The 461,373-nt window shown below is 54.4% G+C and carries 364 protein-coding genes, 12 tRNA genes, 8 pseudogenes and 1 other annotated feature (2 of these 385 only partly in view); of the genes and pseudogenes, 190 read left to right on the forward strand and 194 right to left on the reverse strand.

Annotation, left to right across the window (positions count from 1 at the left end):
* Positions 1–2,076, reverse strand: the 5' portion of a protein-coding gene (locus JMJ04_RS03300; RefSeq protein WP_201369133.1) for a winged helix-turn-helix domain-containing protein. Its footprint begins 363 nt before the window's first position; only the first 2,076 of its 2,439 coding nucleotides appear in the window; it begins with the start codon at positions 2,074–2,076; its stop codon lies off the left edge, out of view.
* Positions 2,077–2,084: 8 nt separating this feature from the next.
* Positions 2,085–2,429: a hypothetical protein gene (locus JMJ04_RS03305; RefSeq protein WP_201369134.1), complete on the reverse strand. Its 345-nt coding sequence runs from the start codon at positions 2,427–2,429 to the stop codon at positions 2,085–2,087.
* Positions 2,430–2,623: 194 nt separating this feature from the next.
* Between JMJ04_RS03305 and JMJ04_RS03310 the strand changes: the two genes are divergently transcribed.
* From JMJ04_RS03310 to JMJ04_RS03325, 4 genes are all read left to right on the forward strand, one after another.
* Positions 2,624–3,097: a helix-turn-helix domain-containing protein gene (locus JMJ04_RS03310; RefSeq protein WP_201369135.1), complete on the forward strand. Its 474-nt coding sequence runs from the start codon at positions 2,624–2,626 to the stop codon at positions 3,095–3,097.
* Between the two features lie 158 nt (positions 3,098–3,255).
* Positions 3,256–4,608, forward strand: coding sequence for an MFS transporter (locus JMJ04_RS03315; RefSeq protein ID WP_201369136.1), 1,353 nt, complete (start codon positions 3,256–3,258; stop codon positions 4,606–4,608).
* Positions 4,583–5,407, forward strand: coding sequence for a lipoate--protein ligase family protein (locus tag JMJ04_RS03320; RefSeq protein WP_201369137.1), 825 nt, complete (start codon positions 4,583–4,585; stop codon positions 5,405–5,407). Before JMJ04_RS03315 ends, JMJ04_RS03320 begins: the two co-directional genes overlap by 26 nt.
* Positions 5,408–5,507: 100 nt before the next feature.
* The gene (locus JMJ04_RS03325; protein WP_201369138.1) at positions 5,508–6,338 is read left to right on the forward strand and encodes a PIG-L deacetylase family protein; all 831 of its coding nucleotides are present in this window, start codon (positions 5,508–5,510) and stop codon (positions 6,336–6,338) included.
* A 146-nt stretch (positions 6,339–6,484) separates the two neighbouring features.
* Here JMJ04_RS03325 and JMJ04_RS03330 read toward each other — a convergent pair whose 3' ends face one another.
* The gene (locus JMJ04_RS03330; protein WP_201369139.1) at positions 6,485–7,435 is read right to left on the reverse strand and encodes a cysteine peptidase family C39 domain-containing protein; all 951 of its coding nucleotides are present in this window, start codon (positions 7,433–7,435) and stop codon (positions 6,485–6,487) included.
* A gap of 304 nt (positions 7,436–7,739) precedes the next feature.
* On the opposite strand from JMJ04_RS03330, the gene JMJ04_RS03335 reads away from it, so the two are divergent.
* Together JMJ04_RS03335 and JMJ04_RS03340 are read left to right on the forward strand one after the other, a co-directional pair.
* A complete protein-coding gene (locus JMJ04_RS03335; RefSeq protein ID WP_201369140.1) occupies positions 7,740–8,018 on the forward strand; it encodes a hypothetical protein in 279 nt (92 codons plus the stop codon).
* 157 nt (positions 8,019–8,175) lie between these two features.
* Positions 8,176–9,813 carry an asparagine synthetase B family protein gene (locus JMJ04_RS03340; protein ID WP_201369141.1) on the forward strand — a complete coding sequence of 546 codons (1,638 nt, stop codon included), beginning with the start codon at positions 8,176–8,178 and terminating at the stop codon, positions 9,811–9,813.
* Between the two features lie 74 nt (positions 9,814–9,887).
* Here JMJ04_RS03340 and JMJ04_RS03345 read toward each other — a convergent pair whose 3' ends face one another.
* The 3 genes from JMJ04_RS03345 to folP all read right to left on the reverse strand — a co-directional run bounded on the left by JMJ04_RS03345 (position 9,888) and on the right by folP (position 14,164).
* Entirely contained in the window at positions 9,888–11,513 is a 1,626-nt protein-coding gene (locus tag JMJ04_RS03345) for a long-chain fatty acid--CoA ligase (protein ID WP_201369142.1), read from the reverse strand.
* Between the two features lie 298 nt (positions 11,514–11,811).
* Complete coding sequence (locus JMJ04_RS03350; RefSeq protein WP_201369143.1) at positions 11,812–13,230, reverse strand: bifunctional folylpolyglutamate synthase/dihydrofolate synthase; 1,419 nt, start codon at positions 13,228–13,230, stop codon at positions 11,812–11,814.
* 52 nt (positions 13,231–13,282) lie between these two features.
* On the reverse strand, positions 13,283–14,164 hold the full coding sequence (folP, locus tag JMJ04_RS03355; protein ID WP_201369144.1) for a dihydropteroate synthase: 882 nt from the start codon (positions 14,162–14,164) through the stop codon (positions 13,283–13,285).
* A gap of 285 nt (positions 14,165–14,449) precedes the next feature.
* Between folP and JMJ04_RS03360 the strand changes: the two genes are divergently transcribed.
* Both JMJ04_RS03360 and JMJ04_RS03365 read left to right on the forward strand, forming a co-directional pair.
* Positions 14,450–14,926, forward strand: coding sequence for a hypothetical protein (locus JMJ04_RS03360; RefSeq protein WP_201369145.1), 477 nt, complete (start codon positions 14,450–14,452; stop codon positions 14,924–14,926).
* Between the two features lie 165 nt (positions 14,927–15,091).
* Positions 15,092–16,195 carry a polyprenyl synthetase family protein gene (locus JMJ04_RS03365; RefSeq protein WP_201369146.1) on the forward strand — a complete coding sequence of 368 codons (1,104 nt, stop codon included), beginning with the start codon at positions 15,092–15,094 and terminating at the stop codon, positions 16,193–16,195.
* Positions 16,196–16,275: 80 nt separating this feature from the next.
* Here JMJ04_RS03365 and JMJ04_RS03370 read toward each other — a convergent pair whose 3' ends face one another.
* Positions 16,276–17,793 (reverse strand): WD40 domain-containing protein, encoded by a 1,518-nt coding sequence (locus JMJ04_RS03370; protein WP_201369147.1) that lies wholly within the window; start codon positions 17,791–17,793, stop codon positions 16,276–16,278.
* 392 nt (positions 17,794–18,185) lie between these two features.
* Here JMJ04_RS03370 and JMJ04_RS03375 point away from each other — a divergent pair, with 392 nt between their 5' ends.
* The 10 genes from JMJ04_RS03375 to JMJ04_RS03415 all read left to right on the forward strand — a co-directional run bounded on the left by JMJ04_RS03375 (position 18,186) and on the right by JMJ04_RS03415 (position 30,645).
* Positions 18,186–19,961, forward strand: a complete 1,776-nt coding sequence (locus tag JMJ04_RS03375) for a M28 family peptidase (protein WP_201369148.1) — start codon at positions 18,186–18,188, stop codon at positions 19,959–19,961.
* Positions 19,962–20,252: 291 nt separating this feature from the next.
* The gene (locus tag JMJ04_RS03380; RefSeq protein WP_201369149.1) at positions 20,253–20,492 is read left to right on the forward strand and encodes a DHH family phosphoesterase; all 240 of its coding nucleotides are present in this window, start codon (positions 20,253–20,255) and stop codon (positions 20,490–20,492) included.
* Positions 20,474–21,907, forward strand: coding sequence for a putative manganese-dependent inorganic diphosphatase (locus tag JMJ04_RS03385; protein ID WP_236037900.1), 1,434 nt, complete (start codon positions 20,474–20,476; stop codon positions 21,905–21,907). Before JMJ04_RS03380 ends, JMJ04_RS03385 begins: the two co-directional genes overlap by 19 nt.
* Positions 21,908–22,826: 919 nt before the next feature.
* Positions 22,827–25,088, forward strand: coding sequence for a sodium-translocating pyrophosphatase (locus JMJ04_RS03390; RefSeq protein ID WP_201369150.1), 2,262 nt, complete (start codon positions 22,827–22,829; stop codon positions 25,086–25,088).
* 254 nt (positions 25,089–25,342) lie between these two features.
* Positions 25,343–26,410: a phospholipase D-like domain-containing protein gene (locus tag JMJ04_RS03395; RefSeq protein ID WP_201369151.1), complete on the forward strand. Its 1,068-nt coding sequence runs from the start codon at positions 25,343–25,345 to the stop codon at positions 26,408–26,410.
* Positions 26,411–26,603: 193 nt separating this feature from the next.
* A complete protein-coding gene (locus JMJ04_RS03400) occupies positions 26,604–26,891 on the forward strand; it encodes a putative quinol monooxygenase (protein ID WP_201369152.1) in 288 nt (95 codons plus the stop codon).
* A gap of 68 nt (positions 26,892–26,959) precedes the next feature.
* A complete protein-coding gene (gene ligA / locus JMJ04_RS03405; RefSeq protein WP_201369153.1) occupies positions 26,960–29,062 on the forward strand; it encodes an NAD-dependent DNA ligase LigA in 2,103 nt (700 codons plus the stop codon).
* A 21-nt stretch (positions 29,063–29,083) separates the two neighbouring features.
* The gene (locus JMJ04_RS47910; protein WP_268887321.1) at positions 29,084–29,608 is read left to right on the forward strand and encodes a phosphotransferase family protein; all 525 of its coding nucleotides are present in this window, start codon (positions 29,084–29,086) and stop codon (positions 29,606–29,608) included.
* Between the two features lie 23 nt (positions 29,609–29,631).
* Positions 29,632–30,054: a phosphotransferase gene (locus JMJ04_RS47915; protein WP_268887347.1), complete on the forward strand. Its 423-nt coding sequence runs from the start codon at positions 29,632–29,634 to the stop codon at positions 30,052–30,054.
* Between the two features lie 12 nt (positions 30,055–30,066).
* Entirely contained in the window at positions 30,067–30,645 is a 579-nt protein-coding gene (locus JMJ04_RS03415) for a GNAT family N-acetyltransferase (RefSeq protein WP_201369155.1), read from the forward strand.
* A 94-nt stretch (positions 30,646–30,739) separates the two neighbouring features.
* Here JMJ04_RS03415 and JMJ04_RS03420 read toward each other — a convergent pair whose 3' ends face one another.
* Entirely contained in the window at positions 30,740–31,174 is a 435-nt protein-coding gene (locus tag JMJ04_RS03420) for a MarR family winged helix-turn-helix transcriptional regulator (RefSeq protein ID WP_201369156.1), read from the reverse strand.
* A 292-nt stretch (positions 31,175–31,466) separates the two neighbouring features.
* On the reverse strand, positions 31,467–32,759 hold the full coding sequence (locus JMJ04_RS03425; RefSeq protein ID WP_201369157.1) for a serine hydroxymethyltransferase: 1,293 nt from the start codon (positions 32,757–32,759) through the stop codon (positions 31,467–31,469).
* 301 nt (positions 32,760–33,060) lie between these two features.
* On the opposite strand from JMJ04_RS03425, the gene fusA reads away from it, so the two are divergent.
* On the forward strand, positions 33,061–35,115 hold the full coding sequence (gene fusA, locus JMJ04_RS03430) for an elongation factor G (protein WP_201369158.1): 2,055 nt from the start codon (positions 33,061–33,063) through the stop codon (positions 35,113–35,115).
* 122 nt (positions 35,116–35,237) lie between these two features.
* On the opposite strand, the gene JMJ04_RS03435 is transcribed toward fusA, so the two are convergent.
* From JMJ04_RS03435 to JMJ04_RS03445, 3 genes are all read right to left on the reverse strand, one after another.
* Positions 35,238–36,494 (reverse strand): MFS transporter, encoded by a 1,257-nt coding sequence (locus JMJ04_RS03435; protein ID WP_201369159.1) that lies wholly within the window; start codon positions 36,492–36,494, stop codon positions 35,238–35,240.
* A gap of 201 nt (positions 36,495–36,695) precedes the next feature.
* Complete coding sequence (locus JMJ04_RS03440; RefSeq protein WP_201369160.1) at positions 36,696–37,067, reverse strand: hypothetical protein; 372 nt, start codon at positions 37,065–37,067, stop codon at positions 36,696–36,698.
* Between the two features lie 36 nt (positions 37,068–37,103).
* Entirely contained in the window at positions 37,104–37,757 is a 654-nt protein-coding gene (locus JMJ04_RS03445) for an LON peptidase substrate-binding domain-containing protein (RefSeq protein ID WP_201369161.1), read from the reverse strand.
* A 379-nt stretch (positions 37,758–38,136) separates the two neighbouring features.
* On the opposite strand from JMJ04_RS03445, the gene JMJ04_RS03450 reads away from it, so the two are divergent.
* Complete coding sequence (locus tag JMJ04_RS03450; RefSeq protein ID WP_201369162.1) at positions 38,137–39,486, forward strand: MFS transporter; 1,350 nt, start codon at positions 38,137–38,139, stop codon at positions 39,484–39,486.
* 79 nt (positions 39,487–39,565) lie between these two features.
* Here the strand turns inward: JMJ04_RS03450 and JMJ04_RS03455 are convergent, their stop codons facing one another.
* Both JMJ04_RS03455 and JMJ04_RS03460 read right to left on the reverse strand, forming a co-directional pair.
* Positions 39,566–40,039, reverse strand: coding sequence for a GatB/YqeY domain-containing protein (locus JMJ04_RS03455; RefSeq protein WP_201369163.1), 474 nt, complete (start codon positions 40,037–40,039; stop codon positions 39,566–39,568).
* Between the two features lie 201 nt (positions 40,040–40,240).
* Positions 40,241–41,050 carry a carbon-nitrogen hydrolase family protein gene (locus tag JMJ04_RS03460; RefSeq protein ID WP_201369164.1) on the reverse strand — a complete coding sequence of 270 codons (810 nt, stop codon included), beginning with the start codon at positions 41,048–41,050 and terminating at the stop codon, positions 40,241–40,243.
* 229 nt (positions 41,051–41,279) lie between these two features.
* Here JMJ04_RS03460 and JMJ04_RS03465 point away from each other — a divergent pair, with 229 nt between their 5' ends.
* The 5 genes from JMJ04_RS03465 (at position 41,280) to JMJ04_RS03485 (ending at position 46,849) form a co-directional block, all read left to right on the forward strand.
* On the forward strand, positions 41,280–42,017 hold the full coding sequence (locus JMJ04_RS03465; protein ID WP_201369165.1) for a hypothetical protein: 738 nt from the start codon (positions 41,280–41,282) through the stop codon (positions 42,015–42,017).
* A gap of 160 nt (positions 42,018–42,177) precedes the next feature.
* Positions 42,178–43,668, forward strand: coding sequence for a thioredoxin-like domain-containing protein (locus JMJ04_RS03470; RefSeq protein WP_201369166.1), 1,491 nt, complete (start codon positions 42,178–42,180; stop codon positions 43,666–43,668).
* 33 nt (positions 43,669–43,701) lie between these two features.
* Positions 43,702–44,169 carry an NUDIX hydrolase gene (locus JMJ04_RS03475; RefSeq protein ID WP_201369167.1) on the forward strand — a complete coding sequence of 156 codons (468 nt, stop codon included), beginning with the start codon at positions 43,702–43,704 and terminating at the stop codon, positions 44,167–44,169.
* A 139-nt stretch (positions 44,170–44,308) separates the two neighbouring features.
* A complete protein-coding gene (pruA, locus tag JMJ04_RS03480; protein ID WP_201369168.1) occupies positions 44,309–45,886 on the forward strand; it encodes an L-glutamate gamma-semialdehyde dehydrogenase in 1,578 nt (525 codons plus the stop codon).
* 21 nt (positions 45,887–45,907) lie between these two features.
* Positions 45,908–46,849 carry an MBL fold metallo-hydrolase gene (locus JMJ04_RS03485; protein ID WP_201369169.1) on the forward strand — a complete coding sequence of 314 codons (942 nt, stop codon included), beginning with the start codon at positions 45,908–45,910 and terminating at the stop codon, positions 46,847–46,849.
* A gap of 120 nt (positions 46,850–46,969) precedes the next feature.
* Here the strand turns inward: JMJ04_RS03485 and JMJ04_RS03490 are convergent, their stop codons facing one another.
* The 4 genes from JMJ04_RS03490 to JMJ04_RS03505 all read right to left on the reverse strand — a co-directional run bounded on the left by JMJ04_RS03490 (position 46,970) and on the right by JMJ04_RS03505 (position 50,723).
* Positions 46,970–47,662 (reverse strand): DUF4388 domain-containing protein, encoded by a 693-nt coding sequence (locus JMJ04_RS03490; RefSeq protein WP_201369170.1) that lies wholly within the window; start codon positions 47,660–47,662, stop codon positions 46,970–46,972.
* Between the two features lie 102 nt (positions 47,663–47,764).
* Positions 47,765–48,367, reverse strand: a complete 603-nt coding sequence (locus tag JMJ04_RS48390; RefSeq protein WP_201369171.1) for an acyltransferase — start codon at positions 48,365–48,367, stop codon at positions 47,765–47,767.
* Positions 48,368–48,532: 165 nt separating this feature from the next.
* Positions 48,533–49,540: a Gfo/Idh/MocA family protein gene (locus JMJ04_RS03500; protein WP_201369172.1), complete on the reverse strand. Its 1,008-nt coding sequence runs from the start codon at positions 49,538–49,540 to the stop codon at positions 48,533–48,535.
* 55 nt (positions 49,541–49,595) lie between these two features.
* Positions 49,596–50,723 (reverse strand): DegT/DnrJ/EryC1/StrS family aminotransferase, encoded by a 1,128-nt coding sequence (locus tag JMJ04_RS03505; RefSeq protein WP_201369173.1) that lies wholly within the window; start codon positions 50,721–50,723, stop codon positions 49,596–49,598.
* Positions 50,724–51,155: 432 nt separating this feature from the next.
* Here JMJ04_RS03505 and JMJ04_RS03510 point away from each other — a divergent pair, with 432 nt between their 5' ends.
* Positions 51,156–51,839 carry a sugar transferase gene (locus JMJ04_RS03510; protein ID WP_201369174.1) on the forward strand — a complete coding sequence of 228 codons (684 nt, stop codon included), beginning with the start codon at positions 51,156–51,158 and terminating at the stop codon, positions 51,837–51,839.
* A 91-nt stretch (positions 51,840–51,930) separates the two neighbouring features.
* Here the strand turns inward: JMJ04_RS03510 and JMJ04_RS03515 are convergent, their stop codons facing one another.
* The 9 genes from JMJ04_RS03515 to JMJ04_RS03555 form a co-directional block, all read right to left on the reverse strand.
* Positions 51,931–52,671 (reverse strand): response regulator transcription factor, encoded by a 741-nt coding sequence (locus JMJ04_RS03515; protein ID WP_201369175.1) that lies wholly within the window; start codon positions 52,669–52,671, stop codon positions 51,931–51,933.
* A 958-nt stretch (positions 52,672–53,629) separates the two neighbouring features.
* A complete protein-coding gene (locus tag JMJ04_RS03520; protein WP_201369176.1) occupies positions 53,630–54,076 on the reverse strand; it encodes a divergent PAP2 family protein in 447 nt (148 codons plus the stop codon).
* A 23-nt stretch (positions 54,077–54,099) separates the two neighbouring features.
* Complete coding sequence (gene xseB / locus JMJ04_RS03525) at positions 54,100–54,321, reverse strand: exodeoxyribonuclease VII small subunit (RefSeq protein WP_201369177.1); 222 nt, start codon at positions 54,319–54,321, stop codon at positions 54,100–54,102.
* Positions 54,322–54,407: 86 nt separating this feature from the next.
* Complete coding sequence (gene xseA / locus JMJ04_RS03530; RefSeq protein WP_201369178.1) at positions 54,408–55,637, reverse strand: exodeoxyribonuclease VII large subunit; 1,230 nt, start codon at positions 55,635–55,637, stop codon at positions 54,408–54,410.
* Positions 55,638–55,643: 6 nt separating this feature from the next.
* Positions 55,644–56,153, reverse strand: a complete 510-nt coding sequence (locus JMJ04_RS03535) for an acetyl-CoA carboxylase biotin carboxyl carrier protein (RefSeq protein WP_201369179.1) — start codon at positions 56,151–56,153, stop codon at positions 55,644–55,646.
* Between the two features lie 169 nt (positions 56,154–56,322).
* Positions 56,323–56,880 (reverse strand): elongation factor P, encoded by a 558-nt coding sequence (efp, locus tag JMJ04_RS03540; protein ID WP_201369180.1) that lies wholly within the window; start codon positions 56,878–56,880, stop codon positions 56,323–56,325.
* A 63-nt stretch (positions 56,881–56,943) separates the two neighbouring features.
* Positions 56,944–57,387 (reverse strand): type II 3-dehydroquinate dehydratase, encoded by a 444-nt coding sequence (aroQ, locus tag JMJ04_RS03545; RefSeq protein WP_201369181.1) that lies wholly within the window; start codon positions 57,385–57,387, stop codon positions 56,944–56,946.
* A 3-nt stretch (positions 57,388–57,390) separates the two neighbouring features.
* Complete coding sequence (aroB, locus tag JMJ04_RS03550) at positions 57,391–59,055, reverse strand: 3-dehydroquinate synthase (RefSeq protein WP_268887322.1); 1,665 nt, start codon at positions 59,053–59,055, stop codon at positions 57,391–57,393.
* Between the two features lie 175 nt (positions 59,056–59,230).
* The gene (locus tag JMJ04_RS03555) at positions 59,231–61,759 is read right to left on the reverse strand and encodes a CHAP domain-containing protein (protein ID WP_201369183.1); all 2,529 of its coding nucleotides are present in this window, start codon (positions 61,757–61,759) and stop codon (positions 59,231–59,233) included.
* Positions 61,760–62,114: 355 nt separating this feature from the next.
* Here JMJ04_RS03555 and JMJ04_RS03560 point away from each other — a divergent pair.
* Positions 62,115–62,188: transfer RNA gene (locus JMJ04_RS03560), tRNA-Val, on the forward strand.
* Between the two features lie 186 nt (positions 62,189–62,374).
* Here the strand turns inward: JMJ04_RS03560 and ispG are convergent.
* The 9 genes from ispG to rpsB form a co-directional block, all read right to left on the reverse strand.
* On the reverse strand, positions 62,375–63,616 hold the full coding sequence (ispG, locus tag JMJ04_RS03565) for a flavodoxin-dependent (E)-4-hydroxy-3-methylbut-2-enyl-diphosphate synthase (RefSeq protein WP_201369184.1): 1,242 nt from the start codon (positions 63,614–63,616) through the stop codon (positions 62,375–62,377).
* A gap of 21 nt (positions 63,617–63,637) precedes the next feature.
* Positions 63,638–64,837 (reverse strand): M50 family metallopeptidase, encoded by a 1,200-nt coding sequence (locus tag JMJ04_RS03570; protein ID WP_201369185.1) that lies wholly within the window; start codon positions 64,835–64,837, stop codon positions 63,638–63,640.
* Positions 64,838–64,908: 71 nt separating this feature from the next.
* Positions 64,909–66,090: a 1-deoxy-D-xylulose-5-phosphate reductoisomerase gene (locus JMJ04_RS03575; protein WP_201369186.1), complete on the reverse strand. Its 1,182-nt coding sequence runs from the start codon at positions 66,088–66,090 to the stop codon at positions 64,909–64,911.
* A gap of 288 nt (positions 66,091–66,378) precedes the next feature.
* Positions 66,379–67,302, reverse strand: coding sequence for a phosphatidate cytidylyltransferase (locus JMJ04_RS03580; protein ID WP_201369187.1), 924 nt, complete (start codon positions 67,300–67,302; stop codon positions 66,379–66,381).
* Between the two features lie 225 nt (positions 67,303–67,527).
* Positions 67,528–68,313: a polyprenyl diphosphate synthase gene (uppS, locus tag JMJ04_RS03585; RefSeq protein ID WP_201369188.1), complete on the reverse strand. Its 786-nt coding sequence runs from the start codon at positions 68,311–68,313 to the stop codon at positions 67,528–67,530.
* A 2-nt stretch (positions 68,314–68,315) separates the two neighbouring features.
* A complete protein-coding gene (gene frr / locus JMJ04_RS03590; protein ID WP_201369189.1) occupies positions 68,316–68,873 on the reverse strand; it encodes a ribosome recycling factor in 558 nt (185 codons plus the stop codon).
* Positions 68,874–68,971: 98 nt separating this feature from the next.
* Positions 68,972–69,706: a UMP kinase gene (pyrH, locus tag JMJ04_RS03595; protein ID WP_201369190.1), complete on the reverse strand. Its 735-nt coding sequence runs from the start codon at positions 69,704–69,706 to the stop codon at positions 68,972–68,974.
* Between the two features lie 15 nt (positions 69,707–69,721).
* Positions 69,722–70,321, reverse strand: coding sequence for an elongation factor Ts (tsf, locus tag JMJ04_RS03600; RefSeq protein WP_201369191.1), 600 nt, complete (start codon positions 70,319–70,321; stop codon positions 69,722–69,724).
* 227 nt (positions 70,322–70,548) lie between these two features.
* Positions 70,549–71,388 carry a 30S ribosomal protein S2 gene (rpsB, locus tag JMJ04_RS03605; protein WP_201372318.1) on the reverse strand — a complete coding sequence of 280 codons (840 nt, stop codon included), beginning with the start codon at positions 71,386–71,388 and terminating at the stop codon, positions 70,549–70,551.
* Positions 71,389–71,761: 373 nt separating this feature from the next.
* On the opposite strand from rpsB, the gene JMJ04_RS03610 reads away from it, so the two are divergent.
* The 4 genes from JMJ04_RS03610 (at position 71,762) to JMJ04_RS03625 (ending at position 76,996) form a co-directional block, all read left to right on the forward strand.
* Entirely contained in the window at positions 71,762–72,991 is a 1,230-nt protein-coding gene (locus JMJ04_RS03610; protein WP_201369192.1) for an ISAs1 family transposase, read from the forward strand.
* Between the two features lie 472 nt (positions 72,992–73,463).
* A complete protein-coding gene (locus tag JMJ04_RS03615; protein ID WP_201369193.1) occupies positions 73,464–74,513 on the forward strand; it encodes a response regulator transcription factor in 1,050 nt (349 codons plus the stop codon).
* A gap of 1,041 nt (positions 74,514–75,554) precedes the next feature.
* A complete protein-coding gene (locus JMJ04_RS03620; protein ID WP_201369194.1) occupies positions 75,555–76,313 on the forward strand; it encodes a Crp/Fnr family transcriptional regulator in 759 nt (252 codons plus the stop codon).
* On the forward strand, positions 76,310–76,996 hold the full coding sequence (locus JMJ04_RS03625; protein WP_201369195.1) for an ABC transporter ATP-binding protein: 687 nt from the start codon (positions 76,310–76,312) through the stop codon (positions 76,994–76,996). The genes JMJ04_RS03620 and JMJ04_RS03625 overlap by 4 nt, the downstream gene beginning before the upstream one ends.
* A 78-nt stretch (positions 76,997–77,074) precedes the next feature.
* On the opposite strand, the gene dxs is transcribed toward JMJ04_RS03625, so the two are convergent.
* A complete protein-coding gene (gene dxs / locus JMJ04_RS03630) occupies positions 77,075–79,012 on the reverse strand; it encodes a 1-deoxy-D-xylulose-5-phosphate synthase (RefSeq protein WP_201369196.1) in 1,938 nt (645 codons plus the stop codon).
* Between the two features lie 545 nt (positions 79,013–79,557).
* On the opposite strand from dxs, the gene JMJ04_RS03635 reads away from it, so the two are divergent.
* Positions 79,558–80,043, forward strand: coding sequence for a hypothetical protein (locus JMJ04_RS03635; RefSeq protein ID WP_201369197.1), 486 nt, complete (start codon positions 79,558–79,560; stop codon positions 80,041–80,043).
* 102 nt (positions 80,044–80,145) lie between these two features.
* Here JMJ04_RS03635 and JMJ04_RS03640 read toward each other — a convergent pair whose 3' ends face one another.
* Together JMJ04_RS03640 and gatB are read right to left on the reverse strand one after the other, a co-directional pair.
* Positions 80,146–81,411, reverse strand: a complete 1,266-nt coding sequence (locus JMJ04_RS03640; protein ID WP_201369198.1) for a Glu/Leu/Phe/Val family dehydrogenase — start codon at positions 81,409–81,411, stop codon at positions 80,146–80,148.
* 80 nt (positions 81,412–81,491) lie between these two features.
* Entirely contained in the window at positions 81,492–82,979 is a 1,488-nt protein-coding gene (gene gatB, locus JMJ04_RS03645) for an Asp-tRNA(Asn)/Glu-tRNA(Gln) amidotransferase subunit GatB (protein ID WP_201369199.1), read from the reverse strand.
* Between the two features lie 798 nt (positions 82,980–83,777).
* Between gatB and JMJ04_RS03650 the strand changes: the two genes are divergently transcribed.
* Both JMJ04_RS03650 and JMJ04_RS03655 read left to right on the forward strand, forming a co-directional pair.
* Entirely contained in the window at positions 83,778–84,362 is a 585-nt protein-coding gene (locus JMJ04_RS03650) for a GTP-binding protein (RefSeq protein ID WP_007910863.1), read from the forward strand.
* A gap of 406 nt (positions 84,363–84,768) precedes the next feature.
* Positions 84,769–85,461, forward strand: coding sequence for a LuxR C-terminal-related transcriptional regulator (locus JMJ04_RS03655; RefSeq protein WP_201369200.1), 693 nt, complete (start codon positions 84,769–84,771; stop codon positions 85,459–85,461).
* An 88-nt stretch (positions 85,462–85,549) separates the two neighbouring features.
* Here JMJ04_RS03655 and JMJ04_RS03660 read toward each other — a convergent pair whose 3' ends face one another.
* Positions 85,550–86,473: a pyridoxamine 5'-phosphate oxidase family protein gene (locus JMJ04_RS03660; RefSeq protein WP_201369201.1), complete on the reverse strand. Its 924-nt coding sequence runs from the start codon at positions 86,471–86,473 to the stop codon at positions 85,550–85,552.
* A 41-nt stretch (positions 86,474–86,514) separates the two neighbouring features.
* Positions 86,515–86,973, reverse strand: a complete 459-nt coding sequence (locus tag JMJ04_RS03665) for a VOC family protein (protein WP_201369202.1) — start codon at positions 86,971–86,973, stop codon at positions 86,515–86,517.
* Positions 86,974–87,125: 152 nt separating this feature from the next.
* Between JMJ04_RS03665 and JMJ04_RS03670 the strand changes: the two genes are divergently transcribed.
* A complete protein-coding gene (locus tag JMJ04_RS03670) occupies positions 87,126–87,779 on the forward strand; it encodes a CGNR zinc finger domain-containing protein (protein WP_201369203.1) in 654 nt (217 codons plus the stop codon).
* Positions 87,780–88,179: 400 nt separating this feature from the next.
* Complete coding sequence (gene glgP / locus JMJ04_RS03675; protein WP_201369204.1) at positions 88,180–90,735, forward strand: alpha-glucan family phosphorylase; 2,556 nt, start codon at positions 88,180–88,182, stop codon at positions 90,733–90,735.
* 193 nt (positions 90,736–90,928) lie between these two features.
* Here glgP and JMJ04_RS03680 read toward each other — a convergent pair whose 3' ends face one another.
* Both JMJ04_RS03680 and JMJ04_RS03685 read right to left on the reverse strand, forming a co-directional pair.
* Positions 90,929–91,534, reverse strand: coding sequence for a GtrA family protein (locus JMJ04_RS03680; protein WP_201369205.1), 606 nt, complete (start codon positions 91,532–91,534; stop codon positions 90,929–90,931).
* Between the two features lie 320 nt (positions 91,535–91,854).
* Positions 91,855–92,307: a VOC family protein gene (locus tag JMJ04_RS03685; RefSeq protein WP_201369206.1), complete on the reverse strand. Its 453-nt coding sequence runs from the start codon at positions 92,305–92,307 to the stop codon at positions 91,855–91,857.
* Between the two features lie 260 nt (positions 92,308–92,567).
* On the opposite strand from JMJ04_RS03685, the gene JMJ04_RS03690 reads away from it, so the two are divergent.
* The 3 genes from JMJ04_RS03690 to JMJ04_RS03700 all read left to right on the forward strand — a co-directional run bounded on the left by JMJ04_RS03690 (position 92,568) and on the right by JMJ04_RS03700 (position 95,622).
* On the forward strand, positions 92,568–93,515 hold the full coding sequence (locus JMJ04_RS03690) for a quinone oxidoreductase family protein (protein WP_201369207.1): 948 nt from the start codon (positions 92,568–92,570) through the stop codon (positions 93,513–93,515).
* Positions 93,516–93,550: 35 nt separating this feature from the next.
* Positions 93,551–94,678, forward strand: coding sequence for an aminotransferase-like domain-containing protein (locus tag JMJ04_RS03695; protein ID WP_201369208.1), 1,128 nt, complete (start codon positions 93,551–93,553; stop codon positions 94,676–94,678).
* Positions 94,679–95,010: 332 nt separating this feature from the next.
* Entirely contained in the window at positions 95,011–95,622 is a 612-nt protein-coding gene (locus tag JMJ04_RS03700; RefSeq protein ID WP_201369209.1) for a hypothetical protein, read from the forward strand.
* A gap of 109 nt (positions 95,623–95,731) precedes the next feature.
* Here JMJ04_RS03700 and JMJ04_RS03705 read toward each other — a convergent pair whose 3' ends face one another.
* From JMJ04_RS03705 to JMJ04_RS03735, 7 genes are all read right to left on the reverse strand, one after another.
* Positions 95,732–98,269: a flippase activity-associated protein Agl23 gene (locus JMJ04_RS03705; protein ID WP_201369210.1), complete on the reverse strand. Its 2,538-nt coding sequence runs from the start codon at positions 98,267–98,269 to the stop codon at positions 95,732–95,734.
* Between the two features lie 70 nt (positions 98,270–98,339).
* Positions 98,340–100,742 carry a DUF2298 domain-containing protein gene (locus tag JMJ04_RS03710; protein ID WP_201369211.1) on the reverse strand — a complete coding sequence of 801 codons (2,403 nt, stop codon included), beginning with the start codon at positions 100,740–100,742 and terminating at the stop codon, positions 98,340–98,342.
* A 183-nt stretch (positions 100,743–100,925) separates the two neighbouring features.
* A complete protein-coding gene (locus JMJ04_RS03715) occupies positions 100,926–102,758 on the reverse strand; it encodes a phospholipid carrier-dependent glycosyltransferase (protein WP_201369212.1) in 1,833 nt (610 codons plus the stop codon).
* 177 nt (positions 102,759–102,935) lie between these two features.
* A complete protein-coding gene (locus JMJ04_RS03720) occupies positions 102,936–103,919 on the reverse strand; it encodes a hypothetical protein (RefSeq protein WP_201369213.1) in 984 nt (327 codons plus the stop codon).
* Positions 103,920–104,128: 209 nt separating this feature from the next.
* A complete protein-coding gene (locus JMJ04_RS03725) occupies positions 104,129–105,319 on the reverse strand; it encodes an AAA family ATPase (protein WP_201369214.1) in 1,191 nt (396 codons plus the stop codon).
* A gap of 62 nt (positions 105,320–105,381) precedes the next feature.
* Complete coding sequence (locus JMJ04_RS03730; RefSeq protein WP_201369215.1) at positions 105,382–106,662, reverse strand: Clp protease N-terminal domain-containing protein; 1,281 nt, start codon at positions 106,660–106,662, stop codon at positions 105,382–105,384.
* 331 nt (positions 106,663–106,993) lie between these two features.
* Positions 106,994–107,905 carry an ROK family protein gene (locus tag JMJ04_RS03735; RefSeq protein WP_201369216.1) on the reverse strand — a complete coding sequence of 304 codons (912 nt, stop codon included), beginning with the start codon at positions 107,903–107,905 and terminating at the stop codon, positions 106,994–106,996.
* Between the two features lie 157 nt (positions 107,906–108,062).
* On the opposite strand from JMJ04_RS03735, the gene JMJ04_RS03740 reads away from it, so the two are divergent.
* Positions 108,063–109,409 (forward strand): MFS transporter, encoded by a 1,347-nt coding sequence (locus JMJ04_RS03740; protein WP_201369217.1) that lies wholly within the window; start codon positions 108,063–108,065, stop codon positions 109,407–109,409.
* Positions 109,410–109,493: 84 nt separating this feature from the next.
* Here JMJ04_RS03740 and JMJ04_RS03745 read toward each other — a convergent pair.
* From JMJ04_RS03745 to JMJ04_RS03770, 6 genes and pseudogenes are all read right to left on the reverse strand, one after another.
* A tRNA-Arg gene (locus JMJ04_RS03745) sits at positions 109,494–109,566 on the reverse strand.
* Between the two features lie 50 nt (positions 109,567–109,616).
* Positions 109,617–109,692: transfer RNA gene (locus JMJ04_RS03750), tRNA-Arg, on the reverse strand.
* A 399-nt stretch (positions 109,693–110,091) separates the two neighbouring features.
* Positions 110,092–110,520, reverse strand: a complete 429-nt coding sequence (locus JMJ04_RS03755; protein ID WP_007910917.1) for an ArsR/SmtB family transcription factor — start codon at positions 110,518–110,520, stop codon at positions 110,092–110,094.
* Between the two features lie 1,045 nt (positions 110,521–111,565).
* Positions 111,566–113,348: pseudogene (aspS, locus tag JMJ04_RS48570) on the reverse strand (aspartate--tRNA ligase).
* A 208-nt stretch (positions 113,349–113,556) separates the two neighbouring features.
* Complete coding sequence (locus JMJ04_RS47925; RefSeq protein ID WP_268887323.1) at positions 113,557–113,685, reverse strand: hypothetical protein; 129 nt, start codon at positions 113,683–113,685, stop codon at positions 113,557–113,559.
* A 5-nt stretch (positions 113,686–113,690) separates the two neighbouring features.
* Positions 113,691–115,949 carry a Stp1/IreP family PP2C-type Ser/Thr phosphatase gene (locus tag JMJ04_RS03770; protein WP_201369219.1) on the reverse strand — a complete coding sequence of 753 codons (2,259 nt, stop codon included), beginning with the start codon at positions 115,947–115,949 and terminating at the stop codon, positions 113,691–113,693.
* A 325-nt stretch (positions 115,950–116,274) separates the two neighbouring features.
* On the opposite strand from JMJ04_RS03770, the gene JMJ04_RS03775 reads away from it, so the two are divergent.
* Positions 116,275–117,579, forward strand: coding sequence for a zinc-binding metallopeptidase family protein (locus JMJ04_RS03775; RefSeq protein ID WP_201369220.1), 1,305 nt, complete (start codon positions 116,275–116,277; stop codon positions 117,577–117,579).
* A 42-nt stretch (positions 117,580–117,621) separates the two neighbouring features.
* Here JMJ04_RS03775 and JMJ04_RS46405 read toward each other — a convergent pair.
* A pseudogene (locus JMJ04_RS46405) lies at positions 117,622–117,807 on the reverse strand (RNA-guided endonuclease InsQ/TnpB family protein); the annotation flags it as partial.
* Between the two features lie 353 nt (positions 117,808–118,160).
* Between JMJ04_RS46405 and JMJ04_RS03780 the strand changes: the two are divergent.
* The 8 genes from JMJ04_RS03780 to JMJ04_RS03815 all read left to right on the forward strand — a co-directional run bounded on the left by JMJ04_RS03780 (position 118,161) and on the right by JMJ04_RS03815 (position 126,245).
* Positions 118,161–119,336, forward strand: a complete 1,176-nt coding sequence (locus tag JMJ04_RS03780) for a glycosyltransferase family 4 protein (RefSeq protein WP_201369221.1) — start codon at positions 118,161–118,163, stop codon at positions 119,334–119,336.
* Positions 119,337–119,508: 172 nt separating this feature from the next.
* Complete coding sequence (locus tag JMJ04_RS03785; RefSeq protein ID WP_201369222.1) at positions 119,509–121,104, forward strand: sugar transferase; 1,596 nt, start codon at positions 119,509–119,511, stop codon at positions 121,102–121,104.
* A gap of 6 nt (positions 121,105–121,110) precedes the next feature.
* Positions 121,111–122,247: a glycosyltransferase gene (locus JMJ04_RS03790; RefSeq protein WP_201369223.1), complete on the forward strand. Its 1,137-nt coding sequence runs from the start codon at positions 121,111–121,113 to the stop codon at positions 122,245–122,247.
* 48 nt (positions 122,248–122,295) lie between these two features.
* Complete coding sequence (locus JMJ04_RS03795; RefSeq protein WP_201369224.1) at positions 122,296–123,108, forward strand: YveK family protein; 813 nt, start codon at positions 122,296–122,298, stop codon at positions 123,106–123,108.
* Between the two features lie 16 nt (positions 123,109–123,124).
* The gene (locus JMJ04_RS03800; RefSeq protein WP_201369225.1) at positions 123,125–123,811 is read left to right on the forward strand and encodes a P-loop NTPase family protein; all 687 of its coding nucleotides are present in this window, start codon (positions 123,125–123,127) and stop codon (positions 123,809–123,811) included.
* Between the two features lie 64 nt (positions 123,812–123,875).
* The gene (locus JMJ04_RS03805; protein WP_201369226.1) at positions 123,876–124,529 is read left to right on the forward strand and encodes a hypothetical protein; all 654 of its coding nucleotides are present in this window, start codon (positions 123,876–123,878) and stop codon (positions 124,527–124,529) included.
* 302 nt (positions 124,530–124,831) lie between these two features.
* Positions 124,832–125,488 carry a DedA family protein gene (locus tag JMJ04_RS03810; RefSeq protein WP_201369227.1) on the forward strand — a complete coding sequence of 219 codons (657 nt, stop codon included), beginning with the start codon at positions 124,832–124,834 and terminating at the stop codon, positions 125,486–125,488.
* Positions 125,489–125,672: 184 nt separating this feature from the next.
* Positions 125,673–126,245, forward strand: coding sequence for a class F sortase (locus tag JMJ04_RS03815; protein WP_201369228.1), 573 nt, complete (start codon positions 125,673–125,675; stop codon positions 126,243–126,245).
* A gap of 6 nt (positions 126,246–126,251) precedes the next feature.
* On the opposite strand, the gene JMJ04_RS03820 is transcribed toward JMJ04_RS03815, so the two are convergent.
* Complete coding sequence (locus tag JMJ04_RS03820; RefSeq protein ID WP_201369229.1) at positions 126,252–127,445, reverse strand: acyl-CoA dehydrogenase family protein; 1,194 nt, start codon at positions 127,443–127,445, stop codon at positions 126,252–126,254.
* Positions 127,446–127,830: 385 nt separating this feature from the next.
* Here JMJ04_RS03820 and JMJ04_RS03825 point away from each other — a divergent pair, with 385 nt between their 5' ends.
* Positions 127,831–128,577, forward strand: a complete 747-nt coding sequence (locus tag JMJ04_RS03825) for a glucosaminidase domain-containing protein (protein WP_201369230.1) — start codon at positions 127,831–127,833, stop codon at positions 128,575–128,577.
* Positions 128,578–128,843: 266 nt separating this feature from the next.
* A complete protein-coding gene (locus tag JMJ04_RS03830; RefSeq protein WP_201369231.1) occupies positions 128,844–130,058 on the forward strand; it encodes a tRNA dihydrouridine synthase in 1,215 nt (404 codons plus the stop codon).
* Positions 130,059–130,370: 312 nt separating this feature from the next.
* Here the strand turns inward: JMJ04_RS03830 and JMJ04_RS03835 are convergent, their stop codons facing one another.
* Positions 130,371–130,571, reverse strand: coding sequence for a hypothetical protein (locus JMJ04_RS03835; RefSeq protein ID WP_007910948.1), 201 nt, complete (start codon positions 130,569–130,571; stop codon positions 130,371–130,373).
* A 726-nt stretch (positions 130,572–131,297) separates the two neighbouring features.
* Here JMJ04_RS03835 and JMJ04_RS03840 point away from each other — a divergent pair.
* The 3 genes from JMJ04_RS03840 (at position 131,298) to JMJ04_RS47930 (ending at position 134,851) form a co-directional block, all read left to right on the forward strand.
* Positions 131,298–131,951: an SRPBCC family protein gene (locus JMJ04_RS03840; RefSeq protein ID WP_201369232.1), complete on the forward strand. Its 654-nt coding sequence runs from the start codon at positions 131,298–131,300 to the stop codon at positions 131,949–131,951.
* A gap of 975 nt (positions 131,952–132,926) precedes the next feature.
* Complete coding sequence (locus tag JMJ04_RS03845; RefSeq protein WP_201369233.1) at positions 132,927–134,324, forward strand: bifunctional homocysteine S-methyltransferase/methylenetetrahydrofolate reductase; 1,398 nt, start codon at positions 132,927–132,929, stop codon at positions 134,322–134,324.
* Positions 134,321–134,851, forward strand: a complete 531-nt coding sequence (locus tag JMJ04_RS47930) for a methylenetetrahydrofolate reductase (RefSeq protein ID WP_201369234.1) — start codon at positions 134,321–134,323, stop codon at positions 134,849–134,851. Before JMJ04_RS03845 ends, JMJ04_RS47930 begins: the two co-directional genes overlap by 4 nt.
* Positions 134,852–134,911: 60 nt before the next feature.
* Here the strand turns inward: JMJ04_RS47930 and lepA are convergent, their stop codons facing one another.
* The 3 genes from lepA to JMJ04_RS03865 form a co-directional block, all read right to left on the reverse strand.
* Entirely contained in the window at positions 134,912–136,723 is a 1,812-nt protein-coding gene (gene lepA, locus JMJ04_RS03855) for a translation elongation factor 4 (protein WP_201369235.1), read from the reverse strand.
* Positions 136,720–137,895: a tRNA 2-thiouridine(34) synthase MnmA gene (gene mnmA / locus JMJ04_RS03860; protein ID WP_201369236.1), complete on the reverse strand. Its 1,176-nt coding sequence runs from the start codon at positions 137,893–137,895 to the stop codon at positions 136,720–136,722. Before mnmA ends, lepA begins: the two co-directional genes overlap by 4 nt.
* 477 nt (positions 137,896–138,372) lie before the next feature.
* On the reverse strand, positions 138,373–139,347 hold the full coding sequence (locus tag JMJ04_RS03865; protein ID WP_201369237.1) for a PP2C family protein-serine/threonine phosphatase: 975 nt from the start codon (positions 139,345–139,347) through the stop codon (positions 138,373–138,375).
* A 330-nt stretch (positions 139,348–139,677) separates the two neighbouring features.
* Between JMJ04_RS03865 and JMJ04_RS03870 the strand changes: the two genes are divergently transcribed.
* A complete protein-coding gene (locus tag JMJ04_RS03870) occupies positions 139,678–140,094 on the forward strand; it encodes a hypothetical protein (RefSeq protein WP_201369238.1) in 417 nt (138 codons plus the stop codon).
* Between the two features lie 116 nt (positions 140,095–140,210).
* Here JMJ04_RS03870 and JMJ04_RS03875 read toward each other — a convergent pair whose 3' ends face one another.
* Entirely contained in the window at positions 140,211–140,492 is a 282-nt protein-coding gene (locus JMJ04_RS03875) for a hypothetical protein (RefSeq protein ID WP_007910963.1), read from the reverse strand.
* Between the two features lie 957 nt (positions 140,493–141,449).
* On the opposite strand from JMJ04_RS03875, the gene JMJ04_RS03880 reads away from it, so the two are divergent.
* A complete protein-coding gene (locus tag JMJ04_RS03880; protein ID WP_201369239.1) occupies positions 141,450–143,321 on the forward strand; it encodes a S53 family peptidase in 1,872 nt (623 codons plus the stop codon).
* Positions 143,322–143,418: 97 nt separating this feature from the next.
* Here the strand turns inward: JMJ04_RS03880 and JMJ04_RS03885 are convergent, their stop codons facing one another.
* The 4 genes from JMJ04_RS03885 to JMJ04_RS03900 all read right to left on the reverse strand — a co-directional run bounded on the left by JMJ04_RS03885 (position 143,419) and on the right by JMJ04_RS03900 (position 147,845).
* Positions 143,419–144,642: a glycosyltransferase gene (locus tag JMJ04_RS03885; RefSeq protein WP_201369240.1), complete on the reverse strand. Its 1,224-nt coding sequence runs from the start codon at positions 144,640–144,642 to the stop codon at positions 143,419–143,421.
* Between the two features lie 287 nt (positions 144,643–144,929).
* The gene (locus JMJ04_RS03890) at positions 144,930–145,766 is read right to left on the reverse strand and encodes a hypothetical protein (protein ID WP_201369241.1); all 837 of its coding nucleotides are present in this window, start codon (positions 145,764–145,766) and stop codon (positions 144,930–144,932) included.
* 82 nt (positions 145,767–145,848) lie between these two features.
* Positions 145,849–146,658, reverse strand: a complete 810-nt coding sequence (locus JMJ04_RS03895; protein ID WP_201369242.1) for a histidine phosphatase family protein — start codon at positions 146,656–146,658, stop codon at positions 145,849–145,851.
* Between the two features lie 194 nt (positions 146,659–146,852).
* Positions 146,853–147,845: a DUF929 family protein gene (locus JMJ04_RS03900; RefSeq protein ID WP_201369243.1), complete on the reverse strand. Its 993-nt coding sequence runs from the start codon at positions 147,843–147,845 to the stop codon at positions 146,853–146,855.
* A gap of 377 nt (positions 147,846–148,222) precedes the next feature.
* On the opposite strand from JMJ04_RS03900, the gene JMJ04_RS03905 reads away from it, so the two are divergent.
* Together JMJ04_RS03905 and JMJ04_RS03910 are read left to right on the forward strand one after the other, a co-directional pair.
* A tRNA-Glu gene (locus JMJ04_RS03905) sits at positions 148,223–148,296 on the forward strand.
* An 84-nt stretch (positions 148,297–148,380) separates the two neighbouring features.
* A complete protein-coding gene (locus JMJ04_RS03910) occupies positions 148,381–149,601 on the forward strand; it encodes a molybdopterin molybdotransferase MoeA (protein WP_201369244.1) in 1,221 nt (406 codons plus the stop codon).
* A gap of 45 nt (positions 149,602–149,646) precedes the next feature.
* Here JMJ04_RS03910 and JMJ04_RS03915 read toward each other — a convergent pair whose 3' ends face one another.
* The 4 genes from JMJ04_RS03915 to serS (JMJ04_RS03930) all read right to left on the reverse strand — a co-directional run bounded on the left by JMJ04_RS03915 (position 149,647) and on the right by serS (JMJ04_RS03930) (position 154,037).
* Positions 149,647–150,675 carry a sigma-54 interaction domain-containing protein gene (locus JMJ04_RS03915; RefSeq protein WP_201369245.1) on the reverse strand — a complete coding sequence of 343 codons (1,029 nt, stop codon included), beginning with the start codon at positions 150,673–150,675 and terminating at the stop codon, positions 149,647–149,649.
* A 127-nt stretch (positions 150,676–150,802) separates the two neighbouring features.
* Entirely contained in the window at positions 150,803–152,305 is a 1,503-nt protein-coding gene (locus tag JMJ04_RS03920; RefSeq protein WP_201369246.1) for a DUF4388 domain-containing protein, read from the reverse strand.
* A gap of 268 nt (positions 152,306–152,573) precedes the next feature.
* Positions 152,574–152,657, reverse strand: a tRNA-Ser gene (locus JMJ04_RS03925).
* Positions 152,658–152,774: 117 nt separating this feature from the next.
* A complete protein-coding gene (serS, locus tag JMJ04_RS03930; protein ID WP_201369247.1) occupies positions 152,775–154,037 on the reverse strand; it encodes a serine--tRNA ligase in 1,263 nt (420 codons plus the stop codon).
* Between the two features lie 259 nt (positions 154,038–154,296).
* Here serS (JMJ04_RS03930) and JMJ04_RS03935 point away from each other — a divergent pair, with 259 nt between their 5' ends.
* The 3 genes from JMJ04_RS03935 to JMJ04_RS03945 all read left to right on the forward strand — a co-directional run bounded on the left by JMJ04_RS03935 (position 154,297) and on the right by JMJ04_RS03945 (position 156,574).
* A complete protein-coding gene (locus JMJ04_RS03935; RefSeq protein ID WP_201369248.1) occupies positions 154,297–154,812 on the forward strand; it encodes a ribonuclease FAU-1 family protein in 516 nt (171 codons plus the stop codon).
* Positions 154,813–154,956: 144 nt separating this feature from the next.
* The gene (locus JMJ04_RS03940; protein WP_201369249.1) at positions 154,957–155,418 is read left to right on the forward strand and encodes an HAD family hydrolase; all 462 of its coding nucleotides are present in this window, start codon (positions 154,957–154,959) and stop codon (positions 155,416–155,418) included.
* Between the two features lie 220 nt (positions 155,419–155,638).
* Entirely contained in the window at positions 155,639–156,574 is a 936-nt protein-coding gene (locus JMJ04_RS03945) for a DMT family transporter (protein WP_201369250.1), read from the forward strand.
* A gap of 102 nt (positions 156,575–156,676) precedes the next feature.
* On the opposite strand, the gene JMJ04_RS03950 is transcribed toward JMJ04_RS03945, so the two are convergent.
* The 3 genes from JMJ04_RS03950 to JMJ04_RS03960 all read right to left on the reverse strand — a co-directional run bounded on the left by JMJ04_RS03950 (position 156,677) and on the right by JMJ04_RS03960 (position 158,188).
* Complete coding sequence (locus JMJ04_RS03950) at positions 156,677–157,252, reverse strand: GTP-binding protein (RefSeq protein ID WP_201369251.1); 576 nt, start codon at positions 157,250–157,252, stop codon at positions 156,677–156,679.
* A gap of 14 nt (positions 157,253–157,266) precedes the next feature.
* Positions 157,267–157,761 (reverse strand): roadblock/LC7 domain-containing protein, encoded by a 495-nt coding sequence (locus JMJ04_RS03955; protein WP_201369252.1) that lies wholly within the window; start codon positions 157,759–157,761, stop codon positions 157,267–157,269.
* 61 nt (positions 157,762–157,822) lie between these two features.
* Positions 157,823–158,188 (reverse strand): roadblock/LC7 domain-containing protein, encoded by a 366-nt coding sequence (locus JMJ04_RS03960; RefSeq protein WP_201369253.1) that lies wholly within the window; start codon positions 158,186–158,188, stop codon positions 157,823–157,825.
* A gap of 244 nt (positions 158,189–158,432) precedes the next feature.
* Between JMJ04_RS03960 and JMJ04_RS03965 the strand changes: the two genes are divergently transcribed.
* Positions 158,433–158,951 carry an N-acetylmuramoyl-L-alanine amidase gene (locus JMJ04_RS03965; RefSeq protein ID WP_201369254.1) on the forward strand — a complete coding sequence of 173 codons (519 nt, stop codon included), beginning with the start codon at positions 158,433–158,435 and terminating at the stop codon, positions 158,949–158,951.
* A 57-nt stretch (positions 158,952–159,008) separates the two neighbouring features.
* On the opposite strand, the gene JMJ04_RS03970 is transcribed toward JMJ04_RS03965, so the two are convergent.
* Together JMJ04_RS03970 and guaB are read right to left on the reverse strand one after the other, a co-directional pair.
* Entirely contained in the window at positions 159,009–159,452 is a 444-nt protein-coding gene (locus tag JMJ04_RS03970; RefSeq protein WP_201369255.1) for a transglycosylase SLT domain-containing protein, read from the reverse strand.
* A 489-nt stretch (positions 159,453–159,941) separates the two neighbouring features.
* Positions 159,942–161,444 (reverse strand): IMP dehydrogenase, encoded by a 1,503-nt coding sequence (gene guaB / locus JMJ04_RS03975; protein WP_201369256.1) that lies wholly within the window; start codon positions 161,442–161,444, stop codon positions 159,942–159,944.
* Positions 161,445–161,933: 489 nt separating this feature from the next.
* On the opposite strand from guaB, the gene JMJ04_RS03980 reads away from it, so the two are divergent.
* Both JMJ04_RS03980 and JMJ04_RS03985 read left to right on the forward strand, forming a co-directional pair.
* Positions 161,934–162,914 (forward strand): ABC transporter ATP-binding protein, encoded by a 981-nt coding sequence (locus JMJ04_RS03980; protein ID WP_201369257.1) that lies wholly within the window; start codon positions 161,934–161,936, stop codon positions 162,912–162,914.
* Positions 162,915–162,916: 2 nt separating this feature from the next.
* Entirely contained in the window at positions 162,917–163,708 is a 792-nt protein-coding gene (locus JMJ04_RS03985; RefSeq protein ID WP_201369258.1) for an ABC transporter permease, read from the forward strand.
* Between the two features lie 74 nt (positions 163,709–163,782).
* Here JMJ04_RS03985 and JMJ04_RS03990 read toward each other — a convergent pair whose 3' ends face one another.
* From JMJ04_RS03990 to JMJ04_RS04020, 7 genes are all read right to left on the reverse strand, one after another.
* The gene (locus tag JMJ04_RS03990) at positions 163,783–164,295 is read right to left on the reverse strand and encodes a hypothetical protein (RefSeq protein WP_201369259.1); all 513 of its coding nucleotides are present in this window, start codon (positions 164,293–164,295) and stop codon (positions 163,783–163,785) included.
* A 124-nt stretch (positions 164,296–164,419) separates the two neighbouring features.
* Positions 164,420–164,929 carry a vitamin K epoxide reductase family protein gene (locus JMJ04_RS03995; RefSeq protein ID WP_201369260.1) on the reverse strand — a complete coding sequence of 170 codons (510 nt, stop codon included), beginning with the start codon at positions 164,927–164,929 and terminating at the stop codon, positions 164,420–164,422.
* A gap of 150 nt (positions 164,930–165,079) precedes the next feature.
* Complete coding sequence (locus tag JMJ04_RS04000) at positions 165,080–166,954, reverse strand: copper resistance CopC/CopD family protein (protein ID WP_201369261.1); 1,875 nt, start codon at positions 166,952–166,954, stop codon at positions 165,080–165,082.
* 178 nt (positions 166,955–167,132) lie between these two features.
* Complete coding sequence (locus JMJ04_RS04005; protein ID WP_201369262.1) at positions 167,133–167,828, reverse strand: hypothetical protein; 696 nt, start codon at positions 167,826–167,828, stop codon at positions 167,133–167,135.
* A gap of 727 nt (positions 167,829–168,555) precedes the next feature.
* Positions 168,556–168,936 (reverse strand): hypothetical protein, encoded by a 381-nt coding sequence (locus JMJ04_RS04010; RefSeq protein ID WP_201369263.1) that lies wholly within the window; start codon positions 168,934–168,936, stop codon positions 168,556–168,558.
* Between the two features lie 507 nt (positions 168,937–169,443).
* Positions 169,444–169,833: an SCO5389 family protein gene (locus tag JMJ04_RS04015; RefSeq protein WP_201369264.1), complete on the reverse strand. Its 390-nt coding sequence runs from the start codon at positions 169,831–169,833 to the stop codon at positions 169,444–169,446.
* A 132-nt stretch (positions 169,834–169,965) separates the two neighbouring features.
* On the reverse strand, positions 169,966–170,937 hold the full coding sequence (locus JMJ04_RS04020; protein WP_201369265.1) for an ATP-binding protein: 972 nt from the start codon (positions 170,935–170,937) through the stop codon (positions 169,966–169,968).
* A 226-nt stretch (positions 170,938–171,163) separates the two neighbouring features.
* Here JMJ04_RS04020 and JMJ04_RS04025 point away from each other — a divergent pair, with 226 nt between their 5' ends.
* From JMJ04_RS04025 to JMJ04_RS04035, 3 genes are all read left to right on the forward strand, one after another.
* Entirely contained in the window at positions 171,164–172,072 is a 909-nt protein-coding gene (locus JMJ04_RS04025; protein WP_201369266.1) for a metal ABC transporter solute-binding protein, Zn/Mn family, read from the forward strand.
* Between the two features lie 168 nt (positions 172,073–172,240).
* Positions 172,241–172,687 carry a Fur family transcriptional regulator gene (locus tag JMJ04_RS04030; RefSeq protein ID WP_236037907.1) on the forward strand — a complete coding sequence of 149 codons (447 nt, stop codon included), beginning with the start codon at positions 172,241–172,243 and terminating at the stop codon, positions 172,685–172,687.
* Positions 172,688–173,048: 361 nt separating this feature from the next.
* Positions 173,049–173,585, forward strand: a complete 537-nt coding sequence (locus JMJ04_RS04035; RefSeq protein ID WP_201369267.1) for a fascin domain-containing protein — start codon at positions 173,049–173,051, stop codon at positions 173,583–173,585.
* 134 nt (positions 173,586–173,719) lie between these two features.
* On the opposite strand, the gene cutA is transcribed toward JMJ04_RS04035, so the two are convergent.
* The gene (cutA, locus tag JMJ04_RS04040) at positions 173,720–174,037 is read right to left on the reverse strand and encodes a divalent-cation tolerance protein CutA (protein ID WP_201369268.1); all 318 of its coding nucleotides are present in this window, start codon (positions 174,035–174,037) and stop codon (positions 173,720–173,722) included.
* A 61-nt stretch (positions 174,038–174,098) separates the two neighbouring features.
* Positions 174,099–174,173, reverse strand: a tRNA-Arg gene (locus tag JMJ04_RS04045).
* 189 nt (positions 174,174–174,362) lie between these two features.
* Between JMJ04_RS04045 and JMJ04_RS04050 the strand changes: the two genes are divergently transcribed.
* The 3 genes from JMJ04_RS04050 to JMJ04_RS04060 are packed head-to-tail and all read left to right on the forward strand — an operon-like array spanning position 174,363 to position 178,615.
* Positions 174,363–175,292 carry a ComEA family DNA-binding protein gene (locus JMJ04_RS04050; RefSeq protein ID WP_201369269.1) on the forward strand — a complete coding sequence of 310 codons (930 nt, stop codon included), beginning with the start codon at positions 174,363–174,365 and terminating at the stop codon, positions 175,290–175,292.
* A gap of 56 nt (positions 175,293–175,348) precedes the next feature.
* A complete protein-coding gene (locus tag JMJ04_RS04055; RefSeq protein WP_201369270.1) occupies positions 175,349–177,907 on the forward strand; it encodes a ComEC/Rec2 family competence protein in 2,559 nt (852 codons plus the stop codon).
* Between the two features lie 51 nt (positions 177,908–177,958).
* Positions 177,959–178,615: a hypothetical protein gene (locus JMJ04_RS04060; RefSeq protein ID WP_201369271.1), complete on the forward strand. Its 657-nt coding sequence runs from the start codon at positions 177,959–177,961 to the stop codon at positions 178,613–178,615.
* A gap of 68 nt (positions 178,616–178,683) precedes the next feature.
* Here JMJ04_RS04060 and JMJ04_RS04065 read toward each other — a convergent pair whose 3' ends face one another.
* The 3 genes from JMJ04_RS04065 to JMJ04_RS04075 all read right to left on the reverse strand — a co-directional run bounded on the left by JMJ04_RS04065 (position 178,684) and on the right by JMJ04_RS04075 (position 181,079).
* Positions 178,684–179,703: a tyrosine-type recombinase/integrase gene (locus JMJ04_RS04065; protein WP_201369272.1), complete on the reverse strand. Its 1,020-nt coding sequence runs from the start codon at positions 179,701–179,703 to the stop codon at positions 178,684–178,686.
* 185 nt (positions 179,704–179,888) lie between these two features.
* The gene (locus JMJ04_RS04070; RefSeq protein ID WP_201369273.1) at positions 179,889–180,329 is read right to left on the reverse strand and encodes a hypothetical protein; all 441 of its coding nucleotides are present in this window, start codon (positions 180,327–180,329) and stop codon (positions 179,889–179,891) included.
* Between the two features lie 330 nt (positions 180,330–180,659).
* Complete coding sequence (locus tag JMJ04_RS04075; protein WP_201369274.1) at positions 180,660–181,079, reverse strand: hypothetical protein; 420 nt, start codon at positions 181,077–181,079, stop codon at positions 180,660–180,662.
* A gap of 406 nt (positions 181,080–181,485) precedes the next feature.
* Here JMJ04_RS04075 and JMJ04_RS04080 point away from each other — a divergent pair, with 406 nt between their 5' ends.
* The 3 genes from JMJ04_RS04080 to JMJ04_RS04090 are packed head-to-tail and all read left to right on the forward strand — an operon-like array spanning position 181,486 to position 184,965.
* Positions 181,486–183,465, forward strand: a complete 1,980-nt coding sequence (locus tag JMJ04_RS04080; protein ID WP_201369275.1) for a sensor histidine kinase — start codon at positions 181,486–181,488, stop codon at positions 183,463–183,465.
* Between the two features lie 16 nt (positions 183,466–183,481).
* Positions 183,482–184,147: a response regulator gene (locus tag JMJ04_RS04085; protein ID WP_201369276.1), complete on the forward strand. Its 666-nt coding sequence runs from the start codon at positions 183,482–183,484 to the stop codon at positions 184,145–184,147.
* A gap of 17 nt (positions 184,148–184,164) precedes the next feature.
* On the forward strand, positions 184,165–184,965 hold the full coding sequence (locus JMJ04_RS04090) for a class I SAM-dependent methyltransferase (RefSeq protein WP_201369277.1): 801 nt from the start codon (positions 184,165–184,167) through the stop codon (positions 184,963–184,965).
* 70 nt (positions 184,966–185,035) lie between these two features.
* On the opposite strand, the gene JMJ04_RS04095 is transcribed toward JMJ04_RS04090, so the two are convergent.
* From JMJ04_RS04095 to ade, 6 genes are all read right to left on the reverse strand, one after another.
* Entirely contained in the window at positions 185,036–187,159 is a 2,124-nt protein-coding gene (locus tag JMJ04_RS04095) for a protein kinase domain-containing protein (RefSeq protein WP_201369278.1), read from the reverse strand.
* A 452-nt stretch (positions 187,160–187,611) separates the two neighbouring features.
* Positions 187,612–188,160, reverse strand: coding sequence for a DUF402 domain-containing protein (locus JMJ04_RS04100; protein WP_201369279.1), 549 nt, complete (start codon positions 188,158–188,160; stop codon positions 187,612–187,614).
* 121 nt (positions 188,161–188,281) lie between these two features.
* Positions 188,282–189,622 (reverse strand): ABC transporter substrate-binding protein, encoded by a 1,341-nt coding sequence (locus JMJ04_RS04105; RefSeq protein WP_201369280.1) that lies wholly within the window; start codon positions 189,620–189,622, stop codon positions 188,282–188,284.
* A 292-nt stretch (positions 189,623–189,914) separates the two neighbouring features.
* Positions 189,915–192,863: a molybdopterin-dependent oxidoreductase gene (locus JMJ04_RS04110; protein WP_201369281.1), complete on the reverse strand. Its 2,949-nt coding sequence runs from the start codon at positions 192,861–192,863 to the stop codon at positions 189,915–189,917.
* Positions 192,863–193,849 carry an FAD binding domain-containing protein gene (locus tag JMJ04_RS04115; protein ID WP_201369282.1) on the reverse strand — a complete coding sequence of 329 codons (987 nt, stop codon included), beginning with the start codon at positions 193,847–193,849 and terminating at the stop codon, positions 192,863–192,865. The genes JMJ04_RS04110 and JMJ04_RS04115 overlap by 1 nt, the downstream gene beginning before the upstream one ends.
* 6 nt (positions 193,850–193,855) lie before the next feature.
* Positions 193,856–195,586 (reverse strand): adenine deaminase, encoded by a 1,731-nt coding sequence (gene ade, locus JMJ04_RS04120; protein WP_201369283.1) that lies wholly within the window; start codon positions 195,584–195,586, stop codon positions 193,856–193,858.
* Positions 195,587–195,861: 275 nt separating this feature from the next.
* Between ade and JMJ04_RS04125 the strand changes: the two genes are divergently transcribed.
* A complete protein-coding gene (locus tag JMJ04_RS04125) occupies positions 195,862–196,089 on the forward strand; it encodes a hypothetical protein (RefSeq protein ID WP_201369284.1) in 228 nt (75 codons plus the stop codon).
* Positions 196,090–196,106: 17 nt separating this feature from the next.
* Positions 196,107–197,060 (forward strand): uroporphyrinogen decarboxylase family protein, encoded by a 954-nt coding sequence (locus JMJ04_RS04130; protein ID WP_201369285.1) that lies wholly within the window; start codon positions 196,107–196,109, stop codon positions 197,058–197,060.
* A gap of 72 nt (positions 197,061–197,132) precedes the next feature.
* Here the strand turns inward: JMJ04_RS04130 and JMJ04_RS04135 are convergent, their stop codons facing one another.
* The 4 genes from JMJ04_RS04135 to JMJ04_RS04150 all read right to left on the reverse strand — a co-directional run bounded on the left by JMJ04_RS04135 (position 197,133) and on the right by JMJ04_RS04150 (position 201,324).
* Positions 197,133–198,575: a putrescine aminotransferase gene (locus tag JMJ04_RS04135; RefSeq protein ID WP_201369286.1), complete on the reverse strand. Its 1,443-nt coding sequence runs from the start codon at positions 198,573–198,575 to the stop codon at positions 197,133–197,135.
* A 299-nt stretch (positions 198,576–198,874) separates the two neighbouring features.
* Positions 198,875–200,425 carry a recombinase family protein gene (locus JMJ04_RS04140; protein WP_201369287.1) on the reverse strand — a complete coding sequence of 517 codons (1,551 nt, stop codon included), beginning with the start codon at positions 200,423–200,425 and terminating at the stop codon, positions 198,875–198,877.
* Between the two features lie 75 nt (positions 200,426–200,500).
* The gene (locus tag JMJ04_RS04145) at positions 200,501–200,704 is read right to left on the reverse strand and encodes a hypothetical protein (RefSeq protein WP_201369288.1); all 204 of its coding nucleotides are present in this window, start codon (positions 200,702–200,704) and stop codon (positions 200,501–200,503) included.
* Complete coding sequence (locus tag JMJ04_RS04150; protein WP_201369289.1) at positions 200,701–201,324, reverse strand: hypothetical protein; 624 nt, start codon at positions 201,322–201,324, stop codon at positions 200,701–200,703. Before JMJ04_RS04150 ends, JMJ04_RS04145 begins: the two co-directional genes overlap by 4 nt.
* 101 nt (positions 201,325–201,425) lie before the next feature.
* Here JMJ04_RS04150 and JMJ04_RS04155 point away from each other — a divergent pair, with 101 nt between their 5' ends.
* The 3 genes from JMJ04_RS04155 (at position 201,426) to JMJ04_RS04165 (ending at position 202,596) form a co-directional block, all read left to right on the forward strand.
* Positions 201,426–201,596 (forward strand): hypothetical protein, encoded by a 171-nt coding sequence (locus JMJ04_RS04155; RefSeq protein WP_201369290.1) that lies wholly within the window; start codon positions 201,426–201,428, stop codon positions 201,594–201,596.
* A 177-nt stretch (positions 201,597–201,773) separates the two neighbouring features.
* Positions 201,774–201,956 carry a helix-turn-helix domain-containing protein gene (locus JMJ04_RS47935; protein ID WP_201369291.1) on the forward strand — a complete coding sequence of 61 codons (183 nt, stop codon included), beginning with the start codon at positions 201,774–201,776 and terminating at the stop codon, positions 201,954–201,956.
* A 148-nt stretch (positions 201,957–202,104) separates the two neighbouring features.
* On the forward strand, positions 202,105–202,596 hold the full coding sequence (locus JMJ04_RS04165) for a hypothetical protein (protein ID WP_201369292.1): 492 nt from the start codon (positions 202,105–202,107) through the stop codon (positions 202,594–202,596).
* A 112-nt stretch (positions 202,597–202,708) separates the two neighbouring features.
* Here the strand turns inward: JMJ04_RS04165 and JMJ04_RS04170 are convergent, their stop codons facing one another.
* From JMJ04_RS04170 to JMJ04_RS04180, 3 genes are all read right to left on the reverse strand, one after another.
* A complete protein-coding gene (locus JMJ04_RS04170) occupies positions 202,709–203,233 on the reverse strand; it encodes an HNH endonuclease (protein WP_201369293.1) in 525 nt (174 codons plus the stop codon).
* 60 nt (positions 203,234–203,293) lie between these two features.
* Positions 203,294–203,659: a DUF6173 family protein gene (locus tag JMJ04_RS04175; protein ID WP_201369294.1), complete on the reverse strand. Its 366-nt coding sequence runs from the start codon at positions 203,657–203,659 to the stop codon at positions 203,294–203,296.
* A 145-nt stretch (positions 203,660–203,804) separates the two neighbouring features.
* Positions 203,805–204,224 carry a hypothetical protein gene (locus JMJ04_RS04180; RefSeq protein ID WP_201369295.1) on the reverse strand — a complete coding sequence of 140 codons (420 nt, stop codon included), beginning with the start codon at positions 204,222–204,224 and terminating at the stop codon, positions 203,805–203,807.
* A gap of 494 nt (positions 204,225–204,718) precedes the next feature.
* Here JMJ04_RS04180 and JMJ04_RS04185 point away from each other — a divergent pair, with 494 nt between their 5' ends.
* The 3 genes from JMJ04_RS04185 to JMJ04_RS04195 are packed head-to-tail and all read left to right on the forward strand — an operon-like array spanning position 204,719 to position 207,134.
* A complete protein-coding gene (locus JMJ04_RS04185; RefSeq protein ID WP_201369296.1) occupies positions 204,719–205,450 on the forward strand; it encodes a glycosyltransferase family 2 protein in 732 nt (243 codons plus the stop codon).
* Positions 205,423–206,130, forward strand: coding sequence for a TIGR04282 family arsenosugar biosynthesis glycosyltransferase (locus JMJ04_RS04190; protein WP_201369297.1), 708 nt, complete (start codon positions 205,423–205,425; stop codon positions 206,128–206,130). Before JMJ04_RS04185 ends, JMJ04_RS04190 begins: the two co-directional genes overlap by 28 nt.
* Positions 206,127–207,134 (forward strand): radical SAM protein, encoded by a 1,008-nt coding sequence (locus JMJ04_RS04195; RefSeq protein WP_201369298.1) that lies wholly within the window; start codon positions 206,127–206,129, stop codon positions 207,132–207,134. Before JMJ04_RS04190 ends, JMJ04_RS04195 begins: the two co-directional genes overlap by 4 nt.
* Positions 207,135–207,247: 113 nt before the next feature.
* Here the strand turns inward: JMJ04_RS04195 and JMJ04_RS04200 are convergent, their stop codons facing one another.
* Together JMJ04_RS04200 and murJ are read right to left on the reverse strand one after the other, a co-directional pair.
* Positions 207,248–207,493 (reverse strand): flagellar biosynthesis anti-sigma factor FlgM, encoded by a 246-nt coding sequence (locus JMJ04_RS04200; RefSeq protein WP_201369299.1) that lies wholly within the window; start codon positions 207,491–207,493, stop codon positions 207,248–207,250.
* A 515-nt stretch (positions 207,494–208,008) separates the two neighbouring features.
* Complete coding sequence (murJ, locus tag JMJ04_RS04205; RefSeq protein ID WP_236038121.1) at positions 208,009–209,499, reverse strand: murein biosynthesis integral membrane protein MurJ; 1,491 nt, start codon at positions 209,497–209,499, stop codon at positions 208,009–208,011.
* 372 nt (positions 209,500–209,871) lie between these two features.
* On the opposite strand from murJ, the gene JMJ04_RS04210 reads away from it, so the two are divergent.
* Positions 209,872–211,062: a peptidoglycan DD-metalloendopeptidase family protein gene (locus JMJ04_RS04210; RefSeq protein WP_201369301.1), complete on the forward strand. Its 1,191-nt coding sequence runs from the start codon at positions 209,872–209,874 to the stop codon at positions 211,060–211,062.
* Between the two features lie 365 nt (positions 211,063–211,427).
* Here the strand turns inward: JMJ04_RS04210 and JMJ04_RS04215 are convergent, their stop codons facing one another.
* The 3 genes from JMJ04_RS04215 to JMJ04_RS04225 form a co-directional block, all read right to left on the reverse strand.
* Positions 211,428–211,625, reverse strand: coding sequence for a KGG domain-containing protein (locus tag JMJ04_RS04215; protein WP_007911183.1), 198 nt, complete (start codon positions 211,623–211,625; stop codon positions 211,428–211,430).
* Positions 211,626–212,147: 522 nt separating this feature from the next.
* Positions 212,148–212,534: a response regulator gene (locus tag JMJ04_RS04220; protein ID WP_201369302.1), complete on the reverse strand. Its 387-nt coding sequence runs from the start codon at positions 212,532–212,534 to the stop codon at positions 212,148–212,150.
* A gap of 212 nt (positions 212,535–212,746) precedes the next feature.
* Positions 212,747–214,147, reverse strand: coding sequence for a sensor histidine kinase (locus tag JMJ04_RS04225; RefSeq protein ID WP_201369303.1), 1,401 nt, complete (start codon positions 214,145–214,147; stop codon positions 212,747–212,749).
* Between the two features lie 193 nt (positions 214,148–214,340).
* Between JMJ04_RS04225 and JMJ04_RS04230 the strand changes: the two genes are divergently transcribed.
* Together JMJ04_RS04230 and JMJ04_RS04235 are read left to right on the forward strand one after the other, a co-directional pair.
* A complete protein-coding gene (locus JMJ04_RS04230) occupies positions 214,341–216,221 on the forward strand; it encodes a HEAT repeat domain-containing protein (protein ID WP_201369304.1) in 1,881 nt (626 codons plus the stop codon).
* A 438-nt stretch (positions 216,222–216,659) separates the two neighbouring features.
* On the forward strand, positions 216,660–218,051 hold the full coding sequence (locus JMJ04_RS04235; protein ID WP_201369305.1) for a serine/threonine protein kinase: 1,392 nt from the start codon (positions 216,660–216,662) through the stop codon (positions 218,049–218,051).
* A gap of 71 nt (positions 218,052–218,122) precedes the next feature.
* Here JMJ04_RS04235 and JMJ04_RS04240 read toward each other — a convergent pair whose 3' ends face one another.
* The 3 genes from JMJ04_RS04240 to JMJ04_RS04250 form a co-directional block, all read right to left on the reverse strand.
* Positions 218,123–218,929 carry a GNAT family N-acetyltransferase gene (locus tag JMJ04_RS04240; RefSeq protein ID WP_201369306.1) on the reverse strand — a complete coding sequence of 269 codons (807 nt, stop codon included), beginning with the start codon at positions 218,927–218,929 and terminating at the stop codon, positions 218,123–218,125.
* Between the two features lie 106 nt (positions 218,930–219,035).
* A complete protein-coding gene (locus tag JMJ04_RS04245; protein WP_201369307.1) occupies positions 219,036–220,697 on the reverse strand; it encodes a protein kinase domain-containing protein in 1,662 nt (553 codons plus the stop codon).
* Positions 220,698–220,964: 267 nt separating this feature from the next.
* Positions 220,965–222,632, reverse strand: coding sequence for a tetratricopeptide repeat protein (locus tag JMJ04_RS04250; RefSeq protein ID WP_201369308.1), 1,668 nt, complete (start codon positions 222,630–222,632; stop codon positions 220,965–220,967).
* A gap of 733 nt (positions 222,633–223,365) precedes the next feature.
* Here JMJ04_RS04250 and acnA point away from each other — a divergent pair.
* Complete coding sequence (gene acnA / locus JMJ04_RS04255) at positions 223,366–226,197, forward strand: aconitate hydratase AcnA (protein ID WP_201369309.1); 2,832 nt, start codon at positions 223,366–223,368, stop codon at positions 226,195–226,197.
* Positions 226,198–226,305: 108 nt separating this feature from the next.
* Positions 226,306–227,142: a nucleotidyl transferase family protein gene (locus JMJ04_RS04260; protein WP_201369310.1), complete on the forward strand. Its 837-nt coding sequence runs from the start codon at positions 226,306–226,308 to the stop codon at positions 227,140–227,142.
* 97 nt (positions 227,143–227,239) lie between these two features.
* Here the strand turns inward: JMJ04_RS04260 and JMJ04_RS04265 are convergent, their stop codons facing one another.
* Positions 227,240–227,926 (reverse strand): FHA domain-containing protein, encoded by a 687-nt coding sequence (locus JMJ04_RS04265; RefSeq protein ID WP_201369311.1) that lies wholly within the window; start codon positions 227,924–227,926, stop codon positions 227,240–227,242.
* 451 nt (positions 227,927–228,377) lie between these two features.
* Between JMJ04_RS04265 and JMJ04_RS04270 the strand changes: the two genes are divergently transcribed.
* Positions 228,378–230,156: a CocE/NonD family hydrolase gene (locus JMJ04_RS04270; protein ID WP_201369312.1), complete on the forward strand. Its 1,779-nt coding sequence runs from the start codon at positions 228,378–228,380 to the stop codon at positions 230,154–230,156.
* A 49-nt stretch (positions 230,157–230,205) separates the two neighbouring features.
* Here the strand turns inward: JMJ04_RS04270 and metG are convergent, their stop codons facing one another.
* Positions 230,206–231,819 (reverse strand): methionine--tRNA ligase, encoded by a 1,614-nt coding sequence (gene metG / locus JMJ04_RS04275; protein WP_201369313.1) that lies wholly within the window; start codon positions 231,817–231,819, stop codon positions 230,206–230,208.
* A 563-nt stretch (positions 231,820–232,382) separates the two neighbouring features.
* Here metG and JMJ04_RS04280 point away from each other — a divergent pair.
* The 5 genes from JMJ04_RS04280 (at position 232,383) to JMJ04_RS04300 (ending at position 236,822) form a co-directional block, all read left to right on the forward strand.
* Positions 232,383–233,078, forward strand: a complete 696-nt coding sequence (locus JMJ04_RS04280) for a dienelactone hydrolase family protein (RefSeq protein WP_201369314.1) — start codon at positions 232,383–232,385, stop codon at positions 233,076–233,078.
* Between the two features lie 100 nt (positions 233,079–233,178).
* The gene (locus tag JMJ04_RS04285; RefSeq protein ID WP_201369315.1) at positions 233,179–233,874 is read left to right on the forward strand and encodes a GNAT family N-acetyltransferase; all 696 of its coding nucleotides are present in this window, start codon (positions 233,179–233,181) and stop codon (positions 233,872–233,874) included.
* Positions 233,875–234,211: 337 nt separating this feature from the next.
* Positions 234,212–234,433 carry a hypothetical protein gene (locus JMJ04_RS04290; RefSeq protein WP_007911215.1) on the forward strand — a complete coding sequence of 74 codons (222 nt, stop codon included), beginning with the start codon at positions 234,212–234,214 and terminating at the stop codon, positions 234,431–234,433.
* Positions 234,434–234,716: 283 nt separating this feature from the next.
* Positions 234,717–235,910: an acyl-CoA dehydrogenase family protein gene (locus JMJ04_RS04295; RefSeq protein WP_201369316.1), complete on the forward strand. Its 1,194-nt coding sequence runs from the start codon at positions 234,717–234,719 to the stop codon at positions 235,908–235,910.
* A 15-nt stretch (positions 235,911–235,925) separates the two neighbouring features.
* Positions 235,926–236,822 carry an HpcH/HpaI aldolase/citrate lyase family protein gene (locus tag JMJ04_RS04300; RefSeq protein ID WP_201369317.1) on the forward strand — a complete coding sequence of 299 codons (897 nt, stop codon included), beginning with the start codon at positions 235,926–235,928 and terminating at the stop codon, positions 236,820–236,822.
* Positions 236,823–236,829: 7 nt separating this feature from the next.
* On the opposite strand, the gene JMJ04_RS04305 is transcribed toward JMJ04_RS04300, so the two are convergent.
* Positions 236,830–237,774, reverse strand: a complete 945-nt coding sequence (locus JMJ04_RS04305) for a LysR family transcriptional regulator (protein ID WP_075164388.1) — start codon at positions 237,772–237,774, stop codon at positions 236,830–236,832.
* Between the two features lie 196 nt (positions 237,775–237,970).
* Positions 237,971–239,323 carry a winged helix-turn-helix domain-containing protein gene (locus JMJ04_RS04310; protein WP_201369318.1) on the reverse strand — a complete coding sequence of 451 codons (1,353 nt, stop codon included), beginning with the start codon at positions 239,321–239,323 and terminating at the stop codon, positions 237,971–237,973.
* A gap of 335 nt (positions 239,324–239,658) precedes the next feature.
* Here JMJ04_RS04310 and JMJ04_RS04315 point away from each other — a divergent pair, with 335 nt between their 5' ends.
* Positions 239,659–241,062: an NAD-dependent succinate-semialdehyde dehydrogenase gene (locus JMJ04_RS04315; RefSeq protein WP_201369319.1), complete on the forward strand. Its 1,404-nt coding sequence runs from the start codon at positions 239,659–239,661 to the stop codon at positions 241,060–241,062.
* 48 nt (positions 241,063–241,110) lie between these two features.
* On the opposite strand, the gene JMJ04_RS04320 is transcribed toward JMJ04_RS04315, so the two are convergent.
* Positions 241,111–241,671, reverse strand: a complete 561-nt coding sequence (locus tag JMJ04_RS04320) for a pentapeptide repeat-containing protein (RefSeq protein WP_201369320.1) — start codon at positions 241,669–241,671, stop codon at positions 241,111–241,113.
* A 264-nt stretch (positions 241,672–241,935) separates the two neighbouring features.
* On the opposite strand from JMJ04_RS04320, the gene JMJ04_RS04325 reads away from it, so the two are divergent.
* Positions 241,936–242,430 carry an LURP-one-related/scramblase family protein gene (locus JMJ04_RS04325; protein WP_201369321.1) on the forward strand — a complete coding sequence of 165 codons (495 nt, stop codon included), beginning with the start codon at positions 241,936–241,938 and terminating at the stop codon, positions 242,428–242,430.
* Between the two features lie 60 nt (positions 242,431–242,490).
* On the opposite strand, the gene JMJ04_RS04330 is transcribed toward JMJ04_RS04325, so the two are convergent.
* From JMJ04_RS04330 to JMJ04_RS04350, 5 genes and pseudogenes are all read right to left on the reverse strand, one after another.
* Positions 242,491–242,901, reverse strand: a complete 411-nt coding sequence (locus JMJ04_RS04330; protein WP_201369322.1) for a response regulator — start codon at positions 242,899–242,901, stop codon at positions 242,491–242,493.
* A 277-nt stretch (positions 242,902–243,178) separates the two neighbouring features.
* Positions 243,179–243,772 carry an LOG family protein gene (locus JMJ04_RS04335; RefSeq protein WP_201369323.1) on the reverse strand — a complete coding sequence of 198 codons (594 nt, stop codon included), beginning with the start codon at positions 243,770–243,772 and terminating at the stop codon, positions 243,179–243,181.
* A gap of 821 nt (positions 243,773–244,593) precedes the next feature.
* Positions 244,594–244,812, reverse strand: a pseudogene (locus JMJ04_RS48575) (NUDIX domain-containing protein); the annotation flags it as partial.
* Between the two features lie 165 nt (positions 244,813–244,977).
* Positions 244,978–246,363: a glutamine synthetase family protein gene (locus JMJ04_RS04345; protein WP_201369325.1), complete on the reverse strand. Its 1,386-nt coding sequence runs from the start codon at positions 246,361–246,363 to the stop codon at positions 244,978–244,980.
* 212 nt (positions 246,364–246,575) lie between these two features.
* The gene (locus tag JMJ04_RS04350) at positions 246,576–247,199 is read right to left on the reverse strand and encodes an RNA polymerase sigma factor (RefSeq protein WP_201369326.1); all 624 of its coding nucleotides are present in this window, start codon (positions 247,197–247,199) and stop codon (positions 246,576–246,578) included.
* Between the two features lie 475 nt (positions 247,200–247,674).
* On the opposite strand from JMJ04_RS04350, the gene JMJ04_RS04355 reads away from it, so the two are divergent.
* The 4 genes from JMJ04_RS04355 (at position 247,675) to JMJ04_RS04370 (ending at position 253,198) form a co-directional block, all read left to right on the forward strand.
* Positions 247,675–249,705: a D-alanyl-D-alanine carboxypeptidase family protein gene (locus tag JMJ04_RS04355; RefSeq protein ID WP_201369327.1), complete on the forward strand. Its 2,031-nt coding sequence runs from the start codon at positions 247,675–247,677 to the stop codon at positions 249,703–249,705.
* Between the two features lie 224 nt (positions 249,706–249,929).
* Positions 249,930–251,399, forward strand: a complete 1,470-nt coding sequence (locus JMJ04_RS04360) for a MurT ligase domain-containing protein (RefSeq protein WP_201369328.1) — start codon at positions 249,930–249,932, stop codon at positions 251,397–251,399.
* Positions 251,400–251,405: 6 nt separating this feature from the next.
* Positions 251,406–252,209, forward strand: a complete 804-nt coding sequence (locus tag JMJ04_RS04365) for a type 1 glutamine amidotransferase (RefSeq protein WP_201369329.1) — start codon at positions 251,406–251,408, stop codon at positions 252,207–252,209.
* Positions 252,210–252,361: 152 nt separating this feature from the next.
* Positions 252,362–253,198, forward strand: coding sequence for a phosphodiester glycosidase family protein (locus JMJ04_RS04370; protein ID WP_201369330.1), 837 nt, complete (start codon positions 252,362–252,364; stop codon positions 253,196–253,198).
* 139 nt (positions 253,199–253,337) lie between these two features.
* On the opposite strand, the gene JMJ04_RS04375 is transcribed toward JMJ04_RS04370, so the two are convergent.
* Positions 253,338–255,077, reverse strand: a complete 1,740-nt coding sequence (locus tag JMJ04_RS04375; RefSeq protein WP_201369331.1) for a proline--tRNA ligase — start codon at positions 255,075–255,077, stop codon at positions 253,338–253,340.
* 88 nt (positions 255,078–255,165) lie between these two features.
* Positions 255,166–256,617, reverse strand: a complete 1,452-nt coding sequence (proS, locus tag JMJ04_RS04380; RefSeq protein WP_201369332.1) for a proline--tRNA ligase — start codon at positions 256,615–256,617, stop codon at positions 255,166–255,168.
* A gap of 655 nt (positions 256,618–257,272) precedes the next feature.
* On the opposite strand from proS, the gene JMJ04_RS04385 reads away from it, so the two are divergent.
* From JMJ04_RS04385 to JMJ04_RS04415, 7 genes are all read left to right on the forward strand, one after another.
* Positions 257,273–258,724, forward strand: coding sequence for a serine/threonine protein kinase (locus tag JMJ04_RS04385; protein ID WP_201369333.1), 1,452 nt, complete (start codon positions 257,273–257,275; stop codon positions 258,722–258,724).
* The gene (locus JMJ04_RS04390) at positions 258,673–259,722 is read left to right on the forward strand and encodes a TolB-like translocation protein (protein ID WP_201369334.1); all 1,050 of its coding nucleotides are present in this window, start codon (positions 258,673–258,675) and stop codon (positions 259,720–259,722) included. Before JMJ04_RS04385 ends, JMJ04_RS04390 begins: the two co-directional genes overlap by 52 nt.
* A 487-nt stretch (positions 259,723–260,209) precedes the next feature.
* Positions 260,210–260,587 (forward strand): cupredoxin domain-containing protein, encoded by a 378-nt coding sequence (locus tag JMJ04_RS04395; protein WP_201369335.1) that lies wholly within the window; start codon positions 260,210–260,212, stop codon positions 260,585–260,587.
* A gap of 250 nt (positions 260,588–260,837) precedes the next feature.
* Positions 260,838–261,857 (forward strand): ABC transporter ATP-binding protein, encoded by a 1,020-nt coding sequence (locus tag JMJ04_RS04400; RefSeq protein ID WP_201369336.1) that lies wholly within the window; start codon positions 260,838–260,840, stop codon positions 261,855–261,857.
* Between the two features lie 70 nt (positions 261,858–261,927).
* On the forward strand, positions 261,928–262,584 hold the full coding sequence (locus tag JMJ04_RS04405; RefSeq protein WP_201369337.1) for an ABC transporter permease: 657 nt from the start codon (positions 261,928–261,930) through the stop codon (positions 262,582–262,584).
* 24 nt (positions 262,585–262,608) lie between these two features.
* Entirely contained in the window at positions 262,609–263,277 is a 669-nt protein-coding gene (locus JMJ04_RS04410) for an ABC transporter permease (protein ID WP_201369338.1), read from the forward strand.
* An 83-nt stretch (positions 263,278–263,360) separates the two neighbouring features.
* Positions 263,361–264,314, forward strand: coding sequence for a glycine betaine ABC transporter substrate-binding protein (locus JMJ04_RS04415; RefSeq protein ID WP_201369339.1), 954 nt, complete (start codon positions 263,361–263,363; stop codon positions 264,312–264,314).
* 60 nt (positions 264,315–264,374) lie between these two features.
* On the opposite strand, the gene JMJ04_RS04420 is transcribed toward JMJ04_RS04415, so the two are convergent.
* Positions 264,375–265,994 (reverse strand): molybdopterin-dependent oxidoreductase, encoded by a 1,620-nt coding sequence (locus tag JMJ04_RS04420; protein WP_201369340.1) that lies wholly within the window; start codon positions 265,992–265,994, stop codon positions 264,375–264,377.
* A 235-nt stretch (positions 265,995–266,229) separates the two neighbouring features.
* The gene (locus tag JMJ04_RS04425; RefSeq protein ID WP_201369341.1) at positions 266,230–267,708 is read right to left on the reverse strand and encodes a glycosyltransferase 87 family protein; all 1,479 of its coding nucleotides are present in this window, start codon (positions 267,706–267,708) and stop codon (positions 266,230–266,232) included.
* Positions 267,709–267,915: 207 nt separating this feature from the next.
* Between JMJ04_RS04425 and JMJ04_RS04430 the strand changes: the two genes are divergently transcribed.
* The gene (locus JMJ04_RS04430; RefSeq protein ID WP_201369342.1) at positions 267,916–268,377 is read left to right on the forward strand and encodes a TIGR03668 family PPOX class F420-dependent oxidoreductase; all 462 of its coding nucleotides are present in this window, start codon (positions 267,916–267,918) and stop codon (positions 268,375–268,377) included.
* A gap of 55 nt (positions 268,378–268,432) precedes the next feature.
* On the opposite strand, the gene JMJ04_RS04435 is transcribed toward JMJ04_RS04430, so the two are convergent.
* Positions 268,433–269,011: a 3'-5' exonuclease gene (locus JMJ04_RS04435; protein ID WP_201369343.1), complete on the reverse strand. Its 579-nt coding sequence runs from the start codon at positions 269,009–269,011 to the stop codon at positions 268,433–268,435.
* 134 nt (positions 269,012–269,145) lie between these two features.
* Between JMJ04_RS04435 and JMJ04_RS04440 the strand changes: the two genes are divergently transcribed.
* The 3 genes from JMJ04_RS04440 to JMJ04_RS04450 all read left to right on the forward strand — a co-directional run bounded on the left by JMJ04_RS04440 (position 269,146) and on the right by JMJ04_RS04450 (position 272,716).
* Positions 269,146–270,189, forward strand: coding sequence for a DUF929 family protein (locus tag JMJ04_RS04440; protein ID WP_201369344.1), 1,044 nt, complete (start codon positions 269,146–269,148; stop codon positions 270,187–270,189).
* Positions 270,190–270,578: 389 nt separating this feature from the next.
* Entirely contained in the window at positions 270,579–271,373 is a 795-nt protein-coding gene (locus JMJ04_RS04445; protein ID WP_201369345.1) for an RNA ligase family protein, read from the forward strand.
* Between the two features lie 182 nt (positions 271,374–271,555).
* Positions 271,556–272,716: an AAA family ATPase gene (locus JMJ04_RS04450; RefSeq protein ID WP_201369346.1), complete on the forward strand. Its 1,161-nt coding sequence runs from the start codon at positions 271,556–271,558 to the stop codon at positions 272,714–272,716.
* Between the two features lie 75 nt (positions 272,717–272,791).
* Here the strand turns inward: JMJ04_RS04450 and JMJ04_RS04455 are convergent, their stop codons facing one another.
* Positions 272,792–273,697 carry a protein DA1 gene (locus JMJ04_RS04455; protein WP_201369347.1) on the reverse strand — a complete coding sequence of 302 codons (906 nt, stop codon included), beginning with the start codon at positions 273,695–273,697 and terminating at the stop codon, positions 272,792–272,794.
* 85 nt (positions 273,698–273,782) lie between these two features.
* Positions 273,783–274,664 carry a GNAT family N-acetyltransferase gene (locus JMJ04_RS04460; RefSeq protein ID WP_201369348.1) on the reverse strand — a complete coding sequence of 294 codons (882 nt, stop codon included), beginning with the start codon at positions 274,662–274,664 and terminating at the stop codon, positions 273,783–273,785.
* A gap of 266 nt (positions 274,665–274,930) precedes the next feature.
* Between JMJ04_RS04460 and JMJ04_RS04465 the strand changes: the two genes are divergently transcribed.
* Together JMJ04_RS04465 and JMJ04_RS04470 are read left to right on the forward strand one after the other, a co-directional pair.
* The gene (locus tag JMJ04_RS04465; RefSeq protein ID WP_201369349.1) at positions 274,931–275,287 is read left to right on the forward strand and encodes a hypothetical protein; all 357 of its coding nucleotides are present in this window, start codon (positions 274,931–274,933) and stop codon (positions 275,285–275,287) included.
* A gap of 69 nt (positions 275,288–275,356) precedes the next feature.
* Positions 275,357–275,527, forward strand: coding sequence for a hypothetical protein (locus JMJ04_RS04470; protein WP_007911291.1), 171 nt, complete (start codon positions 275,357–275,359; stop codon positions 275,525–275,527).
* Positions 275,528–275,581: 54 nt separating this feature from the next.
* Here the strand turns inward: JMJ04_RS04470 and JMJ04_RS04475 are convergent, their stop codons facing one another.
* Positions 275,582–276,544: a DMT family transporter gene (locus tag JMJ04_RS04475; protein ID WP_201369350.1), complete on the reverse strand. Its 963-nt coding sequence runs from the start codon at positions 276,542–276,544 to the stop codon at positions 275,582–275,584.
* 638 nt (positions 276,545–277,182) lie between these two features.
* Here JMJ04_RS04475 and JMJ04_RS04480 point away from each other — a divergent pair.
* Positions 277,183–278,460: an alkaline phosphatase family protein gene (locus JMJ04_RS04480; protein WP_201369351.1), complete on the forward strand. Its 1,278-nt coding sequence runs from the start codon at positions 277,183–277,185 to the stop codon at positions 278,458–278,460.
* A gap of 74 nt (positions 278,461–278,534) precedes the next feature.
* On the opposite strand, the gene JMJ04_RS04485 is transcribed toward JMJ04_RS04480, so the two are convergent.
* The gene (locus tag JMJ04_RS04485; protein ID WP_201369352.1) at positions 278,535–281,318 is read right to left on the reverse strand and encodes an ABC transporter permease; all 2,784 of its coding nucleotides are present in this window, start codon (positions 281,316–281,318) and stop codon (positions 278,535–278,537) included.
* Entirely contained in the window at positions 281,315–282,061 is a 747-nt protein-coding gene (locus tag JMJ04_RS04490) for an ABC transporter ATP-binding protein (protein ID WP_201369353.1), read from the reverse strand. Before JMJ04_RS04490 ends, JMJ04_RS04485 begins: the two co-directional genes overlap by 4 nt.
* Positions 282,062–282,731: 670 nt before the next feature.
* Between JMJ04_RS04490 and secD the strand changes: the two genes are divergently transcribed.
* The 3 genes from secD (at position 282,732) to JMJ04_RS04505 (ending at position 286,431) form a co-directional block, all read left to right on the forward strand.
* Positions 282,732–284,132 carry a protein translocase subunit SecD gene (gene secD, locus JMJ04_RS04495; RefSeq protein ID WP_201369354.1) on the forward strand — a complete coding sequence of 467 codons (1,401 nt, stop codon included), beginning with the start codon at positions 282,732–282,734 and terminating at the stop codon, positions 284,130–284,132.
* A gap of 11 nt (positions 284,133–284,143) precedes the next feature.
* Positions 284,144–285,412, forward strand: a complete 1,269-nt coding sequence (gene secF, locus JMJ04_RS04500) for a protein translocase subunit SecF (RefSeq protein ID WP_201369355.1) — start codon at positions 284,144–284,146, stop codon at positions 285,410–285,412.
* Positions 285,413–285,489: 77 nt separating this feature from the next.
* Positions 285,490–286,431, forward strand: a complete 942-nt coding sequence (locus JMJ04_RS04505) for a VOC family protein (protein ID WP_201369356.1) — start codon at positions 285,490–285,492, stop codon at positions 286,429–286,431.
* A 33-nt stretch (positions 286,432–286,464) separates the two neighbouring features.
* Here JMJ04_RS04505 and JMJ04_RS04510 read toward each other — a convergent pair whose 3' ends face one another.
* From JMJ04_RS04510 to JMJ04_RS04520, 3 genes are all read right to left on the reverse strand, one after another.
* Positions 286,465–287,112: an HD domain-containing protein gene (locus JMJ04_RS04510; RefSeq protein WP_201369357.1), complete on the reverse strand. Its 648-nt coding sequence runs from the start codon at positions 287,110–287,112 to the stop codon at positions 286,465–286,467.
* A gap of 126 nt (positions 287,113–287,238) precedes the next feature.
* Entirely contained in the window at positions 287,239–287,829 is a 591-nt protein-coding gene (locus tag JMJ04_RS47940; RefSeq protein WP_201369358.1) for a CHAD domain-containing protein, read from the reverse strand.
* On the reverse strand, positions 287,822–289,282 hold the full coding sequence (locus JMJ04_RS04520) for a Ppx/GppA phosphatase family protein (protein WP_201369359.1): 1,461 nt from the start codon (positions 289,280–289,282) through the stop codon (positions 287,822–287,824). Before JMJ04_RS04520 ends, JMJ04_RS47940 begins: the two co-directional genes overlap by 8 nt.
* 378 nt (positions 289,283–289,660) lie before the next feature.
* Here JMJ04_RS04520 and JMJ04_RS04525 point away from each other — a divergent pair.
* The 5 genes from JMJ04_RS04525 to JMJ04_RS04545 all read left to right on the forward strand — a co-directional run bounded on the left by JMJ04_RS04525 (position 289,661) and on the right by JMJ04_RS04545 (position 293,749).
* Positions 289,661–289,744, forward strand: a tRNA-Leu gene (locus tag JMJ04_RS04525).
* A 305-nt stretch (positions 289,745–290,049) separates the two neighbouring features.
* Positions 290,050–290,133, forward strand: a tRNA-Leu gene (locus JMJ04_RS04530).
* 438 nt (positions 290,134–290,571) lie between these two features.
* Positions 290,572–291,627: a zinc ribbon domain-containing protein gene (locus tag JMJ04_RS04535; protein WP_201369360.1), complete on the forward strand. Its 1,056-nt coding sequence runs from the start codon at positions 290,572–290,574 to the stop codon at positions 291,625–291,627.
* Positions 291,628–291,858: 231 nt separating this feature from the next.
* Positions 291,859–292,140, forward strand: a complete 282-nt coding sequence (locus JMJ04_RS04540) for a hypothetical protein (protein WP_201369361.1) — start codon at positions 291,859–291,861, stop codon at positions 292,138–292,140.
* A gap of 271 nt (positions 292,141–292,411) precedes the next feature.
* On the forward strand, positions 292,412–293,749 hold the full coding sequence (locus JMJ04_RS04545; protein ID WP_201369362.1) for a polysaccharide deacetylase family protein: 1,338 nt from the start codon (positions 292,412–292,414) through the stop codon (positions 293,747–293,749).
* A 66-nt stretch (positions 293,750–293,815) separates the two neighbouring features.
* On the opposite strand, the gene JMJ04_RS04550 is transcribed toward JMJ04_RS04545, so the two are convergent.
* The 7 genes from JMJ04_RS04550 to JMJ04_RS04575 all read right to left on the reverse strand — a co-directional run bounded on the left by JMJ04_RS04550 (position 293,816) and on the right by JMJ04_RS04575 (position 301,328).
* Positions 293,816–295,075 carry a glycosyltransferase family 4 protein gene (locus JMJ04_RS04550; RefSeq protein ID WP_201369363.1) on the reverse strand — a complete coding sequence of 420 codons (1,260 nt, stop codon included), beginning with the start codon at positions 295,073–295,075 and terminating at the stop codon, positions 293,816–293,818.
* Positions 295,072–296,334: a glycosyltransferase family 2 protein gene (locus JMJ04_RS04555; protein WP_201369364.1), complete on the reverse strand. Its 1,263-nt coding sequence runs from the start codon at positions 296,332–296,334 to the stop codon at positions 295,072–295,074. The genes JMJ04_RS04550 and JMJ04_RS04555 overlap by 4 nt, the downstream gene beginning before the upstream one ends.
* Positions 296,335–296,414: 80 nt before the next feature.
* Complete coding sequence (locus tag JMJ04_RS04560) at positions 296,415–297,620, reverse strand: glycosyltransferase (RefSeq protein WP_201369365.1); 1,206 nt, start codon at positions 297,618–297,620, stop codon at positions 296,415–296,417.
* Positions 297,559–299,166 carry an O-antigen ligase family protein gene (locus tag JMJ04_RS04565; RefSeq protein ID WP_201369366.1) on the reverse strand — a complete coding sequence of 536 codons (1,608 nt, stop codon included), beginning with the start codon at positions 299,164–299,166 and terminating at the stop codon, positions 297,559–297,561. Before JMJ04_RS04565 ends, JMJ04_RS04560 begins: the two co-directional genes overlap by 62 nt.
* Before the next feature lie 20 nt (positions 299,167–299,186).
* Positions 299,187–299,321 carry a hypothetical protein gene (locus JMJ04_RS47945; protein WP_255552905.1) on the reverse strand — a complete coding sequence of 45 codons (135 nt, stop codon included), beginning with the start codon at positions 299,319–299,321 and terminating at the stop codon, positions 299,187–299,189.
* 9 nt (positions 299,322–299,330) lie between these two features.
* Positions 299,331–300,203 (reverse strand): CpsD/CapB family tyrosine-protein kinase, encoded by an 873-nt coding sequence (locus JMJ04_RS04570; RefSeq protein WP_201369367.1) that lies wholly within the window; start codon positions 300,201–300,203, stop codon positions 299,331–299,333.
* 123 nt (positions 300,204–300,326) lie between these two features.
* A complete protein-coding gene (locus JMJ04_RS04575) occupies positions 300,327–301,328 on the reverse strand; it encodes a GumC domain-containing protein (protein WP_201369368.1) in 1,002 nt (333 codons plus the stop codon).
* A gap of 496 nt (positions 301,329–301,824) precedes the next feature.
* Here JMJ04_RS04575 and JMJ04_RS04580 point away from each other — a divergent pair, with 496 nt between their 5' ends.
* From JMJ04_RS04580 to JMJ04_RS04595, 4 genes are read left to right on the forward strand one after another with little or no spacing between them, the layout of a single operon-like run.
* A complete protein-coding gene (locus JMJ04_RS04580; RefSeq protein WP_201369369.1) occupies positions 301,825–302,991 on the forward strand; it encodes an FAD-dependent oxidoreductase in 1,167 nt (388 codons plus the stop codon).
* Positions 302,992–303,040: 49 nt separating this feature from the next.
* Positions 303,041–304,234, forward strand: a complete 1,194-nt coding sequence (locus JMJ04_RS04585) for a carboxylate--amine ligase (protein WP_201369370.1) — start codon at positions 303,041–303,043, stop codon at positions 304,232–304,234.
* Between the two features lie 3 nt (positions 304,235–304,237).
* Entirely contained in the window at positions 304,238–305,869 is a 1,632-nt protein-coding gene (locus JMJ04_RS04590) for an oligosaccharide flippase family protein (protein ID WP_201369371.1), read from the forward strand.
* Between the two features lie 14 nt (positions 305,870–305,883).
* On the forward strand, positions 305,884–306,438 hold the full coding sequence (locus tag JMJ04_RS04595) for an acyltransferase (protein WP_201369372.1): 555 nt from the start codon (positions 305,884–305,886) through the stop codon (positions 306,436–306,438).
* Positions 306,439–306,505: 67 nt separating this feature from the next.
* On the opposite strand, the gene JMJ04_RS04600 is transcribed toward JMJ04_RS04595, so the two are convergent.
* Positions 306,506–308,617 carry an SGNH/GDSL hydrolase family protein gene (locus JMJ04_RS04600; RefSeq protein ID WP_201369373.1) on the reverse strand — a complete coding sequence of 704 codons (2,112 nt, stop codon included), beginning with the start codon at positions 308,615–308,617 and terminating at the stop codon, positions 306,506–306,508.
* Between the two features lie 273 nt (positions 308,618–308,890).
* On the opposite strand from JMJ04_RS04600, the gene JMJ04_RS04605 reads away from it, so the two are divergent.
* Positions 308,891–309,952, forward strand: coding sequence for a lipid II:glycine glycyltransferase FemX (locus JMJ04_RS04605; RefSeq protein ID WP_201369374.1), 1,062 nt, complete (start codon positions 308,891–308,893; stop codon positions 309,950–309,952).
* Positions 309,953–310,043: 91 nt separating this feature from the next.
* On the opposite strand, the gene JMJ04_RS04610 is transcribed toward JMJ04_RS04605, so the two are convergent.
* Positions 310,044–311,045, reverse strand: a complete 1,002-nt coding sequence (locus tag JMJ04_RS04610) for an extracellular catalytic domain type 1 short-chain-length polyhydroxyalkanoate depolymerase (protein WP_201369375.1) — start codon at positions 311,043–311,045, stop codon at positions 310,044–310,046.
* A gap of 334 nt (positions 311,046–311,379) precedes the next feature.
* On the opposite strand from JMJ04_RS04610, the gene JMJ04_RS04615 reads away from it, so the two are divergent.
* The 3 genes from JMJ04_RS04615 to JMJ04_RS04625 all read left to right on the forward strand — a co-directional run bounded on the left by JMJ04_RS04615 (position 311,380) and on the right by JMJ04_RS04625 (position 317,047).
* Positions 311,380–314,595 carry an ATP-binding protein gene (locus JMJ04_RS04615; protein ID WP_201369376.1) on the forward strand — a complete coding sequence of 1,072 codons (3,216 nt, stop codon included), beginning with the start codon at positions 311,380–311,382 and terminating at the stop codon, positions 314,593–314,595.
* Between the two features lie 167 nt (positions 314,596–314,762).
* The gene (locus JMJ04_RS04620; RefSeq protein WP_201369377.1) at positions 314,763–315,746 is read left to right on the forward strand and encodes a 2-hydroxyacid dehydrogenase; all 984 of its coding nucleotides are present in this window, start codon (positions 314,763–314,765) and stop codon (positions 315,744–315,746) included.
* A gap of 74 nt (positions 315,747–315,820) precedes the next feature.
* Positions 315,821–317,047 (forward strand): pyridoxal-phosphate-dependent aminotransferase family protein, encoded by a 1,227-nt coding sequence (locus JMJ04_RS04625; protein ID WP_201369378.1) that lies wholly within the window; start codon positions 315,821–315,823, stop codon positions 317,045–317,047.
* A 55-nt stretch (positions 317,048–317,102) separates the two neighbouring features.
* Here the strand turns inward: JMJ04_RS04625 and JMJ04_RS04630 are convergent, their stop codons facing one another.
* The 3 genes from JMJ04_RS04630 to JMJ04_RS04640 form a co-directional block, all read right to left on the reverse strand.
* Positions 317,103–319,424: an FUSC family protein gene (locus JMJ04_RS04630; protein ID WP_201369379.1), complete on the reverse strand. Its 2,322-nt coding sequence runs from the start codon at positions 319,422–319,424 to the stop codon at positions 317,103–317,105.
* Between the two features lie 421 nt (positions 319,425–319,845).
* The gene (locus JMJ04_RS04635; protein ID WP_201369380.1) at positions 319,846–320,376 is read right to left on the reverse strand and encodes a hypothetical protein; all 531 of its coding nucleotides are present in this window, start codon (positions 320,374–320,376) and stop codon (positions 319,846–319,848) included.
* Positions 320,377–320,422: 46 nt separating this feature from the next.
* Positions 320,423–320,953, reverse strand: a complete 531-nt coding sequence (locus tag JMJ04_RS04640; RefSeq protein WP_201369381.1) for a hypothetical protein — start codon at positions 320,951–320,953, stop codon at positions 320,423–320,425.
* Between the two features lie 434 nt (positions 320,954–321,387).
* Between JMJ04_RS04640 and JMJ04_RS04645 the strand changes: the two genes are divergently transcribed.
* Positions 321,388–323,991, forward strand: a complete 2,604-nt coding sequence (locus JMJ04_RS04645; protein ID WP_201369382.1) for a tetratricopeptide repeat protein — start codon at positions 321,388–321,390, stop codon at positions 323,989–323,991.
* Positions 323,992–324,128: 137 nt separating this feature from the next.
* On the opposite strand, the gene JMJ04_RS04650 is transcribed toward JMJ04_RS04645, so the two are convergent.
* Positions 324,129–324,311, reverse strand: coding sequence for a hypothetical protein (locus JMJ04_RS04650; RefSeq protein ID WP_201369383.1), 183 nt, complete (start codon positions 324,309–324,311; stop codon positions 324,129–324,131).
* A 1,001-nt stretch (positions 324,312–325,312) separates the two neighbouring features.
* Between JMJ04_RS04650 and JMJ04_RS04655 the strand changes: the two genes are divergently transcribed.
* Complete coding sequence (locus JMJ04_RS04655) at positions 325,313–326,941, forward strand: RNA polymerase sigma factor (protein ID WP_201369384.1); 1,629 nt, start codon at positions 325,313–325,315, stop codon at positions 326,939–326,941.
* A gap of 368 nt (positions 326,942–327,309) precedes the next feature.
* Positions 327,310–328,485: a glycosyltransferase family 4 protein gene (locus tag JMJ04_RS04660; RefSeq protein WP_201369385.1), complete on the forward strand. Its 1,176-nt coding sequence runs from the start codon at positions 327,310–327,312 to the stop codon at positions 328,483–328,485.
* Positions 328,486–328,550: 65 nt separating this feature from the next.
* On the opposite strand, the gene JMJ04_RS04665 is transcribed toward JMJ04_RS04660, so the two are convergent.
* The gene (locus JMJ04_RS04665) at positions 328,551–329,327 is read right to left on the reverse strand and encodes a class I SAM-dependent methyltransferase (RefSeq protein ID WP_201369386.1); all 777 of its coding nucleotides are present in this window, start codon (positions 329,325–329,327) and stop codon (positions 328,551–328,553) included.
* 372 nt (positions 329,328–329,699) lie between these two features.
* Between JMJ04_RS04665 and JMJ04_RS04670 the strand changes: the two genes are divergently transcribed.
* Entirely contained in the window at positions 329,700–332,084 is a 2,385-nt protein-coding gene (locus JMJ04_RS04670) for a tetratricopeptide repeat protein (RefSeq protein ID WP_201369387.1), read from the forward strand.
* Between the two features lie 61 nt (positions 332,085–332,145).
* On the opposite strand, the gene JMJ04_RS04675 is transcribed toward JMJ04_RS04670, so the two are convergent.
* The gene (locus tag JMJ04_RS04675) at positions 332,146–332,340 is read right to left on the reverse strand and encodes a hypothetical protein (RefSeq protein ID WP_201369388.1); all 195 of its coding nucleotides are present in this window, start codon (positions 332,338–332,340) and stop codon (positions 332,146–332,148) included.
* Positions 332,341–332,571: 231 nt separating this feature from the next.
* Between JMJ04_RS04675 and JMJ04_RS04680 the strand changes: the two genes are divergently transcribed.
* The gene (locus tag JMJ04_RS04680) at positions 332,572–335,115 is read left to right on the forward strand and encodes a DNA polymerase domain-containing protein (RefSeq protein WP_201369389.1); all 2,544 of its coding nucleotides are present in this window, start codon (positions 332,572–332,574) and stop codon (positions 335,113–335,115) included.
* An 8-nt stretch (positions 335,116–335,123) separates the two neighbouring features.
* Here the strand turns inward: JMJ04_RS04680 and JMJ04_RS04685 are convergent, their stop codons facing one another.
* Positions 335,124–336,659 carry an APC family permease gene (locus JMJ04_RS04685; RefSeq protein WP_201369390.1) on the reverse strand — a complete coding sequence of 512 codons (1,536 nt, stop codon included), beginning with the start codon at positions 336,657–336,659 and terminating at the stop codon, positions 335,124–335,126.
* Between the two features lie 793 nt (positions 336,660–337,452).
* Between JMJ04_RS04685 and JMJ04_RS04690 the strand changes: the two genes are divergently transcribed.
* The 10 genes from JMJ04_RS04690 to JMJ04_RS04735 all read left to right on the forward strand — a co-directional run bounded on the left by JMJ04_RS04690 (position 337,453) and on the right by JMJ04_RS04735 (position 347,021).
* A complete protein-coding gene (locus tag JMJ04_RS04690) occupies positions 337,453–338,952 on the forward strand; it encodes an isochorismate synthase (RefSeq protein WP_201369391.1) in 1,500 nt (499 codons plus the stop codon).
* Between the two features lie 59 nt (positions 338,953–339,011).
* Positions 339,012–340,856 (forward strand): 2-succinyl-5-enolpyruvyl-6-hydroxy-3-cyclohexene-1-carboxylic-acid synthase, encoded by a 1,845-nt coding sequence (gene menD, locus JMJ04_RS04695; RefSeq protein WP_201369392.1) that lies wholly within the window; start codon positions 339,012–339,014, stop codon positions 340,854–340,856.
* A gap of 7 nt (positions 340,857–340,863) precedes the next feature.
* Positions 340,864–341,718 (forward strand): 2-succinyl-6-hydroxy-2,4-cyclohexadiene-1-carboxylate synthase, encoded by an 855-nt coding sequence (menH, locus tag JMJ04_RS04700; RefSeq protein WP_201369393.1) that lies wholly within the window; start codon positions 340,864–340,866, stop codon positions 341,716–341,718.
* Positions 341,719–341,814: 96 nt separating this feature from the next.
* Complete coding sequence (menB, locus tag JMJ04_RS04705; protein WP_201369394.1) at positions 341,815–342,633, forward strand: 1,4-dihydroxy-2-naphthoyl-CoA synthase; 819 nt, start codon at positions 341,815–341,817, stop codon at positions 342,631–342,633.
* A gap of 120 nt (positions 342,634–342,753) precedes the next feature.
* Entirely contained in the window at positions 342,754–343,887 is a 1,134-nt protein-coding gene (menC, locus tag JMJ04_RS04710; RefSeq protein WP_201369395.1) for an o-succinylbenzoate synthase, read from the forward strand.
* Positions 343,884–345,419, forward strand: a complete 1,536-nt coding sequence (locus tag JMJ04_RS04715; protein WP_201369396.1) for an o-succinylbenzoate--CoA ligase — start codon at positions 343,884–343,886, stop codon at positions 345,417–345,419. Before menC ends, JMJ04_RS04715 begins: the two co-directional genes overlap by 4 nt.
* A 205-nt stretch (positions 345,420–345,624) precedes the next feature.
* Entirely contained in the window at positions 345,625–346,005 is a 381-nt protein-coding gene (locus tag JMJ04_RS04720; RefSeq protein ID WP_201369397.1) for a response regulator transcription factor, read from the forward strand.
* A 236-nt stretch (positions 346,006–346,241) separates the two neighbouring features.
* Positions 346,242–346,727: an NUDIX hydrolase gene (locus JMJ04_RS04725; RefSeq protein ID WP_201369398.1), complete on the forward strand. Its 486-nt coding sequence runs from the start codon at positions 346,242–346,244 to the stop codon at positions 346,725–346,727.
* A gap of 92 nt (positions 346,728–346,819) precedes the next feature.
* Positions 346,820–346,906 (forward strand) — tRNA-Ser (locus tag JMJ04_RS04730).
* Positions 346,907–346,948: 42 nt separating this feature from the next.
* A tRNA-Trp gene (locus tag JMJ04_RS04735) sits at positions 346,949–347,021 on the forward strand.
* 166 nt (positions 347,022–347,187) lie between these two features.
* Here the strand turns inward: JMJ04_RS04735 and JMJ04_RS04740 are convergent.
* From JMJ04_RS04740 to JMJ04_RS04755, 4 genes are all read right to left on the reverse strand, one after another.
* Positions 347,188–348,414, reverse strand: coding sequence for a sensor histidine kinase (locus tag JMJ04_RS04740; protein ID WP_201369399.1), 1,227 nt, complete (start codon positions 348,412–348,414; stop codon positions 347,188–347,190).
* 87 nt (positions 348,415–348,501) lie between these two features.
* Positions 348,502–349,494 (reverse strand): MBL fold metallo-hydrolase, encoded by a 993-nt coding sequence (locus JMJ04_RS04745; protein WP_201369400.1) that lies wholly within the window; start codon positions 349,492–349,494, stop codon positions 348,502–348,504.
* A gap of 18 nt (positions 349,495–349,512) precedes the next feature.
* Positions 349,513–350,853 (reverse strand): PAS domain-containing sensor histidine kinase, encoded by a 1,341-nt coding sequence (locus JMJ04_RS04750; protein WP_201369401.1) that lies wholly within the window; start codon positions 350,851–350,853, stop codon positions 349,513–349,515.
* A 330-nt stretch (positions 350,854–351,183) separates the two neighbouring features.
* Complete coding sequence (locus JMJ04_RS04755; RefSeq protein WP_201369402.1) at positions 351,184–353,424, reverse strand: ATP-dependent Clp protease ATP-binding subunit; 2,241 nt, start codon at positions 353,422–353,424, stop codon at positions 351,184–351,186.
* Between the two features lie 605 nt (positions 353,425–354,029).
* On the opposite strand from JMJ04_RS04755, the gene JMJ04_RS04760 reads away from it, so the two are divergent.
* Together JMJ04_RS04760 and JMJ04_RS04765 are read left to right on the forward strand one after the other, a co-directional pair.
* Positions 354,030–355,241, forward strand: a complete 1,212-nt coding sequence (locus JMJ04_RS04760) for an acyl-CoA dehydrogenase family protein (RefSeq protein WP_201369403.1) — start codon at positions 354,030–354,032, stop codon at positions 355,239–355,241.
* A 32-nt stretch (positions 355,242–355,273) separates the two neighbouring features.
* Positions 355,274–355,981: a histidine phosphatase family protein gene (locus JMJ04_RS04765; protein WP_201369404.1), complete on the forward strand. Its 708-nt coding sequence runs from the start codon at positions 355,274–355,276 to the stop codon at positions 355,979–355,981.
* Between the two features lie 118 nt (positions 355,982–356,099).
* On the opposite strand, the gene JMJ04_RS04770 is transcribed toward JMJ04_RS04765, so the two are convergent.
* The 6 genes from JMJ04_RS04770 to JMJ04_RS04795 form a co-directional block, all read right to left on the reverse strand.
* On the reverse strand, positions 356,100–357,470 hold the full coding sequence (locus tag JMJ04_RS04770; RefSeq protein WP_201369405.1) for an RNA-guided endonuclease InsQ/TnpB family protein: 1,371 nt from the start codon (positions 357,468–357,470) through the stop codon (positions 356,100–356,102).
* A gap of 34 nt (positions 357,471–357,504) precedes the next feature.
* A complete protein-coding gene (locus tag JMJ04_RS04775) occupies positions 357,505–358,887 on the reverse strand; it encodes a baseplate J/gp47 family protein (protein ID WP_201369406.1) in 1,383 nt (460 codons plus the stop codon).
* Between the two features lie 61 nt (positions 358,888–358,948).
* Complete coding sequence (locus JMJ04_RS04780; protein WP_201369407.1) at positions 358,949–359,377, reverse strand: hypothetical protein; 429 nt, start codon at positions 359,375–359,377, stop codon at positions 358,949–358,951.
* Positions 359,374–360,117 (reverse strand): FG-GAP repeat domain-containing protein, encoded by a 744-nt coding sequence (locus tag JMJ04_RS04785; protein WP_201369408.1) that lies wholly within the window; start codon positions 360,115–360,117, stop codon positions 359,374–359,376. The genes JMJ04_RS04780 and JMJ04_RS04785 overlap by 4 nt, the downstream gene beginning before the upstream one ends.
* The gene (locus JMJ04_RS04790; RefSeq protein ID WP_201369409.1) at positions 360,117–360,539 is read right to left on the reverse strand and encodes a hypothetical protein; all 423 of its coding nucleotides are present in this window, start codon (positions 360,537–360,539) and stop codon (positions 360,117–360,119) included. The genes JMJ04_RS04785 and JMJ04_RS04790 overlap by 1 nt, the downstream gene beginning before the upstream one ends.
* 48 nt (positions 360,540–360,587) lie before the next feature.
* Complete coding sequence (locus tag JMJ04_RS04795; RefSeq protein ID WP_236037909.1) at positions 360,588–361,085, reverse strand: hypothetical protein; 498 nt, start codon at positions 361,083–361,085, stop codon at positions 360,588–360,590.
* Between the two features lie 319 nt (positions 361,086–361,404).
* Between JMJ04_RS04795 and JMJ04_RS04800 the strand changes: the two genes are divergently transcribed.
* The 3 genes from JMJ04_RS04800 to JMJ04_RS04810 all read left to right on the forward strand — a co-directional run bounded on the left by JMJ04_RS04800 (position 361,405) and on the right by JMJ04_RS04810 (position 363,897).
* Positions 361,405–361,608, forward strand: a complete 204-nt coding sequence (locus tag JMJ04_RS04800; protein WP_201369410.1) for a helix-turn-helix domain-containing protein — start codon at positions 361,405–361,407, stop codon at positions 361,606–361,608.
* Between the two features lie 204 nt (positions 361,609–361,812).
* Positions 361,813–362,241, forward strand: coding sequence for a hypothetical protein (locus JMJ04_RS04805; protein WP_201369411.1), 429 nt, complete (start codon positions 361,813–361,815; stop codon positions 362,239–362,241).
* 678 nt (positions 362,242–362,919) lie between these two features.
* Positions 362,920–363,897 (forward strand): tetratricopeptide repeat protein, encoded by a 978-nt coding sequence (locus tag JMJ04_RS04810; RefSeq protein ID WP_201369412.1) that lies wholly within the window; start codon positions 362,920–362,922, stop codon positions 363,895–363,897.
* Between the two features lie 513 nt (positions 363,898–364,410).
* Here the strand turns inward: JMJ04_RS04810 and JMJ04_RS04815 are convergent.
* A complete protein-coding gene (locus tag JMJ04_RS04815) occupies positions 364,411–365,298 on the reverse strand; it encodes a helix-turn-helix transcriptional regulator (RefSeq protein WP_201369413.1) in 888 nt (295 codons plus the stop codon).
* Between the two features lie 148 nt (positions 365,299–365,446).
* Here JMJ04_RS04815 and JMJ04_RS04820 point away from each other — a divergent pair, with 148 nt between their 5' ends.
* On the forward strand, positions 365,447–366,181 hold the full coding sequence (locus JMJ04_RS04820; RefSeq protein WP_201369414.1) for an SDR family oxidoreductase: 735 nt from the start codon (positions 365,447–365,449) through the stop codon (positions 366,179–366,181).
* A gap of 206 nt (positions 366,182–366,387) precedes the next feature.
* Positions 366,388–367,536, forward strand: a complete 1,149-nt coding sequence (locus tag JMJ04_RS04825) for a transposase (RefSeq protein WP_201369415.1) — start codon at positions 366,388–366,390, stop codon at positions 367,534–367,536.
* 617 nt (positions 367,537–368,153) lie between these two features.
* Here the strand turns inward: JMJ04_RS04825 and JMJ04_RS04830 are convergent.
* Both JMJ04_RS04830 and JMJ04_RS04835 read right to left on the reverse strand, forming a co-directional pair.
* Positions 368,154–368,477, reverse strand: a complete 324-nt coding sequence (locus JMJ04_RS04830) for a helix-turn-helix domain-containing protein (protein WP_268887324.1) — start codon at positions 368,475–368,477, stop codon at positions 368,154–368,156.
* Between the two features lie 181 nt (positions 368,478–368,658).
* Positions 368,659–369,982: pseudogene (locus JMJ04_RS04835) on the reverse strand (IS701 family transposase).
* Positions 369,983–370,706: 724 nt separating this feature from the next.
* Between JMJ04_RS04835 and prfA the strand changes: the two are divergent.
* Positions 370,707–371,783 (forward strand): peptide chain release factor 1, encoded by a 1,077-nt coding sequence (prfA, locus tag JMJ04_RS04840; protein WP_201369417.1) that lies wholly within the window; start codon positions 370,707–370,709, stop codon positions 371,781–371,783.
* Positions 371,784–371,886: 103 nt separating this feature from the next.
* Here the strand turns inward: prfA and JMJ04_RS04845 are convergent, their stop codons facing one another.
* The 5 genes from JMJ04_RS04845 to JMJ04_RS04865 all read right to left on the reverse strand — a co-directional run bounded on the left by JMJ04_RS04845 (position 371,887) and on the right by JMJ04_RS04865 (position 378,165).
* Positions 371,887–372,978 (reverse strand): ABC transporter ATP-binding protein, encoded by a 1,092-nt coding sequence (locus JMJ04_RS04845; protein ID WP_201369418.1) that lies wholly within the window; start codon positions 372,976–372,978, stop codon positions 371,887–371,889.
* A complete protein-coding gene (locus tag JMJ04_RS47950) occupies positions 372,978–374,144 on the reverse strand; it encodes an ABC transporter ATP-binding protein (RefSeq protein ID WP_201369419.1) in 1,167 nt (388 codons plus the stop codon). The genes JMJ04_RS04845 and JMJ04_RS47950 overlap by 1 nt, the downstream gene beginning before the upstream one ends.
* Positions 374,144–375,190 (reverse strand): ABC transporter permease, encoded by a 1,047-nt coding sequence (locus JMJ04_RS04855; protein WP_201369420.1) that lies wholly within the window; start codon positions 375,188–375,190, stop codon positions 374,144–374,146. Before JMJ04_RS04855 ends, JMJ04_RS47950 begins: the two co-directional genes overlap by 1 nt.
* A 3-nt stretch (positions 375,191–375,193) precedes the next feature.
* Entirely contained in the window at positions 375,194–376,189 is a 996-nt protein-coding gene (locus JMJ04_RS04860) for an ABC transporter permease (protein WP_201369421.1), read from the reverse strand.
* A 275-nt stretch (positions 376,190–376,464) separates the two neighbouring features.
* Positions 376,465–378,165: an ABC transporter substrate-binding protein gene (locus JMJ04_RS04865; RefSeq protein ID WP_236037910.1), complete on the reverse strand. Its 1,701-nt coding sequence runs from the start codon at positions 378,163–378,165 to the stop codon at positions 376,465–376,467.
* Between the two features lie 770 nt (positions 378,166–378,935).
* On the opposite strand from JMJ04_RS04865, the gene JMJ04_RS04870 reads away from it, so the two are divergent.
* The gene (locus JMJ04_RS04870; protein ID WP_201369422.1) at positions 378,936–379,970 is read left to right on the forward strand and encodes an SIS domain-containing protein; all 1,035 of its coding nucleotides are present in this window, start codon (positions 378,936–378,938) and stop codon (positions 379,968–379,970) included.
* Between the two features lie 127 nt (positions 379,971–380,097).
* Here JMJ04_RS04870 and nagA read toward each other — a convergent pair whose 3' ends face one another.
* Positions 380,098–381,306, reverse strand: a complete 1,209-nt coding sequence (nagA, locus tag JMJ04_RS04875; RefSeq protein WP_201369423.1) for an N-acetylglucosamine-6-phosphate deacetylase — start codon at positions 381,304–381,306, stop codon at positions 380,098–380,100.
* Between the two features lie 457 nt (positions 381,307–381,763).
* Between nagA and JMJ04_RS04880 the strand changes: the two genes are divergently transcribed.
* Positions 381,764–382,504: a GntR family transcriptional regulator gene (locus JMJ04_RS04880; RefSeq protein ID WP_201369424.1), complete on the forward strand. Its 741-nt coding sequence runs from the start codon at positions 381,764–381,766 to the stop codon at positions 382,502–382,504.
* A 35-nt stretch (positions 382,505–382,539) separates the two neighbouring features.
* On the forward strand, positions 382,540–383,490 hold the full coding sequence (locus JMJ04_RS04885; RefSeq protein WP_201369425.1) for a BadF/BadG/BcrA/BcrD ATPase family protein: 951 nt from the start codon (positions 382,540–382,542) through the stop codon (positions 383,488–383,490).
* Positions 383,491–383,581: 91 nt separating this feature from the next.
* On the opposite strand, the pseudogene JMJ04_RS04890 reads toward JMJ04_RS04885, so the two are convergent.
* Positions 383,582–384,363: pseudogene (locus tag JMJ04_RS04890) on the reverse strand (sugar isomerase domain-containing protein).
* Positions 384,364–384,613: 250 nt separating this feature from the next.
* Here JMJ04_RS04890 and JMJ04_RS04895 point away from each other — a divergent pair.
* Positions 384,614–385,480 (forward strand): DUF1206 domain-containing protein, encoded by an 867-nt coding sequence (locus JMJ04_RS04895; protein WP_201369426.1) that lies wholly within the window; start codon positions 384,614–384,616, stop codon positions 385,478–385,480.
* Positions 385,481–385,581: 101 nt separating this feature from the next.
* Here JMJ04_RS04895 and JMJ04_RS04900 read toward each other — a convergent pair whose 3' ends face one another.
* Both JMJ04_RS04900 and JMJ04_RS04905 read right to left on the reverse strand, forming a co-directional pair.
* Positions 385,582–386,496: a hypothetical protein gene (locus JMJ04_RS04900; RefSeq protein WP_201369427.1), complete on the reverse strand. Its 915-nt coding sequence runs from the start codon at positions 386,494–386,496 to the stop codon at positions 385,582–385,584.
* A gap of 20 nt (positions 386,497–386,516) precedes the next feature.
* On the reverse strand, positions 386,517–388,901 hold the full coding sequence (locus tag JMJ04_RS04905; RefSeq protein WP_201369428.1) for a BACON domain-containing protein: 2,385 nt from the start codon (positions 388,899–388,901) through the stop codon (positions 386,517–386,519).
* A gap of 290 nt (positions 388,902–389,191) precedes the next feature.
* On the opposite strand from JMJ04_RS04905, the gene JMJ04_RS04910 reads away from it, so the two are divergent.
* Together JMJ04_RS04910 and JMJ04_RS48580 are read left to right on the forward strand one after the other, a co-directional pair.
* On the forward strand, positions 389,192–390,583 hold the full coding sequence (locus JMJ04_RS04910; protein ID WP_236037915.1) for an AMP-binding protein: 1,392 nt from the start codon (positions 389,192–389,194) through the stop codon (positions 390,581–390,583).
* Positions 390,526–390,768, forward strand: a complete 243-nt coding sequence (locus JMJ04_RS48580; protein WP_420799457.1) for an AMP-binding enzyme — start codon at positions 390,526–390,528, stop codon at positions 390,766–390,768. The genes JMJ04_RS04910 and JMJ04_RS48580 overlap by 58 nt, the downstream gene beginning before the upstream one ends.
* Before the next feature lie 133 nt (positions 390,769–390,901).
* On the opposite strand, the gene JMJ04_RS04915 is transcribed toward JMJ04_RS48580, so the two are convergent.
* From JMJ04_RS04915 to JMJ04_RS04925, 3 genes are all read right to left on the reverse strand, one after another.
* Complete coding sequence (locus JMJ04_RS04915) at positions 390,902–391,933, reverse strand: GAF domain-containing protein (RefSeq protein ID WP_201369429.1); 1,032 nt, start codon at positions 391,931–391,933, stop codon at positions 390,902–390,904.
* 222 nt (positions 391,934–392,155) lie between these two features.
* Positions 392,156–393,904, reverse strand: a complete 1,749-nt coding sequence (locus JMJ04_RS04920; RefSeq protein WP_236037917.1) for an AMP-binding protein — start codon at positions 393,902–393,904, stop codon at positions 392,156–392,158.
* Positions 393,905–394,146: 242 nt separating this feature from the next.
* A complete protein-coding gene (locus JMJ04_RS04925) occupies positions 394,147–395,382 on the reverse strand; it encodes an ATP-binding response regulator (RefSeq protein ID WP_201369430.1) in 1,236 nt (411 codons plus the stop codon).
* Between the two features lie 749 nt (positions 395,383–396,131).
* Here JMJ04_RS04925 and pdhA point away from each other — a divergent pair.
* The 5 genes from pdhA to JMJ04_RS04950 all read left to right on the forward strand — a co-directional run bounded on the left by pdhA (position 396,132) and on the right by JMJ04_RS04950 (position 400,957).
* Entirely contained in the window at positions 396,132–397,187 is a 1,056-nt protein-coding gene (pdhA, locus tag JMJ04_RS04930) for a pyruvate dehydrogenase (acetyl-transferring) E1 component subunit alpha (RefSeq protein ID WP_201369431.1), read from the forward strand.
* 24 nt (positions 397,188–397,211) lie between these two features.
* Positions 397,212–398,204, forward strand: a complete 993-nt coding sequence (locus JMJ04_RS04935) for an alpha-ketoacid dehydrogenase subunit beta (RefSeq protein ID WP_201369432.1) — start codon at positions 397,212–397,214, stop codon at positions 398,202–398,204.
* 6 nt (positions 398,205–398,210) lie between these two features.
* Complete coding sequence (locus tag JMJ04_RS04940) at positions 398,211–399,524, forward strand: dihydrolipoamide acetyltransferase family protein (RefSeq protein WP_201369433.1); 1,314 nt, start codon at positions 398,211–398,213, stop codon at positions 399,522–399,524.
* 221 nt (positions 399,525–399,745) lie between these two features.
* Positions 399,746–400,201 (forward strand): phage holin, LLH family, encoded by a 456-nt coding sequence (locus JMJ04_RS04945; protein WP_201369434.1) that lies wholly within the window; start codon positions 399,746–399,748, stop codon positions 400,199–400,201.
* A gap of 156 nt (positions 400,202–400,357) precedes the next feature.
* Positions 400,358–400,957 carry a DUF4870 domain-containing protein gene (locus JMJ04_RS04950; protein WP_201369435.1) on the forward strand — a complete coding sequence of 200 codons (600 nt, stop codon included), beginning with the start codon at positions 400,358–400,360 and terminating at the stop codon, positions 400,955–400,957.
* A 271-nt stretch (positions 400,958–401,228) separates the two neighbouring features.
* Here the strand turns inward: JMJ04_RS04950 and JMJ04_RS04955 are convergent, their stop codons facing one another.
* The 3 genes from JMJ04_RS04955 to JMJ04_RS04965 all read right to left on the reverse strand — a co-directional run bounded on the left by JMJ04_RS04955 (position 401,229) and on the right by JMJ04_RS04965 (position 405,869).
* Positions 401,229–402,758, reverse strand: a complete 1,530-nt coding sequence (locus JMJ04_RS04955) for a protein kinase domain-containing protein (RefSeq protein WP_201369436.1) — start codon at positions 402,756–402,758, stop codon at positions 401,229–401,231.
* A gap of 460 nt (positions 402,759–403,218) precedes the next feature.
* The gene (locus JMJ04_RS04960) at positions 403,219–404,712 is read right to left on the reverse strand and encodes an aldehyde dehydrogenase family protein (protein ID WP_201369437.1); all 1,494 of its coding nucleotides are present in this window, start codon (positions 404,710–404,712) and stop codon (positions 403,219–403,221) included.
* 77 nt (positions 404,713–404,789) lie between these two features.
* Entirely contained in the window at positions 404,790–405,869 is a 1,080-nt protein-coding gene (locus JMJ04_RS04965) for a phosphotransferase family protein (protein ID WP_201369438.1), read from the reverse strand.
* 498 nt (positions 405,870–406,367) lie between these two features.
* Here JMJ04_RS04965 and JMJ04_RS04970 point away from each other — a divergent pair, with 498 nt between their 5' ends.
* From JMJ04_RS04970 to JMJ04_RS04985, 4 genes are all read left to right on the forward strand, one after another.
* The gene (locus tag JMJ04_RS04970; protein WP_201369439.1) at positions 406,368–408,617 is read left to right on the forward strand and encodes a S53 family peptidase; all 2,250 of its coding nucleotides are present in this window, start codon (positions 406,368–406,370) and stop codon (positions 408,615–408,617) included.
* 215 nt (positions 408,618–408,832) lie between these two features.
* Complete coding sequence (locus tag JMJ04_RS04975; protein ID WP_201369440.1) at positions 408,833–409,951, forward strand: NADH:flavin oxidoreductase/NADH oxidase; 1,119 nt, start codon at positions 408,833–408,835, stop codon at positions 409,949–409,951.
* A 122-nt stretch (positions 409,952–410,073) separates the two neighbouring features.
* Positions 410,074–410,901, forward strand: coding sequence for an AAC(3) family N-acetyltransferase (locus JMJ04_RS04980; protein WP_307811642.1), 828 nt, complete (start codon positions 410,074–410,076; stop codon positions 410,899–410,901).
* 67 nt (positions 410,902–410,968) lie between these two features.
* Positions 410,969–411,967, forward strand: a complete 999-nt coding sequence (locus JMJ04_RS04985; protein ID WP_201369441.1) for a D-2-hydroxyacid dehydrogenase — start codon at positions 410,969–410,971, stop codon at positions 411,965–411,967.
* Between the two features lie 63 nt (positions 411,968–412,030).
* Here JMJ04_RS04985 and JMJ04_RS04990 read toward each other — a convergent pair whose 3' ends face one another.
* Complete coding sequence (locus JMJ04_RS04990; protein WP_201369442.1) at positions 412,031–414,007, reverse strand: hypothetical protein; 1,977 nt, start codon at positions 414,005–414,007, stop codon at positions 412,031–412,033.
* Between the two features lie 172 nt (positions 414,008–414,179).
* On the opposite strand from JMJ04_RS04990, the pseudogene JMJ04_RS48585 reads away from it, so the two are divergent.
* Positions 414,180–414,269: pseudogene (locus JMJ04_RS48585) on the forward strand (sulfite oxidase-like oxidoreductase); the annotation flags it as partial.
* A 136-nt stretch (positions 414,270–414,405) separates the two neighbouring features.
* Here JMJ04_RS48585 and JMJ04_RS04995 read toward each other — a convergent pair.
* From JMJ04_RS04995 to JMJ04_RS05010, 4 genes are all read right to left on the reverse strand, one after another.
* A complete protein-coding gene (locus JMJ04_RS04995; RefSeq protein ID WP_201369443.1) occupies positions 414,406–417,078 on the reverse strand; it encodes a SpoVR family protein in 2,673 nt (890 codons plus the stop codon).
* A 14-nt stretch (positions 417,079–417,092) separates the two neighbouring features.
* The gene (gene yhbH, locus JMJ04_RS05000) at positions 417,093–418,235 is read right to left on the reverse strand and encodes a sporulation protein YhbH (RefSeq protein WP_201369444.1); all 1,143 of its coding nucleotides are present in this window, start codon (positions 418,233–418,235) and stop codon (positions 417,093–417,095) included.
* A gap of 207 nt (positions 418,236–418,442) precedes the next feature.
* Positions 418,443–420,338, reverse strand: coding sequence for a PrkA family serine protein kinase (locus JMJ04_RS05005; RefSeq protein WP_201369445.1), 1,896 nt, complete (start codon positions 420,336–420,338; stop codon positions 418,443–418,445).
* A gap of 621 nt (positions 420,339–420,959) precedes the next feature.
* Positions 420,960–421,799 carry an SAM hydrolase/SAM-dependent halogenase family protein gene (locus JMJ04_RS05010; RefSeq protein ID WP_201369446.1) on the reverse strand — a complete coding sequence of 280 codons (840 nt, stop codon included), beginning with the start codon at positions 421,797–421,799 and terminating at the stop codon, positions 420,960–420,962.
* 403 nt (positions 421,800–422,202) lie between these two features.
* On the opposite strand from JMJ04_RS05010, the gene JMJ04_RS05015 reads away from it, so the two are divergent.
* Complete coding sequence (locus tag JMJ04_RS05015; protein ID WP_201369447.1) at positions 422,203–424,422, forward strand: response regulator transcription factor; 2,220 nt, start codon at positions 422,203–422,205, stop codon at positions 424,420–424,422.
* Positions 424,423–424,489: 67 nt separating this feature from the next.
* Here JMJ04_RS05015 and murA read toward each other — a convergent pair whose 3' ends face one another.
* The 4 genes from murA to JMJ04_RS05035 all read right to left on the reverse strand — a co-directional run bounded on the left by murA (position 424,490) and on the right by JMJ04_RS05035 (position 428,834).
* Positions 424,490–425,845: a UDP-N-acetylglucosamine 1-carboxyvinyltransferase gene (gene murA / locus JMJ04_RS05020; protein ID WP_201369448.1), complete on the reverse strand. Its 1,356-nt coding sequence runs from the start codon at positions 425,843–425,845 to the stop codon at positions 424,490–424,492.
* A 23-nt stretch (positions 425,846–425,868) separates the two neighbouring features.
* On the reverse strand, positions 425,869–427,209 hold the full coding sequence (locus tag JMJ04_RS05025; protein ID WP_201369449.1) for an FAD-dependent oxidoreductase: 1,341 nt from the start codon (positions 427,207–427,209) through the stop codon (positions 425,869–425,871).
* On the reverse strand, positions 427,200–427,370 hold the full coding sequence (locus tag JMJ04_RS48590) for an NAD(P)-binding protein (RefSeq protein WP_201369450.1): 171 nt from the start codon (positions 427,368–427,370) through the stop codon (positions 427,200–427,202). The genes JMJ04_RS05025 and JMJ04_RS48590 overlap by 10 nt, the downstream gene beginning before the upstream one ends.
* A gap of 93 nt (positions 427,371–427,463) precedes the next feature.
* Positions 427,464–428,834 carry an FHA domain-containing protein gene (locus JMJ04_RS05035; protein ID WP_201369451.1) on the reverse strand — a complete coding sequence of 457 codons (1,371 nt, stop codon included), beginning with the start codon at positions 428,832–428,834 and terminating at the stop codon, positions 427,464–427,466.
* 588 nt (positions 428,835–429,422) lie between these two features.
* Here JMJ04_RS05035 and dnaA point away from each other — a divergent pair.
* The 5 genes from dnaA to JMJ04_RS05060 all read left to right on the forward strand — a co-directional run bounded on the left by dnaA (position 429,423) and on the right by JMJ04_RS05060 (position 434,261).
* The gene (gene dnaA / locus JMJ04_RS05040; protein WP_201369452.1) at positions 429,423–431,033 is read left to right on the forward strand and encodes a chromosomal replication initiator protein DnaA; all 1,611 of its coding nucleotides are present in this window, start codon (positions 429,423–429,425) and stop codon (positions 431,031–431,033) included.
* Between the two features lie 146 nt (positions 431,034–431,179).
* Complete coding sequence (locus tag JMJ04_RS05045) at positions 431,180–431,770, forward strand: hypothetical protein (protein WP_201369453.1); 591 nt, start codon at positions 431,180–431,182, stop codon at positions 431,768–431,770.
* A 188-nt stretch (positions 431,771–431,958) separates the two neighbouring features.
* Complete coding sequence (locus tag JMJ04_RS05050; protein WP_201369454.1) at positions 431,959–432,267, forward strand: ATP-dependent Clp protease adaptor ClpS; 309 nt, start codon at positions 431,959–431,961, stop codon at positions 432,265–432,267.
* A gap of 347 nt (positions 432,268–432,614) precedes the next feature.
* Positions 432,615–433,151, forward strand: coding sequence for a universal stress protein (locus JMJ04_RS05055; protein WP_201369455.1), 537 nt, complete (start codon positions 432,615–432,617; stop codon positions 433,149–433,151).
* A 453-nt stretch (positions 433,152–433,604) separates the two neighbouring features.
* Complete coding sequence (locus JMJ04_RS05060) at positions 433,605–434,261, forward strand: GAF domain-containing protein (RefSeq protein ID WP_201369456.1); 657 nt, start codon at positions 433,605–433,607, stop codon at positions 434,259–434,261.
* Between the two features lie 63 nt (positions 434,262–434,324).
* Here JMJ04_RS05060 and JMJ04_RS05065 read toward each other — a convergent pair whose 3' ends face one another.
* Positions 434,325–434,675: an inorganic diphosphatase gene (locus tag JMJ04_RS05065; protein ID WP_236037919.1), complete on the reverse strand. Its 351-nt coding sequence runs from the start codon at positions 434,673–434,675 to the stop codon at positions 434,325–434,327.
* 12 nt (positions 434,676–434,687) lie between these two features.
* On the reverse strand, positions 434,688–435,878 hold the full coding sequence (locus JMJ04_RS05070; protein WP_201369457.1) for a DUF711 family protein: 1,191 nt from the start codon (positions 435,876–435,878) through the stop codon (positions 434,688–434,690).
* A 169-nt stretch (positions 435,879–436,047) separates the two neighbouring features.
* Here JMJ04_RS05070 and JMJ04_RS05075 point away from each other — a divergent pair, with 169 nt between their 5' ends.
* A complete protein-coding gene (locus JMJ04_RS05075; RefSeq protein ID WP_201369458.1) occupies positions 436,048–437,985 on the forward strand; it encodes a PD-(D/E)XK nuclease family protein in 1,938 nt (645 codons plus the stop codon).
* Positions 437,982–439,250, forward strand: coding sequence for a DEAD/DEAH box helicase (locus JMJ04_RS05080; protein WP_236038126.1), 1,269 nt, complete (start codon positions 437,982–437,984; stop codon positions 439,248–439,250). The genes JMJ04_RS05075 and JMJ04_RS05080 overlap by 4 nt, the downstream gene beginning before the upstream one ends.
* 66 nt (positions 439,251–439,316) lie before the next feature.
* On the opposite strand, the gene JMJ04_RS05085 is transcribed toward JMJ04_RS05080, so the two are convergent.
* A complete protein-coding gene (locus JMJ04_RS05085; RefSeq protein ID WP_201369460.1) occupies positions 439,317–440,030 on the reverse strand; it encodes a response regulator transcription factor in 714 nt (237 codons plus the stop codon).
* A gap of 504 nt (positions 440,031–440,534) precedes the next feature.
* Here JMJ04_RS05085 and rbsK point away from each other — a divergent pair.
* The 6 genes from rbsK to serS (JMJ04_RS05115) all read left to right on the forward strand — a co-directional run bounded on the left by rbsK (position 440,535) and on the right by serS (JMJ04_RS05115) (position 447,164).
* Positions 440,535–441,485: a ribokinase gene (rbsK, locus tag JMJ04_RS05090; RefSeq protein ID WP_201369461.1), complete on the forward strand. Its 951-nt coding sequence runs from the start codon at positions 440,535–440,537 to the stop codon at positions 441,483–441,485.
* Positions 441,460–442,392, forward strand: coding sequence for a nucleoside hydrolase (locus JMJ04_RS05095; protein WP_201369462.1), 933 nt, complete (start codon positions 441,460–441,462; stop codon positions 442,390–442,392). The genes rbsK and JMJ04_RS05095 overlap by 26 nt, the downstream gene beginning before the upstream one ends.
* A 163-nt stretch (positions 442,393–442,555) precedes the next feature.
* Entirely contained in the window at positions 442,556–442,867 is a 312-nt protein-coding gene (locus JMJ04_RS05100; RefSeq protein WP_201369463.1) for a metal-sulfur cluster assembly factor, read from the forward strand.
* 191 nt (positions 442,868–443,058) lie between these two features.
* A complete protein-coding gene (locus tag JMJ04_RS05105) occupies positions 443,059–444,315 on the forward strand; it encodes a zinc-ribbon domain-containing protein (RefSeq protein WP_201369464.1) in 1,257 nt (418 codons plus the stop codon).
* A 105-nt stretch (positions 444,316–444,420) separates the two neighbouring features.
* A complete protein-coding gene (locus JMJ04_RS05110; RefSeq protein WP_201369465.1) occupies positions 444,421–445,503 on the forward strand; it encodes a hypothetical protein in 1,083 nt (360 codons plus the stop codon).
* Between the two features lie 101 nt (positions 445,504–445,604).
* Positions 445,605–445,820: a binding site (T-box leader), on the forward strand.
* Between the two features lie 57 nt (positions 445,821–445,877).
* Positions 445,878–447,164, forward strand: a complete 1,287-nt coding sequence (serS, locus tag JMJ04_RS05115; protein WP_201369466.1) for a serine--tRNA ligase — start codon at positions 445,878–445,880, stop codon at positions 447,162–447,164.
* 51 nt (positions 447,165–447,215) lie between these two features.
* Here serS (JMJ04_RS05115) and JMJ04_RS05120 read toward each other — a convergent pair whose 3' ends face one another.
* Both JMJ04_RS05120 and JMJ04_RS05125 read right to left on the reverse strand, forming a co-directional pair.
* Positions 447,216–447,455 carry a metallophosphoesterase family protein gene (locus JMJ04_RS05120; protein ID WP_201369467.1) on the reverse strand — a complete coding sequence of 80 codons (240 nt, stop codon included), beginning with the start codon at positions 447,453–447,455 and terminating at the stop codon, positions 447,216–447,218.
* A 47-nt stretch (positions 447,456–447,502) separates the two neighbouring features.
* Positions 447,503–447,994 (reverse strand): metallophosphoesterase family protein, encoded by a 492-nt coding sequence (locus tag JMJ04_RS05125; protein ID WP_201369468.1) that lies wholly within the window; start codon positions 447,992–447,994, stop codon positions 447,503–447,505.
* A gap of 552 nt (positions 447,995–448,546) precedes the next feature.
* Between JMJ04_RS05125 and JMJ04_RS05130 the strand changes: the two genes are divergently transcribed.
* Entirely contained in the window at positions 448,547–449,437 is an 891-nt protein-coding gene (locus JMJ04_RS05130) for a hypothetical protein (protein ID WP_201369469.1), read from the forward strand.
* Here JMJ04_RS05130 and JMJ04_RS05135 read toward each other — a convergent pair.
* Positions 449,404–450,594, reverse strand: a complete 1,191-nt coding sequence (locus JMJ04_RS05135) for an IS256 family transposase (RefSeq protein WP_201369470.1) — start codon at positions 450,592–450,594, stop codon at positions 449,404–449,406. The genes JMJ04_RS05130 and JMJ04_RS05135 overlap by 34 nt on opposite strands.
* Between JMJ04_RS05135 and JMJ04_RS48595 the strand changes: the two are divergent.
* Positions 450,593–451,042, forward strand: a pseudogene (locus JMJ04_RS48595) (recombinase family protein); the annotation flags it as partial. The gene JMJ04_RS05135 and the pseudogene JMJ04_RS48595 sit on opposite strands and share 2 nt — an antisense overlap.
* Before the next feature lie 1,030 nt (positions 451,043–452,072).
* On the opposite strand, the pseudogene JMJ04_RS05145 reads toward JMJ04_RS48595, so the two are convergent.
* Both JMJ04_RS05145 and JMJ04_RS05150 read right to left on the reverse strand, forming a co-directional pair.
* Positions 452,073–453,285: pseudogene (locus JMJ04_RS05145) on the reverse strand (IS256 family transposase).
* A gap of 121 nt (positions 453,286–453,406) precedes the next feature.
* Positions 453,407–453,589: a metallophosphoesterase family protein gene (locus JMJ04_RS05150; protein ID WP_201369472.1), complete on the reverse strand. Its 183-nt coding sequence runs from the start codon at positions 453,587–453,589 to the stop codon at positions 453,407–453,409.
* A 285-nt stretch (positions 453,590–453,874) separates the two neighbouring features.
* Here JMJ04_RS05150 and JMJ04_RS05155 point away from each other — a divergent pair, with 285 nt between their 5' ends.
* The gene (locus tag JMJ04_RS05155; RefSeq protein ID WP_201369473.1) at positions 453,875–454,585 is read left to right on the forward strand and encodes a metallophosphoesterase family protein; all 711 of its coding nucleotides are present in this window, start codon (positions 453,875–453,877) and stop codon (positions 454,583–454,585) included.
* Between the two features lie 167 nt (positions 454,586–454,752).
* Here JMJ04_RS05155 and JMJ04_RS05160 read toward each other — a convergent pair whose 3' ends face one another.
* Positions 454,753–454,920 (reverse strand): hypothetical protein, encoded by a 168-nt coding sequence (locus tag JMJ04_RS05160; RefSeq protein WP_201369474.1) that lies wholly within the window; start codon positions 454,918–454,920, stop codon positions 454,753–454,755.
* A gap of 522 nt (positions 454,921–455,442) precedes the next feature.
* On the opposite strand from JMJ04_RS05160, the gene JMJ04_RS05165 reads away from it, so the two are divergent.
* The 6 genes from JMJ04_RS05165 to leuS all read left to right on the forward strand — a co-directional run.
* Entirely contained in the window at positions 455,443–456,495 is a 1,053-nt protein-coding gene (locus JMJ04_RS05165; protein WP_201369475.1) for an alcohol dehydrogenase catalytic domain-containing protein, read from the forward strand.
* Positions 456,488–457,912: a dihydrolipoyl dehydrogenase gene (gene lpdA, locus JMJ04_RS05170; protein WP_201369476.1), complete on the forward strand. Its 1,425-nt coding sequence runs from the start codon at positions 456,488–456,490 to the stop codon at positions 457,910–457,912. The genes JMJ04_RS05165 and lpdA overlap by 8 nt, the downstream gene beginning before the upstream one ends.
* 230 nt (positions 457,913–458,142) lie before the next feature.
* The gene (locus tag JMJ04_RS05175; protein WP_201369477.1) at positions 458,143–459,498 is read left to right on the forward strand and encodes a polysaccharide deacetylase family protein; all 1,356 of its coding nucleotides are present in this window, start codon (positions 458,143–458,145) and stop codon (positions 459,496–459,498) included.
* Between the two features lie 215 nt (positions 459,499–459,713).
* Positions 459,714–459,786: transfer RNA gene (locus tag JMJ04_RS05180), tRNA-Ala, on the forward strand.
* 303 nt (positions 459,787–460,089) lie between these two features.
* Positions 460,090–460,165, forward strand: a tRNA-Ala gene (locus JMJ04_RS05185).
* Positions 460,166–460,326: 161 nt separating this feature from the next.
* Positions 460,327–461,373 carry the 5' end (the start) of a leucine--tRNA ligase gene (gene leuS / locus JMJ04_RS05190; protein ID WP_201369478.1) on the forward strand. Its footprint extends 1,440 nt past the window's final position, so only the first 1,047 of its 2,487 coding nucleotides appear in the window; its start codon is at positions 460,327–460,329; its stop codon lies beyond the right edge, outside the window.

Raw genomic sequence — 461,373 nt, forward strand, 5'->3', positions numbered from 1 at the left:
AAGCAGGCTTTGTAGTACTTCCTGCATAGGTTGGCCTACATCGACATAGACCCGGACATAGCCTGCTGGTTCACTGATAGTAAGCGCACGAATTGCAACCTCTCGCGCACGCTCAGCCTCACCTGCTTGCTGATAAGCTGCGGCCCACAGGGCCAAAAATTCGATTCTAGAGCTACTATCCCCAGATTGATCCAGTTCTGTGCTGAAACGTTGTAGGGCCGCCAGTGCTTGTTCATGCTGATGCAGGGCGAGATACACCCGTATCAAAGTCATAAACTCCTCTTTGCGTTTAGCATCCCAGGTTTCCAGGCGCGCAGCCTCGCGTTCAGCCCAACTGCGAGCAGCTACCAGGTCGCCAGTCTTGAGCCAGTACCAGACCTGTACAACGGTGACCCGGAAGCTGTGGAGAGCAAATTGTCGCCGCTGTACAATCTCCTCGGCCTTTGCAAGCATCGCTGGCACCACATCTAGTTCGCCAGCGATAACTGAGAGCCAGGCCGAATAGGCCTGACCGACAATAATCTGATCCACCTGCTGCCAGATATGTGAGAACTGACGCAGGGTCTGTGCGGCCTCCAGTGCTTCATCCATGCGGTTCCAGGCATAGTAGATACAGGCCCGGTAGTAGTGTAAATAGCCTGTCTGGGCCGTTTGCCCTCCAACCTGTTCAATAAGATCGAGCGCGGCCTGGCACTCGCTATAGGCCAGGTGAAGCTGACCGGCTCGCGCATAAAGATGCGTGAGCCAGCGCATAATCTTAATCAGCACGAGACGGTTGCCTGCCCTGCTCGCCTGATGTTTAGCCTCCAGGAACTGTGGTACCAGGTTTGCCCCCTGGCGTTGCAGCGATTCGCTCATCCAGAAAGTTAAAGCGAGTGGGATCATGCGCCAGGAGATATCATCTTCATCCTCGATCAACTCCTGCATCTCTTGCCAGAGCTGTTGAAGCATGTGACTGGAACCCGCTGACACAACATCAAAAGCCGCGCGCCCGGCGCGTAATAGCTCGATTCTTCGCTGGAGTAATCTCGCAGAGGGAGTCGGAGTCTCCTGGGTACGCAGCACGGCCTCGACGCGCGCAATCGTCGCTTCGACCTGGAACTGGGTACGCGTTCGCAGAGGCTCGATGCTCTGGTTGACCATATCCTGCAAGCGGAAAGCCGCGTCCAGTGCCAGGCGCGCATGCTTTTGAAAAATGGGATCGGGCAGCAACATGACCCAGTTGTAGACGGTTCGGGCCTCCCCACTCAGCCAGAGTTCCTCAGCAGCCTGTTCCATGAGCATAGCAGCCAGGGGATAGTCGGCAGCGGCTACCGCATAGGGGATTGCTTCCTGCAAGATTCCCTGCTCACCATACCAACGCGCCGCGCGGCTCTGCAATTCCTGGGCCAGCGCTGGCTCTGTAGCCTGCAAACGCGCCAGCAGCACGCCGCGAAAGAGATCATGCAGACGATACCACCGTTGCTGCTCATCCAGGGGCACAAGAAAGAGGTTACGTACCTCCAGCGTCTCCAGCATCTGCTGACAATCCATCTCTCCAGTCACAGCCTGACACAGGGATGCATTCATACGCGTCAATACTGAGGCCTGAAACAGAAAGCGCTGAATCCTGGCAGGTTGGCGCGCCAGAATCTCCTCCTGCACATAGTCTAGCAGCAAGCGGTGGCTACCGCTGAGTTGCTGAACAAACGCCGCAGTATCTTCGTGTTGCCGTAAAGCCAGCGCGGCCAGTTGTAGACCCGCAATCCAGCCTTCAGTGCGCTCGGCAAGTCGCTTCACATCCTCTTCCGCCAATGGGAGATGCATAGATTCCAGGAGAAAACGCCCGGTCTCTTCCTGGGTAAAACGCAGATCCTTGTGGCGGATCTCCTCGACCTGGCCATGCAGGCGCCAGCGAGCCAGCGGAAAGGGAGGATTTATGCGCGAGGCGAGTATCAGGTGTAAATGAGTAGGTAGGTGTTCCAGGAGAAAGATCAACCCCTCCTGGATAGCTGGCTCATTAATACCGTGATAGTCGTCGATAATGAGTACAAGGGGTTCAGCCAGGTGGAGCATATCTTCCAGGAGTGCGCTCAAAATCGTTGTCAGTGGGGAGGCTCAGGAGAACTAAGCAGAGTCAATGAGTTCTGCCCAATTTCCGGCAGGCGCGTGCGCAGGGCGGCAATCAACACAGTCCAGAAGCGCGTCGGATTGTTGTCTAGCTCATCCAAGGAAAGCCAGGCCACGCTCTGCGAGGTACATGCAACCCAGGCTCGTAACAGCGTTGTTTTGCCTGATCCAGCCGGGGCAGAGAGCAGCGTCAATGGCACCATCAATGCCCGGTCCAGGACTGCTAGCAAGCGTTCACGGACTACCAGCGTCGCAGGCAGGCGCGGAGGTGAAACCTTGGGGAGTAAGAGAGCCATAGGGAGGCTAGAACGGTCGCTCATGATGTCCTTTACTCGCGTATGTGCGACTACAGCAAAATACATAGTTCTTTCTAAATTTTATAACACAGCAATGGACAAATGAGCAACTTGATTGGAGAACAAGCATAACATTGACGTTAACGTCAATGTTATGCTATACTATGCATATATCCAAACATACTTTTTGTGTCATTTTGACGCTGGGAAGAAGCACCATGTCAGTTTCGCAGGAGCCGGAGACTACCGGAAGTGAGCAGGATTCCCCCTGCTATAGTATCGAACAGGTCGCGACGCGCATTGGTATGACCAAGCGTACGCTGCGCTATTACGAAGAAATGGGCTTGCTGCCGCCAACTGATCGTACCGAAGGGAATTACCGACGCTACAGTGAAGCAGATGTGCAACGCTTGATACGAGTCAAAGAGCTACGTAGTTTGCTTGGTTTCTCGTTGAGCGAGATTCGCGAATTGTTGAGCGCGGATGAGGAGCGAGATCAGCTTAAGGCAGCATATCACGCTGAGAGCGATCCCCCCACGCGCATAGCACAGCTTGACCGCGTTGATGAGCTTATCGGGAAACAGCTTGAACTGGTCGAGCAGAAAATCGCGGGCCTGGAACAGATGCGTGCCTCATTGCAGGCCAAACTGGCGCGCCACGCGCAAGTCAAACAACAACTTCACCAAATTTAATTACTAAAAAACTAATTATCTATAATGTCTCTGCTTAGGTTATAGCGCCACTCCGTGGCTCGTTTGGGTAAGGGTGTGGTGCAGGCAGGCTACAGGCTGCCTGCACCACACCCTTACCCAAACGATGGTCAGCACTAGAAATGGAATCTCTCTGCATTATGCACACATTAACGAATGAACAGAAGGAGTTAACAGCTCAAGAATTAGTAACGCCAAACACTGTCCGCGAGATTGAGGAGGCCTCAAGCAAACGCTGGCGGACGTTCGCAGCTCTCCGTCACCGTAATTTTCGCCTCTTCTGGCTGGGGCAACTCATCTCTCTTATTGGCACCTGGATGCAGACGATTGGCCAATCCTGGCTCGTCTTACGCTTAACAGGCAGCGCCTGGGCGCTGGGTATTGTTGGAGCACTGCAATTTGTTCCCATCCTCTTCTTTGCCCTCTTTGGTGGTATCCTGGCCGATCACCTCCCCAAGCGGCGCGTTTTAGTCTTCACTCAAACCTTCGCCATGCTCCAGGCGGCTGTGCTTGGAGTCCTGGTCATGACACATACCGTACAGCTCTGGCACGTCTATGTGCTAGCACTCCTGCTCGGTTTGACAAATGCCTTTGATATGCCGACACGCCAGTCCTTCGTGGTTGAGATGGTGGGACGCGAAGATCTGACCAACGCCATCGCCTTGAACTCCTCGCTCTTTAATATGGCGCGTATCGTTGGCCCTGGCATCGGCGGCTTAATCATTGCCTGGTTGGGCGAGGCCCCCCTCTTTGTGATTAACGCGGTCAGCTTTGTTCCCGTTATCGCGGGACTGCTCATGATCGATACCACCAGACTGCATGCGCCCGTGAAGCGCGCGGGGCAGGTGGTGGCGAATAAAGGGGTGCGCGGGACCTTCTTGAGCCTGGGCGAAGGCCTGCGTTATATTCAGCGCACCCCCCTGCTCCTGCTGACGATCATCATTGTAGGTGCGGTCTCGCTCTTTGGCATTAACTTTAATGTCACCCTACCGCTGTTTGCGACGAATGTGCTCAGCATAGGACCAGATGGCTATGGTTTTCTCTCCTCGGCCTATGGCGTGGGTTCACTGGTAGCGGCGCTCTGGATAGCCACACAGGGCAAGAAACCCATTTTTAAAAAGATTGTCCTGTTCTGTATAGCCTTTAGCGCGCTTGAGGTCATTTTCTCGCTCTCGAAACTGCCTATGCTCTCCTTCTTGATCATCGCGCTCGTCGGCTTTACGCAAATTAGTTTCTCCGCGGCTGCCAATACGCTACTCCAGACTGTGACGCCAGACCATTTGCGTGGTAGAATAATGAGCGTTTACACCTTAGTCTTTGTTGGCACCACGCCAATTGGCAACCTCTTTATCGGCGGCCTGGCGAGTGCCTTAGGAGCATCAATTTCATTCCTTGTCGGTGGTGCATTAAGCTTGATTGCCGCGATTATCGGCTGGGTCATACGCGCCTCCGCGGAGCAGAACACCGTTGAACAACGCACAAACGTACGCTAAAGAGTGGTGCAGCTATCCACTTTCTATTGCTGACCAGCAAGAGCATATTCAGCACTATGAGCGGCTCTTTGATGAGATCCAGCCCGGCGACCCGGCTCTGCTGTACTGGTCCCTTGCACAGCACCATGGCCTGGTCCTGGGTATCTCACAAAAGCCTGAGAGCCTCAACCAGGAGGCCTTGCGCGAACGAGATCTGCCGGTGTATCGCCGGCGGGCAGGGGGCACGGCGGTCCTGGTCGGGCCAGGGCTACTCTGTCTCGATGTCATTCTGCCGGCGGGGCATCCCTTGATTACCACGGATATTGTTGAATCCTACCGCTGGTTTGGCGAGGCCTGGGTCGAGACCTTGCGTGTCCTGGGCATCGAGACGCGCACCATCTCGGCTGAGGAGGCTCACAGTGAGCGCGCACGCCTGAAGCAGGCTGAAACACACGCCTATGAAGCCTTGATGAATCGCTCCTGCTATGGCACGCTCTCCCCCTATGAAGTCGTCGTTGGCAAACGCAAAGTCGTAGGACTCTGCATGGTACGTCGTCGCCAGGGGAGCCTGCTCCAGGCAGGGGTCGTCCTTGATTGGGAGAGCGATCTCCTCGCACACGTCTTGGGACAAACAGCCCAGGAACAGGAGTTGTTACGAAGTGGGCTACCTGAGCGCGCCATCGGCCTCAATCGGCTTAGCGCCACCCCTCCAGGAATAAATGCTATCATTCACGCGTTTGAAGAAGTGGTAGCCATGTTCACGCACGTCTCAATTGAGCGTGCTACTACCACATCAGAGACCATGGGCCAATCCAATTGACCCATAGGCTATTTATTATTGGACCACACAAACCATAAGTAACGATCCGATAAACAAAAACAACGGACCAAAAAATTTTACGCAAGAGGGAATAACTATTATGGGAGATCGAAACGCACCGGGAGCCGTCCAGGTTATTACTGAGCCAGATTACGAGGCTATGGTTATTGGCGCCCATCCTGATGATGATGACTTTGGGGCTGGCGGCACCAGCGCCTTGTGGGCCAAACAGGGCAAAAAGGTTGTCTGGGTCGTCATGACTGACGGCGTCGAGGGTGGCGAAGCTCCAGATATGGACGACGTCGATTTTATGCTGGCACGTGAACAAGAGCAGCGCGCAGCCGCCGAGATTTATGGGGTGAAGGCAGTCGAGTTCCTGCGCTTCCCTGATGGGCATCTCACCAATAACGATGAGACACGCAAGGCCATTGTGCGCCTGATTCGCAAATATCGCCCACGTGTTGTGCTTACCCATGATCCATCGCAGCATATCTTCGCGCCAGATCCCAATACAGAGCCAGAGGCAACCGGGCATCTGAATCATCCTGATCACCGCGCGACCGGCAATATCGTGTTGGACGCCATCTTCCCCGCGATTGGCAACCCCCGCTCCTTCCGCGAGCTTCTGTCGCAGGGCCTGATGCCCTACCGCGTCCACGAGCTCTATCTCTTCTACACCTCACAGGCCAATACGTATGTTGACGTCACTGAGACGCTCGAAATCAAAGGCCAGGGCCTCAAATGCCACGTTACCCAATTTGGTCCCAACGTGGATATGACGGCCAACCTGCGCGAGCGCTCTGCGAAAACGGCGAAAGAGGCCAAAGAGAAACTGGGGCTGGAGATGCAGCACGCCGAGGCCTTCCGCCGCATCAAACTGCATATTCCTCCAACACCCGCGGACGAGGCTCCGACCGAGGTCGAAGAGTAAGCAAACATTGTAGCATCAAAGTAGGGTCCAAGCTTGCATGGACTCCGAGGTCCGCAGGCCGATACCCAGGCGTTGGGAAATCGCTGCGCTCGGAGTCCATGCAAGCTTGGACCCTACAACTTATTTGGAAGTTCCGCTTTGAGAACCTACTTCTGATTCTTTGGAGTTACAACTACGGCAAAGCCAGCCCAGTACTTGTTAAATGTTTTGTAGTCCATGACCTGCATATTCAAACGCGAGGAATCAGCCAGGTAAACGCTTGTATTATTGCCGCCACGAGCAACCAGCAGATGCCCACCTGACCAGCGATCAGGTGGAAAGCTAATGATAATCGGTCGGCCACTGTTACCAATGCGTACCAGGTCCTGAATCGAGGGTTTATTGAGCCAGGAGGTCTGGAAGCCGAAGCGAGACACGGTACGGTCTATTCCCAGCGGTTCTAGCAAGCCCAGATCCGGGGTGATGGCATGTACAGAGGTTTCAGTGCTTAAGATATCGGTAATGCGATATTGCTTCCCCGTATTATTGGCCTTTTGATAGGAGTTAATAACCTCGGTCATTGCCGCCGCTGAGCAGGCCGAGTAGGCCCAGGTGTTATACTCCTGCGTCGAGTTATACTGCTGGGGGTCGAGCTGACTCACACGCGCCAGGACCTTGGATGCCTGGAGCTGTTGATTGATCGAGGGAGTGCTTGTTGAGGCAGGAGGAGACGCAGAAGCCGCGGCATCTGGATATTGCTGCTGCAAAATGGTTGGCGACGACGAAAAGACCCTTGCCCAGAGCCAGAAGCCAGCGATCACAAAAGTCGCCAGGATAAGTAAGGAGCCATAGAGTGAACGGCTCGCTACAGAGCTTTGCAATCCAGCCCAGGAGAGAAAGCTCGCGCGTGGCTCAAAACGATAGTGATGATAGGTTTGCCTCAAATGTCTGCTTGGTGTCCCACGCCCACGGACCTCGCTCAAGCCGCGCGACGCATTACGCGGCGACCTGTCATAAGGGAAGGATCGTGAGTCAGAGTGGGGGGAACGATGCGAAAAAAACAAACCTAACAGAATCGTAATACCCGCGATCAAGAGGATCACCAGGGGAACAAACATCCGTGACTCCCGTGCTTTCAATGTGGCTTAGATTTACATTTTTCAATTCGCAGTATCAAGGCTCACCTGGCTCCGCAAGCGTTTTGAACTCAAGCATTTAAAAACCACATTAGCCGCTAGAGCCTTGTTTTACTTCAAAGTAAATATACCATTACTTTTCTTCTATCTGCAACAAGTGCCCGGGTGTAGTGATAGGAAAACCTGGAGCATGGGCTGACAGGCATAGTCCGATGGTATATCATAGAGAGCAGCACGCTGTGCGTGAATCCACTATTGCAAATCCGTCGAAAGGGCGAGAACTATCATGTATATTTACTATGTGTTACGGGGAAAACAAGGGGCTGAGGAACTAGAATTTGACGGTGATATCGACCAGGATACCTTCCCTGGCATTGATCAGACCGAGGGGTTGGACGTCATCGAGTATCTCACCAAAACGCTTCACGCCGATAAGCCAGAGGTCGAATGGTATGAATGCGACCTGACAAACGAATACTTTGACCGCGAAGACAGCTACATCTTCTTTAACCAGCGCTGGATACGACGCTCAGAGACACCCTGGCGCAGAGATCGGATTAATTAGACTTATTGCACCTTTGGTACTACTTCTCGCACCTGCGGTGCTCGCCCTGATTAGTGGTGTGGAGCGTGCTGGCAGCCGCAGGCTGCCAGCACGCTCCACACCACTAATCAGAAATAACTCGCGTACAAGATTAATTACAGGATGAGAGGGAACGATTATGGCAATTCTCGCGGGATGGATTACCGGCGAGCAGGTTCCCCAGGAAACTATCGAGCAGGTACTGCAGGTCATAAGTAGGGCGCTACAGCGCCTGGGCGGCACTGAGGCGCGCTCCGTCCTGCCCGGCGCTGGCATCCTCTCTTTCGCCGATTCGGCCTATGCCATGCGACAGAACGATGAGCCTCCCCTGTTAGACTGGATACCTGAACGCCGTACGCTGGTCTATCGCAGGCCGCGCTCGGGGCTGCATCCGCTCTACTATATCGAGGATTGGCCCGCCCAAGGGAACCTGCTCTTCGCCAGCGAGATCAAGGCCTTGCTGGCTGTGGGAGTGCCGCGTCAATTACATGTCGGGGCGCTGGCGGCCTGGCAGCGCTATGGCTTTCTCCCCGCCCCCTGGACCTTCTTCAAGGGCATTTCGGTTGTGCCTGCGGGGACGCACCTGCGCTGGCAACACACCAAACTCGTCGTCAGCCCGGCAAGTGAAAACGCGCTGGAGGCAGGAGAGCCAGGAAACATACCCGATCTTACTGCGCTCTCAGAGCGCCTGGAAGAGGTGTGCGCGGGGCAACTTCCCACCCATGGAGGCGTCATTGGACTCACAGGCATGGATAGTGCGTCTCTGCTCGCCCTCTCCTACGCGCATACGCAGCTAGAACAGTCAGCTTCCACCGGTTCAACCAACCCGGACACACATATGACACTGGCCAGCTTTGATTATAGACAGAGGCATACCGGAGAAGGCTGGCGCGCACTACGCGACCTGGCGAGCCAGTGGCAGCATCCCTTGCTTGAGATTACCGGACTGGACCAGGCCGAGTTCTGGAGCGCTACGATCTATGGCTGCGAAGCTCCAGGTCTGACGACAAACCTGCTGGCCTGGCATCAGCTCTTGCATACCAGCGCACTTGAGATCGGGGCACGTGTGGCGCTCACGGGACTTGGTGGAGCACTCTTGCTCGCGCGTACGTTGACCTCACAAGCGTTGTCACCAACGTCAGAATTACTTGCGGCATATACAGAGGCCATTCGCGCCCCCCAGGGCTACGACCTGGCGCCCTTTTTTACCCCAGAGCTACGCCAGGCCATACAGGGGGCCAGTCCCTGGGAGGAGACCCTACACGCACGTCGTCTGTTCCGCCAGGCCGAGAAACTGGATAACCTGGAGCAACGCCTCGCCTATCTCGATATTCACCTGCGCCTCCCCGATCACCTGGTGACACCTGTCTACCGTCTCGCCCAGCAGGAGAGGTTGGCCCTGCGCTCTCCCTACCTGCACCAGCACATCCTGCCAACCCTGGCCTCGCGGCGCCTGGCTCTACAAGGGCACACCATAGATAGAGAGACGACTATGCAATGGCTCGCCCAGCAGCAAGGCCTGCCAGACCTTCAGGGTAGTGCGCTCCCGCTTCACCTGCCCTGTGCCTCGCTCTGGCAGATCAGCCAATCTGAGTTCTTGCAGAGTCTCCTCTCTGAAGAGGCCCTGCGGGCTAGCGGGCTCTTCGATGTACAGGCTGTACAGAATCTGTTTAGTCGACCTCCTGCCCGTCGAAACCTGACAAGCGGCCAGCACCCCCTCGTTGCAATTGTCACGTTACAGTTGTTCTGTCAGATCTTTGATCTACACTTCTCATAAGCGACGTGAACGGCTGGCTGGAGGGTTCTCTGACCCTCCAGCCAGCCGTTCACATACTTCTTTTCTTTTATCAGTCAAGATGGGAGGCTGTACATGCCATACTGGCTGCGCAAGACCTTCTTGTCGAATTTGCCAACGCTGGTTTTGGGAACCGCGTCGATAAAGACCACATCATCGGGGAGCCACCACTTCGCCACACGTGGGCGCAGGTAATCGAGGATGTCCTCTTTCGTCACCTGGTCCACATACTCCGGTTTGGGGACGACACAGGCCAGTGGGCGCTCCGACCATTTAGGATGCGGAATACCGATCACACATGCCTCAAGGACCTTGGGGTGGCCCATGAGCAGGTTCTCAAGCTCTACTGAGGAGATCCACTCACCGCCAGATTTGACAAGATCTTTTGTTCGGTCAACGAGCTGGATAATGCCATCATGGTCCACTACGGCGACGTCGCCGGTGCGTAGCCAGCCGTCGGCGAACTTGGCGGCGGACTCACTATCCTTGTAGTATGCCCGCGCCACCCAGGGGCCACGCACCTGGAGTTCACCGTAGCTCTCGTCGTCCCAGGGAACCTCCTGGCCCGTCTCGATATTGACGACCCGGAACTCGACTCCCGGCACCACGGTCCCCTGTCGCGCACGAATGCGAAACTGCTCTTCCTGAGATTGATCAAGATGGTGGCTACGCAGTTGCGATATAGAGGCTAGAGGCGAGGTTTCTGTCATCCCCCAGGCCTGGATGATAGTGATGCCATGCTGCTGCAATCCCTCGATCAGGGCCTGTGGTACCGCTGAGCCGCCACACACAATCGAGCGCAGGGCCGAGAAGTCAAAGTGTTCTTTACTCAATAAGTTCAATAAGCCGATCCAGATCGTGGGCACACCCGCGGCAAAGGTCACACGCTCGCTTTCCATCAGCCTGCCAATACGCATGGGGTCCATAAAGCGTCCTGGGAAGACGACCTTTGACCCGAAAAGAGCCGCGGCATGTACAAAACCCCAGGCATTGGCATGAAACATCGGCACAATGGGTAGTATCACGTCTTGCTCACCCAGGGCGGGACCGTTTGCCAGGCCAGACGCCATGGCGTGTAGAAAGGCCGAGCGATGGGAATAGACGACCCCTTTGGGATTGCCGGTCGTGCCAGAGGTATAACACATCGCCGCCGCGGCGTTCTCATCCAGGGTGGGCCAATCGTAGCTCTCGGGCTGATCCGCGATAAAGGTTTCATAGTCGACAGAGGGTTGTAGCGCGCCCGTAGCGTAGGGTGCCTCGCCCATAATGACGTAGAGCTTCACCGTAGGAAACTGAGGGGCGAGTTGCTCCAGAAAGGGCACCAGATCGGCATCAACAAATATAATCGTGTCTTCGGCCTCATTGACGATGTAGGCGAGTTGTTCTGAGAAGAGGCGAATATTGAGCGTGTGAAGCACGGCCCCCATACAGGGGATGGCATAGTAGAGCTCAAAGTGACGATAGGTGTTCCAGCCAAAGGTCGCCACGCGGTCCCCTTCCTGTACACCTGCCTGCTTGAGGGCATTGGCGAGCTGGTACACGCGTTTGCCCCATGTGCTATAGGTATAGCGGTGAGGCTCGCCATCGGTCTGGGTTACGATTTCTTTCCGGGGATAGAGACGAATTGCGCGATTGAAGGCATGCTGTAGCGTCAGCGGGAAATCCATCATCAAACCTTGCATAGCAGCTCTCCTTTGTAAGGATCTTATTCCGAAACCCAACGCCACTTGAGTGCCTAGCGCTTCGCGCTCAGGGTGTTCGGATCAGAAGATGCGGAAAAAGCGAGAAACGGTCTGAAATATCGCCGACTGTGGGGTATAGACGCAATTATAGCACACGCGCACCGTTCGGGGTCGCATCCTTTCTTCTCGCGCCTGCGGCGCTCAAGAAGAAATGAGTGAGCATGAGTGCATTGGGCATCTGCCCAATGCACTCATGCTCACTCATTTCCAGTTTTTTGCTCACGATAATAATAAGAGGTTAATGATCGACGCCCTCTATTTCGTCGGCGGCGCGCTGGTCGCCCCGGGCGGCGGCCCAGCGGATGGCTTCGCCCGCGAGGTAGATGGAGCCGGTGGCGCAGACCAGGTCGTCCTTCTCAGCCAGGCGCACGGCGAGGTCGAGGGCCTCTTCGCTTGTGGGGGCGCTGTGGAGTTCGACGCCAGGGGCATGCTGGGCGAAGAGCGAGGAGAGCGTCTCCAGCGGGGTAACGCGTGGGTTATGCATACTGGTCAAGACAACGACGTCAGCGTCAGCGAGGGTCTGGATCATGCCCTCCTGATCCTTGTCCTTCGAGGTGCTCAGGACAAAGAGCAGGCGACGAGGCGCAAAGGTTGTGCGCAGGGCCTGTACGAGCTTCTGCATCGAGTCGGTATTATGCGCGCCATCGACGACGATGGTAGGCTGGCGTCCTACGACCTCGATACGTGCAGGCCACTGTACAGAGGCCAGACCGCGGCGCAAGGCGTCCTCATCCCAGGTCAGGCCCTGCTCGCGCAACTGCTCCAGAGTTGCCAGCGCGACCGCTGCATTCTCTAACTGATGCTCGCCAGCCAGAGCCAGCTCGAGGCCCGTATATTCGCGTTGTGGCGTCCAGACGCTAAAGCGCTGGCGCTCCCCCAGGCGCTCCTCCAGGCGATAGCGATAGCTTAAGGGTGGTAGCTTGCCCACCTCAACCTCCTGCTGGGCTGGATCTGCATCCGCATGTCCAACACGGATCATGCGAGCCTCACGCTGCCTGGCGACCGCCGCGATGGCTAACAGAGCCTCGGAATCGTACGCAGAGGTAACCACGATGCCGTGATCCTTGATGATACCGGCCTTCTCTGTCGCGATCTCCCGCAGCGTATTGCCAAGCACATTCATATGATCATAGCTAATAGAGGTAATGACCGATACGAGAGGGTGCGTGAGATTGGTAGCGTCCAGGCGGCCACCCAGGCCCACTTCCACGACGGCATGCTGTACCTGCCGTTGCGCGAAATAGAGGAAAGCCAGTGCCGTGCCGATCTCATAGGTGATAAAGGGACCATACTCCTGGCTGGCTTGAATCTGCTCCACCTCATGTTTGATTGTGGGAATCAACTCAGCCACCTCGTCTTCTGCGATCAGGGCGCCGTTGACGCGTATACGTTCGCGGAAGGTGTGCAGATCAGGCTGGGTATAAAGCCCGGTGGTGCTGCCAGCCTCGCGAAGCACGCGCTCGATCATTGCCGCCGTCGAACCCTTGCCCTTAGTGCCCGCGATCAGCGTATTAGTGTACTTGCGATGAGGGTTCTCAAGGAGTTCCAGCAAGCGTGCGGTGCGCGTGAGATTCTCGTTGCGATCACGGGTATACTTGCCGCTACGCTCATAGTCAGTAAAGCCATAAATGTAGGCGAGTGCTTCCTGGTAATTCACGGTAGATGTTTTCCTTTACTTGCCGACTGCGCTATAAACAAAAGCGCAGGAATCAGGATGGAAGAGTGTAGCTGCCGCGCACGACGGCGTCGCTCATCTTCACGACACGCATCATCTCACGTACGTCGTGGACGCGCACGATATCGGCTCCCTGGGCAATACCCAGCGCCACAGTGGCAGCGGTTCCCTCGACGCGCTCTTCGGGAGGCACACCCCCCAAAATCTGACCAATAGTTGACTTACGTGAGGTTCCCAACAGGATGGGACGGCTAAGGGTTCGCAGTTCGCCCAGGCGATGCAAGAGCGCCAGGTTCTCATGCGAGGTCGTGCCAAAGCCTATGCCGGGATCGATGACCAGATGCTCCCAGGGCACACCAGTTGCTAAAGCCATATCGATGCTGCGCGCGAGGAAACGCGTGACATCACTGACAATCTCATGCTTCACGGTCTCGCGCATGTTCGCCATAAGTACGATTGGCACGCCATGCGCGTGGGCGACCTGGGCCATGCGGGAATCTTTGTGCAGGCCCCAGATATCGTTGAGCATATCGGCCCCGGCCTCCAGGGCCTTCTCTGCCACCTCGGCCTTATAGGTATCGACAGAGATAATTACCTCCGCAGGCAAGGAGGCACGCAGAGCCCTGATCACAGGGAGAACGCGCTGCATCTCCTCCTGCGCGGAGACAGCCGGGAAGCCTGGGCGCGTGGACTCACCGCCCACATCAATCATGCGCGCCCCTTCAGCAACAAAGGCCTGGGCCTGGATCAGCGCGCGCTGAGCTACTTCATCAGGAGCCAGTTCCTCGCGTCGCAGGCCATCACCTGAAAAGGAATCGGGGGTCACATTCACGATCCCCATAACATACGTTTGTTGGCCCCACTCCAGGCGATGCTGACGCCAGATTGTGGGAGCCAGGGAAAGAGAGAACGCCATCTATCTAACCTCTATAATAAGAGATATGCCAAATATAAGCTGATCCAGCTTCCGGCCGACGCATGCTTTAGCAGCGCATGGCGTTTCGGCCCACAACACCAGCTAACAAGGACCTTGCTGACATAATAGCCTGTTTCGTTGTCTGGGGCAATGTGCAAATGTTATACTTGCGACAGGCTTGATATAATAAGCATTAGAACCATGTATAATCCAATAACGCTCAATGTAATCCGCCAGACCGAGAAAAAAGATTGTGAGAGCATACGTATTATGACCCTAAGGAATGTGCCAAAACGTCTTCATCGTGTAAGCCCTAGCCGCCGATGTAAAGAGTGTGATGCCGAGGCGCTTGGGCGTTGTCCAGATTGTCATCAGGGTTTCTGCCAGGATCACTTTCCCAAGCAGCAACATTCACCCTGTGCAGAGAAGCAGATGCGCCTAGCCAGTACTCAAGTCTGCTACGTCTGTGGAACCCAGGTCTATCCGGATCAATGGTCTATTTCGAAGACGTCGCATTTTGTCGATCACTTTCAGTGTAAGGGCTGTGGTCGCCATATTTGTGACGAGTTACATACCAGGCGCAAAACTGAGGATGTGACGATCATTCGTGAAGGTATGCGCGGTCATCGCTACCAGTATACCAACCGCTACTGCGATCTCTGTTCCCCGTTCTATCGCATCGGTGGCATCAGGGGAATAGCTGGCAGCCTGGCACTTATCGGCGCCGTGCTCGCGCTTGGCTTGTATTATATTAAACCATAATTGGGGCCTATCTATTCAGGACTTCTCGCCACTGCGTGGCTCGCCAGGTCAGGGTGTGTGGAGCAGTAGCCGCTATTTGCGTACGCGGCTACCGTCCGCACACCCTGACCCCTGCGAAGCGTCGCAGATGCTGAGAACACTCCGTAAGGAAAGATTCGTACGTTTATGACCTTAACATCAACGCTACAAGCAACATTACTTCGCCACCAGCAGGCGATTGATAGCGCGCTTCATAGCGCCTTCGAGCGTCTCGCTGAGCGTGATGACACTCATAACCTTCAAGAGTATTATGGGCAGATGCGCTATCACCTGGGCTGGGTTGATCGCCACTTCCAGGCCATACGGAGCAACGCCGGCAAACTTCTGCGCCCAACCTTGCTCTTGCTAGCCTATGAGGCTGTCGGCTCCTGGGAACAGACAAGCAATCCAGACTACCTGCGCCGGGCTCTGCCAGCTGCCGCCGCAGTCGAGCTAACCCATAACTTCACATTGATTCATGATGATATCGTTGATGGGGATACTGAGCGGCACCATCGCCCAACCCTGTGGACAGTGTGGGGCATGCCCAATGGCATCAACTCCGGTGATGGCATGTTTGCGCTCTCGCGCCTGGCGCTCTGGGGCGTCCTTGATGAGGGCGTCGAGGGCGACATCGCAGCTCGCCTGGGTGCGTGCCTGGATAAGGCATGTTTAGTCGTTGCCGAGGGTCAATACCTGGACGTGAGCTTTGAGGGACGCCAGGATATCACGGTCTCCATGTATATCGACATGATTCGTCGCAAGACGGCTGAATTGATGGCTTGCTCGGCGGAGATGGGCGCGAGACTGAGCACACGCAACGAAGAGGCTATCACACGCCTGCGCAGCTTTGGCGAGGCCATTGGCATCGCCTTTCAGGTGCGCGACGATCTCCTGGGCGTCTGGGGCAGCAGAGAAGAACTGGGCAAGACCGAAGCAGGCGATATCTACCGCCACAAGCAGAGTCTCCCCATCCTCCATGCACGTGAACAGGCCACGCCCGAAGAACAGACCACGCTGACGCGCATCTACCAGCAGACAGAGCCACTGGAGAAGGAGCAGGTCGACGAGGTGCTGGCCATTCTGGAGCGCACGGGAACGCGTGACTATTGCCGCCAGTTTCTGGCCCAACAGAGTGAGCGAGCACGCGAGGCCCTGGCCAGCGTCCCCGCACAACAAGCCGAGGTCTCGACACGAGCGATGGAAGACATGCGTGTCTTGATCGACTTCGTGGCCGCAGCCGCGCAGTAGTGTGCCGGCCCGACGCTGCTGAAGCACGCGTCTACATATCATGGAAGGTCATATGTAGACGCGTGCTTCAGCAGCGTCGTCTATAGCAACTCCCAGACGGTCGCGTTCTGGCCAGTCGCCGTAACGACATGCTTCCCATCATGGCTCCAGGCGACACTCGTCACGGCAGTCCCCTGATGCATAACAAATAGAGGCTTCTGGCTCTTCTCGGGATAGAAGAACGTCAGGGTACCGTCCTGGCCCCCTACCGCGATAAAGCGTCCATCTGGTGACCAGGCCAGGCTTAGCAACGCAGCTTTGGTAACAGGCAGGCGCATCGGCGTATCCATGCACTGTGGGCCAAAACGTCCCTGCCCCGGTTGCTGGCAGGCCTCCCCATTCCAGATACGCAATACTCCATCGCTACCCGCAGAGGCCAGACGCATCCCTCCCGGCTCAAAGGCAACGGCGCGCATGGTGGGGGCCACATCCATAAAGAGTCCGTGTGTCTCCTTGACCGTCGCGGCCCGCCAGACGCGTATGACGCCCCCCAGCGAAGAGGAGGCAACCACATCTCCAGCCGCGTTCCAGGAGACGGATTCTATCGCGGTCGTATGACGCTGAAACACGTGGAGAGGGCGATAGGTTGTGCTGTCCCAGACGATGGCCCGATGATCCAGCCCTCCCGAGACAACCTGTTGCCCACCCTGTCCAGCCCAGGCCAGGCTCGTCACACGTCCGATATGGGCGCGTACGGGACGCCCCAGCATGGTCTTCTGTCCCGTATTAAAAAAGGTTACCTGCGTATTCGCGCCCACCGCCAGCCGCTGCCCATCTGGCGCCCAGGCCAGAGCTGAGACAGGTGCTGGCAACTGAAAGTTCTGCGTGATGGTTCCATTAGGCTGCCAGAGATACACGCGTGCATCATTGCCCCCACTGGCGATCATCTGCCCATCAGGGGACCAGCGGACACACTGTATCTGCCCCTGGTGGTGGGCAAAGATAGTGATTGTCTTGGCACTATTGGGGACTTGCGGCTTCGCTGGTGTAGGAGGAGGGGTGGCATTCTTGCTTTTCGCGGGCATTTGGCCTTGCGGCTGCATAGCTGGATGCAAGGGGCCAGGTAGCCAAACATGAACACCAGCATAGGCTACACCACCACCAACCAGGGCAAGACCACCCAGCACTAGAAATGCCCGCCGGCTCTGCTTTTTCCTTTTTTTGGGTAAAGAAGGCTCTCGCAAGGGCGAGAACCCTGTCTCATCATCCATTGTCTGCGAACTATGCAAGGAATTACCAGGAGATGCAGCACTTTGAGACGCGTCCATTAAAGGCGCAAACAACAGGTCTCCCTCACCAGCGACCGAGGCCTCAAGCATCAGGCGTGTCCCGGTGGTAATACCTGCCCTGGCCAGAGTGATATTCTCTGGCAACACGTCGCCACCTGGAGTAGGACGAAGCCGATAGTTCAACCTCTGGCCGAAGAGATCCGTCTGGGGCAGGTGAAATTCATCCACGAGCGTAGGGACCAGGGCCGACACCGGCGTATCCGCCACCACCTCTAGCGGCTGAGGCACACTAAAGGCGTCCTTCTCAATAAGCACTTCAAGTGTACGCATAGGCCTCCCAATTATCCTGTCTACGAGACAAATACGCGCTATATTTGTATTTATGGATCACAGTGTAGCATGATGTCTTGTTTTGCCAGCAAAAAATAAGTAGAATAGGCTACTTTTCTAGCAACTCTTCTCACTTTCTTCACCAGCGCCCTACAATACGTAAGTCAGGCTCAGGATGCAATAGCAAGAAGATAGCTAAGGCATTAAGATAACGTATTTGTGATATTGAGCCGCGAACCTGCATAGTTTTATTAGAGATTTGCGCCAAGCGAGCATATTGATTTCAGGCCGCTCACCTCGATGTATAGAGATATGCATGCTTGCTTCTTCCCAGACAGACAGCGAGGTACACTAATGCCTGCCTGAAGAGCGACAACAAGGAGCATTTCATCATGTCCAGGCACTCACTATCACTTGCGTTACTGCTCTGTCTGTGTATACAGTTACTTGGGTCTTCAGTCGTACTGGCCGGGTCCAGTGGGCAGTCACATAGGCAGGCACACCAGGTCCAGGTAACGAGCAGCTTCCCTACAGTCGAGCCGGATTATATCTATACGCAGCTCGCAACCATGGCGACCCGCTTTCAGCACCGCGAGGCCGGATACGATAACACTCAGGTAGCTGGACAGAATGGTCACACAGGCTTTGCGAACTACTGGATGCAGGAGATGACTCGCAATTTGCAGGGGTTTGCCTCATTAGAAACGCGAGATGCATTCTCTATCAAGGGCTGGTCCGGGCGAGCCGCGACCTCGCCCGCATACAACATTGAGAAGAGCGTTCCAGGGGCGTTGCATCCCGAACAGATCGTCGTCATTGGCTGTCATTATGATGGAGAAGCCATCTCAACCCAATCAGCCTATGATGACGCCAGCGGCTGTGCCATTGAGTTAGGTATCGCCAGGGCCCTGGGCCAGTTCTGGCGCGCCAACCAGGTCTATCCAGCACGCACATTGCGTTTCGTTCTCTTCGATGCTGAAGAGCAGGGCTTATATGGCTCATTTCAATATGCAAACGAGTTCGCCAATGGCGACATGAAGAATATCGTCGCCATGTTTAATGAAGAACAAAACGGGATCGCCTACCCTCTGCGCTACCTGGGACAGCTCGCCAATCCGCAGCTTCCGCTCACAATCGATGTCTCGCCGCTGCAATCAAATGAACTCTACCCTCATCAAGAAGCCCTTTCGAGCGAGCAACGCCAGCATATCCAGCGCTTTCGTAACTTGCTGGGGCAAGCGCTGCCCGCGGTCTTCCAACAGTTTCAGGCCATGGGCTATAAAGGACTCACCTATCACGATGGCTCGCAGGAGGTAGCACAACCCATCTTTACACCTGAGCAACTAAGCCTGGTCAAGGTTGAGGATGATACCCTGGGATCAAGCGACCAAATGCCATTTACCCTGGCGGGGCTTCCCTGCGCGACTATCGTCGGGAACGCAACATATTATGACAACCATCCACCCGCATGGTCCTATCCCTACGACCAGCGTGACGATACTATTCAACTCATGAATACCTTTGCACAGGGAGGATCAAAGAAATCTAATGCCCTGACGCTGGCCCTGGCGCTGCCAGGCATGATAACAACCTGGATGCTTCACCAGCCCGATATCGCTGGCGAGACGAGCAAGAACACGCTTCTCCCAGGGCCAATTGCCGATATAGCTGATATAGGCAAAACCGTTACGCAGCAACCAATCAGCCTGAGTGCGCAAGGCTATGATCCCACGGGAAAGAACGAGCCCGTACAATACGCCTGGGACTTCGGTGATGGAGCCAGGGCCACGGGGAGTACCGTTTCTCATGCATATACGCACGCTGACACCTACACGCTAACCCTAACAGCCAGCAACACATCGGGAACGCGCAAGATCAGCAAAACGCTCACCATCGCGGACAAGGCCCAGACGTTTGATAATCCCTATGCTGCATACCAACCCGGTGGGACACCACGCCGAAATCCAGCGGTCCCACTGCCAACGGCCAATGATGCCTTAACAGATAGCGTCATACACACCCAGGTAGTCGCAACCAATACGCCCAGGCAAACGGAGGCACAGCCCGTTTTTATCTACTGGCTCATTGCCTTAGGTATCTTACTTATCGTTGGCGGATTGACCTGGTGGCTCGTTAGCCGCCGCCTACATAACCAGAAAAAAGTCTAAGAGACGGCACTGCGCCTACCACATTCAGTGTCAAGTGTGTGAAGCGAAAAACGCCGAAGAGGTTCATCGCTTCACACGCTATCTTTGTAGCAGACGTTGCATAAGAATAAAAGGGCATGGCAAAGGCCTTTAGAGGCTAAACCACTTGCGAAAGCAGCCAACCATGATACAATTGTTACATTGAATCTGAGCCAACACTACTTGACGATGCTTGCAAATCTAGCGATAATTCGATGGTCACCTATACACCAAGCAAGCACAGAAGCAGCCTGATTTGGAGAAATTTCATCTATGGCACAACAGCCTATCTATGTAATCGGACATAAAAATTCAGATATGGACTCCGTGGCCTCGGCTTATGCCTATGCGCGCCTCTTACAGCTTCAGGGCCAGGAGAATGTTATACCCGCTCGTCACGGTCAACTCAAGCCGGAAATTCGCTATGCGCTCGAGCGCTTCCAGGTCACGCCCCCCAGGCCCTGGAACATATCTACCTGCAAGTACAGGATTTTATGCGCCAGGATGTCCTGACAGCGCATCTCAATCAGTCCCTGCTTGAGGCTGGGCAGATGATGCAGGAACACAACCGGCAGACTATGCCCGTGGTGGATGACGAGAATAAAGTGTATGGAATTATCACCAATAAAGATTTTGCCAAACTTTTCTTCCATGATCTCGATCCCCAGACCGTCAATCGCATCCCCCTCAAGCGCAATAATCTGATCAAAGTCCTGAAGGGGCGCGTCCTTGTCGAAGGCCAGCGCAAGTTGGGCAACCGGGTCCTTGTCGGTGCCATGCAGGCTGAGAGCATGGCTGACTATGTCGAGCCAGGCTGCCTCGTGGTAATTGGCAACCGCGAGGATGCCCAGCTGACCGCGATCCAGCGCGGAGCCGCCGCCCTGGTCATCACAGGCGATCTCAATGTCTCCGAGCAGGTCCTATCAGCCGCTCGCGAACAAGGGGTTATGATCTTAAGCACCAGCTATCATACCTTTACCGCTGTGCGCCTGATCAACCTGAGCATCTGTGTTGAAGATCTCATGGAGCGCGAGTTCGCCTCCTGCCATCCCGACGATTTGATGAGCGATGTGCAGGCCAAACTACAACGCGAACGCTCGCTCACAGTCATGGACAATGAGGGGAAACTCGTCGGCTTCATTACGCGTAGTGATATCTTAAAGGCTCGCCCTAAGCGTATCTTCCTCGTGGACCACAACGAACCCTCGCAGTCAATTGACGGCGCGGAAGAGGCCGAACTCCTGGGTATTATCGACCATCACCGCATCGCCAATGTGCATACGAACAAGCCCATTTTCTTCCGCTCGGAGCCTGTAGGCTGCACCGGCACCCTGATTTATAGCCTCTACCGCGAAGCCGACATCGAAATTCCACGCGATGTCGCTGGCCTCATGCTCGCAGGCTTGCTCTATGATACACTGATCCTACGTTCACCAACCTGCACACCACGCGATGTCGAGGTCGCACATAAGTTAGCCACCATCGCACAGGTCGACTTACAGGAGTTTGGTCAGGCCGCCTTTGAAGCGGGTGCCAGTGAACTCAACGACCGTAGCGCCGAGGAACTGCTGACCTCAGACTTCAAGGAGTTTACGGTTCAGGACGTCACCTTCGCGGTTGGCACGGTAGAGACTGCCAGCCCCGCCGTGGTAGAGAAGCGGGCCACCGAGTTGCTGGAAACAATGAAACTGCTCTCGCAGAAGCATAACTACACCTCCTTCCTATTCATGATTGTCGATATAATCAATATGAATTGCCACCTCCTCATTCATGGCTACGAGGGCGCGACGGCCGATGCCTTTAACGTTCCGCTCGAAGCTGGCGGGCATTCCATTATGGTTGAGGGCATGGTCTCGCGTAAGAAGCAGATGGTACCTCAACTCTCTCGCATCCAGCACCTGATCGAGAACCACGCGGGCGTTCACTAGGCATCTCCGTTACGCTGCTGCCAAAGAAATACACAAGAGAATAGGGATAAGAGTGGCCTGGCGCTACTGGCATATGCCAGTAGCGCCAGGCCACTCACACATAGTCTATATAAACAGCAGTTACAATAATTTTCCACCTCTATCGCGCCTCTTTTTGGCCTGATCCTAGCAAAACAGTCATTTCATGCTTTGCGCACCATCACATTTCACCACTTTAGCGTATGTGCTGTTTACAACCAATTTCTCAGCCTACTAGCTATGCAATATTCACACTAAATATACATTTGCCGACTACATTATTTGCAAAATATCCCTTAGACGGAGGGCGTTCAAATACTCAACAGTAACGTTCAAAAGGCTCTACATGCCAGCCAAGAGAATTGCGCATGCTTAATTTTAAGCTACAATCTCTTACAACTATTGCCTCTAATACCATTTGGCAGCATTTATTCTTTTTACCCACAATAAACGTATCTTTACTCGTAATATTGCGGAGTTTAGAGGTAGAAATACATATATCACCGTGACAAGCAGACAGTGTTTGGGTATGAGTGTAACAATTGTACGCTTAGTAGACTTTTTTTGATTCCACTTCATAACACGCTGTGCCTCAGATTAAATAGAATACTCTTGTCACAGAAGACGCGCGTATGTTACACTATCTTTCGACTCGGGTTTTCCACAGAAGTTGGGATCAGGAGCGCTGAGCCTAAGAGGCGGAGGGGATTGTGAGAAAGCCAGCATTTGTGAACTATGCACCTGATAACTTTGTTGAGGCCCACACACTTCATGCTCATTCAGAGACGGCGCTCCGCGTCTAGCCTCCGGCTGATCTGAATGCAAGACAAGAGCATTCAGAAAAACGCAAGTGAGTTGATCAACGCGGATCACATCACCCTCATCCCTGTAAGGAGGTATTGTGAGTAACTATTATATTTGGGTACCCATCGTCGTTGGGGTGCTCGCTATCATCTTTGCCATTAGCCTGGCAAACTCGGTCCTACGCAAGGATACGGGCACGCCTGCAATGCAAAAAGTCGCGAACGCCATTTTCCAGGGCGCCATGGCCTTTCTCAACCGCCAATATCGCACCATCGCGACGCTCTCTATCGTTGCGGCCATTGTTGTAGCCACCGTCCTTTACCTATTTAGTAAGGGTACCGACGCTGACCGCCTCTCGCTCGCCTGGCACACAGCGATTGCCTTCATCATTGGCGCGCTCTGCTCAGGCCTCTCAGGCTACATTGGTATGTACGTGGCGGTCAAATCCAATAGCCGTACCGCCAGCGCGGCCACGCGCAGCCTGGGCGAGGCCCTGATTGTCTCGCTACGCGGCGGCGCGGTCTCCGGTTTCCTGGTGGTGGCGCTCTCGTTGTTAGGCGTCTCGCTTCTCTTCACAGTCTATAACGGCCTGAGCAACCCTTCGGTGGCGCCTTCGCTCATCATCGGCTTTGGCTTTGGTGCTAGCTTTGTCGCGCTTTTCGCGCAACTAGGTGGTGGCATCTACACCAAGGCCGCTGACGTCGGCGCGGACCTGGTGGGCAAGGTTGAGGCCAACATTCCCGAAGATGATCCACGTAACCCCGCCGTCATTGCGGATCTGGTGGGAGATAACGTTGGCGACTGCGCGGGTCGTGGTGCAGACCTGTTCGAGTCCACCGCCGCCGAGAATATCGGCGCGATGATTCTGGGTGTTACGCTCTATACAGCCACGGGAAGCCCGAGTTGGATCCTCTTCCCCCTGGTTATGAGCGCATTTGGCTTGATTGCCTCCTCTATTGGCCTGCTCTCGGTGCGCAAATCGGCCGTCATTGAGCCTGATAAGGCCGCGGGTCGCGATCCTGGCGATATTGCCATGCGCCAGCTGACTATTGGCTACTGGATTACCTGTATCCTCGCAGGTATAGGCGTCTTTGTGGGCAGCTATCTCCTGTTTGGCGACAGCAAAGCGGTCGGTGCCGCGGGGCTTGCCCCCTGGGTCTGGTATGGTCTGTCAGGTCTCGTTGGCATTGTGCTCAGCATCGCCTTTGTCTATATCACACAGTACTATACCTCCGGTACCTGGCGGCCTGTGCGTGAGATCGCGGCGGCCTCGCTCACCGGCCCGGCGACAACCATCATTTCCGGCATCTCAGTCGGCTTCGAGTGCGTGGCGCTTCCCGTTATTGCGATTAGTTGCGCTCTTGGTCTCTCCTTCTTCCTTGGAAGCCACGTTACCTTCCCAACCAGTAGCGGTCTCCCCACGGCGATCAATCCTGGCGGCATCTATGGAACCGCGGTCGCGACTATGGGTATGCTCATGAGCTGCGCCTATGTTCTGGCGATGGATACCTTTGGTCCCATCACCGATAACGCCGGTGGAATCACCGAGATGAGCAATCAGCCTGAAGCTGTACGCGATGTGACCGATGCCCTGGATAGCGTTGGCAACACCACCAAGGCCCTGACCAAGGGCTATGGCATTGGCTCAGCCGCCCTGGCCGCGTTCCTGCTATTCAGCGCCTATCTGGATGTGCTTTTCTCCTACACGAAAAATCCCGACGTCTACCATGTGGACCTGTCGAACATCACAGTCTTTATCGCGGCGCTGCTCGGCCTGACGCTCATCTTCTTCTTTAGCTCGCTTGCCATCCGCGCGGTCAGTAGAGCCGCGCAGAACATGATCGAAGAGGTGCGTCGCCAGTTCCGCGAGAATCCCAAGATCATGGCTGAGAAGGTTGAAGACCGCGTCGATCCTGATTACGCGCGTTGCGTCGATATCAGCACGCGTGGCGCCCTGCGCGCTATGATCCTGCCTGGAGTCATCGCCGTGCTGACGCCTATCGCGGTAGGGACGATCCTGGGTCCCCAGGCCGGCGCGGGCCTGCTCATGGTTGGCACCATGGGTGGTATCGTGATGGCCCTCTTCCTCAATAACGGTGGTGGTGCCTGGGATAACGCCAAAAAGTTCATTGAGGCTGGCTACCTACGCGTAAATGAAAAAGGTGAGGTCGTTGATTCACTCGATCCGGACGGCATCATCCTGGGTAAGAAAAGCGAGGCCCACAAGGCCAGCGTAGTTGGCGACACCGTCGGCGATCCCTTCAAGGATACGGCGGGTCCCTCGCTACACGTCTTGATCAAGCTACTGAGCACGATCACCCTGGTGCTGGCCCCGCTCTTCGTGGCCCTGCACCCCTAAGCCCAAACACGTTTTTCAGTGCTTAAGCAGGCCCTTCAGCCTCTCATTATCGGGAGACTGAAGGGCCTGCTCTTCTGTCATATCCCTCCCCCTAAAGCAAGGATATCCCATGACGTGCATCACACTTTTCGCTGGATCATGCGTAATAAAAATGTGCTTTCCGCTGCGCCCCCTAAGCAGTGTATATAACATTGTAGAAGGCGTTTTCTAAAAATAAGTGGTCTGGAAGGATTTTGTACGAGGAGATATATCTGATGAAACCAATAACAAAGTTAACGCACTGGTCTATACTTATACCACTCCTGCTAACACTCGCCCTCTTACTCGCGGCCTGTAACGTGAATGGCGGCGATTTGACGGGAAGCAGTAGCAATACGTCAAATGGGTCACCTACCAGTCTCGGGACTGGTTCCCAGGACGTTCAGGTCTTTGTCGAGCCAGATGCAGGTTACCAGGTGATCACCGATGCCATTAACCAGGCACAGAAATCAGTCTGGGTCGAGATGTACCTGCTCACGGAGCGGCACGTTATCAGCGCCCTGGAAGAGGCCGCCCACAGTGGGAAGGACGTGCGTGTCATGCTTGAGGGCCATCCCTACGGTAGTGGGACTAGTTCACCTAGTCAGACCATCGACCGCTTAAACGCCGCTGGCGTCCAGGCAAAGACTACCAATCCCACGTTTGCCCTTACGCATGAGAAGGGCATGATCATCGATGGGAAGACTGCCTATATCCTCACAGCTAACATGACCCTCTCAGCCCTGGGCGGCAGTTCCAGCACGACTAACCGCGAATATGGCATCGTTGATACCAACGCACAGGATGTCCAGGGCGCGATTGATATCTTCAATGCCGATTGGGACCGCAAGGATGTACAGATCAATGGCTCAAACCTCGTGGTCAGCCCGATCAACTCGCGTGGCGCCTTCCTCTCGCTCATCAACGGGGCACAGAAGTCGCTCATCGTCGAGGCGGAAGAAATGCAGGATCAGCAGGTTGAACAGGCCCTGATCAATGCCGTCAAGCGCGGCGTCGCGGTCCAGGTCGTCTTGCCACAACCCCAATCGGGTAGTGATAGCAATCAGCAAGGTATTGACACAATCACGAATGGTGACATCAAGGTTCGCGAGTCCAGCAAACTGTACATGCATGCCAAAATGATGGTCGCAGACGGCCATAAGGCTTTTGTGGGGTCAGAGAACATCTCCACGGCCTCATTTGAGCGTAACCGCGAACTTGGAGTCATCATCGCCGATGGCAATGTGATCAATACGCTCCAGCAAACATTCCAACAGGACTGGAGCGACTCCCAGGGCAGCTAACGCGCACACCAGGAGGGGATAGCATCTTGTCTACTCCCTCCTGATGGATGCTGCTTTCTCGCCATTTTCGATAATGCATCAGCTAAGCATTTTCGCGACTACCACCCGCTTGCATTCCGTGATAGGATAGGGCAGGGCCTCACAGCCAGGGTGAGGTCAGTGTACACGATGGATATTTTGAGGAGGTTTTTCCATGATAACAGAGATCGCGGTTTTTACAGCGGTTGCCGGGAAAGAAGAAGAGCTGGCCCAGGGTATTATTCGCGGGCTGGAGGTTATTCGCCAGCATCCGGAATGCATCTCCGCGCATGCCACACGTTGTATCGAGCAGCCAGAGCGCTTTATGGTCACCAACTCATGGAGCACGCTCGAAGCCCATACCGTCGATTTCCGCGAAGGCCCCCTCTTCCCCCAGTGGCGCAGTCATATCACCGGGCTCTTCGAAGGCACACCTGAAGTCTTCCACTATCAGGCCTTCTAAAAAGAATAGATGTATAGACAATCCACAGACATTTCCCACAGACGCTATTTTTTATCAGGAGTGAGAGCATGGATGAAGAGCAAGCCATATCAAAGCAAGACCAGGCCAATGAGCAGTCAGAGAGCCTCTTAGAACACGCTGGACAGACGGAAGAGGAGAGGCTCGCCAAACGCGTCGCTGAGCTACGTCACCAGATTGAGGAAGCCAACTACCAGTACCATGTGCTGGACAATCCTACCCTTTCCGACGCCGAGTATGACCAGCTCATGATTGAGCTACAGCGTATTGAGGGCGAACATCCCGAGCTTGTAACCCCTGAGTCTCCGACGCAACGCGTGGGTGGTAGTCCCTTGCAGGATGTAGCGCAATATAGGCACCCGGTGCCAATGCTGAGCCTCGCCAACGCCCGCAGCGAGAAAGAGCTCTATGACTGGTACAAGCGCGCACAGAATATTTTGCCCAACGCCACTTTTACTTATGTCTGTGAACTCAAAATTGATGGCCTGGCGATGGCCCTCACCTACGACCAGGGACGCCTGACAATGGGCGCCTCACGTGGCAATGGCCTGGTAGGCGAAGACTGGACCCCCAATGTGCGCACCATTCGCAGCATTCCCAAGAAGCTACACGACGCGGCCCCCATTCCCGAGAAGGTCGAGGTGCGCGGCGAGATCTATATGTCGACGCAGAGCTTTGAGAAGCTCAATGAGCAGATGGTTGACAATAAGCTCTTCGCTAACCCACGCAATGCAGCAGCTGGCTCGCTACGCCAGAAAGATCCCCGCATCACAGGTACACGCAACCTGGATTTCTTTGGCTACCAGATCGGTTATGTACAGGGCATGCGCATCCAGAGCCACTGGGAAACCCTCCAGCTCATCAAAGAATGGGGCTTCCCACTCAATCCGCATGTGCAACTGGCGCACACACTTGAAGAGGTCATGGCCTTCTGCAACAAGTGGGAACACGAGCGCTTTAACCTCCCCTACGAGATCGATGGCGTGGTCATCAAGATCAATGACCTGGCCCATCAAGAGGAGCTAGGCGTCGTAGCGCGTGATCCACGCTGGGCCATCGCCTTCAAATACCCTCCCATTCAGGTTGCGACGCGTCTGCTCGACATTAAAGTCAATATTGGGCGCACCGGCTCGGTTAATCCCTGGGCCGAGCTTGAACCCATCAATATTCGTGGCGTGACCGTCTCACGTGCATCGCTGCATAACGAAGAGGACATTCAGCGCAAAGACCTGCGCGTGGGCGACTGGGTGCTGGTACAACGTGCGGGCGAGGTTATTCCCCAGGTCGTTAAGCCTGTCATGGAGAAGCGCACCGGGAGCGAAGAAGTCTATCACCTACCAGAGAATTGCCCCCGTTGCGGCACGGCCATCATCCGCATCCCCGATCAGGCCATGGCCTACTGCCCCAACCTGCAATGCCCGGCCCGCAACTTTGAGAGCTTTACGCACTTCGTCTCCAAGGGCGCCATGGATATGGATACCATTGGCGAGAAGACCTGCGAGCAGTTAATGGAGGCAGGCTATCTCCAGAGCGTCTCCGACTTCTATCACCTGACCCGCGATGACCTACTCGAACTAGAGGGCATCAAGGAGAAGAGCGCGAACAACATGCTCAACGCCATCGAGGCCAGCAAGCAACGCTCGCTCTCGCGCCTGCTTTTCGGCCTAAATATTCGCTATGTTGGCGAGAAGACAGCTCAGTTGTTGGCAGACGCCTTTGGCGATATGGACGCGCTTATGGCCGCCAGTGAAGCCCAGATCAACGAAGTACCTGGCATTGGCCCCAAGATTGGACAGAGCGTGGCACAGTGGTTCCAGCAAGAGGAGAACCAGGCCTTAATCGAGCGCCTGCGCGCGGCAGGGCTCAATATGAGTGAAGAGCGTAAGCATGTTGAAGGTCCGCTTACAGGTCAAAGCTTCCTGCTCACAGGTCGTCTAAATACGATGACGCGCACAGCGGCTGAAGAGTCCATTAAGACCCTGGGCGGTACAATCGCCTCGGGCGTCAGCAAGTCGCTTAGCCACCTGATCGCAGGCGAGGATGCTGGCTCAAAACTAGCAAAGGCCCAGAAGGCCAAAGTGCCTGTACATGATGAGCAGTGGCTCCTGGATCTGCTCCAGCAGTACCAGCAGTCCGAACAGGCTGTTTCCTAGCAAGCAAGAGAAGGATACACGATGCTAGAACAAGATTGGGGACGCCGCCAGGCACTTGTGGAGTTAGATCTCGCGACAATCAATATGCTGGCGCGCCCCGCCTTCCCCGAGCACCAGGTCATCGGGGCGGAGCTATTGACGGAGGGGCACTGTAACACCAACTACAAACTGACGCTCGCCGGGTTTGATGAGCCCTTTGTCTTACGTGTGTACCGACGCGACCAGGCCAGCAGTCAGAAGGACTGGGATCTCTATCAGCTCGTGCAGGGACTGGTTCCCGTTCCACGCATGCTCTATCACGACGACTCATGCCAGCACCTGGCCTGGCCATATACCATTATGACCTGGGTCGAGGGTATCCTCCTCCGCGATGCTATCGAGAAAGGGGACGCCAGGGAACAGAACAGCTATGGCTACGCCGTCGGGAGCACCCTGGCTGCGATTGGCAGCTTCACCTTCCCCAGGCAGGCTTCTTTGGTCCTGGTCTGCATGTTGAGCCCTTTACTGGCAATGAGTCGTACCTGCAACTCATACGCCATTTCCTGACCACAGGACCAACTCAGGAGCGCCTGGGACCAGAGCTTAGCCAGCGCCTCTGGAACTTTGTCGAAGCGCAACATGGCTATCTCGACGCGCTTCCGCCTACGGCGGCGCTGGTCCACTCAGACTTTAAGGGGATCAATATTCTTGTACACGAGGGAGAGGTGAGTGCGGTCCTGGACTGGGAATTCGCCTTCGCGGGCTCGCCACTGACCGATATTGCTAATATGCTGCGCTACGAACACCGGATGCCCGAGGCCTTTGTGAGCCAGTTTCTACGCGGCTACCAGGTGCAAGGAGGTATACTCCCACCAGACTGGCATCGCTGCATTAAGCTGCTGGATCTTATCAGCTTATGCGAGTTCGCCCATGCCCCGGAAGTAAATGAGGTCGTGGTACGCGACGTGATCGAGCTCATGGAGCGTACGCTAGCTCAGTACCAAGAAAAATAACGAGGATATTTTATGTCATCCGTTCATATTGTAGATCTGGAAGCAAATAATAAAGCAGCCGTTGAACAGGCCGCGCGCATCCTGGTGGATGGCTTCGCGGCCTCCTCACCCATGGCATGGCCCGACCTGGAGAGCGCGCAAGAAGAAATATACGCGACCTTTAGCGGCGACTGTATCAGCCGCGTAGCTACCAATGAGTCGGGAAAGGTTGTGGGCTGGATCGCAGGCCAGAGTCAGTACGATGGTCGCGTCTGGGAGCTGCATCCCCTGGTAGTGGCTCCCCAGTACCAGGGGCAGGGCATTGGACGCTTGCTCGTCGCTGATTTTGAGGAACGCGTCCGCGAGCGTGGTGGCCTTACCATCATGCTTGGCACAGACGACGAGGACGGCCGCACCAGCCTCTCAGGAAAGCATCTCCTGCCCGACCTCTGGCTGAATATAGCGCAGATAGAGAATTTGGGCCGCCATCCTTACGAATTCTATCAGCGTTTAGGCTATACCATTGTAGGGGTCATTCCCGACGCCAATGGACCAGGCAAACCAGATATTTTAATGGCCAAATCGCTAATTGAGGAATACAAAAGCTTGTAGGGTCCATGCTGGCATGGACTCCCGAGCGAAGCGATTGATTATCGGCCTGCTGGCCTCAGAGTCCATGCCAGCATGGACCCTACACCATAATTATTTAGTCCAGGGCGCGGATGTTGCCATGGATATGTTTGAGCACCTGGCGCAGGTGTTTACGCGTCTCACTATCGATGCCATCGAGGACGCGATCCTCAAAGTCCAGGCGCGCCTTCACCAGGTCCGTCAGCTCTCTGCGCCCCCGGGGCGTCAGAGAAACTAGCGACACGCGGTTGTCATTGGGGTTGGCACGCCGCGCGATGTAGCCCTCGCGCTCCAACTGCTTCACTTGCCGCGTGATTGCAGCTCCGTCTACCCCCAGGCGTAGCTGCAACTCGGCCTGGCTCACCTCGCGCTCATGTAGTAGCTCGCTCATAATCAAGATACGCGCCTGGCTCATCCCAAGCTTGCGCTCAAAGACACGCATGGCATCGATATAAAGGCGTTTAAATTGCACCAGCAATGTCTCGGAATCTTCGCGTTCTTGCGGCTCCATATCTCCTCCGTTGGCCCTCCCCGCACACTCAGGGGGTAAGCAGTCACATACTGCTTATGCGCTCCGGCAACTTTGACGAGCGCTGATCTTCATATGTTTTATTTACAAACTGGCATGTATCTATTTATTCTCTGCTCAGGACTTCACAGTTCCGTCGTTATCTGAACTATTCCTGTTTCTATACACTATAATGCAAGCGAGCGTTGAAGTCAAAACAATGCGCTACTTACGTACGCGCCTACGCTTCCGGGCAGAATCCCCCAGCGTAAGCGCGTACGTAAGTAGCGCATTGTTAGACGTACTGCATCTCGGTGTAGCGCGCGCGCAACTTATTGACCTGCTCTTTGACCTGCTGGCCACGCACCGCGTCATGCATCAATTGCGCCAACTCGCCCATGGCTTGCTCATCCATGCCATAGCGTGTCATCTCGGAGACGCCGATACGCAGGCCGGAGGGGTTGCGAGGATCCTCGTCACCGGGGAGCATGTTGTAGTTCACAATGATATCGTTGGCCTCCAGGCGCTTGGCAACCTCCACGCCCGCGCCAAACTGCGCCACATTTACCGCGATGATATGGCTCTTTGTGTAACCAAAATCACGGGCCTCTACTGGCGAACCCAGTTCATCAAGGCTGCGGCCAAGTGCCTGGGCATTGCGCACGATCTGCGTGGCATAGTCGCGCCCATACAGCTTCATTTCGCGAGTCGCGACCAGCAAGGCGGGTAATGTATTCAGGTGATGGTTACTGGAGGAGCCTGGGAAGACACCACGGTCGGCTGCAGGCCAGAACTTCTTCTCGCCCTCTTCATCCAGGTTGCCCAGGATCACACCACGCTGCGGACCGGGAAAGGTCTTGTGTGTGCTACCAGTGAGCCAGGTCGCCCCCTCGCGCAGGGGATCCTGGAACTGCCCACCAGCGATCAGGCCAAGGACATGTGCCCCATCATACAGCAGCGGAATATTCTTCGCGCGACAGGCCGCCACGACCTCGCTAACGGGTTCGGGGAAGAGGAAGAGGCTCTTGCCCATGATCACCAGTTGGGGCGAGACACGCTCGATCAGCTCAATTGTCTTCTGCGCATCGACGTGATAGTGGTCCTCGGTCAGGGGCAGATAGTGTAGGTTTACCGACTTCTCGCTGCCCAGCTTGAGCACCTGCCCGCGATTCTGGATACGTCGACCAAAGACGCCCACCGGGCCGTGACTGATATGTCCGCCGGCGTCGGTCGAGTTGGCGATAACGGTATCGCCGCCGCGCAAGTATCCAAGTGCAATGGCGGTATTGGAGGCGTTGCCGCTGATGGGGCGGACATCCGCCTGGCGCGCTCTAAAGAGCTCCATGATCTCTGTACGCGCCTGGCGCTCAATCTCGTCAATATAGCGCGTCCCTTGATAGTAGCGGTTCACCTTGCCCGGCTCATTAGGATGCCCCTCGGCGTAGCGCCCCATAAAGTCTGAATTTTGCACGCGGCGCACCGCCTCACTGGGGGTGTTCTCGCTGGCAATCAGGTTAATCGCCTGGCGCTGACGCCACTGCTCCTGCTGCTCCAGAAGCTGTTCAATATCATGTATATCTATGGTCATATGTTTTTTACTCCCGTACAGTAAAAGCAAAGACTGTGAAATATCTCCTTCAGTATAGCAGCAGAATGTAAGGTCTCACAATAGAAGATATTGATTGAAACACGTTCAGATTTGTTGATTAAAATATACGATCCTGTTATACTAAACCTATTCAACAGGAATAGCGTATAGCACAGCATTCATGTGCTAGCACCGGGCATACTGTCAGGAACCACATGCGCGAAGGAGGTCTACAGGTCAGACCCTCCAGAAGGCCTGGCGATAGATCACCTCTTGCGAAAAAAGTCAGGAGGAACGGCTTATGAAAGTATACGGGGCGGAATACATTCGCAATGTAGCGTTGATCTCCCACGGGGGAGCAGGGAAGACATCCTTGATTGATGCCGCACTATTTGACACTGGAGCCGTAACACGACAAGGGAAGGTGGATGATGGAACCTCGATTGCGGACTACGATCCTGACGAACTCAAGCGTCGGATGTCCCTTCACACCAAAGTGCTTCCCGTCGAGTGGCATGAGCATAAGATCAATTTTATTGACACGCCTGGCTACGCTGATTTCATTGGTGAGGTAAAAGCTGGCCTACGCGTGGCGGATGCCGCCCTGGTCGTGGTGACAGCCGAAAAAGGGGTAGAAGTCGGCACTGAACTGACCTGGCACTATGCCAATGAACGCAACCTTCCTCGTATCGTCGTGGTCAACAAACTCGACCGCGAAAATACCTCCTTTGATATGGCGCTTGAGTCGCTACGCGCCAAATTTGGCACTAAAGTTGTCCCCCTACAAATTCCCATCGGGGAACAGGCCAACTTCAAGGGAGTTGTTGACCTGCTGCATCAGAAGGGCTATACCTTCGAGGGCGGCAATAGTGTGCAAGAAATCTCCATCCCCGATGAGCTACAGGACACCATCAATAGCTATCGTGAACAGCTTATCGAGTCAGCAGTCGAGAGCGATGATGAGCTGATGGAGAAATTTCTGGAGGGGATAGACCTTAACGACGACGAGATCCTTAAACTGGTCAAAGTGGGTACGGCCTCGGGTCAGCTTATTCCAGTGCTCTGTGCCTCCGCGGCGAAGAACATTGGTATCCAGACAATGCTTAGTGCTATCCTTGACTACCTCCCCAGCGCGGCGGACGCCTTACCAGAAGATGCCCAGAACTTTGAAGGACACATCTCGGCCCTGGTGTTTAAAACGACCGGGCAACAGTCCGGCACTGTTTCAACCTTCCGCGTCTATACAGGAAGCATCAAGGCTGATAGCCATCTCTTCAATATCCAGACAAAGACGGATGAGCGTGTAGGCGCCCTCTCGTTCCCACGTGGCAAAATGTCAGAGAATGCCAGTTCCATTTCCGCAGGCGATTTCGGTACCGTGTCCAAGCTTACCAATACCCATACAGGTGATACACTCACCGATAGCAAAAACATCACTACGCCCCTTGAGCCGATCCGCTTCCGCGAACCCTGCTTCACCCTGACGATCATCCCCAAAAGCCAGAATGACCTGGACAAAATGGGCAACGTCCTGGCACGCATCGTGCAAGAAGACCGCACGCTACGCGTTTCACGCGATCCCGAGACGGCGGAGACGCTGCTCTCCGGCATGGGCGAGGCGCACCTGCAAATCACAGTGGAGAGTATCAAACGCAAATATGGCGTCGACCTGGAGACACGCGATCCACATATCCACTACCGCGAGACCATCCGCAAGAAGGCTAAGGCTAATGGACGCCACAAGCGCCAGAGCGGTGGACACGGCCAGTTTGGCGATGTCTGGTTGGAGATCGAGCCACTGCCCCACGGAGGAGAGCAGAACTTCATCTTTGAGGACCGCATTGTAGGCGGCGTCGTCCCCAATCAGTTCATTCCTGGTGTCGAGAAGGGAGTACGCGAATCGCTCAAGCGCGGCTTCATCTCAGGCAACCCCATGCTCTACGTGCGTGTCGCGCTCTACGACGGCAAGTACCACCCGGTCGACTCATCGGCGCAATCCTTCGAGGTTGCGGCCTCCCTGGCGATGCAAGAGGCCGTCCCCCTTGCCAGCCCAGTCATTCTGGAGCCTGTCATGCATGTCAACATCCTGATTCCAGAGGCCAATATGGGTGACGTCATGAGTGACATCAACACCAGGCGTGGCCGTGTCCTCGGCATGGAACCAGATGAGCAGGAAGAAGGTATGCAGCGTATCACCGCCACCGTTCCCCAGGCCGAGATGCTGCGCTACGCGACCGACTTGCGCTCTATTACCCAGGGTCGTGGCTCCTTCACTATGGAGTTTGCCCAATATGAGGAAGTCCCTCCTCACATTCAGCAGGCACTTATCGAACAACACAAAAAGGCCGTTGGCTAACAATTATTGCAAACACATATCAACAGGAAAGGGATGGTGACGTGTATCTCGAACATCCGCCCGAGATACACGTCACCATCCCTTTCTTGTAAGCGCCGCGGGCGCGAAATGACAACAAAAAGCTAGCGGCTAGCGGCCTGCGTGCGCCGACTATTGAGCATATACACGGCAAGCGCTAATAACAGGAACAGCAGCCCCACACAACAGACACCAAACCAGCCCGCGAAGTCCCAGCCATAGGTGCCAAGAAACGAGCCAAGCGAGCCACCAATAAAGTACGACACCATATAGATCGTATTGAGGCGGCTGCGCGCGGCGGGATTGAGGCTATAGACACGCGCCTGATTTGAGATCTGGTTGGCCTGCGCCCCCAGGTCCAGCAGGATGACGCCAATTATCAGGCCCCAGAGATACTGGCCCGTCAGCCAGAAGATACCAAACGAGGCCAGGAGAATGAGCAAGCCGATGCCAATTGTCTTACGTGGATTGACTTTATCAGCAAGACGGCCAATAAAAGAGGCCGCGAGTGCTCCCACGACACCTACCAGGCCAAAGAGGCCCGCCACCTCGCTGCCATAGTGAAAAGGCGGCGTTTGCAGGCGGAAGGAGAGCGTAGCCCAGAACGCGCTAAAGGCCGCAAAGCCTAGCGCACCAAAGACGCTCGTCTCGCGCAACACAGGCTCACTTTTAACGAGGCTCCACAGCGAGCGCAAGAGTTGTGTATAGCTCATATCTGACTGAGGGCGATCAAGAGGCAACAAGAAACGCAGGATCAGGGCCAGGAGAACCATCAATCCCGCGGCAACCCAATACACTGTGCGCCAGCCCAGGTGTGCAGCCAACACGCCACTCACGGTACGGGCCAATAAAATACCAATTAGCAAACCACTCATCACAGTTCCCACCACTCGTCCACGCTCCTGAGGCCGCGCCAGGCTCGCCGCCAGCGGCACAACCAACTGTGGAACCACGGTAGTAACACCTACAGCGAAGCTCGCGATTGAGAGGAACATCAGGGTAGGCGCCAGAGCCATCGCGATCAAAGCGACTGTTACAGCAACCAGCATTGTCACAATCAGCGTTCGACGATTATAGCGATCTCCCAGCGGAATAATCAGCAGGAGACCCACGGCATAGCCAAGCTGGGAGAGAGTGGCCAGAACACCTACCTGGTTTACAGAGACGGCAAATTCATGTCCAATATCGGCCAGAACAGGCTGCACATAATAGAGGTTGGCAGCCGCGAGGCCACAGACCACCGCCAGCAACAAGACCAGGTGCGGGCTAAGCTGGGGAGCATTTACCTTATGTATCTCTTCTTCAGTTGATGCGAGAAGCGCATCACGCTTGCTCAATTCACATACACCCCTTCTACACATATAAATATAGCGCTTTTATTCATATGCTTACTTATTAGCAACTACTCTAGCACAACAGAATTACGGCTCTGATCTATTCCTAAAAAAAATGATCAGGGCAGGAGTGTCCTGCTCTGATTCGGTACTATGCATGTCGGGATATTACTACTAGTATCGGCAGCCTGGAGCGCTAACCACAGCCAACGCTCGCATTAGGACTCCTTAGGACTCTTTTGACGTGTTTTTAGCCGCGCCTCGCTCACCTTTAGAGGCTGGTTTACGTCCTTGCGCCTGCTTCCCACGAGGCTGCTGCTTTGCCCGTCCCTTGGATGAGCCACCTTTGGCGCCAGCTTTCCCCAGCAAGGCCTCAGCCGCGCTCTCGTGCCCATGGCTGACCAGCCACTCACGCGCCTCTTCATGCAGGTCGCTCAGTTTCTCGCTGCCGCCGATCATAAGCCACATGGCATATTCAGGATCAGCGGGTGTGCCTTCATACCACTGGCCATTTTCAATCATAAATGTCTGCACCTGTTCCTTATTACGGGTGCGAAGCAGGTTATCAAGCTGCTGCCGAAAACCGGGCAACTCTCTCATCTCGTCCCATCCTCACTTCTAAAAATTAGTGTATGCTTAGTTTAGCATACTCCGGTCCTCAGGCAAATTCTTTGAGAGGATTTGCCGCATAAAGGGCACTTCTCGTCGCAGAATATTGATCTCGTCGCGCAGGCGTTCCTGTGTCGAAGTACCTTCAAGGAGGCGCTGTTTCGTTTCGTTCTGCACCTCGAGGAAATAGGCGATGAAATACGAGAGATCTTCCGGATCTTCGGGGAGATCGGCGTAGCTACTATCCTCGCTCGCCGCCTCTAATAACATCTCCAGGTAGTTACGAAACAAGCCACACGCCTGAGCCATGGGGAGGGTTAAGATCTGGGCTGGCTCGGGATCATCCATAAATGGTTCGACAGTCGCTGACAAATAGGGTCTATCTCGATGCTGGCTGACGATGCGAAAACGACGTGTCCCTATTGCCATCAATGTAAAGCGACCATCTTCCATGCGCTCGACGTTGCGCATCTGCACCATTGTGCCGACGCTGTAGGGAACCTCGTGTAGGTAGACGCTCTCAGGCTTTGTCAGCACAATCCCAAATGGCTTCTGTGTCCGCTGGCAATCCTGGATCATCTGCCGGTAGCGCGGCTCGAAGATGTGGAGCGGCATGACTGTCCCCGGGAAAAGCACCACATCCAGTGGGAACAAAGGTAATTCTATCGCGGTAATCGACATGAGTCCATCGCACCTCCTAGCGTTTCATGACATATACCATCACTGAAACTAGATGCCTCTTCGCGCCAAAACGGAGCATACATTTACACATCCACACAGAACTATTTATTCTGACCATAGTATAACATCATGCCTAATGCCAGGAATAAAATCGCTGGCACAAACATGACGACTGGTTCATAAAACCACTTCTTTTTGCTTGACAAGCAGATAGTAAATCATTATGCTTTTAATAATATCTTTTCGCTTCCAATTCCCAACGGTGGGAACACAACTGCCAGGCGCCATCTGAGCCTTTGGGCTACAGATAGAAGGTATCCTTTCTACACACAGTTGTCGTAGTTAGTGTTCATCATGGTGATGAGCATAAGGAGGCACCATGGCTAATGTAGCAACGAGAGAAGTCTCGGTTCGCCGTATGCTGCCCGTAATTACCGCGAGCACGCTGGGAACCGCCATTGAGTGGTATGATTTCTTCTTGTACAACTTCTTTGCCGCCACTATTTTCGCCCCGCTCTTCTTTCCCAATCTCGATCCTGTCACTGGCATCTTAGCATCTTTTACCACTTACTACATCGGTTTCCTGGCTCGCCCTATTGGGGGCGCGTTCTTCGGCTGGTTCGGCGACCGCGTCGGACGCAAGTCGACACTCATCGTGACGCTCATTCTCATGGGGGTCGCGACCGTATTGATTGGCGCTATTCCAACCTACAAGAGCATCGGTTTTGTCGCGCCCCTATTGATTACGGTTCTGCGCTTCCTGCAAGGGGCGGGAGTCGGAGGTGAATGGGGTGGCTCGGTACTACTCTCGCTGGAGTATGGCGATAACCGCCGCCGTGGCTTCTGGGCCAGCTGGCCTCAGACAGGCGTTCCGGTGGGCCTGGCCCTGGCCGCCATCGCACTCCTGATCTGTAAAGCGTTTTTCCCTGGCGACGCTTTTCTTCAGATTGGCTGGCGTATTCCCTTCTTCCTAAGCGCGCTTCTGATCCTGGTTGGCTTCTTTATCCGGATGCGCATCCTCGAAACTCCTGAGTTTACGCGCATCAAGCAGGAACAGCGGGTAGCCAAGGCTCCCCTGGGCGAGGTTATTCGCCACTACTGGAAGGAGATCATTCTCTCGGCACTTCTGCGCTCAGGCGAGCAGGCTCCCTTCTATCTGTTTACGACCTTTGTCCTGTCATATGGAGCCACTACGCTCAAGATACCCGTCAATACACTCTACACTGGGATTATTCTCGCCGCCCTGATCGCCTTTGGGACAATGCCATTTGCGAGCTATCTCTCCGATATTGTGGGACGTAAACGCTGGTTTATGATCGCCTCTCTTGGCATGGCAATCTATGCCTACCCCTTCTTCCTCTTGCTCCAGACAAAAAACAGTGTGCTTGTCGTGCTGGCGCTCGTAGGAGCCATTAGCATCTTTCACGCCAGTCTCTATGGTCCTGAGGCGGCATTTATCTCCGAGCATTTCGGTACTCGTCTACGCTATAGCGGGGCCTCACTCGGATACCAGCTTGCCTCGCTCACGGCGGGTGGTCCGGCTCCTATCATCGCAACACTCCTGCTTGCAGCGTACAAATCGTACATTCCACTTGTACTCTACATCATTCTGATGGCGTTGATCTCCCTGCTGGCCGCGTGGGGTTTGCGCGAATATGCCAACCGGGATGCGGCAGCCGATAAGGATATCCAGGTTGCAGAGGCAGCCATAGCCTCAGAAGCTCCGTAGCAAGCAACCAGGATCAAGCACAAGGCCCCTGGCGTCTCGATGCCAGGGGCCTTGTGCTTATTATTTTTTGAGAGAGGCTTTACTGCGTTAACTCTTTGACAATGCCCTGAATACGTGCGCCATCGGCTCTCCCCTTGAGCTGTTTGGCGGCCTGAGGCATGACCTTGCGGAACTCTTTGCCGTTTTCCGCGACCAGGGCGCTTACGACCTCGCGGATCTCCTCGTCGCTCATCTGTGAGGACTTGAGGTAGGTCTGTAGAATATCCAGTTCCGCTTGTTCTTTCTCGGCGAGTTCCAGGCGACCGCCCTGCTTATAGAGGGGGATAGCCTGGTTGCGCTTCTTGACTTCCTGTTCGAGCACGCGCAAGCAATCCGCCTCGGTGAGAGGCTGACCATATTCGGGATTTTTGCGGTCGGTACGCGCGACTTCAAGGTTATGAATTGAGTTCAAGGCCATACGCAGCGTATCCAGCTTCACCTGGTCGCGTGCGCGCTGCGCATCCTGGGCATCCTTACGTAACTGCTGCTCAATCGGGAATTCCTGCCGAGCCATAACAACGTTTCTCCTCTTATACAAAAACAGTGTAGTACGCCCCATAGTATACTACGCCTGCGTGAAAAAAGCACCTTTCGCACCTGCGGCGCTCAGTGAGTTTATGAGTGTGGATGGTGGTTTCGGGTGCCAGCCCGAAACCACCATCCACACTTGACCCGAGTTATTGGGAGCAATTGCTATCTCTTCGTCTTGACAGGATTACAGCGGGCCGATGCTTGTGCGTACTAGTTCGCCTTTGTAGTATATGCTGACGACGTCGCGGCGGCACTGGCTGAGGTACCAGTTGCCTGTCTGCGCCAGGTCGAGGGTAGCACGTAGGAGACGGGTCTCCTCGCCCGTAACCTCGGCCAGGACCTCGCCATCGGGGGCAATGATCATGCTGGGGCAATGCTGCACAAAGTGGGCGGTGTTGGCAGCCAGCACAAAGCGCTGGTTCTCCGCCGCGCGACTGACCAGGTGGCTGCGCCAGACATCTGGCTTGACCTCGGGGTTGGCGGCGTTGGTAATGTAGACAAAGAGTTCGGCGCCCCGCTGGGCCAGGCATTGCCACTGTTCAGGGAAGCGGATCTCGCGACAGAGCTGAATGCCTACATTGACGCTCCCCTCGGCAAAATGGAGGGGAAAGATAGGAAGGTCGGCACCCGCGACAAAGTGCCCACGCTCGCCCGTTGCCAGGTTCACCTTGCGATAGAGCGCCCGCTCACCACGAGGCGAAAAATAGAGTCCTGCGTTATACCACTCACCCTCTTCCTCCAGGCAGGAGCCAGCAATCAGGTGCACCTGCTTGCGCTTCACAACCTCCGCGATGCGCTCTATCGCATCTGCCAGAAGCCTACGATCAATCTGCTCAAGAAAGCGGCTATCTTCGTTATATCCCGAGATGGCCCCCTCTGGGAGCACAAGCAAATCGTCGGGCTCGACCTGTTCGAGCATGGAAAAAATATACTGTACATTCTCTGCGATAGTAAAACTAGTGGGGAATTGTCCAACGGCAACCGAGATCTTCAAACCAACCTCCTCTATGAGCAAATATACAGCGGGCGGGTCTCTTCCCAGCGACAGGCAAAAGAATCCGTCACACTTCGCCTGCATCTTCAACTTCTACGTTCACAAGCATCTATCTCTATCCTACCATACGCGACACAAACCCCAGGGAACGTTCCAGCCACTGGCTTTGTTCTTATATATGCTACAATTTTGGCACCTGAAACTCTTCTTCAAAAGGAGCATCATCAACATGCCTTATTTGCAGCCAGCGGAACTTGAAGCAATCTTTCCAGAACTCATTGCCCTTCTCCAGGAGGAGCTAGGCGACGATCTCCAGGGTATCCTGGCTACGGGGTCTTACATTCATGGCACACCAGGCCCTACCAGCGACCTGGATGTGCATGTGGTCATTGCCTCACCACGGCGCAGACGCAAGAACATCGTATTCAAGGGGCTTGAGATCGAGATGTTTCTCAACCCAACTGAGCAAATTCGCCGCTATATGGCGGAGGATAAGGAGCGAGGCATTGATCAGCATATGTTCGCCTTTGGCAGGGCTATCTATGATCCCCATGGCATCATTGCCGAGCTACAGCGTGAAGCACGCCTGCTCTGGGAAGCAGGGCCGCCTGAGCTGTCCGCCGACCGCATTTGGTACCCACGCTATATTCTTGCCGACCTGTTACGCGACGTTGAGGATCTGGATGGAGATGAAGAGGCCTCATACCTGCTCATCGCACATACCGTAGAGAGTATTCTGCACACGCACTATACGCTCCATCATCTCTGGTCCACCAAGCCAAAGCGCTTGCTTTCGCACCTGGCAAGCTGGGACGCGGAAACAGCCACGCTGGCGCGTAACGCCCTCAAACCTGGAGCACTGGAGACCCAACGCCAGGTCCTACAGCAGCTGGCCGAACATGTCCTGGCCCCTATTGGGGGCCTTATGCCGCTCGAATGGTCGATTGAGTGGGGACCTCTAGGCTAGTTGTAGGGTCCAAGCTGGCTTGGATTCGCGGCCCGCAGGCCGATTCCCTGATGTTGCGGAGGTCGCTTCGCTCGGAGTCCAAGCCAGCTTGGACCCTACAAGCTTTTCTGCTGGGGATTTGTAATAACATATTCCTGATTGATAAAGAAAGAGGTAGACTATGGCGCAACGCTTTCGCGGCGAGGTGCGCGCACCCGACTTTCCCACCAACCTGGCCTGGATCAATAGCGACCACCCTCTCAGCCTGAAGGAACTGCGCGGGCGGATCGTGATCCTACATTTCTGGACCTTCTGTTGTATTAATTGTATGCACGCACTCGCCCAGTTGCGCGAGCTTGAAGAGAGCTTCCCTGAGACGCTAAGCGTTATTAGTATTCACTCGCCCAAATTCCCTGGCGAGCATTTTACCGGTAGCGTACACAACGCGGTCCTGCGTTACGGCGTCGAGCATCCAGTGGTAAATGATCACACGATGTACCTCTGGCAGCAATACGCGGTACGCGCCTGGCCCACCCTCGTCTTTATTGATCCGGAGGGGCGCGTCATTGGCAAACATGAGGGTGAGATCTCGCCCACGCAAGGCAAGGACCTGCTACGCCAGATGCTTGAAGAGTTTGAAGCGCGAGGCCTGCTTGACCACCGCCAGCTGCGCTTTAGCACTACGACGGCGCCCTCGTCTTTCCTGGCCTTCCCTGGCAAACTTGCGGTAGATGCACAGGCCGACCGCCTCATTATCAGCGATTCAGCACATCACCGCCTGGTCGAGACCGATCTCCAGGGACGAGTACGCACCATTATCGGGTCAGGAGTCCAGGGTCAGGCCGATGGCTCGTTTGCGGAAGCACAATTTAACCATCCCCAGGGCGTAGCCCTCGTCGACGATCTGCTTTACGTGGCAGATACTGATAACCACCTCATCCGGCGCGTTGATCTACGCACACAGCAAGTGGAGACACTGGCGGGAACCGGCGAGCAGAATGGCATGGTGCGGACCCAGCTCCAGGGTCCGGCGCGAAGTATTGCGCTTAGTTCGCCCTGGGACCTCGTAGCCTTTGAGGAGAAGCTGTATATCGCCATGGCGGGGATGCACCGCATCTTTGTGCTCAACCTGGCCACTGGTGAGATTGAACCCTTCGCTGGTGCTGGCCCGGAGGCGCTACGCGATGGACCACGTGCCGAGGCCCTCTTCGCCCAGCCGACTGGCATCACCCTGGGCGTGGAGAACCAGATGCTCTATAGCGCCGATAGCGAGGCCAGCGCTATCCGCACCATCGAGTTGACAGGCGAGCAACAGGTACATACATTAGTAGGTACCGGTCTCTTTGACTTTGGCGATGTGGATGGCATCGGCGAAGAGGCTCAGTTACAACATGTACAGGGCATTTGCGCAGCCAATAGCTTGCTCTACCTGGCCGATACCTATAATAATCGCATCAAGGTTCTTGATCCCCGGACACGCGAGGTTCGTACCCTTGCCGGAACAGGCGAGGCAGGCATACACAATGGACCATCCGACCAGGCGCAATTTAATGAACCTGGGGGCCTGGCAATCACCGGAAACACCCTGTATATCGCCGACACCAATAATCATGCCATACGTCTGATAGACATGACTACACGAAACATCGCCACTCTGGACATTCAACCTTAGATGAAATATGACAAAATATAAGGAGAACGCACTATGGCCTCATATCTCTTTGGAGACCGCATTGGCCGTGAGGGGCAACTGGCACTCACGACCTCGGTCGTCATTTTTGATGCTGTCCACGAGAAAATACTGCTGACCCGGCGCAGCGATAATGGGCGCTGGTGCCTGCCCGGTGGGCATATGGAGGCAGGCGAGAGCGTCAGCGAAGCCTGTATCCGCGAGACCTGGGAAGAGACCGGTCTGCGTATCAGCCTCAACAGGCTCATTGGTATCTACTCCAATCCGCATGTGCTCCTGACTTATCCTGATAGTAACCGCTATCACATGGTTAACATCTGTTTTGAGGGCGAGATAGTGGCTGGCGAGCCTGGTTTAAGCGATGAGACTACCGAAATTGGCTACTTCACACCAAAAGAAATAGCCCGGATGGATATCGTGGAGCCTCACCACGAGCGCATTCGCGACGCGCTTGCCCAGGATAACGTCCCCATTATTCACTAATACAGTGCCTTGCCTGCTTGCTGTACTCTAGAGATAATACACAAAAGCGTTCCTCTACCATCACCCCGCCTCTATGAGATAGAATAAGGAGGCAATCAATCACATGACACGATGAAGTGTTGAAGGAGTTTACAAAATCATGGCCAAAGTTTTAGAAGATATCAAAGGGCGTCTCCAAACGCCTTTCACAAATGCACCTTTCACTGATTTCAGTAAAGAAGAGAATAAACATGCCCAGGAAGAGGCAATCGCCCAGGTGAGAAGCGAGCTGGGCCAGACCTATCCGCTCATCATCGGTGGCAAAAAGATTACCGGTGAGAAGACCTTCGCCTCGGTCAACCCCTCGCAGCCCAACCAGGTAATAGGTCACTTTACCAGCGCGACCGTCGAGCAGGCAAACGAGGCGGTCAAAGTCGCGGCCGAGACCTTCGAAAACTGGAAACATGTTCCAGCCGAAGAGCGCGCCAGCTATCTCTTCGCCGCCGCTGATCTCATGCGCCAGCGCCGTTTCTACTTTAACGCCTGGATGATCTTTGAGGTTGGTAAGAGCTGGGTCGAGGCCGATGGCGACACCGCCGAGGCCATTGACTTCCTTGAGTACTACGCGCGCGAGATGCTACGCCTGGCTGGCGATCAGCCTGTCACCCCCCTGCCCGGCGAAGAGAATAAACTCGTCTATATTCCACTGGGTGTGGGCGCGGTCATTCCGCCCTGGAACTTCCCTAACGCCATCATGGTTGGCATGACAAGCGCCTCGTTTGTCGCTGGCAATACAGTTGTGCTCAAGCCTGCCAGCACCTCGCCCGCTATTGCTTACCAGTTTATGCGCCTCCTCGAAGAGGTAGGTCTCCCCGCTGGCGTGGTCAACTTCCTGACCGGTTCCGGTTCAGTCGTAGGTGATACCCTCGTCGATAACCCCAGAGTGCGCTACATCTCCTTCACTGGCTCGCGTGACGTCGGCTTGCGCATCTATGAGCGCGCGTCGAAAACGCCCAAGGGGCAGCGCTGGCTGAAGCGTACCATCCTGGAGATGGGTGGCAAAGATGGAATCGTCGTCGACGAGACCGCCGACCTGGATGCCGCCGCCACCGCTATCGTTGCCTCTGCCTTTGGCTTCCAGGGGCAGAAGTGTTCGGCTGGTTCCCGCGCCATCGTCGTCGAGCAGGTCTACGACAAGGTATTAGAGAAAGTGGTCGAGAAGACCAAAACCCTTACCATGGGCGATGTGACTCAACCAACCACCTACATGGGTCCCGTGGTTGACGAGAACGCCATGAAGAAAATCCTCGAATACATTGAGCTCGGCAAGCAAGAGGGACGCCTCGTCACTGGCGGTAAGCACCAGGGGCCGGGCTACTTTATCGAGCCAACCATCTTCGCGGACGTCGCCCCCGAGGCGCGTATCTCGCTGGAAGAGATTTTTGGCCCGGTTCTAGCCTTTATCAAAGCGAAAGACTTTGACGATGCCCTCGACATCGCCAACAATACCGAGTACGGCCTGACCGGCTCGCTCTTCTCTAACGACGAGCAGCGTCTTGAGCGCGCCGGCGAAGAGTTCCATGTTGGCAACCTGTACTTCAACCGCAAGTGTACAGGCGCTATGGTTGGTGGTCATCCCTTCGGTGGCTTCAATATGTCGGGTACGGACTCCAAGGCAGGAGGCCCGGATTACCTGTTGCTCTTCACACAGGCGAAATCCATCTCGAAGAAAAAGTAAGGAAGCGAGGAGTTTACACTCTTGACAGAGGTAACACAACTCACCCCTGGAATCTGGCAGATTTCTCTGTCGTTCCAGGGGGAGACAGACATTATCGGCTCCTATCTCCTGGCGGGTAGCGATGAAATCGCGCTGATTGATCCAGGACCGGGAAGCACCAGCGAGGCCCTACTGGAGGGGATACGCCAGGCGGGATTTGATCCCGCGCGCGTCACCCACATCCTGGCCACTCACATTCACCTGGATCATACTGGAGGAGTGGGAAAGCTTCTCGCCTCTATGCCCCAGGCACGCGTGTTTGTTCATAGTAAGGGCGCGCAACATCTTATTGATCCTGGGAAACTCATCTCCAGCTCGGAGCGCATTTATGGCGAGCGCATGCAGGAGTTATGGGGCGAGATTCTCCCTGTGCCCCAGGAGAAGGTCCAGGTCATTGAGGGCGGAGATGTTCTCAATATCGCGGGTCGGCGCCTGGAGATTCACTATACTCCCGGCCATGCCATCCATCACGTCATCTTCTTTGATGTGCATAGTGGAGATCTCTTCGCGGGCGACGTCGCAGGCGTGCGCCTGCCTGGCATCTCTTATGGGCGACCTCCCACCCCCCCTCCAGACCTAGATATCGAGGCCTGGTCGAGCAGCATCGATACGCTCAAAAAGCTGCGCCCCGATGTCATCTACCTGGCGCACTTTGGTCCCGTCCGCAACCTGGCCCCGCATCTTGAAAGCATACGCGCGAAGCTCTTTAACTGGGGTGATCTCGTGCTACGAGCCATGCGCGAGAACAAGAGCGAGGCGGAGATTATTGAACTCTTCATCGCGGAGACACGCCCTGAATTACAGCGTCTCTCGAACGATCCGCGTACACTCGAGCGCTACGAGATCGCATCGAACTACCCTATGACAGTGCAGGGGTATATGCGCTACTGGCGCAAGCACCACCCCGAGCGGCTCGAAGCATAAAGCAACAGCTTCTCAGCGGATAGACATCTACCTGCCAGAAGAGAAAATGTCGGCGTGAGGGCAGACAGGTGTCTACTCTCACGCCGACATTTTCTCTTCTAGTGGCACACACTATTATTGTTAGCCAATCGGCTGGCGTGAGCCTACATGCATGATACGTGTCAAGACTCGCGTGACATCCTGGGTCAAACGCCCAGCCTGCTGGAGCGCCTGGTTGACCTGGAAGCGCCAGCCTGGGCTAGTCTCAGGCACGGCTGGAAGACGAGGGGTCTCAGGTACAGCTGGGAAGCGAGGCGTTTCAGGCACAACACATACCGCCATTTTGGCAGAGACCCAGAGAGCCAACTGGGCATCTTTACTGGTGCTAACAGAGGCCCCCTCAGTGAGGGGCCTGGCTGGCAAGTGGGCCGCCATATATCCCGCCAATCCATCGAGGGAGGCATGTGAGACACCATACACGACGCCCTTGACCTCCACCAGTTCTAGCCAGCTTTGGAAGAACTCTGCCTGATGCCAGGTCACGTCTCGAAAAGGGGCCCCTATCTGCGCATCAAAGCGGACCTTCGCCCTTTGCCACTGGAGTAAGTCCTGGAGTAACGCCTCAAGGTTACGCTTATCACCCATAATATGTACCAGGCGTCCCTCCTGAAAGTAGAAATGAATCAGGCCCCGGCGCTCATCGCTACGTATGGAGAGTCGCCCGGAGCGTTCCTGATCGCGCACATCGAGCAAAGCATTGACGGCATCAAGAAAATAACGCTGTGTCGCATCACAACAGAGCGAAGCCTGTGTCGAGGATAATTGAGTTATCAACCCTTTCCACCCCCACAAAAAAGATTTTTCGAAGAACCAAGTCAGCTATACATAGCATTATACATGCCATTATCCATATTTGCAACTTTTTGCACATTATTACTATTCAAAATACAAATTTACCCATCCACAAACCTCACACATGCCAATCAATACATTTGCATCTTTTGTAACTGAAGATAAACGGCGTGCGCAACGACAGATATAGCCGCGAAAGCGCGCAGGATTGCCCAGTACCAGGGTATAGGGCGCGACATCTTTTGTGACCACTGAGCCTGCCCCCACAAGCGCGAAGGTGCCGATTGTCACGCCACAGACTACGACCGCATTTGCCCCTATCGATGCTCCATACTTGACAAGTGTCGGCGTAATCTCCCAATCCTCGCTCCCTTTAAGCTGGCCATCAGGTGTAATGGCCCTGGGATAGAGGTCATTGGTAAAACAGACGTGCGGGCCAATAAAGACGCCATCCTCTACTGTGACACCCTCAAAGAGCGAGACATGGTTCTGTATCTTGACCCGCGCCCCAATATGAACGTGGGATTCGACATAGACTCCTTTGCCAATATTGCACATTGCGCCAATAGTGGCGGAGGCTCGCACATGAGCATGGCGCCAGATGCGCGTTCCGGCACCAATCTGCGCCCCCTCTTCGACCTCTGCTAGAGGATGGATATAGCTTGTTGCTGCGCTGCGCTCTTGCATATCTTTGGCTCCTTCTGATCTCATTCTCAGCATCTGCGGTGCTTCACAAAGGAGTAAGGGTATGTCATCGAGGGCAGGCTTTCCCTGCCCTCGATGACATACCCTTACCCTGTTTCAAAAGTTTGCTTGGTGTCTTGTTAGACAAACTCTTGTACGAGGAAGATACTATGCGGGTATAGTATCGGAAACCAGGGTGTGCAGTTGCTGATTTAAGGCATCCTGGGCCGCGGCCAGGACGCGTACGACGGAGAGGCCGACCTCGCCACTGGCACGTGGAGGCGTACCAGTGCGGATGGCACGAATAAAATCTTCACACTCCAGGCGTAGTGGCTCGATCCAATCGATATGCGGAATAGTAATCGCACCATGGCGATAGGACACCACAGGGTCGGCATTGACATCCGCGCCCTTGTTATAAATCTTGATCATCTCAGCGGGATTGGTATCGTCGTACACAACCATCCTGGCATCACCGATGACAGTTACCCGCCGCAGCTTGCAGGGGTGCAGCCAGCTCACATGGATATGCGCCGTCATCCCATCTGGGAAGCCAAGATCCAGGTGCGCGACGTCATGAATAGGTGGCAATAGGTGTGCGTTCGCCTGCACCTGGACCTGTTCAGGCAATTGACCAAACAGGTAGAGCAGGATTGAGACATCATGGGGGGCCAGGTCCCAGATGACATTAATATCGCGACGAAATAGGCCTAAATTGACACGTTCGGCCTCAACACAATAGATCTTCCCCAATTCACCGCTCTGCACTAGCTTGCGCAGCTCGTTGACCGCGGGGCTATACTCAAAGGTATGCCCAACCATCAAGACCCGGTCTACCTGGCGTGCTAGCGCGACCAGTTCTTCCGCTTCCGCAACGCTGGCCGTCAAGGGCTTTTCAACCAGGACGTGCTTGCCATGGAGCAGGGCCTGTTTGGCGAGTGCGTAGTGGGTCCGGACAGGTGTCGCGATGACGACAGCATCAACATCTGAACAGAGCAATTCCTCCACCTGGGATGTCACCTGGAGGCCTGGTTGTTGGCCCGCAAGCAGCGCTACCCGATGCTTATCCATATCGGCGACCGCAGTTACTGTGGCATGGGCGATACTATCCAGGTTACGGGCAATCTTTGGCCCCCAGTACCCCCAGCCAATGATGCCAAAACGTAAATCAGCCATACGTCGCTTCTTTCTTTTTTATCCGTGCATTATAAAGGATATAAATGACTAACGTTTATTTTTGCGTTACACCGATCAAGAGCGCCTGCTTCACCGTCTCCACGACCAGATGCAGTTGTTCTTCAGTTAATTCGGGATACATAGGGAGTGAGACAATACGCTCGGCAGCATGCTCAGTCACGGGCAACATGCCGCGTGTATAGCCATAGTCTGAACAGGCAGGCTGCAAATGAATGGGCACCGGGTAGTGCACATTGGTTCCTATTCCGGCCTCTTCTAATGCCTTGCGGAAGGTATCACGCTGCTCCACCTGGATCACATAGTAGCAATAGACATGTGTGCCCCATGAGCAAACCTCGGGTACCTGCGGCACCACCGCGCGCAACCGCTGGGTGTAGAACTGAGCATGGGACTGGCGCGCCTGGTTCCACTGCTCAAGGTAGGGCATCTTTAAGAGCAGGACGGCCGCTTGCAATTCATCCAGGCGATAATTGCCCCCGATCACCTCGTGATGATAGCGTACACGCGAGCCATGGTCGCGCAGCATACATAATTTCTCCGCCAGGACGGGATCGCTGGTCGTACAGATGCCAGCCTCGCCAAAGGCTCCCAGGTTCTTACTGTAGTACAGGCTAAAGCAGCCTATATCACCAAAGCTACCAACGCGCTGGCCCTGATAGGTCGCCCCGTGTGCCTGTGAGGCATCTTCAATGACGCGTAGCCCACGCGCTCGCGCAAACTCAAGGATAGGCCCCATCTCAGCCGCATGCCCATAGAGATGCACAGGCAGAATGGCGCGTGTGCGTTCTGTGCACACAGTCTCTAGCTGGCGCCAATCCATCAGGTAGGTCTGGGGATCCACATCGATAAACACCGGCCTGGCCCCCACCAGGGCAATGGCCTCCACTGTGGCGATAAAGGTGTTGGAGACCGTGATGACCTCGTCGCCCGCTCCAATATCGCAGGCACGCAGGGCCAGCACCAGCGCCTCCGTTCCCGAGGACACGCCTATGCCATAGCGACAGGCACAATACTCGGCGAACTGCTGCTCAAAAGCGCGAGTCTTCGGCCCCAGGAACAAGTGCATACTCTCCAACACTTCAGCAAAGGCCGCCATAATTTCAGGCTTCAAGCTCTGATACTGGGCACGTAGATCAACAAGAGGAACTTGTAAAGGTACCACTCCCTCAGCACTCCTTCTCTAAAAATGAAGCTCAGCCTCGCAGCGAGCAGAAAGACAACTTTACTAGTCAGGATAGTACCATGCGAGAGTGACCGGCTGATACTCGTTGTGGTAGAGGTTAGGTGAAACTTTGTCAGCGGAGTGGAGAACGTGTAGCTAGCCAAAAGGTTCTAAAGAGATTCCATTCTGCCATATCACAGCACATCATTTTACCTCAATTTCCCCCTTTCTAGACGGGCCGCTACCAGTTTTCTATACTCATCCGTACCGGTTCTACACCCTCATACCGTACCATTGAGGCAGTATTACATACTGCCTATTTAGGAAACCTGAGCGCGAAGCGCTAGCCGCGAGAGCGGCGTTGGTTTCCATACAAGAGGACAGTTGAGGTTACGAGGAATTCCTCGTATGAGTCTTCGGGGAGGAATAGCCATGGCTGTTCAAGCACAAGCGACCCAGATCCAGCAAGACCTGGCGTTCAGTAGAAGCTACCTGCGCTACAAACGCCTGCTTGACATCGCGTTTACGCTTCTCATCGGCCCCTTTGTCTTGCTCGTGTGTCTCCTGGTCGCGCTCTGCGTTCGACTTGATTCACAAGGCCCGGTGTTCTTTCGCCAGAAGCGGGTGGGGCAAAACGGAAAAACCTTTGAGATGCTCAAGTTTCGTTCGATGTATACCAACAATGACCCCAGGCTCCATATCGAAAAGATTCAGCAGTATATGCGTGGCGAAAAGCTGAGTGAGGAGGCTAGTGAGGGCATGGCCTATAAGATCCACAAGGATCCCCGAATTACGAGGGTGGGCCGCATTATTCGCAAATTGAGTTTTGACGAGTTGCCACAATTCTGGAATGTCTTGCGAGGCGAGATGACACTGGTGGGGCCTCGCCCACCTCTATCCTATGAAGTAGAGATATACAAAGAGAGCGACTGGCTACGCCTCAGCGGCAAACCCGGCCTGACCGGAACCTGGCAGGTCTATGGTCGCTCGCGTGTGACCTTCCAGCAGATGGTTGAGATGGATATCGCGTATCTGCACCAGCAATCGCTCTGGCTCGACCTCAAGCTCATCGTCCTGACAGTACCCGTCATGCTCCTGGCCCGTGGTGGCGGTTGAGATTTTGCCTATATAGAGATAAAAAGCACAGGACCATGGTCCTGTGCTTTTTATCTCTATATAGGCATTGAAGGATATGAGGCACAACCCTCTAGATGGAGAGCGCGCGTAAGGCCTTCCCGCTCTCTACAGGTGTCTTCTGTTCCTCGTTACGGCGGATCAGGGTATAGCCTACACCGGGAACGGTCAATATATAGCGTGGATCGCTGGGACTGGGTTCAATCTTCTGGCGCAGGTGACGAATATGCGCTTTGATGAGACAGGCATCACCATCGCCATCGTAGCCCCAGACATGAGTGACAATCTGATTTGCGGTGCAGACATCATTTGCATTGATCGCTAGCAGGTGTAATAGTTTGCTCTCAGTCGGGGTCAGGCGCACCAGTTTGCCATGAACACTCACCTCATTATGCAACGAATCGACACGAAGAGGGCCTACTGTGACCACAGAGGAGGGGCGACGCTCCAGCGTAGAGCGAGCGCGACGACTCACCGCGCGAATCCTGGCCAGCAATTGTGCCGGGAAAAACGGCTTGCGTAAATAATCGTCCGCCCCCGACTCAAGGCAACGCACCTCGTCCTGTACCTCTTTACTATCGGTTAACACCAGCACCAGTGCATCGTGCTTGGCGCGTAAATCGCGACACATTTCCAGCACATTCCCCCCCTTCAACATAGGATCAATGATTACCAGATCGGGACGTTGTTCGAGCCATTCACTTCGGGCTCGCTCACTATTATAGGCTCTGTATACTTCATACCCCAGAGTTTTTAGCCAGCTTGTGAGCATTTCCACCAAATCACGGTCACTGTCGATGACCAGCAATTTCATATGTCTCCTCCCCTGATAGACATAACACATCCGCATATTGCGAGTAGTTGCCCAATGAGTACCTGTCTCCCTTCTATGACCGCTTCTCATGCCATACAAGATCGTATCGATTGACGACAGGATATTTGAAATTCTCACCTGACACACAAAAGCAAAAAATTGTCTTCATCCCTCACATCCTTGTAGAAATTTTTGCGCAGAACGTTTCAAGTGCTTTGGCATAAACATAGCGAGGCTCGCTTCTCTTACAGTCTCCCCAAGACATGCAAACAAAGAAATAATTGTCCTGCGTCAAGGAATATTCCTTTTTATACGTGCAGGACTCGCCAGGGTAGAAACAAGCCACCCCCATAAGCGTTGCTTATGGCTTTGCAAGAGGAGGACATGTACCTAAAAGTATCAAGATAGCAAGCTTAAACTAAGCAACGCACGACAACGCCTGACATACATAAAAACAATAAGATACAATATACAAGATTTTAAATCTATTGTGCCAAAACCAACCATTATCCGCCTTCACACAAACACAGCCATTATTTTAGCATATTTTTCGCTCTATGGCAGGCAAAGCAGGACACAATCACAAAAACATGTTTTTGCACTGCCCCTAGCTTCTTTGCACTTCCTAAATCTTAGACGCTTCCTCCACATTTTTTTGGGGCACTAAATGACTGGTTATTCTAGAGAGACATCTTCTAGCAGCAAAGCATTCGGGGAGAATACAAACTGATCAATAAAAAGCTTCTTTCGTGCAGCACACATAAAGAGGGACATTGGGCGTGTTCTCTTTGAGGGAGTTGCTCTAAAAATTGAAGCAGAGGCAAGATGTCTTAACAAAAGTGTAAAGACATCTTGATTGGCGGGGGAAGAGATAGACAGGCTAGTAGGTCGCAAGCCGCGCAAGGAACCTGCGGGCCTGACAAATAACGTAAAAAGCGCTAGTACTTGTTAGCACTTGTTAATAACTGGTGGCGAGCAAACCAACACAAATGCCCAGTAATCCACCGACAAAAACCTGGATCGGGGTATGCCCAATCAGTTCACGTAAACGTTTTTCCGCGAAGGGATGCCCCTGAAAGGCTTCATCAATCATCTGATTTAAAATACGCGCCTGAATACTTACTGCACGACGCACGCCTGCCGCGTCATACATCACGATACCTGCCAGGACGGCTGCGACGGCAAAAGCTGGCGAACTGATACCCATCACACGGCCCACAGCGGTAGCCAGCCCGGTCACCAGGGCGGAATGCGAACTTGGCATACCACCAGAAGAAACGAGACGGCTCAGCACCAGGCGGCGTTCTTTAATAATCTCGCCCACCGTCTTACTTACCTGGGCAAGCGCCCAGGCTAATACCGAAGCCAGAAGCACATGATTGTCTAAAAGCGTGTCACTAACCATAAATTAAAAGAGCTTCTCCCCTCTTACAGGTCCAATGATTGCAAGGACAACGCGCCCTCACTATCCACTTGCAGTTGTTGTACCGTTAACTCAGCCTTCTGTAAAAGTTCATTACAGTACTGAACAAGCGTCACGCCCTCCTGATAAGAGCTGAGTGCCTGCTCTAAGGAAACCTGTCCATCTTTCAGGGCTGCAACCGTAGCTTCTAGCTTGGCAAAAGCCTCTTCAAACGATAATGCTTCCATGACCTTCTTCCTTCCCCACAAAACAATGGTAGAAAATACCTGACTGCTACCAGGCAAAACAGCAATGCAGCATATGGCAAGGGCTCTTATCCCAGTTCTTCGCGTACAGACACAGGAATGCTGCCGTCCTGCACCTGAATACGCAAGGCATCCCCGGCCTGTACCTGCTTCACGCTTGTTATCAGCCGCTGGTCTGGCTCATGCCTGACCACCGCATAGCCACGTGCAATCGTCAAGAGCGGACTTAACGCGTGCAGTTGCAAGGTTTGTCCGCTGAGGCGCTCCGCGCGTATGCTCAACAGGTGGCGCATATGCGTCTGCATGCGCTCACTGGCCTCGTCCAACTGCTGACGATAGTTATTGATCTGTCCAACGGGACTCTTATGCTCAAGTTGATACTGGAGATCGGCGACCTGGGTCGCAAGCTCTTCCAGGCGTTCTTCCATCAGCGAGCCAAGCTCTTGCTGACAATCAAGCAAGTCAATGCGCCAATCCTCGATGTTGGGGACCGCGGCGGTCGCGGCAGCGGTTGGCGTCGATGCGCGCAAATCAGCGACAAAGTCAGCCAGGGTAAAGTCTGTTTCATGGCCAACACCACTAATCACAGGGATACTTGAGCGTGCAATGGCGCGCACCACGACCTCTTCGTTAAAGGCCCACAGCTCTTCGATGGAACCGCCGCCACGCCCGGCAATGATAACCTCTGCCTCCCCGTGCTCATTCAACGCATCGAGGGCGGCGGCAATAGAGGCAGGGGCTTCACTTCCCTGAACCTGTGCTGGGGCAAGAATCACACGCGCAAGAGGGTAGCGCTGGCGCAAGACGCGCAACATATCGCGCAGGGCCGCAGCCTGCGGCGAAGTAACAATCCCAATAACTTCCGGGCGCTCGGGCAGCACTCGCTTTCGCTCTTCCGCGAAGAGTCCTTCCGCCTCCAGGCGCGCTTTCAAGCGTTCCAGGCGCTCAAAGAGGGCGCCTACACCCAGAGGTTCGGCGTTCTCCACATAGAGTTGCAGCTTGCCGTCACGTTCATAGAATGAAATACGTCCATTCAGGGCGATTCCCATGCCATCGCGTAGCGTGGGAGCGGATGAACGCAGACGGGACTGCTTAAAGAAGACGCAGTTGAGCTGCGCTCCACTGTCCTTGAGGGTAAAATAACAATGACCGGAGGGGTAGGTCTTGCAATTGGAGACTTCGCCATACACCCGGACATCTTGTAGCATGTCATTGGTCTCAAGCCACTCTCGCAGGAAGACCGAGAGGGCCGAGACACTGATGGCTTCATTAAAGCCTGGAAGATGCATGGCGGTCATACCCTGCTATGCCTCCTCAGCCGTTTCAAGCGTCATCAAAGCCTGTCCATACTCCACAGGCTGGCCATCTTCCACGAGAAGCTCTAGCACACGGCCGGCAGCGCTCGCCTCAATTTCGTAGAGGACGTTGAGGGACTGAATTGAGCCAACCAGTTGTCCGACTTTGACTTTATCGCCCGCGGCAACCAGGGCTTTCCCTTTCGGCTTGGCCCAGGTGTGGAAAATTCCTACCAGCGGCGCGGTAACAGTATGCTGTGAGGGTGCAGACACCGAGGAGTCAGCCACTTCAACCACTGGCTCGCTAACACTGATCGCGGCATTCTCTCCAGCCCTGGCCTTGCGTAAGACCAGGCGCGTTCCCGTCCCGCTATGCTTGACTTCAATTTCGGAAACGTCGCTTTTATCAAGCACTTTAACCAGGTGGGTCAGGTGTTCAATGCTCATCTGCTCCGTCTCTTGCTGCACTTCCTCTGGAAGTCTCTCTAATTGAGAGGAAGCACGTCTGCTGCCATCCATAGTCATACTCCCATACTACATTTATAAATGCTTAGTGAGCCAGATGCAGGCGCCTCGATTGCCAATGGGTACGCGACGTCCCCTATGCTCACTCACTTCAGTTTCCAGGCATGCGCTGGCCTCTCCCTATCTACGGGGATCGTGTCAGAGATAGACCAGCAGAGCCGTTTTAGACACGCTCTACGTACTGACCCGTGCTGGTATTCACACGAATCGAGTCTTCGCTAGAAACAAACAAGGGTACCTGTACTACGAGACCCGTCTCGGTCGTCGCGGGCTTCGTACCACCTGTAGCGGTATCGCCTTTGAAGCCAGGCTCGGTATAGGTTATTTTGAGTACGACCTTTTCAGGCAGCTCCACCGAGATAGGCTCTTCGTTGTAACGAATGATGTCAAGCTCAAGATTATCAATAAGATAATCCTTGGCATTGCCCAGTTGAGCCTCATTCAGGACAATATCATCATACGTGCTGGTATCCATAAAATGATACAGGTCATCGGCATTGTACTGATAGGTGACGGTCGAGCGATCCAGATAGAGGCGTTTGAACTTATCGCCAGCGTCACATGTACGATCAAAAATCGCGCCGCTACGCAGGTTACGCAACTTCAGGCGCACGATAGCACCACCACGGCCAATTTTCACGTGCTGCCACTCGAGAATCGTGCAAGGATTCCCTTCAAACTCGATTGTGACGCCTTTTTTCAGGTCACCGGTGGAAATCATTCAGAAAACTCCTTTGACATTGAATGACCAATGGTCGTTCATCTGTATTTCTGTAGCAGAAAGCTACTTTTGTTCTTGTAAGAAGGCCACAAGCGCCTCCAGTGCCAGGAGATAGCCACGCCAACCCAGGCCCGCGATATGCCCATAGCTAATGGGAGCAATCACAGACTCATGACGAAAAGGCTCCCGGGCATAGATATTGCTCAAATGGACCTCGATGATGGGTAGCCTGGTGCCCGCAAGCGCGTCGCGCAAAGCATACGAGTAGTGCGTAAAGGCACCAGGATTAATAATTATGCCCTCTACGCGCTCGGCATACTGCTGAATGGTGTCGATCAGCACACCTTCATGGTTGGACTGCACACACTCTACTGTCGCTCCCAGGCTGGCCGCTCGCTCCCGCAAACGCGCCTGGATCTGCTCGAGTGTCACACTGCCATATATCCCTGGGTCGCGCTTCCCCAACGTATTCAGGTTAGGCCCATTTAAAACCAGAATCTCCGCCATCGCCTATGACCTCGCTTCAGCGAAAAAATCTGTGACCACGCGCTCGACAAGATCATCAGGCATCTCGGTAATGACGACTTCGCCAATCCGTCGGGGCATGATCCAACGAATACGTTTGCCCACCACTTTCTTATCCAGGCGCGTTTTCGCCAGTATATCCTGCGCCCGCACCGACCCCCGGTAACGCGTGGGGAGTCCCAACGATGCGAGAAGTGCGTTCTGTCGCTGTTCTTCTTTCGCACTCCACATGCCAGCCTCACGTGCCATCTCAGCCGCAGCCACCATACCCAGAGAAACCGCCTCGCCATGCAACCATTCTCCGTATCCCGCGACACTTTCCAGTGCATGGGCAACGGTATGGCCATAATTCAAGATGGCACGCAGGCCGCTCTCAGTCTCGTCTTCTTCAATAACCTGCACTTTGAGGTCGATGCAGCGAGCCACAATCTGAACCAGCAAGGAAGCAGGAAGGGACGAGAAATCGCGCAAAGCGTCTTTGTAGGTCTCCAAAAGCGCAAATAGCTTAGCGTCGAGTATGATACCATACTTTACAACTTCTGCCCATCCCTCTGTACGCTCTCGCTCTGGCAGCGTCAGCAGGGTCCTGGGGTCCACCAGGACCAGGCGTGGATGGTAGAAGGCACCGATCAGGTTCTTGCCCTGGCGATGGTTGATACCGGTCTTGCCGCCGATGGCCGCATCCACCTGGGCCAGTAGCGAGGTTGGCACCTGAATCAGGGGTACGCCGCGCAGGTAGGTGGCCGCGGCAAATCCGACCAGGTCACCAATGACACCACCGCCAAGCGCGATTAGAACTTCGCGCCGCTCAGCATGGTGCTCAAGCAGCCAGTCGTAGATCGCCTGTAGCTGTTCAGGTGATTTGCTCGCCTCGCCTGCCGGGACTGTGTAGAGATAGGGTTCAAATCCCTGTTGCTTCAGGCTATGCACAACCTGCTCGCCATAAAGTGCGCGCAGATTGCTATCCGTAAAGAGGAAGACCCGCGAGGGCAGTCCCAACTGTGTCAGATACTGCGGGAGTCGCTCCAGCCCTCCCCAATCCACCACGGTGTCATAGCCTCTACCAATGTGAACATGCCTGACAACAGGCGCCCCGTCCCTCGACGCGTCAGCAGCGTTTACCATAGCCATAATCTCCATAGCCACCCGTTCCACGCTCCGGCCATGAGTCTGGCATACCAGGTCAGCCTCCTCATACCAGGCGCGACGGGTCGCGTATAAATTTCGCAATGTGGCCAGGGGGTCGGGACCGGCCAGCAGAGGCCGGATCTCGGGCGAGGTACTCTTGGCAAGAGAATATGTATGCTGCGCTCGCAAGCGCTCAAGAGCCACCTCAGGCTCCGTTTGCAAGTAGACCCGAACTCCACGCTCGGCCATCAGCCTGCGATTCTCCTCGCGCACCACCAGCCCCCCGCCTGTTGCCACAATCGCGCCCTCCTCATTTTGCGCGACACGCGCCAGGACACGACGCTCACACTCGCGAAAATACGCCTCACCATGCCGGGTGAAAATCTCGGGGATACCCACGCCCTCTTCTTGCTCAACGAGAGCATCAATGTCAAGTAAGGGTCGCCGCAACTCTTGCGCAAGTAGGCGGCCCACCGTGCTCTTCCCGCTCCCTGAAAGCCCAATTAAAAAAATATGTCGCATGGCGCTATTGTAACATTAAACGGCTACCGTGTGTATCATCTACGTTGAGAAGCCATGGCTAGGGAGTACTTTCAACTTGACAATCGGGGGAGTGTCATAGTAAAGGAGAGTGGGCCTGTATGGCGGCATCTGTCGCCATACAGGCCCACTCTCCTTTACTCCTTCTACAATGCCCTTAGTACAATTCCTGGTTGTGGATATCGGTACTAAGCGTTGAGGCCAGGTTGAACGTGGTAGTATCCAGGGAGCTGACATACTGCTCGGAGGAGGGGGCCACGCCCTGGCGCTCAAAGGCGCGCGTACGGTTATCATAGACCTTAAACTGGCGGCCAAAGGAGAAGATATATTGCTGTAGCTGGCCCGTCTCACGATTGAGGACCAGGATATCATCTCCGTTCGCGCACTGGCCCTGGCCCAAACACTGGGAGCGGTCGGTAAATGAACCCACCAGGACTTGCCAGTGCTGGTCCCAGCTCTTTGTGACATATTGATGCGACACTTGTAGCGTATCATCAAAGGCCAGGAACGTGCTCTGCCCCGCCTCAGGATCATAGAGCATAGCGCCTGTTGAAGAGGTGCCAAAGCTCCCCACATATAGCAGGAGATTCTGCCCCCAGTCGGAGTAATCCACGCTCTGATCAACCGTGAGATCCGCCTTCAGGAACCTGATCTGCGCGCTACCGCTACTGGGATCATACAGAAGAATTTGTGCCCGCCCAGAGGCGTTAAAGTCTCCGCTGTAGACCATCCAGTTACCACTCAGATCACTCATATCCTGCTGCTTAGTTACCTTGAGCGAGCCATCCAGACCCAGCATACGCCCCTGACCATCGATGCGATCATAGAGGAAGATGCCATCCTGATCGGGTCCTATGAAGCGACCCACGTACACCTCCCAGCTCGCGTGCCAGAGCGTATACACCTGGCGATGTTTGACCTGGAAGTTCTGGTCAAAATCGAGCATGATCACATTGGCGGTCTTTCCCTGCATCTCCCAATCGGCAAGGCTGGTGCCACTGAGATCACCATTCGAGCCATCCACGCTACTGGTATGGCTTGTGGCGGGAATAGTATATGCCGTAGGCTCCACGGTACTCTTCGCCTGTGTAGGTTGCGTCGCTGGTGTATTTGTCGGCGATGGTGTTTGCGTCGAAGTAGGCGATGGCGCGACTGTAGGCGTTGGCGCGGCCGGCGTCGGGGTAGGCGTTGGCGTTGCCGTTGGGCTGGGTGTCGGTGTTGCCGTTGGTATTGGAGACGGCGTCACTGTAGGCGTTGGAGACGGCGTCGGACTTGGTGTCGGTGACGGCGTCGGTGACGGGGTAGGGCTGGGCGTCTTTGTCGGCGTCGGTGTCGGACTCGGCGTCTTCGTTGGTGTTGGTGTCTTTGTATGAGTTGGCGCTGGCGTTGGCGTTGACGTTGTAGTGCCTGGATCAGTGGGAGTGGTGCCGCTTGTATCCCCACCATTATCCGTCGAATCGCTGGTCCCTGGATCATAGGCACTGGGATCGGCAAAACGGTTATACATCATAACAGAGCTACGCTTGCCATCGAAACGACCAACATAGAGCTCCCATCCCGGCCCCTCGCCATCAAGGACGACATGCTTTTTTATCGTCAAAGAGGCCGTTAAGCTGATAAGGTGAAGCTTGCCTGTATCCCGATCATAGAGCAAGATATCCGATGCACCTGTGCCATCGAAGTCGCCCACGTGAATATCGAGCGACGAACCCCACTTGCCCGCTGGCACAGTAGAGTCACCTAAATCCACCAGTTTAGGGGCGCCTGGATTCATTCGCACGCCATGTGATATGCCATCATCAGAATTAGGCACAAAGGTTCCCGCCAGCGTTCGGCGCTTCTCCAACTGTAAGACCTGCAATTGCCCTTGCTTACGGTCATAGAGCAGGAGATCGCTATAGCCACTCCCAGTAAAGTCGGCATTAAACTCCTGATCGGAGGAAGCGGGAGAGAGTCCTAGCGAGATGCGGCTGGAGGTATAGGTCGTAGTAGCACTGGATGAGTTCAGTAGTGCGTTTGTCTGCTGCACCTGGGAACTCACATTGGGTGAAGTGCCAGCCAGCCTGGCAAAATGCTGGGTATCAAGCGTACGAGGGAAATAGATAAAGCGCAGCTGCCCATTCTGAAAATGGGTCGAGTTGATATAGTTTGTGTTGTAGTCGCGCCCGACATGCATGTAGGTAGTATCGCCATAATTTTGATAGGTCACATCAAAGGTCTGGCCATCGGGATACACAGAAGAGACAAAGGCCACATGCCCCGGCGCTCCATAGGCCCAGACCCCATCGGCGACTGGAAAGACGGCTATCGCGCCCAGGCGTGGAACCGTACCTACTGCTAATCCCGCCCGTGTGGCGTCTACGGCCCATTCAGCGGCATTACCCCAGTTACGCGGGAGATCGTACCCCAATAAATGCCACTGCTGCCACGCCCACCAGGTGCAATTGCCGCCGGTAGGAAACGGACCAGGGCATATGGGATAGGGGTTGCTATCGGGCGAGAATGTGACACGCTGGCACGATGTATCGACCGTCGCGACCGTATGCTGCTCCGCCTTGGCATAGGTCACTGAACTATTCCAGGGCGCAAACTCAATCGCGACAAGCGCACAAATAAATATAAGACTACACACATGTAAGACCAGGCGCCTACGTTGGACAACAGGTCTGCGAACACCAGGAAACATACTAAGAATCCCTTCTCAAAAGGAAAAATAACAGGAACAATCCTCGTCCTTCTTATAAAGGAAACCAATAGTAGTATCGCTTGCTTCATACCACTGGACGCATTCAGGCATGTCTTGCGCCTCAAAAAGTATAGCACCATATCTATGTATGGGCAAGCAAAAACGAACAGAATCAGGACCTATCGCTTATCGGTGAGCATGCCCGAGGGCGCGCTATACGTTACTTCTCCTCGTCAGAAAAGAAGCTAGAAATTCCCTTGCCATAGATCGGATAGGAATTTTCCCGGCGCGAAAAAAGAGCTAGAAAACCTATTGACAAAGTAGAGCCACAATGATATTATTCTCCATGTCGAGAGGGCGATTAGCTCAGTTGGTTAGAGCGCCACGTTGACATCGTGGAGGTCACAGATTCGAGTTCTGTATCGCCCATTTTTTCAAGCGGCTTCGTATGAAGCCGCTTTTTTGTGCATGCTCACCTACCAGCAACCTCTCCCGCCATATCCCACAAATAGCACCTATTTTTGAGGTCATATATATAAAGCCCGGCAGGAACGCTAGAGCCACGTCTATGATGGCTCCTGGCGTTCTTGCCGGGCTTTATATATATCATTTAAGCTAGCGGGACGCGGGCAGGATAGGCAGGTTCATGCCCTCGTCGCGGGTACGGTGTGTGCCAGCCACGTCTTTGATGCCACCCTCAGGATAGACCAGCTTGGCCTCACCCTCAGGCAGCAGACTCGCAACCTCTTTGAGGACAGCGTCCAGGAACTGGTCTTCAGGAACGGTTTTAATGACCTGTCCCTTGCGGAAGATGACGCCCTTGCCCTTACCACCAGCCAGGCCGACATCGGCGTCGCGCGACTCACCGGGGCCGTTGACAACACAGCCCATGACGGCGACATGGATGGGAGTCTGCACCTTGGACAGACGCTTCTCTACCTCGTTGGCAACGCTAATGACGTCGATCTCAACGCGACCGCAGGAGGGGCAGGAGACAAAGGTCACGCCGCGATTGCGCAGTTCAAGCGACTTTAGAATCTCATACGCCACAGGAATCTCTTCCTCAGGCTCGGCACTCAAGCTAACGCGCATGGTATCACCAATACCGTCCGCCAGCAGAAGACCCAGGCCAACCGAGGATTTTACCGCGCCTGTGACCAGCGTACCCGCCTCGGTAATGCCCAGATGGATAGGATAATCCGAGCGCTCCGAGAAGCGGCGGTAGGCCTCAACCGCTGTCAGAACAGTGGAGGATTTCAAAGAGACAATAATATTGTGATAATCGAGCTCTTCACACCAGCTAATATACTCCAGGGCCTTGGTGACCATGCGCTCAGCCAGGCGCTCGCGCTCAAGACGGCGAGCCTCGGCGGGATCACTGCGCTCAAGGGTGCCATCCTCGCGCAGGCGCACCTGGATACGCTGCATCTGGGCCTGCTTGTCCAGCGCATCAATCGAGCCGGAGTTCACGCCGATACGCATCGCAATGTCGCGCTCTTTAGCAGCCCGCACAATCTGCTCCAGGGATTCGCGTCCATTGAGCAGGTTGCCTGGATTGATGCGAACCTTGTCGATCCCCTGGCGAATGGCTTCCAGTGCCAGATTAGGATTATAGTGAATGTCCGCAACCAGCGGAATCGAAATCTGCTTCTTGATCTCGCCCAGGACAACCGCATCTTCCATCTCGGGAACAGCTACGCGCACAATCTCACAGCCAACCTCTTCCAGGCGTTTGATCTGCGCGACCGTGCTTTTCACATCACGGGTATAGGTGGTGGTCATAGATTGCACAGCCACAGGCGCGCCGCCACCAACCAGAACATTGCCAACGCGAACCTGACGAGTTTTCTTATACATAATTAGTAGTACACTCCATTATCAGCCACCCCAATGTAAGACGTCGCTTACAGTCACGACAACCATCAGAGTAAGCAAGATTGCCATACCAACAAGATTGATAAGCCCCTCGCGCTCGGGCCTGAGACGCTTCCCTCCACGAATCATCTCGATGAAGATCAGCACCACACGCCCACCATCTAGGGCAGGGAAAGGTAGAATATTGACAATTGCCAGGTTTATACTCAACATCGCTGTTAAATTCAGGATGTACCACCAGCCAACAACGGGTACCGTCTGTGCCACTTCGCCCGTAATCTTAACGATGCCAACTGGACCCGCGATCTGCGGCTGGATCGCGCCTACAATCATCTGACCAATTGTAACAATAAAGAGGCGCGTGGTCGACAGGGTTTGCTGAATACCTCTGATGGGGGCCTGCCAGAGGGGAATGCTGACATTGACTGTCTTGCCCAGGACTCCCAGGTGGCCTTTATCAGCAGGCGGATTGACCAGGGCATGAACGGTCATATGGAGCGGCTGCGGCTCGCCCTTGCGCTCCACCACCAGTTTCACATCAACGGTCTGCTGCCCCTTACTCTGCGTCGAGACCTTATCGACAATATCTTTCACTTCCTGGAACTGGGTGACGGACTGTCCATTGACGCTGAGGATCTTGTCATCCGCGTGCAGGCCTGCCGCCGCAGCAGGCGAGCCAGCGTTCACCTGGGCAATGATGGCCGGCGTCGTTGGCTCCCCCTGTCCATAGGCAATCGTGAAGAGCACAATCGCCAGCAAAACGTTCATGATCACGCCCGCACAGAGGACAACGATGCGCTTCCCAGCAGGCTTGGCCGCAAAGCTCTCAGAGTCGTAATGACCGTTCTCATCATGTGCATCGCCATCTTCGCCCGGCATACGCACAAATCCGCCAATCGGCAGCAGGTTGATAGAGTAAATGGTATTCTGCTTCGCGGAGGCATGACCCTGGCTTACTCCACCGCTTGTACCTGTCAGTGGACTCTCTAGCCCCTCCATCTGCTCGGAACGGCCGCCAAACCAGACCACTTCCCATCCACCCTGAGGGCGACGGCGAAAACCAACCAGGCGTGGTGGCAAACCAATACCGAATTCATCAACTCGAATACCCGCCCAGCGAGCAGTGATGAAGTGTCCAAATTCGTGTACAAGCACAAGCAATCCAAAAACCGGGATAGCTGCGAGTAGGTACCAGTTATTCATCTAGTATTTATCCTTTGCTCCTCAAAAATGCCTCCGGCAAGAACACACTACGATACGACGCTCCTGATTATCTAACCAGCCAGGTGTTTTTCACCCCATTCTCGCGCCGCACGGCGTGCCCATGCACAAGCCTCCAACGTCGCGTTCACATCGGGCTGGGCAATTGAGTTATGTTGCTCAAGCACTGCCTCAAGCATCTGGGCGATCCCCTGATAAGGTATCTTTCCCTCCAGGAACATCGCTACAGCCTCTTCATCCGCGCCCACCAGCGCGCAGGGGTAGGTCCCTCCTCGCTTCCCGGCCTCAAGTGCCAGGCGGAAACAGGGGAAGCGCTCCAGGTTCAATTCTTCAAAGTGCAGCGCCGCGATCGAGGGCCAGTGTAGTTCGCGAATCAAGTTTTTATCGGCAGTATCCAGGCGCTCCGGGTAAGTGAGCGCATGCATGATAGGTAGATGCATCGTCGGCAGACTGGCCTGCATCTTAATCGAGCCATCACAGAATTCAACCATGGAGTGGATGATGCTCTCAGGCTGCACGACCACCTCGATGCGCTCGTAGGGCACATCAAAGAGCCAGTACGATTCAATGACCTCCAGGCCTTTGTTCATCAGTGTGGCGCTATCAATTGTAATCTTTGGTCCCATGCGCCAGGTGGGATGGGCCAGGGCCTGCTCCACAGAGACGTCGCGCAACTCTTCAGGAGGTATGGTACGAAATGGTCCACCAGATGCTGTAAGAATTAATCGACGAATCTGGTTATTTTCTTCACCATGCAAACACTGCCAGATGGCACTGTGCTCACTATCAACGGGCACAATCGAGACACCATTGCGACGCGCGGCCTCCGTGACAATATGACCTGCCATGACCAGCGTCTCTTTATTCGCCAGGGCAATGGTTTTACCAGCCTCAATTGCCGCCATCGTTGGACGCAGGCCCATCAGGCCAGAGGTCGCAGCCACCAGCACATCCGCATCCGCGTGCGTCGCAACCGCCAGTAGACCGCGCTCCCCCAGGATGGCATTCGGAAAGAGCGCGCGTGCCTTCTGCTCTAGCTCTGCTGAATCGGCAAAGCAAGCAACCAGACTAGGACGGAACTCGCGCACCTGTTCAGCCAGTAGATCCAGGTTACTGCGGGCCGCCAGAGCCACCACCTGGAACTGCTCTGGGAAGCAGCGCACGATATCGAGTGTCTGCTGACCAATCGAGCCTGTGCTGCCAAGTAAGGCAATACGTTTAGGATATGCGCTCATGCACTCTTACTCACGGGCCTGGAAGCCCCTCTCATCTACGCCTCTACGATAAGCGTTGCTGACGCCCCTCAATAATACAAACGCGAGATGAGCACACAATCTTCCAGGAGACCCGCCCTTCTCTCTCTATAATAGCGAAGAACCTATCTTCGCGCGAATTTTCATCTTTTTAGTGTGACGGCTCGCGCCTGTGGCGCTCGCCTTGAAGAGGTGGTGTGGTATGTGCTGACAGCCGCAGGCTGTCAGCACATACCACACCACCTCTCCAGAAATAATTTGCCCATGACATTAACTAAGCTGCAAGAGCGAGGCGAAGAGATAGACGGCGATAGCCGCAAAAAGCAGGCTATCAATGCGATCCAGGACGCCACCATGCCCAGGCACGATCTGACTACTATCCTTGACATGCATCTGTCGCTTGAACAACGACTCCGAGAGATCCCCCAGCGTACCCGTGACGCCCACAAGCACTCCTACCAGGACCGCCAGGTACCAGGGAAGTCCCAGGGGGATGACGGTACAGAGCAGGGCCGCGATAATAGAGAAGATCAGGCCACCCAGGAACCCTTCCCAGGATTTGGCCGGACTGATGCGAGGAGCGAGTTTATGCTTGCCAAAGAGGCGGCCAATGAAGAAAGCCGCGGAATCAAAGCCCCATACGCCAAGGAGAGCCGCCAACGTCCACCAGGCACCCCGAGGAAGCACAAGGGAGAACGTAGGAGCAAAGCGCAACCAGCCGACCTCCGTCCCACGCAACAGGAGCAGGAAACTGGTCGAGCCACCTACGTAGAGCGCTGTAGCCAGGGTCAAGGCCCAGTCCACCACTGAACCCTCAAGGTTTTTACGCGAAAACAGGCAGGGGAATGAGACCAGTAAGGTAATCCCTAAGCCGCTCTCCAGGATCAGAGATCGCTGGAGAGGGAACATCGTAGCCAGTAGCAAGAGCAGGCCCCAGCCCATACTCAGCCATAAAATGGGGCGGTATCCAGCTTGCACTAGCATCGTGTGGAGCTCATAGATTCCCAGCACCACCAGCACCACGGAGGCCGCAAAAGCAACCCAGGAGCCAAACCAGACGACGACAAGCACAATCGGAATAAGAATAAACGCCGTCAGCAGGCGCAGGCCCACTGATGTTTTCTCTTTATTTGCTTCCTGTGGAGGAGGAGGAGTGGAGACCTCCGGCTCTCCCTTTTCATTCGCGCCTTGCAAAAAAATCCCTTCCTTGTGGGACAAAACGCTGTCAAACGATAAGCATTTACTTCTTATGCGGAAACCAACGTCGCTCACGCGACTAGCACTCAGGTTTCCGAATAGGCACCTATAAAAACAATAGGACGGTAACAAGGACCGCCCTACATTATATACTATCAAAGCCTGCTCTGTTGCCACCTCGCCTCAGGAGAGTGAGGCAGCCCTCTCAGCACCAGAGGCGCGTTACACCGATGTTGGCAACACGCGTCCAAACTTGCGACTGCGTTGCTGGAAGCTTTGCACAGCCTCGAGCAGATCCTCGCGCCCAAAGTCGGGCCAGAGGGTAGGCGTAGCATAATACTCGCTATACGCCGATTGCCAGATCAAGAAGTTACTGACGCGCATCTCACCAGCAGTGCGAATGACCAGGTCTGGATCGGGGAGGTCCCGTGTATATAGATAAGAGCTGATCATTTCTTCAGAGATGGTCTCGGGCTGGCGACCATCCGCGATAATCTGGCGGACCGCGTCCACCAGTTCAGCCCGACCACCATAGTTAAAGCATACGTTGAGGCCGATGCGCGTATTGTCTTTTGTCAGATCCATTGACTCGCGCACGGCCTGCTGAATATCTGGAGCGAGATCATATAAACGACCAAGATGGCGCAAGCGCACACCGTCGCGATGTAGCTTCTCGAGATCCGAGCGGATAGTCTCCCAGAAGAGGCGCATCAAACCATCGACCTCGGTCCGAGGCCGGTGCCAATTCTCGGTTGAGAACGCATACACACTAAGCATCTCAATATTTTCGTCTGCGGCGCACTCAACGACACGCCGGAGTGCGCTTACACCCGCCTTATGTCCCGCCAGGCGTGGCAGGTGGCGTCGCGTAGCCCAGCGACCATTGCCATCCATAATGATAGCGATATGGCGCACGGGTAACTGAGACTGATCAGCTGCGACTAATTGTGGCTGCGACGAAACATTCTCTTTCCTGCGTGAGGATAAGAGATTTTGTATCTTGGTCAACGTTAGACCTCCAGAATCTCCAGTTCCTTAGTTTTGCCGACCTTATCCATCTCCTCGATGAAGCGGTCGGTGAGCTTCTGTAGCTTTTCAGTGCTACGCTTCAGCTCATCCTCGGACACTTCTTTCTTCTTTTCACGTTCACGCAATTTATCCTGAACATCGCGGCGCACGTTACGGACGGCAACCTTGTGCTCATCGAGCTTCTTATGCAGAGACTTGACGAGGTCCTTACGGCGCTCTTCGTTCATGGGCGGAATATTCAAGCGAATAACCTGACCGTCGTTATTTGGATTAATACCCAGGTCAGACTTCTGAATCGCCTTCTCAATGTCCGCAGACATCTTCTTGTCCCAGGGCTGAATCACAATAAGGCGAGCCTCGGGAATCGAGATGGTTGCGACCTGATTGACAGGCGTTGGGGTTCCATAGTAATCGACGGTAATGCGGTCAAGCAGGGAAGCACTCGCCCGACCGGTGCGAATAGATCCCAGATCCTGCTTTAAGGCGTCAATGGCACGTTTCATGCGCCTTTCTGCATCGTCAAATAAGTCAGCAGTCATAACTTCAACCCCTTCTCAACTGAGCACTGTCTCACAGCAGTGCTTACGCGAATGTGAGTAGACAAGTGGTGCAAGCGTTGTTCAAGAATGCACACTCTCTAGACAGGTTCTTTGACGTCTTTGGAGACCAGTGTACCACATTTCTCACCGCGCATTATCGCCTCTAAAGCCCCTTCTTGCTGGAGATCAAACACGATAATTGGCATATTATTGTCTTTACACAATGAGAGTGCAGTACTATCCATTACCTTTAATCCCATATTGAGCGCCTGCATGTAGCCGATTTCATCGAACTTGCGTGCATAGCAATTCTTTACAGGATCATCGTCGTAAATGCCATCGACTTTAGTAGCTTTGAGCAATACCTGCGCGTTCAACTCCACCGCGCGCAAAGCCGCGGCAGTGTCGGTCGTAAAGAACGGATTGCCACTACCCGCAGCCAGGATTACGACGCGCCCCTTCTCCAGGTGACGCACCGCCCGGCGGCGGATAAACGGCTCCGCAACAGGAGGCATCTCAATAGCCGTCTGCACACGCGTTGCCATGCCATGCTTTTCCATAGCATCTTGCATGACAAGCGAGTTCATGACGGTCGCTAGCATACCGACATAATCGGCGGTGGCACGATCAATACCTGTGGCGGCTGCATCCGCACCGCGCCACATATTGCCACCACCAATAACCATCGCGACCTCTACTCCCAGGGCGTGGACACGCTTGACCTCGGCAGCGATCCGCTGCACCGTCTGAGCATCGATACCAAACCCCTGTCCACCCAGGGCTTCGCCACTGAGCTTGAGTAGAATACGCTGATATTTCAGTTCGGCTGCCATGAGCAATTTCCTGCCTTATTCTTCACCCAGCTTGAAACGGCTGAAGCGGCGCAGGACGATGTTCTCGCCGGTATCCGCGATCACCTTGCGGATCAAATCGCCGATGGTGAGGGTCTCGTCTTTGACCCAGGGCTGCATAGTCAAGACCTGTTCTGAGAAGGCTTTCTTGAGCTTACCTGCAATCACTTCCTCTCTCTTCGCCTCGGGGACGCGTGCCATAGAGGGATCTTCCAGGATCTCTTTCTTCTTCGCCTCAACTACCTCGGCAGGCACATCCTCGTAATTGACATACTTGGGTGCCACGCCTGCAATCTGAAGTCCCAATTCACTGGCGAGCTGACGGAATGACTCGCTGCGTGCGACAAAGTCAGTGCTGCAATTGAGCTCCAGCAAGACACCAATGCTATGGTTATGGTGTACATACGAGAAGACGCCGCCCTCTTTGGTCTCGCGACCAGCGGCCACCATCTTCTCAGCCTTGCGGCTGCTTCTGGCCTCAAGATACTTGACGGCCTCATCCCAGCTCTTTGACTCGGTCAGGGCATTCTTGCAGTCGGCAAATGTCGCGCCAGTCTCCTCGCGCAACTTCTTTACATCCGGTGCCGTGTAGTTCATGGTTGATTTCTCCTCAATTCCGTAGATGTATGATACTCAGGTGCCGTGGACGGCGCAATGACCACCGCCCTTTTTTTTGGCACTCGAGTGCTTGACAAATGTGAAACGCGCTTTCATGAGGCGCCGCACGCCCGGCCTAGGAAAGAAGTACCCGGCCTGGAGTACAGGAAAAAGCGGGCGCAGGAGGAATTGTTCGCCTCTTGCCCCCGCTTACTTGCTGCTGTGTGTTACTCTTTCGTAACCAGCTCGCCCTCAGAACCGGCGGCTGGGCTCTCGGCCTCTGAAGAAGCCTGAGGGGCTGCCTCTGGGGCTGTGGCCTGTGGGGTTGCAGCAGCGGCCTGTGGCTCCTCGGCCTGAACCTCTTCCTCGCCCGTGGTCTCGTCCTTATGCAGGGCCTCAAGCTGACGGCGACCCTCGACCGCGGCATCAGCAATCTTGGCGCACAGGAGACGAACCGCGCGAATAGCGTCGTCGTTTGCAGGGATGGGATAATCCATCTCGTCGGGATCGCAGTTGGTATCGGCAAGCGCGATAATAGGAATCTCCAGGCGCAGGGCCTCAAGCACCGCGGTGCGCTCTTTACGTGTGTCGATGATGAAGAGTGCACTGGGAAGAGACCTCATGTCTTTGATACCGCCCAGGATGCGCTCCAGGCGCGCAATGTCGTCCTGCAAGCGCTGGACTTCTTTCTTGGGCAGGCGCTCGAACTCGCCACTGTCGCGGCGGCGCTCCAGGTCGCGCAGGTATTTAATGCGCAACTGAATGGTCTGGAAGTTGGTGAGCATACCGCCCAGCCAGCGCTGGTTGACATAGAACATACCACAGCGCTTGGCCTCCTCGGCCACGGCCTCCTGCGCCTGCTTCTTCGTACCCACAAAGAGCAAGGTACCGCCGCTAGCAGCGAGCTGCTCGACAAACTTGTAGGCCTCGTTCAAGCGCGTCACGGTCTGCTGGAGATCGATGATATGAATGCCGTTGCGGTCCATGAATATGAACTGCTGCATCTTCGGGTTCCAGCGCCGCGTCTGATGTCCAAAGTGGACGCCTGCCTCAAGAAGTTGCTTCATTGAGATAATATTAGCCAAGTTACAAATCCTCCCTTTGACCTCCGCTCGCGACTCTTACCTGACAACAGGGCCCCCCGGTACTACCACTACCAAGCTGTTTAATCAAGCTGATGGACCCCAGGGCGTGCCTGGCCGCAGAGCGTGCGTAGTCTGTTGTAATACGTTGTGATACTGTGCACAATCAATCGTGCGTAAACACAACTTGTGCAGGAACATACCGGATCCTGCCAGTTGAGAAGTATAGCATAGTGAGACTACGGACGCAAGAAATTTGCCAAGCAGCAGGGCTTTCCAATTCTCAAAAGGGTGATGAAAAAGAAGAGTTTTCCTTGTAGAATACGAAAACCAAATCATCTCTCAAGGAAAACTCTGCATGGACTATACCACATTGACGCTTTCAACACGAGCGAAACATCCCCCAGAAATGGTTCCCGCAGCTTCGCTGTACCACACCTTGCAAGCCCTCTCAGACAAGAGACGCAAACAAGGAAAACGCTACGAATTGGCTCTGGTCCTTTCTCTGATTGTGCTCGCCAAGCTCGCAGGGCAACAGACACTCAGTGGAGCCACCGATTGGATTCGTCATCATGGCGTGCCTTTGGCACAGCGCTTTGGACTTCGTCGCCAGCAAATGCCATGCCAGATGACCTATTGCAATGTCCTGGCGATGGTAGACAGCAAGCATCTCGACGAGCTTCTTTCGGCATTTTTCATCCGTTGGGAAGCTCAGGCTCGATGTGGGGAGCAATCCAGTCGCCTCCTCATTCCAAGCCTACAGACCAATCACGCTCATGTCGCTGTTGATGGCAAAGCTCTACGGGCGACGAGCAACGAGGTCCATCCGGTTCACCAACTCAGTTGCTATGAAATGGCGACTGGCATCGTGCTTTGGCATTGCAATGTGCAGGAGAAGGAAAATGAGATCAGTGCCCTCAAGCCCTTGTTGGCGCCATCATGGGTCAGTGGACGCATTTTGACCCTCGACGCTCTGCATACGCAACGCGACCTCTGTGCGCAGATCCATCGCTTGAGAGGAGACTATCTCCTCATTGCCAAGGACAATCAGCCCACCCTCCAAGAGGATATTGCTGATTTGTTTGAGGACGCTTTCCCTGATCGGCGGCGCTGGAAGCAGGCAGAGACCTGGGACAAAGGACATGGACGATTGGAACATCGCCAGCTTCTCTCTAGCCCTGATCTCAACGATTGGTTTCGCAAGGACTGGGAAGGCATCGAGCAAGTCTTTCGCCTCGAACGAACGACGCGCATCCTGAAAACGGGAAAGCTTCGCCACGAAGTGGTCTATGGGCTCAGCAGTCTCTCGATGAGCAAGGCTCCTCCCCAACGCATGCTCCAACTCGCCAGAGACCACTGGGCCATCGAAAATCGGCTGCATCATCGGCGAGATGTCACTTTGGGGGAAGATCGCTGTCAAACCCGTACAGGATCCGTTCCCAGTTTGCTTGCTCAGCTCAATAGCGCCGTATTGAGTCTGATGGATCGCCTTGGCGTTCGCAATGTTGCTCGCCAGATGCGCTACTTGAACGCCCATGTTGATCAGGCTCTTGATCTTATCCTCCTTGGTCAATGTTCTGTTTATTAGAATTGGAAAGCCCTGGCCAAGCAGAGCCGTTCTTCCCTTTTTTCGCAATCTCAGAAAACACAATAGCCTCATTGGCTACTATCTTCCCCAAAAACGCTAAAATAGAGTATACTTGAGTAGGACAAAATAGTGGTGGTGTAAAGAGTGGAGGAAGAGTATGCAAGGTAAAACGCGTTTAGCGCGCGTCCATCTTGTCGCCTGCCTTCCAACTCCCAGCCCGCTCTGGATATCACTGCAACGCCTCCCGACCCCCAGCCCAACACCTATACTGTTTCTCCCCCGGAGAAAAAAATATATGCCTCGACGCATTCATCTCGTGCGTGTAAGGCAACACCTCAAATAATACTGTCTGTTTCTTGAAACAGGAAGTATAGTATAGTGTATACCCATACACATTTATAGCTAAAAAGCTAGAATAACGCAGCTAAGATTGTTTATAGGGGTAGTTGAAGTAGAAAGGGATTTTAAGCACATGGTAAAGATCCTCATCGTTGATGATCATTCGCTTATGAGACGCGCGGTCCGCGAAGTCCTCGAAAAGGAGGCCGACTTCAATGTGGTGGCCGAGGCCAGCACGGGGCAAGAGGCCGAGGCACAGGCCCAACAGACGCAGCCAGACGTTATCTTAATGGATATGGATATGCCTGACTGCAATGGCTTTGATGCAACCGAGCGCGTCCTGGCACACTCACCACATTCGCGTGTCATCATCTTTACTGCCGCACACGAAGATGTACACGTCTTTCGCGCCCTCCAGCGCGGAGCAATGGGTTACATCACTAAAGATATAGAGCCCGATGCGCTCATCCACGCGGTACGCTGCGCCGCTCGCAACGATCTCTGCATTCCAGGGGCCCTCGCCAGCCAGGTCCTGGCCTATATTCGCAATATCTGGCGAACACAGGAACAGTTTTATAGCACGCGCTTCTCACCTGAAGCCATAGCTTATCGTACACCACGCCGCGTTCGACGAGCCGCAAAAGTGCAGACACTCCACGAGAACTCCACTAGCGAGCTACTCAACCGCACCACTGGAGAACTGGAGGAACAGGTTGAAGTAGATGAGAAAGCTGATGACGAGGGCGACGAGGAGGCCGCAAAGGGTGACAAGCCCAGGCGCCGGCCACGCCCTCTAACCGGGCGCGAGCGTGAGATCCTCGACCTGATGCGCCTGGGTCGCAAGAACCGCGAGATCGCCAAAGAACTCTGTATCGCTGAATCGACGGTCCATAAGCATGTGCAGAACATCTTTGAGAAGCTTCGCGCTCGCAATCGGACCGAGGCCATCTACTTCACGAGCATGGGTGGGCAGTTTATAGGCGAACAGCTTTTACCTGAACAACGCCTCCCAGGCCAGTTTGTGCCCACCACACCCTTGCCGGAAATCGATCCGCGCCATCCCGACTTCACCAGGCTGGTTGGAGGAAATGAAGAGAAGGTTAGCGAGCGTCACGGCTCCAACACTACGCATGTAGTCAGGAACCCCATGCCTGAAAGGGCAGAGGCTTGTACTTGGGGGTGATTTCTGCCCGTCCGGTGCAAGCCTGGACCTGACCAGACTCAGCCAGCACTCTTTGGAGTGATCGGGCTATGATAGAGGGAAGTGTTCAAGTTCCTACCTACGGGTGCGTGCCAGCTTGTAGCTCTAGAATTCCTGGGTTAAACATCTGTAATGGGGTGAAAAGTACTCAGGGAAAAGTACCGCCCTCTATCCTTGTCGAGGCAAACATTACCCGCGCAGTGCGCCGTTTCGGTACGCACTAGATTGCTCTCTAAGAGCAGAAGGTTGAAGGCAATGACCTTCTAGGACGCCTATCCTACCTAGAGGGGAAACCCAAAGGGGAAAGTAGCATGATAGGAAAGCGGTGAAACGCGAAGCTATGTAGCGTGATGCACCGCAAGTCCTGCACACATGGTTAGACTGAATTGTCGAATCCGAGTTTCCAATGGTCTAAGTAATGGCCCGCCGTAGCATAGCTGGAATCGGCGTCACTGGAATACGCATGTACTTACGCGGCATGCAAACGCCATCTCCAGTGAGTACAGAGGAACGACCTCTGGAAAGGAAACAAAAGGAAAACTACCTGTGCTGAACGTCTAGTACGTGCAAATGCGGGATGACCTACAAACCGAGAGGTTCATGGTCACGGAGTCCCCATAGTAGTCCGAGTCAGGGAAAGTCTGATACATGGCGAAGGGGGACAGGCAGTCGTGAGAGACCCGGCAAAGAGTACGAGATGTACAGAGCTGAACCGGAATCTCCCAGAACTGCTGGAAAGCCGTGTGCGGTGAAAGTCGCATGCACGGTTTGGGGAGGGGCGGAAGGAAAAGGATCACCAAGTGGTACCTCGCCAGCCGCCTACTCCACAGCGGTGGGGTTTAGCCGTTCCCACTTTTTTCAAAAACGGCTCCCCTTGCGGGGCAAAATGAACAAAGGAAGAAGGAGGAGTGCGCCATGCTCTTCCCCATGTCTCAAGCCAGGGTTCTCGCATGACACAATTGGATGATGGTACAATAGCACTTGTTACACCATCTTTCTTTGTAAAGGAATGTACGTGCCATTGTGCAAGAGAAACAAGCGCTGAACCAGCAGCGTCCAGTATCACACAAACAGACAGGCACAAGGGATGCCTTCCTGGCACGCAGTGAACTCTTCCGCCACTTACCCGCGGATGACCTTAACGCACTGCACCAGCGTACAACCGAGACGTCATACCCATCCGGTTATGTCTTCTATCGGCCCGGCGATGCTGGCAGCGCCTTGTTTCTCTTGAAGCAAGGCGCCGTTCACCTCTATCATCTCTCGCCCGATGGGCGGAAACTGATTATGGCAACTCTCCAATCTGGAGCATGCTTTGGTGAAACGCTCCTGCTGGGGCAGGGACAGCAGCGCCACTTCGCGGAGGCCGTTTCTCCCACTCGCGTGTATAGCATCTCCAGGCACGATATCGAACACCTGGCAGGCCAACGGCCCGGCGTGGCCCTCGCTCTCTTCTATAGCGTTGAGCAGCGCCTTCACCAGATCGAGACACAACTGATTAACACCACCTTCAAAAGCACCCTCGCACGCCTGGCTACCCTCCTGCTACAACTGGCGCACGCCCAGGCACGTGAGCAGGGTCAACTGGTGGTAACGGGTCTGACTCACGAAGAGCTGGCCGAACACCTGGGTGTTTACCGGGAAACGGTCAGCGCGACCCTACGCGAGCTTAAAGACCTTGGCGCAATCGAGCCTGGACGACGCCATATTCTGATCACCTCGCCTCATCTACTGGGCACGCTCGCCAACCCCGAACTCGGTACAGGAAGGAGTGCGCCATGAACACGATGCCCATTATTGAAGCCCAGCATGTCAAAAAAACGTATCGCCTGGGACAGCAGCGCATCGAGGCTCTAGGAGATATTAACCTCTCAGTCACACGTGGGGAGATGATCGCCATTATGGGGCAGAGTGGGAGTGGCAAGACCACCCTCCTTAACTGCCTCTCGGGGCTTGATACCATCGATGAAGGCGAGATCACGATCGCGGGACAGAACCTACGCGACCTGAGCGATAACGCGCGCACATCGTTTCGCGCACGCCACATGGGCTTCATCTTTCAGGACTTTAACCTCCTCCCCGTGCTGAGCGCCGTGGAAAACGTTGAGTTGCCCCTGCTGGTCGCCAGGGTGCCCGCCCGCCAGGCGCGTAAGCGCGCCCTGGAGATGCTTGAGCTGGTCGGCCTGGGACAGCGCGCCTTGCATCGACCCGCGGAACTCTCTGGTGGCCAGCGCCAGCGTGTCACCATCGCCCGCGCCCTGACCAATAATCCCGCCATTGTCTGGGCCGATGAACCCACCGGCAACCTTGACAGCGAGACCGCTCAGGAGATCCTCCAGTTACTCGTCACTCTCAATCAGACGCAGCAGCAGACCTTCGTCCTGGTTACCCATGCTCAGGAGATTGGGGCCATGGCAGATCGCCTCATCAACATGCGCGACGGGCGCATTGTAAGAGAAAAATAGTGTGTTGCATCGTGGCAACCTGAGGCTGCACGACGCAACACACTATTTTTCTCTATCGATATTGTTTTTAGGTTTCTATTAGGCCAGGGTATGCTGCTGGGTCCCCAGCATCTCGCGTACAACCTCTTTCAGATGGGCGGAGGAGAGGCCATAAAGCTCCTTCAAGATCGTCGGCGCGCCATGCTCCACATATTTATCGGGAAGAGCGATCAATCGAGTCTCGATATCGCGCAACAGCCCATGCTGCTCAAACAGCTCCAGTACGGCACTGCCAAAGCCACCAGCCAGCACATGATCTTCAATGGTGATGATGCGGCGCGTCGTTTTCGCCAGGTGCAAGAACAACTCTTCGTCCAGCGGCTTGGCCCAGCGCGCATTGACTATGGTTGCCTTAATGCCTTCCTGCACCAGTTCTTTGGCCGCGATCTCCGCCTGGGCCACCGTTGAGCCATAGGCTAAAATCGCGCAATCGGTGCGCTCCGCCTCCTCCAATGTCGCAGGACTGAGTAGCTCAGCTTTACCGACCTTCAACATGTGAAGTTCGTCGCTCATCTCGATACCCAGCGCCTTGCCACGAGGATAGCGCAAGGCGACCGGGCCATCCAGGTACACGGCGGTATAGAGCATATGGCGCAGTTCCTCTTCATCCTTGGGCGCCATGACCTTCATATGGGGAAGAATACGCATAAAGGCGGTATCAAAGACACCATGCTGTGTCTGGCCATCCTCGCCCACGATTCCGGCGCGATCCATGGCGAAGACGACGTGCAGGTCCTGCACACAGACATCATGCATGACCTGGTCGAAGGCGCGCTGCATAAAGGTGGAGTAGATCGCGATCACGGGTTTAATACCCAGCGTCGCCATACCGGCGGCAAAGGTCACGGCATGCTGCTCGGCAATGCCCACGTCAAAGTAGCGCTCGGGGAAACGCTGGTGCATCTTCTTCAGGCCCGTGCCCTCAGCCATGGCGGCGGTAATACCAACCACTGAGGGGTCTTTCTCCGCGATCTCAACCAGAGTGTTGGCAAAGACTTCGGTGTAGGTCGGAGGATCACCTGCGTTCTTTTTGATGATGCCAGTCTTGTAATCATAGGCACCCGGACCATGCCACTTGGTAGAATCGCTCTCAGCGACCTCCCAGCCCTTGCCCTTCTTCGTCACCACCTGGACCATCACCGGTCCCTCGATATGTTTCACATTCTCGAATACATCGAGCATGCCGGGGATATCATGTCCATCAAAGGGGCCAAAGAACTTGATACCCAATTCTTCGAAGATCGCGCCACTCTTGCTATGCATCACAAATTGCTTAAAGCTGGTCTCAGCTCGCCCCGCAGCCTCGCGTGCCTTGTCACCCAACACAGGGAAACGCTCGATTGAGCCCTTCGCCATGTCGCGCAAGCGCTGATAGCTGGGAGTCGTCTGGACCTTGCGCACCTGGCTAAGATATTGATGTAGCGCACCTACATTGTCGGAGATAGATTTATCATTATCGTTTAAAACAATGATCAGGTTTTTCTTCATGCTGCCAGCGTTATTGATAGCTTCCAGGGCCATACCACCAGTCAGCGCACCATCACCGATAATCGCAACGACCTTGGTCTCTTCACCTTTCAGGTCGCGCGCAGCCGCCATACCCAGGGCCGCGGAGATCGAGGTGCTGGCATGGCTGGCACCAAAGGTATCATAGGGACTTTCATCACGGCGCAGATAACCAGAGAGACCACCAAACTGGCGAATGGTATGGAAGCGCTCGCGGCGCCCGGTCAAGAGCTTATGGACATAGGCCTGGTGCCCGATATCCCAGACAAGAAGATCATTTGGCGTATTAAATACGCGATGCAAGGCCATTGTCAGCTCAACCACCCCCAGGTTTGGCGCGATATGTCCACCCCGCACGGAGACCTTCTCAATAATCTCCTTCCGTATCTCCCCCGCCAGTTGTTCCATTTGCGGAACCGTGAGGGCGCGCAGTTGTTCTGGGCTATCAATGGTATCAAGTATGCTGGTCAAAGGTTTCCTCCCACTATTGTTGCACCGATCTCTCTTGCCGGGGCAAAACACAATCAGCCGGACATCCTCGGTGATATCCCTATTATTTTACTTTTCGATCTACTATATATGATGATGCAGATAAACGACAGAATGGGTCTACGTTGTTAGATGCTCTCCATTATGCTTTCAATATTATAGGATTGTCGGCTTCTTTCTCGCAAACCTTTGACCCAAAAAATTCATGCACTTAGGGTCTTGACAAGGCTTAAATCCGCTCTCCAAGCGGCTTCAAACCCTCTCAAACCTCCCTTGACAGCCTGGCACTTTCTTTTTATTATGACACATGAGGGACTACTTTGAGCACGGAACATCGTTCACTTGCTCTAAAGCTCGTATCGGCTCATCTTTCTTTTTCAGCGTAAGTTACCCATTGCTTCATTATAAACACAGCAGTAAACGCACACGCTACGGCGTGCAATGAAAGGAGGGGCGGCTCTCGCGCGTTGATTGGACCCCAGGGATGATGGCCCTGTACACGCAACAAACGCGAGACCGCGCAACCCATGTCGAAAAAAGATAACGAGAAAGACTCAGAGAGGCCACATTACTATTCCCAGTTCTGGCTGGATGTCGCAGCCGGGCGCAGAATCATCGGCGCTCCCAAGGAAGAGGGCGAGAGTGAGAGCGAGAATGAGGCACCTATTGCGCCTGCTCCGATTCGCAGAGCTTCTCGCGTACAGGAAAATATTCAAGAAGAGATCGTTCATCCCTCGGCAACCCTCGATCAGGAAGAGCTAGCTGAAGAGGAAGTAGGCGATTTCGCTAGCAACGAGCTAGAAGAAGTTGTAGACGCGGACCTTCCCGACGTTGACATCGCTGAAGACGAAGAGTACAGCGAGGAAGAAGAAGAAGAAGATCTCTACGACTCAGCAGAGGAAGAGGAAGAAGAAGGTGCGGAATGGGGCGCACGCGGACGCAAGAAGGCCAAGCCGACTCGTGCCGTCAAACCCGCCAAGAAGCCACGCCGGGACACTCGCCGGGGTTTCTAGCACGTTAAAAGTGAAACAGGTCGCCTCTCGCGAGAGGCGACCTGTTTCACTTTTAACGTGCTAGAAACCCCGGCGCACACCGCGCGCCTGAACGCTCCTGTGCTAAGGATAGATGCCTCGCACCTGAGTTGCCTCCGCAACACGCGCAATTGCCAGCATATTCGCCGCCAGGCGCATATCACAGTGATATTCATCAGCGGTACGCGCAACCGCGTCAAAAGCTTTATTGATGATGACTTCAAGCCTGCGGGTAATTTCCTCGACCCCCCAGAAAAAGCTTTGAATGTCCTGTACCCACTCAAAGTAACTCACCGTGACACCACCAGCATTGGCCAGGATATCAGGAACTAATAATATCCCCTTCTGGAAAAGGATCGCGTCGGCTTCAGGGGTCGTCGGGCCATTGGCGGCCTCGGTAATAATCTGGGCTTGAATGCGCCCGGCATTCTGGGCATGAATCACACCTTCAATCGCGGCGGGGATAAGCACATCGCATGGCACCTCCAGTGTCTCCTCAGGCGTCACAACCTGCCCAAAGGAATAGCTGGCAACCGAGCCATGCTCTTGCTTGTGGCGCAGCACCGCCGCAGGGTCCAGGCCATCCTCGTTGTAGATGCCACCACGACTATCACAGACCGCAACCACCTTACAGCCCTCGTTATGGAAGAGGCGCGCGGCAATCGCCCCCGCATTGCCAAAGCCCTGGATGCTCACTCGTGCCCCCTTCAAGGGCATACCCAGGCGCTGGGCAGCGCGCCTGCTCACGAATAAGACGCCTGTGGCGGTCGCCTCGTTGCGCCCCTCGCTACCACCAATCGAGAGCGGCTTGCCCGTTACCACGGCTGGAATGGAGAAGCCCGCATGCATCGAGTAGGTATCCATCATCCAGGCCATGATCTGGGAGTTGGTGTTGATATCGGGGGCGGGAATATCGCTATGGGGACCAATGATAATCGAGATCTCGGTGGTGTAGCGACGCGTTAAGCGCTCAAGTTCGGCAGGATTCATATGGCGGGGATTACAGATCACCCCACCCTTCGCTCCGCCGTAGGGGATGCCGACCACGGCACACTTCCAGGTCATCCACATAGCCAGCGCTTTAACCTCGTCAAGCGTCACCTGGGGGCTATAGCGAATACCGCCCTTGGCCGGGCCACGATTAACATTATGCTGGACACGATAGCCAGTAAATGTCTTGATGGACCCGTCGTCCAGGCGTACCGGAAAATGGACGGTCAACTCACGCTTCGGCTGACGTAAGATCTCGCGCATATCTTCGGAGAGTTGCAGCCGTTCGGCGGCCAGCTCAAACTGCTGGACCGCCATCTCATAGGGATTGAAAGAGAAAGACCTGACCTCATCGTCCATGTCTTACGCTGCTCCTTCTTTAGCGCGCAAGCAGCCTTTCTGACTCGCGGGTCTGACGCGGGAGACCGCTCGCGTGCAAACTATCCTTGCAGGCTCTCTAATTTAGCCTTCAATACAGACTGTACCATATCGGCCTTGGCCTGACCACGTGTCTGTTTCATCACCTGGCCCACCAGGGCTTGCATGGCATTCATCTTGCCACCCAGATAGTCATTGACGATCTTCTGGTTTTTGGCAATGATATCGTTAATGATAGGCTCAAGGGCGCTGGCATCGGTAATAGGTGGCTTAAAGCCCTTCTTCTCGACCACTTTCGCTGGCATCTCGCCGGTCGCAAAGGACTCATCCAGAACCTCTTTGGCCTGCTTGCCTGTGATGCGCTCGGCATCGAGCAGATCGAGCAGGTTGGCAACAGCCTCGGGCGAGAGGGGCGACTCTTGAACCAGGATGGACTTCGCCTTCAGCAGACGCACCACTTCGCTTAAGATCCAGTTGCTGGCGGATTTGGCACGTCCCTTTGTATCCTTCACTTTTGACACGCTTAGCACACGCTCAAAGTAATCGCCAAGTGGTTTATCCTCAGTCATGACATTTGCCTCTTGCTCAGAGAGGCCATAGTCTGAAGCATAACGCGCACGACGGGCATCGGGCAGTTCGGGCAAGCTGGCCTGAATCTCCTCAACGTACTTACGGCTAATGACCAGGGGTGGCAGGTCTGGCTCAGGGAAGTAGCGATAATCGTTGGCATGCTCTTTAACGCGCTGGGTTACTGTGACGCCACGCGCCTCGTCCCAGCCACGGGTCTCCTGGCGAATGCTGCCGCCCTCGCGCAGGACGGCGATCTGGCGCTTCGCCTCGTATTCCAGCGCGCGCTCGACCGAGCGGAAACTGTTCATATTCTTGATCTCGGTCTTGGTGCCCAGTTTCTCCTGGCCACGTGGGCGTACCGACACGTTAGCGTCGCAGCGCAGGCTGCCCTCTTCCATACGCCCAGACGAAACCCCCAGGTAGACCAGCGTCTCGCGCAACTTCTGCATATAGAGGCGCGCCTCCTCAGGAGTGCGCATATCCGGCTCACTGACGATCTCCATCAGTGCCGTCCCCGCGCGGTTGACGTCGATCAAGCTATAGCCCTCACGGTGCTGCAACTTGGCGGTATCCTCCTCCAGGTGCACACGCGTGATGCCGATACGCCGACTCTGCCCGCCGACCTCGACCGTCAAATAGCCATCGCGGCTCAAAGGAATATCGTACTGTGAGATTTGATAGCCCTTCATCAAATCGGGATAGGGATAGCTCTTGCGGTCAAACTTGGAGTACTCGGGAATCGAGCAATGCAGAGCGAGCGCCGTCATAATGGTATATTTTACGGCCTCTTCGTTGATGACGGGCAACACACCAGGCATGCCCATGCACACGGGACAAACATGGGTGTTGGGAGCCTCATTAGCATAGCCAGTGCTACATGAGCAGAACATCTTACTCTTTGTTAGCAGTTGAGAATGGACCTCCAGGCCAATCACGACCTCGAAATCCGTATCGATGGGAGTAGAAGCAGTTGTAGTCATACAGCCAACCCTTACCTTCTCTTTATCTTCTTCGCCTTCTATGACTCTTCATATACCACTCGCGCCTGCAGCGCTCACCCGAGATGGTAGTGTGGTGTTCCCTGGCGGTCTGCTGCCGCCAGGGAACACCACACTACCATCTCGAAATACAGTGCCTATGATGTTAGCTCACGCTATGTGCAAGTTATTTGGGTTTGTGGGTGTGGAGCGTACTGGCAGAAGCCTGTGGCTTCTGCCAGTACGCTCCACACCCACAAACTGGGTGAGCGCCGCAGGCGCGAGAAGTCCTGAATATTTGCTACCTTCTGAAAGACATGAGGTTTCTTGCGTTTTGCTGTAAGTCTAGTCCTTTCTGCGCCATTCGTCAATGGGATAGCGCAACAAAAGGCAGAAGCCACAAGAAACAGCACAAATAGACCTTTGGATATACCACTAGCTACTTGCTCGCTATCCATTGCATTACAAAGCAAAATAGCGTACAATTTTGGCTGTATCAACGGTTGATTCATAGAGAGAAGATAGCCTGTCGCAGGCACTACTGCTTCATTTGTCTCGCTTAGGTATTCATCGCAACGCTTGCTTCCTTCTATAAGCGCATCTGTACATAACGCCTGGAGACCCTCATTTCTCTCTTAAGGCGAGCCGTTGGCATTTTTAGCAAAATACGATATACTGTCCTCGACAGTAGTAGCATACACTACTGCCTGATATACCCTATGGGGTTTGGGGTGTCCCCAACTTCATTATATAGCATATCTCAGGCGGTGGACGTAAGAGCGGGCAGGAGAACGAATTGACATGTCTCTGATCAATATGGCAAAGCGAGAGATCAATTGTAAAATTGTCTACTATGGCATTGGTCTATGTGGCAAGACAACAAACCTTCACTACATCCATCAGGCCGTCAGCCCTAAAGATGTTGGGAGCATGGTTTCCATCGATACTGAGACCGAGCGCACGCTTTACTTTGACCTGCTCCCCCTCGAGTTAGGCAAGGTCCACGGATTTACTATTCGCTTTCAGCTCTACACTGTTCCTGGCCAGATTCTTTATCAACAAACACGCATCTCGGTGCTCAAGGGCGCTGACTGCGTTGTTTTTGTCGCCGACTCGCAGGCCAGCAAGCTACAGGAAAATATCGAATGCTGGAACGAGCTGCAAGAACAGTTGCGCCGCATGAATAAGGACGTTACCGATTTCCCCCTGGTCATGCAGTGGAATAAACGCGACCTGCAAGATACCCTGCCGGTCTCGGTCCTGGAGAAGTACCTCAACCCCTACCGCGTCCCCAGCTTTGAAGCTGTCGCGGTCACTGGCAAGGGCGTTATCGAATCCCTGCGTGTGGGTATCAACACCACCCTACAGCGCCTGGAGCGCATCTAGCCCTCATACTCACCTATGCCTATGATCGTAGAGACAGTCACACATTACGTCTCCAGAAGGGAGTTGCCTCGTCGGCAACGCATTCAGATACGATGCAACTCCCTCACATAGGTTGCCATTCCCTCCACATTTCAAGCCTTTTTCAGTTCTCCTGCCCAATTCTCGCATTTGTAATGCAAACAAAATTTTTGTCCCTAACCAATTGTTCCCAGGACGTTTTGTGTGTATAATGGGCACACCAAAGGTAATAGTACTTTCCCCTGTCACCACAGGGACCATATTACTGGTTTAAAGAGGCTCTTTTAGCCAGTGCCGTGATTTAGGAGTTTTTGCAATATTAAGAGTGTAGGCAGTGTCGCGGTGGTGCCCCCCCACGCTGTCTGCTGCTCTTCGATGAAGGATTTGCATGGAAACGATACGTGTCATCATTATTGATGAACAACCCCTGTTCCGCGAGGGTATTCGCGCCACCCTCCAAAGGATGGGCAACTGCGAAATTATTGGAGAGTCGACCGACGCCACAGAAGTGCTGGATATTATCCGCACGAATACCGCTGATGTCGCCCTTATCGATGCAGGTCTCACTTCCTCTGATCCACTCGAGATAGCCCGGCAGACGCGTCATCTTGCTCCACGGACGGCCATCATTATGCTTACGCCCTCCGAGGACGAGGAACGCCTATTTCAGTCCATCAAGGTTGGTGCAGCCGCATACTACACACGCAACATCACAAGCGAAGAGCTTGTCGATGCCGTGCGTAAAGTCAGTCAGGGCGAATACCTGATTAACGATGATGTCCTCTCCAAACCGCAGCTTGCCAGCCGCGTCCTCAGATCATTCCATGAATTAACCGTGGAGAAGGAAGAGGGTACCCCCAAGGATAGCTATTCGCCCCTTTCAAGCCGCGAGGTCGAAATTCTCGACTATATCGCACGGGGAAATAGCAACAAAGAGATAGCCAAGTCATTGAAGATCAGCGATCAAACGGTGAAAAACCATATCACCTCTATCTTGAAGAAGCTCTCGGTGAGTGACCGTACAGCGGCAGTTGTACACGCGCTCCGCCACGGCTGGATCAAGATTAACAACGAAAGCTAGCTTTCAACCAGAGCACAGGAACAAGAAGGGCGGCCCATTCCAAAGATCCACTTGGAAGTCAAACCACCCTCCTTTCCTGTGCGCTCTTTTAAGGTAGGAACGGGGAGTACTCTACCAGTTGCCAGTGCAGCGGAACAGCTCCTTTCGTCTCGATGACCTCTTCAATACTAAACTCTACCAGGCGCTCGGCGCCAGCAAAAGCGGCTATGCGTTCTTTCTCCCAGATTACCTGCGCTTTACCAGTGAGTTGGAGCGTATCTCCGCTCTTAAAGTCAAGGAAGAGCAAGCCAGTCTGTGGTTCTACGCTGATATTACCCAGAGTCTGGAACATCCTGTTGCCCGAGTAATCTGGAAACACCAGCCGCGTTGCATTCTCAACCTGTACAAAGCCTGGAGTCCCCCCGCGATGCGAGACATCAGAGCCGCCCTCGCGATGACTGCTTGCGATAAAGAAAGTATCTGCCCGCTCTATCCATGTGCGTTGCTCACTAGTCAACGCTGCGTTGCAGACTGTCTCTGGAGAAAGCTGCGGTGTAAGAGGAGCGGGCAATGGGGGCTCATTCGTATTCGCACCTGGCAACACGCGGGCTTGAATGTATTTAGGACAGTTGGAGTAAACCTGTTCCGTGTGTACCACAATCTCCCCCTGTACACTTTTTATCCGCCCATTGACCCTCATACGCCTGCGCGTCGCGAAGTCGATCATGATCATTCCAATTGCCCCTCCGATCTGGAGATTCTTTGAGAGTGGATCAAAAGGGCCAGGAGCCGCGCTGATCTTTACGGTCTGTTCATCGGGTGTCTTAAGGAAGCCAGGCTCTCCAGCGAGTATCGACGCCCAGACACGCCCTTCGCTATCAGTAGTGCTCAGAACAGCCATACATTGCTCATGCAGAAATGTCTGCGCAATAGGCGGCAACGTGGGGCGAAGGCTTTTGTTCACGCGAGATGCCCTGGGCGGTACTCCCGCCAGCCCCTGCACCTCAAGCTCTCCTGCATGATAATCCAGCATACACTAATCTCCTTCACAGAGGGATGACAACAAGGCAAAGACTAAAAGAAGCCGCAGGTAGGAGCTGAGGCCGTAGGGGCTGGGTTCTCACTGGCCCCGCTGGGACTATAGATTTCCAGGCGAATGCCATCAGGATCAGTGAAGAAGATACCGCCCGAATCTTGCCCCTCGCCATGAGACACAACACTTTCATACAAAAAATGGGCATCAAGACTCTTGAGCCGAGCCTCGAAGACACGCACTTCCGCAATATCATTGACTTTAAATGAAAGGTGATGAAGACCAGGGCGGTCTTTCGCAAAGGCTCCCCGGCTCTGCTCCCACAGGGTCAAGACCAGCCGCTGGCCATCGCCGAGAAACGCACAACGACGGCCTGGCTCCTGTGACTCCCAGGTTACAAAGAAGCCAAAGACGGTTTGATAAAAACGTTTCGATTGCTCGATATCGCTGACATTAAGTCCAATATGACCCGTCTGAAGTGCCGGGGTAACAGTAGACATTGCGATTCCTCCTGAAGCAACATGGTACGCAAACTTTTAAAAATATCCATGTCTAAATAATGTTTGAGTTGGATAATTTGAGTGTACCCTGAAAAATTGTCCTTGTCAATAGTCCAATAGTGTTGGATAATAGAGCAAGGAGGAAATTGTGTATGCTTGAGGAAAAAGGGAGAACTCAATATGAGACGCCATTTCTCGTTGATGGTGAGAATCTGGCGCTCAGCCTGGTAAATACAGAGGTCATGACACGCGGGAAACGAGGCGATCTGCTGATGACATCCCAGGATGTGGCTCGCTGGTGGCAAGAGACATGTCAACGCCATCCTGAATTCGACGAGGTGCGCAGAGAGAGCGAAGAGCCAATTATGTATGATACGGCATTGCTCAATGCCCTCAAAACGTTGCGCGCGGCCCTGCGAGCCATCTTTAACGCGCTTGTAACAGGAAGCATGCCAGAGAAGGAGGACGTGGCCATCCTCAATGCGATTCTGCGAACGGGCTATACATCGTTGGACCTCACCGAGCAGGGAGAGTTGGCCCCCAGAACGCACACCACGGATCCCACGCAAGGCTTGATGCTCTTGCCCATTGCCCTTTCGGCCTCGCGCCTCATCAGCCAGGGAGAGAGAAAACGCCTGCATCACTGTGAGAATGAGCGTTGCATTCTCTTTTTCTATGACACAACAAAAAGCGCGACGCGTCGTTGGTGTAGCCTGGGATGTATGGATAGGGCCCGCTCTGCCCAACGCTACCGAGAGGCCAAGCAACAACAAGCAGCAGGCAAAAGAGGAAAAAGGGAGCTTTAGTAAAGGTATAAAAAATTGCTAGAGAACCTTTTTATTTTGTGCTGTTTTTTTGTATACTGGAAATACGCACACCCATTATTCATACTGAAATACATTGATACATGAGTACTCACCCCAAAGTGGGTCCTCATACACATACACCCCTCCGGTGTTGGTAGAGGGTTGAGAGACATATGCATCTTTTCTCTTTTTCGCAGGATTTGCCATACCTGGTTGAGAGGAGACATCGTCGGGAGCACTGCTTATTCAAGCGCGGCGCGCCCACATGTGATTATAATAAGAGGTAAACAAACACTCCTGATGTGGCAGGCGCCCTGCTTCACACCTGTACATGGCAGAAAATGATTGCGCAAGCGTTGCATATGTCCTTCGTCCGCGAGAAGAAAGGAAGTCTAGACCTGTGAAAGTCTACGGTCGCATAACGGTCTTTCCCATTATGCCATCTCGTATCAGTCGCCTCTATGAGTTGGCGTACAATCTCTGGTGGAGCTGGCATCCCGAGGCTCGCGAGCTGTATAGTTCGCTTGATCCAGAACTCTGGGAACAGGTTGGGCATAATCCGGTACGCTTTTTGAGCGAGGCGGAGCCACAGAAACTAGAGCAAGCCGCCACAAACAGCCAGTACCTGGAACGCTACGACAGCGTCATCAATGACTTCGATCACTACATGCACCCACGCCAGGACGAGACCTGGTTCTCGCAGAACTATCCACACCTGCAAGATAAGACAATTGCCTATTTCTCCGCGGAGTTTGGGCTGCATGAGTCACTCCCCATTTACTCCGGTGGCCTGGGTATTCTCTCGGGTGATCACTGTAAAGAGGCAAGCGACCTGGGTCTGCCATTTGTGGGCGTGGGCTTCCTCTATCCACAAGGATACTTCATCCAACACGTTACTCGCGATGGTGTGCAAGAGGCGCTCTATGAAAAGCTGCACTTCTCCGAGGCGCCCGCGACCCCCGCGGTTGGGCCTGACGGCAATGAGGTGGTCATCAGCGTTGACCTGCCTGGCAGACGCATCTATGCCAAGGTTTGGAAGCTCATGGTTGGCCGTGTGCCCCTGTACCTGATGGATACGGACGTCGATCCAAACGCGCCCCATGATCGCGAACTTTCGGCGCGTCTCTACGCAGGCGATCGCGAGATGCGCATCTCACAGGAGATCGTGCTGGGTATTGGCGGCGTACGCGCCCTCCGCGCCCTGGGCATCTCGCCCGCGGCCTGGCACCTCAACGAAGGCCATGCCGCCTTCCTCAGCCTGGAGCGCTGTCGTGAACTGGTAGCGCAGGGGCTAACTTTTCATGAGGCGCGCGAGGTCGTTACCGCAAACTCGCTCTTTACCACGCATACACCAGTGCCGGCTGGCAATGATACCTTTAACTATGACCTGGTCGATAAGTACTTCAGCTCCTACTGGAGCCTGCTCAAGCTCAACCGCGACCAGTTTATGGAGGTCGCCCGCGAGGATCACGGCTGGGGCTCGACCTATGGTATGACGGTGCTAGCCCTCAAGCTTACGGGACAGCATAATGGCGTCAGTAAGCTACATGGCGCAGTCTCACGCAAGATGTGGCAGTTCCTCTGGCCCGGGCTGGACGTGGACGAGGTACCCATAGACTATATCACCAACGGCGTCCACACCTTCTCCTGGATCGCGCCCGAGATCAACACGCTCTTCCGGCGCTACCTCGATCCCGATTGGGGACGCTACGTCGATGATCCTGCGTTCTGGGACAAGCGCATCGATATGCTCCCCGATGATGAACTCTGGAAGGTTCACGCTACACGCAAGGAGCTGCTAATCAATTACGCGCGTGAGCGCCTGAAGCAGCAGCATCTACGCCTGGGCGAAGGCTCACTTCAGATTGACGAGTTCGAGCACTTCCTGGACCCCAACGCCTTTATCATTGGCTTTGCGCGCCGCTTCGCCACCTATAAGCGCGCGGCGCTCCTCTTCCGCGATATCGAACGCCTCAAGCGCTTGCTCAATAATCCTGAGCGCCCGGTGCAGATTGTCTTCGCGGGCAAGGCCCATCCCGCGGACGATCCAGGCAAGGCGCTGATTGAGCAGATCTATCGCGCCTCTCGCAGTCCAGAGTTCAAGGGCAAGATCGTCTTCCTGGAGAACTACGATATCGATATGGCGCGCTACCTGGTGTCGGGCACTGATCTCTGGCTGAACACACCCATTCGCCCCTACGAGGCCAGCGGCACCAGTGGTCAGAAGGCCGCCCTCAATGGACAGCCCAATTGTAGTATCCTCGATGGCTGGTGGGCCGAGGGCTTTAATGGTGAGAATGGCTGGGCCATTGGCGAGGAGCGCGAATATCATGACCAGGAGATTCAGGCGGAGGCCGATAGTATTGCCCTCTATCGCCTGCTGGAAGAGGAAGTAGTTCCCTCCTTCTTCGAACGTGGCGAGTCGGGCGTGCCTCACCGCTGGGTAGGTGCCATGAAAGAGGCTATTCGTACCTGCACACCCCAATACAGCATGCGTCGCATGGTGAAGGAATATACCCAGCGCTACTATGTTCCAGAAATAGAGCAGAGCGTCCAGGTCGGCGAGAACTCGTATGAAGAGGTACGCGCCCTGGCAACCTGGAAGGAGCGCGTTCAGAAGTACTGGGACGGCGTCCAGCTCTATGTCCAGGGCCAGCGCGAGGGGCAGCTCAGCCTGGGTGAAGGCATTATCGTCAAGGCCTGGGTACGCCTCAATAACCTGGCCCCCGAGGATATCAGCGTTGAGCTGGTCTATGGCGAGACAAGAGACGAACTGGCCATCCCCCAGCACACCATTCCCATGGAGTATAGCAAGCGCGAACAAGACGGAGCCTATCGCTTTGAGGCGCATCTGCAACCGGAGGATAGCGGGAGTATTGCCTATAATGTCCGCGTCGTCCCCACCCATCCCCTGCTCAAAGGCAAGTACGAGATGGGCCTGATTCGCTGGGCCTGATAGAAGGTCTGCCTCCCAATAAAGTAGAACAAGCGAGAGGCTGTCCACAATGATGTGAGCAGCCTCTCGCTTGCTTATCTTTTTCTTCTGTTACATAGCATTCATTAGCATATTCCGGTCAACCACATATCCTCCACCCCAGGAGAGAGTTTGTCTTTCGCGTAACTTGGTTCTTCTGCTTACAGACTAACGATTAGAGCGTTTTCGCAGTCTTTACATGGCGATAGGTAAACAGATGATGAACAGTAAAGTTGTAGAACAGCACAATAATCAGCGCGGAAGCCTGGGCGAACAGCGGCCAGACATGCACCAGGTAAACGAGGCCAAATTGAATCAAGGCGGTCAGCGCGCTGCCACTAATGCAAGTCAGCTGGAAGCGCAGGCAGCGCTGGAGCCACGAACGTTGGCGACCTCCCGCGACATGCCGGAAGGTAAAGTAGTCATTGGGGACAAAGTTGGCCATGATAGAAATTTCGGTCGCACAGAGGAAAGCAACCACCAGATGCACCGTATCCGTTCCTGGCACTGGAACAAAGTGATAAACAATATAATACACAATCAGATTGACAACTGCCGCGAAACCACCAATAACGACGTAACTGCTCAAACGCTGGAGCATGCCAGCGCGACCGCCGGTTAGGGTATCGACGACATCCAACACACGGTTCGCAACGCTCCAGGAATAGGGATGGTAGGAACGTGTAGGAACGTCGGTAGGGGTGGCAGGCACTACAGATGCAGCTGGCTCCTCAAGGAGAACCGACTCTACAGAGACTTCTTCCAGGTTACTTAACGACATACGTATCTCCAAAAATCTTGCATAGAATCGTTGCACAGGATGTTCTGTTCACGAATGCAAGACGGCCAATCCTCGACCAAAGTAACACACGAAAGATAGCCCCCCCATGAGTACTACCGGGCGCTGGTGTTCTCCAGAAGCATTTTAAACCTGTGGGATTTTCAGCGAGGATCAGGAGAATCAAGAAGCCATCTGTAGTGCACTGTTAGCATTACCTTTTATTTCTGATAAGTACTGTGCGCATCCTGACCTGGCTGCCTGCGGCAGCCAGGTCAGGATGCGCACAGTACTTCTTTAAGCGAGCGCGCAGGCGCGAGAAATCAGGCTGCTGTCCCAATACAGCGAGCCAGGCAGAGTGAGCGTGCCTCGGGAAAAGGCTCTAATAGTGCAAACATATTCTCATCAGGATCAGTAAAACGTGCCTCGATTCCATAAAGTTGCCTGGTAGGAACCTGAAGAAAATGCACGCCTCGGGCAATCAATTTTTCATAGGTTTCGCCACAATTGTTTGTGGCAAACATCCAAGGGTTGCGCGGATCCATACGCCTCAACACATCCTGCATCCAGGCTTCATCATGATAAATACCCGGCTTCGCCAGCGCCAGTTGCGGCTTTCGCTGCCCCCTGGGGGCCACAGTTACCAAGCGTAGACCTGGAGCATAGGTAATATCCAGGCACTTCTCCAGCCCCATAATATCGGTATAAAACTCAAGCGCGGTATCCTGGTCCTGCACCAGGATAGAAATGAGGGAAAGTGATGTTACTAGTTGCATATGTGATGATCCCTAACCAACCAATGAGCAACCGCTCATAAAACTGCTACAAACCATGCCTACCTTACTATTCTCACGTCGGCCTCTCTATTATATAAAACATTTGTTCTAAAAGCAAGAGTAAATAGGCATAGTCTTATTCAGCATCCACGGAGAAAGTGCGGTATAATAGTTGCGAATACTCCCACACATGTGTAAAGCCAACACTTCAACGAAGAACTCTGTTGCAACTCCGTGTGCTAGAAAGGCAAACAACAAGGATGAAGGCAGTATGTTTCGCTCGCTATGGTGAGCCAGAAGTCCTTGAAGTCCAGGAAGTAGCGGATCCAACACCAGCAACCGGCCAGGTACTGATCGAGGTCAAAGCTACGACGGTCAACCGCCTGGATCTCTTCCAACGTGATGGCAGTCGTCCTGTCCCACACCTGCCCTTTACTCCCGGACTGGAAGCCGCAGGGATCGTGCTCGCGGATACCCATGGCTTCCATGCAGGAGAGCATGTATTGACCACTCGCGCCGCCGAGGCCACGGGAGGCGGTGGATATGCCTCTAAGATCGTGGTTCCCGCCAACCACCTGGCCCGCCTGCCAGCAGGGGTGAGCTTCGAAGAGGCCGCCGCCGCTGGCCTCGCCGCCTCAACCGCCTGGGGTAGCCTCTTCGACCTGGGAAAGCTACAAGCCGGTGAGCGGGTCCTTATCTGGGCAGGCTCCAGCGGCGTTGGAACCGCGGCGATTCAGCTCGCCAAACAGCGGGGGGCCTGGGTCGCCACCACCGCCAGTTCGACGGAACGGGCAGAGGAACTGCGCAAGCTTGGCGCAGACCTGGTCATCAACCACCAACAGCAGGACGTAGGCGCGGAGCTACAAAAGCTCGGCGGGGTCCAGCTCGTTATAGAACTAGTCGGCTCAACGTTAAAGCAGAGCATTACAGCATGCGCACCTAATGGGCGTGTCGTCTTGATCGGCAACCTAGGGGGCAAGGAGAGCACCGTCGACACACAGACCTGGCGCCTCAAGCGCTTAATGGTCATCGGTGGCGGACAGCTACGTGCCGCGCCACGCGACGAGCAGAATATTCTCCAGCTCATTGCGGACAAGGCATTTACCCCATTGATCGCGCGTGTCCTCCCTATTGAACAGGCAGCTCAGGCTCATGCATTGCTTGCCTCAGGCCAGGTGCAAGGGAAAATTGTGCTGCGACATACGTAGTTCGACCTGAAACATGCAAAGGAGTTTGTGAACGCATGCAGAAGACCACTTCGTCCATCAGTAACAATATTTCATTTACACGAGGCGTGCCCGCGCTCGAGGCCTTGCCAACGACCCTCTTTAGCGAGTGCCTGCAAGCGGTTCTCGCGGGTCCAGACGGAAAAGCTGTGCTCCAGTATGGGCATAACGGTGGCTATGTGCCCCTCAAACAATTGCTCGCGGAACAGTATCAGGTAGACATCGACCAGGTACTCATTGGCAATGGCTCGCTACACCTGCAAGATATGCTTACCGCTCAACTGGTCCAGCCCGGAGAAGTCGTCTTTACCGAGCAGCCCAGCTATGATAGGGCCATCAAGACCTTTCGCCGTCGTGGCGCCAAAGTGATCGGTATTCCGCTCGCGCTCGATGGCGTCGATATTACGGCCCTGGAAGAGGCCCTGGCTCGCTATACGCCTCGCTTTATGTATATTGTGCCCGATTTCCAGAATCCCGCTGGTGTGACGACCTCCCGCGAGAAACGCCAGGCCCTGGCGCAACTGGCGGAGAAGCATGGTTTCTACCTGGTTGAGGATGTGCCTTACCGCACGTTGCGCTACAGTGGCGAAACGCTGCCACTACTGCGCGAACTCAACCCCGAACGCACCATTACTGTCAGCTCATACAGCAAGCTCATCAGTCCCGGAATCCGTGTCGGCTATCTCATCGGCCCACGCGATATCGTCAAGCCACTCATCGCGCTGGCCGAAGATACGACTCTCGCCCCGGTGCTTCCTACGCAGGCCGCTGTACTGGAGTTTCATAAGCGCGGTCACTTCGAGCGCAACCTGGAGAGCCTGAAGCAGCTCTATGCCCCACGTTTGCAGGCGATGATCTCCGCCATCAAGACCTACCTGCCGGGTATTGACTTTGCTGAGCCCGAGGGTGGTTTCTTTGTCAGCATCACCCTGCCCCAGGAGAGTAACTACCAGCACTTGCTCCAGCGTGCCAAAGAGCAAGGGCTCTTGCTCACTGATGGGAACGGCTTCTTCGCGGACCACCTGAACGCCCAGGCCAACCAGTCCCATACCGGTGACCGCTTTGTGCGGCTCCCCTTCTGCGCCCTCACACCTCAAGAGATTGAGGCCGGGATGCAACGCCTCGCCGAATTGGTGCGCGCCTAAGCCAATTTCAAGCAGAGGGCCTGTTCGCAGGCTCTCTGCTACCACCTCTCCCTATCCATTACAGTCTTCTCATACATTCCTGTTTGCTTCCTTTTCATCAACGCTCTTCTTACATGCAGAACAGGCATAGACTACACCTACCACGCTACTCAGTCCCATAAAAACGGTTTGAAGCGCGACACTACAATATTAAATAATCGTTAATATTGTGAAATGCGACTTTATAATATTGACACAGTTGCTCTATTCTCGTATATAGTTATAAGCAATGAATTAGCGATCACACCTCAAAGGTATTTATACAAGAAATAGACGCATGTGCGGAGGGTTTTGTGAACAATCCAGAGGGTTTCGCCTACAGGCATGATGGGATACGCCTGCACCAGTATCAGCGAGCCATACTCACTCGCCTCCCGCTGGTCGCAGCCGAGGTCACGCACTTTGATGAACTCCTGCAATGGTTGGGGGAGGCGCTCATCCACTACTTCCATATTCAGGTCACTCAATTCTGGGTTGGTCATCACCGCACGACGACAGGACAACTCTACCTGGAGCTACGCATGATGGTCTTTCAAAACCCCTTCCTCTCGCAAGAGATCGTCGTCAATCCCCAGATGGCGGAGGCCATAGAACGAATCTTCCTCGAACGGCGTGGTCTCATGCCCCAGAGCATTGATGCCTTTTTTCCACCCCAACAGACCCAGGCTCTACACTACAATCATCTCAGTTACTGGTCCTGCTACTTTATGAGCCATGGCGCCCTTCTACCAGCAGCTAAAGGGCAGGGTGGATCGAGCAAAAGCAAGATTCCCTTCTCCATGGCAGTCACCCTTCTCTTCCAGGAGATGCCACACCCACGCCTGCTCCCAGTCATCAGCTTTATCCTGGAGCAGGCCATCGTTGCCGCCAAACAATATCAACTCCTCAAACCACTCACTCTCTAGTAGTGTGCAATAGGAAGCCATATGTGGCCCGACGCTGCTGAAGCACGCATCTACACATAATGGTCCCATCATACGTAGACGCGTGCTTCAGCAGCGTCGGGCAGCTCACTTATGTAGCCAGGTCCTTGCGGACCAAAATGGCCATGTCATATGAGCCATCGGTGCTACCAATCGCCTGGCGGTACCACCACCAGTTCCAGACATGGGAGGCCGCGCTCCCCAGGTTAAACTGCGCGTGCGCTGGTGGCGTATCGCCATAGCTAAGCCAGAGCAGGGGTCCAACGCCTCCCCAGGTTGGCTGACCGGCGCAGTTATTCGTGTTTGTTGGAACACAAGGGAGCGGCTTATACCCCTCGTCCCACCAGGTACGCATATGGTAAGTCGAGACCACGTACTGGTTCTTGTAGAGCGTTTTATAGGTCGCCAGGCAGTCACCGCCGACAATCACCACAGGCGCGTTGGTCGAGAGCGGAGGGCAGACATTCTGCGAATCGATGTTCAAGAAGGTTGTCTGGTGATAATCGCGCAGGTACCAGGCAAAGGGCCAGGTCGCATCGCTCACCACGCTAACCGGCAGTTTTTTCTCACCGTGATACAGCTTGTTATCCACAGCGTCAACCTTCGCCATCACTTTATTGACGTCAAAGGTCGTCTGCACATACACCATCATTTCGTGCGGACCATCGGCGGCATGCACATATGTGACCTGGAACATATTCTGGAGCGTTGGCACGAGCAACAGTAGCGCGAGCACGAGGACTGCAATAGAGCCAAAGGCCCGTCCCGAAGACAGAGGGCGAGAAGCACCCACGGGAGTGCTTGCCCGCGCGTTCAAGCGCTGGCACGCCCAGTCCATAACCGTCACCACCGCTGGCTGCAAGCCGAGCGCGGCCAGTAGCATCATCGGCATCGTCATATGGATCATCAGCCAGGGCATCTTCTCGCCCGCCCAGGAATAGATGAAGACGCTACCCACAAACCAGTACACCAGAAAGAGGCGGAAGCGCGATGGGCGCCGGAGGCAGCGTACCACCCCCACGAGACCAAAGACCAGGCCGATCTGCTCATACAGCGGGATCAGCATAAAGTAGTAGTACCAGGGCTGCTCGCCACGAGCCACCTGCTGCTGCTGCAACCAGTAATACAAACCCTGCCAGATGCCATCCCCAATGCCACCACGGATATTGGTAAAGAGGACCGTAAACAGGATCAAGAAGACCGCCCAGCCACATAGGATAGCAAAGACCCAGTGCATCCAGGGCATCGTCGTAACCACGTCAAGCAAGGGCTGACGCACAGGATCAACAGACTTCGCCACGCCCCGACGACGCCCGTCGTAGACAGGCAGTTTCTCGAAGTATTCCAGCATCAGAATGACAAGCACATAAATGCCCAGCGCAATGCCCAGCCAGGGCACAATCGCAACCGTGATGTTTTTCAGATTGGCCACAAAATTATTCGCCAGTGGCTGCGTCTTGGGATCATTAATATAGAGCGAGACAACGTGCATGTAATGGAAGAAGGTCAGAGCCACCGGCGCAACCACAACGGCCAGAACCAGCAACGCCAGGGGCGCCCACGTTCGGGGCAGGAATTTTGCGGCCTTTGGCGCACCCTCGGGTATGTCCTGCGCAAATGGGAAACGCACGGCGATATCCCAGACGACCAGGCCCACAAAGAAGCTACCCAGGATCGCCACCGTGAGGAAGGTCGCCTCCTTGGTAGCGTAAGAGAGCGCAAAGGCAACCGAGCCAGTGATCAACCATTTCAGCGAGCGATCACGGCAGTAGCGCGCCATCGAGACCACCAGGAGCAGGGTAAAACAGGCCATGTAGATATCTTCGCGCGCGAAACGCGAGAAATACACCAGGCTGGGTGAGATCGCCAGCAAGAAAGAGGCCAGCAACGCCCCATATTTTCCCAGATAATCGCGAATAAAGAAAGGTAAACCAACGATCACCGTCCCCAGGGTCGCGGCGGCGATGCGTACCGTTGTGGTATTTACGCCATTGTCCGAAAAGCCCAGTAACTGGCATATCTTGTACACCAGGGCAATGGCATGGAACTGGAAGGGGCCATGCAACAGCGGATCATAATGATAACAACTGCTGGTGGGGCTAAAGCAACTCAGCCAATTCTCCATGTTGTGCATCAACATCAGCGAGTAGTAAGCGTGCAAGCTTTCGTCGTGATGCAGAGGCTTATCGCCCAGGTTCCAGAAACGCAGGATAGCGCCCAGCAAGACTAGGCCGAGAAAAGGCGCCCAGGCGATTACCTGTTCGCGCGAGGGAAGTTTGAAGGTAAAGCCCTGGCCAGACGGCTGTAATTTCTCTGCATAGGCCTCTGCCTCAAATGAGGGCTGTTCCTCCTCAAGCGTTTGGGACTCACGCTCCGATGGTGCCACCTCTCGTGTCGCTACAAGCGCATGCTCTTGCTCCTGCGCGCTTGCGGCACGCTCTCCACCGGCCCCTGGTACTTCTGCATGGGATAATTCCAGGGGCAATGCCGGATCCAGAGCCTCGGGCTGCGTTTCAGCTCGCCCTTCGCCCAGAGCCTCCTCAGGCGGTTCCAGCTGTGTTTGTTCATCTGGGATCGTCGGCTGGGGGATGTGCTCATCTCGACGAGTGTCAGTATCTGGTCGCTTCAAAGACTCTTCCTCCTTGCACGGCTTAACATAAGCAGTCACTCAAGTATGTTTAATCTATTTCAACCCGTGATTACACGTTGACTTTGTAAATGGTCACACCATTCGCATTATAGACAATTTGCATAAAAGCGGCAAAACGATGGAGATCAGCCGCCTGGTACTTTCGATACTCTAAAGGCCCAACGTATAGGTACTGGATGTTGTAACGCGCCATATTTTGCAGGACTATCTTCTTATCAGGATCCTGGTAGATCAGGTCAACCGCCGTTTGCCGCTGGTTGAAATCCTCCGAGTTCTGCGCTGTATGCAACATTGTCACCCGCCATTGCAGTTCATGCCCAGGCCAGTTGATCGGGCTCGACAGGCCGGTAAAGATGGAGACACGCCCATATTCGGAATAATCGCCGCCAACCGCCTCCACGATGCCAGGGTTCCCCTGCACATGCGTGTTGAGCCAGAGAATAGCATCATAGTCGCCCGGATACGTTGGATCGCTCCGTAAGTAATCAAGCCCATTTAAGCTTCCCGTTGAGGCCAACATACCACTCGGCGAGGGAAATTTTCCTGGTCCATAACGCGCATAGGGCGCCTGCAAAGGATAGAGCATGCCAGACAATAGGAAGAGCAGCAATAACGCATACCAGCCCACGACTCCAGCCATTTGCCACCAGTATGCCACAAGTGCGCCAACTTTTACAGGGCGAAAACTCTGCCAGAGAAAGTATAAGCCAGCACCCGAGGCAATTGAGAGCAACGCCCAGGCTTGAAAATAGAATTTAAAGACTGTGTTCATGCGCGGGTCCTGGTCCGCAAAGACATCACGCAGGAAGAAGACTTCACAGCCTGCGATGAGCAGAAAGGCTAAGGCCCCTAACAAAAGCGGGTAGGCATGGGCGCGGTCTCCCAGGTGATAGAGCGCGAGCAGAAACGCCGCCAGCGCAATACCCGCCGCCACCAGTAGTGTGGCGCTCTTAGGCATCAGCACCAGCACCAGCAGGCCGACTACCAGGACAAAGGCCACGAGCCACCAGGCAAAGCGTGAATTACTCAGCGTCAACCAGGAGGGTGTCTCCTGCGGATACAGCTCCGCTAGGTCCAGCAGTGGACGCTTTAACGCGCTGGCAAAGAGAAACGAGAGCACCACAAAGGCGAAAATACCGTAAATAAGCCACTCGCTACCAAGCGCAGAGCGATCTTCCGGCTTCACCAGCCCCACGCCCTGCGCTGGCGAGACAAACGTGATAAAAAAGGGCAGATACAACAGAAATGTCAACACAACAAGCGAGACACAGGCCACAACGATATCGACGACCAACACCCATGAAAAGTTCCGCTGGTAGGTAAGCCATTGTTGAAGCGCGATACAAGCCAGGCAAAGACCCACATAGGTTGGATAATCCCACCCATTCATCAAGAAGAGCCCACCCAGGATCAAGGCGGTGCAAACAAGGGTCAGTACCAGCCGCCAGCTCTCGCCAAAGACGTTTAAACCGCGCCCTGTAGGCTCTAAAAAGAGATTAAAAACGGCGCCAATCCCCAGCACGGTAAAGGCAAAGGCCAGCACATGCGCATGAAAGCAGGACAGGAGAAAGCTAAAGGCGGGAAACTCATTGATCGTCTTATTAATGACCCGCGAGGGGCCAACCCAGAAGGTGTAGGCCTGGTCAAACGTGGTCGTTACCATGCCATGGTTCTGCCACCATAACTGTGTCGCGGCCAGGTTGCCCATAAGCAGGGCCATCACAATCGTGAGCAAGCCAAAGACAATGCCACCCGCCAGCGGCGGATACACTGTCGAGGGATGCTCCTGTGAGACAGTTCCCCCTGCATACACCTTGCTGCGTAGGTAACGCGCCCAGGCCACGATATTGCAGGTCACGCCAAAGAAATTGAGGCCGGTTAAGCCAAAGAGCAGGCAGATACCCGTATTAAAAGCAACATAGGAGGGTTGATTGAGCAGTTTCGCCAGCGTCGCGATAAAAAAGTGCGCGTAATAGTAGTAGTTGATGAGCGAGCCAGCATACCACATATCAGCTGGCGGGAGATGCTCGCTGCGCAGAATAGATGCCAGGAAACCTTCATCCATAAACATCTCCCAGCCCCGAATCTCAGGACCAAAGGAGCGTACCCATCCCAGCAGGCACATCATTCCCAGAAAAATAATCTCGGTCGCTATCACATATCCCAGGTTCACACGCAGGACCTTGCCAACCTCGTGATATGCCTTCCTCCAGCCAAATAGCGCCAGCGCCGCGAGAATACACAGCACCCCCAGCAGAAAGAGCCGAGTATAGGGCAAAAAACGCAGCCACATCAGCGGACACCAGGCACAAAATACAAAGACAATCGCTCCCAGCGACTTACTAAATGCCCAGCCCCGATCGGGCAAATTATGAAAGACCATCAAAGCGAGTGGGAAACCGATCAGACCGATAACCTCAATCAGCGCCCACATCTGTAATAATTCCAGCATAACTTCTCAACCTGAATAGAGGACTCTACTAAATATATAAACGGCACATCCTGCCGTTCCTTCATATCATCAAGCTCCACAGTCATGACCATTGGGCCTGCCTCTGCGCGCAAACGCCCCTCTGGGTAAAGAGTGTCTGGTGGTAGGCTGGCAAAGCCAGCCTACCACCAGACACTCTTTACCTTACTTCTCTGGCAGTGAAAGGCCGCTAATTAACTTTTGATACACCTGCTCGGATGTGTAGGTGTATGGCTGCTGACGCACAAAGATGCGCACCATAGGATGATCAAAGACCGAATAGCTCTCATCCGCCATGCTATCGTCAAGGGTAATGCCTAACAGGTGTGGACGCACCTCAAACTGCGCCGCCAGCCGAAAGCCAAGCTCTCCCTGGAACAAGAGTTGGTAGTAGCGGATGGTTAAGGGATAGCGCTCAGGCATCCGAGGAATCGATTTATCCAGGCGATCAGAGGCCATAGTAATCGCATCGAGGGTGGGCAAGAGCCGGGCCAGGACCCGCGCCTTTGCCAGCGTGTCATCATCATAGAGACCCAGACCTGTGGTCATATTCCCCTGCGCATCCGCATAGTTTGCCTGGGCAAAATAGGAGGGATCGTGGCCATCGATAGCTACGGGCAAAGCATCATCCCATTGCTCATATGTCAGAACGCTGCCGCGCGGCAGGTGCGCGTACAGCCAGCGCGAAGCCTGGATACGCGTATTGGGCTGGCTATAGACCTGCAAGAGTGCCAGGCCCTGAAAGAGCGTTCCTCCCACTACCAGCACCAGTAGGGCTCCTGTCACCAAACGAGGGCCATAGCCACCTCGTAGGCGCCTCCAGAAGCCAGCAGGAGCCTCGACAGGTGGCGTGGACCAGCCCGCTGTTACCAGCGCGACCAGGAAGGTCGCAGCCAGGAGTGCACATAGGGGATAGATAGGCAAGAGATAGCGCATAAACTTGACGTAGAAACTCCCGGTGATGACGCTATATGTCACCATCCAGGCGAAAACAATCCACCAGGTTGAGGCCAGGGTACCCCGCCAGGTCGCCCAGATCCCCCAGCAGAAACCACAGATGGCAGCCAGGCCTAGCGTCAAGCCCAGACCCCAGAAGAGCAGGTTATAGCCCTGGTAGAGATAGGGCAGCGTCCCCGCGAATTGTCGGACATAGGGGTAATCGAGGCCGCCCCGCGCCATCGTGCCCTGCTCCGTCACCTGCACAATATAGTTATGCATATCCAGCCAGGCATATGGCTGTGTCACAAAAAAGGCCACTACCGCCAGCAAGAGCGGGAACAGGAGACCAACCAGCGCCTCCACAATATCACGCTTACGCAGGTAGCGCAACAGCACTGCAATGACTATAGGCAAACCCAGCGGAGCCGCGCTAAACTTGGTGGCCAGGGCCAGGCCAAAGCTGATACCAGTCCAGCTAAGCCAGAAGAGGTCATGGCGCGTCAAGACATATTTGACACATCCCACAAGCGTCAAGAGCACAAAAAAGAGCAGGAGTGTATCTACAGTATAGAAATGCGAGAGCTGCAACTGTAGGGGCGTAAACGCGACCAGACCCGCCGCCAGCAGAGCTACACTCCAGCTTGCGCGATAGCTAAAGCCACGCTCCTGCGTCAAGAGGCGCGCCAGCCAGGCTGTCAACAGGAGCGAGCCTGTATCAAAGAGTGCCGAGGCCATTCTTCCCACCAGGGAGAGTGCGGCATAAGACAGAGGCCAGGCAAAGAGGCGCGAAAGCAGAGACCAGGTACCAGCCAGCAGGTAGAGGGGCAGCGAACCATAGGCAAAAAAATGTGGATTAAGAGGTGAGTGATCTGGATCTAGAAATTGGGCCATGCTAGCTGGCCAACCCAAAGCAGCCACGCGAAATAAGATTTCCCGCTCATCTGGATGAAAATTCTCTCCCATATCCCAGTTGAGACCATACAGGCGTGCCCCTAGACCTAGAAGAGCAATAACCAGGAGCAGTGAGAGCTGCCAGTGCCATACAAACTTTCGTCGCATATAATGCTATCCTCTGCTATACATTGGCAAGCATACTCTCATCTACCGAGCACCACGAAATCGCTCACCACGTGAGTGAGGTGCCCGCGAAGCTACACCAATCCCATTATTTCCTCTGCAAAAAAGGAAACTAACTGAATTATAAATATCAGGGAAGCCAGGGTCAAGAGAGTAGAGTTAGTGGGCGCCTTGCATCTGAAGCTGCAACAACTTCTGCTCGATCTGTTGCCAGACCAGCTGCTCAGCCTCGTTCACGCGTAGCCGCTCACGCATCATCAGCTGTGATACCCAGCTACGAAAATGAGTGAGATAGCTTTGTTGCAAGGGATAGGGCGGCATCTGACACAGCTCTACCTGTTGTAGTGGATAATAGGCACCCGGCTGAAAGGCAATATTCATCAGCTCAGTGTAGGCCGAAAAAAGCGCCTGGCGTGGCTCAGGAAGGAAGAATTTCGGGCGCGTACTTAAACCAAGGAAGCACCCTGCGATGGTATCGCCCAGGAGAATAGGGCAGGCCATAGCGCTTTGCTCGTGCTCTCCCCAGACAATGGGGAAAAACTGGAAGCCCTCAGAACGCTCCGTCACCACGCGCGCGCGCCCCATATTGATAACATAGCCCGCCAGGGACTCCGCACCGAGAAAGGCCGTATGATGCTCCAGCTCGCGATCCCAGGGTGGAGTACCGCGCCCAATGATTTCACGCACGCTGCGCACCTTGCCCCCCTCACCTGGTGGCATACATGTGATTACCGTCAATTCCAGGCCGATCCGGTGTGGATCGAGATGCTTGAGCGCCTGCTGTAACACCAGGTCGCAGATCGCATTGAAGCGCAGAATAGCCGGTAGGTCACAATGGGCATTAACGATGCGCGAGTAAAAAAGCGCAGGAATCTCAGGATTCTCCGTGCTCTCCTCTAGCAAATTGGGATCTCTAAAGGGCTTGCCCACTTCCTCAGGTAACAACTCCACAAACCTGGCACGATGTTCTGGCAAAGTCTGGAGCAATTGGCGCAAATTCTGTGTTCGAGGAGTTGATTCGCCACTGGCCCAACGTGTAAGCGTCACGGGGCTGATGTTAAGTAGACTAGCGATGCGCTGCTTCTCTTGAGGATCATGAATAATCCTTCCGAGGAACTCACGCCAAGTTTGTACCTCGCTCACCGTATATCCCCCCATATCGCGGCTCAATGTTGAAATATGGTAGTATCATAACAGCAAAATATTCGTAAGTCAAACTTAATGCATATATCATATATAGTTGATTTAATGCGCATATACGCGCAATTTCTCTTCTTAGCCACATAAAAAGTTAAATAAAAGAAAGGGAGCAGCCGACACTGGCTTGCTCCCGGTAGAGATGTGCACGCTTCTTATGCGGCGTGTATTTTGGCCACGATGGAACTTGCCTCGACCGTAGCGAGGGCCGCTACGGCTGACTCTTGCTCGATTACCAGTGTACCGTTCTCGCTATCGCTATCCACGGTCACCTGGTCGCCCTCCTCTATTGCGCCACGCAGAATGGCCTCAGCGAGCAAATCATTCAGCAGAGACTGGATCGTGCGACGCAACTGGCGCGCTCCATAGGAGACATCATAGCCATGCTGCACCAGGAAATGACGTGCCTGAGGGGTTACCGTCAAGGTCACTGGCAGGGCGGTAAAGCGCTCATTCAGGCGGCTCTGGGTCTGATGGATCATCATATCTACGATCTGGTTCAGGTGCTCACGCGTCAACGAATGGAAGACGATGATATCATCAAAGCGATTGAGCAGTTCAGGACGGAACATCCCCTTCAAGGCCGGCAAGACACGCTGGCGAATACGCTCCGTATCCTCCTGCTGCCGTACCTGGGCATTCTTCTGCCGTGGAGTAAAGGCCATCGAACCGGTCGAGAGCTGCTCAGCTCCTGCGTTCGAGGTCAGAATAATAATCGTATCTCTGAAGGAGACGCTCTGTCCATGCGCATCCGTCAACACGCCATCATCCAGAATCTGCAAGAGCAGATCAAATACCTTGGGGTGCGCCTTCTCGATCTCGTCGAAGAGTACCACGCTATATGGCTGGCGACGCACGGCCTCCACAAGCTGTCCAGGCTGGTCAGAGCCGGCATAGCCGACAGGGGTACCAATCAGGCGCGAGGCGTGGTGGCTCTCCATAAATTCGGACATATCAAAACGTATGAGTGCCTTGCTATCCGTGAAAATGGTCTCAGCCAGGGCACGCGCCAGCTCTGTCTTCCCTACGCCGGTTGGTCCCACAAACAGGAAGGAACCAATTGGGCGCCGTCCATCATGCATCGAGGAGCGGGCGCGGCGTACGGCACGTGCGACGGCCTGTACAGCTTCGTGCTGCCCTACCACACGCTTATGCAATTCATTCTCCAGCGAGAGCAGCATGCGGCGTTCAGAGGTCGTCAGCCGTGTGACGGGAATGCCCGTCCAGCTGGACACAATATGCGCAATAGCCTCTTCGTCAATCGTAGGGTAGGCCTCGTCATCAGCCATCCAGCTCTGCTCAGCTAGCCAGAGCTCGCCCCGCAACTCCTGTTCCCGCTTGAGCAAGACCAATCCCTTGTGAAAATCCTGCTGCGAGATGGCATAATTTTTCTCACGTGTTGTGCTTGTCAGCTGGTCGCGCAGATGCTGGATCCCCTGGGGGGCAGCGAACGCTTCACACGCGCACGTGCGCAGGCCTCATCGACCAGGTCAATGGCCTTATCGGGCAAGAAGCGTCCCTGAATATAGCGCTTCGACAGTTGGGCGGCACTCTCGATGGCGGCGTCGGTGATATTGACCTCGTGGAATGTCTCGTAGCGCGGACGCAGCGTGCGCAGACAGGCGATGGTCTCATCAATCGTCGCCTCGGGCACTATCACGGGCTGGAAGCGGCGCTCCAGGGCGGGATCAGCCTCGATATGGCGGCGGTATTCCTCCATCGTCGTTGCGCCAATACAGCGGAACTCACCGCGAGCCAGCAACGGCTTGAAGAGATTGGCGGCATCAAGCGACCCCTCGCCACCCGCACTCTGCACGAGGGTATGCACCTCATCGATAAAGAGAATCAGGTTCTTTGCCGCCGCGACCTCGCGCATGACTCCGCGCAGACGATGCTCAAAATCGCCGCGCAGCTTGGTACCCGCAACCAGGGACGCCACATCTAATCCAACCACGCGACACTGGCGAAACTCGTCAGGTACCTGCCCCTCGATAATCCGCGTCGCCAAGGCCTCAGCCAGGGCGGTCTTACCGACACCCGGTTGTCCGATGAGGATAGGATTGTTCTTCGAGCGACGTGCCAGAATCTGGAGCATACGCTCAATCTGTACCTCGCGCCCCACTACTGGCTCCAACTCCTCCATCAAGGCATCCATAGTCAGATCACGACTATACTCATTCAGGAGAGGGGTCTCATCATAGAAAGCCTGGAAACGCACCGCGAACTGGAGATTATCATAGCCTTTATTCGTCAGTTGTTTGAGTTGTTTCTGTGCAGCGTCCGCCGAAATATCCATAGTATTCAACACCCCCATTGTCGTGCTGTCCTGGTCTACAAAAATAGCGCGCAGCAGATGCTCTAGCGAAACAAGTTCTTCATTCTCCAATAGGGCCTCCTCTTCAGCTCTTTTGAGCGTTGCACGGGCGGATGGGTTGAGCGCGGGCGTGCTGATCAACGCTTTATGACCAAATCCAAGCACAAACTCCAGGGTCTGGGCGACCCGGTACGGGCTGGTATGCATTGACGCAAAGAGGGCTTCTATCAGAGGATTATTTAGCTTGAGCAACCCCAGGAACAGATGAGCGCTACCCACCGAACGATGGCAGAGGCGAATCGCCTCTTCGCGCGCCAGGGCAAGTACCTGGCGAAGTTCGGGGGTATAATTACTGTATTTTTTGGGCTGCTTCATCCTTAGCTCCTTTTTGAGATAACCACGTCAAGATAATGAGAATAGAGCGAGACTGTAAACACACGTCTCTCATGTCACGAAAGCCACGTTAAGAGAGACAGGCTATCGACCAGTAAGTGTTTAGCAAGGCTGTGTTGCAATTGTACTCTAAAAGATTTCCCAGGCTCTATCCCGAAAAAGTTTTTTTGCCTTGTACCAGGCCCATAACTACCAGTCGGCAAGGCCCAACCTCCATTGAAAAAATATAGGACCACACCCCCCAATAGTACCAACCAGGCGCTCTCTAGTAGGGAATTTGTGGTCCAACACAAGTGATACAGCAGGCGGAGCCTCAATGCAGGATCGATTCCTCGGATGTAGCGAGCAGGAGCGCGGCCCCAACCAGAGGCGCATCCTCCTTAAGGCGAGCAGGGATCAATATCAGGCGGGTCCAGTTTAAGCGAGCGTCTATCTTCTGCTGCAAGAGGGGGAGGAGAAAAGGGTTATACAAGGCAATCGCGCCACTCACGGCGATAACCTCAACCTTGGTAAGCTGGGCCAGGTTCACCAGGCCCAGAGCTAGCTTGTCACTGAAGGTCTCCCAGAAGGTGGGGTCCTGTATCTGCTCGATGGGGCGTCCATAGCGTTGTTCAAGCTGTCTACCGCCAGTAAAAGGCTCCAGGCACCCGACCTGTCCACAGAGACAGCGCAACTCATTTCCATCCAGCAACTGATGCCCAATCTCAATGGAGACCGTCACCCCCACACCGGCCTTCTCAAGATGTATGGCGGCCCCCGTACCCGTGGAGAGCGTTACATAGGCACAGCGCTCGCTCGACGCCAGGACACCAAAACGCTTCTCGCCCAGCAGCCCACAGACGGGATCATGTGCCAGGCAAGCGGGGCAACCCAGGCGCGCCTCCAGATCGGCGGCCAGGGGCTGCTGAACATAATCCAGCAAGTTAGGGGCAATTGTGACCATCCGTCCATCCAACGCGAGCCGCCCACCAATCGAGACCCCAATTCCAGCAAGCGCATTCAGTAAGCCATGGTCGCGCAGGGTCACACATATCTGCTCCACCTGCCGTGCATACTCTTGCGGCGTCGGGAAACGCGCCAACAGGGTAAACGTGGGAGCATCAAACGAGGGAAAAAGGCCAATACGTGTGTTGGTTCCTCCAATATCCACACCGACAGCGGGGAGCATCATCGGCGTAGATGAAGTGTGTGCCGCGTGTGGGAAGGCATCTGACTGAGTTGGCATGGCAAGACATCCTATCTCTTTGTAGCTGACACGACTATTTTCCCACTCTCATGGGAAGGGAAAGCTCCCTTTCCGTGTTTGTAACTGAGAGAGGGCTATAAAATAAATTTTATGTCAACTATAATACATAGTAATTCTTAGAACTAACGAGGTATTCGTGTCAGACAAACAATCAATACAAGGGGGAAATGGTGTTCCCCCACCAGCGAAAATCGATCCTTATGGTGCGCTCCGTATTCGCGACTTTCGTCTCCTGTTCCTGGGTTCGCTCATCGCGAGCATAGGTCAACGCATGCTAAGCGTGGCTATCGGTTGGGAACTCTATGTACGCACGCATTCAGCACTTATTCTAGGCGGAGTAGGCCTGGTACAGGTCCTACCAGTCATATTTTTATCACTTCCCGGTGGCCAACTCGCCGATACGTATAACCGCAAACGTATCATTCTGGTGACAGAGGCCGCCCTGGTGCTCATCTCACTGGCCCTGGCGGCTCTCTCCTACACCCAAGCCCCCATCTGGATGGTTTATTTCTGCCTCCTGCTTGTGGGATGCGCATCCGCGTTTAACAGCCCCGCCTCCGAGGCCTTTCTCTCGGAAACGGTGCCCGAGAGTAGCTTTGAGAACGCGGCGACCTGGTTCAGCAGTTCATGGCAACTGGCCTCGGTTCTCGGCCCGGCCCTGGGCGGCTTCGCCATCGCTCTCTTTCACGGCACCATTCAGGTCTATCTCTTCAATACCCTGACAGGCCTCCTCTTCGTCATCCTGCTATGGCAGATACGAACCCTGGCCCCTGCCAATATCAAGAAGACAAGCAGTAAAAAGACCACGCTTCAGGACCTTGGCGAGGGCTTTGCCTTTCTACGCCATGCCCCGATTATCCTGGCCGCGATTACGCTTGATCTCTTTGCCGTGCTCCTGGGCGGCGCGACAACCTTAATGCCCATTTTCGCGCAGGACATTCTCAAGGTTGGACCTACAGGTCTGGGGTGGCTGGAGGCCGCGCCCTCGCTTGGCGCTATCTGCGTAACACTCTTCATCGCCCATCGCCCACCCTTTCAGCGCGCCGGGCGGACCTTGCTCCTGGCGGTCGCGGGCTTTGGTCTGGCGACAATCGTCTTCGGCGTTTCACAGTCCTTCTGGCTCTCGCTCGTGATGCTTTTCTGCCTGGGCGGGTTGGACAATATTAGCGTCATTATTCGCAGCACCCTTATGCTGACTCGGACACCCAATCATATGCGCGGGCGGGTCTCGGCGGTCAACTCCATTTTCGTCGCCTCATCCAACCAGTTAGGCGGCTTTGAGTCGGGAGTCACGGCCCAATTCTTAGGGCCTGTTCTCTCCGTAGTAATCGGTGGCATCGGCACCGTCCTGGTTGTCTTAGCCGTAGCCGGTATCTGGCCCGAGATGCGCCGCCTGGGTACGCTACGCGAGACAGGAGACGAGGCCGTAGCGCTCACAGCCCAAAACGAGATTGCTGAAGCGTCTGAACTCCCAGTTCAATAGCAATTGTAGGCGCCCTCCTGCTCGGGATCGCTAAATATAAAAGAGAGACCAGCTTGTACAAGCTGGTCTCTCTTTTATATTTAGCGATCCCGAGAGGGGTCGAACCTCCGACCTACAGATCCGCAATCTGTCGCTCTATCCACTGAGCTACGGGATCAATCATATGCTATTCAATTGTTTTCAGACCAATCGTTGCCGACTGATATCTGGCGATCCCGAGAGGGGTCGAACCTCCGGCCTACAGATCCGCAATCTGTCGCTCTATCCACTGAGCTACGGGATCAATCACGGGTTGTATACTACAGCATTCTTGGAGAATTGTCAAGAGCTTTGAAGGCCTTTTTCAAAATTAGTTTTTCTAAGCATTCAGCTCTTCAGAAATGGCTGCCGCATCCTTACACAGAACCCAACCCCCATTCGGGGGCGCGGCGCCACTCTCGTGGCTAACGCTAACGCGCTCAGGGTTCTGTATAGGTACTTCCCCTGGTGGTGCAGAGATAAAATAAGCAGACATATGCTCTACACCGGGCAACCAGGTTACAGGATCGCGGCAGACACAAGAACTCACAATAAGACCAGCCAGAAACGCGTAAGAAGCGAGCAGGGCGCACTAAACACGCTCAGCGCGTATTGCCCGAATCGTATCAGTGCGCATGCAACCCAGTCCCTACATCATAAGTGACTACGCAAGCCCCTCAATGACATCACGCGCGCGTGCTAGAGCATCGCGACGCACATAGTAGTAGGCCCACAGGCCCTTCTTACGGCAATCGACCAGTCCCGCATCACGCAGAATGCGCAGGTGGTGCGAGATTGTTGGCTGCTCTAGTGTGAAGCTCTCTACTATTTCAAAGACACACACTTCTCCTTCGTGTCGACTTAGCAGGCTCAAAATGCGCAAGCGTGTCGGATCAGCCAGCGCCTTGAGCAGGCGCGCCTGAACCACGGCGTCATCCTCACTTAGAGTGGGCACAAATTTAGGTGCAATACCTACGGTAGTGCTCCCGAGAGCGGCCGCCGCCTGGCGGTGTAGTGCATTGGCGGCAGATGGTGCCGAATTCACAGCTGCTGTCGCGATACGATTGGTATTTCCCTGATTCATCGATGTCATAAACTTCTCTCCTTCCATCCTCCCAACCGGATGTCAAACCTACGATTGAGTCTGGGGTTTTTCGTATGGTACCTTTACCTATAATAACTAGATACCTATAATAATTATAGAACTCTATCCAAATCGGCCTTGTAAATACACTTTGCCCATCAGTCAGAAACGGCTTTTTTTTCTCTTAAATCTTCTCCTGTCACTAAATGGGCAAAGGCATTCTTTGGCGTTCTGGCGCTATTCTAGCGGGCAAAGAGAAAGAGGAATACCCAAACAACAATCAACGTCATTCGCCCATCTGAGTAAGCTCTGAGAAGCTTTTACGCAAAAACTATACAGGAATAGATCCTAAACAAGACAGGCCTCCTTATACAAGGAGGCCTGTCTTGTCAGCAAAGTACCAACGCTCTTAATGATATCAATGTTGATAGTAAAGAAAAATCTGTGAGGTACCTGGAATCCTTGTCAGATACCCTCGGCTGAAGCCTGACACGTATACACAAATATGAAAGTTTGCAGAAGATCCTCAGCATGATGCGAGGGAAAGGTGTTGAAAAAAACGCCCCTTGATGCACAATGATGTGCTTTCAGCTTGGCGAGACAAGCGACTTTTCACCAAAAGTGTGTCATCTCTCGTGTGGGGGAAAACGAGGCACCTGCAGCACATCGCTTCCGTGTTCTTTCTCAAGATCACATATTTGTGTGTAAGTGCCAGGCTTACAAGACGGGGGCATCCTGCCACGGGTTTGGTGAAGAAACTTCCACGCATCTTTTCATCTAGAGGAGCAGGAGGCTTGAGAAAGGGGGAAAATATATCTTTTTCTATTTACGGTTAATGATTGCTCTTGTTGTATTTACCGAAGACTTTTCACTCCTACATAGCTCGCAGGGGCGAAAAGGGCGCAAGATGGAGGCAAGCGCTGTCTGCCTCCATCTTGCATGTAAGAGGCGTCGTTGAATACCAGGCGCATAACAAAAAGAGCGAGAGCGAGGTAGAGTATATCTACCTTGCTCTCGCTATACATTTTCCTCGTCCCCCTATGGGAAACAAGCGTTACTTTGTTGGCTCTGGGCGAACCTGCAAATGTAATTCGTTGAGTTGCTTGTCATCGACCGGGGAAGGTGCTCCCATAAGCAAGTCCTGGGCGCTCTGCGTCTTGGGGAAGGCAATTACTTCGCGAATGTTATCCTCATCGGCGAAGAGCATAACCAGGCGGTCGACACCCAGGGCGATGCCACCGTGAGGGGGCGCGCCATACTCAAAGGCCTCTAGCATATGCCCGAACTGCTCCTGGATCTGCTCGTCGCTCATCTTCATCAATGAGAAGACCTTGCGCTGGAGTTCGGCCACATTGATACGGACGCTACCGCCGCCGACCTCAAACCCGTTACAGATGATGTCATACTGTTTGGCGCGAATATCCAGCGGATTGGAGTCCAGGCGCTCGATATGCGCCTCATCCATGCCAGAGAAGGGATTGTGCTCCGCATCATAGCGCTGGAGATCCTCATCGTAGTGGAACAGCGGGAAGTCCACAACCCAGCACAGCGCCATCTCCTCTGGATCGATCAGCTTCAGGCGCTCCGCCATCTTGACACGCAGGCGGAAGAGGACATCATTGGCAACCTTGGCACTGTCGGCCACAAAGAGCAGGAGATCGCCAGGCTGGCCCTCCAGGCGCTCCACAATGGCCTGCACCTCTTCAGGAGCCATGAACTTGGTCAGGGGAGACTTAATCGCGCCACCCTCCTGAATCGCCAGTTGTACCAGGCCTTTGGCCCCCAGTGTACGCGCGAACTCGGTGATCTCATCGACCTCTTTGCGCGTATAGCTTGCGCCACCAGGCACCTTCAAGCCCTTGACCATGCCGTTCGCAGAGAGTGCGCTCTTAAAGACGCCAAAGGTACCCGCCTCCGCCAGGTCTGAGATCTCCACCAGGGGAAGATCAAAGCGCAGGTCGGGGTGGTCCGTGCCATAGCGGTCCATGGCCTCTTTAAAGCTCAGGTGTGGGAAGGGATGCTGCTTAATATGCTTCTTCGTCGTCTTCTCGATCAGCTTAATCAGCATATCCTCGATAAGACCCATGACATCTTCTTCAGAGACAAAGGCCATCTCGACGTCGAGCTGAGTAAACTCAGGCTGACGGTCGGCACGCTGGTCCTCGTCGCGAAAAACAGCGTGCGATCTGGAAATAACGATCCAGTCCCGCGACCATAAGGAGCTGCTTGAGCTGCTGAGGTGACTGGGGCAGCGCATAAAACTCGCCCTCGTACAGGCGGCTTGGCACCAGGTAGTCGCGCGCGCCCTCTGGCGTACTCTTCATCAGGATGGGCGTCTCAATCTCCAGGAAGCCACGCTCATCGAGATAGTCGCGCATCTCCTTGACGATGCGGTGGCGCAGGATGATGTTATCGCGCATATGAGGACGGCGCAGGTCGAGATAGCGATACTTGAGGCGCAGAGGCTCATCGACCTGGATTGCGTCGCTATTGATCGGGAAAGGTGTCGTGCGCGAGTGATTGAGAATCTCAATCGACTGGGCGACAATCTCGATCTCGCCTGTGGGCAACTGTGTGTTCTCTGTTCCAGGAAGACGACGCTTCACCAGTCCTTTTACCTGCACCACATACTCTGAACGCACCTCAGACGCAATCTGATGCGCCTCGCGCGAACGTTCGGGGTCGCAAATAACCTGCGTCAAGCCATAGCGGTCGCGCAAATCGAGAAAGATCAGGCCACCATGGTCACGGCGACGATTGACCCAACCGGAGAGCGTCACCTCGCGGTCAATATCCTTCGCGGTCAACTCGCCACAGGTGGCGCTGCGAAAATGCACCTCAAAAGCCACGTTACAATGCTCCTTACTGCTTTTTATTGCTTTTTATTTCCATATATCGGACGATACCGTATACCCTAAAGATTACGGACAATGATACTGCGAACAACAAAAAAAAGCTACCTTTCCTGTGGCAGCTCCCAGCCAGCGGCTTGCTGTTTCTTGCGCTGTCGAGAACTGTCAAAGGAGAGGTAACTTCCTGGCCCGCTCAGGGCTGGCAATCGGTCGGGTCCTTGCTGGTGTCAATAGTGAGCTGTGTGCGTGGAGCATCCACCGGACCCGTCTGCGAGACCAGATAGAGGATGTTCTCCCCTGGATCGGCAGCGATACCTTTCACATTACTCAGTAAGTTCGTCGACACATATTGACGCGATAGCTGGACCTTAATGGGGATGTACCAGTTGTTTGCCCCTTTGTCGCCGTCTGCGAACTGCTCGAAACCAGATTCAAATCAAGCAAACGATGGCTGGCACCATCCGCGACGAATAAGTGGGGCGTCCCCCCTACCTTCATGGTAGACAGAACAGACGAGGTCGCGCGTGAGATCAAGAGCGTCGCCTGGATCTGTGGAGCAGGAGCCGGCACGGCCATTTTGCTTGTAAAGGCCTGCGCACTGGCATTGAGCGGAGCATAAATGGGCTGTTGCACTCCGACGTTGACCGCTGCACCCTTGCCTCCATTGAACTGCACACTCTGCACGGTACCATTGTCAAGCAAGAGAAAGAGCTGTTTGCCTGGGAAGGCTGCCATACTCAGGATGTTAGCTGAAGATAATTGCATCTCTGGTGGCGCCGCATTCGCATCAGTAGCGCCAACAACCTTATCAAGAGCATAGTCTAGAATGAGCGCGGTGTTGTCAGCGTTAGTCGACGTGAGCAAAACATACGCGTCTTTATCCCAGGCTGAGACGAGGAGCGGCTTATAGCCCTTTTTGATCTGATCCTCAGGAATAGTGATTTTTGCGTCTGACGTTGTGAGTGCTCCGCTATCATCTGGCGTGAACACCTGTAAACTATAGCTCGTTCCACTATTCAGGGTAAGCACAAGAAGATGCCCATCGGCGCCCGTGATGGAGGTGATCTGCCCATCCACGCCTTTGAGCTTATCGCCTAACTTATGCTGATTATCATCCATAAGATAGAGCGAGCGATAATCATACCCTTCGGTATAAGAAAACTTCTTGTTATTATGCTGTACCACCGCCAGCCCAGATGGTTGCACCTTCGCGTCACCGCTGGCAATAGAAACAGTGGTAGTGTTAGCACACAGAAGGTTTTTAATCAAATAACGCTGATTATAATTAGTGATCGCACTCTTCGTGCTGGTCTCAAGGTCGCTATTGAGGCTATCTAGTTTTGCCCGCTGATCGCTCGTCAACGAAACCGTCTGGACTTTTCGCAGTTGCTGTTGTGCTGTCTGCAAGTCCTGGAGAGCATTTGCGGGATAGGCGGTCAGCTTTGCCCTGGCGCTTGTTATATGCTGATCGGCAGAAGTGAGCGATTCATTGACATTGACGCCCAGTTGCCCAAGCCCCAGAAACCAGAAGGCCCCACCACCAACCAGCGCCACAATTAAAAGCACGAAAAGCGCAAGTGTGGGAAAGAGAAGTCGCTTGCCACGTGGCGATGGCAATAGGACCGCCGTTTGCGGCGACGCCATCCCCTCCGTCGAGGTCAGGGGACCACTTGCCACACGCAAGGGTGTGTTGCCATAGGACGCGTCAGCATTGGGGGCCAGCAGCCCAACCGGGGCTCCCACCAGGCTCCCCATAATTTTCGTGGGCTCTTCACTGACTTCACGGCTGGTTATGCGCATTGGACGGCGTGCATTGGGCGGTTCCCAGCCCAACTCCTGAACACGGATCACAATCGCGGTAATATTATCAGTTCCACCATTCTCGTTGGCGCGCTCAACAAGGTGATAGACGCTCTCACGTGGCACATATTGATCAACAATTGAGCGTAGTTCTTCATCATCGACCATGCCCGAGAGGCCATCAGAACAGAGGAGCAGTGAGTCATTTTCATCGAGGGGTTCCGCAAATATGTCGATCTCAACCTCGGCATTCGTACCCAGCGAACGCGTAATCACATTGCGCTGCGCATGAGAACGAGCCTGGTCCTGCGTGAGTAAACCTGCACGCACCTGTTCTTCAACCCAGGAGTGGTCCTGCGATACCTGGCGTACCTGCCCCTTATGCACCAGGTAAGCCCGGCTATCGCCTACATTTGCAACATAGGCCGTGCTTCCTCGCAGAACAGCGGCGACGCAGGTAGTACCCATCCCGCTACGCATCACGCTTTCCGCGGCTCGCTGGTGAATTGAGGTATTCGCACGCTTAATGGCATATACGAGCGATTCGGCGACGTCATCCCTATCATCTTGATAGTACACTTTGCTGATCGTGTCGACAGCAATTTCGCTTGCTACTTCGCCTGCGGCATGCCCACCCATCCCATCGGCCACAATGAAGAGAGCCCCCTTCTTTGCCATCATCTGGGCATCCTTAGGAATGACGTAGGCCATATTGTCTTCATTATGGGGACGTCTACGGCCAACATCAGTTAGCTGTGCGACATCGAGCCGAAGTTGTTTGGACAACGCGCATCTCTCCCGTCAATCAGTAGCTCTCATAGTGTGTAAAGACGTGGTACGAAATAGACACACAGAACACACTAGGCGGTTGCTGGAACCTTAGGCTATAATACACCGATGCAGAGAAAAACGCAATGTAACGCATAGAGCACGTGGTGAGATTTTCTCTTTCGTGTATTGCCTGTCTCGTTTACTGTTCCAGAGTATACTCTTTCAATAGAGAGCATGCAAGATATTTAGCTTGCGGTACTAGCAAAACCAGAGCAAAAGTCCTGGAAATATGCCGCTTTTGCTCCTGCTGGCCAGGCATAGAGTCTATGGAGCCGCGTCCATGATCGATACCACCTTTTACGCTCAACTACAGGCCTTTGAGCGCATGCATCCATTTATCCCGACAGAGATAGTCGGCGAGGCACTCTCTTCCAGGCCAGAAGCCTGGCTAGATCAGTTCCAGAGCCGCCTGGGCCAGCTTGGTTTTACCCAGCCACCCCTCACGACCTCCACCACTTCCCATCCCCCGATAGGTAAAATACCCACGCTCTTCTATAGTGAACGTTGCACACACTCACATTCGACCCTGTTACTCTATAACAGCTACTCCCTATCAGGAAACCAACCCTGGCACAGTCTTCCTATTCTTGCATACCTGCAGGCCCTGGAGGCAGTTAAGCATATCCTGGGCGATCTGCCGCTCTCCATCAAATGGCTGATCCACTTCCAGCAGGATACAGAGACAGATCTTCTCCCGGCGTTTCTGCGTGCTAACCAGGCCCGACTCCAGGCCAATGCCTGCCTCTGGGATGATACCATCGGGACCTCTGAGGCTGGTCTTAACGCCGCTAGCGCCCCACTCCTTCTGCTTGGTAGCAAGGGCCGCCTGGGCGTCAGTCTGCATACCACCTCGCCACAGGCGGCCAGCCATAGCATGCATGGAGGCATCGCACCTGGCGCCGCGTGGAGATTGCTCTGGGCCTTGCAAAGCATCAAGGATGAGCACGAACAGATCCACCTTAAGGGCTTTTATGATGCCATCGAACTGCCCACGGAGGAGCTGTTGCAGGCAACGGCTGAGCTGCCGGATCGCTCGGAACTCTTGCGCCAACGTTGGGGCCTGCCAGCCTTAGCCCTTGACCTTAAGGGTCTACAACTCCACTACACGCAACTACTAGTCCCTACCTGTAGCCTCACTACGCTCACAGGTTTGCCTTTTTCTGCGAACGCCAGCGATAATGGCGAGCACGTGGTGACACACGCGCAAGCAAACCTGGATTTTCATCTGGTCGCGGGGCAGGTCCCCGAGCGGGTCTATACGCAATTACGCCATCATCTTGACGCGCGAGCCTTCCACGATGTTCAGACTCGCTGGCGCTATGGTTATCCTCCAACCCCTGCACAGGCCCCAGATGTGCCCTTTGTACAACTGGCACGCGCAAGTAGTGAGTTAGCGTATGGGCAACGACCAACCTTGCTTCCAACAACCGCAAGTAGTCAGCCGCTTGCCCTCCTTGCTTCCCAGCATTCCTTACCCTTTGTGATCACTGCGCTAGCCGGAGAAGCTGAGACCTCAGCCTTCACCAGACAGGCAGCATTACTTCTTGCGAGCTTTGCGCAGAGAAAAAAAAGTGGAGAGCGATAAATAACCATATATTTCGTTCTCTCTTATGAGCATAGTTGCAAGTCAGTCACCCCACGCCTGAAGGCGGGGGCTTGTGTCTGTGCTCCACCGCAACTCACTATAGCGTTGCTGCCGTAGTGCTTTGGCTTCATCGCACGACACATCAGGGGACACCGACAAGGTCCCCGTACTCATCCAGTCTTGCCGGGTGAGCAGCGTTCGCATCGTTACATTTCTCGCGCCGACCAGAAGAGAATTTCCTCCCATATAGGAAACAGGCTAATAGGGCCATTTATTATACAACTCATCGCTTAGAGAGTATACTAAAAACTGTCAGGGCCCTGATCAGGGTCTACAGTTACAGCTAACAGCCGATATTTAGTATGAGAGCATAATACGCAACAATTTCTGTCCTGGCCGTTTGTTATAACTCTGATTTTTTCGTCCAACATTGAACTCTTTAAAGCTCTCACAGCAAGAGCCTATTACTCTCATCTATCTGTATCAAGGCACTTACTGCCAACATTTCATTAATAAGCCCAGAGTTACTAGCTGTACTGTAAAAAAGCGACGTTATGCAGCTATAGGAGACTGTCATCGATATGCATATAGGTATCAATGCTCAATTGCTATCCCTCGGTCAAAACTATCGCAATGGTGGTGTCAGCCGCTATATACGTTACCTGCTCCACGAATTAGCCAGGCAGCCAGGGGAGCACCGCTACACAGTCTTCATCAATGGAGAGGATGTCATTGAGCAGCTACATGCCTATCACCCACAGATTACCTATGTTTCCGCTCCCTGGCCAGAGGCTCAGCCAACCGCACGTGTAACCTGGGAACAATTCACGCTTCCAAATCAGTTACGCCAGCGGCACATCGACGTTCTTCATTCCCCTGTGAATGTTTTACCGGCCCTGCTTCCCAAAAACTGTGCCAGTGTTGTGACCCTGCATGACCTCGCGTTTCTGCGCTTTCCTGAAGTACTGACAACAAGTAAACGCCTGTACCATCGCACGTTTACGCTTCGCAGCCTGCGCCAGGCTACAGCGGTTATCAGCGTCTCGGAGAGTACGCGCACCGACGCCCACACCCTGGCCCACATTCCGTTGGAGAAGATCCACACCGTGCATATGTGTATCGATTCACGCTTCGCAAACGTTCATTCAGAAGAGGAACGTGCAGACTTCCGTCAGAAACACGGGCTTACGGATGGGTATATTCTCTACCTGGGAACGCTTGAGCCAAGGAAGAATATTCCAACCCTTATCGAGGCCTATCATAGCTTGCGGCAAAGCCAGGGGCGACGTGAGAAGCTTGTCCTGGCTGGCGGCAAAGGGTGGCTCTACGATGAGATTTTCGCCCGCATTCAACAACTGGGGCTAGAACAGGACGTCATCTTTCCGGGCTATGTGAATGATCAGGATCAGGAGCTCTGGTATCAAGCAGCCAGTGTTTTTGCCTTTCCCTCGCTCTACGAAGGGTTTGGCATTCCGGTTGCCGAGGCATTAGCAGGAGGTACACCAGTGGTCACGACCAATGTATCAAGCCTCCCCGAGGCAGGTCTAGACCTGGCGCTTTGCGTCGCACCTCAGGATAGCGAGGCCCTGGCCTCAGCCCTTCACCAGGCCTTGACTGACACTCAGCTACAAGAGCGTTGTCGCAAGGAAGCGTATAAGGTGATGGAGAGCTTCTCCGTCCAGCAGATGGTCACAAAAACGATTGCGGTATATGAGCAGGCCGCCCGGGAACGGCCTCGACAACAAGTGACGAACTAGCTATTTATTTTGTGAGATTGACACGCGTTTCTTTCTGACCACGAAAAGCGTCTTTATTGTTTGAACGAACTTTAAGGCATCCAGGCACCACTCCTGCATAGAAATATGCAGAGAAGCCAAAGTGCCATAGTAATATATGAAGCAAAGTAAAGAGACCATGCAAAAAGAGACCATGAATATAGATACGAGCAGAACGGGGAACACCCGGACCCAGAACGCTCCTCAATACGGCCTCTCTGGTACGACAGGAGCGACAGGTCCCATTACCCAGACCATTTCAAAACGTCGATCACATCGCAAACAATGGCGCATCTTTGAATGTGTCGCTATGCTTATTCTGGATGCGTGGCTTATTCATGTTTCATTTCAGCTGGCCTACTCACTACGTCAAGCCTTTGGCGAACCTGATAGCTTTCTCAGCCATCTCCTAGTCAATGTACGCATGAATCTTCTGAACAACGATACGGCGACCTATGTCTTGCAAAAGCCCGATCGGTTTCTGGGACTAGAGATTGGTATCATTCTGGGGCTGCTCATCATCTTCATCTTTCGTGGCCTCTATCGCCTGCGCCTGACTGGTACCTGGTTTCGCCAGGCACAGATTATTCTCGGCTCCACAACGCTGGGTCTGGCCTTCTTGATTACCTATTACTTTACCTTCCAGCCACCAGCTACGTCACGCTTGCTCTTCGTCTTCACCTGGCTAGTCACCATCCTTGTGCTCATTTTGGGGCGCCTCCTTGTTTCTGCGGGTATGAGTATACTCTACCGCATGGGCCTGGGAGAAACACGCCTGCTGGTCGTAGGCTCGGGGCGCCTGGGCAAAATGGTCATGCAGCATATTACAGCCAGCCCCAATCTCGGCTACTCAATTGTGGGTTTTCTGCACGATATGAGCGAAGAGCCAGGCGATTTTGGGCGCTTTAAGATGCTGGGCACGATTGATGATATCGCTATGGTTATTCGCTCGATGCAGATCGACGAGGTCATCATCGCGCTTCCCTCCAACCTGCACCAGCAGGCTGTACGAAGCGTGAAGCTCTGCGAGCGCCTGGGAACCTCGTTTAAGTTAATCCCAGACTTATACGAACTAAGCCTCTCGCGCATCGATATGGAGGCCATTGAGGGCATCCCCTTGATTGGTATTCGCCAGGCCTCGCTCAATACCACTCAGCGTATTATTACACGCCTGATCGATATCCTGGGGTCGGCATCTGTGCTCCTGCTTGGATCGCCACTCTGGCTCGGCATCGCTCTCCTGGTCAAATTGACCTCCACGGGGCCAGTCATTTTCCAGCAGACGCGTATAGGGATGAACGAGAAACCGTTCAAGATGTACAAGTTCCGCTCAATGTACCAAGATGCCGAGCAGCGCAAGGCCGCCCTCCAGGCCAGAAATGAGGCTCAAGGCCATTTCTTTAAGATGAAGGATGATCCACGTATCACCCCCATTGGGAAATTCCTGCGCAAAACCAGCCTGGATGAAATTCCCCAGCTTCTTAACGTGCTCAAGGGCGATATGAGCCTGGTTGGTGCCCGCCCGCCTGTTCCCGCCGAGGTCGCGCAGTATGAGGAATGGCAGAAGGGACGCTTCGCGATGAAGGGGGGACTGACCGGCCTGTGGCAGGTACGCGGGCGCAGCAATCTCAGCTTCGACGAGGGCGTGCTTATGGACCTCTATTATATTGAGAATTTCTCGCTACGCCTCTACTTCCAGATTCTCTTGAGCACTATCCCGGCAGTCCTACTACGACGAGGAGCGTATTAATTGTCAATGAAAGTCGCACTAGTACACGATTATCTCAATCAAATGGGAGGGGCGGAGCGTGTGGTCCTGGCACTGCATGAACTCTTCCCCGACGCCCCTATCTATACTTCTATCTATGACCCTGAGCGCGTTGATCCCGCCTTCAAAAATATAGATGTTCGTACCTCTTTTATGCAAAAACTGCCCATGGTGACCAGGCATCACCAGCCCTATCTACCCTTCTATCCCTTCGCGATGGAGAAACTGGATCTCCGTGGCTATGACCTGGTACTCAGCAGTTCAAGCGCCTTTGCCAAAGGCGTCATCACCAGGCCAGAGACAATGCATATTTGTTATTGCCATACTCCTATGCGCTGGTGCTGGAATTATGAGGAATATGTCGAACGCGAACAACTGGGCAAGGCAGCGCGCACACTTCTTCCCTTGATGATCACGGGCCTGCGTCTCTGGGATCAGACGACCGCGATGCGCGTCGATCATTTTATCGCCAACTCACCAGCCATCGTCGACCGCATCCGCAAATACTACCGGCGCGAGGCCATCTTCATTCCACCTCCAGTTGAGGTAAAGCGCTTCCCCTTCAATTCAGCCACACAACCAGAAGATTATTTCCTGGTCTTAAGTCGCCTGATACCATATAAACGTATAGACTTGGCGATTGAAGCCTGCAATCGGCTACAATTGCCACTGGTCGTGATTGGAAAAGGCCGAGATAAAGAACGGCTGCAAAAGCTCGCTGGCCCAACCATTCGCTTCATGGGTGGACTCTCCGATCAGGAGGTTACCCATTATATCAGTCATTGTCGTGCCTTTCTCTTCCCTGGTGAAGAGGATTTTGGCATTACGCCCTTAGAGGCACAGGCAGCGGGCCGCCCGGTCATCGCCTATGGCGCGGGAGGCGCCCTGGCATCCGTTGTAGAAGGCGTCACTGGCGTCTTCTTCCGCGAACAGACCGTCGAGAGCCTGGCCGACGCACTCGCCTCCTTTGACGAGCGCAACTTCAACCCGATGGCTATACGCAATCATGCCCTGGAGTTCGACACGCCACGTTTCCAGCGTCGCATCTTGCAGTTTATAGAAGCCAAAATGCAGACTGGACAGTCGCAGAGAAGCATCCAGCCGAGCAATGATATCATCTCATAAATAGAACACTACTAGCGCATAAGAAGCTAGTAGAAAGGGTAGAGAAACGTGGAACTACGAGCCTATTGGGCAGTAATACGACGAAGACTCTGGATCATTGTAGCCCTCGTCGTGATCGCAGCGGCTTTCGCCGGTTATCAGTATTATAAATTGAGCAAAACGCCTGGCGCGCTCAAGACCTACCAGTCAAATGTGACGGTTCGCATTGGGCTACAGGCAGATCCCAATGACAAAAATGCTAATGCCACCGATTACCTGACCGCGGGGGAAACCTTGGCCGATGAGATCGTCACTGGACCAACCCTCACCTCCAAGGATTTTGTGGCACGGGTAAAACAGCAATTAGACCAGGATTATGCTCATAATGGCACTCCGCAAGGCGCCAACCAGATTGACGAGGGTGCCATTGCTGGTGCCTTGACTTCGACACACGCTCATAGCATACTCTCTATTACCGCGACCTATCAAACTCCTGAAGGCGCCAAAGCCATTGCTACAGCAGTGGGCGAGGTTTTTACGCAACAAGGCAGTTCTTTCCTCGATTATGAAATTCGCAATGGCAGTAGCGCGAGCGATGCCAGTATTCATCCCCAGGTCGAAGCGCAACTAGTCAGTGGTGCCTCCGATCCAGGCCTCGTTAGTGGTCCTGCTGGCAATAAACCGCTCCAGTTGGTGGCCCTGGTTCTAGTCAGCTTGCTACTTGGTATCGCCCTGGCATTCCTCATGGAATATCTCGATGATCGTGTGCGCAACAAAGAGGAGCTTGAAGATCTCCTGCAACTGCCTATCATCGGTGAAATTCCAGCCGCCTCAGCAATGGAGAAAGGCCAGAGCAAGCCTCGCCAGGCTTCGGTATCCTAAGGGAAGGAACATAGACGTGGCTTTACAAAAACAGGAGCAGGCATCTCTGCTTAGCGATTACAACACAAACTCAACTTATAGTCTCGCGTATACCGAGATCATTGCCAATATTCGCTTCTCTCTCGATACGGCACAAAAACAACCACAAGCGATCGTGCTAGCCTCGCCCATGAGTGAGCACGAACCCGGCCTGACAGCGACAAATCTGGCCATCGCAGCAGCACAAAATGGCTTGCCAGCCTTACTGGTAGACGCAAACCTGCAAACCCCTCATATCCAGCAACGCTTTGGCATAGGTCAGACCAGTGGATTCAGCGATCTGCTCGCCTCCTTCAATAAAGAGTCGCAGCAGATTGAGCAGTATATGCGTCCCACATTTCTGCCAGAACTCTCACTCCTGAGTTTGGGCACGCTTTCCCTATCCAGTCAGGAAACCTCCCGGCTGCTCATGCGCCACCTAGACGAGGCCATACAAGCACTAAAAGCCTATATGGCGGCCCGTTATCCTGGATTAAGCCTGCTTATTTTACATGGTGCCCCCGTGCTCACGGGCCTGAATACCTCTCTACTCGCCGCTCACGCAGACCAGACCTACCTGTTAATCACCAAAGGGCAAACAACACGTACCCAGGCCCGCAATGCGCTGCGGCACCTGGAGCGCACCCATACGACAGTCGCAGGGACTATTTTGCTAGACGTTTAATGACAAAACGTGTATAGTAGAAACCACGATTCACTAACAACTTCGCACACGAGGAGGACCGAGCATGCAAGGACGACAAGGACAGGGAGGGGAGTCATGGGAGAAGCTGGCCAGTAAGAAAATGGCGGCTCTCAATGGTACCGGCAAGGTACCAGCCATCCCCCAACGTCCTCCCGGCATGGTACGTGTAAACCAACCCCCACCAACGCCGCGAGTCGGGCGGCCCAAACGCGAAACGCCACAACCGAAAACCTTTCGCAAGGCTGTTTTTGTTGTCGCGGCGATTCTGTTAGTCTGTGCTATATTTGGCTTCTTTGTCGCAATGAACCTCTTCCAGGGAATTGCCGAGGGTTCCGGTCCTGCTGGCACAAATACGAGCTTCCTTTCGGCGCTTTCGACCAGGGACTACGCCCAGGCCTATCGCACGCTTGGGCCATCCATCACGATCCAACTCTCGGAGGGCGATTTTACCCACCAGGCTCAGGCAAGCGACAAATGCTATGGCGCCATTACTGATTACAAAGAGGTCGCTGGTAGCGCTACCAACGACGGGAATACTCAGAGCTACTCCTACACCATTAAACGTGAACATCTCCAACAGACCTATGAGCTAAAGTTCACCCTGGTGAAGGATCAGGATGGCACCTGGAAAATCTCGGACTATGGCAATGACCTGGGTCCCAAGGGCCTGAAAGATCTTCCTGCCTGTAAGAGCTAAAATCCTCTCGCTGTCTCTATATCTCTGAGACGCGCCAGCAGGGTTATATACATAGCTAGACCCGGCAAGAAGGCCGCGCAGAGCTGCAGCTCTGCGCGGCCTTCTTCTCATCCTCCGCTGCTTTTCCACGCACAACTATCTGCACTGAATAGGCGTAATAACTAGAGTGATGTGTAGCACAAAATTTTCCGTACCCATTATATGTAGACGCGTGCGCTTGCCCCCGAATGGGGGTTAGCAGCGTCGCCCCACTACCACGCGCCAACTGTGACCTACTCTTTGCCGGAAGGATAGAGAAATACATGCACATCTTACGCGCTCTACTCATGCGCCAACAGGTCCAGGCAGCCCTGATCTCACTTGAGACCCTGCAAAAGTTGCTGGCCTCCTTCGGCTACCCGATGGTCTTCCTCTTTGTCATGATTGAGAGTATCGGAATTCCCATTCCTGGGGAGACAATGCTCCTGCTTGGCTCCTTTTACGCCGCTATTGACCATCGCCTGAATATTGTATTTGTGATCGTTTGTGCCGCTATGGGGGCGATTGTGGGCGATAATATCGGCTTTGAAATTGGGCGCAAAGGTGGCCGTCCCTTTGTCGAGCGCTATGGGAAATATGTCTTCATCCGGCAGAAACACCTGGCGAAAGCCGAGCAGTTCTTTGAGCGTCATGGTGGCAAGACCGTCTTTTTGGGACGCTTTACCGCGATCTTACGTGCCTGGGCCGCCTTCCTGGCTGGCGTTAATCATATGCCCTGGCGCGCATTCCTCATCTATAACGCAACTGGCGGCATTCTCTGGGCAACTATCGTCGGCCTCGTCGGCTACTATGCGGGTCGCATCTTCCATGAAAACTTCGCCCAGGTCGAGCGCCTGGTGGGGACAGCAGGCTGGATTATCGCAGGCGTCGTGGTCCTGGGCGCTATTCTCGCCTACGTCATCACGCGTCTGCGCAAGTAGAACGCATCAACCTCCCCTTCATCAACGAAAGAAAACCATCACCAGGAGCCAGAGCACTAAAAGCAGCAGACTACTATAATAGATCCTTTGGGTGACTGCAACCTCATGTGTTGACGAGAAAGCGGTATGAACATATACTAAAAGTAAGTTTGTATCGTAGTTTTATTTACGTCTATAGGAAGCAATGAGGAAGCTGCTACTGTATAGTGGACTCCTGCTGGTGGTGATCATGGGAGTCTTGATCTACAACTATAACCGCCAGGTTAATACCACGCAGATCGCCTCCTGGCAGCCGGCGAAGATCCGCATCCCTGGTCTGCATATCGATGCGTCCGTTTTGGGAGTTGGCGCGACGCCCGATGGGAAGATGGATGCCCCTACCTCGCAGGCGCTCAACTCCCCCTACTGGACCAGCGTCTTCTGGTATGAGCTAGGTGCGGCTCCTGGACAGGCGGGGAACGCCATCATCGCCGGGCATGTGGACCGCGTGGGTGGCGATCCCGCCATCTTCTGGTCCCTCCACACGCTCACGCCTGGCGCACGCATCTACATCGATACGGGGGGAGAAACAACCCTGACCTATGTGGTGGACAACGTCAAAAGCTACTCAGCCAAAGAGCCCGGCAGTGAGGCTCAAAACGAGGTCTTTGGCTCCACTACTGAGCATCGCCTGAACTTGATTACCTGTAGCGGAGCCTGGACCGGCACTGGCTATGATCAACGCCTGGTCGTCTTTAGCCACCAGGTAGCACCATAGCGGAGACTACTCAAAGGCGTTGATACCCGTTAAGGCCTGGCCTATGATCAGGGTATGGATATCGTCGGTGCCCTCATAGGTAAAGACCGACTCCAGGTTATTCATATGGCGGCTGATCGGATATTCAAGCGTGATGCCGTTCGCGCCAAGAATGGAACGCGCCTCGCGCGCCGTCTCCAGGGCTTCGCGACAGTTGTTGCGCTTGGCGAGCGAGATCTGCACCGGGTGCAACAACTCCTCATCTTTCAAGCGTCCAAGCTGCAAGGTCAGGAGTTGCGCCTTGACCAGTTCCGTGGCCATCAGGGCCAGCTTGCGCTGTACCAGCTGGAAACTGGCAATGGGACGCTTAAACTGGACACGCGTCTTAGCATACTCCAGCGCCGTCTCAAAGCAGGCGCGAGCCGCGCCAGTCACGCCCCAGGAGATGCCAAAGCGGGCCTCATTGAGGCAGGAGAGGGGACCTCGCATGCCCTTCACATTGGGCAGCATATTGCTGGCAGGCACATGGCATTCCTCGAAATGCAGCTCAGACGTGACCGAGGCACGCAGAGAGAGCTTGTGATGAATATCGCTGGTCGTAAAGCCCGGTGTCCCCCGCTCAACCAGGAAGCCGCGAATACCATCTTCGGCGCGCGCCCAGACCACCGCCAAGTCCGCCACACCACCATTCGTAATCCACATCTTTGTGCCATTCAGGATATACTCATCTCCGTCCCGCCGCGCGCTGGTGCGCATGCCAGCGGCCTCGCTGCCAAAATCAGGCTCCGTCAGGCCAAAGCAGCCAATCACCTCGCCTCGCGCCATACGCGGCAGCCAGTGCTCTTTCTGCTCTTCTGACCCAAAAGCATAAATAGGATACATGGCCAGCGAGCCCTGCACAGAGACAAATGAACGCAGGCCGCTATCGCCAGCCTCAAGCTCCTGGCAGGCCAACCCATAGCACACCGCGCTCAAGCCAGCGCAACCATAGCCATCGAGGTGCATTCCCAGCAACCCCAGTTCAGCGATCTCTGGAATCAGTTCGCGTGGGAAGGTACCAGCCTCAAAATGCTGGTCAATAATGGGCAGCACACGCTCGCGTACAAACTTACGCACAGTATCGCGCACCATACGCTCTTCATCAGAGAGCAGGTGATCAATGTTATAGAGGTCAGTCGCGGATGGAATCTGGGCCAGTCGCTGAGCAGTTATCTGAGACATATGAATTCCTAATTCCCCTCTGTGGTCTTCTTCTCCGAAAACCCTGAGCGCTTGTCCCCGAGTGGGGGCGAAGCCCTAGATACGTAAGTGGCGCGCGCCCCCGAATGGGGGTTGGGTTTCGGAATAAGATCAGTATCCTGATGTTCATGCACCCTCCCCTTTGAGGGCACATTGCCTGTAGCTATTATATCGCAAAAGCAGGCGAGAAGGAGGGAGGGTAAAGGGTGTGGGTGGAAAACGTGGCATTGCCACGTTTTCCACCCACACCCTTTACCCTATATCGAACCTCATGGGGTGCTCTGCGTATATATGGAAGAGACCCAGAAATCACGCTCCTCAGAGCGACCAGTGTACAGCCGAAGACGCAGCACGATAAGGACATTGCATGTACGACCTGCCGACAAAACCCTTAAGAAATGATAGCCAGTGGCGACAAGCTGCACCGGGGCTGCCTATGACGCCCCAGCCTCCACGCCGTCCTAAGCGCTCCTCCTGTCTCTATGTCCTGCTCGGCACGGGTGGTTGTTTACTATTGCTGGTGTGCATCCTGGGAGGCGTACTGGCAGGCATTGCCCTTCTGCCATCGTTCACCTTCCATCCCGCGCCCCAGCAGCCCTCGTATACCCCTCCTTATGATGAAGCGAGTACCTTCGGCAGTACACCCAAAGACGCCGTCTATCGGGTCATGGGCAAGCCAACCCTGACCCCGGCTTTTATCAACCTCGTCCTCGCACGCAATGACTCGCCCGCCTCCGGCAAGGGGCAGGCACTCTATGATTATGGCGTGCAATACGGAGTTGACCCCGCCTACGCCCTGGCCTTCTTCTGGCAGGAGAGCCATTTTGGCAAGCTGGGAGTCGCCCAGGAGACCCACTCTCTGGGCAATATTCGCCAGCGCCCAAACGAGCCAGCCTATCAGGGCTATCGGCTCTATAAAACCTGGGAAGAGGGCTTCCAGGACTGGTATCACCTGATCGCCCAGACCTATGTCCAGGGATGGGGCCTGGTGACCATCGACCAGATTATCCCTACCTATGCCCCCAGGAAAGATAATAACGACGAGGCCTCCTACATCCTCACCGTCAAAGTCGCCGTCGACAAATGGCGCTCAGAAACCACCCTAAAGAAATAAAGGAGTAAAGGGATAGGGGCGTGGTTTGCGGGCGAGTGCCCGCAAACCACGCCCCTATCCCTTTACTCTGAGCGTCGCAGGCGCGAAGCTTACACTAACATTGGCGAGTCCCACAACGCCAAAAGGCGAAAATTGACCAGAAACCCGAAAGGATGTATCATAAAAGATCTAAACGGTCGAAACACAAAAGTAAAGACGACTAACTGCCGATTTCACATACATATAGATAGAAGATAAAAGAAAGTTCAGCGCGAAAGTTTGGCATAATGAAACCAACCTCTTTCTGGAATACACTTCCACAACCTATTATTGGCCTGGCGCCTATGGATGGCGTCACGGATGCCCCTTGTCGTACCATGCATGGCCTGCATGGCAGACCAGATATTGTCCTGACCGAATTTACCAATGTCGAGGGCCTCTGGAAGGGGAGCGACCGTATCTTCCGTGACTTCCTCTATACCCCTGCGGAGCGCCCGGCTATTGCCCAGATCTTTGGCTGCCGCCCCGAATACTTTTACCTTGCCGCGCACGTCGCGTGTGAACTCGGCTTCGATGGGGTGGACATCAATATGGGCTGTCCCGCGACCAAGATCGCTAATAAAGGCGGCGGGGCCGCGCTCATCCGCGTGCCTGATACCGCGAAGGCCATTATTCGGGCGACGCAGGCAGGTGTGCGCGACTGGGCCAATGGACAGACGCTCGAAGAACTGGGAATGGAACCTGAGCGCATCCAGCGCATTCGCCAGATGAACGAGGAGCGTGTGCGAATCTGGGGGGATAAGGCAGTTATTGAGCGGCGCCTCCTGCCGGTCTCAGTAAAGACCCGCCTGGGATACGACTCCATTACCATTACCGACTGGGTGAAAGATCTGCTGGAAATGGAACCCGCTAATATCTCCCTGCATGGGCGCACCCTCGCGCAACACTACAAAGGCGAAGCCAACTGGGACGCCATCGCCCAGGCGGCCGAGATCGTCCGGCAGACCGATACGCTCATCCTGGGCAATGGCGATATCCATAATCTCTATGATGCCGCTAAGCGTATTCGCGAGACAGGCGTGCATGGTGTGCTTATCGGGCGCGCGACCTATGGCAATCCCTGGCTCTTCCAGAATAAAGCTCAGATGAAAGAGGTCGTCAATAGTGACGTTGAGCCAACACCTGAGAATATTCCCAGCATTATGCCCTCGCGCGAAGAGCGACTACGAATGGCCCTGGAGCACGCGCGTGTGCATGCTCGTCTCAAGGGCGAGGATCATTTTGTTGAGCTACGCAAGCATATGGGATGGTACCTGGGCCATTTCGCGGGCGCCAAGCAGGTCCGCAATGAGCTGGTCAGAATCAACAGCCTGGCAGACGTTGAGGAGATTATTGAGCGTGCGCTTAAGCAAGAAGAACCCGCCGACACACCAGACAGCGATGAGGGCATCATGCAGGAAGAGCTGCGCGATCCCGAACTCGACCTCAGTTGCTCCCTCTAAACCGATGAAAAAGCAGAGCGAGGCCCTCGTTTCGGGAAACGAGGGCCTCGCTCTGCTTTTTCACATGCCACTTTTTTAGCAGAATTTGTTCATACTCTTTAATAGGGAGACAATCTCAGAAGATGTTTATTGACTCTCAATCATAGAAGAAACAAAAGGGTAAAAACAGTTAATCAAATGATAAAGCGACGACCAGTATCGGTGCAAAAAAATATCCTCTCCTAGGGAGAGAAGGCACCAGAGAGAGCCAGAGAGGATAGTTGGATTAGAGATATGATTGGTGTAGCCGCCTCTCTCAAGCGAGGTCGTCAACTACACCAGGACGACCTCGCTAAAATCACCTACCAGCTTCTGGATTTCGCGCAAGCGACGCTCAGCAATTTCCACATTTTCCAGGGCTTGCGCCAGGATACGAGCCTCTAGCGAAGGATATGACTCAGCAATTTCCGGGTCAATTGAACCGACAAGCTCCAAAGCCTTGTCTAGCTTGGTTTCCAGGGTTGCGGTTGACATAATCTGTTACCTCACATCATCGCAAAATATGTAACGTCTCGAATGTAAAGAATGTCTATCCAGTCGCTACGCTACTAGAAACTAGTAGGCTCTTGAGATCTGCTCCTTACTTCTAATTCCCCTTGCCACATTCCTTATGACGCCAGGTTTTAGTAAAGAGAGTAAAACCTCTTGTATCTACGTCTATATTACACTAGAAGCAAAAAATCCCAAAATAAAAGCCCCAAAATCCGCCCAACATTCCTATTGGCAGCCAATATGAAGCGACTGAAAGCGTACCCTCGCATGTTTGCCAGAGAATTACCTTTTCCAAACTCTATAACACACAAAGGGCTCAGGTTATTTCCAACTACGCAACCAGAATCTTCATATCCGAAAACCTGAGCGCGAAGCGCTAGTCACGCGAGTGACGTTGGATTTCGGAAGAAGATCAGAATAGGTTCTTTCAGGATCACTCGACCTGCCCGATCGACATATTTCACATTCTCACTCTATACCTATTATAAAGCAGGAAGACCAGTTTTCGCCTGAGAATTCGCTGAGAAAATATGTGACCACAGGGAGAGCCTGTAACAAAACAGCTCTCTGGCAAGTGTACATACACATAGGGAATACCTACCCAGAAATGGGAAGAGGACAGTGGCGAATGTGAAAAGGGTAGGTTTGATTTACCGAGCAGAGTTGTTACTGTAATGGTAACTGACATATCAGGAGGTTCCAATTTTTATGGCGAAAACATATGCAGAGCATCATGCTTCAGTAACAGTAGATGCACCTGTACACCAGGTTTACTCCTTATTCTCCCACTTTAACGACTTTCCTAAGTTTATGAGCTTTGTGAAAGAGGTTACCTATCGCGACAACCAGAATAGTCACTGGGTCGCCGATGTGGCGGGTAATCACGAGTGGGATGCGAAGAATGAAAATTGGATTGAGGACAGGCAGATCGGCTGGCACTCAACTCAGGGCCTCGACAACTTTGGCAAGGTAGTCTTTGAGCCTACCGGCACAAACCAGACGAAGGTCGATGTCTTCATCAACTATAACCCACCCGCCGGCATTGTAGGCGAAGTCGGTGAGAAGCTTGGCGTTGGGGGTCGCTTTGAGCAGAAACTCCAGAACGATCTCAACCACTTTGCCCAGATGGTGGAACAGGCTCCTCCAGGCTCACTTGATCCCAATTCGTCAAGCTACCTCTTCCATGAGGATAGCGCGGCCTCGAAAGGAAAAACCACCGGCAAACAGAACCAGACCATGGCCGATGAGCCGAATCTGAGCAGCCGTGAACCAGTTCTGGACCGTGATATCACTGGCATGTCCTCAACCACCGATACTCCACCGCTTCAGCGCAGAGACGATATTCCTCCCGAACATATATAGATGAAGAATAGCATCTCTACTAAAAGCGGCGACCCTTGCAAGGGTCGCCGCTTTTAGTAGAGATGCTATTCTATAAAAACTCAATCTTAAGTCTTAAATTGATAGATGTGTCATGACTCCTTTTTTGCCAGATCCAGGCATGCGGGTACCCCATAAATGACCTCAATGCTTCTCCCTCCCAGGCCAATTCCTCACGTTCCTGACGCCTACCATGACTCTTTATACCAGACAAGCGCAGCATTATGCTGCAACACAGAATGCATAAATACAATATTGCTGAGTCCGAATTTTCTAGAATCTTGAAAAAATTTACGCTTTAGGTATTGACATTCCAAATTGTATATGTTAATATCAAAGTGTTCCAAATGATTCGATTAGGAACACTTCCAGAGAGGAAAGATACTCTGGCACTTGGCTATAGGCCTTGCATAAGTAATCCGGAAGGAGGGCTTATGACTCTTCCATTGAAGAAACCAATTCGCGTGCTAGGGATGGTGTATCAAATTGACAGGTAGTGCCCGTAGAGGCGGGCTCGATGCATCGTCCTGAGTCCCACACCACTTGAAGAAAACAACTCGTTCATACGAGATAATGAAGTCTATCGGCTACTACAGCCGTACATGTGGTGAGGACCAACAGGAACACAAGCCTGGAAAGCCAATAATTCTTGGCCTACGTGGAATCAGGAAAAAGGTTGAAGAAGCACAGGAGTTGTGTAGAATAAGACAAAAATACGCTGGTAGCCGATTGAAACATGTGAGAACTGTCTCGGCTATCAGCGCTTTTTTATGCCTTAGAGAGAGATAGAGTTGGAGCGTGGGCAATTTCCCCACGCTCCAACTCTATCTCTCTCTAAGCCTTATGGCTGGACTGCGTACGCTTTTTGGTGATATACTCGACTGGTTAGCATGCAGCTTGGTCACCTTTTAACCTGAATAATCCAGCCAGCGACACGGGCATAAGAGAGAATATAGTATGCGAAGAACAAGTCCCTTCATAGAACGATTGGTGCAAGGTCCTATTCTCTGCGACGGCGGAATGGGAACCCAGCTCTATGCCCGAGGTATCTCCTATGAGCGATGCTTCGAGCAACTCAACCTCACCTCTCCCGAGCTGATTAAAACCATTCACCTGGAATATGTGGCCGCGGGGGCCGAAATCATCGAGACCAATACCTTTGGCGCGAATCGCTTTCGCCTGCGCGAGCATGGACTCGAAGAGCAGGTCCATGCCATCAACCGGGCTGGCGCCAAGATCGCACGCGAGGCGCGTGAACTGAGTGAGCAGCCCATCTTTCTCGCTGGCAATATTGGCCCCCTTGGCAGCCACCTGGCTCCTCTGGGAGATATTACGCCAGAAGAGGCCCGTAGCGCCTTTCAAGAGCAGGCGGCGGCCCTGCTAGAATCGGGCGTTGATCTCTTGATCATTGAGACCATCACCAACCTGGAGGAGATGCGTGAGGCGCTCTCAGCCATTCGTGGCATGACCGATCTGCCCATCGTGGCCTTGATGTCCTTCGATGAAGAGAATACGGTCTCAAGTGGTGAGGAGCCGCTCCTGGTGGCACAGACGATGCAGGGACTGGGGGCCGATGTCGTGGGCGTCAACTGCGCCCTGGGACCCGCTGGCACCTTTAGCGTCATAGAGGGCATGAGCACGGGGAGTCCAGAGCACTTTCTCCTGGCGGCCCAACCCAACGCGGGCCTGCCCAAACGTGTGGGCAATCGCTTCATCTACGGAGCATCGCCCGACTACTTCGCTGACTACGCGCGTCGCTTCCTTGAGATCGGGGTGAGCCTGCTCGGAGGCTGTTGTGGCACGACGCCTCAGCATATCGCTGCCATGCGTAAAGTTCTGGCCGAATACGCTCCCGAGTTGGGGACACGCGAGGTTACAGTCCCCAAACGCCAGCCTCGCCTTGAGACGATCTTTGAGCGCGATCCCGAAAGCTCCAGCGGCACCCAGACACACAGCACCTACCTCTCACAACGCCTCGCCACAGGACACTTCGTGGTGAGCGCCGAGATGCGTCCCCCACGCAGCGTCAAGTTTACGCGCTTCCTGCAAAATGCTGAGTACCTGCGCGACATTGGCGTGGATACCATCAATATTACCGATAACGCCATGGCCCGTGTACGTATGAGTAACGTCGCCGCAGCCCGCCTGATTCAGCAGCAGGTTGGCGTGGAGACTATCGTACATTTTACGCCGCGCGACCGCAATCTGATGGCGGTCCAGAGCGATCTGATTGGCGCCCACGCCACCGATATTCGCAATATCCTGGCTGTGACCGGTGATCCCCTACCCACGGCGATTTTCCCAACGCCACGGGCATCTGGGATGTCGATAGCATTGGTCTGCTTGCCATCTTGAATAATCTCAATCAGGGCCTTGATGGGCGCGGGCGCAAGTTGGGAACGCCCGGTTCCTTCTGTATAGGCTGCGCGGCCACCCCTCCCGCGACCGATATCGCGCTCGACTTGGAGCGCTTACATCGCAAGATCGAGGCAGGCGCACAGTTTATCATGACCCAGCCCGTCTATGATCCTGAGACGCTCATCAGCTACTTTGAGCGCTACAAGCAGGAGTATGGTCCGCTCACCATTCCCATCCTGGTTGGCCTGCAACCGCTTCACTCCTACCAGCAGGCCGAGAAGTTCCATAATGAGGTGCCCGGCATCGTCATTCCCGAGGCTGTCCGTGAGCGCCTGCGCCTGGCGGGCGACCAGGCCTGCGATACGGGATTGGAGATTATTAAAGAGCTCTTCGATGCCATCTTGCCTTATATCCAGGGTACCTATATCATGCCCCTGGACCGCTACGATCTCGTGGGCGAGCTTCTCCCCTATATTCGCCAGCAGACCGTGGATCGCGGCAGCGAAAATATTGTTGGATTATAGCGGTAGTGGGTGCTGGCGGCCTTAGGCCACCAGCACCCACTACCGCTATAATCCAACAAGCTACTCTTCGCCCAGAGAGAGGACCGCCATGAAGGCCTCCTGGGGAATCTCTACGCTTCCCACCATCTTCATGCGACGCTTGCCCTCTTTCTGCTTCTCCAGCAGCTTGCGCTTACGCGAAATGTCACCACCGTAACATTTCGCCAGCACGTCCTTACGCATGGCTTTGACGGTCTCGCGCGCGACGACGCGTGAACCGATGGCCGCCTGAATGGGGACCTCGAACATCTGGCGTGGAATCAGGCTGCGCAACTTCTCGACCAGCGCTCGCCCTTGATAATACGCCTTCTCGCGATGCAAAATGAGCGAGAGCGCATCCACAGCGACAGCATTGACCAGGATATCCAGCTTGATCAGGTCCGATGGCTGGTAGTCGGCATAGGCATAATCCAGCGAGGCATAGCCCTGCGTGCGTGACTTAAGCTGGTCATAAAAGTCGATGATCAGCTCGGCCAGGGGCAGGCTATAGGTCAGGAGCACGCGTTCGGCCTCAATATACTTGAGCTCTTTATACACACCACGCTTGCTATTGACCAGGTCCATAATAGTGCCGATATAGCGCGAGGGCGTGAAAATAGAGACATCCATCCATGGCTCTTCGATCTGCTCGATATCGCCGAACGAGGGCATATCGGATGGATTATCAACCTCAATGATCTCACCGCCCGTCTTCGTGACGCGGTAGGCTACGCTTGGGGCGGTCGCCAGAATATCCAGGTTATACTCACGCTCCAGGCGCTCCTGAATGATCTCCATATGCAGCAGGCCCAGGAAGCCACAGCGGAAGCCAAAGCCCAGCGCGCTTGAGGTCTCAGGCTCATACTGGAGCGCCGCGTCATTGATTTTCAGGCGATCCAGGGCCTCACGCAGTAAGGGGTAGTCATTGCCTTCAACGGGATAGATACCCGCGAAGACCATGGATTTGGCTGGTTGGTAACCCGCCAACGCCTCAACCTTGCCCGCGTAGGCCGGGAAGATGACCGTATCACCCACACGACAATCCGTCACCTTTTTAAAGCCGGTCGCGATATATCCGACCTCGCCCGTGGTCAGCTCACCTGCGGAAGTCAGGCGTGGATGAAAGTAGCCAGCTTCGAGGATATCGGTGTTGCTGCCGGTCGCCATCATCGTCACGCGCTCCCCAGCATGCAGCGCCCCATCTACGACGCGTACATAGGCAATCACGCCCTTGTAGGCATCATAATGCGAGTCAAAGACCAGGGCGCGCAGCGGGGCTTCGGGATCACCCTTGGGGCGCGGTACATGCTTAATGACAGCCTCCAGGATATCCTGCGTCCCGATGCCCTCTTTGGCCGAGGCCAGAATGCACTCTTCCTTGGGCAGGCCGATGACATCCTCGACCTCTTGCATCACCTTCTCAGGCTCCGCGCTGGGGAGGTCGATCTTATTGATCACGGGGATAATGGCCAGGTCGGCCTCTAACGCGAGATAGAGGTTCGCCAGCGTCTGAGCCTCGATGCCCTGAGTTGCGTCAATCACGAGCAGGGCACCTTCACAGGCGGCCAAGCTACGCGAAACCTCGTAAGCGAAGTCAACGTGTCCAGGAGTGTCAATCAGGTTCAGCTCATACTCCTCACCATCCTGCTGAGAGGTATAGCGCATACGCACGGCCTGAGCCTTAATCGTAATGCCCTTCTCGCGCTCCAGCTCCATCTGGTCGAGCGTCTGCGCCATCAACTCGCGCTTGGTCACGGTGCCTGTGAACTCTAGTAGGCGATCAGCAAGCGTGGACTTGCCATGATCGATATGCGCAATAATACAAAAATTGCGAATATGTGCTTGATCGGTCATTCGATAATCCCTCCACCCAAGACCTCATCACCATCCTCGCCTCCGTAAAGCACGGCGGCCTGGCCTGGAGTGATTGCGCGCTGTGGGTGTACAAGTTGTACTCGCGCCCGTTGCCCTTCAAGAGGCGTGACTAACGCGGGTTGTTCGGGGGCCTTATAGCGTACGCGTACCAGAGCCTCAAAAGGGGCCGTAGGCACGTCGCCAGTGGTGTAATGCATCTTGCCGATGGTAAACTCCTGCTGATCCAGAGCGGTGGCAGGACCTACAATCAGCGCGTTCTGGTCAGCGTCCAGCTTGAGCACATGCAACGGAGCAGGTGATGTCAAGCCCAGCCCCTTGCGCTGACCGATAGTATAGTAAGCCAGGCCGCGATGGCGTCCCAGGAGCTTTCCCTGCTGATCATAGATGGGGCCCGGACGCGGTATCGTGATCAGTGGCTGCGCAGCCGTGGCGGCAGCGGTCACACCAGCAGGCATCAAGGCATCATCTTCCTGCTTGCTTGCCGCATAGCGATCAATAAAACCGCGGTAGTCATTCTGCGCCACAAAGCAGATCTCCTGGCTCTCAGCCTTGGTTGCCACGTTCATACCACGCTCAGCCGCCATGGCCCGCACCTGGGGCTTGGTATAGCCTCCCAGGGGGAAGCAGGCGTGACCGAGCTGGTGCTGGTTGAGCACATGCAACACATACGACTGATCTTTGTCGGGATCGAGGCCACGGCGCAGGCGACGCCTCCCCGTCTGGGGATGATCATCCACGCGCACATAGTGACCTGTCGCCAGGTAGTCGGCCTCCAGCGCCAGGGCCTTATTGAGCAATACTGTGAAACGAATATGCCGGTTACAAGTCAGGCACGGGTTGGGCGTCCGACCAGCAACATAATCTTCATAAAAGGAGTCAACAATGCGCTCTTTAAATTCCTGCTCGACATTCACCAGGTAAAAAGGAATATCCAGCATGCGCGCGACGCGACGCGCGTCATCCACTGACTCCAGCGAACAACACTTGTTCTGTACCACGCGCTCAACGCCATCGTCCTCTGCCTCAATCACCCCTGGCTCTGACCAGAGGCGCAGCATCATACCGATGACTTCATGTCCTTGTTCTTTCAGCAATGCAGCGGCGACCGAGCTATCTACGCCGCCGCTCATAGCGACGACTATCCGAGCCATAATATAATACCTTGCCTAGTTGTAGTTGTAGTTGACTAACATGACGACCGCGGTCGCAGCAAGCGTAGAGAGTGGAACGAGATACGACCGATAATAGCAAAAAGACTAGCCAGATGGGGGGCTAGCCTATGATTCTGAGCAGGCATTGCCTGTTCTTGCTTTCAATCCCTCAGTTCCAGTCCCTCAGACGAGTATACGCCTCTTCAGACCTTTACTGCCAACATCTAGGGTAGCATAGTAGAGACAAGTTGTCAAACAGCGCAAGGCCAGCGCAAGGCCATCCAATTCTCTTTCAAACCTTGCCTCGGCTCACGGCGCGAGGAAGGAGAGACACATAGACTGGATGAATTCCCTTTGCCTGTCGATGATACATAGAGAAGATTGCTGACGGCGCTGCTAAAGCACGCGCCTACATATAATAGTACGACATTCTCGTAGTATCATATGTAGACGCGTGCTTTAGCAGCGTCAGACCTTCTAATAATTTCGGCTGATAACCAGGGCGCTAATGTCGTCTTGTTTGGCGCGAAGCACACCCTGATGCTCCTGGAGGGAGAACTCAAGCGCGCGCTGCACCAGTTTCTTCGCGGCAGTTGTACGCGCAGACGAGCGCATGATAGCAGCGATCTCGATATCGGTCAGGTTATCATGAACGCCATCGGTACAGAGCAAGGCGCGATCACCTGGCTCAAACGCCAGTTCAGCCAGGTGGACGACAGGTTCAACCTGGTCGCCCAGCGCTTGCGTGATACCGTTACGGCGCTCAAAGTAAGCGCGCTCTAACTGGCTCAGTTGCGAGGCGTCACTCGCCTGGTCAATACGCCAGGCATCTTCAAGCGTCAGCATCTCACGTGCTACTAACAGCGAGAAGAAGCCATCATCATCGGTCAACCGATGAAAATCGCCGTTGGCCTTGAGCAGGTAGATGCGACTATCGCCAACGTGCGCGCAGAGCAAACGACACTCGGAGCTACTGGGTTGATAGTCAAGGGCGGCCAGGGCAATAGTGGTGCAGGGACGCAGGGGCGTACCATCTTCTTTTGTGCGGCGCGTGCTCTCCGCGCAGAGCCGATGATGGGCTTGCAAGATAACATACTCTAAAAGCAACAGCAGATCGATGTTTGAAGCGTCGCTCTCTTCATCGTTGGTCGAGACCTGGCGTGCTGACAGTACTTTTTTCCAGTGAGAGCGAACTGTTTGTGAGGCCACAAGTGAACCAATATACCCATCTTCGCCACCCACCCCATCAAAGACGGCACCTAAGCTCGTCCGGGGCAGGGACAGGATACGGTCCTCATTTTGATCTGGGCGAGTCGCCTTCGCGAGCGAATACCGGGCAAAGGTCAGGGGTGGGGGAGTCTTGCGCGAACGCGGCACGAGAGTTGGAGTCACAGTGACAGGAGAATGAACTCGACGAGAAAGGGATGCAGGTTTTTGCGCGTTTTTTAACATAGCTTTTAGATTCCTTATAGAGTAATAGACCAGGCCACAAATAAACATTTACTAGCAATTATAACCAGAGCGACCAGCAAAGAGCAAGAAGGGAAGGGTAAGGTGGTAAGGTGTATCAGGTGGCAAACTAGCGGAGCCACCTGATACACCTTACCCTACATACCTACTCGACTGATATCCTGGATTCGTGTATAATGGCACCAATGCCAGCAACGTGCATCGAAGAACGCCATTATCATTGCTATTCTTCTATCAGATCTTCTACACAACGCTGGTGAGCAGAAGAGCATCTTTACACCATTTTGACCGAATGAAAGGCAGAGTACAATCATGGCTAAGAAGTCAGCAACAGCGCGCAGAAGTGCTCAGCGCTCCAAAGCGACCCGCGCCAAAGGCTTTGAACTGGTCCAACCCGCCATTGAGGAGCGCGAAGAGGAGAACCCTCTCCTCGAGGTAGAAGAAGAAGAGATCGTCACTTCCGAACCTGAAATCGAGAACGTCGCTTCCAGCGTTGTCGAGGAAAAGGCAAGCACCCCGGTAGCGGTCGCTCCCGAGCAGGGAAGTGCACGCGCACGGCTGGCAGCACGTCGCCAGGCCAAAAATAGAAGCCAGCGCGCGGCCCCCCAGTTGATTACGGTTGAGCATTTTGCGTATGTGAAACGCGACCTGATTACCATTGGCATCCTTGCCACCCTGCTCTTCGTGGTAATTATTGTGCTTTACTTTGCCTATGGCAGTGTGCTCTAGTCTGCTCTAAAAATAACCAACCAGGCAATAAAAAAAGACACTGACCGTCCTATCCTTAGAGACATGAAATACGGTCAGTGTCTTTCGCCATAGAGAAAAAGGTTATGAAAGGGCTGCTAGTGCACCAGCGGGCTTGTGCCCAGGCCTGAGGGGACACCGTGACGATAGGCGGCGGGAATAGTCACGCCCAGCACGCGCTGCATCGCCATAGTGTGACAGCAATCACCCCAATCATGGAAGAAGCGACACGTGCAATCCCACGTCCCATTATCAAAAGTGGTGGTATGAACGTCATTTTCGCCGTGGAAATTGGCTTCAAAACGGGTAAACTGAATGCGCTCCGGCTCCTCTGCGTAACGTTTGGCTTTGGCGATTTTATTGATCATGCTCGAGTTCATGGTCTGCACTCTCCTTGAATTCTAAAAACCACTACCGTACCACATACCGTTTATCACTTAGGCCTGCTTACGTCTCCTACACCCTTGTATTCAACGAAGTACAGTGCCGAACGCTCAAAAAAGAGATGCGGCCTCCTTTCTTTGCAGGACAAATACCGCTCAGGATCGAAGCAGAAGCGGTCCTCCGAGCCAGGGCTCAAAATGCCAAAGGAGCAATGTAGGGATATGTACCCGTCCACGTAAGAGCAACTATCCAGTTTTCAAGGTATAAAAAAAACACCAGGGCGAAATGTCCCTAGTGCGTGTTGCTATGCATCGGTGTTCGTCTCGTCAGACGCCAGCAGCGTATATTTCAGCTGATAGTGTGGCGAAGTTGTTGAGACTGAACCCATAAGCATGTAGCCTCCCACTCGTACTCTCGAGTGTAAACGCCTGAGAAGCAGAACATTGCTTCTCGGCATGGATGCCTGATCAATAGTGTCTCGTGATGAAATGATTATACCATAGAGAAAGTTGAAAGTCTACCCTTCTACATTTTCCCATGCACTCATACATCTTCCCCGACCTCGCATATCCTCACACCGAAAATAACCGCATCCATAGCGTTTACCTATCAGTAAGATCACTGTTAGCGAATCCGATGCGCAACTTTCGGTCGTAGCTCCTCGCGCCTGCGGCGCTCACCTAAGTAAGGGGTGGTGGTGCGTGCTGGCAGCCTGCACTACCACCCCTTACCCGGAATAAGTGTATATGGCGCTAGCTTATCCAGGATCAATGTGTGTGACATTAGTTTACCCAGGATCAGTGTACATGACGCTAGCTTACTCAAAATTAGGTGCACATAAAGTTAGCTACTTCACATTCAATGTATGGCTCCTCTCATAGCGCCTCTCATCAAGGTTGCGTACACTTCTTGCTAGTACAACTTGCCTTTATCACTACTACTTGGAGGTAGATGTGACCACACGTAACCGAGCGTCCCTTTCCGCGCTCCTACTCCTGATAACTGTCTTACTAAGCGCCTTATTGAGCGCCTGTACTGCTGATAATAGTGGAGGCAACACCAGCGCTACCAATGCCAGTCCGGGTGGAGCGCCACGCAAGGCTCCCACGCGCAAACCCGGTCCTCTAGCCAATCAACCGCTAGAGGCGCAAGCCGCGCTTCTTGGTTCGCCCTTGTCGCCAGGGAACCAGCTGACGCTGACCTTTAACCTGGCCTTTGACGATGATGCGCTGAATGCCTTCGTCACTCAACTCTATACACCTGGTTCGGCAAGCTTCCATCAGTTTCTGACGCCCGAGCAGTTAGTCCAGCGCTTCGCGATGCCGGATGCCCAGACCAAACAGATCCAGGCCTGGCTAACGCAACAAGGCTACACCCAGATTAGCACCGATCCCTTGCATAGCTCGATCAAGGCTCAGGCCACGGTCCAGACCATTCAGGCCTCTCTGGGAACCCAGCTCTACGCCTTCTCTCTTCTGGATCAACAATTCTACATGCAGAACAAAGATCCACACCTTCCCAGTTCCATTGAACCCTATATCCAGACCATTGCAGGCTTGAATAATCTCGCGCTTCCCGACATCAAACCGCCACGTCAGAACACACATATACAACAACTGGGCCAGGAGAGCAATTGCACCAAATATGGCGCGAAGCAAACTCTCACCCAGCAAAAACTCGCGTCAGCCTACCAGGTTGATCAACTATACAAGAAAGGTCTGCAAGGCCAGGGGGCCACGATTGGCATCGCCGAGTTTGGCGATCCATATGACATCAATGATGTGCGGAATTATATCGCCTGCACAGGGCAGAGCATGCCTTCAATCCAGAATATCAATGTGGGCACACCTCTTCCTCCCGGCACGGGCGAGGGCGAAGCCACAATGGATGTCGAGCTGATCGCCGGGCTAGCACCCAAAGCCAGTATTCTGGTCTATCAGACGCAGTTACAGGACGCCAATAACCCTATCTCGCAGGTCACCTCATTTGCACAAGGCATGCTCGATGTCTTTAATCGCGTGGCCAGTGATCATAAAGTCCAGGTGCTGAGCGTCAGCTATGGGCTGGGCGAGGAGATGTTTAGCACCAGTGATCAGATCGCGATCAATAACAGTCTACGCAATCTCGCCGCCGAGGGCATCTCGGTCTTTATCAGTAGCGGCGATTGTGGCGCGTACAGCCTGCGTGCGCGCTTTCCCCAGATCGCGGAGGTCTCTTTTCCCGGCAGCGCTCCCTACGCCATATCTGTTGGCGGCACCTACTTACAGGTCGGTGATGATCTCCAGCGCTCCAGCGAAACCGTCTGGGGTGGCGATGATGGCACGTCCGTCTGCCAGAACTCCTGGGGATCAGGCGGCGGCGTGAGTCAGAACTCCGCGTTTATGCGCCCAGGCTGGCAGGCCGGGGATGGCGTGACCACGTCCTATGATGGCGCAACTCAGGGTGTCTTTGTACGCACTCTGCCACCTCAGACGCTTCAGGCCCCCAACGGCTTACGCCAGGTTCCCGATATCGCCGCGGCGGCATATCCCAATATCTGCATCTATTATGATAGCATCTGGGTGCGCAGCGGTGGCACCAGCGCGGCTGCTCCCATCGCCGCCGCTGGCACAGCCCTGGTCGATCAAGGGCTCCGCCAGAGCGGAAAGCGCCCGCTTGGTGGCGTCCCCGAGTTCTATCGCCTGGCCAACCAGGCGGGCGGGAACCAACCCTATACCGACATCATCCAGGGAGATAACCTGTTCTATCCCGCCACCAAAGGCTGGGACTACACCACCGGCTGGGGTTCCCCCAATTTCGCGGCCATCCTGAGCATGGAGAGCTAATCAACGCTACTTGCGTACGCGTCTACTTCCGGAAGTAGACGCGTACGCAAGTAGCGTCATCCCATACCCATCTTCACCTACCTGCCTCTCACACAATTTATTGCGCGATCAAGCAACTAGCCTCATCCAGGAGGGCCTCGTAGAGATGCTGCACCTGTTCCGCCACGCTGTCCCAGCTAAAGCGTAACACAGAGTTGCGCGTGGCCTGCGCCATACGCTCACGCAACGCAGGTTCACGCAGTAACGCATCCAGGCGCGCGGCGAAGAAACCAGGGGCGCGCGGCACCAGAAAACCGGTCTCATCATGGCGCACCACGGTCATCAATCCGCCCGCACGCGTCGCGACCACAGGCGTACCACAGGCCAGCGACTCCACGGCGGCAAAGCCAAAACTTTCGTGATAGGAGGGAACAACGGTGACATCGGCGGCGCTATAGAACAAGGGCATCCGCCCCTGGGGTTGCGCCTCCAGGAAGTGGGTGCGCTCGGCAATCCCCAGTTGGGTCGCCAGTTCGCGTAGCTTACGCACATCCTCATCCTGCTCTAAACGACCACCCACAATCACGATCTGCGCCTCTTCCTGCATCATGGTGGCGGCGCGTAACAGCACATCGGGTCCCTTAAACGGGTCCAGCCGCCCGGCGAAGAGCAGCAGTGGCTGCTGATTTGAAAAGCCCAGTTGAGCGCGTGTCTGGCGCTGATCATATGGCTGAAAGAGCTCGATATCTACGCCACAGGGAATCACACGCACACTGCGCGAGGCCGCGCCGCAGAAGCGCAGAATCTGGGAGCGTTCGTCACCAGTCGCGGCGATAATTCGATCCACCTGCTGGATTAATTGCTGCTCCATCTCCAGGCGTAGAGGAGGTTCTGGCTCATCAGGATGCGCCATCTGTTTGAGACGCGCCAACGTATGGAACATGGTCACATGGGGGACCTGCCAGAGTTCAGACAGCGCGAGTCCGGCAACGCCAGAGAGCCAGTAGTGGCTATGCACTAGGTCGTACTCACTCTGCTCTTCAGCTCGAAACTCATCTATGTTGCGCGCAAAGGTGGGGAGGTACTGGTATAGCTCATTCTTATGTGTGGGAGCTTGAGGACCTGCAGGAATATGAATTACACGCACCTGGCTATCAAGATGCACAACCTGGGGGGTAGATGGATCAGTTTTACGGGTAAAGATGTCAACCTGGATATCGCGCTGCGAGAGCGCATGGGCGAGAGCACGAATATAAACATTCATACCACCAGCATCCTTGGTACGTCCTGGAGCATCGAGCGGAGACGTGTGGACGCTGAGCATGGCAACAGAATATGACATGTTAGAGAGGCTCCTCTTTCTTCAATTGGTGCTAGTGTTGATTGCAGATGCGTGGCCAGCGTCCTTCACCAGCCAGGGCCACATAGGAGTGCGACATCTGACACACCTTCCTTTCTTGATCTTTCATGACCTATTAAACAAGAACAATTGCAGGGCTGCTTCTATTTCAAGTCTCTGTACATTCAGAGGTAACCGCTCACCGTTGAGCTTATGTAGACGCGACACAAGTACGTATCTACATATCGTGACCATATGTAGACACGTACTTGTGTCGCGTCACACCCTCCCTAGGGCTGCTGCTCGCGAAACTGGGCGACAGCCTCAAACATCTCCTCCTGGTCGAGGCCCGACCCCTGAGAGATCTCTTCGAGGAACTCGGTCCGTCGCGTCACTTCAGTAGCAAACTGCTGGCTCGAAATTCCTATCCAGTTCGCCAGGTCATCCAGGATCGCCTGGTCTGCATACAGGAATGTATCATCCACCTGATTCCAGAGGGAGAGCGGCAGTGGCTCAACCGCCTCCGGCTTATCAGGATTGACATTCGGCTGAATAAAATGCGTGCTAAACCAGCGGCGACGCGGGGGATAGAGCCGCCCCACCAGGCCAATATTCACCACCAGGCCCAGGCGACGCGTATCCTCTGGGCCAACCCGCAAGGTACGCTGATACATACGCATAACATCATCAATAGTATCGGCATGCACGCTGGTCGCGATATGATACCCCTTTGCAGGCAGGGTCAGATAGCGACGCGCCACGCGCCCCCACATATAAATAGGCAGGTGATCGCTCACCTCGTTGCAAAGCGCATATGTGGTCTTAGGAGCAATATCTGGAATATTAGTAAAGGCAAAATTCTCATACATGCCCGCCATATACGCCAGGGAGGTCCCCTCGGGCAAGAACTGGAGCAGGGCATTAAGCGTCGTTGTCTTCCCAACACCTGGCTGGGGATCGGTCGGGCCTGCAACCGTCAAGGAAGAACCATTTTCAAGCAAAAGCCAGATCAAGGCGGCGGTCTTCGCGTCAACGCTCCCCAGCGCGATAATCTGCGCCATCGAAAGCGGGCGACGAGACTCATAATGCCAGTAATAGCGTTCATAGGGATCACGCGGATCAAACATGCTATGCTTCCCTTCCAGGTGTACGTTTTCAATAGCACCAGGCGACAAACGACACACAATATTACGTTCTCTTCACAAGCGATCAGGTCTTTTGTTCGCCAATCTCTTGCGCATGATTAGACGGCGTAGACTCCTGCGGAGCTGGCGCAGGCGGAGCGGGGGGCTTCAACCAGCCTGGCTGAGGGTTCCACCCCATCGCCACAACATGAGGAGGTTGATCTTTATCAAGCTCAATTAAGCTGACAGAGGCATTATCAATATGCAGTGAGCCAGCGCGCCGTGTCTCCAGTCCCATATAATAAGCAAGTAAGAGCTTGATCACATCGGCATGGGCCACAAAAACGGGATGAGTGCCAAGATTGTCCTGGGCCAGCCAGCGCTCGATGGCAGCCACCACGCGTTGCTGCACATGGGGAAAGGTTTCGACGCCCTCGGGCGCGGTGGTGGGATCCTTTACATACGCCTGCCAGGCCGAGTCCTCTTTTGAAAGCTCGCTAATGACGCGTCCCGCCCAGGGACCCACATCAGTATCTACCAGGTCCGACTCAATCTGAACGGGAATATCACGTCCCTGGGCAAGATAGGCCGCTGTATCTCTAGCCCTCTCCAGGGGGCTACTAATAATCGCACTAATGGGCATCACGGAGAGCGCCTCCGCCAGGCGGGCCGCCTGCTTACGACCAGTTTCATTGAGCGCCACACCTGGCAACAGGCCCGGCAGGCGGTGCTCCGTATTCCAGGTCGTTTGCCCATGACGAACTATGAGCAGTGTTCGTTTCATAGAATCCTGTGTACTTTCTTCCTTCATACCATGCATACGTCGCCACAGTCGCCAGCGCCAGCAGAGAAAGCGGATCTGCACCTTGAGCATAAGCCACAATACCTGAAGCACAGCACAATCTCCCCTGCCTATCAATACAAACTTGTCTGTCGCCATAACGACGCACCTACCACTCAAGAGCACATATTTGTACTGTATTGTATCAGTACAAAGAGAAACGACGCAAATTATATGGGTAAAGGGCCTGGTGGCAGGCTGGCGAAGCCAGCCTGCCACCAGGCCCTTTACCCATATAATTATATACTCTATGCGTAGCGGCGGCGCTCCGGCAGGGCCAGTTGCACACCATTCAACGCCAGCGCAGGGCCTGAACCGTTGGATGCCTTAGTGAAGAGGGATTTGTCCAACGTAGGAATCGGCTCCTGCGTACACACATTGGCAGGTTGATTATTGGTGGCGCGACAAATGGCGGTCGTGAGGTAGTTCGCGGCCCCAATTATGCCCTTGCTGACATCCGAATTGGGATCCTTCAGGTCATTAGCGACATCCTGGTAGGAGAGGTTCAACAACTGCTGTGGAGGATAAAATGATCCCGAAGAGATCGCGACCTTGTCGACAAGCAGGAAGGGAATCGAGCCCTTCTCGTTAGCCCCCACATAGGGCGGGGCATCGTAGGTATCCACCAGTTTGCGCTGCTCCGTTGTTGGCGTATCGAGCGCCTTGCCAGTGTTATCCTCGGTCTCGACCGGGACAAAATCAATATACTGGCTGGTATACTTCGCACCGTGGAATGAGAATGTGACGATGTTCTGCTCGGCAGAGGCTATCGTATCCAGCTTGCCAAAAGTACCAAAGCGGCTCAGCGAGGCAATGATAGCCCAGCGTTGCGCCGCGCAGTAGGGACACCAGTCGGCACCGATATAGAGCACCTGCGGCCTACCATTTGGCCCCTTAGGGATATCAGCATTGGAAGGAAGAGGCTTGAAGAGGGTCTTTGCGCTTCCCGCGCCCACCGTCTTAAAGGTCTGGGGACTGATAGTGGTGAGAGCCTTCTGAATATCCACGTTCCCCTTGGTTGCGCTGCCGGTCTGTTGATTCGCAGCCCAGACAAAAATACCCACGACGATGGCGACCATCAAAACAATGCCGCCAACCAGCAGCCAGGCTTCGCTGAGTTTTTTCCCTCTGCCTCGCCCACGGTAACGCGTATTCTGATTTGTATTGAGACGCTGATCGCGCTGCCTACGTGCCTGCTCGCGACGCTGAGCCGCCGAATCGCGTTGTTTCGGATTTGCCATGCGTTTTCTCTGACCCCTCTAAATACATTCGTAAATCAATTCGCGTCGTATTGTAACACACCTGCTCCGACCTGCGTATAGCTGCCTGCTTATTTCTGATAAGTGGTGTGGTGCGTGCTGGCAGCCTGCGGCTGCCAGCACGCACCACACCACTTATCAGGCGAGCGCCGCAGGCGCGAGAAGCGTTTGTAAAGGCTAACATACATAAGGTCCATGCTTTATATCACGAGACTAGTATACTTCTCTACAGAAGATATACTAGCCAAACTACTTTTTAGCCAGATCAGCTATGACCACCGCGAAACGCTTGACAAATCACGAGTACTAGGGTACAATCCTAGACGTCGGCATGAGAAATCACCGGCGACACAAAGCCCGCCTCGTTCGTCTAGCGGCCTAGGATGCCACCCTTTCAAGGTGGAGATCACGGGTTCGAATCCCGTACGAGGTACTATTTTGTAGAGAAGCCTGGCATCGCTTGTTTATTTCGGCGTGTCAGGCTTCTCCTTTTTTGTTTTGGCAGGAGAAAAAAGCCATGCTTAGCGTTGAAGAAGCCCTTTCCCGCATCCTGGCGGAGATTCGCCCGCTCGAAAGCGTCTCGCTTCCCCTTGACCAGGCCCTCGGTTCTGTCCTGGCTCAAGATATCGTCGCGCACGAAGATATGCCTCCCTTTGATAACTCCGCCATGGATGGCTTCGCCCTCCTCAGCCAGGATAGCAAGCCACAAGCGGGGCAAGCACCACGCCTGCGCGTCATCGGTGGTGTGGCCGCTGGCTATGTTGCGCAAACACGCGTCGAGGCTGGTACGGCCATGCGCATCATGACTGGCGCTCCCGTCCCGGCTGGTGCCGACACCGTTATTCAGGTAGAATTGACTAACTCCGATGCCCCCCAGAGCGAGTGGGTCGAGATTCTGCAAGAGGTTCCACCCGGCAATAATATTCGTCCCGCGGGCGAGGACATGCGCAGCGGGCAAACGATTCTAACAAGTGGGCAGGAGATTGGTGCCTGGGAGATTGGCATTCTGGCCACGCTAGGCTACGCTCAGGTGCAGGTGGTGCGTAGACCACGTGTGGCGATCCTGGGCACGGGCGACGAGGTCGTGGATATCGATGCCGAACTGCAACCGGGCCAGATCCGCAATAGCAACAGTTACCTGCTGGAAGCCGCCGTTCGCCAGGCGGGTGGTATTCCCCAGCGTCTGGGCGTGGCCCGCGACACTGCCGAGAGCCTGCGCGAGAAGTTCAGCCAGGCCGTTCATGCCGACCTGATCCTCACCTCTGGCGGCGTCTCCGTTGGCGATTTCGACCTCGTCAAAGACATCATGCATGAGCAGGGAGCCATCAACTTCTGGCGCATTAATATGAAGCCCGGCAAGCCCGTTGCCTTTGGCAAAATTTCTGGTGTCCCCCTGCTGGGACTGCCTGGCAATCCGGTCTCCAGCGCCGTCACCTTTGAGCTCTTTGGGCGCCCGGTCGTACGTAAATTGCAGGGGCATACGCGTTTACAGCGCCAGCAGATAGAGGTCATCGTCGAACAGGATATCCAGGAACGTGCCATGCGCCGTCACTATGTGCGCGCACACGTCATACAACGCGTGGGCAAGTTTATCGCCCGCCCAACGGGGAACCAGGGCTCCAACATCATGACCTCGCTCCTGCAAGCCAACGCCCTCCTGGTCATTCCCGAGGGCGGAGCCACGGTCAAGGCAGGCGAGCATATCCAGGCCATTATGCTCAACTGGCCCGAAGATTAGGGAGGTAAGCACACAATCACGCCACATAGCTCCCCAGACCGCCACTTACTCCTTGGGCAGGCGATAGCGCAACTGGTCGCGCGAGAGGCGCAACAAGGCCGCCGCGCGCACCTGGTTGCCCTGGTAGCGCTCCAGGGCCTCTCGCACAAATATCTGCTCGATGCCCGCCAGGTAAGCACGTAGATCGAGGCCTTCGATGGGGAGATGCATCTGGGCCTGGAGTTCTCGTAGGCGCTGCTGGTCGCTCTTCTCCACGTAACGTACACTCTCGGGTAAATCCTCGGGGCGAATCTCTCCATCCTCGCAGAGGATCTGCCCGCGCTGGATAACGCTGCGCAGTTCGCGGACATTGCCCGGCCAGTGATAGCGCATCAAGAGGGCCATGGCGTCGGGATGGATGCGTAAAGGGATTTCGGAGCCATTATTGTAGCTCTGTATAAAGTAGTCAACCAGTGGCTCGATATCCTCCAGGCGCTCGCGGAGTGGGGGGAGATAAATTGTAATCACCTTCAAGCGATAGAAGAGATCATCGCGGAACGCCCTGCTCGCAACGGCGGCTTCCAAATCAACATTGGTGGCCGAGATTACACGCAGGTCGACATGCATCTCCTTGGTACTGCCCACACGCCTGAAGCTACGCGTCTCCAGAAAGCGCAGTAGTTTTGCCTGGAGCACCAGGGGCATAGACCCGACTTCATCGAGGAAGAGCGTGCCACCATCCGCGCGAAGCAGGTAGCCCTCGCGCGAGGCTTTAGCATCGGTATAGGCGCCCGCCTCAACGCCAAAAAGCTCCGTCTCCAACAGGGTCTCGGGGATGGCGGCACAGTTAATATCGACAAAGGGGTAGGTCGAACGACTGCTTAAGGCGTGAATGGCATGCGCCACGACATCTTTACCCGTGCCGCTCTCGCCCTGCAAAAGTACAGTCGTGGTTGGATATTGCGCCACCTGCCGGATCATGGTCATCACCTCGCTCATGGCCGGGCTCTGCCCAACCATCAAGCGCGACAGGCGTTCCTCGGCGTCAGGAGACTCAGACGCCTTACGGTTCATCGAAATAACACGTCCCTTCACAACACATACCCTTCTCAACCCAACAAACAACACACTATCCACAAAACCGATATTCAAACCCACCAGTAGCCGCGTAGGCCAGTAGCGGGCCGCCGCTACTGGCCTACGCGGCTACTGCACTACCTATCTAATAAATCCCGCTTGCCAGCGTACCAGTTGTATTCAATGGCTGCGAGGGCTGTCCATTCGAGGCGACCCAGCCCTGACCTGGAACAAAGGTTGCGCCATTCCCACCATTGCCCCACTGCGACTCAGTCTCAAAAGGCAATCCCGAAGAGAATGGTGAGCCTCCTTGCATGGGATCAGGCATCGAAGGCATTGCGGGCGACCAGGGAGAGGCGGTCGTCGCGGCATAGCCTGGAGCCATATAGCCTCCCTGCATAGGGTCAGTCGGAGCGGGCGACGCCTCGCGTGTGGGGGCAAACATTTCTTCCGCGTTATTAAGCACCGAGATCGGAGCCACGTGAATCAGTCCCATCGCCATCAACTCCCCCGCCACCTGACACAGCATGTCGGGCGTCATGGCTAGATCCTGGCATGCCGTCTGTAAGGCCGTCTTCCCATCCACGCGGGTAAGCAAGCGCCACTGCTCGGGCGTCATTTGAAACTGGGGATTCTGCGCGCGAAACGATGAAAGATCGGCGGGAATGAGCACCATATCCGGGCGCATAAACGAGGTATCCATGCGTGGCGGAGGAACAGGATTCATCACTGGCTCCGGACGCAGAGGAGCCACAGCCAAGCTATTCTGCAACATACCACTGAGCGATGCGCCACCCATGGGGTTCATCTCAACGCTCTGAGCAACCGGAGCAAGGGCCTCCGTCGAAGGCAGCGATGTGGGAACCGCGTTCACATCAAAGAGAGAGGCCGCGTTAATCTTGGCCGGGGCTTCTTTGACTTCCGCCGGCTTCTTCACAGGCGCCGGGCTAAGCTGTACAGGTAGAGCAGCGGGGGGAACCCGAGGAGGGGTCGCCTGCTGTGGTGTAGGAATGCCAGGAGGGGTCGCCGTACGAGGTAGCGCAGTATTCCAGGACTGTGCTCTATCCGCCTCCTCCGTTGAAAGCACGGGAGTCGTCTGCACCCGTGGAAGTCCGGGAGGTGTGGCCTGCGGCGCGGGCGTCTGCTGCACTGGCAGCACAGGCGTAGGTGGAACAGGCGCAGGCGGCATCGAGGCCAGGAGTTGCGATACGGAGACAGCGATAAGCAAGCGCTCAGCCCCTGGCAGCACACCCTCATTAAAATGGACCTCGCCCTCCGGCCAGAGCATCAGCACATTAAGCACATCCAGTGCGTTGCGATTCGCCCAGGAGCGCAGAGCCTCCTGGCCCAGGGCATGGCGGTCCATCAGTGTCAGAGCTATGCGCGTCTCACTTGGCTCAGCCGAACCAATGGCTTGCAGCGCCTCGCGCAGCATCTGGGATGTAATGATACCATCCTGCAGCAAACGCTCGCCCAGGGTCACATTTGTACGAACCGGACCGATACACATCAATCGTCCGTCGCGAAAATAGAGTTCAATCAGGTGTGGCCCTTGTTTGACTGTAAGCAATCCAGTTTTCGCATACGCTTCTATGCGCTGGAGAACACTAGACAGATTGAATTGACTTAACGTACCTATAAGTGACACCGTAAATTCACCGTCCGTCCAGAAAATTTACTCAAGCGCCGCGCCAAGCCGTCTCTATGACCATCCTCCCTAATGTATACATCTTCCTACCTGGCTTCACATACCGGCGTCGCGCCAGAGACTACTACACCTTTTTAAGTACCTAATTGCCCATCTCTACAGAATACGCAACAGGATAAAAAAAAGAGACCTTCCAGCCATTCTTCCTCCGCAAAATAGTACAAGAGTAAAGAAGAAAATCGCATTGCAGGTCCCTAAAAAGAAAAAGCGGAAGGAGAGGGATTCGAACCCCCGGGGCTCATCACCCAGCTGTTTTCAAGACAGCCGCAATAGACCACTCTGCCATCCTTCCGAGACATACTATACCACAACATTCTCCAAATGAAAAGAGGGCAAGCCCAAGTAGTACCATTGGACGAGGCCTACTGGTGGCGCCCAATTACCCAATTACGCCCGCGCTCGGGTTCATCTAGCGCTTCACCGGCCCCATCAAGGCGGTTCCCATATATGGACGCAGTACTTTAGGGATAACCACGGAGCCATCGGCCTGCTGGTTCAGCTCAAGGATCGCCGCCATGGTGCGCCCCACCGCCAGTCCCGAGCCGTTGAGCGTATGCACATACTCGGCCCGCGTGCCGTTCTGGGGCCGATACTTGATGTTGGCGCGTATCGCCTGAAAACTTTCGCAATTGCTGATGGAAGAGACCTCGATATAATCTTGCAGGCTGGGAAGCCAGACCTCCAGGTCAAAGGAACGCGACGCAGAGAAGGGCAGGTTAGGAGCACAAAGCTCGACCACGCGGTATGGAAGCTCTAATAAACGCAGCACCTGTTCCGCGTGCAGCAACATCTGCTCATGCGCGCTGTAGGATTGCTCAGGCGTAGTGAACTGAAATAACTCGACCTTGTTAAACTGATGCAGGCGCAACAGTCCCCGCTGGTAACGGGAGGCCGAGCCCGCCTCACGGCGAAAAGCCGTTGTCCAGGCAGCGTAGCGCAGAGGCAGTTCCTCACGCATCAGAATACTATCGGTATGCATCCCCACCAGGGCCACTTCAGCCGTTGGATTGAGGTAGAGTTCATCCATCGTACAGGCATACGCCTGCTCCTCAAACTTAGGCAGTTGACCGGCGCCCAGCATCACCGAACGTTTGGCGAGGAAGGGGGGAATAATCTCTGTATACTCAGCTTCGCGCGTATGTAGATCCAGCATAAATGAGAGCAGAGCACGCTCCAACCGCGCACCATAGCCACGCAAGGTCATAAAACGGCTGCCCGCCACCTGCGCAGCACTGATGGGATCAAGAATTCCCAGGCGCTCGCCCAGTTCCCAATGCGCAAGCGGCTGAAATTGAAAAGCGGCGCTCTCCCCCCAGCGACGCAGCTCGACATCGGTATCATCGCGCACGTCCCGTTGAGGGAGGTTAGGCAGAGTCTGTATCAGCAGGCGCAACCGAGTATCGGCGTCGCTCACCTGCAATTCAAGCTGCCGTATCTCCTGCATAATCGCCTTGATCTGCTTATTGAGACCAGCACGCTTCTCTCCTGATGTATTGCCCACCTCCTCACGCACGCCCTTCAAGGTCGCATAGAGACCATCCGTGCGCGTGATCAGCCCCCGACGCTGCTCAGCCAGACGTAGAATTTCATCAATATTGTAGGACTCGCGCCGCCTCTCCAAGGCCTCGCGAACCACCTGTGGATGTTGACAAATAAAATCCAAACTCATCATAACAACTACAGTATAGCATAAAAAGGGGCACAAAGAGCCATAACGTAATGCATCGTCTCAGGACTTCTCGTCACCACATCCTCTATCCTTCGCACCCAAAGCAGACTTTTCTCTCATCAGTCAGGAAACCATTGCACAATAGAGGGAATTTGCGATACACTTACAAAGGTCAAGCAAAGAGACAACGCATGATATGTTGAGATGCATGTGGATGAGTTTATACAGCAGGGACCAGGGCGGCACGTGGAGAGAGGACATCTTGTCAGCAGACCAGGCAACCAGGGAAGCAGAAAACGACATGATCACTATCGTGAAACTAACTCCTCAAGGACAGGTAGCTATTCGCTATGAAGGCGAGGTCGTAGCATACTTCCCCAATGGAGCCAAAATTGAAGCATACTGGACGCTCCCAGCGCGTGACCTGGGTTATGCACACTTCGAGCCAGGTGATCGCTTTCTGGAGTACTACTACACCGATCACTGGTTCAACATCTTCGCCATCTTTCACGCAGACGGCAGACCCAAAGGCTGGTACTGCAATATAGCCGAACCGGCCATCATCAGTAACACCTCTATCCAACAAGTCGATTTATTTTTAGACGTATGGGTTAGCACAACAGGAGCAACGCTCATTCTGGATGAAGATGAATTCAACCAGGCTAGCGACCTGAGCGAGGACCAGCGCCAGGGTGCCAGGGAAGGTCTTAAAATGTTGCTGCATCTACTACACGCGCGCCAGGAGCCTTTTACCATCCTGGGCAACCCAGGTGACTAACCAGCGCAGCAACAATATCGATCTTTGATGATCCAGATAATGGGGCTGCCACACGGCTATAGTGCGAAGTACGTCAATTGTACGGTTGTTCGTTTGTAGGGAACTTACTTGAGTCTCCCCTTTCTTACAAATGATAGGATCATTATGTTAAAACTTGACATTCCTGAGCGCGAGACCATTGAACTCCAGCACGCCGTCATTGACATCAATGGAACGCTGGCAGTTGATGGCATTGCCATCGCAGGCGTCGCGGAACGCCTTGAAGAGCTTTCGGAGCATCTGACCATCCACCTTGTTACTGCGGGAACCCACGATCACCTACAAGAGCTGGAGCGCGACCTGGGCTTTCCTATCCATGTCACGCATCGCAGCGAGGAGAAACTACGCTATGTCCGCGATCTTGGCCCCTCCAAGGTTATCGCCATCGGCAATGGTGCCAACGACACGACTATGCTTCGCCTGGCCGGGCTCGGCATCGCGGTCATGACCACCGAGGGCGTTTCCATCCGCGCGCTGCAGGCCGCTGACGTTGTGGTGGGCAATCCCCTTGACGCCATCGATCTCCTACTCAAGCCTAAACGCCTGATCGCAACTCTACGCGGCTAAAACGTACAGCTTATTTCCTACTTTAACCAACCTTAAGTGCAAAGTTCTTTCGGGTAAAATGGTGTAGTGGGTACGGGCGACCTGAGGCCGCCCGTACCCACTACACCATTTTACCCAGTCGAGCGCCGCAGGCGCGAGAGGTCAAGCCAAAAACGTGCACATAACATTAACATAATATTAACTAATTCAGCTTTTTCAGTTTGACAGGATACTATGACCGATGAAAACTCGCTTCAGCGCCTCACCAGAAGCCAGCGGCACTTCAACAACGCCAGGGACCTCACCAGAGCTAGCCCGGCGTGGTCTCCTCTTTGTCTGTATCGCAGTCATCTTCTTTGGCTCCAACCCGGTCTTTGTCCGCTGGGCCGCGCCCTTTTCCTCGCTTGAGATCGCCTTCTGGCGCCTGGCTATCGCGACGCTGCTGGTCGCGCTCATGGGCCTCATCACGCACCAGCCCCTACGCATCGCTCGAGGCGAGATTCGTAACTTCGCCTTTTACGGCCTGGTGACAGCGCTCCACTTTGTTTTCTATATTTCATCGCTCAGCTTCACCACTATCGCCCATTCCCTGGCCCTCACCTATACCTCGCCTATTTTTGTGACCCTCTTCTCAGTCATCTTTTTAAAGGAGCCGCTACCTAAGCGAAAATATGTGGGCATTGGCGTCGCCGTTCTGGGCGTAGCTATCCTGGCTGGCTTTGAGCCAAACTATACGACGTGTAACCTCAATGGAGGCAAGTGCATGATCCTGGGGGATGGACTCGCCATTCTCTCGGCGCTCTGCTTTGGCATCTACTCCATCGCCGGGCGCAGCGTTCGTGACGCGCACCCCCTGTTCCGCTACACGACAAACGTGTACGGCTTCGCGGCCCTCTGGCTCCTACCTATCGGGGCTTACTTGGCCTTCCAGCACAGTTACAGCACGCTCGCCATCGCCTCAGTCGTTGCGCTAGGCGTCTTCCCTCTGGGTCTGGGCCATACCCTCTACAATGCCGCCATTCGCTACGTCCACGCCACCTACGCCAATCTCATTGCCACCCAGGAGGTCACTATCGGCATCATTCTCGGCATCATCTTCTTCCACGAAATTCCCTCCTGGTCCGCCGTCATCGGCATCATCATCACCCTCCTCGGCATCATCAGCGTCATATTTTAAGAAAAGAGAAGCGTATGGCGAGTTGTGTGGGTTCGCCCACACAACTCGCCATACGCTTCTCTTTTCTTAAGTACACAAGAAGAGGGGTAAAAAAAGGGCAGTTTAAAGTTGGGTCATGACACTCTTGCTGATAGCACGCAGGGACGCGAAGACACCCTTGCCAGAGGACGCCACAGCCTCAAAGGAGGGAACCCGCCGCCGATTCAAATAGCGGTCGAGCACCGGCACTGGCAGTGCATTGGGGAGGTCACGCTTATTCCACTGCATGATAAAGGGAAAGTTCCCTAAATCCTTGCCCAGGCGGCGCATATTCATCTCAAGCTCAGCTATACTCTGCACATTCTCCTCAAACTTCTCCGCCTGAGAATCGACGACAAAGACGATGCCGTCCGCGCCATTTAATACAGCCAGGCGGGTGCGCTCATAGAGGATCTGGCCTGGAACTGTGTAGAGATAGAAGCGAGTGCGAAAGTTTTGGATTTGACCTAGTTCCAGAGGAAGAAAGTCAAAGAAAAGTGTACGTTCGGTGTCGGTCTTAATCGAGAGTAGATCCCCACGCACCTGGGGATTAATACTCTTGTGAACGTACTGCAAATTGGTTGTCTTCCCGCAGTAGCCGATGCCATAGTAAACAATCTTACAATGGATCTCGCGGGTCGCAATATTTATAAACGCCATGTAAGCCAGGCCCCTTAATCGCGGAAGAGCAGATCAATGGTATCTTCAACAGACGAGCGGAACTGCAAATTGATGACTGACGACTTGGTGCGTGAAGTATCGCTACGCACGCGTTCGAGAATACGCCCTAATTCGTCAGCAGCTTTTTTGGAGAGCACTTTTACCAGGCCAATATGCGTTAGTTTATCAAAAATAATTACCAGGAGCCACTGCTCCTCAACCATAGACGTAAAGATATTTTCCTGAACCCCTTGCTGGAAAATACTGCGAAAATCCTTCTCATTGAGCAGCCTTGCCACCTCACGCGAAGACGAGAAGACGCCTGCCAACAAGGCACCAAGGGTCGTAGCCTTACTGCGCGACTCAGAACCCTGAACCGCTACCACCTGCCCACTTTTATCGATCAGCATCGTAGAAGTTGCATTGGTATCGTTCATCAATTTTGTCAGCAAAGCTGTAATCGTCACGAGTTCGCGATCAGAAATGACCAGGTTTGTCAGTTGTTCCATGAACGCGCCGCCCTCCATATACACGCCAAACAGATGTTATTGACCATATCTTCTACCTAAATTACGCAATATCAAGAGCCTCAAGCACTTCATTGCGACTCGTTCGGACTAGATGACGTACGCGCCCAAGATTTGAGGCATTATCAAAAAGGGTAACCATCAGGGCGAAATCGCCCAGGGGATCAATGCTGACCAGACCTTGTTCATATTCCATCACAACCCCAACTACCCCACCACGCGAAATCTCCTGCCCCAGGGCTTCGGCGGTGCTCAAAGCCGTCGTCATGATGGCTCCGACAGCTTCCATATTATCCTTGCCATCACGTGTCATGCCTTCGATCAAGAGGCCGTCTCGTCCTACAAGGATCGCGAGACGCACTCCAGGAATAGCCAGAAAACGGCTTAGTGTCTGTTTTAAATCAACCATTTCTCTCCTCCGCGGCCGGCAGGTTTTTGAGCGTGTGTGGTGTCAGGGTATGACCCTAGTTATTCTATTCTATAGAGGAACGGGACGCAATTGGCTGGGACATCTTGGCTAATCTATAATTAGGCATTCTTTATTGTTAGGCTAGCTATAATGGCTACACCACCGGGCGGCTATGTGGTATATGTATACCCAAAGACATCCCATAGAAGCGTCGAGACTTCTAACAATAGGCAGGAGCATATTCATGGATGAACCAGGAGTCCTCTGGCTACCCTCCAATAATTATTTCCCCGGACGTGAAAAGCATAGTGTGCACTGGCTGATTATCCACGGCACGGCTGGCTTTAACAGCGCGCAGGAGGTTGGGGAATTCTTTCAACGCACCGATGTCAGTACGCACTACACTATTGGGCGTGATGGTGTGATCGTGCAGTCCGTGCGCGAACATGACGCGGCCTGGGGCAATGGCTATGTGAGCGAGGGACATGATCCCTGGTGGAGCAAGGGCCTCAACCCCAACTATGTCACTATCTCGATCGAGCACGTGAAGCCCAGTCGTGACAACTCAGATGCACTGACCGCCATCCAGACCGAGGTCAGCTTCCGCCTGGTCAAAAGCATCTGCGAACGCCACGAAATTCCCAGGCGGCGCGCCGATGCCATCGGTGGCATCACCGGTCACTACTCCATGGACCCCGTTGGCCGCCATTTCTGTCCTGGCCCCTACCCCTGGGAAGAACTCTTCGCCTATCTTGCCCAATAAAAAGCAGAAAAAAGGCTCCTCTCGGGAGCCTTTTTTCTGCTTTTTACTTATTTTTGATTAGGGCTGACACTGCCACTCGTACCAGCTGTAGCCGTCGCGCTGGAAGATATGGTAGGCGGCCTTGATGTTGGCGTAGGCATCATAAGGTGAGCTACCGGCCATAGGCGTCCCATTCCAGGTGCTTGGGTAGAGGATCTGGAAGACACCTGCCGCGTGGCTATTACCAATCGCCTGCGTATTGGTCGCGCTCGGATTAAAGTGCGACTCACAACGGGCGATGTTGATCGCCTGGTTGGCGTGAGGACCAAAGACCTGGCGAATCATCGAAACGACGTCCGCATTGGCGTTAGCAGTATGGACTTTAGCAGAGGCTGTCCGCGCACCCAAACCAAGCATGGCGGTCATCATCATAACACCAAACAGTGTTGCCATTCCAAGCTTCAGCAGAAGACTCTTCATGTTCTTAGGCTGTTTGGATGTCTGGATAGTATGCTCTTTCACGAATACTCCTTTTACTTCTTCTCCGAAACCCTGAGCGTGCTTGTCCCCGAATGGGGGAAGCGCTAGTCACGCGAGTGATGTTGGGTTTCGGAATAAGATCTTACTGTCTCAGAAGCCTTAATCTTGCCTTCCGAGAAATTGTTATAACAAATCTGTGATTGTAGTTTTCCTTGGGAAAGTTATTGGTGACTACTATGTATTTCATCACCGCGTCTTGACACTAAAGATATACGGCTAAAATTCTGCATACTTGAGAAAACATAGTACCCCCGGGCTACCTAACATACTGTATTAAACAAGTATTTTCTAACTTATATTGCCTTAAATAGCATCAACAGCGGGACCCTACGGGGATATAGATATTTATAACGTTAAAAGCAGCAATTTTTCTCAAGAATTTGCCCGGTACTTTGGTAGTACCATAGGTAATGAGAAGAGGGTTGCCTGGCGGCCTCTGGCCGCCAGGCAACCCTCTTCTCATTAAAAAACTTAGCGGCCTTTGCTGCCGTAGTTGGGTGCTTCCTTAGTAATCATGACGTCGTGGGGATGGCTCTCACGCAGGCCCGCGCTGGTGATACGCACGAAGCGCGTCTTCTCCTGCATCTCCTGGATCGTTGCCGCGCCTGCATAGCCCATGGATTGGCGCAGACCACCAACCATCTGGTAGACGAAGGGGCTGAGCATGCCCTTATAGGGGACACGTGCCTCAATGCCTTCCGCGATCACCTGGCTCTCATCACGGCCCTCCTGGAAATAGCGATCCTTGCTATAACTGCGCTGCTTCATAGCAGCCACGGAACCCATGCCGCGATAGTCCTTGAAGCGCTCGCCATGCGAGATGATCAGTTCACCTGGGCTCTCGTCCACGCCCGCCAGCAAGCTACCCATCATGACGGTATCGGCGCCAGCAGCGATGGCTTTAGCGATATCACCAGAGTACTGGATACCGCCATCAGCGATCACAGGCACATTGTACTTGCGCGCGACCTGAGCGCAATCAAAGACGGCTGAGACCTGGGGCATACCCACGCCAGCGATGACACGCGTAGTGCAGATGGAGCCGGGACCGACGCCAACCTTGACGGCGTCAACGCCAGCCTCGATCAGGGCCTGTGTGGCTTCGGCAGTAACCACGTTACCGGCAACCACATCTACCTTCTTGCCGAAAAGCTCTTTAATACGCGCCACGCCCTCGATGACCATGTGCGAATGCGCGTGCGCGGTATCGATCACGATCACGTCTACGCCCTCTTCCACCAGGGCGCCACAGCGCTGCTCCGAGTCGGCACCCACACCGATGCCCGCGGCCACGCGCAGACGACCAAAGCGGTCTTTGGTAGCATTGGGGAACATAGTCTTCTTCTGGATATCCTTCATCGTGATCAGGCCCTTAAGCATATTGTGATCATCGACCACGGGCAGCTTCTCGACCTTGTAGCGATGCAGGATTTCGCGCGCCTGCTCCAGGGTGGTACCAACGGCAACGGTGATCAGGTTCTCGCGCGTCATCAGCTCAGAGATTGGGCGCCCAACATTGGTTTCAAAGCGCATGTCACGGTTGGTGAGAATACCAACCAGCTTCCCTTCCTCAGTAATGGGAATACCAGAGATATGGAAATGTGCCATCACATCCAGCGCCTCGCGCAGGGGAGCCTCGGGGGACAGAGTAATGGGGTCGGTGATCATACCCGACTCTGAACGCTTGACCTTATCGACTTCAGCCGCCTGGCTCTCAATCGAGAGGTTACGGTGAATCACACCAATACCACCCTCACGGGCTAGGGCGATAGCCAGGCGCGCCTCGGTTACGGTATCCATGGCCGCGCTCACAATAGGAATGTTGATGGTGATATTACGCGAGAAACGCGTCTGTGTCGAGACTCCACTAGGGAGAACAGAGGAAGCAGCGGGGATAATAAGAACATCGTCAAAGGTAAGACCTTCTTTGGCGAACTTATCAGCAAACGCACCGGACAAGTGCTCCGAAGACATAACGGCAATATCCTCCTTAAAAAAAGGCCAGCACACGTCAACAACGCATGCTGGACATGCCTCACACGGAGGCAGTACGCAGATCATTTACCCTAAAACAACCTACACATCTCAAGATGCACAGGACAAAGTTCATCGAATATTCCGATTAGTGTAACACTTGAGATTGGGCGACGTCAAATTTTATCGACCCAATCTTCTCATCACGCCGTAAATATGACGCCTACCACTCCACATCCAGGGATATATCTCTCCTAATCGGCACAATCTTGCTATATCTTTGCCCTTAGATCTCGGCTCGCAAGCTCGCCTCTGGGTAGGAGGGATGGGCATGTGGCGCGGGCAATGCCCGCGCCACATGCCCATCCCTCCTACCCAGAGGCGCCGCAGGCACGAAAGTTTACTCTTGTCAGTAAATGAGAACTGCGGTAAGGTATGAGGCAGAACAAACGCAGTATTCTTCCATTTCTATTAACAAGGAGCAAGAATATGTCTGCACGAGCGCAGACGACGACTCAAAAGGTCTCAGGCAGCCCCTCCACCGGGAATGAGGCCATTGTCGTTGAGAATTTTAAGAAACGCTATGGCTCTAACGAGGTCATCAAGGACCTGAGCTTTAGCGTTCGCCAGGGCGAGGTCTTTGCCCTGCTGGGACCAAATGGTGCCGGGAAAACCACCACGGTTGAGACTTTAGAAGGCTATCGCAAGGCCGATGCGGGCACGATTCGCGTCCTGGGCCTCGATCCGATACATGAAGCCCAGGCGCTGAAGCCACGCCTCGGCGTGATGCTCCAGCAGGATGGGCTATATCCAGCTCTGACGGCCCGCGAGGTCCTTGAGCTATTTGCCGGCTACTTTGAGCAACCATGCAATGTCGCCGACCTGCTCGAACTGGTGGGGCTGGCAAACGCGCAGAAGACACACTGCCGCCGTCTCTCGGGAGGCCAGAAGCGCCGCCTGGCCCTGGCCCTGGCCCTGGTCGGCAATCCCGAGCTTATCTTTATGGACGAGCCTACGGCTGGCATGGACCCCCAGGCCCGCCTGGCGACCTGGGAGATCATTCGCGACCTCAAGGCCAGCGGCGTCACCATCCTGCTCACAACGCACTATATGGATGAGGCCGAGCGCCTGGCCGACCATATCGCCATCATCGATCACGGCGAACTGATCAAGCTGGATACGCCAGCCAACATTACGGGCGTGCAGAACGCCAATGTCGTGCGCTTCGTCGCCCCGGCTGGCCTGGATTGCACGCGCCTGGCTTCCCTGCCCTCGGCAAGCAAAGCGCAGGAGATCCGCCCTGGCAGCTATCTCCTGGAGACAAAAGAGGGCCAGGAGGTACCACAACTAATCGTCGAACTGACAACCTGGCTCCGCGACCAGCATATCACCCTCTCCGAACTGCGCACGGGTCATGGCTCACTGGAAGACCTGTTCCTGCGCCTCACTGGATCGGAGGTTCGAGACTAACCATGGCAGTACAGACACAAAAACACATAAATCCATCCGCCGCCGGCAGCAATCGTGCCGCCTCTTCCCTGCGCCAGGTGCTTCAACAGACCAAATATGAACTACTTCTGACCTCGCGTCGTGGCGAGAACGTCCTGGTCACGCTGATTATCCCGGTCATGCTCCTGGTATTCTTCGCCTCGCTCAATATTGTCCCTGGCGTAAAGGGAAGCGCAGTCAATTTCCTGTTGCCAGGCGTGCTGGCGGTGGCGATCATCGCGGCTGGCATGGTCAACCTGGGCATCGCGACGGCCTATGAGCGCTATTATGGCGTGCTCAAGCGCCTGGGCAGCTCGCCCCTCTCGCGCGGGGGACTCATTGTGGCCAAGGTCATCTCCATTCTCGCGCTAGAGCTTGTACAGGTGATCCTGCTGGTGGGGGTCGCGGTCCTGCTCTACGGCTGGCATCCCCTGGGTTCGCTCCCCCTGGCCCTGCTCTTCATTATCCTGGGAACTATCACCTTCTCGGCGCTGGGCCTGGCAATGGCGGGGGCACTACGCGCGGAGCTGACGTTGGCGGGGGCGAATGGCCTCTTCCTGCTCTTCCTGCTCATCGGCGGCGGCATCCTACCCCTGGACCACCTGCCCGCGCCTATCGCAGCGATCTCACGCTTCCTGCCCGCGACGGCCCTCACTCAGGCCCTCCAGAGCACCCTGACCGATTCCAACGCCTTCCCAGGCTTCCAGCTCCTCATCCTGGCCATCTGGGCGGTCGTCATTCTCCTGGTCGCCATTCGTACCTTCAAGTGGGAATAAGAGATGTGTGTAGAAAAAATGGTGTCCCGACTGAGGCCGGGACACCATTTTTTCTACACACATCCATTGTCTGATCAGATGTTTGCTTCTTTCCAGATCCATTTCTGGGGGCAAGTATAGTCCACAATTGCCAGGCGACCATGCAGAAATGAGGCGACAATAAACTGGGGAATCTGAGCACGCCGTAGATGGTTCGACTGGTCCGGCAACAGCACAAAGATGCCATCCTCTTCATGCACACGCGTCAGCGAGAGGTGATAGGTATTCACCTGGGGCAACACCACATCAACGTTCATGTTAATGGTTTGCGTCTGGGAGTTGTACGCCAGCATACGGGGAATAATGGTATCCTGCGTCTTGCGGAAAGGATCGGCGAAGGTATAGTCGGTCTTGAAGGGGATAGAAGCATCAGCGTAAGGGAAGGCATAGGCCTGCGCGCACATATCATACTTATACAGGCTTTTGGCCGCTCTGGCGAGGGTGGGTGACGGCCCAGACGAGGTATGCAGCGTAGCGAATTGCCATCCCCAGAAAGCGAGAGGAAGCATCAGCGCCAGAGCAAGCGCCAGCAACAACCAGCGTTTCATGGTCATTTCCCCTTGAAGCAAGGGCCAGGCAAGACAGCAAGCCCTTACACAGTCCATACGCGTTACGAGTCCAGCACATAGCCATGACACGTGCCAGGAACGCCAACCGTCACACACACTCTATCTAGCGGCGGGAGGCAGCTTTTGAGGGAAGCACTTCCTCGTCCTCTTCGTCATCATATGCATTGCCCTCGCCGTTGTAGAGGGAGACGACGGTAATCAGCAGCATGACCAGGATGATGACATGCAGCGAGGTACACCAGGCGCAGATGGTATGCAGACGTACTAGCTCGACATACACCAGGTACAGGACGGTCAGCAGACCCACACAGCACCAGGCGAACTCAGCGATGCGCACAAGGCGTAAGGCGGGGCGGGCGAGCCAGGCCACAGCGGCCAGGGCGCCACTCACCAGGAACCAGAGCAGACCTGGAACCGAGATCGGAATGGAGGTCCCAGGCACAACGGAATACATGCTAGAGAGCACACGCTCACAATTCACCAGCCCACTCGTCGTACAGACCAGGGCACCGCTATTATAATGCACATAGGTCAGGTAAATAGAGACGCCAATACCAATGACCGAAAGCACAAGCAAAATAATCTGAGCCACGGAACGTCGCGCGAATGTCATGCCAAACCCCTTATCAAATTAAGCTGAAGCACCAATCTTACACATCCTCATTATGCACTATCGGCACAATCAACACAATTAAGAATTTTGGTAGATAGTGCGAAGCCCTGGTCGCCGAAGGTGACCAGGGCTTCGCACTATCTACCAGACCTATTCATGCACGACAATCTTGAATGAGGTGCGGACGTCGTCCATACCGGGGCGCCGGACCAGGATCGCGATCTGCCAATCGCCACCCATGCTCAAGATGCTATCGGTCGAGCTATACAGGCCAGGCTTTCCCGCCACGGGTTGGAGCACCAATTCCTGCACGCCCATCTCCATATCCAGCATGGTGAAGCGCAGCAGGACCGCATTCGTCTTGGTCACAGGCTTACCATTTGCATCGGTCAGGGACAGCTCAAAGGCATTGCTGCCAATGGTCCCGGGAGTGACCGCCAGGCGATAGCTCAGGTCGCCCATCTGCCCCTGCTGGAGCAGCGCGTTGCCTGTACGTGTGCTCGCCTGCGTAGGTGGACTCAGGCTCGTCAGGCCGCCCACAACAAGCAGCAACAGCACCCCTATGCCTACCTCTATCAAGATCGAACGTCTGAAGGTTCTCTGCAAGCTCCCTGCCGCGAAGGAGGCCGCCCCTGTCTCCTTAGAGGGATCGGCGGCGTAGCGACGCATACGCGGGCTAACTCTGCGTAAGGCAAAGGCCCCCAGTCCAATCAGGACCGCGAAAAGCCCGACCTTGATCTCCAGGGCGATCCCATATGGGCTGGTCAGCAACTGCCACCAGGCCGGCACGCTGAGCCAGCCATCGCCAGAAACATGGCTCCCCGCCTCCAGAATACCCGTTACCGAGAGACAGATCACACTGGCAAGCGCGACCCGCGAGAAATGGGGAATCAAGGCCGCAAAGAAACGTGTACGGTCGCCTGTTCCGGGGAGCAAGATATACAGTGTCGCAGGCAGGATCAGCACAAAGGCGAAGAGTCCGCCGATCCAGAAGCCGGTCGCGGAGAGGTGCAGGACATCGAACAAGATCCAGAGACCCGGATCATGATTCGCCGCCGCGTGCGAGTCAAGGGAGGTCGTGGTCATCACACCAATTCCCAGCAGGAAGAGGTAGACCGGGAGGAGATAGCTAATGCTCCCTTCATGCACGCCATAGCGCCAGAAGAGCCACAGGACCATACCCAACACAATCAGCCCCAGGCGCGGAAGCCAGGTACTGCCAAAATGACTCTCAAAGAGTAGGCTGCGCACCGTGCCATTACCGAAGGCCTGCCAGATACTACTATCACTCGCCACGCTCGCCTGGTAGAGGGTGAAGGCAAACCAGCCAACGAGCAAGAGCGCCAGGCTCCCTACCACAATAGCCTGGATAGCGCGCTCACTCCGAACACGCAGCAACTCGCGATCCGATTTGATAAGGGAATCGGCGGCCAGGCGTACCTGCGCGGGACGAAGCACAAGCAAGAGAAAGGTCAGGGCGCCCACCAGGCCCGCCATGCCCAGGTAATTCAACCAGCGAATGGCGACGCTCCAGACATTGAAATTATCGCCGGAGGTTTGAAGCTGCTGCAAGAGCGCGTTATCGGGCGGCGGCTGAGGCATATTGCCCACGACAAAGCTAAAGCTGCCCACCACGGCATGACCGTCGTCACGCGACACATTGCGAAAGACAACCGTGTAGCCACCATCGGGCAACTGCGAGCGCAGCGAAACCATCAGGCCAGAGTCGTCGTTGGGGATCATATGGCTGTCGCCCGCGTCGACCCGCTGGCGCGCTTTATTATACACCTCAAGCTTGCTAAAGGCGGGCTCAATGCGCTCGGTAAACCAGACCTTGACCTGTGCTGGCGGCTGACCAGAAGGCAGGGTCGCGTTCGCCGCGGGATCGCTATGATCATACTGGGCATGCGCCAGGGCCGGCAGCGGATGAAGGAGAAATATCAACAGGCAGAACAGCAGTGCGCACGCACCCTTGCGCCACAGCGTCCATCTATAGTGTTTACTCGCAAATGCTAAAACAGACATATTCGCCACTTCTTCACTCCTGGGTCAGATACAATGCCCTCATAAACAGAACGTATCCTCCAAAGAAACAGAGGCATAGGGTAGACCACAGAATCTACCCTATATCGGCATTAGGAGAGGATACTCCGGAGAAACCGGAGAAATTTGTCTGGCCCCAGGCCCTCATTCAAGCTAGCTTCTAGCCACGCAGGCTCTCGGCAGGCTCTTGTGTCGCCTGCATAACGCGAGATTTACGGGTAAAGGCGAACGCTGCCAACGCCATCCCAACAACGCCAACCACGATACCAGCAATACCAAGTGTGGAAGCCACCTGCGCACTGTTCTGCGCATCCTTGACCTGCTGTGCCAGTGCGCTCGTATCAGCGGCGCTCGTACTCACATTCTTCGTGGTCGCGGGATAGGCTGTGATCTGCTCTACCTCGCCAAAACCATTGGGGCTACTGGTAAATTTCTCGTCGATCTGCTGCCCATTCAGTGTACCATAGATGTGGAAGGTATAGGCACCTGCGGTCGTGGGCAGAAAATAGCCCGCATACTTGCCAGGATTGGCATAACGTGGCTCGACGGTCAGAGCCAGAGGCTGCGCGCCACCCTGGATGGCCTCGGCCTTCAAGGTCTGCTCGGCATTCTCGACCGGGTTGGACACCACCTTCTGCCCATCCGTCACGGTATAGGTACAGGCATCGCCATTACAAATAGTCAGGTCCAGGCCATTTTTTATATTCGCGTAGGCTGGCTCATCCAGAAAACCAACCACGAAGGTATACTTACCAACATGACGCTTCTCATGCGCCATCGCCGGCTGCGTCGTCAACAACAAGGCGCATAGCGCCACCAGGCAGCCAAGAACACCCGCATACAACTTCTTCTTCATTAGAAACTCCCTACCAATGATACTGGTGCCATCAAAGGGTAAAAAAGCCACAGCATTACCAATGGCGGCACCCCAAAATATACCAGGCATACAAGCCCTTAGAATGTGTACATATGTATCATAGGGCAATTTCTGCAAAGTGTCATTGGGAGTTCTACTTATCTTTTCCCCCATCTTTCCCGTAAGGAAATTTGAAGGACCATGCTTACATGGTCCTTCAAATTTTGAGCTCAAACGCACTTTTGGTGAATCTAGCCGAACCATCGATATAAAGATTATCGCGCCTTGTTTCCAGTGCCCCATGAGCACTGTAGTCTGCCAAAAGTAGGAGTCATCTTGTCGTGTTGGGGGTTAGGGTCTGTTTCTCGGAGAGGGTTGGTGATTACAGGATTGATACTATCGTGCTTAGCAGTAGTCATGACGTTATGCAGCTGTGCTCTTTGGAGTAACATGACCTATCCAGGTTAGCACCAGATCTATACTCTCATTATTATCGTTTTTTCCTGTCACTGAAAAGGGGCTCTCGTTTCTTTGCTTGTTTATTATCATCTTGTTGCGCATCCCGTGGGCAGTGAGAACAAGGAGGCTGATGATACATCATCAGCCTCCTTGTTCTCACTGAACTGAGCCACGTGTGTTGCGGCTGGTTGCAGGGAGGAGTCTTTAGCCGTTTGGATACATGATGGATAGGCTGTAGCCAGGATAGGCGATGCCTGCGGAAGGACCGCTATATAGATAGACGATGGATGAACTGTAGCCAAAATAGACGATAGATGGGCTGTAGCCGAAATAGACTATGATGGGAGCGAGTCTGCCCAGTATATGTCATATCGAGGAGACTAGCGCCTTGTGGGTAGGCGACCTGGGGGGTCGAGTTATGCGGAAAGGCAACGTGGGGGCTAGCGCCTTGTGGATAGCCGATAGATGGATGTAACGAGCGTGCATAGTGCGTTGTCGTTTGATGGGTGGTGGCGAGGGAGTGAGCAAGCAGGACCAGGCTGGCCAGGAGAGCAACGACAAGGAGGAATGTGGGCTTTCCATGCAGCTGGCTATGATGTTGACGAGTGAACATGATGGTTCGTCGTATGTAATATAAAAGATAGGGCATATCTAATCCTTTCGTGTGGTCGTGTAAGGGAACATGAAACGGGACGCACGGTGCTATCCCTGAGAAGTTTAGATAACCTCTATATTTCAATTATAGGGGACATACTTCCCCTAATTGGGTATGTACTTGAACGCGCTGAACTCACGGGTTGCACAACGAGATTGCAGCAAGCAGTTGGTAGAGTGCGAAACGGCCAAAATTGCCTTTACCAGCCCCCTCTTTTGGAGAGGTAGCCAGCCCATACAGGACGCGGTATGTTGCATATTCACCAGAAAACAGCCTTAAAGTCGATAGGGGCCATCGAAATGGTGAACTTGTATATGTCCCCTTGTAATTGAAGGCTTTTAGATGAGTTCTTTGAAAAGACTCAGCTTGAGGAGGATGGGAAAGGCTAATTGGTGTCTGTCCTGGTTATAGGTCCGTGGAGAGTGTGGAAGGAGTAAGTGTATTCCCTATCCTAAATTTTGCTGGATAGGGAATACAAGCGCTACGAAGGCATTCTCACATTTAGCAGTCGCGCAATTCGGGGGACTGATTGAGGAGCTGACTACGAGGAGAAATAAATTCCTCATAAGTCTCACCTAGCTGATCTTTGCGGAAGAGCGCCACGCGGTGGCAGTTCTGGAAGGCCAGTTTTACGCCAAAGTGGGCTTCAAGGGTGTTGCGCATCGCGTCGCTTGAGAGCACGCGCAGGAGCTGCCCACGCTCATACTCGCTGGGAGGCGGAACCTGGTTATCCACAAACGTGTCATCCCCCTGGCGCAGACGAAGCGCCAGGCCTTCAATGAGATTCCACGCGTAGGGCAGGGACTCGCGGATACATTGCAAGAAATCACTCGTGCGTACCTCACCCTGTTGAGCCTGCTCAAGCAGCGCTGGAGAAACGTCTAATGACATCAAGGGTACTCCTTTCATTGAGGCGAATTCGTCGCCATCGTTACTCAGGGACATTTTAGTAATAACTTTTATGTATTCTGCTGACACAGAACGATGCACCACGCAGGAATACAACACATTTGCAGGCCCCTACTAACTGGCAGTCGCATAACCTCGCGCCGCCTCGGCGAGAGAGAACGCGGGATCAATCTGGGAGGTAACGTCCTCGCCTAGCGAGGCATTGGCCCAGCCTAGCGCATTTTTGCGGTGAAACTCAACTGTCTGCGCGTACAATTTCTCCCAGTCCTTCTGACCACTATCTAGAGCCTGCTTCATTGTCACAAGCGCCTGGGCATGCTCAGGCTCTAAACACTCAAAAGGGAGATATTGCCCCTTCTCCTGCGCGCGTACATAGGCTGAGCGTCCTAGCCATGTCAGTAGATCAGCGCCCACCTGCTCGCGCAAGAACTGCACATCCTCCTCTGACTCAACTTTGTTCCCAATCACGCGGATACGCACATCATACTCACGCGCGTACTCTTGATATTGCTTGTAGACGCCAAGCGACTTGAGCGTTGGCTCAACCACCAGAAATGTCAGGTCGAACTTGGTAAACATGCCGGACGCAAATGAATCCGCACCAGCCGTCATATCGACCACCACATACTCGCCTGGACCATCCAGCAAATGGTTGAGAATCAGCTCGACCGCACCTACCTTTGAGTGGTAACAGCGATGCCCCAAATCTTCCTGGCTGAATGGACCAGTGACAAGCAGGCGCACACCGGCTACCTCGCGCGCAAAATGCTCCCAAAGCGTATTTGGCTCATCCAGGCGCAACAGGCGCGAACCAGTTCCCGGAGGCGTGGTTTTGAGCATCAAAGCCGTCGAAGGCAGGCGGGGATTAGACCCGCGTACATACGCCTTGATGCGCTCGATTTCCAGGCCCATCGGCACAAGCGTAGCAGTCTCTGTCTCGGAGAGACCCAGCGCCATGCCCAGGTGTTGATTAATATCCGCGTCCATGGCCATCACAGGCCACTGACCACTCGCTAGATAACGACAGAGTAACGATGAGAGCGTGGTTTTCCCACTGCCACCCTTTCCAACAAAAGCCACTCGCATACTTCAAACTCTACTCCTACGAAATTGACGATACAAGTCTTATTGACCAAGACAAGTATGACATGCTTTTTCACCAAAATCAAGACTATTGAGACAATATATCAAATATACAATTGAGACAATATCTCATTGACAAATATAGCGAAGGAGGGTATACTCTCCTCAAAGCTAAAGAGATATCGTCTCAATTAATGACATTAGCATACTCAGGAGATAAAGATAGATCATGCACGCAAAAAGAGCAGGGATAGCACTACTTCTCTCTATTTCACTTCTTGGGCTGTTTACGGCCTGCAACAGCTCTAGCCTGGCGCAGAGTTCAGGCAAGATGAATGTGGTAGCGGCAGAGAATTTCTATGGCGATATTGCGAAACAGATTGGAGGTGAGCACGTCAATGTGAGCAGCGTCCTCTCCGATCCCAACGTCGATCCACATGAATACGAGTCAAGCGTGGAGAATGGCAAGGCCGTGGCGACTGCCCAGCTTGTCATTCAGAACGGGGACGGCTATGACGAGTGGATGAAGAAACTGCTCGATGCCTCGCCCAATGATAACCGCAGCGTCGTGACAGCCTTCGATATCGCTCCACAGAAGCTGCCTGACAACGAACATGTCTGGTATAGCCCCCAGAATGTGAAGGTCATTGCCAGCTCCATCGCCACGGCTCTCAAGAAACAGGATGCAACCCATGCCGCCGACTATGACGTCAATCTAAAGAAATTCGACGATTCGCTTCAGGCGCTTGAGCAGAAGATCAGTGAGATCAAGAGCCAGTACGTTGGTACCCCTGTGGGCCTGACCGAGACGATCTTCCTCTATCAGACTGGCCCGATGGGGCTGGATGTAAAGACGCCAGGCGAGCTTCAGAAAGCCATTGCCGAGGGCAATGATCCCCCCGCTAACACGGTCGCCATCGCCAATAACCAGATCACGCATGGCGAGATCAAAGTTCTTATCTACAATGAGCAGACCAATACGCCCATTACTAGCAAGCTCCAGCGGGATGCGCAGAGCAAGAAGATTCCCATTGTGCCTGTGACCGAGACCATGCCCCAGGGCAAGACCTACCAGTCCTGGCAGCTCGACCAGATGAATAGCCTGGAGCAAGCCCTCAAGGCCAGCACCAGCAAATAGACATAATGTTGCAGGGAAAGGATATTGGCGGGCAGCTGCCCGCCAATATCCTTTCCCTGCAACATAAAAACTTTCCCTAGAGCGCCTGTTCGTGATATACTATCTCAATAGATCTGCACAGGTGATCTCTCCCCCGTGCGTAGCCAGTCCAGAAAGAGAGTAAGCAACGTGACCGAGGCACATCCCATCGAAGAACAAATCCGTGCCGCGTTCGATGAAGTCAGTCAGCGCCGCACGCGCCCGCGTCGGCTTATCGAACAACGGCTCGTTGAGTTCGCGGAGAACGAAACCAATTTTACTGTTGATGACCTGTGGCAGGATATTCGCAAAGATGATCCCCACCTGGGTCGCGCGACCGTCTACCGCTCGATAGAAAAGCTCGTCAACAAGGGTCTGCTCAACCGCGTCGACTTCGCCGATGGCACGCACCACTATCGCGTCTGCGGGCACAGCCACCACCATCACCTGACCTGCAACCAGTGTCATCGCGTGGTCGAGGTAGATATCTGCCTCCCCAAAGAACAGCTCGCGAAGATCGGCAACCAGACCGATTTCACCATTGAGGGGCACTCCCTCTCTCTCTTCGGCCGCTGCTCCGAGTGCCGCACCGAGTAGCCCGCTACTGGCGTACGCGGCTACTCTATAAGCGCCACTTTCACGCCTGTTACTCCTCCACAGGTCGCACGTTTAAACACCTGCGACCTTTTTTCCCGCGCGTCATCTTCTAGCGCTTCCTTTCCCCCCTGATGTACATATGACTTTTTCTAAGGATGGAGAAAACAAGGCTTATGCATGTCTTTTCGCTGAAACGCGTCCGCACTTTTCAGGCGCTGCACATGGAGCGCAAATAAGCAACCAAAACGCCAGACAAGAGATACCATTCATTTCGTCGCCTTTGCAGCTTTTCTTAAACTTTGAGTAAGAGCAGAATTTATTCTTGCTCATACTTAATGTGCGCTTTTTGAAAGGAAAAATCATGCTCTCTATAAAGAAAAAAACTATGCTCTCTGTGGTACGCCTGCTGGCTGGCATACTCTTCTGCGCGGGCCTGCTCCTCTCGACGCTGCTCTGGGTAGCAAACGCACATGCTGACACAGATTCCTACTATCTCCCAGGCAATGGTGACCAGGTACAACTCCAATTAAATGGAGGAGATTTTGGCTTTGAGCAGCTCAATGACGGAAAGTTAGTGTTAACATCTGGTGCGGCAAGTCCGGTCAAGTTCACTGTTGAGGTCCTGGCTGGTGGCAAGCTCGCGTTTCGCACACCCGATGGGAAACACCTTTGCCATGATACGACTGACTCCCCCATAATTATGGAGTCGGACCTGCCCAATACTGATCCCACGTGCCAGGTTACCGCTGAAGAAACCAATGACGGATTTGGTCTCAAGGCCGACAATGATGCATATTGGCAGCTTACCTCTTACGCCGACCGCAACGTGATAGAACCCATTGGTGAAGACCTCTCCACCCCTGATTCGACCTCGTTCATCTTCACCAAAGTCTCATAAGCACCAGGGTTGTGGCTTGACATTGACATTTATAGGCGCTAACTGAGGAAAGGCCTTTATATCCAAAAGCGAACATAAGAATATGTCATAGAAAAGGGCCTGGATAGTAGTATCCAGGCCCCATTTGTGTCTCCTTATCTCTGTGTCTCGTTCGCAATCCAATCCAGGTAGCTCTCATTCCCCACCACTATAGGGGTTGCAAGAACTTCCGGCGTATCATATGTATGAATCTCTTTGATGGCTTTCTCTAGCTCGTCGTAGAGTTCTTTACGTGTCTTCATCGTACATACCCACTCTTCAGCCTGCTCTAGTTTTCCCTGCCACCAGTACGTACTCGTTATGGGACCGGAGACCCAACAACAGGCCGCAAGCCGCCTGGTAACTACCGCATCTGCTATTCTCTGAGCCGCCTCTTTGGAATCGATAGCGGTATACACCTGTATAAAGTCCATTCATTCACTCCTAGTGACACAAATAAACCCGCTCTAAAGGCGGGTTTACAGTGATACGTTATGGTGTTCCCGACTGGAATCGAACCAGCGCACACGGCTTCGGAGACCGATGCTCTATCCACTGAGCTACGGGAACAGACTTTTCACCTACAAATATACCACAAACGTCAACTGGCCTCAAGACTCTTATCAAAGCATAGCAAAATTGGCTTCCAGCCCTATCTACACCCACCTTATGCACATACGCATTTTACACAATACTAACCATTATTACCATAAATATTGACTGTTTTAACTCAAGCATACTATACTCATAAAAAGTACTTTGATCTCTATTATTGGAAGTTGGAAGAAGGGAAGGATTATTGCTAAGAAGCATACGACCCCATTTCCAGAGCCACTATCATCCGAGGAAAGCCAGCGCATCAATCTGGCTAAACAGATAACACAACCTTATCCAAGCATTCCCATCTCTATATTCAAGCCTCGATCTCTCGATGAAATAACTCATATTGAGCCAACTGTTCAAGTCGCGACCCTGCCTGGATTAAATGATCCTATGCAGGAAAAAGCCCTGATTGAGATACTAGATGACCCAGAGCCAGGGCTTCCACCTGCTGGAAGTCAGCGTACACTTCCTCGCTCCGCGCTTATCCTCATATTAGGCCTGTTTCTCGCAATAGGTGTCGTCTTTTATCTCCTGTGGCAACCAGCGGCAAGCACTCCATCCTCGGCCAATAACCAGGCCATTACGACAAATACGGCACTCAAATCCACGAAGAATACGACGAACGCTCCCAGTACGGGAGGTATATTGCAGGTCTATGCCGTGGGAGCTATCAAGAATCCTGGCATTTATCGCCTGGCGGTGGGTTCGCGCGTTTATCAATTGCTCGCTGCAGCTGGCGGTCCCCTGCCGGAGGCGAACCTGGTCGCGCTTAATCTGGCCGCGCAGCTCAATGATGGCGAAGAGGTCTATGTCGCCAAAATAGGTGAGACACCGCCCAGCAGCGCGGGTAGTTCATCCAGCGCCAAAAGTAGTACTAATACACCTACAACGGCTACTGGTGTCCTGGTCAATATCAATACCGCCAGCACCACTGAGCTACGCCAGCAGCTCAACGTCAGTAGCACAACGGCAAACAATATCGTCAATTATCGCACCCAACACGGCTCCTATAGCTCAGTCGACCAGTTACTCCAGGTCATCAGCGAATCCATCTACAACCGGATCAAAGGGATGGTTACGGTCTAGTAAGGCTAGCAAGAGAGCGCACTTTGTCCAATCACACCGTGTTAGGGAGGATGGGTATGGATATAAGGGAGAGAGGAGTAGGTACTGAGCTTCAGGGCATGCTGCTAGTAGTATTGGCGGGGGCGTGGCTGGCGGGTATGGTGCTGGCGAATAGCGTTGCGCTCGCGGCGGGGGTGTGGCTGGTAAGCGCGGGCGTGGCATTGCTGGTTTGTGTAGGAGATTGGCAGGAACAGCGGGTGTGTTTACTGGCTGGTATGCTGGTGTTGCTGTTTCTGGGGGCGTGGCGCTACACGGTAGAGACACCGCGTGAACAGCCACATAGCCTGGCGCACCTTGTTGGTACACGTGGGCTGCATGTGCGCGGCGAGGTCTCGGCTGAGCCGACCACGACGGGGCATAGCCGCTCGCTGCTGATAGTGGCTCACGAGGTTAGTATCACAGGCGCTGGCTGGCAGCCTGCCCAGGGCGAACTCTCGGTGGTGACGCTCGGTGATGCGATCATTGATCCGTATGGTGCTAATTATGGTGACGAAGTGGAGCTTACTGGCACGTTACAGCCGGCACCGCCAGGTCCCTCCGCCGTGGTGGCTACGATGGCCTTCCCTAGGGTTCAAGTCTCAGCGCATGGTGGGAACGCCCTGCTTGAGGCGCTTTTTACCCTGCGCGTCACACTCTCCCAGGTGCTTGCCCGCGCTCTGCCCCAGCCAGAGGCAGCTCTGCTCATTGCCATTTTCTTGAGCCTGCACACACCATCCCTGACGCTGCTTAAGGCCGACTTTAACGCGACCGGAACGGCCCACCTGGTCGCGGCCTCTGGCTTTAAGATTACCTTGCTTACGGGTCTCCTTGTACAGGTGCTCTCAAGACTATATGAAGATCGCGTTAATGGCTGGCAGGTATTGCCGGCACAGAGACGTAAGGACTGGCGGCGCTGGCTGGTAACGCTCCTGGTGCTGGGGTGTATTAGTGGCTATACGCTGCTTAGTGGCGCGAGTCCGGCGGCACTACGCGCGGGAATTATGGGGAGCCTCCTCTACCTTACACCTCGCCTGGGGCGACGCTATAATGTCTATACAGCCCTGGCCGCAACGGCGCTGGTAATGAGCGCGCTTGATCCATTTCTCGCCTGGAACGTTGGTTTCCAACTCTCGTTTGTGGGCACGCTGGGCATTCTGCTCCTTACACCTGCGCTGACGCGTATGCTGCATCCCTTGCAACGCCTGCCCGGTGGTGGCTATCTCGGCGAACTCCTGGCTGTGACCCTGGCGGCACAGGTCGCGACCTTTCCGATTGTGGCAGTAACCTTCCATGTCGTCTCGCTGGTGGCTCCCCTGGCCAATCTGCTGACTGTGCCCCTGCTGGGAACCCTGCTTGTGCTTGGCACACTCCTCTGCGCTATTGGCGTGCTTAGCCCGCTCCTACTCCAGCTCTGCGGAGAGCTGGCCTGGCCTCTTGTCCATTATGTCGCAGTGGTTATTTCCTGGTGCGCGCACCTCCCCTGGGCCGCCTTGAATGTAGGGAATGTTGATACGCTTCTGGTATGCCTCTACTACGCGCTCCTGGGTGCACTCTACTATCTATGGCCTCTCTCACAGGAAAGCATGATAAGCAAGACATCGATATCTTCAGACCAGGGAAGCAGGCAACGCAGTAGAATGCAACGCCTACCAACACGACTCAGGCTGCTTATGGCGGTGCTCATCTTGCTTGCCTGCAGTCTCTCATTATTTCAGGCCCAGGCTCAGGCCTCCACTAACCAGGCTGAGGTAACTTTTTTTAGCCTGGGATCGCCTACGCAGCCTGAGGCGGGAACGGCGATCTTTCTCAAGAGCACAGATGGGCACAACAGCCTGATTGATGGAGGACTTGATAGCGCCGGAGTTGGGCTGGCCCTGGATCGCCTTCTCTCGCCCTGGCAACACACTCTCGATACAGTAATGCTTACAGCTCCACTTCAAGATCATATTACGGGTTTACAAGACGTTGCAGCAAGATACACTATTGGAAGAGCAGTAGACGCAGGAATGCTTCACCCCAGCGCAACCTACGCCCGCTGGCGGCGTACTATAAGTGAACGCGCCATTCCCTATGTGGTGGCGCAGCAGGGAAGCATGATTCCGTCAGGTGCCAATATGCAAATCCAGGTACTCTGGCCTCTGGAGCTGCACAAGGGCAGTGATGAGGCACGCGATAACAGCTTAGTCTTACGGTTGACCGCGCCGGGACTGAGCCTGCTCTTGCTGGGGGAGGCCGCGACCAGTAACTATGCCTTGCAGGGACTACTCGACGATATTGATCCAACGTACCTGCAAGCTGACATCGTACAGGTAGTAGGCAATGAGAACAAACCCTTTCCCCAGGCATTGGCGACCTTGCTGGCGAAGGCACAGCCAGCACAGCTCATCGTCACGCCGGGCACACCCGGGCGGGGAGTGAATAAACAGGCATCTTCAACGAGCAGTGAGGAGTTATCTACACTTCTGTCGCGTGAGACAGGCGGCCTGTTGAGTACTCTCGCTGTACGCTTTATCGCGCAGACTGGCACATTGACGCTTCGCGACACAGGGCAGGGATGGCAGAGCTTCGCGGAGAATGATTTATTCTCTAGCTCTTGATGAAACATAGCGAACAATGACTAACCCGGCAAATAGAAGGACACGGACGATATGCGCTGTGAATATTGTGGAACCGAGATCGCGAACCATACCACTACCTGCCCCACCTGTGGCGCACACCTTGAGCCACGTCAAAGGCGTGTTTCAGCCAGTACACAATATAATCAGCGCGAGTTTGAAGCAACGCTTAATGCCGTCGCCTCCTATGAGGAGGGCTACCAGGGACAGCCATACGAGGAGAAGATTGTCCCACCCAGGATACCAAGGACCGAGGCGCGCTCCTATGGCTATGGTCCCTCAGATCCACGCCATCGCTCCTACCCGGGACACCAGACGGCCTATACCTATGTCACCTATCAAGCCCAGCCAATCCCTACACTGCCACGCAAGAACGATGGCGCACTCATCATCGAGATCTTCCTCTCGCTTTTCGGAGTCTTTGGTGTGGGCTGGCTTACGGCAGGCAAGACATCTGTAGGGCTAGCCTTGCTACTTGGCAGCATCTTCATCTACTGGCCAGTTGTGATTCTGGGGACCATCTTTACCTTCGGCATTGGCCTGCTCTGCCTGGGGCCCCTGGCGATCCTGGCAATTATTATCAACGCCATCCTGTTCAATGGCATGCTCAACCGCCAGCTCGCTCAGGCACAACACGTGGCCTATACCCAGCAGCCCCATATGCAGACGCCCCCACCCTTCATGCATTAATACTACTGTCAAATGAATTGTGGAGTCCGTGCATGGCACGGACTCCACAATTCATTTGACAGTAGTATTTACTTGGGAAAAGCGAGGCGGCGATACTTTTCGCGGGATTCGAGCCAGGCTTCATCGGAGAGGCCCAATTTCTCGCGCAAGGCTTCGGGGGCGACGCCGGAGCGTAACTGTTCCACGGCAAAGGTATCGCGCAACAATTGGAGAGTGACGCGCTTCTTGATCTCTGCTGCCTTGACGGCGCGCGCCAAAATGTAGTTCAGGTTACGGTCGGTGCATTTGAAGACCTCGTCGCCCACGTGATACTGCTGCTGATAGCACCGAAAGATATTGGCGAACTCTGGTGGCAGGGGAAGGCGCCGCTCGCGGTGCTGCTTGCCAGTCGAGGCCGGGAATTGTACTGTGACCAGAGGTTCACGTGGATCGGTGAGATCGATGTGATGCAGGCGCAGGCGCATGACCTCTTCTTTCTTCAAACCAGCAAATAGCACCAGGTATACCAGGCACTGACAACGGGGATCTTCAGACGCAGCCTCTAACAGGGCATGGACCTCTTCGGCAAATAAGAGTTCGGGCAGCGGCGGAAGGGGGCGCTCCAGAGTCAGGCTGGCCGCGGGGTCCTCGCGAATCGCGTTGGCGCTCGCCAGCCAGGAGAAAAAGTTCTTTAGGAAGGTAACCCGGCGTGCCATGGTCTTGGGGGCCGCCGTATGGCCCGAGCCATATTTCAACTTTACCAGCCAGTCAGCCAGGTTCTCTTTGGAGAGACGCCCAACGGGCGTCTCTGGTCCAACGAAGTCACTAAACATCTTCAGGTCTGAGAGAAAGCACGTGACCGTATAATTTGATTTGCCACGCAACATCAATTCTTGTCGGTAGGGGACAACGCATTCGGCCAGGCTCGACTGATCGGTTAGAGGGCTGGCCTGGCTTACCGGCGGAAAAGGTGTCTCCTCGGCGCCAGGCAGCTCCTGAAGGGCGGTAGAGTTCCCCACAGGGGTGGCTACCTGTCCATTATGGTGCGCTCTCTCCGCGTCCGCAAGAACTGCATCTCTCTGTATCTCCTGCTGCGGATCCTTCTGCATGATCAATCCTCACTTTTCGAGATCTTACGTCAACTGCACTCTACATTTCATTATAGCATACCTGATTGCTGCCCTTCTGAATGTAGAGGCACCAGAAAACAGGTAGAGGAATAGATGGTGTGATGCACGCTGGCGGCCACAGGCTGCTGGCGTGCACCACACCTTTACCAGTTTTTTTATCCAGGCTACTTTTGATAACCATATTGATCCTGGGAGCCTTTGGTGCCATAGCGATCCCGGTCACTACCCTGGCGGCTCTCCTCGCCTGGCTTAGCTAGAGGCTCTTCCAGGCCGTAGAGTGGCTCTCCGGTGGCGGTGTGCAACATATCCTGATCGCCGCACACATCATCGTTCTCTGGTCGCTCGTCCTCCGTACCCTCGGTGAGGTTGGAGTAGGGATCCTGATTATCCAGGTCGCCAAACTGGTCTTGCAGGCCATAGCCGTCTGGATCACTCTCGGCCTGGTCATTTTGATAATCGCCGTGTGGTCCCCGATAGCTGTAGCGCGCGGGATCACCCTGGGCGGGGAAGATTTCTTGATTCTCTTTCTCGATATGTGCTTCGGCTCGCTCCTGCCGCTGGCTGTTTTTATCGTTGTCCTGGCGTTCTTCAAACTGCTCTGCCATAATGTGGCCTCCTCTACGCTGCTTTTGGACACTACAATTGCGTTTCTTTGTAGACACGCGTAAGTAGGGCGAGACGTTGACAGAGGACAAAGAAGAGCGCTCACATCTCTATGAGTGGGTACTCATAGAGATGTGAGCGCTCTTCTTTATGTTAGATACCACGACCAGCTATTCCCCATTGAATGGCGGGGCATGTTATCTTAATAGGCGTTATCGGTTTTGCGCGGCAAACCCTTAAAAAACAATCGTGAACGCCGCCTCGCAGCGGCTAGCTCCGCTCACACGATTGAAAGGCAAACCCTTGTGCCAATGGCTGAAAGGATCTATGCCTTACTCTTCCTCGTCGCGATCCAGATCCTCGGCGTTAAGCAGATCCTCTTCTTCCTCTTCTTCCTCGTCATACTCATCGAGATATGACAGGTCGGAATCACGAGTCGAATAGGACTCCTTGCGGATCGTGATCGTTGGATGAACGGCGGGAAAAGGTTTGAGGCCTGTTGGGTCCTGGCCGCCTTCGTAGCTCGACTCATACATGGTCGGCATACTCTCACGCACCAACACCTTATCCTCTAGAGCAGCAGCCTCAAAGCCCAGGCGACGGAGATCCATCACCATGCCAGGCCACGTATCATCGGCATCAACTGCCCACCATTCACGTCCCATATAGCGGACGGGGCGCACACGCATAGGCCGGTTAAGATCGCCAAGGGTAGCCATGAGATTTGCACGTTTGCGCTCGGCATTTTTCACGATAAGAAACCGTCCCTTCTCTCAAATGTACAATGCTTTGTCTGCTCTCCGCCTGAATCATGGGAAGAAAAAATGATGCTTCTGATGATACATTCTTTTTCAGCCTCAGCTAGACGGAAACAGGGTGCGTGTACCCATACCATACCACATAATCCATACCATTTGCCAACAAATACCATATTTCTATTCACCATAACATATCATCATACCTGAAACATTCCCCCCCGGCTCGCAAGCTCGCCTTATAGGGAGTAGTATGGTGGGGCACGGGCGGCTGCCCGCGCCACCCCAACATACCTTACCGCGAGCGCCGCAGGCGCGAGAGGTTGACAAGCAAGGGGAGAGACGCGATACTAAGCAGAGCCAGAGGTAAGAGAGGGTATTTGTAACTGCAAAGGCTGAATCCATGAAGTTATATACATCGATATTTGCGCGCATCTACAAGCGCTTTCTGGCGGATACAGCGGGGCAGAGGCTACGCGCGACGCCGAGCTACTTCTTCCTGATATGGCGTTGGAGTATGTGGCTCTACGCCCTGGTACTGATTGTTGGCTCACGAGAACCCTATACAAAATATCCTGCGTATGGGATCAGCGTCGTGCTCCTCTTTGTTACGCTATTGCAGACGCTGATCGTGACGCTGTACTCCCCGGTCGCGCGCCACTTTTTCCCTCGTCTACGCCTACCCTTCGCCTCTCCTCCACGCAGTGTGATCGACGAGGAAGAGCCGATTCCAACTGCCCTGGCTCGTCTGCGCAACCCCTATAGCAATCTTATTCTCTACGGCATCGATTTACTGGTCTGTGGACTGGTAACCTACCTGAGCGGTCCTTTCGCCTTGCATCCCTACTTTGGCACCTCCTCGCCCTTCTATCGCTATGGGATCTCGACGGCCTTCGCGGCAGCACTGGCCTATGGCTATCGCGGAGGACTGGGCGCGGCCCTGGGCTACGATCTCTTTATCGTGTTGGGTATACTTTTCCGACCTACCTATGCCGATCCTCTCTATACCCCCAATGTGATCGATGTCGTGGGTTCGCTGGTTGATACGCCTGTAGCGGCGCTGGTGGCGGCCTTAATTATCTCCTTGCTGGATCGCTATGTGCGAAGTTTGCAGAGTGAGCAGGCGAACGTGCGGCAGCAGAAGGCACAGCTCGACCTGGGCAATGTGCTCATCCAGGCGGCCTATGAACGCCAACACTTGCTCACGAAAAGCGCCGAGCAACTCCGCCAGGGCGGGCGTTTCGAGAGCCTGGCGCTCGCCCTGGTGCCTCACACCCCCGAATTGGATACTGATATGGCCGATACTGAGGTGCCCCGCCCACAGCGGCTAGAGATCTATACCTCGACGGCACATCTCCCGCACGAGGGCGAGGCATCGCTTCCTGGTGAGCTATTTGAACAGGTGCGCCAGACGGGGGAGCGGCTGACAAGAATTGAGCCGCCTGTGCCCCATCTCTATCCACCACGCTTTCCCCATCAGCTCTACCTCCCCTTCGCCAAACAAGGTGAAGTCCAGCTAATCCTGGGTGTGGAGAGCCACCGCCCCATTGATGAGAAACAGGAAGACTTCTTAGTGATCGCTGGAACGCAGTTGCTCACGGCCCTGGAGAATATCCGCCTGACCGAGCAAACCATCCTGCTGACCGCCCAGGAGGAGCGCAACCGCATCGCGCGTGAGATCCATGATGGCGTGGCCCAGTTGATTTATATTCTCAAGATCAGTGCCGAGACCTGCATTGCCTATACTCAACGCTTGATGGAGGCATCAGAGGAGGAAGCAGAGCAACTCAACCCTCTTGAGGAGCGTTTACAGAAGTTAGTAACTATCTCCAAACAGGCGCTGTGGGAGACGCGTAGCTATATGTTCTCGCTCAAACCGCTCAATCAGGAGCACCTGAGCCTGCAAGACATCATCCAGGGGCAGTTGCGCGAGTTTGAGACGATTAGCGAGGTACCAACCAGCCTGTATGTGGAAGGCGAGGAGACATCCACCGATGGCGATAATGAGTATGCACGCCAGCGCGAGCGAGTGTATGCAGCCTTCTTCCGCATCGTCCAGGAGGCGCTGACCAACGCGTATAAGCATGCCGAGGCCACACGGATAGAGGTGGCGCTGCGCCAGGGTCCAGAAGACATCCTGGTCGAGATAGGCGATAACGGTAAGGGGTTGCCCGGGCCAGCCAGAAGCGACACGCGCTTCTACTCGGGACATGGACTCACAGGCATGCACGAGCGCGCGACTGAACTGGGCGGGACCCTGGATATTCTTCCCGGGCAGGCGGGTGGCCTGCTGGTCCGCGCCTGGATTCCATTATCTCATGCGAAAACCAACACAGCTCTCGCAGCTAACGCTAGCGAGCTCAAGTTTTCGGAGAGGCACTGAGCAGAGGAGGCTCCAGATGAGCAAGATACGTTTGATGCTGGTTGATGATCATGAAGTGGTACGCCTGGGCATGCGCGCTGCGTTCGAGCTTGAGCCAGATATTACCATTGTGGGCGAGGCCAGCAATGGCGCTGAGGCCGTCGCCAAGGTCGGAGTCCTCGCCCCCCAGGTGATCCTGATGGATGTGCGCATGGAGAAGATGAGCGGGATCGAGGCCTGCCGCGAGATTAAGAGCCGCGATCCCCAGGTCAATATTTTGATGATTACGTCCTACACAGATGAACGCGCCATCCTCGCCTCCGCGCTCGCCGGGGCCAGCGGCTACCTGCTCAAAAACGTGAGTCGTGCCGAACTGCTCAAGGCCATTCGCCGGGTCGCCACCGGGGCCTCGCTGCTCGATCCCAAACAGAGGCAGCAAGCGCTCGCGACCGCGACGGCCAGCGCGCCTAAGGAGGCCATTACCGAGCGCGAACGCGAAGTCCTGGCCCTCGTCGCCCGTGGCTATACTAACAAGCAGATCGCCGAAGGACTCTCCATGAGCGAGAAGACGGCGCGCAATCATGTCAGCCATATCCTAGAAAAGCTGGGCCTGACGCGGCGCAGCGAGGCCGCCGCCTACGCCGTCGAACACAACCTTGTGCCACTACGCCAATCCCAGCGGCACGAGGAGAAAAATGAATAAAAGAAAGAGAATAATTTATGAGCGATATCGCCAATCAACAATACCTGTTAGGCAATCAGTATCAGAACGCTGAGAAGTTGAATGTTCGCATCCAGCTTCACCAGCGCTTTAGCCAGAATAAATATGACTGGCACCGCTGGGTCTTCGATCACCTGGCATTTACCCCTGGCGCTAAAGTGCTTGAGTTGGGGTGTGGTCCCGCGCATCTCTGGCAACGGAACCTGGATCGTTTACCCTCAGATTCTTCTATCACACTCTCCGACTTCTCCGCTGGAATGCTGGATGAGGCCCAGCAGACGTTGGCGAAGAGTTCTTATCCCTTCACCTTTCAGGTTATCGACGCGCAGGCCATTCCCTTACCAGACCAGAGCCTGGACATGGTGATTGCCAACCATATGCTCTATCATGTGCCTGACCGCCAGAAGGCCCTGGCTGAGATCAGGCGCGTCCTCAAGCCCACAGGGCGCTTCTATGCCGCGACCAATGGGCGCGACAACCTCAAGGAAATCAGAGAACTCTTCCACCAGGTCGCGGGCAATTATTTGTGGGGCGAACAGGGACAGCTCACCTTTCACCTGGAGATGGGAGAGGAAGAGTTACGCCAGCATTTCGCCGGCGTAGAGATCATTCGCAACGAAGATCAGCTCGTGGTCACCGAGGCCGAACCGTTGATCGACTATATACTCTCAGGCAGCGCGGGCAAGGATCTGACGGATGAGCAGAAGGCCACGCTGGCGGAGATCATTGAGAGGCAGATCGCCACGCTGGGAGCCGTGCGCATCCAAAAGATCGCGGGTCTCTTTATAGCACATGGCTGATTCAGGTGAAAAAAGGAGTACCCCTGGCCAGCCTGTGGTTGGCCAGGGGGTACTCCTTTTTTCACCTGAATCAATTAAACACTTTCAGGTTGCTATAGACGACATCGGCATCTTCCTTCTGCGCGTTGGCAAGAAAGGCGATGACACCTTGATCTGGATGGTCAGCATTGCTGAGCGATGCGACAAAGGTGTTGTTGACATAGAATGAGAGCGTTGTCCCGTGAGCGATGATTTGGAGCGTATTCTTGACGCCAGGACCCGTGTGGAAACCTGTGGTAATGGTATCCTCTTTCAAGGGAGTAGAGCCAGTGGAGAAGTTCCCCGAAGAAGAGATTTTGTAGTGGCCATCGGGTCCAATCTGAAAGAGATAGCCCGCGTAGGTTCCAATGACGCTCTTGGCGACACGGAAGTAGACGCCGCCGCCATCGCCGCTCTTGATGAGCATATCTACGCTAATGGTCTGGTCGCCAAACTGTTTCTGGCTCTCCGAGCAACCCTTATTTGAGCTTGAGCCTAGAAAACCCTTGGCCACCGTCACGTGATAGCCCTCATTAGGAATGAAGGAACAGCTAGAGCTTGATTCCCATCCCGCCTCGCTGCCGGCGTCCGTCAGGGGGTCCTGATAGACGGCGTTGGTCGCAGTCGCGGTTCTGATGATCGAGGCTGTCGCCTGCGCCTGCTGAGTGGCCTGCGCCTGCGCCTGCGCTGTCTGGGTCGCGCCAGGGTCCTGGGTGCTAGTCGCCGTGGCGCTCGAGCCGTTTGTGCCGTTGTTGCTGGTGCCTGGCGTGCCGTTCTTCAAGAGCATATAGGCGGGAACGGCGATGATCAGCAAGATGAGAAGGGCAACACCAATCATAATGTAGCCACGATTGGGAGAGGGTGGCTCGGGTGGTGGGGTAGGCGTGGCGGGACGTGGACGCGGCGCCTGGTGTTGGGGTGAGGAGGCAGAACGCGCCTGGGACTGGTCATAGCGATCCTGCTGCCCGTAGCGCTGCTGCTCTGGAGGATACTGGCGAGACTGAGGCTGCCCATAACCCTGTTGCCCGTAGTTCTGCTGAGAAGTTCGGGGCGCCTGCTCACGTGTGGGAGTGCCAGCGTGCGGGGCATAGTTCTGGGGCGAATGCGCCGCCTGGTAAGGAGGCTGGCCCCGGTTGGGTTCGGCTGCGCGCTGCCCGGCAGGCGGCGCTGGCAATACCAGCGGACCATCAGCGCGCTCGGTACGCAGCGAATGGATGGATGGCTCGGCGGGAGCCGCCTCAGCGCGCTCGGTGCGCGCCGAATGCATGGTTCCGGCGGGGAACTCTCCCCGGACCGTGCGGTCGGAGTGGGGGGTGGCTCCCTTCGGCTCTGATTTAGCCTGCGGCTGCTCCTGGAGCGCATTGGTGAAGGCATCGGCCATCTCGGTCGCGCTGGAGTAGCGTAGCTCCGGACGCTTCTCCAGAGACTTGAGAATGACCTTCTCGGCGGCAACGGGCAGGTTTGAGGCATAGCGTCGTGGCGATGGCGGCTGCTTATTGATGTGCATCGAAACAACGGCGATCTGGTTCGCGGCCTCAAAGGGTACACGGCCAGTGACCATCTCAAAGAGTAGCACACCCAGACCATAGAGATCGCTGCGGGCGTCGGCCTTGTGGTCCTCCTCGAAGAGTTCCGGCGCCATGTAGTCAACCGTACCCATCAAGAAGCCGGTCGAGGTGAGTTGGGTCACATCGCCGGTGTTACGCGCGATGCCAAAATCAGCAAGGTAACAACGCCCCTCGTTGTCCAGCAGGACATTTGAAGACTTGATATCGCGATGGATAATACCACGCGCATGGATATAATCGAGGGCGGAGCCGATATCGCGCAAGATACGGGCGGCATCCTCTGGTTTGAGCGGCGAGCGGCGCAGGCGGGTGCGTAGCGTCCCCCCCTCAAGATAGGGCATCACCAAATAGTAGCACTCGTAACCATCAACGCTGTTGCTACCCGCGTCAAAAATAGGAATAAGATAAGGGTGGCGCAACTGTGCCATTACCCGGGCTTCGCGCTCGAAGCGACGGCGCATCTCTTCATCGTCGCGTTTAAATACTTTGACTGCCACGATACGCTGGAAGCGGGTGTCGTATCCCTCGTATACGTCCGCCATACCACCTTTACCGATGATTTGTCGCAATTCGTAGCGGTCAAGGGTCCTTCCTTCCAGGTCTGCCATAACTTTTCTCCCGAAAGAATTTATTTCTGTGATGAGTTCTCTCTCAAACGAACGAGACTTACGCACTATTATACCGTACGCGTCGACTATTGCACGCTCGCTTGCCTGTTTTGCCTATGCATGAAAAATAAAGGGCGCAGGGCAGGCGTCCAGGGCAATTAGCAGCATACCACGCAGAGATTAACTGTGCTGTTAGCAAGCTCACAACCTACACAATTGTGCCAAAAAAAAGAGACCCGAACTAACGCATGTACAACGATGCGCCGTTCGGGTCTCCCTCAGGTTGAAACGAAATCAGCTTGCGTCCTTACAAACCGTGGTGGAGTTTTTTGCATAGCTCCTTATGCGAAAACCAACCCCCATTCGGGGGCGCAGCGCCACTCTCGTGGCTAGCGCTTTGCGCTCAGGTTTTTCGATAGGAAGAGTAAAAGAGAAAGAAAAGAAAGATAGTTTTAGTATTGGTTATAGCATTGGTAACAAGCGCTCCAGGTCCTCTTCACCGAGCCAGAGCAGGGGAAGACATCTTCCTCCAATGCTAGCATCAGGTGGTCGGCTTCACGCCAGGCCGTTTCATACATAACCGAGGTCACCGCTTGCTTGCGTAGTGCCTCGTCCAGGTCGACGATCCCCAGCAGGTGAATCTCCCCCAGAGGCGAGACGTCGATAGTAAGATAGAGGCCCTCGCAAGTGAGCATGCCCTGTTCATTAAGATAGTGACGCGCCACAATATCTACGCGCCAGCGCACCAGTTCGCGCTGCGCATTAAAGATAGAGGTGACGACATAACGAGCGCCAGCCGGGAAGTGTTGCAACCAAAGGAAGCCATCGTCGGCTATGCACACTTCCGTCCCTGGCAACGTTACCATGAGCGGCTCGCGCACGTGCTCCAGTAAGAGCAGGCTTACATAGCCTGAGAACTCGCGCGAGTCGATGCGCGTCATGGCAAAGCGTTTCTTTTGTAGATCTGGTCCGTCCGGGTGATCTACCTGCCACGTTTTCATTATAGGGACCCTCTACTCATAGTTTTTGCGAATGTATTGCATTTATTTTCTAGCATTTTCTTTCTAGCAATTTTAGCCAAGTATAGCATAACTCTTCGTGCCTGCGCCGCACAGAAAGAAGTTAATAATCGAGGGCGAGGATGTAGTTGCAGGTGTTGGCCATCTTTTGGAGGGCGGAGTCTGAGGAGAGCTGGCCGGTGAGCGCGCTGGTATAGCTAGTGGTGATGGTTGAGCGGCATTGGTCCCAGGCGGGGAGAATGCTAGGCACGAAGCCGTAGGCGATGGATTCGGGGCCGGCTTTGCGCTCGGGATAACGTGTGTAGAAGGCCTTGAGGGGTGCGCCCTCATAGGCGGACTTGCGCACGGGAATATAGCCTGTGGCCTGGACGAAAGTCGCATTTGCTTCGGGGCTGACGAGAAACTTCATAAAGTCCCAGGCCGCATTCCGGGCCGCGTTGTCGCTGTTGGAGAAGAGGGCAAGGTTTGTACCGTAGAGCGAGGTATAGCGTCCACCTGGGCCGGAGGGCAACGGAACCTGGCCTATATGCAGCTTATTATGTATGCTCTTGAGCAGGTAGGGGTAATGCGAGACAGAGCCGATGGCGAAGGCCGCCTTGCCCGAGGTAAAGTCGCGCTGCCAGGCATCCCCACGGGTGATATGGATCGCGCCAGAGTCAGCCAGGGGAGACAGGTCATCCATAGCTTGTAGAGCGGATTTCGCATTCGCACCCTCGCTAAAGGTAGTCATCTTTTTGTCCGCGCTAATAAAGTCACCGCCTCCAAAGGCTTTATAGAAAGTTGCCCACTCGTCGACCTGGGGCGTAAAGGAGAGGCCCCAGCACGAGCCGTCGCCCTTAGAGACCTTCTTAATAGCAGCCTCCAGTTCACTCATGGTATCCGGCGGTTTGATGCCTGCCGCCTTCAAGAGATCAGCGTTATAGTAGAGCACCTCAACGCTCTTGTTGAAGGGCAGCATATACTGGGTGCCGGCGAGCTGGCCATCACGCCAGAGCGTGGGGTAGAAATCAGCGATATCGGCCTGGCTTAAGCCGTTCTTGCCGGAGATATAGGGCTGGAGTGAAGCGAGCGCGTTGACCTGCTGGTATTGCGCGGCCCAGCTCTCATAAACCTGGGCCATAGTGGGAGTCTTATGGGCCGCGATGGCCGCCAGGAGCCTGGTCTTCAAGGTGTCATAGGAGTCAAAGGCCTGGAGATTGATGGTGACATTAGGATGCTGATCCATATATTGCTGAGCGAGCTGCTCAACGGCGTCTTTGTCAGCTCCGCTGGGGAAAGCTTCCCAAAATTCGACCGTGTATGTCGCGCCCGGATCCAAGATACCAAGAAGCCCCGTCTGCACACGCCTGGCACTCTCATTGAAGCCACATCCACTCAATGGCATAAATAAAAGTACAAGGCAGAAGCATGCCACTATAGGGGCACGCGACCAACGATAAGTCATGTTCTTCCCCCTTGCTAAAACTAGCGAGCTATGTCTTACCCTTTTGTGCCATCGGCGGTGAACCTTTCATGAAACTGCTTATACGACAGCAGGGTAGACGTATGACAAACCTATTTACATATGGGAACCATTTGATACCCTCTTTCCCTTACACCAACCTGGGCCATACACCCACTTTGTTTTAGCATGGAGAATAAAACAGCGCATTTATTTTAATCAATAAAGAAGTAAGGGATGTGAAAATGCGCAGGCATTTTCACATCCCTTACTTCTTTATTGATTCTTCAATTTTTTAGGAGCGAATGGGTTCCTGGACGGGGGACTGGGCTTGCGCCTGGGCCTGGAGTTGCGCGTGCCATGCGCGCAAGATGCGCTCAGGGGTCAGGGGGAGCGATGGCAGGCGGATTCCGGTAGCGGAGGCCACGGCGTTGGCGATGGCCGGGGCGACCGCGCCCATGGCGACCTCGGAGACGGCTTTGGCCCCAAAAGGCCCGGCAGGCTCGGTCGTCTCAACCAGGTAGACCTGAGTGCGCGGCATGTCGGCCGCGTTATACAGGTGGTAGTCGCCCAGGTGCTTTGTGAGCGGCTGCCCCTTCGCGTCATAGAGCAATTCTTCGCTTAAGGCGCTGCCCAGGCCCTGGGCAAGCGAGCCCTGAATACGTGTCTCGGTGAGCAGGGGATTGATGACGCGCCCGGCATCCACGGCAGCGAGAATCTGCTCCACACGCACATCGCCAGTCTCGGTATCAACCTCTACCTCCGCGCCAACCACGGCGAAGGTCAGAGGCACCTGCGCCAGGCGCCAGGAGGCACTGGTCATCAACTGGCGATTCTCGACATAGAGCGCATAGGCCGCGACCTGGGCAACGGTGAAGTCCTGCTCACCCGCGCCAGAGATCAGGCCATCACTCATCTTCAAGGCCTCAGGCAAGGCATTGAGCATGCGGCCTGCAATGGCCAGGATCTGGCGGCGCATTTGTTCAGAGGCCTTGCGCACCGCGCCACCGCCAAGGTAGAGCGTCGAAGTAACCCCCTCACCTATGGCCGTGGGCGTCACAGCTGTATCTTCAATATAGATGACTATGCTCTCCAGAGCCACGCCCAGGGTCTCAGCGGCGATCTGGGCCAGGAGGGTGCGCTCGTTATCCTCGCAGCTACCAGCGCCGACGAAGATATCAAAGGACCCGTCCTCGTTGAGCTTCATGGTCGCGCCACTGGTGGAGGCTGGAGGCAGGGGGCTGCCCTGCACCGTCAGAGCTACGCCCACACCACGGCGCAGGCGTCCATTGTTGACCACTCCGCGCTTGATATGCCAGCCCAGCTTCTCCTCGACCAGGCGCAGACATTCGGCCAGCCCGCTGCTCTCCACGAGCAAGGAGCCGACATCCTGGCCCGCGGTAGCAGCCTTGGCCAGGACAAGCTCATCACCTGTGCGCAGCCAGTTACGGCGACGCAATTCAAGCGCATCCAGGCGCAGGCGACGCGCGATCTCATCCAGGTGGCTCTCAAGGGCGAAGGCCTCCTGCGCGGAGCTATAGCCTCTCAAGGCGCTGGAAGGCGGTGTGTTGGTATAGAGTACCTCGGCGACATAGCGCATATTCGCGCAGGGATAGAGCGAGAGGGCCTGCGAAACCACGCCCTCGGGCGCTGTAAGAGGATGCGTGGCGTAGGCGCCAGTGCTGGTCAAGAGCGCCATCTGGTTGGCGACCAGTTTGCCATCTTGTTTGACGCCAGTTTTCAGACGAATGATATAGTTTGGCCAGACGGGACTGCTGGTAAACTCCTCGCTACGGGAGAAGGCCAGGGTCACGGGTCGCCCCGTCACCTGGGTCGCCAGTGCACAGAGGTCTTCCAAGACCACAGCCTGCTTGCTACCAAAGCCGCCGCCGACCTCGGGACGAATGACACGCACCTTACGCAGGGGTAGATTAAGCAGGCGCGCCAGGGTGCGTCGCACATGATGCGGACTCTGTGTATTGGTCCTGACAACCAGCACCCCATCCGCGTCGAGATAGGTTACCACGCGATGGGTCTCAAGCGGGGCGGGCTGTGCCATTGGCACTATATACTCACCCTCGACGATCACATCGGCCTCTTCGAAGCCCTTATCGACATCGCCGACCTCGTTGCGCACACGTGTCGCAATATTATGGGCGGCATCAAAAATGCCTCGCGCCTCCGACTCAGGATGCACACGCGGTGCATTCTGTTCCAGCGCCTGGCGAGGATCAAGCAGCGCGGGCTTGACTTCATACTCAACCTGAATTAGCCCCAGAGCCTCTTCAGCTATCTCGGGTGACTCCGCGACGACGAGCGCCACGCGATCCCCAGCGTAGCGCAGGACATAATCGAGTAAGAACTGGTCATATGGACCACTCTCCAGCAAACCACGCTCGACGCTGGAATAGGGAGAGCGCGGCACATCTTTATACGTCAATACGGCATGTACGCCGGAGACGGCCCTGGCCTCCGCGACATCGATATCACGAATGACGGCATGAGCGTGGGGACTAGTCAGCAGGCGCGCGTGCAGCATACCACGCCGCTCGATATCGGTCACAAAGGTAGGCGTACCGCTCACAAGCTGCGCGGCGTTGCTCATCGGCAGAGGCTTGCCAACAATGGCATACTCGGTATCGGCGTTGGCACTCATCCCACTGGTAATCACGGGCAAGCGATCGGTCGCGCCATTTGCGGTAAGCTGGCGATCCATGCCCAGGGCGGCCAGGGGATTCTGCTCGCTCTGGCGCACGACGTTGGGGGTTACTTCCTCAACCTCTTCGCCACGTAGCAAGGCAGCGGCACGCAATACAGCCTGCACAGGCTTCTCATATCCGCCACAGCGGCAGAGGTTGCCCGAGAGAGCCTCGCGCACCTCTTCGTCACTGGGATGGTTGTTGCGCTGAAGTAAGGCATAGGCTGAAAGCAGCATACCCGAAGAACAGAAGCCACAGGGAGCTGTTCCGACCTCGACGAAGGAGCGCTGCAGGGTACTCAAGCCCTGCGCACTGGGCAATCCCTCGACCGTGGTCAAGGAACAGCCGCCAGCCTGGGCCGCCAGCATCACACAGGCTGGACGCGCCACGCCATCGACAACTACCGTGCAGGCGCCACAATCGCCCGTCTCGCAGCCCTGCCGGGTTCCATAGTACCCTTCGCGCCGCAGGAGGGAGAGCAGCGTCTCATTCGCCTCCACCTGCAAACTGGTGATGACGCCATTAATCTGTAGCTCTAGTTCCATTAGACATCTCTCCCTGTGCCTGAGGCGACGCTACTACGCCAGTGCGCGCTATTGATCGCCTCTTCTAATGCATGAAACGCCAGGTTTGCGCCGCTGACGCGTCGATAACTTCCACTTACGCGCACATCCGTTGGAGGTCGGAAGAGGGGAATGCCATTGCGCACAATGGCCTGGAGCGTGTTAGAGCTAACCGGCTGGGCCGCGGGCTGACCCTCCAATTGCTGCTCGATGGCTGTTACGCGTACGGGTTCCATATTCACACCACCAAAGGCCAGGCGCACACGCTTATAGAGACCGTTCTCGATCTCGACGAGAGCGACAGCGTTCAGAAGGGAGGCGTCAGAGGGGGCACGGCTCACACGCTGAAAAGAGGTACCACAGGCGGTGAGTGGACGCGGAATGGCGATCTCGGTAATCAACTCGTTGGGGCGGCGCTCTAACTCAAACGTGCTACTGGCGATGCGACGTTCCTGCCGACCCTTGAAGACCACCCCAGAGAGGGCCAGGCCGGGGCGATCCGTCGAGCCTCCACTGAGATTCACCTGTGTGCGCGAGCCTGAGCGTACTACTATCTCGGCATCTAGTGCCACCAGGGCCGTCAAGAGATCGGCCTGGGAGACTGGACCCGTCGCAACGGTGCCCCCAATAGTCGCGCTATTGCGGATCAGGCGCGACGAGGCGGAGGCATGCGCGGCCTGTGAAAGCACATCGATGCCTATGCCTTTAAGTTGAGGAGCCTCTGAGAGCGTTTGTAAGGTGGTCATGGCTCCAATGCGAAGATAGTTAGAATTATTATTGGAGCTATCCTCAATATACGCGAGTTGCAGATCACGTAGATCCACAACCGCCTGAATATGCTCATCCCTCACACCCAATAAATATGTCCCCCCAGCCAGGGGAACGGTTTTCACATCCAACCGCCCCAGCAGGAGGAGGGCATCCTCAATATGTTCCGCCCAATGATATTCAACAAGCTTTAGTAGCATGTACGATTACCTTCGTTGAAGAGGAAGCAATGTAAACGTTTCAACATCGACCAGTCCCTGGTCTGTAAGTTTTAGTGCCGGAATCACCGAGAGCGAGAGAAAGCTCAAGGTCATACAAGGGTGCGCCAGGGTACAGCCAAGCTCTGCCGCCGTGGCATCCAGGGCCTGCAACTGCCGCAAAAGTACAGAGACAGGCTCCAGCGAGACCAGCCCTCCAAGCGGCAGGGGTACCCGCGCACGCACCACGCCATCTACCACACAGGCAAAGCCGCCGCCCATCTCTTCCAGCGCCCGCGCGGCGTGTAGCATATCCTGATCATTGGTACCCGCGATCACCAGGTTATGCGCGTCGTGAGCCACGCTCGAGGCCAGGGCACCGCGCTTGAGCCCCAGGCCCTTCACCAGCCCCACCCCAACGCGACCGCTGGCATGATGCCGCTCGACAACCGCCAGTTTGAGCAGATCCCGCGCTGGATCGGCGATAAGCTCACCATCCAGGCACGGCGCCTCCTCTTGTAGGTGCAGTGTCGTGATCTGGTCAGGCTCAATGCCAATGACTTCGACCTTCCCGGGCTGGCCCGGAAGCTTGAAGTTGTCAAGCGTGAGATTACCAATATGGATGGTATTAGGAGCTTCTTGCATCTGTGCGCCACCAGCGGGAACCGTAAGCTTACCCGCGCATGCCACCATTTTACCATCTTTATAGACCGACCCGACGTTAAAGGTCTTCAGATCATCGAGCACCACCATATCGGCGACGAAGCCGGGGGCCAGCGCCCCGCGATCATACAGGCGGAAATATTGCGCCGTATTATAGGATGCCAGGCGAATGGCCTCCACAGGCTCCAGACCCAATTCGATGGCGCGCCGCACCATGGAATCGATATGTCCGCGCGCGACCAGATCCTGCGGATCGCGATCATCGGTTACAAAGAAGACGCGTGGCGGGTGCAATTCATGTACCAGGGGCAACAGCGCTTCGAGATTGCGCGCCGCCGAGCCTTCACGAATCATCAACCACATGCCGAGGCGGATACGCTCGCGGGCCTCCTCCAGTGTCGTGCATTCGTGGTCGGAGTGTACGCCAGCGGCGGCATAGGCGCTCAAATCCTTGCCACGTAGTCCTGGTGCGTGGCCATCTACCACCTGCCCATGCCGATGCGTCGCCTCAATCTTGGCGAGGACCTGCTCGTCCTGCGTCAGCACTCCTGGCATATTCATCATCTCCGCCAGGCCAAGAACGCGCTCATGTGAGAGCAAGGGCAGGAGGTCTTCAGCACGCATCACCTTATAGGGGCTTTCATAGCTCGAGGCAGGGACGCATGAAGAGAGCAGCACATAGCTGGTAAGCGGAAGATCCTTTCCGGCATCGAGCACATACTCGATGCCCTCGCGCCCCAGGACATTGGCGAACTCGTGTGGATCGAGCATCACCGCCGTCACACCACGTGGAACAACCAGGCGCGCGAACTCGGAGAGTTGGAGCATCGTACTCTCGATATGCATATGTCCATCGATCAGGCCAGGCGCGAGCCAGCGCCCCTCCAGATCACGCTCTTCTTTTGCTTGATAGCCTGATCCAGGGGCAGCAATACCCGCGATATATCCATCGGCCAGAACCACGTCGGCCAGATAGCACTCCCCGCTGCACACATTCACCAGGCGCGCATTGCGCAACAAAAGATCCCCGGACTGCTCTCCCCGCGCGACCTGGATACGGCGCCGCAAATTCTCCATACCACATCCCTCATCGACAATGACAAAACGACGATATTTTTAGAACTCAGTAGCAGATTTTAGCACATGAAGAGGCCATTCATATAATTTGTCAGTGTACATCACCATTATGGGTAAGCCAACGGATTGGTAGGCTCCATCGTATTAGTAGTAACGAGGTGGTAGCCCGCTACTTGTGTACGCGGTTACTGTACCACACCATCAAAGACTGGAAAAGCAACGTGCACACAGCGTTTAGTCATCTTGTAAAAGGTCCAGAAAGGATCGAAGAGATCATGAGTAATTCGACATCGTCCTCACTGGCCAAGATCGCCGCCCTTATAGGCGGGGCCACGGTTGGTGTGCTGATCGCCAACTGGCTCGATGAACAACTCTTATCGCGTGCGCGCAAGCGCTCAGACTATGACCGCACCCGCTACGAGCAGGGACTGGGACCAATCGCCGTTACACCACGCGCAATGGAGCCTGGCACCGCCGAAGAGATGTCAGACAACAACCTATGAATAGGAAGGGAGACGCCATGAGCAGCATGACCCCTGGAGAACGTGTTCGCGCCGCGGTGGCAGGCGAAGAGGTGGATCGTGTGCCACTTTGCTTCTGGCACCACTTTCGGCCTGAGGGATCTGGCACACGCCTGGCCGAATTGACCAAGCACTTTTTTGTCGACACCTTTAAGCTAGATATCGCGAAGATCATGCCCGATCTCCCCTATCCAGCACCAGACACGGGACAGATAACGGTCGAGCAGATGCGCTTCTTGCCTCGCCTGGACCTGGATATGCCGAGCTTTCGTGAACAGGTCACCTGTGTGCGTACTCTGCGCGGGATGCTGGGTGATGACTATCCCATCCTGCTCACCCTCTTTAGCCCACTGACCTATGCCATACGCTTCCTGGGTAAAGAGCAGGCACTGGCAGCAGCTAAAAACCAGCCTGACCTGCTTGGCGAGGGCCTGGGGACAATAGCGGCCAACCTGCATAAACTGATGGAGGCGGCGCTTGAGGCGGGTGCCAGTGGCATCTTCTTCTCATGTATGGGCGCGACCACGGCCGATCTGACCCTGGATGAGTATGCGGCAGTTGGCTATCCCTATGACATACAGGCCTTGCACGGCGCCAATGGCGGCTGGCTCAATACCATCCATATCCACGCTGATCCAAACCAGGGTACGGACCAGATCTACTTTGAGTTCTTTGACCGCTATCCCGCGCAGGTTCTGAGTTGGAGTGATCGCCTGACGGGTCCCAACCTGGAGGAGGCGCGAACCCTGACCGAGAAGTGTCTGATGGGTGGACTCTTTGAGCGCGGCCCCCTGACACATGGTAGCGAGACCGAGATTGAGAACGAAATGCTCTCCGCCATCATCCAGACCAAAGGACACAAATTGATCCTCGCCAACGGCTGCTCCATCCCTGATGACACTCCCGAGCAGTGGCTACATACAGCACGCAAACTCATCGACAATCCCCGTTAATGGAACGGTAGGATGTGTGCATGGGCAACGGGCTTTGTCCGTTGCCCATGCACACATCCTACCATCCTATTTCTAGGCGAAAGCGGCCCAGGGATTGGAGGGGTAGAGAGACATAGCAGAGAAGGGCATAGGCTCGCTATCAGCAGCGGGGAGAGGCGTCACCACACGACTACGTAGCGAGCGCAGCGTATCTTCCAGACGATCAAGAATCGTGTCGATCTCGCGATAGCTGATAATCAGTGGAGGTTCGACGCGAATCACGCGTGAGTTATTGAGCGTCCCCGAAATGAGCACGCCGCGCTTGAAGAGACCCGACGCCACGGCATAGCCGGTCTCATCATTGACAAAATGCTGGCCGAGCAAGAGACCCTTACCGCTGATCCCGCGATAGATATCGCTGTAACGCTCGGCGAGGCCCTCCAACTGGCGCTTGAAGTAGGCCCCCTTCTCCGCGGCCTGCTCAACGATGCCCTCCTCAAGGGTCACATTGATCGCAGCAAGCGCGGCGGCACATGCCAGGGGGTTGCCACCTGTGGTTGAAGTATGGATGAAAGGATTTTCGTTGAAGACCTGCCAGATCTTTGGCGTCGCCATAAAGGTCCCAATGGGCATCACCCCACCACCGAGCGCCTTGGCGGAAGTAATAATATCTGGCGCGACATTCCAGTGCTCAACACCCCAGAACTTGCCTGTCCGTCCCATGCCGGTCTGCACTTCATCCGCAATCAAAAGCACTTCATATTCGTCACAGATGCGGCGCAGGCTCGGCCAGAAGTCATCGGGGGGCACAATCGCACCCGCCTCGCCCTGAATGGGTTCCATCACAACGGCGGCGATATCGTTGCCCACTTCCCGCGCGATGCGGAGCTGCTGCTCGACGGCCTGGGCATCGCCATAGGGGACATGATAGACATTGGGGTGGAGCGGGAGCGCGGGTCGTCTGAAGACCGCTTTCCCTGTCAGCGCAAGCGAGCCGGCCGTCTTACCATGGAAGCCATGGACCGCGGCGATAAAGCCACTCTTGCCCGTATACAGTTTGGCAAGCTTCATCGCGCCCTCAACGGCCTCGGTTCCACTCCCGACAAAGAAGCTATACTGGATATCGCCCGGCGTAACCTCTGCCAGCAGGTGCGCCAGCATGCCACGCAGCGGATCAAGCAATTCCTGCGTGGGCAGGGCACTCTTGCCCAGTTGCGCCTGGACCGCGGCAATAACTTTTGGATGCGACCAGCCCAGGTTGAAAATGCCAAAGCCACCCAGGCAATCAATAAACTCGCGCCCCAACACATCTTTAAAGGTGGCGCCCCGCCCATTCCACTCCACCGCGGCCACATCTTCGGCCTCCGCGACCGATTTGCGGTATTCAATAAAACCGCTATTGTAATACTTCGCAAAGTTCTCGACCGTGGTCTCGATCAACCACCGGGCCTCTTTGCGCTCAAGTTGAGGTTTTTGTACCACATCGAGATAGCGACGTGAAACATTTAAAGCCTTAAGTAAACTACCATCACTCATAAAAATCCTTTCGGGGAGCGCGAGCAAACGCAACCAATTCCATCCCGGGCCGCGCACCAGAAACACAACAGCGAAACAGAGACTGTTTCCTTAAGGGTTGCTTATGGAAATGGGCAATGGATATATAATCAAGCAAGCAAGCCAGGTAGCACACGCACACATGTGCTTAGCTACACTCGCTTAATTATCGAATAGAGTAGGAGAATAGTTTCTGCTGCGGGAACCTGCATCACGGCTATAAATAGCTCTGTGTACTCAGGATTCCGAGAGATTATGTATGGGGAAAAGGCATGAAGAGCTCAGGGGTAACAGGTGGAGAGGTGCGTGACACTAGCTGCCTGCCCTTTTCTGTAGGTACTGCTCATAATCAGCTCCTGGATTTCGGGAAGATTCGCTTCGATGCGCCAAGCTAAGCCGTCCCGGCGGACGTCAGCCTTATCGACGAAGACCTTTATACCTAAGATACGCAAGAAGTCGCGTTTTTCCTGGTACGACAGATTGCCGCGGGCAGTCTTGACTGTCTTGCACCAGGCGAGGATTTTTTCAGCCTGGGCAGCTAACCGCTCGGTGCCAATCATGCCGGATTCAACCAGCATCTTTTCTTCTTGCTTTGCCTTGAGATGTGTGTATTCGTCACTAAGTAATCCTAGTATAACATCTCGCGCTACCCCTTTCAAAGCCGGGTTGGCAATATCTGCGGTGTACTGGGCGATTTTGGCTTGTGAGTTGGTGATGCTATGCTCGATAGCCGCAATTTCCCGTAAGGAGGCGGCATTGTTGGTCGCCAGCTGGATGGCCTGCTCGATCAGGGCCACGTCATCGGCCAGGCCTACCATGTAGTCCCATACTAGCGCGTCGATTTTCTCGGCATTAATGGTATTAATGTGTTTTCCCTCACTGCAAAAGTAGTTCGGCCAGCGGCTTCTTGAGGAATTAACATGCATGGTGCACTTGCATAGCTCGCACTTCACGAAACCGGCGCGCAGTAAGAAGCGTTCCGGTTCTTTGCACTGGCGGCTCGATTCCGCCCGGTTGGTGCGTAGCCGCTCCTGGTTGCGCTCAAACAGCTCTGGCTCGATAATCATGGGGTAGGTGCCTTCTGGCAGCTCGACCGCCTCAAAGGGCTTTTTGGCGCCCGGCACGTGGCGGGTAAAGGCTTGGGCGGCCTTGCCGGTACGGCGCGGGTCAGATAGTATCTGGTGGATTGCGGCACGCGTCCATTTGCGTTCAGGATGGCTTACCAGTAAGTCCCGCAGCAGCGCCCGTGGCCCTTTGCCCTGGTCAAATTCCTCATGTATCCAGCGGCAAACCACCGCCTCCGCCTCATCTATAACGCGGTAATCCTTGGTTTGCGGGTCGTGCCATTTGTAGCCATAGAGCGGTTTCGGCCCCTCCTTAAAGATGCCCTGTTTGGCCATGCTGATGCGCCCGCTCATGGTCCTATCCATGATCTTTTCGCGTTCCATCTCGGCCACAAAGGAGAGAATCATGCGGGTAAACTTGCCCATCGGGGTGTCGTCGATCTTCTCCTTGACGCAATGCAGCGTGATCTTGTGGTGTTCCATTTCTTCCATCAGGATGGCGTTATGGACTTGTGAGCGGCTGAGGCGGTCAAGGGTACGGATAACGACACCCTGTATGTGGCCCTCGCGGTAGCGTTCGCGGGTGAGCGCCAGCTTTTCGCGCTCGCGGTACTGGTAACCGCTCCAGACTTCGCGGTGTACCAGCCCGACGACCAGGCCGTGTTCCTGGCAGTAGGCACGCCCTACGGCTTCCTGTTCATCCAGGCTGGTATTGTCTTCCTGGGGATCGGTACTGACGCGGCAGTAGATGTCAACGATCTGCGGCATAGCGGTAAATCCCTTTCTGGCGAACTGGGGCGGCCATAATCCAAGCCGCCCCTACGGAAAAACGTTGGTCGGTGCCTAGTTTTGGATGTAGAGTCCGAACAAAAAGCCGACGTTATACGCCAGGCGTTGTGACTCGTCGGCCATAAAGTCGCGGATAAAGGTCACTAACTCAATATCCGTGATTGGCCGGGTGTCGCGGTAGATAGCCTGCTGTCCGGCCTGAAAACCGGCGCGTACCTCAGGGTGCTCCAGATTGAACGGTAGTTGCAAGGTGGTCACTTCGTCACCTCCGGTGGTTGCTTGCTGAAACGATCGTCTTTCGTGCCGTACAGGGTGACACCGATGGGGCTGCCCTCGGTGCCAACGGTCACATCGGGTATACCATCGCTGTTGACATCCCGCGTCTCAAACACCACCACGGCGTTATCTGTCGCGGATTGCAGCATAAAGGTTTGGGCTTTCTCGGGGTGTCCTTCGGGGATGTCGTACACGGTCACAAAGCCCCGGTAGACTTCACCGACAAAGTAATGCCCTGACTGGTCATACTGCGCGATGTGGCTATCTCCAAAGTGCCACTGGGTTTGGAGGCCATTCCAGAACGGTAACAGCACATTGATGGTGAACATGAGCAACAATAAGCCGATGAACAAACCGCCGCCGATAGGTAACAGTACGCCGCCTTTCCGGGGCGCTGGCTCGGGTGCGTCCTCGGTACGCGGCGGCTCGTGCCGCTGCAAGTCTTTCTTCTTCATAAACTGCACCTGCCGGGGGTCGTAGCTCGGTGCGTCTTCTACGAGGACGTAGCCATTCGTGGCGAACTGGGCGCTCGTCAGCTTCGGCTTTTTCTTGTGCGGCCGTGGCGGTGGACCAGGCAATTCGCGAACCGGTCGGTAGGTCATGGCTACACCTGCCTTCCCTGGATAATGCGGCTGGCTTCCTCGGCCGTAAGCAATCCATCTACATATTGCTGGTTTACGGGGTCGATCAGGGCGGGTTCTTCATGGCACCCGCACGTTGGGTCGGCGCAGAATTGCTGCGTCGCTGTGTGCTGCGGTTCGTCCAGAACTGGGATAACCGGCACAAAGTTGTCGCCGTAGGGTTGCAGCATAGTGGCTGCTCCTTTCTGTTACCAGAACAGGCTCCCGGCGCGTTATTACCTATGGAGCCTTAACGGGTCTTCAAGAAAAGGAACATTCGGCCGGGTGGAATCGTCGGAATGTTCCTTTTTGCTGTACATTGTACAGTCTTTCTTTAGTATAATACGGTATTCTCCGGTTTGTCCAGGGTATGGACTAGTATGTATTGTTTGCGATACAATACTGCCTAAAAGCGAGGGAGTTCTGCACCAATGGATGACCCGTATCTGACGACTAGGCAGGTCGGTGAAATATTGCAAGTGACCGAGGAAACGGTGATGGGGTACATACGCCGCAAGCGTGACCCATTGCCGGCCAGCAAGCCGGGGAAAGCCTGGCGTATTTTACGGAGTGACCTTGACGCCTGGATGAAACGGCAGCGGCCGAAGGAATAATATTTTGAGCATAAAAAGAGGGGGATGGTACTCTGCCATTCCCCTTAATCGTGTCCGCCCTCGCTGTTAAAAATGAAGATGTCCACCGTTATTACTTGTAGAACTAACTACTTCATCTCTTGTGTGGTAATACAGAAAGGAAACATCTATGAAACCTTGGTTTCTTGCTGGCAGCCATCCGCAGGACTATGCGATCAGTACCGAATTGGTTGACGGCAAACAGTGCGGCCGTCTCGCAAGCACCGCCAGCCAGCCGGGCGGCTTCGGCACGCTGATGCAGGGCTTCAAAGCGGATGTGTACCACGGCAAACGGATGCGGCTGACGGGCACGGTGAAAACCATTGATGTGCACTCCTGGGCCGGACTGTGGATGCGGGTTGATCCGACACGCGATGAGCCGTTGGCCTTTGATAACATGCGGGACCGGCCACTGTCCGGCACAACCGACTGGCAGACGTATGAAGTCGTGCTGGATGTGCCAGTGAATGCTACGAGAATTGCCTTTGGCATCCTCCTGCGTGGGAGTGGTCAGGTATGGCTCAGCGAGGTGCGGTTTGAGGAGGTCGATGATACGGTGCTAGTGACCGCCAACAGTAAAGCAGCGGACCGGCCGGGCAATTTGGACTTTAGCGCCGCGTAGGAAAGACATCGTCGTAGAATGTTTGGTGCCAGTATCCTATCTGGGGTGCTGGCATCATTTTGCGTGTGAACTGGTAAAAAGTATGCGGATTATTTGTCGGTACATATTGCAATTACTCACTAGCTTCACTTCCAATGATATTTGCAAGACTACTGCGATCTCCTGATCGCCAGGCGTTCAGTAGTACAGCTCCTTTCGGCGTGAGGCCTAAAGTGTAGGTAACAATGAGACTTGCATTATTCGCCAGTTGTTGATAGTCAGCATAGCCGGCTGCAATGAGGCTGCTAAATTTGAGAACACCATCGCCCGAAACAATGAGGTTTCTCCTGGGTGATGAAATGCCAAGAAACAATAAATTGTCTACAGCTTCCCTGTCGAATGCGGCAGATAAAGATACTAATGTTGCCTTGTAGGCGTAAATGGCATCTTTGCTGATTGTTCCGCGCGTATACAAAGCATGGCAGGTTGGGCAGAGGGCTATAAGGTTACTTAAAGTATTTTTGCCATCTTCTTGCACCTCAACGATATGGTGAAGATCAAGCGCAAGTATACCCCTACAAGTCGGCACGGCACATCTATAACCTGCTTCCGTGAGAACTTGTCGCTTGAGCGAATCAGAGATAGGCTGTCTTGCCATATAGAGACCAAGCGTCCTTTCATCAGCTAAGGGACAGTCGCCAATTTACATTGGATTTGCTTAGTCGCTTGACGACGCTTTCAATCTGAACCCGATGCGCCGTGGTTGCTCTTGCTGCTTCTGTACGGCTACCAGGAGTACACTCAACTGAGAGATATGTTGAATCAGCTGCACTTTTTCTCCTGCCTCATTTCTTCCGTCGAAACTGATGATATCTGGGCCGTAGTAACCTATATCCTCGATATGGAAGGTGATCGCTTGGCCGAAGGATACAAGCCGAGCGCCGATCTCATGGTCGTTATCTAGGGAGGATTCAAAATCGTTGATGTATTTGGACAGTCGCTCGTACGTCCACTTAGCTGGGTTCACTTTATGGGATGGTGCTAGAGCTTTTGCATAAATGTTATTTAAGTTGTCCGGTATCATAACCATCACCTATGTTGTATATATCAATGAGTAGCTAATAGAGGTTGCGTGGAGTATATAGGCTTAGTTTATGCATCGCAAGCATTTGTGCAAAAGTACTAGCAAGTTTTAATACGTTATTTTGATTGGCGCTTATATACTTCCCTCACCCGCGATTAAAAGAGTTTAGGTTAGTGATGTGATCTCTGGTTAGTTTGGTCTTGCCCAACAGGAGATCTTTACGGATGGCGAGGAGGATGAGATCCATTAGCTCGCTATCTTTTTTCCAGTCGTGACTTTCAGCATCCCCATATCTAACCCATGTATCGTACGCCTTGATTACCTCGTCGCTAGCATATAGTACTAACTTGTCTCTGGCGGACATTCGTTTTAGATCCGTCTCTTTCCCTGAGGCTTCCTTACCGTGCATAATTTCGACCGTCATCTCGGTAAAGTTATACAGAAAATTTTCGTATGCCTCGCGCTTCTGATCTGCAATCTTGGCATTCAATTCCCTGTTCCTCTGGAACAGATATGGGAATACCACGCCAAATACGGCAATGAGGGCAACAATAATTTCTACCATCGGAAAACCTCTTTTTGAGAGATAGACGGCCATATTCATCTACTATCAAATAGCGAGATGCAAATGGCTGGCGGAGGGAGTCGAGGGAGAGAGTGAGGTAGTGCTACGCCTAGCACGATGCAGCGGAATCGGCTTCTCGCCGGAGCGCTAGCGGAGGGTCTTGGAGTGGTCTGGTAAGCTCGGAACAGAGGAACTACCGGCAAGGGTTAGGAGGTGCATCGGTCGTCTCGGTCGGTCGTTTCAGCGTGGAGTGCATTACCAGATCACGGAAAGACAAGCCGATGGAGTGGGCCGAAATATGCCGATCTGTCTACGGGGGCGATGCTCCCCGATACCAGAAGAGCATGGATGGGCGTTGTAGTTCTGGTAAATTCCCGCATTTTTATGCTCGCTGTAAAAATCTTCCTGGCCGGACGTGAAAAGGAGAGAGCGGTGCAGTGTGATCCATTGCGCCAATCATGCTATCTGGCTTGTAATCTTGTAAGGAGTTGTTCATGACAGCCCAAAAGGTGGCGCTTATTATTCCCGCGCTCAATGAAGAGGAGGCCCTCAGGCACCTGCTTCCGACCCTTCCCCACGATACCATTAGCTGGCAGATTGTTGTTGATAATGGCAGCACCGATAGAACGGCCGAGGTGGCACGGGCGGCGGGAACTATCGTCGTTCAGACGGCGGAGCGCGGCTATGGACGCGCCTGCTTCCGGGGGCTACAGGAGGCGCGCCGTCTGGGCGCGGAGATCGCCCTCTTTATGGATGGGGATGGTAGCGATGATCCCGCCGATATTCCCGAGATGCTGGCCCCGATTCTCTCGCAGCAGGCCGACCTGGTGATGGGGTCGCGCGTAAGCAAACGAGCAGAGAAGGGGGCGATCCCACCCCAGGCCCGTCTGGGCAACTGGCTGGTCAGCCGCATGATCACCCTCCTCTATGGTGCCACCCTCCATGATATCGGCTCATTTCGCGCCATTCGCTGCAAGCAACTGGCGCGGCTGAATATGAGCGAGATGACCTTTGGCTGGCCTGTGGAAATGCTGGTCAAGGCGGCCAGGGCGCGTTATCGCATCCTGGAGGTACCTATTCACTATCGTCAGCGCAGCCATGGCCGCTCCAAGGTCGCGGGTACGTTCGTTGGCAGCGTCAAGGCCGCCTACTATATGCTCAGCACTACGCTACGCTACGCGCTTACGAGGAGGAATGCATGGATGACACAGCGCTCGTCATTATAGCGCGCGCGCCCGAGCCTGGAAAAACCAAGACACGCCTGGCATGCTCGCTTGGCAATGAGGCGACAGTGCTGCTCTACCGCGCCTTCCTCAAGGACCTGGCCCTGCGCTTTAGTGAGGCTCCTTATGCCTTGCACTGGGCCTATTCGCCCGCGCATGTTGATTATAACGCGCTGTTAGAGGAGCTGGTTCCTGGCAGGGGACGACACATGCGCTGCTTTCCCCAGGAGGGCCAGGATTTTAATACGCGCTTACATCATATCTTTCGCTGGACAGAGAGCCAGGGGTTTCGCAAGACGATCCTGCTTGGCTCTGATTCGCCGCACATCAGGCGTCAAATTATTGATGAAGTAAACGAGCGCCTGAATACGACAGATATTGTGCTGGGGCCAGCCGAGGATGGCGGCTACTACCTCCTGGGCATGCGCCAGGCACATGACATCTTTAGTGGCATTCCCATGAGTACCGAGGTGGTGACACAGATGACGATTGCCGCCGCGCACCGGCAGCGACTCTCTGTCCACCTCGTGGAACAACTTCAGGACATAGATGAACTACCCGACCTGCTTAAGCTAGCGGAGATACTCCAGGCCAAACCGGGCCTGGCGCCAATCACCGCCGCACATTTAGTCACGCATCCCGCGCTCACCGAAGCCTTTAGCCGCACAAAGGAGTCTGTATGACGATCACGACACCTGTTCTTACCCTGCCACGCTCGATCTATATTGAGCCCACCAGCCGTTGTAATGAGTTCTGCCAGCAGTGTCCACGCACGCTGCTCTCACGTGAAGAGGACCGTGATCTGCCCTTCGACGAGTTTCGCAAGATCGTCGACCAGTTTCCGGTGCTCGATCGCGTCGTGCTGCATGGGTTGGGCGAGCCACTGTTAAATAAAGACCTGCCTAAAATGGTGCGCTATTTAAAGGATCGCGGCACCTATGTGCTCTTCAACTCCAATGGCATTGCGCTGACTGAGAAGAAGGGCGGGGAGCTTATCGATGCCGGCCTCGATGAGTATCGCCTCTCGATGGACGGCTCCAGTCGCGAGACCTACGCACATGTGCGGGGCGTCGATGCCTTTGAGAAAATCTGGCGCAATGTTCGAGCCTTTGTGCAGTTGCAGAAGGCGCGTGACGCCAGCAAACCAGCCATCTCGCTCTGGTTCACCGCCATGCGCGAAAACCTGCACGAGCTGCCGCATCTGGTTGAGCTGGCGGCCGAGGCAGGTATCCCCGAGGTCTATATGCAGCGCCTGGTTTACTTTGAAGAGGGACTGGCAGCCTCCAAACAGTCGCTCTTCCGCCGCTCAAGTCAGGAGGAGCTGGCCCTGGTACGTCTTAGCGAGGAGCTGTGCAAAGAGCTGGGCATCCGTTTCAACGCCGCCGGGTCCGCGACGCCGATGCAGAGTATTCTACGCGACTTTGGGGAGCGCCCCTGGTCCGGCTGCACACGTCCTTATAATTTGACTTACATCACCTCTAGCGGCAATGTGCTCTCCTGCTGCTTCGCCCCCTTTGGGCATCGCAGCGCGCGCGAATATCGCGAAGAGCGCGTCCTGGGCAATGTCTTTCAGGAGTCCATCGAGCAGATCTGGTTCGGAGAGCGCTATGAGGCCTTCCGTCGCGCCTTTGAGAGCGAGCATCCCGCTCGTCACTGCTCCCAGTGCGGCCTGAACTGGAGCTATTAACAAAGAAAGAGAAGGGTACCCGCCTTGCAGATACCCTTCTCGCCAGTCCCCACGTTGCTCAATCCCCGTTGTAAGAAAGGAAGTTCATGTCTCCCTGTGTGCGGCTGTTGGCATTAGTCGATGTCTGGTGCACTCATGCACACAAAGCTCCATTCAAGAGGCGAACCTAACAGGCCATATATCGTTGCCTGGTTATCCAATTGATATGTTCCCGCATCTACCTGTGACTTGATTTGTTCCACTCTAGCGAGGCGGGCCTTTTCATCACGTTGCACTTGAATACGTACCTGGAGGGCTGCGATACTCTCCCCTACAGGTGGACTGGAGTGCCGCCTGGCCTGTGGTTGTGATGAAACCATTCCCGTTGTTTCAACGGCTGTATCTATACGTACGGCGCGTGCTTTCATGTAACTAACAGAGCAGCTACCTCTAATCTGTCCTATGCTCTCTATCATCGAAGAGCTATGCATAGGCAGGAGTTGAGCCGCACACTCCTTTCTCCCAATCTTCTTATATCGTGCTTTTGCAGCCCTCCCCAAGGTGATCAGGGGCTTGTACACCTCATACCTTCCAGATGGCCACACCTATAACCCAAAAGTCCACTTCCCATCACTCCCCACACCTATCTATATCGGCCCCTGATCCTATAATAGCAGTGTAGAAAAGCACATGCCTTGTGTGTAGAGAGGAAGGTCCTTAGCTCTAGGGGCGAAGGCCCCTATCATTGGTCCTTTCCTTTCGCGCCTGCGACGCTCACAGGATAAGATGGTTCGGCGTGGGTGCGGGCGAACACCCGCACCCACGCCGAACCATCTTACTCAGAGGGATGAGCGGATACGCGAAGGGGTCAGCGCGCACTGGCTATCTCCCTCGCTCAGCGGGATGAAGACGGGCTAGCGAGGGCTTCCTGGCGCGTGCGGGCGAGGTAGCGGCGATAGCGTAGGAGGCGCTGCATTCCTGCGTCCAGGCGGGCCTTCTTGCCCAGGCGCCAGAGCAGGAGTGAGGCCAGGGTGAACGCTTCTACCGAGGACCCTAGCGCGTAGCCCAGGGGGATCGCGAGAATGACGTAGGCTCGTGGTAGTACACCAATGAGCACGATAATGGTGCCCACGCGGCAGAGTAGGGAGAGGATACCGGTAAAGAGTGGAGTCGTGGCGTCCTTCAAGGCCAGGAAGCCACGGCTAATCATGTCGCCTGCCGTAACCCCAGGAATGGCAAAGACATATCCCAATAGCGCCAGGTAGGTCAGCGCGGTCGAGTGGGCATCGAAGGCTCCATGCTGGAAAATCAGGCGGATAATCCATTGACCCGTAACGGCTAAGCCTATCGCCGCGGGTAGCGTCAATAAAATGGAGGCGCCCATGACCCTCAAGGCCATGTAGCGCATGCGCACATAGCGTCCTGCGGCGGCATGGATCGTCATATGCGGCAGGAGCGCCTGGCCAATGGCCTGCGAGAGCAGAGAGAAGGGGAGAGCCTGTAACATATCGGCGTTATGTAGCGCCGCTAGACTGGCGGGATCGGGCAGGAAAGAGACGAAATAGGTCTCGATGATAAGGGCCAGGTAGGCCACGGCGAGCGCGAGCGAGTTAGGTCCCAGTAGTCTCAGGACCTCCAGCAGGCCGGGATGGCGAAAATTCCAGGTAAACGAGTAGCGCACCCCTTGCCTGAAGAGCGGGATAGCCTGCACCGCGACCTGCAAGAACGAGGCCACCAGCACGCCATAGGTGGGACCATAGATGCCTATACCGGGAATGAAGCGCGTACAGGCCAGCCCGGCAATCTGGCCCAGGTTATAAATCGCGATGGAGAAGGCGGGCAGTAGGAACTGGCGCTTACTATTTAAGACGCCAGTGACAATCGTTCCCAGGCAGAGCAATAGAGGCTGAAAGAGCAGTATGCGTGTGAGCGAGATCGTTAGGACCTTCTCGGCCTCGCTATAGCCTGGGACCAGGAGCGAACGCGTAAAGGTTGGTACAAAAAACTCGCCCCCGATCACGACAAGCGTCAAGACCAGCAGCATGACATTAAAGACCAGGCTGGAGAGCTTCCAGGCTGCCTCCTGTCCCTTCCTCTTCTCATACGCCAGGAAAACCGGGATAAAGGCGTGGCTCAGCGCACCGCCTGCGATCAGGTTGAAGAGAGCATCCGGTAGACGGATGGCGGCATAGAAGGCATTGGCCTCGGGACCGGTGCCAAAGAAGGCGTTAAAAAGGCTCTGGCGGATGACTCCCAGACCTCTTGAAGCCAGGATACCGATCATCAAGAGCAGAGCGGCCTCTACGATACTAAAGCGTCGTGAGGTCAGCCCTCCACTCAAACGAAAATTGCGGATATTAAAACGAAAGACACGGCCACCCCACACCTTTATCAACGCATGCTGTTTTTTTTTGTTCAGACATAAATAGTGTTATTACTTTCTCCCTGTCCTACTTTGCGGGTATAAAGAGCAGGGTATAGAGCCTCCCAACCTCAAATAGGATCTTTTCCCTTCCCTATTTCACCTCATCCCAAACAAGCTTTGCTCGCCGTTATTTTTGGTAGCTATGAATAAAACGTCATCATCTCGTGCTATTTTCATATATCTTCATTTTCTGACATATGGCCTTATAAGGAAACAAAATAGCCTTTTTCAGCTATCCATTGCCAGGGAAGCTAGTAAAGGCCGTGTTTATCAGCTACATTAAAAGGTAAAAGAAAAAACGCGACGGCAACGCCACCAGCGAGGATTTTAATTATGTTTTCATCCGCGAAGAAAAAAACGCCCGCCTCGCGCTCAAAGCAGAGCGAGAATCCTGTGCCCGTGCCCCCACAAATCCCCATGCCAACCCCATGGGGCAATGCGCCCTCTCCCTCTTTTCAGCCGCCACAGCCCACCCCATATATGCCCGGGACACCCTTCGTCCCTTTTGGCGCACCACAAGGGACACCTGCTATGGCAGAGTGGCCAAAACAGATGCCCGGGGAACCCTCACAGACGCTACAGGATGCGCCAGCGGCAAGACCGAGGCAGAGAATCACACGCCAACTCTCTTCCATCTCTAACGAAGAGGGCAGACCGCTTCCCACACTCAATACTCCTCCTCGCTCCACCACCTCGCCGCTCGCCACACGCCCACTCGGCGCCATGTCATCTCAACCAGGGCACGCGACGTTTAAAGCGGGGACACGTCCCCTCACATATATTCCTGGCACACCTCGCGTCGTAAAGACCACGCCACTGCCGCCAGTGCCCACACCGCGGAGCCGCTCACGGAAGTTTGTTATCTCTATGGTGAGTATGCTGATTATTTTACTCTTGACTGTGGTCGTCACCACACCACTTGGCAACTCGAACGCGCCACTCCTGCAAGGTATCGGCAACCTGTTGTTGAGTGACGCGCAAAATCCCTTCAGTCCGGCCCAGCATATCGCGACCCCCACCGCCACGCCTGCCTTGACCACTCTGGAGGGATCCTGCAATGCCCCTTATATGGGTCTGTGGGGGATCTGTGCCACGGCGGTCACTGACAGTGGAGTCATGGGCACAGGCGACATGCAGCCACCAATGAAAGGGGAGAGGATCACCCAGGGCTTTGGCTTACCCGAGTATCAGACCTGGTGCAGTTGCGTCAAACCTCATACCGGGATCGACCTGGCAACGGCGTATGGCAACCCGGTTATGGCATCTGATAGCGGGCAGGTCATCTGGGTGGGCTGGGATTGGTCGGGCCTGGGGAACGCCGTCAAGATTAATCATGGACACTATATCGCAACCGTCTATGGGCACCTGGCCAGCTACATCGTCCATGTGGGACAAAATGTCAATAAAGGGGATGTCATCGCGTATGAGGGGAGCACTGGGGCCTCTTCTGGCCCTCATGTGCATTTTATGGTGGTGGATAATAATCACTTTAAAGATCCGACGCTTTACATGACACTTCCTTAGCTGGTGTTCTCGCGCCTGCGGCGCTCGCAGAGTAAATAGTGTTGTGTGCCCTGGCAGCCTGCGGCTGCCAGGGCACACAACACTATTTATCAGAAATAGCTTGCGACAAGGTTAGCCAGCATGACCTGCCAAGTTTTGCAACGGGGTCCAGGGGCGCTGCCCCTGGCGGGGTTTGGGGTGTCCCCAATTCCTCTTTCTGTTGCCGCCGTAGGCGGTAGGAAAAACCTGCATATGGGGTAAGCTGAGAAAAAAGAAAAGAGGCCGGAAAGCAGCATCGGCCTCTTTTGAATTGCTCTACTTTAGTACAGGCAGCAGTGTTGTATGCGAATACAGGCATGCGTATGCCCATACATGAGCACTAAAGGCTACGCCTGTACGTTGTACTTCGAACGGCGGCGGCTGATTGAGCCACCCTTACGCCCGGCAGCCTGGGCCTCTTCACTGGTCCACTTGTGGGCTGTGCCGAGAGCATGAGCCGCTTTTCCGCCTTTGCTCGCAATTTCTTTTTTCTTTTCGGGACTCATAGAAGCGAAACCACGACCGCGACCTTTTTGTGACTGCATTGATTTTCTCCTCTTCAGTTTCTAGTGACTTCTCGTCGTCAATGCTTGCGAACCACACTAGAGAGCTGAAACAGACAACCTCTCCAACTCTCGCAATGAAGATAAGCTCCTAGCTTGCTCTATTTTTACTTTAGAGCCAAGCTGTTGTATACCTCATACACTAAACACGACGCATGTAACGTTTTGGATACAGCAGAGGTGAAGCTTTCTTCATAAACCCAGCAGCTACCTGTCCACCTGGATGAACTTACAATAGCTTGCTGTGTTCGTTAACAGTTAAAGCATAACAGCAACCCCAAAGAGGGGGCAACCCCTGCCAGAAAATTTTCAGCGTTCTCTAAGGTTTACTTAAGCATTTCTAAGGAAAGGATGAGCTTACAGGGACGTATCTATGGTCAGGAGAGAAGAAAAAAGGCATAGGCGAGAAGAGGCGTCAGAGAAAGCTGAGAAAACTTATAAAAAGGCTAAGTTTTTTAAGGCTAGGAAGGAGGGTGCGTAACAAAGCGTATAGGACATTTAGGGCTATGACGACGCCAGTGGTCCTGTAACACTTTTAATTAGAGAAATAATCTCGTCGACCGAGAAAGGCTTTTCGAGCAGGGAGACCTGGAGGTCGCGCAAGGCCTCGATATCGGTGAACGTTGCCGCGGTAGTTAAAATAATAGGCAAGGAGGCCAGGTGGGGAAAGCCGCGCATCTGCTTGATCACCTCGAAGCCCGACATCGTTCCATTCAAGCGCCAATCGACGATTAATAGATCAACGGGTTCGAAGCCTGATTCTATATTGGTGAGAGCATCCAGGCATGCCTCGGCGTCGGCATAGGCCGCCACCAGATAGCCTTCATCTTGTAGCACGAGCATGACCATTTCTTGAATGGCTATATCGTCTTCAAGCAGACCTACTCGCATAACTCTTCCCTTCGAAAACATCAAATACGAGGAATATACACGCACACTATAACAAACTGTGCTTTATTTAGCAAGTGCCAAACAAGCGTGAACCTACTTCATTTTACCATCTAGCGTGAGAAGGGGTAAAGGTATGTCTGGGGATGGGCTGGCGCTGTCAGCCCATCCCCAGACATACCTTTGCGAGCGTTCCTTGGCCAGGTACTGCTGCTTTATGGCATATGCAGTACTATCTCGTCTGGAGCCGGGACTTTAGCGCGTTGAGGTTGCCGATACTCTGGTTGAAGCGTTTTCTCATCTGCCATAGGCATGGGAGCGATGGGCAGGGCTAGCGTAATACTCGTGCCGCGCCCTTCGTCACTCTGAAGCCATACCTGCCCATGCATCTGCTCAACCAGGCTCTGCACAAGGTAGAGTCCCAACCCATTTCCCGGCACGCGCTCATGCATATCGTGTTCCAGGCGCGTAAAGGGGCGGAAAAGTGCTTGTTGCAGGTGGCGGGGGATACCGACCCCGTGATCATGGACCGTCACGTAGAGATAGTGGTCCTCCGCCGGACACTCACGCTCTGTATGCGTTGTCACAAGAGAGTAAGAGGATCCGCTATAGGGAGCATGATCGGTCACCAATATCTCGATCAACCCTCCCTGAGGGGAGTATTTGATGGCATTATCAAGCAAATTAGCCAGCGCCTGGCGTACACGTGCCGGGTCCACCCAGGCAGGTGGCATCTCGCGCGCGACTTCCGCGACCTCAGCAACCTCCGCGATCTCTAAAGAAAGGCGATACTGACCTGGGCTTACCTGGTCCAGGCGCTCTTGCTCAGATGTAATCATTTGCCGACAGAGGCTCACAATATCTACCGCATCCAGGCTCATCCGCAGTTGCCCCTGGCTGACTCGCGCCACATCCTGTACGTCGTTTAACAATAACTCCAGTTGCTGTGTCTTCTCCTGAACCATGCGTAAGTAGGCGCGCCAATCTAAGCTCTCTAAACTGGCCTCCTGCGCACCTGGATCATCGCCATAGGTCATATAAAGCTCGGTATAGCCCTTGAGGGCCGTCAATGGGCGGCGCAACTCATGGCAAAGAAGGGCGAGAAAATGATGCTGCTCTTGCAGAAACTGCGCGCTGGTGTCTTGATACCGCCTGACACAGCTCTCACCATACAATTCTATCAGTCCCTCAAGCAGTCGGCGCGATCCAGTCGCCAGGTAGTGTTGTAAGAGATGCATAATTCCGGGATGAAAGAACTCAGGCTGGGTATGGCAACACACCACCATTCCCAACAACCCACCAGAACCCGAGACCGGGACAACTGCCAGGCTGCCAACAGACGCCTGACCAGGCAGGTGCGCCGCATTGCTAATCCAGGGTACGCCCATCTGCGTGGTAATGTCATAGAGCGCGCGCAAGGCACCTTCCATCTCCTCATCCCAGTTTCCTGGTTTGCCATATGTATGTTGAAGATCTTCTCGGGCACAGAGACGCTGAAGTAGGGGATGAGCCAGTGCAGTCTCAAAACACACCAGGTCCAGATAGACAATATCACAACTAATGAGCGCGCGAATCTCCATAATCACACGCGCGAATAGAGCTTTAGCCGAAGACATACCATACCTCGTACCAGCCACATATGTACAAATTCTATCTAGTTTAGTATAAGTGCAAATAAAGGCAAGCGAACACTATTTCCGTCTCGTTTTTATTCTTGACCGAAACGAGCCAAAAAGGTACAATGAGCATATATTCCCTTAAAATTATAATTGTGCATACAACATTCAAAAAGAGATGGGGAGGATGGGGATGCCAGATACAAGCTCTAAACAAGCGCCTCTAGAGGCTGAGATACCGTCACCAATGGTGAAACACGAAGTTGAAGACCATACACATATTGTGCATATGCTTAAGCTAGAAGCCCCTGATATACAGCATGCCCAGGGGCCATTAACAGGAGTACCAGACGCCCTGGCAAGCTTTTCAACGGGCGCGCTGGAGTACAGGCTCCTCCACCAGGTACAACCTCCACTTGATGTAGACATACCAGTGCACAAGGCCAGCTTGAATGCTTTGCGGAGAGAGATCACCTGTCTTTTGACCCGCTTGAGCTGGCGGAAAGCGCTACCCGAGGAGGTCGCTGCGCGCCTCACTGAACTCCTACCAGTCGGCCCCTTCTCTCTCTGGCACCCTCACCTCCTCGCCACCCTCTTTGAAATCGACCGCCGGGGACACTTGCTTCCCGCCTGGCTTTATCTTATCCAGCAAGGCGATGTTTCCTCTCAGGCACCAGGTGACGATCCTACCACACAGTCTCACAACTACGCTCGTCGCATCGCCATCCTCTTGCTTGGCTACTATAAACAGGTAGGCACACCAGCAGCGGACTCGCCCGCTAGAGACGCCCAGGACACATTGCCGATGCTACAGGCCCTGCTCTATGATCCCTCTGCCTCATTCTATGCAGCGCGGGCTCTGGCACACCTGGGGCACAATCAGGCGCAACAAATCCTGTTGCAAACGCTCTGCGAGACCAGAGGCTGGAACAGGCTCGCCATTCTTGAACAATGCCTGGCCCTTGGGCATGCACCATTTGCGGAATTCTTGCTGATTCATGGGATCGCTAAGATGCCCGGCCTGGAACACTATGCGGCGAGCGCACTCTATCACGCGCTCGACCTGGCACCCTACCTGGAGCAGAGCAGGCAGCAGCCCCGGCTCGCCGCGCAGGCGGCGCTTGTGCTCTATTATATGATAGAGGAGAGTAAAGAGCCATCTGCGTGCCAGGAGGCGGTCCCACGCCTCTTTACGCGCTCGCTCGCAGGCCAGGCCAGCGCGCTCTTCAAAAGTGCAAGGCAGCAGCCATCCTGGCAGGCAGCACTCGCCCTTCATGCCCTGGGAGCGCTCTGTGCTCGCTACTGGCAGGCCATCAACCAGGGCCTGGCCCTGGAGAGCAACCTTGTAGCTCAGATCTACCCCTGCCTTCCCATGATGCCTGAAATTGAAGCATGGATGCAACACAATGGGCGCGAACTGCTCTTTACCGCCCTCTGTTCCCAGCAGGATACCCTCCTGCCCCTCCTCGCCCAAGCCCTGGCTGAACTTGGCGAGATCCGCGCCGTAGACCCTCTATTGCTCTACCTGGAGAGCGTCCGCACGCTGGAACACCAGGAGCAGGCTCAGGCGCTAAGCAGCGTCTGCCTGGCTCTTGGGCAATTTGGTGACCTGCGCGCCACCCCTGTGCTACAGAAGTTGGTGGCGAACGTCATCGATCCCTCCGGCAGGCGCCAGCGCACTCCACTCAAGGAGGCGCTCCTGGAGCCACAGGCAACCGACTATGCGGGGAGCCTGCTGTATGTGGCAGTGCTTCAAGCCTGCCGCCAGCTTCCCACGCCCGAAGCACAAGCATTAAGCTATCAGGGGCTAAACGATCTCGATCCACGTGTACGCCTGGCTGCTCTAGAGACACTACGCATCCTTGATGTCACAGGCAGCGAAGCCCAAAGCCGGGCAAGCGTTCGCCAGGCCCTCAGCGATCAGAACGCGGCAGTAGCCGGCCTGGCCTGCCAGGTCAGCGCTCAGTACCATGATCAGGAAGCCGCACCTCTCCTGCAACAACTGCTTATCACACATCCCACAGTGACACAAGCCGCCCTCCTGGCGCTCCACCAGCTCCAAAAAGAAGGGTAATTGGTGGTATGTGATGTGGGAAGGGCAGCAGCCTTTCCACATCACATACCACCAATAGCCACGGTTTTGCGAGAAATATTGACTGTTTTCATCCCCAGATGATAGATCTCTATACTCTTATTTTCTATATGGACTGTATTTGTATATATTTTAAAATCAAATGCTTTAATTCCAGACATCGACTATTACCAACGTATACCGTGACTTTTGTAACAATTTCACGCTTACTAACATCTATTTTTCCATACCGAATGTATAATATTTATAGAAAAGCGTATTGTTACAAATATGTGAGCAGGCGCCTTTATGGAGGACCGTGCTCTCATCTTCTGCGCGTACTGCCTATTCGGAAACCTGAACGCTATGCTGGCTACTCCCATTCGGGGGCACGGCGAGCGTGGTGTTGGTTTCCGCAGAAGAAGATAAGGGATTTGTTGGATGAATATGTTGGTGGGGAAGACTCTCGGTGGTTATCGCCTGATCCGCCTGGCCGAGAGTGGAGGGATGGGTGACATCTACTTAGCACAACACATGCGTATTGGGCGCAAAGTGGCAATCAAAGTCGTTTGTGGAGACCTGCGGGCCGTGCCCAACACACCAGAAGGCAAACAGGCAGCAGCGCGTTTTGAACGTGAGGCACGCGCGGTTGCGGAACTTGATCATGAAAATATTTTGTCGCTCTATCACTTTGGGGATGAGGTCCTTGAGCAGGATGGGCAAGGCATTACCTATCTAGTCATGCCTTTTATGTCCGAAGGCTCACTCTGGAACTGGCTACAAAAGCGCACACAACAGTATGGCTTTGGCTGGCCCATCTCGGCTGAAGAGGGTGGCTACTACCTATTACAGGCAGCGGCGGCCTTGCAATATGCACATGACCATGGGATTATCCACCGCGATATTAAGCCAACGAACTTCCTGATTCGCGTTGAGCGTGGTTATCCTAAGGGTATGCAGCACCTCAATCTGCAACATATCTTTCCTCATGGACGACCCAAGCTACTCCTGGCCGACTTTGGCCTGGCCGCATTCTACCGCAATGGACGCTCCCTGCATCGCTCGGTTGGGACACCGCTGTACATGGCCCCAGAGCAGTTCGATGATCCCACCCTGGCAACCTCGGTGCATGTGGGCCCCGCCGCGGACCAATACGCCCTGGCGGTTATGATGTATCAGCTCATCACCGGGCGCGCGGTCTTTGAAGGCACGGCATCACAGCTCTTGCATCACCATCATAACACCTCCCCAACACCTCCCAGCGCGCACATCCCCTCTCTGCCATCAGAGCTCGACGAAGTCTTTCTTCGCGCACTGGCAAAAAAACCTGAGCAACGCTACCCCAACATAATGGCATTTGCACAGGCCTATGACACCGTTCTCCAGGAGCGAACGCAGGTCAAGATGTACGCCCAGGGACGTGCCCTTGACAGTAGAGGCGACATACATGTGGAGGAGGCCGCGTTTGTTATCGATAAACAGCGTGAAGCGACGACGTTACCCATGCCCCCCCTGGACAAGGTTATCGGCAAAGCCCATGGCCCCGAGCAGCTACCTACCATCTCTTCCGCGACCGTGCACGCAGCAGCCATACAAGAGGAGGCACCATTGCCACAGCAGTCCTCGCTAGAAGCTATTGTCGAGCAGCATCCCAGGCTTTCCTCGATGTTGCCTGCTGGCATCTCCTCTCGGAGTCTCCAATTACGTACGCTCCCGCTGCACTTGCTCCAGCAGTCGACGGCCTTTGGAGTAATTATTGTGGGCCTCGTCTTTTTACTTTTACTCACGACAGGCATGCTACTCACCATGCTCCTGCTGGGCCATGGCAGATAACACAGCGGGGGAGCAACCTTCCGCTGTGCGACTATTTCAACCTCCCCTGCTGTAAGGTTGGCTCTGTATTCCTACACTTTACGCGTTAAGGAGGCCTCCTCGTAGGTCGCGATAGTTCGATAGCCGAGGCGCTCATAACAGCGCAATGCCGCAATATTATCGGTCTTGACATTCAGGCCAATGTGCTCTACCCGCGTGAGCAACTCCTGACTCAGGCGCGCACAGACCTCTGTCCCCAGCCCTCTCCCTCGCCATTGGGGATCCGTGGCTACGCTTCCAAGAGCGGCAGCCTTATAAGGCTCAGAATAGACATGGATACCAGCAATACTCTGTAAGGCACCCACGCGCTCACCAACTGTAGCAGCACGAATGCCGCAAAAACAGCCTGTCTCAAGCATCCTTGGGTCAAAGAAATTATTAGGATAACTGACCCGGTAGAACTCCTCAATTTCAGGAAGATCGCGCGGACCTAAAGATATCGTTTGGGAGGTGTTGATAGTTTGCAGCCGCCTGGAATCCTGGAGAAGCATTTTCATATGCGTTCCATAAGAGCGTAGCGTGTATGCCTCCTCCATTATATCCAGTACCCAGGGCGAGAGGTGCGCATCCAACTGCGAGGGCAAGAGTGGCAATAGCAGGCGCATAAAGAGGCGCATACGCTCCTCATCCTGGTCGGTCAGAGCCAGCAGAACAGGCGTTTGGCCGCTAATATAGAGCAGGGCCAGTTGGTAAATCTCCTGCCCATCCATCAGGGCATACCAGCAGGTATAGGGCCAGAAGAAGTCATCCAGGTCACCCAGGTGATAGAGATATAAACCAACATTCTTTAATAGATACTTTTCAATCTTCTCTTTATCGTGTAGAGCTTCAATATGCATAGATCGCCGTTATACAACCTTTCAAAATACAGTACCTGCCCTGAGCATGAGGTATAAAATACGAAAAATGCCCTGGGCATTTTTCGTATTTTATACCTCATGCTCATTAAGCCTTCATGCTCCAGGCCCTAGCACGCTTACGCGCTTTCTGCGCCTCTTGTGTATTCCCCAGAGATTCATAGACCTCAGCCTTTAAGAGCCAGGCCCGTGTATACCCTTTATCCATCTCGGTGGCCTCGTTGAGCGCATCCAGCGCGGCCCGGTTGTGGCCCAGGCGTGAGAGTGCCTCGGCTTTATTGCACCAGGCCACTGCGCTGCGAGGATTGACTGTCAGCGCGCGCGTATAGGCATCCACGGCCCCGGTGTAGTCGAGCAGACTGGAATGCACATTGCCCAACCCGTTCCAGGCCTGAAAGCTCCTGGGGTCCAGCGCCAGCGCCTGTTGATAGGAGGCCAGAGCCTCCTCCGGGAGATTCATATCCAGTTGTGCGTCGCCCTTCCCGTTCCAGGCCGCCACATACTGTGCATCGAGTGAGAGGGCACGCTCAAAGTGGACCAGGGCCTGCTGATAGCGTTGGAGGCGCATCAGGACCAGGCCAGCGCTTACCCAAACCACCGCGTTGCCAGAATCAATCTCCGTCGCGTACAGATATGCGTCCAGGGCCTTACGGTAGTATCCCTGGTTATAGAGAGCCGTGCCCTTGCCATTCCAGGCATAGAAATTCAGCGGGTCCATACCCAGAGCCTCTTCGTAGGCCTGCAAGGCCTGGGAGTAGTGCTGTTGCTCAAGGAAGCGATCACCCTCCTGGCATTTTTCAGTAATGCTCAAAGTACTGGCATTTGAGCGACGTTGCGTGAGCGGGGCGCTCTGATGCTTGCCCGTGTTGCTTATGTTCAGAGGTGCCGACGAGGGACGCGGAGTAGAGCGCGAGGTTGGCTGTGTATGCGCCTCTGGCTGGACCTGCTGTGGCGGAACCGGGTAGCGAACGCGTTGGATTTTGGTACTCGTCGTAAAGGCCTGCTCAAAAGCCTGCATAAACTGCTGCATATCGCTAAAGCGGCTATCGGGTTTAGAGGTCATGGCACGCGTGACAACCTCATCCAGCGCCTGGGGCAGATCTGGATTGAGCGATGAAACCGGAGGAACCGTTCCCCCAGCAGGGTCCAGGGGATGGTAGCCAGTTAGCAGCTCATAGAGGACAATGGCGCTCCCATACTGGTCACTTCGTGGATCTACGACGCCACTGGTCTGCTCGGGGGCCATATAACCCACTGTGCCGCGCACCGTCACCGTTCGACCAACACGCTCCCCCGGTTCGAGCGCACGCGCAATGCCGAAATCTGTAATCACCAGGCGGTGATCATCCTGGTGTAACAAAATATTCTCTGGCTTGATGTCACGATGAATAACCGGGCGCGGGCGAGTATGCGCATAGCTCAATGCACCCGCGAGTTGCAGGAAACTGCTCTTGGCCTCGGAGAGAGGCAAAGGGCCATTGGCCTGCGCGAGACGCGTTCTAAGCGAGCCTGCTGTATAGAGAGGCATCACCAGAAACACACTGGGGCCATCGCGGCCATAGTCGAGGACTGGCGCGATATTTTGATGGTCGAGGGTCGCGGCAATACGGGCTTCGCGCAGGAAATGCTCGTGCTCACTGTTCGTCGTTCGACTTGGAAGCAGGACCTTGATCGCAATATAGCGCGAGAGGTTACGATCTACCCCACGAAAAACCGCCGCGTAGCCACCTTTACTAAGCAAAGCATCCACACGGTATCGACCCACTAACATAGTATGTATGAGTGGTAAGGAACAGGCACGGCAAAATAAATCGCTGTCCCGGTTTTCATAGCCACAATCAACTTGATCGGCGCAGCGTCGCATTCCCTCCTCCGAGTCGTAGGTTTAAAATTTACCGCGGGCAGATGCTTTTTCTCATCCACCACCTAAGAGCAGCCTGATTCGATCCACTGTCCAGCAGCAACCACCAGTGGTATGTTGGCCCAGTCTACGCTTCACACACCACCCACGAGCCTGTTATGAAGCTTCGCTTCCATTCGCTCGCTGCTCCAGTGAGCGCGCCCACTCCTGGCATGAGATGGCCTCCTGCTTCCTCCCCAGGCGCTGTAAAACAACCGCCCGGTTATACCAGGCGTCTGGCTCATCTGGCGCAAACGAGGTTGCCTGGTCAAGCGCGGCCAGTGCCTCATCCAAACGACCAAGCGCATACAGCGACAGACCTTTGTTATTCCAGGCCGCAATGTAGTGAATATCTCCCGCCAGTGCCCTGTCAAAAGCCATAAGGGCCTCTTCATACCGTTGCAATTCGTGCAGCAAGCTGCCTTTATTGTACCAGGCAGAAGTCAGGCCGTCGTCATATTGCAGGGCACAATCATAAGAAGCCAGGGCGTCTTCGAATTTCTGCTGAGCAGCAAGAACATTTCCTCGATTATACCACGCCCCCGCCATAGTTTGATCAAGTATCAGGGCATGGTCGTATGCCGCCAGGGCCTCCTCATAGCGCTTCAAGTCGCGCAGGTCGTTACCTTTATCAAACCAGAGCGTCGCGTTCTCCTGCTCAAGCTCCAGGGCCTCTTCATGCAGAGGGAGAGCCTCTGCCGCATCGCCCAGGCGACGCAAAATATTGCCTTTGGTGTCCAGGGCGGAGACATTGTTGGCATCGATTTCAAAGACACGATTGACGGCGATCAGGGCCTCTTCATAGCGGTGGAGGCTATAGAGCGTATCGCTCATGGCCTGCCAAACAACGCTCTGACGGGGATCAAGGAGCAGCGCCTTGTCAAAGGCCATCAATGCCTCTTCAGACTTCCCCTGCTCCGCCAGGGCCATACCACGTCCACTCCAGGCATAAATATAGTTCGGGTCGTAGCGCAGCGCCTGCTCATAGCAATCCATTTCTTCGTCGAAGCGACGTAGCTCATGCAACACATTGGCGCGCGAGGTCCACAGTTCTGGATCGTTTGGGCAGAGCGAGATAGTGTGATCATAGGCCAACAAGGCCTCATCCAGTTGTTCCAGGCTTAAAAGGGCCGCGCCCTTACCTGCCCAGGCTTCAATCGAAACCACGTCCTGCTCGATAGCCTGTTCATAGTAGCGCAAGGCAGCCTCATATTCCCCCTGCTCATACGCCACATGGCCGCGCGTTAATGGATTGGGCTGGCTCTCCTGTGGCCGCTTCGCGTTTCTTAGTTGCGAGAGCGCAGGCATACGTATCACAGTGGCATCATCGTCGCCATTGATATCCAGCGCGAACTCTTCGCTACCAGCCGAGGCATTCCAGGCCACTTGAGAGTGCTCCTGCTGGCTATTTCCGCGCCCTCCCCGCTGTTCTGCCTTGATCAAAAATACCAGGGGGCCATCCTGACCATAATCCAGGACACGCACACTCCCCGGATCTTCAACACGCTCCGAGAGCGAGGCCGCAAGCTCGGCATCCTGAAGAAACTCCTCACGCTCGCCCTCGGTCGCGCTCTGAGGTATTAAAGCACGCACGAGCACAGGCTGTCCCTGGTGGCGATCTAGCGCGCGCAAAGTGACTGTCTTACGCTCTTTGAGCGCAAGCTCCTGGACCTCATAACGTCCCTGTAAAAATGTTCCTTCTAAGGGAATACCGCAATGGGCGCAAAAGCGCGCCTTTTCTCGATTGGCAAAGCCACACCCCTCTAAATCTAGACACATCCCCATAGACACGCTTCCTCCCTAGCCTGCGCACTATCTCTAACTATTGCCATACAAAAGGCTTTATTGCCACTACTGTAGCGAAAACGTTATGACCTTGTCAATGTAATATGCTACCCTTTGTAGTACATTATGAAAACAGAAAAGAAAATACTATATTTGCCTGCATTATACACCACTACTCATCCTCGCTCGACACATGCCTTCTCTGGTAAACGTCTGACAGGTCGAACTTTTGCAGATGGACCTGCGCGCCCAGCCTTTTTACGGTCTACTTATAACTATTCTCCAAGGACTATAGCAAGGAACAGACACACTTGCAAGCAATCTCGATGATTACCCTCCTCTATTCAGTATATGCGAGGGGCAACATCCGCTTGAAATAGAGTCTCGATATACCCTGTTTTTCAAACCTGGGGAGGCTGATACTGGTTATACGAAACAGCCAGGCCATTCGCTGCACCTGCTCGTCATCTCCTCCTCACTTCTGGCTCTCTGCATACAATGATCCCTCCTGATCACAACTCAAACCCAGTTCCTTGACCTTTTGCGCTTGCGCGCTCAGGGTAAGAGGGATGAGTCTGGCAAGCGTACGTCTTGGCGTGGAACTGTTATATAATAACAGGAGTTATAGATATATAAGGTCACAGGGCGACCGTTGCACCTGTTTGGTACGCAAGCTCATTCTGCAACGACAAGTCTCCCTCCCCATTAGTTCACCCCATTAAAGGATTTTTTTATGACGGCATACAAAGATGTATTTAACGCCCGTACGCCACTCGAAGGCGCCCACGAGACCACCCACTACTTCCGTCTCGGCGCGCTTGAGCAACATGGCGTACAGAATTTAGATCACCTGCCTTTTACGGTACGCATCATCCTCGAAAACCTGCTCCGCCATGCCGATGGCGACCTGATAAAGACGGAGGATGTCCTCTCGCTCGCTAACTGGACGCCTGGTAAGGCCACGGGAAATGAGGCCGAGTATCCCTTCCTCCCCGGGCGTGTGCTCTTGCAAGATTTCACCGGGGTACCTGCCGTCGCCGACCTGGCCGCGATGCGTTCGGCAGTGGCTCGGATGCAGGGCAATCCTGAGAAGATCAATCCGCTCGTACCCGCCGACCTGGTCATTGACCACTCGGTTCAGGTCGACGCCTTTGGCTCACGCATGGCCTTTGCGCAAAACGTCGAGCGTGAATATGAGCGCAATAGCGAGCGCTATGCCCTGCTCCGCTGGGCGCAGCAGGCATTCAGCAATTTTCGCGTCGTTCCACCCGGAACAGGTATTGTCCACCAGGTCAACCTGGAGTACCTGGCCTCGGTCGTGATGACGAAAGGGGATGATGGCGTACAGGTCGCCTATCCCGATACCCTGGTTGGTACCGACTCGCATACGACCATGATCAACGGCCTGGGCGTACTGGGCTGGGGCGTCGGCGGTATCGAGGCCGAGGCCGTGCTGCTGGGACAACCCCTTTACCTGCTAACTCCCGAAGTCATCGGTATGCGCCTGACCGGCGCGCTGCCAGAGGGTGCGACCGCGACCGACCTGGTGCTGACGGTCACGCAGATGCTGCGCAAACGCGGCGTGGTGGGCAAGTTTGTCGAGTTCACCGGCCCTGGCCTGAGCTACCTGGCGCTGGCCGACCGCGCGACGATTTCCAATATGTCGCCCGAGTTTGGTGCGACCGCGACGCTCTTCCCAGTTGATGCCGAGACCATCCGCTACCTGCGAGACACGGGCCGCGATCCCAAGCTGGTTGACCTGGTGGAGCGCTACACCAAGGCCCAGGGCCTCTTCCGTACCGATGAAACACCTGAGCCACAATTCGACGACTTGCTGGAGCTGGATCTGAGCACGATTGAGCCGAGCCTGGCTGGTCCCCGTCGTCCACAGGATCGCGTCGCCATGCAGTCGCTGGGTACAGCGTTCCGCAACGCCTATGCCGATCGCTTCAAGGCCGCCGCCACCAATGTGACGGTCGAGAGTCCTACCAATCGCCTGGGCAACGAGGGCGGCATCGCGACTCCTAGCTCAGTTGAGCAGAAAGAGGACGCGGAGAGCCAGCTAGCCAACGGCAATGGCAATGGTCATAGCGTGCTTGAGGGAAAAGATATTCTGGTCAACCTGGATGGGGAGCAGGCTCACCTGCGCCATGGCTCAGTCGCCATCGCAGCCATCACCAGCTGCACCAACACCTCCAATCCCTCCGTCATGGTCGCGGCAGGTCTGCTCGCCAAGCGCGCTGTAGAAAAAGGCCTCAAGGTCAACCCAGCTGTCAAGACCAGCCTGGCCCCTGGCTCACGCGCGGTTATTGACTACCTGCGCAACGCAGATCTCCTCTCCTCCCTTGAGGAGCTACGCTTCAACCTCGTGGGCTATGGTTGTACCACCTGTATTGGCAATAGCGGTCCGCTACCCGAGCCAGTTGCCGAGGCCGTTCAGGAGAATGACCTGGTTGTCGCCGCCGTGCTGAGCGGAAACCGCAACTTCGAAGGACGCATTCATCCCCAGGTGCGTGCAAGCTTCCTGGCATCGCCCCCCCTGGTCGTGGCCTACGCCCTGGCAGGCACTGTCGATATCGATCTGGCGCATGAGCCGCTGGGCACCAACGACAAAGGCGAACAGATCTACCTGCGCGATATCTGGCCCAGCCAGGAAGAGATTCGCCAGCTCGTCACGAAATCGGTTACGCCCGAGGTCTACTCTGAGAACTATAGCCGCGTCTTCGAGGGTGACGAGCAGTGGCAGGCGCTCTCCAATTCGACCGGGCGGCTCTTCGAGTGGGATCCTGAATCGACCTATGTACGCGAACCGCCTTTCTTTCAGAACATGAGTGATCAGCCCACGCCCGTGAAGGACATTCACAACGCGCGGGTGCTGGCCGTACTCGATGACTCCATCACGACCGATCATATCTCGCCCGCGGGTAGCTTTGCTCCCAATAGCCCGGCTGGTCAATATCTGCTTGAGCATGGTGTACAGCGCCGCGACTTCAATACGTATGGCGCACGCCGTGGCAACCACGAGGTGATGATGCGCGGTACCTTTGGCAACATTCGTCTGCGCAACCGCCTGACCAATGGCAAAGAGGGCTACTACACCGTTCACCTGCCCGATGGCGAAGAGACCACCATTTATGATGCCTCTATGCGCTATCAGCAGGAGGGAACACCACTATTGATCATTGCAGGCAAGGAGTATGGTTCAGGTAGTTCCCGTGACTGGGCGGCCAAGGGTCCCTTGTTGCTAGGTGTACAGGCCGTAATTGCCGAGAGCTTTGAGCGTATCCATCGCAGCAACCTCGTCGGCATGGGCATCCTGCCCCTCCAGTTCCGCTCTGGCGAGAGCAAAGAGTCTCTGGGCCTGACCGGTCACGAGACCTATGATATCCTGGGGATTGAGCAAGACCTCAAACCGCGCCAGACCGTGACTGTGAAGGCCACGCGTGAAGATGGTTCTACCTTCACCTTCGAGACTATTGCCCGCCTGGATAGCGCGATTGACGTCACCTATTATAAGAACGGCGGCATCCTGCTCACCGTGTTGCGCCGTCTCGCGCAGGACTAGCAGTAGAGATGTGAAAAGAGTGTAGCGCACACGGTGGCAGCCTGCGGCTGCCACCGTGTGCGCTACACTCTTTTCACATCTCGTGCAGAATAGTGATACAATAAGAGCATGAGCGAACATCTCCATCTGACACCACATAGCCGGCGCTATCTGCGCGCCATCCAGCATAGCCTTGATGCGCTTAATCCATGGAGCGAAACACTCGTCTTGCCGCTGCCCGGCTCTCCCAGGCCCACTGGCGATATCATTGTTTTCACTGGTTCTTTTAATCCACCGACCCTGGCCCACCTGGCGATGCTCAAGCAGGCTTACTCTTATACACGAAGCCATGCGCCTATGCACCTCTATGCCGCGATGAGCAAGCAGACCGTCGATAAGGAAAATATCTCGCGCCCCCTCTTTCTGGATCGCCTCGCGCTCCTGGATCGGTTGATGAAGCGCTTCTCTGGGTCTGGCATTCTGCTCTTCAACCGAGGCCTTTACGTGGAACAGGCGCGCGCCATACGGCAGAGTTTTCCTCGAGTGCACAACATCTACTTTCTGATGGGCTTTGATAAAATTGTGCAGATCCTCGATCCTCACTACTATACGGACCGCGATGCCGCGCTCCAGGAACTCTTTGCTCTGGCAAAACTCCTGGTTGCACCACGTGGAGAGGATGGGCCAGAGGCATTGCAGGCGCTTTTACAGCAGGAGGAGAACACACGCTTCGTGCGCTACATCGAGCCACTCCCGCTTAGCAATGTCTATCGCGAGATCTCCGCGACCAACATCCGCAACCAGGACGCGGGCTACACTCAGGCTATTCCACACGAGGTCTGGCGCTTTATGTGGCGCACGCGGGCCTATGCCCCTCCACTTCATACCACAAATGGCGGGACAATCGATGTCTATGCAAAGCGCGTAAGGGAGTTAACTCGTCTATTAGGAACGCCACCAAGCTAAAGCAAGAATATAAAAGGATATAGGAGTAGAGTGTCAGGTGTGACGTGGGTTGCCAGCCTTCGGCTGGCAACCCACGTCACACCTGACACTCGTACATTCACGAAGGGTTGACCTGGCGGAAGGTAAAGCGGATCGAGCCGATTTGCACAATATCGCCATCACGTAACACCTGTTGCTTTATGCGTCGCCCATTGATGTAGGTTCCCGTCGCGGAGCGTTGATCAATTAACTCGTACATACCTCCGGCAACCTCATGAATCGAGGCATGGTGGCGACTCACCGCGAGGTCTTCCAGAAAAATATCGCATTCCCGGCTCCGTCCGATGGTCATATTGGATACAACCTCTAATTGACGCATGGAACTCTGGCCGCCAGAAGGATAGAGGTAAGCAGCCGAGACGGGTTGCGAATCAGGCTCCTTGCCAATAAGGGATTCTCGTCCACGTGAGGAGGCCAGTTTGAAGGGGCGAGTCCCCTCGCTATCATAAAAGACCATCTGAGTATGGCCAAATTTAAGCTCATCGCCATTGGAGAGGAGTTGCTCTTGCGTAGGCTGGTCGTTGACAAAGCTATCGCCACTGCCATGATCGTCACGTAGCACAAACCCCTCGGGGAGACGCAGGATTCTAGCTTGTTTCCGATGGACAGTAATATCTTCCAGAAAAATATCACACTCCCGACTGCGCCCGATAGTAGTGCAATCTTTCCATAATTCTACCCGTTTCCCCACGAGCGGTCCCTTTTGAATGAGCAGATATGCACTCGTTGAAAAATCCTGATCCATAACACTCCACACAACGCTAGCTAAACGCCGATAATCATATCGGCACAAGGGCCTCATCGTCTCATGCCAACTGAGTATAACGAATTGCATCGAAGGGTGTCAAGTTTTTCCAAATTGTACATTTTAGCTATTACAAGAAGATACACTTATTGTTTCTAGACTATAATAATGCGCTCTTCGCCGCCCCTCAATCACATCGCTGCCACATGCTGCCCCTGTGTATACGCACCTCTTGCTCCTATCAGTATACGCTTTGGTTTACCTTATGTTTGTCAATCTTCATTAATACACCTTACCCCTGAGCACCGCAGGCACGAAGGATGGTGCTAGCGACCTCATACCAGGAAGTTGTATGATACATGCATATACATGCATACATATAATGGCGAGACATTCCTGTTCGTTTCCATAGAAGAAGTTACTCATTTTTTTGCAAAGGAGCACACTGCGTATGACACAGCAAGCAGGGCACCAGGTTGCCATTGATTTTGACGTTCCAGCGCAAATGCGCGATGGCACGATCTTGCGCGCCAATGTGTATCGACCCGCCGGCGAAGGGAAATGGCCAGTTCTCCTGACGCGCCTCCCCTATGGCAAGGATCTCCCCATTGGCTCTTCGCTGCTAGATCCACTCCAGGTCGCGCGTCGGGGCTATGTCGTCATTGTGCAGGATACGCGTGGGCGCTTTACCTCCGGGGGCGAATGGAACCCCATGCGCTTCGAGGCCGAGGACGGCTACGATACGGTGGAATGGGCCTCTAAGCTACACTACAGCAACGGCATTGTAGGTATGTTTGGTATCTCCTATTTCGGCTTCACCCAGTGGGCGGCCATGACCCAGCAGCCACCTGCCCTAAAAGCCGCCGTACCGGTGCAAACCTGGAATGATCCTCTCAATGGTGTGACCTTTCGTGGAGGTGCCCTGGAGCTGGGGACCGCCGCCCAGTGGCAAATGTCGATGGGCATCGATGTTTTGATGCGCCGCTACCGGGGCGAGGCCGATCCGCGCAAACTGGGGGCCGCGCTCTACCAGCTTATTCACGATATCGACGCGCTGGGTACTCAGGGCTATGCCTCGCTCCCTCTGAGTGAGTTCGCCCCGCTCAAGCGCAACGATGTCTCACCCGCCTTCTTTGATGCATTTGAGTATGAGATGCAGCGCGAGCGCGTTGAATATATGACCATTCTGGGTCAGCACGAGAAGGTAATGGTCCCGACCTTTAGCATCGCGGGTTGGTATGATATCTTCCTCAAGGATACCATTGAGAACTTTCGGATTATGCGCGAGCAGGGAACCACGCCCGAGGCACGCCAGAGCAAGCTACTCGTTGGCCCCTGGAGCCATGGCGGAATGATGAATCCCATCGGTGAGCTGAACTTTGGCATGGGGGCCAGCGCGGCCTTCATCGACCTCAAGATAGACCTGGTCAGCCTCCAGGTACGCTGGTTCGACCACTACCTGAAACAGGTGGAGAACGGCATCGAGAGCGAGGCCCCCATTAAGCTCTTTGTGATGGGCGCCAACACTTGGCGCGACGAGCAGGAATGGCCGTTAGCACGTGCCGTCGAGACGCGCTACTACCTGCATAGCGCGGGACACGCCAATACCTTTGCTGGCGACGGCACGCTCAGTACCACGGCCCCCGAGAGCGAGGAGCCTGATAACTACATCTATGATCCAGCCAATCCAGTGCCCACTCGTGGCGGCGCACTGCTGATGACTCCTGAGTACCGCTCCGGCCCCTACGATCAGCGCTCCATTGAGCAGCGCGAGGATATCCTGGTTTATAGCACACCTGAACTTGAGCAAGATGTAGAGGTCACCGGGCCTATCACGGTTCACCTGTGGGCAACATCCAGCGCACCCGATACGGACTTTGTGGCACGCCTAGTTGATGTACATCCCGATGGCTACGCGCAGAACCTGACGGATGGCATTATTCGCGCACGCCACCGGAACTTTGCTCAGGGTGAGGCCTCTTCGCTGATCGAGCCTGGCAAGGCCTATGAGTACGTCATCGACCTCTGGGCCACCAGTAACCTCTTTAAGCAAGGGCATCGCATCCGCGTTGATATCACCAGCAGCAGCTTCCCGCGCTGGGACCGCAACCCCAACACGGGCCAGCCGCTGGGGAATGATGCCGAGTTCCAGGAGGCGCACCAGACCATCTTGCACGATGCTGAGCACCCTTCTCACATCCTGCTCCCCATCATACCTGTAAGTGCATAAAAGATAACCATGAGGGTACGGACATTGCCCGTACCCTCATGGTTATCTTTTATACCTCAATGTCTTCCAGGCGGGGAAAGAGTACGCCACCGGGAACGACCTGGGTGAGATCGCGTGCGCCCCAGTGCCCCTCTGTGCGCCATGCACCATTAACTAGAGGTTCCAGACCTAGCTGCTCACGCAGGCGGCGCGAGGTGGCGGGGATAAAGGGCACGAGCCAGAGCGAGAGCAGGCGCAGAGCCTCCGCCGCCGTGTAGAGCACGGTATCCAGGCGCTCCTCCTGCCCGGGCTGTTTGGCAAGCTTCCACGGCTCACTCTGTTCGATATACAGGTTGACGCGCCGCACACAGCGCCACGCCTCCTCCAGGGCACGCCCAGGCTCCCATTCCTCCAGGGCACGGCCCACCAATGCTCCGCCCTGTACTACCAGGGCCTGTACCTCTTCCTCCAGAGGCGTCACACTGCCTGGACGAGGAATGGTTCCGCCACGAAAGCGCTTGATGAGTACCACCAGGCGTTGTAGCAGGTTCCCCAGGTCATTTCCCAGTTCGTCGTTATAGGCGCGCAAGAGACCCTCACGCGTGAAGTTGCCATCAGCTGTCAGCGAGAGGTTGCGTAGCAGGTAATAACGTAGCGCATCGCTACCAACTACGTCCACAAGCGCACTCGGCGCGATGACATTTCCCGACGACTTGGAGAAACGCTTCCCCTCCAGCGTGATAAAGCCATGCACGGCAACCTGCCTGGGCAGTGGCAGCCCCGCCGAGAGGAGAATGGCGGGCCAGTAGAGACAGTGGAAACGCGTGATATCCTTGCCAATCACATGGGCGTCCGCAGGCCAGTAACGCGCAAAGCGCTCCTCATCCTGGAGAAAGCCAATCGTGGTCAGGTAGTTGGTCAGGGCATCAAACCAGACGTAGAGCACCTGCTGTGGATCCTCGGGAACGGGAATCCCCCAGTTCTCCAGTCCTGGGCGCACCTGGCGCGAGATGGAGAAATCCCTCAACCCCTGCTTAATAACGCCCAGTACCTCGGCCCGGCGCGAAGTTGGAACAATAAAGTCAGGATGCTCCTCGATATATGTGCGCAACTGGTCCTCGTAGCGCGAGAGGGCGAAGAAGTAGTTCTCTTCGTTCAGCCACTCGGGCGAGATTGAAGGATGATCGGGACAATGCCCATCGCGCAAATCTTCGTCCTTATAGAAGTTGTTACAGTTGGGGCAGTACCAGCCTGAATAGGTGGTGCGGTAGATATCTCCGCGCGCCCAGGCACGGCGAAAAATCTCCTCTGCAACCCCTCGATGTGCCTCCTCCGTCGTACGAATCCAGCGATCATAGCTGATATCTAGTTTGCGCCACTCCTCGCGGAAGCGCGCCTCCAGGGCCGCGACCCATGCATGAGGCTCGACATTGGCCTCGCGAGCCGCGCGCAAAACGTGCAGACTATTCTCGTCCAGGCCCGTGCTAAAAAACGTATCATCGCCCAGTAAACGATGATAGCGCGCCTGTATGTCCGCGATAACCTTCTCCAGCGCGTGCCCCACATGAGGCGCAGCATTAGGGTAATCAATAGCGGTCGTAATATAAAAGCGCCCGAAGCGCCCGGTCCCGGCAACTCCTTCTACACATTCAGACAAACTCTCTAGCGGTTGTTTCACATTCATGTTTTCACCTCTTGTCGTCCAGAAAAACTAGCCTCACATCACCTGGAGAAAAGCAAAAGAAGAGGTGTGAGCGATACCGCTCACACCTCTTCTTTTGCTTTTCTATCCCCTGCGCTCACCTCAACAGGTCTGAGCGTAGTCGGGGGTCAAGAGGAACAGCGATACCCGGCCCGATGCCATCATCATCGACATCTGGTCCATAGCAACACACATTGACATGTACATGTTTTTCTGTTGCAGGGTCATCGTGTTCTCTCTTAAATGCTATACTCTTGGTAGGACAGTTGACGAAAAGCTCTACATCTACCTACCTTCTTCAGTGTACAGACAAAGCCATGCAGTGTCAAGCAGCAGGATGAAGAGTTATCGGCGCAAAACCCGGAGAAATTGGGAGGGCCCTATACACGCAGGGGGACATTTGCATCGTCTCCATAGTATATAATCTACCTGTAAAAAGCGTATCTAGCGATGGATAACACTACAGCCCAAGCGCTTATTCCTGGCCCTCCGTTATCCATAACGCTATTTCAGTCTAATTACGCCTATATGAAAAGGAGCTGACAATGGCTGTAATTCACACATCGCATGTGAAGCTACCTGTCAATGGTGAGGGTGCCTATGCTTTCATCGCCCAGCCTGATGACGATGCTAAGCATCCTGGCGTTGTCCTGATTCAGGAATGGTGGGGGATCGAACCTCATATCCGCGACCTGGCGCAGAAGCTGGCGCTTGAGGGCTTTGTCGTCGCCGTGCCCGACCTCTTTCATGGCAAGATTGCCTCTGAACCTAACGACGCCATGCGCTTGATGATGACAACACGCAAAAATGTGGATCGCGCGGTCAACGAGATCATTGGCGCGCTTAACACCGTGAAAAATATGGATAACGTAGAGCCCAAGAAGCTGGGCCTGATGGGCTTCTGCTTTGGAGGCTTCCTGGCATATACTGCGGCGGCGCACTATCCCGACCTGGGCGCGCTGGTGCCATTCTATGGCGGCGGCTATGATCCCAAGCCTGAAGAGGTCGCACGCGTTAATGCACCCGTCTTTGCCGTCTATGGCAGCCAGGACGAAGGCATTCCCCCAGAACAGAGACAGAAGATTGAGAAGCTCTACAAAGATGCCGGAAAAGACTTTACCGTTAAGGTCTATGACGCCGGCCACGCCTTCCTCAATCCAGATCACGGCATGGGTAATGAAGCGGCTGCCGCCGACGCCTGGCCACGGGCCATCAATTTCCTGAAAGAACATCTGAAATAACGCGAAAGATAGCCAGTAGCCGCGTACGCCAGTAGCCGCTACTGGCGTACGCGGCTACCCAGGACCTACCATCTATCGGGAATAAAAGGATCGCTATTTCATGCTTGATACTCACGCGCTATTGCGTCGCCATCTTGAGGCCGTCTGGTATATCCAGATTCCTCCACTCACACAGACACATACCATCGTACCAGCGCCATATCAACCGCCCTGGCACCTTTGCATCGCTACACTCCAGCCCACTAATGAACAGTTCTACATCTGGCGCTCTGATGTCACGCCTCAACAGGGCGAGCAACTCCTTCAACATGCCAGGCAGCTACAGGCAGCTACAGAAGTAGAGGCAGTTTTACAGGGAGTGAGCGTCAGCCGCGAGGTCGCGCTTGTACAGACAGCTACGCCTGCTATGGATCTCGCCGAGGCGCGGCGGCTCGCACGGCGCATCTCGCCCGACGAACGCCATATCATCGCTACCTTCTTGCCAGAAGATGTAGACTATTTTAGCGCGCCCCAACAGCAACCAGTCTTTGGCGTTGTGGAGCATGATCGCCTTGTGAGCGTAGCCCATAGCTCGCGTCGCACACCAGACGCCTGCGAACTCGGCGTTGAGACACTTCCCGAGGCTCGCCGCAAAGGTTACGCCCTGGCGGCTACTCTCCTCTGGGCCGAAGCCATCACGCAAGAAGGCCTGCTTCCCATCTACAGCGCCCTGGCCAACAACCACGCCTCTCTCCGCCTGGCTCACAACGCCGGCTACCTCCCCTTCGCCTACGCCCTCCAACTCACTCTCACCTAACTACAAGCCAACGTTTCTGCTCCTGGAGAAGTCCAAGCCAGCTTGGACACTACAATTTGCTGCGCCGCGCGTGGCTCTCCGGATAAGGATGTGTGATAGCCTCGGAGCTTGGCCCCGAGGCTATCACACATCCTTATCTATGCGAAGCGCCGCAGGCGCTGAGAAGTCCAGCATAAAGATAGTATTAAAACACCCCTAAAACATGCCAAGAACATGAAAATTACGAAAAAACATGGTATAGTCCCCGTTTAGAAAAGTACAACGAACAAACGCCGTTGTTGCGGCAACACACTGGTAGCGTCGCACTGCTCTTTTCCAGGAAAGAAGGCACCATCCTATGCACCAAAGCGAAATCGCCCTCCTGCGCCAGCGCATCGCCGAAGAATATGAAGCGATCAAACAGGGATTAAATGGACTGGCCTGGGGCACGGCCAAGCATGAGATTATGGATCTTCGTATGAGACGTGTGGACCAGTATCAAGGGCAATTAGCGCGACATATCGGTGAGTCAGAGGCAACACTTGCGATCTATGACCTCTACAACCAGGTCATGGGATAACTAGCAGACACCCATCTCTTGTGCTGTTCTGAACTACCCAGCGCCCTCACTTTCAGAAAGAAGGAGAGATTCCATTCTGGTGGAGGTCTCTCCCTCTTTCTTTTTACCTCTTTGGCGTGACTGCTCCCGCCTACGGCGCTCGCCTGGGTAGGTGGTATGGTGGATGCTGCCAGCCTGCGGCTGGCAGCATCCACCATACCACCTACCCAGATATTGTTATACAATAAGGCTGAGAGAACGACTATCTTATCCTCATGGAGCCAAACCAAGGAGTTTTTCATAGATGACTTTTCCTCTGTATCCCAAAACTGAGCAGCAACAATACCTTCTTACCCTCGCTGGAGAATTAGCTGAAACCTTTGCCAAACGTGCCCACGAGAACGACTGGGCGGGCATCTTTCCACTGCAAAACTATGATGACCTGCGCGACGCAGGATATCTCAAACTCAGCGTTCCCAAAGAATATGGCGGCCTGGGGGCCAGTCTGATCGATGTGGTGCTGGCACAGTACCGCCTGGCTCAGGGCGATGCCTCGACCGCGCTGGCCGCCAGTATGCATATCGCCAATATCGCCAAGATGGCCGAGAACGCAGGTGATGAGCACAACGAGTTCTTCGCCAATATCTGCCGCGCAGTGGTGGAAGACGGAGCCATGCTGAACGCCGCGCTGAGCGAGCCTGCCACCGGGAGTCCCAGTCGCGGAGGCCTACCCACAACAGTCGCGCGCCGCCAGGAAGATGGCTCATGGATCATCGATGGGCGCAAAACCTTTACCACTGGAAGCCATGCCCTCTCCTTCTTCCTCACGAGCTGCGCCATTGAAGACGAGACCAACCTGGAACCCATTGAGGCCGAGCGCGGCCAGTTCCTGATTCCACGCACCGCCGAGGGCCTGCGCATTGAAGATACCTGGAACACCGTTGGGATGCGCGGCTCTGGCAGCAATGATGTCATTTTAGAGCATGTCCACATCCCGGCCGAAGCCTATATGGAGCGCGAGCTTCCGGCCAATCCAGAGGCTAAGCTGCGCCTGAGTGCCTGGTCCTTCCCCACCGTGGCGGTCTACCTGGGTATTGCCCAGGCGGCGCGCAACGAGGCCATCAACTTCGCGCGACGGAGGCGCCCCAATTCAATCAAGCAGCAGTCCATCGCCGCCATCCCGCATGTGCAGGAGAAGATCGCGAAGATGGAGCTGGCACTACTGCAATGCCATGCCGTCTTCTTTGGCATTGCCGAGCAGTTCAGCCAGGACCCTGAGAGCGTGCCCGCGAGCCAGTTCGCCGCCGCCAAGTACCTGGTGACAAACCACGCGGTTGAGATCGTTGACTTGGCCATGCGCCTGGTGGGTGGGGCCAGCCTCTCACTCAACTTTCCCCTCCAGCGCTACTACCGCGATGTGCGAGCCGGCCTGCATCATCCTCCTATGGACGATGTGACCCTCTCGTCCCTCGCCAAAGATGCCCTGGAACAAGAGTAAGTAAGGAAGACAGGCATGCGACTACGACGTTCAGAGCTGTCTACGCCGGGCAGCAATGAGTATATGCTGCGGAAAGCGGCGGCGAGCCAGGCCGACCTGGTCATCCTCGATCTAGAAGACGCGGTCTCGCCCGATGCCAAGGGCGAGGCACGCGCAAAAATCGTTGAGGCCCTGATCACCCTTGACTGGGGGAAGAAGACGCGCGCCGTGCGTATCAATAACCTGGAGAGCGAGTATGCCTACCAGGATATCATCACCATCGTGGAGGAGGCCGGGGAACAGCTCGACATCTTGATCATCCCCAAGGTCAAGGCCGCGCGCGATATCTGGTGGGTCGATGTCCTGCTCACCCAGATTGAGAGGCGCCTGCACCGCACACGCCCCATTCGGCTGGAGGCCTTTATCGAAGAGGTCGAGGCCATGCTGCATATAGAGGAGATCGCCCGCGTCAGCCCACGCCTGGAGGCCTTGATCTTTGGCCCTGGCGATTATAGCGCCTCGCAAGGCGTGGATAGCCGTGGCATCGATGGCTCCTTTGAGATTTACCCTGACACCTGGTATTACGCGCGCAACAAGATCGCCATCGCGGCGCGCGCGGCAGGCATCGATGCCATCGACGGCGCCTACGCGAATTTCAAGGACCCCGAGGGCTACCGCCGCGAATGCTTACGCGCTCGCGCGCTTGGTTTCGTCGGCAAATGGGCCATTCACCCCTCCCAATTAGAGATCGCCAACCAGGTCTTCTCGCCAACAGCCGAAGAGATCGCCGAGGCTCGCGCCATTGACCAGGCCTACCGCGAGGCCCAGACCCGGGGCGTGGGGGCCATCGCCGTCAACGGCAAGATGGTTGACGCAGCGATCGTGCGCAGCATTCAGAATACCCTGCGCAAAGCCGACCTGCTGGGTCTCTAGGCGCCACCTATTGATATTGCACCTGCTTTTGGAGGAGGGGTGGAAGTTCATTCAGGGGAAGGTTGGTATGTTGCAGGAGAAAGAGCTTGAAGGCACGGGCCGTGGCCGAAAGGTTCTTCTCCTTGAGGTGAAACAGGCGCCACTGGCGCATTACGGGGAAGCCATCGACATCCAGCATGACCAGGCGATTGGTCTCCAGTTCCATATCGATGGCGACGCGCGAGATGAGGGCGATGCCTAGACCCGCCTGAACCCCTTGCTTGATGGCGCTATTATTTCCCACCTGCATACTCACCAGCAGAGGCAGGCCCGCGTCGCGGAAGACCGTTTCCAGGGCTGCGCGCGTCCCCGATCCCTCCTCACGCATGAGAAAATGTTCGCGTGCCAATTCAGTCAGGGGAACACCTTCGCAATTTGCCAGGCGATGGGAAGGAGTGCCGACAATGACCAGTTCGTTGGCAGCGAAAGGCGCGACAAACATGGGGACATCGCTCGGAATACGTCCCATAATCCCCATATCGATCCGGTTATGCACCAGTGCGTCTACCAGGTAGTTATGGTTAAAGACCTCAAGCGTAATCTCAACCTGCGGATACATCTGGCGAAATTTTCCCAGTAGCTTGGGGATAACATACGTGCCCACAGTCGTATCCGCACCGACACTTAAACGCCCGTAGTGAGGGCTACGGAGCGCCTCCATCGTATCCAGCGTCTCATCAATCAGAGTAAAAATTTTCTGGCTGTAGAGATACAATTCCTCGCCCGCCTGCGTCAGATGAGTCCGGCGCCCAATTTTATCAAAGAGCTTAACGCCTAGCATCTCCTCTAATTGGCGGATCTGCGCCGAGACGGCTGGCTGACTAAAATGCAGTTCCTCGGCAGCCCGTACATAGCTACAGTGTTTCGCGACGACCTGAAAGGTTGCCAGTTGATGCAGATTGATATTGCGCACACGTACCCCCTGCGTTTGGAACACTAGAACCAGATGCCTCTCCTATCGAAGTTTACCACACCGTTAGGCTACGCATGCATGGAATGCAGCACTCTCAGTATTTTTGCGCACAGATCTCAGGAAATATTCCCGCGATCTGCCTGAGGGTCCCGCGATAGGTATTCATTCAGTTGGTGGCCCGCGCCGCGCACCGTGATCAGGAAGCGGGGGCACGCGGATCGTCGCCCATGTGCCTGCGTGTACGTTCCACCAGGGCATCCAGGCGCGCATCGTCCGTCGCCGAACTATATGCCTCGTTGTATACGGCGCGCGTAGTGTCGCGGCGCGAACAGACCTCGCCCGCATGGTCTGCCAGGTAACGTAACAGGCGAAGCTCGTGTGGGCGCAAGTAATCGGGTTGGAGCACACCATCAATCCAGCAACGGTAGCGTGTAAAATCAATCTGAAGCCCGGGCGAAGCGGCGGAGAATTGCTGCGATATATACGCCGCCAGGAGCGGCGAGAAGCAGCGATAGGTCTTACTACGCGGCGACTCCACCAGCACTCCCTTGAGTTGCAGCCACGCGAAGAGGTCATTTACCTGGCGATTGGTCAATTGTTGCGAGACTGTGGCTTTGACGAGCTGGCCCTTTTGCAACTGCTTTAAGCACTGCTGCTCCGGTTCGCTGAGACTCTCCCAGAGCTGTTCACATTTACTGCTAATCGTTCCATTGCGCAGTAACTTCTCGCTCAGGGTCGTGATACTCTCTCGTTCCTGAAGCGCCACCTGGCCCTGTTCAAGCAATAACAGCGTGGTACGCAACAGGCCATGATGCCCACCTGTTACCTCGAAGAGCAGGCGTTGCAGGCTCACAAGAGGAAGAGGAAAACCTTCATGCAAGGCGGCGGGTAGTCCCCTCTCGATGAGTAGATAAGCATCCTCCCGCTCAAGGGGCCTGACGCCAAGCATGCGCCCATTCACCAGTTCAGAGAAGGCGTCACTCATCTGCTTCCGTGTCCGCGTCTCACCGAGCAGTTTCGGCGGATTATTACTCGCCAGAACATAGCAGACGCGCCCCTGCGCCCGGTAGCGCAAAGCCTGCAAGAAGCGCAGGAACTGTGGCTCAACCTGAGTATAGACACTATCCAGCTCATCAAAGAAGTAGACCAGTGTCAGTTGCTCATCCTGCTGCATAAGCTGCTCGACGCGCTGGAGCAAGAGTGTACTGGCAATATCCTCATTGGTGAGGAGCAGGGGATTTTCCTCGGCAGGTGGAAGATCGTACCGGCGCGTGACCTCGTTCAAGAGCAAGGCCATGCGCCGGTAGCAGGCCAGAGCCGATATGCTTGTCAGTTCGTGGGCACTGAGCAAGAGGCAATGCATGTGTTTGGACTTCTCACCAAGATAATGCTCAAGCACTGAGGGCGTGGCCAAGTGCTGCATGAACCGGCTTTTTCCCACGCCATCCATCCCCAATAGAGCGCAGGAATTTCCAGCACGCAAGGCATTCATGACATTTTCGGCATCCTGCCAGCGGAATTGCAAAGGTCTTTCAGGTTTGTTATCCACTAGTCTCATTCCTTTTTCGCAACCTTAGCATGGCACCCTAGAGAATATTTCCCCTCTTCTATCAAGACATCATATTAAGGGCATTTTATGACAAAAAAACATTCTCCCTCACTTACGTAGACGCTTTTCCTGAGAGGATAAAAAAAGCGGGGTAGTGAATGTAGCGTGTGCTGGCGGCTTGAAGCCGCCAGCACACGCTACATTCACTACCCAATATATCTTTAAACGGTTATCTCTTAGAGCTAATTTCGCGAATCATTTTTCTCCTTATGAGGCATTGCAACTTCTCCTGGCGAGGGGATACAATGCAACTGAAATACAGGAGGTGCCGAGTCATGAGTATGCAATCAATTAATCCAGCTAATGAAGAGCTTATTGAGACATACACGCCGTATACTGAAGACCAGGTCAATGAGGCTCTGGACCAGGCGCACAAGGCATTTCGAGAGTGGCGCGCTCTCTCCATTGCTGAGCGTGGACGCCATTTCCAGCATTTAGCCTCCTATTTACATGAGCATAAGGCCCAACTAGCCCAACTGGCCACCAACGAGATGGGGAAATCCATCGTCGAGTCGGAGGCTGAGGTCGAGAAGTGTGCCTGGAACTGTACCTACTACGCGGAGAACGCAGAACAGTTCCTGCACGATGAGCGCATCGTGACGGATGCGCAAGAGAGCTATGTCGCCTTTCGCCCCCTGGGTGTGGTGCTCGCACTCATGCCCTGGAACTTCCCCTACTGGCAAGTCTTCCGCTTCGCCGCTCCATCGCTGATGGCGGGCAATACAGCGGTGTTAAAGCATGCCTCCAACGTCTCGGGAGTCGCGTTAGAGATTGAGCGCATCTTCCAACGCTGTGGCTTCCCCGAGGGCGTCTTCAGAACCGTCCTTGTTCCAGGTTCCGAAACCCATACCCTGATCGAGGACCCACGCATCGCCGCCGTGACACTGACCGGGAGCGAGGAGGCTGGCATCCAAGTAGCCTCTACCAGCGGTCAGGTCCTAAAGAAGACGGTGCTAGAGCTGGGTGGCTCCGATGCCTTTATCGTCCTGGAGGATGCCGACCTGGACGCCGCCGCGCAGACAGCCGTCAAAGCACGCTTCCAGAACGCAGGGCAGAGCTGCATCGCCGCCAAGCGCTTTATTGTGGTAGAGTCTGTCGCCAAAGCCTTTGAGGAGAAGTTCGCGCAGGCCGCCTCACAGCTCAAGGTGGGAGATCCCCAACAAAGAGAGACTCAGATGGGTCCCCTGGCGCGCGCTGACCTGCGCGAGAACCTGGAGCAGCAGGTGCGCAAGTCGCTAGAAATGGGGGCACGGCTCTTACTTGGAGGAAAGCGCCTGGAGGGCAAAGGCTACTTCTATGCACCAACGATTGTCACGGGCGTAACTCCTGAGATGCCGCTCTTCCGTGAGGAAACTTTCGGCCCTGTGGCGGCAATGGTCACCGCACGCGACACGGAGCACGCGATTGAGCTGGCCAATGACTCCGACTTTGGCCTTGGCGGCAACCTCTGGACACGCGATATTGAACAGGCTCGTAAACTCGCTAGCCGTTTAGAAAGTGGTGCTATATTTCTGAACGGCATGACCGCCAGTGACCCACGCCTCCCCTTCGGTGGCGTCAAGCATAGCGGCTATGGACGCGAACTCTCGTCCTTTGGCATCCGCGAATTCGTCAATGTGCAAACGGTGTGGATTGGCCCGAAGAAAGAGGTCAGCACACTCCAGGTGGCAAGCGAGTAACACTGGGTCTAAGTAAGCAGGAGATGGTTGATAGCCTCTCCCGCTTACTTAGACCAGGGGACCTGGGCCTTCGGGCCAGCCGTGGAGGAAGGTATCGACGTCGACATTATTGAGCACAGCCTCGTCGAGTTTGGCGCGGCTGATATCGGCATCCTCGACATCGGCATTCGAGAAATTGGCGTACTCCAGATTGGCTTCATGGAGGTCGGCGCCAACAAGGTCGGCGCCACTGAGATCAACGCCTTTCATATGCGCGCCAAAGAACGAGGTAAAGCGCAGGTGGGCCCCAGCCAGGTTGGCCCCCGTGAAGTTCGCGTTATGGCACTCGGCTCGCGAGAGAAAGGCGCCCCGTAAGTCCGCGTTCTGGAGATTGGTACGCATGAGTTGTGCCGCCTTCAAGTTGGCGCAGCGCAAGTCGGCCCTACTGACATCAGCGTCCCTGAGATCCGTCGCCTCCAGGTCGACATCGCGCAAATCGAAACCACGCAGAGAAGCCCGGCGCAGATCCGCGCCATACAGGTCCGGGCGCACCTCCTGGTGCTCAGCACGCCAACGCCGCCACGTCACCTCACCCGCCAGTAATGCATCCAACTGTTCTTGCACTGCCATAATTTCCTCCTAGCAACCCACATTGGTCAGTGGACTCTCTAGCACTGTATCTTGCCAGAGAGACCTGTGCTGAGTATACGTGGTAGGGCGTGAGAAAAACATCACTCAAGAGGGGTATCTTCGCCTGCTTCCTTGGAGTGAGTTAAAATACATATGTCCTGCCAATACCCTACTTTGGCTAGGTGAGAGCGTACAATATAGTGAGGCTTTTCAATTATGCAAACGGCGCAGGCAGTTTGCGAGCTATATGGAGGTACTATTCGCATGCGCTATCATGTAAAAGAGCGAGCGCTCACGCTCAAGGATGACTTCGTGGTTCGTGACGAGCATAACAACGTCGCCTATGAGGTCAAGGGACATTTATTTCGCATCAAAGATCATTTTCACATTGTCGATGCTACCAATGGCGAAGAGGTCATTGAGATTAGACAGCGTCTCCTGGACTACACGACCCACTACGATCTCTTTAGCCAGGGCGCGGAGCTTGGCAGTGTGCATCGCAAAGAGGAGGCGACCTACGGGGCGCGCTTCGAGGTCACAACCAGCGATGGCATGGTCCTGCAAATTCAGGGCCAGTTTCACGAGTGGGACTTTACCATCATTGATCACTATGGGCGGCTCCTGGGGCATATCACAAAGGAGTTTGCCTTCTTGAGCGACCACTACACGGTTGATGTCGCCCCGGGCGTTGATGGGCCCTTCATCATTGCGCTCGCGGTTATCCTTGATGAGATTCGCGAGGATGGCGGCAAGGATTAAGCCTGCTCTCAACACAAAAGCGCCCCTCACGAGTGATCCCGAGGGGCGCTCCTTGGCTTCTTAAGCATGGGGAGAGGATTCGGGCTGCTCACCCAATAGAGTGTCAATCTTCAGTAGTAGCTCGTTCAAATCAAATGGCTTAGGTAAGCTCTCGATCCCCCTGGCATGAATCTCGTCCAATGGCAAGAAACCACTAATGATGATCACGGGAATGTCCTGTAGCTCCTTACGGAGACGCAGGCGCTCATACAGCTCAATCCCGTTCATCGTGGGGAGCCAATAATCAAGAATAAACAGGTCCGGCTTAAGGTGTTCCGTAAATTTGAGCGTTGTGGGTCCATCAGAAGCGTGAAAAACGCGATGCGGCCTCAGCTGCGAAATGATCTGCGCCAGCACGAGTGCATGCTGCTCATCGTCCTCAACGACTAGAATGATCTTGCTCGCTTCTTGCCCTCCTGTCGAGCCACACATTGTTCAACCTTTGTTCACCTGAACATAAATGTATGCAACGTAGTACTAGATTATAAAACTAATGCATGTATGACGTATAAAGAGAGCATGCAGCAGGCTTTCGCGAGTATATAGCAAAAGCTTGTTTTCATTGTATCACATCTTGCATGCTTTTAAAAACTATTCTTTTCGCACCTGCAGTGCTCAAAAGGTAAGGTAGTGTTGTTGCGTGTGTTGCGGGCTGAGCCCGCAACACACGCAACAACACTACCTTTTACTAGATACGTTGATATAGTGCTCAGGGCTCGATAGGGGGCGTCTCGTCGGCGAATTTTGAGAGGTGGGGGCGCGCTGGTGTTGAAAGCATGGTCTCAAGCAGGTCTGCACCCTCGGCCTGTACGAGGAGCAGTGAGGAATGATATTGCGAAATAAAGCCTTCCTGCGCCGCGTGCTCAACCAGTGCCAGCAGGGGATTGAAAAATTCGGCTGTGTTGAGCAGGCCCAGCGGTTTATTGTGGATGCCCAGTTGCGCCCAGGTGATCATTTCAAAGAGTTCATCGAAGGTGCCGTAGCCACCAGGAAGCGCGATAAAGCCATCGGAGAGCTTCTCCATCAGGGCCTTGCGCTCATGCATACTCTCCACTTCATAGAGTTGGGTCAGCCCTTTATGGGCGACCTCAATATCGAAGAGCGCGCGCGGCAGGACGCCAATTACCTCGCCTCCACGAGAGAGCACGCCATCTGCTACGGCCCCCATCAAGCCTACGCGCGCCCCGCCATAGACCAGGCCAATGCCTCGCGCCGCCATTTCCGCGCCGAGCGTATAGGCCGCTTCTTGATACTCCGTCCTGTTACCTGCATGCGAGCCACAGTAGACACATATCCTTTGCAAAACTTACCTCCAGGGAAAAGAGTCTTATACGCGCAACACGTCGCCGCAGGACATGTGTTGGATAGCGCTTCTGTACTGAAACGAAGGAAGAGTGCGCCAGGGTTCAAAACCACAAGGCACTCTTCCTCCATTAGACATTACAGCTATCCAGAAAGCAAGCAAGATTTCATCCGCAAATAAAGGCATAGCGCACTACAGAGTACACATTCCATACATAGGTAGCCCCTGCAAAACGTTTAAACAAGAGCTAAAAGTGAGGTAACAGGCCCAGGAGACTTAATAATGTCAGTACGACTACAGCTAGAATGACAAAGATAAACCAGAGACGATACATAACAACTCTGCTCATGGCGGCCTCCTTTGACGCTAGAATCAACCGGACAAGCCTACTGAATGTCAAACAAGTGAGTATAAAAGCGAGCTAACCACGCTTGCTGTGGAGCAACAAGGTGTGGTATAGGCTCCAGGGGTTGCCAGTAGAGATGGAACGTATACTGTCCCTCCGCAAATTGCTCCCACCGCTCTGGTGTTTCGTCATATAATTGGACCTGAAAAAAGCTGCGCCGCACCCACCTGGATAAGGTATCACCCGGCACCCAGCCTCCTACGCTTCTTATGATACGTGGCGGCTCTACCTCAAGATTAAATTCTTCTAGATAGACATAGGCCCAGCCCTCCTGCTGGCGCTCCAGGCGCACGGTTAAACCGCGGCGCAGGGCATTGCCTAATATCTCTTCTGGCGCGACCACCTCAGCATCAGCGGAGGGAGCCTGGCGCAGCAATGCCTGCTTGACCATCATGCGTTGCGCCTCTCCCAGGTCCAGCGTTTCCTGACCTAGATGCCGCCAAATACGCCCGTTATATCCCGTCTCCTCCTGTACCTCCCTGAGCACCGCGGCCTCTAGCGCCTCGCCATACTCGACCGTTCCCGCTGGCACCTGGGTCCCCGACAAGCCATGGTCAAAGACAAGCAATTCTCTTCGCCCCCGGTGCTCACGTGTAATAAACGCCGTCACCTTCTCAACACATTCTTGAGACAATTGCTTCTCCTTCTTAATACGCTTTAATTCTCATATACGTAGCACAACACGATAAGTTCTACTTTTTGCGCACAAAAAGAGCATGAGAGTAGTAGGTAAAGTGAAAGCACCTGGGTAGCTGTAGACTACCCAGGCGCTTTCACTTTACCTACTACCAGATCTATACTAGATCAGTTCAAAGTAGCGGCGGCGCTCCCAGTCGGTGACGGCCTTCTCAAACTCTCTGACTTCCCAACGGCGGGTCGTGACAAAATGATCGACAAAGTACGAACCAAAGTACTCGCGAGCCATCTCGCTACCTTCCAGCAGGTCGGCGGCCTCGCTCAGGTTGCGAGCCAGCGTCTTGATATCTCCACGCTTGAGCGCCTGATCCAGCTTACCAGACTGGTAGGCATTCCCATCTAGACGTGGTGGCAATTCCAGCTGGTGCTCAATGCCATAGAGGCCGCTGGCCAGCGTGGCAGCGAAGACCAGGTAGAAGTTAGCGTCGCAGCCGGGCACACGGTTCTCGATGCGAATAGCGCGCTTATGGGTATTGATAACACGAATGGAACAGGTGCGATTATCCATGCCCCAGGTCGTATTAGTAGGTGCCCAGGAACCCTCCACATAGCGTTTGTAAGAGTTAATGGTTGGGGCATAGATAGCCATCAACTCAGGCATCTTGGCCAGGACACCGGCGACGAAGTGGCGCATAGTCTGCGACATATGCCCCTCAGCCTCCTGCTCCCAGAAGACGTTGCGCTCTTTATTGAGATCCCACAGGCTGACGTGTGTATGCCCGCTGCTACCATCCTCCTGGTCGTTCCACTTGGCCATAAAGGTGGCGAGGTAGCCAAGCTGATGGCTGATCTCTTTGACGCCATTCTTAAAGAGCATTGTGCGGTCGCCAGCGGTCAGGATATCGGTGTAGCGCATGTTCATTTCGTACATGCCGGGACCATGCTCGCGGGTATATCCTTCAATGTCGACACCATAGTCGCGCATCATACGTGCGATATGCCCGATCAGCGGCTCATCGGTCGTGGCATGGCTGATGACATAGCAGTTCGTACCGGGATTGAGGGGGACCAGGTGCGTACCAAAGTTCTTGTCGCGTAGCGAGGCCTGGTCTTCACGGAAATAACGGACCTCTAGCTCAGACGCTGCCATCGCGGCATAGCCCATTTGCCGGGCGCGCTCGATGATGTTTTTGAGCACATGCCGGGGCGAGACGATGATCTGCTCTCCCTGCTCATTCCACATATCGCAGATACAGGAGGCCACATTCTGCTCCCAGGGAACCAGGGCAAAGGTTGAGAGATCCGGCTTCATCACAAAATCGGTAAAGCCACGCTCCCAGTTGCTGATATGCAAATTGGGGAGGACATTCTCCGCGATATCCCAGCCAAAGATAACGTCTGACTGCGCGAAACCATCCTCCACAGAGTCAAGGAAGAAGCGCGCGTCTACACGCTTTCCCCGGAAGACGCCGTCAATATCAGGCGTGCCCAGCTTGATATACTCGATCTGCCCATCCTCGATAAGGCGCTTAATCTCGGCAAGGTCCATCAGCACTTGTATCCTTTCTTCACGCTTGGCTGCTCTTAAGCCCTCTTGCGACTGTGCTTCTCTGCTGGAAAAAAGATTGAAGTTAATGATTGCAGCGTAGCATGGAGCCTACGAACCGTCAAGCCCGATGCTGCTCAAACACGCGTCTACATATGGTGCATCATATGTAGACGCGTGTTTGAGCAGCATCATCCCTTCACAGCCATACACGCTTATGAGGTGAGGGCGGCTCGTAACAGAGGGCGGGCACGCTGAAAGTAGGTCTTGGCTGTGTTCTCCGGCATGCCCAGGATGCGCCCAATTTCGCCAAAGGTCAGTTCTTCCTGATAGCGCAAAAGTACAATTGAGCGAAAACGAGGGGGTAAGGCCAGAATAGCGCGCCGAAGGGCCGTGCGTATATCTTTACGCTCCAGTTCTTCATCGGGCTGGGGATGATTATCGGCAATCGTATAGGGCCAGGAGTTTTCATCGTCCTCCAGCGGCACATCGAGTTCACAAAAGAGCAACGGGCGTCGCTTGCGCAATTCATCGGTACAGCGATTGGCCGCGACCTGGAAGAGCCAGGACTTCAAGGGCGCGTGTGAGGTCTGACGCGACCAGTTGGCCCGCAATTTGGGCACATAAATGTAAAGCTGCATAAAGACGCTCTGGACAATATCGCGCGTCTGCTCATAATCGCTGATATGTGTATAGACAAATTTACATAAAATGGCCGAATAGCGTTGCATCAGGGTTTCAAAGGCCGCCTGGTCGCCATTCTCTATGTGTTCAAGCAATATATCATCTGCAAGTGACGCAGGTGCAGCATAGACATGTGCGTGTGTTGTTTTCATCATACATTTTCCTGAATATAGTCACCAGACAGAATTCTGGAATAGACACTCTGCTCTATCCCTACACTACCAGACAAACCTCAAGATTTTTTTAAGTTCTTCAAAAAGTTTTGTAAATGAAGCCGTTTTCTCTCCAAAAGGTCATAGTATTCACCCGCAAAAATGCAGACCGGGAGACAATACTATACACTTACCCGGGGAGAAGGAAGCGCTGGCACTCAAGAGGGAGGGACAGGTAAGAATTCCAGTGACACCTGGGCAGCACTCAGGAATTCCAGTGACACCTGATGCAACACTATTGCATAAGATACATTACTGGGCATATAATGTTGGCAATAGCCAGAAGCCCGGGTAATATAGGCAAAATATTAAGACATCTAGAACACCCTCTTACTCATTTAAAAGCCCAGGTATAGCCAGAACTTACCTATTTACAACGACGAACACCCGACATAATTTATCTGAGGAGACTCGGCGCATGCCTGACATTCCATCACAAGATGATGAGCAATCGAGATATTATCCACCAGCCCCGACAGACGACGATGACGACTCTCTATATGAGGACCAGGATACCGCGACCACCCCACGCCGCCGTCCCAGGCGTCACTATGTCTACCACACAGGCGAATATACCGACCAGCCAAGTGTCAGACGCGCCTCGCGCCCGCAAACGCTAGAGCAAGAACACGCCTCCTATGCGCAGCATAACGCCACATACGCAGAGGATTTCGACGATGTGGAATATGATGACGCACATGGAGAGTTCTTCGCGGACGAGGAAGAAGAGACTATAGATCTTCCCTTTGAAGAGGAAGAGCCTCTGGAGCCGGAAGAGGAGGTGGCCGCTCCGCAGCGCCAGGTAAACAAGAAGCCAGGCCGTGCCTCTCAGGGGAAGCAGGTACGCACACACTATCCACGCCGTTTCTTAGAGGATGATGAGGAAGAGCTTGTCGACCCCGATACAAAGACCCGTGCCACCAGTAAAACTCCTGGCGAGGCGCGCGACCTTGTCGTGGTCAGCGGCACAACCCGCTTTCTACCAGAGGAAGAGGAGGAGGATCCCGAGGACAGGTCCTCGCGCTTGCCTCGCACCCCACGTACGGCTCACCAGCGCGCGGTAGCCACTCCTCGCACTCAAGCACGTAAATATACCAGTGTCTATGAGCCAACAGCGCCTGCACCTACGCGTGCGCCGCGCTATCGTCGCCCTTTGCGAGAAGCGCCTGAGCCTCGGCTCCCTTTGCCCGCGTTCTTCAAAGATCGCAACGTGCTTCTATTTATCGCCGTGGCACTCCTCATCCTGGTGCTCCTGCCACTGGGATTCAACTACATCCGTGGCAATAATTCCTCTGCCATCACTCTGCCCAATCCGCTTAATATCGGCAATGCAGTGACACCAACGGTGGATCCTAACCAGATCGTGGTTGAAGCGCCCACAACCGACCATCCCTCGCCGCCCGTCTATGCCAATGCGGCTTATGTATTGGATGCTGATACAGGGAAGACGCTCTACGCGCAAAATCCCTTAATGCACCTCCCCATGCTCAGCACAACCAAGCTCATGACCGCTTACCTGGCCGCGCATATGGGGAAACCTGATCAGCGCATCACCATTACCGATGCCATTGACCGAGATCTCCAGAATGATCTCTCGGCCGATAGCTCCCTGATGGGGGTGAAGAAGGGCGAGACCTATACCCTGAAAGAGCTGCTCTATGGCCTGATGCTTGTCTCGGGCAATGATGCTGCGATCGTTATCGCCGATGCGCTCAGTGGCAATGTGCCAGCCTTTGTGGCTAAAATGAATCAGCAGTTAGGAACCTGGAATCTGCATAATACGCACTACATGAATCCCCATGGCTTAATCGTGCCCAACCACTATTCAAGCGCGCACGACCTGGCGTACATCGGCAAATACAGCTTGAGCGATCCCTTAATTCACGAGGTAAGCGCAACTCAACACTATCTGATTCCAGGCAATGGTGACCATGCCGCCCACGATATGTACAATGGCAACCAGTTCCTCTGGTGGTATCCAGGCGTCGACGGTGGCAAGCCAGGCTGGGATGGAGAGAAGAACTTTAACCAGGTCATCTCTTGCGTACGCAATCAACATCACCTCATCGGTGTTACCCTGCATACCAGCGACTGGTGGACTGATATGCGCGACTTAATGAACTGGGGCTTCAATACCTATGACTGGATCTCACCCGCCATCGAAGACCTCAAGCACCCCATTCCTTATGACACCGATTGGAACTACTTTACCAGGGACAAGAAGGAGAACACCATCCCTATGGCCAATGGTGGACGTTACTACGTCTTCACCGGCTACAGCACCAGCGGCCCCATCCAACAATTCTTCGATAAGAACGGTGGGCTGAACAAAATTGGCTTTCCTATAAGCAGCCCTAAAACAAACGAGAACACCACCATCAGCCAGAAGTTTGAGCACTCAACCATCACCTGCGACACCTCCGGTGCCAAACAATGTAGGAAGATCTAGATGGTGTGGGTGTGGAGCGCCCTGGCAGGTAGCATTTTGCTACCTGCCAGGGCGCTCCACACCCACACCATAGTAAGTAATTTCACACTGCCATTGTGACTATTTCCCTTGTCGATGTGTCCCCTGGTTTGCTATACTGCCACCAGGCTGCACTATTGGATTATTCTCCTAATATTCATGCATTGAACTCCTTGATGCCTATTAGGGACGGTGGTAAAAGTATTATGCAAATAGAACACGAACTCTCGACAAAGCAGGCACCAGAACAGGACAACGCGGCGCAAGCGCCCACTGGCCTGGGCCGGGCGCGTCTCGCCCTGGCTATTTCAGCAGGGAAACTGGCAAGCGCGTCTGGACGCCTGTTGCGTATCGGTGGTGGCACCAGCCTCCCTGGTATGGTCGCGCGCCGCATCGATCCTAATGTATTAAAAGAAGTAGTTGGCGCCAGCAGCGCTAAGAAGATTGTGATTACTGGTAGTAATGGTAAAACGACGACGGCACGCATGACTGCCGCCCTGGCTAGCTCCAATGGGCAGCGCGTCTCCCAGAACCGCACCGGCTCTAACCTGCTGCAAGGCGTTACATCGGTCGCCGTCAATTTCGCCGACATCTTCGGGCGCCTGGATAGCGATGTCCTCCTCTTTGAGATCGATGAGGGGACCATTCCCGCGGCAGTCCCCGAAATTCAGCCCGACGTGGTGATTATTACCAATCTCTTCCGCGATCAGCTTGATCGCTATGGCGAGATGTATTCCGTCGCCAACGCGCTCAATAAGATGCTTGAGAACCTGCCGGAGACCTCGACGATCCTGCTCAACGGCAATGATCCACAGGTCGCCAACTTCGCGCTCAACTCCAAGGCTCGCCGCCTCTACTTTGGCCTGGAGACCAAAGAGGTTGGCACGCCTGTGCCTGAGCAGTCAGCCGATATCATTCGCTGCATCCACTGCGATAGCGACCTGGCGTACGAGGTTGCCTACCTCTCCCACCTGGGCCTCTACCGCTGTCCCACCTGCGGCTATACCCTGCCCCAGCTCGACTTCGCGGTCACATCCGCACACCTAGCGGAAGATGGCGAAGGCCCCTCACAGGTGACAATGCGCACCCCCCTGGGCGAACTGGAATTCACGGTGCCGCTGCCTGGTATCCATAACGTCTATAATGCTGCGGCCGCTATCGGCGCCGCCTTCGCCACGGAGTTCGCGATTGAGAAAGCCACACAGGCCTTCTCGACCCTGCGCCCAGCCTTTGGTCGCCTGGAGAAGATTCAGGCTGGCGATAAGAACATCTACCTTTCCTTCGTCAAGAATCCAACCTCCTTCAACCTGATCATGCGCTTGATTGCCAAGCATAGCGGCAAGAAGCATATGCTCTTCTCGATGAGCCATACAGTGGTTGATGGACAGGACTTTGCCTGGCTCTGGGACTGCGATATCGAAGAGATCGTGCCCGATGTTCTTGATGCCATCTGCTGTGGCAATAAGGCAGAGGAGCTGGCGCTGCGCTTGAAGTATGCCGAGTTCTCTCCCAGTAAGATCTCTGTCATCCATGAATACGAGGGTGCCTTAGAGGCTGCATTGAAAAATGTCGAGCCGGGTGGCTCCCTATATATCCTAAGCGGCTATACACCAACACAAGAACTGCGTAAAATAATGCAGAAACACGGTTGGGTCAAACACTACTGGGAGGAGTAAATTAGCATGAGCGAGCAGACATCAGATTCACGCATGGTTATTAAGATCGCCCACCTCTATCCAACCTTGATGTGCGTGGCCGCCGACCGTGGAAACCTCTTCTCGATTGAGAAGCGCAGCAAATGGCGCGGCATCTCGGTCGAGGTCGATCCCGTATACGTCAAACAGACGCCCGACTTTACCCAATATGATATGATCCTTTTCCATGGCGGCGCCGACCGCGAGATGGAGATTGCCTCTAAGGACATTCAGGAGAAGGCCCCCTCCCTGCGCGAGGCCGCCGAGGCTGGAACCACCTTCCTGGCGGTCTGCGCGGGCTATCAGCTGCTGGGTCATAGCTATAAGAGCGTCCATGGTCCCGAGCTGAAAGGGGCAGGGGTCCTCGACCTGCATACCGAGGGCGACCCCGAACGCTTCATGACGCATATGGCGCTTGAATGCGACCTGGGCTCCCTGGGCAAACAGATCCTGGTTGGCTATGAGAACCACAGCGGACGCACCTACCTGGGACCCAAGGCCAAGCCCCTGGGCAAAGTTGTTTCGGGTTGGGGCAATAATGGAAAAGACGGTTTTGAGGGCGCAAATTATAATAATGTGTATGGCACCTACCTGCATGGCCCTCTATTGCCGAAGAATCCCTGGTTCACCGATTTCTTGATCATGAAGGCGCTGGAGCGTCGCTACGGTAAGGTGGACCTGGCCCCGCTCAGCGATGAGACCGAATTGGCTGCTCACGCCGCTGCGTATAAGCTGGCGATGGAGTTTAAGGGAACCGTCTCGGCCATCGAGGCGACTGGCTGGCGCAGGTAAATAGTAGGATTGGAAGCAGAAAGTGCATTACCGACGCTGCTAAAGCACGCGTCTACATATCATGATACGCCATATGTAGACGCGTGCTTTAGCAGCGTCGTTCTGCCGCTCCTGCACATTGTTCCAGGATAATTCAAGGAAGGGATTTTCTCATGCCAGCCGCCAGGCACACGCTGCTGCTTACATGCGTACTCGCGCTTCTGGGTAGCCTCCTGATGGCCTGCTCAGCGCTGCCCAATATCAGCGTGAATGGGACACCTATCACCAATTCGCAGGACTCGGCGAATGGTTCGGACCAGCAACTCAATGTCTGGCAGACAGTCTCGCCCGGCATCGAGCTGCGCTATGAGCGTTGGAAAGGTCCCAGCACTAATGAAGATACTATGGTCATCGTACGCATGAATCCAGCCCAGATTCATCTCAGCGTGCATTACCAGCCAACACAGCCACTCTCTGTGCGCGAGTGGACCAAAGAAACTGGCGCGCATGTGTTGATCAATGGCGGCTACTTTGATAATAACAACCACCCCACAGGGCTGCTTGTCAGCAATGGTGAGGTGCATGGCCAGTCATATAGCGCCTTCGGTGGCATGCTCTCCGTCGATGGCCAGGGAAACATTCGTCTGCGCTCGCTGAGTGCACATCCCTATGATCCCGACAACGAGCAGCTTCAGCAGGCCACACAGTCCTCACCAATGATGATTGAGAATGGTCAGCGCACCCAGTTTAACGCGAATGGAGCGACCGAGCGCCGCACCATTGTGGCCCAGGATAAACAGGGGCGCCTGCTCTTTATCATCAGCTCTGGGGTATCGTTCTCGCTGGACGAGACAGCAGACCTGCTAGCCTCGTCGGACCTCTCGCTCCAGACAGCGCTCAACCTGGATGGGGGTGCCTCCACCGGCATCTATGTCAAGGATAGCGCCAACAATGAGAAGGTTACCATCGATGCAATAACTGCTCTTCCCATCGTCATCGCAGTTAAATAGATATAAAAAGACACAGGGGCTTGTCTTGCGACAAGCCCCTGTGTCTTTTTATAGGGAGAAGGGATTTGGGGACACCCCAAACCCCGCCAGGGGCGCTGCCCCTGGGCCCCGTTTTGCGACATCTTGCATACCAGGTTAATTATAAACGTTTCATCAGAACTTGCTGAATCTCGTTCAGAGCTTCACTTAATGGAACGATTTGGCTCGCCTGGCTTGTGCGGGCCTTCAGCTCTACGCCTCCCTGTTTGAGGGAACGCTTGCTGACGACGGCACGCAGCGGTAGGCCTAGCAAGTCGGCGTCGTTGAACTTGATACCCGCCGATTCGCGTCTATCATCGAAGAGCACCTCAACGCCTGCCGCACAGAGATCGGCATAGAGCCGTTCGGCCGCGCGACCGATCTCCTCTTTCTCCAGATCGATTCCCACCAGCGAGACAGCATATGGCGCGACCGCCAGTGGCCAGGTGATACCACGCGCATCATGCTGCTGCTCGACAATGCAAGCCAGCAGGCGCGAGATGCCAATACCATATGAGGCCATGATCAGCGGCTGCGTGCGCCCTTCAGCGTCCAGGAAGGTGGCATTAAAGAGGTCGGAATAGATGGTGCCAAGCTTGAAGATATGCCCCAGCTCGCAGCCACGCAGGGCGTGCAAGCTTCCGCCACAACGTACACAGGCGGCGCCCTCATAAGCCGAAGCGATATCCGCCCAGGTATCAACACGGAAATCACGCGGGTAGTTGACGTTCTTGAGATGATACTCGGCGCGATTAGCTCCAGCGACAAAGTTGTTGCCTGAACGAAGGGAGTGATCGGCAATGATCAACAGGGCCTTGTTCTCGCCCAGGGGTGAGGCATAGCCCGCGACGATGCCCGCACATTCCAGTTCTTCCGCCGTTGCCAGGCGCAAATCGGTAGCGTTGAGACCCCGCTTTGTGATGACATTAGTCAGCTTGATCTCATTGATCTCCAGGTCACCGCGTACCACGGCCATTACCAACTGCCCACCTGCGCTATAGCAGACCACCTTCATGGTCTCGCCCTCGGAGATGCCCAGGAAAGCCGCCAGGTCGCTGATCGACTTGCAGTCCGGCGTGTAGACCTCCTCCAGCACCTGCTCCTCTGCGGAGATGCGCTCCGGGCGCACGAACTCGGCCTTTTCGACGTTGGCGGCGTAGCCACAACCAGTGCAGTGCAGAATGGTGTCTTCTCCCGCCTCGGTCAGGGCGATAAACTCCAGCGATTCCTTGCCTCCAATGGCGCCGCTATCGGCCTCGACGACGATAAAATCCAGGCCACAGCGTGCAAATATACGGCAATAGGCCTCGCGCATGAGTTCGAAATTGGCGTTCAAGCCCTCTTCGTCGGCATCAAAGCTATAGAGGTCTTTCATGAGAAATTCGCGCAGGCGCAGGAGTCCACCACGCGCACGCGGCTCGTCACGGAACTTGCGCTGAATCTGGAAGACCAGGCGCGGCAGATCTCGATAGCTGCGGATAAACTCTTGTGCCAGGAGGATGCAAATCTCTTCGTGCGTCGGCCCCAGGACAAGCTCGCGCTCGCGGCGATCACGCAGGCTAAAGAGGACTGGGCCATACCCCTCCGCTCGACTAGCCTTCCCCGACTGCGGCCTGACGTCCCAGATCTCGCGCGGTTGTAGCACAGGCATCGAGACCTCCTGACCTCCTATCCTCTCCATCTCAGTACGTATTATCTCTGTAAGCTTGCGCATAACACGCTCACCCAGCGGCAGCATGCTATACACGCCAGAGGTAAGCTGGCGTACAAAGCCGCCCCGGGTCAAGAGATCCAGGTTCGTACTCTCAACATCATGTGCGCGCTCGCGCAGCGTTCCCCCCAAAAGCTGTGAATAACGCATGATCTCTCTCCTAGTCCAACTTCGTTCTGAAAGATTGAAGGCCCTGGTTGCCCTAGGGCAACCAGGGCCTTCAATCTTTCAGAACATATTAATACGCGCGGGCGAAGATGGCTTCGCAGGTGGCGGGTTTGCCGGTATAGATGCACTTGCCCTTGACGCCGCCCTCGGGCTGGTCAAAGGGGATGACACGAATGGTGGCCTTGGTCTCGTCCTTGATGGCCTGCTCGGCGGCGCTATCCTCGGCCCACTTGACGCGCACAAAGCCACGCTTCTCGGCGATGATACGCTTGAACTCCTCGTAGTCCTCGGTATAGTGCGTATTCTTCTCGCGATGCTCCAGGGCACGCTGATAGAGCGCCTTCTGGATCTCATCCAACTTCTCGGGCAGGCGGGTCTCCAGGGTATCGATGGAGACAAACTCCTTTGAGCGGTCGAGGCGACTGACCAATACGACGTTGTTGTTCTGCACGTCGCGGGGGCCAATCTCCAGGCGCACAGGAACGCCACGCATCTCCCACTCGTTGTACTTCCAGCCTGGAGTGTTATCGCTATCGTCAACCTTGACACGCACCTTGCCCTTGAGCATCTTTTGCAAACGCTCAACGGCCTCAAAGACAACGGCGCGGTCCTGGTCCTTACGCCAGATAGGAACGATAACGACCTGGAATGGTGCCAGGCGCGGCGGCAGGATCAAGCCAGACGGATCGCCATGCACCATGATGATGCCACCAATCATACGTGTGCTCAGGCCCCAGCTTGTGGTGGCACAGTATTTGCGCTCGCCATCGGCGTCCAGGAACTGAATGTCGAAGCCTTTGGCGAAATTCTGCCCCAGGTTGTGGCTAGTCGCGGACTGCAAGGCCTTGCCATCGCCCATCAGGGCCTCAATGGAGTACGTGCGCAGGGCACCGGCGAACTTCTCATTCTCGGTCTTGCGGCCCGGAATCACAGGGATAGCCGCGTCATTCTCGGCGAAGTCGCGGTAAACCTCCAGCATCATGCGCGTGCGCTCCTCGGCCTCTTCCAGCGTACGATGCGCGGTATGGCCCTCCTGCCAGAGGAACTCGGAGGTGCGTAGGAAGAGGGTCGTGCGTTTCTCCCAGCGCATCACATTGTTCCACTGGTTGATGAGCAGCGGCAGGTCGCGATAGCTCTGCACCCAGCGGGAGTAGCTATGTCCGATGATCGTCTCGCTGGTCGGGCGAATCGCCAGGGGTTCCTCCAGTTCTTCGCCGCCGCCGCGCGTCACCCAGGCCAGCTCAGGGGCAAAGCCCTCGACATGCTCGGCCTCTTTCTCCAGGAAGCTACGCGGGATGAGCAGGGGGAAGTAGGCGTTCATGACGCCGGTATCTTTAAAACGCTGGTCCAGCAACGACTGAATATGCTCCCAGAGCGCATACCCATAAGGGCGAATAATCATACAACCGCGCACAGGCGCGTAGTCCGCTAGCTCCGCCTTGCGTACAATCTGGTTATACCAGGCAGAGAAATCATCCTCTTGATCGACAAGTTCTTCGACAAACTTTTCCTTCTGGCTCATAGCATCCCCTCTCGGCGTCCAAATCTTCCTATCCGAAAACCCTGAGCGCGAAGCGCTAGACACGAAGTGGCGTTGGGTTTCGGAATAAGATCATACCCATGAATAAAGACAATAAAAAAACTCGCCCTAGATAAGGACGAGGTTATTGGCCCGTGGTACCACCTTATTTGAAATATGTCTCACGACACGTTTCCACTCTGACGGTCGCTGTTGAACCGCCCCTTCCTGCATAACGGTGAAGGACTCCGGTCAGTTTATCACTGACGCTCCCAGGTGGGTTCGACGAGGCCACTCTACCGACTTTCACTCTCTCGGCTCGCTGCTAGAGTACACCAGCACGCCTACTGATCCTGATCAGCGCGTTCGCTCTTTGATTTTGTGCTCTTTAGTTTTGTATAGGGTCAAGCATACACAATCTCTTTTCTTCTGTCAAGCGCAATAGTGTAAATAAAATATGAGTGGTGTAGTATGGATTGACGTCAATCCATACTACACCACTCATATTAGTGTGAGTTTTTGTCTGTTAACTTCGCATAATAAATAGCTATAGCAAGACGCACAACTGCATCCCTTTCTTTTATACTAAGTACGTATCTGCTATAATAGGCACGAATTAACATAGTTAAATTTTCTCTATATTACTGGAAATAACAGCATGCTAGGAACAATATTAGGTCACTATCGCCTGTTGAATGAACTGGGTCGTGGTGGCACGGCGACCGTCTACCTGGCAGAAGACATACATCTACAGCGCCAGGTTGCGGTAAAAGTCTTTCAGCCCGAACTCCAGGCGGCCAATCGGGCGGAATTCCTTGCACATTTTACGCGTGAGGCACGCGTGTTGGCTCGCCTGGATCATCCACATATTCTCCCCGTCTATGAGTACGGCGAACAGGATATCTGCGCTTACCTGGTTATGCCCTACATGCCTGGAGGCTCCCTCAAAGAGTATCTACACAAACACCCAGGGCTACTTCCTCTTGAGCAGACACTCGCTTTTATCCATCAAATTCTCAATGCACTGGAATACGCTCATCAACAAGGCTTGATTCATCGCGATATTAAACCCGGCAATATCCTCTTCAAAAATGAGAAGACGCTCATGCTCTCCGATTTCGGCCTCGTCAAGATTGTAGAGCACACGACGAATAAGCCCCTGGCAGGGGATGTCACGCACACCAATAGCTTCGCCATCAAGGGCACACCTGACTATATGGCGCCAGAGCAGATCCAGAGCAGGCCAGATAAGACGAGCGATATCTACGCGCTTGGTGTTGTGCTCTATGAGCTATTGACCGGTCAGCGCCCCTTTTACGCCGATGACGCAGTCGCCCTCATGGTGAAACACCTGTATGAGCCTCCACGTCCCCTTCATGTCCTTAACTCTGCAATCTCGCCTGAACTTGAGGCAGTAGTACTCAAGTCCCTGGAGAAAGATCCAACGCAGCGCTTCCAATCGGTTGCCGCCTTTCGCGAGGCCCTGGAAGAGGCGATCCAAACTGGGACGCCTATCAGGACATACACAAACACCCCTACGGCACTGGGCAATGGGACGACACCCCCAGTAAACCCGTTCCAGACACAACTGGCAACCCCCATGCTACCTAATGCTGGCAGCGCAGCCTTCCGGCATGTTCCTGCTCCCGCTGCATCGATGAATAGTTCACGTCCTCCATCATCAGAAATACGACAGATACAGGAGCAGGCCACCTCCATACAGGCCCAGTCGCAACCCTCAACCAGGCAGTCAACACCCGCATCCACTCTTCCGACGCCTCCGCCTGCGCAGAAAGCCAATCGCTTCCCGCTTTTCACCTATCTCTTTATTGGGATCGCACTCGCCACCAGTATCTTTGCCATCCTGTACAGTACTGGCTATATCGGCAAGCGTCAATCCAACACACCACAACCACAAATCGTAACACAAGCCTCCCCACTGCCGAGACAGGTGAGGGAAAACCTGCGCCAGCAGCCATCACAACAGACTGCCCCGCTGACAACGTCGCCCGGACTGCAAGTATTCAATCGATCACACCAGGCACCCATCGCCAGGTTGTGTATATCGTCAATGAAGGCCCTAACAATGCGCCAACCCGGGGGACACTGAAACGCCGTGATATTGATGATAACACCGGAGGCACGCCTATCATAGGCATACCTAACCTCCATATTGACGAGGGCGAACTTATGCAGGGTGGTCAATGGATCACCTATATCCTGCATAGCGATGGTATCAGTCAACTACGCCTGGTTCGCATAGATGGACAGGAACAACAGACGCTCTATTGCGCTCCTGCCAATACCCATATTGCCAATATGCAACTCTCGTACAATGGACAAAACGTAGTCTTTAATCAGTATCCTAATGATGGTGGCAAGCCATCGCTCTACCTGCTTAGTCTGGCCTCGGGCTCGCTACAACTCCTCCTGCACCCACAAAATGATCTGGCTTATACACCAACTACCTGGCTGGACAATACACACATTCTCTTAACCTCTTTTATACCCAACTCTGGCGCGCCACGCAACGATTTATATGCACTGGATATCATTCAGGGATCTAATCAGCATGATACTGATCTGCAAAAGCTCTTCAGCCAGAACTGGAGTTGTGGTAGCTTCGATGTGAGCTACGATACCACAAAGCTCTATGTTGCCAATTGTGATGCCAGCAATGGACTTTCAGCTACCGGGCCAACCACCATTAGCGTCCAGCCTTCAATGGGTGGCACCCCTCAGCCCATCGCGCATCTCAATCAAGCGGTCACGATGCTGCGCGCCGTCTCGCCAACAATGCTGCTACTTATGGTCGAGAATGGCAGTGGAGATACCAGCCAGAACGGCCTCTGGCGGATGAATACCGATGGCACAGGCCTCACACGCCTCACCGATGACACAACAGGCGGTCAGTCGCTTTGTCCATATTCCCAGTATGCCTGGTCGAATGTCACGCAAGATAGCAAGCTTTTTGCCCTGCAAGAGACCGATCCCCATAGCGCCGACCGCAAACTGTACTACGGCTCGCTCGATATGGGCACCCTGACCCCCTTTGCAGATATCGCCGATGGTACCGATATGCGCCTCGTGGGCTGGACCCTTTATTAATACGCTTGGTATCACGCTGGAGGGACATTGACGCGTTAAATGTTGCATCGTGCCCCCATAGGATAAATCGGCGCGTCGTGAATGTGGCATCTATGAAGAAAGGCGGAGTACTCGGGTGCTTACCTGATAGTTTTTCAGGTGCGAGCTGAAAGACTCTCAGGTAGACACCGATATTTATAATAGGACCAGAATAGTGAAGTACCCTATAGCTAGAAGATCTTAGCTTCTAGCATACTCGTTTAGCAAGCTATCAGGCTTTGACAGGGATTGCTCCCTGTAGGACTCTTCCAGCCCAAAAATCATTATATATGAGGCAGGGGAGGGTTGCAATCCAACCACCCTAACCGCCACAAAAGGACTCACTTATATCCTCCTGCCTCAAGGCATGAGGGTTACGCTCGCACTGATAAAAGTGCACCATCTGCGCAGGGTGCCGCCTTGTGGGTAGGCCCTGCCATTCTATTAATTTCCAGGAGATTCTCAAACTGTGAAAAAGCTGATCGCGCTCCTCCTCCTTTGCTGCACAGTCGCCACGCTCTTTGCGGCCTGCGCTACGGGAGGCAACACGAGCAACCTCCCCAATAGCGTCCATATGAAAGAACTGACCTTTGAACCCGCCTCCATCACCATACATAAAGGCGAAAAGGTCAATATTGTCAATGATGTCTCCATGGTACACGTTGTCGCTAATGGGACCTGGCAGGATAACACGGCCAAGGCCCTTACCGAAAATGGCGCCCCCCAGGTCAATGTCCAATTTAATGGGAACGATAGTCAGGCCGTTGGCCCCTTTAATACCGCCGGCACCTTTCACTTCTACTGCACCGTCCATCCAGGAATGAATCTTACCGTCGTGGTGAAATAGCTAGCAAGCAAAAAGCCGCGGGAGGGCTTGCCCTCCCGCAGCTTTTTGCTTGCTAGCCGCCTGGCAACGCCATATCTCAACCAAATTATAAGCCGTTTCGTATAATATAGAGAGGTTTTTTGGGCATAAAATGGCTCATCCATTGTGTTATAGACTCTGGTGAGCAATTTTCTGTGCCAGCTAGCCCGGGGCTATTAGTCTTTTCGGTATTTTAAAGATAGTAAGCTAAGACGAGGGAGTTGTTTTATTTATGGCAACTATTGCCTTTCAAGAGATTACCAAGCTCTATCCCAAGACGCAAAAACCGGCCGTCGATGCCGTTAGCTTTGAAGTACCTGAAGGGAGCACCTGCGTGCTTGTTGGCACCTCTGGCTCCGGCAAGACCACCCTTCTGCGTATGGTGAATCGTTTGATTGAGCCAACCTCGGGTGCGATCATCATCGATGGGAAGGATGTGCTCAAGGAGAACACCATCCAGTTGCGCCGCCGCATTGGCTATGTTATTCAGCAGGTGGGTCTCTTCCCGCATATGACGGTAGGGGAAAATGTCCGCGTCACCGCTGAAATCGCGGGAGGCTGGGAGAAACAGCGCCTCAACAAGCGCGTTGATGAGCTACTGGACCTGGTGGGGCTGCCACCAGCGGATTATCGCAAGCGCTTCCCGCGCCAACTCTCTGGCGGGCAACAGCAGCGTGTTGGCCTGGCACGCGCCCTGGCTACCGACCCGGCGATTCTACTCATGGATGAGCCCTTTGGCGCCCTGGACGCAATTACACGTGCGCGCATGCAAGACGAACTTCAGCGTATTCAACGCGACGTACATAAGACCATTCTTTTTGTCTCGCATGATATCGATGAGGCATTTAAGCTGGGCGACCAGATCGCCGTCATGTCTGAGGGCAAACTGGTACAGATTGGCTCGCCTGTGGAACTGCTCGCGCGTCCTGCTAATGGGTTTGTCAGCCAGCTCGTAGGCGCGGATAATACGCTACGCCAGCTACAATACCTGCCCGTTTCAACAGCGCTTGATAACCGGCCTGAGGCAGTTTCGTCGGCACACTGGGGCGATGCGGCTACCTGCTCACCAGATGCAACTCTGCTTGATGCAATGCTTCAACTCCTCTCCACCGGCTCTCCCGCACTCACCGTCACCAGCTCTGACTCCACTCAACCTCAAGGCAACATCACCCTTGCCAGCATTAACCGCGAGATTTCACGCCATCGCGGCCAACAGTCCCAGCCCAACCAGCCAGAAGGATCACACGCCTGATTCTGTCTCGCAAGGCTTACGCACACCGCGATGATGTATTCCATTGCGCTTTTGAAGGACGAGGAGTGTTATGCATTATTTACTGAGCGCTTACAATTATGATCTGACGGACCCGGAGAGCATCCCAAACCTGCTTTCACAACACGCCTTCCTGGTGGGAGTCAGTATGCTGATCTCGCTCGTTATCGCGATCCCGCTTGGAATCCTGATATCACGCTATCGCAAGCTGGCGCTGCCGGTGATTACGTTTATGGACCTGCTGTATACCATTCCCGGCCTGGCCTTGCTAGGAGTGCTCATCTCCATTACGGGTCTGAGCTTTACGACGGCTATTATTCCGCTCATTCTCTACACACAACTGGTGCTGATCCGCAACACCTCCGCCGCGCTCAACGGCATCGATCCGCTCTTAATTGAGACGGCACGCGCGATGGGTATGAACGGAACACAGCTCCTCTTCCGCGTGACCCTACCCCTGGCGCTACCGGTAATTATCGCAGGCATACGCATCGCGACAGTAACCATTATCGGTATCGCGGCCCTGGCATCCCTGGTAGGTGAGGGCGGTCTGGGTGACCTGATCTTTAAAAACATCACCAGCCGCGATATGGATGCTGTCCTGGCGGGAGCCATTCTGCTCAGCCTGTTCGCGATTGTGACCGACCTGCTACTACTGGGCGTACAAACCCTGCTCAACCGTGGTCGTAGCGCGCTTTCGGTGGCATAAGGGAGAGGAAGAGAGGTCTTACGTATGAACAGCATCTGGAATTATATCGCCGATCCGTCGCATAACTTTCTCTATGAGACGACGACCTACCTGCAAATCTGCGCCTTTACGATTGTGATCGCTATTGTAATCGGTGTTGGCCTGGGGGTCGTGGTTTCACGCAGCGCTATTCTAGGCTTTATCGCCATCAACCTCAGTGGCTTGATGCGCGCCATCCCAATCATTGCCTTCTTAATCGCGGTTCTGCCCTATCTAGGCCTGGGCTTTACACCTGCGGCGGTGGCACTGATTATTCTAGGTATTCCACCCATTTTGCTCAATACCTATACCGGGTTGCGTAGCATCGATGCGGCCATGATCGACGCCGCCAGGGGTATGGGCATGACCACCTGGCAAATTATTCGCCGCGTCCAGGCCCCACTCGTGATGCCCATTATTGCCGCCGGCATTCGCACGTCCGCGATCCAGATTATTGCTACCGCGACGCTTGCCGCCTTTATTGGTGCCGATGGGTATGGCGTCTACATTGTCGATGGCCTCTACAAGCTCGACAACACCGAGATTCTCGCTGGTGCGATCCCGGTCGCGATTATCGCCTTGATTGTAGAGGGCTTCATGGAGATTCTGCAACGTGTGCTCACTCCCGCAGGGTTGCGGGAGTCGAGCGGCACACCGCAGTCTCAGGTTTCCTGATCGATCCCTCGTGTTTGCTCTCCTTCCCTGGAGAGGAGACACGATCTATTCTTTGTGTTTTCCCAAACAAGGAGAAGTTTTTTATGTTCTTACGTTCACTAAAAACCAAATCTGCTGGGGCCTTGATCCTGGTCCTGCTGATGCTGCTCTCAGCCTGTGGCACGAGCGGCAATTCATCCTCCAGTAACACTGGCAGCGGCAGCACGTCCAAGGGCAACCTCGTCGTCGGCGGCAAACTGGACGTAGAGTCGCAGTTGCTCACCAAGATGTATACGCTCCTGCTGCAAAAAGCTGGCTACAAGGTCACGGAGAAACCCGCCCTGGGCAATAGCAATATCGTATTTCAGGCCATCAGTAGTGGCTCAATCGATATCTATCCTGAGTTCACTGCCACTGGTCTGAACAAGTTACAGGTGCCCACCACCTATGATCCCCAGAAGGATTACCAGGCGGTGAAGGATGGCTTCAATACGAACTATAAATTGACCTGGTTGGATGCAGCCCCGCTCAACGACGGCTATGCGCTCTGCACCTCGAAAGAGACCTCACAGAAGCTTGGTATCACCTCTATCTCGGATGTGAAGGCCAAGGCTTCGCAGTTGGCGCTGACCTCACCCAGCGATGGTGTCTCGTTCGTTGATGGTCTACAGAAGGTCTATGGTCTCACCACTAAGAGCTTCAAGAGCACTCAGACCGTCGACTATGCTCTGGGTTTCGACGCTGTAAAGAGCGACAAGGCCCAGGTCACCGTCTGCTACGGTACGGACGCGACCGTGCCCCAGGGTGGCTTCGTCTTCTTGAAGGACGATAAGAACGGCTTCCCGGCCTTCAATCCCGCCCCTGTGGTGCGCAACGATATCGCCCAGAAGTATCCTGATATCGCCTCGGTGCTCAATCCCCTGGCGCCCAAATTGACCACCGATGTCAGCATTCAGTTGCAGACCCAGGTGGCGCAGAAGAAAAGCGATGGAGCCTCGGTCTCGCGTGCTGTGACCTTGGTCGCCACCGATTTCCTAAAGCAGCAGGGCCTGCTCTAAGCAAACACATTACAAAGAGAGGGTGTGTGGGCAACGCTGCCCACACACCCTCTCTTTGTTTTATTTCACCTCAATAGTGACCTTGTGGTAGCCGGTCGAGCCTTTGGGGACCGTGCCTTGAATCTTCCCTGTTTGCACCTCGCCTACGCCGTTGGTCATCCTACACACCAGCGTGTAGCGGCCCGCCCGCTGCGGCCTCCACTGCCAGGTCCAGAAGACCCAGGCATCTTTGGAGAGTCGCGTGGTGAGCGTGGCATCATTCCATGTCTGCCCATCGTCGACGCTAACCTCGACACGCTGGACATCCTTGTCGCCCCCATAGGCAATGCCACCAACCTCGACGCTTGCCCCTGCAGCCACACTTCCTCGTGGATAGTCGATGCGGCTGGTCATATGCAGCGGGCCATTATACCAACCCTGGTCTGAATAGAGACCACCGACAAAATGATTGGTCAGCTCAACGCGCGTGAGCCACTTGGGATTCTCCTCACCATAGCGACCGGGAATCAACACACGCATTGGGTAGCCATGCTTCTGCGGAACCTCCACACCATTCATACGCCAGGCAAGCAGGGCATCCGCCTCCAAAACCTCTTTGAGCGGCAGACTGACAGTATAGCCATCAACACTATAGAAGGCGACATGCGTGGCCTCGGGCTGCGCGCCTCCATGCTGCTCAAGCAAGGTTTTGAATGTGACACCCTGCCAGACGGCGGTTCCCATCAAATGCCCACCTGGACCATTGGCAATACACTCGAGGGTGATCGCGCGCGAGGTCGAGGGCAGGCGTTGCACCTCGTCATAGGTATAGGTGCCTCCACGCTTGACCAGCCCATTCACCTCCAGGCGCCACAGGTTAATATTGGGATTTGGGTCCACAGTGTTCTGCGTGACGACATAGTGCCCGTCATTAGGCGTAATGGGAACGGTCTTCTCGCCATTGGAGACCGTCTTGACGCCATCGTAGGCCGCGTACTCGTTGAGGTAGCCTCGTAGCAGGCCTGCCGCACCGCCCGCGCTCACCAGACCCAGCGCGGCCACGCCCACACGCGAAAGTGCCTGCCTGCGCCTGCGTACACCCTCTTCCTCGTTCTCAGTCGCTTGCTTTGGCAGGAGCAGGCGGTAGAGCAGACAGAGCGCGACACCGTACACAGCGAAATCGAGTAGGAACGCCAGGTCAGTCGCGATGGTTGCCCATAGGACAGGTAGACCGTAGTGATTCTGTCGCACTTCGTCGTTGAAGAGCAATACACCGGTGAGGGTCATAAGCAGGGTCAGCAGCAGCGCGACACCCCACTCTCTATGTCCTGGTCGCGCACCTTGCGCGGGGAGCCGTACCCGGACCAGAAAGGCATATACCAGGCCCAACACAGTGCCAATGCCGATCATGGCCAGTAGGGCCAGTCCAAGCGGCGTCGTCTTCGAGTTGGGAGAGAACATGATTAAGAGCCGGATAAAGGTGCCAACATCAATATGTTTGAGGACATAATCCCCGAATAGCTCCGGGGACGTTGGCGTGCCAACAACGAAGAACAGCACGCCCATGGTAACCACAGTCAGAAGGCTTGCTATCAGACCTGCACATAGTCCCCATAGCGAAGAGAAGAGGATGGCTCCCGCCCTCGATAGAGATTTAGGAGGCGCGGAGCGTGGACGCTCTTGCGTTTGTTTGTTTTGCATATAGGTTCCCTGACTTCTGCTTGAGCATAAGAAAAAGACTCACATCTCTCTTCGCTGACACGCTTAATGGGACCTGCTTTTGCAACCTAAAAAAAGTTCGTTTTGTGTGCTTAAGACTTCTCGCCACTACGTGGCTCGCAGAGCGTTAAAGTATGTGGTGTAAAAAAGCCTGCGGCTTTTTTACACCACATACTGTGAAAAGTCTGGGATAACAAAAGTTGGGGATGTCTTATGTTTAACTGGTATGTTTACTTGTGGAGGGGGTTGCTGCTAGTATCCCCTTCCCACTGATGCGTCTATGGCGCCAACGTGCCAGGACTGCGGCACAGGCCAGGAGGAGCAGGGGTAGCAGATAGGCAAGGAGGTAGTAGAGATTCCAGTCGGGTGTAGTGTGCGCGAAGTAGCCGCCTAGTGTGGCACAGGTAAAGTAGCAAGCGGCCAGCGCTGCCAGTCCGATGCTAAGGGTCCGCCGCTCAGGGCGCTGCGCTATAGGAAAGAGCAGGGTGATCCAGGGCAGGAGCGTCGGCACATACCAGGGAAAGATATGTGAGGAGACCGCGAAGACCGCGCTATAGAGTACAAGCACACTTGCTTCAACGCTGATACGTTTACGCCAGCGCATCCATAGGACACCTAGCGCCACTCCTCCCATGACGACAAGTTCACCGGCGTAGAAAAGCAATTTAGCCGCGAGGAGATTGGGAATGAGGGTCTGCAACTTCGCCAGGATGAGGTAGACCGGGCCAGCGTTTGGCTGCTGCTCGCTCACATAGGTGGAGAAGAAGCCCAGCACCTGGCCATGCCCCAGGATAAGATATGGCACATATGCCAGAAAGATCGTTAACACGCAGGTCAGGAGCATAGCCCAATCACGGCGCCGCATTAACACCAGCAACAGGAGGATGGGGTAGATCTTGGTGAGTGTGGCCATGGCGATAAAGAGGCCAGTCGCCACGCGACTCCCACGCCAGTTTCCCTGGACACAGACCACCGCCAGGACGCAAAACATGACGGTGCTGGCATCGGCATGACCCTGGAGCGCAAACTCGATGATCGGCAACGGACACCAGGCATACAGGATGCAGCGACTCCAATCGCCACCGCGTCGCGCAAGCAAGTAGGCGATTCCACCACAGCTTACCAGGTCCATAAGCACAAAGGTGCCTTTGAGGAAAGACAGATTACTCGGCACCAGGAGATAGCTGAGAAGGTAGATACCCTGCGCCATGGGAGGGTAGATAGAGGGGGCCGTACGATAGCGGCTGTTCGCAAAGATAAAGTCGCGTATGTGCGCAAAGTGGGGATCAATAGGGGCATAGACGTAGGGACTATAGCCCAGTAATGTGACCCTGGCATCCCAGAGGTAGCGCCAGGAATCACGCGAGAGGTTGGGTTCCAGCGGCAGAAAGAGCGCACGCATCAGCAGTCCACTCAGCAGGATGGCACCCAACTCCAGCCAACGCTGGCGACCTCGCGGTGCTGGTGTGCAGAAGATCAGCACACAGGCCAGGCCATAAGGCAGGAAGCTTCCCACATACAGGGCCAGAAAGAGACTGAGCGGAGTATCGGCCGCAGGCGCGTTTACACGCATCACCACTTGCCAGGTCAGGGTTACAAGCATACATGCAAGCAATAAAGGCAAGCGCCAGCGGAAACGTCGGATCTCTTCACTCGCCTGCACCCGTGGGGATTCTGTTATCTGCTCTAAGGACATATCTACGAAAGCCTTTCTACCAGAAACAACCTCAACGCCTACCCATCCAGTGCTTTTCTATTCTTCGCTGGTCTCCGCCTCTGCAAACCAGCAAGAAATTTTCTTTTCCCCTTGCCACATGGGTAGGTGCTGAAACTATAATATCTAGAGTGCCTAGAGTGTCTAGAACACGCAATAAAATTCCTTTACAAACAAAGTATAAGAAACATGCATCATCAAGCACCACTCACTGAAACAGAGATGACGTTTGTCCGTCACCAGCGTGTCGCTCGTCTGGCCACCTCAGATGCCCAGGGAACGCCACACGCTATACCCGTCTGCTATGCCTTTGACGGACAACGCTTCTACACACCGCTCGACGAAAAGCCGAAGAGCGTCTCGCCAACACGGCTCCAGCGCGTGCGCAATATTCAAGCTCGCCCTGAGGTAGCCCTGCTTATTGACCAGTACGAAGATGATTGGAGCCACCTGGGCTATGTCCAGGTTCACTGTCACGCCGAATTGATTGATCCCGGACACGAGGCGCACGCCCACGCGCTCAAGCTCCTGCGGGTACGCTATGTCCAGTACCGTGCTATGCTCCTGGAACAGCAACCTGTGATCATGCTGACGCCCACACATATTTCAGCCTGGGGGCCTGCACTCAACAACCAGAGCAAGGGCGAGTGAACTCCATATCATTTCACCATTTCATAACACGCTTTGGGGCGCCTTTTTTTTCGCCTCAGTCGAGGGGTTCAACCCGTCCCTCTCGGCTGCGGCGAAGCAACTCAGCCAGAATGGCGGCACTATTCCAGGCATCATCATCGCCCCGGTGGTGCGTCCCCTCCAGTGGCAGGCGCATGGTATGCAAGGCGGCCTCCAGACCAATTTCGCTGGGCAGAGTATAGCTGAGGGCGAAGAGTGTCTTAATATTGAGGTGCCGTGTACCAAAGGGGTAGGCAACCTTGCGCTCACGGCACTGGCGCTCAAAAATGCTCCGATCATAATCGCCATAGCTAGCCCAGATCCGCTCCCGGGAGCGATACACCTCACGCAGAAGCGCACAAGCCTCGGCAAAGGTGATGCCTGCATTGACCTGCTCTTGCGTCAGGGTCGTCAATTCAGTACAAAACTCGCTCACACGCGAGCGCTCAGGACGCACCAGGATACTGCGCTTCTCCAGGCGCTGCCCCGTCACGAGGTCTAGCGGCACAAGCCCAATTTCGATAATTTCATTCTCCTGACCATTTGGTGGAACTCCCTGCCAGCAGGTCGCCTCAATATCAATTACCAGAAGCTGATCCAACAATTTCTTTGGCATATCATGCAATCCTTTCTTCTCATTGTTAGCTATCAGGCCTCCCACACATAGGAAGCAGGTACCAGAATGGGCCAGGCAGAAAGATAATGCTATAATCACCCTGACACACTCACACTCATTGAAAGGCATGCACTATGGCAAAAACCCGGAAGAAAAATGCACAGCCACCCACCTCTGGTCCTGTGCGAGGAGAGACACAGGCACGCCCTCGTCCCACCTCGCCCGGTTCCAATCGCGGCACAATTAGAAATACAGGTCGAAATGTTCGGCGTCGCGCGACCCGCCAGCGCAGATCGCTCTGGCTTCTGATTGGTGGCATTCTCCTCGCCCTTCTCGCCGTTATTGGCATCTTTATTTATGTAGGCCAGCAAAATCAAGCCCCGGGTGCTTCCGGCCCGACCGATCCCGAGGTTCTCAAAGCGGTGACCAGCATCGATCCCGCAACGCTGAGCACGGTGGGCGATGGCGGAGTGCAGCCCTTCCTCAAGGCCACGCAGAATAAGCCACCCATCCTGACAGGCGCCAATGGCAAGCCCAAGATCTTCTACTCTGGCGCCGAGTTCTGCCCCTACTGCGCAGGAGAGCGCTGGGCGCTGGTCGTAGCCCTGAGCCGCTTTGGAACCTTTAGCGCTCTGCCACAAACCACCTCGGCCGCTGAGGATAGCCCGCCCAGTCTCTCAACTGTCAGCTTCTATAGCAGCAAATATCAAAGCAACTATATCGACCTGGACACAGTTGAGCAGTTTACCAACAAGCGCTCTGGCAACTTTTATGAGCCGCTCCAGACACCCACTAGCGAGCAACAACAGCTGATTAACACCTATAACGGACCGCCCTACATTGACAAGCAATACGCTGGCGGCTTCCCTTTCGTGGATATCGCTAACCAGTATCTCGCGATTGGCCCTAGCTTTAATGTTGAGGTCATCTCCAACCTCTCACAGAAGCAGATTGCGGAGAAGCTTTCAGACTCAAGCTCTGATGTCTCTAAGAGCATTTTGGGCGTGGCTAATACCTTTACAGCAGCGATCTGCAAGGCCACCAATAACCAGCCCGCCTCAGTCTGTAAGGCAGATCCCATTCCCGCACTCCAACAGGCTCTGCCCGAGGCCCAGGGCAGTGACCAACTGGCCATGTCCCAGGCTCCCGAGGCCCTTTTCCCTCGCCGCGAGGATTAGATTGTGCTGAAGAAGAGATGGTTGATGGGCAATTACTCACCATCCATCTCTTCTTCAACATACCAGGAATTCCCCTGTACATAAGGCTCATGTATATGGTACTATTCTTTTTAGCAGAGATATATTTTTAGTGCCGGGAAGAGAGACATATGCATCAGATACATCAAACAGCCAGGGAAGATCTGCCTCAGCGCGCCCTCATATGCACCAACCTGGTTCTCGCTCGGCAGCAGACAGCTCCGGCTCCATAATCCCTTTGTCCTGACCACCCTCAACCCTTCTGCCTGTGCAATTAAGCAGGCAGTGCTAGCAGCAGAGCACCCGGCGTGTCTCTGCCGGTTCTCTATGCTATTCCTTCCAGGGTTTTCAGACAAGGATGCTATGCCGTCATGAGTACCAATATTAATATCTACAAATATCCACGCACACAGCATATCGAGGGTTCAGGTATACAACGCGGAGACGAAGATCTCGCGCTTATCCCCCTCCAGGAGTTCGCCGGTCGCGATCTCGTCGTTGAAGAAAAGATGGATGGGGCCAATACCGCAATTAGCTTTGATAGCCAGGGACAGCTTCTCCTCCAGAGTCGGGGACACTTCCTGAACGGGGGTCCGCGCGAGAAGCAGTTCCATCTCTTCAAGACCTGGGCCAGTCGCTATACCTTTGAACTATGGGATGTCCTGGGCGAGCGCTATGTGCTCTATGGCGAATGGCTCTATGCCAAGCACACTGTCTTTTATACCGATTTGCCTCACTACTTTATGGAGTTCGATATCCTCGACAAGCGTACCGGACGGTTTCTGAGCACACAACGCAGACAGGAACTGCTACGCCCGCTCCCGTTCGTCGTCTCGGTGAAGGTGCTCTACACTGGAGCCATTCAGACGCTCCAGGAATTAACGGCCCTGATTGGGCACTCTCACTTTATCAACAAGGAGCACCTGGATATCTTGCAGGCAAACTGTCGTAGTCGGGGGCTGGACGTTCAGCGCGTCCTGAAGGAGACGGACACCTCGCCCCTGATGGAGGGGCTATATATCAAAGTAGAGGAGCAAGGCGAGGTCAAAGAGCGCTACAAATATGTGCGCTCTAGCTTTCTCCAGACCATCTTTGACTCGGAGAGCCACTGGTTGGATCGCCCCATCCTTCCCAATCGCCTCCGCCTGGACATCGAGCTTTTCTAGTATCTTCTGATCCGAAACCCCTGAGCGCGCGGCCGCTGTGCCCCCGAATGGGGGTGCCACCGCTTGCCCCCGAATGGGGATTAGGTGGTCCCCGAATGGGGAAGCGCTAGTCACACAAGTGACGTTGGGTTTCGGAATAAGATCTATGAACCGTCAGCAAGAGTCAACACGAGGATCATAGCATGTTAGCAAACACGCAACCGGCAGATACCTGGATCTTTCCTTTCACGCCTCAGCCACCAGACTGGAAGCTAGACTGGAACAGCCTGGCAGAGAGCTTCTCCTGGCTTCGCGACCTTGCGGGTACGCCCCAGGAACCTGAATATCACGGCGAAGGCGATGTCTTTATCCATACACGCATGGTCGCGGAGGCTATGATCGCGCTCCCATCCTGGCGCAGCCTCCCCGCCTCTGAGCGCTCGCTACTCTTTGCCTCGGCTCTACTCCACGATGTGGGAAAGCCCGCGATGACACATCTGGCAGCCGATGGGCGCATCTCATCGCGTGGACATGCCCGGAAGGGCGAGTTGCTTACGCGTCGGATACTCTGCGATGGGCAGGAACTCCCGCCCGTCGCGCTCCAGGCACGGGAGTACATCGCACGCCTCGTGCGCTTCCATGGACTTCCCTTGCGCTTTCTGGATAGCCCTAACCCGCAGCGGAGCGTGATTGAGGCCAGCCAGAGCGTGCGACTCTCTCATCTCACCCTGCTGGCTGAGGCGGATGTGCGTGGTCGCATCTGTGCCGATCAAGGCGAGCTACTCACGCGCATTGAGCTCTTCAATGCCTTCTGCCAGGAGCAGGAGTGCTATGATGCGCCGCGCCAGTTCGCGACCTCACATAGCCGCTTCACCTACTTTCAAAAGGAGCAGAGTGATCCATCCTATATCGCCTATGACGAGACACAATTTGAGGTGGTGCTGATGTCGGGCCTGCCTGGCAGCGGGAAGGATACCTGGCTCAAAACCAATGTGCCGAAGCTGCCAGTTGTCTCGCTTGATGGGCTACGCAGGGAACTACATATCGCCCCAACCGATGATCAGGGTCGCGTTATCCAGGCTGCGCGTGAGCGGGCCCGGATCATGCTTCGTCAAAAAATGGCCTTCGCCTGGAATGCGACCAATATCACACGCCAGTTGCGGCAGCAACTTATTGATCTCTTCGTCTCCTATGGCGCGCGCGTGCGGCTGGTCTACCTTGATGTATCCCTCCCACAACTCCTGGAACGCAATCGCGCTCGCCACACCTATGTGCCAGAGGCCGTCTTGCAGCGCCTGCTAAACAAGCTAGAGGTCCCCGACCTGACCGAAGCCCAGCAGGTCGAATGGATCGAAAACATGTAAGTTAATATATTGTATACAGAAGGCGCCTTGCGTGTATCATGATACACGCAAGGCGCCTTCTGTATACAATATATTTTATTGCCAGCGTTTGCTGTGCTCCAGTTCTTCAATGAAGCGCGCAAAGCCTTTGCGCTCAATCAGGGACTGCATGCGGCGAAAGCCCTCGCCGTAGATAGGATCGGGGTTGCGCTCCATATTCTCGGCGCGGAAACGGCTCTCCGCCGTATCCCTGGAGCGTAAATAGCGGTAGGAGAGTACTTCGCACAAGCCCTCTTCGCGCCACGCTTCTGCCCGAGGGGCGCCCTGGACCACTAGCCAGACATGACCCAGTTCATGCACGACCACACTCTCAAAGACAAGCGCGGGCAGGCCCTGCAAGACCGCGACCCCGCTCACCTCAGAGCGCAGGGCCTGCCCCTCCTGGGCGTAGGAGACACTCATGGTCGCGCCCAGCGAGTGCGTCGGCCCATTCTCGTGCAAATAGTGGCGCAGCTTCGCTTTCGTACAGAGTTCCAGACTGAGCGGGAGCTGATGATAGCGCAACCCCTGTGCGCCCACCCATTGAATGAGTTGTTTAAAGAGCGGGCGGGCCTCTTCGACCGTTTCGATCGCGCTGGTCCGGCAGACGCGACAGCGTACTACCTCGGCACCGCGCTCCTGGTCCTGGGGAGGGATAAGGCGGCCACAAAAGTCGCACGCGGGGTATGCGTTCTCATGCTCCTGGCAAAACGCATTGCCCCAGTAATCCATCCGGTATATGCCCAGGAGCGGCTTTCCGCAATAGACGCAATGCTGCGCGATCTCGCGTGCATAGCAATCCTGATGATATGGCCGCCCCTGGTGCGGCGTAAAGCGAGCATCCGTAATCGGGCGCTTACAAGCGGCACAAAGGAAGTGTTCAGGATGCCAGGTCGCATCCAGGGCGGTCAGAAAGCGACCTGCAATTGGCTGCCCACAGGCCTTACAAATTGGCTGCCCCATGTTTATCTCACTTCTTTAGCAACTGGCATCGTGTTCATCACATTGTCGCTTCGCTCGGAGTCCAAGCTAGCCTGGACCTTATAATTTAGCGGCTGACTGGATAGCTATAGTAATCATAACTGGTGACGACCTGGAAGCCGCAGGACTGGTAGAGCGAGAGCGCCCCCTGGTTCTCCGTCATGACTTCCAGCACAATACGCCCAGGATTACGCTTTAGGGTCTCCTGGATGGCATAGGCTAGCAACTGGCGCCCATAGCCCCGGTGCTGGAATTCTGGCAACACTCCAAAGCCAATAATATAGGCTTCCTGCTCACCCAGCGAGACATCCAGTTTCCCAATATAGACATCGCGTAGTTGCGCTAGATAGGATGGGCGCCTTAAATTTACATTCCCATTCCCCTGGCTATACCAGGTTACCTCGCTACGCGGCATATCAAAGGCCACCGCCGTAATATGCGCCAGGAGCATGCCATCCTCCGGCTGAGCCTGTCTAAAGGTCAGCCCCTCAATACTCTTGCCCGGCAGGCGTGGCTCTTGTAACACCATTTTGTATTCGGCATGATGGAAGCGTGTGTCAAGCGTCTGAATATAAGCCTGGCCTGCTTGCGATTTGTGCTCAACAATGCAGAGGATCTGTGGAACACCGCGACGACGCACCTCCTGGGTTGCCGCCTGGAATAATGTGCGAAAAATACCTCTCTGGCGGTATTCAGGATGCACCATCCCACTTATTTCGGCCTCTTGCGAATTAAAGCAGAAGAGCGCCAGGTAGCCCACGAGCCGGCCCTGTTCATAATAGAGAAAGTCGTTTATCTCACCTGCGGGACGCTCGCGTAGCACATTCCAGTTTAGCTTCATCTCCAGTTGCTCATACTGCTCACACTGTGCCGCGAGCTGCTCGATCTCCTGTAACTCCTCTGTTCCTAATCCCTGCTTCCGCAACAACCCCTGTTTACCGTCTGCCATGCGCAATAAATACCTTTCGTTTCCTGATGATGAGGACGATGAGTGAAATCTTGTTTTCAGCATACCATTAATCACACTCATCGCGCCAACACGTCCCCTATTCTTGCCAGTATGGGCCCCTTTTCCTCTGAGCGCCGCTGGTACGAAGGGCTATCTCAGCCAATTGAAACCGAGAACGCACATTGCTCCGTAATATAGCTAAGGATTGATATTGAGGCATTTTCAATGATTTACATCACGTCGTTATGTATACAAGGAGGTCACTTATGTTAGCATCCCTGTTTGTGCTGGCGGATGGCATTACGATTCGCCTTGGGGATAACGTCTGGAGCTTTGGCTGGAATATCATTCTCTACCTGGTTATCGCCGCCATTGTTGGTCTCGTTGCTGAATATATTGTTGGCTGGCGCCTTCCTTTAGGGATTGTGGGCGCTATTATCGCCGCTCTTGTTGGCATCTGGCTGATGACACAAGTAATTGTCATCTCTGGCATCGGCGATTTCGTGTTGTTTGGTGTACCCCTTTTCCGGGCGCTACTGGGCGCCATCATTCTGGTCGCCCTCTGGCACCTCCTGACCTATGGTCTGACCCGCCGGCGTCGCTATCGCCGCGCCGAGGTGTAGCAAACGGTAAGCGCCCTCGTCTAATAGCCTGGCCCACACAAGGGCCTTACGCTACGAGGAGGTAGTTCTATGCCTCAGAAGAGACCTTTGAAGGGTGTTGGCGCAAAAGAACAGCGCCAGTATGAACACATTAAAGAATCTGCCGAGAAGAGTGGCCGCTACGGCGACCGCGCCGAAGAGGTAGCCGCTCGTACCGTGATGAAACACCACAAGGAGTCGCATCACAAGAAGGGGCAGTAACGAGAAGGAGGGATGCAGTCTGCACCCCTCCTTCTCGTTACTGCTTTAAGCAGCTTAATCGCCCCCTGCACACTCATCCACCAGGAGAGCAAGTTCTTCCTTCCTGGAAAAGAGAGACTTGCCAAACTTGCGTATATCCAGGCCCTTGATCTGTGAAACCAGGACGCCACCCATTGTTAAGGCTGTGCCCAACCACTGGACAGGTGTAAGCATCTCGCCGAGGAGTGCAGCCGCCATAAGCACACCCAGAATTGAAGGGAGATAGCCATAGATAGAGAGGCGTACCACGCCCACGCGCGCAAGACCATAGTTCCAGCACATATTGGTCACCGCCGTCGCCCCAATCGCTGTGAAGAGCAGCGCGGGAATAACCACTGGGGGCAACACGCTTATATGTGCATTTTGTACGTTCGCCCCTCCTGGAATAATGAAGAACACACCACCCACGAAGAGCGTCCAGGTCGTGACCCGCAAGGATGAATAACGCGTCAGCGAGCGCCGCGTCAGCAGGGGCATCAACCCACTCAAGAGACCCGCCACAAAGTACAGGCCCAGGCCAATCCAGCTCGCAGGAGTAATCGCGCCCAGGCTTCCCTTCCCTAATACAACCAGCACCATCCCGCCGCAGGCCGCGAGCAGGCCCCCAATCATCAGGCCTGTCATACGCTCACGCGCAACCAGCGAGGCCACAAGTGTCATAATCGCGCTGGTAAAGGCGCTCAGCAACGCGCCCATCGAGGCCTCAGCGAAGTACGATCCATAAAGAAAACAAATTTGCTGCGCCCCAAAGCCAAGAACACCCGCGACTACCAGCGCGCCAAAATCTCTCCAGGCAACCTTGACATTCCCTTCCATCCACTTCAACATCGCCATCATGACAAGCGTAGAGAGAAAAAAGCGCAGAAAACCCACTAGAAGAGGAGGTAAATACATCACAAGAATTTTTACAGTACAGAAATTTAGTCCCCAGAGCACACTGGCCAGAAGAATAGCGAGATCAGCACGTTGTAGTTTCACCGCAATAAGACTTTCTTTGAGACGACGCGAGACTCCGACATTTTTTATTTTCTATTTTTCCCGCGCATGAGACAGATAGTATAAGCTAGATAGAGCGTCCAATAGGCTGGACACTTCTCCCGACGAACAAGCAAGCGCACCAACAACGTCTCGCACATCCTTTCTCGGAAGCGTCTGCCTAAACCTCCACTTCAGTGCAGAAAGCAGAAAGACATATGTGCAAAATACACATATACCTCTTGCTCCATCATCTGGCGTCTATTTCTCGCGTATGCGGTGCTCGCAGGTTTAAGGATGTGCTGACGTGAGGATTTGGCCTCACGTCAGCACATCCTTAAACCTGGCATAATATCTTCTATTGCATCAATAATTATTTAACTCCCTATTAAATAATATGATATCTAGAGCACATCTCTTTCCAATTGTGGAGTTGATAGAAGAGTTTTTCATGATATACTGTTAAGCAGACAGCAGACCACATTTGCCAAACCTGCATCAAGTTTGCAGGAATCTCTGTCTACTGCTTATCCGAAATCCTGAGTGCGCTTGTCCTCGAATGGGGGAAGCGCTAGTCACGAGAGTGATGTTGGGTTTCGGAATAAGAGCCTAGAGCTAGTAGAGGAAGTACAGGTTCAGCCATGCTCAACACAGCCTCAATTAAAGCGGTCAATCAGTCGAAGTTCTCTCAGCGCTTCGTCAAACCGTGCTATGGCTCCTATTGCTTCGCTTATCTGCCCGCGACCATTCGCTCGCTGCTAACCGGGACAACGCCCATGGCCCTGCCAGCGGATATCCTCCATAACCTGCCTACACGCTATGAGCAGGTCGTATTCCTCTTTGTCGATGGCTTTGGCTGGCATCTCTTTAAACGCCACGCGGAGCGCTATGCCTTCCTCAAAACGGCTCAGGCCTCTGGCGTCGTCTCCAAGCTTACCTCACAGTTCCCCTCGACGACCGCCGCGCATGTGACCTGTATTCACACCGGCCTGGAAGTCGGACAGAGCGGCGTCTATGAGTGGCACTACTATGAGCCGCTGGTCGATAATATCATCTCGCCCCTGCTCTTCTCCTATGCCGATGACAAGGTTGTGCGCGATACGCTCAAACGCGCCTCGGTACCGGCAACGGCCTTCTTCCCGCGCCAGACATTCTACCAGTCGTTACAGGACGAGGGCGTCAATTCACATATCTTTCAATATCGGGCATATACGCCTTCAACCTACTCCGATATCGTCTTTCGTGGCGCACAAGTTCATCCCTATACAACCATCCAGGAAGCCTTAGGGGGACTGGCAGACTTGCTCGTTCAGCCACCTACCGCGCCGACTTACTATTTTCTCTACTTTGATCGCATCGATACAGCCAGTCACAACTATGGACCCTTCTCACCTCAGGTCGAGCGGGAAATTGACGTTTTTATGCAGCAGATGGAGCAATTCTACCAGCGCGTGGCCTCGCGTTCACCTCGCACGCTGCTCCTTCTGAGCGCCGACCATGGACAGGCGCCGGTCAATCCACGTACAACCTATTACCTTAATGAGCGGCTCCCTCAGCTCATACGCTACTTAAAGACAAATCACCAGGGACGCCTGCTCATTCCTGCTGGCTCGCCACGAGATATGTTCTTGCATGTGAAAGAACCCTATGTCGACGAGGTCGTTACTATGCTACGCCAGCATCTCGCGGACAAGGCCGAGGTCTATCCCGTCGCCAGCCTGATCGCGCAGCAGTTCTTTGGTCTGCGCGCCCCATCGCAGACGCTCCTGTCGCGCCTGGGCAACGTAGTGATCCTTCCTTACAAACATGAGACCGTCTGGTGGTATGAGCAGGGCACCTTCGATATGCATTTCCAGGGCCATCATGGCGGCCTGACCCCCGACGAGATGGAGATTCCGCTGCTAGCGCTTCCCCTGTAATACAATAGTGTGTATGCAAAGTGGGCGCGGGATTCCGACCGGAATCCCGCGCCCACTTTGCATACACACTATTTCTACTCGTAGCGCAATACTTCGAGTGGACGCACTCGTACTGCTCCCCAGGCCACAATGGCCGAGGTGAGTATGGCCAGTGCCGCCGAGCCCAGGATCAGGGCCAGCGCCATTGGCACGCTTACGCCGAAGGTCGCGCCAAAGGCCAGGGCACCCAGCACGCTGATCGCGCCCGTGACGAGTAGCATGGCCAGTAGCGCGCCCGTGCCACCTACCACGCCATTCTCAATCATGACCTCACTGAGAATCGAACTGCTGGTATAGCCCACCGACTTGAGGATGCCCAACTCGCGCCTGCGTTCCAGCATGGCTAGCGCCACCGCGTTAGCGATGATGATAACGCCCGCTACCAGCGAGAGAGAGGCAATAGTCGTCAACGTGAGCAAGATGTCGTTCAGCAATTGATCGACGAAATCGCTGATATTCGCCAGGTTGAGCACAAAGGCGTCAGGAACTGTCTTGCCCATAGCATCTACAGCGCTATTGAGCTTGTTGGCATCGATCTTCATGTAGAAAACCGACTGCTCGACGCCTCCTGGCGAGAGCGCCTTGACGCTGCTACGCGTTCCCAGTAGTGGATAGAGACTCCCACCCAGGCTACTCTGCTGGTAGACGCCCACAACCGTGACGGTTTTGATGCTGACACGATCCTGGCCCGCCAGGGTAATCTTGTCACCAACCTTCAAGTGGAAGGGGTCCAGGTTGGCCAACTCGCTGGCGATCAGGATATTGTCCGTTCCCTCATCGCTGGCGTTCAGGTTGCGCCCCTGGATAATCTGCAGGTCCTTGGTACTAGGGAACTGGTTGTTTCCCACATCGTAGCCCTCGACTCCGCTCAGGAAGTAGAGCGCGCCACCTCTGCCCAGCGAACCCGGACCAGACTTGGCCTTATCGCCTTCGCTAGGCAGGATCTCCTGAAGCGGCTTGTTATTGATCGCTACCGGCACGGTTGAGGCCAGGGTACGACGTTGGTAGCTGGAGAGCCCATTCAAGCTTGAGAGCTTATCCTGCAACTTCTGCGTATCATTGCCACTGGTGATCGAGACCACGTTATAGTTCAGCGTCTTGGAGATGACATCATTGACCTGGTCACGCAGGTCCTGGCCCAAGATCAAGATCAGACCAATGGTAAAGATGCCTACAAAGAGCGCCAGCATGGTAGTCGTTGTGCGCGCACGCTGACGACCAATGTTGCGCAGCGCCATTTTGACATTCGCTTTCCATGTACGCGGCAACACCACAACCAGCAAGCCTAGTAGCGAGATGACCAGGAAGATCAAACCAAACGTCTGCAAGTAAGGGAAGTTCAGGTAGTTGGGCAAGACCCAGTACAGGAAGAGCGCAAAGGCCACTCCCAGGACGATCAAAGAGAGGTAGCCAACGGAGAAGCGCTCTGGCACAGGCAGCCGGCTGATAAACCAGACAATCAGCCCAAAGAAGACGCTCAGCAGGGCCAGAAAGATGAAGGTGCCATAGACCACACCTATGCCCAGCCGGATGTCATTGTTCAGGATGACAATCGAGAGGGCGCAGAAAAGCACCGAGAGCAGCAGCAGCAGGAAGACGGTCAGGACCAGGCTCCCCGCGCCTTTCCCCTCGGGCAGGTCACGAATGACGTTGAGCGGACGAATATTCGCCGCCTGGACGATAGGCAAGAGGCCAAAGATGAGCGAGGTCGCAACCCCTATGATTACGCCGCCCACAATCGTTGTGTAGTCCAGTATAAAGGGAATATTCAAAAGGAAGGTGTTCTGTACAATGTTGCGCACCAGGTAGCTCACGCCAACCGAGGTCGCAGCGCCAAGTACACCACCAACCAGGCCCAGCAGCGCTGCCTCCAGCCCGAAGAGCAGGTAGAGATCAAAGCGCCGGTAGCCTGTCGTCTTGAGCATGGCGATCTCGGTCTTGCGCCGTGAGAGCAAGACCTGCATGGTATTGACGATACCCACGCCACCAATCAACAGGGCCAGCAGACCCGCGATCTCCAGGAACTTGCGGATGTTGTCGATTGTCGCCTGCTGATTTTTGACGGCGTCGTCGACGGTGCGCACATTCGCGATGGGGAAATTGTCGCGCAGCTTTTTGGCCGCGTCATTCATATGCGCCTTGTCGACGGTACTCACATCGACGGTATCATAGGTCTGCGCGACCTTCGCGTTAGGATCTTTATAATCGGCCAGGGAGATCAGCGCCACGCTGCCCGCCTGGGAGAGCACGCCACTGTTGTCCACAATGCCTGCGATCTTAGTCTTAATCACGCGCGTCTGGCGGTCGGACGAAGTTACGCGCACATCGAGTTCGTCTCCGACCTTTTTGTGATACTGATCGACAAAAGCCTGGGTGACAATGATCTGCTTATTCTGCAACAGGTCTACAACGGTCGCGTTCTTCGGGTCCTTCACACTCAGCGGCGTCCCCAGGGGATAGACCTTGGGATCGACGACGCGGACCGAGAAGGACTGCCGCAGGGAGATCGAGCCGCTGCCTGAGGAAGCCTGCGCATTCACAACCGGGGTATAGTTGCTAATGACCTTATCTTTTTTAAGCGTATCAAAGAACTTCAGGTCATCCCCATTAAAGGGCTGGTTATTGGAGGTGACGGCGATATCGCCGCCGTTGGCATCGCGCACGTTACTGGTAAAGGCGTTATTGATCATAAGCCCCACCAGTTGCAGGGCTACAATCGCCATGACACCGACCGCTACGCAGAAGAGGGCCAGGACCGTACGCTGCCCACCTCGCACCAACGAGCGCGAGGTGTAGTTAAAGTACATCGAGGCCTTCATTGCACAATTCTCCCACCGGTGCTATCAATTTCAGCGATCAGCCCATCGACGATACGTATGGTTCGTCCGGCATGCGAGGCCACATTCTGATCATGCGTGGCGATAATAAAAGTCTTACCAGTCTGGTCACGTAGCGTGGCGATCAACTCTAACACCTTCTCACCGTTACGCGCGTCCAGGTTACCCGTTGGCTCGTCGGCGATCACAATGGGAGGATCAGCCGCCAGCGCGCGCGCGATGGCGACGCGCTGCTGCTCACCACCCGAGAGCTGACTGGGGCGATGGCCCAGGCGATGCGAGAGACCCACCAGGTCCAACAATTCCTTAGCGCGCGCCGAGGGCGAACCCTTGTGCTTGCCGACGTAGAGCGGCACCTCGACGTTCTCCTGCGCCGTCAGGGTTGGGATCAGGTTATATGCCTGGAAGACCATGCCGATCTTCTGATTGCGTACCACCGCCAGCTTGCCCTCGGTCATACGCGCGATATCGACACCATCAATCAATACATTGCCTGTCGTTGGATTATCCAGACCAGCGATAATTCCCAGGAGCGTGCTCTTACCGGAACCAGAAGGTCCCACGATGGAGACAAACTCCCCACGCTGAATTTGAAAACTAATCCCTTTTAGAATCTCAATCCGCTCACGCCCAAGCGGTAAACTTTTCGTGATATCGCGGACATCCATGACAATTTCATGGCTACTGGCTTGCGCACCAGAAACACCCTGCACAGTAGTCTCCATAAAAAGCAGCAGCTCCTTTAAAACTTGGTAGTCAATAATAGCCAAAAACGATATATCGTAAGTTACTACGAAGAGATCTCTACTATTGTTACACTTCTTACACAGTCTTTTTTCAGATTGTTTATGAGCCACATTCTCCGGTGGATTCTTTTAGAAGACGGCTTTTACCCCTGAATTCAGGTAGAGATTTCTCCCTACTTCTAAGCATAGTACCCTCAGGTAGCTCCTAGTCTGCATATTCCTATCTCTCCAGGTCCATGCCAGGTGCGCTTGCTCCACCTGGCAGCCTGGACTGGTGTTGGTTTCCCTCAGACTTTCTTTGAGTTTTTTTGCTATAATAGGTTGATATCGAGCACAAGGAGATGTTCATGTTCGTCGCTGGCACCATATTTCCCCCTGGAGGGGGAAGACCCTGCAATTTTTATGATATTTGCCGAGTATAGATTGAGATAATCCAGGACCGAGTATAGATTTAGGTATCCGGGCACAAAGGCACAACAACAGGATAGGCAATAGCAATCAACTATGCTATACTTCACTGGTATCAAGAGAGGCGCGTCTGCGTTCCTAATCATAAAGAACGCTTTTATTTGCGCTCGGTGGAAGATGGGCAGTTAATTGCACAGACTTCAACGTATCACCACACATTGAGTGAGAGGAAACAGTACATATGCGCCGAGGAACACTCGCACTCCTCTTTTTAATCATCCTATTAGCCGCGGGCGCAGCCTTCACGGTCTTCTGGCCAAATGCAACGAGCCAGAAAGGTGGAAAGCCCTTATACGGCATTAACAATCCCTTCACCTTCCATGAGGGTCTCGACCTGCAAGGTGGCGTACGCGTGCTGCTGAACCCCAAGCCAGGTCAGAACCCCACTGATGATGAGATGGCGACCGCGCGCAACCTGATCGAGCAGCGTGTGAACAAGGGCCTGGGCGTAAATGAGCCCGTAGTGCGCACCCAGACCACGCTTGACGGTCAGAAAAGCATCGTAGTCGAGCTGCCTGGCTACAATAGCGGCAACCAGCAGGCAGATGTTGAATCGCTGCTGCGCACAGGCCAGCTTGAGATCTGGAACACCGGAACTACACCCTTGCAGAACGGTGCGACCTTAAACCCCAGCGATTTCGCAGCCGACAACAATGGCAGCATCAAACCGCTCTTCACTGGTAATGACCTCGACCCAAATTCTTTGGGCGTCCAACAAAATTCGCAGACCAGCCAGTATGTCATCGCCTTTGGTATGCGTGGCGATGCGGTCGGTCGCCTGAGCACCTATACCTCCCAGAACGTCGGCAAGTATATGACGATTACGCTGGATAAAAAGGTCATCTCGTCCGCCGTCATTAATAGCCAATTGCCTGGTAACGGTGTCATCGAGGGCAACTTCACAGTTGACGATGCCAATCAGCTCGTACAGTTGCTGAAGATTGGTGCTCTGCCCATTTCCTTCGACATTGGCAGTGAGTCAACCGTTGGCGCAACCCTCGGTCAGGACTCAATCACGAAGAGCTTGATCGCCGGTGCCATTGGCCTGGGCATCGTTATGCTCTTCATGCTCCTGTACTATCGCCTCCCCGGCTTTCTCGCTGATGTGGCCTTGATCCTCTACTCACTGTTGACCCTGGCCGTCTTTAAGATGATCGGTGTAACGATGTCACTGGCGGGTATCGCGGGCTTTGTCCTCTCAATTGGTATGGCCGTAGACGCCAACGTGCTCATCTTTGAACGCGTGAAGGAAGAGCTGCGCGAGGGGCGCCTCCTCGCCTCCGCCATCGACATTGGTTGGAAACGCGCCTGGCCTTCCATTCGCGACTCAAACATCTCGACCATGATTACCTGCGCCGTGCTCTACATCTTCGGCACAAACTTCGGCGCGACAATCATCGTTGGTTTCGCAACTACCCTGTTCCTGGGCGTCGTGATTAGTATGTTCACCGCCATCACCGTCACCCGCACCTTCCTGAACCTGCTGGTGCCGACCGGTGTCGTCAACCATCCCGCGCTGTTTGGGCTTCCGGGGAATGCCACCCCCAAAGCGGCCCTTGCACGCCGTAACGGCACAGTCTAGAGGAGGATGCCGTGTTTAACCTGATTAAATATCGCTTTATATTCCTGGCCGTCTCGCTGCTGGTCATCGTTCCCGGCGTCATTGCCCTGTTCATGTGGGGTCTAAATGTCGGCATCGACTTCAGTGGCGGTAGTAGTGTCGACCTCTTGCCCAATAAGAGCTTTCAGACGACCGCCCAAGTCAAGGACATTCTTCAGCCACTTAACCTGAAGGATGTGCAGGTCAACTTCACGCAGAACCCGAAAATTCGCGCCGACCGCGCGGCCTGGATTCGCCTGACTCCGCAGATCGATAACACGGTCCTGAATACCATTAAGAGCAATGTGCAGAAACAGTTTCCAGGTGAACAGCTGAATTTCCGCCAGGACAACTATGGCACTGGTAGCTCTGCTTTCAGCATGGTCTCGATCTCTGGCTTCTCCAAAGTGCCCGATAGCGCCAAGCTGAGCCAGGCCACGACTGGCCTGCCGAAAATCAATGACAAAGCGGTGACAGCCAATAAGCCCGTGATTGGTGACAACAACCAGACACAGGCCATCTCACTGCTGACCAGCAACAAGTTCCAGACCAATAATGGCGACATCGAGAAAGTTCAGCAAGCTTTCTACAACAAAGGCATCTATGTCCAGTTGATCGATAGCTCGACGGTTGGTGGCTCGGTTGCTGATCAAACGAAGCTCTACTCAATCTTCGCGGTCGCGGCCTCGTCGCTGGCGATCCTGCTCTACCTGTGGTTCTCGTTCCGCAAGGTGAGCCGCCCATGGCGCTATGGCGCCTGCGCGATCATCGCCATGCTGCACGACGTCCTGGTGGTGGTTGGCATCTTCTCGATCCTGGGTCACTTCTTCAATATCCAGATCGATGCCCTCTTCATCACGGCACTGCTGACCGTCGTCGGTTTCTCGGTGCATGATACCATCGTAGTGTTTGACCGTATTCGCGAGAATATGATCCGCCGCACAACTGAGACCTTTGAGCAGGTAGTGAACGCCAGCCTGGTTCAGACCCTGGCTCGCTCACTCAATACCTCGCTCACCGTGCTCTTTACCCTGCTGGCGCTCACGCTCTTCGGTAGCAACACCAGCATTCATACCTTTACTCTAACGCTGCTGATCGGTATCGCTAGCGGTACCTACTCCTCGATCTTCAACGCCAGCATGCTGCTGGTCATCTGGGAGCACGGCGAACTGGGCTTTGGCATCTTTGGCGGCAAGCGCAAAGAACAGGTCGCGCTGGCCGGTCGTCGCGAGTCACGCGAGCTTGCTCGCTCCCGCGGGTAAATTAGAACGACAAAAAGAAGAGCGGCAGGGTATCCTGCCGCTCTTCTTTTTGTCGTTATTCTAGGAGGATAACGACTATGCTTACGGGGATTGACCATATTATTATCGGCGTCAATGACCTTGAGAAGGCTACACAAACCTTTGAGCAGAACCTGGGGCTGCTTGCCAGTGGCGGTGGACGCCATCCCTTTGGGGGCACGGCCAACCGCATTATCGTTATTGGAGATACCTACCTGGAGTTGATTTCGGTTGAGGAGGTGGCAGAGGCACAACAGAGCATGCTCGACCGGCTGGCGAAGGGCGAGGGATACCTCAATTTTGTTCTTGGCTCAGACGATATCGAGGCCGATAGCCAGGCCATAAGGGCACGGGGCGTCTCCGTAAATGGTCCTAATGCTGGCGCACTCAATAGTGCTGAGGGTCGCAGCCGAGGCTGGCAGCGTACAGACGTTGAGCGCCCAGATCTCGCCCAGCACTATCCCTTCCTGATTCAGCACGATAGCACCGGCGAGGAGCGCCGCTTTCGCCTGGCTGGCTGGCAGCACCCGCCAACTCATCCATTAGGTGCGCTAAAGGTCCTGAGCACGACGCTTGTTGTGGAGAATCTTGAAGAGGCCACTCGACGCTTTCAACGCATTTATGGGCTAGAACCCTCCATCCAATTCGGTGGGGAGCATGAGGGATGGGACGCGCTGCTGGTCTCTTTCCCCCTGGTAAGAGGAAACAACGCATCGGGGCAAAGCTTTGAGTTGGCTATGCCGCTACCAACAAATATCGATCCAGCAAACCCGCAGGGTCACCTCCCTGAAGTAGGTTCGCTCGCTGCTTACCTACAACGATATGGCGAGAGCCTCTGCCGCATCACCCTGGCGGTGGCAGACCTTCCCGCCGCCATGCACTATCTCGATGCGCACGGCGTGATTTATACAATGCAAGAGCAGCCTCACCCACTCGTCTGGATTCATCCAACCCAGACTTGCGGCGCGGCTATTGTGCTCACAACACAGGCTGAGGCATGAGGCAAGCATGCAATAAAATAGTACTCGGCACGACTAACGCTCTTGCACATGCACTTTTAAGCGTAGCTTACGCTTAAATACCTTCTCGAAGAGGTCGGCCTTGGCATAGGCATGGGTAATTTCTTCATCAAGGTCGGCCAGGGGGCGTACACGGAGATCAATCGTCCAGATATCTTTTGTACACCCCTCTTCCTCAGCCACCAGGCCCAGTACACGCCCATCATGGTTGTAGTCTAACGCGTCAGCTACGCGCAAGAGCGCCGCGAGCGTAGAGACGAGTTTGCGTGCTGATGGCTTAAGGGTGGCGAACTCTTCGTGTTCTTTGCTGGGCAACGCGCGACGATGATAACGTGCGATACAGGCGATTTCGTGCCGCTCGCTCTCGCTAAAGCCCGGCAACTGAGTCGCCTTGATCAATCGATAAGAGTGCTTGTGGTGCTGACGCTCCTCGACCATCATGCCCGCGTTATGCAGGAAGGCTGCCCGCTCCAGCAAGAGCCATGCATGCTCATCCAGCTTGTGTAGGGGACGCGTCGCTTCAAATAAGGCACGCGAGAGCCTCACCACATAGCGTGCATGAGGCCAATCCTCGACCAGCAAGCCTCCGCTCTGCAATAATTCTTCTTCGGTCGGATGTGCCTGCTGCCACCAGCGCAAATCTTCGATTGAACTAGAAGTCATGCCGTTACTCCTTTTGTCTCGCTGCACCATGTTATCCCCCACAACCATAACACAGCCTTGCCGTCACAGCTTGTTACGCTCCTACTCTATACAGATCAGGCCGGATACCAGTAACTCTTCTGAAACCTACCCATGTATAGCATACAGTAATTCGCGGCGAAAATCTCGCTCTTGTAGCTGTTGCCAATGCTCGCGAAAGGCCATATAAGATTGTTCACGTTGTTTTTCATAGGCTCGCAAGAGCACCTCAAGTCCCAGGCGCTCCTCCGCCGAAGGTGCGACCTTCGGGTTGGTCATATGTGCCACCAGGCCCGGTTCTACCACGATTTTCCCCTGTGACTTCTGTCTAGCAAGCGTCGGCGCCTGCGTTAACGCGGTCTGATAAGGATTCCCACCACCCACACTTCCCAGACATAAGCGCAGCAATGCAACCATGACATCATTGTCGTGTAGCTCCCCTAACTCCCCCTGTATCTGCTCCACATCTTTGACCAGCACTGCACATGTAGGCGGCAATGTGTCGGCAAACAGTTCCAGTGTATAGCGCAGACGTTTGGCCGCGATGCGCATGTCGTGCAGTTCGCGCGAACGATAGGCTTCACCCACATACTTTTCCCATTGATACAATTCGTCCAGGCGCGTCTCGATGATCTTGCGCGCGTTCTCGCCTGTCGTGGCCTGAGGCTGCAAACCGTGAATAGCTCTCGCTTTAGCCATGGCGCTTTCCCTCCTTCGGCAGACAGGCATCGATCAGGCGCAAAAGTTTCTGCTCATCTAATTTTTTTAGGTAGCGCGCCAGCGCAAGCTGGTGCTCATCGCGATAGACGCGTAGACGCGCAATAAACCAGTTCAGGCCCTCTTTCTCTTCCGCCTCTGCCTCCTCCTCACGCTGCTGCAAGTTCTGGATCATGACATCGGTATCGCGGGCCTGGCCGAGCATATCCGCCAGTTCTCTGGTCCAGCTATAGACCTTTTTAAAGGCTTTCGGCTCGCAGATATCCTCGTAGGCGTCCAGCACTGCACGCAGGCGCCTTGATGCCACGCGCATCTTATGCACAGCCTCCACATCCTCATTCTTCAATACTTCCGCGCGCCACTCGCCCATCTTGCGAGCCCCCTCACTCAAGAGCCGCCTGCCCGTCTCAGCGAAGGTCTCCGTGACCATCTCCGCCCCTGTGCTGGTCGACTTCTTGCTGCCCGCGCTCTCCCCATGCGACTCCAACGTCGCCAGCCAATCATCGCCATGCCGCGCATAGGCCAGGAGAACGCCCTCACGAATACCATGCGTGCTTATGCGAACTTCGCATAGCTGCAAGCGTGTCATCACGGCCTGAATGATCGTCGCTCCCGCGGGTAAGACTGCCGCGCGCTTCTCGTCTATGCCATAGCGCCGGGCGACTTCTCCTGCTGTTAACGAACTGAGCAATCCATCACAACGCACAACATCCATAAAGGAGAGGCGCTGCACCTCGTCCCCAAGCTCTAAGGCGGCGCGGGCCATCTTTAAGAGGGCCTTCGCGCTACCACCTGTGATAATGAGCGCCTCGGGCCTGCTTTTGAGGCGTGTTCCATCCATGTATGCCTTGAGAAACACCTGCGCAAGATCGCGCTCGTCCTCAGTTGGTGGGTCCGAAGGCATATAGCGATCATGCAGCCAGCCAGAACCAACGGGAACAGAGGTCAGCCATTTTACTTTCCCGCGCTGCGCGTTAATCAGTTCGGTGCTTCCACCACCCAGGTCCATAACGACGAGAGGATCGGGTGCCCCTTGTTGGCGATAATACTCGTAGCTTGCGCCATAGAAGGTCAACATCGCCTCCACCTCGCCGCCGATCACCTGCGTCTTGACGCCGACCGCTCGCTCTATAGCGTTCAGGAATTGCTGGCTATTGCGTGCTTTGCGCGTCGCCTCGGTCGCGACCACGAAGATAGACTCTACCTGGTGCTCAACCGCCAGAGCTTTATAGCGCTGGAGAATATCAATGACCTCCTCGCGCTTCTGCGGCGAGATCTCTCCATGCGCATTGACATCCTTTCCCAGGCGCACCATCTCTTCCTCATCCACCAGGATGTCCAGAGAATCGCCCTGGCACCTCGCGATCAGTAGTTGGAGTGTATTACTCCCGATATCGATGGCCGCTCGCGCGGGGGCAGTCCTTGTCTCCTGCATCTCAACCTCCTTCTGTTTGCTGCGCCTCTCTGCACTGACACGCCTTGAACATCTCTGCCGTTACAGCACCTATCTCTCGACGTAACCGCAAAGGGCGCACTCCTCCTCATCCTGGCCCCCACTTCTTCTCATGCAGGAAGGAGAACTCAGGTATACCAAGCAACCAGTTGGAACAATCTCTGTTATTATAGCACGAAAGCTGAGGCCACTGGATAGGATACTGAACCAGCAAACCAGATGGGAAAGGCCCCCAAAGTGGGTAACTGTCAACTGAACTGCTTTTTAAGGCGAAGCCCTGAAAAATGGCTGGGAAAACTCTTGACAGACGAACCTCAATCCTGTATTATAAATCTCGTTCCAGATAAACGGATCACTTCCGCCGAAGTGGTGAAATTGGTAGACACGCAACGTTCAGGGCGTTGTGCCTTAACTGGCATGGGGGTTCGAGTCCCCCCTTCGGCACCCATACCATGGAGACGAATGCGGCACATAGTTTCTTAAACTATGTGCCGCATCTGCGTTTTGGCTTTTCGCGCCTGCGGCGCTCAAGGGTAAGATGTGTGCCTGGTTGATGGGCTTTGCCCATCAACCAGGCACACATCTTACCCTTGGATTTTTCTAGGCAAGGATAGACTGAAGATTTGTCGCCCCCCTTGTAGAAGCTGGAGAGCTTTTGCCAAACTTTTAAATTGCCTTATGCAAGGGCTTGACAGGGGAGGGCCTGATCCTGTATTATAGATCTCGTTCTAAGTGAACGGATCACTTCCGCCGAAGTGGTGAAATTGGTAGACACGCAACGTTCAGGGCGTTGTGCCTTAACTGGCATGGGGGTTCGAGTCCCCCCTTCGGCACTTCTACAAAGGCCTCCTATGAGGCCTTCTTTTTTTGCCACTTTTCCCCTGCTTCCTTTCAGTGCCATGTTTTTGTTGCGCCGAATCCCACTGTAGACGCACGGGGAGTGTTACAATGTGTAAATCTGTTCTATGGCTGCTATATTGATAATAATCAAGCTTGTATACACCGCCCTTTCGCTTCTCCTCTTCGTTGCCTGCTTTTCATACCATGAATAAATCTTCATAATGCGCTTCGCACCTACCTTACTCAGGCCCTGTTTTATGCTATCTTGCTTGCTTGATTAAAAATACATGAAAAATGGCCTGTATGGCTATATAAGTCATAATTGACATGCTATATCCATAAATGTACAATGTCGCCTGAATAGATATAGTATTGCTCATGCGATCTATCAGGAACACATCTCTGTGCAATGTAGAAGAGGAGGATCACGCATGCCATCCATCTGCCCCCACTGCTTTGTAGCCAACTTTGAGCAGGCCGCGACCTGTCTTCAATGTGGGGCACAACTGCCCACCCAGCGTAAGGGGACGGGGTCCTTTACTAAGCTCGCGCGTTTTACCGAGATACCACAGACGCCACTCCCCTCCATGCTTTCAAAGTCCGAGGACGAGGAGGATGCTCTTGCGCTACCGGTCTCCGATCCCATGCTCACCGTTTCTAATATACCGGGAATCGTGGCCAGGAAGACCGTCGCGCCCCTGCCGCAGCCTGATCCCCAGCCCAGGCCGATGCCTCATAAGCAAATGCAGAAGCTTCAGCTTCGTCCCGTGCTCGCCGGGCATGGCAGCATTATTACCCATCACTCGTGGTTCCTGACCAGTCAGACTGGACATCACATGGAGGCAGGCAGGGTCTATACGCTGCTGGAGGAAGAGGCCAGGCATCGTGATCTCGATGACATCCAGGTGGCCTGCATGCATGGGCAGTCAGGGCAGCCAGCATATATTCAGCTTCAACGCCAGGACGCCTCGGTCTTCCTCTCTCTTACCTCGCTGGCGGAACACCTCTATATCTCGCGTACAACCACGCTGCGTTTACCGGTGAGCCTATTCCGTTGCCTGGCCTTTGTCGCGCTGACTCTTTTTGTCATTATCGCGCCTTTTTGCGCCCCCTCTTTCGTGACTCTCTTCGCTCAATCCTCCTGGCTAAGCGCCCTCGTAAGCCCTTCACCTTCCAATAGTTTTCTCTCCAACTGGTTACTCACTGGACTCTTTGACCTGCTAAGCTTACTCATCTATATTCCGATCTTATGCTTCTTTCTTGTGTGCCTCTTGCGCTCCTTGCTGGCCTGGAGACGGCAGAGGGATCCGCTCACGCTCCTACGCTCCAGACATATCCAGCTCTCACAGCGTGATAACGCCGCGCTCCTTGAACACCTGGCCAACGATATTGTACGCAGTACAGCCAGGCATCTCGGCATAGATGCCAGCGATTCGCTCCTGGTAACCGCCTCACACCAGGCAAGCCAGCGCTTCCACCTGGTCTAAAATCTAAAATCTAAAATAGGCCAGCAACTCCTGTTGAAAGAGTCTCGCTTGCAGACCAGGTGTCTCCCTGATCTGCAAGCGAGACGTGTTTCTATATAGCAGGTAGAGTCTCGGTGTGCGCTCAGACCTGGAAAAGTTGGTTTTGAGCTGTCTTTATTGCTTTTTCTATGGCATACTATTCTTAGAGCAGCGTAGTGCGTTCCTGCCTCGTTCCTCAGGAGGAGCAAAACCATGGATCCTGAAACTGCCGTCTATGTCCTCTATATTGCCGAATTATGGATCGATGACGGCAAGCAGAAAGCCGAGATCCTCTATGCCTATGGCCTCAATCAGCGCCATGCCCTCGACAACTTTCAGCAGTGGCTCTCACCCGCCGGCTGGCTCTTCGCCCACCTCGACAATATTAAGCCTCATCCCGAAGGCTATCGCATCAATGATGATCTCCTCCTGGAAGGTGTGATCACTCACGATGGTTACCGAATTTTTCAAGACCAGCTTGCCCCTATTGTATGACATATGAATGAGTGTTGAGGTCGACTTCGGGCATCAGCCCGAAGTCGACCTCAACACTCATTCATACCCCATTTCGCATAAGCCCATGCGTATGTTATAATACAGATACTACAAATAAATACCCCACTCCCATGTTCATGGCAGCCGCGTTCTTTCTCCTGCTTGCTTGCTAGAGTAACGTGCTCGCGATGGAGCATTCTTTTGTGCCCTCGTGCAGATGCTGTCGCCGGCCTAGCCGGCCCATTCTCTTCTACGACATGGGAGGTTTCTCTTGAACCTGGTCTCCTTCTCCATCAAGACCAAGGGGCCGCGCAACTTCGCGCGCCGCCTCTGGACCGTCTTCTCCCGCTTTGGCTTTAGTGAGACACGCAATCGCCGCTCGCTGGAAACGCTCATTCATGAGCTTAAACCCTATCAGGCTGCACCAACCTTCTTTATTCCCGCCGTGGTCTTACAGCGCCATCCACGCCTGCTAGCAGACATCGAACAGGCAGGGGCCGAGATCGGCATCCACGGCTATGTCCACAACGATTATCGCCAATTGAGCAAGGATGCACAGTATACGCAAACCAGTCGCGCTATCGCAACCTTTCAGCAGGTAAAAATGCCGTTTCAGGGCTTTCGCAATCCCTACCTGGGCTGGAGCGAGGACTCAGTTCAGGTCTTCACAGACCTGGGCTTCGTCTATGAGAGCAATGAAGCCGTGCTACATGACGTTGTTGACCAGGCCTCGCTCCCCCCAACAATTCTCGACGGCTATCAGAAATCACTGGCGCTCTACCGCGCCCTGTCCTGCACAACCTATGCCCTGCGTCCGCACTTTGAGGATACGCTTTTGCGCATCCCGACCAGCATTCCCGACGATGAGATGCTCTTTGATCGCTTACGCATTACCTCGGGCGAGGAGGTGGGCAAGCTCTGGAGCCTGGTGATGCAGCATGTGTATGAGCTTGAGGGCGCGTATGTGCTCAACCTGCATCCCGAGCGGGGAGTACTCTGCCGCCAGGCCCTGAGCATCCTATTGCGGACCGCAACTAGCCAGCCTCGCCCCGTCTGGATCACACGCCTGGACGAGATCGCCCGCTGGTGGAAGGAGCGCGCTCGCTTCACCTTCACGCTCCAGCAGACTGCGCCTGGTACCTGGCATATCGTGGCCGATTGCACCGAACGCGCCACTATTCTCGCGCGCCATGTCCAGCTCGTCGAGCAGCCCACAACCACCCGGAATGAGCACGAGGTCAGCGTGGAGGCGCGCTCCTTTACGCTTGAAGCCTTGCAGTGTCCAGCTATTGGTGTTTCGCCTGAGACACCCGAGGCGGTCCTGGCCTTCCTACATGAGCAAGGCTACGCCGCGCTGCGCGCCTCTGAGGAGGAGCGTGCCTCCTACGCGCACTACCTGCACCTCCCTGCTGGTCTGGGCACCTCACGCTCGGCCCAATTCGAGATGCGCAGCGATATTATACAGCAGATAGAAGGCCTGACTGCGCCTCTGCTCCGCTTTGCATGCTGGCCCTCTGGACACCAGGCGGCGCTCTCCATCAGCGGCGACATCGATTCTGTGACCATCCAGGATTTCTTCCTGCGCATCCTCGAAGTGGGTAGTGTATAAAGCAGACATGGTTCGAGGGGCCTAGCGTTGCTAGGCCCCTCGAACCATGTCTGCTTTATGTGACTCTTAATGATGGCTTATTGCCACTTCTACTTCTTTAGTAGCCCCCTTGGGAGAACTCTTCCCACTCAGGGTGCGCAGGAGCTGGCGGTAGCGTTGGGCCATCGCGTCCCAGCGGTAGGGTGTGTAGTCCTCCAGCGCGTTCGTGACCAGGCGCTCGCGTAGCTCTGGTTGTTGATAGAGGTCGATCATGGCCTGGGCGAAGCTCTCAACGCGCTCGGGATCGCATAGGATCAGGGACTCACTCCCAAACATCGAGCGGATGGCCTTTGTGTCTGAGGCAAGCATGGGGCGCTGCATCCAGGCATACTCATAAGCCTTGGTGGGGAGCACAAGTTCAGAGAAGCCATTGCAGCGATAGGGGATGATGCCAACATCTCCCTGAAGCAGGAAGTCGACCAGTTCCTCCATAGCGCAGGGATCCGTAAATACGACATGCTCCTGCACCCCCAACTCCTGCGCAAGCTGTTTGAGGTATGCCAGGTGCTCGCCCCGCCCCTTGATGTCCAGGCGCAACTGTGGAACTGTCTGCCGGGCCTGGGCCAGCGCCCGGATAGCGATATCCATGCCATTGCGCTCGGCCAACGTCCCGTGATACATGATGATGAAGGGAGTTGTCTCCGCCTGCCCGGTCCGCTCAGCGACGGTATAGGGAGGAGTGCATCGCCGCTCCTCGGGAAAGAGCTTGGGATCGGCACTATTCAGGATGATGGTGATCTTCTCTTGAGGCACGCCTCGCTGGAGCAGAAGTTCTTCAAAGGGCCAGCCGACGGTGACAACGCTGTGCGCAAAGGCACAGGAGATACGCTCCTGCCAGCAGGCCAGGCGAAAGATCAACGCACCTTTACGCCCACTGGCCTTGGCGATCATTAGTTCGGGAGCCGTATCCTGAATATGCAGGATCACTTTCGCGCCTAATAAGCGCGGGATAAGGGCCGAGAAGACGAGAAAATCAGGGATATTATGCACATGGATGACATCATAGCGACGCCTGAGATGCCTCAAGGTCAGGACCCAGCCTGCTATGAGCATAAACCAGGCCCAGCTTAAGAGCGTCAGCGTCAGCGATTGCCCAAAGCCCCGGTTCATGGGCAGGCGGAAGATACGCACCCCGTTGTAGACCTCAGATTTCTGTTCGCTCTCTTGCCGTAGGCAGATGACATCTACTTCATCGCCCCCATCCACGGCGGCCTCAGAGATGCGGCGTACCAGAGGATCAAATGGATACCAGTCAAAGGTGACCGCGCCGACACGGACCGCGCTCATACCTGTCCTCCCTCTTCACTATGGCCGAGCGCCACGGAACTCCTGCTGGTCCGCACCCACTCAGCGCTATGCTGCTTGCTCCGCCGTACCACCAGGTACACCCACAATTTCCAGAGCATAAAACGGGGCGCGTGCCAGAGTGCCTGATAGGTTTCTCGCGTTGGCCGCATAAAGTACAGCCCGGTTCCCAGGTAACAGGCCAGCCCAAGCAGTAGGACGCAGGCCAGTCCCAGGGTGAGCCAGGAGTACAGGACGCAACTCAGCAGGAACAACAGGACACTTCCTCCCACCATCAGGGAGAGCGGGGGCGTCAGGAACTCAAAGGCCGTCTCCAGGCGCACCCAGTCGCGCTCACGCGCGGCGATTTGGAGCAGGCGGAGAGCAGTCTTCCAGCCTGGTTGCTCGGGTGCGCCACTCTCCCAGCGAATATCCTGTGTGCGCATCTGCTCAAAGGAGGTTGGCATATGTGAGCGTACAACCGCCTCGGGGACATAGCGCACCCGCTCACCATGCTCTACTAGCTGAAGGTAATACTGGTAATCCTCAGTCACAGAGAAGGATTGCCAGGGGTGGCGTTGCAGTAACGTGCGGCGCAGGCACATACCATTCCCAGTAAGGGTAGCGCTACTTCCCAGGGCATTGCGCCCCAATTGCCGTACGTGATTGACCAGTGTCAGGGCCAGCCAGCGTAGCACGGTGCTGGGCGAATCAGAGCCATTTAAGACGGTGTTATGCATCTGGAGCGCCACGGCCCCCGCAGCCAGTTCGCGGTCGAGCACCGTCAGAAAGCCTGGCTCGACAATAGAGTCTGCGTCCAGAATAACGTAGGCATCCGCCCACTCTGCGTCGTCTGCTTCAGTTTCGATACGCCCGAGTAGCCAGTGGAGCGCATAGCCTTTGCCACGCTTCTCTGTGTCAAAACGCTCGTAGACGCGCACGTTCTCGCTGGAACGCGCGATCTCCGCCGTGCGGTCATGGCAGTTGTCCGCGACGATATAGATTCGGTAGTGCTCGCGCGCATAGGTCAGGCCCTGCAAGCTTTTCAGCAAGCCGGGGAGCGTCACTTCTTCGTCATGCGCAGGTACTAATAAAGAAAAGCGGCTTGCGCCAGCCTGCTCCGTCACATTCACCTCCTGGCGCACGCGACGCCTGGCCTCCAGCAACGCCGCCAGGCAGACCAGGCACAGGTAGGTGATCGGCAGCAAGAAGAGGATCTCTCCTCCTGCGAGCAGCCAGCGCAACCAAACAATAAGCAACATAGACATACCCACTCTCTCTGCAAAAACACATCTCGACAATAGCGCGGTATCAGAACCTATCGACGCTGCTAAAGCACGCGTCATGCCATCACATCTTCTTTTGCTAGTGCGCTCACCGCCCGGGTCAGCAGTTCGCCACAGTATCCCCAGCCATAGCGTTGCTCGACCAGTGCTCTTCCCGCACTCCCCAGGCGCGCACGCCTCTCCGCGTCATGTAAGAGCGAGACCACCGCCTCTACAAAGGCACCAGGTTCGTCGGCGACCAGGAGGTGTGTATTTGCCTCAAGCTCCAGTCCCTCGCAACCAATACTCGTCGAGACCACCGCCTTCTGCATCGCCAGGGCTTCCAGGATCTTCAGGCGCGTGCCACTGCCTACACTCAGCGGAACAATCGCGACCTCGGCCTCCGCGAGATAGGGCCGGACGTCTGGCACAGAGCCGGTCACGACCACGCCGGGCAGCGCCCCCAGGCGTTCTACCTCTGGTGGTGGATTGCGCCCTACAATCTGCCAGGTCGCGCCCGGTATCCGCCGGTGAATATGCGGCCAGTAGTCGCGCGCAAAGGCCAGCACAGCCGCGCTATTAGGATAGTAATCCATGGTTCCCGTGAAGATAATTCGGCCCGCCTGTTCCTGCCGAGCGGAGTCTACTTGAAAGCGCTCCAGGTCTACGCCGTTAGGAATGACAACTACCTGCTGATCGGGGAGCCTCATCTGCAACCACTCCTGCTCACGCCCACTCGTGGTCAGCACCATGTCAGCCTGCTGACAACGTTCAAGCTCGCCACGCTTGAGAACCCTGTACTCCAACCAGTTATAGATTTTGCGCACAGGTTCCTTCTCATTCTGGTAGGTGCGCCACAGGAGCTCTTGCTCGATATTATGTTGATCGAGCACTACCTTGACCCCGGGCGGCAAGCAATAGCCCGCCACAAAGAGTCCCTCATATAGGACGGCCTCAAAGGGCTCTTGCGCATAGAGTGCATCGATAGCGTCCTGCACCTCGGGGAGAATGCAGGCCTCCAGCCAGTAGGATTTTCCCCGTAGGAGGGCCTCTAACTGCTGCCGACGCTTCGCGCCCCCTGACTGAAAGGGCAACACGGTCACACGTCTGTTCAGTTCTTGCACCAGGGAAAGCTGAGTGCTGGCCTGGACCTCTTCCGGGCTTGCCAGGGCCAGGAGACGTACCTCGTGGTGTCTGGCCAATGCATGCAGCAAATAATAGCTACGCGCGCTGGCTCCCCACAGGGGTGCGGGCAGGTACGAGCTTATGATCAGGATCTTCACGCTTCTCTTGCTCCTCTTTTGCTTCGATTTCGGGCAACTTCAGCAACATTCCCATCATCAGGCCCAGGAAGATCACGTTCCTAAAGAAGTAGAGCTGATAATCACTGAAGGCCACAGCCACTTCCATAAAGATGGCTCCCACCAGGATCATGCCTATCATCTGGAGATAGCGATCCTTCAGTTGCTTCACAATAATGCAGCCACGGATGATGAGCGAGCCAAACAGGAACCAGAGCGCGAAATACCCGATATAGCCCATACGCATCCAGATCCAGTAGATGGTGTTATGGGGAATATACTCGTAGGGATTACCGCCCGCGGTAGGGTCATCGGTGGCGAGCTGTGCCAGAGGCAAGGGCTGGAGAAATTTCTTACCAAAGCCCATCCCTAGCGGATTCTCTTTGACGGTATAGAGCAAATCGAAATCCTCGACATCACGATAGGCGTTTGAACTGGCGTCCGCGCCCTCGGGATGAAACACTGAATAAATGGCGCGCGCTGGCTCACCAATCACACCTCCGCTATGTGCGAAGCCAAAGACATAGCCTACACCCAACACGCCACAGGTACAGAGAATGATCAACAGGCGTTTGCGACGTTGTGGATTCATCACCATGGTGAGCACCCATACAATACCGACGCCGATAATTAAGGCTACGTAGTCGGTGCGGCGCTGGTTGGCCTCCAGGGAATAGAGCAGGGTGGGGAGCGTCAAGAAGATCACCCACATCTGGGCTTTATCTCGATACTGCAAGAAAAAGGCGATCAGCACCAGTAACACCATGACAAAGAAAAAAGACACCTCGTGTCCCAGAATATCGTGCTGCGCCTTCATATCACCATGCAGCGGCCCCAGCACGACATAGACGCCCTGCAGGGACTTGAGCGCGGAACAGAGAATAAGGAACCAGAGAAAATTGCGGATCTGCCTCTTCTCCGTGAGCAGATTATAGGCCAGCACATAGCACATGAAGAGATACCAGAAGGGACGGATCTCGATGACGATGATTTTGATAATACCGCCGCTCGTCAAGCCATGGACCAGCGCCCAGCCCACACAGAGCAGAAAAAAGGCCAGTGGCCCCTTCATCGCGCCCCCTCTGAGCAAAGGCTGTTGGCGCGTCAGCCAGCGCTTGATGACGATCACCGCAAGTATGTAGAGCATGAAGAAGCCAATGGGGCGCTCTATCAATCCTGCCAGCGCAGGCGGCCAGGCGTAGATGGGCAATGAGTCCGTCAGAATTGGGGTCGAGAGCGAAAATTGTTCAAACACGACCGCGCAACAGGCAACCATATAGAAGCCAAGAATTGGCCTTCGCGCGACTGCCACCAGGACGCCAATCACCAGCATGAGGCCCAGCATGAGGCTGAAGCTGCTCAAGACCCCTATCAGGATCAACACCGGGGCCAGAATCAACACTCCAATACTCACGCGTATAAAGAGGCGGCGCTCGCTCTGTGCTCGTTCCTGCTGGGACGAGGCAACTGTTTCCACGCCCAGGCCGCCGCTGGTTACTGTTGATTTCGACTTGAGCCGTATATCCATGCGCGCCTCAACTCACTTGCTCATTTGGTCAGGGCCATATACAGTAGCAGAACAGCAATACCCACGCCCAGGATCCATTTTGTGCGCGTGGTATGTTGTTGTGCCAGCAGGCCAATCAAAAAAAAGAAGCCCAGGAGTCCAAGTATCTCTTTCATAGAGTTCTCCTACATGAGCTGGCGAATCCAGTTCGGAACATGACTCTGCTCCTGGTTCATAATGATGCCCTGCAAGGAGACATCTTTCAATTGCTCGCAGGTCTCAGCAATCATACGGTCAGTAGTCACACCTGAGCGTACGACCATAAACAGGGTATCGGCCAGGGAGGCGGCTAGCGCGCCGTAGCCCGTGCTTACCACGGGTGGCAGATCAAGAATAAAGTACTGCTCACCCAGGGCGGAGAAGAGCGATTTCAGATCGTCCTTGCGCATCTGCTGTAAGAGGCGGACGGCATCCTGGCTCCCGCGACCTGCTGGTATCACCGTCAGGTTTTGCGTGATATGGCGCCGCATCTCGTGCTCATCACATTCGCCACGCAACCACTCGGCCAGTCCTGGCGTCGGTGCGCACTCAAACACCTCGTGCAAGCTGGGATGCTCCCAGTTACACTCCACCAGTGTCACGGGAACATGAATATCTTGCGCCAGGGCCAGGGCCGTCATGCTGGCAAGATATGATTTACCTTCACCTGGGATCGAACTGGTAAAACCAATACTGCTCACCGTGGTGTCACGACGGAAGAAAAGCGAGAGGCACAACTGGCGACAACGCTCCTTCAACATATGCAGGTTCGCGATCTCGCGACGTTGTTCCGCCAGCGCGCGCTTGCTCAAATGACGTTGTGCGGGCGCTTTGGCTGGTCGGGCGCTCAGTTGTTTCGGGGTCACATGCTTCTCTTCAGTACGCGCCTCTTCCTTCCTGGCTTCAATGACCATGAGCTTCTCTGTTTTTAAGTGGTCGACGTCTTCCAAGAATTTCTGCTCTCTCTCAGGCTTGTTGGCGCTTCCCTGTTCGGCATTCTGCATCTCCATTTTTTTCATATGCTCCCGCGTTTCTTTTTCTCTGCTCGCTTGCTCTTCTTAACTGACTCCAAATGTATTCATAGATGATATTGCTGTACCTGGGCAGCCTGCGGCTGCCCAGGTACAGCAATATCATCTTCTTTACTCTATGCTCAGGGTGTTGGTGCTTTCTTTGATGTATGGTGCCTGCATCAGGATGGGCAGTGAGGTCACGAGTTGAATTTGTGAGGCGGTATAGACCGCGCGATCCCGGCGGACTACAATCACGAGATACAATACAATCGCGGCTACTGCACACCCAAGGCCTACGCCCGCGCAGAGCAAGATAGATTTCATGCGTGCAACGGGTTTAGCATCGGAAGTAGAATCGATGACTTTAAAGAGATCGTTTGCCCCCTGGCCCAGGCTCGCAAGCTGCTGGCGCAAATTGTCTATTGATGTTTGGATGTTCTGAAAAGAGGTCTGCGCCTGCTGTGTGTTAGCGTGTAAACGCGCGTAATTTGGATCGTAGGGGGCATCTGTACGCAAGGCATCTGGGTGACCCTTGAGATACCCTGCCTCTGCCACAACCGCATCATTGTACCCTTGCTTCGCCTTGGTCAACTCTTTTTGGTATGAGTCCAGCAAACGCTGCCCATCGTAGAGAGAGAGATTCGTGCTCTGACCAGAATATTCGGTAATCACGTTCTGGACGATCCGCTGCGCAATCTGGGGATTTCCGTTGGCATAGCTGATTGAGAGCAGGTTGTAGCCATCGGGTGTGACGACTATTTTGCTGGATACCTCACTCACCACAGCATCCTCAACATCACCAGGCCGCAACAAGTTATTGACCTTGTAGGCCAGTGAACTACTCAATTCTTGATCTAAACCCGTATTACGGGCCACGTTGAGCGCAAACTGGCGTGTATGGAGCAACTCCAGCAAGGCATTCGTTTGTGTCTGCGACGGAGTCGCATCCAGGTTACTCTCAGGACCAGTTGAACCGACTACTGTATAGCGATGCAAGGCCCAGATCGTCGCCGATGAGGAGTACGAACGCGGCAAGAGATACGCGATACCAACCCCTATCAGTGGCAAGAGAATAAGCAATATGCATAGAGACCAGATTCTGCGAAAGATGGCTTCCAAAGTACGCCGCATGAGAGTTCGCTCCTCCTGAATTTAAACACTACCACGTAGCTTACCTTTCGCATGCGCATATTCGGTGCTTTTTGGTGTGAAGAGCAGGTTATCAAATCCCTTTCTCGGTTCTATTCACGTGCTCAAATAACCAATTTTCCCGCCCGCTACCAGGTCGTATCTCCGCTCACTACGCAACCGCGCGCCCTGGCTTCATATGCTCTCCAACCGCCTCTATTCAGCACGCATTACGACCACATTTACCTCTACCACACAACCTCACCTTTCCTCCATAAAAAAACACTACTTATCTACCGGTGCCAACATCCTATTGCTACGTTTACGCTGTATCTTCTGCTATAGCAAGCAAAGCAGGATAGTCAAGAATATGTCTGGCAGGAAAGAGCCGGGAGTGATGCGAGGTCGAGTCAATAAAAAGTCTTTTTTTTGGTCTTTTTTTGCACAATACACATACACGAATAGAGTTTCACTGGTTGCTTTTGAAAGGTAGGTTGACGTGGCGCAGGATGCACATGTCGTTATTGGCGCGGGTCCCTATGGACTCTCAGCCGCGGCCCATCTCAAGGCCAGCGGCCTTCCCACGCACATTTTTGGGAAGACCATGGAATTCTGGGAGCAGATGTCATCCCAGATGTACTTAAAATCTTCCTGGAGTGCGCTGAATATCTCCGATCCAGCGCGGGCCTATAGCCTGCCCCGCTATGGGCAAAGTATCGGCTTAGGCAAGCAGGAACCAGTTGCGCTCAAAACATTTCTGAATTATGGACACTGGTTCCAGCAACAGTTACTCCCCGAGGTAGACCCAACCTATATCAGCCGGGTCGCCCGCGATGGCAAGGCGTTCCGCCTGGAGCTGGCCGACGGGCGCGAGATGCAGGCGAACACGGTTACGCTGGCGACGGGTGTCGCGCCCTTCGCACATATTCCCGAAGTCATCGCTGGCCTGCCACATGAGTTGGCAAGCCATAGCCAGGAGCATCACGAACATAGCCAGTTCCGCGATAAGCATATGGTGGTCATTGGTAGTGGTCAGAGCGCGCTGGAGTCAGCCGCGCTGCTCCACGAGGCTGGTGCGGCCTCCGTGGAGGTCATCGCGCGCGGCCCCATCAATTGGATTGATCGCCGCCTCTATTACCTTACGGGACCACTGAAACGTATCTTCTACCCACCCAGTGATGTTGGTCCTCCAGGCGTCAACTGGCTTGTGGCGAATCCGCTGCTCTTCCGCCTTTTCTCTGAGGAGACTCGACGTTCCCTGGATCAGCGCGCGGTCCGCCCGTCTGGGTCACGCTGGTTACGCCCGCGTGTAGAAGGGCATGTTACGCTTACGCCTCTCACCACCGTGACCGAGGCCCATGAACAGGGGGGGTATGCTCACCTGCGCCTGAGCGATGGCAGCACACGCGAAGTTGATCACATCATCCTTGGAACTGGCTACCAGACCAATGTCCAAAAACTGACATACCTGGATCAGGAGCTACGCAACCAGGTGCAACAGCAGCAGGGTCATCCGCTTTTGAATCGCTGGTTTGAGTCGTCCGTTCCCAACCTGCACTTTGTTGGTGCCTCCGCCAACTATAACTTTGGGCCGCTCTGTCGCTTCGTGGTCGGGGCGCGTGTCGCGGCGCAACAGGTTGCCAAACATGCGGCAATGATGGCCTAGCCTCTGGCTAGACCATCATTCCTCCTGGAATGGAACAAAGGTGTTACCTATGTCAGAACCACAAGCAAAACCCGGTGTTATCGTCCTTGGTAGTGATTTCAAAGCCCTGGGCATCGTGCGTAGTCTGGGGCGTAGGGGCATTCCGTGCTATGTCGTGGATAATGTCCCTCGCTCCGCCTGGTTCTCGCGCTACACAACCCAACGCATTAAGTGGCACGGGGAGCGCATGGATGGCCCATTATTTCTGAGTTTTTTGCTCAGCCTCAGCAAACACCTACAACTTGATCAGTGGATACTTCTCCCCACGGACGATACCTGTGTGGGATTTGTTGCGCGCCATACGCATGAGCTCTCGCGCTTCTATCTCCTGGCCACCCAGGACTGGAACGTGATTCGCTGGGCACATGATAAACGCCTGACCTATCGCATGGCGGAAGATGTGGGCGTGCCCGCGCCCAGGACCTGGTATCCAACCTCAGAGGAGGACCTGGATCAAATGGGCATTCTCTTCCCCGTGATCCTCAAACCAGCGGTCTCGATTAACCTGCAGCATGTCGTCCGCATAAAAGCCCTGCCAGTGACGACGCGCGATGAGCTATTCACACACTACCGTCGCATCGCCCAGATTATTCCACCTGAAGAGATCATGCTCCAGGAAATCATCCCGGGTAATGGGCTGCGCCAGTTCTCGGTCGCGACCTTCTGTGAGGACGGCGAGATTCGCCTGAGCATGACCGCGCGCCGTACGCGGCAGTATCCCATTCATTATGGCCTGGGCAGCAGTTTTGTGGAGGCCATGGAGATTCCCGGTCTCTGCGACCTGGCTGCAAAAATTGTACGCCATATGCGCGTGACCGGCATGGTAGAGGTTGAGTTCAAGCAGGATCCCCGCTCGGGCGACTATAAAGTGCTCGATATCAATGTGCGCCCCTGGGGCTGGCATACACTCTGTATGGCCTGCGGCCTAGATTTTCCCTTTATTCACTATAGCGCTCTGCATGGTGAGTCACCCACACCCCAGCAACCACACTACGACTACTGCTGGATGCGGGCCATCACCGATATACCCGCCGGTATACAGGAGATACGTTTTGGCGATCTTTCTCTTGATTGCTACCTCCGCTCCCTGCTCAAGAAGATTACCTTCTCGGTCTGGGATTGGCGCGATCCGCTTCCCGCTTTTGGTGACATGGCAACGGTACTTCAACGGGCGCTACGTGGCGCATTTAAACAAAAGGTGTAAACAATGGACAAATTGCGTAGAGTGGTGGGCAGTACCGCTATTTCTCTTTTAGGACAGGCCATCACCTGGACCTCAACCTTTCTGCTGACCATTGCCTATGGACGCTTCCTGGGGGCATTCAAATTTGGTGAACTCTATTTTGCGCTCAGCTTTGTCATGCTCATCGGCTTCCCCATGGAGTTTGGCTTCAATCAGCAGATTACCAGGGATGTGGCTCAGGATCATAGCAAGGCCTTGAGCTATCTCTCCAATAGCCTGCTCCTGAAAAGTCTCTTCTGGCTCATCCTTTACGCCTTCACCCTGCTCTTCTGCCACCTGGTGGGCTATGATGACGAACAAAGCAAGCTCATCATGATCTGCGGCATCTCCCTGCTCAGTGGCTCTACCAGCAATACCTTTGCCGCCCTGCACTATGCCTTTGGCAACGTCCTCTTCCCAGTAATCGGCACAATTCTGGAGAAGGGACTCGCCGCGCTGATTGGCTACCTGGTGCTCAAAACAGGTGGCACCGTGCAGATGATGGCCCTGGTATTACTGGTCAGTTCAGCAGTCAACGCGTTCTGGCAGGCGCTATGCTATTATCGCAAGGCAGGCCTGCGCTTCCGGTTTGACTGGGCCACGAGCCGCTCGCTATTGCGCACAAGTATCCCCTTTATCGTCAGTGGCGCGATAGGAGTCATCTACTATCGCATCGATACGCTCTTCCTCCAGTTCTTTACCAATACAACGGTCGTTGGCTGGTATGGCGCGGGCTATCGCCTCTTCGATACCCTGGTCTTCCTGCCTTCACTCATTATTAATCCCATTATGGCCCCCATCTACGCCAATCTGACCCTGGTCTCACAGGAGCAGCTTAAGATCGCTATCGCCAAATCCTTCAATTTTCTCCTGTTCTTTGTGCTGCCGATTACCACCGCCCTCATCGTCGCCGCGCCCACCATTATCGGCGTTCTCTACCATAACCCAGATTTCCAACATACCATCCCGGCACTTCAGGCCCTGGCCCCCGGGCTAGTTTTCCTGTACATCAATACCGTGATTGTTAGCGTGATTATCAGCACACGGCAGGAGAAGAAGATCACTATCACGGCCACCATTGCCCTGGTCTTCAACCTAGCTCTTAATTTCGTGCTCATTCCGCGCTTTCTGCATGTTGGGGCAGCTCTCACAACAACCCTGACCGAGTTTCTGCTCCTATGCATTAACATTCGCTATATCCCACGTCAGGCCTTCTCATTTGAGAGCCTGGTTGTTGCCAGCAAGGCCTTTCTGGCGAGCGTGATCATGGGCGTCGTTCTCTGGCTCTTGCGCTTCCAGACTATCTATCTGCTCTTACCCGCGGGAGCCTGCACCTACCTGGCCGTGGCGCTGCTCTTCCGCACCATCCCGCCCGAGGACCTGCGCATGCTCCAGATGGCCATTCGTCACAAATCTCGAAGCGCACCCGCCGTGGAGGAACTGTTAACGGAGACTATAGCCGTTGAGACGCTTGTCACTGAATTCGATGAGGCTACGCTGCCACGCCTGCGTGCCATCCAGCTTCCCACAACCAGCAAGGAAGAGACCACGCCTTCGCGCCGCCTGCAACGCAAACGCCGCAACGAGAGTCGCCTGGCTGGCGGTGAAATTGTGTAGTTGGAGGATACCTCATGAAACGCTTTCTCAATGCTACCCTGCGCTACGCGACCAATCATATTATCAATCACATTCCCTCGCATACGCTGCGCCGGGCCTGGTACCGGCGCATGCTTGGCTGGCGCATCGGCCCTGGAACGCATCTCTTGCTGGGCCAGCACATCATGTTTGGCGGCCTGCGTAGCGGCGGCAGCAAGGTCTCCATTGGACACCATACCATTATTAATCACGGCTGCCTGCTCTACACCACGGGCGGGCTTATCATCGGCAATAACGTGAGCATCAGCTCTGGCACCTGGCTCATGACAGGGAGTCACGAACTCAACCATCCCGCCTTTCCCGACATCTATAAACCCATCGTGATTGAGGACCACGCCTGGCTCGGCCTTCGCTGCACTATCCTCCAGGGGGTTACCATCGGGCGAGGTGCGGTTGTCATGGCAGGCGCGGTCGTTGCCCGCGATGTCCCCCCTTTCGCCATCGTCGGCGGCGTGCCCGCCAAGGTCGTCAAGTATCGCGAGCTACAAGATCCCTCCTACACGCTGGAATTCTCTCCACTTTTTGAGTAAAAAAGAATGGAGAGAGGGCAGAAGAGCGTGAGGGCCGCGGCCCTCACGCTCTTCTGCCCTCTCTCCATTAATTAATTTTGGTACGTACGGCCTCGAACCAGGCATTGTTCATGGCAATGGCGCCTACGGCGGTGGGGTGGATGCCATCAGGCAAGAAATACTCTTTGTGCTGTGAGAAGAGCTTGTACAGGTCTGGGCCGCTGATCAGCCCTTCATCCTTTGTGACCCGGTCGAGGGCCGTGTTATAGCTCTGGATTAAGGTGTTGACGGCGGTGTTATCTCCTCCTGGGCGATTCATAGAGGGGATGTGCGCCAGGATCGGTATATGGCCCGCTTGCTTGATTTTCTGCACGAGCTGGCGGATGTTGGCTTCGTATTTCTCGGGCGGGACCTGCTCCAGCGCGTCATTTGTCCCCCATTGCAATAGCCAGTAGTGGATATCGGGATTGAGCTGGAGCCATTCGTCGATATGCTCAACCGCCCCTTGCGAATTCCAGCCGCCCAGGCCCGCGTCCAGCATTGCGGGAAAACGCTGTGGGAAAGCCTTGTGGACGTCCTCGGCGAACGAAGGCTGATCTTCTGGATAGCGGTTATAGGCCATGGCGGTAAGCGAGTCGCCGGAGAAGAAGTAGCTGTCGTCTGCGTTCTGTGAGACATCGTAGGCCTCCAGTTCGTCGATGGCGAAGTCGCCACGCAGTGGTTTCGCCGAGAGTTGAGTTACGGTCATTTTGACCCAGCTCTCACCACTGAAGTCCAGCAGGTGCTCACGCACGCGTGTGGCGTTGCCGGTGACCGAGACCAGCGTCTTCCAGTGACCATCGTTGCCGTCTGTGCTATCGTCCGAGACGGTGATGGTATACGCGCCGGGTCCCGCGCCATTCTCGTTGATGTAGTCGAACTGGTAATCACACACCCAGATAAAGAGCAGCTTGCTCGGTCCCTTATCCAGGTGGATTGCGCACCAGGTTGGCAGCGATTGTTGTGTAGCATCCCACTTGCCCCAGTTGCCATACTGTCCATCATTGATACTCTGCGGACCACCAGCATTCTCGTTATTCTGGCAGAAGGCGGGCTTGCCACGCGATACCAGCAACCCATTGCCGCCACTGGCGGTCGGACCCTGCTTATATGTCTGAATCAACTCTTTGATGGTCTGAAACTGTGGCTTAGGCTGACCGGTAATGACATCAAACATGTCCAGGCCGCCATAGCCGGTATAGCTGCCCGCGGCATACTGGCAGGCCATAATCACACCGGCCTGTATCATGGCGTTGAGGGCATCCCTGGTGAATTTGGTGATGAAATCGGTTTTGTTTCCATAGGCCGGGGGTGGAGCGTTTGGATCAAAGTTCCACTCGGTCACGGCAATAGGCAAGTCCTGCCCCAGGCTCGCGCGCACATTCTGGCGTAACTGCGTCACTATGGAGCCAATCTCGCTCGCCTTCCCCAGGCAGTCAGCCTCAGTATTCTGCCAGCAGGGATACCAGTGGATGCTTAAGACGTCTGGCAAGACCTTTGAGGATTTGATTGATGCAAGATAGGTTGAGAGAAAACGTGGCGAAGATTTTTCATTGTTAGTCTCAATATTGATATTACTCAGTGTAGGACCAAAAAACTTGGCCTTTGCATTAAGTTGGCGCAAGAGTGGTATCTGCTTATTCCACTGAGCGATATAGTCCTGCATAGTATGGTGGTTGTAGTTGGCTTCATTACCGAACTCATACATGAGACAGCGCGAACCCAGGTAACGCACTACGTGCTCATTAAAGGCCTGATTATCATAGTCGGGTAGCACCACCAGGCACTGCGCGCCGATCTTCTCGATAGTCCCTATACGCTGATCTATATCCTTATCTGAGATCGTGGAGAAGAAGAACGAGCGGACCAAGGGAATACCAGCCGACTTCATCATACTCTGAATTGTTGGCATCGTCTCAATGTTGTTTGGCGTCCACTCTATTGAGTCATTTGTGCCAAAGAGATACGATGAGACGTTGTTCTTCCAGATTTCCTGGCCGGGCAGGGTCGGCTTAACGGTACTTTTGGCCTGCGTTTCTGTTCCCTGCGCTGGCGGCCCACTTGCCTTCGAATCTGCGCAGCCCGCCAGGAGCAGACACGCCAGTATCCATCCATACCAGAGCCAGAGTGGCCAGCGCGAACGTGATATTGTCTGTCGCACGTCTATCGTCCCTTCATTTCGTAAATACGCTCTTAAAGAGACGTTACCATTTAGCTGTGTATTTGCGATAACTAATGTGGTGCTGAAGCGGTTGGATCGCATTGCTTCCTGTGGTGATATGGTACAGATGATAGCTACTGCCAGCATCATATATGCGTTCGTACGTATGCATATAAACACAAACGAAACCACTATCGCAACATCATCACAACTTCTTCCAGGTATACTCAAGCACGACAACATAAGCAAATCACAGGGGAGAGCGATAGGACTATGCTTGAAACTACGGCAATACAAACCTCTCGGCAGGCCTTTATTGAGCAACATGAGCAAGCGTCTTTCTATAGCCAGCCAGGTTGGCTCGGTCTACTCCAACACGTCTATGGCTTTAAACCCACGCACCTGGAGAGCTATACCGCTGGGGCAGATGACCCCGCTCGCTCGCTCGCAGGCACCCTCTCTCTCTATACTGTGCGCAGTCCACTGGCGGGAACACATCTCGTCTCGCTCCCATTCTCCGATCATGCGCCCCTGCTGGCGCAGAATGAGGCGAGCGCGCTCGAACTACTCGAGCAGGCTATCGAGCTGACACGCCAGCGTAAGGCGCGCTATCTTGAGCTACGCACTGGCACCAATCCTCTGCTTGCCAATCATCCAGCCTTCGTCGAGAGTGATCTCTATGTCACCTGGCGCCTGAACCTGGAAAGCGATCCCGCCCTCGCCTGGTCACACCTGCGCAAGCCTGTACAGCACCAGGTCAAGAAGGCGCGCAAGAACGGCCTCTCCATTCGTGTCGCCGATAGCGCCACCGATGTGGCAACCTATCACCGGCTCCATGTGCTCACACGCACACGCAAGCATGGGATGCCCGCCCAGCCCTCGGCCTTCTTTCACAAACTATGGGAGAGCTTCGCCCCAGGTGAGCAGATGATCCTCTTGTTGGCAGAGTATGAGCAACAACCAATTGCTGGCATGGTCCTGCTGGGGTCCGGTACGACGTTGCGCTATGCCTATGGCGCCTCCGATGAACGCTACCTGCGCCTGGCCCCCAATAACCTCTTGATGTGGCACGCCATCGAGTGGGGCTGTGAGCATGGTTACCGCGTCCTCGATATGGGGCGCACCGCCCGCGACAACGAGGGCCTGATGGAGTTTAAACGCCGCTGGGGCGCTGAGCTGAACCCGCTCCCCTACTACTACTATCCCCGCCAGGCGGGCCTGGCCACGACCTCAGAGCAGAGCTGGAAGTATCGTCTGCTCACCTCTACCTGGAAACAGCTCCCACTCCCTGTCGCCAGTTCGCTCGGCGGCCTCCTCTATCGCTACCTGGGATAAGAAGAAAGGGGTATGGTGTGTGGTGGCAATGTCTGCGGCATTGCCACCACACACCATACCCCTGCGAGGCGTCATAGGCGCCGAGGAGACCTTACGAATATGTTAGTGGATGCTGCTTGAAGAAGTTCCAGATGGTTTCCGACGCGGAGGGCGAGCCACCAAGCGAGACAGGCCATGCATGCCCGCCGCCCTCAATACGATAATGCACAATTGAGGAGCCATCGCGACAGCGTATCCACTCCTCTCCTGTGACGTTGCCACTCTGGAAAAAGGTATTGGGTCCCTGGGCACAGTGATCGCGTTTAGCCCACTCATTGAGCCATTGCGGGACCGATGGCAGGGGGAGATCAGGCTTCTCGGGTGCAGGCCCGCCCATATAGGGCACAACCGTGTCGCCCGTACCATGCACATCCAGAATGGGGACACCTTTCTTGATATTGCAGCCCGTATCCAGGTCATAGAAATTGCCCGAGACTGGCGCGAAGGCCGCGATCCGCTCCGGCAAGTTGCAGGCCAGGTACCAGCTCATGCCGCCGCCATTGGAGAAGCCTGTGGCATAGATGCGCTGCTCATCAATACAGAAGCTCTGCTCCAGGTTATCCAGCAAATCATCGACATAGCGGATTTCATCGATACCTTGTTGAGTTGTACCAATGCTGGCCCAGAAAGTCTGTCCGTTGTTATCCTTCAACCCCTGGGGGTAGGCCACAATAAAGTTTTCCTGGTCCGCTAGCTGCGAGAGTCCCGTGACCTGTTCCATGTCCGAGCCTCGCGCCCCCGTCCCATGAAATACCAGGACCAGGGGGATGCTCTGCGTCTTATTATAGCCAGTCGGCACATGAATATAATAATCGCGCATGCTATTGCCATTGGCAACCCTGGGATCGGCAGTCATCGTCTCGTCTTCGCTATCTCCCGCCTTCACCTCAGCGTCTTTCCCACATCCATTCGCGATCTTTGGAGTCATTTTCGCGTTCTTGTTCGCTATGGCGTTTTCTTGCGCCTGCGACACCCCACCACAGCCCGTGAGCAACAGGCTTAATACCACCCACCCGTAGAGTCCTATCCCCAACAGCGTATCTCGTTGTTTCATACGCATAGGCCTCCTCTCACGCTTCCATTCTCCTTTTTGTGCTTGTTTACGAGTTCAAACTATCTCTACCATTGATGTAGGTGACTTTTCTTCTACAACGTATTACACTGCGATTTAGGTACAGTTTATCTTTTCTCTCATTACTCTGCCGCCGCCCCTGGAGTCTTCTTACCCCACATCTTACTCGTTTAGGTAAGCTCCGTGAGACAACTACACAGTAGCCGCATACGCCAGTTGCGGGCAAACAGCATATTTGCAATCTTCTATGCTAGAATGTATAGAAAAGCAAACTCAGCATTTATTTGCATTCTTTCAATGTGCAAAAGGAGTCCTCATGCCAGAAGAGCGCAAGCTTGTCAGTATCCTCTTTGCCGATGTCACTGGTTCGACCGCCCTGGGTGATGAGTTGGATCCCGAAGATGTCCGCGCCCTGATGGGTCGTTATTATGAACATGCACGCCAGGTCATTCCCCAGCACGGAGGGACGCTGGAGAAATTTATTGGCGACGCCGTGATGGCGATATTTGGCCTCCCCCAGGCCCATGGTGATGATCCAGAGCGCGCCCTGGCCGCCGCCCTGGCTCTGCGCAAGGCTGTCGCCGACGATGAGATGCTGGGTTCCATCTTCCAACTACGCATCGGCGTCAATACGGGCGAGGTCATGGCGACCAGCGATTCTACTAGCAATCAGTTCATGGCGACTGGCGATGCCGTAAACGTGGCGGCCCGCCTGGAACAGAACGCCAATCCCGGCGAGATCTTAGCCGGAGAACGGACCTATGCCGCAGCCAGTCATGCCTTCCTCTTCGAGGCCTCACGCCACGCCGAGGTTAAGGGCAAGAGCAAACCTCTTACGGTCTATCCGCTGCAAGGACCTCGCGCCACGCGCAAGGTTGAGCGCCCGCCCCTAGTTGGCCGCAAGCAGGACCTGATGCAGCTCGCACTCCTACAGGCCCGCGCTCTGGAGGAGGAGCGTCCACAGCTTGTCTCTATTACCGCGCCCGCTGGGACCGGGAAGACGCGCCTGCTGGAAGAGTTTCTCGCTCGCCTGGACCCCGATGAGAACTTTCAGGTTTCGACGGCGCGCTGCCTCCCCTACGGCCAGACCCTGACCTACTGGCCCCTGCGCGGCCTCTTGAGCCAGCTTATTCAGGGTGATATGACGCGTGCGAACGTGGCCCGTGTCTTTCTCAACGCGACCTATGCTCAAGCGGACGCGGAGCGCCTGGCAGACCTGATCCTGGCAACCCTGGGTATTGAGGGCGAGACCACGACCGACCGTGAGAATATCTTCTCCGCCTGGCGACTGCTGATCGAGGTCCTGGCGACCCAGGCCCCACGCATCATTATCTTCGAGGACCTGCACTGGGCCAGCGATAGTCTCTTCGATCTTGTGGAATACATCACCCACCTGCGTACCCAGGCCCCCCTCATGCTGATCGCGCTCAGCCGTCCCGAGCTGCTGGATCGCCGTCCCAACTGGGGCGGAGGGCGCCAGAACTTCACCTCCCTGGCCCTGCAACCCCTCTCGCCGCGCAACACGCAGGAGTTGATCTCACGCCTGATGCAGGACGTCCCTCAGGCTGTACGCACCCAGATCGTTGAGCGCTCGGGGGGCAATCCCTTCTTCGCCCTGGAGCTGCTGCGCGGCCTGCAAGAGCGCGGCCTCACTGGGAACGCCGCAAGTATTGAACAGCTCCCCGATACGGTCCATGCCGCCGTGCAGGCGCGCCTGGATCAGCTCTCACGGCCTGAGCGCTCGGTGCTCCAGGTGGCCTCGGTCGCCGGGCGTGCCCTCTCGCTGACCATGCTGGCCGAGGTCCTGAGCGAGTATAGCCTGAGCGAGCTACAACAGGCGCTTGATGGCCTGCTAGAGCGTGACATTCTCGTATCATCGGAGGGCCAGACCTATGCCTTCCGCCACATCCTCTTCCGCGATGTCGCCTATGGCACCCTCGCACGTACACAGCGCATACGCCTACACGAGAAGATAGCGACCTCGCTGGAGACACTCAATGCTGACCATCTCGATGAGTACGCCGAGCTAATCGCCTACCATTATCGCGAGGCCGTAACCCTCTCGCGCCAGGCCGCCATTCGTACCCAGCTTCAGTTCGATGTTGTCAAGGCCCTCCACTTCCTGCGCCGTGCCGCCCACCTGGCCAGTCACGCCGGGGCTTACTTCGAGGCCCAGAACTACCTCCAGAGCGCCATCGCCATCGCACCGGAGACAGAGCTAATCTCCATTTACGAAGACCTGGGCGACTGCTATTACTGGTCGTTCACCACGGCAGAAGCTTATCGACAAGCCTTCACATACTGGGAGAAACAATACGCGGAACATACGCCAGACGCGGCTCAAAGCCTGATTGGAGCACGTCTCTTGCGTAAACTGCTCATCAACTATACGCGCTTTGGTGAGTATGAACGCCTTGAGAATGCAGCTGAACATATTTCCACTCTCCAGAAGCGCGCGCAGGCTCTTGCCACAGCCTCCGGTAACGAGTACGAACAGTGGCGCATCCAGCTCGTTCCCTGTTTCTCACACTACATGAAGGCCTGCAATGAAGAGTTACAGCAACTACTCAATATCGCGCAAGATGCCACCGCTTACTTCGAGCAACAGGGCGATTCTCAAGCCCTTAGCGAGGCGCTAGATGCTCAGGCGTCTCTCTACCAACGTCTAAATGACTTTCAGGCTTCGCTCCAACCCATTCAACGCCGTCGTGCCATCGCTAACCTCTCCGCGTCGGAACAAGGCGATGCGCTACAGATGCTCATTCGCTCTAATGCCGCTCTGCGCAACTATGACACCTGCTTCGATCTTATTCAGCAAGAATTAAAAAGCATGCGCCCGGGTCAATCTCTGCTCCATCTGAGTTCTACTCTCTCCACGGTAATGGTGGTTGCCTTCATTGCAGGTCGCTGGGATTTGCTTGACACACTCTATTCCAAAGCGGAAGAGATACGTGAACAAAGCAGCAATGACTTGAGCACATTCAAAATGTTTGAAGGCTATTTTAATCTCCTCCGCTGGGCATTAGCCCGCGAAGATCGACCAACTATTGATGCCATTGCATCATTCCTACGCCGTTTCCTTGGCGAGGTCCCTACTTTGGGTGAACAATTTACTAATATTATTAGTACTTTTCAAGCTGATGATGTCTCGCTGACCTCTTTAAAGCTAACAGAGATTCAAGGAGGATTGGCACGGGTAATACTGCTATTCTGCCTTGAACGCAACTTAGCTTTTCCAGAAGAGCTTATTACCAACACCCAAAGTGATGGCTTAGGCTCAAGCGATTCCTTCAAACAGTATATTGAGGCTGCTTACGCGTTACTCAATAACGATAACGAGCGCTTTGCCCGCGCCCTGGAAAAGCTTGAACAATATCAAGAAGTCGTCCATGCCGCGCGCCTGGATATCGTGCTCGCCGAGCGCACGGGCGACCGCAGGTACCTTGACATGGCGCGCCCCACCCTGGAGCGTCTCCAGGATCGTCAGTTCCTGCGTCGCCTCAACGACGTCGCCGAGCGCCTCACATCTTAACCTGGTACAAAAATAGAGCCAGGAGGCTAATTCCTCCCGGCTCTATTTTTGTACCAGGTTAAACAGATGCACTGCTTTAGCTTGCACCTCCAGCGATACGTTTGCTACAATGAAAGTCCGCTTCTCCCTTTTCCCAATTCACTGCTATTTTTTCTGGAGGTCTTTGCATGCCTGAGCGACCGAAGATTCTTGTGACGCAGAAAATCCCTGCCAACGCCTACTCCCTCCTGCATGCCATTGGCGAGGTTGAGGCCAATATGGACGAGGGTGTTATCTGGTCTCCGGAAGAACTGTTGCGCCGCGTCCCCGGCCATGACTATCTGCTCTGCCTGCTTACCGATACCATCGGCGCGCGCTTACTGGAGACTTGCGCCTGCGCCTCGCCTCGCCTCAAGCTGGTGGCGAACATGGCAGTCGGCTATAACAATATCGATGTCGAGGCCGCGACTCGCCAGCAGATCGCGGTAAGCAATACGCCGGGCATTCTCTCGGATACCACCGCCGACCTGGCCTTCGCCCTGCTGCTGGCAACCGCCCGGCGCGTACCCGAGGCCGAACGATTCCTGCGCGCGGGCAAGTTTACCGGCTGGGGCCCCCTCCTCTTCTGTGGGGCCGAGGTCCATGGCTCAACGCTGGGAATCATCGGCGCCGGGCGCATCGGCCAGCTCATGGCGAAACGCGCCGGGGGCTTCGATATGCATGTGCTCTACTACAATACAAAGCGCCTTCCAGCAGATATCGAGGATCGTTATCAGCTTACCTATGTTGAACTGGATGAACTATTGCGCCAGTCCGACTTTGTGAGCTTGCACGTCCCCTACGCATCCTCAACCCATCACCTCATTGGCGAGCGCGAGCTGGCACTGATGAAACCGTCGGCAATTCTCGTCAACACCGCGCGTGGACCGGTGGTGGACGAGAAGGCCCTGGTACGCGCCCTGCAATCCGGGCGGATTGCGGGGGCTGGCCTCGATGTCTTCGAGCACGAACCCGCCGTTGAACCTGAGCTTCTGACGATGGAGAACGTGGTTCTCGTACCCCATATCGCCAGCGCCTCGCTGAAAACACGCACACGCATGGCAACTATGGCCGCCGAAAATATCGCGGCCCACGCCCAGGGCCAGCGCCCACCCAACCAGGTCAATAGATAATGTGTTATGGTGTATGGTGAATGGAAGTCATCCAGCACCACACACCATAACATGACTAGAAGGGAAAACTACTCATGTCGCAAACATTTGCCCGCCCATATACAAGCTCCTCAGAGGGAGCTACGCCTCCCGAGCTGAATCCTTCCTATCGTCTGCTGCTGGGGCCTGGTCCCTGCAATGTTGATCCGCGTGTGCTACGGGTGGGTGCCGCGCCCCAACTGGGACATCTCGATCCAGAGCTCTTCGCAATTATGCAGGAGACCGCAGGGCTGCTGCGCTGGCTCTTCCAGACCGAGAACGAGCTGACCTGCTGCGTCTCTGGCTCGGGCTTCTCTGGGGCCGAGGCCGTGCTAACCAACCTGCTTGAGCCTGGCGATACTCTGATCGCGGGGAGCCTGGGCTACTTTAGCGGTAAGATCATTGATATCTCGCGCCGCGCCGGAGCTAATGTTGTTGTACTGGCGACCGAACCAGGCCAGCCCCTGGATTCCGCAGCGCTTGAGCAAGCCTTCAAGGAGCATCCCGAGGCCAAGATCTTCGCTACCGCCATCGCGGAGACCTCGACCGGGCTGCATCAGCCGCTCACAGACCTTGAGCGCGTGACCCACGCCCATAACGCGCTCTTTGTCGTCGATACCGTCTGTGGTCTGGGTGGCCTCCCGGTGCAGGTCGACGCTCTGCACATTGATGCCTCTTACTCTGGCAGCCAGAAGTGTATCGGCGCGCTGCCCGGGCTGGCCCCTGTGACGCTCAATGAGCGCGCCGTCGAGGTAATTAAGAAGCGCAGCACACCTGTTCAAAGCTATTATCTCGATCTCCTGGCGCTCAATCGCTACTGGAACGGCGATCACGCCTACCACCATACGATCTGTAGTAATCTTGTCTATGGGATGTATGAAGCCCTGCGCATCGCACACGTTGAGGGACTCGAAGCCCGCTTCACGCGCCACCAGCTCCACGGCGCTGCCCTCAAAACCGGTATCAAGGCCATGGGCCTGGAACTGCTTGCTCAGCCAGGCTACCAGCTTCCCGTGCTCACGGCCATCCTCATCCCTGAAGGTGCCGATGAGCTGGCTGTACGCAAGGCCCTCCTCAACGAGTACAGCATAGAGGTCGGGGGTGGGCTTGGCGAGCTGAAAGGGCGCCTCATCCGCATCGGACTGATGGGCTACAATGCCAGCCGCCAGAACGTCTACACCGTCTTGAGCGCCCTGGAACATATCCTGCCTGAATGTGGCTATACACTCCCCCAACCCGGTGCCGCACTCAAAGCCGCCGAAGCCTATTATCAGGCACATTAGTCCCCCACAGTAGCCGCGTACGCAAGTAGCGGGCGCCCGCTACTTGCGTACGCGGCTACTGTATTCCTATCTTCACGGTGTTCCACATGCCGGTGGTGTATTGGGCGATCTCGTCGAGGACCAGCATCATGGGAACGAGGTCTTTCAAGGCCTGGCGACGAGCGCTCATGGCCTGGGTCTGCATGTGCTCGGCCCGCTGCCAGCTCAGGCGCTCGGCAATCAGGCTTTGCAGGGTCGCCTGCAACTCTTGCAGATTCTCCACCAGGCCACTTACCTCCTGCGCCTGCTTGCCTTCAAGGAGCACCTCCTCGATCTGGTGTAAGACGTTGTCTATGGTTCTAGCGAAGCGCTCCAGGCGAGGGAGATTGCGCCGTTCACGCACCATCAACGGGATGTGCGCGGAGAGCGCAGTAATACAATCGGCGAGTTGCTGATTATAGGTAATCAAAGCGTCCCAGCGCTCGACATCTCCCCGCTGCCCCTTTGGCTCGTCCATGAGGCTCTGAAAGGCACTCGCGACATCGACGTTGGCCAGTGACATGGCTTTATATACTTTATGTATACCGTTGATACTGCTCTCCTGGCCCTCGTAGCCCGCCAGCACGCGCCGCAGGTACTCGCGGTTGGCAGCGATAGCCTTCGCCAGCCGTTTGGGCAGGCGCTCACGCTCCCACTCTGGCCAGAGGAAGCGCACCGCTAGCAACGACAGTAGACAGCCCAGCAGCGTACAGCCCACGCGCAGAAGAGCGATCTCCCATTGACCCGGCGTGGCCATGGAATTGAGCAACAGAGAGAAGGGGGCGATAAACATCACGAAGACGCGATAGTTGCGCTGGTAGTAGCAGAAGCCGATAAAGCCAAAGACCGCCAGTAGCAGCAGCATCTCGGATGGCACGCGTACGAGGGCGACCAGCGCGGCGGCAATGCAGGCGCCAATACATGTGCCTATAAAGCGCTGCGCCAGTTTCTGGTTCGAGGTGCTATAATTCGGCTTGAGGCATACCATGATCGTCAGGGCAATCCAGAAACCATGCGGTATCTCAAACAGTCTATAGATCGCTGTGGCAACCCCCATCGCAAGGCCGATTCTCAGGGCATGGCGGAAGGTGGCCGACTGCATCGTGAACTGGGTCTTTAAGGTCTCTAGGGGATTCTCGCGCTTTACCTCCTGGCGGTAGGCCAGGCGCAGCGCCGTTTGGAGCAGGCTCTCTTCCTGGTCCTGTTGCTTCAGCATCGCGACGATTACCAGCAGGGCATTGCTTACCTGGTGGAAGGTTCGCAACACCTGCAAGACCTGCATCATCCCCTTATAATCTTCCTCATCCACCAGCCGCGTCAGGTGAACCCTCGTCAGAGTGCTCGCGCGCCCCACTGGCTCCGCCGCGTAGCGCGCCATCAGTGACTGCATGTGGCGTCGCAACTCGTCCTCACGCGCCTTCACCTCCACCAGCCTGCGATTCAGCTCATTCGTCTCTACCAGCACCTTCTCATTCAGGGCCGAGGCAGCCACCTGCCGCAAGACACGCCCAAACTCGCTGACCGCCGCGTTCAATGCCTGGCGCACAGGTGTCACGCGCACCACCCGTGGCATTGATTCGCCAAACTTTCCCAGTGAGATCGCCGTCTGAAAGAAGTGGTCCGCGTGCAGGGTTAAGAGGAAAAGGCGCTGCAAGGGCAGGGGCGTCTCCTCCGACCCGGCATGCACGGCGACTACCATGCTATGCGCCTGGTTATAGGCCTGCCAGACCTGTCCACGCGCTCGCTTGAGGGCTTTCCGCTGCCCCTCGTCATGCATTGGGCCCTCCAACGCGCCACAAAAGGCGGCCAAAGTCCGGTAATAGCTCGCCACAGCCTGTCTCTCCGGCTGGTAGGGTCTCAGCGGCCACAGCAACAGTGTCGGAACTATGGCCCACAGGCCACAGATGAGCATAGACAGCGCCACATAGATACCAGTCTGCCAGCTCCCCTCCTCACTCAACACCATGGCAAAGACAATTGTAACCAGTAGACCCACGCGCCCCGCCGAGGTCCCAAATATTCCTAACATATTCAAAATAAAAGGAATCAACAAAGCGGCCGCTATCGCCAGTACAACGCCGCTAACGCTCAGGCCGCTCGCCAGGAAAGCAATTATGGCCATGCCGCTCGCGATACACAGCATATCCACCACCCGGTCTCGATAGCGTCCACTCGTGCCACCAATGGCTGTGTACAACCCACCCAGCATCCCCATGGCCGCCAGTTTACTCTGACCAATAGCGGGACCAATAAGCAAAGGCGGCAGTACGACCAGGATCAGGCGCGCCCCATAGGCCAGGTCCGCCCGCGTCAACTGGAACTGCCGCCAGAAAGCAGAGAAATGCACCAACTTTTTCATAAGACCTCATAATATCAAAAAAGCATAGGACCAGGCCCAACACCAAACTCACACCACGTAATACAGAGAAATATTCCACTGTGGTCATGCTTGTACACAGGCCCGCAGGCCCACCATATATCATCTCAGAGGAGAAAAACGGGGGAAAACAGAAACGCTCACCCTTCACTCTATTAGTGTATACCCAACACCAATCCAAAAGCAACCAGCCATTACCTCGAACGGTGCCAAAAATAAAAAAGAACCCGCATCGGATGCGTGGGGGGACCGCAAAACCCCACGCATGCCGACCGGGGGTGAGGGAGCAAAGGGACGGTGTGGTGTATGGCACCCTTTGCTCAAACCCGGTGTTTGGCCCGCTACTGGCGTACGCGGCTACTTGGGCTGTGCCCTGGCGTACGCAGCTACTTGGGCTGTTTGGTTACAGGACGATGGCTTCGCGCTCGATTTCGCGCGGCTTGATGATGGGCCTGGGCATTGAGGCTACCATCAGGATGTAACCTGTGGCCAGGATCGATGAGATGTCAATGCCAAACTTGCGCAGCTTGATGCGGGTGCGCGAGAGGGCATCGCGAATCGGGCGCATCTCCTGGTCCCATAGACCTTCTTCCAGCGCCTGGTCGAGCTTCTCGCGGCTCTCCTCGACGTTCTCCTCGCTGACGCTGCCATTGTAGAAGCTGGCGTACAGGACTTCGTATGGGCAGTAGTAGGGGAACATCTCCAGCAGTGGGAGCAAAACGCTCATCTCAGTGCCAGTAAACTGTTCCTGCGCGATCATCAGCAGGCGGTCGCTCTCGTATGAGAGATAGGAGAGCGTACCAAATTTGGGATTAAGGGCCATGATATGCCCTTGCGGCAACGCATCTTGCAGGGAGAAGTGTAAGATTTCGTTGTCTCGTCGCAGATCGCTTGAAGTCATCTTGCTTTTACTGCGTGTTGCTGGCCTTTGCATGCTGTTTTCTCCTGCCTTGTGAGTGCGTGGCGCTATTGGTACAGCTCTACAGGGTTCCGTTGCCTATGGCGGCGAGCAGATAACCGCAGACTATGATGCCTACGATTCCTAACACCAACAGGCTCAATAGCCAGAGGAAGATGTTTCTCCCTTTCACAGGCTGCTCGTGCTTGCTCATGGTGGGTACATGTTGCTCTACCTGCGTCGCCGCGGATTGCGTGGGCTTCGCTTCCAGGATGATCGGCGTCATACCAGTGGTCTGGCCACGCTGCCGGGGAAGCTTCTGCGTAGTAATCTGGCTTATCTCGGCGACTGGGCTGGCCTCGTAGATCCAGTCGATCGCTTCCTGGTGCAGTGGCTCGCTCTGAACATGTATGCCTGAAACGGCGAACTCATCCATATGTTCGGGTGCTTCCCACGCGCCCTCCCAGACATATTCATCGGAGTTCTGTGTGGCCTCGCCCTCAAATGGAACAAGGTCGATGCTGCGCACGCGCCGCACACCTGGATATGCCTGCGTCGCCACCGTTCCCTGTACGGGATTCCACACATTCGCTCTGCATTCTTGCTCTTGCATATGCATCGCCGCTCCTTTGTTGCCTGTGCCCGGAAATGCTGTGACCTGTTTTTTTGCTACCTTCTTACTAAGATCTTATTCAAAAACCCAACGTCACTCGCGTGACTAGCGCTTCCCCCATTCGGGGATCACCTAAAGGTGGTACGGCAAGCGCGCTCAGGGTTTCGGATAAGTAGAAAAAAAGGTTCTGGGGAAGAGTTCCTCATCACTCCCTGGCAGCCAGTCCCTTAGTGCCAGCGCTTACGCGCTCCGGGTTTGATGCGCTTCAGTCCCTCCCCCCCTTGCCCGGCTTCTACCATTCCGCGTATTCCCTCACGTAGCAGGTAGATTTACTGATCTAATTATGCCTGATGAACATGTACAGAGCAAAGATCATATGTTATCATTCAATTAAACATATTTATCATTTTCTGTTGCCCAGAAAGGAATGGCACGTGGATCACATTCCCTCAACTGAGCCACAACCGCGTCTGAAGCTTACCGAAGCTCGGATGGCACGCTCGCTCTCACAACAGGATGTCGCGGAACAGATCGGGACCACGCATGTGAACGTGAGCCGCTGGGAGCGCGGCATTACGCGCCCCAATCCTTATTTTCGGCGCAAGCTCTGCCAGCTCTTCGGCCTGACCGCCCAGGAACTCGACCTTGTGCCCAGCGCAAGCTCCGAACCCCCAGCCACTACCACTTCAAACATTGATGAAGTCGAATCCTCAGCCGAGGAGCCCCCCACGCCTACCACGGCTATTGTTGATCCCTCCGTTCCGCTCCTGCCTGCCATTCGCCTGGTTGGCCGCGATGAAGAGCTCGCCGATATCAAGCGCCGCCTCTTCACGGGCGGCAACGTGGCCTTGACCGCGCTCAATGGTCTTCCTGGTGTGGGCAAGACCACGCTCTCCATCGCCCTGGCCCATGACCGCGAGGTGCGCACTCATTTCCGCGATGGCATTCTCTGGGCAGGTCTCGGTCCTAAACCAAACATTCTAGGCCTGCTGAGTCGCTGGGGCACCCTCCTGGGCATCTCCGCGACAGAGATGGCCTCTCTGAGCGATGTACACGCCTGGGCGCGCGCTATTCATAACGCCATTGGCACACGCTATATGCTCCTGGTCATCGACGACGCCTGGAGCACCGAGGCGGCGCTGGCCTTCAAGGTTGGCGGCTCCAACTGCGCGCACCTGCTGACCACGCGCTATCCTGAGATCGCCTCATTTATCGCCCTGGATGGCGCGAAGAAGATCCAGGCCCTCAACGACGAGGAGAGCATGACCCTGCTGCGTCTCCTGGCGCCAGGCGTGGTTGATCGCGAGGTGCAGAAGGCCCAGGACCTCGTTCATGCCGTGGGGGGCCTCCCCCTGGCCCTGACCCTCATGGGCAACTACCTGCGCAAACAGACCTATAGTGGGCAGACGCGCCGCATCACCGCCGCTTTGGAGCGCCTGAGCAACGCCGAGGAGCGCCTGCAAATTCAGGAGCCACACGGTCCCGTCGAGTCTCATCCCAGCCTGACCAGCGATATCCAGCTCTCGCTACACTCCGTCATCTCCGTCACCGATCAGCAGCTCAGCCCAGCCACGCGCTCGGCCTTCTATGCCCTCTCCGTCTTCCCGGCGCGCCCCAATACCTTCTCCGAGGAAGCGGCCCTGGCCGTCGCCGCCTGCGAGGTCGATATCCTCGACACCCTCATCGACATCGGCATCCTGGAGAGCAGCGGAGCCAGCCGCTACACCCTCCATCAGACCATCCGCGACTACACCTATCTCCAGCTCCAGCGCGCCCCCGAGCACGACGTCGCCCAACGCCGCCTCGTCGCCTACACCTGCGCCTTCCTCGCGGAACACAGCAGCGACTACGAGCAGCTTGAGCTTGAGAGCCCCACCATCCTCACGGCCCTCGAACAGGCTCACCGGCTCGCCATGCTCCCCGAGCTTATCCAGGCCACAATTGCCTTCACCCCCTACCTCCAGCTCCGTGGCCTCTACGCCCAGGCCGAGCAGCACCTTCAGCGTGCCCAGGAGGCCGCCCTCACCCTCAACGACCAGCGCGCCCTCTCCACCCTCCTCCTCTACACCGGCCAGGTCCTGCATCAACAAGGAAAATTTGCCCAGGCCGAAGACATCTTCCAGCAAGGACTCACACTAGCTCGTGAGCATAATGACCTGGAGCAGATCAGTGCTTTTCTGAATGATCTAGGTTGGGTCACCTGGAAACTTGGCAATAATGCTCAATCAGAAGAATACTTGCAAGAAGGTTTAGCCATTGCACGCAAGATTGATAACAAAAAAAGGATAAGTGGAATTCTTCGTGTCTTGGGATCAGTTAAAGACCTGAGAGGAGAATACATTGAAGCAATGGCCTGCCTAAGCGAAAGTCTGACCATTGCCAGACAGATGCAAGATCATGAGCTAGCATGTATCATTTTAATGAATCTGGGTGTAAATGCGGGCCAACAAGGAAATGATTCTCAAGCTAAAACATATTTCATTGAAGGCTTAGAATTGGCTCGCCAAATCAGACATCACGAAAGAACTAGTGCATTACTAGCAAATCTTGGTGCAGCCGAAATGGAAATGGGAAATTATGCACAAGCCAAGATATATTTAAAAGAGGGTCTTGAAGTTGCTCGCAAGATTGAACACAGAGAATGGACCAGTATTCTACTCATGAACCTGGGTTTTACCACTAGCAAACAAGGTGATTATCAGCAAGCAGAAGCATATCTCAAGGAGAGTTTGATACTATCGCGCCAAATAGGAATTCCCCAGATGACAGCACATGCTCTTAATGAGTATGGCAAGTTATTGCTTATAGAGGAGCAGGAGCAAGCAGCTGAAAAAACATTCGCCGAAATGTTAAATATTCTTCCCGAAGAAGCTTTAGATTTAAAAGCACTTGCTCGATTTGGCTTAGCACAAGTGGCTTTTATGCAAGGAGATCAATCGAAAGCTCAAGATCTAGCCGAGCAAAGCCTTAATGTTTTGAAACAAATAGGTCATGGTAACGCTGAAGAGGTGCGCAAGTGGTTATCTTCCATCAAATAAGAAGAACAAAAATGCTAATGCGCAACAACCACGAGTAGGCACGCACGCAAGTAACGCAGCCAAGGCTTATTCCCTACCAGGGAGCGACGGCGAGCGATGGTGGCGCTGCTCCCTGAACATAATTTATCATAGTGTTTCTAGCCGTGCCAATAAACATTTGGCTGTACACTTGGAGTTGGGGTAGTTTGGTCTGTAGATTGACTACGCGTTGGGGTGATACCGGCGGCATGAGTATAGGTGATTGAGCCGATGGCGACAACAGTGATGACGACAAGCAAGACGACCAGTGGAATAATCCAACGCAGCATATTTCTGAACATACGATTTCTCTACCTTTCCCTGGGGAAACAATCGCGTGTATTCACTACCTAAAGCCTCAAGTTGCGGTCCAACCCGGCATATCCATGATCTCCAATTTAGTAGGTATGAGTAAGCCTGCCTACTCTCCACCAGTCCCGCTGGTGTTCAGGATACCCGTTTCTGCCTATGGGCTTCAAGCATCAATACGTGCATACCCCCCAAAATTACTATCATGTGCCTTCCTGGGTGCGTAACGCACATGATCTACACATTGTTAGTTTCCGATCCACGGATGTGCAGTGCTGCCTTGCGCAGTGGGGTCGTGCAAACAAATGCCCCACTGGCGTTCAGGGGATTGTGGTCACTGGGTGCCAGCTCTGGGCTGCCACAATCCGCGCGAACCCTGCCATTGGCGGCGAGCATGTGTGAGCCAGCTCACGCGCCAACAAAGTAATCTTGTATCCTGCGACCAACCCGCCAGAAATATTCCCGATCTCAACCTCTCTGGGTGATGAGGTCGTGTCTTATTCCAAAAGACCGATAAAAGACTGAAAACGGAACTTCCACGGGTCAAATGTCTTATACCTCAGTATCGATACCTAGAAAAGATAGTATAAGATTTTTTGCCAATCGTCATGTCTAGCATCTTTTCTGGCAAAAAGTACTAGCATGGTCCCGAAGGTTGAAAAAAATAACTTGCTCAACGAGCAATCTTGCCCCATTATAGCATAAAAACACCTTCTGCACTCATCAAAGTCGTCAAATTTATGCGTGACGTCCCCAGAAATTGGTATGTCGTGTTCTTCAACCTGCAACTTCTGTAGTACTAATAAGCCACCGCTAATCCATATTATTTCCATATACTGTAATGTTATAATACCAACATTACCTGTAACTCTGAAGAGCGTTGTAAAGCCATCTCGTTTCCCTTCAAGGCGCGATAAATCGGGCGCCTATGGTAATTGGAAGCGCCATAAATGGGGGTCGCAGGAATTTTGTTTCCAATCGAGGAGCCAGGGCAATGAGCAGTTCCGGGGACAAGGATCTTATCTCGCAGGCACAGGCTGGCGATATCGCGGGCATGCAGGGACTCTTCATGCGCTATAGCTCCAGCATTCGGCTCTATCTTGTGCGCCTGCTGGGGGAAGAGAAAGCTCCCTCTTTGACTGTTCATACCTTTCGGAGTGCCTGGGAGGCTCTGCCAGGCCTGGAGCCTGGCGCGGATTTTCTCACCTGGCTCTACCGTATCGCGACCAATATCGCCTATGATGCCCAGGAACCCTCTGCTCGCGGTCTGCGTCGCCATTCCTGGCCCCTCTATCAGCTCCTCGCGCTGCCTACAAGCACCCCTTCACTCATTAAGGCGGTGCTTCGCTTACCCTTCTATGAACGAGCCTGCCTGGTCCTGCATGTGGTGGCCCGACTCTCGCCGGCTGAGGTTGCCGCTTGCCTGGGCCTACCGGAGCGGCGCGTGCGCACTCACCTGGAGTCGTCCTGGTCCTGGCTGCGTTCTGGTGAATATGCCTCAGCGACGGAGGAGGAGCTTCGCGAGGCTATTCTGGCTCTGCCACAATCTGACGAACAGGTCCAATCACCCCTTCTCGCTAGCGAAGAAGAGGAGGGCGAACAGTCCAATCAGCAAGGGCTGACTCTGCTTCGCCTCTCATCCTCGGCCTCCTATACACGCCCCCTTCGCCAACGCATCTTCCTGCGCCTGGGCCTGATGCTTACCTCTCTGCTTCTGGTCGTCGCTCTGCTCACGTCTGGTATGGCCCTGCTGATTGTGAATAAAAATCAGTTAGTCTCTTCAAGTCAGCTTAAAGCACCTCCAGTCTTTACTCCCGCGTATTATGATGCCCGCGTCGACCGGCCAGCTTGCTTCTTCGCCGACGAGTCCAACGATAGCCGCGCGCAGCCCTCCATCTGCAATTCGCATCTCTACAGCGATATTAACCAACAACAATCTACGCGCCCCGGCTTTATTTTCAGGCTTCAACAAGCTTACGCCGATAACAATGCCATCGGCCTGGCTTACACCCTCCTCCAGTCCACTTACAACAACCTGAACGATGTTACGGACATGTTTGGCACGCTCTCCATCCAGGAGCTACACACAAGCATAACCATAGGGCACAAGTATGCGGCCTATAGCACGTTCTTTGGCCAGTACAATACCAACAGCGATATATCATTCTTCTATCTGCCCTCAAGTCCAACTCCAGGCGAAATTCACCAGCTTCATATAACCCTGGATATCCACTCGATCTGGCTTGTCGACCAGACGACAGGCGGCACGACTACCGTCTATAAGGGGTCACAGCCACTCCGTTTTCAATTCACCCTGCCTTTTCACACTGGGCAGATCATTCCCACACCCCGCTCCAGCCACAATGCGCCATACAGCCTCTCACAGGTAACGATCACGCCCAGCATGACCCATGTCACGCTGAACTGCCTCCAATCCTCGGCCTGCCAAAATCTTGCCAACCTCCTCCTGACGGCCGGAAACAGCGCCTACCTGCCGTCAGATGTACGCTGGCACCTTCCCACCATCGACCTCTATTACCGCGCCACTAGCTTCCAGAAGCATAGCACCTGGCATCTCTCCGCCACCAGCCCCACCATCAGCATCCCCTCCATCTATTTTTAGTGGCAAAAAGCCCGCTACCGATGCAGGAGGACTGAGGAGGTGTGAGAAGGCAGCCGCCCATGCAAGTGTGAAAGGATGTGCTTGTAAACGGCGCACCTACCTTTCACACCTGCTGGGCGGCTACACTTCCGCGATACGCCTCACGCCCGGCCGGAGAAAAGGGGTAGGTGTGCCGTTTACAAGCACTCCTTTTTTTCTCCGGCATAGACGTGGGGATTCGAGCGCTTCTACGTTTTCACGGCGCTTATACATGTGTAGTCTTCTACCCAGAGAGAAACGTATTATAAGTGATGAGATAAGTGAGATCGTGGCGGTTGGAAGAAGAATGCGCTAGCTCAATGTATATAAGAAAGGTTACAAAAATTACTATGGAGAAGGTAAAGCAAAAGAAACGCTTAAAAATCGCGCAGATCGCACCGCCCTGGTTGCCGATTCCTCCGGAGAACTATGGCGGAACAGAGTCTGTTTTGAATAATCTTGTGGAAGAGCTTGTCGCTGAGGGCCATGATGTTACGCTCTATGCACCTGCCGATGCGCAGACCTCGGCGCGGCATATCTCATTTTATCATGATTCGCTTTTGAAAGAGGGCACTCCCTGGCAAGCACACCTTAAGGCCTACTTCCATATGTATAAAGCCGTGCAACACATCCAGCAAGAGAATGACTATGATATCGTTCATGGGCATCTCTCTTCATCCACAGATATGTATCTTTTGCCTATGTTAGCCTCGCTGGAGATGGCGCATATCATTACGATGCACAGCCATATGCCCTTTGACCGGGCCGGCACCTGGCAGGGTGACGCGGACAACTACTTCTTCTATGAATGGGGGCGTCAGTGCCCCGTCGTCGCGATTAGTCGCAAGGCCTGCCAGGTGGAGGCGGGACAGGGCCCCTTAAATTTGGCTGGCGTTGTCTACAATGGTATCTCCATGAAGGAGTATACTATTCCAGCCGACGCCCAGGTTGAGCCATACTATGTCTGGCTGGGTCGCTTTTCGCCCGAAAAGGGACCGCACCTGGCTATTGAGGCAGCGCGACGTGCTGGAGTTCCTCTACACATGGGCGGAACCATCGATACTTCCTCGCCTGAGGCTGAACAGTACTTCCATGAGCAGCTTGAGCCCCAGTTTGATGATGAGCAGATACGCTACCTCGGTCCTCTGGACATGGAGGGCAAGATCCAGGCCTTTAGCCGCGCTACGGCATTTCTCAACCCTATCGAGTGGGAAGAACCCTTTGGCATGGTTATGGTCGAGGCCATGGCCCTGGGTTGTCCCGTGATTACCTTTGGACGCGGCGCGGCACCCGAGGTCGTGTATGACGGTGTCAGCGGCTTCGTTGTGGATACGCTCGATGAAATGATCGAGGCCATGCCGCGTGTGAAAGACCTCGACCGCGCCCAGGTGCGTGCCCATGTCGACGAACACTTCTCGTCCAGGGCCATGACTCGCGCGTACCTCGACATCTACCGCCAGGTGATGCCCGATACCGTTCAGCCGGATCGCTGTCTCCTCCCTCTCAGCCATCCTGGCGCCATCTAAAATCTGGTGAAATAAGAAGAGGTTCTGGCCGGGAAGGGCATGCCCTTCCCGGCCAGAACCTCTTCTTATTTATTTTTCTCGCCGACAAATAGCCCGGTTGGGAGATCAAACCAGTCGACACCGTCCACCTGCTGGAGCTTGAGGCTGGCTCGCTCTTCGGGTGTGGCCGCCGCGAACATAGATAGGATGCGTTGCACATTCTCCGTGGGCGTGCGCATACGCTGCGTCCAGGTTGGCACGTCCATGTGAATGCCCCAACTGCGCTCGAGGCGCGCCGAAATACCTGCCTCTTCCAATAGGTGTAGCCACGTGTTCACAGAACGGTTGCGTATATGTGAGGGATCACGCAGGACCTCTATTTGATTAATAAAGTCGTCCAGCACCTGCTCCTCTGCCACGATTGCATCAATCACTACCAGCCGCCCGCCGGGTTTGAGGATACGCGCCCACTCTCTCACCGCCTGGGGCAGGTCCACAAAATGGTGCGCCGAGTGACGGCAGGCCACGACATCCGCGTATGCGTCTGGCAGTGGAAGCGCGTGCGCGTCCCCCTCGATAAAGCGCACATTGGCGATATGGCGCTCCTGAGCGAGCTTGCGACCCGCCTCAAGCATGGGAGTTGTGAAGTCAATAGCCACAACCTCGCGGGCATAGGGAGCCAGCGCCAGCGCGGTATGGCCTGTCCCGGTCGCTACATCCACCACTGCCTCGCTTCCATCCAGTCGTGCCGCCTCGACTAGCCACTGTAAATCAGGTCCCTGAGCATGCACTGCGCTGGTGACATAATCGCTGGCAGCCACGCCAAAGCGGCTCTGAATCCGCTCATTACGCTCATCGGTCATAAGTTTTCTCCTCTTTTACAACCCTGGCATATCCTAAATGTTGTGCATATCCCAAGTATACCTATGCCTGCGTGATGTTGTCCAATACTTATTTTTGCAAAAAGTGATGCCCTAAAAGCATCACCTGTAGCCGCGTACGCCAGTAGCGGATGGCCCGCTACTGGCGTACGCGGCTACAGGTAGTTGTCGAAGCGTTTTGATTTTGTGGGTGTTTTTTGCGTCACTTAAAGCAGGGAGGCAGACTATTTTTTACGGTATTTTAATGAGCTTTTATGTTATTATAGGTATTATGAAGTAGACTCTTCTCGTACATTACAGGCAAAGGCTGACTGCCCGGCTCCTTCGCGGCACCTGGAGGAGGTTTCCCTCATTATGCAACATAACACATCGAAAGCTCAGATGCACTCGCCACAAGCGTCCTCGCGGCTGCACCGTCTGTCCTCCGTGCCCACGCGCCCTCTGCCCATTTTTGATCCCGCGATCCCGCGCCAGCCGAGTTCTCCCTTGATTGGACGCGCCAACGACCTGGAACTGCTTAAGCAGCATCTATGGGAGGATGGCAATGCCTCGCTTACCACGCTCAATGGGTTGCCTGGCATCGGAAAGACAACGCTGGCCATCACCCTGGCCTATGATGAAGAGGTACTTGAATCTTTCGCGGATGGTATCCTCTGGGCAGGGCTGGGTCCAAGCGCCAATATTCCTAGCATCTTGAGCCGTTGGGGCCGCCTGCTTGGTCTCTCCCTGGCGGAGCAGAGTATAGACTATACCTCCTGGACCCGGGCGCTGCACGCCGCCATCGGCTCACGCCGCCTGCTGATCATTATCGACGACGCCTGGACGCTTGAAGATGTGCTTCCTTTCAAGATTGGAGGGCCACATTGCGCGCACCTGGTGACTACGCGCTTCCCCACCGTCGCAGCGCATTTCGCGGTCAACGGTCCATTGACGCTCTCCGAGTTGAATAAAGAGGAGAGTATGCGCCTCCTGCGTCATCTCGCGCCAACCGTTTTTCGTCATGATTCTTATAAAGAGAGTGACCTTGTTCAGGCTGTGGGCGGTCTCCCTCTGGCCCTGACCCTCATGGGCAACTACCTGCGCAAGCAGGCCAACCATGGCGATACGCAGCATATTCAGAACACTATTCAGAGCCTGAGCAACACCAGACAACGCCTGGAATTAAGCGAGGCGTACGACGCTAATTTAGAGCCGGAGCCTGGAGCGCCCAAACTGCGCTCGCTTCAGTCGGTGATCGCTATTACGGATCGACAGCTCTCCTCAACGACTCGTGCCGCGCTCTATGCGCTCTCTATTCTGCCACCCAAGCCACATAGCTTCTCTGAAGAGACCGCGCTCGCTGTCGCTGACTGCGATTCCGCTACGCTTGATGTGCTTATTGATGCAGGCCTACTGGAGTGTAGCACTAGTGAGCGCTATACACTACACCAGACCATCTCCGACTACGCGCGTGCTCACTTAGAGGAGTCTACGCCCTACGCTCGCTTCATCGCTTATATCCTGGATTATGTCGAGCAGCATGAGAAAGACTACGAGCTACTTGAGGGTGAGAGTGCGGTTATCCTGGGTGCACTCGACGCCGCCTATGAACACCAGTACTGGACTGAGTTGGTCAAGGGCGTCTGTACCTTCGCCCCTTTCCTGCTTATGCGCGGCTCATATGCTCTTGCCCATACTCATCTCCAGCGCGCTTACCAGGCCGCGAATATTCTTCAGGATCGTGACGGCATCCTCAATACGCTGCTCCAGATCGGCGAGATCGCCTATCGCCTTGGCGAATATACTCTCGCACACTCAACCTATCAACAGGGTATAGAACTAGCGCGGCGCTGGAATAACCGTCGCTATCTCTGTGCACACCTCACAGGTCAGGGCTGGCTCGTCTGGAAGCGCAGCGATTATAGCAGCGCCGAGTCCTATCTGCGCGAGGGTCTCACTATCGCCCAGCAGGATAACTATCCCGAGTATCTTATCGAACAGCTCCGCGTGCTCGGCTCCATCATAGCCAGTGGTGGCGACTATAACCGCTCCGAGGTATATCTACAGGAGGCGCTTAGTCTCGCCCGTACGCAGGGGGACCGCGAAAAGGTCAGTCGCCTCTATCTCAGCATTGGCGTGACGTATGCCGAACAGGGCCAGAATGAGAAGGCCGAACACTTCCTCAACGAAGGTCTTAACCTGGCACGCCAGATTGTCCACTGTGAACTCACGATCATCTTCTTGCTCAATCTCGGAACCCTGGCCTATGAGCAGGAACATTATGAACTGGCCGAGACACACCTCCAGGAAGGCCTGGAGCTGGCACAACACTTTCACCTACGCGAATGGATTGGCATCCTTCTCATTAATATTGGTGAAATGAAGATCAAGCAGGGAACGTACGCTCAGGCAGAAGATTTTCTTGTACGGGGCCTTAAAGTCGCGCAAGAAATTGGCTCGCCGCGCATTATCGCCTCAGCGCATAACCTCTATGGCGAACTCTACCTACATCTCGACCTGGTCGAGCAGGCCTCGACAGCCTATCAGCACATGCTCACGACCCTCCCCGAGGGCGACCACGAGATGTACATCCTGGGGCAGTATGGCCTGGCACGCGTCGCCGCCGCGCAGGGCGATATTACCGAAGCGCGTCGCCTCGGCGATATCTGTCTTGCAAGCCTCGTCATGAGTGGACACCGCAAAGAGGCCGAGGTCCGTAACTGGCTTGCCTCCCTCTCCATGCCCTCCAGCCCTTACTAAATACATGTGAGCCAAAGCCCGACGCTATGGAGGCTGCGTGGTCCCCCACAGCATCGGACAGTTACCGATGACAGCGGAGGCTCAAACAATTAATGACGCCAGGTGTCGAGCCGGGCGTTGGCGTTTCAAAATATTGTAATGGGCGCCCCGTATAGGGAAGCGAACTGGCCGCGGCGAACATAAGTAAAATACCTACCGCCAGCAACAAAAATGTCATGCTTACAACGAGCATACCAGAGCGAGGCGAATACTTCATTGTGTTCTCACTAACCTTCTTAAGCAAGCATATACACACAGCAAATAAAATAGAAATATAATACCCTGTTGATTAAACGCGCAAACATCCACTTTGTCTACATCCTCTGTTCATTTAGCTGCCCCTTATTCTAGAAAAGACCCCTACAGCCTAAGCGGAGGTATGATATAATAACTTCTAGAATAGGCGTTCTTGCTTTCGTCAACCACGCAATGCAAACCGAGAGGTGCTATGGCCACAGGAGAAACAGCGTCGTCCACAAACCCAGAAACCCGGCAATCTACAGTAGTCGCCCGATCTCCTATGCAGGATCAGCATGCAACTGATGATAGCTATCTCTTCGGTTGGGACCCCATGCCGGGCATTGTCTCTGTCTGGGCGCATCGGGATGGGCGCGCGCTCATCTGGCAGCGCGTGCGAGAGCAAGAGGGTGAACAAGTTGTTTGTCTTCCTGACCGCTTCCGCCCCTGGCTCTTTGCCACAACCCTTGAGGACCTGGCTCACCTGGGTTCAAGCCTGCTTCCACACGAAAGTATTCCCAGGACGCAGCATGCTATCTGGTTCCGTGAGCTTGATGGCCTACCTGGCTCTTACCGTTATCTCCTCTCGTCTACGGATGGGCGTTTGCTAGAACGTGAGATTCTCTTTGGTGCATCCCATCGCCTCAAATACCAGGTCAAGAGCCTTACCGAAACCGACCTGGAGCATACCTATTACCGCGTGGGAGCCGTCGAGCAATACCTTATGAGCACAGGGCGCACCTATTTCCATGGCATGAACTACGAGGACATGCACCGCCTGCAATTCGACCTGGAGACGACCTCGCTCGATCCACGTCAGGGACGCATCTTTCTCGTCTCCATTCGTGATAGCCGTGGCTTTACTAAGATCCTGGAGGCACCGCAAGTCGGTGACGAGCCCCAGTTAATTCAGGAGCTTTGCCAGATTATCCGTGAGCGCGACCCCGATGTGATTGAAAATCATAACCTCTTTGGCTTCGATCTCTCGTTTCTTAGCCGCCGCGCACTCGTGCATGAGATTCCCCTGGCTATAGGACGCATGGGACCAGCAGGCTACCATGCTATGCTTGAGAGCCGCGAAGAGACGCTGGCCGTGGGTCCCGAAGCCCGCCACCGCACGCGCTACACCGTGGCCGGGCGCGAGTTGATTGATACGCTTGATGCCGTACGCCGCCATGACTTCGTCGTACGCGACATTCCCAGCTATAGCCTGAAAGAGGTCGCGCGCTACTTTGGCATTGCCTCGCCCCAACGCGTGTATATCGAGGGAAGCGCGATCTACGATACCTATCGCCAGCAGCCAGAGAAGGTGCGTCGTTACGCCCTCGATGATGTCGATGAAGTGGATGGACTCTCACGCCGACTCCTGGGTGCCCCCTTTGCCCTGGCAGCCATGGCCCCACGCCGCTATGAACGGCTCGCCTCGGCAGGCCCCGCCATGGGCATCCTCGAACCCATTCTCGTGCGCGCCTACCTGCGCGCCGGAACCGCGCTCCCCTGCCAGGCCGATTATGCCACGAACAACGCCGGTGTCGAGCCACACGCGGGTGGTGCCGTTCACCTCTTCGCCAGCGGAGTCGCCAAACACATCGTCAAGGCCGATGTTGCCTCGCTTTATCCCTCGCTCATGCGTACATTTCAGATTGGTCCCGCCTGCGATCGCCTGGGAGCCTTGCTCAAAATCCTGGCGCGCCTCACAGATCTGCGCCTGGCCCACAAGGAGGCCGCACGCCTCGCCGACCCCACCTCTATTGAGGGGAACCACCATAACGCCACGCAGGCCGCGATGAAGATTCTGATCAACGCCGCCTATGGCTATATGGGGGCTGGACAGATGGCGCTCTTCGCTGATCCGCAGGCTGCCAACGAGGTCACCAGCCGTGGGCGCGCAATCCTCTCACAGGTGCTGCGCGCATTGGAGACGCGTGGACTCCTACCCATCGAAGCCGATACCGATGGCGTCTATTTCGCAGTCCCTCAGACCTGGACGGACGACAAAGAACGCGCCCTCGTGGCTGAAATCGGGGCCGAGTTACCCTCGGGCATCCACCTGGAATATGAGGGGCGCTACCGTGCCATGCTCAGCCACGAGGTCAAAAACTATGCCCTCCTGACCTATGATGGCAAGCTCATCGTGCGTGGCGTAGCGCTGCGTTCGAGCCGCTCAGAACCCTTTGGTGAGCGCTTCCTACGTAAGGCCCTGAGTTGTACGCTTATGGGTGATATTCCTGGCGTACGCCAGGCCTTCCTTGAAACCGTCAATGCCCTGCGTAATCGCCAGCTTTCCGCCGTTGATGTGGCAACCCGCGTACGCCTGAGCAAGAGTCCCGCGACCTATCGAACATCCCGCAATTCACATCAGGAGCCAGCTTATGAAGCACTCTTAAATGCTGGCCGCAACGAGTGGCTACCAGGAGAGCGTGTGCGCTTCTACAAGGGGCGAGGGCAACGACGCTACATCTGGCTTCCAGAGGAGGCAGCCGAGGAGAATACCACACCGCAACACTGGCGACAATACCAGGCCTCGGAGAAGCAGTCTTCCCCCAAACAACAGGTGCGCCAGGATTACGATGTAGAGCATTATGTGCAGATGCTGGTCACCTCCTACGCCGCGCGCCTGCGTAAAGCCTTCGCACCCGAAGATTTTGAGCAACTTTTCAGCCTCAACCAGCCCGGCCTCTTCGATCTCTATGAGCGCCCAATCGAGGAAATTCGCCCCCGTCTGGAGCGCGAGACGACCAGCATCAATCTCTAACGGCCCGGCTAGCTATCACGCAATAATTCCCACCTGGCTTCGCTGTGCGCGATCATACTAATATTGATGGCAATCACCAGGCATACGGCTGTGATGCCACCAACCGAGACGATCCAGATATCACCCCGGATCAGAGATGACCAGGGATAGGCAAAGGTGCTCACAATCGTTGCCAGGCAGGTAAGCAGCCCAACGGCACTAATCAGTAAGAGCACGGGGCGAGGCAAGATTTTCTGCTGCCCTTGTGCGTGCCGCCTCTTCCCCAGGAAGAGGCTGAAGAGATTTATAAAGTAGAACGCCGTCGCAATGGTCCAGATGATCGTCAGTACCGCCGAAAGTATGGCATAGATACGGGGTACCAGCATGGTTGTTGTCCCCAGCTTCACCACATATGGCAAGACCATAAACACGACAACTACTACAAGCACGGCCGCGGCTGTATGGAAACGTATCGCTATCACTGGCTGTCGATGCCGATTAAGGTAGACCATCTGCCGGGGAAGAAAGCGGTCCGCACCAGCCACAAACAGTAAGCGCGCCGAAGCTCCGATATAAAAGACAATTGTTGCCAGGCAAGAGAGCAAGGTGATACTTGCGACGACACTTCCAGCCCACGAGCCAAAGACCGCGTCCATGACATGAATGCCCGCAAATGACGGTACTGCCTCCTGCAGGACAGCGCGTCCGAGCACAATCAAAATGGCAAAGGGAACCAGAAAGTAACAGGCAAACACAATGGGAGTTCCACCAAAGAGGTGGGCCAGTACCATACGTCGCTTTTCCCTCCCTGCTTCACTCCTCAATTCACTCGCCATATTCAAAGGTCCACTCGCGCCGATAAAGCTCAGAGTAACCACACTAAAGAGCGAGAAGTTATCGGGGGTAATACGCCAGGAGGCTCCATCCACCAGATCTTTCTGCAAAGGGTGCCCACTCCATAGCCATAAAGCGGCCGCAATGACAATACCTAGCACCGCCAGCAAGAGAGCCAGGGCCGAAATATTGATCATGTTGAGGGCGATACGCAAACGCCTGGTACATAAGAAGGAACCTACCAGCAGCAAGCCAATCATCACACATCCCTGCTGCCAGGGCTCTGTAAGCCAGTTCTTATTTAAGCCTGCCAGGATGGTGACAAAGGCATTGGCAGCTGTCACTGGAGCCAGTACACCACTGAGCCAGTAGCATAGTCCGACAAAGAAACTCCAGAAGCGACCTAAAGCGTGATATGTCCAGTTATAGAGGGAACCTTCATGGGGATAAGCTATACCTAGCTGCGCGGTCGCAAGCACGCAGGGAAGAAAAAAAGCCACCGCACCCAGTACAGTATAGGTCAGCGCCACTACGCCACCCGAGGCCTGCAAAACCGCGTTTGTAATGAGAAACATGGCCACAATATAGCATGCCAACAGGTCCCGCCCACCAACGACAGAGGGCATAATTTGGGGTACATATTGCTCGGAAGGCAACGCTCCCTGGTCTCTCGTCTCTACCTCGCGCTCTGCTCTCCCTTGAACCACTTCAACATTTTTTGAGGCCTGCATCACTTCTCTCCTCAACCTCAACTTCCAACACTGCCAGCCACCAGCCCACTTATTCCTCCACCCATCGTTTCTACATGCTGGCTTTTTTCTCGTATATTTCAATGTATACAATGTTGTGTCTTATATTACAATCCTTTAGGCATTAAAAATTACTATTATCCTATTATAGATGCAACAATTTACACAAGCAACAGAAAAATCAACCTACACTACACCAATCCAAAATCTGAAAAATAACTTACCCTGTGTGTAAGTTCGATGAAGCTGCCCTGCAGGCTCCTGGGACTCCATTGGTCGCATCTCTCCGGGCGTGCTATAATACTACGGGTATTGCTTTCTGGCTGCTAACTCCTTCAGAGCGCCGTCGCCACCAAACAGCCCTACTGGCCATTTTCTGGTCCTGTTACAGGACTACTGGCTTTGATCTTTTCCACTTGCATAGCTACCTGCTCTATTGGTAGCTACATGTGAGTCGAATAAAATATTAGAGATTATCAAGATTATCATTATTAACCCATGCATGCCTTATTGAGCACGAATGCCACAGGTACCACGCGATGGGCTGCCTGAGCTTCTCACAGCCCATCTTTATGGCACTATGCTCTGCTTGCGCGTATTCATCCTGCCTTCTCTGCTCAAAAAAAGACATTATATTGGCATATCATACATGCTCAAATATGACTATAAGCACATCTATTGTATATGCTGTGTAGTATGCATAGCGGCTAGCGTGCTTCCCTGATCACAAGGGCAACTATCAACAGAGAACTATGCCACGTTGGAGACTCGGATTATGGAGACTGTCTTTACAGATAGAGCAACACCACATATTCATAGCACACACCCCTCCTGGGTGCTTGCTTGTGAGCGAACACAGCTTCTTACCCTCTTGCAACAAGCGGCAACACGCGCCCAACAGCAGCAGCAAAATATCTTTACGGCCCTTACGCTCCCCGTCGAGTCGCGCGATGCCTTACATATCTTTAGCGCCCTTCAAGTCCTTGAGTTGGGCGAGCGTTTTTTCTGGGAGAAACCAGCTAGCAATGAGGCATTAGTCGGCGTTGGAGCCGTCCTGACCATTGTAGCCGACGACGCTGATCGCTTTGATGTGGCGGCGCGAGCCTTGAGCACCTTTCAGGATACCTGCCTGGTCGCCACTACAGTTCCTATGAAGCGTGTCCCAGCTCCAGCTCTCTTTGGTGGCTTTGCCTTCGATCCACAGCGTCCCGGCACACAACTCTGGCAGGGCTTTCCCGCTGGCCTACTTACCCTGCCCCAACTACTGTATCGTCTCGATGACGACCAGGCCTCGCTCTCTATCCATGCCTGTATCCGTCCGCAGATGACAGAAGAGGACCTGGAGCAACAGGTCACAGAAACACTGGCCCTGCTGCAACGCTTAAGCGCCATCGTTGAACACTTTCCATTCCAGCGTTTGCAAGAACTCAGCACCCAGACCACGCTCATGCCCAAACATGAAGTACTACCCGCTCAGCAGTGGATCTCGATTGTCGCCCAGGCTGTAGAGCAGATGCGTCAGGGAGCCTACCGGAAGATTGTCCTGGCTCGCGCGGTCGAGGTGCTTCATCCAGAGGGTTTTTTCGATGTTGAAACTACGCTCTATCGCTTGCGCCAGAGCTATCCTGATACCTTCGTCTTCGCTTTACAGCGTGGGAAGCACTACTTTGTAGGGGCAACTCCAGAACGCCTGGTAAGTGCACAAGAGGGCAGGATGCGAACCATGGCCCTGGCTGGTTCGGCTCCCCGCGGACATACGCTTGCAGAGGATGAGTATATCAGTCAGCAACAGCTCTACGGAAACAAGACTCGCCAGGAGCACCAGTTTGTGATTGATCTCATTCGTGAGTCCTTGAGTGAGCTGTGCAACCAGATCGAGATTGGGGAACAGCCCCATGTGCGTAAGCTCAAGAATATTCAACACCTGGAGACTTCGATTGAGGGGCGACTCAAGCCCGGTCATAACCTGCTGGAGGCGGTCGCGCGCCTGCATCCTACGCCAGCCGTTGGTGGCTTACCACGCGAAATCGCGCTCAAAGAGATACGAGACCACGAAGAGCTTGATCGAGGATGGTACGCGTCTCCCCTGGGCTGGATCGATACCAGGGGCAACGGAGAGTTCGCGGTCGCCTTACGCTCAGCCCTGCTTACAGGTGCCAAAGCGACTCTTTTCGCAGGGAATGGGATAGTCGCTAGCTCTGATCCCGAAGCGGAGTATACTGAAACCAATTGGAAGTTGCCAGTGATGTTACGCAGCCTGGGAGATGAAGAGTAAGCAAGTCTCTATTAAAATAGTCAAGCTGACGCAGTAGGGAGGAAAACGTAGTCAATCTTATGCAGTCACAAGAACATCTCCGTCCACAGAACGCAACCTATGCCTATGTCGGTGCCTTCGTTGAGGAGCTGGCACGAGCAGGCGTTCACCACGTGGTCTATTGTCCTGGTTCGCGCTCTACACCCCTGGCATATATCTTTGCTCAATCACCTCACATACGCGCCTGGCTTCACGTCGATGAGCGTTCCGCGGCCTTCTTTGCTCTCGGCCTGGCCAAAGCGCTGGGGGAGACGGTGGCACTCTTCTGCACCTCCGGTACAGCCGCGGCAAACTTCTTTCCTGCCGTGGTTGAGGCCCGCCTGACCCATGTTCCGCTCCTGGTCCTGACCGCCGACCGCCCACATGAGCTACGAGAGAGCGGCGCCCCCCAGGCCATTGATCAAAATCGCCTCTTTGGCACGCATACAAAGTGGTTTATGGATGTCGCGCTGCCAGAGGCGAGCCAGCCAGCGCTCCGTTACATTCGCGCGCTCGCACATCGAGTGAGCGCTCTGACACACGCCACGCCCGCCGGTCCTGTTCACCTGAATATGCCCTTCCGCGAACCACTCACACAGGACCCACAGCCTGGGGCACCGCTCCCACCACCCGAAGAACGTCTGACCACCGCCTGGCAGGGGCGCGATAACGAACTGCCATATACAGCGGTCCATGAAGCGCCTTTAGGACGCTTGCCAGAGACCACGCTCTCTATGCTGGCTGCGCGCCTTCAGCAGCAGCCTCGCGGTCTTATTGTGATTGGCCCAGGCACCGATCCTACCCTGGCGAGCGCGCTCATTCCACTGGCACAAAAACTGGGCTATCCTATTCTGGCTGATCCTCTCTCGCAGCTACGCTGCGCGCCTATCGATCAGCAGTTAGTGCTCTCCAGCTATGATGCCTTCCTACGGCTCAACACCTTTGCTGAATGCTACGAGCCTGAGGTGGTGTTGCGCTTTGGCCCTATGCCGGTGGCAAAACCATTCTTGCTCTACCTACAACGCTATCCCAGCTGCCAGCAGATCGTGATTGATGGACAGGGAGACTGGCAGGACCCAACCCACCTGAGCAGCATGATGCTTCACACCGAGCCCGCTGCGTTCTGTCGGGATCTCCTGGCTACGCTAATCGATACAGAGGCACCAGAAAACTCTTCCTGGCTCGCAGCGTGGCAACAGGCTGACCAGCTAACACGTCAGGCATTATATACCGCGATTCAGGATTTTGCTGAACCCTTCGAGGGACGCGTCTTCACTGAGCTAGCTGAACTGCTACCCACAGAGGCAACGCTTTTTGTAGGCAATAGCATGCCTGTGCGCGATCTGGATACCTTCTTCTGGTGCCAGCCACGTCCTATACGCGTCCTTGCCAACCGAGGAGCCAACGGTATCGATGGCGTGATCTCAAGCGCGTTAGGAACCAGTGCCGCCAACGCGGTGCAGGAGCAGCCAGTGCCAACAGTGCTGGTGATTGGCGACCTGTCGTTCTTCCATGATCTCAATGGGCTTCTAGCGGCACGCCTGCATAAGCTTAATTTGACGATTGTGCTGGTAAATAATGACGGGGGCGGCATCTTCTCATTCCTGCCCCAGGCCGCGCAACCGGCACATTTTGAGGAACTCTTTGGCACTCCGACCGGGCTGGATTTCGCGCCCGTGATTGGGATGTATGGAGGGCGTTACTCCCTCGCGGAGGATTGGAACGCCTTCCGCCAGGCAGTCACGACAGGTATAGACCAGGGCGGATTACATGTTGTAGAGATACGCACCGAGCGTGCAAGTAACGTCGCAATGCATCGCCAACTATGGCAGGTAGTCCATAAGGCCCTCAAGGACCTGGCATCAGCAGAGCAGAGAGGGAGGTAGACACGGTATGGGCAGTACACTACGCATTATGAGTCTGAGGCAGCTTGTTGTGAATGGTGTGCACATGGGGGCGGTGATCTATGGGAAGCCACAGCATCCCCCCCTGGTCTTGCTGCATGGCTTTACCGGGAGCGCCCTCTCCTGGAGCCCACTGTTCGCATCGCTTTCTTCATATAACGTCAAACTGATCGCGCTTGATATGCTGGGACATGGTCAGTCTGACGCCCCCAGCGATCCAGCGCGCTATGCAATGGAGCATTGTCAGGAAGATATTCTGGAGGCGCTCCGCCAACTGGATGTCCAGCCAGGGACAGCTATTCTGCTTGGCTACTCCATGGGCGGTCGGATCGCGCTCTACAACGCCTTTTCCGGCTTCTTCCGCGCGCTCATCTTAGAAAGTGCCTCGCCAGGGATGGCTGACAGCGAGGCGCGCCTCCAGCGCCGAACAAGTGACGAGGCGCTCGCAAAACGGATTGAGCGCGAGGGCATTCCGGCCTTCGTTGACTACTGGGAGAAACAACCACTCTTCGAGAGCCAGCAAAGATTGCCAGAAGAGGAGCGGGAAGCCATCCATCAGCAACGCCTGGACAACCAGGCGACGGGTCTGGCAAATAGTCTACGTGGAGTTGGCACTGGCTCACAACCAGCGCTCCATGCACGCCTGGGCGAGCTCGACCTTCCCACACTCTTGCTCACAGGCGAATTGGATAGCAAGTTCTGTGCCATCGCGCAACAGATGCAACAAAAATTGCCTCGTGCAAGCTGGCATATCATTCCTGGAGCGGGCCATGCGCCCCATCTGGAGCAACCTGAGCGCTTTGTTGCCCAGGTAGGGAATTTCTGTACCCAAGTGTTATCATAAGGGATAAAAGAGCGAGCAGGCTCGATCCAGTGTGTATTGCGCTTGCTTGCAGAGCATATCTCTTTGATCTATAACTTATTCGAAGGAGAATATACCATGTCTTTGGATTGGCAGAAAGTCTGCGACTATACCGATATTATCTTTGAGAAGGCCGAGGGCATTGGCAAAATCACCATCAATCGCCCCGAGGTACACAACGCCTTTCGCCCACGTACCCTGTTTGAGTTGATTGATGCTTTTAGCCGTTGCGGCGAAGACCCAGAGATTGGCGTCGTTATCTTCACAGGTGCCGGTGGGCGTGCCTTCTGTTCAGGTGGCGACCAGCGCGTGCGTGGCGAGGGCGGCTACGTTGGCGAGGATGGCGTTCCTCGTTTGAACGCCCTGGAGTTGCAGAAGGTAATTAAATACCTGACCAAGCCCGTCATCGCTATGGTCGCGGGCTACGCTATTGGCGGCGGGCATGTCCTGCACCTGCTCTGCGACCTGACCATCGCCGCCGACAACGCCCGCTTCGGTCAGACCGGTCCTCGCGTGGGCAGCTTCGATGCCGGCTGGGGTGCGACCTACCTGGCGCGCGTCGTTGGGCACAAGAAGGCCCGCGAAATCTGGTATCTGTGCCGCCAGTACAATGCCCAGGAAGCCCTGGACATGGGCTTGGTCAACACAGTCGTGCCCCTGGAGAAGCTTGAAGAGGAGACCGTCCAGTGGTGCCGCGAAATTCTGGAGAAGAGTCCCATCGCGCTGCGCTTCCTCAAGTCCGCATTTAATGCCGATACAGACGGGCTCGCCGGCATTCAAGAGCTGGCAGGCAACGCCACCATGCTCTACTATATGACCGAAGAGGGCAAAGAGGGGAAAAACGCCTTCCTGGAGAAGCGCAAGCCCGATTTCTCGAAGTATCCACGCCTGCCCTAAGCCAGCTACACGACCAAGAAGCATTATGCGTGCAGCTACCAGCAATCAATCTGGTAGCTGCATGCTATTGTACCTGGGACGTATTGAGAGGACATCTTTGAGCACAGAGGAAACAAGCATATGCAGGTACAGGCAATAGACCTTCTTCCCTATCGCATCCCTATGCCTGGGGGCTTCACGACGGCACATGGCACATTTATGCAGCGTGAGGGCTGTCTAATCAAGATCACGACATCAGGGGGCATCATAGGCCTGGGCGAAGCGGCACCACTGCCAGATTTCGGTGGCGCTACCTTCGCCGAGACCAATGCTGCTCTCAACACCCTGCGGGATCAGTTGCTCCAGCGCGACTGTGTGGAGGCAGTAAGCAGCCTCTATCCCCTCCTGGAAGAGCAGGGATATCCCGCCTCAGCCATCTATGGCCTGGAATGCGCGCTGCTTGATGCATGGGGCCAGCACGAAGGCATGAGCCTGCATACACTGTTAGCCCCCGCTGGCACGCGACCACGTGCTAATGTTGCCGTGAACGCCGTCATTGGCGCCGCCACAACCGAGGCCGTGACACAGGCCGCGCAAAAAGCCATCCAGGCGGGTTTTGACTGTCTAAAGCTCAAGATGGGTCTGTCTGATCATCCCGAAGAGGAAATAAAGCGGGTTGCAGCCGTACGAGCCGCGATAGGACCACAGGTACACCTGCGCCTGGATGCCAACGAGAAATGGAGCCTGGAGCAAGCAGCAACCATCCTGGAAGCCTGCACCCAATATGACATTCAATATGTAGAGCAGCCACTGCGCGCCTTTGACCTTGAGGGCATGTATCAACTCAGGCAAAGGGTAGCAATCCCCCTGGCAGTTGATGAGGCGGTCTACGACCTGGCAAGCACGCGTCACATCTTAGACTGGCAGGCCGCCGACGTGCTCATTATCAAGCCACAACTGGTGGGTGGGCTCTACCCGGCACGCTCCATCATTCAAACGGCCAACGCCGCAGGCATACGTTGCGTGCTCACAAGCTCGCTTGAGGCAGGTATATCACTGACAGCCACGCTCCACCTCGCAGCCGCCTCGCCCGAAGTGGCGATGGAATGTGGCTTAGCCACGCTTGCGCTTCTCGAAGATGATTTACTTGCCACGCAGTTAACTATCAGGGACGGTTTAATGCCCGTTCCGACAACGCCAGGGCTAGGTATACAGCTTGATCAGGCGGCCCTGGCTCGCTATACATTCATGCCATCACAAGAGGAAGTTCGATGAACACCGCTTTATCTCACGATACCATCTTGCCCAACTGGCTCCTACGCTGTGCCGAGAATCAGCCTAACCACCTGGCTATACAATGTGGTTCTGTATGTTGGAGCTTCACCGAATTGCGGTGCCAGGCCGATCACCTGGCCTACCAGCTCGCGGCTCGTGGCGTGAGCAAGGAGAGTCGTGTTGCCCTACTGGCGACTAACGGTCTGCCCTTTGTCGTCACGGTCCACGCCTTGATGCGCCTGGGCGCCATCCTGGTCCCGCTCAATACCCGCCTGACCCAGCAGGAACTTGCCTGGCAATTGAGCGACGTCCGGGCAACCTTTCTCTGTAGTGACCAGCGCTACGCCGATATAGCCCAACAACTAGCTGACGAAATTACGCCTCTCGCGCATGTGCTCATTACAAGCGATGTCCAGCAGAACGTTCTGGTCGCGGATCAGACCGAGGGGCCTGTGATCGCGCTGCAAGAGACCATTGGCCTGGATGCGGTTCACTCCATTATGTACACCTCCGGCACCACGGGGCATCCTAAAGGGGTATTGATCACCTATGGCATGCTCTGCTGGGGCGCGCTCGGCTCGGCGCTCACTCTTGGCCATTATGCCGATGACTGCTGGCTTGCCTGTCTACCGCTCTTCCATGTAAGCGGACTAACAGTCCTGATGCGCAGCGTTATCAACGGTATTAGCGTCAACTTACACGAGAAATTTGAGCCTGAAGCCGTCAATCGGGCCATCTTTGACGAGCGAGTTACCATTATTTCGGTTGTGGCCGTCGTCCTTCAGCGAATGCTTGATGCCCTCGACACCCCAGGGGCACAGGGAAGGTATCCCGTGACATTGCGCTGCGTGCTCCTGGGAGGAGGGCCAGCCCCTAGGCCTCTATTGGAACGCTGCGCCGCCAAAAATATTCCTGTAGTGCAGACCTATGGCCTGACCGAGTCATGCGCGCAGGCGGTAACACTCCTGCCTGCTGATGCACTACACAAACTTGGTTCGGCTGGCAAGCCCCTCTTCCCCGTGCAGTTGCGTATCCTCACTGAAGACTATCAGCCCGTTCCTCCTGGCAAGCCAGGTATTATTCATCTTCAGGGACCAACCATTACACCCGGCTATGATCATCGTCCCGAGGCCACCGCGCGCGCATTTCATAATGGCTGGTTCACCACGGGAGACCTGGGATATGTGGATGAAGAAGGGTACCTGTATGTACTCGATCGGCGCACCGATCTGATCATCTCTGGCGGCGAGAATGTCTATCCAGCAGAGATTGAAGCTGTGCTCATGAGCCATCCAGAGGTAGAGGAGGCAGGCGTATGCGGCGTTGATGATCCACAGTGGGGACAGCTCCCCATCGCCTTTGTACGCCTGAGAGAGGGGAGTAACCTCACAGCCACGGAGCTACTTCCATATGTTACACAGCATCTAGCACACTACAAACGGCCAAAGGCTATTTACGCGGTCGCACAACTTCCACGCAACTCAGCCGGGAAGCTCTTGCGGCGTGAGCTACCTGGATTACTCCCCTCCTAACGACAGAAGCGCTACAAATGAGCAACAGAAATGCAAACAAAAGTTTCGCAATTGCGAAACTTTTGTTTGCATTTCTATATCATTTTTTGACATTTGAAAATACTTATAAGATTTTAATATCAAAATTCACGTATTCCATGGTATTATTGCTTATAAGCAGTTGCGTGTCCAGTATGCTTAATTTCCATTACAAGGAAGTAACGTTATGTATATCGCGGTAATTGAGGAAGAACCACTGATCCGAGATATGCTACGCCATGCTTTGGAGCTAGGGGGTCATAGAGTCGATATCTATGGCACAATGCCAGAACAATTCCGCTTATATGACCTGCTCATTGTTGAGCCAGGAGAGTTCGGGCAAGGCTTTCCCGCCATTTCTCAGCTTATGCGTGGCTATTGCATACCCATCTTGATTCTTACTTTTTATGAGTGGAACGTGTGTATGGCGAGGGAATATAATCTACCCGCGATTCACAAGATGCCATTTCGCTTGACGCATTTACTCAGGACGATTGGACGCTTTAGCCAGTTCAAAGCACGTTTGCCTCAACCACAACCTCATCAAAGCCCCCTTGAAGCGTGTTAGGATAATTTTATGGCCCTGCCTGAAACAGGGCCAGCTCGCTACACGATAGTCCAAATCTCCTCTCCACTGGTCACCAACACACTCGCTCGCTTACAATGAGAGAGATGATTTAAATTCCTGATAGGTGGTCTGGTGCGTGGCTGCCAGTCACAGGTTGGCAGCCACGCACCAGACCACCTATCAGGCGAGCGCCGCAGGTGCGAGAGGTCAAGCACAGCTGAAAGAGATACATTGCTATGTTCCAACCAATTTTGGCAACTCTGGGGTATATTCTCTCCCCCGACGGGAAGCAGATCCTGATGATTCATCGCAACAAACGACCAGATGACCTGCACTATGGCAAATACAATGGCCTGGGTGGCCGTGTAGAAGCCAATGAAGATATTGTTACGGGTATGCGCCGCGAAATACGCGAGGAGTCGGGGCTAGAAGCAGACCATATGCAGCTTCGCGGCACCATTTCCTGGCAAGGCTTCGGCAAAAACGGGGCCGACTGGTTTGGCTTTATCTTCCTGATCGATGCCTGGCATGGCACGGCACACAGCGGAAACGCTGAAGGCACGCTGGAGTGGGTACCACGCGATACCGTCACCACGCTGCCCATGTGGCCCAGCGACAAGTATTTTCTGCCCATGGTCTTTGATGGCGAGCCCCAGCCCTTTCATGGACACATGCTCTTCCGCAACGGCGAATGCCTCAGTTGGAACTATCAACGCCTCTAAAAAAACCTGATAAAAAGTGTTGACAAAACGGCGCCTGTGCTATATACTTATTTCCAGTTCGAAGGAGTGAATAGCTTCGGCGAACACTGTCCGGAGAGGTCGCATAGTGGCCTAGTGCGGCGGTTTGCTAAACCGCTGAAGGAGCAATCCTTCCGAGAGTTCGAATCTCTCCCTCTCCGCTAACTTTACAAATATGTAGAGTTAACAGTTTTAGACCCTGTAGGGGTGGTGCCCAACGGTTGAGGCGGTCGTCTCCAAAACGACTTTCAGAAGGTTCGACTCCTTTCACCCCTGTGTGACTTAAGCGCCTCCTTACTCTAGGAGACGCTTTTTTGTGCAGCAAGTCATAGCTCATAATCTTCTGCCCAGTAAGCTAAATGGGCAATTTCCTCAGAGTAAGGTTCGTGCCAGGTTTTATGTCGATTTACAATTCAACGCATGGGATAGGATATCAAGTTAGCTACTTCAGAGGTAATTCGACGAAGAACTCGCTGCCCTGGCCGGGCTGGGATTCGCACCAGATGCGGCCTTCGTGACGCTCGATGATCTCTTTGGAGATGCTCAGGCCCAGGCCCAGGCCCTTTTTCGTGGAGGCTTCGGCGTCAGGAGTACGATAAAAGGTGTCGAAAACTTTTTCGAGTTGATCGGGGGCGATGCCTTTACCGTGATCGCGCACATGGATCAGCGCCTTGCGCCATTTGCGCTCAACACAAACCTGGACCACGCTCCCCTCTGGAGAATACTTGACCGCGTTCCCCACAAGATTGATCAAGACTTGCTCGATCCGATCTCGATCTACGCTCACCATGACCTCTTTTGGCGACAGCTTTAGCTCTATATGCCGTCCGGTGAGCAAATTCTGGTCATCAACCACCTGCTGGCAAAGCTCATTAATGTTTAGCTTACTCTTGTTAAGTGCCATTTTACCGGTACGCAGACTGCTGACATCAAGTAACTCTTCAATGAGCGTCGTCAGGCGCATCGTCTGTTCATTAATGCGCTCCAGGGCAGTATGCATATCGCTCACATTCATCTCGCCATCCTGCTTGGCCAGGCGGCGCAGAGCCAGCTGGGCCTGGCCGCGAATAGTGGTGATCGGCGTCTTCAATTCATGAGAGGCGATGGAGAGGAAGCGATCCTTCGTTTGATTGGCATCTTCGAGTTTCTGGTTACTGACTTCCAGCTCTGCGGCATACTCTTTCAACTCTTGCTCGGCTATCAAGGTCTGCCAGCGCGCACGCTCGCGCTGGGACGTGATGATGGCAATCGTAATGCCAGAAATGAAGAATGGGAGGATTCGTAGACCATCCTCCCAATGTTGCCAGCTAATGCTCTGGTTATAACCGATAAAGAAGTAATCAATATAGAGTGCGCCCAGCAGCACCGTAAAGAGCGAGGGCATGGTACCCCAGAAGGTGGCAATAAACAGCACGGGGAGCAGAAGCAGCGAACCCGCGAAATAGATTCCGCCCCCGCCTATCCAACCATCAAGGGCTTGCTGTCCCCAGCCAAGCAGGCTCACGAGCAAGATGCTCAGGAGATAGCCAATCAGTGGGTGACGCCATAGTGGAAGGGAAGCAGTAAAATTTCTTCGTAATTCCGCCCGCTGCTCGAACGTCATTCGTCGAATACGCCTTCCCTGGTGATCGATATATGTATCTTTTTGTGTTGACTTCGTGATCGCCATCCGCTCTATCCCTATTGGAACGCCTCTGCTCTTCTCAATTATCAACTCCTGAAAGTCATTTTCCAGGAGTTGGATTGCGTTGCTTTATTATATCCTTGCCAGGCGCTCATTTTCTACCTGCATACTCGCCTCTTGCATGCGCGCATCATGCATCGCAATTAAAGGTACCTCTGGATGAGAACGTGCAAAGTGATGAAGCTCTAACAATGTCTGTAAGGCCGTAGCTTTATCGCTCGTCACACCATTCCAGAAGAACGGGTGTGGTGTCGTTGGATAGAGGTAATTTTCGGCCACATGCGCGGCATCGCCCAGAAAGAAGAGACGAGCACCATTGGCGCGATTGATGAACATACCAGTATTGCCAGGAGTGTGACCCGGCAATGGGACGAGCACGATAGAGCCATCACCAAACACATCCAGACTGGAACGGAAACCTTCATACGAAGGCCCCTCCAGGTCAAAGCAGGTAAGAGGGCTACCCTCCATCAGACGCCATACCAGACCCTTATGGAGGGGAATCACACCTTGTTTGGCTGCATCAAACTCGACGCGATTGACGCGCAGCGGCACACCTACTATATCGGGAACGCCGCTGACATGATCCCAGTGCAGGTGCGAGAGCAACACAAAGTCCAGGTCTTCCGGTTTTAGGCCCTGCTCATGTAAGGCCCCACTCAGTGTCTGTTCTACTTTGAAGCGTGCCAGCGTCTGGCGAAAAGTCAATGGCTGATCCTTCAGATGCTGATAGATATCGCCACTCAAGCCCGTATCATAGAGGAAGGTGCCCTGAGGGTGCCGGATCAGGACCGAACTGTAAGCAATCTTTCTCGGCTTGAGCGAGAGCGAGCCACGAACCATGACCAGCTCAGGCCAGAAGACGCTTCCACAGCGCAAAATATGAACATCCACGTCGGGTAGCTGTTGGTCCCACTGTTGCTTCTCAGTACCACTCTCCCCGGCGGGCAACAATTGCATGTTAAAACGAGGAGGCATCAAACTTTTGATCGCCGCCCCAACACCGAGCGCTGTCAGCGATACTGCTCCCCAGGCTAACCACTTATTCACTCGCTTTGACTGCATTCTTTTCTCCTGGCATAGCTAGATTAACTCCCGGTGTGCCAGTGGAAGCTCAAACCAGAACGTTGATCCTTGACCGGGAATACTCTCTACACCTACATGCCCATGATGGTGCTCTATAACTGTCTGGCTGATGTAGAGTCCCAGTCCCAGCCCAACGCCAGAACCGCTTAACACCCGGATCTTTGGACATTGATAGAAACACTCCCAGACACGCTGCTGCTCTTCCACAGTAAGACCCTGCCCTTGATCGCGCACCTCCAGGCGCACGCACGCTCCTGCTCGCTGAAGAGATAGAGCAATCTCCTTGTCGGCGGCCGAATACTTTAAGGCATTGCGTAGATAGCTATTTATTACCTGGGAGATTCTTCCCGCATCAGCAATAACTGTCAGGGTATCGTCTGAAGAGAGTTCTTTATGTATTGTACGTTCAGGGTTGACCTTTTGTTGCTCACTGACAACCTGCTCCACTATTGCGCGCACATCGCATTCATCTTGCCGCAGGTAGGACGCAAAGCGCCCAGACTGAATCCGCGAGATATCTACCATGTCACTTACCAGGTTGGAAAGCACACCGATCTGACGCTCGGCACGCTCCATCAGGTCGCTGGCCATCTTAATCTTATCAAATGTCTCTGTCTCATGTATATCCAACTGTTTCATAGCCGTCTTGAGGCGTCGCATCGCCAGTTGAACGTTGACTTTAATCGCAGTCAATGGAGTACGTAACTCATGGCTGGCAACACCAATAAACTCTTCCAGACGTTGGGTCGTGGCATGCAAAGTCACGACCTGATGCCGTGTCTCCTCACGCGCACGCAGGAGATGCTGCCGCTCGCTAATCAGTACAGACGTCTCTCGTGCCAGATCACTCTCTTGTATATCAGGGAGGGCAGACTCTAAGTGCTGGGACATTTCTAACTCTTCACGCTTGCGCTCATCAATGTCGGTGCCGATAAAGATCCACTCCCGCACCTTGCCATACTCACCCAGAACGGGAATGGCACGTACACCAAAATGGTGGTAGATACCATCAAAGCGCTGGATACGATATGCAAGCTCATACGGCCTCCCGCTGAGGGAGGCGCTTTGCCAGGCATGCTCCACCCACTGTTGATCCTCGGGATGAACCATCGCTTGCATATCTTGATGGCTCAACCGCCTGCCGTACTGCCCGGTATAAGCATGCCAGGCTTCCATCTGGCGCTCCATAGCCCCTTCAGCATCCACTACCCACACCATTTGCGCTAATGCCGCAACCAGAGAACGATAGCGCGCTTCGCTCTCGCGGAGTTGCCGCTGCAAATCGTTTACTTCCACGCTTTTATATTGTCCCCGTTCAGGGCTTTTGTCTGCCATCATACGATGCTGCCTTTATTCTTCAACTTCAAAAGTTTTGATATAGACATTTTTACCACCGCCCTAACCCGCTTATGACCACCCTCACCTACTCCTCCAGGCACCTCCCAGGCCCAACAAAACCTCCCAATTTTATAGAGACGTACAGATTATCATGCCTAAATTTTCTGCCAAAAAAGGGAAGTTTCTTTCACTTGCTCTTTACACGGCTGAGTTCTCAGAATAGATGCAAGCAACCTCTTTTCCCCAGGGATAGAACTCTGTGCCAAAAAGCCAGGCGACCGGGAGGATTCCCGGCCACCTGGCTTTTTCTTATCTGCGGCTTCGCCTGTGCTAGGCGTTATTTTTCACCGCCTCGTAGGGGCGAACAACGATTTTCTTATCTTCCACATCGACGTATACCGCCTGGCCACTGACGATTTCACCTGCCAGCAAGGCGTCTGCCAGCGCGTCATCGACATAAGACTGGATGGCTCGGCGTAATGGGCGAGCACCATACTCCTCGTCGAAGCCTTCCTCAAGCAGGAAGTCACGGGCGGCATCACTGACCACCAGCTCGATCCGCTGCTCGCTCAAGCGTGAGCGAACCTGGTCCAGCAAGAGTTCAACGATGCTGTAGAGCTCTTTCTTGGCCAGCGAGTTGAAGACAACGATCTGGTCGATACGGTTGATGAACTCAGGGCGGAAGACCCGCTTGAGACCCTCAAACGCCTTCGAGCGCATCGCCTCTTTCTGCTCCTCGCGCAGAGACTCACCCTTCTTGATGGTGAAGCCAATGTTCGCGGCCTTCTTCAGGTCTGAACCGCCTACGTTACTGGTCATGATCACGACGGTGTTCTTAAAGTCGACCGTGCGACCCTGACCATCGGTCAGACGACCATCATCCATGATCTGCAACAAGGCATTGAAGACCTCAGGATGCGCCTTCTCAACCTCGTCAAAGAGAATAACACTGTAGGGGCGACGGCGTACCTGCTCCGTCAGCTGACCACCCTCGTCATGCCCCACATATCCGGGAGGGCTACCAAACAGACGCGAGACGGTATGCGGCTCCATATACTCCGACATATCGAAGCGAATGATGTGGTCGGCACCACCGAAGAGTTCAGCGGCTAGAGCCTTCGCCAGTTCGGTCTTACCAACACCAGTTGGACCCAGGAAGAGGAAGGACCCAATTGGGCGCTTCGGATCTTTGAGGCCAGCACGCGAGCGGCGAATCGCACGCGCCACGGCTGAAATCGCCTCGTCCTGGCCGATAACATGCTTGCGCAGGTCCAGCTCCAGGTGACGCAGGTTCTGACGCTCGCTCTCCAGCATCTGGCTCACCGGGACGCCAGTCCAGGTCTCTACGACCCTGGCGATATGCTCAGGGGTCACGATGAGTGAGACTTCATCCTGAGACTTACCACGCGCCTCGCTCAGCTTCTCCAGCACCAGGAGTTCTTGCTGGCGCATCAAAGCCGCATGCTCGTAGTCTTCCGCGTTCGCCGCCGCCTCTTTCTGAGCCTGAATCTCTGCCAACTCTTTCTCGAGGTCAGCAATCAAAGTTGGACTCAAGATGCCCTTCTCGGTCGCCTCCAGGCGCAGGGCGGAGCCGGCCTCGTCCATGACGTCGATAGCCTTATCAGGCAGGAAGCGATCATTGATATAGCGATCAGACAGCTTTACCGCGGCCTCAATAGCCTCATCTGATATACCAATGCCATGGTGGGCCTCATAATTGGCGCGCACGATATGCAGCATATCGATGGCTTCCTCAACATTAGGCTCGCTCACCATAATTGGCTGGAAGCGGCGCTCCAGGGCAGCATCCTTCTCAATATGCTTGCGGTACTCGTCCAGGGTAGTAGCACCAATACAACGCAACTCACCGCGTGCCAGGGCAGGCTTGATCATATCACCCGCGCCAACCGCACCCTCAGCCGCGCCAGCACCAACAACAGTATGCAATTCATCAATAAAGACGATTGTATCGGGATTATCGCGCAATTCTTCCAGAATAGATTTGATACGCTGCTCAAACTGACCACGGAACATCGCACCTGCGACCATACCGCCAATGTTGAGCGAGACAATGCGCTTGCCACTTAGATTGGGTGGAATATCGCCCGATTGAATGCGGCGCGCCAGGCCCTCAACGATTGCAGTTTTACCAACACCTGGCTCACCAATCAGGACAGGATTATTCTTCTGCCTGCGACCCAGGACGGTAATCATGCGGCGTAGCTCTTTCGCACGCCCGGCCGCAGGATCAAGTTTCCCCTCAGCCGCTTCAGCCGTCAGATCGCGACCATATTGATCAAGCGTGGGAGTCTTGCTCTGCTTCGGCTGCCGTTCAGCCGTCGCAGTATTGACACTCCCCTGACCACCCGAAGCTTTCTGTGAACCGCCCGAGAAACCAAATGGGAAGGGAGCACCTGCAATATCCATATTATCAATGCCACCCATCTGGCCCATCGCGTTCATCAGTTCGTCAACGCACGACTGGCACAGGTAGTGCGATTCGCGTCGCCCGTCAACCATCTGATCTACACGAACACGCGCGGGATTCTTTCGACAACGCTCACATTTCATTATTTATATGCTCCTCATCTTTTCTCAAGATAGGGGGATGATTCCCTTCGGTTAGTAGTTAGCAATTGGTTCGTCTGACTGCTAAAAGTATAGCATATTCTTTTTGCTCTGTCTAGCACTCTTGCGACTTGATTGCTAACTCACCATTTATAACAGCGACTCCGTTGGTATTATTCCCGGTATAGCGTTCACTTCCGGCAATGTTCCTGACACACTCTTTGGGATGCTATTTCAAGGTGTCACAAAACATTTCACATGTGTACCCACAATAACGCCAGGCTTACTATGCTTATTCCCTTCCATGATTGCTCCCCGCACATGCTCACCGCCAGATTCGGCTGCTTCAGTAAAACGAGACCGATAAAAGTTACTTTCTTCTTTTACGAACATAGAGATGGAAAAGATACGCAACTATTCCCTCTAGTAAGAAAGACGCTGCTCGCACCAAATATATGCGGCTGCTCCTGAGAGCTATTACATCAGAATATTATCGGCATATCTCTTTCCTTCAACATCCTACGCCCTTATCACAAGAGACGCATAGGATGTGATATATTCAAAAAGTATGGTAATGTCGCCAAGCAAGACAAAGGAGATCGAGGGTTATGGATTTCGCCTATTCGGAGAAAGTCGACGCTCTACGACAGCGCCTGACTAACTTTATGGAACACGCTATTTATCCCAACCAGCAACTCTATAAAGAACAGATCGCGGCCTCAGGCAATCCTCACCATCACGCGGAGATCGTTGATGAACTGAAAGAACGTGCGAAGGCAGAGGGTCTCTGGAATCTCTTTCTGCCCGACACTGAATACGGAGCTGGCCTGACTAACCTGGAGTATGCGCCCCTGGCTGAGATTATGGGTCGTGTCAGTTGGGCATCGGAGGTCTTCAATTGTGCGGCCCCTGATACTGGAAATATGGAAATTCTTGCTCAGTTTGGTACCGAGGAGCAACAACAACGCTGGCTGCGTCCCCTCCTTGATGGCGAGATTCGCTCAGCCTTTGCCATGACGGAGCCAGATGTCGCCAGCTCTGACGCGACCAATATTCAACTGACCATCATGCGCGATGGAGACGACTACATACTCAATGGGCGCAAATGGTGGATCTCGGGGGCGGCTCGCGAACGCTGCAAAATCTTTATCGTCATGGGAAAGACCGATCCCCAGAACCCAACTCGCCATAAGCAGCAAAGTATGATCCTGGTGCCACGCGACACCCCTGGACTGACCGTGGTTCGCAACCTGCCTGTCATGGGCTATATCGATAATGAAGGCCACTGCGAACTGCGTTTTGAGAACGTGCGCGTTCCTGCCAGCAACCTCCTCGGTGAGGAGGGGAGCGGCTTTGCTATCGCTCAGGCACGCCTTGGGCCCGGTCGCATTCATCATTGTATGCGCTCCATTGGTACAGCCCAGTACGCGCTTGAACTCCTCTGCCAGCGCGCGACACAGCGCGTCGCCTTTGGCAAACCGCTGGTCGAGCAGGGAGTTATTCAGGAATGGATCGCACAGTCGCAGTTGGAGATCGAGCAGGCGCGGCTGCTCACGCTGAAAGCAGCCTGGCTCATCGATACTCAGGGCAAGAAGGCTGCGAAAGATGCCATTGCCATGATCAAAATCGTGGCGCCCGAGGTACATACCAATGTCGTCAGCAGAGCCATGCAGGTCTTTGGGGCTGCGGGTCTCAGCGATGATTTTCCGCTGGCCTCCCTCTGGGCGCATGGACGCACGTTACACATTGTGGATGGGCCAGATGAGGTTCATAAACGCACCCTGGCACGCTCCATCATCCATCAGCTTGCACAAGACTAACTTATCCATCTACACCGTAATAAAGGACCATTATGGAGAGCAACGTACAGCAAGACCCGTTTCTTGTCCATCGCCAGCACGCGGCAGAGCTCTTTCTGATCCGCCATGGGGATGCGATCCCCGAGGCGGACGAAATTATTCCCAGTGGCGTGTATGATAATCTGCCCTTGAGCAAGATCGGGCGCCAGCAGGCCCAGGCACTGGCCGCCCGCCTGAAGAACGGCCATTTTGACGCGGCCTATAGCAGTCCCCTGAGACGCTGCCAGGAGACTGGCGCACCGCTTCTGGCTGAGCTAGGGCTACAGGCCACTATCGTAGAACAGCTCAAAGAGATTCGCCTCGACGACCTGGTTCCCATTCCAGAGATCCCCGAAGGGGCTGATCTCGCCATGCTGACCCAGGCACTACATGAGCGCCAGGACAAGATCGTGCGTATTGCAGGTTCCTCGGGCAACTGGGATGCCTTCGCACACAGCGAGTCATCGAAGGCCTTCCGCCAGCGCGTGGTCCAGGCACTTGACGAGATCGCGAGTCGCCATCTTGGGCAGCGCGCGCTCATCTTCGCCCATGGGGGCGTCATCAACGCCTACGTCGCCGAGGTCCTGGGACTGGAGAAAGAGTTCTTTTTCCCCTGCGCCAATACCTCGCTCACCCTCGTACGCGCCCCAGGAGACACACGTATGCTTTATATATTGAACGATATCGCACACCTGAGTATCCCCTCCGCCCAAAACTCATAGGAAAATACCAATGCCAGTAGAGCGATATCGCTCTACTGGCATTGTGAGTGTTACTATGCGCCCCCTACTATGCGCCCCCTACTATGAGCCCCCTACTAGGAACCATAGAGGAAACATTCTATAATGAAGCTGTCAATGACCTCCGGCTAGAAGCCGGAGGCTGCTTTGTTACCTCTGGACTCCACCGCAATTCTGCATACCTTTGCAGGCGTGCAGCTTTGGCTTCACGGTCCGAGGCATCAGGGGTGATTGACAAGCACCCCGTCCTAGCCCAGTCCTGCCAGACCAGGAGCGTTCTCATGGTGATATTCCTCGCGCCTATCAGATCAGCATGCAAGCAGTACTGACACTGCTTGCACACGAACAACAACCCTTTGCCTGGGCGGTTTGCGCCAGCAGTGTGTCCACACATGGGACAGGCTTTTGAGGTGTAGTCCGCATCCACCTTCACGGCGAGCGATCCGGCAAGCGTGGCCTTGTAGCTCAGAAGCGTGTGCAGTTCGGCAAAGGACCACTGCGAGTAGACCCGATTGGTTTTGCGGGCCTTTGCAGACACTGGTTCATAGCCTTTGCCATTCTTCTTGCGTTTGCGCTTGCGGCGTTTGGTGCGCTCTTGGATATCCGTCAGGTGCTCCAGTCCCATGAGTGTGTGTGGGTGCTGCTTGATGATCTGTTTGGCGAGGGTGTGATTGGCTTGCAATTTCAACCGTCTCTCTCGCTGCTCGATGCGTCTCAAGCGACGTGTCGCGCCACGAGTGCCTTTTTTCTGCAAGCGTTTGCGTAAGCGTGCGTAGTGATTGGCTTGGTGTCGTACTCGTTTCCCAGTATGAAAGCTGGCTTTTCCTGTTGTTGTCGAAGTCACAGCCAGGTACCGAATGCCCACGTCCACCCCCACGACCTCTTGTAACTGGGCAGGGGTGAGATCAGGCATTTCTATGGAGAGGGACACGAGCAGGTAAAATTGCTTCTTTGGGCGGTCATACCAGAGCTTGGCATCCCCAATGGTGGCCCCCTCTCGAATGAGCGCGAGGTGTTTGTTGTATCCCTGGTAGGGTACGCTGATACGTCCATTGAGTGTGCCGATGCTGACCCGGCTGTCTCGCTGAAAGGTGTAGTCGCGCTCGTAGGTGTACTGTACAGTCGGAGACACGTAGTGTGGTGGCTGGTCCAAACCCTTGAAGCGTTTCTTGGTGATTTTTGCCCGGCGATGCTCCGCATTCTTCTTGAGCTTGGTCCAGAGTCCCTTGTACGTGGCGGCGACCTGGCGTTCCACGCTACAAGCCAGTTGCGAGGGCAGATGATAGCGCGTGCGTAGCTCGGCATACATCCCTTTGTGCAGTTTGGTCACACTGCTGGTTTTGCCATGGTCAAAGGCATACTGACTCACCGCGTTGAGGGCATCACGATACGCCAGTTGCGTGTGGCGCAGGGCCTCAACCTGCTCTGGCGTGAGTATGAGTTTGAGTTTCGCGGTGATGATCTGTTTCATGCTCGCTTGCTTTCACGTTGCCTGTCCATGTATGTCAGTACGTCAGGAACAACAAACGAAGGTGGTCAACACCTGGAAGGGAGGCATCATTCGAGAAGGACACCAATTGTATCCCTGCATGTGCAAGGAGGAAGCGCTTGGCCTGGGCCTGGCTCTTGCCTGCAATGCTGGCCTTGAGGCGCTCCTGCTCGGCCTGGGAGAACTGATAGGCCCAGGTCTGGGTTCCTGTCACCTGAATGGTCGTTGTGGTTCCCTGTGTAGTGGTCGTGATGTGAACGTCTCCGCTCGGCGTGTACTCGGTTCCTAGTTGCTGTTTTGCCTGGGTGGTGAGTGCCTGGGTGAGCAACGTTTGTAGGGCTTGTGTCTGGTAGACGATGCCTGTACATGTCTCGTCGAGAGTCACATGTACGCTTGCTGCGTCCTCTCCTGGTTGGTGATCGGCACTTGTTTTTGACTGGCAGTGCAAGGGGGTCACAAGCGTTTCGGTGCTCTTGACCTGCGTTTGGAGGGCTGCGGTGGTGCTCTGCTCTATGCTCGCTTTCAGGCTTGCGCCTGCGGCGTCTAGATCGTGCTGCGTCACGCTCTGGTAGTCGCGTGCCTCCTGCCCTCCACTGAAGGCGGTATTTGCTGCAAGCACGTTGGCACGGCAACAAGGCCCGTAAACGTCCGAGGCTTGTATGTTGCCTTCGGGTCCGCTCTGGACCGCGTGAGCCGTGACCGTAGCCCGCCCATTGGTTGCCAGGGTTCCAGCGGGTATGCTTGCATCTTGATCGGTGATGATTTGCACACCGTCTGCACCCGTTAAAAGCGTCTGGGCAGGGACCGTCTGCGGGTAGGTTGCTGTGTTATAGAAGGTAATGTATCCGTGTGCGCTCTGGGCGTCCTGGTGCGCTTTCCCCGTGGTGGGAATGGTGCGCTCCTGGCTCATCGTCACGATGGGAAGAAGCCGTCCTGGGACCTGGCTCTTCTCGGCGTTTTCTCCAATGGTCGCCGTCAAGCGGGTTTCCAGGGTGCGTGAAACAGGAACGAGTGTCACCGTGGTGGTCGGTGTCCAGAAAGGCGACACATATAACAGCCACCCGACAACAAGCGCACAAGCGCATAGGATGCCGCTGAGAAGCACAAGAGGGCGGGTATGCTGTCTTATCCACGGTAATGATGACCCTCTCCCTCCTGGTTGTGGCTCCTGGTCGATGGGTGGGACACTATCAACGACGTTGGCGGGTTCCTCTGCCTCTGGCTCTGCTTGTGGGTACACGTGGATCTCAACGTCCCATTGCTGGCGGTTGGGGTCGTACTCCTGGTTGGCTTCAATGTGGGGAATATCGTCGGTGGTATACGCCTGTTGGTTCTGTTGCCGCTGGTCAAGGTCATGTAAGAGCTGGTCAAGGTCGTTTTGTAGCTGTCGGTCTTGCATGGGTTCCCTCCGAAAAGAGAGGGAAGAGCACATCATCATGGTACTCTTCCCTGAAGAAACACTAAGCGTGTGTGGTGCCATCCCACGGTGCTCTACAAGTGTCGAGTGGTCCGGCACAAAAGGTCATGTAGTAGGCAATATCTTGGGTATGCTCGTCGAGCTGGTCAAAGAAGCTCTCTGGGACGGTTCCCCGCCAACGGATGACGATATAGCCATCGCCTGACGGGTTCGCCTTGCCATAGGAGATGAGAACCGCTTGGATGGGACGCTCGGCCTGGAATGTGGTTTGCTGGTTCAGGGCAAGGGTGGCTGTGATCGTCTCTTTACAGGCGACGACCACATATTCATCCTCTCCGCTAAAGGTGACGCCCATTAACTGGTTGACTCGGTGTGTCAACATGCGAAGCGTTCGGCGTGTTCCCCTGGGGTCGTTCTCCTGAGGTCGTCGTGGCCGTTCGGCCTGGATGGGGTATGCTGGTGTGACGATCACTTGTTCACCTCCTTCATGGGAGTAGCACTAAATGTGTCGTTCTCGTTCTTGAAGGCGACGTTTTGCCCTTCAACAGAAACAATCATGTCCGGCTTACCGTCTCCATCCAGGTCTTTGAAGGCCACCTGTGCCGGGGTCAAGTCTTGCCCACTTCCAAGCAAGTTCAATCCCGTTTTATAGAGGTGGGTCTTGCCTGGGTCGCCTGCCGCGATTTCAATGACCATGATCTGACCATGTAAATTCAGCACAATGAAGTGCGATGGGTTCGCGCTGCTATCGTGGTTATGGCCCACAACAGCGTCCGTCTGGTAGGTGCGGGGGCATCCATAGTGCAGATCATCTTGCCATCCCTGCCACGCCTGCTGTCCCATGTTAATGCCAAGCCATCCCCCAAACATTGTGAGAACCACGATTCCTCCATAGAGAGGCCAGCGGGGAAAGTGAAATGGCCTGGGGGTCCCAATGGGCAACAGTGGTGGCTGCTGATGCGACCTCTGCTGCCTGGGTTGGTCGTGAACATGTATCCTCACCCGGCGCGTTGCCTGTTCGTCTGCCTGGATCTGGGTTAATGCGTAGGTAGGCTGGCGTACCACACTCGTACGGGTGCGTGTGTCATACAAGGCGTCTTCGTCAATGTGCTCCTGGGTGTCGATCTCCTCCCGGTGTGCTCTTGTCGCGCGATTGCCACGGGGGAGCGGCTCGGTCGTTTCCAGGTTGAAGCGATAGCGAGAAGGGCGCACTAGCGTTCCCTCCTCTCGTCGCATGCAAGTTTTGGGGCGTTGGCTTGTTCCTCTCGCTTCTGCATCGCATATTTGTAAAACTCTTCGTTCCAGCCGCAGACATAGCCATAGCGCCAGATTGCCGGGCGTAAGGTGTCATACATGGCCCATTGCAGGGCATTCTCTACGTCCTGGGCCACGATCTCGCGATTTTCAAAAGCCAGGGCAATAAACTCGGCTCGTCCTGATTGAACTCCGTTGTGAAAAGCTGGATCGGCACAGATAAGAATGGTATCAATGTCTGTATGCTCTGTCTCGTCTGTCAGCTTAGGTGTATCCTTTGAGTAAAGATCACACGAGGTACCGACATGCTGTCGTGAGGTGCCTTGCCGTTGCACATCCTCATAGAAACGTGAGGTGATTCCCAATCTGTTCTGCTTCATGCGTTTCCTCCTCTGGCCCCCTCTCTCTCGTTGTTGAGTTGAAAACAGCTAGAGATACTTTCCTGTTACGTGATTGGTTGCTTCTTGCGGGGTCAAAAGCCCCTCGTTGACGTACTGAGTGACTTGAGCAATGCTGCTCTGGTCTTCGTGACACGGGCAAGAGGGGTCAGAACAAAACGGATAGGTGATGCCGTGGCGTTGGTTGTCATTGAGGATCACAGGAAGGAAGTTATCTCCGTAATGAGTAGGTACCTCAGAGCGTCTGTCCGGTGAATCAGAGAAAGGCTCTTGAATGAAAGAAGACGTTTCAAGCAAGCCTTTTACCCATCCAATGACCCAGCCGGTATTCTCATAGGTCGAAGCAGGAAAGGCGAGCAGGCGATGAATCAGGTACTCGTAGAGATCATGCTGGCTCAGAGAGGGTTGCTCGTTTTGATAGGCCTGGTATCCCATCTGTACGCCGCGAAAGAAGGCAATGTTTGAAACAGTAACTGGTGCATCCATCGGATGGCCAGTTCGTGATTCCGTTGAGGCCCGTTGTGACATACGTCATCATCTCTTTCTTGACTGCGGAGCCTCTATACGCTATGCTGAGCACAGAGAACTCCGGGACTTCACAAGGTTTTTGTGTGTTCTCACAGACTGACTTTCGTCTGGAACACGAAAGTCAGTCATTTTATTTGTTATCACCTCCTCAAATGAACAATTCCAATTGGGCTTATTTCTATTTGGCGGTTAACGTGCGACTAGGTTTGTCACATTACGACAAAGTATAATATGTGCGACAGCGTTTGTCAATCGTTGACAAGATTTAATAGCAATGTTATTATTCAAGCATCAAATCTGTTCTCATGAGGCATTGCTTGTGGAAGATGAAAATTTTTTAACTATTGAAGAGGCATGTGCTCGCCTGAAAATTTCAAGGCGTACTCTTGAGCGCTACACTACTAATGGTCGCATTAGAAGATACCGGCGTGGCGTTCGTGTATATTACAAATCTTCTGATGTAGAGAAATTAGAGCAAGAACTAGAAGAGTATAAGCCCGAAGATTTGCAAGAAGACAAATAAATATACGGAGAAGGTCATTTGAATGATTCTTCTCTTAAGTATTTTTCACCTTGTTGTCTGTTCTTTAGCATGACAGGCCATGAAGCACTCTGCATTTATTCGAATATTTCACTTTGTAAAAGTTACTTTATGTGTTTGGTTATTTGAGTTTGGAATTGTACTTGGTGAGAGGAAAAGTGGTTTCTACGAAAGGGAGAGGTTGCCATGCCAAATGCACAAGATATCGTGTTCCTCGATGGACACGCTGCCAACGGACCCTGGCCTCTTGAATTGGCAGAGACATTTCTTGACGCTCCAAGTCCAGATCGTGCAGTGTATACTTTTTTGCAACTGGCATCTTGGGTGAATGCTTATAATCGGGAAAAACCCAATCCTCTCAACCCTTTCGATCGCACTGGTGCTTTTGAGGTTGCTAGGCAGATAGAACAAGCATCCTCCTTAACGCAATTTTGTACGCAAGGCTTACTCGACGCACTCTTTTATTTTTATCGCCGCGATTATTGGACCAATGGAGATGGTAGCTCTATTGTTGAGGCGCTTCCCAAACTACGTGAGATTGTGCGGGAGGTCGTACGACGTGTCCGTTCAGACCAGCCTCCTACCTTTATTCTCCCAAATTCGCAGACTTCTTAAATTCGAGGTGTCTTCCGCCGAGTGGAGAGGAATGCTTGAGCCTGCTCGCTGGGCGAGGTCTTGCCTCAAGCTCCCAAGGATGCTGAGTGCCTTCGGCAGCCCATCAACACGTACTAAAAGATGGCAAGACCAACCAAGTCATGGGCGGAATCACTATGAGCCCGCTTCGACCTGATGTACTACAAAGCTCATTGACTTAGAATATGATGAAACCGACATCAAACTCGAAGACTATCGAACTTATACCACTGATCACCCACAAGATTGCTAGGTTTTAGGTATTATTGCCTAGCCAGGTCTAGCAGAGAAATATTATGCAAGCAGGTTACTCTATTCAACGCTGGCATATCTGCTAGAGCTACTTGAACGAGGAATTATCATACGTCGTATCTATACCGTGGCAACAACAGACAGTGGCGATAAGCTAGCACAAGATATGGGCTTTACAAGATTGCCTGGCGAGTGGACACGAGAACACGAAGACTTTAGGCGCCCCTATGTCCTCTACCTCGATGCTAAAGACAGCAAGTCTACTCTCGTGAGAAGATACCTCAAGCACAAAAGGAATCTTGAGAGGAGAAGGAAGCGCTACGAAAAGCAAGTAGCACAAGTAGCACAAGATAAAGAATAAGTAACCACCCCAGAAATATGAAGAAGAATAGCAAGGATTACGCTGACATGCAGAAAGACGAAGTCAAGCATTTAACTCAACAAGGAGATGCTCATTACAAACTTAGGCGTCTCGAAGAGGCCCTCTCCTTATACGATCAGGCTCTCTCCTTGGGTCCTACCTATGCTCCTGCTCACAGCGGGAAAGGATATGTTCGCCTAAGGCAAGAACATTATGATGAGGCTCTCTCCTTCTATGACCAGGCTCTCTCCTTGGATCCAACCTATGCTCCTGCTTACAAAGGAAAGGGGGACGTCTTCCTGAACCGAAAACGTTTTGATGAGGCACTCTCCTGCTATGATCAGGCCCTCTGCTCAAATGCGCACTATGCTCTTGCTTATTGTGGCAAGAGTTACACGCTTGTTAAACTCAAACGTTTTGATGAAGCACTAACCGCCATCGATCAGGCGCTCTCTCTCGATCCTCACAATGCCTTCTTTTATGGCAATAAGGGCAATGTCCTCTGTGATCTCAAACGTTTTAATGAGGCCTTACTGGCGTATGATCAGGCGCATACACTCGATCCTCACGATGTCTTCATCCACTACTGCAAGGGCGACGTGCTTAAAGAACTGAAACGCTTTAATGAGGCACTAACTGCATATGGTCAAGCACTCTCCCTCGATCCTCACAATGCCTTCTTTTATGGCAATAAGGGCCATGTGCTCAAGGAACTGAAACGCTATGATGAAGCACTAGCCGCTTATGATCAGGCCCTCTCCCTCGATCCTCACGATGCGCACACTTATAACAACAAGGGAGATATCCTTCGTAAACTGAAACATTATGATGAGGCGCTGGCTGCTTATGATCAGACGATCTCCCTAGATCCTGACTACCCGCTCTATGCTCTCGCAAGCCACTATAAAAAAAGCATCCTCAATCGAGTAAAGGTTCAAGGAAAAGCTCAAAAAATGCCTGACAGACTCCTAATAGGCAAAGAGTCCCGTTTTTCTGTGCAAAAACGACCGAAGCGATTAGAGTAGTGTGCAAGAAAGGAATGATGAGCGTGACGCCATCATCCTGTATCTACATGAGAGGTCAGAAGAGCAATGATAAAAATGGCAGAACTGGCAGGAGTCGCTCATAATATCGCACATCATTCTGCAAGTGGTTTGAGCTTTCTCTATCCACATTTGGCTCAAGCTCTTCGAGCAGTTGGGGAAGAAACAACAGCCATTGAATTGCTTGTCCAGGATCCGTATCCCCCGAAGGCTGCGGAGGTGCAGCCGCTCCGATTATCTCTTGCTTCGCTCAAAGGAACGGTCCAAAGGATGCTTCAAAAACACGGCTTCCATCAAAATGATATTCTCTCGATTGTTTTGCACATCACTCCCGACCCTCGGGATAGCACCTCTCTCCCTGACACATTTTGAGAATGAGGGAAAAACATCCTGAACGTCGATGTATTATTGCTTCCAGACTCTCGACGAGGGACAAAAGAGGATAAGCGAGTTAGGAAGAGAAAGATTCGCTTAACAACGGCATATACGACGTGTCTATCTCCTCATCAGTGCTTTTGACAGGAGAGAATCCTGCTCACCCACATCATCTTTTTGGAAGCCAAGAAGCCCTCTCAGCTTTTCTTCTGTCTCTGATCCTGGTGCTGCTGAATAGACACAGCACTTGAGATCAGGATCTCCACTGATTTGAAAGCTGGCGATTTCCAGCGTGAGGCGTCCGACTAGTGGATGCTCGATCTCGCGCCACTGTGAACACTGCCTCTGTACGTCCTGTTGCTCCCACGCGAGGCAAAACTCCGGGCTCGCTTGCCGAAGCCGGTCAAGAAACGCTGTGATGCGAGGATCCCCGAGATATTGGCTCGCTGTGGCTCGAAATGACGAGAGCGTTTCTAGAGCGAATGTCTCTCTAGCTGGAAAGCGCTGGCGAAAAGCGCTCTCGGTAAAGAGCAGCCAGAGCATATTACGCTCCTCCTCCGGGATCATCACGAAATCTCCGAAAACGGTGCTGGCCGCCTTATTCCACCCAAGAATGTCTGTCCTCCGTCCGGTAATGTAGGCAGGACTCCACTCCATCAAATCAAGCGTTCTCTGGTAGGCAGGGCTGATTGCCTCAACAAATGGTGGCGGCTCTGGAGGCAAGGGTTGATCAGCGAGCCAAGAGAGGTGGATACGCTCATCTCTGGTCAGTTGCAGCGCATTTGCAATACTTTCCAGCACGCTCTTGGAAACGTGCACATCGCGTCCCTGTTCCAGATACGTATACCAGGCAGTACTGACTCCTGCTCGTTCAGCGACTTCTTCTCGTCGTAGGCCAGGCGTGCGACGACGACGCGTGAGAGGCATGCCCACTTGCTGAGGTGTCAAGCGCGCTCGACGGGTGCGCAAAAATTCGCTCAGTTCCGCGCGGCGTTGTTGCTCATTCATCCCTTCTCCTTATCCAGAAAGAATTTATCCCAGGATAATCTCTTTCTGGTCCCAGAATATCGTACACGGTACACTTATGAACATATCATATCCCACTGCTCAGTCATATGTCATCTGAGCAATGAGAAAGAGAAAGGGTTTTACTCCTATGACATCTCTTACAGGAAAAGTCGCACTGGTAACCGGTGCAGGTCGTGGCATCGGCCGAACCATTGCTGAGCGGCTCGGCGAGGATGGAGCATCTGTGATTGTCAACTACAATCAGAGCGAGAACCTCGCCAAGGAAGTGGTTGATACTATTGTCGCTAAAGGTGGACGAGCTCTGGCTCTACAAGCCGACATCAGCAAACTTTCAGAGGTACGTCGCCTTTTTCAAGAGGCAGAGGATCATCTTGGGCAACTTAACATCCTGATCAACAATGCAGGCATCGGACTCCTTCGACCAACCGCAGAGATGACCGAAGAAGAGTTTGATAGCCTCTTTACGCTCAATACGAAAGGAACCTTTTTCGCTTTACAGGAAGCGGCCCGTCGCATGCGCGATGGCGGACATATTGTAAGCATCTCAACCGGAGCCACCATCGCCATAACCCCAGGCTTTGGGGCATACGCAGGGAGCAAAGCTGCCGTGGAACAGTTCAGCCTGGCGCTCTCGAAAGAGCTGGGGCCACGTGGCATTACCGTCAATACCGTCTTACCGGCTATCGTCGATACTGGCACCTTAGTGCTTCCCGATGAAGTTATTGCACAACTCATTCAGCAGACTCCGCTTGGTCGCCTCGGGCAGCCTCGCGACATTGCCGATATCATTGCGTTCTTAGTGAGCGATCAGGCGCGCTGGATAACAGGGCAAACGCTTCGAGCTGGCGGTGGGCTGATTTAACCAGCAATCTCTCAGTTTCTTTTCTCGTCTTCGAGAATACCTCAGTGCGGGTAGAAGTCTCTGAATAGATACGTGTGCCATACTCATCTATTCGGAGCCTTCCAGCTTTTCCCGCGATGCGAGTTGGTGCAAAAATACCCCCTTGGATGTCAATCACGCATGGTCTCGACCTCCCAAAAAGTAAAAACGTGAGGAGAACACTCTCTTTGAATACGACTCTTGTCCTGTGGGAAGATTGGATGAAGCAAGTAAGTGAGCTATTGCCGAGTGTTCATGGTCATCAGAAGAAGACATTGGCACTCTTTGCCCTTGGAATCGTGCTGTCGGGATGTGCAGTCTTGCAACGGGTAGCCGAACAACTCCACTTACAAGGAATCAGCGAAACAAAGATGACCAGCATTGAACGACGATTGGCACGTTTCGTGGCAAATGCGCGTGTGAATGTGGCGGACACGTGGAACGTGTTTCTTCAACAGGTATTACCGTTCTGGAAAGGGAAAAAGCTGCTCTTTGTGTTGGATGCAACGCCGTTCCGAGAAGATGCCACAATCCTCTATTTGGGGGTACTGGTGCATTCGCGGGTTTTGCCAGTTGCCTGGGCTGTGCTGCCAGGGCAGGAGAAATGGGAGGAAGGGCAATGGGTGATTGTAGAGCGATTGCTTGATCGCGTCTTGCCGTATTTACAGGAAATGGAATGCACGTTGATCGCTGATCGTGGGCTAGCTGGTGAACCGCTCGTGCGGATTTGTCGCGCTCGGCATTGGCATTATCTCTTGCGCATCAGCAAAGAACACACGTGTCAACGCCAAATGAAAAACAAGTGGAGTTCCTGGTGCCGTTTGGATACCTTCGTACATAAAGTGGGGCAACAATGGTATGGCCGAACCAGGGTGTGGCAAGACAAAACGATCGATGCGTTTATCAGTGCATGCTGGCAAGATGGGTGCAAAGAGGCGTGGTTTTTGCTTTCCGATCAAAAAGCGAGTAAGCAATGCGTGGTTACTTACGCCAAACGTATGCGCGTAGAAGCGACGTTTCAGGATAGCAAAAGTCGTGGGTGGAAGATCGAAGCTAGCTGGATCAAAGAGGAGGCTCGACTTGATCGCCTGCTGCTGGCTTTGTTTCTGGCGCTGTGGTGGGTCAGCCATCTGGCTGCTTCCTGCATTCATCATGGCAAACGAAATCAGTTTGATCGGACCGATCGACGCGATAAAGGGATTTTTCGTCTGGGTCGTTTGTGGCTCCTTGATCTCCTCCGGCGTGCCGCATTCTCCCCATTCGGTGCCGCAAGCATTACCAAATGTCTACCTTTCCGTCGAGCCAACCATGGTTGGGCTTTCTCTCTGCGTTTTTAAAATGTGTCAGGGAGAGAGCGGGATAGCACCGGCTCTGTGCTACATACGAGGGCTGTTATCACTGCCAAAAATGGTCGCGTGTATGACTCTGGCTGGTTGTGACCAGAATAAATGGCAAGCCATAAACTGGCTTAAACGCCGATAATATACGTTACACATGCTACGTGTGTGTTCAGGAGCAAAGGCATAAGAGCAAAAGAGATTGAAAAATACCTCTCCCAACTCGGGCAAGAACTGTCCCATCAGGGTATCCAACATCCTATACACGTTCTCCTCATAGGAGGAGCCTATATGATGCTCCTGGCAAAAGCTCCGACACCATCCTTGTTGGCTCTTCCGCACTTTTCGTGCTCAACAATACGGAAAGCCAAATATCATACGGCTTCACAAGACGTAGGAAAGCTTCTTCTATGGCTTTGATTACCTTTTTCAAGCCAAATCGGCCTCATCGCTCTCTGGGTGCGCTTTTCCCCAGAACGTTGAACTTGCAGAGCACGAAAAGTGCGGAAGAGCCAAAATATTTTACACCCTCGGTAGGGATTGCTCCACATCTTCCATCGCTGCCACAAATTCCCCTCCTACCGTCGGCACGCACCAGTGTTCGTGTTGCCAGGGTTTTAATTCATTTTTTTGAGCAATTGATGGATCGTATTTGGGGAGATACTACTGACAAAGCCCAACTCCACGGCTTTGTCTGCCAACAATCGCACTGTCCAGTGGTCATGCCCGTCAGGAGTTGGGCTACAAGCGACCGCAATTAAGTGAGCAGATTGTTGACCAGTCAGTGCTTGCCGTCGCCGCTGTTGCACCTTGTCATGCAACACTCCCTCCAGTCCGCCTTCAGCGTAACGCTTGCACACGTTCGTCACGGTAGCCTGACAGATATCAAAAGCTGCGATAATCTCCTGATCTTTCCCCCCTTCCGCCACTTTCAGCAACACCCTTGCACGGACGGGTCAAGGTACGGGCATTGGCTTTTTCTCGATGAACAAACATCTGTAAGTACTGGTGCTCTTGGTTCGTGAGGGAGAGGGGTTGTCTCATCCGTTTTTGTCTCCTGATTTTCCCTCATCATACCACTTCCATTAAAACCTAAGCGGACTAACCACTAACCCTCTTCTGTCAGAAAGGGAGAGAGGCGTGAAAATCGTTCATGATGGAAACGAGTGCGGCAAAGCCGGAGTGGAGATCAGGGATATCAAAGACCATCAGCCAGGGGGAAATGAGAGAGTAGAACACATAAGGCTGGAGAATGAGCCGCAGGTTGTTGAGCAGGTTCTTCCATCCCTGCCTCGAATCCCACCACACATGCCCAGAGAAGCGGTCAGATGCAGCCTCTGGAGCAGGCGCTTTGGCACTGGCTTGAGGAAGCGGCTCGAGCCACTCACACGTTTGGTGGTGGAAAACGGGACTGTAGAGGCTCACCAGCAGGTAGGCGCAGCACACGAGCTCCCACCAGCGCTCGATCGAGGTGTAATCGGTGACCCGGTAATCAGCCCAGCCCAGTTCATTCTTCGCCTGTTTGAAGCCATACTCAATCCAGGTCCGCAACCCGTAGGTGTCGCCAAGCGTTTTTCGCAGGTTCCCTTGCAGATTGGTCATCACATACGACGTGCTTTGCGTCGGCATCGTCTTGGGATCGGTCGTGAGCAGATAGAAACGGACGCTCAAGCGTTGGCCATAGATCACCTCGCGGATGAAGCGGGTTTGCGACTTCCCGTTGGAAAAGGTCCGCTCGAAGGGAAGCCAGGTGGTGTAACGGATGCGCTGACCAGGCGGGAGCCACATGCCGTGATTGTCGCGAATGGCCAGGACGTAGGTGAGATGTCGCTTTTCCAGTTCCCGCACAAACTGGGTACTCTCGCCATACAAGCTGTCTGCCAACACGACGTCAAACTGAAAGCCCCAGGCTTGCAGTTCCTCGATGATCTCGACCGCCAACTCCGGTTTGGTCTTGTACTGGTCCTCTCCCTTGAGGCGCTTGTCAGGTTTGAACACGCGAAAAAGCAACGGAAAGGTTATCTGATCGAGGACCCCATAGGCATTGACCGAGACGATGCCATTCTCGATTTTGCCCAGGTTGCCGATGTATTGCGAGGCCGCATACTCGGTTGTCTTCCCTTTCTTCTTGTCGCCTGTCTCATCAATACAGAGCGCGAAGGATCGGCCAGCAAGTGCCTGCCGTAACAACTGGAGTCGTCTGCTTCGCACCTCTTGCACATCCCAGAGACCATTGGCGACAAAATGATGGAGCGCCTGGGCGTCAACCTCTCCACAGATTTTGGCGATGGCTGGCAACGTCTTGCGCTTGATCTCCGACAAGAGTCCCAGATGGATATATTTAAAATGCTCCCGCGCTGCGCACGTCAGGGAAGACATCCTCATAGCACGTACAATACTCGTCGATAAAGGCCACTGTGGGGGCTGCTTGTCTTGCTACCGTCATCTCCCATCACCTCTTTCTGCTCCAATACCTTTTCTCCTTCTCCTTTCAGTCTATCCCTCCCTGACAAAAGAGGGCTAAGTACAATCAAGCAACTTTTTGGGTATTGTGCACGCTCGATAAAGGGAATTCAACCCAAAAACATTGCGTGATTGTACTTAGGCTGGCGGCGCAGATACCCCTGGTTGAAACACAGGGGTATCTGCGCCGCCTATATAATGAACGACATTGCGCACCTGAGCATACCCTCCACGCAAAATGCATAAGAAAAATACCAATGCCCGTGGAGCGATATCTGCGGTATCGCTCCACGGGCATTGGTATTTTGACTTTGAGTTCCCCCCCTCTAGGAACTATAGAGGGAACATGCTATAATAGTAAAGCTATGAAACCTGCCGTGCTCCACCATATACGCCTGTCGTTACCGACAGCTTTTGCGCGTCATATTTGCCTGATTACCATTGAGCGTTACCTACTTACAGCCGGGTAGCGACGCCTCATTCTGCCTTCCACCATGCCATGAGTAGAGAGCAATCGGGACCCCTGATTGCATGGCACAACCCTCCTCATTGCAAATCTTAATAGAACCTATTATTATTAGCTGTCTTTTTCACGAAAAAACAAAGCATTTTACCTTCCCTGTCTGCGCATGACTTATGCCCCTGGCTGCAACGAGTATGCCAGGCGTACAGAGAAGAGATAGAGAAGCGAGAGGAACCCGGTCGCTATGGATCTAATGGACAAACTGGCCACACTGGCTACACGCTACGAAGAACTAAACAATTTGATGGCACAGCCCGATGTGCTTACCGATATATCGCTCTTGCAGCGCTATGGTCGCGAGCAGTCTGAGCTATCAACTGTAGTTGAAAAATACCACGAGCTGATTGATACAGATAAGCAGATCAAGGAAGCTCAGGAGATGTACGACAGCGAGGAAGGCGAGCTGCGCGACATGGCGTTTGAAGAGCTGGAGCAACTCAAAGCCAGGAAAGAGCAGCTCCTGGAGGATGTCCAGGTCGCCCTCCTCCCCAAGGATATCATGGACGAGAAGAATGCCGTCGTGACCATCCAGGGTGGAGCGGGTGGTGACGAAGCCGCGCTCTTTGCCGCGGATCTCTTCCGTATGTACAGTCGCTACGCCGATGGCCGTCGTTGGAAGATCGAGATTCTTGACGGGAACGATACTGAACAAGGCGGCTTCAAAGACATTACCTTTGTGATTAGAGGGAAGGGAGCCTATAGCCGGATGAAGTACGAGGGCGGCACCCATCGCGTGCAGCGCGTCCCCTCGACCGAGGCCAACGGCCGCATCCATACCTCAACGGCCAAGGTCATCGTCCTGCCAGAGGCCGATGATGATATCCAGATCGAGGTAAAAGACTCGGATATCCGCGTCGACGTTTACCGCTCCACAGGCCATGGCGGTCAGAGCGTCAACACCACCGACTCGGCGGTACGTATCACGCACCTGCCAACTGGCCTGGTTGTCACCTGTCAGGATGAAAAGTCGCAGTTGAAGAATAAGCAGAAAGCCCTCAACGTACTGAAGTCACGCCTGTGGGACCTGGAAGAGGCCAAACGCCAGGAAGAGCTAGGAAAAGCACGCCGCTCACAGGTACAGACGGGCGACCGCAGCGAGAAGATTCGCACCTATAACTTCCCCCAGGACCGCGTCACGGATCACCGTATTGGCCTGACGCGCCACAACTTACCGGGCATTCTGGATGGCAGTCTCGATGAATTCATCGATAACCTGATCACCGTTGACCAGGCCGAGAAACTCCAGGGCATGTTCGTCTAAGTGGTATTGTTCAGTAAAAAAGAGGGGAGGTGCAGGAGGGTTCCCTCCTGCACCTCCCCTCTTTTTTACTGAACACACTACTCTGTTGCGTAACGAGAAAGGCTTATTCCGCTCTGGCCGTGGTCGTGGTTCCCGTTGTACCAGTATACGGTATCGGCTGAGCACCATCACCATAAAGGAAACAATTGGTCCAGTGACCATTCCCCAGGTCGGTGCGGCCAGGGAAGCGCTCCTTACAGACAGGCATGGCATGGGGACAACGTGGATGGAAGCGGCAGCCGGTTGGCGGGTTGATCAGGCTTGGAATCTCGCCACGTGCGGGAAGCTGACCCTTATCCTTGTTCTTCACGCGGGTAGGATCGGGCGCGGCCGAGAGCAGCAAGCGGGTATAGGGATGCTTGGGCTGCTGCGTGACCTCTTCGCTTGGTCCCCCCTCAACCATCTGGCCTGCGTACATCACCAGCGTCTCTTCAGCGAAGTAGCGCGCACTGGCGATATCATGCGTGATATAGAGTAGAGCCAGTTGTTCCTCATCCTTCAAGCGACGCAAGAGGTTAAGGATATCCAGGCGAATCGAGACATCAAGCATGGAGACAGGCTCGTCGGCCAGCAAGACCTCGGGCTGCACGGCCAGGGCACGCGCGATGGCGATACGCTGACGCTGGCCACCGCTCAGTTGGTGCGGGAACTTCTCGATGAACTGCTCAGCAGGCGTCAGGTTGACGCGCCGCAGCAGAGCCAGGATCTGTTCCGTCTCCTGGATGCGGTTGCGGGCATGACCATAAATACGTAATGGGCGGCTCAGATGATAGCGCACGCTATGCACGGGGTTGAGCGAGGCAAAGGGGTCCTGGAAGACCAGTTGCACATGGCTGCGATAGTCATTTAAATTGGCGCCTCGTCCCAGTTTCACCGCCTCATCACGGAAGCGAAGGGTGCCCGATGTGGGTTCATAGAGGCGCGCCAGCATACGCGCAATGGTCGTCTTCCCGCTACCGCTCTCACCCACCAGGGCCGTGGCCCGGCCAGGATAGAGCGAGAAAGACGCGTCTTCAACTGCGCGAACAGCCTGAGCGGCTCCAAAGACCTTTATCTGGCGCAAAGGGAATTCCTTGCGCAGGTGCTCCGCCTCCATAATCGGCTGAGCGCCAGCATCTCGAACTGGCTTCGATGCAGTGACGTTTGACAAGCTCATTACGCACGGCTCCCTTCTACCAGGCTCTCATAGGCACCCGCCACCTCGGCTGCAGATGGTGGTCCCTGAGGCCGGAACTTTCTATCATAGAGATGGCAGGCCACCAGTTGCTGCTGATTCTCAAGCGATGCGGGCTGAAGCTGAGGTACAACCGCGGAGCAGGCCTCAAAGGCCAGCGGGCAGCGCTCGCGGAAGGGGCAGCCCGATGGGACGAAACGCAGATCTGGCGGCGAACCGGGGATACCAACCATCTTGCGAATGGGACCATGCAAGTTGGGGAAAGCATTGAGCAAGCCATGGCTATAGGGATGGCGAGGATGCTCGTAAATCGCCACGCTGCTCGCCTTCTCCACCATTTTACCGGCATACATGATCGCGATCTGGTCAGAGAGCTCAAGCAGCAGCGACAGGTCATGCGTAATGAAGAGCAGGGCGGTATTAAACTCGCGGCAGAGATCACTGATCAGCTGTAGAATCTCGCGCTGCACCACAACGTCGAGCGCCGTTGTAGGCTCGTCCATAATGATCAGCTCGGGATTGAGGGCCAGCGCAATGGCGATGACGGCGCGCTGACGCATGCCGCCACTTAACTCATGGGGATAACTATTCAGACGATCAGAGGCGATGCCAACCAGGTTGAGCAACTCAATAGCGCGCTTTTTGCGCTGATTGGGACCCATATCGGGGCGATGAGCTTTCAACACATCCATGATCTGGTCGCCAACCGACATCACGGGGTTAAGGGCGTTCATAGCACTCTGGAAGACAATAGAGACCTCGCTCCAACGGAAGGCACGCAGTTCGGAGGGAGAGAGCTGCAACACATCGATGGCCTCGTCACCATTACTTCCTGTCTGTCTGCCTTTTTTCGGCAATTTGCTCTGTACGGCAGCAGTTGCCCCACCTTCATGTCCTCGAGGGTAGTAGAGGACCTGGCCGCCAGTGATATAGGCGGGTGGACGCAACAGGCGCGAGATAGCATAGGCCAGCGTCGATTTACCACAGCCACTCTCGCCCGCCAGGCCCAGAATCTCGCCACGACGCAATACAAAGCTCACGTCTCGGACAGCGTGTACAGCGCCATTAGACGCGAAATAATCCACGCAGAGATTGTTCACCTCTAGCAAAAGGTCTTTTGACTGCTTCTTTACAGCCGTGTCCTGCATTATTTCACCACTTTCTTGTGCTTGATCTCTTTGGGTGCCGGCTCAGTACGCAGGCGTGGATTGGCGACCTCATCAATACCGAAGTTGATCAGAGCCAGGCCAGCTCCCAGCGCCGCGATACAGATACCAGGCGGGATAAACCACCACCAGAGACCAAGAATCAGGGCGTTTGTTTTCTGCGCCCAGTAGAACATCCAACCCCAGCTTACGGAGTTGAGATCGCCCAGGCCCAGAAATTCTAGCGATGCTGAGTATAGAATAACATAAATTGTCGTACTTACAAAGTTCGCGGCAACAATAGAAATCTCATTGGGCAAAATCTCAAAAAAGATAATGCGCCAGTTTTTCTCGCCACTTGCCTTCGCCGCAGTCACAAACTCACGGCTACGCATAGAAAGGGTTTGCGCACGCAGGACACGCGCGCCCCAGGCCCAACTGGTGAAGGTCACAATCAAGGCCACCATCTGCGGGCCACGCGGAAAGTACGACGCCAGGACAATCGCCAGGGGTAATGCAGGAAGGACCAGAAAGATATTCGTCACTAACGAAAGGATATCGTCAACAATGCCGCCGAAGTAGCCGCCCACCAGGCCAACAACCACGGAGATGAAGGTTACGGCAAACCCCGTAAAAAAGGCCCACATAATCGAGGTACGCGTACCGTAGATGAGCTGGCTAAAGATATCCTGACCCGTCACAGTTGTACCCAGCCAGTGCTGGGCCGAGGGAGGAGACTTCGAGAGATCAGTGAGCAGCGTGGGATCGGTATGTACGAATAATGGGCCAAAGATCGCCACCAGGATGAAGAGAGCCACGATACTACTGCCTACCGTCACCTTCTTATTCACTGTGACGGCGTGCCAGAAGCCTCGCAAGCCATTCAACACCTGTACATGAAAGGGATTCCCCAGGGGCAATGCCACCGAGGTTGCCGTAGTCACATTTGTGCTGGCATGCGCTCCAACACCCACCGCTGCCGTCGCGGCGACAGGCTCATTCAAATTCTTAGGCGCTGGAGGCCATTGAGAAGAGGAGGTATTGGACATTGTTTACGCGCTCCTTTCCTGGCGGACACGTGGATCAAGCAGGGTATAGACCAGGTCGGCGAGGAAATTGGCAGCCAGGATAGCCAGAGCAATAATCAAAAAGATGCCCTGGATAAGTGCATAATCCTGGCCTTGCACCGCCTGCAAGAGCGTATAGCCAATACCCGGATACGAGAAGACAATCTCGGTAAGAAGCTGGCCGCCAACAATCGTACCCAGCGAGAGGGCGAAGCCCGCGACATTGGGCAGAATAGCATTGCGCGCGGCATAAGAGAACATCACACGCCTGGGCGCCAGGCCCTTGGCATTTGCCATTAAGACATAATCTTCAGAGAGCGTCGTTATCATCGAGTTGCGCATCACCAGCAGCCAGCCGGAGACGGAGGAGAGCACGATTGTCAGGGCGGGCAGAATACCGTGGTAGAGTGCGCTAAAAATGAAGTCAGGCGACCAGCCTATATCCAGCGCTGTATCAAAGCCATCCGAGAAGGGGAACCAGCCAAGCGTGTACCCAAAGATATACACAATAATCAGGGCCAGCCAGAAATAGGGGATCGAAGACAGAAACGTCGTCGCCGGAGCCAGGAATGTATCCAGGAACGAGCCACGCTTCCAGGCCATAATAATACCGAGCAAACAGCCAAGGATAAAGCTGATGATGACCGCAATGCCGCCCAGGACCAGCGTCCACTGGATGCCTTGTGCGATCACATCTTTCACGGGAGTTGGATAGTTGGTAAGCGAGGTGCCCAGGCGTCCCTGGAGCAAATCGCCCAGATACCTAAAGTATTGTACATACAGAGGATCGGTCGTATTGAGACCAAAGGCAGCCTGGAGCGCCTTCTCCGTCTCTGGCGCCAGATGTCCCTGCCGTTCGAAGCGTAGCATCATGGCCTCAGCGGGATTACCGGGTGCCAGACGAGGGATAAAGAAATTGAGCGTGACCGAAGCCCAGAGAGCGACAAGATAAAACAGAATGCGACGTAACAGGTGACGCATAACGGTACTCCTTATAGCGTGCAAGCCAGTTCTACCAAGCCAGGGTAGAAGCTACAAATCCTGGGCTTATCTTTACCGGATCGTAATAGTAGCATAGCACGATAGAGATACAGAAAGAATGCAAACCAGTATCTGCCTATTCGGAAACCTGAGCGCGAAGCACTAGTCGCGGGAGCGGCGTTGGTTTCCAGATAAGATCTATAAGGCACTGGTGGAGGCAGGGAAAATGGAGATGGCCCTTGTGGGACCATCTCCACCGGATTTCGGATAGAAACTTACGATACAGGAGTCAGATTAAGTACAATCTGGAGGTTGTCAGGCGTCGTGTAGGCGGCACCGACAGCGTAAGCATTGTCTTTGTCAGGCCAGCCAGTGAAGTTCTTGCTGCTGTACTCATACCAGGCAGCGGCGTTCACCAGAGGCACGACTGGCAGCTGCGTAGCAAAGATCTTCTCCAGAGCCTGAATGTCGCTCTTCTGCTTCGCCTGATCCGTTGTGGATGCATAGTCATTCAGCAAGGAATCACTCTGCTTATCATTCCACTTTTCCCAGTTGAAGCCATTGGGGGAGAGGTTCGCGCTATTCAAATGGGTGTTGTAGAGGTAGAAGGGATTAGGACCACCAAAGAGGCCACCGATCAGCATCTGGTACTTACCGTTGTTACGGGCATCGAAGTACGCGGTATCCTGAATGGCATTGATGTTGACATCGATACCGATATCTTTCAGATTCTGCTTGATGACCTGGCACATCTGCTCCCAGTCGGTCCAACCGGAGACCACCGTCAGGTTGAAGGACATCTTCTTGCCACTCTTGTCTTTGAAGAAGCCATCGGAACCCTTGGTGTAGCCGGCATCCTGAAGCAGCTTGGTGGCCTTATCGGCCTGGGCTGTCTTCTGCACGTCGGAGTAGGTGGGATCCAGGTAGTCTTTGTTGTTGGGCAGGATCAAGCCAGTGGTGCTAGCGGGCTCCACATAGCCACTCTCAGCCTGCTTCGACAGCTGCTGGCGATCCAGCGCGGCGCTGATGGCCTGGCGGACGGCGACATCATTGAAAGGCGCCTGGCCCAGGTTGAGGTAAAGCGCGAAGATGTCGGTTGGCGTCATCCAGTAGTGGTTGTGTGCAGGATCCTTGGCAACGAAGGTGCTGTCCAGGTCAGGAGCGAAGAAGCTACCCCAGTCGATCTGCCCCTTGGCCAGCTCGAGCTGCAAGGTGGTGTTGTCCTTCACGGATGGGTAGTGCAGCTCATCAACCTTGACCTTGTCGGCCTGCCAGTAGCTGGAGCTCTTGGCGTAGACCAGCAACTGAGCTGAGAACTTCTTCAGGGTGTAGGGACCGGTACCAACCGGGTTCTCGTTCGCAAAGGTGGTAGGATCGCCAGCGCCCTCAAAGATATGCTTGGGAACGATGAAGGTCTGGCCAGCGATATACCAGAACAGGGGAGGATAGGGCTTCGTGAAGTTGATAACAACGGTCTTGCTATCAGGCGCGGTCACGCTCTGTAAATAACCACCTGTCCACAGGCCCTGCGCATCGGCAGCTTTGTACTGCTTGAGCATGTTGAACGTGAAGGCTACGTCATCGGCGCTAAAGTCTTTACCATCGTTCCACTTAACGCCATCGCGAATGGTAAAGGTAAGCTGTTTGCTATCGCTGCTCCACTTGTAATCTGTGGCCAGCCAGGGCTTGTTGGTGTTATCAATTTTGTTGATGTAGTACAGCGTTTCATAGACCATGCCCTTGACACCCTCGTTGGCATTGGGGTTATAAGGGCTAAGCGCCTTGGTGAAATCGCCACCAACATGCGCACCAATGTTGAGTACCGACTTTTTGCTGCTATTACCAGAGGATGTAGAGTTGCCGCCACAGGCGACCAGCAGCATAGTGAGGATGACCAGCAAGGAACAGAGCCACATGCCGGCGCCCATCTTTTTACGGAACATCACTGTCCGCAAGCTAGAAGAGACAGAAGACACGAAAGACCTCCTGACGCTGAAATGGCAAAGCATATGAAAATATCGAAAATATCGAAAATATCTATATACTTGCCTCTTCAATACACACAAAACGTTATTGGTTGAACAGGACCTCTCCAACGAGATACACAGACACCCATTGTCTGCCAGCGCGGGGGGATAGCGTCTAAATAATCAAGTCGTTTGCCTGGCGCGAAAGACAAGAACAGCAAGCATATACTATAGAACCTTCCACAGGGCAAACGGCGCCGAGCCTTCTTTAATGAGAGAAGGTCAACCCGACAAACTCATCTCTATGCAAGCTACCACTTAGCATAAGCGTAAAACGCTGCTTCTTCTCCTTTGCTCCTTTCTCCTCAGAGGACGCTACTAGACTTGAATTCTCCCAGACCCTCAATACAAGCAATTCAACTAATGGATCTCTTTGGGAGTGAAGACTTGAATATCTTAGTAGTACTTTAACTCTTCTTTCTACAAATGTCAAGTCATCTAGACCACTAGACCAAAAATTCCGTTAATTCCTGTAAAATTCACCTTTGCACTTCTGGGCCTGGCTCTTTATTAGCTGTTTCTTCGCTGTAATCAATACTACGTTCGATTACCGGACAAAATCTCATCCTTTTCCCTTACAAAGAAGCAAAGGGATCGTTCTCCAGCAGAGGCAGTGCCTAGTCATCTAGACCTCTAGACCATATTGTGTGTTATAGTAAAAAGGACTGGAAAGTCGGTCTGTTTATTCACCGCAAGGCTACTCAACGAAGGAGTTCTCAATGTCCTCGCTACTCGAACAAGAAATATACAGCCAGCCCGAGGTCATCACCCACTTACTCGAGCAAGAGACAGAGCATATTACGAACGTGGTTGCCCAGTTGCCACCATTTGATTATGTTCTGATCGCGGCCCGCGGCTCGTCTGATCATGCTGCGACATACGCCAAGTACGCCTGGCCGATCATGGCTGGCTATCCTATCGCGCTCGCGGCCCCTTCGCTCCATACGCTCTATCATAAAGCCCCTCATATGCGCAACGCCCTGGTAGTTGGTATTTCGCAATCGGGACAGTCACCCGACATTGTCGCCGTGCTTGAAGAGGGGAAACGCCAGGGACGTCCCACGCTTGCCATCACAAACGACGGTAGCTCTCCCCTGGCCACTACTGCCGATCATGTCATCGAATTGCACGCGGGCCGTGAGCGTAGCGTGGCCGCGACAAAAACCTATACCGCGCAGCTCGCGGTGATGATGCTCTTCGCCGCGGCCTGGAGCGGGAACCCTCAGCGCATGACGGAGCTACAACGCCTGCCAGAGATCATGCGCCAAACACTTGAGATGTCTGCCCCCCTGGCCCAGCGCGCTGAGCGCTATCGCTACATGGACCAGTGCGTGGTTATTGGTCGCGGCTATAACTATGCTACTGCGTTTGAGTTCGGCCTCAAGCTGAAGGAGCTGACCTACGTCATGGCCACCTCATACTCCTCGGCTGACTTCCGCCATGGCCCAATTGCCACCGTGGATACTGGCCTGCCCGCCTTCCTGGTGGCCCCCAGAGACGCCACGTATGATGATATGCTTGATCTCGCCAGAGATTTAAAGCAACGCGGAGCCGAACTCCTGGTGATCTCAGAGGAGCAGGAAATTCTCTCCCAGGCGACAACACCACTGGCACTTCCACCAGCGGTGCCTGAGTGGCTCAGCCCCATCACCGCCATCTTGCCTGGACAAGTCCTGGCGCTTCATCTTACGCTGGCAAAGGGGCTGGATCCCGATGTTCCGCGCGGCTTACAGAAAGTGACGCGCACGCTGTAGTGGCCTCTAAGATTGTAGGGTCCATGCTGGCATGGACTCTCCTACAGGGGAAACATCGCTTCGCTCGGAGTCCATGCCAGCATGGACCCTACAGGCTCGCAACGAAACGGAGAGGGAGGCGCTTCGTTTAAAGCGCCTCTTCTTGCTGCTTCAAGAGGGATAAGCGCTCCTCCCAGGCTGGCTGAGTATAGATGACGCGCCCCTGGCACACCGTGGCTTGCAGTTCCAGCGCCTGGTTGAGGATGACAAAGTCGGCATCGTAGCTTGGTCGCAGAAGCCCCTTGTGATCCGCAACCTTGATCGAGCGTGCGGCGTTATAGGACAGCATGCCAGACGCCTCTTGCAGGTTCACCGGCGTCATCTCCAGAATATTTCTCAACCCCTGGTCAAGTGTCAGGATACTCCCCGCCAGTGTGCCATCCTCAAGGCGTGCCGCGCCACAAATCGCACGCGCGACCTGGCCCGCGAACTCAAAGGTGCTATCCGGAACGCCCGCCCCCGCCTGGGCATCCGTAATCACGATGGTGCGCTGGGGACCCAACAACTTCACCAGCACATACATCATTGAGGGATGCACATGTACACCATCGGCGATCAGCTCGCCCATGACATGCTCAAGAGGGGCGATAGCGGCCAGTGGACCGGGGTTGCGGTGGTGCAGAGGTTGCATGGCATTAAAGCAGTGCGTTACATGCGAGACGCCATGTTTGACCGCCTCAAGCGTCTGCTCATAGCTGGCCTCGGTATGGCCCATACTAATGGTCACTCCCTCAGCCAGCAGGCGCGCCATCATCTCGTTGGCCCCCACCAGTTCCGGGGCAAGCGTAACTAGCTTTAAATAGCCTTCAGTCAGCTCAAGAACCCGCTCAGTCTCTGCCAAGCTAGGCGTGCGTAACCAGATGGGAGGATGGGCGCCTCGCTTCTTCTCATTGATATACGGTCCCTCAAGAAATATCCCCAGGGGTTGAGCACCCTCGGACCTGTGTTGCCAGTCCTTAATCGCCGACACCGCGGTTTGCAGCTGCGCCTCTGGCATACAGTTTGGCGTGCCGACCACGGCAACCAGGTACGATGTCACCCCGGTGGAGGCGACCCAGCGATTATAGGCCAGGATCTCCTCTAGCTTAGTGGTATGGAGATTATGACCACCGCCGCCATGGGTGTGAACATCAATAAAGCCGGGCAAAATAATCGCGTCCGTGGCATCAATCACCACTTCAGGCTGGCTATCAGCCTGGTTCACTGTTTGAATTGTCCCCTGGGCAATAGTCATATTGCCCTCAGCTACATCCATTGTAGCATCGACTAAGCGAGCACCACTAAGTGTAAAACGCATTGACCTCTCCTTCAAGGCGAAACCTAAAAAATACGATAACGACGTAACATCTTTTGTGCGGCTTCCCCTGCTATTGATACGTAACACACAGCACGGTTAAATTGTACAATTTTCTTTCTGGACATGTACGTACCCTGTATATTCAGATCTGCTTTATTGCTAGCTTCACCATCCTTCATTTCTCATTGCCTTCCCAGTCTCTCCCTTGACGCCATCCTGCATTTATGAGATTATGACAGTGCAAGCTGGTATATACAACATACCAATTATACCATCTCTCTTTTCACAGCAGAAGAATAGCAAGCAAACTGGCACAAATACGTCATAGAGACGGTCTCACTTCGGGGCAGAAAAGGCTAGCCACTGCCCTATAGAACGCTGTACCATTTAGCAATGTCGCTAGCATCGTGCTTGTACGCTGGAGAGCATCCACGGAAAGAGGTATGGAACCTATTTTATGCAAAGCCGAAAAAGCCCCCTACCACGTTACTATCAACTCAAGGAGATCATGCGCGAGAAGGTAACTTCTGGCGATTGGAAGCCAGGTGATCTCATTCCTTCTGAGCGCGAGCTTGGCGAACAATATGGCATTAGTCGTATGACCGCGCGCCAGGCGCTCACCGAACTGGTGAACGAGGGCATCTTTTATCGCGAACAGGGCAAAGGCACCTTTGTCAGTCGTAACAAGATTACACAGCAGTTAATTCGCCTGACTGGCTTTACCGAGGATATCAGTGCGCGAGGTCAGGCCCCGGCAACACGCGTCCTCAGCATGCATATGATTCCCGCCACAGAAGACCTTGCCGAACGCCTGCGCCTGCACGTTGGTCAACCTATCTTCCGCCTGCAACGCCTGCGGCTCGCCGACAACGAACCGCTCGCAATTGAGCGCTCCCACCTCTCATTTATTGGCTGTGAAAGGCTGCTGGATGAGGACCTGGAGACACAATCGCTCTACCGCATTCTGGAAAGCAGGTATGGCATCCAACTCATTCAGGCAGAACAGGAACTTGAGGCGGGTCTCACCAATGAAGAAGATGCAAAGCTGCTGAATCTTCCCATAGGAAGCCCCGCCCTCTATACGCGTCGCACCACCTATACCAATCGTGACCTACCCATTGAGTACGCACGCTCGGTCTACTGTGGGCATAAATACACATTCTACACCCATATGCTACGGAATCAGTTAGTTCCATAAGTGTGCACAGGGTATATGTCTCGCAAGGAGCAAGTATGACAGAAGAACAGACCCTTTCAGCTCCCCTCGGCTTTCTGGGCATCGATGGTGGTGGAAGCAAAACGCTAGCCATCCTGATTGATGAACAGGGTCGCGAACTTGGGCGTGGGCAGGCTGGCAGCGCGAACTATGCCAATGTCGGGCTTGAGCAAGCCAAAGCAAGCATCTACCAGGCTGCGGCAGCGGCTCGTGCCCAGGCGCCAGGTCCAGTTGAGGTGCGTAATGCCTGGATTGGGCTCGCGGGCATCGATACCCCCCAGGCGCGCCGCGACTTCACACCTCACCTGCACGCACTGGCTCCCCACGTGCTCCTGACCAACGATGCTGAGTTGGGGCTAAGTGCTCTGCCTCAGGCCATTGGCATCGTCCTCATCGCTGGTACAGGCTCCATCGCGCTTGGACGTGACCTGCATGGCAAGATACAACGTAGTGGGGGCTGGGGACACATCCTTGGAGATGAAGGGAGCGGTTACGCGCTGGGGCAGCAAGCCCTACAGGCCGTTGTACGCGCCGCAGACGGGCGTGGACCCACCACCACCTTAATACACCGCATCCTGGAGCACTGGCAGCTCACTAATCCCTATGATCTGATTTCTCACATTTACCCTCTGGGTGATAAAGCCATAATTGCGCAACTCTCTACCTGTGTCCTGCAAACTGCACGCGAAGGAGATACCGTGGCCAACGAGATCGTTCACCACGCCGCTGAAGAACTCGCGCTGGCCGTTAGTGCAGTCTATAAGAAGCTGGATTTTGCGGGACAGCCACTGGCCGTGGCACTGTGTGGTGGCTTACTTATACACGAAGGGGCATTTCGGCAGCAGGTCATAGAGCAGCTCAACCAATGCCTCACGCTTGGTGAGATCGCGCTTGTGGATGAGCCTGCACGCAGCGCGGCTCAGGGGGCAAGTAATCTTACGAGCACCACTCACTGGCAACAGACCTAAAGGCTGTGTAGTATGGCCGACGCTGCTAAAGCACGCGTCTACGTATCGTCCCATGATATGTAGACGCGTGCTTCAGCAGCGTCGGCAAGCTCTATACTGGGCGGATACGGTCGGCGTAGTACTGGACCAGGCGGTTATTGCGTTCCATTCCTCCTGGTACATTGGCGGAGAGATAGACTGGGGCCTCTAATCCTTGTTCAAGCAAGAGGGCAATAATACCCGCGGTCAACATCTGGGCGATAAGCGCACCCGTGACGGAAGAAATAGCGCAGGCGGTACTGCCATCGGGTAAGGCCAGCAAGGCATCGCCGAATGGCGCCTGGTTATCGATGACGAGGTCGGCAAGCTCATAGAGCTTCTTACCAGAGGGATGACGAGCTGGGGACTGGTGCGTATGGGCCAGCGAGGTGACTGCCAGCAAGGTGTGGCCTCGCTGCTTCACCTGTTGCGCCACTTCAACAATAGCCGCATTCCCACCAGAATTTGAACAAATAAGAAATAGATCCTCAGGCTCAATATGGTAACATCCAAGCAACTCTTTGCCAGCCTGGAGATCGCGCTCAATATCAGGATGCATCACCACCGTAGGGGACCACCCCGCGCGTAAGGCCAGGTCCTCCAGGTCCAGCCGATTCACAGGGACCAGCCCCCAGCCCGACCAGCCAGTTCCATGGCAAAGGCACGTGAATGACCCGTGCCATAGGTATGGATCACGCCACCACGCGCCAGGCAGACAGCACACAGGCGCGCCGCCTCCCGCAACCCATCCATCTGCGTTTGCTGTAAGCGTGTAACAGTCTGCATCGCCTCCTGCCAGTAACGCTCCATGCTCACGCCAGTCAAAGCATCATTGACTTCTCTCTGTTGACTCATACATTGTCCTTCCGTGTAGTAAGGGAACCTACAGCATACTGCTCTCAGTATACGTCATCCTCCCCAGCTTAGCGCATCCTTTCACGCTGCTAGCACGTGGTAAGAGTAGCGTAATAGATTGCACTTGCCTTAGAAGGAATACTTTCAACATTTAGACATCAATGTATCTTTTCAGAAATTCTCGCTTATAAACATTTCCCTTAGGCATAGAGAGAACTTATGAAATGATATTAATAAAGGAGCGACTCTCATGACACAAATGAAAGGGCATATCAACCAGGCCAGCCAGGATATGGGTGACGCCGCCAAAGACGTAGCCTATAGCAAAGGCATGACTATCTTCGCCCGCATTGGCTACGCCGTGCGCGGTATTGTGTATGTCTTAATTGGCCTACTTGCCATTGAGCTGTCAGTTGGACATAGTGGCAAAACAACTGATCAGGTAGGAGCCCTTCAAACCATCAACCAGCAGCCATTTGGCGGATTCTTGCTGACGGTAGTCGCCATTGGTCTCTTCGGTTATGCCATCTGGTCTCTTTTTCAGGCCATTCTAGACACAGAGCACAAAGGGAAAAAGACCATGGGCATTATTGGCCGCATTGGCTACGCCATTACCGGCATCTCGTATGGCCTGCTCGCCTACGGCGGCATTCAGACGGTAATGAACGGATCCAGCCACCAGTCCAGCTCTACCAAGAACACTCAGGACTGGACAGCGCGCCTGCTGCATACAAGCTTTGGCGTACCTCTGCTCGTGCTTGTTGGTATCATTGTGATAGGTCTGGGAGGATACCTCTGTTTCAGGGCCTATAAAGCAGATTTCGTCAAACATCTCTCGCTCTACGAAATTCAGCCAAATATCCGCAAAATGGCGGTGTTCGCGGGACGCTTTGGCTATGCCGCGCTGGGTATTGTCTTTGTGATTATCGGCATCTTCTTATTCATCGCCGCGGTCCAGCATAACGCCTACGAGGCCAAAGGTCTGGATGGGGCCTTACAGGTACTCTCTCAACAGCCATTTGGCGCCTTTATGCTGGGTGTTGTCGCGCTGGGCATGCTCTCCTATGGTGTCTATTCCTTTGTTGAAGCACGCTATCGGCACATTGGTATAAGATAGACATCTTCTCTAGAATCTCATCTTCGGGGAGTTCTTGGGAATGAGGAAGGCTGTGTGATACAGGCAATTGCCTGTACCACACAGCCTTCCTCATTCCCTGTTTAAAGATCTGGATGCACCAGTGCGCCCACAGCCCCTTCATAGCTCGCCAAAAGCTGGGACAAATCCTGCAATAAGCGTCCCACCCGGTTCATTTGTGCAATGATTTCACTCCGCTTCTGCAAATCATTGCGCAAATTTTCTTCGAGAAATTTTAAAAAGACCATCGCATCCTTAACATGCAAATAGAGCACACCTTTTTTAGCATTCATTTGCAGGTGCTTCTCATACACCTGGGACAGTTGTGCCAATTGCGGGCTGGCGGGTAATCTGGGCATGGCTTCAATGTTCTCCATGGTATCCTGTCGTGGAAGCGAGGAGAGTTCTTCGGTGTGAGACTGGGACTCGTGCATCTCCAGGGTTTCAGATAAGGCGCGCACAAACTCCAGAAACATATAATATAGATCGGCAATAAAGCCACGGACGCGATGAAGCGCATCCTCGACAGAGTGCTGCTGGTTCTGGGGCAGTTGCCCCTCTGCTTCTGGATCAGTAGCAGCCTGGATTTCATCCAGCGTTGCCATAACCTCATTGAAGCGCACCACGAATGCATCGAGAGTATTGCCATTGCCCATATGCAAATATGTGCTATATACGCGATAGAGCGCCTCCAGGTGAGGTTGCGCTCTGGCAGCCGTAAACGCTCCCTGGTGCTGCTGGGCAGGAATCTCCAAAGAGGGTGCCGTCATTTGAGGCAAGACAGGCATTGTGCTTGTATCCTGCTCCTTTGGTGCGTGGGTTGCGGCCAGTGGACCCCGTAAAAACTGGAGCGTCTTCTCAATATCCGAAGCCAGTTCCACACGCTGCTCCTCTCGCAAGACAGCGTTGTATTTCACCATACTGAGGCACGCCAGGACTGTCGCGATTGCGTGCTCCAATTGTGACATTGGGGGCTGCGGTAAATTATCCCGCATCATGCAATGCTGCCCTCCCTTTTTTAACCCAGAACATTTAAGACAATAGTAATAACCTGTGGACTGCCTTTGATGCTGGCGCCGTTGCTGTCATAGGCTGTCAACGTCACATGTCCCCGATAGGTACCTAAGATTTTTCCCGCAGAATTCACTTCTATATTTAGCTTATTTCCGCCACTCGTATTACTTCCCGTCGTAGAAGAGAGCGAAATCCAGGATGCATCGGTACTCGCGTTCCAGGTCCCACCACAAACACCTGTACTGGCGAGAGCAATCTCCTGTGCCTGCGGAGTCGTATCCAACAAGGTGGCCTGGAATGTCAGCGTGCTCGGCGAGGCACTAAACGTGCAGGATTGCACTGTTTGCTGGGCAACGATGAGATTGATCGCGACCGTTTGTGGGCCACTCATCACGGCCTGGCCAGTGCTATCCGTCGCCGTGACCTGGACCTGGGAAGTATAGCTACCAGCGGCAAGACTCGCAGCGGTAACACGGACAGGAATATCGACAGAGCCACCAGCATCCAATGCGCCCTGAAGTGTCTGTATTAGCAACCAGGATGCGCCACCGGTGATTTGCCAGGAGAGACCCGCTTGCCCAGTATTAGCCAGGCTAAGACTCTGTTGCGTACTACTGGCCTGACCCGGTGAAAGCGTAAACGAGAGATGGGTCGGCGTGACCGCCAAGCTGGATGTTGCCTGTGACCCCGTGGGCAGAACTGTCGCTTGCACACTGATCATCTGACTTGATTGCGCTGTCTTCAGCACAAAGGAGCCTGTATACAGTCCGGGTGCCAGCTTCGTGGCATCCACGGTCAATGCTATATCTGTCGAGCGCTGCACATCTAGAGTTCCCTGCACCGGGCCGATCGTCAGCCAATCACTTTGCGAGCTAGCCTGCCAAGACAATTTCTCATGACAGCCAGTGGGGACATGTAGGCTCAACTGGTGCGGAAGAGTCATCTGTTGTCCAGCGCTCACACGCGCCATGATACTTGTCACGCTGGGCCGCACTTCACAGGGTGGGCGCACCACCAGGGAGAGCGCGATAGATTGCGGGCTGTTCAACGCCTTCTGGTCCGCCTGGAAGGAGATAATGCCGCTATAGACATCGGTAAAGAGCGACTGACTATGCATAGATAAGTGAACAATTTCGGTTTTACCGGGCGCGATATTCCCCATCCTTGGGTCTACATGCAACCACTCTATACGCTGCTGAAAACCAGATTCCTCAGAAAGCGAGGCCAGTTGCACCTGACTAGCAAGCGACCAATGAAGCGGTTTATTGCCTGTATTGGTAATCTTCAGGGCGTCTTCCACTGCATCAGTCGAGCCATCAAAGGTGCTGGCTGCAATCGCTGGCGGAGATACCGTCAACACAGGACCCGGGTCGCCAGGCAAGGACTTTACCGTCATTTTCACCGTTACCTTTTGCGTGCCACCTGTACTGGCCATAATCAGCAGCGATCCCTTATATTCGCCAGGCTGTAGACCTGTACGAGAGACGGCCAGGAAGATAGTCTGACCATCACTAAAGGTACCAAAGGTTGGTGTAGTAAACAGCCAGGCTGGTTTGATATTGCCAATCGCCCATGAGATAGTTCCTCCACCTGTATTACGTAGACGCAGGGATTGAATAGAGTTTGAGCCTTGTAAGCTCGCTCCCATATCAAGCGCGGTCTGGCTCAGTTGCAGACTGGGCGGCTGAACCGCACCAACCACATGCAATGTGGCATGGGCAACATTACGCGTGCTGGCATCCTCAGCCTGTACAGTATGCTCTCCCGCCTCCCAGTTTGCATCAATCTGCAAACGCACCCTCGCCTTCCCGGCGTCATCGAGTTGCACATAGTTATCGGATTGATTGTGAGGGAGCGCTAGTGTCTGAAGCAGGCGCACCGCGACCTGCACATCACGCGTGATACGCACATGAGCACGAGGCGTAAAGCTGCTCAAGCGCAACTCGATTACCTCTCCATGTGTGACCACGCTCTTCTCCAGAGCCAAAGCAGGCTGGGCACTTCCTCCCTGGCCCAACCGAAAATAGAAAAAGGCCAGTGCCCCATCAGCAAGTGCCAGCAACAGCAAGACGACTGCAATGATTCTCCAATGTCTGCGCACCCATGTGCGTCGGTACGCGGGACGAGGCGTTGTCGGAACCAGGCTAGAAGGAAACATATGCTCTGCGGAGATCGGCGATAGCTCTGACAACACAGGTGTCACTGGTAGCTTCGGCAGTGCAGATACTGGCGGCTTCGCGGGCGAAAGAACATGCCCTTGTGTACCAGCCGAGAAGAATGTAGATGAACGCTCCTGCCCTGGAGAACTCTCCAGGAGAGCGATCTGGCATTTTTGACAGAACGCGACATCATTCGCACATGGATTATTACATCGGAGACATTGATGCATCAAAAACACTCCTGAAAAGGCACTATAACCACCAACCCCAATCAAGGTCTCACCTGGAAGCTCTCCGTTTTCTTGAGAGCGCGAGCAGCTTATTTTTTAATATGCAAGATAATTGCTCTTCCCTATTCTACATTGGTTAAGTGTAATTCTCGAATTTTTACCCCATTGGTCATGTTCTTGCATATGCAGTTCTACAAGATCCCTACACGCAAATATACAACATTACCTGTTACACAATGTATACTTAGAACAGTCTATTTTTGTCTGTATCGCCAGCGAAGGAGCTATATATGACAGAGAAAGTCTATCGCACAGAGTTGACACCAGTCAGTTTCCTGGAGCGCAGTGCGCTCATTTTCCCTGAAAAAGTAGCCGTTATTCATGGTCAGCGTCACTACTCCTATCTGCAATTTGCGCAGCGTGTTTACCGCCTGACCGCGCAATTACGGGCGCATGGCCTCCATAAGCACGACCGCGTTGCCTTCTTATGTCCAAATATTCCACCCCTACTGGAGGCACACTATGCCGTGCCAGCCGCAGGCGGCATTCTTGTCGCAATCAATACACGCCTGAGCTCCAATGAAATCAATTTTATCCTGCAACATTCTGGCACCAGCTTTCTCTTTGTGGATAATGAGCTCTACCATCTCGTGGAGCAGCTCAACCTCGACGCGCTCCAGGTGATACGTATCGCCGATGATGGCACTGACAACGATCCATACGAGCAATTTCTGGCCCAGGGCGATCCACACCCCCTGCATAGCTGGCTGGTTGATGAAGAGGAGACTATCTCCATCAACTATACCTCCGGGACAACTGGCAACCCTAAAGGCGTGATGTACACCTACCGGGGCGCCTATCTCAATGCACTTGGCGAAGTCATCGAAACAGGTTTGAATAGCGAGAGCGTCTACCTCTGGACACTGCCTATGTTTCACTGCAATGGCTGGTGCTTTACCTGGGCGGTGACGGCCGTAGGGGCCACCCATGTCTGTCTGCGCAAGGTAGAGCCAGAACAGGTATGGGACCTCCTGGAGAGCCAGGGGATCACTCACTATAATGGCGCACCTACCGTCCAGATCTTTCTGACCAACCATCCCAAAGCCCATCCGCTCTCGCGTCCCGTGACGGCGACTATCGCGGGCGCGCCTCCCTCGCCTACCTTACTGGGGCAGCTCAAAAGCCTGAATATTCGCCCACTTCATGTTTATGGCCTGACCGAAACCTATGGCCCCTACACCGTCTGTGAATGGCACGAGGAATGGAATACGCGCTCAGAAGAGGAACAGGCAGCCCTCCTGGCGCGGCAGGGACAGGGCTATGTGACCGCCGAGCAAGCGCGTATCGTCAATCCAGATCTGGAGGACCTACCCAAAGATGGGAGTACCATGGGTGAGGTCGTCATGCGTGGTAATAACGTTGCCAAGGGCTACTATGGCAACGAACTGGCCACTGAGAAGGCCTTTGCTGGTGGTTGGTTCCACTCGGGAGATATCGGCGTCTGGCATGAAGATAACTATATTGAATTGCGTGATCGCGCCAAGGATGTGATTATCTCAGGCGGCGAGAATATCTCCACCATCGAAGTCGAGCAACTCATCGCCCGTCATCCAGCGGTACTTGAATGTGCAGTGGTTGCGATCCCCGACGCCACCTGGGGGAGCGTCCCAAGGCCTTTGTAACGCTTAAACCTGAAAGAGAGGCCACAGAGGAGGGGATCATTGCCTTTTGCCGGGAACGCCTGGCCCATTTCAAATGCCCTACAGCCGTAGAATTTGGCCTCCTCCCCAAAACCTCAACTGGCAAGGTGCAGAAATATGTGCTACGCGAGAAAGAATGGCAAGGGCATAAGAAACGCATCAATTGATTAGCATATGCATGTTTTTTTTGGCTTGCCCCCTCGCGCCTGCGGCGCTCACGTTGGGGAGTAGTGTGAAGAATGCTGGTAGCCGCAGGATTACCAGCATTCTTCACACTACTCCCCAAAAATGATTTGCTCGCTATTCAACCTGGAGAGGATGATATCCATCTTGCATCATATTGAGATCTACCGCCAACGCAAAGAGTTCTTGCTCAAGTTGGCTCCAGACGAGTGCCTCCGCTTTCCGTATATCCAGGTTCTCACCGCTACGCATGCTGGTCAGCATCACCTCGGCGACCCGCTGGCGGAAATTGAAGAGCACCTTCTCCTGATCGCTTGAGTGCGGCATAATTTGCAGGCTAATCTGCTCTAGTGGATAAAACTCTTCATAGTCGAAGACCAACGAGAGTAGTTCGGCATACTGTTCTATCAGCTTAAGTCGGGAAGGTAGAAAATAGTTGGGGACAGCGCTTGAGACCAGGAAGCATCCAGCCACCTTTGACTCGCGGTAGATAGGATAGGCAGCCGCGCTCTTCTCCAGTTGGTCCCAATGCACAGGGCGCACCCCCTGCTGCTCCTTAGAACGATTCTGCAACACACTGGATTGGCAGGTCCCTACTACATAGCCTGAAAGCGATTCCATACCCAGAAAAATAGCATGCGGCTCCAGATTTGCGGGCCAGGGAGAATTCCCAAACCCTATACGTTCACGCAGGCTACACACCTTGCCATTTTGAGACGGTGGCATACACTGAATAAGGATCACGGCCATGCCTTGCTTTTGTGAATCCAGCTGGTCAAGGGCGTGACGTAGAATCAAGTTTGTGATACTCCAGGAGCGCTGTATGTACGGCATAATGGTATATATATTGAAAACCTGTGCATACAATGCTGAAGAAATAAGATCCTGTTCCTCCCCTTGCTTACTCAATTCTAAGCCCAAAGAAAAATCGGGGAATTCGACTACAATGAGTTCTTGCAATTCGGCGCGATATTGCGGCAATACAGAAAGCAGGCGACGCAGATGCTGGTAACGTGGATTTGAGGCATTGCCTGCCCAGCGCCCCAGAGTTACAACATTGACACCCAACAAACCCGCAATCCGCTGTCGCTCCTGCATATCTTGAATGATACTGCCAAGTAGTTCACGCCAAGAGGTATATTTCTCCACGTTCCTACCTTAAATCAGAGCTTTTGTAGCTACATTTTTATCATTATATCTTTCAAAATAATAACAGTCTTCGCACTATTACGTCAATTGCTTGTGTTGCTTTTGCCGTTTTTTTAACAAGATTCTAATATGCGCTTGCTCGCATGAAGAAGAGAAAGATGTTGCATTTACACTTTTGCATAAATACAACATCTTTCTCTGAAAAAGTTGGCGTGTGTGTGCTTATGCAGTCTCGATAGAGGCGACTCCCTGTAGACCTAGTTCAGCGATGGCCTGCTGGCGCATTAAGTACTTCTGAATTTTACCGGAGATGGTCATAGGGTAGGCATCGACAAACTTAATATAGCGCGGGATCTTGTAGTGCGCGATCTTTCCCAGGCAGAAGGCACGCAGATCCTCTTGACTGACGGACTCGCCCGGCTTTAGCTTAACCCAGGCCGCGATCTCTTCGCCATAGCGCTCATCGGGAACCCCAATGACCTGCACATCACTGACCTGGGGATGGGTATACAAGAATTCCTCGATCTCACGGGGATAGATGTTCTCCCCTCCCCGAATGATCATATCTTTGATGCGTCCGACGATATTAATATAGCCCTCTTCATCCATCGTTGCCAGGTCACCTGTATGCATCCAGCGCGCCTGGTCAATGGCAGCCTGCGTCGCCTCGGGATTGTCCCAGTAGCCCAGCATAACGCTATAGCCGCGCGTACACAATTCTCCTGGTATGCTCTGAGGCACGATCTGGCCGCTTTCAGGATTGATGATCTTAATTTCGAGATGCGGATGAATCTGGCCCACTGTGGCGACGCGCTTCTCAAATGGCGAATCGAGCCTGCTCTGCACCGAAACGGGTGCCGTTTCTGTCATGCCGTAGCAGATCTCTACCTGTGACATATGCATGCGGTTAATCACGTTGCGCATGATTTCAATGGGGCAGGGAGAGCCAGCCATGACTCCAGTCCGCAGGCTAGCCAGGTCAAAGGTATGAAAATCTGGATGCTCCAATTCAGCGATAAACATAGTTGGCACGCCATAAAGTGCCGTGCACTGCTCCTCTTGCACAGCCTGTAATACGGCCAGGGGATCAAAGCTCTCGGAGGGGTAGACCATAGTTGCGCCATGCGTCACGCAACCCAGGTTACCCATAACCATACCAAAGCAATGATAGAGCGGCACAGGAATACATAGTTTGTCTTCATGGGTAAAATTTTGCAGACGAGCTACAAAATAGCCATTATTGAGAATGTTGTGATGGCTTAGCGTCGCCCCCTTGGGGAAACCGGTCGTACCACTGGTATATTGCACATTGATCGGATCATCAAATTCAAGCGTGCGCTGACGAGCGTGCAGCTGATCAATACCAACCTGCTCAGCTCGCTTGAGCAGCACCTCCCAACTGAACATTCCCTCAGTTGCGTCTTTTCCCATACAGATAACTGTATGTAGCGCTGGTAACCAGGCTGATTGCAACGCCCCTAGCTCACAGCTCGCAAGCTCAGGGGCAAGCGCCGTAACCATTTCAGGATAGTTTGAACTCTTGAACGCGGGGGAAATAACCAGCACGTTACAACCCGATTGCTTAAGCGCATACTCCAGTTCATGCAGGCGATAGGCTGGATTAATATTGACGAGGATAGCGCCAATTTTGGCGGTTGCGAACTGGGTCACACACCATTCGGCACGGTTGAGCGACCAGATGCCGACGCGGTCTCCCTTTTCAATTCCCAGGCTCATCAGACCCCTGGCACAGCGCTCCACCTGCTCATGCAATTCGCGATACGTCCAGCGTATCTGCTGAGCACGCGCAATCAACGCCAGGTGATCCGGATAGCTGGCAACTGTCTGGTCAAACATATCGCCAATGGTGAGCCCCAAGAGGGGAATATCACTGATGCCACTGGTATAGCTCCACTTTTGCACGGCCTCCTCAGACGTTGCCTGGGAGACTGCTGTCTTACTCTCCGTCATGGCTTGCTCCTCTTAATACAACCGTTACGAATCAGGATCTCATCTTCATGAGATAACTGCCAATGCTATATCTTCATCATGTGTACAGAGAATTAGTAAAAATCCTGAAAATTGCCATCTCTGTCCCTACAAGCCTTCTTGTTGCGATATTAGCTAAAGATTAACTCATGACGCATAAAAATACAACTCTACACAAAAGAGGGATGGACAACGTTGCCCACCCCTCTTTTGTGTATCTCTTCCTAATGAGTGAGCGTCCAGGTGGCCAGGGTGTGTTGTGCTAAATTCTCTGAATTTTGATCGGTCGCTTCCTGATCAATAGAGATCGGCAGGATCACGGTAAAGGTGCTTCCCTGTCCGAGCGCGCTCTCTACATCCAGGCGCCCACTGTGTCGCTCTACAATTTTGCGCGCGATATACAGGCCCAGACCCAGGCCGGTTTGCTCACCTGACTGCACCTCGATCCCTGGCGCGCGATAGAATTGCTCAAAGATATGCTGTTGCTCCTCCTGAGGAATGCCCACGCCCTGGTCCTCCACCTGGATCCACGCCTCATAGCCAACCTGCTGTAAACGTATTGTGATAGTGCTGGGACTGATCGAATATTTGCGTGCGTTGGAGAGCAGGTTGATGAGGACCTGGCAGATACGCTCGGCATCAATCTCTGCTTCAACCATTTCAGCAACGATCTCACTTGTGACGTCAGGCCCTGCACCGGCTGTATATTCGCTCAGCACACGCTGGCAGTGTTGCACCAGGTTACAGCGTTTGCGATGAAGCACAAACATATTGGTATCCATCATGGAAGTATCCAGCAAGTCCTGTACCAGCACTTCGGTGCGGTCGATTGCGTGTGACATATCCTCCAATCCCTGCTTAAAGACCTGCTTGTTGACCTCTTCATCCAGTTGTTTGTAGAGGAACTGTGTCATCCCCTTCAGACCTGAGAGAGGAGCCTTCAGCTCATGGGAGACGATACGGAGAAACTTGTCTTTGAGTTCATTGGCGTTCACCAGTTCACTGGTGCGTTTCTGCACCTGCCATTCAAGCGAGCGGGCATGTTGTGAGAGAGCAATATGCTGTTCAAGCACCTGGCGGCGCAATTGATAGGCTTGAATGGCACGTTGGAGCGCCGCGACAAAGGAATCTCGATCAATTGGCTTGAGGATATAGTCATAGGCCCCACCACGCAAGGCGCGTATGGCCAGGTCATACTCGCCATGGCCTGTGATAAGCAGTGTGGGGGTCTCAGGGCGCAGCTCTTGAATACGCGCCAGGAGTTCCAGGCCATCCATCCCCGGCATCTTAATATCGCTTATAATAGCATCGTAATCATGCTCTCGAATCATAGCAAGGCCACGTTCGGCGGAATCGCATGTATCAACGTGAATATCGCCCATGCGCAGATACAGGGTTTGTGGCAAAGCGCGCAAGAGGGCGGTATCATCGTCAACGATGAGAATAGAAGGCGTTGTCATGTCTTTTGGCTCCTCCCAACCCCAGATTTTAAGGAAATTCTATAGAAGTTGCTTCTGGTACGAGAGCACCAACCACGATGGATTCAAGGCGAGAGTTTTCTCCCATACACCATAGTGAGTGATCTATTCTCATTCATCTGGCACTCCTCTTTCCCTTCCCACACAAAATACGACGAAAGTAGAGAGAAAAAGCAACTGCCAATAACTTTCTTAAAAACACTATTTAATCCGATTGGCACAATGGAAAGAGGGAGGAAAGAAACGCCACCACCAGGTGGGATCGCGAGCGTCCCATAGTACTTCCCTAGTACTCCTGGTATGTGCTGGTATCTCTGGAGAGAGCGGACAGAAGGGCAGAAGAAGCTCAACTGAGCGAGCGCTAGCTCATATTCCTTGCTCTTCAGGCAAAAAATCTTAAATTCTACCCTCACGTATAGACATAACCATGCATATCTTTTGTATAATAATCCTTGGATTGTCATCGGATAGATACGTTACAACCAGTTAGCATGGAGGCGCACAATCAGTTGAACGTTGAGCATACTTTCTTCGTATGCGAAAACCAACGCCACTACCGTGGCTAGCGCTTGCGCGCTCAGGTTTTCGGATAGGCACTTTCTAGGAATTTTCCAGATAGCACACCGCCATGTTTTCCACATGTAGCCATTTCTTGTGCTACCTATCTGGCTGTTTGAAATATAGCGCCTCCCACGTTACAATCATGTAAAAAAAAGAAACCAGGAGCCGTCATGAACACGGAACAGAAAAAGCGGTCGAAGGCCTCTGAGCTTGCTGACAGTAGCAGACCAGACACCGCGATCATCGCGAACGAAGACAAGGACACCTTACTCAAGTATTACTATGAGATGGTGCTCATCCGCCGCTTCGAAGAGAAATCGGGCGAAATGTACAACAAAGCCCGTATTGGCGGTTATTGTCACCTGAATCTGGGCGAGGAAGCCACCGTCGTCGGCTTCTGCCACGGTCTTGGTCCAGAAGACTACATCTATGCCAACTATCGCGAGCATGGATATGCCCTCAGCCGTGGCATCTCCGCGAAAGCGGTTATGGCCGAGCTATTTGGAAAGTCTACAGGCATCACCAAGGGTCGTGGCGGTTCAATGCACCTTTTCGATATCAATAGTCGCTTTATGGGTGGCTATGGCATCGTGGGTGGGCAGGTGCCCCTGGCGGTGGGTGCCGCTTATGCTATCAAATATCGCGAGGGCAAGGAGGTCGTCGCCTGTCAGATGGGCGATGGCGCGACCAATGGTGGTCCCTTCTATGAGTCACTCAACCTGGCTAAGATTTACCAGTTGCCCGTTATCTTCTTCGTCGTCAATAACCAATATGGCATGGGCACACGTGTGGAGGCTGGTTCAGCCGTCGCTGAACTGCATCGAAAAGGCAACGCCTTCGATATGAACAATATCCGCGTCGATGGCAACGATGTCCTCGCGGTACGCGACGCCATGCGTTCGGCCGTTAAGCTGGCGCGTGAGAAAAGCGAGCCGACCCTGATCGAGGCGGTCAGCTTCCGCTTCCGTGGGCACTCAGTTGTTGATCCTGACCGCTATCGCGACAGAGACGAGGTTCAGCGCTTGCGCGGTATCAATGATCCTATCGCCAAATATACCGCACGCCTCAAGGATGCGAGTCTGCTAGATGACACCAGGATCAACGAGATTGCCGAGCAGGTTGAGCGGGAGGTTGAAGAGGCTGTTAACTTCGCGGAAGAGAGTCCCTTCCCCTCGCTAGATACGCTCTATGATTATATCTACGCTGATGACACAGCCGCTCACTAAGGTTCAGGGAAGGGATTGTATTCCATGGCAGAGATGACATTTAGACAGACTCTTCATGACACCTTGCGCGACGAAATGCTGCGCGACAAGGATGTCTTCTTACTTGGAGAAGAGATTGGAATCTTTGAAGGCTCCTACAAGATTACCGCGGGCTTGCTCAAAGAGTTTGGTTCCAAGCGTGTGCTCGATACACCTATCGCCGAGAATGGCTTTGTAGGTATGGCCGTTGGTGCTGCTATGCTTGGCCTGCGCCCGGTCGTCGAGATCATGACCATCAACTTTATCCTGCTCGCCATTGACGAGATCGTCAACCACGCGGCCAAGATTCACTATATGTTTGGCGGCCAGACGGCTGTGCCAATGGTCATTCGTACCCCCGGTGGTGGTGGTCAGCAGCTCTCGGCAACCCACTCCCAGAATCTCGAAGTCTGGTTCGCACATGTACCAGGCCTCAAGGTCGTCGCGCCTTCGACGCCTGAAGATGCGCGTGGCTTGCTGCGCACCTCCATCCGCGACAACAACCCGGTCCTCTTCCTGGAGAACCTGGCGCTGTACAATACCAAAGGCAATGTTCCTGAGGGCGACTATACTGTCCCCTTCGGTAAGGCTCGCATCGCTAAAGAGGGGCATGACCTGACCGTCATCAGCTACTCACGCATGGCCTCTATCGCGGTTGAAGTCGCCACCCGCATGGAGCAGGAGAGCGGCCTGAGCATCGAGGTCGTTGACCTGCGCTCACTACGCCCCCTGGATACCGAAACCATTGTCAAATCGGTGCAGAAGACCAATCGTGCCGTTATCTTTGAGGAGGACTGGCGCACCTATGGCGTTGGAGCCGAAATCGCTGCTACGCTTCAGGAAGAGGCGTTCGACTACCTGGATGCTCCTATCAAGCGTGTCGCCAGCATTGAGGTTCCCCTCCCCTATTCCAAACCCCTCGAACTGGCCGCGCTCACAGGAGCGAAACAGTTGATCGAGGCCATCAACGAACTCGCACCTCGCCGCAAAAGGAGATAAGATACCATGCCCGACGTAAGCATGCCCCGACTCAGTGATACCATGCAGGAAGGTACCATTACCCGCTGGCTCAAAAAGCCCGGTGATGAGATCAAACGGGGCGATATCATCGCCGAAGTCGAGACCGACAAGGCCAATATGGAGATCGAGGCCTACGACAACGGCATTCTCGAACAAATTCTCACCAAGGAGGGCGAGGTTGCCCCCATCGGTCAAACCATCGCTGTCATCGGCACGGGCGCGGGTGCAAGCAAAGGCGCAACAACCAGCGTAGCCGCGAGTGCGGAGAGCAAAGTGGCTGCGAGCGCCAATGGGGCCAGCGCGCCTCAACAGGAAAGCAAACCGGAAGTCGTCGTGACTTCAACTGCGTCTACCAGCGAGGTGTCTACTACGGCTGAGGGTCGCATCAAAGCCTCTCCCCTGGCACGCCGCATCGCTGAAGAGCATGGTATTGACCTGGGTCAGATCAAGGGCACAGGTCCCAGCGGGCGCATCGTGCGTGATGACCTGGAGGATTACCTCTCCCAGCAGCGCGCGACGACCCCAGTGGCCTCGGTAGCGGCTCCTGCTCAGCCAACCCAGGCGGCTCCGCAATTCCAGGCGCCAGCCTTTGCCCAGGCAGCAATTCCTGAGGATTCTGAGGTCGTAACCATCTCGTCTGTGCAGAAGAGGATCGCCAATCGCCTGCTTGAATCCAAGCAGTTTGTGCCCCACTTCTATGTCAGCAACGAGATTGATATGACCGATGCCCTGGCACTACGCCAGGTGCTCAATAGTGCGGCTGGCGAAGAGGGCACCAAGGTCAGCGTCAATGACCTGATCATTAAGGCCTGTGCCCTGGCACTGGAGAAATTCCCTGATGTCAATGGCTCATATCGCGATGGGCAGTTCATTCGCCATAAGCACATCAATATCGGCGTAGCTGTCGATGTACCCAATGCCCTTGTCGTCCCCGTGATCAAGGATGCCAATATTAAGGGGGTACGCACAATCGCCCGCGAGGTGCGCGAGCTGATCCAGAAGGCACGCAATAATAAGCTCTCGGTCGCGGACCTGAGCGGTGGCACCTTCTCAATCTCGAACCTGGGTATGATGGACGTCAGCAGTTTCTCGGCGATTATCAATCCACCTGAAGCCGCGATCCTGGCTGTGGCCTCCACGCGCAAGACGTTTGTTCCTGTCGACGGGCAACCCGTTATTCGCGATATCATGCCACTCACACTCTCAGCCGATCATCGTATTCTCTACGGCGCAATGGTCGCGCGCTTCCTCCAGGAAGTCAAACGGCTCTTGCAGAATCCCTATGCCCTGCTCGGCTAAGATCTTATTCCGAAACCCAACGTCACTTATGTGACTAGCGCTTCCCCCATTCGGGGACAGGCGCGCTCAGGGTGTTCGGAGAAGAAGTAATCTACAAAAAAAAGAAGGCGCTGGCGCGTTGCCAGCGCCTTCTTTTTTACTCAAACTCTATCACCAAAAATACTGTAGGATGAGCGTTTCTATAGTGGAACGATGTTTTTAGTTGACAGGAGGTTTCACCCATGAAAGATGCAAATTTGTATCAACTTTTAATCGTCCTCTTGCCCATCGTTTTACCACCACTCATCTCGGTGTCCAGCGTGCTCTACAAAAAGCTTGTACAAAATCTGCCCAACCAGCGTCGCTCAATGGTCGAGCTAGTCGTCAACTCGGTAGTCGCGGCTATCGAGCAGACCGCCAACGATGTGACGACCAGCGCGGACAAAAAGCAGGCGGCGGTGACTCTGGTACAGCAGGTGCTGAAAGAGCTACACATCCCGGCCTCGCCCACAACCATCTCGGTCATGATCGAAGCGGCAGTATATGCGCTAAAGCAAGTGCCAACCACATCTACGCCCGGTAACAATGGCTATACGCAGGCGTCTAGTGGACAGCCCTATGATCAGAATACGCCCACCCCTCAATACGCTCAGTATCCACAGAGGAACTATGCTCCAGGATATCAACAGGCATACTAACATTCTATATTGTCAGAAGGAAGGGAGGGAGAGCGGTCTGGGGCGAACGCCCCAAACCGCTCTCCCTCCCTTCCTTCTGACAATATAACCTTTTTTTGCCTGTAGCGTACTATATGGTATAAGCATCCTTGCATAATGAATAAAGAGGAAGACTTCATGGGCACACCATCAAATCAAGATCCTAATTCCTATGGGGGCTATAGTGGCTCCACGCCGCCTTCACAACCGCCATATAATCCTGACGATCCCTATGGAGCAACATTACAATCACCGCCCTCTGGTGGCTATGAGCAAAGCTATGGGGGTCAGCAGCAGCAGCAACAACAGCAATATCAGAGTTCGACCTCCTACCAGCCACCCCGTAGCGCGGTTGAACGCCAGCAGGCTTATGGTCAAACATCGACAGGTATGAGCGCCCGCAAGGCCGCCATCTGGAGCTATGCATTGGGACCCCTGAGCGGCATCTACTTTCTCTTTCGCGAGCGCCAGAATCGTTTTGTGCGCTTCTCAGCGGCGCAGTCCACGCTCTTCTCGCTGGCAGTCCTTGCATTCATTGTAATCCTCGGCTTGCTTAAGTCTCTCCCCGTTCTCGGCTTTATTATTGGACTTTTTGGGTGCGTGTTCAACATTGTCGTTGTGGCGCTGGTCCTCGTCTGGATCTTTCTGATGCTTCAGGCATGGCGTGGAGTCAAATTCAAGATTCCCTATATCGGGGATTTTGCCGAGCGCCTCTCAGGCACACGCGGACAACCCTAACGCGCGACGACGCTACAAAAGTACGCGTCTACATATCATGGTACGACATGATATGTAGACGCGTACTTTTGTAGCGTCGTCGCGCGTCTTTTTGTTGCTCTCTACACTCAGACACAATAGTTGCGAAATGCCTCGGCGAAATGTAATACCGATGCAAAACGCTCTTCAGGCCGTTTGGCTAGCGCCTTGAGCAAAACCATATTTACGGATGTCGATAAAGCGGCATTGTACGAGCTTGGGGGCTGAGGCGGCATGTTGAGATGCATATGCTTCATCGTCTGCTCAGCGGCTTTCTGGAAGGGGGACGGCCCGTCAATAGCTCATACATCATGGCGGCCAGTCCATACTGATCCGAGGCAGGCAGGACCCGGCCCGACCAGCGCTCAGGAGCCACATAGAGATAGGCATCCTGAGAATGCGAGAAGAACGAGCCATCCTGTGTCACGGCAAAATCTCCGAGCAAGAGATGGAGGTCGCTCAGCGTCTTCCCTTTCTTTTGTATCAATAAATTGGAAAACTTAAAGTTCTGATAGATCACGTTATTCTCGTGTGCAAACTGTAAGGCCTCCGCCAGTTGCATAAGGACTGGGGCCACGTCGCGTGGTGTAAAGAGCTTATTCTTCCGCTCTCGTATCCACTCATTCAGCGAGCCTTCAGAACACAATGGCATGGTTTTGAAGATAAAAGGAACGCCGCTGATATAGGACTTTCCCGTATTCAAAACCGGCAGGATGTGCGCGTGCTTCACCGATTCCAGCAAGCGAAATTCTAGTTGAAAGATATTATCCTCTTCCAATGTCCTATCCATAAGCGCGTAGGGAATAGCATCGGTTGGATAGGCTTTCAGGGCGATATCGCTCTCACGCATACGATCATAAGTACGATACACATGTTTACTAAGCGGGATATTCACACGATAGCGCCCCAGTTCCTGACCTTCTAATGAGGGCAGTTGAAGTTCAGGGGCCCGTTTGGCAGGAGAGGGCGTTTGCTCACGTGGCCAGCCCGTATTCCCGGTTTTCAAGGCGCCGCCAGTATTCCCAGTTTTCAAGACAGTATCGGTATTAGTTGGCGAGGCTGGATAGGATTGAGAAGGGAAATCACGCTGAGGAACCTGAGTTATTGGCGCTTCCCTGCCAGGTCCAGGTAGTATAGAGGGTGACTGGTAGGGAGGCACTTGCCTCTCAGCGGGAGTCTGTGTCTTACGCTCATTGCCATCCGACCAGGAGGTGCTAAAAGGCGAGAAAGGTCGAGAAATTGGTGCCTGCGGCGCAGGGGTCGTGGGTGTAGAGGCGGGAGCGTCTGGGTAGTTCAGAGGCGGTAACGTATAGGAAGGCGGGTTTGTTGTAGGCTGTGTATTCCTCTGCATACCCGCCTCCGGCCAGTTTAAAGAAGGCTTGTTAGTGGTAACATCACGTGCTTGAGAGAGCAAACGAATAATCACGACATGCTGCTGCTTCGTCTGGGTCAGAAGGCGTTGCAGAAAGAAGCGGTCATTTGTTTCTGCATGGCCAAGCACAACAGCAAATGGCAGGATAGTCCCCTGTAAAATAAGCGTAAAAGCATCTAAAGCACTGGTCGTCACCATCGACGGATACCCACTCGTTGCAAGAAGATGCTTGATGTAGCGTGAACGATTCTCATTCGGGTCAATAATGAGAACATGTTGTGGACGCATTGACATCCCGGTCGCGGTCTGTCCCTGCTTCTCAGCTTGCTGCAAAATATTCAAAAGCGGGACGCGAATGTACTCAGGTTGCTCAAACGAAAATGGTAGTTCATACCTGTCAACGTTCACCATAACACCAGCTCCTAAATCTGCGGTGACTCACAAAAAAACATGCTTTCCCCCATCCCTAGAGTACTACAAAATCCCCTCTATGAAAAGAGCTTTTATACGCTGTTTTAGCTATAAAATAACTAATTTTAATAATTTCTTTATACGCCAATGTAATAACCTATGCCTTCTGGTGTGGCTTCGCAAGAGCACTGAATATATTTTCATTTACACAAATATCCGAAATTGCATCTTTTGTTAGCATATGTAATCATCAAAAACCGTTTTTGCTATACCATGCTATTCTTGTTTTTAACGAATCGGTACAGCCCAGCCATTTAAGGGATAGGAACATACAAAATTTAAGATGGACCAAAACTGTATCCGCTAAAAATGAACGCGGGCACGTTCTATTTGTCAGGTAAACGATAGAGTAAGGGACCGGGGGATTGTTAAGAGGGCCTTACTCTATCGTAGCACCTTCTTAGCGCAGGCCCATCCAGACGGTTTTTGTTTGTGTATACGCGTCCAGGACCGCGTGCCCCATCTCTCGGCCATACCCACTTTGTTTATACCCTCCAAAGGGGGCTGCGGCATCGAACATATTATAGGTATTAACCCAGACCACACCCGCCTTCAGGGTCGATGCCATTTTGTGCGCGATCTTCACATCGCTTGTCCAGACGCCTGCCGCCAGACCATATATGGAGGCGTTGGCACGCACCGCCACCTCTTCGACGTTCTCAAAGGGGAGCGCCACCACTACGGGACCAAAAATCTCTTCGCGCGCGATACGCATCTCGTCCTGCACATCATCAAAAACGGTTGGACGCATAAAGTAACCCGCCAGGTCCTGTGTGGCTACCCGCTCGCCACCGGTCACGACGCTGGCCCCCTCGTGCTTGCCGCTCTCGACATAGCCCAGCACACGCTCCAACTGTTCCTGCGACACCAGCGGTCCCAGATCGCTTGCCGGATCGATGCCCGCGCCAATCTTCATTTTCTGCGCATACTCGGCCAAGCCACTTACCACCTGCTCATAGACCGATTGATGCACAAAGAGACGGCTGCCAGCGGTGCAGACCTGGCCCTGGTTAAAGAAGATAGCGTTCATCGCTCCCCGCACAGCATATTTGAGATCGGCATCGGGGAAGATAATGTTCGGCGACTTGCCACCCAACTCCAGCGTGACCTTCTTCAGGTTGCCCGCGCTTGCCTGGACAATCTTGCGGCCAACCTCGGTCGAACCTGTAAAGGCAATCTTATCGACATCGGGGTGCGCCGCCAGGGCCGCGCCAGCCGTTTCGCCAAAGCCGGGAACAATATTGACAACACCATCGGGGAAGCCAGCCTCACAGATAAGCTCGCCCAGGCGCAGGGCCGTGAGTGGTGTCTGTTCCGCCGGTTTGAGCACAACCGTGTTGCCACAGGCCAGGGCAGGAGCAAGCTTCCAGGAGGCCATCTGGAGCGGGAAGTTCCAGGGGATGATCTGTCCCACCACGCCCAGGGGTTCGCGCAAGGTATAGGTAAACATATTGGGAATGGAGACCGGGATGGTCTCGCCCTCCAGTTTGGAGGCCCAGCCCGCGAAGTAGCGGAAGTGGTCGACTGTCAGGGGGACATCCCCACCCTTCGCGTATTTGATCGGCTTGCCGTTATCAAGCGTCTCCAGCGCGGCAAACTCTTCGGCATGCGCCTCCAGCAGGTCGGCCAGCTTCCAGAGCAAGCGCCCCCGCTGCGAGGGCGTCATCTTCGGCCAGGGACCACTCTCGAAGGCTTTACGGGCCGCGGCGACCGCGCGATTGATGTCTTCGCTCTCCCCCTCGGCGACCTGCGCCAGTACCTCTGTCGTGGCTGGATTTATGGTGGCAAAGGTCTTGCCACTGGTGGACTCAACCCATTGTCCGCCAATGAGCATCTTCACTGGCTGCTGGCGCAGAAACGTACTTTGAACCGAATTTGCGGTGTTTGTCGTCATCAGTGTGAACCTCTCTGTTCCTCATGAATAATGATAAACATCCTATGTCAGACCATTAACAACGTGACAATGAATCTCTAATTTAGTTGTCCTTGTTGAGATACAGCGTAGGCGTGCTGAATAAGAGTATAAACACGCTTGCCAAATCCAGCGAAGCGCGCGTCCTGTGTCTGACCTCGCTTCCAGCGAACATAGATTTGTTGCAAGATAACGGCCAGCTTAAAGTAGGCGAACGTCATATAGAAATGCATATCGCTGAGATCACGACCACTCTTGCGCGCGTAGAGCTCAAGAAACTCATTTCGCTCATAGAAACCCGGCAGGACCGTCACTGTAGGAAGAATGCTGCGCAATTCGGGGGGATCGCTCGGACGCACCCAGTAGCTGAGCGAGATGGCCAGGTCGAAGAGGGGATCGCCCAGCGTCGCCATCTCCCAGTCCAGAACCGCCGCCGGGCGCGCCGGGTCATCCTCGGCGAAGAGCATGTTATTCAACTTGAAATCATTATGAATCAAGCTGGCGGCGGGGCTGGTTGGGATGTGCGTATTGAGCCAGCGCAACAATGGCTCAACCTTAGGGATCTCGTCGGTCTGCGCGCGTTGATATCGCTCGATCCAGCTCTTGACCTGCCGCTCTAGAAAACCTAGCGGATAGCCAAAGTGCTCCAGGCCCGCCTGCTGCCAATCTATGGCGTGGACCTCCACCAGCGTCTCCACAACCGCCTGCGAGAGACGCCGACCCAGTTCCTCTGTGGCCTCGATACCGGGAGGTAGGGCACTATCCAGAACAAGCCCTTGCCTGCGCTCCATGACATAGAAGGGCGCGCCCAGAACCGACGGATCATCACAGAAGCAGTAGGGCCTGGGAGCAAGGGGAAAGACGGGATGGATCTGGCGTAAGAGTCCAGACTCACGACCCATATCATGCGCCTTTGGGGGAACAGGTCCTAGAGGTGGGCGTCGCAAGACGCCCTCCCAGGTACCCATCTTCAGCAAGTACGTCAAATTGGAGGCCCCGGATGGAAACTGGCGTACCTCCAGTGATCCTTCAGGCTGAGCGCGCACCTCGGCTATCTGCGCGCGTAAATAGTCTTCTACTACGTGAGGATCAAAGGCCTCGCCGCTGCGTACAGCAATCGTGTCCTTTTCTATATTCACACACAACCTCCCTGTAACATTGCAATCTCCGCTTGCTTGTCCAAAGCCTCTTCGCTCCAGACAATCTATGCCATAGCATATCACACAGGCGTGGCGACCTGGCCTACGCACCTCCAATCGCCCCTTTTACATCACCTTCATTCTGTTCAGCAAACGGGCAGGCCAAATTTACACGTATAGGACCATTATCTTACATCTTCACCTGCCTCAGTAAAGATTTCTCAACCCTAAATGGTACTTTTCTATCTGTTTATTTAAAATGCATGGAATATCAACATGTTTCACTATAAGCTTTGTCCTAAAGGCTGCTACACAAGTAGTACGCGAACAGCATTCAGCCACGACATGTTCTCGTGAACGCCTTTTTGCTTGCTATCTATTACTCCTTATGCGAAAATCAACCCCCATTCGGGGGCGCAGCGCCCGCTCTCGCGGCTAGCGCTCAGGTTTTCGATGAGGCACTTGTGGAAAGCAAGGCATTGTATCAAAGGAGCTTACATGCAAGTTTCAAAACGTACATGGTCTCTCCCCCTGGCACTGCTCGCCCTGGTTCTCCTCATTGGGGCGATTATAGTGGCCCAGGTGGTGGGGAACCATCTCGCGGCCTCGGCGAGTGGCCCCTACCAGGGGCGCCTGGCTGGTCAGCGCTACAAATTGCTGGGGCATATCGCACCGGCCATGAAGAGATATACTCCCATGCACGCCTCCAATGGGCAGCAAGAGATGCGCCTGGCGGTCTCGCTCAATTTGCGCAACCAGGCCCAGTTGGACGCCTTGCTCGCCGCGCAGAACAATCCCCAATCCGCGCTCTATCACCACTACCTGACCCCGCAGGATTTTATGCGTCGCTTCGCGCCAACGCAAGAGGATGTAGAGCGAGTCTCGGCATATTTGCGCAGCAATGGATTGCAAATTGCCAATGTATCTACAAACAGGCAAATCATCAATGTACGTGGATCGATGGACAACGTAGAGAAGGCGTTCAGCGTCTCCATCTCGGATTACAATATCGATGGCCGCGTCGCCTATGCACCTCTCAATGATCCCTCGGTGCCAGCAGACATGGCAGGTATGATCTCCAATGTAGCAGGGCTGGAGAGCGTGGCACGCTATCACCACCATGCCCAGTTGCAGCCCAATCCTAAGAAACCGCGCCAGGGTTCCCAGGGCGGCTTTACTCCGACTGACCTGCGCACGGCCTATGATGTGAACCCATTGCTCCAGGCAGGCAACAACGGGACCAATCAAACGGTCGCCCTCTTTGAGCTGGATGGGTACACTCCTACTGACGTTAATACATACCTACAGCAGTATAACCTGGGCGCCCCTCGCTACTCCAATGTCCTGGTCGATGGCGCGACCAATACAGCGGGGCAAGGCGCAATCGAGGTTGAACTCGATATGGAGGTGGTCTCGGCCATCGCTCCTGGCGCCAACCAGAAAATCTACATCGGCCCTAATAGTAACGCTGGGGTCATCGATACTTATAATAAGATTGTTACCGATAATACCGCCAAAGTGGTCAGTATCAGTTGGGGCCTCTGTGAGACAAGCTCAGGCAATTCTATGCTTGACAGCTTGAGCAACATCTTTAAGCAGGGTGCAGCTCAGGGGCAGGCCTTTTTCGCGGCCTCGGGTGATTCAGGGGCCTATGATTGCAACGACAATCAACTAGCGGTAGACTCCCCGGCAAGCGATCCTAATGTCGTAGGCGTCGGTGGTACCGCCCTCCAGGTAGACGCGAATGGGGCCTACCAGAGCGAGTCAGTCTGGAGCAATCCCAACGCTCAGGGACGTGGCCCGAAGGGTGTTGGTGGTGGTGGCGGCATCAGCAACCACTTTACTCGTCCCGCCTATCAGAATGGCGTACAGAAGAACGCCAATCGCACAGTTCCAGATGTCTCTGCCGATGCCGATCCCAATACTGGCTACTCCGTGTTTGTCACCGGGCAATGGGGAGTCGTTGGAGGCACCAGCGCGGCAGCTCCGCTCTGGGCTGGCATCGTCACGGACGTCAACCAGTCTCTCCAGGGACAGAATAAACCCACACTAGGCAGTGCCCACACCGCGCTCTATAGCCTCTTTACGGCGCAGCAGGCCCTGCCTCCCTACCATGACATCACAACTGGCAATAACCTGCATTATCAAGCTACCCAGGGCTATGACCTTGCCAGCGGCATGGGAACGCCCGATGCCGGAAATATCGCCCAGGACTTGGCCAATGGCAACACTGGCGGCGGGGGAGGTACCGGCGGCGGCGGGGGTACTGGCGGCACCACAACACCACTCCTGAATAACGGTGACTTTGAAAAGGGTCAGACCAGCTGGCAGGAGAGTTCCACAGGGGGCTTTCAGCTCATCGATAGTACACAAGTGCATGGTGGGAGTGCCAGTGGCTACCTCTGTGGCTACAACAACTGTACCGACCAGCTTTCCCAGACCATCACGCTTCCAGGCAACATCAAGAGTATGACGCTGAGCTTCTGGCTTAGTAGTGCCACACGCGAGAGCGCGGGCTGCAATGATACACTGACCGCCCAGATCAGTGATGTCAGGGGACAGATCATTACCAAAGTCACCACCAGTTGTAGCGCCAACAGCGACTGGCAACAGATCAGCAGGGATGTCAGCAAGGCCCTGCTTCCCTTTAAGGGCCAGCAGGTGCAGATCGTCTGGAAAAGCCAGGGCAACGCCAGCGCCCCGAGCGCCTTTTTCATCGACGATGCGGCCTTCACTGTCTCATCCTAGCATATTCCACCACTTCCTCCGTGGACTGAATGTGCCTTCCTGTACTACACGGAAGCCTCTCCCCTGATAGGGGAGAGGCTTCTTTTCATAGGCAGGGAATAACCATTGGCAACTTCTCTGTTTGTATTCATGAGTAATTTACTCTAAACAAACCATGCAAGCTCGTTTTCTCTACTCGCTTCACATAGATTTGCTGTCAAGGAGTTGTTGTATCTATGCATATAGCTGAAGAAGCTACGCTAACGCCTGGTCAAGAGAGCAGCATTCCCCCCCTTTTCCGTCCCCTTCAGCTTCGTGGCATCACGCTACGCAACCGTGTCATGGTCGCGCCTATGTGCCAGTACTCGGCTGAAGATGGCTTCGCCAATGACTGGCACCTCGTCAACCTGGGCAGCTTTGCCGTTGGTGGGGCCGCGCTGGTCATGACGGAGGCGGCCGCGGTCGAGGCGCGGGGACGTATCTCGCCCCAGGATCTGGGTATTTATCGCGACGAGCATATCGCGCCCCTGGCACGCATTACCCGCTTTATCAAAGAGCAGGGAGCCTCGCCGGCAATCCAGTTAGCTCACGCTGGGAGAAAAGCCTCGACATATAGGCCCTGGAGTGGAAGCGGGGAGCTGGCCTCAGAAGATGGTCGCTGGCAAACCATCGGCCCCAGCGAGGTACGCTTCTCAGAGAACTATCCCCTCCCCCAGGAGCTGACACACGAAGAGATCCAGCAGGTCGTCACCAGCTTCAAGATCGCGGCCAAGCGGGCCTTAAAAGCGGGATTTGAGATCGTCGAGATCCACGGTGCTCATGGCTATCTTACCCACGAGTTCCTCTCGCCTCTCTCCAATAAGCGCACAGATGAGTATGGTGGCTCGCTAGAGAACCGCATGCGCTTCCTGCTGGAGGTCACCGATGCCATACGCCAGGTCTGGTCCGAGCACCTGCCCCTGCTCGTACGTCTCTCCGCCAGCGACTGGACCGAGGGTGGGCTCACCATTGAGGAGACGGTTGAGGTTTCCAGGGCGCTCAAAGTGCATGGTGTCGACTTAGTCGACGTCTCCTCTGGCGGCAATGCTCTGGCAAAAATTCCGCTCAAGCCAGGCTACCAGGTCCCCTTCGCCGAGCAGGTACGGCGCGAAGCTGGCGTTCCCACCGCCGCCGTTGGCTTAATTACAGAGGCTACACATGCCAATGAGATTGTAGCCAGCGGAGAGGCGGATGTGATTGCCCTGGCGCGTGAGTTGCTGCGCGATCCCCACTGGCCGCTGCGCGCCGCGCATGAGCTGGGCCATGATATCGCCTGGCCTCGCCAGTATGAGCGTGCCAAGCTCCCCCTCAAATAGCCTGTGGGTCATAGAAATGGATGATGAAGGCGATTGCGGACCATGCCTGCAATCGCCTTCATCATCCATTTCTATGTATAATACCAAGCAGAGAGACGCAACAATGCAAAGGATATTTTCTCGTGAGCGAACACACAATGGTTCAAGAGACACCCGAGCCACGCACGCGCCAGAGCCTGGCGCACGATCTGCGCCAGCTAGGTGTACAACCAGGCATGACACTTCTGGTCCATTCCTCCCTTAGCTCGCTTGGCTGGGTCTGTGGCGGGGCTGTGGCTGTCGTACAGGCCTTGATGGACGTCCTGACTGGCGAGGGGACGCTGATCATGCCCACCCAGAGCGGAGACCTCTCCGATCCGACCCACTGGCAACGCCCACCCGTACCTCGCGAATGGTGGCCAATCATTCAGGAGACGATGCCTGCCTATGACCCACATCTTACTCCGACGCGCGGGATGGGCGCGATCGTAGAGGTCTTTCGCGCTCACCCTGACACGCTGCGTAGCGCGCACCCCAATGTCTCCTTCGCGGCCTGGGGCAAGCACGCGGAACGTATCATCGCGCATCACAGCCTGGATTACGGCTTGGGCGAGGGCTCTCCGCTGGCTCGCATGTACGAGTTGGATGGCTCCATCCTACTCCTGGGTGTAGGCTATGATAGTTGCACAGCGCTACACCTGGCCGAGTATCGCGCCCCCGGAGGGAGTGAGATCGAGCGGGCCGCACCCATTATTGAAAATGGCCAGCGGGTCTGGAAAACCTATCGAGATATTGATATCGACTCCGACATCTTTCCCGAACTGGGAGCGGATTTTGAGCGTTCAAGAGCTGCTATCATTGGTCAGGTTGGCTCGGCCACGTGCCGCCTCCTGCGCCAACGCCCTCTCGTCAATTTCGGCGTCGAATGGCTCACCCACCGGCGCCAGGCAAACATCTCTACCGCCAAATAGCTCTAAAACATATGCAGATGTAGGATCCATGCTGGCATGGACCCTTAAAAATTAAGGATGGTATTATATGACAGCTTATCCCCCGATTGTTAGCCGCTTTGGCTTTAGTCAGGCCTCATTGGAGAAGTTACGCGCTGCGGCGCAGACCGATATTCACGTCATAGAGGATAGAGAAGAGTTTAACCGGAGCGTTAAAGAGGCCGAAATTATCTGCGGCTTCCTGCCAAAAAACTGGCGCGAGCTGGCTCCAAAGCTTCGCTGGCTCCAGTCGCCTGCCGCGGGCATCGATAGCCTGCGCGAGAACAGCATTCTCGCCCCTGACAGTGGCGTTATCGTCACCACTGGCTCGGGTATTCATGTCACGAACATCAGCGAGTATGTCTTTGGCAGCATGATCATGTTTAATCGAGCCTGGCCTCAACTGGTCGATATGCAGAGGCGGCATGCCTGGCCGCGCAATATAGAACAGTATTTTCCCGAGACCTACCAGGTGCCTTTCCGTGAGCGTGAACTACATGGGCAGACACTCGCCATCATCGGCATGGGCAATATTGGGCGTCGCATCGCTCAGGTCGCGCGCGCCTTTGGCATGCGAGTACTGGCAACCCGCCACTCGGCCAAAGATGGAGAGCAAGACCCCGATGTCGATCAGCTCTTCCCCCAGAGCCGCATGCTTGAGGTATTGCAGCAGAGTGACTATATCGTCATCGCCGTTCCCCTTACTCGGAACACAGAGAAACTGATCGGCGAGCGCGAGCTACGCGCCATGCAGGCTCATGCCTACCTGATCAACATCGCCCGTGGCAAAGTCATTGATGAGGAAGTCTTGCTGCGCGCGCTCCAGGAGGGCTGGATCGCTGGCGCGGGCCTGGATGTTACCGCCACAGAACCCCTGCCCGCCGAAAGCCCACTCTACGATCTCCCCAATGTGATTCTAACCCCGCATATCTCTGGCGCCACCGAGCATTATGAGGCTCGCCTGGCCGATCTCTTCGCCAATAATCTGCGTCGTTACCGCGCTGGTCAGCCACTGCGCAACGTCTACGAGCACCAGCGAGGCTATTAGTAGCATAATGGGTCCTGGTAGCCACAGGCTGCCAGGACCCATTATGCTACCTGCCCGGTAGGCTTACTTCTTAGGTGACGTCGTTGATGTTGGGGTTAATACCGGCGTTGGGCTGGAAGTCGGAGCCGAGGTAGGCCCGCTCTGCCCCAGGTTAATGCTGGTATCGTCAAAGGTCTTGAAGTTTACTACCTGGTTATCTGTCTTCTCAAATGTTCCAGTGATCGTGTCACCGGGCTGGACCAGCGGTAGCTTTGGCGAAAGCGAGAGGTTAGCGGTAAAGATATACGGCTGCCCCTCAAGCTGGATATAGTACACGGTATTACTTCCCTGCTGCACCGCCGAAGCGCGCAAGACCTTGCCCGTGACCGCCTGTGTCTGGCCCGTGGCGGGCACATTGCCTCCACCACCAGACTGTGTCAACCACTGCTGGTAGTCCTGCAAAGCCTGCGAGAGCGAGGTATCAAACTGAACATTGCTTCCGTTCAGGTTCCTGGCATCGACGATACCTACCGCCTGAAAGATCGCGCCCGTGGTCTGTGATCCCACACTGCTACTACCACTATTCGAGGTATCACTGGTAGAAGGGCCAGTATCCTGCACATAGATCGCGACCCAGGTGGGCCTGTCATAGATCTGGTATAACTGCACGCTTGCCACGCTATAGTTGCGAATGTTGGAGCGCGTCGACTGGAAGGTCTTAATGACGTTATCACCTATGCCAACGCCCTGTAAGGGATAGAAGGTTGCCTGATTCTTATGCGTGTCAAAGAGGAAGACACCCGTGCTCGAATTATCGCTACTTGAAGACGAGGTCATTGGCACAAGCCAGACGGGACTATCCACTCTATTGTAGAGTAACTCAGGATCGCCCGCAGTCACCTGCTGACCGGCGCCCGATGGGTTAAACCAGGGCGCGGCATGATAGCGTCCCCACCAGGAGAGGTACTGCTGTACGGTATCGGAGGGCATGACCCGGTCCACCCAGGCTGGAACCTTGTTGGGGGCATACTTCGTAATCACCCCGGTATGCGCATCCACCAGGAGCACCTCGGAGAGGACATCACCCACATAGCCACGAATAGGCTGCATCAACGAGACCGTCCAGTACGGGTGATAGTTATCGTCCAGCTCCAACGTCGGATCGACCAGCTTGCCATAAGTATAGCCATTCAAGTAGACATGGCGCAGGAGATCCTGGTTCAGCAACGCGCCAGGCAGGTAGGCCAGCGAGGTACCCGACTGGACCTGCTCGGTGTACAGCTTAGGTACGGCCTGGGGATTCTCGGCGTCCACGACGACAAAGCCGGGCGTCCGCGGATTCGAGAGATTTACAAAGATGTTATTGTAGCTCAACGGAGCCACATAGTAGAGGTGGCCCTTGATGGACTGAAGCGTATAGCTATCTGCATCAATGCCGTAAGCGGACCCCAGGTTCTGCCCATTTGAGCCCAGCACCTGCTGCCCTTTATAAGCCGCGACACTCTTGCTCGCCAGCACGATATGGTTCTGATCAGTTGGCGGTAGCTTATCGCTGGCCTGCATCGTGACCTGGGGAATCGCCGCCAGGGCCTTCGTATTGACATCAAACCAGGTTGTAAAAATGGTGATGAGCGCGGGCGCGGCGATACCAATAACGCCAACCACCACCAGGCCTAGAATGCCCGCCGCGATGGTGCCACGCGAGACACCACGAGTCGCGGCCCGCCCAATAGAGGATTGCTGAAAATTGATGCGCACACCACCCGCAGCACTCGACGCGGCCTCCATCACCGGGGCAGCAAAAGTAAAGAGGTTACCCAGGCTACTCAAAAACAGGGGCCAGAGCACCCATTGCCAGCCCCAGAAGGGACCCGTCAAGGCCGGGAGCGAGAAGTACAGGATCAAGAGGCTCAATAAGAAATTAAAGATAGTATACCCAAGGAACCAGCGCGTAAACTTGCCGCGCTCGAACCGCTCGCGCCGGCCAAACACCAGGCGCCCAAGCGTTAAAATCACCATCACGATGACCGTACCAATAAGCGCCAGCAGGAAGATGACCATAATTAGTTCTCCTAATAAAGAGGATATTTGCTAACGTAGCAAAAAATCTCTCTCAAATCTCTCTCTATATACGTGCTATGCTATGTGTAAGGTGCAAATAGCTTCCACTATTTCAAACGAATAATCAAGCCTTTGCCCCAACAGCTTTGCGGTTGCTCAATAAATCTTGATACTGGAGTTTATGGAGCAGGACCGCCCTGGCTTCTGGGAAGTGCGTGGCTATCACAATCATGCCGATCCCTGGGAAGAGGAGCGCTACTGATTACCAGTAGCAGATGAGAGAGCGCGCGGGAGGCGGCAAAATTATCCTCTCCAACCTCCACTTTCTCTCAAAAAGGGTCCCCTCCATGGCTGTTTTTGTGGAGGGGACCCTTTCATGCTCTGCTAGAGAACGAGCTCTACTTCTCTAACGTACTCTTACTGCTGCGCTCACCATCGTAAGAGAGCAGGATACGCTTGCCATCAAAGATGGTCTCAAGATGGACCGGGCGTCCCCACAGAACATACACATGCTGCAGGGTCTTCTCCGCGTAGTTGAGGTCGAGATCCTGGCCCTCATGCATATGTTTGATGTAGAGTTCGCGATTACCGCGATAATCGCCGTTATCCACCACCAGGTAGGGATAGCCAAAGTTGGTCAGGCTGCCAACAATCGAGTCGCGCACCTTCTGCCAGTTTTTCTCGACAACAACCCACTCATCTCCCTCTTTCTTGTAGAGATAGAGATCCAGGTCCTTGATGAGATCCTCGGTCAGGTAGTTGCGCAAGAATGAGACATCATTATCCAGCTCACGCACCTCGAAGATTTTCTCGCGGCCCGCCCCTGGCTTGCGCCCAAACTTGTCCTGCTCCTCCTTGTTGGGAGCGTTCCAGCGCTGCTCGATATCCTCAAAGACCTTGAAACCGATATAGTAGGGATTGAGCGAGGTCTTCGAGGGCGAGAGCACGCCTGAGTGCAGCTGCGCGAACTCAATCGTCTCCGAATCGGTAATCACGCTTCTATCGCCCAACTCACGCATGATACGAGAGTGCCAGATGCTGTTGTGGTGCAGCATACCGTTAGCGATATAGCGATGCGTCTCTTCCACAGTGATATCATAAACATCAGCAACCCCAGGCTCAATGCTGACGACTTCATCAGTTGGATCTTCGGTTAAGAACCAGCGATGGCTCTCCAGGTACTGGCTCAATTTCTGCTGCTTACGCGGCAGGCTAAAGCCAATCTCCTGCGCGAAGAGACGGGCCGATTGGCCTTTAATACGAATGTTGACATCATAACGTCGTGAGAGAATGCCGTAATTGAGCAAGATCACCTGGAGCGCCTGCGCGATCTCGTCACTGAAGGTGGAGAGAATCACACCATCGCTGCGCGAGGCACAACCATCACAATCAAAGTAGGCCCGCAAAAAGGCACTGACCACGGATTTGGGTGAACGTAAGATGGCGTCAGGAATGGTTTTTGTATGCGCCTTAGCCTGCAAATCGATCCCCAGCGTTTGCAGCAGATCCAACACATTCGCTGAGTAGAAGACGACGCGCCAGCGCCCACCCTTGCCATTGACAGTGTTATCATCCCATACAGGACGTGCCTCAATGGCAAAGAGACGTGTCACTAGCTCCGCGTAGCGTTCCGCCAGTTCGAGATCTCCACTGGTATAGCCAATGGCCTGCTTCTGACTATGAATGTTGCCATCGCCGACCAGGTAGCCCAGGAACTCGGCAAACTCCTCAGTGACATGCGTGGGAGACTGCAAGGGGAAGCGGCTGGCATAGAGCGCCTTACCAGCAGTTCCCGCTGTATAGCCAGTACGCGTCACGGCCTCAGTAATACGCTCCTGGGCATATGTCGTCTGCCCACGTAGCGAGCGATAAACGGTATGCACACCTACACCTGCTGTCTGCGCGACGTCTTCTACCGTGGCCCAGGTTTTCGGCGTAGGGTGAGTAATGGCGACGTGCTCAGTAGGCCAGACATTGCTGCCCACACTAAGCGGGATACGCTGTCCCACATGTACATCCTTCAACTCCATCCACTGCTCTGGACCCACGCTAAGCTTATGGCCCTCGGCTCCCTCCAGGACCAGGCCACGACGGGTACGCAGGCGAATGGTTCTGGCGTTACGCCGAATATGCCGATCGCTGACAACATCGCACTGGCGTTCACCGCTGGCAACCTGGATGCTCTGCCCCTCGGCGAGTCGTTTGTGCAACTCATCATAGCGCAACAGGCCATGTTCAGTCAGCACCAGGCTCTCGCCAACCAGGCAGGCCCAGCCCTCATTCATGACCTTGGTCTGCATCTGGGGGAAAAAGTAGAGCATCTCGCTGCGCACGATTTCGATAATGTCGCGCTGCCAGGTCTCCAGGTGGGGCGAGTGCTGCATGAGGAATAGAAGGAGATCCTTCTCCGGCTTCTCGGGAAACTTGACGGGCTTATTCGCACGCTCTTCATGTTCCTCCGTCGCCTGCTTCAGACGCGTATCCAGTTCCCAGAGATCATCGTAATCGGTCGACTGCTTGACAAACTTGCTTTCCTTGGACTCCTGATCGTGATGCAGCAGCAGATTGTAGTCGATATGTTCCTGAATGGAGAGGGCCGCATCCAGGAAACGCTCCACCTCTTGCTTACCATGGTCGAATTCATACTTGGCGATCCGCTCGGCATGAATACTGACCTTGTCGATCATGCGCCTGGACGTATGCTGAAAGTAGGCGTTATTTTTGAAAAAGTCGGTATGACCAAAGACGTGGGCTGCTACAAAGGTATTTTGTAGCATGTCATTCATCTCCATGAGAAAGGCATAGCTAGGATTGGTGTTGACCACCATCTCATAGATTTTGCTTAAGCCCAGGTCATACTGCATCTTCTGGCGATAATACGCCTTACCATGCGTCCAATGACTAAAACGTCCCGGCAGGCCATAGGAGGCGAACTCGTACATGATTGCGGCTGGAACGAGTTCAAAGTGTGTCGGGAAGGGGTCCAGGCCAAACTCGTGGGCGATCTCCCAGGCCCCTTCAATAGAATCACGCAAGCGCTCAAGGTCGCGATTGGATTCGATACCTGTCATACGAGTCCTCCTAACTACCTGGATGGCACCGGCTCTCGTTGGGCGAAGAATTTGCGCAACGCGGGATAGACCTCTTTCTTATCTGAGATGGTCACAGCGGTAAACTTCTTGTCGTTGATCTTGCCATAGGCCGACATCAAGGTACTGGGCGAGCGATAGTGGCCCTCGCGTATCTCGCCATAGCCAAAGATGTTGCACTGCTCCATCAGCTTATTTACCAGTTGGACACAACGGTCGTTATCCCACGGCAGGTTATCGCCATCGGAGAAATGGAAGGGGTAGATGTTCCAGTCATTCGGGTTATAGCGCTCCTGTATGATCTGGAGGGCCAGCTCATACGCCGAGGATACCTGTGTGCCACCACTCTCGCCCTTGTGGAAGAACTCCTCCTCCGTCACCTCCTTGGCCTCTGTATGGTGGCTGATAAAGACAATGTGCACATTGTTGTACCTTGTCCGCAGGAAGCGCACCATCCAGAAGTAGAAACTTCTTGCAATGTATTTCTCGAATTCGCCCATTGAACCGCTGACATCCATCATCGCCAGTACTACCGCATTTGACTGAAATTTGATGGTCGGCTCCCAGACTTTGAAGCGGAGGTCCTCGGATTTGATATCTTTGAAGCGGGCCTCGCCCTTGGAGGCGTTGCGCTTGATATTCTCCATAATCGTGCGCTTCTTATCCAGATTGGGCATGGGACCCTTTTTGCGCACATCGGTGAAGCGAACCGCCTCGGTCTCCATCTCCTGCTGGCGCTTCTCTTCCAGGTTGGGTAGGCTCAGGTCCTCGAAGATGAGCGCGGCCAGTTCCTCCATCGAGACTTCGGCCTCGTAGTAGTCATAACCCGCGTCCTTACCGGCATCCCCCTTCTTCCCCTTGCCAGGGCGCGGCTCCTGGGCGACGACATCGCCAACCTTGCTCTTTCCATTGCCCTGGCCCGAGTGCGTCTGGCGGCCGGGATCAAAGCGGAAGCGATATTCATCCAGGGAGCGCACGGGCACGCGTACAACTTTTTTGCCATCCGAAAGAATAATATTCTCTTCTGAGACGATCTCACCAAGGTTTTTTTTAATGGCGTCGCGTATCTTCTCCTTGTGGCGCTCCTGGTCTATTTGTCCTTTCCGGTGCAACGACCAATCGTGCTGTGAGACAGACATGGTACGTTCTCCTTACTATCGAGTAACCAGGGGAACACACTGTAGGTGATGGGGAAGGCGGGGGTGACCCGGCCTTAGCAAGAAGAGGCGCGTGAAGGCATCTCTGCCCGGGTATGCCACTAGCTTGCGGCGCACGGCGCGAGCACAAGGCTCGCGCGTGCATCTACATTCCCTATATATGCCCTACTGCATCAGCCCGGTTCGTTACTATCGGTTCAAGAGACTGCCCGTATACCGGAGAATTTCGTTAGCGCAGACATGACAGTAGCCGTGCTCCGCCATCAAGCGGTTGACGACCTCGTTGATCTTGCGTAACTGTTCTTTATCGGGGGTACGAGTGGATGTGGTAATTTTGACGACGTCGCGCAGGTCCGCGAAGAGCTTTTTCTCAATTGCTTCTTTGAGACGCTCGTGACTGGTATAGTCAAAGGTCTGCCCCTTGCGTGCCAGTGACGAGATGCGAATGAGAATTTCTTCGCGGAAGGAGCGCTTCGCGTTCTCCGAGACGCCGATCTGTTCCTCAATGGAGCGCATCAGGTGCTCATCGGGCTCCATCTCCTCGTCGGTGATTGGATCGCGCAGGCGCGTCTTGTTGCAGTAGGCCTCGACATTATCCAGGTAGTTGTTCAGCAGGGTGCGCGCCGACTCCTCATAGGAGTAGACGAAGGCCCGCTGGACCTCTTTCTTGGCCAGTTCATCGTACTCTTTGCGCGCCTCGCTGACGAAGTTGAGGTAGCGCTCGCGCTCTTCACGCGTAATGCTGGTATGCTGATCCAAGCCATCACGGAGCGCGCGCAGAGCATCTATGGGATTAATACAGGTCACATTGTGCTTGACCAGCGCATTTGACAGGCGGTTAATGACATAGCGCGGTGAGATACCGTCCATGCCTTCGCGCACCGCCTCCTCTTGCAGTTCGCGCACATCCTTTTGCTTAAAGTCTTCCATATCCTCGCCATCATAGAGCTTCAGTTTCTTCATCAGGCTCATGCCAGCTTTCTTCGAAGGCTCCAAGCGGGTGAGCAGCGCGAAGACACTTGCAATACGCAACGTATAGGGAGCGATATGGACATCTTTGAGGGCACTCTGTTTTAGCAACTTCTCGTAGATCTTGACCTCGTCAGAGACACGCAGATTATAGGGGACCTTAACCAGGATGATGCGGTCCTGAAGCGCCTCCGACTTCTTATTGCCCACAAACGACTGATACTCATGCTCATTAGTATGACTGATTACAACTTCGTCGGCATAGATCATGCTGAAGCGCCCGGTCTTGATATTCTGCTCCTGACTCAGCGTCAACAGAACATAGAGAAATTTCTCATCCGTCTTCAACATCTCTACGAATTCCATTATTCCTCGATTTGAGATGTTTAACTCGCCATCGAAGCGGTAGGCGCGTGGATCGCTTTCGACGCCAACCTCGCCAATTGTTGACAGGTCGATACCACCGACCAGCTCACTGATATCCTGGCTTTTAGGATCTGATGGGGTGAAGGTACCCACGCCCATGCGATACTTCTCGCTAAAGGCCACACGTTTGACGGGTACTTCCTCGATACGTCCTTTAAATTGCGTATCGACCATGTAGCGGCAGTGGGGGCAGAGGTCGCCCTCAATGTAGATGCCAAACTCACGCTCCACATCTGAGCGTAGTTCGTGGGGAATCAGGTGCAGGGGCTCCTCGTGCATGGGACAGCCCTTAATTTCGTACAACGCGCCCACCGTGCTTTTGCTGTATTCTTCCAGGCCACGCTTAAGCAGGGTGACAATGGTGGACTTACCGCCACCTACAGGGCCCATCAGAAGCAGAATACGTTTACGCACCTCCAGGCGTTGAGCAGCCGAGTGGAAGTAGTCAACGATCTGCTGAAGAGGCTTTTCAATACCAAAGATTTCCTGACTGAAGAAATTGTAGTGCTGCTCATTGTTACGGGTCGTCTCGACACCCGCGTCCATGATCATATGGTAAACGCGCTCATGCGATAGGCGGGCAACTTCAGGCTTCTTAGTCGCAATCTCAAAGTATTGCGCGAAGGTTCCCTCCCACATGAGCTCTCGCTCACGATCTCGATATTCTTCCAACCGCTTCACCAGATCCATGGCTTACCCTCTCTTTGCTGTACGACTGAATAGCGCTCGCGAGAATGAAACGTCTATTCCTCCTTGCAGGATTCGTTTCACCCCATGGTTGCTACTCTAGGAACTGATACTACGAATAAGACAGCCAGGGAAAGACTCCTTTTGGTTGGGCACAGACACTATACGAGGATGGCGCAGGAACTGTCATTGCAACCGGAACCACCTCGACCTCCCCTCTCCCCGCTTGACAGTGACCAGGAAACTGAAAGGGCCAGTTTCTTTCTCGACACACGTCGCAAGAGAACCAGCCCTTTCCAACTTTTTGGCGGATATTGTGGTCGGAGTCTACTATAATTTTAGTCCAACCCTTATACTGAATAGAACCAGGTAGCGTTGTCACACGCATCTACAGATGCTCCTGCAATGTTACACGTTGTCCTTTCCTGCTCCAACACATTTCAAAGGCATGTACTCAGTTTGCAGTTATTGACCACCACCCTCATTATTTTTGAACCTTGTCTAGAACCAAAACCCTCCTTAGGGTTATAGGCAAATTATACCATATTTTTCTGTCTCATACAATTCTACGGAGAAGATAAAATCCTTAGTATAGCAGTTTTTAACACTTTGCTCCCGCGCCCATCAGAGACGCAGGCGCAATTGAATGCGTACTCCGCGCTTGATACCAAGGGTCTGGGCTGCGTTCCCATTCTGGATGGCGACCAGGAGATAGCCGGAGCTGTCAGCCAGCATGAATGCGCCTTGCTGCACCTGGCTCTCGGCGCTCAGGGCAAAGGTGGTGCGTCGCTCACTTACACAAACACCCAGTTCAGGAAACTCTAAGACGGCCTCGGGAGCACTAAAGAACTCTGGAATCAGTTGCATCGGTAGCGAGGTAACCAGGTTGCCGAAATGGTCTATATGCACTACGCTGGCCTGCACCTCGTTCCCCTGGCGGGTAGCAAGCAGGTCGTCCAGGCGGCGTAAGCTTGAAGCCTCCAGGCGGGGCCCTAGCTGGTCCAGAGCCACTCCGCGCGCGAGGTGCGCGGCGGCCGGGGCAAAGATATCCCGACCGTGAAAAGTGCTACTCACGGTCGGGAGGCGATATTCAGGGGCTGTCAGGGCCACAACCTGGTGCAATGTCTGCTCAGCCAGAATAAAGGTAAACAGGCCGTTATCGGGTCCCACAAATAGCCATTCACCTGCATGTAGCGCGACCGCTCGCCGCTCGCTGCCAACACCAGGATCGACAACACAGAGAAAAATCGTGCCTTTAGGAAAATAGCGATAGTGGGTCGAGAGTAGCCATGCACCCTGAGCGACCTGCTGAGGTGCAATATGGTGCGTGAGATCCAGGAATTGTGCGCCATAGGCAATCCCCGACATCACTCCTTTCATGACACCCACATAACCATCCTCCACGCCAAAATCGGTCAATAGAGCAATTACGGGAGCAGCGTCGTTCGCTCGCGAAATATCCATAGATTGAAAACCTCCAAATGGTACTAGGACATATCCAGAAACAGTCTCTCCACCTGGACACAAGGTATGATACAACCAGAGCATACACCTGTGTAAACAAAAAAGTTGGCCTTCCAATACACAGTAGCCGATAGAGAGGAAGAGGGCTCAATGCCCTGGTACTCAGGGTATGCAAAACGCGCAACGTATGTGTGTGTGATGCGTCATTAGTCACATTTGCTATACCACACTCGCAGCAATATGCTATACTAAGCGCCAATAATGGCTATATTTACTTTCTCTGCGCACCCGATGCCGTTGAGTTATGTAGCACGGCCACGCCTTCTCAACGTCTGATAATAGAGCAAAATTTTGCACCATTTGCACCAGTAGAACCCAAACGTGCAGTGACCGGAGCGAATTTATGAATGCTAGTACCAGTGGACCACACATTCTCCTATTTGAACGAGATCAGCAGTTAGCGGGTTTACTTATTGGCGAACTACAACTAGCGGGCTACGATTGTCATACCGCACGTACCGCCGTTGAAGTCTTTGATGCCATCGCCCGCCTCCCAATCCGGCTTATTTTGGTCAACCTCGCCCAGGCGGCAGCCGCGCGTCGCGAATTTTGGGTCGCTTTAGATACGCAACGCCGTGGTCGTGGCATTCAAGTTCTGACATTCAATTGCACTAATATCGCAGGCTATGGGCCACGCGACTTCGATGATCATATCAATACGACACCAGCCGAAGTCGAGGTCGATGGCATGCTTGGGGTGATGGGCCTTGTTGACGCCGTACGCGCTCGCATTCCCTCAGAGCAAGCGAACACGTCCTCAACGACCCAACCACGCCTGACGCGCACCCCTTCGCCTTCTGCTCCGAACAATTCAGGCGCCTCGCCAACGGCGACGCCACGTCCAACACAACCTGTTCAAACACCCGGACAATCATATCGCACGCACTCATCGCCAGAGCAGCCGGTTATGCCTCTACGAAGTAGCGTCTCTGGCTTTCACCAGCCTGCTCCTGGAACCTTCAACAATACAGGTCAATATTCCTCGCCCACCTCCGCTATGACGCCCCCTCAGACGCCAAATGTGATGGAAGATCCTGCTCAGTCCTCCTACACGGACAAAATCCATGCCGTGCTCTATCCTAATCAGCGCACCTGGAGCGCGCCGAATACGCCTTCCCAATCAGGTACATCTGACAATAGATACGAGGCTCAGAGCGCTATTCTCTCTTCCTTTGCCAATCCTTCCTCCCAGCCATCCGCGGCTCCCATGGGTAGTTCGGGCCTGAATACCCTTCAGCGCCTGGCAAATGGCCAGGTAGATGCTCCCAATGAATCTGGCCTGGCTCAACTCTCACGCCTCATTCAGGGACGACAGGCTCCGCCCGCTGAAAATCATCCCACGATGCAGCCAGCTCCTGAGCGGCAGGCGTTTCGCCCCATCCAACCCACTCAGCAGGCAACTGTATCCCCTCCACCAGCTCAGTATACACGGAGCGAGGTACCTGCCCAGGCACACGTTGCTTATCAGGCAAGCGAGCAGCCTTCCTTCGCTCAACCTATGGTCCAAACGGAACAGGATACGCACGTCCGGGCACGCCCATTCTTAGGGGAACAGGGTCTATTCGCCCGCACCCCACAAACAGCGCAAGAGGCTTCTCAGGTCGCCCCCCAGGCGCAACAAACAACGGCCTATGCCACTCATCCAGCTATCGATGTTCCACCACGACAGGTAAGCGAGCAGCTATTCTCACAACCATTACGCCCCGCTCCTATCGAGGGGATGCCCGCTGAGCGGCCTACAAATATGCCTCCAGAGAACCCGGGCCGGCGTACAGAGGCGCCTTCACGCCCAAACAATTATGGGCAGGCCACAAATATTGCCTCGCCCCTGGCCTCTATTGTGACTGCCACGTCCTCTAGCCAGCAGCAACAGCACGCAGCGACTCCCCAGGCGACATTCACCAGTGCTCCTGGGCAGGAATATGTCAGCCGCGCACACACTGTAGAAGAGTCGAACTCCAGGCCCAAACGCCAGGAGCCAGAGACCGAGAAGTATCCTCCGACCATGCCCATCACAGATGAGAAACGGGACGAAGAGTCAGATATCGATCACCAGACAATTGTTGAGCAGATTAAGGCTGAAATTAAGCGGGCAACCGAGGGGCAGGCCGAAAAGGTTGCGCAGAACTCAACCAGTAACGCGGTCCTGATCGATATTATGCAGAGCCTGCCTCCGATGCCCACACCACCGCCCCAGCCACCTCAGCCCCAGGCACTCAATGGACGCGCAACACGCTCGCTCGGAAGCGTCTTATTAGAGGGTCACCTCGTTCCCGAGAGTCGCCTGGACGTGGCTCAAAATATCCAGCGTATGCTTAATGGCGTGGATCTTAACTACCAGCTTGGCGAGATCCTGCTGATGTTTAAGCTCCTCACGCCTGACCAATTACTGGCCGCCAGCCTGGTAAGCTACGGCATGATTAACACTACGCAAATCGGCTCCCTTGGTCGCATTCGCCAGGAATTGCATACAATGGGCCTCGAATACGATCTGGAGAACCTGCTCATTATGTTCCGCGTTCTCACACCAGAGCAATTGCGCGAAGTCAAAGCCGATTGGTAGTAACCAGATACACAGAAGGAGAGCCTGGCGCGGTTCGCGCCAGGCTCTCCTTCTGTGTATCTGGTTGTTAGTTGACGTTGGCAGTTGCCGTGGCTTCGATGCGCTGAATTTGTGCGCCGAGTGAACGTAGTTTGGCGTCCAGGTGCTCATATCCGCGCTCGATATGATCGATGCCAAAGACCTTCGACTCACCCTCCGCACACAAGGCCGCGAGGATATAGGAGCAGCCCGCGCGGATATCAGGAATATAGAGTTGCGTTCCCTTCAGGGGCGTTGGCCCACTAACTACGCAGCTATGCTGGTGTTCTTTCTCGCGGAAACGACAGGGCACCTCACCCAGGCATTTGCTATACAGGCCGATATGCGCGCCCATACCAATGAGGGCCGAGGTATAGCCGAAGCGATCCTCGTAGATCGTCTCATGTACTACCGACATACCACGCGCCTGCGTCAATAACACGGTAAAGGGCTGCTGCCAGTCTGTCATAAAGCCAGGATGAACATCTGTTTCCAGGGCAATCGCGGGCGGTGGCTGGTCATCAGCCACAAAACGGATGCCCTCGTCATCAATATCGAAGCGCAAGCGCATCTTTGAAAGAGTATTCAAAAACGTCAATAGAATATCCTGCTGTGCGCCTCGCAGGTAGACATCGCCGCGCGTGAGATAGGCCGCGGTAGCCAGGGAGACAGCCTCGTTGCGGTCGCTAAGCAGGGTATGACTCGCGCCACGTAGTTTCTCGACTCCCTCGATCACAATACGTCGATCAACCTTGACCTCGATGATCGCGCCCATCTTTTGCAATAGCTTGATCAGGTCTACAATCTCTGGCTCCATGGCCGCGTTCTCAATGATGGTCACACCCCTGGCCAGTGAGGCCGTAATCAAGAAGTTCTCAGTCGCCATGACGCTGGGGAAGGGCAGTTTGATTGTTGTGCCACGCAGGCGCTTTGTCGTCGTACAATAATAGAAGCCATCGCGCTCAACAATCGTCGCCCCCATCTGGCGCAGTCCCTCGATATGAAAATTAATAGGGCGCGGGCCAATACGATCTCCCCCGGGGGCAGGTATGCTTACCTGGCCACAGCGATGCAGCAGGGGACCAATCGCCATGACGGCGATGCGGTTCAGTCCCCCGACCTCATCTGAGATCTCAGATCTGGCAATAGAGTCGGTACGAAGCGTCAACACATGGTCATCCAGGTGCAGACTGGTGCCAACGCTTTCGCACAGCTTCATGGTTAAATACATATCTCCCAGCAGCGGCACATTGCGTAATGTGCACTCCTCGGAGGTCAACAGCGAAGCGATAATCATTTTGGTGACGGCATTTTTCGCACCGCTCAATTTCACTTCGCCCTGGAGCGAGGCTCCTCCCTGTACCAGGTAATAGGGGGAGGCCACTGGCATTTCACTTTGCTTCATTACTATCAGCCTTTATACAAGTCCTAATGGGCATCCTTCAATTTGTGGAACATAGCCGAATTTCCCGGCGCCATCCACAACCAACGCAAGGGGTTCAAGCGCGAATAGGCGACCGCCATATGTGATCGGCTCGCCCGCGCAGGTTTGCCTTTCCTGTCTGTTTCTTCACGATCCAGTGCATCTAACAGATCCAGGAAATGGTTCACACTCTGGGCCACCCCTTCCACCATCAGAAACCCCGATGGCTTGACGGCATCTCCCACGAGATACAGGCCCTCGACGGTTGTTGTTGGTGTGAGGTCCTCTCCCTGCGTCATCCTATTCACCGGCCACTCGCCCCGATAGGTCCCCATCGTAAGTACGCGACAATGCGTATCAAAAGCGTCACCAAAGAGCATATGCAAGTCCGCCAGCGCGAGCGCGCGCTCTTCCTCCACGTTATTACTCTGAATGACCTGGTGGGTAATTAACAAATGCTTGCCAGCAGGGGCAAGACTGGGGTCACTATTTGTTGGCTGGACGATGCCCGCAATGCGCTTCGTATCCAGGCAATACATAATGCCACGATGAGGGATAAACGAGGCATCACTTAAGATATGGATTTTCAGGCCCACGGCCTCGTGCAGACCCACCTCTGAGGGCATCTCGCCCCCTACAGACTCCTCTCCCGGCTTCCGCTTGAGCACATCGGCCTGCCTTACTTTCCGATTGTGCAGTAGCCCGTCTGTGGCTCTGGGGCCGATATCGCTCACTACCAGGGGAGCCTCAATCACTTCCTCGACGCCGCGCTCTTTGTAGCGCACACGTACTCCACGCACCCGCCCATCACGCTGGATGATCTGCAATACTTCGCAGGAGAGTGTAAGCTCGCCGCCAAGCGCCTGGACGTGCTGTTCAAGTTGGCGTGTGATCTCACCACATCCACCCTCGACAATCGCGGGCGCGCCAAAGCGAAACATGTTGCGCGTCGTGCGAATCACCTCGCGTGTGCTTACCTGGCTCAATTCCAGGCTCAGGGCAAAACGCGAGATCCGCTCGAAGAAGGCGACCAGTTGTGGATTGCGCTCGACATTGATGTGCTGCTCTAACCAGCGATGAAAGGGCATCTGGAGTTCGGCCTCAGACAACTGGCTAAAAAACATCAGGTAGCCCAGGCGGATGAACCACCAGGACTGGCGCGGACCCAGGAAACGCAAGACGCCCAGCAAACCCTGCGCCCGGTACTGTTTGCCATGGACATAAAAAGAGCCGAAGACATCGGCATCAAAGAAACGGTGGGGAACCTGCAAACGATCAAGCATCTGAGCCAACGCGCCACTGCTCCCGAAGGGAACCATATGCACCGCACCGGTACTTACCTGCACGCCCTGGAAATGTTTGGCGGTAAATCGCCCCCCGCATGCGGAAGGCGCTCTAGAATGAGAACGCGTTTGCCACGCTGGAGCAAATGGGCTGCGCTTAGTAAGCCGCCCAGGCCAGCACCAATAATGATGGCATCTATCTGTCGTGAAGCAATTTCGTGCATGAAAGTATCCGCTCAGTTGATAAGTTTTTTTATAAACCAAAGGTGCAGCACGTGCTGGTGGCCGCAAGCCACCAGCACGTGCTGCACCTTCTATTACTCTTCGCCAACCATGCCGCGCAACAGACTATTGCACTCGGCCATTGTGTTGAGTACATTCTGGTGAATCTGGAAGACCTTGTTGAGTTCGCGAGCCTTCCGCGCCAGTTTCGTGACATATTCGATATCGCGTGGATTGCTCATAACATCTTCCATGAGCTGCAAGAGCTCGGCCCAGGCCAAAGCCTCGCGGCTACGCGCGACATCGGCGATTGTGCTATCCATGCGCTCAGAGACGCGCCGGATGCCACCTCGCAGTTGATTGACGGTTTGGCCCAGCTCTCCCTCGCGCTTACGCATAGCATCCTGCGTCGAGTTGAACTGGTCCTGCAAAGCCGCGATCTGGCCATCCAGAGCGGAGACAGCGGCAATCAAGCTGCTCATGTCTGGCAGATTGGGCATGGGAATGGAGGTCAGGCGCTTAAAGGTCAGAGGAGCGTCATCGTAGGCTTTCTGTACAGGCTCTTCCTCGCGTGGCTGCGCAGGTTCCGCCGGTGTCTCGGGAACATAGTCAGACGCTTCAGGCGCTTTCTGTGTCTGCTCTTCCACAGCTGGGAAGTCAGCCTGCTCGTCTTGCTCAATTGGCGTGGCCAGGGCTGGCACGCCAAAGGGAATCTCTGGCTCCTCCGAGAGAATGGACTGGGTCTCATACCCACTATCGCTCTCAGGAAGCGTGACGTTGTCATCAGTCGAGGTACGATAGGTATTAGGCTCGTAGGGATTGGGTTCATAGGGAACAGAGACTGTGGGCAGATCTTCGACCTCATTTGAGGCAGTGCCAAAGGCGCGGAAGATCAGCTCATGCTCGCCAATGCCAATATGATCGCCATCCTGCAATAAGCGTGTGCCATTCTCATCAAGCTGTTGCCCATTGACAAAGGTACCATTGGCGCTATGCTCATCCTGCAATACATACTGTCCATTATCAAAGTGGACGACGGCATGGCGGCGCGACGTCAATTTATCTTTCTGCAACAGGATGTCGCTGTTGGGGGCACGCCCAATCACGATCTCTTTTTTCTCCAGCGGATACTCAGTGATGACCTGGCCGCTTTCAGAGCGCAAGATAAAACGCCCTGGCTGCTCAATGCGATCCATCGTTGCCTGGGCAGTAGAAGCGGAATAGTTGGCCTGCTCAGCCCCATAGCCGCCCGCCACGGTTGGAGCCGCCTCGTTGCCATAGTCAGAAGGAGGAACAGTGCCTCCTTCATGCCCAGCCGCGTTCCATTCTCCACTTGGGGAGGCCCCCACGGTGGGGGCGGCATTCATTGACTGCGCAGCAGCAGCAGGGGTCAGGCGATTCCCACAATTCAGGCAATACCGATCTTCCGGCCTTGTGTCGGCCCCACAATAGGGACACTTATCCATGATATGCAAATCCTCCCATTTAAAAGCACGCAAGGCTCTCATCACGCGCGCACAAAACTTCTGACATTATAGCAGAAGTGAAACTTGAGCGTCGAGCGAGCCTTGCTTGAACTCACCCTTTACGACTAGTCCAGGTTGCATGAAGCCCCTTTCTCTGGAGAGCCTTCGCGCCTGCGGCGCTCAGGGTAAGGTGTGTCAGGTGATTGGTTGACTCCGCCAGCCAACCACCACAGCAGACCCTTACCCAGGCGAGCCACGCAGTGGTGAGAAATCTCCTCCTGAGGAGGCGCAAGTTGGCTTGAATGCCTGTAAAAAAACAAGAATTACGCGTCTACGTTAAAGATAGATAATAAAAAGAAGTTTGTCTATGAAGTAGTTCTCAAATTGGTACTAGGACGCGAGAACAAGGCCTTTACAGGGGTTTGATTTAATGCTACCATTACATTTCACCATTAAGAAGCAGACACTGGGAGTAGACTAATCGTCGTTTCGTCCAGGCAGGAGCTTTTTCCTACTTGTGACGCCACCATACCAAGCGCCACGTATCGTACATAAGAACTCAACATTTACTTGCGGGAGTAGTCGTGTGTGAATGCAAGACAAATCTGGCAAACTGCAATAGAACGCTTACAGGAGCGCGTACAGCCTAATACCTTTACCACCTGGTTTCAGGGCACCTCCGCTGACTCCTTTCAAGATGGGATCTTCGTCGTCAGTGTCTCCTCGACCTTTGTCAAAACCCATCTCGAGCGTCGCTTCACCAGCCTGATCCGCACCATTCTCACCGACATCACGGGAATGGAGGTCGAGGTCCAGTTTGTCGTTTCCCGCGATAAAACCACACCAGAGCAACCCGGCGAGCCACTCTTCTCGCCCCCCAAGCGTCCTTCGCGCCTGGGACGAACACGTACATCGCCCGCGCAGCATGTACGTCGCCTGGCAGAGTCCGCGGCCGCCGTGGCGAAGAAGTCTAAGGCATCGCTCCCCTTTCAAACTCTTGGCTTAAATCGAGAAGGTGCGCTAAAAGCAGAAACCCCGCCCGGAGAGTATCCCGCGTTTCCACCACCTCCAGGCTCCGGATCTGAGGGCGAGTCAGAGCGCCCGGCGAGCTACAACAACCCAGCCAGGCCCATTGCCGTTCCACCGGTCATTACCTTTGGGACAGGTGGGCAACTCAACGCACGCTATACCTTTGATGCCTTTATCGTGGGCAAATCAAACCAACTGGCGCATGCTGCCTCCCTGGCTGCTTCAGAGAATCCCGGGCGCATCTATAATCCGCTTTTCCTCTACGGCGGCGTGGGCCTGGGCAAAACCCACCTGCTACACGCGGTGGGACATGAGGGTGAGGTCAAAGGGCTGACTGTGCTTTATGTCACCTCGGAGAAATTTACCAACGAAATCATTAATGCTATTCGCTATCAGAAAACCGAGGAGTTTCGCGCCAAGTATCGCCAGATTGATATCTTGCTAGTCGACGACATTCAGTTTATCGCAGGCAAAGAGTCAACCGAAGAAGAGTTCTTTCATACCTTCAATTCGCTCCACAACGCCAATAAACAAATCGTGGTCACCAGCGACCGGCCGCCCAAAGCCATACATAGCCTGCAAGACCGCCTGCGCTCACGCTTTGAATGGGGGCTGCTGGCGGATGTACAACCACCAGAGTATGAGCATCGCCTGGCCATCTTACGCTCAAAAACCGACCTCCTGCACTTCTCAGTTCCCAGCGCTGTTGTTGAATATGTGGCACGACCAGAGTGCAGCAGTGTACGTGAACTGGAGGGGGCACTCAACCGCGTTATCGCCTACGCGACCCTGCATAACGCGCCGATCACCGTGCAGCTAGCCGTCGACGCCCTGGAAAATATTTATAGTGATAAAAAACCATCTGCCGCCACCAAGTTAAGCGTCTCCGAGGTCATTGATGGCGTCTGCCGCTATTATAATGTGGAGGCCGAACGTATCCGGGGAAAGCAACGCGACCGCGATATTGCCTGGCCACGCCAGGTCGCGATGTATCTTATGCGTGAAGAGACTACAGCCTCGCTACAACAGATCGGTGCAGAACTGGGAGGGCGCGACCATACCACAATCATGCACGGCTGGGAGAAAGTGCAGGGCGAGATGCGCCAGAGCGACCGTGTCCGACATGAAATCGCGACTGTCCTGGAGTCGCTCCACTCAAAACCCTACTAAGTTGCCCAGCCCTCTCTTGGCGGCACTCCTGGAATATTATACTATTTGATAGTGGATGCACAGCAACCAAAGACACAACCAGATACACTAGCGCTTGACGTGCCAGCACCAGGCGCATGGAGAGATCCAGGGAGAATACGAGACGTATGCAACAACAGCAACAGCAACCTGGCAGCTATGACCTGCTAGCAGTCTTTACCGATGAGGAGAAAGCAGATGCTGCGAGCGCAAAATTGCGCAAGGAGGGCTTTAGCCTTGACGAGGTCTTTCAGCTTGAAGAAGGAATGGTAGGACAGGGGCAATTCCGTGAACATGGACCCAACCAGGCCCGCAGCGACTATTTTCTGCGTACGCAGAAGACCGGCCCCAAACCAATCTACATTATCCTCTTCGCGGTGATCTTTGGCGTGATTCTGGGTGTGCTTGCACTCGTAGCGAGCTTTGCACTCCCCCGTATTCTGCCAGAGCCCACCACGCTTATTGTAGGAGCGTTAATCGGTATTATCCTGGGAGCCAGCACTGGTACCTTTACCCGGCGTAGGGTACGCGGTGCTATTGGCCAGGACGTCACCAAACAGACCGCGAGCAAAGAGCAACCCGTGCGTAGCAGTAAAGGCGCGCTTAATGTCGTGGCTCTGCGTCTGCCCGATAGCGAGAATATCAGCCGCAAGTCGCGCGCACGCGCCATCCTCCTCAACAGTGGAGGCAAGATTGACCGCAGCGTCGGCCGTCGCTAACAGACAGAGACAGAAATGTGGGGTGATGTGTGCTGCACAGCACACATCACCCCACATTTCTGTCTCTGCAAATCCGAAATTAGTCGGCAGAGCACTAGAAAAATGCGTAAGTCTTGGTTACAATAGAACTCAACGGCGCACATATTCAGAGTAACTGAAGTACTCACTCAGGAGTGAATAATAGCGCAATGGCACAGAGGCAATGCCAGCCTTTACGGCTAGAAATACGGCCCGAAGAGGTTGTACGTCAACGTAGCAGCTTGCTTCCTCTCTATAAAGTCATTCTTTTCAACGACGACTACAATGACATGATGCATGTCGTTGCCGCGTTGCTTGAAACGGTCAACACCTTGACGATGCAGGAAGCAACTCACATTATGCTTACCGCTCACCTGAACGGGAACGCTATCGTTATTGTTTGCCCTCACGAGCTAGCGGAATACTACCAGGAACGCTTGCTTGGCTATGCGTTAACCGTGACAATCGAGCCAGAATAGTACTATAGTAAGGCGGTCGCTTGACCGCCTTTTCTTGTGTGAGATAGACGTTACTCTATCAGCGTATATCAAACTATATCTATTTCAACCGCGAAAACAGCAAAACATCTTATAGCGTGCGTACGTATTACTAGTAAAGGAGTTGAATCGTTCGGCTAACCCGGCTCAGAGTATTGGGCATGACACTCATGCCGTTTAGTGTCATTGACGAACCCGTATTCTGGTACTACAATCCTGTAGGATGGAAAACCAGGCTGCCATTCGTACGCAAAATTGGGTACTGTAACGAATGTTCGGTCAGGAATTTATGATGCTGTTTATCATGCTCCATCAGGAGGAGATCTATTATGGTTCACTTATGGGGCTCCAAAGCCAAAGAAGAGACAGCGATGAGCAAGTCCGCCCTAGGTGAAAGTGCCACAGGCGATGTTGCTGTTGTGCTCTGCGGTGACAAACTGGACTCAAACCTGGTATACCTGGGTTGCCAGATGGCAAAAGGAGCCAAACGTAAGGTCCATCTTGTACATGTCATTGAAGTTCCACGTGCTCTTCCCCTCAAAGCCGTGCTAACAGAAGAGTCTGAGCGTGCTGATCGCCTGCTTACCGGTGCCTTGAGTATTGCAGAAAAGGTCGGCTGCCTGGCTGTTGCAGAGGTAGTACAGGCCCGTGATGCGGGTCCCGCCATCGTCGATGAAGCTAGAGACCACAATTGCGCGCTCATTTTGATAGGATTAGTTCGCAACTGTCAGAAGGCTCAATACGATCTTGGTAAGACAGTTCCCTACGTGCTCTCCAATGCCCCTTGCCGCGTCTGGCTGGTGCAGGATCCTGCCAATCAATCGCAGAGCCAGCAGACCCAACAACAGACAGTAGGAGTACACTAAGATCTTTTTCCGAAACCCAACCCCCATTCGGGGGCACAGCGCCACTTGCGTGTCTAGCGCTTCCCCCATTCGGGGACACGCGCGCTCAGGGTTTTCGGAGAAGAAGTAAGCCAAAGCGAGAGAGCCTCACGGCTCTCCCCTTTTGCGCTTTTCAGGGAAAACATGAGCGGTAAGCCACAGCTCTTGCTTGTGGTCTGGAAATGTATTGTCTTCCTAAATGACTTTCTATGTTACAATAAGCATGGGATACTCGTGTCTAACATACAGGCTGTAGTCCATGCTTAGTTACCACCTATCCGAAAACCTGAGCGCGCTTGTCCCCGAATGGGGGGAGCGCTAGCCACCATCTAATCCCCATTCGGGGACAAGCGGTGGCACGGCGGTAGTGGCGCCCCGAATGGGGGTTGGGTTTCGCATAAGAAGTCAGAAAGTCACCAGGAGAGAAGATAACCCATGACAACAGACGATAACGCTCATCAGTTGCCACGACGTTCACATAGAGATTACTATACAGCTCTCCATCAGGCCGCGCTGACGTTTACCTCCAGTCTCGAACTGGACCAGGTACTCCAGAGCATCGTCACCAGTACCACTGAGGCGATGCAGGTAGATGCCTGTGCTTTACGTCTGCTTGACCGCAAAAGCGGCCTGCTTCACTTAAGCTGCGTTCATGGACTCAGCGGCAACTATCTCGCGAAGGGGCCAGTAAGTCTCACCCAGAGCGCAATTGACAGCGATACCATGCGTGGCACCCCAGTCTATGTACCCGATGTGCGCAGTGACGCACGCTTTCAGTATCAGGATGCAGCCAGGCAAGAAGGCCTGGTCTCGGTCCTGTGTGTACCACTGGAAGTACGGGGAGAAGCCGTTGGGGTCATCCGTGTCTACACCAAGCAACAAACTGTCTTTGATGAAGATGATATCCAGTTTTTAACGGTTCTTGCAAGCCTGGCCGCGCTCTCAATCGAGAACGCTCGTCTCTACGAGAATGTTCGCACATCCTTTGATGGTATCATGGGTGCACTCTGGGGACAGGAATATATCGACGAACAGCCAGCCGAGGTAAGCACCATCCGGACACAAACGGTTATTCAGTTTCGCGAATCATAAAGCGGCATAAATAGGACGACGCTGCTGAAGCACGCGTCGTCCCTCTTCCCCCTGCAAGTACCTCTAACTACGTTCAATCAACATTCCCACCTGGAGACCACTGTTGTGTTGAGCGAGAATTTGTTCCATCTCTTCACGGGTACACCCGAGTAAGATTTTTATCTCACTGTCGCGCTTTAACACGTCCACGCATACGATGAGCCCAGCCATCTGCCGCGTTTGCTGCGTACCCACCCAGACATCAATTCCGTCGCCATCAGCAGCACGCGTTCCTTGTAGATAGCCATAGTCATAGGGGTAAATCATCTCCTCATAGCGTGGATGCCTCGATCCCCTGGGGCGATCTATCACAATTTCACTGTTTGCGACCAGGTCATCTAGCGCCTGCCAGAATCCTTCCAGCTGCGTCAACATAGCATCCTTTCTCTATACAAACGTATTTGTCAGATACGGCGAGCTAAACGTTGTGCTCTCACCAGCCTGTCTTCCAGGAACCGGGAAAAGGCGCGCCGAGAGTGGTTTGCGCAGTCGCAGAGCAAGCGTCGCTACATCCAGGAGCAGCGCGGCAATCTCTTCGACAGAGCAGTCTCCTGGCAAGGGAACCGTGTCCAGTCCTGTCCCACACACGGTGGAATACAACAGGAGTTGATGGGCGTTGACTCTCCGCTCGGCCCAGCGCTGCCCTAACAGGCGATCCTCCAGGACAGGAAGCATCAGACCGTTATAGCCACAGGTTGGCAGATCCGTCCCCTTCAGGGCAGCAGTCAGTGCCGCGGCGACCGCGAGCGTTCCCGGCGATCCCAGGGGGCCATAGCCACAGAGTTCCATGGCCGCCGCGATACTCTCCTCGCCCATAGGCGCGGGCGAAAGATCGATACCGCCAAAGCGCACGCCATACGCTTCCGCCAGATGGCTGACTGCTTCCACCACCAGGCGCGCCTGTGACTGCAAGGCAGCCTTGAGAGTCTCGCTTACGAGAGTCAGATCGAGCGGGCCTGCCTGCTGGGAACGTAACTGTTGCAGTGCCTCCGTCACAATGCTCACCCCCTGCAAACCAACACTCAGGCTACTGGTCCCCTCGTGATAGGCCGCAGGAAAGAAGGGGCTGCCAGGCTCAACACAGGCCAGCATAGCGAAACGGAAGTTGCCAAAACCCTCTTCACTTTCGCTCGCCAGGCGCTTAATAATGTGGGCTGTGGGCAGAGCGGCCTGCGCGCGCAAGCCATGCTGGAGCGTCGCCAATTGGACCGTCGCGCTCAAGGCTGAGGTTGGCAATAAGAGATCTGCCAATATATCCAGCCGCGCCAGGGGAAAGTCCGGGCGCGTCACCTGGGCCGTTCCCAGCGAACAATAGGCCAGGTTTTGCTCGTCCAATATTCCCTGCAACTCCTGAATATACTGCTGGATCTCCGTCGCGGACCAGGACACGAGGTCATCCCACACGGAACGCGTTGAGAGGCGCAGTGTCTGTAGCTCGTAGCCAGCCTCCGTGAGCCGTGCCTCAACCTCGCGTAACAGGGCGCTCGCCTGTTGTATATGCTTCGCCGTCAGTGGGTGGGCGTCCGCCAGCCCCAGCGTGACGGTACGAATGATGGGATTTTTCGGGGATGCAACCATCTGTTTCCTCTTTTCCAATTGGTCGGTGTATGGTAATAAAAGAACCACAACACGTCTACCGTTCTGGCTTTATTCTCTATGTATCCTTGTTTGATCTAGAGATTGACGAAAGTTTGTTCGTGGCGTACACTGCCAGCAAGAGCAAAATACAGGAGACTTTTTCGCAACTATGACGCAGGGAACTGAACAACCTGAGATCCATACACACGCGCCCGAATGCTTCCTCTGTGCTTTCGATCCAGGTCCTGATTGTACGGGGCTGCAACTCGAAGGGCGCATTCTCGCCACTCAGGAACGGCTGGTGGCGGGCGAGCAGGTCGCGGTCTTCGTACTGGATACCGGGAGCGAGCACATCGAATTGCACCTGAATGACCACTACTATCGCAGCCTGGTGCGTGAGCTTCGTGCCCGCTGGGATGTAGTCAAAATGCGTCCTTTGCGCCTGCGTGTCTATCATCTCCCGTTCGCGCCCACCGAACTTACCTTTCGTGACCGTTCACGTTCCTGCTATCGCGGCAACTCCTATACCCTGGCCGTGCTTGAGCCAGATACCCTGCTTAACATCACTGACCTCAATCAAGCGGAATATTGCCAGCGCCAGCACCTCTTACAGCGCTTGATCCCTTCGCCAGCAAACGCCGCGACCATTCGTGGTAACATTGTACATCATTGCTTTAAGGAGCTTCTCAAGGAGCATGACCGCGGGAAATTTTTGCTACGAAAGGCAGATGAAGAGGAAAAGCAGGCACCAGAAACGGCGTATGCAAGCCTGCAACGTCACCTGGAGCAAGCGTTACAGCTCCATAATATTGAGATGGCCCTCGCGGGCATTCATCCTGAAGCGATGCGTCAGGAGGTTCAGCCACACCTGGAAAGCCTAGCGCGTTGGTTTGAACATGAACGCAATACACTCTGGGATATGCCGACCGCGCTTCAGGAGACTCACGAGACACAGTCAGATACTGATACCGCGCCCAACCAGGTGCGCGCCGAGACCTTTCTGCTGGCGCCTGAAATTGGGCTACGTGGACGCCTCGACCTCTTCTGGCGGCAGGCGGGTCGTCAACGCCTGCTCGAACTTAAAACAGGGGGCGCAAAAGGCGAGCTTCCCCGCAAAGAGCATCGCTGGCAGGTCTATGGCTATCACTCTCTGCTCATGGTCCGCCGCGATTCTCAGATGAAGAAGGCCCTCGCGACCCTCCTCTATAGCGGTACACCACAACACGCCCAGGCCTTTGGCATCCCCGCTTCTATCCGCGAGATCCAGCGCGTCAATGAGCGGCGCAACACCCTGGTGCTCAGCCTGGCGACTGGCATTCCAACCACACCTCCAGGCCCCTCACGCTGCAATCGCTGTTCGCTCCAGAGCCAGTGCTATCAGCTCTCAAGCCTCCTCGACTGGCAGCTTCCAACCATCGACGCGGCCTTTCAGAATGGACAGGGCGAGGTAAACGGGCCGGATACCCAGGACAGGCTCCCCTGGCATTTCAACACTCAGGAGGACAAGGCCTTCTTCGCTCACTACTATCACCTGCTTCAACTGGAAGGCCGCGCGGGCGAAGAACAGCAGGCCAGGCTCTGGAATACACCGATAGAGGAGCGCCTTAAACAGGGAACAGCCATTCAGGGTCTGCAAGCGCTTGGCCCAGCCAACATTGCGAATGACGGCTGGCAACAGAGCTTTAGCTGCGAGAATACCTCTGAACTACGCGAGGGCGACGAGATTCTCTTGAGCAGCGGCGATCCCATTCGTGGAGAGGTCGTCAGTGGCACTATTCTCCAGATTAGTTCGCAAGCCGTAACTGTCTGGACACGCGAGCTGATTGACCACCCGGCCCTGCTCGACCGCTATGATAACGACCTGGTGCATGTACGTACGTTGCAGAACCTGATGCGCTGGCTCCAGGTTGATCCCCATCTGCGCGATCTGGTCGCGGGGAAGGTCCGCCCACGCTTTAAACAGCAACAGGTCCTTCCAAGGACAGACTTTAACGCTGAGCAGAATCTAGCGGTTGAGCGCGCCCTCCAGATGCAGGATTATCTACTCGTCCATGGCCCCCAGGAACAGGGAAGACCAGCGTTATTGCCGAGATTGTCAAGCGCCTGACGCAACAGGGACAGCGCGTCCTGCTGGCGGCCTTTACCAACCAGGCTGTCGATAATATTCTTCTGCGCCTTGAGCGTGAGGGCTTCGACACCTACCTGCGCCTGGGTCATGAGCGTAGCGTGGCCGAAGGGGTACGCCCCCACCTGCTGAAAGGCCTGGTGGATGAGAGTCCGCATCCAGAGGCGGTACATGATCTGCTGCACTCTATGCCGGTGATTGCCTCAACGACCGCAACCTGGTCCTCTGATAAATATATGCCAGCCCACATGCTCACCAGTGAGGATATTGCACGTAAGCAGAGCGGACTGGACTTTGACGTTGCCATTATCGATGAAGCAGGCCAGCTTACTGTACCCGCCATCCTGGGGGCCTTGCGTTTCGCGCGCCGCTTTATCCTGGTAGGCGATGAAAAACAGCTTCCCCCCCTCGTCCTGAACCCGGAGGCCGCGACCCAGGGCTTAAGCGATTCCCTCTTCAGCCACCTTAAACGCTTCGATGATGACTATATGCAGAATCAGGCTGTGGCCATCAGCGCCTGTGTGCCACTACGCACGCAGTATCGTATGAATAAGTGGATCTCAAACTTCTCTTCCACCGTCTTTTATGAGCGCCTGCTTCTCGCGCACCCCTCGATTGCCGAGCGAAAGCTAGACTTTACCTCCTTCTCGCCGGCTCGCCAGGAGACAACGGCTATCGCTGAGGTCCTCAAACCAGGACGTCCCCTGGCCTTCCTCGATAGCTCACCTCTTCAGACGGAAGCGAACACATATGAAGCGAGACTGAGCGCGAGCGAGAGCAAAACGAGTAACGCCGAGGCGCGAGTTGTACGCGACATCGTCGCGGAACTCCTCAAGCGTGGCATCACACCGAAAGATATTGGCATTATCGCGCCTTTTCGCGCGCAAGTCGCCACCATTCGGCGGCATCTCTTTAGCAGCGATCCTACCAGCGGTTGGGAGGCGCTCTCGACTTCGTCCCTCCTGAGTGTGGATACCGTTGACCGCTTTCAGGGTGGCGAACGCATGGTTATCATCATGTCCTTTGCAACCAGCCAGGAACCTCCGGCAGGCAGCCAACGGCGTGACTTCCTGACCAATCCACATCGCTTAAATGTGGCTCTGACCCGCGCTCAACGCAAGCTGATCCTGATTGGCTGTGTCCCGGCCCTTGAGCCACTGCCTCTTTTCAGCCGCCTCATTACTTACTGCCGCAGCATGAAGGCCATTTTTCCCGCAGCCACACCCACACTTACCCCCACCCCTTAAGCATGAAGAAACTGTTTTAACGACAGGTGATGGCGAACTGCACAGCTAGCTCGCCATCACCTGTCGTTAAACATCTTGTACGTCAATGAGTCCTTTTTTGATCGCGTAGATGACAATCTGAGAGCGATCATAAATGTTGAGCTTACGATAGATGTTGCTAATATGGTTGCGCACCGTCTTCTCGGTTACTGCTATGGCCTGCGCAATCTCTTTAGGCACCATCCCCCTGGCAATACGCAGCAATACCTCGATCTCTCGGCTCGTCAGCCCCTCGCCAATCGGCTCTTTCTCCACCAGCCCCTGCTCATAAAGCTGCATCATGCGCCTGGAGACACGTGACGTAATAACCTGTTCGCCCGCGTAGACTGCGCGAATGGCGGCTACAACCCCTTCAGCGGAGCTATCTTTCAAAAGGTAGCCACTCGCGCCCGCGCTCAATCCCTCCAGAACCCGCTCATCAACGGTGTAAGCGGATAAGAGGATGACCCGGATCTGCGGCCACGCTTCCTTGATACGCCGTAGCGCCTCAATACCATCCATACGCGGCATCTGCACATCCATTAGGAGGACATCCGGCTTGTACGTTTCAGCAAGTTCAAGCGCTTCGATGCCATCACCAGCCTGCCCAACCACGCTAAAAAACTGTTCCTGCGCCAGCATACCAGCGATACACTCGCGGAAGAGACGCTGATCATCGGCCACCAGGATGCGAATATACGTTCCCTTCTCCTCACTGCTCCGGCGTTTTCCCCCAGGCTTCTCTTCTATTTGCAGCACCATGACACCCTCCCATAACCACATTGCGATATATTTACGCTATTAGCTTCATCTATCAATATTGCCCTATAACATGTAGAACGCGCAAGCTCCTTTTAGCTAGCAAAATGGTAAAGATTTTTGCTTTCGTGGCTAAATTCCTTAACCGCGCATATGCCTATGAATCAATATCCTAGATAATAATACCTCCTATTACGCTTTTTACCAACAATCATGCAGGTGTATTCTCGCAGCCTATTGCGAGAATACACCTGCATGATGTATGCTCTCAGTGGATGTTCATTAGTACCAATAGCGCTTACCATACTTTTGGGACTATCCCCTCGCCACGCCCCACATAGCTTCTCGCGAGATGCACCTGCGCTATGATCTTATTCCGAAACCCAACGTCACTGGCGTGACTAGCGCTTCGCACTCAGGGTTTTCGGATATGAAGATAACAAGAGAGTTCTGCTTTCCCGCAGGTCATACTGGCATGGCAGTAATGTACACAGGAGAACATTCGTTATGCAAGCAAAAAACATCCTGGTAGTCGGTAGCCTGAATATGGATCAGGTTGTACGAGTTCCACATATCCCGCATATGGGTGAGACGCTTTTGGCGGAGAACTCGTTAAAATTTGTTCCCGGCGGCAAAGGGGCAAACCAGGCTGTAGCTATGGCTCGCATGGGAGCCTCGGTCACCATGGCTGGCCGCGTTGGCATCGACTCCTTCGGAGACCGCTTACTAGACGCGATGCACACCGAAGGTATCGACACACAACTTATTGTTCGAGACAAGGAAGAGAACACCGGGACCGCGTTCATCTTCCTCTCGCATGAGGGGGATAATGCGATTGTCGTAGCCGGGGGAACAAATATGATGGTTGGAGAAGATGAAGCGCATATGCAGCAGATTCATGCGGCCCTGGCTTCAGCGCAAGCCCTGGTGCTTCAGCTTGAGATTCCCCTCGAAACCGTAACCAGCCTGATTGAGAAAGCCGATACCCTTGGCGTCCCAGTGACACTCAATCTGGCACCCGCGCAGGCACTCTCGCGTGATCTCTTGCGCAAAGTCACTGTGCTCGTGCTCAACGAAACCGAAGCCACACAACTCAGTGGGCAGCAGGTACATAGTGTTGAGGATGCGCGCATCGTCGCGACCATCCTGCACGGCTATGGTATTCAAACCGTAGTGATCACGCTTGGTGCACGGGGAGCCATGCTCGTGACACGCGACGCCACTGGACAATCACGCTGTATCTACCAGGCATCTCCCAAAGTTCAGCCAGTGGATACCACGGCGGCGGGAGACTGCTTCGTGGGCGCGCTCACCGTTGCACTCAGTGAGGGGAAACGCGCCGAGGATGCCCTACGCTTCGCGGTCTATGCGGCATCCCTCAAAATCGCGCGCTTCGGTGCGCAAAGTGGAATACCCTATCGGGAGGAAGTTCTTGCATCGTATCATTCTGGACACTGATCCCGGCATCGATGATGCCCTCGCGCTCTTTTTAGCTCTGGCCTCGCCTGAAATACAGCTTGAGGCTTTGACCACTGTATGTGGAAACGTCAATCTTGACCACACGACGCGCAATGCTCTGGCGTTGCTCTCCCTGGCGGGACGCGAAGATATCCCTGTCGCGGCAGGCGCGTCCCGCCCCCTCATCCTTCCACATGGGGATGCGGCGTCCGTGCATGGGCTGAACGGCCTGGGTCAGCTTCAGCTTCCCGAACCACGCATCACAGCCCACCCTCAGCATGCAGCCGACCTTATCATCGAGAGGGTCATGCAGGCGCCCGGCGAAATTACGCTAGTGGCCATTGGCCCACTAACCAACCTGGCCCTGGCCCTGCACAAAGAGCCCCGTATCGCGCGTGCAGTGCGCGAGGTGTATATCATGGGGGGCGCACTGCGCGTCCCTGGCAACGTCACACCTGCCGCTGAGTTTAACATCTATTGTGATCCGCATGCAGCCCATGTGGTCTTTCACGCGGGCTGGCCACTACGCATTGTCAGCCTGGATGTGACCCACCAGGTAAGCCTGACCCCCGCAGATTTTGCGCAATTGGCAACCTCCCTGGATGGCTCGGTGAAGCACGCAATCCTACAGATGACGGACTTCTACTTCAACGTCTTCCAGGCAGAGATAGCGACCAAAGCATTCCATATGCATGATCCACTCTGCCTCGCCGCAACCTTCCTTCCTGATCTTATAACCTGGCAGCCAGCCTACGTCGATGTGGAACTTCAGGGCACGCTGACCCTGGGTGAGACAGTCGCTGACTTTAAACAGCTCACGCAGGCCAACATGCAAGCACCAGTTGCCGTCGACGCAGCAGGCTTCCGTGCCCTCTTCCTCGAGCGCATCGGACAGGCCTATCTCTAAGCGGCATTGCAAAGGGCCTTGCCCTTTGCCGGGGCGGGAGATGTCCCCACCACCCCTCTTTTTCTTTTGACAAATAGGCTCCGATACAGTATATTACAGAAGAATATATTCCGACCTATTTACTCGGATTAAGAGGAGCCTACCAGAGACAAAGGAGCCGATTATGGCACAAATTAATGAAGCAGAAGTGATGGATGCCCTGCGTGAATGTTATGATCCAGAAATCCCGGTGAACATTGTTGACCTGGGCCTGGTCTATGGCATTGATATACAAGAAGCAGATGCCAGCGTAAACGTAACGATGACTCTGACCGCTATCGGCTGCCCCATGGCTGGCGAGGTAATAGAGGAGGTCGAGTCGCGCGTAAAGCAGGTCGAGAATGTGCAGAACTGCAAGGTTGACCTGACCTTTGATCCCCCCTGGTCCCCTGAGCGCATGACAGAGGACGCAAAATGGGAACTGGGAATGATCTAAGAAACGTGCTAAAGGCAGAATGAGGCCAGGCGTCGCGCGACGCCTGGCCTCATTCTGCCTTTAGCACTACTAGGCTTGGCACAATACGGGAAGAATGGTATGCTAGTGCATGATCTCGCTCTGTCTGGATCATGCATATTTTATTTTATTGCCCACTGTTTTATTTGTTCTATACATCGGAGTTTTTACATATGCAGCATTGCCCCAACTGCGGAACACCGCTACAAGCTATAGCAAAGTTCTGCCCTGGCTGTGGCCAGCAGGTTGCACTGGCATCCAATCCAGCGCAGCAGCCTGCCAGTGATCTTCCTCCCACGCCCCCTGCGCCCTCCGAACCAGCTATACTTGCCGGCGAAAACTACGGCTCCTACGGCCCCGACATGGTAGCCCCCACAGCACAATCCTCAGCATCTACCTCGTCGCCCGCGCACAGCATTTCCTCGCCTTACCATACACCTGTCTCTTACACCGGGCAGGCACCACTACCTGTTACGCCTTACAGTGCCAATCCTTACGCTCCTCCCGTTGATCCAGCGGCAGGCCAGAGGACTCCAGGAATATATACACCTCCTCCTTACATGCCTTATACCCCACCTACGCCTCCCGTAGCTACCAGAAGAAAGCGTTCGCCCTTATTACTCGTTCTCCTGGCCATTTTGCTCATCGTTGTCGTTGGCAGTGGTGTAAGCCTGATTTACTATGCGGGGGTTGCCCTACCAGCTCAAGCTAATGCACAGGCCACCAGTACCGCACAGGCCGCGACCAACACAGCCAATACCCAGGCAACCGGCACCGCACAGGCGATCACCAATGCCACCGCTACAGCCAATGCCCAGGCAACCGCGAGTGTGCAGCAAACAGCAACCACGCGCCAGACGATCTACGCCCAGGCAACCAACGGCTCGCCCGCCTTTCAATCCTCTCTTGCCGGTCCAGATAGCGCAGGCTGGGAGACTTATGATGCCGTAGGGGGCGGAGGATGCTACTATAGCAACGGCGCCTTCCATGCCGATGTTCGGAATAAGAACTATTATGTCGCCTGCTTTGGACTCAACACCAATTACACAAATATGGCCTTTGAGGTCAACATGACGATCCTGAAAGGTAATATAGGTGGGCTGATCTTTCGCGGCAATAAGGACTCATTAAAATTTTACTCCTTTGAGGTAGGAAGCGACGGCTCGGTGGAACTTAATGCCTCTCAGAGTGATGGCCACGCCCATAACCTTTTCTTTGATCATGTAGATGTCGTTAAAACAGGTACCGGGCAGACAAATCTTGTAGATGTTATCGCACGTTCCAGCACAATATATTTCTATATCAATAAACAATACGTCGGCCAGGTTCAGGATACAGCCTATACCTCTGGTCAGATTGGCTTCATGTCTTTAGATAACTCTTCAGCGACTGATGTGGCCTATAAAAACGCTCGTGTCTGGCAGCTTTAGCGCCACAAAGAGGAGTGAACAAACGAGACGCCGGGATGGCTCCCAGCGTCTCACAAGACGCGTAAATCGACGCCAACGAAAGATAAGGAGGAATATTTATCACTCATGCCTCATCTATCACCAGGCGAAACTCCGCATCAATCTGAGGATTCCAGGACCGTGCTAACAGAGAGCCAGCCGGGCAGTACATCCCCTGACACAACGACGCCCGCTGAGTCCGAAACGCTCTCTCCCCAGGAGACGCTCTTTGCCGCGCGCCTGGTAGAATTAGATCTCAAGCGCCAGCGGCTCCTAAAAGCCCAGCAATTGCAGAATCGGATGCGCCTACTCATCTTCACCCTGGCGACTGTCTTGATCGTTAGTGGCTTCGGCTTTATTATCTACAGTACCAGCGTCGACTATCGCCATTCCACGCATGCGTTTGCCACTGTACAGGCACAGTGGACACAAAATGTCGTTAATACCGCCCAGGCACGCTCGCAGGGAACAGCCAACGCGATTAATACCGTCCAGGCCAATATTAACGCCACCGCCACCGCCCAGGATGAAAATCAGGCACAGGCGACCACAACCATTGAAGATATGACCGCCACGGCGACCGCACTCGAAGGCATCCTCACCGACGCAACCAAGAAAGATCCTGACCTGAACGATTCCTTAAGTGATCGCACCGGTGATGGGAAATGGGATATTGGCGGTAGCAGCACCACAGGTTGTGCCTTCACTAGCAGTGGTTATCACGCCTTCGTGGCCAAACGGGGCTATATCCAGCCCTGCCTCTCGCAGGCGAAGACCTATGCCGATGCCGTCTATTCAGCCCAGGTCACCATCAATACAGGCAACGCTGACCGCGCCGGGCTGCTTTTCCGCGTCGACAGTACAGGCAATCAATATTACTTTTTTAGCATTGGCATGGATGGAACCTACAGCCTCGACCTCTACCAGGAGTCGGGACCGGGGCAGAACCTGCTCAATGGGCGCAACGCGGACATTACACAGGGGCTAGGACAGAGCAATCAGCTCGTCGTGCTCGCCCAGGGCACAACCTTCTACCTCTTCGCAAACGATACCTTCCTTGGAGGTGCCAGCGATAGCACACTGAAATCAGGGCGCCTGGGGGTGGCCGTCGTTCAATCAGGCATCCCCATCGACGCCAGTTTCAGCAATGTCAAGGTGTGGAAACTTTAAGCCAATCCACACCTTGACAAAGCGCAAGCAAACTGTTACCCTTGTATTTAAGTATAGAATCGGTGACAGATCTGTTTTACCAGGCAATACATAGACATACCATAACGGCTATGATTGGGACAAGTAGCCTGCGCCACCTTTCAGAGAGCTGCGGTCCGGTGCAACGCAGTAGTGAGCAGCGGTGAAATCCACCCAGGAGCCTGCGCGAAGAGCGCTCACGGTTCGCCCCCGTTACCCGGCCAGAACGAGGTTCACTTTCGCTTGAACGAACAAAGGTGGTACCACGATAACGCTGTAAAGTCGTCGTCGTCCTTGTAGGACACGGCGTTTTTTTATTGTTCGCATATACGCCGCCATAGATAGAGGAGGAGATCATGCTCGATCTCACGTTTATCCGCACCAACACTGACGCGGTCAAAGAGGCCGCGCGCCTGAAGAATAATCCTATCGATATCAATGCCCTCCTGGAGCTTGATCGGCGCGTTGTCTCGCTTCAGCAAGAGGTCGAGGAGGCCCGTGCTCAGCAGAACGCGCTCTCGAAGAAAATTCAGCAGGCCGCGAAAGAGAAAAACGTCGAGCTGCGTAACCAGTATATCGCCCAGGGCAAACAGCTCTCGGAGGCCATCAAGGAGAAAGAGCCGCTCCTGGCCCAGCTTCAGGAGGAGCGCTATCAGCAGCTCCTGCTCGTACCCAATATTCCCGATCCTAGCACGCCCGTGGGCAAAGATGAAGACGACAATGTGCCCATTAAGTACTGGGGGGAGAAGCCAACCTTTGAATTCCCCGCGCTCGACCATTATGACCTGATGCAGAAGCTGGAGATGGTGGATATTGAACGCGCCGTCAAGGTGGCTGGCAGCCGCAGCTACTCGCTCAAAGGCGCTGCCGCGCGTCTGGAGTTGGCACTGATGAACTTCGCCTTCGACCGCCTGTCGCGCAAGGGCTATACTCCCATTATCGTACCCTCGATGGCCCGCGACTTCGCCTTTGTCGGCAATGGTCAGTTTCCCAAGGGGCGCGACCAGGTCTATGAGATCGAAGGGCAGGACCTCTTCCTGGTGGGTACCGCCGAGGTCTCGATCACTGGCATGTACAAGGATGAAATTCTCAAGGCCGAGGAGCTACCGCTGACCTACGTAGGGTACAGCCCCTGCTTCCGCCAGGAGGCCGGAACCTATGGCAAGGATACGCGCGGTGTCTTCCGCATTCATCAGTTCAACAAGGTAGAGCAGTATATTATCTGTGAGGCCGACACCGCGGTCTCGGTCCAGTGGTTTGAGGAGCTTGAGCGCAACGCGGAGGAGCTCATTCAGGCTCTGGAGCTGCCGTACCGTATTGTCAATGTCTGTACAGGCGATATGGGTGATGGCAAGGTGGGTATGCACGATATTGAATGTTGGGTTCCCAGCGAGAATCGCTATCGCGAGACCCACTCGTGCTCGTACTTCCACGATTGGCAGGCGCGCCGCGCCAATATTCGCTACCGTGATGCCGAGGGCAAGGTCCGCTTCGTACATACGCTCAATAATACGGCCATCGCCTCGCCCCGCATCCTGATTCCGCTGATCGAGAATCACCAGCAGCCAGACGGCAGCGTGCGCATCCCCGAGGCACTGCGCCCCTACATGGGTGGGCAGGACTACATTCGCCCGCGCCAGTAGCGCAAACACCACCCAGCCAGAGCAGGTCTGGATATATTGTTCAGGCCTGCTCTAGGGCTCCTCTTCAAGCCATAAAATCTCCCCGCGCACACTCATGGCCTCATCATCAATAGAGAGCATCCCTACGCTGCGTTTAGGCTGACTACGCCGCTCATTCGCGCTCCCAGGATTAAACAAGAGAAGACCCTCATGCTCCTCATTATATGGAATATGGCTGTGGCCAAAGACCACCACTCGCGCCTGGGGAAACTCGCGTTGCGCGTTGCGTGCATAATGTTTTCGCTCGCCCAAGACAGCCTGGAACTATTGAAAAGAAGCTATAGAAATTATTTCGCCATCTACAACCAAATAATTTCTCCCCATACCTTCTTCTCCTCATCATCCACATGCAACAACCCAACACTGCACCTCGGTTGCTTTCGTCGATCCGTCGCGCTACCCGGATTGAACAACAATTGCCCATTATATTCTTTGTTGTAGGGGATGTGGCTGTGGCCGTAGACAACGACGCGGGCGTTGGGAAACTCCTGACGAGCCATCCTCTCCCTGTTATGCGTATCTCCTAGAATATGCACAATGCCAATACGGCAATGACCTACGACAACCTCGCGCTTGATCGGCAATTTCTCAACAACCTCTTCATATTCGATATTGCCCTGTACCGCCACGACAGGCGCTAGGAATTCAAGCTCATCAATTAATGAAAGGCGCGATAAATCGCCAGCGTGGATGATTAATTCTACCTCCGCGAAATGGGCCGACACGGCTTCTGGCAACTGCTTAAATTGCGGGATATGTGTGTCTGAAATGACCCCAATGTGATGTATCATTTGCGTTTTCTCCATCTTACATTGTTATCTCTATTATTCAGCCTCTCTCAGCAGCTTAATTTTATCACTCAGATCGTTTGGATATTCAGTCTATCCATTGTTACAATCCGCTCTATAGCGTGCATTTCAGCATATCCACAAATAAACGCTTAACATTGACAGCAGACCGCGAACGTGATCGATTCTCCCGCAGGTTTAACCTGGTTGCGGGGTAAGCCAGATAAAGCTATCACTAAATTGATTCTCACTACTAACGTTGTACTCAGTTTGATTTCCACATAGTATAGAATATCTATGAGTAACGCCTTATTTTTACTTCTTTTGGGTGTTCTATAGCTTTTAGTCTATCCGTTACTTTTACATCTCTAACTCCAAGTGTAATAAAATAAATATTGAATACTCACAAACCAATAACACAGAAACTGATAAGCCTGCCATTTGCGGCCTTGAAAAACTCGTTGCAGTAGTTGGCCCATATTTTACAAGAATTTTTGAATATTTCATGCTTAAAGAGCAAAGACGGCAATTGATTTGACAGGGAGGTCAAACAAAATGGATGATCTGAAATGGTCTAAAGAGGCATTAGCGCTACAATCATTAAGTCTTTGGGATGAGAACGCACGTTTCCCTGATAAATATTTCCGTAAAACGGAAGAAGAGTTAGTTGAGTACTTTATATCAAAAAAAGATTTCAAGGTTTTTGAGCTAGCAAAGGAGATAGTTGCAGAGCTGGATATTCCCCAGCTTGAAAGACTTGTTGTACTACGCCGAGATGGAAAGAACATTGTCATTGAAGGTAACCGAAGATTAACAGTCTATAAGCTTCTAGTGAAACCTGATCTCACACAGAATAAGCACCTGGGAGCTGAATTTGAACAGCTCAGTAGGCAAGCAAAGCTTACTACTAATTTTGAGTTAGATGCTCTGGTGACCGAGGACATATCAGAAGGACTAAGGATCATTGAGCGCAAACATCTAAAGTCGAATAATGAAGTTAGCTGGGGAGATTCAGAGCGAGCGCATTATAGTGCTAGAAAAGGGGTTACTGATCGCCAGACTATTCTTAAAGTTGAGATTGCGAAAAAGGTGAAGGAGACAGAACTTGATGAATCTCTCGTTGATGAAGTACTTGGCCCAGGATATGTTACCACCTTTCACCGCATAGTATCCGGATCTGCCGCAGATAAGATTTTTGGTTATAAACTTGATGATAACAATACTTTGATAGTCGAAGATCCTAATTTTCTGGATAAACTCAAAGTAGTTGCATGGAATGTACTACAAAAGAAGGATTTTAATGGAAATGATATCAATTCGCGTACGGTAAATACGACGAAGCAGATTACAGACTATTTGTCTGGTATAAGCAGCCAGGCTATCAAGGCTACTCAAAATGCCATGGCAGTATGTCAAGTACTGTGTAAAAGGACAAGATCTGGCTGAGCTTGCGATGCTGGTGGCATCGTGAGCTTGTGGAAGGTCAAGCCGCGAATGACGGCATAGAAGAGCAGCAGACAGCTCCCCTCATTGCGAAACGCGGCAGCCATCTTGTGCGAACGACGTTTGACTTCTCCAAAGAGCCGCTCACTGACATTGTTGGTGCGAATGGTCTTCCAGTGCGTCTTCGGAAAGGCGTAAAAGGTGAGACAAGCCTCCAGATCCCGCTGCAAGCACTCTACCGCGGTGGGATAGACCTTCTGGTGCTTCTCAAGGAAAGCAGCCACGGCTTGATCGGCCTGCTGTCGGCTTTCTTGGGAAAAGAGGGCTTTGAGCTCAGGTTCAAGCTGTTCTCGCTGCTTGCTCGGAACGTAACTGAGCACGTTCTCCATCTTGTGCAGAACACAGCGTTGTCTCTGTGCGGTCGGGAAGTGCTTGGTGATGGCATTGAGCATGGCTCGGTTGCCATCACTGATCCAGAGCCCGATTTCCTTGACTCCTCGTGCTTTGAGATCCTCCATGAGATCTTCCCACGCCTGCTGATTCTCCCGATCCCCCACGCGAAAAGCCAGCACTTCTCGCTCTCCGGTGATGGCAATGCCCACCACCGCCAAGATGGGCATCTTGCAGCCTTCGCTCTGGTAGATCACGGTGAAGTAGGTCCCATCGGCAAAGGCGTAGGCATAGCGCTGAGCTAGGGGACGGGCTTTCCACTGCTCATACTCCTCTTGCAGCGTATGAAACACCCGCGAGACGGTTGAGGCACTCGGATGCAAACCGGTTAATGTCTCGATGATCTCTCCGACTTGAGCCATGCTCACTCCTTTGATGAACATGTCTTGCATGGCGCCATCCAGCTCGTCGCGGCGGCGATGATAACGCTCAAACAACTGCGTGTGATACCCTCCTCGCGTGCGAGGAACGGGCACATCGGCGATTTCTCCCACAGTGGTGTCCAGATGACGGCTGTAGTGTCCGTTGCGTTGATCTCGACGGTGTTGGCTGCGCTCATACGGCTTGGCTCCAATAAAGGCCGTCACTTCTTCTTCCAGCACATTGATGAATGCGATGCGAACGGCGTACTGGAGTCGCTCTTTCACCAGCTGCTCAAAGGCCTCTTGACGGGTGATGATGTCTTCGCTAGAGTGATCGTAAAGGGTCATGGCTATCCTCCTGGTTCAGTTTTACTACATTTTCCAGTTCAGGATACCAGACCTTTTTTTTACACACCACTCAGAATACTGCCCAACTTTTAAGAAGCGTATTCCATACGCTCCCCACGCTGATATTGTACGTGGTGAAATCTTTGAAGCATTTGCAGAAGTAGGCGGAGAAATAGGGCTGCTAAACAGAAGAATCGCTCTATCTCCCGTTGTTTTTCCTTTTTTTGAACCACACATAGACCGTCGCATTGTGAACAAGTTTAATAAATGGAGCACTTGTTCTAGCGGTTATATTCTTCAGCATGGGAATACCATTCGATCAATGCTTACTAATCCTATCTATATAGGATACCAGTCGGTAAATGGGGTTATCAGACGCGATAGGCAAGGTAATATGATAACTAGCCATGAAGCGATTATAGACCTTGAGCTTTTCTTCTTCGCATACTACCGTTTGTCAAAATACGACCTCGATGGAACATTATTAGAGGGAAGGGAGGTAAAACGGTATTTTTACAGAGGCGATCAGGCGACATATGGCTTATGTAAATATCGTATACGATGGAGCGATGGGCCTGTTCGTACGGAAGCACACGGTGAGTATGATGGTGACACACCTGTTGATCGACCAATATACATACTTGCTCCAGAAACGTTTAAACTAGGCTCAAAGAATTACATGTGCCTACCTTGTGAGGAAGTAGACGCAGAAATTGTAAATCGACTCATGTATCATGTTCAAGAACTGAGCAAAGAGCAGAAAGAAACCAGTGAGTACGAAAAACAAGCTCAGGTAATACGCGAGGGACGCAAAAAGAAAATCAAACAAATAGAGCAATCATTTGTAGATATTGAAGTCAAACAGACAAAACTTGCAAATGCTCTAAGCACGGTCAAAGATGACAATAGCTCAAAGGTTGACCCGAAACAAGTAAGCACGCGATTACAAGAATTAATTATTGAACAGATGAGAAACCTTGAACGGGAGCGCCTGTTACTCATGAAAGATAAGCAAAGGTTAGAGGAAGAGGCGGAGAATGATATAGGCTCTCTTGAGGAAGAACTACAAGACCTAGAAGCTCTGTGGCCTAAGTATCGTTTCTCAAAACGGCAATCACTCATTAACTTTGTAGTACGAGAAGTTGTAATAGATATTATGTCCACTCATTGGGTACGAATACAAGTAACTTGGTTACATGAAGGTTGGGGAACAGAGGAATTATACTATGCCCGGCAGAGAGGCAAACAAGGCAACTGGACACCAGAGGAAGAAGCAATATTAAAAGAAAATTGGGCTACTACAACAAAGGCTCAACTTATGACGTTGTTACCTGATAGAGCATGGAGAAGCATACAAATGCGGGGACATTTAGCAGGCATAAAAAGGAAAACAGGCCCCAGGTCCTTAGAAGAAAAGACGCTGATAGTGGGAAATGGAGATATGGTGGGTCTGTAAAGAGCTTTGTGTACTTGGGTCATCATTGCGGAAAGCGATCTGCGAATTCAATAGCAAAACGATTGAGAGCTGGTTTCCACTCTCGGATGGGCATGGTCCATTTCTTGGACACCGTCTGCACAGCCAGGTACATCACTTTGAAGGCTGACTCATCGGAAGGGAAAATTCTCCGGTTGCGTGTCATCTTTCGCAGTGTCATATTGAGTGATTCAATAGCGTTAGTGGTGTAGATAGCCTTGCGGATATCCTGTGAAAAAGCAAAGAGTGGAATCACCCGGCTCCAGCGCGCTCGCCACGAGGCACTGATAGTGGGATACTGTGCGTCCCATTTCTCAGCAAACGCCTCCAAATTGAGTTCAGCTTCTATCTCTGTGGCCGCACTGTAGATGCTCTTGAGATCAGTGGCTACCTCCTTGGCATGCTTGTGTGAGACATAGCGCAGCGAATTACGGACCATATGCACCATACACAACTGCACACGTGTCTGCGGGAAGACGGTTTCTACCGCTTCAGGGAGGCCTGTGAGCCCATCCATGCAGGTAATGAAGATGTCCTTGATTCCCCGGCTCTGCAATTCGGTAAAGACAGAGAGCCAGAATTTGGCGCCCTCACTCTGAGCAATCCACATCCCCAGCAGTTCCTTGTGCCCTTGCAGATTCACCCCCAGGACCAGGTGCAGAGCTTTGTTGATCACCCGCTGGTTCTCGCGCACTTTGATCACCAATCCATCCACATACACAATGGGATAGACGGCCTCCAGTGGGCGCGCTTGCCAGTGGCGAACCTCCTCGCTCACCGCATCTGTCACGTTGGTGCATGAGCGTCGGCGACACCTCCACTCCATACAGCTCTTGCAATTGGGACTGGATATCACGCGTGGTCAGGCCATGGGCATATAGGCTTAAGATCTTGTCATTGAAGCCTTCCAGCCGCGTCTGGTGCTTCTTGACGAGTTGTGGCTCAAAACTGCCTTCACGATCACGAGGAATCTCAAGTTCCAAGTGGCCTTGCTCACCTTTGAGCGTCTTACGGCTTTTGCCATTGCGGCTGTTGGTTGTTCCCTCCGCTTTGGCCTCATACTTGCCATATCCCAAATGAGTTTCCAGCTCGGACTCCAGGCACCGTTCAATCACGGCTTTGGTCAATTGCTTGATTAACCCTCCCTCACCCAGAATATCTTGAGGGTTCGTATACTCTCTGAGCAATTCATCAAGAATCTCTTTGCGTATGGTCATGTTTCTCCTCCTCCATCTTCCGCAATCTCTCTTTATTCATTATCCTCACTACACAAAGGATTTTACAGTACCGATATGGTTATTGTTGAGGGTAGAGATTGCTCCTACTCAGACATTATTTTTATGCATAAAATAAATGTGCCTCAATCGTCTCGACGTATTGAGTGGCCCAAACTATCAGGGTCGAGAGATCTCCCGCATGAATGATCTGTTCAACATCCACAAAAAGCGTCCAGACAGCAGCGGGAATTTTCTTGTGTGGAGGCATATGTGTATCGGAGATAACGCCAATACGATGAATCATGCTACCAGTCCTCGCTTCTTCGCTTAACAAAACGCCCAACTTTTGTTTGTAATTATAGCGCAACCGGTCCCGCCTCGGCTTGCTGCGCAAGCCATTATGGTAAGGAGTGTGTGCATGGAAAACGGGCTAAGCCCGTTTTCCATGCACACACTCCTTACTCCTGAAGAATTCCCACAATATTCTTCTCATATTCCCACAACTGTGGGATATAATGTCTGGTAGTAGCTCGATGTAGTTAAACTCATGGATAGAGAACCAGCGCAGAAAAATGGAATCGTAATAGCTATGCGTATAGCAATTATCTCAGATATACACGGCAACCAGGTCGCACTAGAGGCTGTCTTACAGGACCTGGATAGCCAGCCTCCGGTTGACCAGATTATTATCGCAGGCGATCTCTGCCTCAATGGGCCGCGCCCTAAAGAGGTGCTGGATATCGTGCAGGGTCTCCACTGCCCCGTTATTCAGGGCAATGTGGATAAAGAGGTCGTTGACGACAACGGGGTAAGTGGCCCCAAGAAACGCAATATCATCGCCTGGACGCGTGAGCAGATTGGTCGTGAGGGAATAGACTACCTGGCCCAGTTGCCCTTCTCACACCGTATCCACAATCCTGATGGCAGCGATATTCTTGTTGTACATGCCAACCCGCAGAATGTCGAACAGGCCATTTTTCCCAACGCCCAGGATGAGGAGCTTACTGAACTTTTAGCGAGCGTTGAGCAGAACGTGGGGGCGCTTGTCTTTGGGCATCTCCACATTCCCTATATCCGTCGCTGGCACTCCCTCCTCCTCTTCGATGTAGGCAGTTGTGGGCTGCCACGCGATGAAGATGTTCGCGCCTCCTATGGCATTCTTAACTGGCGCAATGGAACATGGGATCCGGAGATCAGACGTGTCGAATACAGTCTGGATAAGGTCATCAAACAGTTGAAAAAGTGCGGCATTCCTCATTCTGATAAACGCGCCAAAATTCTGAGCAACGCTCGCTACTAAATAGCAAAAGAGAAGCCTGCCCCCTATTCCTTTTACATAAATAGAGAGGCAGGCGCTTTCATATATATACTATAGTTAGTTTTTGAGAATATAAGTGAGAGATGCGGTCATCGCGCTATGTAGCAAGGGTACATACAGATCGCGAAATGCATGAGCCAGGCAAACAATTACGCACAAAAAGATCCAAAATCATTTAGTGCGGGCAAGGCTGACTGCTCATTAAGCGTGATATCTTCTTCCCTACAAACATCCTCACCCAGGTAACTGGCAGCATCACCGATATCTACCAGCTCCAGGTCCTCAATAATTGCACGCAATTCCCCTGTAGTTGTCATAGGTTTGTCCTTTTGTATATCGATATACCACTATTGAGTCAAACATGCGTACTCATAGATCTGTCCTGCACACGCAGTGAAGCACACTGACGACCAGGGAGATCGCCACAAAACCTCTTCCGTTCCCGAGTGTAATCAAGACAAGTCGATGAAATAGAGTAGTTATGTATGTCTCTTACTTATAGATACGATTCTTACCATACATGATCACGACTCGGCATCTCTGTTAGGCCAAAAAGGCCATCCTTTCCTTCATTCCTCAGGGCATGCAGGTCTTTTACTGGGTACGCCTTTGCGCCTGCGGCGCTCAGGGGATAGAGTGTGTGGGTGGAAAACGGGTGAAGCCCGTTTTCCACCCACACACTCTACTCTTTAAGGCTCAAGTGGCAGGTAGGGCTACTGCTAGAGGAGAACGGGGATGCCCTGCACATTGATCTGCCGCCATACCTGCAGGCGCGTAAACGTGATATACTGACAGGAAGCTATTCTCTCACAGAAGGGGCCGGTCAACCGGGAATCGATGTGAAAGCAGTTATTTACCACGCCCATGATCACATTGCAGTTGAGCAACGACCAGTGCCAGCTATTAATGATCACGAACTTCTTGTACGTGTACACGGCTGTGGCCTGTGCGGTTCTGACATCCTCAAAATCACGCGCCAGGCTCCTGCCCCCGTTATTCTTGGACACGAACTGGTTGGGACAATCGTTGCGCAAGGGCGTGCCGTCGATACCTTTCACGTTGGAGAACGCGTCGTCGTAGCGCATCATGTGCCATGTGGTGAGTGTCACTACTGTCGCAGGGGAAACGTCTCGATGTGCGCGTCATTTAAGACATCCAACATTGATCCCTGTGGCCTGGCGGAATACATTCGTGTGCCCGCACCACATGTGCAGCAGGCAACGCTTGTCCTTCCCTCGACCCTCAGTGATGAAGAGGGGTCCTTTACAGAACCTCTCGCTTGCTGCGTGCGCGCGGTACGCAGGACACCTCTGCACGATGGAGACACTCTGCTTGTCGTGGGACTGGGTTCCATTGGCTTACTCATGCTCCAGGTCATCAAGGCTCTAAGCAAGCGTGCAGGCTTGAATTGCCGGGTGTATGGCGTTGACCTGCTTGACGAACGTTTGCAGCGTGCGCGCACATTGGGCGCTGACGAGGTATTTCACGCCCCTTCAGAGCCAGAGGGTTTGCGTAATCTGCTCTCGCCCCTGACCGCGGGAAGAGGTGCAGATACTGTGTTCCTCACTGTGCCTGGGATGCAGCCATTTCAGCAGGGGCTTGCCAGTCTGCGCGCAGGCGGAGCGCTGCATATCTTTGCCGCCCATGCGGGTACCGTTCCCTTTGAGCCAGAGCTGGTCTATCAACGCGAGCTTACCCTACTGAGCACCTATTCTTCTTCACCCGAAGATCTACGCATTGCGCTCGATCTTCTGAGCACACGCGAGGTGCGTGTTGCCGAACTTATTAGTCATCGCCTCCCTCTGGAGCGCTTTCATGAAGGTCTTCTGTTGATGCAACAACGCTCAGCATTAAAGATATTCTTTCAAATAGCAGGAGAAACCAATGTCTGATAAACACTATGATGTAGCGGTGATTGGTGCAGGACCTGGTGGCTACGTTGCCGCCATCCGCGCCGCACAACTCGGCGCGAAAGTAGCCATCGTGGAGAAGCAATACATGGGTGGCACGTGCCTGAATGTGGGTTGTATCCCCTCCAAGGCCATGCTCCACGTGGCCGAGGTGCTCCATAGCATGGAGAGCGTGGGAGATCTGGGCATCGAACTGGGCCAGGCTCCTACCTTTCATATGCCCAAGGCCGTCGCATTCAAAGATAAAGTCGTCAAACGCATGACCAGTGGCGTCGGCAGCTTAATGAAAGCCAATAATATCGATGTCTATGATGGCCTGGGCATTATAGATGCCTCACGCCGGGTCTCAGTTCAGAAGGGCAATGGCTCACACGAAGAGTTTCAGGCCGAGAAAATCATTCTTGCCACTGGCTCCGTTCCCCTTATGCCTCCTATGCCCGGCATCGACGGACGCAACGTCATCAATAGCGATACCTGCTGGAATCTGCCCGCCGTCCCCGAGAGCGTCATCTGCGTTGGTGGTGGCGTGATCGGCATTGAGCTGGCCTGTATGTTCAATGCCATCGGCAGTAAAGTGACAGTTCTTGAGATGCTTCCCAATGTGCTGGCACCCGTCGACGAAGAGGTACGCCGCCTCCTCGTTCGCATTCTGAGCAAGCGCGGCATCAATATCGTGACCAATGCAAAAGTCGAGAGCATCGAGGATGACAGCAAGCTGAAGCAGGTCAAAACCACCAGTGACAAGGGCGAGCAGACCTTTAGCGGCGAGTATGTCTTGATGGCTGTAAGCCGCCGCACCAGCACTGGCGGTCTTGAGCATCTGATCGAGCAGGGCCTGGACATGGATCGTGGTCGCGTACGCGTCAATGAGAAGATGGAGACCAACCTGCCTGGCATCTATGCCATTGGCGACCTGACCAAGGGAGCGGGTCTGGCTCACGTAGCCTCAGCCGAGGGTGAGACAGCTGCCGACAACGCCATGGGACACGATTCTAGCATGAACTACGATGTCGTCCCCAATCCCATCTACACCTTCCCTGAGATTGCCTTTGTCGGCCTGACCGAGGCCCAGGCGAAGGAGAAGGATCCCGAGGCTCGCGTCGAGCGCTTCCCATGGGTCGCGATTGGCAAGGCCGTCGCGATTGGCGAGACCGATGGCTTTACCAAGGTCATTCGCGGCAAGTACGGTGAGATTCTGGGAGCACACATCATCGGTCCCGACGCCACTAACCTCATCAGCGAGTTCTCTATTGCGATGCGTGGTGAACTTACCGTTGATGAGATCATCGAGACCATTCACCCCCATCCAACGCTGAGCGAAGGCATTCGCGAGGCCGTCCTGGCCGTGGAGGGACGTCCCATTCACATCGGTCCTAAACAGCCCGCGCGCGTGCGCTAGCTGACAAAGCTTGCGTTCCAAAAGCCAACTTATCAAGCGGTGGCACCCATTTGATGGATGCCACCGCTTTTTTCGCGTTCGACAACTCATCCATTTGGCCTATCGCCACCATCTTTAATATAGAGTTAATTTCCTCAATATACGCTATCAGAAAGCTACTATACTGGTTTTAGGCAAAGAAGAAGGGCTTCCTTCCTCATAGGTTCCAAAGAAAGCAGTCAGTCTTTCCTATGTATAGCACACTCGATACAGGTAGAAACAAACGCCTCATTGTAGCCTGGATGCTGGTGGCGTTGTCTGTGACACTCTTCCTGACCTCGTCGGGACTCTGGATCTATAGCGCATACTTCAAGAGCAGCGCGCCTCCTCCCACACCAAAGGTTCTCCATAAGCCTGCGGTATCACCGACACGTACGTCCGTAGCCAGCAAGACCGCGGGACTGTACCTACAAAAATTCTTGCAGCATGATTATCCAGGCATGTGGAGCCTGCTGCATCCCCAGGTCCAGACCACCTGGCCCGACCAAAACACTTACGCGCAGTACTGGCAGAAACGCTTCCAGGGCTACACCATCGCGGGCTACACGCTGGGACAGGAGAGCGCCCTCTCCTCATGGGTAAATCCTGAAACGATGCGGGAATACAAAGATGTGGCCATGGTTCCCGTCACACTCCAGATCAAGCCAACGCTAGAGACACGGCAAGCAGCACAGAAACTCAGCACCGTCGATCCCGATATCCTTCACCCAGAGGCGCTATATAGCAACATTCCCATGTATCTCTCGCGCACTGATGCAACTCTCTGGCAGGTGCTCAACGGCGGCCCAGTGGACCTTGAGGCCCCGATTCTCCCCCCTTTACATCCAATCTCTCACGATGTCAAGGTGCCTATCATGATGTACCACCATATTTCAGACGCTCCCACCCAGACCATTCTGGAGAAGAGCCTGACCGTATCAACCAAAATGCTAAGCGCACACCTGGCCTATCTCAAATCACGCAAGGCCCATACCATCACCTTTAATCAGCTCTTCGATGCCCTGTATTATAATGGTCCACTGCCTTCCAATCCCGTGATCCTGACCTTTGATGATGGCTACGATGACGCCTACACCAATGCCTACCGGCTTCTCCGCCAGAATGGCTTTAGCGGAATGTTTTATATTATCACCGGCAAGGTCGGCTGGAAGGGTCAGGCAAGCTGGAATCAGCTCCAGGAGATGCTCCTTGGCGGCATGCAAATTGGTTCGCACACCATCAGTCATGTGGATATCGGCAATATCTACCTGGCCTCGCACGCCCAGGCACAGAAAGAACTGCAAGACTCACGCGCAAGCCTGCAACAGCATCTCCATATTCCCATTCAGCAGTTCTGCTATCCCTCGGGTGAACCATTTCGCCATGGGAGCCTGGCTCTTCGCGCGGCTATCGTCAACCTGCTGACCTCCCTTGGATATGTTGGCTCAACCACCGATCCCGGCGAAACAGGCATCTTCCAAAATAGCCTGACCCCCCAGGTCCTCCTGCGCATCCGCGTCGATGGACGCAGCGATCTCGGCACCTTCCAGGCTAGCATCCCCTGGTAATGTAGTTCTTTCTGGTAAAGGGTGTAGGTTCAGGTGGGCAGGCTGCGACTGCCCACCTGAACCTACACCCTTTACCAGGCGAGCGCCGCAGGCGCGAGAGGTCAGATGAGTGCAAGCGAACAAGCGAAATTTTCTAAATCTGGCGATTGTCTGTAAATTTGTTGATAAAAAGGGTTTACAAGATGAGTACAGTGTGGTAATATCTAAACCGTCAAGGGGATGTAGCTCATCTGGTAGAGCGCGACAATCGCACTGTCGAGGTAAGGGGTTCGAGTCCCCTCATCTCCACCTAAACACTTCTCGGTATATACCGAAAGTACAATAGCTTCTTACAAAGGTCTTGCCAATCGCAAAAGTTTGTGGTATAGTAAGCACTGCCAATACGACAGCGATGAGCAGGAGTAGTAGGTCGTTTGAGTACAGAGAGTAGCCGGGTGGTGTGAGGCTACATATCAGACTGAACTCGCCTGTGAGCTACAAGTGTCAAATGGCAGGCCGGTAGATAAATACTAGGCAAGCTGTGAGCACTTGTCGGGACGCCCGATATAGCGTATAATGAGAGTAAGTCAGAGACAAGCCGATTCTTTATCTGGGCCTGTAGCGCAGCTGGTAGAGCGTCTCCATGGCATGGAGAAGGTCAGGGGTTCGAGTCCCCTCAGGTCCACCAGTTTTACCCCTTGTCTTGATTGAAAAGCGGGGTGGTACCACGGAACAACCTTTCGTCCCTTGGATGGAGGTTTTTTTTGTTGCTCTTTTTTCTACAGAATTTAACCGAATACATTACTATACCAATTTATCCCGCTGCATGGCATCCTGGGAGGCATTCGCATGATTACACGTACGAAGTACGATCCAAAGGCCGTTGAACATAAATGGCAGGCACAATGGGAGACCGAGCAGGTCTACCGCGCCTCAGATGATCCCGCAAAACCTGATTTAAAGCCTAAGTTCTATCACCTGGTGATGTTCCCCTACCCCTCTGGCGATCTACACATGGGGCACTGGTACAACTACTCGCCCTTTGACGCCTATGGCCGTCTCAAACGCATGCAAGGCTACAATGTGATGCAGCCCATTGGCTTCGATGCCTTTGGCCTGCCAGCCGAGAATGCCGCGATCAAACGCGGTGTCCAGGCACGAACCTGGACGCTGGCCAATATTGAGAATATGCGCAAACAGCTCCAGGCCATGGGCGCGGGCTGGGACTGGTCACGTGAGGTCATTACCTGCCTGCCAGATTACTACAAATGGACACAGTGGCTCTTCCTGCAATTCTATAAACATGGCCTGGCCTATCGCACCAAGGCACCTGCCAACTGGTGTCCTGGCTGTAACACGACCCTGGCTAACGAGCAGGTGCTGGCCGATGGCACCTGTGAGCGCTGTGGCAGTGTTGTTGAGCGCCGTGAGATCGATCAGTGGCTGCTGAAGATCTCTGCCTACGCGGAAGAGCTGCTGAAGTTTGAGGATATCGAGTGGCCCGAGAAAACCGTGACCATGCAGCGCAACTGGATCGGTCGCAGCGAAGGCGCCGAGGTCCGCTTCAAGGCTGAGATCGAGGGTAAGCAAGAAGAGATTCCAGTCTTCACCACGCGCCCCGACACCATCTATGGCGTGACCTTCTTCGTCCTGGCGCCAGAGCATCCCTGGGTCGCGAAAATCACAACGCCTGAGCGCAAGGATGCCGTTGAGGCCTATGTTGACCAGGCCCGCCGTATGACCGAGATTGAGCGCATGAGCGCTGAGAAAGAGAAGAGCGGCGTCTTTACCGGCGGCTATGTCATCAATCCTGTCAGTGGTGAGCAGATACCGGTCTGGATCGCCGATTATGTGCTGATGGGCTATGGTGCGGGCGCGGTCATGGGCGTTCCAGCG

The sequence above is a fragment of the Ktedonobacter robiniae genome, from assembly GCF_016587375.1.
Classification (GTDB): Bacteria; Chloroflexota; Ktedonobacteria; order Ktedonobacterales; family Ktedonobacteraceae; genus Ktedonobacter; species Ktedonobacter robiniae.

Coding starts and splice junctions, on each gene's coding strand:
- JMJ04_RS04770 (WP_201369405.1), bottom strand. CDS start 357,470: ATGAAACAGATCATCACCGCGAAACTCAAACTCATACTCACGCCAGAG.
- JMJ04_RS04675 (WP_201369388.1), bottom strand. CDS start 332,340: ATGAAGTATTCGCCTCGCTCTGGTATGCTCGTTGTAAGCATGACATTT.
- JMJ04_RS04460 (WP_201369348.1), bottom strand. CDS start 274,664: ATGGCAGACGGTAAACAGGGGTTGTTGCGGAAGCAGGGATTAGGAACA.
- xseB (WP_201369177.1), bottom strand. CDS start 54,321: ATGGAAGCATTATCGTTTGAAGAGGCTTTTGCCAAGCTAGAAGCTACG.
- JMJ04_RS04285 (WP_201369315.1), top strand. CDS start 233,179: ATGCTTGATACTCACGCGCTATTGCGTCGCCATCTTGAGGCCGTCTGG.
- JMJ04_RS04035 (WP_201369267.1), top strand. CDS start 173,049: ATGCTCTCTATAAAGAAAAAAACTATGCTCTCTGTGGTACGCCTGCTG.
- JMJ04_RS04345 (WP_201369325.1), bottom strand. CDS start 246,363: ATGGACCTTGCCGAGATTAAGCGCCTTATCGAGGATGGGCAGATCGAG.
- JMJ04_RS03945 (WP_201369250.1), top strand. CDS start 155,639: ATGAAAACTCGCTTCAGCGCCTCACCAGAAGCCAGCGGCACTTCAACA.
- JMJ04_RS03400 (WP_201369152.1), top strand. CDS start 26,604: ATGATAACAGAGATCGCGGTTTTTACAGCGGTTGCCGGGAAAGAAGAA.
- JMJ04_RS04085 (WP_201369276.1), top strand. CDS start 183,482: ATGAGCAAGATACGTTTGATGCTGGTTGATGATCATGAAGTGGTACGC.
- JMJ04_RS04385 (WP_201369333.1), top strand. CDS start 257,273: ATGCTAGGAACAATATTAGGTCACTATCGCCTGTTGAATGAACTGGGT.
- JMJ04_RS04260 (WP_201369310.1), top strand. CDS start 226,306: ATGAGCGAACATCTCCATCTGACACCACATAGCCGGCGCTATCTGCGC.
- JMJ04_RS04405 (WP_201369337.1), top strand. CDS start 261,928: ATGCATTATTTACTGAGCGCTTACAATTATGATCTGACGGACCCGGAG.
- JMJ04_RS04325 (WP_201369321.1), top strand. CDS start 241,936: ATGCGCTATCATGTAAAAGAGCGAGCGCTCACGCTCAAGGATGACTTC.
- JMJ04_RS48590 (WP_201369450.1), bottom strand. CDS start 427,370: ATGCACGAAATTGCTTCACGACAGATAGATGCCATCATTATTGGTGCT.
- JMJ04_RS04195 (WP_201369298.1), top strand. CDS start 206,127: ATGACGATCACGACACCTGTTCTTACCCTGCCACGCTCGATCTATATT.
- murA (WP_201369448.1), bottom strand. CDS start 425,845: ATGAAGCAAAGTGAAATGCCAGTGGCCTCCCCCTATTACCTGGTACAG.
- JMJ04_RS04920 (WP_236037917.1), bottom strand. CDS start 393,904: ATGACGGAGAGTAAGACAGCAGTCTCCCAGGCAACGTCTGAGGAGGCC.
- JMJ04_RS04270 (WP_201369312.1), top strand. CDS start 228,378: ATGACACAGCAAGCAGGGCACCAGGTTGCCATTGATTTTGACGTTCCA.
- JMJ04_RS04765 (WP_201369404.1), top strand. CDS start 355,274: ATGGAGAGCAACGTACAGCAAGACCCGTTTCTTGTCCATCGCCAGCAC.
- JMJ04_RS04280 (WP_201369314.1), top strand. CDS start 232,383: ATGGCTGTAATTCACACATCGCATGTGAAGCTACCTGTCAATGGTGAG.
- JMJ04_RS04550 (WP_201369363.1), bottom strand. CDS start 295,075: ATGAGCGCGGTCCGTGTCGGCGCGGTCACCTTTGACTGGTATCCATTT.
- JMJ04_RS04650 (WP_201369383.1), bottom strand. CDS start 324,311: ATGTTCAGAAATATGCTGCGTTGGATTATTCCACTGGTCGTCTTGCTT.
- ispG (WP_201369184.1), bottom strand. CDS start 63,616: ATGTATAAGAAAACTCGTCAGGTTCGCGTTGGCAATGTTCTGGTTGGT.
- JMJ04_RS04330 (WP_201369322.1), bottom strand. CDS start 242,901: ATGTGTGGCTCGACAGGAGGGCAAGAAGCGAGCAAGATCATTCTAGTC.
- JMJ04_RS04590 (WP_201369371.1), top strand. CDS start 304,238: ATGGACAAATTGCGTAGAGTGGTGGGCAGTACCGCTATTTCTCTTTTA.
- JMJ04_RS04170 (WP_201369293.1), bottom strand. CDS start 203,233: ATGGCAAGACAGCCTATCTCTGATTCGCTCAAGCGACAAGTTCTCACG.
- JMJ04_RS05005 (WP_201369445.1), bottom strand. CDS start 420,338: ATGGATCTGGTGAAGCGGTTGGAAGAATATCGAGATCGTGAGCGAGAG.
- JMJ04_RS48390 (WP_201369171.1), bottom strand. CDS start 48,367: ATGCAAGAGCGCAGCGCAGCAACAAGCTATATCCATCCTCTAGCAGAG.
- JMJ04_RS03685 (WP_201369206.1), bottom strand. CDS start 92,307: ATGCAACTAGTAACATCACTTTCCCTCATTTCTATCCTGGTGCAGGAC.
- JMJ04_RS03450 (WP_201369162.1), top strand. CDS start 38,137: ATGGCTAATGTAGCAACGAGAGAAGTCTCGGTTCGCCGTATGCTGCCC.
- JMJ04_RS05010 (WP_201369446.1), bottom strand. CDS start 421,799: ATGGATATTTCGCGAGCGAACGACGCTGCTCCCGTAATTGCTCTATTG.
- JMJ04_RS05050 (WP_201369454.1), top strand. CDS start 431,959: ATGGCACAGAGGCAATGCCAGCCTTTACGGCTAGAAATACGGCCCGAA.
- JMJ04_RS04250 (WP_201369308.1), bottom strand. CDS start 222,632: ATGGGGATGTGTCTAGATTTAGAGGGGTGTGGCTTTGCCAATCGAGAA.
- JMJ04_RS03965 (WP_201369254.1), top strand. CDS start 158,433: ATGGATGAACCAGGAGTCCTCTGGCTACCCTCCAATAATTATTTCCCC.
- JMJ04_RS04540 (WP_201369361.1), top strand. CDS start 291,859: ATGGATCCTGAAACTGCCGTCTATGTCCTCTATATTGCCGAATTATGG.
- JMJ04_RS04130 (WP_201369285.1), top strand. CDS start 196,107: ATGAGCAGCATGACCCCTGGAGAACGTGTTCGCGCCGCGGTGGCAGGC.
- JMJ04_RS04660 (WP_201369385.1), top strand. CDS start 327,310: ATGGAGAAGGTAAAGCAAAAGAAACGCTTAAAAATCGCGCAGATCGCA.
- ligA (WP_201369153.1), top strand. CDS start 26,960: ATGGATGAAGAGCAAGCCATATCAAAGCAAGACCAGGCCAATGAGCAG.
- JMJ04_RS04230 (WP_201369304.1), top strand. CDS start 214,341: ATGCCAGATACAAGCTCTAAACAAGCGCCTCTAGAGGCTGAGATACCG.
- JMJ04_RS03335 (WP_201369140.1), top strand. CDS start 7,740: ATGTATATTTACTATGTGTTACGGGGAAAACAAGGGGCTGAGGAACTA.
- JMJ04_RS04975 (WP_201369440.1), top strand. CDS start 408,833: ATGCATATAGCTGAAGAAGCTACGCTAACGCCTGGTCAAGAGAGCAGC.
- menB (WP_201369394.1), top strand. CDS start 341,815: ATGTCTTTGGATTGGCAGAAAGTCTGCGACTATACCGATATTATCTTT.
- JMJ04_RS03790 (WP_201369223.1), top strand. CDS start 121,111: ATGAAAGTCGCACTAGTACACGATTATCTCAATCAAATGGGAGGGGCG.
- JMJ04_RS04100 (WP_201369279.1), bottom strand. CDS start 188,160: ATGAAAACGTGGCAGGTAGATCACCCGGACGGACCAGATCTACAAAAG.
- JMJ04_RS03655 (WP_201369200.1), top strand. CDS start 84,769: ATGGAAACGATACGTGTCATCATTATTGATGAACAACCCCTGTTCCGC.
- JMJ04_RS05085 (WP_201369460.1), bottom strand. CDS start 440,030: ATGGTGCTGCAAATAGAAGAGAAGCCTGGGGGAAAACGCCGGAGCAGT.
- lpdA (WP_201369476.1), top strand. CDS start 456,488: ATGTCTGATAAACACTATGATGTAGCGGTGATTGGTGCAGGACCTGGT.
- JMJ04_RS04750 (WP_201369401.1), bottom strand. CDS start 350,853: ATGATGGCAGACAAAAGCCCTGAACGGGGACAATATAAAAGCGTGGAA.
- JMJ04_RS04570 (WP_201369367.1), bottom strand. CDS start 300,203: ATGAAAAAAATGGAGATGCAGAATGCCGAACAGGGAAGCGCCAACAAG.
- JMJ04_RS04585 (WP_201369370.1), top strand. CDS start 303,041: ATGTCAGAACCACAAGCAAAACCCGGTGTTATCGTCCTTGGTAGTGAT.
- JMJ04_RS03635 (WP_201369197.1), top strand. CDS start 79,558: ATGTCGAAAAAAGATAACGAGAAAGACTCAGAGAGGCCACATTACTAT.
- JMJ04_RS05060 (WP_201369456.1), top strand. CDS start 433,605: ATGACAACAGACGATAACGCTCATCAGTTGCCACGACGTTCACATAGA.
- JMJ04_RS03890 (WP_201369241.1), bottom strand. CDS start 145,766: ATGTTTGATCCGCGTGATCCCTATGAACGCTATTACTGGCATTATGAG.
- rbsK (WP_201369461.1), top strand. CDS start 440,535: ATGCAAGCAAAAAACATCCTGGTAGTCGGTAGCCTGAATATGGATCAG.
- JMJ04_RS04200 (WP_201369299.1), bottom strand. CDS start 207,493: ATGGTTTCATCACAACCACAGGCCAGGCGGCACTCCAGTCCACCTGTA.
- JMJ04_RS04900 (WP_201369427.1), bottom strand. CDS start 386,496: ATGATGCGGGATAATTTACCGCAGCCCCCAATGTCACAATTGGAGCAC.
- JMJ04_RS03815 (WP_201369228.1), top strand. CDS start 125,673: ATGAGGAAGCTGCTACTGTATAGTGGACTCCTGCTGGTGGTGATCATG.
- guaB (WP_201369256.1), bottom strand. CDS start 161,444: ATGTCTTCGGAGCACTTGTCCGGTGCGTTTGCTGATAAGTTCGCCAAA.
- JMJ04_RS04435 (WP_201369343.1), bottom strand. CDS start 269,011: ATGCCAAAGAAATTGTTGGATCAGCTTCTGGTAATTGATATTGAGGCG.
- serS (WP_201369466.1), top strand. CDS start 445,878: ATGCTCGATCTCACGTTTATCCGCACCAACACTGACGCGGTCAAAGAG.
- JMJ04_RS04110 (WP_201369281.1), bottom strand. CDS start 192,863: ATGGAACTAGAGCTACAGATTAATGGCGTCATCACCAGTTTGCAGGTG.
- JMJ04_RS04300 (WP_201369317.1), top strand. CDS start 235,926: ATGCGACTACGACGTTCAGAGCTGTCTACGCCGGGCAGCAATGAGTAT.
- JMJ04_RS03835 (WP_007910948.1), bottom strand. CDS start 130,571: ATGTCAACCGCAACCCTGGAAACCAAGCTAGACAAGGCTTTGGAGCTT.
- JMJ04_RS04485 (WP_201369352.1), bottom strand. CDS start 281,318: ATGAAGGCCTCGATGTACTTTAACTACACCTCGCGCTCGTTGGTGCGA.
- JMJ04_RS04370 (WP_201369330.1), top strand. CDS start 252,362: ATGCCAGCCGCCAGGCACACGCTGCTGCTTACATGCGTACTCGCGCTT.
- JMJ04_RS03475 (WP_201369167.1), top strand. CDS start 43,702: ATGGCCTCATATCTCTTTGGAGACCGCATTGGCCGTGAGGGGCAACTG.
- JMJ04_RS03980 (WP_201369257.1), top strand. CDS start 161,934: ATGTCTGCACGAGCGCAGACGACGACTCAAAAGGTCTCAGGCAGCCCC.
- JMJ04_RS04450 (WP_201369346.1), top strand. CDS start 271,556: ATGTTAGCAAACACGCAACCGGCAGATACCTGGATCTTTCCTTTCACG.
- JMJ04_RS03435 (WP_201369159.1), bottom strand. CDS start 36,494: ATGTGTAGAAGGGGTGTATGTGAATTGAGCAAGCGTGATGCGCTTCTC.
- JMJ04_RS05065 (WP_236037919.1), bottom strand. CDS start 434,675: ATGTTGACGCAGCTGGAAGGATTCTGGCAGGCGCTAGATGACCTGGTC.
- JMJ04_RS04945 (WP_201369434.1), top strand. CDS start 399,746: ATGAAAGATGCAAATTTGTATCAACTTTTAATCGTCCTCTTGCCCATC.
- JMJ04_RS04690 (WP_201369391.1), top strand. CDS start 337,453: ATGGAGACTGTCTTTACAGATAGAGCAACACCACATATTCATAGCACA.
- JMJ04_RS04190 (WP_201369297.1), top strand. CDS start 205,423: ATGGATGACACAGCGCTCGTCATTATAGCGCGCGCGCCCGAGCCTGGA.
- JMJ04_RS03690 (WP_201369207.1), top strand. CDS start 92,568: ATGAAGGCAGTATGTTTCGCTCGCTATGGTGAGCCAGAAGTCCTTGAA.
- JMJ04_RS03455 (WP_201369163.1), bottom strand. CDS start 40,039: ATGGCTCGGCAGGAATTCCCGATTGAGCAGCAGTTACGTAAGGATGCC.
- JMJ04_RS04655 (WP_201369384.1), top strand. CDS start 325,313: ATGAGCAGTTCCGGGGACAAGGATCTTATCTCGCAGGCACAGGCTGGC.
- JMJ04_RS03310 (WP_201369135.1), top strand. CDS start 2,624: ATGTCAGTTTCGCAGGAGCCGGAGACTACCGGAAGTGAGCAGGATTCC.
- JMJ04_RS05105 (WP_201369464.1), top strand. CDS start 443,059: ATGCAGCATTGCCCCAACTGCGGAACACCGCTACAAGCTATAGCAAAG.
- JMJ04_RS03325 (WP_201369138.1), top strand. CDS start 5,508: ATGGGAGATCGAAACGCACCGGGAGCCGTCCAGGTTATTACTGAGCCA.
- JMJ04_RS04295 (WP_201369316.1), top strand. CDS start 234,717: ATGACTTTTCCTCTGTATCCCAAAACTGAGCAGCAACAATACCTTCTT.
- JMJ04_RS03340 (WP_201369141.1), top strand. CDS start 8,176: ATGGCAATTCTCGCGGGATGGATTACCGGCGAGCAGGTTCCCCAGGAA.
- JMJ04_RS47945 (WP_255552905.1), bottom strand. CDS start 299,321: ATGAAAGAGATACTTGGACTCCTGGGCTTCTTTTTTTTGATTGGCCTG.
- JMJ04_RS04950 (WP_201369435.1), top strand. CDS start 400,358: ATGGGCACACCATCAAATCAAGATCCTAATTCCTATGGGGGCTATAGT.
- folP (WP_201369144.1), bottom strand. CDS start 14,164: ATGGCGTTCTCTCTTTCCCTGGCTCCCACAATCTGGCGTCAGCATCGC.
- JMJ04_RS04375 (WP_201369331.1), bottom strand. CDS start 255,077: ATGCGTTATTCACAGCTTTTGGGGGGAACGCTGCGCGAGCGCGCACAT.
- JMJ04_RS04745 (WP_201369400.1), bottom strand. CDS start 349,494: ATGCAGTCAAAGCGAGTGAATAAGTGGTTAGCCTGGGGAGCAGTATCG.
- JMJ04_RS03695 (WP_201369208.1), top strand. CDS start 93,551: ATGCAGAAGACCACTTCGTCCATCAGTAACAATATTTCATTTACACGA.
- JMJ04_RS04510 (WP_201369357.1), bottom strand. CDS start 287,112: ATGACTTCTAGTTCAATCGAAGATTTGCGCTGGTGGCAGCAGGCACAT.
- JMJ04_RS04165 (WP_201369292.1), top strand. CDS start 202,105: ATGAAACCTTGGTTTCTTGCTGGCAGCCATCCGCAGGACTATGCGATC.
- JMJ04_RS04535 (WP_201369360.1), top strand. CDS start 290,572: ATGCCATCCATCTGCCCCCACTGCTTTGTAGCCAACTTTGAGCAGGCC.
- JMJ04_RS04060 (WP_201369271.1), top strand. CDS start 177,959: ATGCGCTGTGAATATTGTGGAACCGAGATCGCGAACCATACCACTACC.
- JMJ04_RS04970 (WP_201369439.1), top strand. CDS start 406,368: ATGCAAGTTTCAAAACGTACATGGTCTCTCCCCCTGGCACTGCTCGCC.
- JMJ04_RS05075 (WP_201369458.1), top strand. CDS start 436,048: ATGACGCAGGGAACTGAACAACCTGAGATCCATACACACGCGCCCGAA.
- JMJ04_RS04845 (WP_201369418.1), bottom strand. CDS start 372,978: ATGAGCTTGTCAAACGTCACTGCATCGAAGCCAGTTCGAGATGCTGGC.
- JMJ04_RS04635 (WP_201369380.1), bottom strand. CDS start 320,376: ATGCAAAGGCCAGCAACACGCAGTAAAAGCAAGATGACTTCAAGCGAT.
- JMJ04_RS04855 (WP_201369420.1), bottom strand. CDS start 375,190: ATGTCCAATACCTCCTCTTCTCAATGGCCTCCAGCGCCTAAGAATTTG.
- JMJ04_RS05135 (WP_201369470.1), bottom strand. CDS start 450,594: ATGACCCTTTACGATCACTCTAGCGAAGACATCATCACCCGTCAAGAG.
- JMJ04_RS04630 (WP_201369379.1), bottom strand. CDS start 319,424: ATGAAAAAGTTGGTGCATTTCTCTGCTTTCTGGCGGCAGTTCCAGTTG.
- JMJ04_RS03440 (WP_201369160.1), bottom strand. CDS start 37,067: ATGAGAGAGTTGCCCGGTTTTCGGCAGCAGCTTGATAACCTGCTTCGC.
- JMJ04_RS04775 (WP_201369406.1), bottom strand. CDS start 358,887: ATGCAAGACCGACAGCTACAAAACGACCTTGACCAGCTCTTACATGAC.
- JMJ04_RS03575 (WP_201369186.1), bottom strand. CDS start 66,090: ATGAGCGCATATCCTAAACGTATTGCCTTACTTGGCAGCACAGGCTCG.
- JMJ04_RS47950 (WP_201369419.1), bottom strand. CDS start 374,144: ATGCAGGACACGGCTGTAAAGAAGCAGTCAAAAGACCTTTTGCTAGAG.
- JMJ04_RS04885 (WP_201369425.1), top strand. CDS start 382,540: ATGACAGAAGAACAGACCCTTTCAGCTCCCCTCGGCTTTCTGGGCATC.
- JMJ04_RS04565 (WP_201369366.1), bottom strand. CDS start 299,166: ATGGATATACGGCTCAAGTCGAAATCAACAGTAACCAGCGGCGGCCTG.
- JMJ04_RS04175 (WP_201369294.1), bottom strand. CDS start 203,659: ATGATACCGGACAACTTAAATAACATTTATGCAAAAGCTCTAGCACCA.
- nagA (WP_201369423.1), bottom strand. CDS start 381,306: ATGCGTTTTACACTTAGTGGTGCTCGCTTAGTCGATGCTACAATGGAT.
- JMJ04_RS04070 (WP_201369273.1), bottom strand. CDS start 180,329: ATGGCAGAGCAGTTTGAAGAACGCCAGGACAACGATAAAAACAGCCAG.
- JMJ04_RS04505 (WP_201369356.1), top strand. CDS start 285,490: ATGCTTACGGGGATTGACCATATTATTATCGGCGTCAATGACCTTGAG.
- JMJ04_RS04790 (WP_201369409.1), bottom strand. CDS start 360,539: ATGAAGCAGAACAGATTGGGAATCACCTCACGTTTCTATGAGGATGTG.
- gatB (WP_201369199.1), bottom strand. CDS start 82,979: ATGACTACAACTGCTTCTACTCCCATCGATACGGATTTCGAGGTCGTG.
- JMJ04_RS04090 (WP_201369277.1), top strand. CDS start 184,165: ATGAGCGATATCGCCAATCAACAATACCTGTTAGGCAATCAGTATCAG.
- JMJ04_RS04235 (WP_201369305.1), top strand. CDS start 216,660: ATGAATATGTTGGTGGGGAAGACTCTCGGTGGTTATCGCCTGATCCGC.
- JMJ04_RS03470 (WP_201369166.1), top strand. CDS start 42,178: ATGGCGCAACGCTTTCGCGGCGAGGTGCGCGCACCCGACTTTCCCACC.
- yhbH (WP_201369444.1), bottom strand. CDS start 418,235: ATGTCTGTCTCACAGCACGATTGGTCGTTGCACCGGAAAGGACAAATA.
- JMJ04_RS05035 (WP_201369451.1), bottom strand. CDS start 428,834: ATGGATAAGTGTCCCTATTGTGGGGCCGACACAAGGCCGGAAGATCGG.
- JMJ04_RS03500 (WP_201369172.1), bottom strand. CDS start 49,540: ATGGCTGATTTACGTTTTGGCATCATTGGCTGGGGGTACTGGGGGCCA.
- JMJ04_RS05070 (WP_201369457.1), bottom strand. CDS start 435,878: ATGGTTGCATCCCCGAAAAATCCCATCATTCGTACCGTCACGCTGGGG.
- JMJ04_RS04680 (WP_201369389.1), top strand. CDS start 332,572: ATGGCCACAGGAGAAACAGCGTCGTCCACAAACCCAGAAACCCGGCAA.
- JMJ04_RS04125 (WP_201369284.1), top strand. CDS start 195,862: ATGAGTAATTCGACATCGTCCTCACTGGCCAAGATCGCCGCCCTTATA.
- JMJ04_RS03845 (WP_201369233.1), top strand. CDS start 132,927: ATGCGAAGAACAAGTCCCTTCATAGAACGATTGGTGCAAGGTCCTATT.
- menH (WP_201369393.1), top strand. CDS start 340,864: ATGGGCAGTACACTACGCATTATGAGTCTGAGGCAGCTTGTTGTGAAT.
- JMJ04_RS04155 (WP_201369290.1), top strand. CDS start 201,426: ATGGCACCCGCACGTTGGGTCGGCGCAGAATTGCTGCGTCGCTGTGTG.
- JMJ04_RS03510 (WP_201369174.1), top strand. CDS start 51,156: ATGGCTGTTCAAGCACAAGCGACCCAGATCCAGCAAGACCTGGCGTTC.
- JMJ04_RS04215 (WP_007911183.1), bottom strand. CDS start 211,625: ATGCAGTCACAAAAAGGTCGCGGTCGTGGTTTCGCTTCTATGAGTCCC.
- JMJ04_RS04665 (WP_201369386.1), bottom strand. CDS start 329,327: ATGACCGATGAGCGTAATGAGCGGATTCAGAGCCGCTTTGGCGTGGCT.
- JMJ04_RS04465 (WP_201369349.1), top strand. CDS start 274,931: ATGTTAGCATCCCTGTTTGTGCTGGCGGATGGCATTACGATTCGCCTT.
- acnA (WP_201369309.1), top strand. CDS start 223,366: ATGACGGCATACAAAGATGTATTTAACGCCCGTACGCCACTCGAAGGC.
- JMJ04_RS04805 (WP_201369411.1), top strand. CDS start 361,813: ATGCCAAATGCACAAGATATCGTGTTCCTCGATGGACACGCTGCCAAC.
- JMJ04_RS03425 (WP_201369157.1), bottom strand. CDS start 32,759: ATGACCATAGATATACATGATATTGAACAGCTTCTGGAGCAGCAGGAG.
- JMJ04_RS05125 (WP_201369468.1), bottom strand. CDS start 447,994: ATGATACATCACATTGGGGTCATTTCAGACACACATATCCCGCAATTT.
- JMJ04_RS04870 (WP_201369422.1), top strand. CDS start 378,936: ATGTCCTCGCTACTCGAACAAGAAATATACAGCCAGCCCGAGGTCATC.
- JMJ04_RS04320 (WP_201369320.1), bottom strand. CDS start 241,671: ATGGCAGTGCAAGAACAGTTGGATGCATTACTGGCGGGTGAGGTGACG.
- JMJ04_RS03670 (WP_201369203.1), top strand. CDS start 87,126: ATGCTTGAGGAAAAAGGGAGAACTCAATATGAGACGCCATTTCTCGTT.
- JMJ04_RS04415 (WP_201369339.1), top strand. CDS start 263,361: ATGTTCTTACGTTCACTAAAAACCAAATCTGCTGGGGCCTTGATCCTG.
- JMJ04_RS04820 (WP_201369414.1), top strand. CDS start 365,447: ATGACATCTCTTACAGGAAAAGTCGCACTGGTAACCGGTGCAGGTCGT.
- JMJ04_RS04935 (WP_201369432.1), top strand. CDS start 397,212: ATGGCAGAGATGACATTTAGACAGACTCTTCATGACACCTTGCGCGAC.
- JMJ04_RS04150 (WP_201369289.1), bottom strand. CDS start 201,324: ATGACCTACCGACCGGTTCGCGAATTGCCTGGTCCACCGCCACGGCCG.
- proS (WP_201369332.1), bottom strand. CDS start 256,617: ATGAGCCAGAAGGAAAAGTTTGTCGAAGAACTTGTCGATCAAGAGGAT.
- aroB (WP_268887322.1), bottom strand. CDS start 59,055: ATGCGACATATTTTTTTAATTGGGCTTTCAGGGAGCGGGAAGAGCACG.
- JMJ04_RS03910 (WP_201369244.1), top strand. CDS start 148,381: ATGCTTAGCGTTGAAGAAGCCCTTTCCCGCATCCTGGCGGAGATTCGC.
- JMJ04_RS04940 (WP_201369433.1), top strand. CDS start 398,211: ATGCCCGACGTAAGCATGCCCCGACTCAGTGATACCATGCAGGAAGGT.
- JMJ04_RS04815 (WP_201369413.1), bottom strand. CDS start 365,298: ATGAATGAGCAACAACGCCGCGCGGAACTGAGCGAATTTTTGCGCACC.
- JMJ04_RS03515 (WP_201369175.1), bottom strand. CDS start 52,671: ATGAAATTGCTGGTCATCGACAGTGACCGTGATTTGGTGGAAATGCTC.
- frr (WP_201369189.1), bottom strand. CDS start 68,873: ATGACTGCTGACTTATTTGACGATGCAGAAAGGCGCATGAAACGTGCC.
- cutA (WP_201369268.1), bottom strand. CDS start 174,037: ATGGACTTTATACAGGTGTATACCGCTATCGATTCCAAAGAGGCGGCT.
- JMJ04_RS04430 (WP_201369342.1), top strand. CDS start 267,916: ATGCATCATCAAGCACCACTCACTGAAACAGAGATGACGTTTGTCCGT.
- JMJ04_RS04135 (WP_201369286.1), bottom strand. CDS start 198,575: ATGAGTGATGGTAGTTTACTTAAGGCTTTAAATGTTTCACGTCGCTAT.
- JMJ04_RS47935 (WP_201369291.1), top strand. CDS start 201,774: ATGGATGACCCGTATCTGACGACTAGGCAGGTCGGTGAAATATTGCAA.
- JMJ04_RS05055 (WP_201369455.1), top strand. CDS start 432,615: ATGGTTCACTTATGGGGCTCCAAAGCCAAAGAAGAGACAGCGATGAGC.
- JMJ04_RS04715 (WP_201369396.1), top strand. CDS start 343,884: ATGAACACCGCTTTATCTCACGATACCATCTTGCCCAACTGGCTCCTA.
- JMJ04_RS03465 (WP_201369165.1), top strand. CDS start 41,280: ATGCCTTATTTGCAGCCAGCGGAACTTGAAGCAATCTTTCCAGAACTC.
- serS (WP_201369247.1), bottom strand. CDS start 154,037: ATGATGAGTTTGGATTTTATTTGTCAACATCCACAGGTGGTTCGCGAG.
- JMJ04_RS03960 (WP_201369253.1), bottom strand. CDS start 158,188: ATGGTTGATTTAAAACAGACACTAAGCCGTTTTCTGGCTATTCCTGGA.
- JMJ04_RS03570 (WP_201369185.1), bottom strand. CDS start 64,837: ATGAATAACTGGTACCTACTCGCAGCTATCCCGGTTTTTGGATTGCTT.
- JMJ04_RS04640 (WP_201369381.1), bottom strand. CDS start 320,953: ATGCAAGAGCAAGAATGCAGAGCGAATGTGTGGAATCCCGTACAGGGA.
- JMJ04_RS48580 (WP_420799457.1), top strand. CDS start 390,526: ATGTGCAGTGGTTGCGATCCCCGACGCCACCTGGGGGAGCGTCCCAAG.
- fusA (WP_201369158.1), top strand. CDS start 33,061: ATGAAAGTATACGGGGCGGAATACATTCGCAATGTAGCGTTGATCTCC.
- JMJ04_RS03735 (WP_201369216.1), bottom strand. CDS start 107,905: ATGCCAACTCAGTCAGATGCCTTCCCACACGCGGCACACACTTCATCT.
- JMJ04_RS05155 (WP_201369473.1), top strand. CDS start 453,875: ATGCGTATAGCAATTATCTCAGATATACACGGCAACCAGGTCGCACTA.
- menC (WP_201369395.1), top strand. CDS start 342,754: ATGCAGGTACAGGCAATAGACCTTCTTCCCTATCGCATCCCTATGCCT.
- JMJ04_RS04445 (WP_201369345.1), top strand. CDS start 270,579: ATGAGTACCAATATTAATATCTACAAATATCCACGCACACAGCATATC.
- JMJ04_RS04240 (WP_201369306.1), bottom strand. CDS start 218,929: ATGCATATTGAAGCTCTACACGATAAAGAGAAGATTGAAAAGTATCTA.
- JMJ04_RS03990 (WP_201369259.1), bottom strand. CDS start 164,295: ATGAAACGCTGGTTGTTGCTGGCGCTTGCTCTGGCGCTGATGCTTCCT.
- JMJ04_RS04010 (WP_201369263.1), bottom strand. CDS start 168,936: ATGCCCTATCTTTTATATTACATACGACGAACCATCATGTTCACTCGT.
- JMJ04_RS04610 (WP_201369375.1), bottom strand. CDS start 311,045: ATGAAACAACGAGATACGCTGTTGGGGATAGGACTCTACGGGTGGGTG.
- pruA (WP_201369168.1), top strand. CDS start 44,309: ATGGCCAAAGTTTTAGAAGATATCAAAGGGCGTCTCCAAACGCCTTTC.
- tsf (WP_201369191.1), bottom strand. CDS start 70,321: ATGAACTACACGGCACCGGATGTAAAGAAGTTGCGCGAGGAGACTGGC.
- JMJ04_RS03825 (WP_201369230.1), top strand. CDS start 127,831: ATGTACGACCTGCCGACAAAACCCTTAAGAAATGATAGCCAGTGGCGA.
- JMJ04_RS04740 (WP_201369399.1), bottom strand. CDS start 348,414: ATGGCGATCACGAAGTCAACACAAAAAGATACATATATCGATCACCAG.
- JMJ04_RS03785 (WP_201369222.1), top strand. CDS start 119,509: ATGAATATAGATACGAGCAGAACGGGGAACACCCGGACCCAGAACGCT.
- JMJ04_RS03875 (WP_007910963.1), bottom strand. CDS start 140,492: ATGAACTCGAGCATGATCAATAAAATCGCCAAAGCCAAACGTTACGCA.
- JMJ04_RS04425 (WP_201369341.1), bottom strand. CDS start 267,708: ATGTCCTTAGAGCAGATAACAGAATCCCCACGGGTGCAGGCGAGTGAA.
- JMJ04_RS04005 (WP_201369262.1), bottom strand. CDS start 167,828: ATGAAGAAGAAGTTGTATGCGGGTGTTCTTGGCTGCCTGGTGGCGCTA.
- secD (WP_201369354.1), top strand. CDS start 282,732: ATGCGCCGAGGAACACTCGCACTCCTCTTTTTAATCATCCTATTAGCC.
- JMJ04_RS04490 (WP_201369353.1), bottom strand. CDS start 282,061: ATGGAGACTACTGTGCAGGGTGTTTCTGGTGCGCAAGCCAGTAGCCAT.
- JMJ04_RS04210 (WP_201369301.1), top strand. CDS start 209,872: ATGTTTTCATCCGCGAAGAAAAAAACGCCCGCCTCGCGCTCAAAGCAG.
- JMJ04_RS04760 (WP_201369403.1), top strand. CDS start 354,030: ATGGATTTCGCCTATTCGGAGAAAGTCGACGCTCTACGACAGCGCCTG.
- JMJ04_RS04905 (WP_201369428.1), bottom strand. CDS start 388,901: ATGCATCAATGTCTCCGATGTAATAATCCATGTGCGAATGATGTCGCG.
- JMJ04_RS03710 (WP_201369211.1), bottom strand. CDS start 100,742: ATGCTGGAATTATTACAGATGTGGGCGCTGATTGAGGTTATCGGTCTG.
- JMJ04_RS05100 (WP_201369463.1), top strand. CDS start 442,556: ATGGCACAAATTAATGAAGCAGAAGTGATGGATGCCCTGCGTGAATGT.
- efp (WP_201369180.1), bottom strand. CDS start 56,880: ATGATTTCCACCGGTGACCTGAAAAAAGGCGTCACAATCGAGTTTGAA.
- JMJ04_RS03885 (WP_201369240.1), bottom strand. CDS start 144,642: ATGTCATATTCTGTTGCCATGCTCAGCGTCCACACGTCTCCGCTCGAT.
- JMJ04_RS03830 (WP_201369231.1), top strand. CDS start 128,844: ATGAAACCAACCTCTTTCTGGAATACACTTCCACAACCTATTATTGGC.
- JMJ04_RS03985 (WP_201369258.1), top strand. CDS start 162,917: ATGGCAGTACAGACACAAAAACACATAAATCCATCCGCCGCCGGCAGC.
- JMJ04_RS04360 (WP_201369328.1), top strand. CDS start 249,930: ATGCAAATAGAACACGAACTCTCGACAAAGCAGGCACCAGAACAGGAC.
- JMJ04_RS04755 (WP_201369402.1), bottom strand. CDS start 353,424: ATGAAATGTGAGCGTTGTCGAAAGAATCCCGCGCGTGTTCGTGTAGAT.
- JMJ04_RS04880 (WP_201369424.1), top strand. CDS start 381,764: ATGCAAAGCCGAAAAAGCCCCCTACCACGTTACTATCAACTCAAGGAG.
- JMJ04_RS03950 (WP_201369251.1), bottom strand. CDS start 157,252: ATGGCGTTTATAAATATTGCGACCCGCGAGATCCATTGTAAGATTGTT.
- JMJ04_RS04725 (WP_201369398.1), top strand. CDS start 346,242: ATGTTCCAACCAATTTTGGCAACTCTGGGGTATATTCTCTCCCCCGAC.
- JMJ04_RS04595 (WP_201369372.1), top strand. CDS start 305,884: ATGAAACGCTTTCTCAATGCTACCCTGCGCTACGCGACCAATCATATT.
- JMJ04_RS04000 (WP_201369261.1), bottom strand. CDS start 166,954: ATGTCTGTTTTAGCATTTGCGAGTAAACACTATAGATGGACGCTGTGG.
- JMJ04_RS04860 (WP_201369421.1), bottom strand. CDS start 376,189: ATGCGTCACCTGTTACGTCGCATTCTGTTTTATCTTGTCGCTCTCTGG.
- lepA (WP_201369235.1), bottom strand. CDS start 136,723: ATGACCGATCAAGCACATATTCGCAATTTTTGTATTATTGCGCATATC.
- metG (WP_201369313.1), bottom strand. CDS start 231,819: ATGAATGTGAAACAACCGCTAGAGAGTTTGTCTGAATGTGTAGAAGGA.
- JMJ04_RS03380 (WP_201369149.1), top strand. CDS start 20,253: ATGGCACAACAGCCTATCTATGTAATCGGACATAAAAATTCAGATATG.
- JMJ04_RS04810 (WP_201369412.1), top strand. CDS start 362,920: ATGCAGAAAGACGAAGTCAAGCATTTAACTCAACAAGGAGATGCTCAT.
- prfA (WP_201369417.1), top strand. CDS start 370,707: ATGGATCTAATGGACAAACTGGCCACACTGGCTACACGCTACGAAGAA.
- JMJ04_RS03370 (WP_201369147.1), bottom strand. CDS start 17,793: ATGCGTACACTTGAAGTGCTTATTGAGAAGGACGCCTTTAGTGTGCCT.
- JMJ04_RS03650 (WP_007910863.1), top strand. CDS start 83,778: ATGTCTCTGATCAATATGGCAAAGCGAGAGATCAATTGTAAAATTGTC.
- JMJ04_RS03315 (WP_201369136.1), top strand. CDS start 3,256: ATGCACACATTAACGAATGAACAGAAGGAGTTAACAGCTCAAGAATTA.
- JMJ04_RS05150 (WP_201369472.1), bottom strand. CDS start 453,589: ATGATTCATCGTATTGGCGTTATCTCCGATACACATATGCCTCCACAC.
- JMJ04_RS04985 (WP_201369441.1), top strand. CDS start 410,969: ATGACAGCTTATCCCCCGATTGTTAGCCGCTTTGGCTTTAGTCAGGCC.
- JMJ04_RS04520 (WP_201369359.1), bottom strand. CDS start 289,282: ATGCAGGAGACAAGGACTGCCCCCGCGCGAGCGGCCATCGATATCGGG.
- JMJ04_RS04955 (WP_201369436.1), bottom strand. CDS start 402,758: ATGGTGAACGTTGACAGGTATGAACTACCATTTTCGTTTGAGCAACCT.
- JMJ04_RS03395 (WP_201369151.1), top strand. CDS start 25,343: ATGAAACCAATAACAAAGTTAACGCACTGGTCTATACTTATACCACTC.
- JMJ04_RS03345 (WP_201369142.1), bottom strand. CDS start 11,513: ATGCAAGGTTTGATGATGGATTTCCCGCTGACGCTACAGCATGCCTTC.
- JMJ04_RS05160 (WP_201369474.1), bottom strand. CDS start 454,920: ATGACAACTACAGGGGAATTGCGTGCAATTATTGAGGACCTGGAGCTG.
- JMJ04_RS04895 (WP_201369426.1), top strand. CDS start 384,614: ATGACACAAATGAAAGGGCATATCAACCAGGCCAGCCAGGATATGGGT.
- JMJ04_RS04015 (WP_201369264.1), bottom strand. CDS start 169,833: ATGTCATTAGACGTTTCTCCAGCGCTGCTTGAGCAGGCTCAACAGGGT.
- menD (WP_201369392.1), top strand. CDS start 339,012: ATGCAGTCACAAGAACATCTCCGTCCACAGAACGCAACCTATGCCTAT.
- JMJ04_RS04400 (WP_201369336.1), top strand. CDS start 260,838: ATGGCAACTATTGCCTTTCAAGAGATTACCAAGCTCTATCCCAAGACG.
- JMJ04_RS04365 (WP_201369329.1), top strand. CDS start 251,406: ATGAGCGAGCAGACATCAGATTCACGCATGGTTATTAAGATCGCCCAC.
- JMJ04_RS03715 (WP_201369212.1), bottom strand. CDS start 102,758: ATGCGACGAAAGTTTGTATGGCACTGGCAGCTCTCACTGCTCCTGGTT.
- JMJ04_RS03385 (WP_236037900.1), top strand. CDS start 20,474: ATGCGCCAGGATGTCCTGACAGCGCATCTCAATCAGTCCCTGCTTGAG.
- JMJ04_RS03780 (WP_201369221.1), top strand. CDS start 118,161: ATGCATATAGGTATCAATGCTCAATTGCTATCCCTCGGTCAAAACTAT.
- JMJ04_RS04670 (WP_201369387.1), top strand. CDS start 329,700: ATGCAACATAACACATCGAAAGCTCAGATGCACTCGCCACAAGCGTCC.
- pdhA (WP_201369431.1), top strand. CDS start 396,132: ATGAACACGGAACAGAAAAAGCGGTCGAAGGCCTCTGAGCTTGCTGAC.
- JMJ04_RS04575 (WP_201369368.1), bottom strand. CDS start 301,328: ATGCGGCGTACTTTGGAAGCCATCTTTCGCAGAATCTGGTCTCTATGC.
- JMJ04_RS04020 (WP_201369265.1), bottom strand. CDS start 170,937: ATGCGAGTGGCTTTTGTTGGAAAGGGTGGCAGTGGGAAAACCACGCTC.
- JMJ04_RS03660 (WP_201369201.1), bottom strand. CDS start 86,473: ATGCTGGATTATCATGCAGGAGAGCTTGAGGTGCAGGGGCTGGCGGGA.
- rpsB (WP_201372318.1), bottom strand. CDS start 71,388: ATGAAGCAACTTCTTGAGGCAGGCGTCCACTTTGGACATCAGACGCGG.
- JMJ04_RS03840 (WP_201369232.1), top strand. CDS start 131,298: ATGGCGAAAACATATGCAGAGCATCATGCTTCAGTAACAGTAGATGCA.
- JMJ04_RS04440 (WP_201369344.1), top strand. CDS start 269,146: ATGGCAAAAACCCGGAAGAAAAATGCACAGCCACCCACCTCTGGTCCT.
- JMJ04_RS03995 (WP_201369260.1), bottom strand. CDS start 164,929: ATGACATTCGCGCGACGTTCCGTGGCTCAGATTATTTTGCTTGTGCTT.
- JMJ04_RS04225 (WP_201369303.1), bottom strand. CDS start 214,147: ATGTCTTCGGCTAAAGCTCTATTCGCGCGTGTGATTATGGAGATTCGC.
- xseA (WP_201369178.1), bottom strand. CDS start 55,637: ATGACCGCCATGCATCTTCCAGGCTTTAATGAAGCCATCAGTGTCTCG.
- JMJ04_RS04350 (WP_201369326.1), bottom strand. CDS start 247,199: ATGATGAAAACAACACACGCACATGTCTATGCTGCACCTGCGTCACTT.
- JMJ04_RS03730 (WP_201369215.1), bottom strand. CDS start 106,662: ATGAAGCAGCCCAAAAAATACAGTAATTATACCCCCGAACTTCGCCAG.
- JMJ04_RS04615 (WP_201369376.1), top strand. CDS start 311,380: ATGCCAGAAGAGCGCAAGCTTGTCAGTATCCTCTTTGCCGATGTCACT.
- mnmA (WP_201369236.1), bottom strand. CDS start 137,895: ATGGCTCGGATAGTCGTCGCTATGAGCGGCGGCGTAGATAGCTCGGTC.
- JMJ04_RS04290 (WP_007911215.1), top strand. CDS start 234,212: ATGCACCAAAGCGAAATCGCCCTCCTGCGCCAGCGCATCGCCGAAGAA.
- JMJ04_RS04620 (WP_201369377.1), top strand. CDS start 314,763: ATGCCTGAGCGACCGAAGATTCTTGTGACGCAGAAAATCCCTGCCAAC.
- JMJ04_RS04555 (WP_201369364.1), bottom strand. CDS start 296,334: ATGTTGCTTATTGTTTGGTTGCGCTGGCTGCTCGCAGGAGGAGAGATC.
- JMJ04_RS03625 (WP_201369195.1), top strand. CDS start 76,310: ATGAACACGATGCCCATTATTGAAGCCCAGCATGTCAAAAAAACGTAT.
- JMJ04_RS03900 (WP_201369243.1), bottom strand. CDS start 147,845: ATGGCAAATCCGAAACAACGCGATTCGGCGGCTCAGCGTCGCGAGCAG.
- JMJ04_RS04140 (WP_201369287.1), bottom strand. CDS start 200,425: ATGCCGCAGATCGTTGACATCTACTGCCGCGTCAGTACCGATCCCCAG.
- JMJ04_RS04315 (WP_201369319.1), top strand. CDS start 239,659: ATGAGTATGCAATCAATTAATCCAGCTAATGAAGAGCTTATTGAGACA.
- JMJ04_RS03805 (WP_201369226.1), top strand. CDS start 123,876: ATGCAAGGACGACAAGGACAGGGAGGGGAGTCATGGGAGAAGCTGGCC.
- JMJ04_RS03555 (WP_201369183.1), bottom strand. CDS start 61,759: ATGTTTCCTGGTGTTCGCAGACCTGTTGTCCAACGTAGGCGCCTGGTC.
- JMJ04_RS04055 (WP_201369270.1), top strand. CDS start 175,349: ATGGATATAAGGGAGAGAGGAGTAGGTACTGAGCTTCAGGGCATGCTG.
- JMJ04_RS04455 (WP_201369347.1), bottom strand. CDS start 273,697: ATGGGGCAGCCAATTTGTAAGGCCTGTGGGCAGCCAATTGCAGGTCGC.
- JMJ04_RS04185 (WP_201369296.1), top strand. CDS start 204,719: ATGACAGCCCAAAAGGTGGCGCTTATTATTCCCGCGCTCAATGAAGAG.
- JMJ04_RS04925 (WP_201369430.1), bottom strand. CDS start 395,382: ATGACAACGCCTTCTATTCTCATCGTTGACGATGATACCGCCCTCTTG.
- JMJ04_RS05045 (WP_201369453.1), top strand. CDS start 431,180: ATGCAACAACAGCAACAGCAACCTGGCAGCTATGACCTGCTAGCAGTC.
- JMJ04_RS47910 (WP_268887321.1), top strand. CDS start 29,084: ATGCTAGAACAAGATTGGGGACGCCGCCAGGCACTTGTGGAGTTAGAT.
- JMJ04_RS03820 (WP_201369229.1), bottom strand. CDS start 127,445: ATGTCTCAGATAACTGCTCAGCGACTGGCCCAGATTCCATCCGCGACT.
- JMJ04_RS03955 (WP_201369252.1), bottom strand. CDS start 157,761: ATGGAACAACTGACAAACCTGGTCATTTCTGATCGCGAACTCGTGACG.
- JMJ04_RS04910 (WP_236037915.1), top strand. CDS start 389,192: ATGACAGAGAAAGTCTATCGCACAGAGTTGACACCAGTCAGTTTCCTG.
- JMJ04_RS03445 (WP_201369161.1), bottom strand. CDS start 37,757: ATGTCGATTACCGCGATAGAATTACCTTTGTTCCCACTGGATGTGGTG.
- JMJ04_RS05175 (WP_201369477.1), top strand. CDS start 458,143: ATGTATAGCACACTCGATACAGGTAGAAACAAACGCCTCATTGTAGCC.
- JMJ04_RS03865 (WP_201369237.1), bottom strand. CDS start 139,347: ATGTTAAAAAACGCGCAAAAACCTGCATCCCTTTCTCGTCGAGTTCAT.
- JMJ04_RS03535 (WP_201369179.1), bottom strand. CDS start 56,153: ATGGATGGCAGCAGACGTGCTTCCTCTCAATTAGAGAGACTTCCAGAG.
- JMJ04_RS04080 (WP_201369275.1), top strand. CDS start 181,486: ATGAAGTTATATACATCGATATTTGCGCGCATCTACAAGCGCTTTCTG.
- JMJ04_RS47940 (WP_201369358.1), bottom strand. CDS start 287,829: ATGGCTAAAGCGAGAGCTATTCACGGTTTGCAGCCTCAGGCCACGACA.
- JMJ04_RS04065 (WP_201369272.1), bottom strand. CDS start 179,703: ATGCAGAAGGATCCGCAGCAGGAGATACAGAGAGATGCAGTTCTTGCG.
- JMJ04_RS04220 (WP_201369302.1), bottom strand. CDS start 212,534: ATGCGAGTAGGTCTGCTTGAAGACGATATAGCCATTCAAGAAATGGTC.
- JMJ04_RS04420 (WP_201369340.1), bottom strand. CDS start 265,994: ATGCAAAACAAACAAACGCAAGAGCGTCCACGCTCCGCGCCTCCTAAA.
- JMJ04_RS03665 (WP_201369202.1), bottom strand. CDS start 86,973: ATGTCTACTGTTACCCCGGCACTTCAGACGGGTCATATTGGACTTAAT.
- JMJ04_RS04480 (WP_201369351.1), top strand. CDS start 277,183: ATGCTCAACACAGCCTCAATTAAAGCGGTCAATCAGTCGAAGTTCTCT.
- JMJ04_RS04095 (WP_201369278.1), bottom strand. CDS start 187,159: ATGGCAGACCTGGAAGGAAGGACCCTTGACCGCTACGAATTGCGACAA.
- JMJ04_RS03420 (WP_201369156.1), bottom strand. CDS start 31,174: ATGGAGCCGCAAGAACGCGAAGATTCCGAGACATTGCTGGTGCAATTT.
- JMJ04_RS03775 (WP_201369220.1), top strand. CDS start 116,275: ATGATCGATACCACCTTTTACGCTCAACTACAGGCCTTTGAGCGCATG.
- JMJ04_RS04265 (WP_201369311.1), bottom strand. CDS start 227,926: ATGGATCAGGATTTTTCAACGAGTGCATATCTGCTCATTCAAAAGGGA.
- JMJ04_RS04605 (WP_201369374.1), top strand. CDS start 308,891: ATGCTTGAAACTACGGCAATACAAACCTCTCGGCAGGCCTTTATTGAG.
- JMJ04_RS05130 (WP_201369469.1), top strand. CDS start 448,547: ATGGATGATCTGAAATGGTCTAAAGAGGCATTAGCGCTACAATCATTA.
- JMJ04_RS04115 (WP_201369282.1), bottom strand. CDS start 193,849: ATGCTACTAAAGCTTGTTGAATATCATTGGGCGGAACATATTGAGGAT.
- JMJ04_RS04410 (WP_201369338.1), top strand. CDS start 262,609: ATGAACAGCATCTGGAATTATATCGCCGATCCGTCGCATAACTTTCTC.
- JMJ04_RS03330 (WP_201369139.1), bottom strand. CDS start 7,435: ATGTTTGTTCCCCTGGTGATCCTCTTGATCGCGGGTATTACGATTCTG.
- aroQ (WP_201369181.1), bottom strand. CDS start 57,387: ATGGCGGAGATTCTGGTTTTAAATGGGCCTAACCTGAATACGTTGGGG.
- JMJ04_RS03365 (WP_201369146.1), top strand. CDS start 15,092: ATGACCTTAACATCAACGCTACAAGCAACATTACTTCGCCACCAGCAG.
- JMJ04_RS04795 (WP_236037909.1), bottom strand. CDS start 361,085: ATGTCACAACGGGCCTCAACGGAATCACGAACTGGCCATCCGATGGAT.
- JMJ04_RS04990 (WP_201369442.1), bottom strand. CDS start 414,007: ATGGTCATCTTCCTGCTGGCGCTTATTGGTACGGTCATCGTGATGGTG.
- JMJ04_RS03940 (WP_201369249.1), top strand. CDS start 154,957: ATGTTAAAACTTGACATTCCTGAGCGCGAGACCATTGAACTCCAGCAC.
- JMJ04_RS03755 (WP_007910917.1), bottom strand. CDS start 110,520: ATGACATCGATGAATCAGGGAAATACCAATCGTATCGCGACAGCAGCT.
- ade (WP_201369283.1), bottom strand. CDS start 195,586: ATGGAGAATTTGCGGCGCCGTATCCAGGTCGCGCGGGGAGAGCAGTCC.
- JMJ04_RS03870 (WP_201369238.1), top strand. CDS start 139,678: ATGGCTAAGAAGTCAGCAACAGCGCGCAGAAGTGCTCAGCGCTCCAAA.
- JMJ04_RS04625 (WP_201369378.1), top strand. CDS start 315,821: ATGTCGCAAACATTTGCCCGCCCATATACAAGCTCCTCAGAGGGAGCT.
- JMJ04_RS05110 (WP_201369465.1), top strand. CDS start 444,421: ATGCCTCATCTATCACCAGGCGAAACTCCGCATCAATCTGAGGATTCC.
- JMJ04_RS03520 (WP_201369176.1), bottom strand. CDS start 54,076: ATGGTTAGTGACACGCTTTTAGACAATCATGTGCTTCTGGCTTCGGTA.
- JMJ04_RS03305 (WP_201369134.1), bottom strand. CDS start 2,429: ATGAGCGACCGTTCTAGCCTCCCTATGGCTCTCTTACTCCCCAAGGTT.
- JMJ04_RS03375 (WP_201369148.1), top strand. CDS start 18,186: ATGTCCAGGCACTCACTATCACTTGCGTTACTGCTCTGTCTGTGTATA.
- JMJ04_RS04355 (WP_201369327.1), top strand. CDS start 247,675: ATGCCTGACATTCCATCACAAGATGATGAGCAATCGAGATATTATCCA.
- JMJ04_RS03680 (WP_201369205.1), bottom strand. CDS start 91,534: ATGTCGTTAAGTAACCTGGAAGAAGTCTCTGTAGAGTCGGTTCTCCTT.
- JMJ04_RS04470 (WP_007911291.1), top strand. CDS start 275,357: ATGCCTCAGAAGAGACCTTTGAAGGGTGTTGGCGCAAAAGAACAGCGC.
- JMJ04_RS03810 (WP_201369227.1), top strand. CDS start 124,832: ATGCACATCTTACGCGCTCTACTCATGCGCCAACAGGTCCAGGCAGCC.
- JMJ04_RS03640 (WP_201369198.1), bottom strand. CDS start 81,411: ATGGACGATGAGGTCAGGTCTTTCTCTTTCAATCCCTATGAGATGGCG.
- JMJ04_RS04685 (WP_201369390.1), bottom strand. CDS start 336,659: ATGCAGGCCTCAAAAAATGTTGAAGTGGTTCAAGGGAGAGCAGAGCGC.
- JMJ04_RS04960 (WP_201369437.1), bottom strand. CDS start 404,712: ATGACGACAAACACCGCAAATTCGGTTCAAAGTACGTTTCTGCGCCAG.
- JMJ04_RS04025 (WP_201369266.1), top strand. CDS start 171,164: ATGCACGCAAAAAGAGCAGGGATAGCACTACTTCTCTCTATTTCACTT.
- pyrH (WP_201369190.1), bottom strand. CDS start 69,706: ATGGCAGCCGAACTGAAATATCAGCGTATTCTACTCAAGCTCAGTGGC.
- JMJ04_RS04720 (WP_201369397.1), top strand. CDS start 345,625: ATGTATATCGCGGTAATTGAGGAAGAACCACTGATCCGAGATATGCTA.
- JMJ04_RS04995 (WP_201369443.1), bottom strand. CDS start 417,078: ATGACAGGTATCGAATCCAATCGCGACCTTGAGCGCTTGCGTGATTCT.
- JMJ04_RS05015 (WP_201369447.1), top strand. CDS start 422,203: ATGAATGCTAGTACCAGTGGACCACACATTCTCCTATTTGAACGAGAT.
- JMJ04_RS03615 (WP_201369193.1), top strand. CDS start 73,464: ATGGTAAAGATCCTCATCGTTGATGATCATTCGCTTATGAGACGCGCG.
- JMJ04_RS03610 (WP_201369192.1), top strand. CDS start 71,762: ATGGACTATACCACATTGACGCTTTCAACACGAGCGAAACATCCCCCA.
- JMJ04_RS03415 (WP_201369155.1), top strand. CDS start 30,067: ATGTCATCCGTTCATATTGTAGATCTGGAAGCAAATAATAAAGCAGCC.
- JMJ04_RS04105 (WP_201369280.1), bottom strand. CDS start 189,622: ATGACTTATCGTTGGTCGCGTGCCCCTATAGTGGCATGCTTCTGCCTT.
- JMJ04_RS04180 (WP_201369295.1), bottom strand. CDS start 204,224: ATGGTAGAAATTATTGTTGCCCTCATTGCCGTATTTGGCGTGGTATTC.